The organism is Paenibacillus allorhizoplanae (assembly GCF_927798215.1).
Taxonomy (GTDB): Bacteria; Bacillota; Bacilli; order Paenibacillales; family NBRC-103111; genus Paenibacillus_E; species Paenibacillus_E allorhizoplanae.
In genome coordinates, this window is the sequence record NZ_CAKMMW010000004.1 from 115,344 (window position 1) to 466,014 (window position 350,671).

Annotated in this window: 262 protein-coding genes and 5 pseudogenes (1 of these 267 running past the window's edge); 39 read left to right on the forward strand and 228 right to left on the reverse strand. The window is 43.6% G+C overall.

The features are described 5' to 3' along the window. A protein-coding gene (locus tag L6I86_RS09320; protein ID WP_236286528.1) for a putative bifunctional diguanylate cyclase/phosphodiesterase crosses the window boundary here: on the reverse strand, positions 1 to 129 show its 5' end (the start). It extends 1,518 nt beyond the left edge of the window; 129 of the gene's 1,647 nt are visible here — the first part of the coding sequence; its start codon is at positions 127 to 129; its stop codon lies beyond the left edge, outside the window. 287 nt (positions 130 to 416) lie between these two features. Here L6I86_RS09320 and L6I86_RS09325 point away from each other — a divergent pair, with 287 nt between their 5' ends. Together L6I86_RS09325 and L6I86_RS09330 are read left to right on the forward strand one after the other, a co-directional pair. After that, positions 417 to 1,181 (forward strand): phytanoyl-CoA dioxygenase family protein, encoded by a 765-nt coding sequence (locus L6I86_RS09325; protein WP_236286530.1) that lies wholly within the window; start codon positions 417 to 419, stop codon positions 1,179 to 1,181. Positions 1,182 to 1,263: 82 nt separating this feature from the next. Then, entirely contained in the window at positions 1,264 to 2,094 is an 831-nt protein-coding gene (locus tag L6I86_RS09330; protein WP_236286532.1) for a helix-turn-helix domain-containing protein, read from the forward strand. A gap of 110 nt (positions 2,095 to 2,204) precedes the next feature. On the opposite strand, the gene L6I86_RS09335 is transcribed toward L6I86_RS09330, so the two are convergent. The 9 genes from L6I86_RS09335 to L6I86_RS09375 all read right to left on the reverse strand — a co-directional run bounded on the left by L6I86_RS09335 (position 2,205) and on the right by L6I86_RS09375 (position 12,091). Beyond that, positions 2,205 to 4,028 (reverse strand): heparinase II/III family protein, encoded by a 1,824-nt coding sequence (locus tag L6I86_RS09335; protein WP_236286534.1) that lies wholly within the window; start codon positions 4,026 to 4,028, stop codon positions 2,205 to 2,207. Between the two features lie 171 nt (positions 4,029 to 4,199). Beyond that, entirely contained in the window at positions 4,200 to 4,832 is a 633-nt protein-coding gene (locus tag L6I86_RS09340; RefSeq protein WP_236286536.1) for an SGNH/GDSL hydrolase family protein, read from the reverse strand. A 367-nt stretch (positions 4,833 to 5,199) separates the two neighbouring features. Beyond that, entirely contained in the window at positions 5,200 to 5,370 is a 171-nt protein-coding gene (locus L6I86_RS09345; RefSeq protein WP_082595432.1) for an aspartyl-phosphate phosphatase Spo0E family protein, read from the reverse strand. 128 nt (positions 5,371 to 5,498) lie between these two features. Further along, on the reverse strand, positions 5,499 to 6,296 hold the full coding sequence (locus tag L6I86_RS09350) for a polysaccharide deacetylase family protein (RefSeq protein WP_236286538.1): 798 nt from the start codon (positions 6,294 to 6,296) through the stop codon (positions 5,499 to 5,501). 74 nt (positions 6,297 to 6,370) lie between these two features. Continuing rightward, positions 6,371 to 7,441 carry a dihydrodipicolinate synthase family protein gene (locus L6I86_RS09355; protein ID WP_236286540.1) on the reverse strand — a complete coding sequence of 357 codons (1,071 nt, stop codon included), beginning with the start codon at positions 7,439 to 7,441 and terminating at the stop codon, positions 6,371 to 6,373. Positions 7,442 to 7,443: 2 nt separating this feature from the next. Further along, positions 7,444 to 8,460: an NAD-dependent epimerase/dehydratase family protein gene (locus tag L6I86_RS09360; RefSeq protein ID WP_236286542.1), complete on the reverse strand. Its 1,017-nt coding sequence runs from the start codon at positions 8,458 to 8,460 to the stop codon at positions 7,444 to 7,446. A 160-nt stretch (positions 8,461 to 8,620) separates the two neighbouring features. Further along, a complete protein-coding gene (locus tag L6I86_RS09365; protein ID WP_236286545.1) occupies positions 8,621 to 9,973 on the reverse strand; it encodes a hypothetical protein in 1,353 nt (450 codons plus the stop codon). Between the two features lie 143 nt (positions 9,974 to 10,116). Then, positions 10,117 to 11,016: a ribokinase gene (gene rbsK, locus L6I86_RS09370; RefSeq protein ID WP_236286547.1), complete on the reverse strand. Its 900-nt coding sequence runs from the start codon at positions 11,014 to 11,016 to the stop codon at positions 10,117 to 10,119. Between the two features lie 157 nt (positions 11,017 to 11,173). After that, the gene (locus L6I86_RS09375; RefSeq protein WP_236286549.1) at positions 11,174 to 12,091 is read right to left on the reverse strand and encodes a nucleoside hydrolase; all 918 of its coding nucleotides are present in this window, start codon (positions 12,089 to 12,091) and stop codon (positions 11,174 to 11,176) included. A gap of 169 nt (positions 12,092 to 12,260) precedes the next feature. Between L6I86_RS09375 and L6I86_RS09380 the strand changes: the two genes are divergently transcribed. Beyond that, complete coding sequence (locus tag L6I86_RS09380) at positions 12,261 to 13,007, forward strand: helix-turn-helix domain-containing protein (protein ID WP_338113375.1); 747 nt, start codon at positions 12,261 to 12,263, stop codon at positions 13,005 to 13,007. A 110-nt stretch (positions 13,008 to 13,117) separates the two neighbouring features. Here L6I86_RS09380 and L6I86_RS09385 read toward each other — a convergent pair whose 3' ends face one another. The 30 genes and pseudogenes from L6I86_RS09385 to L6I86_RS09530 all read right to left on the reverse strand — a co-directional run bounded on the left by L6I86_RS09385 (position 13,118) and on the right by L6I86_RS09530 (position 58,254). Further along, positions 13,118 to 14,026 carry a fumarylacetoacetate hydrolase family protein gene (locus L6I86_RS09385; protein WP_236286553.1) on the reverse strand — a complete coding sequence of 303 codons (909 nt, stop codon included), beginning with the start codon at positions 14,024 to 14,026 and terminating at the stop codon, positions 13,118 to 13,120. A gap of 46 nt (positions 14,027 to 14,072) precedes the next feature. Then, complete coding sequence (locus L6I86_RS09390; protein ID WP_236286556.1) at positions 14,073 to 14,846, reverse strand: SDR family NAD(P)-dependent oxidoreductase; 774 nt, start codon at positions 14,844 to 14,846, stop codon at positions 14,073 to 14,075. Between the two features lie 157 nt (positions 14,847 to 15,003). Beyond that, positions 15,004 to 15,759 carry an IclR family transcriptional regulator gene (locus L6I86_RS09395; protein WP_236286558.1) on the reverse strand — a complete coding sequence of 252 codons (756 nt, stop codon included), beginning with the start codon at positions 15,757 to 15,759 and terminating at the stop codon, positions 15,004 to 15,006. A 51-nt stretch (positions 15,760 to 15,810) separates the two neighbouring features. Further along, positions 15,811 to 16,575, reverse strand: coding sequence for an MOSC domain-containing protein (locus L6I86_RS09400; RefSeq protein WP_236286560.1), 765 nt, complete (start codon positions 16,573 to 16,575; stop codon positions 15,811 to 15,813). 92 nt (positions 16,576 to 16,667) lie between these two features. Further along, a complete protein-coding gene (locus L6I86_RS09405) occupies positions 16,668 to 17,024 on the reverse strand; it encodes a VOC family protein (RefSeq protein WP_236286562.1) in 357 nt (118 codons plus the stop codon). Between the two features lie 167 nt (positions 17,025 to 17,191). Beyond that, complete coding sequence (locus L6I86_RS09410; RefSeq protein WP_236286564.1) at positions 17,192 to 19,102, reverse strand: MerR family transcriptional regulator; 1,911 nt, start codon at positions 19,100 to 19,102, stop codon at positions 17,192 to 17,194. A 159-nt stretch (positions 19,103 to 19,261) separates the two neighbouring features. Next, positions 19,262 to 20,476 (reverse strand): formaldehyde dehydrogenase, glutathione-independent, encoded by a 1,215-nt coding sequence (fdhA, locus tag L6I86_RS09415; RefSeq protein WP_236286566.1) that lies wholly within the window; start codon positions 20,474 to 20,476, stop codon positions 19,262 to 19,264. Positions 20,477 to 20,711: 235 nt separating this feature from the next. Beyond that, entirely contained in the window at positions 20,712 to 23,000 is a 2,289-nt protein-coding gene (locus L6I86_RS09420) for a chondroitinase-B domain-containing protein (RefSeq protein WP_236286568.1), read from the reverse strand. Positions 23,001 to 23,262: 262 nt separating this feature from the next. Further along, positions 23,263 to 24,324 carry a beta-galactosidase BglB gene (bglB, locus tag L6I86_RS09425; RefSeq protein WP_236286570.1) on the reverse strand — a complete coding sequence of 354 codons (1,062 nt, stop codon included), beginning with the start codon at positions 24,322 to 24,324 and terminating at the stop codon, positions 23,263 to 23,265. Between the two features lie 15 nt (positions 24,325 to 24,339). Further along, complete coding sequence (locus tag L6I86_RS09430) at positions 24,340 to 26,943, reverse strand: discoidin domain-containing protein (RefSeq protein ID WP_236286572.1); 2,604 nt, start codon at positions 26,941 to 26,943, stop codon at positions 24,340 to 24,342. Further along, complete coding sequence (locus tag L6I86_RS09435) at positions 26,940 to 27,986, reverse strand: glycoside hydrolase family protein (protein WP_236286574.1); 1,047 nt, start codon at positions 27,984 to 27,986, stop codon at positions 26,940 to 26,942. Before L6I86_RS09435 ends, L6I86_RS09430 begins: the two co-directional genes overlap by 4 nt. Positions 27,987 to 28,019: 33 nt before the next feature. Then, positions 28,020 to 29,816, reverse strand: coding sequence for an alpha-L-fucosidase (locus tag L6I86_RS09440; RefSeq protein WP_236286576.1), 1,797 nt, complete (start codon positions 29,814 to 29,816; stop codon positions 28,020 to 28,022). A gap of 26 nt (positions 29,817 to 29,842) precedes the next feature. Further along, complete coding sequence (locus tag L6I86_RS09445; RefSeq protein WP_236286578.1) at positions 29,843 to 30,793, reverse strand: aldo/keto reductase family protein; 951 nt, start codon at positions 30,791 to 30,793, stop codon at positions 29,843 to 29,845. 197 nt (positions 30,794 to 30,990) lie between these two features. Next, the gene (locus L6I86_RS09450) at positions 30,991 to 34,122 is read right to left on the reverse strand and encodes an OmpL47-type beta-barrel domain-containing protein (protein ID WP_236286580.1); all 3,132 of its coding nucleotides are present in this window, start codon (positions 34,120 to 34,122) and stop codon (positions 30,991 to 30,993) included. A 203-nt stretch (positions 34,123 to 34,325) separates the two neighbouring features. After that, positions 34,326 to 35,696, reverse strand: a complete 1,371-nt coding sequence (locus L6I86_RS09455; RefSeq protein ID WP_236286924.1) for a discoidin domain-containing protein — start codon at positions 35,694 to 35,696, stop codon at positions 34,326 to 34,328. Next, positions 35,694 to 36,854, reverse strand: a pseudogene (locus tag L6I86_RS09460) (family 8 glycosyl hydrolase); the annotation flags it as partial. The pseudogene L6I86_RS09460 and the gene L6I86_RS09455, both read right to left, overlap by 3 nt. A 172-nt stretch (positions 36,855 to 37,026) precedes the next feature. Continuing rightward, positions 37,027 to 40,350: a discoidin domain-containing protein gene (locus L6I86_RS09465; RefSeq protein ID WP_236286582.1), complete on the reverse strand. Its 3,324-nt coding sequence runs from the start codon at positions 40,348 to 40,350 to the stop codon at positions 37,027 to 37,029. Between the two features lie 183 nt (positions 40,351 to 40,533). Next, positions 40,534 to 41,364, reverse strand: a complete 831-nt coding sequence (locus L6I86_RS09470) for an AraC family transcriptional regulator (RefSeq protein WP_236286584.1) — start codon at positions 41,362 to 41,364, stop codon at positions 40,534 to 40,536. A gap of 91 nt (positions 41,365 to 41,455) precedes the next feature. Continuing rightward, a complete protein-coding gene (locus L6I86_RS09475; protein ID WP_236286586.1) occupies positions 41,456 to 43,114 on the reverse strand; it encodes an ABC transporter substrate-binding protein in 1,659 nt (552 codons plus the stop codon). A 41-nt stretch (positions 43,115 to 43,155) separates the two neighbouring features. Then, complete coding sequence (locus L6I86_RS09480; RefSeq protein WP_236286588.1) at positions 43,156 to 44,052, reverse strand: carbohydrate ABC transporter permease; 897 nt, start codon at positions 44,050 to 44,052, stop codon at positions 43,156 to 43,158. Positions 44,053 to 44,070: 18 nt separating this feature from the next. Then, entirely contained in the window at positions 44,071 to 45,030 is a 960-nt protein-coding gene (locus L6I86_RS09485; RefSeq protein WP_476739354.1) for an ABC transporter permease, read from the reverse strand. A gap of 173 nt (positions 45,031 to 45,203) precedes the next feature. Beyond that, on the reverse strand, positions 45,204 to 47,033 hold the full coding sequence (locus L6I86_RS09490; RefSeq protein WP_236286592.1) for a cache domain-containing sensor histidine kinase: 1,830 nt from the start codon (positions 47,031 to 47,033) through the stop codon (positions 45,204 to 45,206). Then, entirely contained in the window at positions 47,033 to 48,058 is a 1,026-nt protein-coding gene (locus L6I86_RS09495) for a response regulator (protein WP_236286594.1), read from the reverse strand. Before L6I86_RS09495 ends, L6I86_RS09490 begins: the two co-directional genes overlap by 1 nt. A 173-nt stretch (positions 48,059 to 48,231) precedes the next feature. Then, positions 48,232 to 49,059, reverse strand: coding sequence for a carbohydrate ABC transporter permease (locus L6I86_RS09500; protein ID WP_236286926.1), 828 nt, complete (start codon positions 49,057 to 49,059; stop codon positions 48,232 to 48,234). A 67-nt stretch (positions 49,060 to 49,126) separates the two neighbouring features. Then, complete coding sequence (locus L6I86_RS09505) at positions 49,127 to 50,083, reverse strand: ABC transporter permease (RefSeq protein WP_236286596.1); 957 nt, start codon at positions 50,081 to 50,083, stop codon at positions 49,127 to 49,129. 14 nt (positions 50,084 to 50,097) lie between these two features. Then, positions 50,098 to 51,897: a sensor histidine kinase gene (locus L6I86_RS09510; RefSeq protein WP_236286598.1), complete on the reverse strand. Its 1,800-nt coding sequence runs from the start codon at positions 51,895 to 51,897 to the stop codon at positions 50,098 to 50,100. Next, positions 51,894 to 52,910, reverse strand: coding sequence for a response regulator transcription factor (locus L6I86_RS09515; RefSeq protein WP_236286600.1), 1,017 nt, complete (start codon positions 52,908 to 52,910; stop codon positions 51,894 to 51,896). The genes L6I86_RS09510 and L6I86_RS09515 overlap by 4 nt, the downstream gene beginning before the upstream one ends. Before the next feature lie 3 nt (positions 52,911 to 52,913). Further along, positions 52,914 to 55,289 carry a glycosyl hydrolase family 95 catalytic domain-containing protein gene (locus L6I86_RS09520; RefSeq protein WP_236286602.1) on the reverse strand — a complete coding sequence of 792 codons (2,376 nt, stop codon included), beginning with the start codon at positions 55,287 to 55,289 and terminating at the stop codon, positions 52,914 to 52,916. Positions 55,290 to 55,378: 89 nt separating this feature from the next. After that, positions 55,379 to 56,941 carry a type 2 periplasmic-binding domain-containing protein gene (locus L6I86_RS09525; RefSeq protein ID WP_420851862.1) on the reverse strand — a complete coding sequence of 521 codons (1,563 nt, stop codon included), beginning with the start codon at positions 56,939 to 56,941 and terminating at the stop codon, positions 55,379 to 55,381. Positions 56,942 to 57,060: 119 nt separating this feature from the next. Beyond that, positions 57,061 to 58,254, reverse strand: coding sequence for an alpha/beta hydrolase family protein (locus tag L6I86_RS09530; RefSeq protein ID WP_236286604.1), 1,194 nt, complete (start codon positions 58,252 to 58,254; stop codon positions 57,061 to 57,063). Between the two features lie 165 nt (positions 58,255 to 58,419). On the opposite strand from L6I86_RS09530, the gene L6I86_RS09535 reads away from it, so the two are divergent. After that, entirely contained in the window at positions 58,420 to 59,256 is an 837-nt protein-coding gene (locus L6I86_RS09535; RefSeq protein WP_236286606.1) for an AraC family transcriptional regulator, read from the forward strand. A gap of 61 nt (positions 59,257 to 59,317) precedes the next feature. Here the strand turns inward: L6I86_RS09535 and L6I86_RS09540 are convergent, their stop codons facing one another. The 14 genes and pseudogenes from L6I86_RS09540 to L6I86_RS09605 form a co-directional block, all read right to left on the reverse strand. Further along, positions 59,318 to 60,619: a right-handed parallel beta-helix repeat-containing protein gene (locus tag L6I86_RS09540; protein ID WP_420851869.1), complete on the reverse strand. Its 1,302-nt coding sequence runs from the start codon at positions 60,617 to 60,619 to the stop codon at positions 59,318 to 59,320. A 3-nt stretch (positions 60,620 to 60,622) separates the two neighbouring features. Next, a pseudogene (locus L6I86_RS09545) lies at positions 60,623 to 61,264 on the reverse strand (3-keto-alpha-glucoside-1,2-lyase-like domain-containing protein); the annotation flags it as partial. Positions 61,265 to 62,145: 881 nt separating this feature from the next. Continuing rightward, positions 62,146 to 62,703 carry a GNAT family N-acetyltransferase gene (locus tag L6I86_RS09550; protein ID WP_236286608.1) on the reverse strand — a complete coding sequence of 186 codons (558 nt, stop codon included), beginning with the start codon at positions 62,701 to 62,703 and terminating at the stop codon, positions 62,146 to 62,148. A gap of 63 nt (positions 62,704 to 62,766) precedes the next feature. Further along, the gene (locus tag L6I86_RS09555) at positions 62,767 to 64,920 is read right to left on the reverse strand and encodes an EAL domain-containing protein (RefSeq protein ID WP_236286610.1); all 2,154 of its coding nucleotides are present in this window, start codon (positions 64,918 to 64,920) and stop codon (positions 62,767 to 62,769) included. A 16-nt stretch (positions 64,921 to 64,936) separates the two neighbouring features. Beyond that, positions 64,937 to 67,435 (reverse strand): chemotaxis protein CheW, encoded by a 2,499-nt coding sequence (locus tag L6I86_RS09560; protein ID WP_236286611.1) that lies wholly within the window; start codon positions 67,433 to 67,435, stop codon positions 64,937 to 64,939. Then, the gene (locus L6I86_RS09565; RefSeq protein ID WP_236286613.1) at positions 67,428 to 67,871 is read right to left on the reverse strand and encodes a chemotaxis protein CheW; all 444 of its coding nucleotides are present in this window, start codon (positions 67,869 to 67,871) and stop codon (positions 67,428 to 67,430) included. Before L6I86_RS09565 ends, L6I86_RS09560 begins: the two co-directional genes overlap by 8 nt. A gap of 16 nt (positions 67,872 to 67,887) precedes the next feature. After that, positions 67,888 to 69,459, reverse strand: coding sequence for a methyl-accepting chemotaxis protein (locus tag L6I86_RS09570; protein ID WP_236286616.1), 1,572 nt, complete (start codon positions 69,457 to 69,459; stop codon positions 67,888 to 67,890). A gap of 23 nt (positions 69,460 to 69,482) precedes the next feature. After that, the gene (locus L6I86_RS09575; protein ID WP_236286618.1) at positions 69,483 to 69,887 is read right to left on the reverse strand and encodes a hypothetical protein; all 405 of its coding nucleotides are present in this window, start codon (positions 69,885 to 69,887) and stop codon (positions 69,483 to 69,485) included. A gap of 333 nt (positions 69,888 to 70,220) precedes the next feature. After that, positions 70,221 to 70,577 (reverse strand): response regulator, encoded by a 357-nt coding sequence (locus tag L6I86_RS09580; RefSeq protein WP_056615144.1) that lies wholly within the window; start codon positions 70,575 to 70,577, stop codon positions 70,221 to 70,223. An 18-nt stretch (positions 70,578 to 70,595) separates the two neighbouring features. After that, positions 70,596 to 71,042 carry a chemotaxis protein CheX gene (locus L6I86_RS09585; RefSeq protein ID WP_056615152.1) on the reverse strand — a complete coding sequence of 149 codons (447 nt, stop codon included), beginning with the start codon at positions 71,040 to 71,042 and terminating at the stop codon, positions 70,596 to 70,598. 169 nt (positions 71,043 to 71,211) lie between these two features. Then, complete coding sequence (locus L6I86_RS09590) at positions 71,212 to 71,979, reverse strand: sugar phosphate isomerase/epimerase family protein (protein ID WP_236286620.1); 768 nt, start codon at positions 71,977 to 71,979, stop codon at positions 71,212 to 71,214. A gap of 141 nt (positions 71,980 to 72,120) precedes the next feature. Further along, positions 72,121 to 72,330 carry an alpha/beta-type small acid-soluble spore protein gene (locus L6I86_RS09595; protein WP_056615159.1) on the reverse strand — a complete coding sequence of 70 codons (210 nt, stop codon included), beginning with the start codon at positions 72,328 to 72,330 and terminating at the stop codon, positions 72,121 to 72,123. Positions 72,331 to 72,401: 71 nt separating this feature from the next. After that, the gene (locus L6I86_RS09600; protein ID WP_236286622.1) at positions 72,402 to 74,156 is read right to left on the reverse strand and encodes a sensor histidine kinase; all 1,755 of its coding nucleotides are present in this window, start codon (positions 74,154 to 74,156) and stop codon (positions 72,402 to 72,404) included. Positions 74,157 to 74,226: 70 nt separating this feature from the next. Beyond that, on the reverse strand, positions 74,227 to 75,204 hold the full coding sequence (locus tag L6I86_RS09605) for a protein kinase family protein (protein WP_236286624.1): 978 nt from the start codon (positions 75,202 to 75,204) through the stop codon (positions 74,227 to 74,229). A gap of 137 nt (positions 75,205 to 75,341) precedes the next feature. Here L6I86_RS09605 and L6I86_RS09610 point away from each other — a divergent pair, with 137 nt between their 5' ends. Then, positions 75,342 to 76,262, forward strand: a complete 921-nt coding sequence (locus L6I86_RS09610) for a hypothetical protein (protein WP_236286627.1) — start codon at positions 75,342 to 75,344, stop codon at positions 76,260 to 76,262. Positions 76,263 to 76,337: 75 nt separating this feature from the next. On the opposite strand, the gene L6I86_RS09615 is transcribed toward L6I86_RS09610, so the two are convergent. The 15 genes from L6I86_RS09615 to tdh all read right to left on the reverse strand — a co-directional run bounded on the left by L6I86_RS09615 (position 76,338) and on the right by tdh (position 97,152). Continuing rightward, the gene (locus L6I86_RS09615; RefSeq protein WP_236286930.1) at positions 76,338 to 77,255 is read right to left on the reverse strand and encodes an aldo/keto reductase; all 918 of its coding nucleotides are present in this window, start codon (positions 77,253 to 77,255) and stop codon (positions 76,338 to 76,340) included. Positions 77,256 to 77,421: 166 nt separating this feature from the next. Then, positions 77,422 to 79,200 carry a sensor histidine kinase gene (locus L6I86_RS09620; protein WP_236286628.1) on the reverse strand — a complete coding sequence of 593 codons (1,779 nt, stop codon included), beginning with the start codon at positions 79,198 to 79,200 and terminating at the stop codon, positions 77,422 to 77,424. Next, positions 79,197 to 80,756 carry a response regulator gene (locus tag L6I86_RS09625; protein WP_236286631.1) on the reverse strand — a complete coding sequence of 520 codons (1,560 nt, stop codon included), beginning with the start codon at positions 80,754 to 80,756 and terminating at the stop codon, positions 79,197 to 79,199. Before L6I86_RS09625 ends, L6I86_RS09620 begins: the two co-directional genes overlap by 4 nt. Before the next feature lie 27 nt (positions 80,757 to 80,783). Continuing rightward, positions 80,784 to 82,400, reverse strand: coding sequence for a tannase/feruloyl esterase family alpha/beta hydrolase (locus tag L6I86_RS09630; protein ID WP_236286633.1), 1,617 nt, complete (start codon positions 82,398 to 82,400; stop codon positions 80,784 to 80,786). Next, positions 82,357 to 84,186: an FAD-dependent oxidoreductase gene (locus L6I86_RS09635; RefSeq protein WP_236286634.1), complete on the reverse strand. Its 1,830-nt coding sequence runs from the start codon at positions 84,184 to 84,186 to the stop codon at positions 82,357 to 82,359. The genes L6I86_RS09630 and L6I86_RS09635 overlap by 44 nt, the downstream gene beginning before the upstream one ends. A 92-nt stretch (positions 84,187 to 84,278) precedes the next feature. Next, complete coding sequence (locus L6I86_RS09640) at positions 84,279 to 85,832, reverse strand: extracellular solute-binding protein (protein ID WP_236286636.1); 1,554 nt, start codon at positions 85,830 to 85,832, stop codon at positions 84,279 to 84,281. A 105-nt stretch (positions 85,833 to 85,937) separates the two neighbouring features. Continuing rightward, on the reverse strand, positions 85,938 to 86,801 hold the full coding sequence (locus L6I86_RS09645) for a carbohydrate ABC transporter permease (RefSeq protein WP_236286638.1): 864 nt from the start codon (positions 86,799 to 86,801) through the stop codon (positions 85,938 to 85,940). Continuing rightward, positions 86,795 to 87,769 carry an ABC transporter permease gene (locus L6I86_RS09650; protein WP_420851863.1) on the reverse strand — a complete coding sequence of 325 codons (975 nt, stop codon included), beginning with the start codon at positions 87,767 to 87,769 and terminating at the stop codon, positions 86,795 to 86,797. The genes L6I86_RS09645 and L6I86_RS09650 overlap by 7 nt, the downstream gene beginning before the upstream one ends. 313 nt (positions 87,770 to 88,082) lie before the next feature. Next, complete coding sequence (gene hutG, locus L6I86_RS09655) at positions 88,083 to 89,051, reverse strand: formimidoylglutamase (RefSeq protein WP_236286639.1); 969 nt, start codon at positions 89,049 to 89,051, stop codon at positions 88,083 to 88,085. Beyond that, positions 89,048 to 90,355: an imidazolonepropionase gene (gene hutI, locus L6I86_RS09660; protein ID WP_236286640.1), complete on the reverse strand. Its 1,308-nt coding sequence runs from the start codon at positions 90,353 to 90,355 to the stop codon at positions 89,048 to 89,050. Before hutI ends, hutG begins: the two co-directional genes overlap by 4 nt. 13 nt (positions 90,356 to 90,368) lie before the next feature. Then, a complete protein-coding gene (hutU, locus tag L6I86_RS09665; protein WP_236286641.1) occupies positions 90,369 to 92,042 on the reverse strand; it encodes a urocanate hydratase in 1,674 nt (557 codons plus the stop codon). Positions 92,043 to 92,062: 20 nt separating this feature from the next. Beyond that, positions 92,063 to 93,625 (reverse strand): histidine ammonia-lyase, encoded by a 1,563-nt coding sequence (gene hutH / locus L6I86_RS09670; RefSeq protein ID WP_236286934.1) that lies wholly within the window; start codon positions 93,623 to 93,625, stop codon positions 92,063 to 92,065. A gap of 264 nt (positions 93,626 to 93,889) precedes the next feature. Next, complete coding sequence (locus L6I86_RS09675) at positions 93,890 to 94,750, reverse strand: DUF421 domain-containing protein (RefSeq protein WP_236286642.1); 861 nt, start codon at positions 94,748 to 94,750, stop codon at positions 93,890 to 93,892. Positions 94,751 to 94,904: 154 nt separating this feature from the next. Beyond that, positions 94,905 to 96,080 (reverse strand): glycine C-acetyltransferase, encoded by a 1,176-nt coding sequence (locus L6I86_RS09680; RefSeq protein WP_236286936.1) that lies wholly within the window; start codon positions 96,078 to 96,080, stop codon positions 94,905 to 94,907. Continuing rightward, positions 96,058 to 97,152, reverse strand: a complete 1,095-nt coding sequence (tdh, locus tag L6I86_RS09685) for an L-threonine 3-dehydrogenase (protein WP_236286643.1) — start codon at positions 97,150 to 97,152, stop codon at positions 96,058 to 96,060. Before tdh ends, L6I86_RS09680 begins: the two co-directional genes overlap by 23 nt. Before the next feature lie 218 nt (positions 97,153 to 97,370). Here tdh and L6I86_RS09690 point away from each other — a divergent pair, with 218 nt between their 5' ends. After that, positions 97,371 to 97,937, forward strand: coding sequence for a helix-turn-helix domain-containing protein (locus L6I86_RS09690; protein WP_236286644.1), 567 nt, complete (start codon positions 97,371 to 97,373; stop codon positions 97,935 to 97,937). An 80-nt stretch (positions 97,938 to 98,017) separates the two neighbouring features. Here L6I86_RS09690 and L6I86_RS09695 read toward each other — a convergent pair whose 3' ends face one another. The 29 genes from L6I86_RS09695 to L6I86_RS09835 form a co-directional block, all read right to left on the reverse strand. Further along, a complete protein-coding gene (locus L6I86_RS09695) occupies positions 98,018 to 98,242 on the reverse strand; it encodes a hypothetical protein (RefSeq protein WP_236286645.1) in 225 nt (74 codons plus the stop codon). 23 nt (positions 98,243 to 98,265) lie between these two features. Beyond that, positions 98,266 to 98,424: a hypothetical protein gene (locus L6I86_RS09700; protein ID WP_236286646.1), complete on the reverse strand. Its 159-nt coding sequence runs from the start codon at positions 98,422 to 98,424 to the stop codon at positions 98,266 to 98,268. Between the two features lie 5 nt (positions 98,425 to 98,429). Beyond that, positions 98,430 to 98,966 carry an extracellular solute-binding protein gene (locus L6I86_RS09705; protein WP_236286647.1) on the reverse strand — a complete coding sequence of 179 codons (537 nt, stop codon included), beginning with the start codon at positions 98,964 to 98,966 and terminating at the stop codon, positions 98,430 to 98,432. A gap of 28 nt (positions 98,967 to 98,994) precedes the next feature. Further along, positions 98,995 to 99,762 (reverse strand): MgtC/SapB family protein, encoded by a 768-nt coding sequence (locus L6I86_RS09710; RefSeq protein WP_236286648.1) that lies wholly within the window; start codon positions 99,760 to 99,762, stop codon positions 98,995 to 98,997. A gap of 62 nt (positions 99,763 to 99,824) precedes the next feature. Beyond that, positions 99,825 to 101,129, reverse strand: a complete 1,305-nt coding sequence (locus L6I86_RS09715) for a CehA/McbA family metallohydrolase (RefSeq protein ID WP_236286649.1) — start codon at positions 101,127 to 101,129, stop codon at positions 99,825 to 99,827. Positions 101,130 to 101,155: 26 nt separating this feature from the next. Then, positions 101,156 to 101,950, reverse strand: a complete 795-nt coding sequence (locus tag L6I86_RS09720) for an endonuclease/exonuclease/phosphatase family protein (RefSeq protein ID WP_236286650.1) — start codon at positions 101,948 to 101,950, stop codon at positions 101,156 to 101,158. A 21-nt stretch (positions 101,951 to 101,971) separates the two neighbouring features. Beyond that, the gene (locus tag L6I86_RS09725; RefSeq protein ID WP_236286651.1) at positions 101,972 to 102,859 is read right to left on the reverse strand and encodes a carbohydrate ABC transporter permease; all 888 of its coding nucleotides are present in this window, start codon (positions 102,857 to 102,859) and stop codon (positions 101,972 to 101,974) included. Between the two features lie 18 nt (positions 102,860 to 102,877). Further along, complete coding sequence (locus L6I86_RS09730; RefSeq protein ID WP_236286652.1) at positions 102,878 to 103,768, reverse strand: ABC transporter permease; 891 nt, start codon at positions 103,766 to 103,768, stop codon at positions 102,878 to 102,880. A gap of 81 nt (positions 103,769 to 103,849) precedes the next feature. Beyond that, the gene (locus L6I86_RS09735) at positions 103,850 to 105,511 is read right to left on the reverse strand and encodes a type 2 periplasmic-binding domain-containing protein (protein ID WP_236286653.1); all 1,662 of its coding nucleotides are present in this window, start codon (positions 105,509 to 105,511) and stop codon (positions 103,850 to 103,852) included. 171 nt (positions 105,512 to 105,682) lie between these two features. Continuing rightward, entirely contained in the window at positions 105,683 to 106,468 is a 786-nt protein-coding gene (locus tag L6I86_RS09740; protein ID WP_236286654.1) for a response regulator transcription factor, read from the reverse strand. Then, a complete protein-coding gene (locus tag L6I86_RS09745; RefSeq protein ID WP_236286655.1) occupies positions 106,465 to 108,198 on the reverse strand; it encodes a sensor histidine kinase in 1,734 nt (577 codons plus the stop codon). Before L6I86_RS09745 ends, L6I86_RS09740 begins: the two co-directional genes overlap by 4 nt. A gap of 480 nt (positions 108,199 to 108,678) precedes the next feature. After that, the gene (locus tag L6I86_RS09750) at positions 108,679 to 112,911 is read right to left on the reverse strand and encodes a PA14 domain-containing protein (RefSeq protein ID WP_236286656.1); all 4,233 of its coding nucleotides are present in this window, start codon (positions 112,909 to 112,911) and stop codon (positions 108,679 to 108,681) included. Positions 112,912 to 113,169: 258 nt separating this feature from the next. Further along, positions 113,170 to 117,327: a 3-keto-alpha-glucoside-1,2-lyase-like domain-containing protein gene (locus L6I86_RS09755; protein ID WP_236286657.1), complete on the reverse strand. Its 4,158-nt coding sequence runs from the start codon at positions 117,325 to 117,327 to the stop codon at positions 113,170 to 113,172. Between the two features lie 42 nt (positions 117,328 to 117,369). Beyond that, positions 117,370 to 117,960 carry a TlpA family protein disulfide reductase gene (locus tag L6I86_RS09760; protein WP_236286658.1) on the reverse strand — a complete coding sequence of 197 codons (591 nt, stop codon included), beginning with the start codon at positions 117,958 to 117,960 and terminating at the stop codon, positions 117,370 to 117,372. 178 nt (positions 117,961 to 118,138) lie between these two features. Beyond that, positions 118,139 to 120,040 carry a substrate-binding domain-containing protein gene (locus L6I86_RS09765; RefSeq protein WP_236286659.1) on the reverse strand — a complete coding sequence of 634 codons (1,902 nt, stop codon included), beginning with the start codon at positions 120,038 to 120,040 and terminating at the stop codon, positions 118,139 to 118,141. A gap of 4 nt (positions 120,041 to 120,044) precedes the next feature. Then, positions 120,045 to 121,247, reverse strand: a complete 1,203-nt coding sequence (locus tag L6I86_RS09770; protein WP_236286660.1) for a response regulator transcription factor — start codon at positions 121,245 to 121,247, stop codon at positions 120,045 to 120,047. A gap of 11 nt (positions 121,248 to 121,258) precedes the next feature. After that, a complete protein-coding gene (locus L6I86_RS09775) occupies positions 121,259 to 123,046 on the reverse strand; it encodes a cache domain-containing sensor histidine kinase (RefSeq protein WP_236286661.1) in 1,788 nt (595 codons plus the stop codon). A gap of 51 nt (positions 123,047 to 123,097) precedes the next feature. Then, positions 123,098 to 124,126, reverse strand: a complete 1,029-nt coding sequence (gene yjfF / locus L6I86_RS09780) for a galactofuranose ABC transporter, permease protein YjfF (protein WP_236286662.1) — start codon at positions 124,124 to 124,126, stop codon at positions 123,098 to 123,100. Beyond that, entirely contained in the window at positions 124,110 to 125,150 is a 1,041-nt protein-coding gene (locus L6I86_RS09785) for an ABC transporter permease (RefSeq protein WP_236286663.1), read from the reverse strand. Before L6I86_RS09785 ends, yjfF begins: the two co-directional genes overlap by 17 nt. Next, positions 125,137 to 126,657 carry a sugar ABC transporter ATP-binding protein gene (locus L6I86_RS09790; RefSeq protein ID WP_236286664.1) on the reverse strand — a complete coding sequence of 507 codons (1,521 nt, stop codon included), beginning with the start codon at positions 126,655 to 126,657 and terminating at the stop codon, positions 125,137 to 125,139. The genes L6I86_RS09785 and L6I86_RS09790 overlap by 14 nt, the downstream gene beginning before the upstream one ends. Positions 126,658 to 126,763: 106 nt before the next feature. Then, complete coding sequence (locus L6I86_RS09795) at positions 126,764 to 127,795, reverse strand: ABC transporter substrate-binding protein (protein ID WP_236286665.1); 1,032 nt, start codon at positions 127,793 to 127,795, stop codon at positions 126,764 to 126,766. Positions 127,796 to 127,980: 185 nt separating this feature from the next. Continuing rightward, positions 127,981 to 130,785, reverse strand: coding sequence for a family 43 glycosylhydrolase (locus L6I86_RS09800; protein WP_236286666.1), 2,805 nt, complete (start codon positions 130,783 to 130,785; stop codon positions 127,981 to 127,983). A gap of 251 nt (positions 130,786 to 131,036) precedes the next feature. Next, a complete protein-coding gene (locus tag L6I86_RS09805; RefSeq protein ID WP_236286667.1) occupies positions 131,037 to 132,089 on the reverse strand; it encodes an S-layer homology domain-containing protein in 1,053 nt (350 codons plus the stop codon). A 30-nt stretch (positions 132,090 to 132,119) separates the two neighbouring features. Continuing rightward, entirely contained in the window at positions 132,120 to 137,573 is a 5,454-nt protein-coding gene (locus L6I86_RS09810) for a family 43 glycosylhydrolase (protein ID WP_236286668.1), read from the reverse strand. A 138-nt stretch (positions 137,574 to 137,711) separates the two neighbouring features. Continuing rightward, the gene (locus tag L6I86_RS09815) at positions 137,712 to 138,578 is read right to left on the reverse strand and encodes a helix-turn-helix domain-containing protein (protein ID WP_236286669.1); all 867 of its coding nucleotides are present in this window, start codon (positions 138,576 to 138,578) and stop codon (positions 137,712 to 137,714) included. A gap of 200 nt (positions 138,579 to 138,778) precedes the next feature. After that, a complete protein-coding gene (locus tag L6I86_RS09820; protein ID WP_236286670.1) occupies positions 138,779 to 139,525 on the reverse strand; it encodes a phytanoyl-CoA dioxygenase family protein in 747 nt (248 codons plus the stop codon). A 216-nt stretch (positions 139,526 to 139,741) separates the two neighbouring features. Next, entirely contained in the window at positions 139,742 to 140,944 is a 1,203-nt protein-coding gene (locus L6I86_RS09825) for a multidrug effflux MFS transporter (protein ID WP_236286671.1), read from the reverse strand. A 461-nt stretch (positions 140,945 to 141,405) separates the two neighbouring features. Continuing rightward, complete coding sequence (locus L6I86_RS09830) at positions 141,406 to 141,741, reverse strand: MocE family 2Fe-2S type ferredoxin (protein WP_236286672.1); 336 nt, start codon at positions 141,739 to 141,741, stop codon at positions 141,406 to 141,408. Between the two features lie 37 nt (positions 141,742 to 141,778). After that, positions 141,779 to 142,864, reverse strand: a complete 1,086-nt coding sequence (locus L6I86_RS09835) for a fatty acid desaturase (RefSeq protein WP_236286673.1) — start codon at positions 142,862 to 142,864, stop codon at positions 141,779 to 141,781. A 144-nt stretch (positions 142,865 to 143,008) separates the two neighbouring features. Here L6I86_RS09835 and L6I86_RS09840 point away from each other — a divergent pair, with 144 nt between their 5' ends. Continuing rightward, positions 143,009 to 143,905 (forward strand): AraC family transcriptional regulator, encoded by an 897-nt coding sequence (locus tag L6I86_RS09840; protein WP_236286674.1) that lies wholly within the window; start codon positions 143,009 to 143,011, stop codon positions 143,903 to 143,905. A gap of 86 nt (positions 143,906 to 143,991) precedes the next feature. On the opposite strand, the gene L6I86_RS09845 is transcribed toward L6I86_RS09840, so the two are convergent. The 10 genes from L6I86_RS09845 to L6I86_RS09890 form a co-directional block, all read right to left on the reverse strand. Further along, complete coding sequence (locus L6I86_RS09845; protein ID WP_056615323.1) at positions 143,992 to 144,204, reverse strand: alpha/beta-type small acid-soluble spore protein; 213 nt, start codon at positions 144,202 to 144,204, stop codon at positions 143,992 to 143,994. A gap of 82 nt (positions 144,205 to 144,286) precedes the next feature. Next, entirely contained in the window at positions 144,287 to 145,411 is a 1,125-nt protein-coding gene (locus L6I86_RS09850) for a glycoside hydrolase family 88 protein (RefSeq protein ID WP_236286675.1), read from the reverse strand. Between the two features lie 21 nt (positions 145,412 to 145,432). After that, complete coding sequence (locus L6I86_RS09855; protein WP_236286676.1) at positions 145,433 to 147,043, reverse strand: response regulator transcription factor; 1,611 nt, start codon at positions 147,041 to 147,043, stop codon at positions 145,433 to 145,435. 8 nt (positions 147,044 to 147,051) lie between these two features. Further along, entirely contained in the window at positions 147,052 to 148,779 is a 1,728-nt protein-coding gene (locus L6I86_RS09860) for a sensor histidine kinase (RefSeq protein ID WP_236286677.1), read from the reverse strand. Between the two features lie 116 nt (positions 148,780 to 148,895). Continuing rightward, positions 148,896 to 149,774 carry a carbohydrate ABC transporter permease gene (locus L6I86_RS09865; protein ID WP_236286678.1) on the reverse strand — a complete coding sequence of 293 codons (879 nt, stop codon included), beginning with the start codon at positions 149,772 to 149,774 and terminating at the stop codon, positions 148,896 to 148,898. A gap of 12 nt (positions 149,775 to 149,786) precedes the next feature. Next, complete coding sequence (locus L6I86_RS09870) at positions 149,787 to 150,743, reverse strand: ABC transporter permease (protein ID WP_236286679.1); 957 nt, start codon at positions 150,741 to 150,743, stop codon at positions 149,787 to 149,789. A 104-nt stretch (positions 150,744 to 150,847) separates the two neighbouring features. After that, the gene (locus L6I86_RS09875; protein WP_236286680.1) at positions 150,848 to 152,557 is read right to left on the reverse strand and encodes an extracellular solute-binding protein; all 1,710 of its coding nucleotides are present in this window, start codon (positions 152,555 to 152,557) and stop codon (positions 150,848 to 150,850) included. Positions 152,558 to 152,658: 101 nt separating this feature from the next. Next, positions 152,659 to 157,290 (reverse strand): polysaccharide lyase family 8 super-sandwich domain-containing protein, encoded by a 4,632-nt coding sequence (locus tag L6I86_RS09880; protein ID WP_236286681.1) that lies wholly within the window; start codon positions 157,288 to 157,290, stop codon positions 152,659 to 152,661. 183 nt (positions 157,291 to 157,473) lie between these two features. Next, the gene (locus L6I86_RS09885; protein ID WP_236286682.1) at positions 157,474 to 158,178 is read right to left on the reverse strand and encodes a GDSL-type esterase/lipase family protein; all 705 of its coding nucleotides are present in this window, start codon (positions 158,176 to 158,178) and stop codon (positions 157,474 to 157,476) included. Positions 158,179 to 158,181: 3 nt separating this feature from the next. Next, entirely contained in the window at positions 158,182 to 160,443 is a 2,262-nt protein-coding gene (locus L6I86_RS09890; RefSeq protein WP_276574828.1) for a GH92 family glycosyl hydrolase, read from the reverse strand. Positions 160,444 to 160,554: 111 nt separating this feature from the next. On the opposite strand from L6I86_RS09890, the gene L6I86_RS09895 reads away from it, so the two are divergent. After that, positions 160,555 to 161,430 carry an AraC family transcriptional regulator gene (locus L6I86_RS09895; protein ID WP_236286684.1) on the forward strand — a complete coding sequence of 292 codons (876 nt, stop codon included), beginning with the start codon at positions 160,555 to 160,557 and terminating at the stop codon, positions 161,428 to 161,430. 60 nt (positions 161,431 to 161,490) lie between these two features. On the opposite strand, the gene L6I86_RS09900 is transcribed toward L6I86_RS09895, so the two are convergent. The 18 genes from L6I86_RS09900 to L6I86_RS09985 form a co-directional block, all read right to left on the reverse strand. After that, a complete protein-coding gene (locus tag L6I86_RS09900) occupies positions 161,491 to 162,300 on the reverse strand; it encodes an S-layer homology domain-containing protein (protein ID WP_236286685.1) in 810 nt (269 codons plus the stop codon). A 275-nt stretch (positions 162,301 to 162,575) separates the two neighbouring features. After that, positions 162,576 to 165,719: a heparinase II/III domain-containing protein gene (locus L6I86_RS09905; RefSeq protein WP_236286686.1), complete on the reverse strand. Its 3,144-nt coding sequence runs from the start codon at positions 165,717 to 165,719 to the stop codon at positions 162,576 to 162,578. Between the two features lie 39 nt (positions 165,720 to 165,758). Next, positions 165,759 to 169,166 (reverse strand): COG1470 family protein, encoded by a 3,408-nt coding sequence (locus tag L6I86_RS09910; RefSeq protein ID WP_236286687.1) that lies wholly within the window; start codon positions 169,164 to 169,166, stop codon positions 165,759 to 165,761. Positions 169,167 to 169,248: 82 nt separating this feature from the next. Further along, entirely contained in the window at positions 169,249 to 170,862 is a 1,614-nt protein-coding gene (locus tag L6I86_RS09915; RefSeq protein ID WP_236286688.1) for an ABC transporter substrate-binding protein, read from the reverse strand. Positions 170,863 to 170,914: 52 nt separating this feature from the next. After that, a complete protein-coding gene (locus L6I86_RS09920) occupies positions 170,915 to 171,796 on the reverse strand; it encodes a carbohydrate ABC transporter permease (RefSeq protein WP_236286689.1) in 882 nt (293 codons plus the stop codon). Between the two features lie 16 nt (positions 171,797 to 171,812). Continuing rightward, on the reverse strand, positions 171,813 to 172,796 hold the full coding sequence (locus L6I86_RS09925) for an ABC transporter permease (RefSeq protein WP_236286690.1): 984 nt from the start codon (positions 172,794 to 172,796) through the stop codon (positions 171,813 to 171,815). A 238-nt stretch (positions 172,797 to 173,034) separates the two neighbouring features. After that, positions 173,035 to 175,362, reverse strand: a complete 2,328-nt coding sequence (locus L6I86_RS09930; protein ID WP_236286691.1) for an AraC family transcriptional regulator — start codon at positions 175,360 to 175,362, stop codon at positions 173,035 to 173,037. Between the two features lie 154 nt (positions 175,363 to 175,516). Further along, positions 175,517 to 175,972 (reverse strand): DinB family protein, encoded by a 456-nt coding sequence (locus tag L6I86_RS09935; RefSeq protein ID WP_236286692.1) that lies wholly within the window; start codon positions 175,970 to 175,972, stop codon positions 175,517 to 175,519. Positions 175,973 to 176,065: 93 nt separating this feature from the next. Then, the gene (locus L6I86_RS09940; protein WP_236286693.1) at positions 176,066 to 176,344 is read right to left on the reverse strand and encodes a hypothetical protein; all 279 of its coding nucleotides are present in this window, start codon (positions 176,342 to 176,344) and stop codon (positions 176,066 to 176,068) included. A 112-nt stretch (positions 176,345 to 176,456) separates the two neighbouring features. Then, a complete protein-coding gene (locus L6I86_RS09945; protein WP_236286694.1) occupies positions 176,457 to 177,248 on the reverse strand; it encodes a VOC family protein in 792 nt (263 codons plus the stop codon). A gap of 121 nt (positions 177,249 to 177,369) precedes the next feature. Continuing rightward, positions 177,370 to 178,950: a glycoside hydrolase family 43 protein gene (locus tag L6I86_RS09950; protein ID WP_236286695.1), complete on the reverse strand. Its 1,581-nt coding sequence runs from the start codon at positions 178,948 to 178,950 to the stop codon at positions 177,370 to 177,372. Between the two features lie 28 nt (positions 178,951 to 178,978). Further along, complete coding sequence (locus L6I86_RS09955) at positions 178,979 to 180,130, reverse strand: glycoside hydrolase family protein (protein ID WP_236286696.1); 1,152 nt, start codon at positions 180,128 to 180,130, stop codon at positions 178,979 to 178,981. A gap of 103 nt (positions 180,131 to 180,233) precedes the next feature. After that, positions 180,234 to 181,064 carry a carbohydrate ABC transporter permease gene (locus tag L6I86_RS09960; RefSeq protein WP_236286697.1) on the reverse strand — a complete coding sequence of 277 codons (831 nt, stop codon included), beginning with the start codon at positions 181,062 to 181,064 and terminating at the stop codon, positions 180,234 to 180,236. 1 nt (position 181,065) lies between these two features. Next, a complete protein-coding gene (locus L6I86_RS09965) occupies positions 181,066 to 181,965 on the reverse strand; it encodes a carbohydrate ABC transporter permease (RefSeq protein ID WP_236286698.1) in 900 nt (299 codons plus the stop codon). Between the two features lie 91 nt (positions 181,966 to 182,056). After that, positions 182,057 to 183,400 (reverse strand): ABC transporter substrate-binding protein, encoded by a 1,344-nt coding sequence (locus L6I86_RS09970; protein ID WP_236286699.1) that lies wholly within the window; start codon positions 183,398 to 183,400, stop codon positions 182,057 to 182,059. Between the two features lie 269 nt (positions 183,401 to 183,669). Then, positions 183,670 to 185,271, reverse strand: a complete 1,602-nt coding sequence (locus tag L6I86_RS09975) for a response regulator (RefSeq protein WP_236286700.1) — start codon at positions 185,269 to 185,271, stop codon at positions 183,670 to 183,672. Then, positions 185,249 to 187,042 (reverse strand): cache domain-containing sensor histidine kinase, encoded by a 1,794-nt coding sequence (locus L6I86_RS09980; protein WP_236286701.1) that lies wholly within the window; start codon positions 187,040 to 187,042, stop codon positions 185,249 to 185,251. The genes L6I86_RS09975 and L6I86_RS09980 overlap by 23 nt, the downstream gene beginning before the upstream one ends. A 156-nt stretch (positions 187,043 to 187,198) precedes the next feature. Further along, positions 187,199 to 189,091, reverse strand: a complete 1,893-nt coding sequence (locus L6I86_RS09985; RefSeq protein WP_236286702.1) for a beta-L-arabinofuranosidase domain-containing protein — start codon at positions 189,089 to 189,091, stop codon at positions 187,199 to 187,201. 175 nt (positions 189,092 to 189,266) lie between these two features. Between L6I86_RS09985 and L6I86_RS09990 the strand changes: the two genes are divergently transcribed. Continuing rightward, positions 189,267 to 190,103, forward strand: a complete 837-nt coding sequence (locus L6I86_RS09990) for an AraC family transcriptional regulator (RefSeq protein WP_236286703.1) — start codon at positions 189,267 to 189,269, stop codon at positions 190,101 to 190,103. 169 nt (positions 190,104 to 190,272) lie between these two features. Here the strand turns inward: L6I86_RS09990 and L6I86_RS09995 are convergent, their stop codons facing one another. Then, positions 190,273 to 191,058 carry an SDR family oxidoreductase gene (locus tag L6I86_RS09995; RefSeq protein WP_236286938.1) on the reverse strand — a complete coding sequence of 262 codons (786 nt, stop codon included), beginning with the start codon at positions 191,056 to 191,058 and terminating at the stop codon, positions 190,273 to 190,275. A 174-nt stretch (positions 191,059 to 191,232) separates the two neighbouring features. On the opposite strand from L6I86_RS09995, the pseudogene L6I86_RS35890 reads away from it, so the two are divergent. The 3 genes and pseudogenes from L6I86_RS35890 to pdxR all read left to right on the forward strand — a co-directional run. Continuing rightward, positions 191,233 to 191,319: pseudogene (locus tag L6I86_RS35890) on the forward strand (hypothetical protein); the annotation flags it as partial. A gap of 143 nt (positions 191,320 to 191,462) precedes the next feature. Then, a complete protein-coding gene (locus L6I86_RS10000) occupies positions 191,463 to 191,672 on the forward strand; it encodes a hypothetical protein (RefSeq protein WP_056615412.1) in 210 nt (69 codons plus the stop codon). A 583-nt stretch (positions 191,673 to 192,255) separates the two neighbouring features. Beyond that, complete coding sequence (gene pdxR, locus L6I86_RS10005) at positions 192,256 to 193,692, forward strand: MocR-like pyridoxine biosynthesis transcription factor PdxR (RefSeq protein ID WP_236286704.1); 1,437 nt, start codon at positions 192,256 to 192,258, stop codon at positions 193,690 to 193,692. Positions 193,693 to 193,983: 291 nt separating this feature from the next. Here the strand turns inward: pdxR and L6I86_RS10010 are convergent, their stop codons facing one another. The 3 genes from L6I86_RS10010 to L6I86_RS10020 form a co-directional block, all read right to left on the reverse strand. Next, entirely contained in the window at positions 193,984 to 195,147 is a 1,164-nt protein-coding gene (locus L6I86_RS10010) for a DUF4317 domain-containing protein (RefSeq protein ID WP_236286705.1), read from the reverse strand. Positions 195,148 to 195,497: 350 nt separating this feature from the next. After that, the gene (locus tag L6I86_RS10015) at positions 195,498 to 196,595 is read right to left on the reverse strand and encodes a mandelate racemase/muconate lactonizing enzyme family protein (protein ID WP_236286706.1); all 1,098 of its coding nucleotides are present in this window, start codon (positions 196,593 to 196,595) and stop codon (positions 195,498 to 195,500) included. A gap of 133 nt (positions 196,596 to 196,728) precedes the next feature. After that, on the reverse strand, positions 196,729 to 197,394 hold the full coding sequence (locus L6I86_RS10020) for a GntR family transcriptional regulator (RefSeq protein WP_236286707.1): 666 nt from the start codon (positions 197,392 to 197,394) through the stop codon (positions 196,729 to 196,731). 216 nt (positions 197,395 to 197,610) lie between these two features. Here L6I86_RS10020 and L6I86_RS10025 point away from each other — a divergent pair, with 216 nt between their 5' ends. Together L6I86_RS10025 and L6I86_RS10030 are read left to right on the forward strand one after the other, a co-directional pair. After that, the gene (locus tag L6I86_RS10025; RefSeq protein WP_236286708.1) at positions 197,611 to 198,273 is read left to right on the forward strand and encodes a type 1 glutamine amidotransferase domain-containing protein; all 663 of its coding nucleotides are present in this window, start codon (positions 197,611 to 197,613) and stop codon (positions 198,271 to 198,273) included. 145 nt (positions 198,274 to 198,418) lie between these two features. After that, positions 198,419 to 199,294, forward strand: coding sequence for a LysR family transcriptional regulator (locus L6I86_RS10030; protein WP_236286709.1), 876 nt, complete (start codon positions 198,419 to 198,421; stop codon positions 199,292 to 199,294). A gap of 527 nt (positions 199,295 to 199,821) precedes the next feature. Here the strand turns inward: L6I86_RS10030 and L6I86_RS10035 are convergent. From L6I86_RS10035 to L6I86_RS10045, 3 genes are read right to left on the reverse strand one after another with little or no spacing between them, the layout of a single operon-like run. Further along, a complete protein-coding gene (locus tag L6I86_RS10035; protein WP_236286710.1) occupies positions 199,822 to 200,925 on the reverse strand; it encodes a Ger(x)C family spore germination protein in 1,104 nt (367 codons plus the stop codon). Next, a complete protein-coding gene (locus L6I86_RS10040) occupies positions 200,922 to 202,022 on the reverse strand; it encodes a GerAB/ArcD/ProY family transporter (protein ID WP_236286711.1) in 1,101 nt (366 codons plus the stop codon). The genes L6I86_RS10035 and L6I86_RS10040 overlap by 4 nt, the downstream gene beginning before the upstream one ends. Positions 202,023 to 202,030: 8 nt before the next feature. After that, positions 202,031 to 203,461, reverse strand: a complete 1,431-nt coding sequence (locus L6I86_RS10045) for a spore germination protein (protein ID WP_236286712.1) — start codon at positions 203,459 to 203,461, stop codon at positions 202,031 to 202,033. A 300-nt stretch (positions 203,462 to 203,761) separates the two neighbouring features. On the opposite strand from L6I86_RS10045, the gene L6I86_RS10050 reads away from it, so the two are divergent. From L6I86_RS10050 to L6I86_RS10060, 3 genes are all read left to right on the forward strand, one after another. Beyond that, complete coding sequence (locus L6I86_RS10050; protein ID WP_236286713.1) at positions 203,762 to 205,261, forward strand: spore germination protein; 1,500 nt, start codon at positions 203,762 to 203,764, stop codon at positions 205,259 to 205,261. Beyond that, the gene (locus L6I86_RS10055; protein ID WP_236286714.1) at positions 205,258 to 206,415 is read left to right on the forward strand and encodes a Ger(x)C family spore germination protein; all 1,158 of its coding nucleotides are present in this window, start codon (positions 205,258 to 205,260) and stop codon (positions 206,413 to 206,415) included. The genes L6I86_RS10050 and L6I86_RS10055 overlap by 4 nt, the downstream gene beginning before the upstream one ends. Positions 206,416 to 206,697: 282 nt before the next feature. Next, a complete protein-coding gene (locus tag L6I86_RS10060) occupies positions 206,698 to 207,816 on the forward strand; it encodes a GerAB/ArcD/ProY family transporter (protein ID WP_236286715.1) in 1,119 nt (372 codons plus the stop codon). A 186-nt stretch (positions 207,817 to 208,002) separates the two neighbouring features. On the opposite strand, the gene L6I86_RS10065 is transcribed toward L6I86_RS10060, so the two are convergent. From L6I86_RS10065 to L6I86_RS10095, 7 genes are all read right to left on the reverse strand, one after another. Next, positions 208,003 to 208,380, reverse strand: coding sequence for a hypothetical protein (locus L6I86_RS10065; RefSeq protein WP_236286716.1), 378 nt, complete (start codon positions 208,378 to 208,380; stop codon positions 208,003 to 208,005). A 352-nt stretch (positions 208,381 to 208,732) separates the two neighbouring features. Beyond that, the gene (locus L6I86_RS10070) at positions 208,733 to 209,572 is read right to left on the reverse strand and encodes a copper amine oxidase N-terminal domain-containing protein (protein ID WP_236286717.1); all 840 of its coding nucleotides are present in this window, start codon (positions 209,570 to 209,572) and stop codon (positions 208,733 to 208,735) included. A gap of 349 nt (positions 209,573 to 209,921) precedes the next feature. After that, positions 209,922 to 212,000, reverse strand: coding sequence for a DUF5054 domain-containing protein (locus L6I86_RS10075; protein WP_236286718.1), 2,079 nt, complete (start codon positions 211,998 to 212,000; stop codon positions 209,922 to 209,924). 175 nt (positions 212,001 to 212,175) lie between these two features. Next, complete coding sequence (locus tag L6I86_RS10080) at positions 212,176 to 213,450, reverse strand: Gfo/Idh/MocA family protein (RefSeq protein WP_236286719.1); 1,275 nt, start codon at positions 213,448 to 213,450, stop codon at positions 212,176 to 212,178. Between the two features lie 131 nt (positions 213,451 to 213,581). After that, positions 213,582 to 215,162: an ABC transporter substrate-binding protein gene (locus tag L6I86_RS10085; protein ID WP_236286720.1), complete on the reverse strand. Its 1,581-nt coding sequence runs from the start codon at positions 215,160 to 215,162 to the stop codon at positions 213,582 to 213,584. 73 nt (positions 215,163 to 215,235) lie between these two features. Continuing rightward, entirely contained in the window at positions 215,236 to 216,105 is an 870-nt protein-coding gene (locus L6I86_RS10090) for a carbohydrate ABC transporter permease (protein WP_236286721.1), read from the reverse strand. 13 nt (positions 216,106 to 216,118) lie between these two features. After that, complete coding sequence (locus L6I86_RS10095; protein ID WP_236286722.1) at positions 216,119 to 217,099, reverse strand: ABC transporter permease; 981 nt, start codon at positions 217,097 to 217,099, stop codon at positions 216,119 to 216,121. 244 nt (positions 217,100 to 217,343) lie between these two features. On the opposite strand from L6I86_RS10095, the gene L6I86_RS10100 reads away from it, so the two are divergent. After that, positions 217,344 to 219,707, forward strand: a complete 2,364-nt coding sequence (locus L6I86_RS10100; protein ID WP_236286723.1) for a helix-turn-helix domain-containing protein — start codon at positions 217,344 to 217,346, stop codon at positions 219,705 to 219,707. A gap of 147 nt (positions 219,708 to 219,854) precedes the next feature. On the opposite strand, the gene L6I86_RS10105 is transcribed toward L6I86_RS10100, so the two are convergent. From L6I86_RS10105 to L6I86_RS10210, 22 genes and pseudogenes are all read right to left on the reverse strand, one after another. Continuing rightward, positions 219,855 to 221,507, reverse strand: coding sequence for a glycoside hydrolase family 5 protein (locus L6I86_RS10105; protein WP_236286724.1), 1,653 nt, complete (start codon positions 221,505 to 221,507; stop codon positions 219,855 to 219,857). Positions 221,508 to 221,542: 35 nt separating this feature from the next. Continuing rightward, on the reverse strand, positions 221,543 to 222,403 hold the full coding sequence (locus L6I86_RS10110; protein WP_236286725.1) for a carbohydrate ABC transporter permease: 861 nt from the start codon (positions 222,401 to 222,403) through the stop codon (positions 221,543 to 221,545). Beyond that, positions 222,400 to 223,287: a carbohydrate ABC transporter permease gene (locus L6I86_RS10115; protein ID WP_236286727.1), complete on the reverse strand. Its 888-nt coding sequence runs from the start codon at positions 223,285 to 223,287 to the stop codon at positions 222,400 to 222,402. Before L6I86_RS10115 ends, L6I86_RS10110 begins: the two co-directional genes overlap by 4 nt. 34 nt (positions 223,288 to 223,321) lie before the next feature. Then, a complete protein-coding gene (locus L6I86_RS10120) occupies positions 223,322 to 224,632 on the reverse strand; it encodes an ABC transporter substrate-binding protein (RefSeq protein WP_236286729.1) in 1,311 nt (436 codons plus the stop codon). 122 nt (positions 224,633 to 224,754) lie between these two features. Then, the gene (locus L6I86_RS10125) at positions 224,755 to 225,843 is read right to left on the reverse strand and encodes a response regulator (RefSeq protein ID WP_236286732.1); all 1,089 of its coding nucleotides are present in this window, start codon (positions 225,841 to 225,843) and stop codon (positions 224,755 to 224,757) included. Beyond that, positions 225,836 to 227,578, reverse strand: coding sequence for a sensor histidine kinase (locus tag L6I86_RS10130; protein ID WP_236286734.1), 1,743 nt, complete (start codon positions 227,576 to 227,578; stop codon positions 225,836 to 225,838). The genes L6I86_RS10125 and L6I86_RS10130 overlap by 8 nt, the downstream gene beginning before the upstream one ends. Positions 227,579 to 227,964: 386 nt before the next feature. Then, positions 227,965 to 229,569 (reverse strand): extracellular solute-binding protein, encoded by a 1,605-nt coding sequence (locus L6I86_RS10135; protein ID WP_236286736.1) that lies wholly within the window; start codon positions 229,567 to 229,569, stop codon positions 227,965 to 227,967. A 69-nt stretch (positions 229,570 to 229,638) separates the two neighbouring features. After that, positions 229,639 to 230,511 (reverse strand): carbohydrate ABC transporter permease, encoded by an 873-nt coding sequence (locus tag L6I86_RS10140; protein WP_236286738.1) that lies wholly within the window; start codon positions 230,509 to 230,511, stop codon positions 229,639 to 229,641. Between the two features lie 14 nt (positions 230,512 to 230,525). Further along, entirely contained in the window at positions 230,526 to 231,464 is a 939-nt protein-coding gene (locus L6I86_RS10145) for an ABC transporter permease (protein WP_420851870.1), read from the reverse strand. Positions 231,465 to 231,789: 325 nt separating this feature from the next. Then, positions 231,790 to 232,587, reverse strand: coding sequence for an AraC family transcriptional regulator (locus L6I86_RS10150; RefSeq protein ID WP_236286742.1), 798 nt, complete (start codon positions 232,585 to 232,587; stop codon positions 231,790 to 231,792). Between the two features lie 217 nt (positions 232,588 to 232,804). Further along, positions 232,805 to 234,445: an S-layer homology domain-containing protein gene (locus L6I86_RS10155; protein WP_236286744.1), complete on the reverse strand. Its 1,641-nt coding sequence runs from the start codon at positions 234,443 to 234,445 to the stop codon at positions 232,805 to 232,807. Positions 234,446 to 234,520: 75 nt separating this feature from the next. Beyond that, on the reverse strand, positions 234,521 to 239,668 hold the full coding sequence (locus L6I86_RS10160) for a cohesin domain-containing protein (RefSeq protein ID WP_236286746.1): 5,148 nt from the start codon (positions 239,666 to 239,668) through the stop codon (positions 234,521 to 234,523). 318 nt (positions 239,669 to 239,986) lie between these two features. Further along, positions 239,987 to 241,063 carry a Gfo/Idh/MocA family protein gene (locus L6I86_RS10165; RefSeq protein ID WP_236286748.1) on the reverse strand — a complete coding sequence of 359 codons (1,077 nt, stop codon included), beginning with the start codon at positions 241,061 to 241,063 and terminating at the stop codon, positions 239,987 to 239,989. A gap of 235 nt (positions 241,064 to 241,298) precedes the next feature. Next, a pseudogene (locus L6I86_RS10170) lies at positions 241,299 to 241,844 on the reverse strand (Gfo/Idh/MocA family protein); the annotation flags it as partial. Between the two features lie 72 nt (positions 241,845 to 241,916). Next, positions 241,917 to 243,536 (reverse strand): response regulator transcription factor, encoded by a 1,620-nt coding sequence (locus L6I86_RS10175; RefSeq protein ID WP_236286750.1) that lies wholly within the window; start codon positions 243,534 to 243,536, stop codon positions 241,917 to 241,919. Positions 243,537 to 243,727: 191 nt separating this feature from the next. Continuing rightward, positions 243,728 to 245,461, reverse strand: a complete 1,734-nt coding sequence (locus L6I86_RS10180; RefSeq protein WP_236286752.1) for a sensor histidine kinase — start codon at positions 245,459 to 245,461, stop codon at positions 243,728 to 243,730. Positions 245,462 to 245,557: 96 nt separating this feature from the next. Continuing rightward, entirely contained in the window at positions 245,558 to 246,400 is an 843-nt protein-coding gene (locus tag L6I86_RS10185) for a carbohydrate ABC transporter permease (protein ID WP_236286754.1), read from the reverse strand. Then, positions 246,397 to 247,356 (reverse strand): carbohydrate ABC transporter permease, encoded by a 960-nt coding sequence (locus L6I86_RS10190; RefSeq protein ID WP_236286756.1) that lies wholly within the window; start codon positions 247,354 to 247,356, stop codon positions 246,397 to 246,399. The genes L6I86_RS10185 and L6I86_RS10190 overlap by 4 nt, the downstream gene beginning before the upstream one ends. 174 nt (positions 247,357 to 247,530) lie before the next feature. Further along, the gene (locus L6I86_RS10195) at positions 247,531 to 249,597 is read right to left on the reverse strand and encodes an alpha-glucuronidase family glycosyl hydrolase (RefSeq protein WP_236286758.1); all 2,067 of its coding nucleotides are present in this window, start codon (positions 249,595 to 249,597) and stop codon (positions 247,531 to 247,533) included. A gap of 39 nt (positions 249,598 to 249,636) precedes the next feature. Continuing rightward, positions 249,637 to 250,968, reverse strand: coding sequence for a hypothetical protein (locus L6I86_RS10200; protein WP_236286760.1), 1,332 nt, complete (start codon positions 250,966 to 250,968; stop codon positions 249,637 to 249,639). Continuing rightward, positions 250,955 to 251,611, reverse strand: a complete 657-nt coding sequence (locus tag L6I86_RS10205) for a hypothetical protein (RefSeq protein WP_236286762.1) — start codon at positions 251,609 to 251,611, stop codon at positions 250,955 to 250,957. The genes L6I86_RS10200 and L6I86_RS10205 overlap by 14 nt, the downstream gene beginning before the upstream one ends. A 110-nt stretch (positions 251,612 to 251,721) precedes the next feature. Continuing rightward, entirely contained in the window at positions 251,722 to 253,035 is a 1,314-nt protein-coding gene (locus tag L6I86_RS10210) for an ABC transporter substrate-binding protein (protein WP_236286764.1), read from the reverse strand. Between the two features lie 355 nt (positions 253,036 to 253,390). On the opposite strand from L6I86_RS10210, the gene L6I86_RS10215 reads away from it, so the two are divergent. Then, on the forward strand, positions 253,391 to 254,650 hold the full coding sequence (locus L6I86_RS10215) for a molybdopterin-dependent oxidoreductase (RefSeq protein ID WP_236286766.1): 1,260 nt from the start codon (positions 253,391 to 253,393) through the stop codon (positions 254,648 to 254,650). Positions 254,651 to 254,867: 217 nt separating this feature from the next. On the opposite strand, the gene L6I86_RS10220 is transcribed toward L6I86_RS10215, so the two are convergent. Together L6I86_RS10220 and L6I86_RS10225 are read right to left on the reverse strand one after the other, a co-directional pair. After that, positions 254,868 to 254,996: a hypothetical protein gene (locus L6I86_RS10220; protein WP_338113376.1), complete on the reverse strand. Its 129-nt coding sequence runs from the start codon at positions 254,994 to 254,996 to the stop codon at positions 254,868 to 254,870. 61 nt (positions 254,997 to 255,057) lie between these two features. Continuing rightward, positions 255,058 to 258,003 carry an endo-1,4-beta-xylanase gene (locus tag L6I86_RS10225; RefSeq protein ID WP_236286768.1) on the reverse strand — a complete coding sequence of 982 codons (2,946 nt, stop codon included), beginning with the start codon at positions 258,001 to 258,003 and terminating at the stop codon, positions 255,058 to 255,060. A gap of 1,128 nt (positions 258,004 to 259,131) precedes the next feature. Between L6I86_RS10225 and L6I86_RS10230 the strand changes: the two genes are divergently transcribed. From L6I86_RS10230 to pduL, 5 genes are all read left to right on the forward strand, one after another. Next, positions 259,132 to 259,458: an ArsR/SmtB family transcription factor gene (locus tag L6I86_RS10230; protein ID WP_236286770.1), complete on the forward strand. Its 327-nt coding sequence runs from the start codon at positions 259,132 to 259,134 to the stop codon at positions 259,456 to 259,458. Between the two features lie 157 nt (positions 259,459 to 259,615). Then, positions 259,616 to 261,337, forward strand: a complete 1,722-nt coding sequence (locus tag L6I86_RS10235) for a SulP family inorganic anion transporter (RefSeq protein ID WP_236286940.1) — start codon at positions 259,616 to 259,618, stop codon at positions 261,335 to 261,337. An 82-nt stretch (positions 261,338 to 261,419) separates the two neighbouring features. Further along, on the forward strand, positions 261,420 to 262,292 hold the full coding sequence (locus L6I86_RS10240) for a 3-hydroxyacyl-CoA dehydrogenase family protein (RefSeq protein ID WP_236286772.1): 873 nt from the start codon (positions 261,420 to 261,422) through the stop codon (positions 262,290 to 262,292). Then, positions 262,289 to 263,494 carry an acetate/propionate family kinase gene (locus tag L6I86_RS10245; protein ID WP_236286774.1) on the forward strand — a complete coding sequence of 402 codons (1,206 nt, stop codon included), beginning with the start codon at positions 262,289 to 262,291 and terminating at the stop codon, positions 263,492 to 263,494. The genes L6I86_RS10240 and L6I86_RS10245 overlap by 4 nt, the downstream gene beginning before the upstream one ends. After that, a complete protein-coding gene (gene pduL, locus L6I86_RS10250) occupies positions 263,494 to 264,063 on the forward strand; it encodes a phosphate propanoyltransferase (RefSeq protein ID WP_236286942.1) in 570 nt (189 codons plus the stop codon). The genes L6I86_RS10245 and pduL overlap by 1 nt, the downstream gene beginning before the upstream one ends. Positions 264,064 to 264,239: 176 nt before the next feature. On the opposite strand, the gene L6I86_RS10255 is transcribed toward pduL, so the two are convergent. The 8 genes from L6I86_RS10255 to L6I86_RS10290 form a co-directional block, all read right to left on the reverse strand. Beyond that, the gene (locus L6I86_RS10255) at positions 264,240 to 264,842 is read right to left on the reverse strand and encodes a Crp/Fnr family transcriptional regulator (protein WP_236286776.1); all 603 of its coding nucleotides are present in this window, start codon (positions 264,840 to 264,842) and stop codon (positions 264,240 to 264,242) included. A gap of 177 nt (positions 264,843 to 265,019) precedes the next feature. Next, positions 265,020 to 265,346 carry a metal-sulfur cluster assembly factor gene (locus L6I86_RS10260; protein ID WP_420851864.1) on the reverse strand — a complete coding sequence of 109 codons (327 nt, stop codon included), beginning with the start codon at positions 265,344 to 265,346 and terminating at the stop codon, positions 265,020 to 265,022. A 135-nt stretch (positions 265,347 to 265,481) separates the two neighbouring features. Continuing rightward, complete coding sequence (locus tag L6I86_RS10265; RefSeq protein ID WP_236286777.1) at positions 265,482 to 265,832, reverse strand: hypothetical protein; 351 nt, start codon at positions 265,830 to 265,832, stop codon at positions 265,482 to 265,484. Between the two features lie 15 nt (positions 265,833 to 265,847). Then, positions 265,848 to 266,084 (reverse strand): DUF2249 domain-containing protein, encoded by a 237-nt coding sequence (locus tag L6I86_RS10270; RefSeq protein ID WP_236286779.1) that lies wholly within the window; start codon positions 266,082 to 266,084, stop codon positions 265,848 to 265,850. 126 nt (positions 266,085 to 266,210) lie between these two features. Beyond that, positions 266,211 to 266,981, reverse strand: a complete 771-nt coding sequence (locus L6I86_RS10275; protein ID WP_236286781.1) for a formate/nitrite transporter family protein — start codon at positions 266,979 to 266,981, stop codon at positions 266,211 to 266,213. Between the two features lie 155 nt (positions 266,982 to 267,136). Then, positions 267,137 to 268,249, reverse strand: coding sequence for a PAS domain-containing sensor histidine kinase (locus L6I86_RS10280; protein WP_236286783.1), 1,113 nt, complete (start codon positions 268,247 to 268,249; stop codon positions 267,137 to 267,139). Further along, on the reverse strand, positions 268,242 to 268,895 hold the full coding sequence (locus tag L6I86_RS10285) for a response regulator (protein ID WP_276574829.1): 654 nt from the start codon (positions 268,893 to 268,895) through the stop codon (positions 268,242 to 268,244). Before L6I86_RS10285 ends, L6I86_RS10280 begins: the two co-directional genes overlap by 8 nt. A gap of 93 nt (positions 268,896 to 268,988) precedes the next feature. Further along, entirely contained in the window at positions 268,989 to 269,450 is a 462-nt protein-coding gene (locus L6I86_RS10290) for a GAF domain-containing protein (RefSeq protein ID WP_236286785.1), read from the reverse strand. Between the two features lie 332 nt (positions 269,451 to 269,782). Between L6I86_RS10290 and L6I86_RS10295 the strand changes: the two genes are divergently transcribed. Next, positions 269,783 to 270,502 carry a Crp/Fnr family transcriptional regulator gene (locus L6I86_RS10295; RefSeq protein WP_236286948.1) on the forward strand — a complete coding sequence of 240 codons (720 nt, stop codon included), beginning with the start codon at positions 269,783 to 269,785 and terminating at the stop codon, positions 270,500 to 270,502. A gap of 101 nt (positions 270,503 to 270,603) precedes the next feature. Here the strand turns inward: L6I86_RS10295 and L6I86_RS10300 are convergent, their stop codons facing one another. The 17 genes from L6I86_RS10300 to L6I86_RS10380 form a co-directional block, all read right to left on the reverse strand. Then, positions 270,604 to 270,894 (reverse strand): hypothetical protein, encoded by a 291-nt coding sequence (locus L6I86_RS10300; RefSeq protein ID WP_236286787.1) that lies wholly within the window; start codon positions 270,892 to 270,894, stop codon positions 270,604 to 270,606. Then, a complete protein-coding gene (locus tag L6I86_RS10305) occupies positions 270,891 to 271,232 on the reverse strand; it encodes a hypothetical protein (RefSeq protein ID WP_236286789.1) in 342 nt (113 codons plus the stop codon). Before L6I86_RS10305 ends, L6I86_RS10300 begins: the two co-directional genes overlap by 4 nt. Before the next feature lie 15 nt (positions 271,233 to 271,247). Then, on the reverse strand, positions 271,248 to 272,753 hold the full coding sequence (locus L6I86_RS10310) for a nitrate/nitrite transporter (RefSeq protein WP_236286791.1): 1,506 nt from the start codon (positions 272,751 to 272,753) through the stop codon (positions 271,248 to 271,250). Then, positions 272,750 to 272,938, reverse strand: a complete 189-nt coding sequence (locus tag L6I86_RS10315; protein ID WP_236286793.1) for a hypothetical protein — start codon at positions 272,936 to 272,938, stop codon at positions 272,750 to 272,752. The genes L6I86_RS10310 and L6I86_RS10315 overlap by 4 nt, the downstream gene beginning before the upstream one ends. After that, entirely contained in the window at positions 272,928 to 273,464 is a 537-nt protein-coding gene (locus L6I86_RS10320) for a Rieske 2Fe-2S domain-containing protein (protein WP_236286795.1), read from the reverse strand. Before L6I86_RS10320 ends, L6I86_RS10315 begins: the two co-directional genes overlap by 11 nt. Positions 273,465 to 273,487: 23 nt before the next feature. Continuing rightward, positions 273,488 to 274,051 carry a 4Fe-4S dicluster domain-containing protein gene (locus tag L6I86_RS10325; RefSeq protein WP_236286798.1) on the reverse strand — a complete coding sequence of 188 codons (564 nt, stop codon included), beginning with the start codon at positions 274,049 to 274,051 and terminating at the stop codon, positions 273,488 to 273,490. Beyond that, entirely contained in the window at positions 274,048 to 276,219 is a 2,172-nt protein-coding gene (locus L6I86_RS10330; protein WP_236286799.1) for a molybdopterin oxidoreductase family protein, read from the reverse strand. The genes L6I86_RS10325 and L6I86_RS10330 overlap by 4 nt, the downstream gene beginning before the upstream one ends. Continuing rightward, complete coding sequence (locus tag L6I86_RS10335) at positions 276,206 to 277,246, reverse strand: hypothetical protein (RefSeq protein ID WP_236286801.1); 1,041 nt, start codon at positions 277,244 to 277,246, stop codon at positions 276,206 to 276,208. Before L6I86_RS10335 ends, L6I86_RS10330 begins: the two co-directional genes overlap by 14 nt. 192 nt (positions 277,247 to 277,438) lie before the next feature. After that, on the reverse strand, positions 277,439 to 278,488 hold the full coding sequence (locus tag L6I86_RS10340; RefSeq protein WP_236286802.1) for a hypothetical protein: 1,050 nt from the start codon (positions 278,486 to 278,488) through the stop codon (positions 277,439 to 277,441). 12 nt (positions 278,489 to 278,500) lie between these two features. Beyond that, positions 278,501 to 279,187: an iron-sulfur cluster repair di-iron protein gene (gene ric / locus L6I86_RS10345; protein WP_236286804.1), complete on the reverse strand. Its 687-nt coding sequence runs from the start codon at positions 279,185 to 279,187 to the stop codon at positions 278,501 to 278,503. Between the two features lie 27 nt (positions 279,188 to 279,214). Further along, entirely contained in the window at positions 279,215 to 279,736 is a 522-nt protein-coding gene (locus tag L6I86_RS10350) for a hemerythrin domain-containing protein (protein ID WP_236286806.1), read from the reverse strand. A gap of 186 nt (positions 279,737 to 279,922) precedes the next feature. Continuing rightward, positions 279,923 to 280,261: a nitrite reductase small subunit NirD gene (gene nirD / locus L6I86_RS10355; protein ID WP_236286808.1), complete on the reverse strand. Its 339-nt coding sequence runs from the start codon at positions 280,259 to 280,261 to the stop codon at positions 279,923 to 279,925. Positions 280,262 to 280,274: 13 nt separating this feature from the next. Beyond that, entirely contained in the window at positions 280,275 to 282,713 is a 2,439-nt protein-coding gene (nirB, locus tag L6I86_RS10360) for a nitrite reductase large subunit NirB (RefSeq protein WP_236286810.1), read from the reverse strand. Positions 282,714 to 282,898: 185 nt separating this feature from the next. Next, the gene (gene hpf, locus L6I86_RS10365; protein ID WP_236286812.1) at positions 282,899 to 283,441 is read right to left on the reverse strand and encodes a ribosome hibernation-promoting factor, HPF/YfiA family; all 543 of its coding nucleotides are present in this window, start codon (positions 283,439 to 283,441) and stop codon (positions 282,899 to 282,901) included. A 12-nt stretch (positions 283,442 to 283,453) separates the two neighbouring features. Further along, positions 283,454 to 283,996 (reverse strand): hemerythrin domain-containing protein, encoded by a 543-nt coding sequence (locus L6I86_RS10370; protein WP_236286814.1) that lies wholly within the window; start codon positions 283,994 to 283,996, stop codon positions 283,454 to 283,456. A gap of 88 nt (positions 283,997 to 284,084) precedes the next feature. After that, positions 284,085 to 285,113, reverse strand: a complete 1,029-nt coding sequence (gene moaA / locus L6I86_RS10375) for a GTP 3',8-cyclase MoaA (protein WP_236286817.1) — start codon at positions 285,111 to 285,113, stop codon at positions 284,085 to 284,087. 12 nt (positions 285,114 to 285,125) lie between these two features. Beyond that, on the reverse strand, positions 285,126 to 286,406 hold the full coding sequence (locus L6I86_RS10380; RefSeq protein ID WP_236286819.1) for a molybdopterin molybdotransferase MoeA: 1,281 nt from the start codon (positions 286,404 to 286,406) through the stop codon (positions 285,126 to 285,128). A gap of 154 nt (positions 286,407 to 286,560) precedes the next feature. Here L6I86_RS10380 and L6I86_RS10390 point away from each other — a divergent pair, with 154 nt between their 5' ends. After that, positions 286,561 to 287,691 (forward strand): Mrp/NBP35 family ATP-binding protein, encoded by a 1,131-nt coding sequence (locus L6I86_RS10390; protein WP_276574830.1) that lies wholly within the window; start codon positions 286,561 to 286,563, stop codon positions 287,689 to 287,691. A 762-nt stretch (positions 287,692 to 288,453) separates the two neighbouring features. Continuing rightward, positions 288,454 to 288,657, forward strand: coding sequence for a hypothetical protein (locus L6I86_RS10395; protein ID WP_236286821.1), 204 nt, complete (start codon positions 288,454 to 288,456; stop codon positions 288,655 to 288,657). A gap of 154 nt (positions 288,658 to 288,811) precedes the next feature. Here the strand turns inward: L6I86_RS10395 and pflA are convergent, their stop codons facing one another. The 4 genes from pflA to mobA all read right to left on the reverse strand — a co-directional run bounded on the left by pflA (position 288,812) and on the right by mobA (position 295,293). Next, positions 288,812 to 289,543, reverse strand: a complete 732-nt coding sequence (gene pflA, locus L6I86_RS10400) for a pyruvate formate-lyase-activating protein (protein ID WP_236286823.1) — start codon at positions 289,541 to 289,543, stop codon at positions 288,812 to 288,814. Positions 289,544 to 289,565: 22 nt separating this feature from the next. Continuing rightward, positions 289,566 to 291,821: a formate C-acetyltransferase gene (gene pflB / locus L6I86_RS10405; RefSeq protein ID WP_236286825.1), complete on the reverse strand. Its 2,256-nt coding sequence runs from the start codon at positions 291,819 to 291,821 to the stop codon at positions 289,566 to 289,568. Positions 291,822 to 291,848: 27 nt separating this feature from the next. Next, positions 291,849 to 294,455 (reverse strand): bifunctional acetaldehyde-CoA/alcohol dehydrogenase, encoded by a 2,607-nt coding sequence (adhE, locus tag L6I86_RS10410; RefSeq protein WP_276574831.1) that lies wholly within the window; start codon positions 294,453 to 294,455, stop codon positions 291,849 to 291,851. Positions 294,456 to 294,687: 232 nt separating this feature from the next. After that, the gene (mobA, locus tag L6I86_RS10415; protein WP_236286828.1) at positions 294,688 to 295,293 is read right to left on the reverse strand and encodes a molybdenum cofactor guanylyltransferase; all 606 of its coding nucleotides are present in this window, start codon (positions 295,291 to 295,293) and stop codon (positions 294,688 to 294,690) included. A 176-nt stretch (positions 295,294 to 295,469) separates the two neighbouring features. Here mobA and L6I86_RS10420 point away from each other — a divergent pair, with 176 nt between their 5' ends. Continuing rightward, positions 295,470 to 296,192: a Crp/Fnr family transcriptional regulator gene (locus L6I86_RS10420; protein WP_236286830.1), complete on the forward strand. Its 723-nt coding sequence runs from the start codon at positions 295,470 to 295,472 to the stop codon at positions 296,190 to 296,192. 9 nt (positions 296,193 to 296,201) lie between these two features. Here the strand turns inward: L6I86_RS10420 and L6I86_RS10425 are convergent, their stop codons facing one another. Both L6I86_RS10425 and L6I86_RS10430 read right to left on the reverse strand, forming a co-directional pair. Further along, positions 296,202 to 297,104, reverse strand: a complete 903-nt coding sequence (locus L6I86_RS10425) for a GGDEF domain-containing protein (protein ID WP_236286832.1) — start codon at positions 297,102 to 297,104, stop codon at positions 296,202 to 296,204. A 122-nt stretch (positions 297,105 to 297,226) separates the two neighbouring features. Continuing rightward, a complete protein-coding gene (locus L6I86_RS10430) occupies positions 297,227 to 297,751 on the reverse strand; it encodes a DoxX family membrane protein (RefSeq protein ID WP_236286834.1) in 525 nt (174 codons plus the stop codon). Between the two features lie 224 nt (positions 297,752 to 297,975). Between L6I86_RS10430 and L6I86_RS10435 the strand changes: the two genes are divergently transcribed. After that, positions 297,976 to 298,497 carry a hypothetical protein gene (locus L6I86_RS10435; protein WP_236286836.1) on the forward strand — a complete coding sequence of 174 codons (522 nt, stop codon included), beginning with the start codon at positions 297,976 to 297,978 and terminating at the stop codon, positions 298,495 to 298,497. A gap of 177 nt (positions 298,498 to 298,674) precedes the next feature. Next, complete coding sequence (locus L6I86_RS10440; protein ID WP_236286838.1) at positions 298,675 to 298,962, forward strand: hypothetical protein; 288 nt, start codon at positions 298,675 to 298,677, stop codon at positions 298,960 to 298,962. A gap of 511 nt (positions 298,963 to 299,473) precedes the next feature. On the opposite strand, the gene L6I86_RS10445 is transcribed toward L6I86_RS10440, so the two are convergent. After that, the gene (locus L6I86_RS10445; RefSeq protein ID WP_236286839.1) at positions 299,474 to 299,716 is read right to left on the reverse strand and encodes a hypothetical protein; all 243 of its coding nucleotides are present in this window, start codon (positions 299,714 to 299,716) and stop codon (positions 299,474 to 299,476) included. A gap of 875 nt (positions 299,717 to 300,591) precedes the next feature. On the opposite strand from L6I86_RS10445, the gene L6I86_RS10450 reads away from it, so the two are divergent. Next, entirely contained in the window at positions 300,592 to 301,677 is a 1,086-nt protein-coding gene (locus L6I86_RS10450) for an IS110 family RNA-guided transposase (RefSeq protein WP_236286841.1), read from the forward strand. A gap of 448 nt (positions 301,678 to 302,125) precedes the next feature. Here L6I86_RS10450 and L6I86_RS10455 read toward each other — a convergent pair whose 3' ends face one another. From L6I86_RS10455 to L6I86_RS10500, 11 genes are all read right to left on the reverse strand, one after another. After that, complete coding sequence (locus L6I86_RS10455) at positions 302,126 to 302,707, reverse strand: GDSL-type esterase/lipase family protein (protein ID WP_236286843.1); 582 nt, start codon at positions 302,705 to 302,707, stop codon at positions 302,126 to 302,128. A gap of 237 nt (positions 302,708 to 302,944) precedes the next feature. After that, positions 302,945 to 303,490 (reverse strand): CBO0543 family protein, encoded by a 546-nt coding sequence (locus L6I86_RS35895; protein WP_420851865.1) that lies wholly within the window; start codon positions 303,488 to 303,490, stop codon positions 302,945 to 302,947. Positions 303,491 to 304,074: 584 nt separating this feature from the next. After that, complete coding sequence (gene lacZ, locus L6I86_RS10460) at positions 304,075 to 307,212, reverse strand: beta-galactosidase, LacZ type (protein ID WP_236286845.1); 3,138 nt, start codon at positions 307,210 to 307,212, stop codon at positions 304,075 to 304,077. A 71-nt stretch (positions 307,213 to 307,283) separates the two neighbouring features. Continuing rightward, the gene (locus L6I86_RS10465) at positions 307,284 to 308,294 is read right to left on the reverse strand and encodes an SGNH/GDSL hydrolase family protein (protein ID WP_236286847.1); all 1,011 of its coding nucleotides are present in this window, start codon (positions 308,292 to 308,294) and stop codon (positions 307,284 to 307,286) included. Positions 308,295 to 308,334: 40 nt separating this feature from the next. Further along, a complete protein-coding gene (locus L6I86_RS10470; protein WP_236286849.1) occupies positions 308,335 to 310,551 on the reverse strand; it encodes a helix-turn-helix transcriptional regulator in 2,217 nt (738 codons plus the stop codon). 108 nt (positions 310,552 to 310,659) lie between these two features. Continuing rightward, positions 310,660 to 312,345 (reverse strand): extracellular solute-binding protein, encoded by a 1,686-nt coding sequence (locus tag L6I86_RS10475; protein WP_236286851.1) that lies wholly within the window; start codon positions 312,343 to 312,345, stop codon positions 310,660 to 310,662. A gap of 117 nt (positions 312,346 to 312,462) precedes the next feature. Beyond that, positions 312,463 to 313,338: a carbohydrate ABC transporter permease gene (locus L6I86_RS10480; protein WP_236286853.1), complete on the reverse strand. Its 876-nt coding sequence runs from the start codon at positions 313,336 to 313,338 to the stop codon at positions 312,463 to 312,465. A 13-nt stretch (positions 313,339 to 313,351) separates the two neighbouring features. Next, a complete protein-coding gene (locus tag L6I86_RS10485) occupies positions 313,352 to 314,335 on the reverse strand; it encodes an ABC transporter permease (protein ID WP_420851866.1) in 984 nt (327 codons plus the stop codon). Positions 314,336 to 314,432: 97 nt separating this feature from the next. After that, complete coding sequence (locus L6I86_RS10490) at positions 314,433 to 315,551, reverse strand: glycoside hydrolase family 88 protein (protein WP_236286855.1); 1,119 nt, start codon at positions 315,549 to 315,551, stop codon at positions 314,433 to 314,435. 273 nt (positions 315,552 to 315,824) lie between these two features. Next, the gene (locus L6I86_RS10495) at positions 315,825 to 316,559 is read right to left on the reverse strand and encodes an alpha/beta hydrolase family protein (RefSeq protein ID WP_236286857.1); all 735 of its coding nucleotides are present in this window, start codon (positions 316,557 to 316,559) and stop codon (positions 315,825 to 315,827) included. Between the two features lie 117 nt (positions 316,560 to 316,676). Beyond that, entirely contained in the window at positions 316,677 to 320,309 is a 3,633-nt protein-coding gene (locus tag L6I86_RS10500) for a polysaccharide lyase 8 family protein (RefSeq protein ID WP_236286859.1), read from the reverse strand. A gap of 1,104 nt (positions 320,310 to 321,413) precedes the next feature. Between L6I86_RS10500 and L6I86_RS10505 the strand changes: the two are divergent. Continuing rightward, positions 321,414 to 321,763: pseudogene (locus L6I86_RS10505) on the forward strand (AGE family epimerase/isomerase). Here L6I86_RS10505 and L6I86_RS10510 read toward each other — a convergent pair. From L6I86_RS10510 to L6I86_RS10520, 4 genes are all read right to left on the reverse strand, one after another. Further along, positions 321,660 to 322,442 carry a hypothetical protein gene (locus L6I86_RS10510; protein WP_236286861.1) on the reverse strand — a complete coding sequence of 261 codons (783 nt, stop codon included), beginning with the start codon at positions 322,440 to 322,442 and terminating at the stop codon, positions 321,660 to 321,662. The pseudogene L6I86_RS10505 and the gene L6I86_RS10510 sit on opposite strands and share 104 nt — an antisense overlap. Positions 322,443 to 322,580: 138 nt before the next feature. Continuing rightward, complete coding sequence (locus L6I86_RS35645) at positions 322,581 to 322,709, reverse strand: hypothetical protein (protein WP_276574832.1); 129 nt, start codon at positions 322,707 to 322,709, stop codon at positions 322,581 to 322,583. A gap of 447 nt (positions 322,710 to 323,156) precedes the next feature. Then, on the reverse strand, positions 323,157 to 323,552 hold the full coding sequence (locus L6I86_RS10515; protein ID WP_236286863.1) for a hypothetical protein: 396 nt from the start codon (positions 323,550 to 323,552) through the stop codon (positions 323,157 to 323,159). A 614-nt stretch (positions 323,553 to 324,166) separates the two neighbouring features. Continuing rightward, positions 324,167 to 325,111, reverse strand: a complete 945-nt coding sequence (locus L6I86_RS10520; protein ID WP_236286865.1) for an alpha/beta fold hydrolase — start codon at positions 325,109 to 325,111, stop codon at positions 324,167 to 324,169. 100 nt (positions 325,112 to 325,211) lie between these two features. Between L6I86_RS10520 and L6I86_RS10525 the strand changes: the two genes are divergently transcribed. Next, the gene (locus L6I86_RS10525) at positions 325,212 to 326,123 is read left to right on the forward strand and encodes a helix-turn-helix transcriptional regulator (protein ID WP_236286867.1); all 912 of its coding nucleotides are present in this window, start codon (positions 325,212 to 325,214) and stop codon (positions 326,121 to 326,123) included. 201 nt (positions 326,124 to 326,324) lie between these two features. On the opposite strand, the gene L6I86_RS10530 is transcribed toward L6I86_RS10525, so the two are convergent. Together L6I86_RS10530 and L6I86_RS10535 are read right to left on the reverse strand one after the other, a co-directional pair. Next, entirely contained in the window at positions 326,325 to 326,789 is a 465-nt protein-coding gene (locus L6I86_RS10530) for a hypothetical protein (RefSeq protein WP_236286869.1), read from the reverse strand. A gap of 366 nt (positions 326,790 to 327,155) precedes the next feature. Continuing rightward, on the reverse strand, positions 327,156 to 327,995 hold the full coding sequence (locus tag L6I86_RS10535) for a copper amine oxidase N-terminal domain-containing protein (protein WP_236286871.1): 840 nt from the start codon (positions 327,993 to 327,995) through the stop codon (positions 327,156 to 327,158). A gap of 181 nt (positions 327,996 to 328,176) precedes the next feature. Between L6I86_RS10535 and L6I86_RS10540 the strand changes: the two genes are divergently transcribed. Then, complete coding sequence (locus tag L6I86_RS10540) at positions 328,177 to 329,298, forward strand: DUF5667 domain-containing protein (RefSeq protein WP_236286873.1); 1,122 nt, start codon at positions 328,177 to 328,179, stop codon at positions 329,296 to 329,298. Between the two features lie 415 nt (positions 329,299 to 329,713). Here the strand turns inward: L6I86_RS10540 and L6I86_RS10545 are convergent, their stop codons facing one another. From L6I86_RS10545 to L6I86_RS10555, 3 genes are read right to left on the reverse strand one after another with little or no spacing between them, the layout of a single operon-like run. Next, positions 329,714 to 330,502 carry an ABC transporter permease gene (locus tag L6I86_RS10545; protein ID WP_236286875.1) on the reverse strand — a complete coding sequence of 263 codons (789 nt, stop codon included), beginning with the start codon at positions 330,500 to 330,502 and terminating at the stop codon, positions 329,714 to 329,716. Further along, positions 330,499 to 331,404, reverse strand: a complete 906-nt coding sequence (locus L6I86_RS10550) for an ABC transporter ATP-binding protein (protein ID WP_236286877.1) — start codon at positions 331,402 to 331,404, stop codon at positions 330,499 to 330,501. Before L6I86_RS10550 ends, L6I86_RS10545 begins: the two co-directional genes overlap by 4 nt. After that, the gene (locus L6I86_RS10555; protein ID WP_236286879.1) at positions 331,401 to 331,640 is read right to left on the reverse strand and encodes a PLD nuclease N-terminal domain-containing protein; all 240 of its coding nucleotides are present in this window, start codon (positions 331,638 to 331,640) and stop codon (positions 331,401 to 331,403) included. Before L6I86_RS10555 ends, L6I86_RS10550 begins: the two co-directional genes overlap by 4 nt. Positions 331,641 to 331,831: 191 nt before the next feature. Between L6I86_RS10555 and L6I86_RS10560 the strand changes: the two genes are divergently transcribed. Further along, positions 331,832 to 332,377 carry a helix-turn-helix domain-containing protein gene (locus L6I86_RS10560; protein ID WP_236286881.1) on the forward strand — a complete coding sequence of 182 codons (546 nt, stop codon included), beginning with the start codon at positions 331,832 to 331,834 and terminating at the stop codon, positions 332,375 to 332,377. A gap of 658 nt (positions 332,378 to 333,035) precedes the next feature. Here L6I86_RS10560 and L6I86_RS10570 read toward each other — a convergent pair. Then, positions 333,036 to 334,670 (reverse strand): carboxypeptidase-like regulatory domain-containing protein, encoded by a 1,635-nt coding sequence (locus tag L6I86_RS10570; RefSeq protein ID WP_236286883.1) that lies wholly within the window; start codon positions 334,668 to 334,670, stop codon positions 333,036 to 333,038. Positions 334,671 to 335,355: 685 nt separating this feature from the next. Here L6I86_RS10570 and L6I86_RS10575 point away from each other — a divergent pair. Further along, complete coding sequence (locus tag L6I86_RS10575) at positions 335,356 to 336,543, forward strand: hypothetical protein (protein WP_236286885.1); 1,188 nt, start codon at positions 335,356 to 335,358, stop codon at positions 336,541 to 336,543. A 311-nt stretch (positions 336,544 to 336,854) separates the two neighbouring features. Here the strand turns inward: L6I86_RS10575 and L6I86_RS10580 are convergent, their stop codons facing one another. From L6I86_RS10580 to L6I86_RS10605, 6 genes are all read right to left on the reverse strand, one after another. Further along, complete coding sequence (locus tag L6I86_RS10580) at positions 336,855 to 337,355, reverse strand: DUF4871 domain-containing protein (RefSeq protein ID WP_236286887.1); 501 nt, start codon at positions 337,353 to 337,355, stop codon at positions 336,855 to 336,857. A 169-nt stretch (positions 337,356 to 337,524) separates the two neighbouring features. Then, positions 337,525 to 337,959 (reverse strand): Imm26 family immunity protein, encoded by a 435-nt coding sequence (locus tag L6I86_RS10585; protein ID WP_236286889.1) that lies wholly within the window; start codon positions 337,957 to 337,959, stop codon positions 337,525 to 337,527. Between the two features lie 337 nt (positions 337,960 to 338,296). Then, positions 338,297 to 338,533: a hypothetical protein gene (locus L6I86_RS10590; RefSeq protein ID WP_236286891.1), complete on the reverse strand. Its 237-nt coding sequence runs from the start codon at positions 338,531 to 338,533 to the stop codon at positions 338,297 to 338,299. Between the two features lie 228 nt (positions 338,534 to 338,761). Beyond that, positions 338,762 to 340,093, reverse strand: coding sequence for an epoxide hydrolase family protein (locus L6I86_RS10595; RefSeq protein ID WP_236286893.1), 1,332 nt, complete (start codon positions 340,091 to 340,093; stop codon positions 338,762 to 338,764). A gap of 471 nt (positions 340,094 to 340,564) precedes the next feature. After that, entirely contained in the window at positions 340,565 to 340,840 is a 276-nt protein-coding gene (locus L6I86_RS10600) for a hypothetical protein (protein ID WP_236286896.1), read from the reverse strand. A 251-nt stretch (positions 340,841 to 341,091) separates the two neighbouring features. Beyond that, positions 341,092 to 341,448, reverse strand: a complete 357-nt coding sequence (locus tag L6I86_RS10605; protein WP_420851867.1) for an NUDIX hydrolase — start codon at positions 341,446 to 341,448, stop codon at positions 341,092 to 341,094. A 285-nt stretch (positions 341,449 to 341,733) separates the two neighbouring features. On the opposite strand from L6I86_RS10605, the gene L6I86_RS10610 reads away from it, so the two are divergent. The 3 genes from L6I86_RS10610 to L6I86_RS10620 are packed head-to-tail and all read left to right on the forward strand — an operon-like array spanning position 341,734 to position 345,387. Beyond that, entirely contained in the window at positions 341,734 to 343,200 is a 1,467-nt protein-coding gene (locus L6I86_RS10610) for a spore germination protein (RefSeq protein WP_420851871.1), read from the forward strand. 29 nt (positions 343,201 to 343,229) lie between these two features. Continuing rightward, a complete protein-coding gene (locus tag L6I86_RS10615; protein ID WP_236286898.1) occupies positions 343,230 to 344,297 on the forward strand; it encodes a Ger(x)C family spore germination protein in 1,068 nt (355 codons plus the stop codon). Then, positions 344,287 to 345,387: a GerAB/ArcD/ProY family transporter gene (locus L6I86_RS10620; protein WP_236286900.1), complete on the forward strand. Its 1,101-nt coding sequence runs from the start codon at positions 344,287 to 344,289 to the stop codon at positions 345,385 to 345,387. Before L6I86_RS10615 ends, L6I86_RS10620 begins: the two co-directional genes overlap by 11 nt. A gap of 256 nt (positions 345,388 to 345,643) precedes the next feature. On the opposite strand, the gene L6I86_RS10625 is transcribed toward L6I86_RS10620, so the two are convergent. The 5 genes from L6I86_RS10625 to L6I86_RS10645 form a co-directional block, all read right to left on the reverse strand. Continuing rightward, positions 345,644 to 345,970: a hypothetical protein gene (locus L6I86_RS10625; RefSeq protein WP_236286904.1), complete on the reverse strand. Its 327-nt coding sequence runs from the start codon at positions 345,968 to 345,970 to the stop codon at positions 345,644 to 345,646. 48 nt (positions 345,971 to 346,018) lie between these two features. Beyond that, entirely contained in the window at positions 346,019 to 346,192 is a 174-nt protein-coding gene (locus tag L6I86_RS10630) for a hypothetical protein (protein ID WP_236286906.1), read from the reverse strand. Positions 346,193 to 346,453: 261 nt separating this feature from the next. After that, the gene (locus L6I86_RS10635; protein WP_236286909.1) at positions 346,454 to 347,818 is read right to left on the reverse strand and encodes an MFS transporter; all 1,365 of its coding nucleotides are present in this window, start codon (positions 347,816 to 347,818) and stop codon (positions 346,454 to 346,456) included. A 22-nt stretch (positions 347,819 to 347,840) separates the two neighbouring features. Next, positions 347,841 to 349,454, reverse strand: a complete 1,614-nt coding sequence (locus tag L6I86_RS10640) for a beta-N-acetylhexosaminidase (RefSeq protein ID WP_236286910.1) — start codon at positions 349,452 to 349,454, stop codon at positions 347,841 to 347,843. A 128-nt stretch (positions 349,455 to 349,582) separates the two neighbouring features. Then, a complete protein-coding gene (locus L6I86_RS10645; RefSeq protein WP_236286911.1) occupies positions 349,583 to 350,233 on the reverse strand; it encodes a TetR/AcrR family transcriptional regulator in 651 nt (216 codons plus the stop codon). Positions 350,234 to 350,671: the final 438 nt, after the last annotated feature.

The window sequence follows — 350,671 nt, forward strand, 5'->3', positions numbered from 1 at the left end:
GGCATTGTTAACGTAATAATACGTGATCTCCGCACCTGTCACTTTCATAATGTAAATAGAGTCTTCAATACCATCCAGCATCATTTGCAGTAAATTCAAATCCAATGTTGTCGTTGCAGGAATTGTCATCCGTTGGACTCCTTTATCCGAATAACCTAAGCTTTATGCCCACTATGGGTCGATTGTACTATCTATTCGACATAAATCTTTCGTATCCTTCCTAAGTAGTTCTATAATCACCATTCTAGCCATAAAGCGATATGAATAATTAACACCAAAGTAGCATAGACCGCTGCCACCAAAACAATCGTTTTGTGCTAATCATAATCGTTTTGCCTCCTTATTCGAAAGTACCGAGAAGCTTACAATTACCTTAAGCAAGTAATAAAAGCTAGTAAATACGGGAGGTTACACACATGATAACAAAAGGAAATCCATTCTCACTCGCTCAATATGTCAACGAAGGCTATAGTGGTCCAATGCAGGGACTTTCGCTTGAAGAATCTGATATGTACTATAACCGTTTCTTTGAGGTCATCGAACAGAATAAATTTGAACCTGGTCCTACCAAAATGAATCTATCCGCCTGGCATCAACGGCATCATTGGGCCTATACGCTAGCTACGCATCCAAGTATCGTTAACGCGATGAAGCAGATTCTTGGAGATGACTTGGTGTTGTGGGCCATGCATTTCTGGTACAAAGAGCCTAATAATGATAAGTTCATTCCGTGGCACCAAGATATCAACTATTGGCCGATGGAGCCGGCGATCAATGCGACCGCCTGGGTGAGTTTAGGGTGGTCAATTCGTGAAAATGGTTGTCTTCGCGTGATTCCTGGCACACACAAATCATTCGTCGAGCATGTTTCAACGGGAACAGATCAAAGTGCTTTTGAGCAAGGATTACCAGCGGAGTCGATCGATGAATCATTAGCCATAGATCTTGAGATGTCACCGGGTCAGATTGCCTTCTTCAATGAAGCTACCTTCCATGGTTCTGAAAATAACAAATCGAATATACCGCGTGTAGCCTTCTCAGTTCGCTATACAACACCAGAGGTTAAGTTCAAAATCGACGAGTGGGGCGGCGACACCTCGCGCATTCGTACCTTCCTCGTGAACGGTGAGGATCGGTTGAACCGAAACGAAGATATTAAGGGCGTCGTGCCTCAGGATTAGATAGGAAATCGTTGCCACCTCTGCATCCAGGCATGATAGAATAATAGGAACAGACAAGATCCGTGGTGCGGAGGGATGCGCATTGAATTCTTTTCAAATGATGATCGAGGCGTTGGAGATTCGATTTCTGCATATTACACAGTATCAACTTGATTATCGTTGGCAGGCCAAAGAGCGCAAACTACGTCACTGTGTGATGTGGTTTGTGCATAAGGGAAGCTTTCAGCTTGCAATTGATCAAGCTTCCATGCGGTGCAATGTAGGCCAGATCATCATTTTGCCAGCCCATAGCACGATTAGTTTTCATGCCATTTCGGATGAATTATTGCTAACAAGCATTAACTTCGATGCCGAGATCTCCTTAGTTAGCAATCGCAGCTGGGTGCAGCTTCTGAATCTTCCGAGTTTATTTGAGGATAAGGCCAGCAAGATTGAGCGTATTGTCCACGAAATGCTTATTCCTGAGAATGATGAGACAGCTTATGTTCATCTTCTGCAGCAGTCATCATTGCTTCGAATTTTGTATGAGCTTCTGCGTACAGAAAATGTGGCGGATTCCAGCTCCAGTTACTCACACTTGGACAAGCGCATCCATACCATCATCCATTTTCTTCATGCGCATCCGCAACAGATGCCTGAAATCAAAGAGTTAGCTGAGCTTGTTCAGCTGAGTGATTCTCATTTGCGCAAATTGTTTATCAAACAAACCGGACAGGCGCCGCTCCATTTCGTGCACAGCATCAAAATTGAACAAGCCAAAAAGCTCCTCGCGACTAGCGTGAAGCCCATTTCTCAAATTTCTTATGAGCTCGGCATCGAGAATGCGAACTATTTCTCTCGCATGTTCAAAATCAAAACCAGCTTAACTCCGCTGCAGTATCGGCAGCAATTTGGGCTATGGTTGAACGATTAGAATTGGCTTTCGGAACGTGAATCCTACAGCTAATTCGGGATGATCTCTGCATTTGCAGCTGAAACCCGAAATATAGCTGTAGGTTTTCCAGTTAAATGTAATTCTCTTCTCTACGCAAGCTCCAACGTAACCCCTATACTCACCTGCTCTCCCACCTCAGCCGCAGATAGATCAATTAAGTAGACAAGTTCTGTCCCGCCCTCGTGATTCTCATGTTTCACGGATTGAATCGAAGCCTTCAGCACTTTCGCATCATATCGAATCAATTGCTGTTGCTTACCCAAACCAAGCTCCAACCGAATTTCACCTTCCTTCACGATTACTGGCTTATGCTGTGTAACGAAACGTTCCGTTACTGAAGCGCCTGACTCACGGAACTCAAAAGAATCCAAGATCGTCAGCTTGCCTTGCAATTTATCAAATTCGAAGTTTCGCTCAAGCCTCTCAAGTAGTGGCACGTCATAGGCTTGACTGAGCTCAAGACTGAACTTGTCACTCGCATCCGTACATTCCGCAACAAGTACCTGCGCACGATGCTGGATACCCGCTTCCTGGTGTTTACCATTGATGATTGGCACGCTATGACCCGACGAACTGTTACAAAGGATCGAGTATCGCTCCTCACCAAAATATTGTTTGGTGTATAAGCCCGCTCCCAAATCTTCCAACCATCTGACCCCATCCACGATCCATAGGAAATGTCCGATGTCATTGTGATTATGGGGCTCATCATTATGCCCCCCTTTGGCTGCAAAGCTAACGAGCTTGTTGCCCACCTTCGCCCGGCTCACCATCCATTGTGCTTCTGGCAAGAAATCCGTTTGCAACGGCATTTCTTCACGTTCACGAAGCAAAGCTTCATTCAACCACACCACGTTCCGTACGGCACTAGCGAAGCGACCACAATGGTCAATCGTCACTGGCTGATTGTCCAATGTTGGAATCCGAATCTCGGCAAACTGTTCGCACAAGCGGCTGAAGATGCCAATTTGAATGCCATTGTTCCGTGAGCAGTCAGAGAAATTAGCAATATGGTTGCCCTGCAGGAAGCAGGTTTGTGGGAATTGAGCAACTCTGCGAGCTTTGGCACTCGATTGGAGAATATCCACTTTGCCGCCTGTACGCTGCTTTAGAAGTTCACTAAAGTAGACGTAATAGCCGAAGCCATAATACCAGTAACCCAATCCTTCCAAGCAGGCCCCTTCTTCTGAAAACCCCTCAAGAAAGCAATCCATCGATTCGAGTACTCGCGCAATGACAGGCATCAGCGTTTTCGAATCCTGAATAAGGTAAATGGCCGTCATACCGATATTCCCCGCACAAACAGCGGACCAATTGATATCGCACGTTTCCCACCAATAAGCTCTCTTGAGTGTCACATAAGGCTCGAGAACCCGCGCCATAATCTCGCGTTGAACCCTTCTTACCACAAGACCATTTAACTGAGCTTGGAACAAATGGCAAGTCTCACTCAACGCATGGGACGTTTCTGAAGCAAATAAATCAATATGTTGGTATTCTTCTCCCTCTGCGGCAGCATCATGATTCATCAGATGAGCTGGCAGACACCATGTATATTCATCACAAATAGCCCAAATTGTATCTTCTAAAGCGGGCAGATAAGGTTCAACGCCATCCTTTAGCGCCGCCACGACCAATGCCGCTAACCGTCGACGACGATCGAAATAGAGTGCTTCGAATTCGATGCGCGTTCCCTTTGAACGATACAAATCCCACTCTCTAAAGGGTAATGCTGCAATCGGCTTGCTCTGGAACTCCTTAACTAATGGTGAAATCTCGTTATAGACAGTAGTAAGTAATGGACTCTCCGTATGCCTTATTGGTGTTGTAGACACCTGTAAAGCTTCGTGGAATAAACGGCCATGATTGCTTTCAGCTTCTAGCAACGCTTCTAATAGATATCGACTATTCATCGTTCTGCCTCCCTATGCGTATACGATTTCGTTTACCTTTAAATATACCCGCAAACGATTTCAACAAACTAGTCATTATCTTTACCTCTATACGTCAAAAATTGACCTCTTCGCTAATATGAAAAAAGCCTCTCGCAACAAGCGGAAGCTTTCATCAACCAACCCTATTAATTACTCTGCTGCCCCGACTGCCTTCAGCCATGCATTGGCAATTAAAGCATGTCCAGCAGGCGTCGGATGCACGCCATCATGCGCCCAGAAAGCGCTGTCAGCTTGTGTTGACGCTTGTGCAAATAATCCATCTAAACATAATAAACGCGCACCGAATTCTCTTGCTAATTCACGCACAGCGGTAATCTTCGGATCCAAATCTTCTCTCCATAGCTTACGATCTTCTGGTACAGGTAGTACAAAAGGCTCGATAAGAAGCAACTTTGCTCCTGTGCTTGCGGTTTGATCCAAGAGTTGACGGTATCCCTCTTTAAAAGCCTCCGTTGAAGTCCCTTCATTACGATCATATCTGCGCCATGTATCATTGATACCAATATAAATCGAAACGAGATTTGGTTTCAAGTCCAAACAATCTTCTTGCCACCGTCCCTGAAGATCAGGCACACGATTGCCAGAAATCCCGCGGTTTAAGAATTTAACTTGTTTCTCTGGATATTTCGCTGAAAACTGAGCAGCTGTCATAAGTGCGTAGCCTTTGCCTAAATCATTACCATTCTCACGAATGCGTCCTGCATCCGTAATACTATCCCCTTGAAATAGTACGATATCTCCTTGCTCTAACCATACTGCCATTCGAACGAATCCTCCTTTGATTTACCACTTCTGTTTCTATTAACAAACATATAATTTCCTCACAAATTATACCATGTCCGAGGGAGCGAGTGTACAACCAATATCAACGAAAGATGTGATGCATTTTACGTAAAATCCATGGACGATGTTGCTTTGTTTACTAATTTCAGGGATATAGCATGAGCATTCTGCTCACAAATCATCCTGTTTTGGTGATGGCCAAACAAGATGCTTGGCAATCTATGTTATGTGTGACATTCATTGGTGGGTTCATCACCTCGCTACTATCTTGCCTTTGGTGAATTTCTTCATTCAAGAACAAAAAAACCGAGTTGCACACCCACAAGTGTGAACTCGGTCAACCTAATTATGCGATGGTTCGGAGAAACAGAAACTGATAATAGGTATTCAAAAGTTCATCCAGCTCGATAGAAAGTTCCAATACCGTTTCAGACAATAGGCCGTATGTTTGACTAGCAAGATTCAGTTCATTGCGTAATGCCTCAATCTTCTCTTCCAACTCATAACGATGTCCCATATTGATCCCTCCGATTTCGAAATTCCTATTGTGGATAACTCACACGTTTTGTTACCTTTATCATAATTGAATATTGTTAAGAAACTATTAGCAAATTACACGAAATTACGAATTTTTACAGAAAATTGTTAAATTCTTACCACTTGACCTGCTGGAATTTCTAACGGTTCGCCTTCAACACTGAGCCACACCGTGATAGCCGAAGGATTATGGATGATTCGGCAATTGGCAGAGAACCGCAGGTTGTCAAGCGCTTTCATATAGGCCACAATTTCAGCATTGGTTGCATACCAAATGTCGGATTTACCTTTTACTTTCTCACCAAATTGCTCAAGGATCTCCCAGTTGTTGTCGTTCTCAAACTCATAGCTGTGTCCCCATACATAGAATAACGCCATGCGTGAATGTCTTTGTTCTAACTGCACGAACGTATCAGCAAGCTCAAGCATGTTCTTATGGTGACACGAAGGATGCCACTGCAAGAAATCTTCCGGCATTTGGAAGCTGCCGTGGCTAGCAACCGTCCGCGCATACTCAATACCTAATGTTGGAAGCGCCTGGATGACACGTTCTGAGTAAGTTCCAAAGGGGTAGCTCATGCCACGCACAGGATAGCCAACTAAAGATTCCAATGCTTCGCGATCTTGCGAGAGTTCACGAACAATTTGATCCATTGGTGACTGCTCTAAAAAAGGATGATCAATGGTATGCGCAGATACCTCATGACCTTCGAACAAGGAAGCTACCTCGGATGCCTCAATATAGCCTTCTTTCCCCAAGAAACTACTGTTCAAATGAAAGGTTCCCTTGATCCCATACTCATTCAATATACGCACTAGTCTGCGATCATGTTCCCTCCCATCATCGTAACTTAACGTTAAAGCTTTGGTGACACCTTGTGGAAACCGATTCAATCGAATGCGCATTGTAAACCCTCCCAAAATAAGTCTATTACATTCTTTCAATGTATCAGAAACTTAACTGGTGGGCTATCTTTTCCTTACTCGGCTAACCAATCTGAGAGATTCGCTTTCACAAAAGCATCATCATTCAAATGTGGATAGTCCTTGTACATGCGGTCGATTTCTTCCGTTTGTCCTGGGGACAATTCTTCATGCGGATTCAAACACCATGTTCCCTTCATCAAGCCTTGTCGACGGAGCACTTCATGAATACCTGGAATACACCCAGCGAAGCCATTGGCGGGATCGAAGAATGCTGCGTTCGCTTCGGTTACTTCGATATTACGGGTAAGCCATTCCGATGCGAGTGTAGGATTCATTCTTATTCCCTTGATTTCGTCTAACAGTTCAACTGCTTTCTGCGTCCAAACTGCCCAATGTCCAAGTAAACCGCCTACAATTCTTTTCTCTATGTTCTTACCCTCAACTTGGAAATTATAAACAGTTAAAAGATCAGTAATAATGTTATCATCATTCCCTGTGTAGAGGGCAATCTCATCGCGGCGCTCCGAGTAACAGACAGCACGCACGACATCAATCGTTTGATAGCGATTGAAAGGGGCCATTTTGATCGCGATAATGCCTGGAATGTTCGCGAATTGCTTCCAAAAGTCGAAGCTGTATACCTTACCTCCAACAGATGGCTGAAGATAGAAGCCAATGACAGGCATTTTCTCGGCAATACGAGCTGTACGTTCCAAGATTTGTGCTTCTGTCCAACCAATCAAGCCTCCCATGGATAATAAGGCAGCATCATAGCCCAATGAGATCGCGATATCTGTCTCTTGCTCCGCTTGTTCAGTAGGGCCACAGATGCCTGCAACCTTAATAAATGGTCGAGTGAGTCCTGCACGATCCACTTCTTCAGCAGCCATTCGAAGCACTTTTTCGTACAAATTATATTTCGGATCTCGAATTTCAAACTGTGTGGAATGTACACCAACTGCAATACCACCAGAACCCGAATCTATATAGTAACGTGTCAATGCTCGTTGACTTTGTTCATCGAGTTGACGGTCCGCGGTTAAAGCAAGCGGATGTGCAGGAATGACGAGCCCCTCATGCAACGCTATGCGTTGTTCATTACTTAATTCCCTACGTTGCGTCATCGTTAGAATTTCCCCTCTCGCTCTTGGAAATGAGTAGGTTTATTAATCATATTGCCCCCATGATCGATCCACTCCGCAACCCAATCCAGCATCTGGAGAAGTGATACACGCGGGTATCCAAATAGCTGCATACTCTTCGCCGCGTTACTAAGCAACGCTGTTTCCGACTCTTGACCTTTGAAGATTGGTTCAATCCCAAGCCTTTGCCCCAGCTGCTGTGCCGCATATTTCACAGATATGGTCTCTGGTCCCGTCACATTCAAGAAATTAGCTGGACTCTGTGTCGCCAACAAGGAGCGAAGCGCAATTTCATTCGCATCCCCTTGCCAAATACAATTGAAATGCCCCATGGAAAGATCGATGGCGCGCCCTTCCTTCAAGGACTTCGCAATTTCCAATAGAACGCCATAACGCAAATCAATAGCGTAATTCAAACGATAGATTAAGACTGGCGTTCCATTCTTGTGACTATAATGCTCGAACATCCGCTCGCGGCCAAGACAAGACTGTCCGTATTCCCCAATTGGAGCTGGACTAATGGCTTCATGAGCCCCGCCATACGTAACCGGTGTGAATGGATATACATTTCCTGTTGAGAATACGACGATACGGGACTTGCTATATTTCTCAGCTACACGACCTGGCAGGTAGGCATTCATCACCCAAGTGAAATGCTCTTTACCCGTAGTCCCAAACTTCGTGCCAGCCATGTAAATCACATTAGGAACGTCTGGCAATGCCTGAAGAGCTTCATCATTTAACAAGTCGCAGGCAATTGTTTCTACCCCAAAGGATTGCAGTTCTTCCTGCAAGCCACTTTCGGAGAATCTCGAAACACCATACACCTTTTTATCAACACCTGCTGCCCGAATGGCATTCATCGCTAACCTAGCTAGACTCGGCCCCATTTTCCCACCGACACCCAGAAGCATAATATCTCCCTCTAATTCCTGCATAAACTGGATTAAAGCTGGTGATGGTGCTGACATGACTTTATCCAAATCTTCTAATGTTCTCATTCTCGTAATCTCCTCACATCATGATCTATATTTAAGCTTCCTGACTGTAGTATACGGACTCTCAAACATAAAAGACAAATCTTTATGTTGTCTTTAAATAAAAAGAAGAAACCGCTCCATGTGGCTGAAGCCTGCGCTGGAACGGTTTATCTTCTTGAGCTTAGACTCTGCTGGGATCAGCCGCCAAATTCTCCAGAAAGTGAAGTCGGAACGTTTGTTTCGGTCTTCCTTTCGGCACCTTCACATAGCCAACACTCGAAATCAAGTTGTGATCCATCCATTGCAGCAGGAGCCGATGCGTACTTCTGACAGTTACCCCAAGGATACTCGCTAACTCATGCACTTCGTAATCCAGCTTGCTTGTCCGTGCTACAGTCGTCATAAGCCGACTCAAATACGTCGATGTCATCCCGGCATCTTCTGCACTCTTCAGCAGCTCAGGATCTGTCATCGACAAATCCCTGCTTAGTGGGTCAGCCATCTCCAGAGGACCAATTAACGTTTTGTCCTCCCGCACGATGAAGCAGGTATTGCCTCCCGCTTCTTTGCATCTGCGCAGCGCAAGGCGAGCATGGGTACCCGCTTCATTCGCACTGCGACCGAAGCCGATACCCATGCTAAGAGAGAGACCCAGTGATTTCCAAACTTCCCGTGCGAGCGGAACCGATTTATAGCCAACCGTCTCGCGTTCGAAAATCCCCCGTGTCGTAAAAAACAAATACTCATCAGCGCCCAGATGTGTTAAGTAACCATCTAACGACTCCACATAGTCGATCAGTTTTCTGTGCACTTCCAGCTTGAAGCGTTGAATATCATGCTCTGTACTTTGTTGCTGCAGTTTTTTGCCGAATTCATCTACATTGATCATGCCAACTAGGATCTGCGCTTCTTTGCTGCGCCGTGTTTCCGTTGAGAGGAGCGCACGTTCCAAGGCCACCGTTATGTTCTGATCGGTCGGTGTAATCCACTCACACGGAATCCCCTGCTTGTTAAGCGCGTCAGCGACCTGAATATCTGTGGTAAGCGCTGCTTTCGTTGCTCCTCTAAGGAAAGCCTCCTCATGGAATTGCGTCATCGTTTCCACTTGCGGGTACGGTACGCCATCATAGATCAGGAAGCTCGATGGGGGTTCACCAATCTCTTTGACATGCCTACTTAACGTTGAGGATGTAAAAGAATCAATACTAAAAATTGCATTCACCGCATGAAGCTGCGGCTTACTGCGCAGCCGATACAACGCACTAAACAGCCCGGTGTCAGTCAACGGGATCATATGCACAGGCAAATGGGTAAGAACGTTCTCTTTGACTCGTCGATAGAGTGTCGGGCCTGTAACTAGCAGCACTTCCACTTCTAACAGCAGTTGCTCGGCAATCTCCGACGCCGTTTCTGCCATGCATGCGCGTGCCATAGGCTCGAAGGATGGAAATGACGTCGCAATCACACTCAATACTTTATTCACCAGAGCCTCTGGCCCTAATATCCCAATGGCAATTCGATTCGGAATATCCATGTGTGACGGCTCCTTTGCATCATCAATATGATCAAGTATACCCCTGTTCATGAATAAAAGACAAATCGTTATTGTGTCTTTAAATCGGACTAATGCAAGAAGCCCGGCCGTTAAAAACACCGGCCGAGCTTCATATATGGCTTCTAGCTTAATTCCGCAAGCAGCGGCATCCCCGCCTGTGCACCAAAGCGCGTCACCGACAACGAGGCCGCCTTAACAGCAATCGTCGCTGCTTCAAGCACTTCTTCACCTTGAGCTAATGCGACAGTGAAAGCTGCATTACACGCATCCCCTGCACCCGTCGTATCCACAACTTGGACGAGGGGTGCTGGAATCGTGGTTAGGCTACCCGCTACCAGCATAGCTACGCCCTTCTCACCTCGTGTGAGCAACAACCGAGGTCCCGTCATTTCCCATTGTTGCATGCCCCCAAGCAGCTCGCTCTCATTAGCATAAGTAGCTCCGCTGAGCAGCTCAAATTCCGTTTCATTCGGTGTGATGAAGTCAACGAGCTGCAGCAACTCAGCAGGCAGTTTGACCGCTGGTGCCGGATTGAGCACGGTGCGAACGCCTGCTTCACGCGCAATCTCCAGCGCTGCCTGCACAGCAGGCAGCGGAATCTCGAGCTGCACCAGCAAAGCATCCGCTTCTTGAATGAGCTGAGCATGCTGATGTACTTGCTCGGGCGTTACTTTGCCGTTTGCTCCTGACACAATGACGATGCAATTGTCATCGAAGGTATGTAAGATGGTAGCCGTACCCGTGGAACAATCATCCCTGCGAACAATGGCCTCTGTGTGAATGCCATGAGCGGTCATTTGGGCTAGCAACACATCCCCGAAACCATCTTGGCCCACCGCGCCAATCATGGCAACTTGTGCACCGAGTTTCGCACATCCGACAGCTTGATTAGCCCCCTTACCTCCAGGGATGGTATGCAGGTCATCTCCCTGTAAAGTTTCGCCAATCTTAGGCATTCGGCTCATGGACACGACTAAATCCATATTCAGGCTGCCTACAACAGCTATGCGTACTGACTTCATACAGGTTAGACTCCTTTTTCTTTCAAAATATATATGAAGGGTAAATACAAGGTGTCATTACAGGTTCTATCCAGTGGACAGGAATTCCTTTTTTGCCGAGCAAGGCCCCTATCATTGAACCCACGGTAGCCCGATTTCAGCCTTGTACCATCAAAACCTAGATGGAGCCGTGCAGCTTCTGGAAAAAATCTCGAAATACACGATTACGATCAATATAATGAACATATCGAATGAGATGTCGTGATTGATCTTGGCTCCATCTAACCTCATCGGATACGATCGGACTTGATAGAAGTACACTCGGTGTGTTTCGTTCATCCACCAGATAGGCAATCGTTGAAATATCCCAAATTACACGAGAGTAAGCGAAATGATCAGGATGAACTTGTCGGAAAGTCTCGTATAAATACTCACCAATCACACCGGATTCCTTCACAAAGTCTTTTATCTCGGATAACGTTGTTTGTAAATGCGAGGCAACGCCCATACATGGAATTAATACGAGTGGCACACCGCTATTCAAAATAATTCGCACCGCAGGAATATCTTGCTCCAAGTTAAATTCCCGCGTATGCTGCCAGTGGAGTGCATGCCCTCCCAACCAAACGACAACGATGTTCTCGATGATACGAGGTTCCATTAGAATGGCGGAAGCCACATTCGTTATGGCGCCAATGGCGACAACGTACAAGGGATCCTCCGGCGAGGAAGCCATTGCACGTTCTACCAAATTGCGGGCTGCATCGCTCTCCACCGGTGTTTCCGGACCTGGTAGGTACGTCTCAGACCCTTTGTATATAGGAATATCCGTACGCCCCATCAGATTTAGAATTTTGTGCAGCTCGTGATAACTCTTCTCCATGCCATCTTTCGGCCCAGTCGACAGCTCATTAAAGAAAGGTGCTGCATAGAAGGCTTCCACTTGAAGTCTCTCTGGCGATTGCAAGGCATACACAACAGCGAACTGGTCATCAATTTCATTAAATGTATCCGTATCCAACACCATTCTTATCTTGCCGGTTCTTGCATTCAAGCGTTCCATACGTTGCGTTTCCGTTATTATAGGATATTCCATAGGACAACTCCTCACATTTTATATTATGAATTGGCTTACATATTTACTCAACAAAAGAGAATATAGAGATATTCTACCTAAATCCGTGGTATATTTTTATCATAGATCGGCTTATTTTTTATACGATTCGGCTATCTATGGAATTTTTCATGTGGAAGGATCATCTGCGATGAATGGACATTTGGATTTTCTTTTTCGAACAACAAGACCTCAAAATGGGATGATTCATCCTCATAGACACCAGTGCTATGAATTGGTTTATTATATACAAGGAAGTGGCTCGACTCGAGTTGGAGAGTACACTCACCATTTTCACGATGACACTTTCACGTTAATTAAGCCTCATACTCTGCATGACGAGAAACATGCGACTGACAGCGAAGTTCTATTTGTAGGATTTCAAGCTAAGCTTGGCAAATATCCCCTTCGAGAAGGTTTATATCTCGACCAATCGGAAGGAGCGATTCTTGCCTTGCTGCAAAGAATGATCATTGAAATGCAGAATAAACGCTCTTTCTATACGGCTAAGCTGAATCATCTTGTTGGCGAATTAATTATTGAACTCCTCCGTTATGATGAATTCACTACCTCCGAACCGTCTGTTGATAAGGTCATATATGCCAAAAACTACATCGATGAGAATGTCAGTCAAAAAATCAGCGTTGACCTATTAGCAGATTTGGTTGGCTACAGTTATGATCGATTCCGCCATCTATTCAAAGAACAATATGGTCTTTCACCTATGCAATACGTGATGTCCAAGCGCTTCGAACTGGCCAAACGACTGTTGAAACAAACGGATCTCGCCATATCCGCCATTTCTAATGAGAGTGGTTTCTCCAACGATACACAGTTCTGCTCGCTTTTTAAAAAAGCGACAGGACTCTCTCCTCGCCAATATCGCAAGCAACAATGAAAACTTGAAGGAGCTGCATGAACCCATCAACAAAAAAAGACAACCCGCAGGCTGTCTCTTTCTCTCACTAAGCGATATTGGCTTATCATACATGTTATCTACGAAATCGGCTATAGCAGCTCATCCACCATGCGATTCGTTAACGCACCTAATTTTTCAATTTCAATCGTAACCACGTCGCCATGTTTCAAATAAACACGTTGATCTACCGGCTTACCAAGCACAACACCCTCAGGCGTTCCTGTCAAAATAATATCACCAGGCGACAACGTCATATGCTGGGAAATATAGCTGACGATTTCATCACAGTGGAAAATCATATCCGATGTATGCGAACTCTGTCTTGTCTCTCCATTTACCGTGCAAGTAATCGTTAACTGATTCGGATCACCGACTTCATCCGCCGTAACCAGATACGGGCCCAGTGGACTGAATTTATCACAGGATTTCCCCAGCAGCCATTGTTGTGTACGCATTTGCAAATCACGCGCCGATAAATCATTCACATTGCAATATCCAAACACATGGCTTAATGCCTGCTCCTTGGACACATATTTCGCCTGTTTTCCAATGACGATAACAAGCTCAGCTTCATAATCAACCTGACTTGTGACACGATTCGGAAGCGGAATATCATCGCCAGGTGAGGCAATCGTATTATTGAACTTATTAAACAAAATCGGATACTGAGGAATTGCCGCATTCGTTTCTTCGGCGTGCTTACGATAGTTCAAGCCAACGCAGATGATTTTACCTGGATTGGTAACGCACGGACCATAACTGACTTGAGATTCATCCAGAAGGTAAGCAGTTCCCGCTGTTGCCCCTTCAAGGACTCTTGCAATATAACGTTCAAGCTGAGGAATCACAGCTTCAGAGTTCGCAATGACTGACATGACATCCGTTGGAATTCCTTCCTCAGGGAACGCTTTCAATGCCTCTGTTATATCGAATACGTTGTTGTCTAACTTCACACCAAGATGAATATTTCCGGAATGATCAATTGTGACTAATTTCAAAGTTAACATCCTCTCTTTTTAAATAACTGGAAGTTCGGTCCTTTATTTACGCATTCTTACCGAATACAACGCCACCATCAACATACAAGGGAGAGCCCATCATGAATTTGGAATCATCGGATGCTAGGAATAAGGCAGCCTGCGCTACATCCTCTGGCGTTCCGAGTTCATTGCTAAGTTGTCTACTTTTCAGAGCGGCAATGGCAGCCTCAGGATCATCATAAGAGGTTTTCAAATAATTCTCAACAAAAGGTGTTAAAATCGTTCCAGGCAACAGGGCATTTACCCGAATTTGGTAGGGGGCATAATCGACCTGCATCGATTTCGTCAACGCCAGTACAGCACCTTTGGTAGCTGCATAGGAAGCACGTCTTGCTAACCCGATCTCCGCAATACAGGAGGACATGTTAATAATGGACCCACTGCGCTTTTCCATCATATGGGGAATTACATATTTGGACGGCAAGAAAACGCCGCGAATATTCACACGAATGACACGATCCCACTGGTCTGGCTCCAGCTCATGCAGGGCACCAACACCGCTAATTCCTGCATTATTAAATAGCACATCAATTCGTCCACACGCTTCGATTGCTCGGTCTACCATCGTTTTGACGGAATCTGGATCCGTTACATCGGCTTGCAAGAAGAGCGCTTCTCCACCGTTAGCTTGAATTTCGGAGACTGTTTCCTCACCTTTGACCGCATCCAAATCATTGACGATCACGTGTGCTCCTTCTTTTCCAAAAAGAAGCGCTGTGCTTCTCCCGATACCTGATCCAGCACCTGTAATCAGAATTACTTTATTCAGTAATCTCACTTGGCTCCACCTCTTAGTTTATTATAGTAAACTTAGTTTATAAAATACCATAAACTAAGTCTATCATCAGCTATCTTTCGCGTCAACGCAAAATAAACCAGATACAACCCGATACCCGCGGGTGTTAACTGGTTTACCTGAAACTTCGTCTTGGTGGCTACAGCGGTACGGTTGCCGATAACGCCTGTGTGAGGATCTGAATCTCTTCCTTGGCTAGCTCTTGTTTCTGCGTCCATTGATGTACGGGCATCGAGCAACTTACAGCCGCTATCCACTTACCGTTACGATCAACAACCGGCATGGCCAAGCAGCAGAAGCCGAGCACGATCTCCTCTTGATCCACTGCAAAGCCTTGCTTTCTTATCATGCGAAGCTGTTCCAGCAGTTCTTCTCCGCTTTGAACAGTCTTCGGGGTAAAAGCATGATAGCTGCCTTCTTCGTACAAGGCAAGCACCTGTGCATCCTCCAAAGCAGAGAGCAATACTTTTCCCATCGCCGTCGCGTAAGCAAGCAAACGCATGCCAGGCTCAGAGATGAGACGAACTTGCGCTGGTGCCTCTTTTTTGGCCAAATACACAAGCTCACCTTTCTCCAATCTAGCCAACTGAAAGGTTTCGCCGAGTCGCTCCACGGAACGAGTAGCTTTCTCCTCAAATAATTTCACTAGCGACATGCCAGCGAAATATGCGTTGCCAATGACACCGAAAAAGGAGCCGAGCACATAGGTATCCCCTTTTTCTCTTATGACCCAATTCAACGTCTCCATCGTATGTAAAAGCGAAAACATCGTGCTCTTATTAATCCCCGTTGCAATGCTCAAGTCCATCAACCTTAGCCTAGAGGGCTGTTCCGCAACTAACTGGAGAACATCCTGTGCTCTTTCCAGTGCTGGGACCCAATATTTTCTTTCCATGCGCATACCTCACTTAAACTTGACTGTCCATATCCGCTACAAGAGATTGAATTACAGGAATTTGACCGTATCGCCTAGTCGAATTTGACCTGTTTGAACGACAGAAGCATAGACACCAAACTGCAGGTCAAAGCCTTCGTTTACTTGTTTGAGTACCGAAGGATCCTTATCCAGCGTATCCGGATCTATCGTGATCATCATGCATCGATCACAGAAGCTGTCTACCTGCAATTGTACTTCTCCTATAGCAATCTGTCGACCTATCCATTCTCCTTCGGAGCAGGCATGTTCATCTAACGCGACTACGAAATTGCCACGGAACCGTCGTTGATCCAAGTCCTTGCCGTGCAAACTCTCGAGTTTTCTTAAGCTAGCATCTGTAATAAGAAGAATGCTGGCACCATCAACGGAGAGCAGCTGTGGATGCTCTGGATGCTGCTCTTTTAATCGCGACATGGTTAGGGGAATCTTCGTTTGGGTTTGCATCTCTTTCAATAACGCGTCATCCCAGCCGAATGTTCGCCCATCAGCAGCTGTTATATGGATATCTCCATTGAGATAACTTGCTTGATAGGTCAACATGTTAGGCATATTTCGTGCCGTAACATATCGCCACCAGCCCGATTTGGATTCATCATAAAAGGCCCCAAACCGATCTCCTAGCATCCCATAGGCTTCAATTTGGCATGATGTCAACCGCTCACCTGCGAATGACTTAATAGGATACCTATTAATTTCACTTATTTTACCAATGGTTACTTGCACAGGTTGTTCCTCCATCACTCTTAAATTCCGCGCACGCAACCATTTTATCATTTCGTACTCCGCAGAGCTAGGTGATGCCTGTCGCACGCGAAACTCAAGTAAGTAGTGAGCTTCATATGTATAGAAATACTCGCATTACCCCCTCAACATTTGCAAATCATCAACAAATTGCCGTCTGGATCTTTAAAATTAAACCAATGTCCATGTTCGATACCTGTGACTATCTCAACATTGCTATCTGTCATGAATTGGTAAGCCTTCTGTATATCGTCTGTGTTAAAATGGAATGCTGGATTCTTATAAGTAGCATCCACATGATATATTTTACTGTCCAAGACAAGATTTGACCCATTATTATCCAATGGTATACAACAAAGATGGTCAGCGATAATATTAAATGTAGGTTCCAGTCCAAGAATGCCGCAATACCATTCTCTTGCGTCTCTAATGTTACTCACAGGAATAAATATGCCTCCGACTTTACTTAAAATAACGCTCACATTTTTCACACTCCCTAATTATTAACAAATTAATTTTTAAGACCTATTGTATCATACTATTTGGTAAAATAAGGGGTTTTCTCTGTGTGGAGCATCGTATAGAACAAAAAAGTCTGCATATGAAAAAAGCCACACAGTTCATGTGGCCTTCTGTATGCCGTCCTTGCTTAAATGCCTAAAAATTTGGCAAGCTTATCGAGCAAACGTTGTTGAGAGGACAACTGTATCGATATCGTGTCAAATCGATTGTCCAGTAATTCTTCATTTGAAGCTGCTTGATTGTTAACTGCCTCATCGATGAGCTCATTTAATTTCTGTGTATTGATAGCGTAATTATTACGCATTTCTTGCTCTAATTCTGTGATACTTTCCTTATGTTGCTTGCGCAATTCATAGGTCACTGCATGCATTTCATTTCTGAGATTTTGCTCCAAAACTTCAGTGATCTTGGGTTGAATGGTACCGAGTTCTTGCTCCATCTTCGAGATACTTTCTTGAAGTTGATTCCTTAACTCACTCGTCGTTGCCTGCATGTCACCCCTGAGATTTTGTTCCAGAGCTTCTGTCAACTTGGGCTGAATCGTAGTGAGCTCTTGGAGCTCCTGTTCCAATCTGGAGATACTTTCTTGAAGTTGATTCTCTATCTCACTTGTTGTTGCCTGCATGTCACCTCTGAGATTCTGTTCCAGGGCTTCTGTCAACTTGGACTGAACAGTAGTGATCTCTTGGAGTTCTTGGAGTTCTTGCTCCAACGTCGAGACACTTCCTTGAAGCTGCTTCTGTAACTCACTTGCTGATGCCAGTATTTCGTCTCTGAGATTTTGTTCCAAAGCTTCTCTCATCTTGGGCTGAACCGTATAGAACTCTTGGAGTTCTTGTTCCAACGTCGAGACACTTTCTTCAAATTGTTTCTGCAACTCACTTGTCACTGCTTGCATTTCGCCTCTGAGATTATGCTCCAAAGCTTCTCTCATCTTGGGCTGAACCGTATAGAACTCTTGGAGTTCTTGTTCCAACGTCGAGACACTTTCTTGTTGTTGCTTGTGCAGCTCATTGGTTGAAGCAAGTATTTCTTCTCTGAGACTTTGCTCCAGTGCTTCTGTCGTCTTGAGCTGAACGGTATTGAGCTCTTGGAGCTCATCTTCTAACTTCGTGAAGCTTTCATGTTGTTGATCTTGCAGCTTCTTCGTTCCTGCAAGCATTTCACCTTTGAGTTCGTGCTCCAGCGTTTCTATTATCTTAGGCTGAACGGTATATAGAACATGCTGTAGTTCATTAACCTGCTCTGAAACACTCTTATATTGTAGGTTGAGTACATCAATGTTAGCGGCAACTTCGTTGCTGTCGTCTTGTTCAATGACCTCAGCAACCTTGTAAGTAAAAATCTTGATGATATTACGCAGCTCTGCAACTTCTTCGGAAATGCCATTAAATTGAAGATTTAATGATTCAGCTATTTTTGTAAAACGTTCATCCTGATTAGCGTCCTTCGTGACTTCAATCATCTTTTCCATAAATGTAAGAACAATATTACGAAGTTCTGCGACTTCGTTCGTAAGCTCATCAAACAGAACGTTGACGTAATTTTTAGTTGGTGCGACTTGTCTAGCACTTGAAATAGATGATATACCAACCATTTGACTGTCATCTACTTGTTCATTTATACGCTTCGGGGTTTTATTGGCTTCTATTTTCTGCGTTAAAAACTGCATCAAGTTACGTAATTCCAAGATTTCATTACTTATATTCGGGTTAACTTTGTTTTCTACAAGTTCTACGTTCATTTCCGGAACAGTCACAGATGAAGAAGTGACAGGGTTCTCTTCACCAATTGGCGTACGGATTTCTTTCTGGCTCAGTTCTTGCAAGTGTTCGTATATCATCTTATGTGATTTATTCGCATCTTTCATTTTTGCAATGACTCGAAAAACTTCAATAGCTTCTTCTGTGTATCTTAAGCTTCCTCCAACAGCGGTGGTCGGAAGAAAATCAGCAAATTGTTTGGACCATTCCACGACTGTCCCTTGCGTTTTTTTGATTAAACGTGCAATCTCATTGACCTTATATGTCCTTTTCATTTGTTAATGATCATATCCTTTCTTCTTATATCCCGTAGGCTTAGGCATCTATAACAAGGTATTCAGGACCCTATGCAATTGACAATGAAAGCGTCAAAAAGTTAGCAACGCGAAGAGGCTGTCCCATATGTAGGACAGCCTCAAATTAAAATAATGCAATTACTTTACAAGTCCATGTGGATCAATGACGAACTTCCGAGACACACCACGATCAAATTCTTGATACGCTTGAGGCGCCTCGGCTAAGGAAATGAGGGTCGCGTTGACCGCTTTGGCAATCTGTGCTTTGCCACTAAGAATCGCCATCATCAGATCTCGGTTATATTTCATGACGGGTGTCTGTCCGGTAACAAATGTATGTGATTTAGCCCAGCCCAAACCAAAACGAATTTTCAACGTCCCAATCTTAGAATCTTCATCAACTGCACCTGGGTCCCCTGTGACATAAAGTCCCGGAATCCCTAAGCTGCCTCCTGCACGCGTAACTTCCATGATGGAATTGAGCACGGTTGCTGGTGTTTCGCCATGCGCTTTGCCATGACCATGTGCTTCAAAACCTACGCAATCAATCGCTGAATCCACTTCAGGCGATCCCAGAATCTGATCGATTTGCCCGGCTAGATCCGCATTCTCACGCAGGTTAACGGTTTCGCAGCCAAAGCTTTTCGCTTGTGCTAAGCGCTCTGCATTCAGATCCCCAACAATGACAACTGCAGCTCCCAGCAACTGTGCAGAGTGTGCAGCTGCAAGACCAACTGGACCTGCCCCAGCTACGTATACGGTCGAGCCAGGACGGACACCTGCGCTAACAGCGCCATGATAACCTGTTGGAAAAATATCAGAAAGCATTGTCAAATCTAGAATTTTCTCCATCGCTTTCTCTTTGTCAGGGAATTTCAACAGCTGAAAATCGGCGTAGGGAACCATCACATATTCGGATTGTCCGCCAACCCATCCACCCATATCCACATAACCATAGGCAGAACCTGGACGATCTGGATTTACATTCAAGCAAACATTGGTATTGCGCTCTCTGCAACTACGGCATCGACCACAGGCAATATTAAAAGGTACGGAAACGAGGTCTCCCTTTTTAATAAACTCGACATCACGACCTACTTCAATGACTTCCCCCGTAATTTCATGACCTAAAATAAGCCCTGAGGGTGCGGTTGTACGCCCCCTTACCATATGCTGATCACTACCGCAAATATTGGTCGTTACGACTTTAAGAATTACACCATGCTCACATTTTCTACCGACATTCAATGGATTAACGCCAGGTCCATCTTTTAATACTAATTCTGGATAATCGGTGTCACGAATTTCGACACTTCCTGGTTTGCTGTATACAACTGCTTTATTTCCTGCCATCTTCTCTTCTTCCTCTCACACAGTAATTATGCTGAGTTAGTCCCATTCATAAACAGTGTCTAAGATCGCAAAAGCTCGGAAGTAACGCAAACACAAGAATACTATTCTCCTTTCTCACCTATTATCCTGCCTGTGCACCTTGAAAATGATAGCGATTACAAAATAAATCAAGAACGCACAGCCAAGCTGTTGCGCTCTTGATTGATAATCATTTTAAACGAAGGATACCTTACACTTACGGTGCATTAGGTCCAACCTCTGTTGCTACTAGTGGATGTTTCGCAAAGGATGTACTTGAAGAGCGCTCATCTGCTCCAACGTCATTAGAAGATCTTGTTTCTCCATCCATATCCTCTGTCACATACGTATAGCTTCCTACTGCTGCATTGATCGCTGGACTTGTGGAAGACAACTTTTGCAATCCGTTTACCGTCGTGAGTAATGGGTTTGTTGCCCATATTTGCGCAGTCGTCCTCGAAGCATTGTTGCTCACTGTGCTGCCGTTTCCTATGTTCCCCTCAAATACCGTGTTGGTTGTACCAACTTCATAATACAGAGTCCCTGTGGAATTTTTTACGATATTATTAGCTACCCTGCTGTCTTGAGGAGCTAAGGGTTTACCAGAACCTACGATGATCCCCGTCGTGCTGTTCACAATCGTATTGTTGACGACTTGTGCTCGGTAAATTTTCCATTGTGCTTTCAAATCATCCGCTGATGGGTTGGACGGATAGCCACTTGTACCACCATCATAATCCGCATTATCAAGAATGATCGCGTTGGCTGTTAGATTTTCCATGTAATTGTTGTAAATCTTATGATCGTTGCCATAAATGCGGATACCTGCTTGTTCCGATTCTACACCATCACCTAAGAAATAGTTTCCATAAAAGGAGTTGCTATGCCCATGTCTTGACGTGAGTCCACCCTTGGACGTCTTGAAGGTATTATAGCGAACCGTATTATTACTGCTTTTCACAGAAACGATTTCGGGTTCGCCATCGCAATTCTCAAACAGATTGTACTGGATCGTATTAAACCCATTGGATAAGGATATCCCTGATAAGCCAAGTCGTATCGTTTCCTTGCCATTCGCGACCCATGGTCCTACATCATGAAAATAATTATATTCAATAACGTCATACTGAGAGATGTTTCCATTTCCATCACCTTGATAGGCAATAAGCGGATCTGTGTCGCTCTTCGGACCAAAATCATTATGGTCAATACGATTATGATGACTATTGACGCCACTAACCTGCAGCCAGATGAGGGTTCCTCCTGTTGCTTGAAGAGCGAATCGATTTCGAGTTACTCGAACGTTATTGGAACCATCTAAGAGTAAGCCTGTATTTCCTAAATTTGTGAATTTTAATCCCTCGATAACGACATTAGACGAATTATTAATTTGAAGCGAGGCACCACCAGAAATGATCGCCTGACCTGCATTAGCTGCCTTGATCGTAATTGGGTTGCTCGCTGTGCCATTTTTGTTACTTAAGACAAAAGGTCCTGTTTGCGAGTAAGTCCCATTGGCTAGCACGATTGTCGTACCTGCACTTGCATTGCTTAAGGCAGTAGCTAACTGTGCGGAAGTGGAAACAGAAACACCTGGTATTACTGGGGCTTCACCGTAAATTTCCACCTCGGTATAACTGTTCCATAAGTTGGCGGAGTTGCCATGCCCAACAATTCGTACATAGCGAGCTGACGCTACATCCGTGAAGTCGAAAGTTTGTAAGCTTGTATTCAAACTACTCGTCACATTGGCTTGAACCGTCGTGAAATTCACATTATCCGTGGACGTTTGAATATCGAACGTGGAAGTTCTCGTATCCCCGCTTACAAAGGCTATTTTGATATAGGCAACCCTGACGTTTGAGCCTAAATCATACTTGATCCACTGACCGTTGCCGCTAGCTGACCAGCGAGTGGTTAAGTTGCCATCCACTGTGTTAGCAGGCACGTTGCCATCATCCGCGCTTGCAGTTACGGAAGCCCCAGCGATAGCGAATTTCGTATCTACGGAAGCGCTTGCAGAAGTGTCGCCGTAAATCTCTACCTCGGTATAACTATTCCATAAGTTCGCAGAGTTGCCATGTCCGACAATCCGTACATAACGGGCAGGGTCTACATCGGGGAAATCAAAGGTCTGCAAGCTTGTATTTAAGCTGCTCGTCACATTGGCCTGAACCGTCGTAAACGTAACATTGTCTGTAGATGTTTGAATATCAAAATTCGAGGTTCTCGTATCCCCACTTATAAAAGCGATTTTAATGAAAGATACTTTTTTCACAGCGCCCAGATCATATTTAATCCACTGCCCATCTCCGCTTGCTGACCAACGTGTCGTTAAGTTGCCATCCACCGTATTGGCAGGCACATTCCCATCATCGCTACTTGCTGTTACCCCAGATGCCGCGACCGTCAGTTTCGCGTCTGCCGCATAACCAGCGAAAGGAATCATGGTAAGAAACAAACTAAGTAATAACATAACAATACCTGCTTTTTTACCTTTTCGCATAAATACATCCTCCCTTGATTTTCATTTAAACCCTTGCGTCCTATCTAATCTTTGAACTCCTTTCATTTAAGTCGAGTGCGTACACTCTCCTCCAATTTAATACAACTCATGGAAAATAAGCATCATCATAATCGTGAATGCATCCTCAAAATCGAAACTGATTACCCTCATTACCTAAACTCGCTATTCAAATATGGATATCTATGGCATATAAAGAAGCCCATGCTCACTTGCATGGACTTCCGAGAGCCATTCGTTTGATTTATTTACAAGCTTCCACCATGAGCATCAATGCCATGGACTGCCCATACGGCATCGGACATTGTTTGATCTTGCGGTAATAATCAAGGTTATCCTTTAAGCCTGTACCGTAAGAAACACCATGGACAATTCCTTCTTCATCAATTTTGCTCATGACGCCTTCCAGTGCTTTCAGTCCCACAGCGCGGTAACGCTCATCAATAAAACCTTTTCGCACTGCCTTCAAGATGCCATAGGCGAATGCTGAAGAAGCCGATGTTTCCAAATACGAATCAGGCTGATCCAATAGTGTATGCCATAGGCCGTTTTCATGCTGAAGTGCGGCAAGTGTTCTCACCTGTCGTTCGAGCGACGAGATCAGGAACTGGCTTACACCCGCTGGTAGAGGAGCGATATCCAGATAATCAACCAGTCCTGCTGTATACCAAGAATTGCCACGTGCCCATAAGGCTTGCGCATAATGATGATGCCCGAGAAATGTCCACCCGTGAAAGAATAGTCCTGTCTTCACATCCGATAAATATTTGAGATGGACTAAGAACTGTCTGATGCTCTCTTGGAAATAGGCATCATCTTGCAGCAGGACACCCATACGTGCAACGAACAAAACGGTCATATACAAAGTATCATCCCACAATTGTCCCTCGTTCAGATTCCGGGTAACACAATGTTGAAGCCCGCCTTCGTCCGTCCTAGGCATATCTTCCATGACATAGGTGACCCATTCTTTACAAAGCGCCACATAAGTTGGATTCCCTGTTTCCTCAGCCAAATAGCTTAACGTCAGCATTGGACACATCGTGTTTACGTTCTTATCTGGTAAACCTTCAGCGATCCGCTTATCAAACCATTGAATGAGCTCATCTCTAATCGCTAAGTTGCCTGTCTCCTTATAATAGGAGTACAAAGCAAACAATCCAACACCCTGAGGCCACTCCCAATTGTCCATCGAAACAATGCCGATCGCAACATTTTCTTGAAAGGCTGGTTTTAAAGTTTTCATTTGTCGTATAAGCTTCGAGATGATGTGTTCATACTTTTCAATCGTTGCAGCGTTGGACATAACTTAGTTCACTCCTTATGTGAGATTAGGCTGTATGAGACGATCCTGTAACTGTTGGATATAAAGACTGCGGGGTTCCACATGGCTTCCAAAGCTTTCCCAGTAGGCTTCCTTGCGCAGACGTTGATCGTAGGGACTTGGGAGGAGTGGCTTGCCTTGACTTCCGACGTGTCCGATCGCATAATTTTGGGCGGTTGGAGGCTGTTGGGAGACTAACTCGTTCGAGGTATTCCAAGTAACATAGTTGGCCCCAGACCATCCATGGCCGCTCCCTAACCACCCTCGATCCTGGATATGGATGCGTCCCTTTACATTGTCATAGAGACAGCCCACTGACCACCGATGATGAGGTTCACTCGAGTTGTAATCCTTTTGCGACTCGCAATCGAGAAATACATTTGGCCCTGAAACGCGCGCATCAACTGCAAAGGCATGTCTTGCGGTTTCTGTATAAGCTCGCTGAACAATCGTTAACTCACCCATGAGATGAAACGGGTACCGACGGCCTCCTGTAATCACGCTGATAAATGCGAATGCCGAGCAGTCCTGAATGGTAATCCATTTCGTATCGCGTCCAACTTGCACTAATGCGTGTTGGAAATGGTACCCAACCACATTGCGTACCCATGCGTTTATGACATGATCCAGGAAGATACAATTAATTGCATGCTGCTCATCAGCCATGTAGGTTGCAGTGCCCTCATTGCCGTCGATTCTACTATCCAAAATACTTGGATCATGTGAAACAACCACCCGCAAATACTCGATACCGATCTGTTCGATCCGGCCTTCATCCTCGTATTTCATAATAGCCCCGCCTCCCCAGCGGCTTTCAATCGCATTCGCGATAGGAGCGTCCAGCGTGATGCAATTGCCAACCATATGGGTGATTACTCTGTCGAACTCCAGTTGGAATGGCGCCCATTGAACAGTTCCACCTGTAACGGGTCTCATCCGAATCGCATCCATGCCAATAGCATGAATCCAGCGTTCATTTCCGTATCGAAGCACCTTGACGGTGTCGCCTACACGATAACAAGAAGCATCCTGCACATGGATCGTACGTGCACCTGATGGTACATACAGATCAGTAATGGAGGTTAGTGATTCAGTCAGTGGACATGGAGCTGATTCTCCCATGATCTCGATTAAATCCCGCTGTTTCGTCCCTGTCGCATATAACAAGGTGCCGCCATCTTCGTGACCCTCACCGCGTAATACAATACCGCTTGCCATAATTCGCAATGTACCATCAATAGGGTAGACGCCCTTCTTTAGTAGAATAGTGCCCCGAAACCCTGACAAAGATCGAGGAAATGCTGCTACCTGATCAATCGCGTCTTGAATGTGCGTCGTATTATCTCCCTCCACGGGTTCAAGTGATATAACGGGTGCAATTTCAGGGATCGCTACGCCACCTCCACCATACCCGCAATTGGAGAAATCGATGATCTGATTTCCCTTGAAATCAGGCACATACGCCAGTTTCCCATTCTCACCTATATGAACGATGCGACTCTGTCCATCTATCGAAATCTGAGGATTCTGGACAGTAAAATAAAACGCATCAAAGTAAGTGAGTCCACCTTCTACTTCAATTTCTGCGTTTATCCGGTATTGTCCAGCCTCCCTCACTTCGCCAGGAAATGTAAATATTGCTGCCTCGCCCGCTGCAAATTTCGTTGCTGGATGTGTCCACATCTGCTGATCTGCAGTTACATTCACTAAAGTTACTTGCACAGTCATCCCATCAGCCGTTCGCACATGCAAAGCTGGAAATGGGCTGTCCATATCCAAGAAAGCTGGCTGCCCCGTCTCGCAGACTAATGAAGGATGTTCTAACGAAAGATCGACCACCCACTCCGTTGAATCGAAAACATCGACGAAGAAACTAGATTCTTTGGTCACACCATCTAAATTTACAACAGCTAGGAATTGGGTGATACCTGATTGATGACTGGTCAGTTTGCCGTTTTCATTTACCGACATCACATTTTCGTTGCTACTGCTAAGCGCGAATTCCGCTTTCGTCAAATCGGCCTCCGAGCCATCTGTCAGAATCCCTCTCCATGCCAATTGCGCATGATTGTTCACTTGCATTGCTAGCGTGTCGTCTTGACCGTAATCCATGCCTCCAACATTAAAGACAAGGTGATCTAACAAGGGACCCGACGGAATGGATGCCTGTTCATATATGCCGAAATCGATGAGTTGAACATCCCGTTCAGGATCAAATAGCATCACATCCAGTGATACATAACGTCCGATAACTCTCGGGAAAACAGCTATTTCTTTCGTTCGGATTCCGCCTACAGCTGTCTGCCGACTATACGCATCCCGCCAAGCTACTCCGTCATGAGAATAACGGATACGGTAACTACTTATGAAGCCTGACGCCAGCTTTAATTGGATTTTATTGAACGAGAAATTCCGGCCAAGATCAACCGTTAACCAGACGAGGTTATCATCCTTCTGATCAGAACCTAATGGCTGCCAATAGGTACTCTCGGAACCATCTACTGCTTGACTGCCAGCGCCATTCGCACTTTCTGAACTACATGTTACCGCGCATGCTAGTGCGAGATTGGTTTCCCCTACAACTTCCGTTCTAGTCATCATTCCTCAACCTCCTTATGTTGATCCTGTTGATATTCTTCACGGGTTATCGGAATTACCATATTCCACGTCTGAGAGGCATCATGAAAACCCTTGGTACCATCCGATGTAGCTGCAAACAGATGCGTTGGCTTTCCATCCTGAAAGAATAGAAAAGGTCGCTCCAAATTGCCCATTGTGCGTGTGACCCCATTATCCCAACTCACATTTCGGGAATAGGCGAGTGAGGGATGGATTCGCCAATTCATGCCATCCGTCGAAGACGCATGTACGCCGCCGTATTTCTCACCACACAAATTCCCGTCCATGTCCTTCGCTATCAATTCATATCCATCCTCCGTTCGCCAAATGAAAGGGTCTTCCAGATGAACGTCTGGCGGGAATAGTGGTTCTTCACTCATCACCAGATAAGGCCCCTCATAATGTGGCGCACGCGCAACGCCAAACGTCATCTTCCCATGGCCATGGCCTTCATATTGTCTAGCTTTGTAAATTAATAACACAGAACCGTCTTCCTCTACACATGGTGCAGGATTGGACGTTAAGAAGCTATCGAACTTCCCTGGCCTTGTAGATACAATAGGGACATCGCGTCTCTCCCACGGTCCGTTAACACTGTTTGCAACTGCTAATCCAATGCGCTTGTTCGCTCGCGCTACAATACATCGCGGATCTTGGAGGTCGTATCCATCACCAGCAATCGGATCAGGAAAGGGATGCGTCGATCCCATATAGAACAATAAATACTTGTCTTTATGCTTAACGATATGCGGATTATGTGTACTGCGACCATCCCAAAATTCGGCTCCACGAGCAGGTAGGACGACCTCCTGAAACGTAAAGGGTCCTTCGGGCTGATCGGCAACAGCCCGTACAATTTCCGACTGGACAAGCCAACCTGGATGCATCGGAAGTGACTTCGGCCATCTCGAGGCAAATATGTGAAATCTGCCATCTTCGCCTTGAACTACGGATCCGCACCAGACCCAGTAGTCTTCCATTTGGAAGCCCCCGTTCACAGGTGCAGGCATGAAATTGTAAAGCATACAACCGCTCTCCTTCTATTGTTTATTCTTTAGCTAGACACTCATCAATCTAATTTCTTTTAGGTTCATTAAAACAGCACCGCAAATAGCTTGAGGCCGGACAGTCAGCGTATATTCACCTGAATTTTCAAAATAAAATGGCCCTATCTCATAGTTCTGGAATTCGTATTCCCCTCCTGTTTGCATGACGCTAGCTACTAACTTATTGTCACCTGCTGCAATCTCGAAGAGTCCTCCAACGGATGGATCACCTGCCCCATACACAGCAGCAACCCGATATGCGCCACCCTTTATCACGCAAAACTCCCATGAGATCGAGTCTTGCATGGAAGACCAGTTTTTAAGGTTGTCTCTCCCTTTTTTCCCCGTATCATAACGAATTGTTTCTCCGGTTAGTTCACCATCGAATACCCCGAATACATGAGACACACCATTGGCAACTACGACTTGTTTTGGATTTGAAGCTATTTCTCCTTGGAATTCCACAGCTACTACAGTACAGATTGGATCAAGTGCTTCACTAGGCAGGTGGATGATATGATCACCACAATCATTCAACAATTGATGTGGGAAGCTTCGTTTTGACGAGTCCCCCAACAGGTAACACTTTTGAATTGGATTAAGCAAACCTGGCAGCAATAACTCCCCGCGAGCAGGCCAATCCCAAACGTGCAGATATAACGTATTTCCTTTCAACGTACAGCGGCCCCATGGTGTTCTACCGATCGGACTTCCTTGAGAGCCATATATGCTTTCACCATTCACCTTTAACCAAGTGCCGATGACGCCAAGTAATTCGATTGATTTCGCGTCAATCTCTCCATCCCCCGTTGGCCCTACATTGATGACATAATTCCCACCCATACTAACGACATGGATCATGTCATGAAGGATATCTTCGGCACTTCGCCACTGTTGGTCGGTTTGGTTATAGCCCCACGAATGATTTAACGTTGCGATCGATTCCCAGTCTCTTCTTGGTGTTCGCATATGGCGTTGATTATCACCTGTGTTCTCATAATCGCCGAATCCCTCGCGACGAACCCGGCGATTGACTAAACAGCCTGGTTGTACCTCATGGACCAAATCCACAAATTGCTTACCCTGTTTATCCGTGATTTTATGACCACAATCAAACCAGAGAATGCCAATAGGGCCATACTGTGTTAAGAGTTCCTTCACTTGGGGGAAGGCTTTTTCTTGCAAGTATCGCTCATAACGGGTGCTTTTGTTAACATCCTTCTCCCAGGTGTGGAGCGCATCATAAGCGCCAATATTAGCTGGATAATCCAATGTGTTTCCTTGGGAATCCGGATGATGCCAATCCATTGCGTGCGAGTAGTACAAGCAAAGAACCATATCTTCGCTCTGACAAGCAGCCGCTAATTCCGCCACAGGATCTCTGCCAAAAGGAGTTGCTTTAACAATCGAATAATCACTGACTTGCGAATCGTACATGGCGAATCCTTCATGATGCTTCGCCGTAAAAATCATATATTTCAAACCAGCATCCTTCGCAGCCCGAACCCACGCAGTCGCGTCAAATCGTAAAGCATGAAAATGATCGGCTATATGCTCGTATTCGGGAATCGGAATTTGAGCCCTCAGCTGCAAATGCTCCGCGTAAGCCGCATTCACGGGATCACCTTTCCAAACACCGCCGGGCAACGAATATAATCCCCAGTGAATGAACATGCCTACTTTTGCTTCGCGCCACCACGCTATTCGCTGCTCGCGCTGTTCATCTGCCAGCACCCCTTCCTCTTGGAAACGAATCTGTTGTAGATTATTCGCTTCTGCATTATCCATGAGATGATCCTTCGTCGACATGGTAGTTCCCCCTTTTCTGCGATAGCCTATGCCTGTAATATCGCTTCAATCTCCAATAAATCCGTTTCGGATAGCTTGACCCCCGACGCCCTAGCATTCTCTTCCACTTGTTCGGGGCGGGAAGCACCTATAATACAACTAGCAACATTGTCCAGCCGCAGAATCCATGTCAATGCTAGCTGTGCCACACTTAATTCATTGCGCTCTGCGATGGGTTTTAACGCCTCCACCTTACCTAGCTGCTCATCCTTCATCAGTTGAAAAATAGCGCCATTCTGCTCGGGATCTGCTGCCCTTGAATCGCTTGGGAACGGCATTCCCGGTTTATATTTACCTGTCAATATCCCTTGAGCTAACGGAGAAAATACGATCTGCCCGATCCCTTCCCTTGCACTTAAGGGGACAATTTCCTTTTCGATGCCGCGCCGAAACATATGATATTGGGGTTGGTTTGAGATAATTGGATGTAATCGCAGCGCCTTAGCCATATAAACGGCATCAAGCAGTTGCTCAGCTTTCCACATGCTGACACCGGTATAAAGTACTTTCCCTTGCTTAATCAGATCATCCAACGCACATAGTGTCTCTTCCAGCGGAGTATCCGTGTCGTACCTATGGCACTGATACAGGTCAATGTAATCCACACCGAGTCTTTGCAAGCTGGCATCGCATTGCTCCCTAATATGTTTACGGGACAATCCGCGGTCATTAGGTCCGTCACCCATGGGCACACATACCTTGGTTGCTAGCACGTAGGAATCCCTTGGATACTTGGACAGTGCCCTGCCCATCACACGTTCTGCCTCTCCATTGTGGTACACGTTCGCTGTATCAAACAGATTTATGCCCAACTCGTAGGCTTTATCAATAATAGCTTCCGATTGTTTGTCATCGATCGCTCCACCATAGGTTAGCCAACTGCCTAAACTGAGTTCACTTACTTTTAAGCCACTGTTGCCTAATCGTCTGTACTGCATGTTAGAACCTCCCCATCATACACGGCTATACTAAATGAGAATAAAACGACCTCCGACTCGATGTTACTATCCTTGTTTCCCTTTGTCATTGTTCATACTTATACCCCTATGTCTTTTTTTATGATGGAGCACTGATGATGACAAAAAGAACCACCAAGGTCGTTCACCTGGATGGTTCTTGTTCGCGATCTTCACTATTAATTCTGTAAAGCTTTTAACCAATCCAGCAATTGTACTGCCGTCGATTCCTCGATGAATTTGCCTTTTTGCGCTTGAATAAGTGCTTGTAGTGCATATAGCTTTGGATTAAGGTCTAGTTTGGATGCCTTCTGAATGAGGTTAACTAAGGTCATTAATCCTCTGTAGATGCCTTCATTTTTGATCCAACCTTTTTGTTTCGCAATCGTTATGACTTCGTCCAAGTGATCTAAGTCCATTTGAACTTGCAGATTAAATTGCTGCGTTGTTGAATTGCCAGCCCGATCTGTCGCAGTAACAGAAATTACGTGGTCCCCCCGTGTAAGTGACATCGGTTCAATGACATAGGGTGGATCAATCGGTTTGCCGTCCAGTTGAATCGTTTGATTGGCAACGCCACTTAGGGCATCTGTAATACTAAAGTCCAAGTGAATGGTGTCTGTTGCGTAAACAGCCATGGAGACTGATGAGGTGATAAGAGGAGCACTTCGATCCAATCGAATCGTTACTGCCCTCTGAGCTTCTTCGTTACCAGCAGCATCTACGCTGTAGTACGTAAGTTCATTTTCACCTTCTCCATCGACCTGAATAACGGTCCCCTCTGAATAAGGGCTGCCATTCACACTGAAATACGTATGTGCAACGCCACTTCCTCCATCCGTTACAGTGAGGTGAACCGTTTGTGTATCCTTGTGCCATCCGCTTCCCACATCATCTGACGTGGCTGGCGCGGTCACATCCGAATCTCCGCCAATATAAATTTCATTCATATTGTTCCACGTATCCTTGGAGTTGCCCTTTCCGTTGTATTTAACATATCGCGCGTTCTCTTTCCCAAACTGAAAAATCTCTAATCCCGCAGTCTTGCCACTGCTTTTCCCGCTAAACACAGTCTTCCAGCTGACGCCATCTTCCGATACCTGCAAATCAAAGTTATACTTGTCGACATCCCCTTTCAGGAATGCAAGAAGTACAGAACGTACAGGTTTCACTACACCTAGATCAAATTGGATCCAATGTGTAATTCCCTTGGCAGCATAGCGGGTTGTTAAATCTCCATCGATTGCACTCGCCGGTGGGAAGCTCGCATGATAACCTGCGCTAGCCGACACAGCCTGGATCGGGTAGGTAATGAAGCGATCCGGCACCTCACCGTAAATAGGGTAACCCGTCAGCTGCACCTCATATTTAGCTTGCAAATAGGGATCTTGTCGATCCTTCACGGTAACGACAGCTGTTCCGAACAACTGCTGCGGCTGCGCAATCTCCACAATATGATCGCTCGCAGCGCTGATTGTTGGTATGACTTTCGTACCCAACGGCACCGCAACTGAATAGGTATACGTCGAAGGCGAGAAATTAGCGATAGATAGGCCATTAATTTGAATATCCGTTAATTTTGGCAATAATGATTCAATTGGCGGTGTTGGGCTCTTAGACAAAACGAGCTTATCCAGCAGGGCACCGTTTCCTTGCGACTTTATGTGAACCTCATGGAATCCATCTGTTAGTACAAAAGGCAGTTCGGCCGTCGTCCATCCCCAAGTCGATCCCGCAGTTGTAGGCAAATGGACTTCAGTCCCTTCATTCACGGATACCTGGAGGCTTCCTTCAGCTGCACCACTTGAGGAGCCTAACACATGTAGGTACACACTGCCGCCATGCGTTACATTCAAATCATACGTTAATGAGGCTGCCCCCTCTTCAGGAGATTGCATGAAAGCGCCTTTGGAGCATGTGTCACAAGCCCCTCTTGTAAAATAACCAGTCCTGCTCGCGTAACTTTCCGCTTCCCACGTTGGAGATAAATCAGCATCAACCTGACGCGTCCAGCTCGTATGGTCTTTCACCCACATAATGCGGGCAAAATAGATGGGACTGGTTAATACCGTGCTCATATAGTAGGGATTTGCAAGCAATTTATAGACGGTTGAATCCGTCGTGTAAGGTGAAATATGCAGATATTCACTCCAGAGATTTGTCAATGTACAGCTTGTTGGAAGTCCATCCACTTTACAATAGAAATTACCTGTGCCAGTTGAGATTACATATCGAATCGTATTGGCGAGCTTGATTAATGTGTCTTGCGTAACGCCATATTTCCCACGATCGTATGCCCTTGTCATGCCCATGATATCATTCGCCGCATGAACCCCGTCGGCGTCCTCGACTTTGCCGAAGTAGTCAGCTACATACCACCATTTATACACATCGTGGCCTTGCACTTGGTAGGGCTGTAAGGAAGCCGTAAACCAATCGATCGACGCTTGGACAATGCGGTCATAGAGGTCTACTCTAGTTGGATCGTCCGCTAACAGTTCGTGACATTCCGCCAAACGCATAAAACCGTTATTGATCATCATTTGCTGATTCCAAGGAATAGCGGAATTAGGTGCTCCACTTCCTGTGGTACTCCACCGTGTATCGTTCGGCCAATACTGGCGCAATGTATCTGGCTTCACGAAATTCGGGATCATATACGTATCCATGGATTTATCTAACTCGGTAATGTATGATTTCGCGCGTTGCAAATACGTCTCACCGTATAGCAAGCCATTGCCATAAGGAACAACTTGGTTCCACAATGACTTGTTCTGAAGAATAAGTTTCGCACTATATGCAATGTGTCCGATCACATCGCCATTCTCGCTGCCTGAATAACCATCAATGAGCAAGCCATCACTATTAACTTCGCCAACCTTTTTGTTTGGCCATGCCAGCTCCCTGTTTCCATTCCATAAAACACGGCCGGTAACTGGATTATTCCTAGCAGAAAGCATATTCTCGCTAAATGAAATCATCCGATCGAGTATGGCTTGATCTCCACTAATTTCGTACATATAGCCCATTGCTTCTACATTCTGACCGCTAGGACCATAGACGAAATCATTGCCTATATTACTAACCGGCACACCGACAGAAGTAGATAAGATATATTGCTTAAACGAATTAATCTCCTCTTGCGTAACAGGACCGTCTAGGCTGTTAACCACCATGGGCGCCCCTGTGGCAGCAGATGCGTTTGGCGTTAAAGGAGCCCATATTCCCGAGCAACTTAGCGTAATCGCCAAGCATGAGACTAATAATTTACGCCATCCTTTTGTCATTTTCGCTGGAATTGCAGCTAACATTATGTACCCTCCTTATTTTCGTGATTAATTGTAATCGCTTACATCACTTATCATAGTTTTTGTTGTACTTGCTCGCATACTAGTTTTTTAAGCACCTATTCAACAAAATTATGATTATCCATTAATCATGGAACGTAACTAAGTTCCTATGCGAAAAAACGACCACATAACCTATTAAGGCTATGTAGTCGTTCATGTGTTTATTAATTATACACTTCCATCTCATTAATCGTTGGTACCGCGCTAGCCGTGTTGATATACAGCCTCAGGTACCTGGAAGTCACCGGAGAGAAGTTAACTGTTTGGCTAGCACCAATCGCGGTTCCTGATGTTCCGGCAATATCCGAATAGGTTGTGCCATCGTTCGAGAACTGCAGCTTGTAAGAAGTTACCCTCTGGAACGTGATTTCTTTCATCACTACCTGATTGAACGTGGCGGCAGCACCGAAATCGACGCTAATCCATTGATTATTCAGGGAACCACTGGATGCGGACCAACGAGAGGTATTCGAGATGTCGCCATCAAACGCATTCGCGGCAGGATATGACGCATTCCATATCGTTGAGGCACTATATATTTTGCCTAAAGCAAGATTGCCCCCTGCTGCCAAAGTCGTTGCGCTGACCGTATTGCTAGCAGCAGAAACATTACTTGCCGCATCCTTCGCCTTTATCGTATAGCTGTATGCGGTCGATGCGGTGAGTCCCGTATCGCTAAACGAAGTTGTCGTCGAAGATCCGGCCAAGGCAGCGCCACGATAGACATCATACCCCGTTACGCCCACATTATCTGTCGAAGCGCTCCAACTCAAATTGATTTGACTGCTTGATGCTGCCGCTGCTGTCACATTTGTCGGTGCTGTTGGTGCCGTTGTATCTGTTCCGCTTGGGCCATATACTTCCATTTCGTCGATGTTCGGTATGTTGCTGGCTGTGGTTATAAACAGTCTTAAATACCTGGAGCTCACACTCGCAAAGTTAATCGTTTTATTGGCGCCGATTGTCGTACCTGCCGTGCCGGCGATATCTGTATAAGTGATACCGTCGTTAGAGGTCTGGAGCTTGTAAGCCGTGACCCTTGGAAACGAAATTTCTTTGATCACGACTTGGTTGTACGTGGCAGGTGAGCCGAAATCAACACTAATCCATTGATTGTTAAAGGAACCACTCGATGCTGACCAGCGAGTCGCAACATCACCATCAAACGCTTTTCCACCTAAATAAGATGCACTCCATGTCGTTGAAGCACTATAGGTTTTACCTAAAGCGAGATTCCCCGACAAAGATGACGTCGTTGCACTTGCTGTATTGCTTGCAGCGGATGAGTTTCCTGCCGCATCTTTGGCTTTGATCGTATAGCTATAAGCTGTCGATGCGATAAGTCCCGTATCGCTGTATGAAGTTGTCGCCGAAGAACCAACAAGAGCAGCTCCACGATATACATCGTAGCCCGTTACGCCTACATTGTCTGTTGAAGCCGCCCAGCTCAAATCAATTTGACTACCCGATATGACCGATGCCGTCAAATTCGTTGGTGCTGTCGGCGCTTGTGTATCCGGTGTGCTACCTGCCACTGGCTTCCACCAGTTACCTGAGATGAAAAGCATGTTTAACAACGTATAGCTTTCGTCGTAGTAGCCTGTTTTATGGCTTTTCATCCAATCCCATCCAGCATTGATCCAGGCTTGATGGCTGCTGTTCGTAACGGCTGCTGCAATGAATGGAGAGACGAAAACGCCTGCTGGTCCGCTAGCTGAACCAGTCACAGTTCCATCCAACTTATAACCGTCTTTCACATTGTTTGGATTACCGCCTGTATTCCCCTTAATCCAAACAGCCATTTTGTCAGCGATTGTTTTTCCTCTCGCATCTCCATAGAGCGCGTAATCCATAACGATTCGGAGCGGTACGCGTGCCGCATTGTAGTTATACTCGTTCGTTTCAGGAAACTCATCCAAATAATTGGCGGGAGCTGGCTGCGGAGGATTACCGACAACAAAGTCCGAAATCAGCCCTGTACTTGGCGAATAAGAAGTGCTGAACGAACTGTAAACACTGTACAGATTGTTAATGACATTCAACCAAGTTTGATCACCTGTAACGTCGTAATAGGCTCTTAAATGAGAGAGCATCCAATCAGACGGTCTCGTATTCAAAACGCTTTTGCCATCCCAATCGCCCAAGTTTAATCGATTATTGGTTGTAACATTACTGACTTTAATTCCGTCCGTAATCATCTTTTGGGCTTCCGCTAAGTAATTGATCGTTCCTGCTGATCCCCATTGATAATGAGCCAGAATCAGGGAATAAGCAATATCCATATCCCCGTCTGTCGCCGAATCAAAATGTCCTTGTGCGCCAGCGTTATCTGCCACTACCCACCCCATCAAGTTGGGATTTTGTGTACTTTTATAAGCTCTAGCTGTCTTAAATAGCCCATCATAAATCGCTTTTGCATTGGTGTCATAGCCTGCCATTAACGCCGTAATGACCATGCCATATCCTTGACCTTCAGAAGAACCTAGTGGTACATACCCATCTGCGTCACCAGTTATTTCCCCTTTCACATAGTAACCGCCAGGCAAGGAGGACAAGTTGTTTTTCAAATAGCTTGATTTCCATGAATTATAATAAGCTGCGACATCTGTATTCATTTGAGACTGCGAAATATGATCAGGTTTTGTAATCCCTGGATAGCTGACTTGTTGTGGAAAAGGCTTTTGCTCACCTGCCGCATGGGCACTCTGCTCGAAAGCCGGCGAAAGAATGGGTGCCATAAAAAGGGTAACGCATATCACAGCAATTGACCACTTGTTCATCAAATTTTTGACACGTCTTACTTGGATCTCATCCATGCTAATACCTCCACTTCAAGTATGTTCGCAGATAAAAGAGACAATTGAATTACAGATTAAATATTTCCATCTCGTTTATCGTCGCAGTATCACTTGCCGTGCTGATATAAAGTCGCATATATCTGGATGAAATGGAGGAAAAGTTGATCGTTTTATTTGTCCCGATTACCGTTCCCGATGTTCCAGCAATGTCCGTAAAGGTTGTGCCATCGTTCGATGACTGGAGCTTGTAAGACGTTACTCGCTGGAACGTGATTTCTTTGATCACTACCTGATTGTATGTGGTGGCGGCACCGAAATCGACGCTGATCCATTGATTATTCAGAGAACCACTCGACGCTGACCAGCGGGACGTATTGGAAGTGTCTCCATCGCAGGCATTAGCAGCCGGATAAGAAGCATTCCATATCGTAGACGCGTTATACGTTTTGCCTAATGCCAGATTCCCTGCGTTATTGTATACCTCTATTTCGTCGATTGTTGGTACGGCACTGGCAGTGGTTACATATAACCGCAAATATCTAGCGTTTACACCTGTAAAGTTGATCGTCTTGCTAGCACCGATCGTTGTGCCAGCTGTGCCTGCAATATCAGTATAGGTAGTGCCGTCGCTCGAGGACTGAAGCTTGAAAGCCGTTACCCTCTGGAAAGTAATTTCTTTGATAACGACTTGATTGAAAGAGGTAGCGGCACCCAAGTCTACGCTGATCCATTGATTATTCAGGGAACCGCTCGATGCTGACCAACGGGTAGCTGAGCTGCCATCAAATGCATTTGCCGCAGGATAAGTCGCGCTCCATGTCGTAGATGCGTTGTACGTTCTGCCCAATGCGAGATTGCCCCCGCCAGCTTGCGTCGTTGCGTTCGCTGTATTGCTTGCTGCGGACAAGTTAGCTGCTGCATCCTCTGCTCTTACCGTATAGCTGTATGCGGTCGAAGCAATAAGTCCCGTATCGCTGTATGATGGCGATGTTGAAGAGCCAACTAATGTGCCATCCCGGTATACATTGTATTCCGTTACCCCCACGTTATCTGTCGAAGCACTCCAGCTCAAATTGATTTGACTGTTGGATGCTGCCGTTGCTGTCAAGCTCGTCGGTGTTGTTGGCGCTTGGGTATCTGGAGGCGCTTGCGTCGTTGCACTGGCTGTATTGCTTGCGGCTGAAACGTTAGTTGCTGCATCCTTTGCTTTTACCGTATAACTGTAGGCTGTTGAAGCAGTGAGTCCTGTATCATTGTAGGAGGTTGTCGTAGCAGATCCGACCAAAGTGGCTCCACGATAGACGTTATAGCCCGTTACCCCCACATTGTCCGTCGAAGCTGCCCAGCTCAAATTAATTTGACTGCTTGATGCCGCAGTTGCTGTTAAATTGGACGGTGCTGATGGTGCAGTTGTATCTGCTCCGCTAGTGCCGTACACTTCCATCTCCTCGATATTCGGTATGTTGCTGGCTGAAGTGATATACAGTCTTACATATCTGGAGCTCACATTAGAAAAGTTAATTGTTTTATTTGAACCGATTGTCGTACCTGTCGTTCCAGCTATATCCGTATAGGTCGTTCCATCCGCCGAAGACTGGAGCTTGTATGCCGTGACCCTTGGGAACGAAATTTCTTTAATCACGACTTGGTTGTACGTGGCAGGTGAGCCGAAATCAACACTAATCCATTGATTGTTAAAGGAACCACTCGATGCTGACCAGCGAGTCGCTGCATCTCCATCAAAGGCTTTATCCCCCAAGTAAGATGTGCTCCATGTGGTGGAGGCACTGTAAGTTTTGCCCAATGCGAGATTGCCAGATGAGACCAATGTTGTTGCACTAGCTGTGTTGCTTGCTGCTGATACATTAGCTGCTGCATCCTTAGCTTTTACCGTATAGCTGTAGGCCGTCGAAGCACTGAGTCCTGTGTCGCTGAAGGATGTCGTTGTAGAAGTACCGACTAATGTAGCACCACGATAGACGTTATAACCACTAACAGCCACATTATCTGTAGAAGCCGTCCAGCTCAAATTGATTTGACTGCTTGATGCTGCGGTTGCGGTCAAATTGATCGGTGCCGTCGGTGCTTGCGTATCACTGCCCGTGTATCTTTGGTTTTTCACATACATAATACGGGCGAATGAAGCCATCGTTGTACTTGTCATATTAGGCATGGTCGCATTGGCCAACGTGTAATAAACATCTGGGCGGAGCGCTGCTAATTGGAGATAGCCGCTGCGCGGATAAGTCGTCGGCGCACCATGCCCCGTTCCGTCCGTTCCGTCAACTCGACCCGCGTAATCACCAGGTCCCCTCATCATTACGTCGGCATACATGTTGGCAAATGGCGTCATCATCGACGCTGTAATACCATAACGACCGATTAGAAACGCTCGATAAAAGCCTGATATATCCAGTGCGCCGTGATTGGAATCTTCGCCTCCCAGTAGGGTCGGATTATAGCCCCAGTTATAGGCTGTGTTTCCTTTACTGTCTGTATAGGTTTGTTTGGCTGAATTATCGCTGAAAAACCAATTGAGATTCGTCTGAACAATCCCGTCGTATTGCGTAACGAGAGAAGGATTATCTCCTTTAATCGCATGAGCCGCTGCCAAATTCTGCAGGCCGTAGGTGATCATCATCTGCTGATTCCACGGAAATACCCCGCCAGGCATGTAAGGCGATTGCGTTTGGAAATACAGTTTATTCCCCCTCGAAAGATCTAACAGCTTCGGAAAAAGGAATTGGCTAACTACATAATCGGCCTCTGTAATAAAAGTATTTGCACGTTGAACATAGGTTGCGCCATGTCCATAAGCATCGCCAATTGGAACGGTGGTATTTGCAAGTGCCGGAGTCTGGAGGATCAGTCTGCCACAGTAGGCAAGATGACCAATCGAGTCTCCATTGGCTGAATCAGCAGTAGCCGTACCGGTATTATTCCCCGGCCATACTGGCGCAATCGTGTTGGTCCACACCATGCGTTGCCCGTACGGGGCAGGAAGGATATCGTTACGCTGGGAAAGAAGCACGTCGCAGAAATAGATCATACGGTCGAGGATTTCAGTATCATTCGTTAGCTCATACATGAGACCCATCGCTTTGATATTCTCACCACTTTTGCCTTGCGCATATTCGCTTTGCATGGAGCCGGTGTTGGGCCAGACAACAGGCTCCACCGTCTGAATATAGGTTTTGAAGGAATTAATTTCGTTCTGTGTGATGGGACCATCGAAACTATCAACCACCATTGGCCCGGCGGCTGAGGCATGGTTTCCCTGGAACATACCAATGAGAAAAGCGAACATGAGTCCAAATAAAATCAGTTGTTTTTGGGAAAAAGTAAAACCATAATGCTTCTTCTTGAGGTGAGAAATGATGAAAGCTGACATTATACAACCCTCTTTACACATCCCCATCGGCTGGGGTATTTGCTGACATCATGCTCGACTTCATGGCATGCCATGCAACATCATTAATTGGAGATATCGCACCTCCTTATTCATTCACCCACTCATATTAAAGCGTTTTCACAAAAATAGGAATAAGTGTTACTAACTACTTTTTTTGTTAAACTAACCTAGTTGATAAACCTGACGATAATCGGATGGTGACATGCCTACATGTTTTTTAAAGGAGGTCGAGAAATAGGAGCCATCTTGAAAGCCTGTCATATAAGCCACTTCAGTCACAGAGAAGGATGCGTACATGAGTAGTTCTTTGGCCTTCTCCATCCTTCGATCGTAAATATACCGCATTGGCGAGACGCCGAAATGTGTTTTAAAATATCGGATGAAATAATTGGGATGAAAATGTGCCATTTGCGATAGCTCCTGAATGGTCAATTCTTTGTCCAAATTCTCATCAATGTATTTGATTGTGCTAACCAATTTGTTCACGGATGAAAATGTGATATTTATTTTTGTTTCCTTCCATCCTTCGTCGATATAAATAGCCATCATTTCAAGCAAGGATGCCTGGATTTTAATAGAAGATGTCAGTCCAACATGACCTCGATTGATAATCAACTCCTCGAAATAACCCAACAAGCGCGAACTATTCTCCACAGTAATAATATGGGGCATCCCGATCGATCGAAAGAGTTGATTGAAACTGATATTGGATGTGAAATGGCACCAGTACATGGTAAACGGTGGACCGTTTGTTACCGAAAAGGATTGGTTAACCCCTGCTGGAGCGAAGAACAATTGCCCAGACTTCGGTTCATACAGCGTTCCGTCAATTTGGATCCATCCTTCGCCTTCACAAATATAATAGAATTTATTGTAAGCGGGAACAAAATTGAGATGTTTCCAGTCCTGGGTACATACGGAATGCTTCGCATATAGTAATTTCACTCTTAAATCGGAAAGCTGATGATACAACATGTGATTTGTTATGGGCACGGCTTCCACATCCTTTATCGAATTGAGAAAAGCCCCACCTGCCATAAGGCAGGCGGAGCATAGTTCCCATTGGTCATTAAAGGACTTCCCTTTATTTTTTCTTTGCATCGAATGCTTGTTGGTAGATTTGCAAGTACCTCGGCAGTTTCATACTATCCAAATTTTTCAAATATTCGTCCCATTTTTTATCAATATCCAAGTCCCCGATAATCATTCTCGCGGTTGATTCTTTCCGATAATCATCAATCGTTTTGCTAATATTAGCGATTTCATCCGTCTGCTCGTTTGTGAAGCTTAAGGCCGGAATCATCTTTTTAGGGTCCGGTTTATACGGCTCGTATTTCGTCAGTGTTTCTTTATATAAAATGTCTTCCAGCGGATTTTTCGGATCAGCCGTCTGTGCTAAACGCCACTCGTTCGTACGCAGGGAAGGACCCACTTGTCCCCAAGTTGCATTCTTTGCTCCAGGAGCAGTATTACCGATTAACGTATATTTGGCAGGCTTGCCATTGATACCGATCTCATTAGGACCAGCTACTTTCCATTCCATGTCCGGTCTGCCCAGAATGGCACGATTGGTGGCTTCCTCAGAGTAAAGGAAATCAGCTAAGCGCATGGCAATTTCCGGGTTTTTGGCTTTGTTTGTAATCACAAAGGATCCAGATGTGATACTTTGTGGAATGTATTTGGATGCTTGGACGCCATTTGGACCTTTTAAAGGTGGCACAGCAACGTAATCCAACCAACGTGTTCCCTCCAATGTGTTGAAGATTGTCGGATGTTGTGCCGCAACTACACCCAAGATCACATTGTCTGGATTTTCACCCAATTTCCTTAATTGATTCCGATCCTGCGTTAATGATTGAGGATCAACCAAGCCTTCTTTGAACAACTTGTTGATATACTTAAGCCCTTCCTTATATTCCGGTTGCGTAAAGGCTGCGTTTATTTTGCCGTCTTTCATAAACTGCATATTGCGGTCGCTGTCAATAAAGGCTTGCAAGAGGAAAGTATCAATGTAAGAGTTGGCAATGTTGGCTCCGATAAACGGGATTTCATCCGCTTTTTTATTGCCATTCGGGTCTTTCTCCTTAAACGCTTTCAATACCTGATAAAACTCATCTGTCGTTGTTGGCATCTTCATACCAACCGCATCGAGCCACTTCTGATTAATCCATAATTTGGTAGGCTGTGTACAGTGAAAGCACTCGTTAACTGACGGTAGACCATAAATGTTGCCATCTGGTGAAGTAGAAAGTTCTTTCGTATACGGGAGTGATGTAAACATTTTTTTAGATTCAACGCCATATTTATCGATCAGTTTGTTGAGCGGGATAAACACACCGTCTTTGCCATATAAGGTCAATTGGATTTGATCAATGTTGAATCCTAAATAAACATCCGGATAGTCACCGCTTGCAAGAGAAATATTTAACTTCTGTTTGGGATCGCTTGCCACTTCCCATTCGAGATGAATGTTCGTTTTTTCTTCCAGCCATTTAGTAAACTCGTTCGTAGCAAAATTTTCTACCGCTGGATTCGTTCGCGACAATACTTTAAGTGTCGTTTTCTCTTTGGTAATCGGAAGCACGCCCGGTGGATTTACGACTTCGTTCTGTGCTGCTGCTGTTGAATCTGGTTGCTTCGTAGCCTCAGAGCTCGTATCTGATGTTTTACTACAACCGCTTAGCACCACTGTTGCACTTAAGATTAGGCTGATCGCTGGGCCCCACAACTTCATTCTTTGCATGTGAAAATCCTCCCTTATTTATCTGTAAAATGTATATAAGCTTACCCTTTTAGTGAACCAATCATCATTCCTTTGACGAAATGACGTTGAATAAATGGATAAACAACTAAAACCGGAATTGTCGCAATAACAATTAATGAATACTTGAGAAGTTCTCTCATACCTTCTCGTTGTGCTGCACCTACGACATCCGTGATGATTTCTTCATCGAAGGTGTTCTTCACAAGCACTTCACGCAGAATGATTTGAAGGGGGAACAAATCCGGTGACTTCAAATAAAGAAGAGCGGCAAAATAGGTATTCCAATGTCCTACTGCGTAAAATAACGAGAGTACAGCAATGATAGGTCCTGATAAGGGTGCCACGATTTTCACTAGAAATTTATAGTCACTGCACCCATCCAGATGTGCGGCTTCTAGGATTTCATCGGGAATCGTCGTTTGGAAATACGTCCTTGCAATGATGACACTCATGACGCTCATGACACCTGGGATAATCAACGCCCAGCGGGTATCAAGCATGCCTAGTTCCTTAATCAAGAGATAGTTAGGTATTAACCCTCCGCCAAACATCATGGTGAATACAAAGAGAGCCATTACCCCATTGCGAATATAGAAGTCCTTACGTGACAAAGGGTACGCTGCAATCAGAGTCATGATCACATTGATGATGGTTCCTACAACCGCATAGAACAATGAATTGGCAAACCCAACCCAAACGCGATTGTTCTTGAATACGGCTTCATATCCCTGCAACGTGATATCGACAGGCCACAACCATACTCTTCCTGAAATAACGGCCGTTGATGAGCTGAAGGAAGCGCTGAGCACATAAATGAGCGGGTATAAGACAGACAGTGTAAAGAGGCAAAGCACCGTGTAGTTCACGATATTAAATAGTTGATCGCCTCTGGATTCTTGAATTCGGGTCGACTTCATTCTTTTCTTTGCACCTCTCTACCACAGGCTGGTTTGCCCTAATTTTTTGGCTGCTTTGTTGACGGTGTACAATAAAATAAGGTTGATGACAGAAGTGAACAATCCAATCGCGGAAGCGTAGGAATATTTAATTCCCGTAGAGAGCAGACCCACCTTATACACATAGGTATCAATAACCTCAGATGAACTGAGATTCAGTGGATTTTGCATCAACAGCACTTTTTCAAAACCAACATCCATTAAATTCCCAACACTAAGTATCAACAATATAACGGCAACGGGCAAAATCCCGGGAATATCCACATGCCTCATGCGTTGAACTTTACTCGCACCGTCCATGACAGCGGCCTCATGCAGAGAAGGATCGATGGCAGCCAAAGCGGCTAAATAAATGATACAGCCAAAGCCTACATTTTGCCAAATACCTGACCAGACATACAGCGACTTAAAGTTGTCCGGATTTCCGAAGAAATCGATTTTCTCAAAACCCAATTGCGCAATAATCATGTTGACGATACCGGTTTTGGGATCGAGCAGTTGGATAATGATCCCCATCATCACGACCATCGAAATAAAATGCGGGGCGTAGGTAATCAACTGCACCGATTTTTTGACAAAAGACCGATTCACGTAGTTTAAGCAAAGCGCCAGCAGGATCGGGAATGGAAACCCTGCAAGCAAGCTGTAAAAGCTTAAGCCAAGTGTATTTTTGATCACCTTCCAGAATTCATAGGAGTTAAAAAAGTTTTTAAAATGCTTCAATCCAACCCAGTCACTCCCAAAAAAACCTTTATGAGGCACATAATCTTGAAAGGCAATGACTGCACCGTACATCGGTATATATTTAAAGATGAGAATGTACAGGATAGGCAGGATGGATAATACATACAATTGAGGAACTTTTCTGATATTCGTGAATAGCTTACTTCCGAATTTGATTTTTACTTTGCCTTGTGAGCTGGTCACTTTACGGACGATTTCCACGCCAAGTCTCCTCCTCTCTTTTGTTATCTTCATGATACGTTTTCAAGAGAAGGCGAACATACTAGTTTTTTAAGCACCTAGGTAACTAATTTATGGTTTTCCATGTATCTTTTACACACAAAAAAAGGATGGCGTACCTCCATTTAGAGGAACTTCATCCTTATTCGCTATATCGCTATGGCTGCTGAGGCATATCTCCGCTCATCTCGCTGACTGGGCATGCGTAACGTTAGCTTGGCACCTGCCGCAGTCTCATTGTTGTCAATGCATAACCCATATTGCTCACCGAAAACAATTTGAATCCGACTGTGCACATTGGCTAGCCCTATTCCACCCTCGCGCTCTATACGAACAGGCAGCTGGGAGGTGCTTATATGCTGTGCGGCCAGCTTAGCTTGCAGTTCCTCCAGTCTTTCGGGCGTAATACCCACGCCATTATCCGTAACGGTTACGATGAAATCATCCTCATCCATGCAGGCATCAATACGGATCTGATGATGGCTCTCGATACCATCAGGAAAAGCATGCTTAAACACATTTTCAATTAACGGCTGTAAGGTGAGACGCACCATTTTTTTCAATAGGAGCTCCGGCGGAACCGTAACTTCAATTTCAAACTCGTGTCCTAAGCGGTAATTCATTATATTCATAAAATGCAGCACATGCTTCAACTCATTGGCAACCGTTATTTCCTCCAAGTCGGCACGTACCGAATAACGAAGCATATACGACAGAGATCTAACGATCTCTTTGATTTCCTGCGAATCCTGTACGACGGCGTAACAGACAATTGTCTCGAGTGTATTGTAGAGAAAGTGAGGATTGATTTGTAATTGCAAAGCCTGAAATTCAGCAGACTGCCTTTTCAGCAAATACTCCTTATTCTTCAGCTCCTCGGCATACACTTGCTCCATGAGCTCTTGCAGTCGCGAAACCATCATATTATAGCTGATCGTAAGACGGTCCATTTCGTCCGTTCTGCCGCTGATGGCGACATGTGTCCAATTCCCTTTTTCCGTTTTGCGCATGCCGTTTTCGAGCATTTTGATGGGCCGAATGATGGATTGCCCGAATCGGTAGGCAAGAATCAACGCAATGATTAACGCAATCGCACAGGTGTATACCGTTGTTTTACGAATATTTAGCGCAGGCGCTCTAAGCTCATCAAGCGGCATGGATGCTACCAACGTCAAGCCCGTATAATCCGATCTTCGGTTGAAATGGACACGTTCAACATCGTCTTTATAATCGAAAATCTGATTTTGATTTTCACGCAGCTTGGTAAACAGCTTGGTATCCAACTGTTTGCCAATCATGCCAGACATCGGGTGATAGATGATTTTTCCCGTATCATTCACAATATAGAAATACCCTGTTTCCCCTAGACGTATGCCCTTCCACAAAGAAGTCAGCTCTTCGATATTAAGCTCAATGCCAAGTATCCCTTTAAAGATTTTCGATGTCTGGCGATCTGAGATTTTCCGAGTTAGTGCTAACTTCCCGTCTAGAAAACTCCAATCCATAATCGTTAATTTACCGTCTTTATCTGTAATTTCCTTCAAGGAGTCCAGCTTATCCAGCAGGATCGAGTTGCTGAAATCTGACGTATCCGCATTATGATCATAGATGCTAAGCCCGTTATATCCGAGCAAGTACACCATACTAATTTCAGGATTATTAATAAAAAGTGGCTGAAAGACCTTCTCTTTCATCGGTCTGATGGATAGAAAATAAGGAATGAAATTGTTTCCATCTAGATTCAAAAACTCTTTCACATTCGTTGAAGTTATCATCGAAACGGTAGCGCGATCGTATTTCTTCAAATACATATCCGTATGATTCATCGCATTATCGACGATTTGAGTTAAGAGCTCATTGGTTTGCTTATCCACTTCCTTGGTGGATTGAACATACAGGACTAGGCCGACGATAGAGGAAGATATCACAATGACGATTACGAAATAAACGAACATACGCAATGCCAAGCTTGATCTCATTATTTGATCCCCAACATACTGCGGTATTCCGTCGGCGAGCAGCCTGTCATCTTCTTGAAAATCTTAGTGAAATACGGATAGTTCTGATAGCCAATCGTCACACCGACATCAACAACTTTATAATGCGGCATTTCAAGAAGTTTCTTAGCCATTTCGATCCGCTTCTTCATACGGTATTGAACAAACGTTTCATTCGTCATTTTCTTGAAAATATAACTAAAGTAAGTGGGCGCAAGTCCCATCTTCTCTGCCACTTCTTCGAGGCTCAACTCTTCTGAAATGTTATTGTCAATGTAGGTTTTCGCTTCTTCAAACAAGCTCTTCTGATTCCCACCCCGCCATTGAAATAATTGATGATACAGATGGACGAACTCTGACCGTAAATAGTCCATAGCCTCCGTCAAGCTATTCAATTGTACTGGCGAAGCCTGTGTGGTAAAGGTCACTAAGCCACGCGAGTTCAGTTTTTTGACTACACTCTTCAACCCATCTGCCATCATCTGATCCAACTGCTGAACTTGAATCCCTTTCATCATGTCGCTTTGTGACCACTCATCTAATAGGGCATGGAGGGCATCCAAATCAGCAGACCAGATCGTTGCTTCAACGCGTTCCAGCCACTCCTCTATTTGAAAGAAGGAGATTTGCTTCACCTGATCCTGCTGTACGAGCAATTTATTAAGCACGGGATACAATTCATGTTCCGTAAGCGGTTTCAGTAAATATTCTTTGACGCCGAAAGTAAGGCATTTCTGAGCGTAAGAGAAATCATCATAACCAGAAATGACAACAACAGGGAAATTCACTTGCAGCTCTTGAATGGCTTTGCACAATGCCAGACCATCCATCTTCGGCATACGAATGTCGGTTAGAAGCAAATCAGGGCGCTGTTTGTTGATTTGTTCAAGTGCCTCGATGCCATTTGCTGCGACAACCGTGCGAAACAAGGGGCTGCACTGTCTGACGAGCTGGGCCAGTCCCATCCGAACCATCGGTTCGTCATCCACAATGAGGATATATTTCACTTCGCAAGCACTCCCTTTTTACGCTAGGTTAGAAAAATCCTTGTGAACATTTTACCACAGTGCTAATTCATAAGTAACTTTTTTCTACACTATACGCCTCGTCGTCATCCCCATGTATTATGTTTTCTTACGATCCTATTTGTTATTTTACTGAATCTCATCCCCCGCTTCACCTACGATTTAATAGACCCAACCATCATTCCCTTCATGAAATGCTTTTGCAAGAACGGATACACCAACATGATCGGCAATGTAGCAACGACGATAACAGCCATTTTCAATCCCTCGGGTGAGACCAAGAGCATCAAGTCTGAGGTTGTATCCGATGATCCCATATTATCCGTAATAACTATCTCGCGTAACCGCACTTGGAGGGTAATCAGCGACCGTTTATCAATATAATAGAGGGCTTGTGAATACATATTCCAATTCGATACCGCATACATAATCCCCATTGTTGCCATGACAGGTTTGGACAGTGGCAGTACGACTTTCCATATCATCCGCAGCTCGCCACATCCATCAATACGGGCAGAATCCAACAGCTCAACCGGAAGATGGATAAAAAAAGAACGCATAACGAACAAATTAAAAGCGCTGATTGCGGATGGAATCATTAACACCCAAAGTGTATTAAGCATATGAAGATTTTTCAATAGCAGATAATTCGGAATCAGAGGTGCATGGAATATCATGGTTATCAAAACATAAACCAAGGCAGGTTTCCGAAATACGTATTCTGAACGAGATAGCGGATACGCTAAACTTGATGTAGCTGCCAAATTGATGAACGTTCCAAGTACGGTTATTGTCACACTATTGCGCAGCGCCATCCAGATCGTGGAATCCTTCAATATCATATGATAATTTTCAAGCGTAAATCCTACCGGCCAAAGGCTGACCTGTCTATTATTGATTGCAACAGCGTCGCTGAAGGATTGAGCAATCACATGAAGAAGTGGGAGCAGCATAGTAAGTCCAATCATCAACAGTAACACCATGTTAAATACTTGAAAAGCTCGCTGACCAGTTGTAGAAATCACATCCCTGACCTCCTTATGACAAATGTTAGTATAGGCTCTCTCCCGACGTTTTTTTACTCAGGGTATTACCGATCATGATCAATGCTAAACCAACAAAAGACTTAAAAAGTCCAATCGCGGTGGTGAAGCTATATTGTCGGTCAACCAGACCTGCTCTGTACACATAGGTATCCAGAATTTCTCCATTTTCGCTGTTCAGAGGGTTCAGAAACAAATACACTCGTTCAAAACCGAAATCCATAAAATGTCCGATTTGGAGCAGCAGTAGAATGGTGATCGTAGGGAGAATGGAAGGTAAGGTAATCGACATCACTTGACGAAACCGACCTGCTCCATCGATCTCTGCAGCTTCATATAAATCTGGGTTAATGCCTGCAATTGCAGCAAGATAAATAATGGTTCCCCATCCGCTGTCTTTCCATATCCCTGATCCAATCAGAATAGAGCGGATATAACTGCTCTCGCCCATAAAATAAATGGACTCCATATGAAACCAACCCATCACTTGATTCACGATCCCCGTTGTCGGGGACAGCAACCCAATAATAATCCCACCGACAATGACCCATGACAGAAAGTGCGGCATGTAGATGACGGTTTGCACCACCCGTTTATAACCATTGAATCGAATTTCATTCAGCAATAAAGCCAGAATGATAGGTACTGGAAATGCAAAAATCAGATCATACATACCTATTAACAGCGTGTTTTTCAGAATGATCAGAAACTCTGGATACGTAAATAACCGCTTGAAATGTGCCAAACCTACCCAAGGGCTGCCGGATACCCCCTTGAAAATATTATAATTTTGAAAAGCAATGGAGGAACCGAACAAGGGGATATACTTAAACAAGGCAAAATACAAGAGTCCGGGAATCGAAAGCACATACAAGGGCCAATATTTCTGAATAAATGCCCACTGTGCTCGCGAATTCGCAAACTGGAACTGTTTTTCTCCAGAGATGTCCGTTTTCGAAGCCATACAATTAGCTCCTTTCATTTTTTTGGCATCAACATCATAATCTTCGTTCCTTGGCCTATCTCGCTGACAATCTGCAGCCCATACTTCTCGCCGAACACCATTTGAATTCGACGGTGCACGTTAACGATACCAATGCCACCGATCCCTTTCGTCCGCCCGCTCTCTGCAAGCCGGTTTTCACTGAGCTTCTCGCGCAATTCTCGCAGCCTCGATTCTTCAATCCCCACTCCGTTATCTTCTACGCTGATCCAAAAAAGCGCATCGTCTTCACCCGCGTGAACACGAATATAATGGTGGTCCTCCACTCCGTCCACAAAAGCATGCTGAAACGTATTTTCTACTAACGGCTGAAGTGTCAGTCGCACCATATGACGAAGCAAATACGCTGGATCAATGTCCACTTCCATATCAAACTCTCGTCCGATCCGATGTTTCATCACGAGTAAGTAGTGCAGGACATGTTTAAGTTCATTGGCTACCGTGATCTCTTCCAAATGGGTCTGTACAGAATAGCGAAGCATATAGGCCATTGCCTTCACGATCTCATAGATTTCCTTACTATCCTTAATAACCGCATAGCAAACGATCGTTTCTAACGTGTTATACAAAAAGTGAGGATTAATTTGAAGCTGCAGCGATTGTAACTCAGCTTTCTGACGCTCAATTCGATTTTCCTGATCCCTTAACTCGGCCTGATAGACTTCATCAATAAGCTCTGCTAGTCGACTGACCATCAGATTATAGCGATTAATCAGCTCTACAATTTCATCACGGTGATTGGGAAGCGGTAGAATGACCCAGTTTCCTTTCTCCGTTTCACGCATCGCACTTTTTAGTTTGCGTATCGGACCTGTGATCGACTTACCAAACCTGATGGCAAGCCATAAGGCGAGAATGAGTGTAAAACCGCCAACAATAAGCGTTGTAGTACGAATCGTGTCTGTTGGTTTATGCAATTCATCGACGGACATGGATACGACAAGCCGCCAATTGCCATATTGGGAGCGTCGGCTCATAAACATGCGTGATTTCCCATCAATTTTGGAGGTAAATGCATGAGAACCAGCGTCTATAACCTGTTGATGAATCGCATCCTGCATCCCCTTGCCGATCTGCGCAGCATTCGGATGGTAGACATAGTTCCCATTGCCATCGGTAATAAAGAAATAACCATCGCTCTCTAAATCAATGCCCTTCCATAACTCAGAAAGCTCAGAGGCTCTCAACTCAATGGCGAGAACACCCTTAAGTTCAGTCGAAGAAAGCCCGCGAATACGGCGAACGAGTGTCAGTGTCTGATTGGTTTGCTCCGGTAAAATACTATGGTTCAGTACGACCAAACTGCCAGTCGCCGTCGTATTATTTCGGAAATAATCTAGTTGCTCTTTTATTTGCTCCTTCGTGAACGAACCTGCGTTAATCCCATTGTAAACATACATGGCGTTACCATTAAAATTCATCAAGAAGATGTCAGTAATTTCTGGATTTCTGATAAAAATAGGTTCGATGCCAACTTCTTTGACCAGTTTACGAAGTTCGTAATACGGATATCCGATCTCCCCTTCTGGTAAATCAATGAATCGTCTGACATCGTTATTGCTGAGGAGAGACACCATTGCGCGCTCATATGCGCGAATATAATAGTCCGTATGATACACCGCATTACCTACGACTTGTGTCAACTGTTTCTCTACAATGTGTTCCAATTCACGCGAAGAGGCTTTGTACGAAAAGTAACCAACGCTGGTTAAAGAAATTAAAATGACGACGAGGTAAGATAGAAACAACTTTTGATATAAATTGAAATTTCTCATTTAATCCCCATAGAGTTACGGTATTCCGACGGAGACACGCCATAAATTTTCTTAAACGTTTTTGTAAAATGCGGGTAATCTTCATAACCTACTTCAATGGCAATATCAAACGTCCGTTTATGGGGAATGGAGAGCAAGTCCCTCGCTTTCTCCATCCTTTTATTCATCCGATAGCTTACAAACGTTTCGCCCGTCATCTTTCTAAACAACGTACTGAAATAGGAGGGAGAAATCCCGATCAAATCCGCCACCTCTGCTAGCGTGACCTCCACAGATAATCGCGTATCGATGTAAACCTTCGCTTCTTCCATCGGATCCTTGTAATTTCCATGCCGTGAACATTGTAGTTCTTTCATCAACGCTCTCATGCGACATTCAAACAAGATATATAGATCCTCTCTTGTAGCAGCACTTAACGGTTCTTGCAAACCTGGCATGTTAAATTGTTTCTTCTCTTGAAAATAGTTGTCCAATAGGTGCAATACTTCATCCAATAGATGTTTTAATTGATTGATCGTTAACAAGCTGCAGCTTTCTCGCCACTCCGCCAGGAGTCGGGACATTTCATCCATCTGCAGCGACCAAACACTCCCTTTTATCCGTTCAATCCACTCTACATATTTTGAAATCGATAGGCAGCTTTGCGCATGCAGCTTGAGAATCTGATCGAATATATCGTGTAAATCAGGCGGTGTAACAGGTTTCAACAAATAGTGCTTAACCCCGTAAGACAAACACTTCTGTGCATACTCAAAATCGTTGTAGCCGGAAATGACGACCTTAAGCAAATTTGGATGACTAGTATGCAGGATCCGACACAGCTCCAATCCGTCCATTTTGGGCATTCGGATATCTGTAATGAGTAGGTCCGGCTCAAAATGGCTAAACCGATCAATTGCCTCAAGTCCGTTATTCGCCGTCTCAATCGTTTGAAATGGTCGCGTATATTGTTGTGCCATTTTCATCATCCCGCTGCGAATTATCGGTTCATCATCCACAATCAGTACTTTCATCCTTCAAGCCTCCACACGCCTAAATATGACTGATAAATGAAGCGGAGCCTCCGAGATCGCTACTTGTCTCAGCTTCAATTCAAATTTATCAGAGCTGTCTCTTAGTCCAACAGCTGCTTCAGGTAATAATAGATCTATTGGTTTGCAGCCTTGCGTTGAGCGGAGCACGATGTCGAGCCGCTCCTCCGATACGTCCCACTCTAAGGTGCACTCGACTCCACCACGCGCTAGCAATGGACCCGCTTTTCCTTTTCTCCAACGGACAGGAAGCGCAGGTAAGATACGGAGCTCGCCAGGAATTGAAAAAAGTAGCATCTCCTGAATTGCTGAAGTCCATCCCATATTGGCATCGAGCTGTACGGGTGCCCAATCCATGTCAACACCGATCCCCATCCCGCGCCAGTCATTATGCAGGGTAATTAGATTGTTCATGACGCAGGAGCGAGCCAATGTCTCGAGACATTCGAGTGCTGAATCGCCTTGACCCATTCGCGCATAGTTGTTCGCCATATGCGCCAGCGACCAGCCTGATTGTTCTTTCAGTCCCAATCCTAAGCGTTTCTCAATGGATTTGACGAAAGCTTTGTAAAGAATAGGATCGCTCTCACGCGTCACCTCTGTTCCGGGAAATACAGGGTATACATGCGATTCATGGCGGTGATGATCGTTTTCCTCAAAATAGGGATGCATCCATTCTCTAACGGCTCCATCTTCTGTTAGTTGGTATGGTGGGATTCGTTCAAGCATTTGCCGCCAGGTCGAAATGTCTTCCAGATACATCCCAGTTATCTGTGCCCCTTCAATCAGATGTGTCAGAAGCTCCTTAGCAATGGCAAAGTCCATCGTTGCATTCATAGTCGTTCCCATCGACATGCCAGGACCTTTCCAATAATTGCCCGGGGTATTTTCCGGTGAGTTGGATGGGGAACTCATCCAGTATCCGTCATCATCCATCGTAAAAAAGTCTTCATAGAACAAAGCAGCCTCCCGCATAAACGGCAGCGCCCTCTCTCGCAAAAATGCCAAATCTCCCGTATGAAGGTAGTAATCATAATAATGTTGACTGACCCATCCCGCTCCACCGGTCCAATGAATAATGTGGGAGGATGTATGTTTTAGCAGCCCTGAGCCGGGTACGCTTGGAGCCGGGATAAAGATTCCGCGACAGCCATACAGGTGTCTGGCATTGACACGGAAATCGTCTATCAACTTTTCCATGTAGTTAAAGACTGCAAGCAGCAGTTCAGTCATGTTGCCCGACAAGGCCTGCCAATACATCATCTGCAGGTTTTCATTGACCATGTGAAACGCCCAAACAGCGTCATAATCACCAAACCATAAGCCATATAAATGGCAGGGCTGCCCTTCCGCACGCGAACTAGAAATGAGCAAATATCGTCCATACGCCCACATTTTCTCAATGAGCGCATCCGGTGTTTCTCCTTGATAGGCTTGCATCAGCAACTCTTCGTTGGAGAGTTCCCTTCCTACTGCTGCTATGTCAAACTCCATCGCCTGAAACAAGCGGCCATGTTCAAGAACGTGATCTGAGAGCAAGGTATCGTAGCACATTGGAAGGCTGCTCAACTCTTCATCCAATCTGTGCCATTCATTTTCCCTATTTCCACGAGTAAATAACTTAATAATGACGAAGATCGACTCCGCATTCTTCACGGTTAAGCCAAGCTGTTCAGAACTTGTATGTCCTCCCCGATGGATGACGCGGGCTACGCCTCCGAAATCATTTCCGTCTGGATGTTGTGCGGCATAATAAATGGTATTACCCGTAGAACGCATTTCTTCGCCTTCGGGGAACACAATACCAGACTTGCGAAAGTCTCTTTTATCATGAAGCTGCATGCGTAACCGCGCTTCAATCGAATGCGGTCCCCATTTGCGAATATCCATTACGATGGCATCCGCTGCGCGAGATACGAACAACCTTCGCTCATAACGGGTATCCCCATCAATCCAACTAACGGACACTTCTCCATTCTCCATTTGAAGCGTTCTCTTATAGGAGCGGAATGCTCGGCGAAGTGGCATAAATATCTTAAGATCCCCCAGTGGCAGAGGGGATGCCAGTTTGGGTTGGTAACCAAGACCTTTCAGCGCATCTGAAAGCACTTTGTCTGCTTCGGGAGCCTGACCTTCATTCAGCAAGCGTCTTGTCTCTGCCAATCGTTCACTAACATCAGGCAGTGGCATCGTTACACCGCCCCACCACAGGTCCTCATGATTCAGCAGAACAGTCTCTTCGTGAACCCCTCCGTAGACAGCCGCTCCAATCCTACCGTTACCAGAAGGCAGTGCTTCCCGCCATAATGAACGCCACCAAGAAGCCGGATAGTTCATTGAGATGAGATGTTTCGTGTTCATGATGTATCCTCCTTGTCTTTGGGCATATAGAACGGAAAAGTATTTGCTCGGGTGACCAAACAAATACTTTCCATATTGCACTTTGGCAGCTATTTTCGATTACTAGAAACGATCACACCCGAACCCTTTTTATAACGTTCGTTTGCTTCTTTAAGAATCTCGTTTCCGCCTTTGCTCTTGTATTCTTCAATGACTTTCGGCCAGTCTGATATCGGCTCTTTCCCATAGATCATTTTGATCATATGGTCAATGATCTGTTTAGGACCAACATCATCTCCGACTGGCGCCAAATCTGGATATCTGGAGAAGGATTCAAGCCCCGGTACAAAACGAACCGATCCTAGTCCTTCTTTGGAAACAACCGTATCCAAATATTGAATCATATCTCGACCTTCGGGCGTCAACTCTTCTCTTGCCTTATTGTATTTAGCATCATGGACGAACCAGAACATGCCCCGGAATCCGTCCTCATCGATCTCTTCTGGTTTGGTTGGCGGCGTAAATTTCACTTTGCCATTCTCCATGGTGTACGTTTCGCCTTCAATACCGAATGAGAAGTATTTCTCAGCTTCCGGTGTCGTCATCCATTCAAAGAATTGAATGATTTTAATCGCTTTATCCTTCGATACCTTACTATTCAAGTAGTAGGATGTGTTAATACTTGAATACAGCATGTGACCTCCCCAATTCTCAGGTCCACGTGGAGATGCAATAATGTCAATTTGAGCTGTCGGAACTGCCGTTTTCACTTTATTGCGATAATTGGATAGTCCCGCCGCGTTGGCGGACCACATCCCGACCTTGCCGGCATCAATGTTTTTCCCATAATCCGTAGAGGAAATGGATGCAAAATCCTTCGGAATTAATCCTTCATCGAACATGGCTTTGTACGCTTGAAGCGCTTTCGACATATTTTCTACATCAAAAAATTTCGGAACCACTTGGTCTCCCAGTACTTCAAATTGAGAAGGCAGGACATCATAAGCTCCCAGTATGGTATCCGCATATTTGAAGTTTTCACGCAATTGGTAGGGATTTTCAACTCCAATCTTTTTAAAAGCTCGCATGACATTCAAGAACTCATCAACCGTTTTCGGCGCCGGTAAACCCGTTTGGGCTAGCAGATCAGCTCGAATGAATGTCGCACGCCTGGATGGATTGGATAGCCAAGAGGGTATTCCATATATTTTTCCGTTGAAGCTCGTTTCTTGCCACGCCTCTTTCGGTACCGCTTTCATAATATTCGGTGCATATTGTTTCAATAGATCATCAAGCGGCATGAACACACCGGCTTCCACAGAACCGGACATGCCTTTTGTGGTGGCACCTCCAACATTTTGCACGACATCAGGAATATCATTAGATGAAAACATCAAGGACATTTTGGAATCAAAATCTTTGAGTGGAATCATTCGAAGGTCTAAGTCCGCTTTGGTCAACTCCTCGAGCTTCATCACCCACTTTTCTTTATTGACATCTGCTGATTTCTCGGCATATTTATTCCCGGATGTTGTTATTGACATGGAGAATTTCAACTTTTCATTAACCTTTGCAGTGTCTTCACTGCTCTTCTGTGTAACTTCACTGCTGCATCCTGAAATAACGCTAATCGCCAAGACACCGAGCCACACCTTACCCCATATTTGTTTCACATGCCCACCTCTTTTTCAAAATTTTCTCAAGTTTCACTTGGTTATTCCCATCTTAATCTTCCAAATAACCGAAGGACATGTATTTTTTTACACTTAACTTGTGTTTCTTTTGAAAATGACTAGTTGAGGTGCGTAAAGATATGCATAGGCGTACTCACGATATAACCGCGTTCATCCGTGATTTGTATGAAACATGCAGACGTATTTTCCTCAAGTAACGCGCGAATTTCATTTGAACCACATGCGATGTGCGCTTCCTTCGAAAGCCATTCAATCTCAAACCAGTTCGATATCTCTGTCGCATATCGCAGCTCTGCCTTCACAATGGGCAGCTCTGACCTAAATACGACTACTACTTCTCTCACAGTCACTTCTTTACGTAGAATCTGTGGCAGCGCGCGCCCCCCTTTCGTTATGTGATCCGCAAAAGCATAAATCTCTGGGGGTTTCCATCCCGCTGTATGCGAGTGTCTCAGTCCAAAATGAATGCTAAGACTGGAATCCATGTTGCCATTGCGCGACGCTTGATACGATTTGCTAAATAAGTGAAGCGGGAAATGAGGATCATGGCTCCAATTCACCCATAGCATGGGAATCGTAATGCGATAGAAATAAGACGAAGGATCCCACAATTGCTTAATCTTCTGAGCGTACTCAAGCGGCATTTGCTGAAAACTTTGTCCATATTTATTGCTAGCCTCAAACAAATAACCACATCCATAGACAGGAATAGCAAAAGAAAACCGTTCATCCACGCCTGCGACAATACCGGTCACGATCCCTCCCCATGATATCCCATGCAAACCAATCTGATCGCTATCTACATTTTCAAAGGTACGCAGAAATGAATGCGCAAGGATGACATTCGCAACGGCGTGGAACATCCACTGGTCCTCCACGGGGCTTGCGTAATCTGCAAATTCACCCTGCCGAGAAGGTCCGCTCCAGTCATGTTCTGGCCACAAACCATCCTTATTCTTGACTGTTGGGAGATGCCCTTCTAGATCCATGGCGATGGCTGCATATCCTCGATCGTTCCACAGCTTTACCCATTCTTTGAAAGCAGTCCCCCCGCCTCCATGTACGAGAACTACGCCTGGCACCTTAGCTCCCAATGCAGTATCAGGTATCCCGTAATAGGCAAATACACGTGTTTGCTTTCCTTGGTAAGGCAACGCTTCATACATCATGGCGTTGATCTGATCATCATCCATTTCAGGAATGGATACGACATGTGCCGCTTGATACAGTGATTCGAGGTTCCACGGCAGAGGCGGATGATTTTCGTTGCTATTTTGGCTTTCTTTTCCCATAGGTTATGACCACTCTCCCTCGCATTATCGTGCCCAAATCGTACATATGGCAGAAATTAAATACACACTATATAACTTTATTGAAATTATATCCCTGGACAAAACCTTCAACAATCAAAGAATATTTATGATAGTATAACAATATTAATGTGCGGAATGAGCGTGATGACAATGAAACACTTTTTCTGGCATGTCCTGACCGATATTGACTTTCAATTACCTCTTTATCTGGTCTCGATGGGCTACTGGGGGAATCAACCACCCGTAGTGAGAAAGGATGGCTACAAGGCTTTTCAATGGATTCAATGCTTTGATGGGCAAGGCATACTAGAAATCGAAGGGAAATCACTGACAATCTCCAGAGGACAGGGGATGTTACTCTACCCAGGGGTACCCCACCGGTATTATCCCGTAGAGGAACCATGGACAGTACAATGGGTTGAATTCAATGGCGATTTCGCTGGACCACTTCTACAATCCTTGCAATTTAACAACTCTATGCCCCTTTTCGTGACGAAGCCTGATCTTGTCGAAGCCAGAATCAATGAAATTAATCATCTATACAGCATCCGAAATCAGATCTCGAGCTATGAGGGCTCCTATCTGCTGTATGGCTTGCTTATGGATTTATTCCGATATACCTCCACATCAGATACTCGCTCTAATCAGGAGCAGTTGGAGCAATTAAAGCCCGTTATCGACTATATACAACAGCATTACGCTCAGCCCCTCACACTTCGGCATTTGGCCAATCAATTGGGTGTTACACCGCAATATACGTGTGTATTATTTCAACAAACGTTAGGCACAAGACCTTTCGCCTACATCAATCAGTATCGGATTCATAAAGCCAAAGAAATTCTTCAATTATACCCTGATCTCGAAATTAGCCACATTTCTAAGAAAATTGGCTTTGATAGTCCAAGCTATTTTATTAAGTTGTTTAAAAGGAGTGAAGGCATTACGCCAAATCATTTCCGAAGCGTGTACAAAACAACATGAAAAGGCTGTATCTCTCTGTAGTAGATCTACAAGAGATACAGCCTTACTACTTTATTGTTAGTTAATTTCGGCCAATATTCGTTCCGCTAGGTGTTCCTGCACCGATTAAATCACTGCCAGTGGCAAGCTTCAGGAAGTTGCCTAAATTCGGAGACCCATCGGCATTCCGTGTGAGCGTTGGCGTTAAACTTACGAAGTCTGCATCACTCGCTAGGAGACCTGCAGCATTGGTACTCTTCCCGCTTTTCCACCAAACATTCGAGCTAGCTACATCCGTTCCGCTCGTCTTATCACTCGAAGTTCCTTTGTAAGACAAGTTATTCGTGAACGTATGTGTGCCGGTATCAAAAGTAAAATTGCCTTCACCATTACTAAATGATGTATTATTCGTCAGCGTAATGGAGCCAGGATTGCTGTTGAAGGTGAATCCGTGTTTCTTATTAAGATAAGCCACGGAGTTCGTAACGATATGGTTAACAGCTATTTGTTCCCCGCCTAATTTATACCCGTTCCCGTCGCTGCTGCTTGTCGAGTTCCCAGATGACGTTTGACCATTATGATGGGCTACGCTGTTCTTAATTGTGATCGGGTCAATCGGTCCCGTTTCTGATTTGGTATACAAATCCCAACCATCATCCGTGTTGTAAGCTGAAATACAACCATCAAACACATTGCCAGGTCCCGTAGTCAGCTTAGCAGCGAACCCATCCGCATCTTCCCCGTTATCGGGATCGAAATTGTCGTGCGAGTACACGTTTACAATGTTATTGTTTGCAGGCCATTCACTGCGAGTTGCTGTTGAGGCATAGCGACCAAGCTGTACGCCTGTATCCCGATTATCGTGGACATCCAAATTCTCCAAACGATTGTTATTGCCTGCTACATAAACACCATTATCGGCGGCTCCCTTAATTTCGATCCCCTTAATCGTCCAGTAACTGCCATTCACTTGCAATCCTCTTGCATTCAGGGATACATCTGCTAGATTATAGCTCTGTGAAGAGAAATCCAAGACTGGCTTCTCGGTCCCATAAGGCATGATTTGCTTGATTGCGCTTGCGGTACCATTATTCGCACGATCAATAGTAATTTGACTGTTGTAGCTATACGTGCCACCACGTAAATAAATGACACCCCCGGGAGCTACCTTCGTGAGCGCTGAACTCAATGTCGTTGGGCTTGCCAATGTCCCAGGGTTGCTTGCAGAGCCATTTGGATCCACATAGACTGCGCCTGCCGTTGGAGGAGGCGTAGGTGAGGTTGTTGGTGATGGCGAAGGTGACGGTGAGGTTGTTGGTGACGGTGATGGAGACTGTGTCGGCGCTGGTGTCGACGTTGAACCAGCGCTATCGGAAACGAGGATATCATCAAAGCTTACCGCCGCTTTGTAGCCAACTAAACCAATGCCACCCGAGCTTAGGCTCGTATCTGTTGCTGTAAGCTGTAAGGTTCCATTCACATACATACGAATTGTCGATCCAGCTAGTTCTAGCTTGACAGTATACCAAGTTCCTACTACAAGTGGATAATCTAATGTTGCCAACGTTGTTGTGGAACCGCTTACTTTTTTGCGAATTTCAAGCTTTCCTCCGTTGCTGTTATACAAGGATGCCGCATAGAAGTTATTTCCATCTTGATAGCGACCCGCTACATACGCTCGATTGGATCCATTCCAATTATCAATTTTGACTTTGGATTCAACCGCATAATCCGTCCAGGATGCAGTACCGGCTGAGGCTCGACCTTCACTTGAGCTTGTTTGACGATACACATATGAGCCATTATCTTGAACGACCGTCCAGGTGCCATTCTGCGTGGTCCAGCCGCTTGCATTCCCATCATCAAAATTATCGCTGAGTAGATTTGCTGCGAAGACAGAAGGAATGACCAACACGCCAGCAATCAGAGAGGATGTTATTAGTGCCGTAAGGGTATGTGCAGGTTTAAGCTTTTTCATTATTGAATTTCCTCCTTCAAGTAATTTCTTGCTCAATGAACACGTTAACATTTACTTCATACTGCCACGTTAAAGTGATGCTAAGCCGCTAACCAGACACCCCCTCATCCCTATTTCTCCCGGCTTCAAAGAGGAACTAGCCTGTATCCAAGTCACTATCCGACTATATCCAGTGATTACCAGGTGCGGCAATAATCATTTTTACATAAATTAACTTTTCATTCTAAAAATAGGTCTCTTTAACCAGGAATAATCTCTAACTCATATGATAATCATTTGGTTAGTTTTGAGGTTAGTGAAGTGCTCTAAAAGTGCGTTCTCGTTAGGTTTTATATAGCCCTTCGTCACCGCGAGTACAAAGGTTTTCATACCTAATGCAGATTCTTTCAACTCCTAACGGACATGGAAATCGCTATTTGGATTGGAAAGAGTCTTTCCCGAATCTAACGGACACGACTGCCGTTATTTGCACCTGAAAGCAAGAAATAAGCAGAATTCTAGTGAATAGCGGCATTAGTGTCCGTTAGAAATTGAAAACCACTGATTTCGAGCAAATAAGGTCTGTTGTGTCCGTTAGCCAACTTCAATTCCTCTAAACGCTCATCCAATTGCACAAATCGATTCCCCGCTAAGAACTTCAACAAACAAACAAACAAACATACAAACAAACAAACAAAAACCGTTCCACTGCATCGCTCCAATAAGCGCTATGCAATGAAACGGCTCGTGTGCTACACTCCGTCGATCTCTATTCATAAAGTGAACATTCATCCAGCTCCAAGTTCGAATATACTGCTGTTTTCCTTTTTCCAAAAAAGTTATACTTAATCCAATGAATCCCCTTAAAGGAGTGATCCATCCTTGCAGTATGAGCGCCTGCCCCTATCTTCCGGTTACACGATTCAAGAGAAATTCGCCCAATTCACTGACCATCATTTCAAACCATCCAAATAATCCTCAACCAGCATAGCGAACAACACGTGATCCTCACGTACGCCGTTAATTTCCAACAGCTTGCGAGCCAGTCCTTCTTGCTGAAATCCCGCCTTTTCCAAAACACGCATCGAGCCCAGATTACGCGGCATAACACCTGCTTCTACACGCAGTAAGCCTACTTCTTCAAACGCGAATTTCAAGATAAGCTGAATCGCTTCTGTCATGTACCCTTTTCCATTATGCGCCTGATCCATGCTGTAACCGAGAATGCATTTCTGATGCGGCCCACGTTGCACCTCAAAAAGTGAAATATCACCAATGAGTTGATCCGTTTCCCTTTGAAAAATGCCGAACGCGTATCGTTTATCTTCTTCCTTTTGTTTAATACCGTTTTCGATACTTTTCGCTTGTACTTCTCTTGTATAAAAAGATTCATTACGCTTAGGACATACGCCCTCGAATAATTCACGGTTACGCAGCATGAGGTCCAGCATATCATCTGTGTCGTCTACACCCAGAAACCGGATATAGACTCTTCCATTATTGTCATTCATGAATACCATCATCCTATATCAAGAAGTCCTGTTATTATACGTCGGAATAAAGAATGGTTCAAACTAAGCTTTTCCAAACCTTGCAAAAATCTCAGGTACTTGGTCTGCCTCGACTGGTCGACCAAACAAGTACCCTTGTACCGTATCGCAATGAAAGTCTTGCAGCAAGCGTAAATCTTCCTCATTCTCTACCCCTTCCGCAATCACATTAATCTTCAGATTGCGAGCTAAGGTGATGATGGTGTTGACGATAGCTGCATGTGTCGGGTTTACTGATATATCCTTCACGAAAGACTGGTCTATTTTCAGATGATGTATCGGAAATTCTTTCAAGTAACTCAATGAGCTGTAGCCTGTCCCAAAGTCATCCATGGCGATCTGCAAACCCATATTCTTAAAGCTATTTAATGTCGCTAGAGCGACTTGAACATCCATCGTCATACTTTCTGTAATCTCCAACTCCAAGTACTGAGGCTCGAGCCCCGTATCTTGTAGGATATTGGAAATTTGCTCACAAAGCGATCTATCGTAGAACTGTTTTGATGATAAATTCACAGCCATGGACACCTTGGGTAATCCTAGCCTCTGCCAGTGCTTATTCTGAGCACAAGCCTCCTCGATCACCCATTTGCCAATGGGATAAATAAGACCTGTATCTTCCGCAATCGGAATAAATTCTAAAGGTGAAACCCGCCCAAGCTGTGGGCTATCCCAACGAATTAAACTTTCAAAGCCGACGATTTTATTTTCTATCACGTTGACCTGCGGTTGGTACATCAGGATAAACTCGTTCTTCTCCAGCGCTTTACGCAGATGCTTTTCTAGCGTCATTCGCCTCTCGATTTTGGCATAGATGTGCGGGCTGAAATACTGAACTTGATTTCCGCCGAGTTCCTTCGCGTAATCCATTGCAATATCGGCGAAACGAACGAGCGTTTCAGGATCTTGGTCATCTTCAGGAAACTGACTAATCCCAATGGAAGGCGAAATGTAAATCTCATGTTCCCGAATCCGAATCGGCTGATTGATACTTTGAACAATGTTCTGCGTATAGACATCCAACTCATCCCTCGATTTATGCTTCACGAGCCCGATAAATTCGTCACTGCCAACTCGAAATACATGCAGATTTTGAGTCAGATAGCTATTCTTCAACCTCCGCGCGATGACCTGAAGAATGCGATCACCAACATCATGCCCTAACGATTCATTGGCCAACTTGAACTGGTCTAGATTCACGAATACAACGGCGAAGCGCTCCTTCTGTACGATGGCATCTTCAATCCATTTCGTTAGTACCTGTCGATTGGGAAGGCCTGTTAAGGGATCATGATGGACCAAATACCGAATTCTCTCCTCCATACTCCGCGACTCCGTGATATCGACAGTTAATGAGATGATCTCGCGAATGAGTCCATTCGTTTTGATCGGTCGGAGCACCGTTAAGAAATAATAGCCATGCCATTCCGTTTCGAAATCAACAACCTCTCCCATCGACCAGGCCCATTCATAGTATTGCAGCATGTGATCTGCCATGTATTTGGGAAATATAGTGTGGATATCCTTACCAATCGCTTGTGCCTCTTTGATCCCCAGTCGATCGAACAAGGAACCTTGCCATGTGGTGTAGATAAATTCATCCTGTTCTTTTCGAAATTTTTTCAAAAGTCCGTTTTGCTGCCTAATCTTCTGATGAAGCTCATCTTGAAATTGAAGCAGATCCTCTTCCATTTTAAGTAGAAAGGTGAGCATTTCGATATGACTTTTGACGGATTGCTCTTTCCCTAGCATGTTGGTCTCATTACGTAGGAATAACTTTTTTCTCATGGCGGTTTTACACCTTAACAGAAATTCCTCTTCCGTCAGGGCATTACGTGTTTTCTGAAAAAGTGTTTCCTTCTGAAAAAAGTCCATCGCTCCGTACTCTAGAGCTTTCATCGCTGCGTTCGAACCTTCTTCCGTGTAGCTGCTCAGCATAATAACCGGTACCGGATGAAACGTCATAATTTGATTCAAAGCCGTTAAGCCATCCATTTCCGGCATCTCGATGTCGAGTGTGACCAAATCTGGCTGTAGCTCTACGATTTTGTCCAATGCATTAGCACCATTAACCGCAAATCCTACTACCGTAAATTGTGGATCTTGATCAAAGAGTTTGGCAATCATATTACGCATTACGATGGAGTCGTCGACAATTAAGACACGGAATGTTCTCATACTTGTCACCTGATTCTTAAGTATTCATCTTCAACTGCGAGAGGAGCTGCTCTCGATCGAATACTTGGATAAGCCGATCATCTTTCTTATAAATACTCCGAATCGTAGAAAGTGAGGCTCTGCTTTGAACAATTTCTTCATTGGTATCGTGCTCAAACACAGTTACAATTTCAGTTACGGAATCCACAGCAATACCAATGGATTGTTCTTCATCCCGCACGATGAGAACACGAGATTTCGCGGAACGAGTTTGTGTTGACAATCCCATACTGCTACGCAAGTCATAAACCATCAGCAATGCTTCTCTAATATTCATGACGCCCAGCACATTTGGGGCAGCCCCAGCAATCTTCGTCAAAGATGGCATCGCCAAAATTTCTTGCACATGTTCAAGATGGAAGCCGTACCATTCCGCATCGAAATGAACGGTGACCAGCTCTCGCTTCGTATTGTGTTTGCCTTTATTGGCTCGATCCTTCATCCCGAAACGAACATGTCCAGAAGATGATTTCTGCATCATCGCGTTCACATCTAGAATGAGGGCAACCAGTCCATCTCCAAGGATAGTCGTTCCAGCAATATATGGAACATGGCCAACGATATCATCTAACGATTTAATGACGATTTCTTGGTTAGCAATTAATTGGTCCACGACAAGACAAATCCGTTTCTCTGCCATCCCAATCATAAGTATCGACTTCTTGGTCTTAGATGCTTCCTCGTTCAAGCTGTTCCCTGGTGAAAGCAAGGTGTTCAACCGCAGTAAAGGCAGGATTTCACCTCGCACATGACAAATTTCTTGACCATGAAGCAATTGAATTTCCTGTTCATTGTATCTGAAAATTTCAATAATGTTCGATAGAGGTACGGCGATCGTCCGCTGACCTTGACGGACAAGAAGCGAGCGAATAATGGCCAAAGTTAAAGGCAATTTCAAGGTAATCGTGGTTCCATTGCCAATTGCCGTCTCGATGTCAATCAGCCCATTCAACTTCTCAATATGCGAACGGACAATATCCATCCCAACACCTCTGCCTGACAACTCCGTTACTTGCTCTGCCGTAGACATACCCGAGTGGAAGATGAGTTTAATGATTTCCTTCTCCGTCATAAGCTGAGATTCTTCTTCCGATATAAACCCCTTATCCACTGCTTTCTTGCGAATACGTTCTGGATCAATGCCACGACCATCATCTGTGACCGTGATTACGATCGAATTCTCTTCATGTGCAGCTTTCATCCGGATATGCCCTTTCCTTGGCTTTCCTGCTGCTTCCCGCTGGTCAGGTGTTTCCAACCCGTGATCTGCCGCATTGCGGAGGATATGTATTAGCGGATCGCTAATTTCTTCAATCAACGTGCGATCCAGCTCCGTTTCTTTCCCTTCAATCGTCAAGGCAATCTCTTTATTGGCTGTTTGAGACAAATCCCTGATTAAGCGAGGAAATCTGCTAAAAAGCTGCTCAATAGGGATCATCCGCGTCTTCATCATGCCATCACGCATATTACTAACGATTTTGCCTAAATGGTGGGTAATATCCTCGAGTAAATGAATATCAGAATCTTGTTTATATTTGTCTTGCAACCGCTTCTTAACTTCAACAAGTCGTGTATTATCAATCAGCAATTCGCCAACTAAATTAATTAAGTGCTCTAAACGCTGAACATCCACTCGAACGGTATGGGAAACGGCAGCGGCTTCTTTTACAACGGTTGGTGCTGGTTTAGCTGTTTTATGCTCAACATCCGGTGTTGAAGTCGATGACCGCGTAGATTCGCGTACTTGATCCTCGGGTTGACTATGAAACGGTCCAACAATGACTTCGGACAATTGCGAAATGCGATTGATTCTCTCTTGGATCTCCTTGCAACCTTGGTTCGTTGAGATAAGAAAATGGATGGGAGCCTCGAGGTCTTCATCTGTACTCGACGCATTGAAGTTCGGCTGTGTCGATAAGACATCGCCCATTTCTTGAAGCTCACGAAGCACGAGTACGGCACGGACTGCCTTCATCACAGAGCCTGGTTCAATTAAAATGCGAATAGATAGGAGTTCAGGCTCCGCTGTGACGGATTGTACAGGCTCAGATACAGCCATGAGTGCTGGTTCCAAAAGAACAACACGATCACCGTGTGACAGCTGTTCAAGAACTGCAATGAGATGCTCTACCGCTTGCTCTTCATAATTCCCTTTCAAGAAGAGCTCTCTTTGCTGCTTCATGTAATCAATACTTTGGAACAACACATTCATCAGTTCTGTATTCACCTGAATCCGATTATTGCGAAGATGATCAAAAATATTTTCCAGTTTATGCATCATCTCTTTCAGCTTGTCAAACCCCATCGCAGCGGCTGAGCCTTTGAGCGTATGAGCGATACGAAATATGGTTTGAATCGTTTCCGGTTTACTGCCATTCTCCTCAAGCTCCAATAGACTTTTATCCAAGAGAAGTAGCTGTTCACTCAATTCATCCAGAAACACACCCATATAGACTTCCATTTGAAAATCACTCATTGCCCCTTACCTCCTGGAGAAACAGCTCGCCAATATCCAATATCCCAACAAAACTGCCATCAATTTCACCGATAGCTTGTAAATAAATGCTTCCTTGTTGACCAAATTCCTCTGAAACAGGCTTGACTTCCGTAAATCCGATTACTCTGCTCACACAGTCCACCACAAGCCCCAGTGTTTTACCAGCTAGATGAACAATCATAATGCGTGTATGTTTCGTATCCATGACTGGTCTAATGCGCAGCATGGAGCTCAAACAATAGATGGGGATAATAATGCCGCGTAAATTGATGACCCCACGCAAATTTTTCTTATTTCCTGGCAAAACGGTAATCTCATGCATCTTAATGATTTCTTGAATATACGCGATAGAGAAGGCATAATACTCCTGCCCAATCTGACCTTCAACATATAAAGGAGTGACCGTCGTTGTCATGTGCAACCCTGTCCTCTCACACTTTGAAATTGGAAACGGATTGATTCAAATCATCTGCTAAGGAAGCTAACGATTGCGAAGAGCTTGCCGTTTCCTCGGCAGCAGCCGCAGATTCCTGGCTTACGGAGGCAATGTTTTGAATAAAGCTGAGCACTTCTTCTGATTGAGCAGATTGCTGCTCGCTAGCGGCAGCGATTTCTGTCACTTGTTGTGCCGTATTCGCGACCATCCGAACGATATTATCAAACTGGATTCCTGTGCGTTCCGACAGATCGGCTGCTTCTGAAACAGCTTTGACACTCAAATCCGTATTCGTTTGCATGCCTTTAATAATAATGGCAATTTGCTTCGTCGCTTCACCGCTGCGTTCAGCTAGTTTTCTAACCTCTTCCGCAACCACCGCGAAGCCTCTGCCCTGTTCCCCTGCTCTTGCTGCTTCGATTGCAGCGTTAAGTGCTAATAAATTCGTTTGATCAGCAATATCATCAATGACCTCAATAATTTGGCCAATCTTTTGTGCATCTTGCTCGAGTAAAGACATCTGCTTCGATACATTCCCCATTGAAGTAATAGAAGCTTGTACAGCGATTCCACCCTCTTTGGCACCGTTTCTAGTTTGTTCTGACAGCTCCGCAACCACCTCTGCATTTTGAGCAACAGAGTCAATGGCAAGTGAAAGTTCTTTAAACAAGCTATTTACGGTTTGCGTTGATTCCGCTTGATGCATGCTTCCTTTGGCGATTTGCTCCGTTGTCGCAGAAATTTCTTCTGCTGCAGCTGCAACATTTTGAGAGGAAGATACCGTTTTACTGATGAGCACTCGGAGATTTTCTAGCATATCATTAAACGCCTCGGCCAATGCGCCAAGCTCGTCCTTCGTTTTCGAAGTTGCTTTCTCTCTCAAGTCGCCTTCAGATGCTTTCGTGACGACGGATAGAAGGGATTGAACAGTTTTCGAGATACTGCCTGACATATATAAAGCCACACTAATCCCGATCAAGATTGCGAATGCACCCAGTATGATAATGGTCAATGTGCCTGATTGATTCTCGGATACAGCTGTATCCACTTCATCTTTGGCGCCTACCTCATTATAGTGGATCCACTTTTCGAATAAATCCGTTGTTTGTGTACGAGCTGGTCTTACTTGCGTGATCGCATCATAAGCCAACTTATCTTCATTCTTGCTTGCTAGCCCAATAATCGTATCCGCTTGGTTCATATATGTTGTCATAGATGCCAAAATAGCATCATATATGTTCTTCTCTTCCCCTGAGTTTACGAGTTCCGCATATACTTTCATTTCTTTCAAAGCATTTTCTTTGTTTTGTTGAATAGTAGCCTGAGCAGTTGCAATTTTATCGGGATCCGTTTCAAGAATGATTTGATGAAATGCCACTCGAACTTCAAAGAAATCAGTTTTGATTTGATCAATTTTGAGAATACTAGGCAACCAATTTCCCTGAACATTTACTGCTGATTTTTGAATGGAGTTCATACTCATAATAGCCACTAGCCCTACTGTAAATGTGAGTACGAGTACAAGGATAAATCCTGCTAATAATTTCATTCTAATTGTTGCCTTCATCATTAAATCCCCCTAATTGTTGGTTACACTTCTTTTAATTGAATGGCTGAGAACACAAGATCAATGATTTCCCCACGTGCTTGATTTAAAAAACCTAATGATGTTTGTTGTAAATTTTCAATCGAGATACAAGATGTTAAGAGAATCTTATCCGAGAAATAATACATGGAAAGCTCGTAGGAAGAAGATACACTCTTAACAACTTCACTTATATTCGTGTTCTTGTATTTCTCAGGAAGTTCAATCGCATACATTAAGCACACTGGTTCATTTTGCATTTGTGACATCTGAAAAAACTCTCTATACATATTCGTCGTAAACGCATTCCATCGAAATCCAAATTGATAAAATGGCTCCTCCTCCCAATTCGGCTCGAATTGTGATTTTAATTCGAGAAATTGCTCGCGGTAGTAGTGGATTAGATTCATAGTTGTAGGCACCTCGCAATTCCATAACAAAGTTTGTTATATCTCAGTATCCTTATTTTACCGATGAATTGTTGTGAAACTTCTATTTCGGATTTTAGCTAAACATGTTTTTTACTAATAATTAGCTAATGATTATTTGAAATTGGGTAAAAAGAATGAGAAAAGTCCTAATTTGTAAGGAATTTGTCATAATTAATAGTCTTTAGACCTATAAATTCCTTACAATTGTAAGACTTTAAACCCAACCCAATTGCATATCCACCTATAAAATGGTACAAAAAAAGCCCCTCCTTTTGCTTGATTCAGCGAAGGATGAGCGTTCTTCTTTATGTATTATATTGCTCTACGTATGGCGTCCAGAACCCGATCACCTTGAAATGGCTTGACGATGAAATCCTTGGCTCCAGCCTGAATCGCTTGTACGACCATGCCTTGCTGCCCCATGGCTGAGCACATCACAATTTTCGCATTCGCATCTTTTTTCCTAATTTCCTTAACGGCTTCTACGCCTTCCATCTCAGGCATCGTGATATCCATCGTTACTATATCCGGTTTAAGCTCCTGATACTTCTGGATAGCTACAAGTCCATTTTCCGCTTCACCAACAACATCATGTCCGCCTTTCGTCAAAATATCCTTCAGCATCATACGCATGAAAGCTGCATCATCTACGATTAAAATTTTTGCCATGATCTCTCACTCCTCTTATCAATACTCTTTCAATAGAACTACACGGATATCTCCAACCGTCTGAATGGATATGGGCAACATCAGCTTGTTGGCCTGATTGTCAAAATGATAATTTTCCTCCAATAAAGACGGCGGCGTAATATCCAGTGCAACACCTTGTTCACCAAGGATCGTGGTGGTTCTGCCTGCAATAATGTTGGCAATTTCACTCACACAGCTATCCAGCATTTCACCTTCCATGTACATCCCAAAAATCGCTTCACTCATTCGACTAAATACGACACGCTGCCCGTCTAAAATCATACAATACTCACTATTCGTGAAATTGATGGAGACGCCAATCTCATCCTTACGGATCGGTTCATTACTTATACTAACTTCGGTTTGATCTAACGATTGTGGTAGCATGTTGCCAATTGATACTCGGACACTATCCAATAATAAATTTTGCAAGTTCTGAGTCATGCTTCTCTCCCCTATCCAGTTGGTTGTAACCGGTTATAACTTCGTTCAATACACACACTTTAGCCTATAATTGTTAGGGAACTACACTCCTAATTGTTAAAGATGTATGTGAAAATGGAAAAAAAACGGAGCTCGCTTATCGCGGTGCTCCGTTTATACGGTTAAGACGCTAAGATAAATGATTTAATAATTGCTTTAATGCTGCGGCATCTGTTCTAAATTGTTCAAATGTGTTACCCATAACAAACTCCATTAGCATGTAGCGATCTTCATGGCTATCAATCTGTGCCAAGTACTGAGACCACTCGTGAATCCCCTCAGCAAACGGTCTGCGAATATCTCCTTCCCAATAGTAAGTGTGAAGGTTTAACAACTTCTTGCGCGCCGCTAACTCATGCAGCCCTTCACAACGTTCCTTAATGGAAAGCTCCGGTGTGGGCTGCCACAAGCAATATAGATTGGGATGATCTGCCTCATCCAACAGCTGCATAGACGAATGATTCGTGTCCGTTAAAGTCCCTCTATGCCACTCAAGCGCAAGTTTTATTCCTTCATCTGCAGCCATCTCAGCAATAAGTTTAGCTTCTTTAGCTATGCGAGCATAATAGTCAGGGGTTGCTGCCGAAGAGGGTACAGTTCCTGCCCATATGCGAATGAGCGGAGCATGCAACGCTTTCGCAGCAATCAGGCTCTCTCGAAAAACTTGCTCAGGTTGTTGGTTTGCTAGTAATCGAAAATAAGAACCATAAGCGGCTACCTGCATCCCCGAATCGATTGTTCTTGTGTACAGATTGTGTGCTTCAACCTCATCCCCAGGCCCAACATGCGCATTCTCCGACCATTCAATGGCTTTTAACCCACAATGGCTGCTTACTTCGAGTATTTCAATTGCTGATCTTTCACGAAATGTGACGGATACAATGCCAGGTAAAATCATAGTTGCTTCCTCTCACTTTAACATAGTCTTAACTTACATAATTCCCTAATCGATTTGATTTGTAAAGAAAAAAAAGACTCCAATCACCCGAGTAACAAGAGTGATTGCAGTCTTTTTTAAACATGTACCTAGAACAATGGTCTAGCGTTTGAAGCCTTGCAGTTGTTGTTCAGCGATTTGTACTAGTCTCTTCGTGATTGTACCACCGATTGAACCTGCGTCGCGTGTAAGGAGGTTTCCATTATAACCATTTGGTTGCAAGGCAATCCCTAATTCTTGCGCAACTTCATACTTCAATTGATTTAAAGCGGCTTTAGCCTGTGGAACTAGCAATGTGTTGTTGTTAGCCATTCCTAAATCACTCCTTCTTGTGGTGTAAACATAGGATGTGGAGTGTAAGGAAATCTTATACATTCAAATTATTATTTTTCGTGTTTTAAAGGAATGACGATGGAGAACGTTACGCCATTCTCTTGCGTTGTGAAATCAATACTTCCTTTATAGCGTTCAATTAACTGTTTGATGATATGAAGACCAAGGCCTTTATTGTTCTTTCCTTTTTTGGTCGAGAAGCCTGATTCAAATATTCTTGTATGTATGTCTGGGGTAACGGGATTACAAGAATTCTGCACCTGAATCGTGAGTTGGTTAGCTTGAACAATGCCTACCACATTGATTTTCCTTTCGTTAACAGGCAGCTCGATCGTCGCGTCAAACGCATTATCGATTAAATTGCTTAATATGCGGACTAAGTCCGTGGTCTTAATCGTCGTGAGTCGCAAATTTTCCATATTTTTGAAATCAACGTGCATGTCAATGTTATGCACTTCGGATTGTGCCAACTTTGCTTGGATAATTCCGCTTAATGCTGGAATATTAATTTCAACCGCTTTAATTTTGTTATCCATCATTTTCGCTTCTTGGATTAAAGGATCAATATAGTCTTGCAGACTTTCATATTTCTTCAATTTAATCATCCACGAGATGGTCGTAATATGGTTGATGATATCATGACGCTGTTCTTTGATCGACTGAACAATCGAATTAATATTGGCCAGATACACATCTTGAACTGTTTTCACAGCTCCTTCATTCTTCTTCCGCGTGACTGAATACAGAATGATAATAACAAGGCAAACTAGTAACGTGACAATGCTCATGAATATGAAAACTTCACGAAACTGCTGATGTAATGTTTTCTCGATCTGCGTGTAATCGGTTGCAACCATAACCACTTTGGGCAGGTCATCACGCTTATACTTCAGATTGGTTGTGACCATCGGTGTAAAGCTTTTCAGAATGTTCGTCCCATTCAAAATCACATTGTAAAAAACAGTACTGTTAGTAGTCAACGCTTCCTTGATTTTACTCTCTTCTAAGCCGTCTCTATACTTATAACTACCGTTTAATAAGAGTCGCTCTGAATACCAGCTAGCCCTATTATTTGGTGTTGGCGTTTTATCAAAAATCTTTTCTGGATTTAGGACACCAATCTCAATTAAGCTTCCTTTATTATTTTCAAGGAGCTCTTGAATACTTGCATCCACACCTACTTTTTGGCGATAGTGTTCAAGACTACTTGATACGTCCAAATAGGGATTAATAATATAATTCGTCGTTCCGTCGTAATATTCTCCCCACTTCCTGATATTTGCAGCATCCGTCGAAGCTGTATCAATGGGGCCACTCCAGAAATTTTCGAGAGTCAAGCCGGTACCTACGTCGACACTTTTGCGATCTGTTAACTGTAATTGCGCTGAATATACGATTCCCCACGTTTTCGAGCTTGCATTGATTTCTTTGGGATCCGAGGATCTTACCCCAATAAAATCATCATCTCGTCTCTCGAATAACGTTATCCCTTCAATATTCAATTCCTTCGCCAAGGTGACCAGTTGTTCGTTCGTAACTTGGTGGAAATCAGGATGCAAGGTCTTCTGAATAACAATCGAGGCGGTCCGTAGTTCATGACCCAGCATTTCATCATAAGTTGCCTCTACTTCACTTTGCTTACCAAGTTCGGCAGAAATCGTAGAAGTCACTAATTGTATTTTCTCTTTTTGATGATTATTTAGAAGCACCTTGGAATGTTGAAAATACGTTAGATTCATACTTAATATGGCGATTAAGAAAATTAATATTGTTTTTAATGGGAACTTGTCTAATGATGAAAACATGCTTACGACTCCCTCAACAGCATTTTGTATCCTTATTATAAAGCAATTTTGTCGAATTTTGCAGTTTTTTTTAAAAAAATTGTCCGTTGGTGTATTTTAAATAGCCGAGAACGATTTTTAGAATCTCAAGTGTTTCATTATACTGCCGCAAAAGAGCAGATTTCTCAAATTTTTCTTGGGCGATATCCTCTTCTATTAAAAGCAACAGCCACACAGAATACAACGCACTATATTTGTGATAATCCATAATGAAGTTGCCTTGTGTTGGAGATTGAAGGTTCTCGCGAACGGAGATATATCTAGCAAGAATTGCGAGACGTGAATTCTGCTCGATGACCAATCGCCTGTATTGCGGGCTCGTAATGTCCATCAACGTATACAGATCCCAGAATACGCTATTCGTATGAGCATACTCCCAATCGAAAATATAGACTTGATTATTCACTTCAGCGATGTTTAACGGATACAAATCTCCGTGCGAAATGACGATTTCATTTTCAAGTTGATCCTGGTGTAGGATATCCTCGTAAAAGTAAGTGCATTGGTCATCTAGAATTCCTAGACTCTTGAATAATTGCTTCGTTTGCATATCCTTAGCCAAAATAAAACTTTGAATTTCCTTCGTTTTCGGCGTGTGTCCCTCAAATTCTTCAGGTAGCACCTTTGTTGGCAAGACATGCCAATAAGGGATGAACTCAGACGTTTTTAACATCATATCCCAGCTGAAACTATGTTCCAATTCGCCCAAATCTTCGAATACCATCCATTCCTTTTCCGGCTCTAGCGCTTGAGAAAAGTAGAGGATCTTGGGGATGTTCACCTCAGGAATTCGGACGAATAAATTCGCTTGCAACCATACTTCTTTTCCCTTATTCGGATAGTTCGTAAGTGGTTTATAAATAAAGCTAGTCATGGCATCATCTACATTCACTTGAATCCGCTCAACCTTCTGACCATTACGACCCACGTAGATAACTTCTCTTTCATGCGGAATACCGTCACGAACTTTGCCAGATTCTAAGAAAATTTCCTCTTCCATAGCAGCCATTATTTTTCACCGTCCTAGTCCTACTCATAATTTAAACTTACCATATCACATAAGTGAATAGGCATGATATACACAAGAAAATATGATATATTTTGCATATAAAGTTAATACATAGTCCCGATGGAGGCTTACTTATCATGTTACATGTACTTGTTGACGAAAATGATCAAACAGCGTGGTATCCCAATTATCTCAGCGGTTTAAAAAAAGGACTTGTTTCCGCGGGAGTCCCTTATACCTTTTCCCCTACGCTGCCGGAGGACCCACAGACTCCTATTTTGATCACACGCTTCACTCTATTTGATATGATCAAAGAAGCAAGTCCAGTTCCTCAGCATCTGTATATTCAAGAACATGACGTCTGGAATCCTTTTACGAACGTGTTAGACTTAGAGTCATTATGGATTTTCCGTCATCCTTCTTTGAAAGCTATTTTCTATACAAATCCAAGCATGGTGCCTTGGGGCAAACGTTGCCTGCCTCCCGGTTCACAAGTCGAAGTAATCGCAGCGGGCTTTCCTTATGATCATGACTATGTGAATGCCACCTTAAATGGTATCACACCTTCTGATGAGCGGGAGAAACTAATTGTCTTCCCAGGCCGAATGAATGAATTTTATCAGCCTTATCTCTCCGTCCGCTTGGCATTTGAATTTATGGAGTTAGGATATCGCGTCGTAATCGCCTCGCCTGTTACACCTTTGTCCCATTATCCTGTTGCCATGTGGAGAGAACTAGGCATTGAAGTGGGAAGGCTTCCGCATGCTGAGTATTATCAGCTACTATCCAAAGCAACAGCAGCGGTATCTGTCACGATTGGCGGTAGTCTCACCTTGGCGCTCTACGAAGCTCAGTTGCTAGGTGCTACGCCAATTGCTCCCAAGGGACGAGATGATCTGCCTCCGTTCACCGAGATGTACAGCCCTAGATATGATCTGCTGCATCCAAGAGAAGCTATTGACATGGTAGAAAATAAAGTCTCTGTTACCATAGATACGCGCTGGTTCAGTATTGATGCCTATGTCCGAACAATACTGGATACGGTTTCCAAACATTAGTTTATGACACCGGTCATAAAAAAGAAGCTAAGCAGGCACAACCCGCTTAGCTTCTTTTCATTCCAATTGCCAGATCTAGGGAAGAACATTTCCTGCCGCACGATAGATCTCATACCACTCTTGACGCGTCAACTGAATATCGCCAGCTTTCGCGCAATCGATTAATCGATTGATATTCATTGTCCCAGTAACTGGCTGCATCCGTGCTGGATGACGAAGAATCCACGCAATCGCAATCGTCGTATTGGATACCTCATATTTCGCCGCGATTTCATCAATCTTCAAGTTCAACTCTGGGAACTTCTCGTTATCAAGAAATACACCTTCAAAGAATCCGTATTGGAAAGGTGACCAAGGCTGAATCGTGATATCATTCAATCGGCAGAAATCAAGAATACCGCCATCACGGTCCACTGCGGAATCATTCAGCATATTCACATTGATACCATTTGAAATCATCGTTGCATTCGTAATGCTTAATTGCAATTGATTCGCCACAAGCGGCTGCTTGACCGATTTCTTCAGCAATTGAATTTGCAGAGGCGTCTGGTTGGAAACACCGAAATGTCTGACTTTCCCTGAGCTTTCCAGGCGATCAAACGCTTCAGCGACTTCTTCAGGCTCCACTAAAGCATCTGGACGATGCAGAAGCAGAATATCTAAGTATTCCGTTTTGAGTCTTTTCAATATATTGTCAACGGATTCCATAATATGTTCTTTGGAAAAGTCGAACATTCCTTTTCGAATCCCACATTTGGATTGTAGAATGATCTTTTCACGTACATTAGCGTTCATATGGATCGCATCCGCGAAAATTTCCTCACAAGTACCCCCACCGTATATATCCGCATGGTCGAAGAAATTAGCACCGATATCCATCGCCCCTTGGACGAAGCGTTCTGCTTCAAGCTTGTCCAGCGAGTTAATTCTCATACAGCCTACTGCAATAACCGGAACTTCTAAGGGACTGGTTCCAAGTTTCATTGTTTTTATCATAAAATAATTCCTCCTTCAAAACTGCATCACTTATTACTTGCTCCTAAGTTACCTCTCCTATTGTCACACATTGTTAACTCATATTCAAGAATGTATGAAATGGTTGATTCGCTCGTTCAGCATAATAGAATAACCCCTTCGCGCTCATAATTGACTGCTAATTTTATTGCCCTGCATGCAGCGATGCCGGCATCTCAATTCGGATTAACGTTCCTACTTCCGGTAAGCTGAAAATCGATAGTCCATACTCTTGTCCAAAATACAAAACAATCCGCTCATGAACGTTCATGATCCCAATTCCGGTAAAGCGATGCTTACTTGGTGCTTTATGTCTTTCTGTAAATAAATTGCTAAGCTGCTCCGAATCCATGCCGAGACCTGTATCCCTTATGGTAATAATGAGTTTATGCTTGACGCACTTTGTTCGGATACGAATTGTTCCTGTCCGTTTGAGCGGAACCAAACCATGGAAAATGGCATTCTCCACAAGTGGTTGCAGCGTCAGCTTCAGCATCGTTGTATGGAGTGTTTCCGGCTCCGCATCTATTGTCATCGTAAATTTATCACCGTAACGCACCTTTTGAATGTACGCATACATGCGCAATCCTTCGAGTTCATCCGCTAAGGTGACAAACTCCGTACTTTTATCAAAGCTAAATGACAGCAATCCTACTAGCGCCTTAATGGTTTCCCGGACTTCATCGATTTTGTGCTGCTTAGCCAAACTACTTATACAGGCAAGCGTGTTATATAGAAAGTGCGGGGCAATTTGACTTTGCAGCATTTTTAACTCAAATTGTTTTTTCCGCCGTTCCGATTCCCGTGTCTCCTGCAGCAGATGATGAATCCGCTCCATCATCGCGTTATAACTGAGAACCAGACGCCCAATCTCATCCTTGCCACTCCCCGAAATGCTGTGAAGCACATCCATATCCCGTACACGATCCATCTTGGCAACCAATGTACGAACCGGATGGGTAACATAACGGCTTATCATATAGGTACTGGACAGTACGATGAAAATCCAAAAAACACCGGCTGTTGTAAAGTTCGTATGAAGACTGCGAATATGTTGATAAAAGAAACTATCTTTATAGAAGGCAATGAAATACCAGCCCAGCTTATTCATGCCTGATTTCACGGCTACCATGTTCCCTTGTGGACCCTCTATATCAGACACACCTAGTGAAAGCTCCGACATCTCATCTATAAATACAGTATCTAATTCAGGCGGAAAAACTGAAATGTAGTAAGGCAGCATGCGATAAGAACTCGGCAGTGTACCCTCAAATGCTTGTACGACATTTCGTTTATTCGTTATGATGGAGAATGTTTGATTTTTGGTATTCATGAACTGAGACAACAAATTGGTTAATTGGACGAGGTCGATTTCAACAACCGCCATCCCAATAAATGAACTCGTTGATGCGGATCTTAGAGGCATCGTGAACGCCACTGTTTTGCCTGACATCGGAGATTGGTATGGCTCTGTAATAAACATCCCCTGTGTTTGCTTGGCTTGCTCAAGCAGCTTCTGGATGTGTGGGTTGCCAATAATCTCAAAAGTCGTTTGTGAACTGGACATCACCTTGCCATCTTCACGAACTAAATATATGGATCGATACAGGGTGCTGTTCATACTTGCATATTTGCGAAGGATCTCTGTCGCTTCATGTTCCTTAACTTCGGTTAGTAAATCTTCCCGTGTGGAAATCAGCATGAGGATATTCTGCACATTGTCCAAGTACGCATTCATATAGAGATTCGTTCGGTCAATAATGATTTGCGCGTCAGAAACCACCTGCTTCCGAAACAAATCCTCCGCTTCCCGTAAATTAATCCAGGTAAGCCCCCCCAGTAGCAGCAGCGTCCCCACTGACAGAAAAAGAAAGTGTTTCGCAAGCATACTCTGGCCACCAAACCACGACATCAGCTTGTTCATTTGAAATCAGCCCTCTTATATTCGTTTGGCGCGACGCCTGTCCAATTGCGAAACAGCTGGGAGAAATAACGGTAGCTAGGAATTCCTACTCGCTCTGCCACTTCATACACTTTCAACTGTGTTGTCTGAAGAAGTTCCATCGCTTTCTCTATGCGCATCCTGGTGACATAATCATTGAACGATTCTCCGGTTTCTTCACGAAACAGTCGGCTAAAATAGGACGAGCTCAGACCCACTTCCTCGGAAATAGATGTCAGCGTAATCGCCTCCGTAAGTCGCGTGAGGATGATTTTCTGAGCAAGCTGCACGTCATTTCTGATCTTTCGGATCCCACTTGCCTCTGATTCTTGCTCCCTTACTAATACATGCAACAATTGAACAAACGTCGGAGCTCCCTGAAGTTGAACGGTAAATGCCTCATATTCACTTGGCCTAAGCAAAGAATGAACGGTAATCACTCTCTCGCGGATTCGTAGGATAAACGCTATCAGCTTCTCTGGTTCGAATCGGCTTGCCATCGCCCATGGCGCTAGAGTTTCATGGAAAAATGTCAGTATTTTCTCCTTATCTTTCGCCACGTCTATCCACTTGCTGATGATTTGATCTGCATCTGGTGAATCCTCTGGCCCTGCAAGTCCCGATGCTGCCTTGTCCGCAGTTAATGAAGTTAGTGAGCTGTCATAAAATTTCATCACTTCGGTGATCACACTTGCGCGCAAAGAAGAAATTAAATCCTCAGGCTCTCTAACGCATCCACCTGTCACCGCCAATAGTCGAATCCCACCGTAGGGATCCGTTAACCGCTTCTCCAAGGCCTGGTAAACCCCTCGCATAACTTGCTCCGCTTGTGTACAGGCTTCCAGAGCGGAATGAAGATTGCAGAACACGAACACAATATCTTGATCCCCAATCGGGGACCAGTAGAAATTAGAAGATTCTTTTTCCAATCGCTCTAACTGTATCTTAAGCTCATGCAGCAGATGGAACCGATCCCCCTCTCTCACTTCGACATGAAGTCTTACAGGATAATAGGGAGTTGCACGACACCAAGCCTCCCATAGCTGCGATAACCCTTTAGCCTGATCAGCTTCCCCCATCTCAATCGTGTTCAAAAGCTGAGAGATATCCCGACGCTTCCGTTCGCGCTCGTAGCTTCGAAGATCACTTTCTCGTCTTATGGCTGCTCTAGCCTTGTCCACCGCTGCCTTCATTTCTTCTTCTTCGAAGGTAAGCTTAAGCACATATTCCAAAGCGCCCAGCTTTAGTGCTTGTTGTGCGTACTGGAAGTCACTATGTGACGTTAGCAACACGAACTGAATGCATGGGAATCTTTGCTTGGCCTGCCGCAATAGGTCCATCCCGTCCATAATTGGCATAATGATATCCGTGATGACGAGATCCGGCTTCAGCTCCTCACAAAGCTGTAAAGCCTCTTCGCCATTCTCTGCTTCTCCCACCAATTCGGCTCCAAACAAATGCCAAGGCATGGATCTGAGCTCCTGCCTTAACGGCAGTTCATCATCTACGATCAAAACCTTAATCGGTATATTATGCATCTAGCAACCACCTGTCATTGAAATCATTTAAACGAGGTATTTTGCCGCTGGAATAAGAACTCCGCCACGAGGATGATCGACTTCTCGATAGCTAGCAGGTAAATTCGGGTCACCTGAGACGTACTCGGGAAGCTTCGGATACGGATAAATGGGTCTTTGGAAGCTGATACCATTCGGAGCAAAACCATCTTTAAACGCGGTTGCGATGAATTTCTCCGGCGCTTTTCCATGCTCAACCCATTCCACTAATGCGGATAAAATGTCATATTCACGATCTCTAGGCAAATTCGAATGGCCGCCTTGGCCTAGATCATTCAACCCCGGTCCACCTCCGCAATGGCCCATGCCTGGCACAAGGAATAACCGGAAGAAATCCTGGGTTTGGTCTAAGCTGCCCTGATGTTCAATCACTCGCTCATAGTAATGGAGTGCATCTTGATACGGAACAAGTGGATCCGACATCCCCGTGTACAATAAGATTTTCCCACCTAAAGCTTTCATCTCGCTGACATCAGGATTATTCGCATTGAGAATCGGCGCTAATCGCTCATTCAACGTATCCAAATCCCGATCAAAATCAAATGTCGTATAATCGAAATCCGCCCCGAACACCCAATTAAATGGATATAACAAGGACGACGGTAACCGTTCTGGATCTTGTTGAAGATCCAACCCTCCCCCACAATCCTCACTTCCATATGGTAGTGGCGTATAAATACGTTCGCCTGTTCTTGGATTGGTTGGACCTGCATAAATCAGCTTCAATGCGGATATCTGTTCGTCGGTGAGGCTAACCCCCTCATCATCACCCTGTGAAGCCGCCAACGTCTCTGGGTTGAATTGCAGAAGCCTTGGGTCGGTTAAGAAGTTATCACCATGGAGAGCACCGCCATCCTTCCCCCGTCCATGTTCGACTACTTTACGAGTTATGAATGCCATTTGCTCTTTAGAAAAGTGCGCGCCTGTCCCTTGATTCGTTGCTTTGAAATTCCATAAAAACCCAGTGTGCAAGTGAGTGCGATTGTTTGCTGGCGCCCCAGCGATGATGCCTTGATAATCAGTCGGATAGCGCTGCGCTTCCATTAACGCTTGTTGCCCCCCCGTTGAACAACCCATGAAATAAGCGTAGCTGGCTGATCGATTGTAAAATAATTGGATGAGCGATTTCGCTGCTACCGTCATCTCGTGTGTTGCACGATAACCGAAATCCACCCATCGTTCCGGATGGCTAATCGCCTCAAAGGCATTTGGCGAGGTACCCATATCCGTATTCGCCGTCGCATAGCCTCGCCGAACCCCAAATGTAAGTGGATTGTAGCTAATATAACTTGCACTACCACCATTCCCCGTCCCAAGGAATCTGCCATTCCACTCTTGTGGCAACCAGAGCTCCACACGAATGTTTGATTGCGTGGTTGGCTTCAGCTGGAGGGAAACTCGGCAAAATGCTGGCAAATCCGTAATTATCCTATCGTCAGCTAAGGTGAGACTTCCTTCTGTCACCATTTGAACATCCGTAATCGTACAACCTGGTATGTCAACATTTTCAAATATTCCTTCCAAAATGCCGTCCCCCTCAGAGATGTCCACCCTATTTACTTCAATGACATCTGATTTCAAATACTCTAGCATGATCCAATCCATTGGTGCTTAAGACTTCCAATCGAAGCTTACTTACTTGCTCTAACCCCACATGGCGTGTTACTTGCCGCTGGTAATTATCCTGAATATTCATCACTTGACGAGCAGCTTCGTCTGGATTCGCAGCATAAGCAATGATTCGGAAATCCTTCAACGTTTCCGGCTGCGGTCCCCATTCATTTTTCTTATGCAGCTGATCCTCTTGTGTCAGTGTCAGTCTCCGGTGCATGCCTGTATCCAGCACGATGGTGATCTCGCTGATGGAAACCGGTGTTTCCCATGCTAACTCAATCCAAGGTGCTTGATCATCAGGATGTGACATCCACCTGTGGGAACCAGGAACGACGAGATCCAGCCTAACACCATTTGTGCCATGCATCGCACGGGTATAGCCGTCGATTACATTCGATGCTTGGCCTTGAGGTTGTTCGGAAGAAGCGCGAACTGTCGCTTGGCTAGACAAGTTATCGCTTGCCGGAATACCAGGTAGAAACGCATCCTGCCCGATAAGCCGTTGTTGCGTTTTCCGAATCAATTCTTGATTTTTATACGCCATCTCAAGTGAAATACCTTCTTGAATCGCCAGTGCGGCGAATGTTCCCGCACCTTGCCCCATTACACCACAGGTAGCCATGACTCTCGTGCTTGAAAAAGCAATATGTGTAGCGGATATATTGCGTCCAACAAACATCAAATTCTCCACATTCGCACTGATCAATGACCTCAGAGGAATACCATATACGTTGTTTGTATGCGGTTGATGGCAGGGATCAATCTCTTTGGCCTCAATCCCCTGTGGTGGATGTGTATCCATGGGCCACCCCCCATACGCGATGACATCTTCAAAGTGAACCGATTCTTCCAGATCCTTTTGCGTCAATACATGTTGACCGATGAATCGTCGAGATTCCCGCTTGCCAGGCACGAAGCCGAACCAATCAAGCGCCCAGTTTTCAGACTCTGGGTGATGACCACTATTTTTGATATGATCCCACACGCCCATCATGATGGCCAGCAGTTCGTCACGAATGAATTCGTTATCGGAGATCGTATCCAATAGTCCGCCGAACTCTACCCACCAATAACCGTATTCCCATGAAGCATGACTGCGGTACTTCAAATCTTCTTCGGAATAGCGTTTCGCCCATACAGGGGGAATGAATGCCATTGGTTTCCCCATGTTTCGAGCCGTAAATAACAGCGAAGAACCGAGCCGATACGTATCGGCTACTGCCCCAGCGAAAGACTCTCCATATTGTTCAGAAGACTCACGACCTGTCGTGAATCGCGCTCCTGCTTCTTTGCCGAGACGTCCGTCTCCCGTACAATCCATGAAAATGTTCGCACATATTTCGAAGCTATGTTCCGTGCTTTCCCTCGTTGCCGAAGCTGACACGATTCGGTTTCCATCCATTCGCACGCCGATAATGGCTGTATTCAGCATCAGCGTCAGGTTCGGTTCCGCTCTGCACTTTTCATATAAGAGGAGATCCAGCATTGAAGCGCTTCGCTGTGGATTGCGAACGGCGCACTCCAGAAGAATTTCTTCAAGGATGCCCCCTTCTCTTGCTTCTGTTTCGAGTGCTGTCCCCCGTTTGGAATGCGCCGCCCCGACGATATGCATACGGATCTCGGAAGAGGCATTGCCTCCCAGAACAGACCGATCCTGACAAAGCGTAACCTTAGCACCGTTCCTCGCAGCCGCAATGGCAGCTACAACACCGGAAATACCGCCTCCGGCAACGAGGATATCTGTTTGAATTCGTTGTTCCTTGTTATCTCCACTCATCATTACAATTCTCCCCCACGATCAGTTTCATTTAGAATGACAGAAAGAGATGAAGCCAGAAGCCTCTTCATCCCTTTTCAACCTTTTTCTACCTACTTCACGTATCCGAGCTCTTTCACTTTTTTCTCAGATGCCTCTAAGAACGCTTTGTAATTCATGGAACCTTCCAATGTTTTCAGGAAGCTATCATATTCAGTGAGAGGTCGTTTCCCATAGATGAATTTGGAGAACTCTTCTTCCACATACCGATTTGCATCAGCTGCGTTATAGCCACTCGGGAAATCAATAAAACCGTTCACCGCTTGAAGGCGTGGCTGTTTATTGGCAAAGTCAATTAACTTAATTTGTGGAGCAAATTTCACGGACAAATATTCCATCTCAGGACGGCCGGTAAATTGGTAGAGCCAGAAATAGGCACCTTCTTTGGCCATCAAATCCGTTGGAACCACTTTTTCTCCTTCGAGATTAAAATGTTTTCCTTTTACACCGTATTGCACTAGCTTCGATCCATCCTTCGAGGAGACATAGTTCAACAAATCAAATACCTTTTGGAGCTTATCAGGCGATTTCTCCAATGATTTCGGAAGCGCATACAATCCTGCGGGATTGCCTATATCCCAAGATGCCGTGAATTTACCGCCTGGACCTTGCAAGGCATCGATTTGCACCCAGTTCACGTTGGGATTGATGGCTTTCATCTGTTCAACGTTCTGGGCAGTTGTCATGTCCGACCAAGCTGTGTAAAATATACCCGCTTGTCCTTTGATCGCCTTTTGCATAGCCTGTGTTTGCGAGGTTGCCATGAGTTCTGGATCAACCACACCTGCAGCAACCATATTTTTAATAGAAGCAAGCGCATCCTTCATACCTGGCGCATAGAGAGAATTGACCACTTTATTATCTTTCACATAGATGGCTGGAACTTGACTGCCGTCCATAAGACCCACACCATAAGCACCGAAGAACGTGTTGAATGCATTCAGTTTCGCTCCTGTGATGCCGAATGTATCTTTCTTCCCATTGCCATCCGGATCTTTCTCCGTAAACGCTTTCGCAACTTCAAGCATTTCCTCTGGCGTGGTTGGAACTTTTAGATTTAGTTTATCAAGCCAATCTTTCCGAATCCAGAACGACGTTTTGGAAGCCGTAGGTGCTTTGGCGATGGCTAATGTTTTGCCATTCAACATCCCTTGTTTAAAGCTAGCCTCACCGATGAAGTCTTTCGCTGGCTTTAGTTTATCTAGATACGGCGTCAAATCAAGTAGAAGGCCTTGGTCCGATAATTGCTTTAACTGTACACGATCTACGGCAAATAAATCAGGGAAATTCGCTGAAGCCATGCGCACATTTAACTGATTCTTGTAATCGTCGGGAGACGCATAAACGGTTAGGTTAATTTCAGTATGTAACGCTTTGTCCAGTTCCTGCTTGATAATATCCTGATCTGGAGTTGGAAGCCCGGTTCCCGTTTCAATGATATCCAGCTTAACTGGCTTTGCATTGGCTGCTGGCGTACTGCTTGTTGCTGGCTTCTCGGCGGCCTTCTCTGTAGGTTTATCAACTGAAGGTGAACCTCCACAACCAGCAATCAGCATAGCTCCTGTTAACGTCATTGCCAGCATCGGTGCATATATGTTCTTTTTCATAGAAACCCCTTCTTCCTCTAGTATAGTATACATTTTTTTTGAACTATATTGTTACCGCGACCAAAGTCTTTAGGCTGCAGTCCCTCTTCCTCCGGCCTTGCGGGATCAACCTTTGACAGCGCCTAGCAGCATCCCTTTTGTGAAATGTTTTTGAATAAAAGGGTACACGAGAATAATCGGCAAACTTGCGGTAATGACGGCAGCCATTTGCATTGTTTCGGTGGGCAGCACATTCTCGGCATTTTCCAATAGCGGCAGCTGTGTCATCATGAGAACTTCGCGAATAACGACTTGTAGAGGATATAAGTTACGGTCAGTCACGTACATAATCGCTTGGAAAAACTCGTTCCAATGTCCAACCATGTAGAACAGCCCGACTGTAAGCATGGAAGGCACAGCTAGCGGCAATACAATTTGCCACAGAATTCGAAATTCCTTGGCACCATCCATACGAGCGGATTCAAACAACTCTTCAGGAATGTTCTCGAAAAAACTTTTCATAATAAGCACATTAAAGCTCCATACAGCATTCGGCAAAATCATCGACCAGACGGAATTCAGCAATCCCATATTTTTCACAATTAAATAAGTTGGAATTAAGCCTCCGCTGAATAGCATCGTAAACACAATCATAAGAAGGAAAAATCCTCTTCCCGGGAGATTGCGACGGCTAAGCGGATAAGCCATCAGCGACGTCAAAACTAGATTCACTATGGTTCCGACGACGGTAATGAAAATCGTAATCCAGAAAGCCCTTGGAATGTTCGTTGTGGTAAATAGCTCATGATAAGCATGGAATGTGATCGATTTCGGGAGTAAGATAAACCCTCCATGCTTCAGCACTTCGGAGAAGGGCGTAATGGAAACGGATAGCACATACATCAGTGGAAGGATCGCTGCTAAAGATGTAAGGCCGAGAATGAAAATCACAATTGTATTGACGATTCGATCTTCCCAAGTTCTTACCATGCGCTCTCCCCCCACTTCTTCGATAATTGATTGGATCCGAGCACAAGCACTAAGCCTATGATTGATTTAAACAAGCCGACGGCCGCAGCCAAACTGAAGTTAAGCTGTTGAAGTCCTGTTCGGAATACCCATGTATCCAAAATATCGGCTACTTGGTAGACTTGAATGTTATACAAGATATAAATTTGATCGAAACCAGCATCCATGATATGCCCTAGTTTCAGTATCAGCAAAAGCACGATAACATTCCGAATGCCAGGCAGTGTAATGTGCCACATCATGCGAAGTCGACTGCCCCCATCCACGCGGACTGCCTCATACAAGGTTGGGTCAATCGAAGCCATCGCAGCTAGGTAAATGATAGCCCCCCAGCCCAGATCCTTCCACACTTCCGAAGCGACCAGAATCGTTCTGAAATGATCGATCGAAGTCATGAATCCGATCGATTGGCCGCCACCTTCGACAAGCCACCGGTTGACGATACCGGAGCTCTGAGACAAGAGGGTGTTGAGGATGCCGTAGATAATAACCCACGATAAGAAATGCGGCATATAGGTCATCGTTTGTACAATCGTTTTGAACCAACGCAGCCTGCATTCATTGAGCAGCAAGGCCATGATAATGGGTGGAGCAATCCCGAAAACCAGCTTATATACGCTGATCAATATGGTATTTACCATCAGCTGTCCGAAATAAGGAGAGTGAAAAAATTGTTGAAAATGCTTATACCAAGGGTCCGCCCAGTGGCTTCCGACGATACCATCCAGCATTTGGAAATCCTTGAATGCGATGATGATTCCGTACATGGGAATATATTTGAACACAATGTAAAAGATCACACCTGGCAAGAGCATCAGGTAAAATGCGCGAAAACCCCAAACCTGTATGATTTTTTGCCTTAGCTTCGATTCCCTTGCCCTGCTCCCGACCTCAGGCACCCGCTGCTGAACCGTTATCTGCTTATCCATGAGACCACCTCTTTTTCATTTAATCCATCGCTTCGTAACGGGGTGATCTCAGTATAGCAAGCGCTTTCTTCAGAAAATATACAGTAATCCTGCGAAAATGTTCGAATTCTTGCAAATGACTCTGCAGAGATCTGATAGTCCGAAATTGCCGAGTAATCCTCATTGTAATTCGGAAATATCGAACTAAAGCAGCTTAGAGCGACTTTAATCACACTCAGCATCTCCAGCATTTCAATCATCGCCAACCTCTGCACTTCTCCTACACAAACAAACGCCGCCAGCTCCAATAATACGGAACTAGCGGCGTTTTATTTTACTTTGGACGCGTAGCGACCCCTGCCAAGAAGCTGAGCATGAACTGTACCGCTAGACGCGAGGTCACATTTCGTACATCGACGGTCGGATCGATGCAAACGAAATCCAAACCTTGCACCTGCGGCAGCGATCCGAGCCGATGGAGGGCATCCAGCGCATCCCATGGATTCATCCCGCCAGTGCCGATCGCTGGGCAGCCCGGTGCATATGCCTGATCGACCACGTCCACGTCGAAACTCACATACAGCACATCCGTGCCATTACCCGCAAGTTGAAGCGCCTGGTCGAGCACCGCATCCATGCCCATCCGACGTATATCACGTGACGAAAATACATGTACGCCTTTACTCTTCACGTAGTCATGATAAGGCTTCGAATTCATGAAACCTCGAATGCCGATTTGTACGATGTGTTGTCCCTCTACCACACCCGATTCGAGGATGCCTCGGAACGGCGTACCGTTGGTGACGCCACCGTCCTCAAAATTACGGACATCATGATGGGCATCAAAATGAAGGATACCCACTTTTTTCCCAGGATGACGGCCTACGAAAGCTTTGATCGACGGGCAGCTCGTCGAATGATCGCCGCCAAAGATGATCGGGATCACCCCCGGCTGTACTCTATATAGCGCGCGCAAGCTTTCCTCAATGCGGCGGTGACATTCCGCGATATCCGTCACATGCATTTGGATATCGCCGAGGTCGCGAACGGCTAAGTCTTGCAGATCAACACCATACTCCATCGAGTATGTAGTAAAAGACTTGAATGCTGTACGAACCGCGGTCGGCGTCGTTGAAGCACCTGAATGCGAGATCGACGACTTAGACAGCGGAATACCTATGATCCCTGCAAGCAATGGCTCTTGACCGTCCCACTGGCGAATCCAATGGGCAACCTTGGTTTCCATGTGATCTCTGAACACAGCTTGATCAGGCGGTTTGAGAAAAGGGATTTCGTGGCTCATCGTGCCCCCTCCTCCTTACCTGATTCTTTTGCCACAATAGTACGGTCCCATACGATCACGTTTCCGTTTTTGATAACCCCAAACGTATGGTTAATTCCGAAATGATACGGCAAATAAGCCAGATTCGGCGCATCAAAAATGGTTAAATCCGCACGCTTTCCCACTGCGATCGAACCGATACTTTCCCCACGTCCCAGCGCATTCGCTGCGTTGATGGTGCATGCTGTTAATATCTCCTCCGGCGTCATCTTCAGGTTCAGCGATGCCAGCATCATAATGAGCTGGATCGACTCGGTCGGACAGGACCCTGGATTATAGTCCGTAGCAAGTGCCACCGGCAGTTCATAGGTGTCGATCATGTCTCGTGCACGCGCATGTTTGGCCAGGCCTAGGTTGAACGAAGTGCCCGGTAAGAGCACTGGAATCACGCCATGTTCCGCCATTGCAGCGAAGCCTTTATCGGTCGCAGACAGCAAATGTTCAGCGGATATCGCACCGATTTCGCTCGCAAGTTCCGCCCCGCCAAGCGGTTCTATTTCATCTGCGTGTATTTTCGGAAGCAAACCGCACTCCTTTCCTTTCAGCAGAATTCGGCGCGACTGCTCAATGGAAAAAACACCTTTTTCACAAAATACATCGCAAAACTCCGCAAGCTCCTCTTCAGCCACCTTGGGAACCATTTCATTGACGATGAGGTCTATATATTCCTCGGGACGACCTTTATACGCCAGCGGGACCGCATGTGCCCCCATAAATGTCGAAACAATTTCGACAGGGTGAGTATCGTTCAAACGTTTTGCCACACGCAGTTGCTTCAATTCATCTTCCAAGGTGAGACCGTAGCCGCTTTTCGCCTCAACCGTCGTGACACCATTCAACAGCATCTCGTTCAAACTTCGACACGCCTTATCATAGAGTTCCTGCTCGTTGGCTTCGCGTGTACTTTGCACCGTATTAAGTATGCCTCCACCCTGCGCCAAAATGTCCAGATAGGAGACACCGGACCGCTTCAGCGCCAGCTCATGCTCACGGGAACCGCCATGAACGAGATGGGTGTGCGGATCGACCAGCCCAGGTGTAACCATACGACCACCAACATCAATGGTTTCTACGACTTCAAGATCCCTCATAAGTTCCAGAACATCTTGTGATGTGCCAAACGCGACGATGATCCCCTCACGTATAGCTAACGCTGCGTCTATGATTATATCGAGTTGCTTCATTTGCTGCCCGCAGCGCGGTGCATTCCCCGGTGGGGTAACCAAACGGCCAATCCCCGTAATAAGCAAATCAATCCGTTCCATCTGCTCCCCTCCTTCACTGACCCTGCTCACGCATCGGGATGCGAATGCCGTGCTTTTCCGCCGTTTCAATCGCTTCATCGTAGCCCGCATCCACATGACGGATAACCCCCATACCGGGGTCAGAAGTCAGCACACTTCGGAGACGCTCATCTGCAGCATCCGTCCCGTCCGCTACGATCACCATCCCTGCGTGCAGCGAGTAGCCCATCCCGACGCCACCGCCATGATGGATTGAAACCCAAGATGCGCCTGCTGATGTGTTGATCAACGCATTCAGGATCGCCCAGTCGCCAACCGCATCGGAACCGTCTTTCATCGCTTCCGTTTCACGATTTGGCGAAGCTACAGAGCCACAATCTAAATGATCGCGACCGATCACAATCGGTGCTTTCAACTCGCCATTTCTCACCATGTCGTTCAATGCCAGACCGAATTTCTCACGCTCCCCATAGCCGAGCCAGCAAATACGTGCCGGGAGACCTTGGAACGCGACACGCTCACTTGCCATCGTAATCCAACGGCGCAGGCGATCATTGTCTGGGAACAACTTCATCACAAGTTCATCTGTTTTACGAATGTCTTCCGGATCGCCTGAGAGCGCTACCCAGCGGAAAGGTCCTTTACCTTCGCAAAAAAGCGGCCGGATATAAGCTGGAACGAAGCCGGGAAAATCGAAAGCATTGGCAATCCCTTGGTCGAAGGCGACTTGACGAATATTGTTGCCATAATCGAACACGACGGAACCCATTTGCTGAAGGTCAAGCATTGCTTGCACATGGGTCGCCATACTGTTCTTCGAAAGCTTCACGTATTGCACAGGATCCTTCTCACGAAGTAGCGCTGCTTCCTCCAACGAAAACCCAATCGGAATATAGCCAATTAGCGGGTCATGAGCCGACGTTTGATCTGTCACGAAATGTGGCTTAATGCCGCGACGCACGAATTCGGGGTAGATGTCCGCAGCGTTCCCCAGCAGACCGATGGACAGCGACTTATTCTCTTCCATCGCTTTACTTGCTAGCAGCAGCGCTTCATCTAGTGTTTCAGCCAGCACATCACAGTAACGAGTTTGAATTCGGCGCTCAATGCGCGTTCGGTCAACTTCGACTGCAATGACGACGCCCTCATTCATGGTGACGGCTAACGGTTGAGCACCGCCCATGCCGCCAAGGCCTGCGGTTAACGTCAACGTACCTTTGAGCGAACCTCCTGTATGCTGGCGGGCTGCTTCAGCAAAGGTTTCATACGTACCTTGCAAAATCCCCTGCGTCCCGATGTAAATCCAGCTGCCCGCGGTCATTTGCCCGTACATCATCAGCCCCTTTTGCTCTAGCTCACGAAAATGCTCCCAATTGGCCCATTTGGGCACAAGTACAGAGTTAGAGAGCAGCACACGCGGTGCACGTTCATGGGTTTTGAACACGCCGACCGGCTTACCGGATTGTATGAGCAGCGTTTCATTGCTTTCCAGACGCTGCAATTCGCGGACGATGGCATCGAAGGAAGGCCAGTTACGAGCCGCCTTGCCGATACCGCCGTAGACGACGAGATCTTCCGGCCGTTCTGCGACTTCCGGGTCAAGATTATTCATCAACATACGCATGGCAGCTTCCTGAACCCAGCCTTTACAAGATAGATCAGTACCGCGAGGGGCGCGAATTACTCGTTTTGGAGGATAAGAATTCATCATAGTGATCTCCTCTCATATCAAAATAACTTGCCAGTCACAGCCTCAACCGCTTGCAGCCACTCGCCTTCCAGCAAAGCCGTCGCCACGTTTTCGATATCACGGGAAGTAGAACGGTCCTCCACAACGGGGGGAACGAGCGCCCGCAGCTTGTCGTAGAGAACCCTAGTCGCCGGAGCAAGTCCCTCGGCCCCTACAAATTCGGCAGCTTCGGCTGCACAAATCAACTCGATAGCCAACACCTTGGACACGTTGTCGATGACCTGTGCGGCATGGCGCGCGGCCGTTGTTCCCATAGACACATGGTCCTCTTGATTCGCTGAAGAAGGTATCGAGTCTACGCTTGATGGGTGCGCCAGCACTTTGTTTTCCGAAACAATAGATGCACTAACATATTGCGTGATCATCATGCCGGAACACACCCCTGGGCTATGGCTTAAAAAAGCAGGCAGTCCCCCGGATAGCGCTGGATTAACCAGCCGCTCGGTGCGGCGTTCCGAAATGTTAGCGAGCTCGCTCATGCCGATTTTCAGAAAATCCATCGCAAATGCGATCGGTTGCCCATGGAAATTACCACCGGAAATGACAAGACCTTTTTCCACGAATAACAACGGATTGTCGGTCGCTGCGTTCATTTCTATCGCAATTTTATCCTGCACATAGGCAAGAACTTGGCGTGTCGCGCCATGCACTTGGGGCAGACAGCGCAGTGAGTAAGCGTCCTGTACGCGAAGCTCTCCTTGGCGTGTGGTCAACTTGCTGCCCTTCAGCAGTTTGCACAAATTCTTCGCTACGCCGATCTGTTCTGGATAAGGGCGTACCTGATGCACCTCTTCCGCAAAAGCATCCGGAATACCGCGCAAGCATTCAACCGTCAGTGATGCGATCACATCAGCGATTTTCGCAAGTCGTTGTGATTTGATAAGTGCCAGGGTACCGATGGATGTCATAATCTGAGTGCCATTAATAAGTGCAAGCCCCTCTTTCGCCTGCAAGCTAATCGGTTTAAGCCCTGCATTTGCGAGTGCCTTCTCACCCGATAGGCGTTCACCTTGGTAATATGCTTCCCCCTCGCCCATCAGAACCAGTGCCAAATGTGACAGCGGAGCCAAATCCCCGCTAGCACCAAGTGAGCCCTGTTCGGGTACGACGGGGTGTACGCCACCGTTGATGCAGTCGATCAACAGCTTCAGCGTTTCCGGTCGAATACCGGAATGTCCTTTGGCCAGCGCGTTTGCGCGAAGCAGCATCAATGCACGAACCGTCGGTTCCGGCAGCGGTCTGCCGACGGCGCAGGCATGGCTGCGGATCAGATTAACCTGCAGCTGGACTGCGTCTTGCGGTGAAATCGTCACGTCGCTGAATTTGCCGAACCCCGTCGTGACCCCGTAGACCACCTGGCCCGCTGCGACCAGTTCCTCCACCATGTTGCGGCACGCAATCACACGCTGGAGCGCCTGTTCATCCAGTCCGACCGGCACATGATCATAAACAACCGCCGCGACTAACTCAGGTATCAATTGCTCCCCGTTTAATAACACTGGGGTCGCTTCTAGGCTGCTTTCCTGCTGTTTGTATACCATCGCCATGTCAACATAGACTCCTTTCCTTTCTCGCTTTACCAAAAGAAAGGGACCGTACGGAAGTTGTTAGCTTCCATACGGTCCCTTTTTAAAAAAGAGGGTTGTATGCGATTGTCCGGTATCAAGCTCCAGCCGATCCTTCATCGCGATCACCACTTTATCATTATTTTATTTTTGCCTTAATCTAATTTTCACACGCTGGTTCGCGAACTGTCAAGATGGCTGAAAGCCTAGTTGTTGCCGCCTGTCTTGTCGAATTACGCATCAATGCTTAAGTATCGGCTTCAATTGTGCAAGGATGTCCTCCATTTGCTTCGAGCATTGCTCGTACATTTCTTTGGCCTTTTTATTATTGGTGGACAATCCATACAACATTAAATCGCCTTCGCACTTTTTTAACGTTGCAAATAGCGCCGCTTTTTCCTGTGGCACAGGTACCGTGATCTTGTCATCATACAAGTCCACAAACAATTGGCCGTAAGAATCCACTTGACCAATAAATACATTTTCGACCGTGACACCTATTTTAACTAACTCCGTATCCAACCATGCCCGGCTAAAACCTAGGGTAGCCAAAGGTTCGTCCATGATTACACCATCCATGATCACAGCCTGTGGCTCCTTTTCTGGCGCAACCTGGATACCTAAATGTTTGGGCGTCAATGGTTGATTCTCGCGCGTCAAGAGGACATTAATTTCTCCACTTGGTTCCATAATGGCAAATTCCACATCGGCCACTTTAAATACCGACCTTTTGCGCAGTTGCTCCATGAGTTCATCCGTTGTTAGACGTTCTTTCTTTAAATTATCTTCCATGACCTTGCCGTCTCTAATGAGAATTGTCCCCTTGCTATCAATGAAATCCCGCGCTTTTTTACTTTTCATCTGCAGAAATTCAATACCTAACGTACATGTTACCCATACCCCTATAGCGACCAACCCTAGATACCATGTCGTATCCGTGTCCAACGAGATATACGCCGCGAGATTACCAATGGAAATCCCGGTTATGTATTCGAAGAAGGAGAGCTGGGTCACTTGCCTCTTACCCAACAGCTTAGTCATCAGGAAAAGCACCACAATTGATAAAAATGTGCGTAAAACAATTTCAACCCAATCTAACACGATAATCCTCCTCTTGTTGCTGTAAAATTCCAATTGTATTCAATTGTTTGTTGAATGCACGAAATTTATGCAAATAAAAGGAAAATGTTCCAGTTACTATCCTGCCCGTTCGATCATCGCATAAAGCGATAAGGAGGTTATCATGCACGATCAGCTACGTCAAAAGCCCAAGCTTCTTTCCAGCTATAACTAACGCATCAATAGCAAAATCAAGATCTTCTAACGTATGATTTGCCGTGACAATGAACCGCACGCGGCCTTTATCCATCGCGACCGTCGGGAAGACAATGCCTTGCGCGAACACCCCTTGCTGCAGCAGCAAATCTGAAAACAACATCGCCTTGGCCGGTTCGCCGACGATGACGGGTACGATTGGCGTTTCGCTAGCGCCCGTGTCGAAACCAAGTGCCTGCACCTTCGTGCGGAAGTAGGTCGCATTCGACCATAACCTGCCAATCAACGATTCGCTTTGCTTTAGCACGCGAATTGCAGCCAAGCAGGTTGCGGCCACCGAAGGCGGCGCAGAGGTGCTGAACAGAAATGGTCGTGCCTTCTGGACCAGGAAATTCTTCAGCACCTGATCGCCAGCCACATAACCACCAACCGCTCCAACCGCTTTAGACAACGTGCCTACTTGAATGTGTACGCGTCCGTTCAACCCAAAGTGGTCCGTGGACCCTTTGCCGTTGCGTCCCAACACACCGCTCGCATGTGCGTCGTCAACAAACACGATGGCGTCGTATTTCTCCGCCAACTCAACAATGGCGGGGAGCGGTGCGATATCACCGTCCATACTGAACACGCCGTCGGTTACCACGACGCGTTTCGCAAACGACCCGCACTCGCGAAGCACCGCCTCGAGCTGGTCCATATCCTTATGCGCATAGATGCGGCGCTGCGCTTTGGTCAGCCGGATGCCATCGATAATGCTGGCATGGTTCAACTCATCGCTGATGACGACATCATCAGTCCCCAAAATCGTCATCACACCTTGGTTCGTTGTGAAGCCGGATTGGAACACCAAAGCGGCTTCCGTTCCTTTGAATGCCGCCAGCTCTTGCTCCAACTGGTCATGAATGTCCAGCGTGCCGGTTATCGTTCGTACGGAGCCGCTGCCAACACCATATTGTTCAATTGCTTGGATGGCTGCCTTTTTCAAATCCGGATGATTCGTCAGCCCCAAGTAATTATTTGAAGACATCTGCAGTACACGACGACCACCGATGTTCATCCAGGTGTCAGAGCCGGACTCCCACACAGAAATTGGACGATAACGTCCCTCCTTCTTCAATTGTTCCAGTTCATGCTCAAGTGAGCTCCAATTGGCCATATTCGATTTCCTCCTTCTGCCGCAGCGGCATACTGTCATGTGTAAATATCACTTTGCCACATAGCCCGGAAGCCATCAGCTCAAACGCCTCTTCAAATCGGTCCAGTGTAAATGTATGTGTAATAAGGGGGCGCAAGTTAATGCGTTTCTGCTCAATTAGCCCCTTCAGCTGATACCAGGTTTGGTACATACGTCGGCCAGTTATCCCTTCTATCCGTAGCCCTTTGAAGATAATATGCTTGGATAAGTCCAGTGAAACCTCTTTGGTCGGAATGCCTAGTAAGGATAATCGAGCAGCTGGCGCCGCAGCTTCGAAGCCGGCGCGAATGGCATCCGCATGGCCAGACATTTCCAGCACTACCTCAGCGCCTTCTCCTGCAGTAGCAGCCATAATCGCGTCTGCAAGTGGAGTTTGGGTGCTGTTAATCATGATGTCGGCTCCCATCTGCCTAGCCAACTCCAATCGGTATGGATTCACGTCGGCTGCGATGACCAAACCTGCCCCGCTAGCCTTCGCAACGGCGACAGCCATCAGACCGATCGGCCCAACGCCGATGATGGCAACCGACTTGCCAACGATATCCCCGGAAAGCACCGTTTGCACCGCATTGCCTAACGGATCTTGCAAGCAGCCGATCTCATAAGGCATGTCCGCGCGGTTATGGATCACGTTAGACGCCTTCACGACCGCATACTCAGCAAAGCAACCAGGCGTTGTAATACCGAAACTGCGCGTGTGCGGACAGACATGTGCGTTGCCCGTACGGCAAGTTTTGCATACACCGCAAACCATGTGCCCTTCAGCCGAGATATGATCCCCGGGCTTCACGTGCTTCACATCGTTGCCCACTTTCACGACGATACCAGCAAATTCATGACCAAATACATTCGGCGTAACGACTGCGCTTTCGGCCCAAGAGTCCCATTTATAAATGTGCACATCCGTACCGCAGATTGAAGTCGCTTTTACCCGAACCAACACTTCATCTGGCCCATAGCGCGGAATCGGTAACTCCTTCAAAACGGCTCCCGGTGCTCGATGCGTTTTGACCAACCCCATCATCGTTCCCATAGTATATTCCCCCTTTTTACAAAAATGCGTTATAGTATATTTTTGTGCGTTATATAACTCTTATACATCATATTATACACATGTGCGTTATATTGTATATAGGGTATCCGCCTATGAATTAATAATTTTCTAGGAGTCGTTTGCCAATTGGTAGGGTTGGTTTATAATGAGGAATAGCAAATCGACCGTTTTCGTTAGGTAGGCAGGAGGAACCATAAGTGGAACAAGAACACGAACAGATTCATAAAAAAATCGGCAAAAGCCTGCAAGCGATTCGTAAAGCGAGGTCGTTGAGCTTAGATCAGGTCGCAGAGCTAACCGGCGTGAGCAAAGCAATGTTGGGACAAATCGAACGTGGAGATTCGAATCCGACCATCTCGATCCTTTGGAAGATCGTGAATGGCCTTCATATTTCTTTTACATCGTTGATTGAAGATGAGGAGCCGAAGGTAACGCATTTTCGCTTCTCCGACACAGAACCCTTGATGGAAGAAGACGGCCACTATCGAGCGTTCCCGCTCATTCCTTTTGACCAGAAGAAGCAATTCGAAATTTATACGGTCGAGATGGATCCCGGCTGCAGCCACGCGTCGGAGTCTCATAATGAAGGCGTTGAGGAATACATCCTTATGATGCAGGGCAGTCTCGAAGTGACGTTTCATCAAGAAACTTTTCAGATGACGGTGGGAGATGCTATTCATTTCTCTGCCGATCAACCGCATACATACCGGAATACCGCAGATATCAAAACCATGTACCATACGATCATTGTGTATCCTTCGTGAATTACTGTTTTTGAGCGTTAATTCTTCATTGCTAGATGTCGAAAACCCACCGCAATAGAAAAACGGTGGGTTTTCGACATCTAGACGAATTGTTGAAACCGAAGCATTTCCTCAAACAAGACGAAGTGACTGTCTAGAATCTCATCTGGTGTTAGTTTCACGCCTGGAGCCGCAAGCCCCATGTTTGATTCAAAGGTCATACTCATGCCTCCGCAGACATGATGGATGGCAGAGGTCAGATTGAACGAAGGATGAGCGACAGCCGCCTCGCCGACCACTAATTGATTTCGTTCTACAAAAGGCAAGCCTTGTTTGGCAAAAGCAACACCTAGCTGCCCACATAGGGCAAATAGTGAATCTCCACAAAGTGATTGGCGTTATTCGCGCCCCCATGCAGCTGCACGGTCAGATCCGGCACTTCCACATCCGCGAGTTCTAGCAGCGTACGGGTTTCCTGCGCCATTGGGAGAAAGAAATTATCATGCATCAGATTCACACCATCATCGTTAAAATAAGAACCGAGAAAATCCGATGCCTCTTTAATCGGATGCACAGCCTTGAAGTCCGGCCACCCACAGAGCGAAGCTGATTGTTCATAATCTCGATTTGACCAATAAACTGAAGCGTCATAAACGATTTATTGGTAGCAATGAATTGGGTCCACGCTTTATAGTCCATCGAGAGCCAATCCGGAGGCGTCAATCCTTCCTTATAAAATTTATTTAAGTATTCCACCATTTTTTTGAATCCAGGATCGGTCGCCCCGTACTTGATTTTCCCAGTTGCTTTATCTTCAAAGAATCCCGGATAAACGCCAAACGAAGGTCCGAAATATTTTAACGTATTAATGCCATGCCGGAAGACGAATGGGTAGCTATCAGGATACTGTGCTTTCAGCTTTTTAGCCGTCTCGTAAAGTTCATCCCAGGTCTTAGGCTCTTGCAGGTTTTTTTTCTTAAAAATATCGTCGCGATAAAAATACACGAGCTGATTCCCTGCCCCCATCCCGTCGTTGAGCACGTGATACATTTGTTATTTCCTAATAGAATCACACGTGTTACGGCATACTCACCGGTTTTATCGCTCGCTTGATTGGAAGTCCTTCCAACCAAGGAGAATCGGCTGACAATACATATTCGGATCGATGAATTTCATCAAGTGCGGCAAGGAGCTTTCCTTTCTCCGGTGCCTTCATCGTGAAACATAGCTGCATGGTAGGCTTCTCGAGGCTATTTCCGGTTATTTCAATATCAGGGATCATTTTCATCTTCATGATTTGAATGCCTTGATCCCCTAACGCGGATGCGATCTTGCCGAGCACACCTGGATGATCCAACACCTTAACGGTAATCTCATGAACACGTCGATTTCTTAGCAGGTATTTCTCCCATTTGTTCAATAATATCAAACTAACTAATGCCAAGAAGGTGCACAACACAGCCACGAAGAAAAACCCGGCTCCGACACATAGTCCAACTGCAGCCACAACCCATACGGAGGCAGCTGTCGTGAGCCCACTGACGACGGAGCCATTCCTTAGAATGGCTCCTGCTCCAAGAAAACCAATACCACTGATGACCTGTGCTGCTAGTCTTGCTGGATCTGCACGCACATTCGATTCATTGACGAATTCCGAGAACCCATAAATGGATAGAAGCATGATCGTAGTAGAACCCAAACAAACTAAAATATGCGTTCGAAATCCGGCAGCATGGTTACTCCATTCCCGTTCTAATCCAATTAATCCACCCAGCAGTGTAGCGATCAACATCCGAATTAATAGATCTAGGTGAGAAATATGCCAAACACTGGAGATTACCGTCATAACCTTCGCAGTCCTCCCTTAAGCCAATGAGATTTGAGCTAACGTTGCCCCTTTGTATTCTGCTAATTGTTTGGCACAATCCAGGTGTTGCCAAAATAAATAGGATTCGTTAGCGCAGCCATCAACGTCATATCGACCTCTTGGAACAACCGCCAAACTTCAGCACGTACAAATGTCGTGCCCTGTGCGTCGATTTGGATCGCAAGAACGCCATCTGCCGATACGTCAATTTCCTTTTCCAAGCCGCGATTGCTAATTAATTTCACCGTATCCCCGATTTTCAGATCCTCGGCTTGGAAAGAAACCATATGGCTAGTCTCCCCAACAGGGACCACGTCTCCAACCATATACGCACCGCATTTTAGCTGGACAAAAGGTCCTTCCGGTGCATATGTCATGCATACATGCCCCAAGTCGATTGCACTTAAAATACCATCCACGGTTTTCTCAGAAGCATATACCCATGTACAAGGCATGGCATGCTTCACATACGGATCCGGGCGATGTGTATCACTGCCGCCAACAGCAACAAGCCTTCTGCCTGAGACCAGTTGATCATGCCACCATTGCATGGCTCTCGCATTCCGATCTGCAAACGGCCCATTCCACACTTCTACCCAATCATGATCCACATTGAAATCCCATTCCCATGGGCAAAACTCGCAATGTGGGTGATTGATAACGACTTTCGCGCCATTTGCACGTGCTTCGGCTATCTTAGCCTCGACATCTTCCTGCCCTTTCACTCGAAAATCAAGGATGGGATCACTGACGCCAAGAAAATTACTATGGCCGAAATTCGTTGTAAACTCCATTCCAGGTATCATGAGAACATTCGTATTTCGCGGATACGTCAGGTTTTGACTGACGGTATTGTGATCTGTCATAGCAATAAAATCGCAACCGAGCTCTTCCATAATGGCTGCATTTTCTTCGAGCGTAAACGTTCCGTCACTATTCACGCTGTGTGTGTGCAGATCTCCCTTTAGCCAACGAGGCGTTTTAAACAGAAATTGGATGGTAACATGAACTGAACAACCTTCCTTCGGCACCTTGTAGGCGTTATGCAGTACCGCCCAGTTACCCGACGTTAATTCGCCAGACATGTAACCAGGCGTAGCTTTTTCCAGTCCAACTTGAAACTGTTTGCGCGCGCCCCCACTCCAACCTCTTACTCTCATCGTGTCCCTCAGACCCAGGTCAATGATTGCCTTTTGTTTACCATGCGATTCAATCGAATACGATACCACTAGTTCCTCAACGTGCTCAGGCATTTCAAAAGGTACTTCGATATAAGCGCTTTGCTCGGAATGAGCTATTTCGCGCGTAATTGTCATAACTGAACGGTTTCTTTCTTCAGGTTTCATCGCTTATCTCCTTGATTGGCGCCGTTCTAGGATAGGCGCACAGCTGCAATAATGGGGTAATGATCGGAAGGGTAGCCCCCTCCAATTTGCCTTCTATCGACGATCGTTTCTATGAGTTCTACCTCAGGTGATACGAAGATATAATCAATAGGCGCTTCATCTGCTCCACCTTTAAAATCGTGCGCAGTTCGACCTATCTCTCCTTCCAGAAGCGAATACGCGTCCCTCAACCAACCTTTGGGTCCTTCTTCCTTCGACTCCCCGTTTAAATAACGGATAGTAGCATTACTCGGATGACTATTCATGTCTCCCATCAGAATAACCGGTAGTGGTTGGTTAATCTGATGCGTGGCTATGTAATCCCAAATTACCTTCACGCCATTTTCTCTAGCTTCCTGACTGCGATGATCCAGGTGCGTATTGTAGACAACAAATACTTTATGGCTGTTCTTGTCTTTGAATCGAATCCACGTGCACATTCTTGGAAACATGCTGTCCCAGCTTTTCGTGGCGACAACTTCTGGTGTATCGGATAACCAGAAGTGCCCTTCTTCGAGAACTTCAAGTTGATCTTTTTTAAAGAAAATAGCATTATGCTCATCCTCGTGTTCGCCAAACCGACCAGTACCGATCCAATTGTAGGCCGGCAGCTCTTCATGAAGCTCCTTCAGCATGTCATGATACCCTTCTTGTGTACCGAAAAGTATAGGGTCGTGTTCTTGGATCGTTTGAGAAACGCGCTTAACGCGATAAGGCCATGCATTCTCCCCATCTTTCGGCTCGTTGTAGCGTAAATTGAAAGTTATGACCTTCCCTATCATCTCATTGCACCTCTTTTGTATCTATTCTTTTACAGAGCCTAGCATAATACCGTGAATAAAGTACTTTTGCAGAAATGGATAAATAATTAGAATCGGCACCATAGATACGACGATCTTGGCCGCATTGAGTGTTTTGTCCGAAACCTTCATTAATAATTCCAATTTGGAGGAATCCAGCTCCAGCATCGCATTCTGACTCACAACGAGCTGCTGAATATACGTTTGCAACGGATAGAACTCCGCGCTGCGCATAAAAATCATCCCGTCAAAGAAAGCATTCCAATGACCAACAATACTGAATAGCGTAACGGTTGCCATGGCGGGCAATGAAAGCGGCAGATAGACACGAATCATCATGTACCATGGTCCAGCTCCATCCATGTAACCCGCTTCGCTAAGTTCCTTCGGCAAATTACGGAAGAAGTTCATTAGCAAGATAACGTTAAACACCGGTACAGCCCCAGGCAATACAAGTGCCCAGATCGTATTAAACATCCCTAACGACTTAATCGTTAAATATAAAGGAATAATGCCACCGCTAAAGAGCATCGTGAATAGCATAAACCACATATAGATGGTCCGATGCGGGAATTCTTTGTTACTTCGAGACAATGGGTAAGCCATCATGACCGTTAAGACGAAGTTAATGCCACCGCCGAGTAATACCCGTTTGACAGAGACTAGAAAAGCATTAAAAAAGTGCGGCTCTTCCAAAATTTTACGATACGATTCCAAAGTAAACCCAACGGGCCAAAACTTGACAAGCCCGCCTGCCGCTGCAGCGTTATCACTAAATGAGACAGAGAACACGTGTACAACAGGCGCAAGCGACATGAACGAGATGAGCAGCATGATGAAGATGAGAATGGCTTCAGCTGCCTGAGCGGATATTGTTTTATTTCGTACCATAAGTATTCACCTGCTTCATTAGAAAATTCTGTAGTTTGCGTATTTATACGCTATTTTGTAAGAGAGGATAATGAGTATGAATCCAATCATCGATTTCAAAAGTCCGACGGCCGTTGCTAAGCCATATTGTGCCTGTACGAGCCCAACCCGGTAAACATACGTATCAATAATATCGCCTGATTGGTAAACAAGCGGATTATATAAATTGAAAATTTGATCAAAACCTGCATTCAGAATGTTACCAATGCTTAAGGTTGCCAACAATACGACGGTAGGAACCAAGCTTGGCAAGGTCACATACCATAACTGCTTCAAGCGATTAGCGCCATCCATTTCAGCCGCTTCATAGAGCGACGGATTAATACCAGCTAAGGCAGCTAAATAAATGATGGCAGCAAATCCAAATTCCTTCCAAATATCGGAGCTAACCACAATGGAAGGGAACCAACTGTTTTTTGCCAAAAACATGATCGGCTCGAATCCAAACATTTTCAACGCACTGTTGATGATCCCATCCAATGACAACATATCCATTACGACTCCAGCTAAGATAACCCAAGAAATAAAGTGAGGGAGATAGACCACCGTTTGCACCCATCTTTTGAAAATATGAAAGCGAATTTCATTCAGCAATATGGCAAATGTAAGTGGAACAATAAGATGCGCAATAATTTTACATACGGCGATAAATACGGTATTAAAGAAAATTGTTTTGCTGTCTTCCAGCTCAAACATATATGTGAAATTTTCAATCCCTATCCAGGGCGAATCCCAGATCCCCAAACCAATCTTAAAGTTTTGGAACGCAATGGCGATTCCGAACATCGGAATGAGGTGAAAAATAATAAGAAGCACAATTCCCGGTATGAGCATCAAATGATAGTGCTTATAAAATGATCTAATATTCATCAGCTATACACCTCTGTTCCCCTCATGATTGTACAAAAAGCGCACCACCAATCGGTTAGGCGGTGCGCTCTTGGCTAATGTTCACTTTTTGGATTTAGTCAGTTCTTCCGTAACTTCTTTCGTAATTTCGTCGCCGCCTTGCGCTTTCCAATCGGTTACGAACTTATCAAAGGCTTCTAGCGGCTTCTCGCCCATTACAATACCGAAGAACGTTTCTTTCTCCAGCTTTTGCAGATTAGCCCATTTTCTTTCCATCGTTTTCGTGTTTGCTGTAAATTCGCTATACACTTTATTCATGTTTTGTTTCAACAAATCGGCAGGTGCTGTGTAGCCATAATAGCCAGACCAATCTTTCAAATCCGCTTTCGGTTTCGCTTTATCGCGCGTAGCTTTATCGAACATTTCTTTCATTTCTGGACTCAGCTCTTCAGGCTTGGTTTGACCACCCATTGCCTTTTTCAACATATCTGACTTTCTTTCTACGGCATCGGCAAAATCGAAGGTCGCGTTCCCAATTGGCCAGTGTTCTGCACTTACTGAGAAATCAAGCTTCAATGCATCCGGGTCTACTTTACGTTGCGCATTAATAAAGGTGTTTGCGTAGACCATTGCGGCTTCAGGGTTTTTCATGCCCTTCTTCACAACGATAAACTGTGTACTCACTGGCACCATCATTGTATTTACTGTGCCTTTCGCATCAGGGATCAGATAGGGTACGAAGTCAGCCTTTGGATTGAGCTTCATCGTGTCAGCTGCCAAACCGCCGGACCACCATGGTCCGAAGAAAATCCCCGATTTGCCAGAAACGATATTCTCGTTCGGCTCTTTACGCAGTGCGAATTCTTTATCAATCGCGCCAGCGGCATACATATCACGCAGCTTACTGAGTGCTTGTTTCGTTTCTGGTGTGATCGAAGCATAGACAACCTTGCCTGAGCTATCTTTAATCCAATTGGAAACGCCTTCAACACCACCGGATGGATACGCACCGAACGCTTGGAAAATACCTTTGAAATCCCCACGTTGTGCTTTCCCGTTAACTGCGAGCGACTTCTCATACCCAGCAATACCCATCGTATCCGCTTTGCCATTACCATCTGGATCTTTCTCGACGAAAGCTTTGGCAATTGCGGTTACATCGTCAATCGACTTCGGAGGTTGAAGCCCCAATTTATCCATCCAATCCTTACGCACCCACACCATACTTGCGGCATCGGCTTGCACGCTGATGTTCGGAATTCCCATTAATTTACCCTTATAGGTCGCTTTCTCAAGCGCTTTATTATTCGTTGAACCATACAATTCTTTGGCCAATGGAGAGGCATATCTCTCGTATACTTTGCTCAAATCCTCAATTTGGCCTGCTTCTGCTAAAGCTAGAAAGATTTGCTCATTCACAAGCATAACGTCTGGTAAGTCATTGCTTGCGATAGCCAATTTCATCTTCTGTTCGTGATCCTGAGGAGCAGCATACCAAAGAATTTTAAAGTTAATATTCGTTTTTTCTGAAATGTATTTCATGTACTGGTTGCTTTCCACTGTGTCACCAGCTGGCAGCTTAGCTCCAGGACTTAAACTTTTGAACGTGGTAACTTCAATCGGATTTGGCATCTTGAAAGGATCCACTTTCACATTGGAATCCGCCGACGATTGTCCACCATCCTTAGTCCCTGTGTTGTTTGAACATGCTGTCATCAGAACAGCGATTGCCATCATGGAAATTAGAGCTTTTTTATTCTTCATAATGCCCCTCCTCTTTAATTACCCTACACTTACATCTTAGAGAAAATGAAAGGCATTTGGGTTCAATTCCGTCTTGTGTTTAGGAGCAAATCGTCTCGTAATTGGCTACTTGGAACTTCCAGTAGATGAAAGTGCACTTTTTAGGAGACGATTTGCGACCTCCTCCTCTAGTTATGAATGGCTCTTGCGAAACTCACCAGGCAGCATGCCCGTTAACTCCCGGAATACCTTGCTGAAATATTTTTCATTCGGATACCCAGCCTGTGTGGCGATCCATCCAATGGATTTGTTCGTCTGTGTAAGCAGGGCTTTCGCGTGATTCACCCTCACTTCTCTAATAAAATCATTGCACGTTTTACCCGCAATATCCCGAAAGCAACGGCTGAAATAGCTGCGGCTCATATTCACCCTTTTCGCAATATCGGGTAATAAAAGGTCGTGTTGAAACTCCGAATGAATAATATCGACGGCTTTCCATACACTTGCATTTACTTCTGGTGAGTAAGGTCCCTCGTCTTCATGCGCAAGCGCGGTTACAGGAAGAGGTTGAACTTGTTTATCTCTAGTTCGCATATGCTGCTCTTCCATTTTGTTCACAATTCGCCTTAGAACCTCATCCATGTGCTCATGTTCAAGCTCAACCTTCGTTATGTAATCCAGCGCCCCCAAACGGAGTGCTTCCTGGATAAGTTCGAAATCCTGATGAAACGTCAAAACGACCATGCTGATGTCCTTGTACTTCTCTTTCACAGCCCTCATTAGATCAATACCTGACATGACAGGCATCGCCAAATCTGTGATGAGTAAGTCAACTTGATTGTCAGCAAGAAACTCCAAGGCTTTCTTACCATTCCCTGCTTCGCCTACGACTTCTAACTGGTGCTCCCGCCATGGCATCATAGTAATAAAACCTTTACGTACCAAGTGATCATCGTCTACAACCATAACTTTTATCATAACCCAACTCCTCCTATTGGAAGACGAAGAACGATCGTCGTCCCTGCACCGATTGTACTTTCTATATGAAAACTGGCAGCTGGTCCAAATTGGAACTTAACCATACGATACACATATTGAAGTCCAATGCCCATGCCTACCTTCTTTTTCTCTATCGTGTTTTCACTCATTAATTTCGTGATATCTTCCTCTGTCATGCCATCTCCATTGTCTTTCACTTCTATAATGACATGCGAGAAGCCATCTTCAATTACACTTACTTCAATCACACCATTGTCACCCAAGCCATGATATAACGCATTCTCGACTAGCGGCTGAAGAATAAATCGGGGAACTGCCAATTCAAGAGCTTCAGAATCTGCATGAATCTTCACATCAAAATGAAAATTATAGCGGATCCCTTGCAGCTCGACATAATTTTTCAGAGCCTCAATCTCATCTTTAATTCGTGCAGGTCCGCCTTTACCCAGGTTATAATAGAGCACTTTATTCAACGTAGATACCAACCTGTCAATATCCTTCTGTCCATTGGCACGTGCGAGCCATCGAATCGTATCCAATGTATTATGAATAAAATGAGGATTGATTTGCGTCATTAATTTCTCAACCTCAAGAAAGGCTTTACTCTGTTCTTTCTGCTCAACCTCGCTAATGAGTTCGAAAATGCGACTTCTCATTTCTGCAAACTCTCTGTAGATCATAGAAAACTCTGAGATTTGCGATTGTCTTCTAGGAAATACCTCATTATTGCTTTTGACATTGCGAATATCCGTACTGAGCAAGTTCAGCGGACGATACACCGTTCGCCAAATCAGCCAAGCAATAAAGAAACTTGCGATTAACGTTAAAATGGCAAAAAACACAAACTGTTTCATCCATCTATATACTTCGAGGTTATAGACCGAATTGGGAACCGCAGACATCACTTTCCAAGTTTGGTTACTCGCTTCCTCGAACATCCGATATTTACCTGTGATATCCTTATTCGAATCGTCAGCGGCATACACCATCCCCACTGGGAAGTCCTCAGAATTCTCGCTATATACAATTTTTCCGTAATTATCCAGGATTAGATGCACCAAGTTACCGCCGAATTGATCGTTGTCTTTGAGAATACTTTCGGCTAATTTAAAATTCGTTTCAATATAGACATACACATCATCACGATCTGGCAGCTCTACTTTACGCAAAATCGAAAGCACTTGATTGCCATCAATTGGATTTAGAGACAGATGCGGTCCCATATACGTAAGTTTATCGAATTTGATGAGGACTGGAAGATTTTTAAGATCATGCTTATCATTCACACTAAAATTCTCAAATAGCACCTGATTGTCATTCTCAAAATAGTAAAACATCAATCCCAGCGTAGGGTTCGTAAAGTGAATCAATCCTAATTCACTTCTGATCTCGTCGTTCAATCTTTTTTTCTCATAGATATCAGCCGATAAATACGTTTCAAGACTTTTGCCCACTCTACCGTCAAAGGCAAGCTGCTGCGAAGTGTGGTTCAACTGGCCTATGGTATCCTCCAACATGATCCTGACTTGATGCAAATTACTAAGGGCACCGCCCTCCGCCTTATTTTGCAAAATGGCATACATAGAGAAATAGGAAATGCTTCCAATCAAAATTAAAGGTGCAAGCGAGCTAATAAACAGAATGATGATGAGCCGAGATTTTAACGAATGCGGCTTTGGCGGTAACCCCAATTTCTTCCATCTAGTCATGATTCAGCCTCGCTTTGTTGTTATTTATTCTTGTCTTGCCTAGTATACAAAACAAATAAAGCGCTAACAACCGTTGTCGTGAGAAGCTGAGAAGGGCTATGCTAACGGAACCGTTGGTCAATTAGCTGTAGGCCACATCAAAAAGAGGTGTCCCGAAAGCCCCTTATGTGGAGAGAACCTCTTTTTATTATGAATTCAACTGTGAAAGATGCAAAAAAGCATCCTTTTCTGACAAATTAACCTCCCCATCTAAAATGCGTGCGAAAAGGTAACTATTTCTACCCAAACGCCTCCTCTAGGTGCCATTTCGGTGCAAAAGGTTGTATTTTCGCACTAATTTTTATACATATAGCCTTTTGCTCCTCAAAAGGTTGTAATATCGCATCTTTGACCACTGCCACTCATTCGGAGAGGCGATTCGGCCTCCTCACAAAAAAGGAGCTAAGCGCCACCCCCCCGCTTAGCTCCTTCTATGTCACTTCACTGCAATATCAACTGCGCTACCGCCGCCAAATCCTCAATATCGACGATATGATCGCCATTGACATCCATTTGCTTGTAGTGCTCCCAATCGGAATCCGCCGATGTTTTGCCGTAAGCCGCAGCGACTTGGGCCAAATCACCGACTGTGAATCTGCCATCGGTATTAATGTCACCAGGTGTTGCTTTATGCACACTAGCTAAGAATTCATTCAACGCGGACTGCAGCTCATTCACAGCTTGAGCAACTTGCTCCGCCGTTGCACCGTTATTTTCAGCAACAGCCTTAGCTCTATTAATCGCTGCTTGAAGCGCTGCTTTGGAGCCATTCGGATATTGGCCCGCAAAGCCTCCTTCAACGGCTACATCATGTTTGCTTTGTACCCGAGTAATGAGATCATTCAAAGCTTCTTTATTAACAAGTCCAGTGATTTGAACAGGGAAGCTGACTTGATCAAGTGTCTTTTCTTGACCAGCCCCGTTCGCAAGCACGGCATTAGAAAGCAGAACTGTCGCATTTGCAGTACTCGTCAAAGATTTTGCCTTCCAGTTCAGCTTAAGCATACTTCCGTTCACATCGGCTACGCCGATATTCGCCATAATTAACCGTACTTTCCCTGGTGTCACGGCTTTATCCACCACGTTAACACCTGCGTGCAGTTCTTCTACAGAGACAAATTCGAGTTGTGTTGGATCATACATGACGGTCAGATCTTCCGCGTACACTGCTTCCGTAACCGAGCCAAGACTTAATGTGACGTTAAATGGCTGCCCACTGGAAACGACAGCTGGACCTGCAAATGTGAAAGAAGGCTCATTCAGCACTGGCCCACCCACCGAGAAGTAATCAACATCTACAGGGATAGACGTACCATCTGTTGCTGACATCGCATAGAAGCCTACTTTGACATTCGATAAATTGACTGTCATCGGATCAGCCGCCTGCTGCCAAGCGGTACCATTCCAGAAGGATGTCGTATAGACATTGCCTACCTTCGCTATCATCAAGTACACCGAATCTGTCCCAGGATGCTTCGCAACGTTGGTTGCTTTGGTGTATACGGCATTTTTCTCATATGCGCTCTCCAGATTTTTCCCAGTAGCACCCGTCGTATCCCACACATGCCCAATTCGCACATAGTTATCTTCGTCTTGCCAAACGAGCAAACCGCCTTGCTCATAATTTTTATTCACGGAACCTGTGATTTTGGTGGTAACCACAAAATCTCCAGCAGGTGCGTTTTGCAGAAATACGTTTTTACTTGCATTGGAGTTTCCGAACATATCGCCAGCCAAAGATTGCAAACGGATACTTCCCGGATTCGCTGTCAGACTCCATTTGGTGTTATCTGGACGGAAAATCGTCCAACCAGGCGACAGCGTTGAGCCATCAAACGTATCTGTCGTCGCTCCATTCGGAATGGGAGCATGCACGGTAGATAAGATTTGCTTATGTGCAGCAACCAAGCTATCCAGTGCCTCTTGAATTTGACTTACCGTTGCGTTCGCATCTTGATTAACCGCCTTAGAAGCATACAGTGTTGTCGTAAATTGATCAACGGCAGCTTGCGGATACGCACCAGGTTGCGATCCGATGTGAATGGCACCAAGGAAATTTTCTTCAACGATAAGTTGCGCATTCAAATCAGCTTTATTCGCTGTGCCGATCAGCTCTCGGTGCGCTTTGGCGATCCGGGCAAAATCAAGCTTTTCCACTTTACGATCATACGTAAGCAGTCCGTTAATTTCATACTCCACGTCTGTAATTTGCGTATAGATCGCTGCGTTCAGACCATTTGCCTTCTGCTGCTTAAGAGAATCGATAAAACCAATATATTTATCCGTAATTTCCTGTTTACTGCTCATTAATTGATAGGAGAAGGTCAGCGGTGTCCATTCATGTCCTGTCACATGCAAACCAAGTCCGCCATACTCACCAATGACTGATGCTCTGTTCGCTGATGGAGCAGGTGAAGCAGGTGCTGGATAACTGTGCGCATCGTTCAGGTCACCTACACCTGTATCCCACCAGCCGCTGCTGCCGTTAATGAGGCGTGTGGAATCCCAGCCTTTCACTAGATTCACAGCATCTTTGGACAATTGGCCGCCTTGATCGAATTCTCCCCAGCCCTCGTTAAACACCGTCCATGTCACGATTGAAGGCGTGCTTTGAAGTTGATCGATCATTTCCTTATATTCTTTCAACCATTGTGTTTTGGCCGTTTGGGAAATATCACTACCTTTATTCCCCTGTCGATCCTCCAAACTAGGCATATCCTGCCAGACCAGCAAGCCCATTTTATCTGCCCAGTAATACCAACGTGCCGGCTCTATTTTGATATGTTTGCGCACAGTGTTCATACCGATACGTTTAATCGTTGCCAAGTCAAATTGCAGTGCTTCTTCGGTAGGGGCGGTGTAAATCCCATCTGGGTAGTACCCTTGATCTAAGGGACCCATCATAAAGACGGATTTACCGTTCAACAGTGTACGCATGACACCATCAACCAGACCTGTCTTGATTTCTCTCATCCCAAAATAACTATCTACTTGGTCAACGGATTGCGTTCCGTTCTTCAATGTCACCTTTAGATCATAGAGGAATGGATCGTCCGGTGACCAAAGTCTTGCATTCGGAACCGGAATGGCAATGTCCGTTCCTGGAGCTCCTGTCGCTGTGCCCACAACTTGCCCATTGACGCTAGCTTTCGCTTCTACGGTTTCATCTTGGACACCTGAAGCAGCTACTTTCAATTTCAGTACTTGATTGGTGATATCCGGTACCATGTCTAGCTTGTCAATATGAACTGGGGCGACAGGCTCCATCCAAACCGTTTGCCAGATGCCAGAGCTTGACGTATACCAAATGCCACCAAGCTTCTTCACGGTTTGCTTCCCTACCGCTTGATCTTCCCCTGTATCCGTGTTGTCGAGCACGTTCACGATCAATTCATTTTGTCCCGTCTTCAGTTGATCAGTGATATCCAAGCTAAATGCTGTAAATCCACCCTTGTGACTGCCTACAAGCTGTCCATTGACATAGACAGTAGCCAAATAATCAACAGCCCCGAAGTTCAACTTCACCCGTTGGCCGCTCCAGCTGTCGGGAATTGTAAAGAAGCGCTTATACCACATTAAGCTTTCAGTACGGTGAATGCCGGAAAGAATTGACTCTGCCGCAAACGGGACGAGAATCTTCTCCTTCAAGGTTTGACCCGTCGGAAGTGCATCGTTAGCTTTAGCAGCCTGGAACTCCCATTCACCATTGAGATTCATCCATTGCTCACGGGCCAGCTGTGGACGAGGATATTCTGATAACACGTTAGCTGGATCCAGTTGTTCAGCCCATGGCGTCATAATTTGATACGTCGAGTCATTTTTCAAAAATTTGGAGAAAGTGCCAACGGAACTTCCATCACCATTGAGCAGACCGCCATTCCCGTCATAACTAATCCCCACCTGTGAAACATCCTTGGAGTAAATCGGATTCTCAAATGTGAGTACGAGAATGCTGTTATTCCCATCCTGAAGAGCCGCCGATGCAATAGGCCAATTCGTTCCGGCAACATCCACCTTTAGATGCGTCCCGAAACCACCTGGAGACGGAGCGGATAACGCGTTATCAAAGTTGATCTCTGCCTTCGTTCCATCCTCAGAGATGCGGCCTGCGGATTTATAACCAGCAGGTGTGAACAAAGCTTCTGTAGGAATCGCTTGCTTGGCAAGTGAAGGACTCGACCATCTCACATGCAGATTAGATCCGCCTGTTGCCTCGAAGTATTCGAGCTTGAAATCAACTTTCTGGCCTGCGACCAAAGCGATCGGCGTGCCCGTCTGCTCTTTATCCCAATCATTGACCCAATGATCAAGCACCAGCTGGTTATTCACCCACAGGCGGAATCCATTGTCACCAATGATGGAGAATGTATAGTTCTCAGAATAGGCAGGAACGATCGATCCCGTCCATCTCACATTCACATTATCACTTTGCCCTGTCATCAGCTTCAACGCGGTTTCCAAGGAGCTAAAATCCAGATTTGCGTCAACCGTTGTTGCTTTTAAAGTTCCAAAATTAAAGCTTGGAGCGCCTGAACTCGTATAGTAGTCACCTTTCAAGCCATGTGTTTCAGCTTCTGCAGCCTGAACTTGATCTGTAATCGATAGGGAAGGCAGACACAAACTCACAACCATGACAAGCATTAAAAGCATTTTCTGCACGTCTTTGAACTTCATGCTTGAACCAACCTCTCTTATTTTAGATGCATAACGTATCAAATTCGGGGAGGCCTTTCCTAGCTATGTAAAGATTCATGTTGGTATATTCAGTCTCCTCGCGCTACCTCCTTCCTTTGGTTATCCATGTTAGAGCCTCTTTATTATAGAAAAATAGAACTGTCCTGTATTTACATTAATAGGCTTTTTTATACAAAAATCCCACATATAAAGATACATTTCGTATCGTAAATATGTGGGATTCCAGTGCTTTATATTCTACTGCGAAATCATTTGCGCCATCGCTGCAAGATCAACAAGATCAATTTGACCATCATGGTTAAAGTCTAGATTTTTCAGTTGCTCCCACGAGGCACTATTCGATAGTACACCATAGAACGCAGCTAAAATGTCTAAATCATCGGTGGAATATTTGCCATCATTGTTGAGATCACCTAGTAAAGGTGTAGGAACAGTTGTATCCGTGTTGTCTGTTGGGTCAACATGGACTATTGGAACTGTTAGTTGCATCGTGTGTCCGACAGCATCTATCGATCTTTCTGTACCATGTTGATCTGCAATGATAACGTTCGCTAAGGAGATAACAGTGTTCGCTGTGTAGGGAATAGACTTAGCTTTCCATTTCAGCTTAAGCAAAGAACCATCCATGTCTACTTTACCTACTTTTGCCATTAGGAAACGTACTTGACCTGTCGACTCCGATTCACCAACTAGTGCAAACCCATCTTTCAAGGCCTCCGAACCAACATATTCCACTTGGCTTGGATCATAAGTCACAGTTACATCCTGTGCATACACACTTTGTGTAACCTTCGATATTCCCATCTCTACATCGAAGATTTGATTCACTTGAACCACATCAGGGCCTGTCAAGGTAGCGACGGCAGGCAGCGTAGGTTCAGGCGCTTTCACATCCAGTGGTCGTACCACCACGTAGTCCAGTTCATAAAAGCCCTCGCTTTTCATAAACTTGATCGTGTTCGTTCCCTCCTGAAGGTCCACGGTTAGTGGTATTGCCATGAAGCGTCCCCAGTTTTGTGTCCCCTGAAGCTTGATTAATTGCTCCTTGCCGTTAACGAGAACTTTTCCAGTAGTTGCTGTATAGTCACCGCCATTGGCAAACCATATATCCATGTTGTATGTACCAGCAGCAGGAACTTCAACCGACTTGAAAAGAACATAGCTATCTGGATAATCAATCTCTCCGACATAGCTGCCACCCGAAGCACGATTATTATTCGAATTGATTTTCGCATGTCCAATTTCAGCTTGCTCAGCTTCATATTTCATGGTCACGGCTTCTTCTGCTTGTTCCGTCACCTCTGGAAAATACGTGACCCTTAAATTCTCAGCGCCATAAGGCACTAAAGTAATTTCCTCAGTCGGCTCTGTCGATAAGATCGGCCCTACAGGAGGTTCAGTTGCTTCGACGTTATTAGCCGATTTCCCCCATGTTGGAATTTTCTTCGCTTTCGCAATCAATTTAATCGGACTTGTTGATTGAATGAAAGGATTCTCAGGCATAGCCCCTTTCACAACTTCAATGGACTCCTCTGGATGTTCACGATCAATCACTAATCCGTAGTTCCACGGGCTGCTCGATACTACACGATACTGGCTGTAGCCAAGCGCCCCGGGATCAAAACCTGGAATCGCTGCGATGGGATTGGATTGAAACTGCCAATTCTCTTGAATTTGAAGAGAGAACACAAGCGGGCCGCGTTCAATACCAACAGAATTGTTTACCCAAGTTGTTGTTTTCAGTTTCATTGGCACTGTCAGCACAACACGGTCACCTGTCGTCCAAGTTCTGTCGATCGTCATATACTCACCAGCAATAACGCCTTGCTGCGCTTGACCATTTACCGTTACAGTCGGTTGATTCGCCCATGCTGGAATCCTTAACTTGAGCGGGAAGCTTACGGCTTCCGATGTTGTCACATCAAATCCGATTTGCTCTTCAAATGGATAATTCGTCGACTCATCGATTATTACGTTGGCATTTTTGATTTTGGTTGAAACTCGGTTTGGTCCATACGCGATAATACCGAGTCCACCATCCGGTGTAGCTCCCCACATATTTTTCACAAAATACGGCCAACCCATATGCATATTAAATCGGCAGCAAGGAAAACCCGATGTTGGAGACGGCATCGTCCCATTCTCATAATTCTGTTTAAAACCATGATCTGCTATATTGCTCTCAACCTGATTCGGTAAAGAATAGTACTGATGGTTCTTCAGCTCTTTATCCATAGCGCCAGGCAAGGAATTAAAGGCAATCTTCTCAAGCGCATCGCCAATATGCGGATCACCTAGAATCATCGCTGCTTCTTCGTTACTTTGCATCCGTTCTGTAATGGCACACAGTTCCACACCTTGTGTCGCTCCAATACCTGCCAACATTTCCGTACCGGATTGCATCCCCGTAATCTGTTCATGCTTAGCTAAATTGCTTATGCCTTTCTGGAAAGCATCACGATCTTGTTCATCATGCGATCTTTGATAGTAGATAGTGGGCATTTTGATCGCTTCATTCACATTAACGGCATGGGTCGGTTGGAAATCATTACCGAAATTTTGGAATTCATCTTTGACATAAATATCTGAAATGGGATAGCCTTGATCAGCTAATGTATCTGCTAATTGGAGCAGAAAGGCATCTTCCGTCCGGTTATACAGCCAGAGCACAGTGTCAATATTGTCGCCGACGCGTATTTTGCCCCAATCTCTTAACGGTCGATCAGGTAACTGTGCAACTTGATAATGAAAATATTTCGTCATGAACGGAAGCACACGCGCATCATTGGTCGCTTCATAATAATCTCTCATGACATACAACGCGACCATACGAGGCCACCAGTCATCACTGCTCGCAGGTCCGAACGAACCATCCGCATGCTGACTGGCGAGAATCGCTTCAATCCATTTCTGGGATTTCGCAATGAGATCCTTGTCTTTTAACGTGTAGGCCAATGGAACAAGCCCTTTCAAGTAATAGACCGGGCGCTCCCAATCGGAATCTGGCGCTGTGCCGCCAAGCCAAGCCGCGTTGGTGCCAAGCTCACTATATAAATCCTCTGAGTATCCCGTAGCATTGTCGCGTTGCAGCTCAAGTTGCTTAAGCAGCCAGCCTTTCGCCTCTATGGAACCTAATGGAAGCGGAGTGAATGGCGTCTGCACAAGTGGACTTTTATTCGCTACAGGTGATACGAAATCTCGATCAGGCACAGTATATTCACTCGCAATGTAGTTATCGAATTGCGGTACAGAACGATAACTTCGTAAACCAATACCACCCTTGGTGTACTTATCCGCGCTGTCATCGATAAAGTCAATAATCGGCTTTTGCGTATCGTTGACATACACTTTGATGCGATTCTGATCGGTAACAACCTTCAAATGGTAAGACCGGTTCGCATCAATGCTAGGCAGCGCTTTCACTGTCTTCAGCGCCTGCCAATTGTTGTTCATTCGGCCGAGAATAACCGTTCCATTATTGCTTAATCCCGCATAATAGCCACGGACGTTGTCTGCGCCAGGTGTAGCACTTTGCGTTTTAAACAGCACGCCTGCATCACCAGTTCCATTACCGCTAGGTTGCTTAATATCGGTTTCGAGGGTCATATCCTCGAATTCCGTATCTTTGACAAGTGCTTTATAGCCATCACCGCTATTCACTGTAATGGTACCAGCCTGCAGCTTCCAGCTGCCATCTATTTGATCCCACTGACCAAGGCTTTGCTCGCCCTGCGTCTCGAAGGTATCTTCGAATAACGTGCTTCCTTCGGTCGATTTAACGACGAGATTATCGTAAGTCGGCAGCGAATTGTACATCCTTACACCAATGTTACCCGATGTGTACGTACTATCGGACTGCGTAAGCACCAAGACATCATTCACATAGACGTTGATTAGATCGCCTACAGCAGATACTTTCAGATGGTAACTTGTATTCGGATTAATCGTAACTGATGCTCGTTTGAGCTCGGTCCAGTTATTATTCATGCGACCAAGCGTCACGACACCTGTTCCGTTTGCACTAATCCCTGCGTAATACCCCTTTACATTATCGGCCCCTGGTGTCGCACTGATCGTTCTGAATAATACGCCCGCATCACCAGATTGGTCAGCCAAGCTGATATCGCTCTCTACGGTCACATCACCAAATGACTGTTCTTCACTCGTTATGGCCTTATAACCTTGCCCTTTGGCCACAGTCAATTTCCCTGCATCAATCGCCCAAGGTCCTTCAATCACTTGCCATTTACCATCAATCGTCACCTTATCGAAATGATCAGCAAAGTAGCCTGGCAGTGGTTCTACCTCCGCTGCTTTGGAAGGCGGGTATGGCGAAATAACGGTCATATACAAAGCAATAACTAGCAATTGGACGATTATCGTCTTTATTTTCATCTCTGTGACACCTCTTTTCCTTTATAAATTTGTATGTATTATTTAACGCTTGGCTAAACGTCCAACTTTCTCTTCTAGCTCAAGCGGGTCAACCATATGAAAGGTATCCACAATATATCCATTGGTATCTATCAGAAAAACAGTCGGCAGCGCATGGAGTTCATAGAGATCTGCTGCATGCTTATGCTCATCTAGGAGTACCGGATAGGAAATATGATTCGTCAGCACAAACTTTTGAATATTTTCCAATTTCTCTTCTGTCGCAACATTAATCCCCACAAAATCAACTTGATTCTTATATTGCTCATTAAGTTTTCTTAACGTTGGCACTTCTACGGAGCATGCTTCGCACCAACTTGCCCAGAAATGAACAACAAGCGGTTTATCCCTCTTGCCGCCAATTGTCGAATAGGAGCCGTCTAACGTTTTCAGCGTAAAAGTTGGTGCTTTCACATCACCTGATCCAGCTTTTCCACGTGAACTCGCTAAATTCACAATGCTTTCTAGTTTATGGACATCCAGCCTCTCTCCCTCACTCACGATGAGATCTGTGCTCTTATGCGAGAACAGTAAATATAAGGGCAGACAACTTAGCAGAATAATGCAGCAAAGCAGTATGTAGTTTTTTTTCATGTACAGCTCCCCTTCCGTTACTAACATTATAGTAATCTCGAAAATAACCGTCTTTACACAATACAGATATAATGTACGTGATTCTGATAAATGTTTGCATAAACAGATAGAATGAAAGACAAGTCTAGTTAATAGGCACAATCGTGCGCCATCTACTAGACTTGTCATTCTGATTTCTTTAATATTTCCTTGTCGTAACATCCCGTTTCGCTGTGTCTTGCGCGAAGATCCCTTCGGCTGTAATAATATTAACAGGTATTTCTTTCCCTGCCGCAAGCTCCTTGGCGGCTTTAACAATTTGCGGTCCCAAGAGCGGATTGCATTCCACAGACATGTTCAACTTGCCAGCGATCATTGCTTGAAATGCTTGCTTCGTGGCATCCACGGAAATCACGCCAATATCTTTGCCAGGCTTCATTCCCGCTTGTTCAATGGCCTTGATTGCGCCAAGTGCCATATCATCATTGTGAGCAAATACATACTGAGGCACATGACCTTCCGCAATAATTTTCGCCATCAATTGTTGGCCGCTTGCATACGTAAAATCGCCTACTTCGGAGGCGATAATTCTGAAATTAGCTTGCTGCGAAAGCACTTCTTCAAAGCCTTGTCTCCGTTCAATCGCTGGGGCAGATCCCGATGTCCCTTGCAATTCAGCAATTGTCGTGACCCCGCTTACATTTTTCTTATTCTCGACAAGCCAACGCGCAGCGCGGCGTCCTTCTTCAACAAAGTCAGACCCTATAAATGTCGTCCATAAGGAATCATCCTCGACTTTCACCTTGCGATCCGTCAATATAATCGGAATGCCCGCAGCTTTGGCCTCAGCCAAAACCTCATCCCAGCCAGACTCAACAAACGGCGTAAATGCGATCACATCCACCTTTGACCTAATAAAGTTGCGAATGATGGCTATTTGTCTTTCTTGATTTCCTTCTGCATTCTGGATAAGCAAATCAATGGCAGGATCTTTATTGGCCGTGGTCATAATCGATTCTGTATTCGCTGCACGCCAACTGCTTTCGGAGCCAACAACGGCGACACCAAGCTTAATCTTCTTCGTGCTTCCAGTCCCCGTAAGGACTTTTGGCAAGGACTCAATTTCGTCACTGTCCCCCTTGCCAGGGTAAGCGTTATCATTTGAAATCACATGACTGCGTAAAATGATTTTCTTCGGAATAACCTTTTCTTGATTCAAAATATCAAGCGCATACTGAATGGACTCTTTCCCCCCAGTTGGACTTGTTACCGTACCGCTAAGCGTGCCTTGCTTGACCAGATCGTAACCACCGTTCATCGTCTCGAGTCCATCAATTCCGATGATTTTCACATCATGCAAGCCTAGCGAATCCACAGCACGATACGCCCCAAGCGCCATAGCATCACTGTGAGCAAATACGAGCTTGATATCGGGCTCTGCCGTTAATGTTCGTTTCAATTCATCTTCCGCCTGATCACGCCGCCAATTGCCATCAATGACCTTGGCAATATGTAGCGCTGGGGTCCGATCCAGGTAGGCACGAAAGCCGAGACTTGTTTCCTCCACGGAAGAGGAGCCTATCGCTCCTTTGATCTCAACAATTTTCGAGTACTTACTGCCCAATAAATCAGCAGCCAACCTCCCCGACTTTTTACCTATGGCTAAATTATCAGAGCCAATGAACATGGAATAATCATACCCTGTGACGCCTCGGCCAAGTACGATAACTGGCATATCCTTATAGGCTTCTTTTACGATAGGGGTTAGCTTTTCCGAATCATTCAACGAGATAATGAGAAGATCAATCCCATAATGTAAAAGTTTTTGCACATCATTGATTTGCTTTTCACTATTCTCAGCAGCATCCGTAAAGATAAGTCTGACATTCTTATGCTTCTCGGCCTCATTGCGAATTTCATTGTACATGGCAATTTGCCTAGACTCATTCAAGTTCGGCTGGCTGATCCCAATCAGGAAATCCTTGTCGGCCTTATCCGACTTTAAACTAACAACGCCAAAAATGGCTAGAATGATGGCCGTAAGTGCCATCACTCCAATAAATGCATATCCAAATAATCGCTTCTGTGAGTTCCCAATCATATGTCTATTCCCCACGTTTTCTATATTCCAATGGCGATACACCCATCACTTTTTTAAACGTATGACTGAAATAATGTTGTGATTGATAACCCACTCGCCTCGAAATCTCATACATTTTAGATGTGGGGTCATTCAAATACTGAATCGCTTTTTTGATTCGAATATCGGTTAGACAGTCAATAAATGACTTGCCGAGATCCCTTTTTAACAATTTGCTTAAATACGTCGCATTCACATTCATCTGCTCGGCAACCTCAGACAAAGATAGATCTTCTCTATAATAGTAGGTTTCCAAATATTTCTTCGTCATCATCACAATCGGTGTCAATGTATTTTCCTTGCTAAGGCTATTCTTCAACTCATGATAAAGCGAAGGAACTTCCTCCAGCTGTTCGGTGACAACATGTGTAAGGAGCATGCTGACACCCAAATATTGCTGCACCGAATGTTCAAACTCTTCATACTTCCCATGCAGAACAGTCAGGTCGGACACCTGCGAGATCGCAGCAATAAATCCATGTTCAACGCTGAGAACTGCAGATATCGGGACCCCCGGCAGCATTTCGGTTAAAATATTTTTGATGGCAAACTCAAGCAACTGTGGATCCCATGTCTTCGCTGGCGCATTGATCGTCATTTTACCCAGCGACTTCACAAGAAGGAGACTGACAGGTCCTTGAAAATGGAGCTGATAGAACGCATGATCCTCTTCAAACTGATCCTGGGTTAGTCTTTCCGTAATCCAACTGCGCAAAAAATCTTCCCGCATAGTCACGGCTTTGTCTTCAAATTTATGATTCATCCACTGTGTGTATCTTTGTTGAATCCGATCTTTGTTTAAAACCTCTGCTGCTTTGCTTACAACGGCCTGGAGTTCTGATTTCTGAACAGGCTTCAGTAAATAATCGAAGACATTCAGCCTAACCGCCTGTTGGGCATAAGAAAATTCATCATGCCCCGATATCACAATGACTAAGCATCCGGGAACCTCATGTTGCAACAGTTCAATAAGTTCCAGTCCACCCAGAATGGGCATATTAATATCGACAAACATGAGATCAGGGCGTACGGTAGCCGCTATTTCAAGTGCCTGACTGCCATTCTCAGCTTCAGCCACAACCTGTATGCCCATATCTCCCCATGGCAGCGCTTTACGAAGACCATTGCGAATGCGAGGCTCATCATCTGCAATCATCAGTTTCAACATCCGTTGTCACCTCATCCTGTTTTTTTAACAACTTGTATCAAAGGATGCCTCACTTCAATGGTTGTCCCTTTGCCAAGTTCACTAAAAATCTGAAGGCCATAAGCCATACCGTAGGTGAGCTGTATCCGCTCATTCACGTTGAACAAACCGATGCCATACTGATCCGAACGCTGCTTCTCACCGCGTAAAATCTGATTGAGGTCTTCCAATTTCTCTGGCGGAATACCTGCCCCATCATCCTTGATACGGAAATAGATCATATCCATATGCCTCTCCGCAGTAATGGTAATCGTACCTTTCCCTGTTCGCGCCTTGATTCCGTGATAGATCGCATTTTCAATCAAGGGCTGTAGAATGAGCTTCAACACAAAGTATCGGTACAGCTCTTCCGAAATATCAAACTGAATATCCAGCTTATCCATATAACGTGACATCTGAATAATCATATAGCTTTCGGCGTGCTTCACTTCGTCTCGAATCGGAATCCACTCATAGCCTTTATTCAAACCAATCCGAAATAAATTCGTCAACGCTCCAATAATTTCAATAATATCGTCAGCTTCGTATTCTTGTGCCATCCATTGAATGGTATCCAGCGTATTATAGAGGAAATGTGGCTTAATTTGCGCTTGCAGCACTTGCAGCTCTGCTTCCCGCTTTTTCTTCTGTTCCACATAAACAAGATTGATTAAATTGTTGATTTCTTCCAGCATATGATTAAAGCTGTTTCCTAATTGGCCAATCTCGTCTTTACTTTTTGGAACGAAACGCTGTTTTAATTCCCCGTTCTTGACATTGGTCATCAGACTCATTAACTTGCGTATAGGTCGAATGAGGGTCCCCGTAAAATACGTCGATAAGAAGACTGCCAGCGCTAAGGTAATAATAGTTACAATCAGGGTGTACAGTTGAATATCCTTAACAACCTTCTCATAATCATCATTCGGAATGACACCGATAAACTTCCAATTATTCGTATTGGAGTCATTATACAGAATGCGATATCGCTGATCTTTAATCGTTTGCGTAAAGCTTCCTTGCTGACCGTTATGCAGCATATCGCTCTGAATCCGGTACACAATATTGTTCGTTGGCGCATACAAAATTTGGTCTTGGTAATCGAGTATGTACATAAATCCAGACTTACCTAGTTTAAGATTCTCAAATATCGATTTCAGCATATCCATGCGCAGATCCATCAGAACGACACCAAGGATTTCATGACTTTGCGGATCTTGCACAGCGTGTACTAACGATAAGACATCGTAGGAACTGTAGTTCTGTGAGGTGGCAACATTACGTCCAATGGGATTACTAATGATCAACGTTTCGCCTGGTGCTTTAATCGCATCCTGGTACCAGTCCTCTTCCGTTAGCGAGTCTTGTGTGATCCGATCCATTTCATAGGACACATAGGACCCCTTCTGGTTGACCAGCATGATTCCAGTTACTTCTTTGTTTCTCATTGCATACATCGTCATCATTTTCGTAATCTGTGAATTGTCTCCAGTTAATGGTCCTGAAACCGTAGCCATTCTCAAAAACTGACTGGAAGATGCATCCTCACTAATATAGGAGAGCACATCTTCTAGGTGACGGATATAGAGATCGACATTACTTTCAACCTGATGAATCATTTGCAACGTGTTCGCATCTGCTTGATTTTCAGAGAAAGTGCTGTAAGCCCTGCTCCCCCATAAACTTAACGCAAGAATCGAAATGAGGATGATAAGTAGAAAGATACTATTCAGCTTAAATCGGATGCTGCGATCCTGCCAGTAACGAATGAGTATACTCACCCCGATCCTCCTCTGTCGTATCTTCCTCTCTTTCCAGTTCTTCTTATACTATCATATCCCAACGGCATTTTGGATTCGCTTTTTCAACTTTTTGCTCGTTGCTGGGTTGCGATTTCTTTCTCTTCTAGCAACAATGACACGCTGTAACGCGATGAAAGCAAACAGTAGGAATCCGATCACAATCTTCGTCCACCACGAACTAAGCGAGCCTTGAAACATAATAATCGTTTGGATAACCCCTGCACTCAATACCCCAAGCATAGGGCCAACTAAATAACCGAACCCTCCGGTTAGCAAAATACCACCAATGACACAAGCCGCAATCGCATCCATCTCTCCGCCCATCAAATGCAAGCCATAACCAGAAAGCATATAGAAGGTAAACACGATACCACTTAATGCAGAGCAAAAACCACTGATCGTATACACAGCCATTTTCGTTGCATAGACGGGCAGCCCCATTAATTCAGCGGAACGTTCATTCCCGCCAATCGCGTACACATTGCGGCCAAACGCTGTGAATTTGGACACGTAGATGGCTGCTGCTACCGTAACTAGGGCGATAACGACACCAACCGAGATGGTGCCGCTGCCTAGCATCGGAATTCGGTAGTTCGAAATTGCGCTATAGATCGAATTATCGATCACAATACTTTCAGGACTTATTAAGAAGCATGTACCTCGCGCCAAAAACATACCGCCTAACGTAACGATCCATGGATGGATGTTAAAACGGCAGATCAGATACCCTTGTACATAGCCAAATCCTGTCCCAAGCACCAATACAGATGGCATCACGACAAAAGGATGAATACCTGCTCGCAGCATCACGGCAGAAATAACGCTGATCAAAGCAATTAAAGAGGCCACCGATAAATCAATGCCGCCGGTAATAATGACGAAGGCCATACCCGTAGCTACAATAATAAGAAAGGCGTTATCTACAAATAAATTCAGAAATACTTGCATGGAAAAAAAGCTATCAAACATTGCTGAACCCCCAGCGTACAGCGAGAGGAATAAGACAATCGTCGCTAGAATGGTGATGTTAGCCGATGTAATTCTAAATCGTAGTTTCATTAACAAGCACCTTCTTTTCACTTTTTCTATGGAATAGACTGTTCAATTTCAAAGTTAGTACCTCGGATTGAACCAAGCTTACTAGAATAATCACGACCGCTTTGACGACCATAACAGATTCCGAAGGAACACCTAAGGTATAGATGGTGGTCGTCATGGTTTGAATAAAGAGTGCCCCTAAGACGGTACCACCCAAATAAAAACGTCCTCCACGCATCGAGGTTCCCCCGATGACTACTGCTAGAATGGCATCTAGCTCGAACCATAGCCCTGCATTGTTGGAATCGGCTCCCGTAATATTAGAGGAAACGATAATACCAGCAAGCCCGGCGCAAAATCCACAAATAATATATACTGTCAACATGATTCGGCTCGCGTGAATCCCCGTAAATTCACTGGATACACGATTGGAGCCAACCGATTCCAAAAACAAACCAAATGCAGTCTTACGTGTGATGAAATAGAGAGCTAGGAAAACAAAGGCTGCTATAACAACCGAGAATGGAATGCCTAGTAAATAACCACCGCCAACAAACCGATAGGCTTTGTTGGAAATCGTAATAATTTGACCTCCTGAGATGAGCTGCGCGATACCACGCCCAACTGTCAACAGAATCAATGTCGCAATCATCGGTTGGATCTTCAACTTGGCAACTAATAAGCCGTTCCAGAAGCCGCACAAGGCACCAATCGCTAAACCTGCTCCTAATGCGAAAACAAATGGAACATGCTTTTGCATAAGAAATGCCGCCAAGGAAGCCGAAATGGCCAGTACAGAGCCTACGGAAATATCGATTCCCTCCATCGCAATGACTAGCGTCATCCCAAGGGCAATAATTAATATCGGTGTTCCACGATTTAAAATATCAATGAGACTCCCGAATAAGTGACCATCCTGCATACGAATATTGAAAAATCCTGGTGTAAAAAAAGCATTGAAAATCAAGATTATAATGATGCCGACAGAGGGCCATAATAACTTCTTTTGTGCCATATTCTCATATAGGGTGTTAAATGGCTTCATCTCTGCTCCCTCCTTCTGCGATCATATGCATAATACGTTGCTCAGAAATCTCTTCACCCGTCAACTCACCAATAATGTCGCGATCTCGCAGTACCATCACACGATCACAGCACCCAATAATCTCTTCCCATTCCGATGTGATCATCAGAATCGTCATGCCTTCTGCTGCGAGTGACAAAATTAGTTTGCGAATTTCCGCTTTGGAGCCGATATCAATTCCCCGAGTCGGTTCATCCAAGATAAGCAGCTTCGGATTCGTAGCCAACCAACGAGCTAGGATGGCTTTCTGTTGATTCCCACCACTCAGTTGATCAATGCGTTGTTCCATACTGGAAGCTTTAATATGCAGTAGATCCGTATAGTGGTTGGCAATCTCCTGCTGTTTACGCAGGGATAATGGCTTAAACAATCCGCGTTTGGCTTGCAAAGCGAGAACAATATTTTCTCGAACCGTCAACTCTCCGACAATCCCTTCAACCTTACGTTCCTCTGGGCAAAAGGCAAACCCATGTTCAATTGCTTTCATGGGAAACATGGCTCTCATCTGTTCACTGCCAATGGATAATGCTCCCTCATCTGCCTTATCAATACCAAAAATCAGCTTAGCCATCTCTGTGCGCCCTGACCCGAGCAGCCCAGCGAGTCCTAAAATTTCACCTTTGTGCAGCGTTAAATCGAACGGATTGATAGAGCCTTTGCGGCCCAGTTGATTCGCCGAAACCCATACTTCGCTTTTCTTCATGCCAACCACTTTGCTCTTATTCTCTTCTTCTTTCCACTCTCGGCCAATCATTTTGGAAATCAACTGCATTCTAGGAAGTTCTTCTGTTGGATACTCCCCAACAAGTTCACCATTTCGAAGAACAGTAATTCGATCAGATACCTCATACACTTGATCCATAAAGTGGGTTACGAAGACGATCGCCATGCCTTCATCTCTCAGTTTCCGCATAATTCGGAACAGCTCTTTGACCTCCTGTTGATCAAGGCTCGATGTCGGTTCATCTAGAATAAGCAATCCAGATGAAATATCAACCGCACGTGCAATAGCAATCATTTGTTGGAGCGCGATGGAAAATTCTGCTAGCGGCTTGGTTACATCGATACGGATGCTAAGTCGTTCCAGCAGTTCCTCCGATTTGTGATTCATAACTCCCCAATCGATAGCCCCTCCCTTTTTGCGTGGCTGCCGACCAATAAATAAGTTCTCAGCTACGGAAATGTTGGGACATAAATTCACTTCCTGATAAACTGTGCTAATCCCCAATGCTTGCGCATCTATCGGTGACTTAATGCGTACGTTCTGGGCGTTAAGGATGACCGTGCCTTTATCCATCTCATAGACACCAGTCAAAACTTTAATCAAGGTGGATTTTCCTGCGCCATTTTGTCCCATCAATGCATGAATTTCTCCTCTTCGAAGCTGAAAATCCACATTCGTTAAAGCTTTGACACCAGGAAAAAATTTACTGACTCCGCTCATCACTAATAAGGGATGTTCTTGCATATGGCACTCGCTCCTCTATCGATTTATGAAACGAAATCAAGAGCATCGAATCCGCTCTTGATTTCGTTTTCTCTCTATGACTCCTATATCAGTTCAACCACTCACATTAGTATTTGCGATTCGGAAGCGCATCGATTGCTTTTTGGCCTGAGAACACGTCTTCATTGGATTTTATCCATTTTGGTACAGTTTTGCCTGCTTTCAAGTCTTTCGCAGCTTGATACAATTGTGGACCTAACAATGGATTACATTCTACAACCGTATTCAATTTGCCAGCTTTAATTGCTTCGAAAGCTTCTTTAATCCCGTCGATAGATACGATTTTCACATCAGTGCCTGGCTTTTTGCCCGCTTCTTCGATGGCTTGAATCGCGCCTAGTGCCATGTCATCATTATGTGCATAAACGCCTTGAATGTCTTTACCTTCTGGCGATTTAAGAATCGCTTCCATGACTTGTTTACCTGTTGCACGGTTGAAATCACCGCTTTGGGATTTGACGATTTTAATGTTTGGATGTTTTTTCATTTCATCATCAAAGCCTTTTTTACGATCATTCGCTGCACTAGCGCCAACTGTTCCTTCAAGTTCAACCACGTTCCCTTTGTCACCCATGTGCTCAGCCAACGCTTTAGCTGCATTCTGACCTTCCGTGATGAAATCAGAACCGATGAAGCTTGTGTACAAATCTTCATTTTTCTTATCAATACCACGGTCAACGAGAATAACTGGGATTTTAGCGTCTTTTGCTTCTTTTAGAACCGCTTCCCAACCTGTTTCAACAACAGGAGCCATCGCAATAACATCAACCTTTTGGGCAATGAATGAACGAATCGCTTTGATTTGGTTCTCTTGTTTTTGTTGCGCATCAGAGAACTTCAAGTCAATCGTCGGGTCAGCCTTCGCTGTATCTTGAATGGATTGTGTTTCTGCACCGCGCCAGCCGCTTTCCGCACCAATTTGTGAGAAACCAATTACTAGCTTGCTGTCACCAGCTTTAGCTGTCGCTTCTGTTGTCTTTGCCGTGTCAGGCGCTTTCGTTGCCGAAGTTGTTTCTGTTTTGGTCCCGCATCCTGATACCAATGTTGCTAAAACCGTTGCTGCCACTAGGGCCCCCATGAATCTCTTTTTTTGCACCATTTGTGTTTCCTCCTCTAATTAAATGCTTACAATGTAATTGTAGCTTTCTGCAGTGAAAGCGTCTTTACACGCAAAAGTCATTTTTTGCACTATTCCGTCATACCCACTGAAAAGTGGGCAAACATGCAAGAGGGGCAGATCTCATGGATCTGCCCCTCTCTGTCACGCACTATTCCTATGCCATGTTATTGGATAATTGCTCTTGCTGAGGCTGCCAGATCGACAATATCAATGACACCATCTTGGTTCAAATCTAACTTCTGTACTTGCGCCCAATTCGGACTGGACGAGGAGAGACCATAGCTGAAGGCTAGAATACCAAGATCGCCAATACTCACTTTGCCATCTGCGTTAACATCCGGCGAGTTTGGAGCTCCCCCGCCTGTCACCTGCACGTTGAACACGACCGGTGCCAATAACGTCTCCTCGCCATTTGCATTAGCAATTCGCGCTGGAGAGATGGATATGCTCGCATTGTCTGTCCCCTTTAGCGCTTTCCAATGTAACGTGAGTAAATCTCCATCCGTAGTGACGGTATTCGCTGCACCAAGACTTGCAAGCAAGATATGAGCTTGCCCTGTGGCAACCTTTTTAAAGCCAAGAACAACGAGACCTTCCTTCTTAGATACGGCCGATTCAAGGTCAATCTTATCCCCATCATAGTTAATGAGCAGATCCTGAGCGTAAACCGCATCTTCTGCTCTACTTGACACATGTGTCAAGCCATACGTCATATCGAATTGCTGCCCAGCAGGAACAGCCGTCGCACCTGACAATTTTCCCGTTACTTCATTCGTATCGATAACATTCGGTACATCTGCCTTGTACATCGTTAAATAGTCTAAATTCACATTACCGATGGAACTATTATCAATGCGATAACTGATGACGTTCTTCCCTTGTTGCAAGTTCAATCGTTGCGAATCGGTAAACCATTCATCCCAGCTTATTGCTGTTTTATCTGGTGAAATTGTCTTTACATAGTGGCCATTGACATAGACATTCACTTTGGCTCTGCCGGGCAATTGCGTTGTCGGATTGTTCGTGGATTCTCCATTCACTTGAACCCCATACGCATAGCGTGTACCTACGATATAGTCGCCAGCTTCCTCGGCCTGTACAACGAAGCTAGCTTCGGCTCCTGAAGTTGTCGGCAAATGAATATAACCAGTTCCTTGATAATTGGTATGCGTATTGTCCGAGGTAATATCACCGTAAACGACCGCATTTTCAGCTTGATACATATCCCCTTGACCGGGGTCGCCAGAAGGCAGGTCTTGCCATTCATTCGGTGAAACCGGATGCCCAAAGTTCGGGGTACCATCTAGATTCCAATTGAATTTCTTAATATTCACTTCACGCCACCAATTGCGTCCTGTATCTTTATACACGCGTGAATGATAAATCATCCAATCTTCCGAGCCATCAGCGGACTTCACAAAGCCTGCTCTAGCAGGACCCGATACTTCACTCGTTGCTACGAAAACATCATTCGTCCGAGACCAAGAACTCGGATTCAATATATTCCCATCGGTATTCATAAAATACGACAACCGATAGCCATTGGACGCGTAATCACCTTCTGACATGGTGATAAATATTTTGCCGTCTTTTTGTAACACACGCGGACCTTCTCCGCCACCGCCTGGTAAGAAGGAGCGATCTACTGAAATCGTATACGGATTATCCATTGGAGCAATAGCGGGTCCTATCGGTTCACCTGCGCCCAACGTACCCCAAACGGCATATAATTGTCCCTGATGCTCAAATACCGTAAAGTCATTCGCTTGCTTATAGACACCATTCTCACCAGCATAAATGGCCCCTTTATCTATGAATGGACTTTGCGGATCCGAAGTGGTTGATTCCAATACCGTCGCCATATGCTGATAACCGTAATCCTGCCGATCCGCACAGTAATAAATGTACCATTTGCCATTAAAGAAGAAGATTTCAGGTGCAAAAATACGTGTTTGTGTCCCCAATGAGTCAAATACCAGCACCTTTTCACCTTGATCAGTCAGTGTACGGGATTTGGACACATACACTTTATTATTGGAGTCCAAGTTACTCGAAGAAACGAAATAATAATAACCGTCGTGATACGTGACGAAAGGATCCTGCCCCTGGTATAGCGGGTTGTTAAACTTGTTAAATACCTCCCTGCTTGTAACGCCCATTTCTTTCATAAAATTGGATCTGGCAACGGATACGTTTTGGATCGCTTGCGAGAGCAGTGCCACCTTTTCACTGTCCGTTATAGCTTGGGCATCGATCGTGTTTAGTGTTTCCTCGGCAGTAACTTTCTTTGCTTGAAGGGTGTTTACTACGCTAGCAGGAACCTCATCTGCAAAGTTATCCGCTAAGTAATCAATCTTTTGAAGCTCGGCCGTCAAATCCTCTTTTTTCGTGACGAGGACATGATCAGAAGGCAGATACAGTGCTGATTCTGGCACGACTTCTCTACGTTGACTGGTGCTTTCCCATTCCATGCGCAGCCAGGAACCACCCCAACCTTGCAGATACTCAACCTTGATATCATAGTGCTTGCCTGCTTCTAACGAAATGGCCACACTATCTTGCGGGACATCCCAGGTTTGTTGCCAGAAGTCAATGATCTTCTCGCCGTTAATCCATAATCGGAAACCATCATCACCAACCATATGGAACGTGTAATCCTCTGTATAATTAGGGACAATAGTTCCTGTAAATCGCGCTGTATTATAATCGGGTGTTCCCGACAATTGGTTGAAAATACTTGTAAACGAATCCCCATTTAAATTCGCAACAGCTCTTTCCCCTCGAAAGTTATCGAAGTTAAATACCGTAATATCTTGGCGATCATTTGGGTTTTTCTCACATTTATAGAAATCTCCCATTAAACCATGACCATCCGAAGTTGGATCAGCTGCACGAACGTTCAAAGGTAAATTTACTGTGCCTGTGACAAGGATGCAGGCCATGAGTATGCCGATGACTGCTTTTTTCATTTGTTGCTCCTCCTACGTTCTCGAATTCATTTCTTCCATGACATGCTACATAGACAACGGTTTCAATTTCTAAATTTGCCGGCCTTGTTCCTCCTTCTCCCATACTTAACACTTGCATTAAACTTAGCATATTTATCCACATATAGATTTGTAATATCCCGCTCTTTTGTTCAAATTTCTTTCTTTTAAAATGAGCTTCCCTCCCCCGATAAAAAGCCTCCAGGGCACTTACCCCGAAGGCCTTCTCTATACTACTTCTTTGGCAATAAGTCTGGCGTCTTCAACATGTTATAAATCAGCATCGCTGCCTGTGCACGGTTTGTTGAATCTTTCGGGTGAATCCCATCCCCATAACCGTGAACGAGTCCCAATTTGATCAAGGTGGATACACTGTTTAACGCATAATCTGAAATATCCGAGACATCGTTGAACGGTTGCAAGGCTGCTGCGTCTTGTTGACTGGTAATCTTCGTAACTTTAGCCAAAGCCCGCTCGGTAAGTACCATCATGTCTTCTCTGGTTACAGATGCTTGTGGATGGAAGCGATTGCTCTCATCCCCTTCGACAATTCCCAAATCTCTGGCAGTGTTGATTGCCTCCTCGTAGTATTTCCCCTGTTCTACATCCGCAAAGTGTGCGCCCGCTGCTCCCTTCAGATTTAATGCTCTCATCAAAAGCACAACATAGTCAGCACGCGAAACTGGAAGTTCTGGGCTAAACACACGATTGCCAGTACCATTTACAACACCTTTTCCCGCTAAGAAAGCAATTGCTTCTTCCGCCCAACTGAAGTCATCTAAATCATCAAACGGCAGCGAGCTGTCGATTCGGAATTCAGCCTTGGCATCTGGCTGCTGATTGGTACTAGCAAGGTGCGAATCAACCGATTTCACTTTACTTATTGACATTTCAGCTTTCCCTTGACCAATTGCCTCGAACGTCAGTGTGTACAAAATTTGATCGCCACTGTCCCCATCCACTTTCCCAACCCGCGTATGTGCCAGCTGAATGTGGTTATCCTTCACGACAAAAGGAACGGAGAATCCTGGGATTTGCGTCGTAGCGGTTTTCAAAGTAAGAAGTGATGGGTCAAAGTCCACATTTAATTCATACGCATATAGATCCTTCAACTCATGTCCTTTGATGAGCACTTCTACCTTCTCCCCTTTGGAAGGACTAGGGTTTGAAAGTGAAAGTGTGTAAGACGGCGTTGTCGTTTCGGTTGCCGCAAATGCACTAGGTAGTACAGCACTCGTCGTGGTAATTAGCATTAGACAAGCTACAAACCATTTATGAAATTTCATGTCGATATGCATCCTCCCTTACAGTTATCCTTATTGCATGATTTCACTAGCAACAATGGAAAGATCTTCGATATCTACTTGGTTATCCTTATTAATATCTGCTTTCACTGCATCTGCATCCCAATCCACATCGCCTAGCTGCTTGCCATAAGAAGCCGCCACCATTGCTAAATCCCCGATTGTAACACCAGCACTTCCGTTGATGTCCGTATGATACACAGGTGGACCCGATGGCTGTTGAAGCTCCAGAATCAGCCTGTCGATCTCGGCAAAATTCGTCTTTTTCGTTAATTTAATCGTATTTAAACCTTGATTCAAAGTTATCGTGATGGCAGATGGATTATAACGTCCCCATCCGAATTGTTTGTAATCAATGACTTGATTGGCTCCATTGTTGACGGATACATCTTGCTGAGCAATAACCGTACCTCCAGTTCCATTGGCAGCCATGACCGTCATTTGGTAAGTACCCGCTTTTTCAACGTTCACATTAAATAAGATATAGTCGCTTCCAGCTGTGTCCACATGACCTGCCACTTTGCCGCCAGAAGCTTCGTCAGAATTGTTAATTCTCACAGTTCCTCCAAGAATGGCATCCTCCGCTTCATAGCTGTACATGGAGATCGAAGTTGTGCCTGATGGCTCCTGAATCAATGCCCCATAAGCGACTGGTGTGCCGAAGTTTGGCGTGCCATCCGCATTCCAAGTGAACTTTTGAGCACGAACGGAACGATTCGCCCAGCTTCCGCCAGATTTAAGATCAGCGTGATAGACGATCCAATCCTCCAAACCATCCGGCGACTTCGTAAATGAGTTATGTCCAGGACCGAATGCTCCCGCGGATTTGCTGAATACGGAACCTGACTTCGTCCACGAAGCTGGATTAAGGACATTCCCATCGGTATTGGTCAGCATGCCTAAATTGTAATTATCAGTCCAACTGCCGCTTGCCGAATATACGATAAAGATCTTATCGTTTTTGATCAAAATTTCCGGACCTTCATTGATTGTCGGCGTGCCATCTAGCTCCCAAGCTTGATCAGGTGAAGATAACAACACCCGAGGTCCACTGATCGTCCAAGGATTGCTCATCGGTGCAATGTAAATTTTTTGACTCACATTCGCATCGCCTTCCCAACCGGACCATACGAAGTACATGGAATTATCGCTTTTCACTAAGACAGTACCATCAATAGCCCATTTGTCTGAGGCATCAGCAATCTTACCTTTAAATGTATAGCTGCCTTGCGCGTCATTCGTATCGCTTTCGAGCACATACATCCGGTGATTATTATTGTTGCCGTCATCTGCTGCAAAATAAATGTACCATTTGCCATTGATGTTCTGAATTTCAGGAGCCCATAAACCTTTGGAATACATTTGTCCGCTAGGCGGAGTATAGACAGTAACACGAGGCTCGATTCCGATATCCTGAAGTCGTTTCGCTTTCACGACTTGAATCGCAGCATCATTTTCTGATTTCACATAATAATAGTAGCCATCTTTGAAAACAACGCTCGGATCTGCCGAACCCGCTCCGCTTGAGACAGGTACGATCGGGTTTTTGAACATGCCGCTATCCGTCACCGTAATTTCAGCAGAAGCTGTTTTCCCTCCAACTGCCGTGACTGTAATCGTCGCAGTTCCTTTGTTAATCCCTTTTACATTACCGCTTCTATCCACTTGTACGGTACCCGAATGGCTGGAACTCCATGTAAGCAGCTGATTGGACGCATCTGCAGGTGAAATCGTCGCCGTCAACTTTTTCGTTTCATCCACTTTCACCGCCAATGCGTGAACATCTAAGGAAACAGACGCTACACTTTTCCCCGCGTAAATAGGGGTTACTGCTTGTTTGGTTAGCTGACTATGTGACCATTTGACATGTAAACTAGCATCACCGCTTGCGTGAACATACTCAACTTTCACCGGATACTTTTCTCCAGCTGTTAGTGCGATCGTACCGCTTATTTCCTCTTTGGTGCTGCTTGTTTTGTTAACGACCAATGTGTCGCCAAACCAAACTTTAACAACATTATCGCTATCCACATAAATTGTATGTGTCCCAGAATTCGTCGGTTGCACCGTTCCCATCCATCGTGTGGAGAAATGATCCTCACCAATGCCTACGGTTGGATCTGGCGAACCTGTTCCCTTCTCATTCCCAAGATCGAAATCAATTTTCGGTGTAAACGATGATTTAGCTAACGTTGTAAAGTTCTCGTCCTTGAAGTAGCTTACGTTGAAAACAGGTAGCGTATCGAAAGCTGTTCCTGTTAATGCTTTAATGTCGTTCACATCCCACGGATGACCATCCGGATAAGTAATCCCGTGGAAAGGCATCGTCGGCTCAGATGTTAATGGATTCGTATCCGATCCCCAAGGGAAACGTGTATTATCTCGACCGATACCGAATTCCCACATCACGAAACCGATATCTTTCTGACCATAATGTTCCACAATGCCTGGAACGGTTTGCGTCGATCTGTTCATCGCTTCGTCCGCAAGAATTCCCTTGCTGATCCCGTAAGGTGTCGGATAATCCGACTCATACGGATGCCAAGTTATAAAGTCTGACGTTGCATCACCGCTAAATTGGCCGCCTGTTGAGGATACCGGATGATTGGCATCGATTTCTTTGATCCAAATACGTGCATCATTCATGATCTGCTTCGTGATTTGATCCATAAGTCCACTCTCGCCATTGCTCGGCTCATTATAAATGTTCCAGAAAGCAATTCGCGAATCATTTTTATGCGCATTGACAATTCCCTGCACATACGCTTTCAATGCAGCTTTATTCGCAGCATAGTTGGATTTAACTGCATCCCCTGGACCTTCTACCCAACGGCTATTATGCGCACCGTAAAGTGGAGCTAATTGTGGCCCCATAACCGGATTGTCATTCCAACAATCATCGAAAAAGGCAAGTTCTACTTTGATGCCGTGTTTGTCGGCAAGCTGCAAGAAATCTTCCAGATTGGCCAACAATCTCGCGCTATCGTTTTCCCACAACAGATTGTGTAGGAATACCCGTACAAAATTGATGCCGTACAATTCCGCATAGCCTAATTCGCGATCGTTAATATCATGATCGTATTCGTTCCATTGCTGAATCTGATTCACAACGTTCGTCGGTACGAAAACTGCGCCTTGTACCCAAGACCAGTCGTACGTTGGCATCTGAACTTCGCCTAAGTCTTTGACACTAATATTGTCATAGCTTGTGGCTACGTAATGAGCTCTCACACCGATCGCCCCAGTTGTATAGGTCGTATCAACAGCACTTACGATATGCTCGTCATTAATATAGATATCGATATGGCTGCCAACCGCTTTCACCTTCATGCGATAAACAACATTTTGCGTGACTGGGTAAATAATCGATGCGAGTTCTTTCCAGTTGTTATTCAGTTTCCCTAACTGCACACGGCCATTTGAGGTAAGTCCCGCATAATAGCCTTTCATGTTATCTCCGCCATTGCTCGGATTTGCAACTCGGAAAATTAAGCCTGCATTATCATTATTCACGCCGTTTTTCAACGTAATGTCTGCCTCATATTCAAAGTTGTCGAAAGAAGTTCCCGTAGCAACGGATTTGAAGCCAGGGCCTTTATCGGTTATTTGATAAGCCTTGCTCGCAACAGTCCATGTTCCTTCATAGGTCGTCCAGCCATTCGCATTGTCGTCGTTAAAATCATCGGAGAATGTATGGCTGACTAACGTAAACGTCGCACTTTGAACCGCGGAATCAAGCATGCCATTTTTAGTTGCCATAGCTTTCACTGTCGTTGTGGCTGTCAATGTGATTGGACCGTTATAGACAGGTGACGCCGCTGTAGGTGTGCTGTTATCGGTTGTATAGTGAATGTCGGCACCGACTGTCGGGCTCGATATCGTAACGATTTGCGAACTAGGGAAATTCCCTGAATTTGGATTAATAACCGGTGCTGCAACAGGTAGGACTACATGTGTTAATTGCTTCAATGAAACATTGTCATAAGAAACTTGTAGATTCTCATTCCATGCTCTCAGCCCAACAGATCCCACCGCGTACGTTGCATCTATAAAATCGTAGGCTAACATCTCATTGACGTAAATGTAAAAATGAGTTCCAAGCGCAATCACTTTCAAGTGATTGTAATCGTTTGGCTTGACGCCGCTGACAACCGTTGAGGCAATTTCTGACCATGCGCCAGTCGTTCCCGTAGCGCTCATCTTACCAATTTGAAGCTTCCCAGCAGCATTCATACCAGCGTAATACGCATTAATTTTATCCACACCATCAGCTGGCGCCGATGCTCGGAAAACCACGCCGCTATTGGAAGACACTGCATCCTGTGGGTTCATATCGACTTCAAAAACAAAGTCTTGATAAACGCCCTCCACGACGGACTTGGCCCCTCTTGGATTAGCAGCTACATAGTTATAAACACCTTGCGTTACAGTCCATGTGGTTGGGGTACCTTCTGCTTTACCCAAATAATTCAACCAGCCATCGGCATTGCCATCGTTAAAATCATCGGTAAATGCTGCTGTACTTTCAGCAATAATATAAGAAGACGTCACCACATTCGACACCATTTCGCCTGCTTTTTCCGCATATGCTTTGATGATTACATCCGATGTCACCACGATTGGTGAGGTATAGATTGGAGAAGAAGCATTCGGCAGTGTGCCATCAAGTGTGTATCGGATCGTTGCCCCTGTCGTTGGTGTCGTAAGGGCAATATGTTGCTCGCTACTGTAAACACCAGCAGGTGTATCGAACGCTGGGGCAGCTGTCTCAGACGCCGCATACTCTTTGACCTCAAGATTATCAAAGTTCGTTGTCCCCCACCATGTTCGAAGACCAATAGAACCAGAGGTTGTAATTTGTTTGCCGTCATTATCAACAAAGTCAATCCTCGGCGTTATCATATCATCGACAAACACTTGAATGTGATTGCCTACCGCGACAACTTTCAAATGACCGCTTGAATACGGATAAGATACGCTTCTCAATTCCTTATATTCGTTGCCGCCTGCACCAACAACCCTGGAGAGCATAAGCGTTTTGTCCACACGCAATGCAGCGAAGTAGCCATTATACCCATCAGCCACGTCACCAGTCGGCGAAGTGACTCGAAATAATAACCCCGATTGATCTGAATTGATACCGGATACTTGAAGATCCGCTTCATAAACGAAATCTTTAAAATTAGTACTCTGAAACACCGTCTTAGAGCCTGGGGAACCAGTCGTTCTATACTGATTTGCTGCATTGACTGTCCAAGATCCTCTGTTCCCTGCATTATCGGACCCATATGTTGTCCACCCATCTGCAAGTCCATCATTGAAATCCTCCCTAAACACAGGCAATGGATCACCCGTTGCTGCTGATATCGACGCAACAGGCAATAACGAAACTGTCATACATAATAGCAGCATATACGCCCAAGCTTGTCGAATCTGTTTGTGATGAAAGGCCATTACACGTTTCAAACGATTTCCTCCCCCTAAAATCAACAATGTCATTCATGCTTATCCTTATTTTGACTGATGAACACTTTCATGTATTTAGATTATTTGGCATTCCTTTATACTTTTCCGACAAATCGCATAAAAAAAAGCCTTACCAAATCATTCTTGGTTGGGCTTTTGTGTGTGATAATAGGACTGTCTCGTTTGACGCACCTGCTCTCTATGCTTGCCAGGATTGACGCCAAACCTCTTGACGAATTGGTGACTCAGATACGAGGCATCCCCCAACCCGCATGCAGAAGCGATTTCTGCAAGACTATCGTCGCTGTTCTCAAGCATTCCCTTGGCTCTCTTTAAGCGAAGCTCACGAACCATCTGCATCGGGTTCATCTGATATTCCTCTATGAAAATTTTATCCAAATAGTTCGTATTTAAATGCAAGAGATTCGCTAATGTTTTTCTTGTCACTTTCTCATGAAAAGACGTATGAATATAAGAAATGACCTTTTCTAGCCGTTCACCGTTTCTGCTTGCCTGGAAACTACGATGCACACGACCGTTCCTATCCCAGCTTTCCAACAATAAATGGACTAATTGCATACCGATACCTGATAGCTCTAGTTCACGAAAGGGGGAGTCTTTTTTCTGCCAGGCTGCTAATAGCTTGTAAAAAATGGCGGAGAATACCGCTGGATCTATCATTGTCAGCACTTCAGCTATGGGATATAAACGGAACAAATCAACCTGATAGCTGTTTCTCACATCAAGTAACATCCAAAGGTGAAGACCAGGCGTTGTTGCTTTCTCAGCGAAAGGTAATCCCGGGGCGTGCAGCATGACCTGTCCGGACGTCGCCGTTTGCGCCTTACTGCCATCCTCCACTTCTACCTGTCCTTCCACGATAAAGCTGACTACCCAGTACGGATAGATCAGGTTTTGAATATCGATGGCGTTATAAAAGGCTTCCTCCACTTGAAATAAGCGAATATGCCAGTATTCGTCCATCAATCCCTTTGGATCCTTCACCAGGCTCACTCCTAACCATTACATTCAAGCTTTTCTTTATGAAAGCTTCTAACTTAAAGCTTCTCACTTACATATTGCCGTATTTGCTCGGAATTATCAAACCCCACCCACTTCCCTTCGATGATGGCAGCTGGTTGCAGCCGACACCCCACACATTGACTTTGACACACGATTAAATCCCCCTCTTCTTACGATAAGGACTAGACCTCTTCTTTGGATTGGAAGCGTTCATAGACGGCTTTCCCATCCTGTGAAATGATCGGTCCATTCTTATACTCAGCGCCGGTTCTTGGGTCTGTTGAGCCTTCCACGGCATATTGAATCACGTAAGCTTTCCGTGTATCGTTACTTCGGTTTGGCGTACTGCGGTGGAACAACAACGAGTGGAATGCGACCATACTTCCCTTTTTCAAAGGTACAGGTGTCCCTTCAACGTCCCCATAGTAACACAACCAACCAATGTCCGTTTTCACATGCGCAACAAGGCCCTTATGATGCGAGCCTTCTTGAATCCAAATGCAACCATTCTCAAGCGTAGCGTCCTCAAGTGCCAGCCAACAGGTTACATAGTGCATCGGCTCAATCGGCGCATAGCCATTATCCTGATGCCAAGGAAAATCACGCTTAGCTTCTGGTCGTTTATAAACAGATTGGTCCCAATACAGACGAATGTCTGGACCAAGAATGGATGTAGTAATTTCTACAAAACGATCATCAGCCGTAAACTGCTGCAATTCGGGTCTGATAAAATTTAATCCAGAGGTAAAATTGATCTGATTCGGTATGTTATTAAAACTTTTCCCAGCCTCGCTGAGACGACGCTCCGATTCCTCATCCAACCCATCAATGATGGTGCGTACGCGATCCATTTCTTCGGTGGAGAATAAATTTTCAAAAATAATAAACCCTTTATCTTGGTATTGTTGCAGTTGTTCTTGTGTTAACATGCTTCAATCGCTCCCTCGTTATAAAATTCTTACATTGCAATCATCTTATAAATGGATCTTTCTCACAATTTGCTCGCTCCACTAATTCATTGTGTTTTTTACTCTTTTTGAGGAAATATAAGTAACAGTCCGATAAGAATAAATAACAAAAAGCGCAGCTCTGCCAATGCAGAAACTACGCTTTAACTATTTTGCGATCAATCGAATGTTTTCAACTCAAGCCTTCGCCTTAACCCCTTTTTTTACTAAAAGGAAGTAAGACAACATCGCTGCGGCACTCGTAGTCAATATAATGACCCCCAGCGGAACTGCCGTGTGTTCCCCAGCAATCCCGACTAGCGGGGAAACGACTGCTCCGAGAAGAAAGGGAATGACACCCATCAACGCAGCCGCGCTGCCTGCCATATGTCCCTGACTCTCCATCGCAAGCGGAAATGCTGCCGTGGAAGTAATCCCGATGGACGCTACAAAGAAAACGAGTGGAATCACCAGTGCGTACAGCGGCCCGTGGAAAATACCCACTAGCAAGACCGCAATACTGGCTGCGCCAGCCATATATAGTCCGAACAATAGAAAGAACTGCTCCGACACACGGTGAGCCATCCGACCGACCAACTGCGAACCAATAATCAAGGTGATCCCATTGGATCCAAATAACAGTGCAAATACCGTAGGGGAAACCCCATAAATATTTTGATAAATAAATGGGGTGCCCGAAACGTAAGCGAATACCCCTGCGATCATGACCCCCTGCGCGAGCATATACCCCGTAAATGAGCGGTCACGCAAAAGCGATCCATAGTTACGCAGTTGCTGCGCAAAATTGCTTGGACTGCGGCGTTCGATGGGCAACGTTTCTTTGAGACTCCATTTGGTCATGGCAAGGAGGAACATCCCCAGCAATGCCAATGCAACGAAGACGCCAACCCAGCTCGTTAATGATAGAACTCCGCTTCCGGCAACTGGCGCCACAAGTGGGCCCAAGTTTCCGACAAGTAAGAGCAGCGAGAAAAATTTCGTTAGTTCGTGGCCGCTAAACATGTCACGTGCAATTGCCCGGGAAATGACAATGCCCGCTGACGCAACAAACCCCTGCACGAGTCGTGCAAAGATCAGCAGCCATATACTCGGCGCGATCGCGCAAGCTATAGATGCCACAACATAGAGAGCCATAGAAATAAGCAGCGGTTTGCGCCTACCGTAAACGTCACTGAGCGACCCCATAACCACTTGGCCGACACCAAGTCCAAGTAAACAGGCGGTCAGGCTGAGCTGTACGAGGGATGCTGTTGTACCGAATTTTTCCACAATCTGTGGAAAGGCCGGTAAGTACATATCGATAGTAAAAGGTCCGAGTGTCGAAAATAAACCTAGCAGCAGCGCTAGTCGAACGGCATGCTGATTGTTCTTGTTTGTCATATTATGAGTTTCTCCTATACTCCCATTCCATATCCGGAACTTTTCTCTGTAATTGGTTACACCATAACATAACTGTATAGTTTTTGACAACAGTTAATTGTGCGCATCGAAATGAAAAAGCAGCCGATCCAGGAGTTTCCTGAATCAACTGCTTCTCGATTTTTCATGTTAGAAGATTCCTCTCCTGTTTAACCTTTATTCATATTTTATGCGGGGTAACCAACGACCTGCACTTGGTAAGCCCAAATAAGTGAACATATCGCCTATATGACAACCGCTGAGATCAACAATAGACCCCATGCCTATACATGTTCACTAACCTGCAAGACAGGTTCATAAACCATTACGATTGGAAAAAGCAAGCTAGAATCGCAAGGCTACAAAATAAGATGTTCACTTAACATGTTTCTATTACAAAGAAGCCGACAACTGATATACATCAGCTGCCTGCTTTTCCCCCTTCAGTCGATATGGATGAAAACTTTGTCTGCTTCAATCTTAACCGGATATACTTTTAGATTGATGCATACTGGCTTACGCTTCGCTTCACCCGTCGTAAAGTCAAACCGGCCATTATGCTTAGGACATTCAATGGTGCTTCCCATGACAAGCCCATCAGCTAAATGAAATTTCTCATGGGTGCAGAATCCATCCGTTGCATAATATTGGCCTTTATCTGAGCGATATATAGCAAACGTACGATCTTGATAATCGAAACGAATAACATCTTCTTCCTCAATGTCATCGGCTTTACAAGCTTCAACCCAACCCTCGATATGATGCATACCTGCCTCCAAGTAAGATAAGATTTATTTAAGTTATCATCATTGCTTCTCATCCCGACTGGGATACCGATGAAAGATTTCGATCAATTACTTTCCGATGCTCAGCAAATTCACGGCATCTAGGCACGATATAGGAATGGTCTTTCCTCATCTTCCAGATTGCTCCCCATGTCTCGCGGACAGCAGCTGTGAAGCTCGAAGCAGCAACTGGGCAGTCATGCTTGATCTCCTCGTGCAAAGCAGGCAAATTATAATACGGAACCAACGGAAACATATGATGTTCAATATGATAATTCATATTCGTGTACAGAAACCGAAGAATACGGTTTGTATAGAAAGTCCTCGCACAAAGCCTGTGATCGAGCGTATCTTCATATAGACCGACGTGCTGCGTTGAGACCAGCAAACCGTTCAGAAGAGCGCCATAGAACGCAGGCAGCCCAACGAACATGAGTGGTAAAATGCTATCTAAATAAAAGCACAAAGAGATAATAACCGCATAAATAATAATAAATACACGCGCTTCCAAGAATAATTTTCGTTGCTCGCTGGTCGGGACCAATTCCTTCTCTTCGGCGCTTAAAAGTCCTATTGCATGTTTGAACAGGTAGGGCCAAGTATTGTAAATGAATGATTCTCGGATTATATATCGCAGCACACGTTGCAATTTTGGAGGACGCGGTTCCATAATTTCCGGATCGCTGCCCACGATGATCGTATCCGTATGGTGACGGGCATGCGTCCAGCGAAAGTTCGTAGCTTGAATCAAAATCAGAAACGAGGTGAATTGATACAAGGCTTCGTTCATCCACGCCGTTCGAAACATTGTGCCATGGCTGGATTCATGCCATTTGGATACGGCAGGTACCGTGTAGACAGTTCCATATACGATAAAAACGGGTACAGCCCACCATGATCCCCACGACAGATAGGCAACATAGCCCAGTACGACTGTTAAGGCGATCCAGAGCAAGGTGTCACGAATTGCCGGACCGTTCTTGCGGATCATGAGCTCCTTCATACGTTTTCGGGGAACGGAGCATTGATACCACTCCCCTGAAACAAGCCCTTTCTCAATCGCTTTTTGCCGTTCTGGTCCAAGAATACTATAGTTCAGCTGTATGGTGTTCCCCATATGATCTCTCCTCGTCAGTCTGTATTTTCTTCAGTTCTGAATATGCTAAGCGTACCAGATCAAATAGCACTTGACTTCCCAGAACTTATTAAATAGGATCAGACACATAAGAGTAATACGAACGCATGGAAGGAAGAGCTATTAATGACTATGCTGCACTCATCAAGTTCGATGCGATGGGTTTTCCCTCCGCATGAAGATAATCCTGAGAGATTTGAAAGCGCGACCACCATCCGACTCGTTCCGGAATTGTTCGTCGTAGGATATCAAAAATATGCAGAAGCGTATCCCATCCCCCTTCATTGTCATCATCACGCATATGAATTTGTCTATTTACATAGCGGAAGTGCAACATGGGAGCTCGATGGTATCCCTTATCCGATGAGTGCTGGGCAATGGTTTTACACCCGTCCAGGAGAACTTCATAAAGCTCGGTTTAATCATTTAGAGCCTAGTCGGATCTGGTGGATGATTGTGCAGGATCCAGAGGGCACCCCGAATTGGTTCCGCTTGGAAGGCTCTGATCGTGAGTTGGCCGGTTCTCGCTTACAGCAGCTTCCACGGGTATTTCGCGCAGGTCATCGCGTGCACGAACAATTCCTACGCTTGAAGGCGACATTAGAAACAGAGGGCCCTGATCAAGCTTTTTTTGCCCGACATCAGGTTCTAGACATCATCATGGGACTTCTGCAGCCTACTTCTTCCAAGTCAATAGAGCCCGGAGTCAAGGATGCGGTGATCCGCTCCGTCTATCAAATAACGCAAGCGCCTAATACGCGATATTCCGTTGCGGAGCTTGCCCGTGCATCTCAGATGAGCGAGTCTCATTTCTATAAAGTGTTTCACAACATATTCGGACAGTCTCCTGCTGCTTATATGGAACGCATACGAATGGAGCGTGCCTGCTCGCTTCTGCAAACGAGCGTCTCCATTACGGAAATTGCCTTTGAGCTAGGGTTTAAGACCAGTCAACACTTCACGACCGTATTTCGCAAACATATCGGCAGTTCTCCAAGTGAGTGGCGCTCTAATCCTTTTTAGCCTGAGAAAATAAAAAAAAGACTGCATTCACCCAAGGAGGAATAGGTGCTTGTAGTCTTTTGTGTTTACTTACAAATACGATCAACTTAGCGTCTAAAGCTTCCTGCCGAACCAGAAAGTTGTTGTTCTGCGATTTGCACTAAGCGTTTCGTAATGTTGCCACCAATAGAGCCAGCATCGCGTGATGCAAGGTTGCCATTGTATGCTTGAAGCTGAATCCCTAACTCTTGTGCCACCTCATACTTCAGTTGATCCATTGCTGCTTTTGCTTGTGGAACTGCCAATGTGTTGTTAGCCATAATTGTTATTCACTCCTTTTCTTGGTGTGATATTATCATGTGGAGTTTGAAAAATATTATACATGCATTAATTTTTTTATTTTTAATTTTTCGGGATCGTTTTGTAAGCATGCTTCAGTTTCAGTAATGCCTCCACAAAATAGTAATCACCATAAATGAGAGAAGCATCTACATAAATATTTTGCATAAAATATCCCGTCCCATGCAGCAATATTCCCTCTGAATCTTCCTGCAATCCCGTATAGTTCTGATACAAGGAAAACAATATCTCTTCGGCAGCTTGTTTATAACTTAATCCGTCAACAGCTCCTAGAATTGAAGCTATTTCTAGGAGTCCTGAGGCTGCAATAGCAGCAGCAGCAGAATCTCGCGGCGCGTCAACGGAATCCCTAGGCAAACGGAAATCCCAATATGGTACCTTATCCGAAGGCAAATGATTAAGAAAAAATTGCGCAACTCGCTTCGTGGCAGATAAGTATCTCTCTTTGCCCGTATATGTGTAGCTGAGAGCAAATCCATACAGCGCCCATGCCGCTCCTCTGGACCAGGCAGAATCTGCCGCATAACCTTGACCAGCCAACGCTCCCACACGAGCGCCTGTCTCCGGATCGAAAGCTACTATATGATGGACAGATCCATCTTCTTGTATAAATTCTTTGAGCACCATATCGGCATGAAGCTCGGCAATATGACGATACCGCGGATCAGCAATCACTTCTGAAGCCCAGTACAACAGTGGTAAATTCATCATACAATCAATGATCGCCCAGCCACTGTGATCTTCATTACCCCAATTCGGCCACGCACGAATGAAGGATCCAACAGGATTAAATCTTCCTGCAAGTAAGCTTGCCGCCATGAGTGCATGCCGTTTGGCAGCTTCATCTGATAGATGCTCATATTGTTTGATGCTGCTCAGCCCGAACATAAAGCCAACGTCATGATGTAAATGCTCAAATTCCCATAAAGTTTGACTGATTTGCTCTTCACACGCAACAGCCAATGCCTGCAGACGTTCATTCTTCGTTTCGCTATATACTAACCATAACAGTCCTGGCCAAAATCCTGCGACCCAGTCATGGGCCGGAGTCATTACGAAGCGGCCATTCTCGGTACCATTCGGAAATGCTGCACCAATGCTATGACTTGTTTGTCCTATTTTATCAACAACCTGTTCCCAAGCCTTCTCTATCCATGCATTGTCCATGTTTGACTCCCCTTTTGATCCTTATATTTGCTTCCGGAAGATGTCCGGGGTCACACCGTAATATTTTTTGAATCTCCGAATAAAATGCTGCGGGCTTTGGTACCCTACTTTTTCAGTGATTTCATAAATTTTAAACGAAGTTTTCTCAAGCAGCCGCTTCGCTTCCTCCATTCGTGCATGTAAAATGTATTCACTCAAATTTAATCCAGTAATCTCTTTATAAATTTTGGATAAATAAACGGCGTGCAGATAAACATGCTCACTAATCGATTGCAAGGTAACATCCTTGGATAAATTAAGGTGGATATAGGCCTGAATTTTATTAACCAGCTGTTGGTGATTCTCATCATCGACGATAGGAACTCCCTCAGTCAAGGCTTCGAGAATAAGGATGCACCATGCTTTTAATTGCTTGGCCGAATGAATGACACTGTGTTCTTTATGTACGGAGCCAATGCCGATAATATCTTCTAAAACCTTGCCTTTCTTATGAGCAAGAAATGTGAAACAGCTTAGGATATGTAAATAGGCTTCTCGGAGATGAGCACGCGAATCTGCTTGTTTTTGTTCTAATTCTTGAAAAATCACATGGAACTTCTCATTCAATTTGTCGAGGTTATTGCTCTCCATCAGTTGTATCAACATAGGGGCATGGTACAAGGAGCGTAAAGGTTCTAATCCACGACTTGAAACATCATGCTTATTCAAATTGAAAATACCTTTTCGTTCTGATGCACTAATGGCAGATGAAACGACGGAAGTGTAATTGGCATGAATTTCTTCAGGAAACCGCGCTGGTGTAGACAAGTAGATGGCAACAGTTCCTTTTAAATAACGATGAACCTGTTCCAATAAGAGATTGGCAATCGAAACCAGTCCCTCCTCACTCCAAGCCGTACCTCCCGAATGAATCGGCTTGAGCATCAAGGTGACATTGTCTTGCGGCGCTTTCCTTGTCCACAGACTGAAATGACTTTGGAGCAATTCTTCCGCCATATTCATGACGGCATATTCAAATAATTTCATATCGGAGGGTGTGTACGATTCATAAAAATGAGGATCGAATTGAATCACCATGAATCGAATGCAATCTCCAAAAGTAAAAGGAATTTGATACATCTCCAGTTTTTCTGTCAGCTGCTTATGTGAGATATCCGCTCCTTGCAAAAGATCATTCAATACTTTTTCTTTTAGAAGGGGTAAATTCTGATGGAGGATCGCATTGGCCTGTTTAAAGGCTTGCGAATGCTGCAAATCATTTTGACGCTTAGAAATGACGCGGCTTACTGCATCTATGAGCAATTGATCACGCACGGGCTTAATTAAATATTCAACGGCATGGAGCTCAATTGCCTTCTTCGCATATTCAAATTCTGCATATCCGGTCAACAGAATAGCATCAATTTTCCGACTAGACTCATGAATTCGTTCTAATAAATCCAGGCCACTCATGCCTGGCATACGGATATCTGTGATGATGATATCAACAGGGTGCGTCTCCATGATTGCAAGCGCCCCCTGGCCCTCATACGCTTTATGAATCGTGGATATCCCTAGTTCTTCCCATGGTAAAGTTGCTGCTAACGTATCAACTTGATGCTTATGATCATCCACAATCAGCAATGAAAACATGTAATCACTCACTCCCTTGCTGCTTTCTCCCAGCTTAACTCAATTCGTAAACCACCTAGTGCTGAATTATCCAATCGCATACGGGAATGCTGTCCAAAATAATAGTGGAAGCGATGATAGACATTCCATACCCCTTTCTGAGGAGAATCATTATGTTCATCTTCCGTCTTTTGCCTTAACTTCGTCAAAGCTTCCGCCGATAAACCTGGCCCGTTATCCTCAATGATCAGCCGGTAAAGCGGGCCGTCATCGAGCCCTACAATGGTGATAAGTCCGTTCATCGAAATCTCCTCGAGCCCGTGTACAATGGCATTTTCAATGATCGGCTGAATTATCAGCTTAGGAATCTTCATGGCTTTCATCGTCTCGGGCACGGAAATCATATACCGAAATTTATCCAACTGCTGATTCATAATATTCATATAGTTGACAGCCAGCTCTAGCTCTGTCCCGAGCGTTGTCTCCAACGTTTCATTTCGAGTCGTATATTTATAGTAATCTCCCAAATTGTGGGCCATGGCAATGACCGATTGATTTTTATTCATTTTAGCCATATTCACGATATAAGCCAGACAATTATAGAGAAAATGAGGATTAATTTGCGATTGGAGCTGTTTCATAATGGCCTCTCTCGAGCGGATTTCTTCCGCATACACGCGTTTAATTAGCTCATCAATTTCTTTCGCCATGTCATTAAAGGAATCGAACAATTGTCTAAATTCATCCTTGCGTAAACTCTGAATGCGATAGGCAAAATTTTTGTTCTTGATATGCTCCGAGCTGCGAATCAGAATTCGAATAGGGACTTGGATATAAAAATATAAGAAATAAGCAGCTACCATACCGAGTAAGAGAAGTAAAAACAGAATAATGTAAAATAAATTCCGACTGTGATTGACCGGGTTTAGGATCTCCTCCAGGGGTTCAATATCAACCAAGCTCCAGTTCAGCTTTTCGGAAGGAAGGACATAAAGAATGTATTTCTTGCCACTCAGCTCTACGATGGTGGAACGCTTCGTCATCTCACTAGCATCCTTGAAGGGATACTCCTGCATGAGCTGCTGAATGAGTGTCATATTCGTCGTGCTGTTATAGACGATTTGATCCGATCTGCCATAGAAAAAGGCATCGCCATTACCAGCTAACTTAAACTCGTCTAGCAAATTCGCAATATTTTTTGTAAAGAAATCAACACGTATAATGAAATCCGATTTCATGATATCCGCCGGCTCTGCATGATAAGGTGAAACGAAGAAGCGTGAAAAAGCATCCGTTTTGACACCGCTTATATCAACTTTCGTTAATTTCCAATTAGCTGTGTAATCTTTTAAGATTTCCTCTTGATTCAGTCCTGTTGAGGGTACCGTAGACAAAGCGAGATTAATTTTCGGAAAATATAGCGTAATTATGTTCATGATTTGATTAGTCATACTGAATAGATTCAACTTGCTCTCAATGGATTGAACTACACTTACACGATCATAACTAGCTGGGGGCAATTCACCATAGGCTACCTTTTTAATTTCCGGATCTTTGGTGACGAGCGTGGCGTAGATCATGTTCTGATCCAATAGGCTTTCAATTCGATTGAGAAAGTACGACAGCTTCTCTTCATTCCGTGTATTAATTTGATTTTCAATGACATTTACACTTTGTTTATAGGAATAGGCGTAAAGGGCAAGAATGACGATTAAACTCATCACGATAAGAAGGATTACTCTCTTGATTAAATTCATTAGCCAGTGCTCCCTATCTTCCGTTTGCTTTATTTTACTAATTGCATGTCTAGTATTGTAACAATCATACAATGAAAACAGCTCCTAGGATTACCCTAACAGCCATTTACTTTGATTTATTCTTTTACCGACCCCAACGTCATCCCTTGTACAAAGTACTTTTGCAGAAAAGGATATACGAGCAAGATCGGGACTGTACCAATAAAGATCAGTGCGGATTTTAAAGAACGCTCCGATAATTTAGCGAGGTCCTCTGGATTGAGACCAATTTTCGTGAAATCGAAACTGGCAATTAAGGCCTGTAGAAAAGTAGCTAATGGAAACAGCTCTGCTTTGTTCATATAAATCATGCCGTCAAACCAAGCATTCCAATGAAACACCATGGTAAACAAGGATAATGTGGCAATGGATGGTAAGGAAATTGGCATGAATATCGTGAACAGAATACGGAAATGTCCTGCCCCGTCCATCATCGCTGCTTCTTGCAGTTCTTTCGGAATCCCTCGGAAAAAATTCATCATGAGGACGACATTGAAGACATTGACAGCGGAAGGCAAAATCAATGCTAGAAGGGAATTCGTTAGCCCTATTTTTTGAACGACCAAATACGTTGGAATGAGTCCGCCATGGAACAGCATCGTGAAGACAAAGAACCAAGCATACAGCGTTCTTCCTTTGAAAATCTGATCTTCTTTGGACATCGAATAGGCGGCCAGCATCGTTAGAAACATGGTAAGTGCGGTACCTAACACCGTCCTGATCACACTAACTCTGAAAGCGATGATAAAGTTGTTACTGTTCAACGCCTTCTCATAAGCCGTGAAATTAAAGCCGACGGGCCAAAATTTAACTAAGTACGCTGTCGTCGCATAGTCTGAACTAAACGATACAGCCAGGACATGAACCATAGGAAGAATACAGAGAAAAGCTGCAAGTGATAGGAAAATATAGTTCGAGAATTGAAATATTTTCGTGGAGAACGATAATTTAACCATGGCTATATCCCCTCAGAAAATCCTGTAATTTGCATATTTGGATGCTAATTTGTAAGTCGTAGCAATAAGTATAAATCCAATGATCGATTTAAAAAATCCAACCGCAGTAGCGAAGCTGAATGATCCTTGCTGTAAACCAACGCGGTAGACATAGGTGTCAATGATATCGCCTTTCGGATAGACAAGTGGATTATACGTGTTAAATACCTGATCGAAACCGGCATTTAGAATGTTACCTAACGATAATGTCACGATAACAATAGCTATGGGAACCACTGCTGGAATCGTAATGTGAATCGTTTTCTGCCAATTGTTTGCACCGTCAATATCTGCAGCTTCATACATATTCGGATTAATGCCTGCCATAGCAGCCAAATAGATGATGGTGCCGAATCCAAAATCCTTCCAAACATCACTGACAACTAAGGTGAAGCGATACCAGTTTCCACTTCCTAGAAAGAAGACTCGATCCAACCCCATCCCTATGAGAAGTTGATTGATCATCCCATTCGTAGACAGCAGATCCGTAAGGATACCACCGAGAATAACCCAGGAAATAAAATGAGGTAAGTAAACCAGCGATTGAATAATTCGCTTGAAGATGACGGCACGAACTTCATTCAGCAGTAAAGCGAAAGTAAAAGGAGCTATTGCACCTGCGATAATTTTGAAAACAGCAATGATAAGCGTATTCCAAATGACTTGCAACGCCGTTGGATCATGAAACATAAATCTAAAATGCTTCAAGCCCACGAATGGTGATCCAAAAATGCCTAACCATGGTTTAAAATCTTGGAATCCAATCAAAAATCCGACCATCGGGGTATAGCTGAAAATCAGCAATAGCACAACGGAAGGCAATAGGAACACATGTAGTGGCCACGTTTGGCTTAGATTGAAGAAGCCTTTTCGTTTTTTAAGGGGGATTGCCCTCTCTTGCAAAGCGTATTTTATCGTTTCCGATTTCATCCGATTCGTCTCCTATCGATCGTCAGGACTTCTCTATAAAAATGAAAATGCGGAGAACTCAAGTTATGCTAGCGCTCCGCATTTCTTATCAAATAATGGGACAATTACTTAATGCTAGCTGTATACTCATTTACTTCTTTGGTAATTTGAGCCCCGCCTTGATCATTCCATTGCTTCACAAAGGTATCAAAATAGTCCGGTTTTTGTTTTCCGTAAATGATTTGTAGGAAAGCTTGCTCCTCTAGAGCAATGAGCTGCTCCCATTTGTCTTTCATGGTCGGTGTGTTCGCGCCAAAGAATCCATTTTGTACATCTTTGTTCAGTTGTTGGAATGCAACGGAGAAGCCCTCAATTGTTAATTGGCCATTCTCTGCGGCTAGTTTCTGCTCAAACACATTGTCTTTCTTTCCAGCTGCGACACGTTGGTAAATGTTAGGTCCAGGCATGACGTTCGTTGGAGCTGTTCCTGTTCCTGGTGAAATCAACTGATAGGCATTCAGACTCAGCGTACCATCTGGAATGTTCTTCCAATCTGGCTTGCCATCTTTCATGACATAGTCATAGCCTTCACCCTTACCATTAGCAAACGGACAAGCTGCATCCTCAACCGAACAGCCGTACATCGTATCCCAATACTTAAAGACGGCTTCCATATTCGTAAATCCTTCACGGAAAACATAAATGCCATAGGATGGCAGTGATGCTGCCCTGCCTACTTCGCCTTTAATCCCGGCAGGAATCGGATAGGGTTTGATATCCAAGGCTTGATTTTTGGTTTTGGCTTCATTCACTGCCGTACCTACTGGCCAACCGCCAGCCCAACCCGGTGCAAAGGTGATTCCAGCTTTGCCTGAAGTAAAGTCTGCCATGGCTTTCGCTCCATCTTGTGTACCGAAGTCGGGACTGATATACCCTTTACTGAACCATTCATGCAATTTGCCTAATGCATCCTTCACGCCTGGCCTGGTTGACCCGTATTGCAATTTCCCGTCTGTTCCTTTCAGCCATTGGTAGGGCTGATCTTGCCCGAAAATAAACGAAGCGTCAGTCATAAAGTTCATTGTTGGTTTATGGTAGCCGGTGTTTGCCCCAAAGGCCATGCCATACGTATCCTTTTTCCCATTGCCATCAGGGTCGTTGTTCGTAAACGCATCCATAACCGCTTCATATTCTTGCACATTCGTTGGCGCTTTAAGGTTTAGCTTCTTGAGCCAATCCTCTCGGATCCACATCACGGTGTTCCCTACAATGCCATTCGAAAGTGCAGGCAAACCATACAGTTTTCCGTTTCGCTTCACCAAATTCCATACATCCGGATTTTTCTGATAGGATTCTTTCACCCTTGGTGTTGCATACTTCTCAAAGGCCTCATCAACGGTTTGAATTCTCTTGGAAGCAACAAGATCTTCAAACAAGGTACCAGAGGCAGTTAGAACATCCGGCAATGCTTCGCCGCTCGTTAAAGATAAACGAACTTTCGTCTCCAATGCAGCTCCGTCCGTGACCACCCATTGATATTTCGTCACAATACCCAGCGTATCTTTAAACCATCGGGAGATTGGATTATTCTCTGGGGTGTCGCCATTCCGCAGCTTATCGGATGGTTTTAGAGCAATCGCTCCCGTAATCGTAACCGGTGGATCAAACTTGGTTCGATCATTCTCCTTCGCTACAGTTGTTGTGCTCTTCGTTGCAACCGGACTTGTAGCTGGCGAAGCTGCAGGGCTATCTTTCTCACTGGTGCAACCTGCCAAAATGCCCATACCCAAAATGATGCTCGCTAATGCTGCTTTTGTTGTCCTTTGACGCTTCATTTACTTGTTACGCCCCCTTGTAAACTAACTATCTTACACTTTTATTATGGCATCCGGTGAAAAGGAAAGAAATGATCGGGAATTAAGATCATGAACTTTCGTTAATCAATAACTTCGCTCTGAATCACGACTTTACCGATCTGTGGATGCCAATAATTTGCTGTATTCTGTTTGTACACGATTTTCAAGAACTGTGTACCTGCCGCTACATTACCGCTATATGTCACTTTCTTCCAATCGGTTGCCGCCACGGTTTTCACAGGTGAAATTAATGTGTAAGTCACGTTATCCAATGAACTATACAATTCGAAATCCACCGAAGCCTCGAAAGGCCAGAACCACGTATCGATCGTATAGCTTTTCATATCCATTTCCGGCGCAGCTTTATAGACAATCCATTCATCTGTATTCGTATTTCTCTTTAACCTTGAAGTGTCCCCGCCGAACTTCACAACATTCGCAGTGTCGAAGCTCAACTTGCCGGAATTTTCATGCATTTTGCTAAAGTTATACACATCGTCAGTCACTGTCGCACTTGTAGGTGTTGGAACTTTACTCGTCAGGGTGACTTTGCCAATCTGCGCATTCCAACTATTCGCTGAGTGCTGCTTATAGATGATTTTCATATACTGTGTTCCTCTTGGCAATGTCCCGCTGTAAGTCACTTTGTTCCAACTGCCCGTGACGGTAGCCTTGACAGGCGTATAAACCGAGTAGGTCACATTATCCGGCGATACAGCAAATTGAAAATCAGTGGAGGTCTCATAAGGCCAGAACCAAGTATCGACACTGAAATTGCGCAGCTCCATCTCAGCTTCCGCTTTGTAAACGACATATTCGTCTGTGTTTGTGAGCCTTACTAAGCGCGTAGCATCGTCACCGAATGCCGAGGGATTCGATCCGCCAATACTCAGATTAGTACTGTGTGCAAACATCTTGGTGTAATCGTACACATTGTCAACAACCGTAATGCTCGTAGGTGCAGGTGCTTTACTCGTCAATGTGACTTCGGCTAGCTGCGGGTTCCATACATTGCTCGTATTGTGTGTGTACACAATTTTGAGATACTGCGTTCCAGTCGGCAGCGTTCCACTGTAGTTTATTTCTTTCCAGCCACTGCTGCCCGCCAATTTAGTTGGAGCAAACGCCGTATAGGTGACATTATCCGGTGAGCTGTAAAACGCAAAGTCCGAAACAGCTTCATTCGCCCAGAACCATGCCTTTGCTGCAAATTCGGTAATATCTTTGTTCGGCAATGCTTTATAAATGATATATTCATTCGTGTTTTTGGTTCTAATTAACCGTGAGGTATCACCATTAAATGCTTCGGCTTGACCGCGATCAAAACTTAAATTCGCACTGTGTGCGAAAGTTTGCGTAAAGTCATCCAACACATCCACAATGGTATCTGGAACCGGATCAACGGTATGCGTCGGTGGTGCAGTTGGTGTTGGCAAAGGCGTCGTAACGGACGTGTTAACTTGCAGTTTTATTTTGTGAGATTTGCCGTCCTTTGCTTGGGTATTGACCTCAAACTTTATCGTAGGACTAAGTTGTAAAACAGTGATGCTAGCGTCTTTTTCAATAACAGATAACCCTGCTTTATGAATTTCATACGTAACCTTAGCTTGCAAGTGCGTAGGATCTGAAACAGCAACATCTAGGACACTGCCTTGATCCTTTAACATAATTGAAGAAGGATTCGATGCCGTGAGATAACCAAACGTACTTGGTGACCAGAAATTAGCCCCTAGAATTCCCTGTGTTTTCTCCTTCACCGCTTGCACGTTCGTATTGTTAACCAGGAGTTCAATATTAGGGTTCGTGCTGTAACTAGCGGTTTCCGAAGCTGTTTTATTCGGCAGTAAGACGTAGGCGTAATCCTGATAGAATGGATTATTCCCATGATCCAACCAAAGCGTCAAATAATTTTTACTTAACACAGTCGTAGGACCACCTTTATTGAGCTGTGACCAGCTGCCTTGCGAGACATTTCTAGTCCCCTTTAAGGAAGTGGGCTGCGGGAAATAGTAACCGCCAGTTCCCTCCAGATACGCATAAGAAACATTGCTCATCGTTTCTGTCCACTCTAATCCTGAGGGTTTCGTTACACCATTCACAACTAGCTGCTCATCCCCTTTGACTTTTTTCGTCGCATGCAGAGGATCTAGTACTGGCCCTGCATCTTCTGGGGCATACACTTGAATTTCGGAGACATAGTTGGATAGATCAGCATCATTTCCATGGAAAATGAATTTGACGTATCTTGCGGTTGTATCCACGACATCATAGGCTGTAATCTCCGATGATAGTACTGTGTTTTGGCCGCTGTAAATAGGTGTCCATGTCGTGCCATCCACGGATGTTTGGATCTCAAAGGCATAATGCTTCTCTGTACCTTGCTCGAAACTTATTCCTACGTGTCCTATTGCTGTACTACTGCCTAAGTCAACTTGCAGCCACTTACCGTCTCCGGTCGCCGACCAGAACGTCCGGATATCGTTGTCATTCACGTAGGCAGTATTGCTTGATCCTGAGCTCCCCGTTACAGCACTCACATTCAACGGAGACACAGAAGGGAGGATTAGTAGATTGCCCGCCGTACATGGGGCATAAATTTGTACTTCCGTGATACTGTTCCACGGCCCCGTTGAGTTCTGATGACCGATGATTTTGACATATCTGCCTTGGGTATCTGGAAAATCAACGATTTGAAGTTGCGCATCGCTGACGATACTGGAAGTCCCATTAAAGACTTGATCCCATATTTGACCATCCTCGGAAACCAAGACTTCATAATTAGTCGTTCTTGCAGATTGAAGCATAAAGCTTATTCCCAAATATCCAATGGATTGTATTTTACCAAGGTCATATTGAATCCATTGTCCATCGCCACTGGATGACCATCTCGTACCAAAGTTATTGTCAAACGTATTTTCCGGTAGATTACCATCGTTCACGCTGTCTGTAACAGCATAAACTTTATGACGCAAGGGTTCGCTTCCAATGGGTGTTGATGGAGGTGACGCCGGATCGATTCCTTGTGTAACTTGTGTCTTCGTGAGCATTCTATTTTCAACGGTTGTCTCGATTGATCTGTTGTCCGTGCTCGTTATTCCTGTCCCAAGCGCAACCACTTCATCGTCAAACATAAACCAGGATTTCTTGGCTTTTAACGTACTTCCATACCCTTTCAAGTCCATGCCAGCTGTTGCAAATTGACCTTGTAATTCTGTACCCCCTGCCCATGTTTTGGGACTCAGATACCCTGCTCCTTCCTCATCCGCTCTCGGCATCGTATCAACCGTCGTTCCCGGGAGTCTGTACTTATTCACGGTCGGCCAGTAATCGGTAAACTGAAGTGGATCCTTGTTATACAGATACGTCATGCCAACGCCTGTGTACCAGCCCTTCAAATTCTCACCATTGGTCGCTTCATAAGTACCAATGCGATGCGATGACATACTGACACCGAATCCAAACCCTGGACGAATATGTACCACCTGATCCATGCCAGCATAGACCTTGGTTTGCACCTTTTCTTCTCTAGGCACAATGCTGCTATCGCTCATAATCGCCTTGGCTATGACCGTCGTACTTAAGTTAGTATCTTTGTAGAAATTAAATTGGGTGTCGGCTCCAATCCATGCTTTCACCATCGCTTTCATTCGCTGTGCATCCACCGTAGGAGCACTTTGAGCTAAGCGGATAATCGAGGCTATCACATTATGTCCAATAACATGATCTTGTTCATAATTTCGAGAAATGGCTCTTCCTCTCGTCATATCCATCATGGCACCGTTATAAATGAGTGGCTCATAGGAATCATAAATCCACTTATATACATTAGCTGTACCTGCATACGTTGGCTGCCATGGCGAGCCATTGAGCAACAACAGCAAATTAGCCAGTTCTTGCAGCAGACTTACACCATAGCCCCCCGTGTAAGCGTAAACATTATGTTGGATAAATGATCCATCCGTATAGAAGCCATCCCCCGAAGTCACATAATCAAACACCGGATTTAACGCATCTCTTGCTGATGTCAGCTTTGTCGTGGATTTTAAAATCACACCCCGTAAAGCAACCACTTGGCATTTCCAAACTAAATTTGCCCCTGTAGGCACATATTGCCCGTTATTGACCTTATTCGGATCAGGGGAATTTTTTTCAATCCCCATCATGTAATTGGTTATTTTTTCTGGCGTTGAGATGAGATCCTCATACATGAGTACAACAATATCATTAATATGCAAAGGGGTACCGATCTCCCAGTCCCACCAATTCCCGTAGGCTGATTTCGTTTCATTATATCGATTGGTGTACATCCAATCCATGGCATCAATAATGTCAGCCCTTAGATCCTGATTCCCGTATAAACTGGAACCAACCGTGCTATAAGCAAGCGCCATCATCTTAATTCGGAGGTAGCTCCCTGTAATATGAGAGGAATCGTCCGTTTTGTTTAAATCACTCCATAAGTACGTCCGATTCGATGTCTTTATCAACGTACTCCAGTTGGTTTGACTTACACTGTTCAGCTTGACAGCAATGTCTGGATCTGAGGTGTCAAAGGTTGTTCCTCCTGTTAAGAAGCTCTTCCACCTGATTCTCATCGTATCATAATCATCATTTGTCGCATGCACTTGTGTTGCTCCTAGCAATCCTACAAACGCAAAGACTACAACCATCAATAATAAAAACACCTTCCATCCACTTCGTCTTACTAACATTCACCAACCACCATCTTTCCCTAGAATAGAAACGGGTTCGTTTCCCCATCATTATTCCACCAGCAGCTAGTTATTGGATATGATCCTTTATGAAGATCATGAACTTCCATTAACAATTGTGGGATAAAATGAGGAAAACCCGTACCATGAAGGTACGAGCCCCTAGCTTTATGTCCCACTAACTTAAATTTGAATCCCTTTAAGCGCCAATTCTTCACGCAAAACATTCGCCATAATATCGTAACCGAGCACATGCGGGTGAAGCCCATCGTCTGCAAGCCCATCGCGTAACTGGATACCATCTTCTGTGACCATCCTCGCATGGTAATCGACATAGATGGCCCCTTGTTCGTTAGCTATTTGTTGAAGTTGTTCGTTTACAAAGCGAATACTCGTGTTTCGTATCGTATTGTTTGCCGAATGCGGCATATTCGTTGGCAGAATGGAACAGATGACCGGTGTAATCTCGTGTTCTTTCGCCTTTACTACCATTTCCTGAATATTATCAACAAGTGCTGGCATGATTTGCTCCGCTGTTCTCCTATGCTCCGCTATAGCGCCATCCAGCGCCCAGAAATTGTTCACGCCAATTTTGATCACCACAACCTTGGGTTTCAATTGAATCACATCAGCATCAAATCTTCTTAACACATGGCTGCTAATATCCCCACCAATCCCTCGATTTACAATAAAACGACCGCCGCGACCAAAATAAGCATTCAGCTCCCACATATGCGTGATCGAATCGCCGATAAACACAAAATCAACGGGTACTTTGTGCGCAATCAAGACCTCGTTACCTAAATCAAATTCACCTCTGCGGCTATCCGCTGCAGCAGCCATAGCAAAAAAACCTGGTTTTACGATGGACTCACGTTTTGTTGTCATGTTTCATTTCCCTTCTGATTGAATTCGGAGTGACATCGAGTAAGGCAGATGCTTATTTTCTACCTGCATCTCTTGCGGTGTGTCCGACATACCAAATTGAATCAAAGCACCTTCCATAAGCTGATCGTGTGTAAAAAACAAAGGCTGATGCGGCTCATTGTTCATCTGTACGCTTTGCACATAAGGATGGTCAGCTGCGTTATGCTCGGCTTCTATTACAATCTGTTTGCCGCCCTCCAAATGGATGGTCATACGCCCGAACATCGGACTCCCTATCACATATTCAGGTACCCCTGGACATAACGGATACATCCCCATGCAGGCAAAAATATACCAAGCACACAGGCTCCCATTGTCTTCATCACCGGGTAAGCCATCAGGTGCAGAACTAAACAGCTCCTTTGCTGTTTTTCTGACCCAGAATTGCGTCCCAGCTGGTGACCCAGCCGCCGCAAACAAATAAGGAATATGAAAACTAGGCTGATTGCTAATCGCAAATTGTCCGAAGTTAATCGAAGCCATTTCCGACATTTCATGGATTTCAAAACCGTAGCTGCCCACCTTGAATACGGGTAAAGTGGTCATTAATTCGTTCATGCGAGCTAAGAAGACATCTTTTCCTCCCATCGACTCGGCTAATCCAACAATATCGTGTTGAACAGCCCAACTGCACTGCCAGGCACTGCCTTCACAATAGGCACCACCCCACTCGATCGGATCGAATTCTTCAACCCAGTCGCCATCGGCCTTCTTCCCCCTCATAAAACCTACCGTAGGGTCCAGTAATTTGGCGTAATTCGTTGCCCTATTCATCAGCAGCGTGTAATCCTCGGTTTTCCCGAGACTTTTGGCAAGCTGAGCAATACAGAAATCGCCATATACATAATCCAACGTATTGCTGACACTCTCGTGAAACTGATCCGCTGGCAAATATCCATGCGCTTGGTAAGCACGAACGCCTTTCCTGCCAAGATGAGGATCATCCGCCGCTCGACAGGCATGCTTTAGCAATCCTTCATAAGCCGACTGTACATCGAATCCTTCAATCCCTTTTACAAAAGCATCTGCAAAAACCGCATCAATCAACGTCCCCGGCATTGCACTTCGTTCTCCAGGGGAAGACCACTTTGGCATCCAGCCGCCTTCCTTATAGGCGTTAACGTAAGATTGTAAGATTTCGCCTAAACGAGAGGGACATAGCAGACTAAACAAAGGATATGAGGTCCGATACGTATCCCAAAATCCATTATCACAGTACATCGGTCCCTGAACGATTTGGCCGTTATATGGACTGTAATGCACCTTTTTCCCTTGATCGGTAAACTCATGCCACGTCCGGGGAAACAAGCAAACTCGGTACAAACAAGTATAAAACGTGCTTAATTTGTCCTCATCTTGATCCTCCACCTGTATGCGATTCAACGTCTCTTCCCACGCCTGCGTTGCTTCCGCTCTAACCAAGTCGAATGATTTTGAGCCTATTTCCTGTGTAAGGTTGGTTATCGCTTGTTCGATACTAATAAAAGAAGTGCCCATACGAAGATTAACTTCACCTGATTGCGGTACGTTCAATCCAATAAAAGCACCTATCCGATTCCCTGCTTCATGTAAGCTTGTAGATGCATTAAAATCCTGATCAAAAACACCACATGCTTGCACATCCAAATCACAATCAACATCAATCACAACATACATCGCATAATTCTCAGGAACGCCGCCCGAATTCGCACGAGTATACCCTGTTAGCCTTCTTCTTGCAGGGTCAATGGTTATGGACGATTCTCCAGCAAATGGCGCCACCAAAACTCTCGCTTCTTGTGTAGCCTCAAAAGTCATTCGCATACTTGCACAACGTTCTGTCGGGCTCAGTTCCAATAACGCATTATAACGCTGCAGCTTTACACGGAAATAATCGGGCTTGATAGACATATCCTCGCTACGGAATGAGGACGACCGTTTCGTGGCGGATACGATAAGTGGGCCCGTTTGCGGCAGAATGGTTAAATGGCCGTAATCTTCAATCCATGGGCTTGGTTGGTGCGTCAGCCGAATACCTTCAAAATGGCGATGGGATGGGTGGAAAAACCAGCCTTTTCCTGCTTCATCCGTCTGGGGACTCCATGCCGCCATACCGAATGGTCGTGCAACGAGAGGCAGTGTATTTCCATTGGAGAATCGAAATGTAGAAGCTGTCCCCTGTAATGGATTCACATATTGCAAAACATTCATAATCGTAACAACCTTCCTTTTGGATATTTTCTTCATTGTAATCAGTACGTCATCTCACTACTTATCAAAATTATGAAAAATATCTCATTTTTTAAGATTTTAGATTATGATAGGGATAACCGATTCTCTTCTAAGGCGTGTGATGACATGATTCCTTTTAACTTACCTGGAGACCCCGAACTGCATAATTCCTTTCCTTTTACCTTTAAAATTCACAAGCTAACCGCCGATGTCCCGCCGCATACACATAATTTCGTTGAATACACCTATTGTTTTTACGGCAGTGGAACAGAAATTATCAATGGGATTGAGCGAGCTATTGGGCCGGGCACGTTCACCCTCTTACTTCCGCATCAAGTGCATCAAATCCGAATAACACGAGGTCAGGAGCTGCATTTATATATTGGGGCTATCGGGCTGCAAGCTATTTATGGTTCCGATGACATTGCTGCCTCTTTCAGTGACATCCTGCTTCGTGCGGGTACGGAAGGAGATCCTTCCTACCAATTGGCGGATGAACTTACCAGGCAGCTTCTTCCTATATTCGAGAGGATGCATGAGGAAATCCTTAGCAATAGACCCTTGAGTCAGCTCATGTTCAAAACGAAATTAACCGAAGCCTTAATCTTATTGGAGCGAAGCTGTTTCGCCAAGAGAGACAATGATACCTATAACCCCCCTAATAAAAAGGGGAAAATGTGGGAGATCATTCTCTATGTCTATCAACATTTCCGCGATGATATTAAACTGGAAACGTTGGCAGAGCGCTTCTATTTAAGCGTTCCGCATATCAGCACTTCATTCAAATCAAGCATCGGGGAGAATTTCCATATTTTCCTTGAGAAAATAAGAATATCACACGCGTGCAGCCTGCTCATTTCCGGCAATGAGCCCGTAACCTCCGTCTGCTTCGAAGTTGGTTTTACCTCCTATGCCACCTTTTCGCGCGTATTTAAAGAGCGGCTTACTATGACGCCATCTGCATACAGGAAACTTAATAGTGGTTCACAGGTTACGAATTAAAAAAAGTCCCCTTAATCATAAGGGGACCACCTTCTTCAAACAGCTTGCAATTTGTATTTCCTACTCAAATAATCTAAAAATCACAACGGCACCTTGAGCTCTTGTTGCCAAGGATGTTGGTGCGAAATTGCCATTGTCCATCCCTTCAATGATGCCGGCTTGTTGCATACTAGCAACTGCTTCCAAAGCATAGCTACGAATTGATGCTTGATCTGTAAATGTAGTTAACGTATTCTTTGTCGCTGAATGAGCATTCATCACCTGCATCGTCCTGTACACCATGACAGCCATATCCTGGCGACTGATTCTGTCGTTAACACCGAATAAGGTAGATGATTGACCATTTACGATTCCTAGCTTCTGCGCGCTTGCAATTGAGCTGTAATACCAGGAACTGGGTTGAACATCTGCCAGAGTTGTAGTCGCAGTAGGATCTTTCAAATCGAAGGCGTTAACCAACATCGTAATAAACTCCGCCCGCGTCACCTGATTCTCCGGATTAAACTGGGAATTCCCTACTCCCTGAACAATGCCTCTTGCCGCTAGCGCTTCAATCGCGTCACTCGCCCATTTTACACCCGCAAGATCATGGAAACTCACTTCTGTATAAGCTGCCAAATATCTACTGAAGTGCTTGGCTTTAAATGCAACCATTCCAGTTGCAGGATCATATTTACCATTCTTAATGACCTCTAGCTTGCCTTCGTCTGTCAAATAATAAACGACAATTTTGTTGGGATTCTCACCTGGCACTAAGGTATATGGTAGTTCCACCTTAACCTCATTGCCATTAAAATTCGTTACTTGCTTGCCATTCACCATTAAGCTAAAATCATAAACCGCTGCAGAGGAGCCAATCTCTTCCAACATTTCACTAACATTAGGAGTACCTCCAAAATGATCTGTTATTGTTTATCATGTAATCGGTTGCAGATATTGCGAATCCCCCCCCTGACTACGCTCGCAATGATTCGTGTTACTGCTTAACAAAAGATTAGCATACATAGGCATGAACTTTTTTAAGGTATTTCTGCTGTTTTTTAATACCGTTATGAATTGAAGAAACTATAGAATAAACACACCTACAGTTCTAAAAAGATATAAGCTAACTGTTCAAATAGAACGGTTAGCTTTCCCTTTTACCATCATTTGCTTGTCACTGAAACAAGCTCACGTTGCACATCTATTTCTAATTCTACATCCCCAGTAGAAATGAGAAGTGTATCCTCAGCGAGTTTCGTTACTTTCAAACTCTTCTGTCCTCTTTCTTTTGGATGCAGAATTGTTAGGAAGCCTTCTCGGGCATCGGAAGTGGCACGTACATAATCCATCAGACATACGTGACCATGCTCACTCTCAAAAAATGTGGTGGAGCGCCCCTTTTCTAACTCTATTCGTTTCACATTACTGACAAAGACTGTCTCCAAATCAACATTGTAGATCCCTTCGGAATAAACACGATTACCGTTCATGTAGGAATGCTTTGCTGCAACTGGTAAATTAAACAACAACTCACCTTCAAAATCCTGAACAGTATCACGGATGATATAGAGATCATGTTCCTTTACATAAATAACTTTTCGAGTGTGAATGCCATTGCCTTCCGGATTCGCAATCTGAATAGTAATCATCTCTACATGGCTGCCAAGGCTACTGCTCACAACCTTACTTGTTCTGGGAACATCCACCCACCCGCGCTCTAAACTATACGTTCCTGCAGACAGATTAATTGATCCGTTTCCGGACTTCTCCTGTATGGTCTTCTGGGTTGCGAACTGCATGCAAGCATGCGAATAGGAACTGATATGCCAACTGGTGCTGCTGTCGAAATACCCTTCAATGCCGGAATCCATCACGAGCGGAATACTGTTTTTATATAAAATAAACGAGCCTTGATCCAGATGTCCGTGAGCGATCGGTTCAGGACTCGACATGATCGCAAAATAACTTTGATTGGCGCTCCCAAAATCTCTCCTGAATACATAAATTCCTGCATTCTTATAATGAAGGGTTGAATCTAAGGTAATGGATCCAGAAGCCTGGTAAGAATCACCTTTACCCAGAATATTATCGAGGGCAATACCTTCACCCCAGAACTTCTTGAACGGCTTACCTGCCATGCGCCACGAATGATACATACGATCCGCTAATGCTTTATCAACCTTTTCGACATCTCCTATATACGTTCCGTAGCTTCCGAATTCTGTTCCCCCGCTTAAGGCATGATCTCCGAACGGCGGTGTTCCGATGTGTCCATCAAAAAAGGCATACCCCGGTGTCTGTACATGAATGCTGAAATCAAACATACGGGCGAGCGGTGTCGTCTCGAACCAATTTTCCCCAATGGCATGATCCAGCACTCTCGCAAAACCGGCAAACCGCTCCAAAGCCGCATGATGGTAACGGATTGACTCCGGCCACGAAGAATCTGGATTAACGTTTAACTCCAGTTGAGATTTCAAGACCATATAGGCATTATAGAACCATGCTTTTCGATTCGGGAAATCGTCCAGCACCAACATCATATAGGCCGTCCCCGCACACATATCCGTTTGCCAATTGCCGCTGCCATGCTGGGCATCTAGTGGAGAAAGCTCAGTACGATCCCTTAAATCGAGCATATAAGGGAGCAAATATGCGATCATGGCATAGAAACGTTCTTTCTCTGAAACGGTAAACACATGTGCTTCTTTAATAAAGGAATACGTTACGGCTACACTACATAGTACTCTTCCACCTTGAACGGCCCCGTAAGAATCACTGCCATCAGGACGTGAATTACAGGCTAACCAATGCTCTGCCCCTTGACAGAAATCGTTCAACGTATATAAGATTTCATTCTTTGCTTTGAAGGCATACGACATATCTTGTGTCAATGCGTACTGAATAGCGTCACACTGCATCGTTAACAGAAAGCAGGAATTAGACAACGAGGATTTCCGATTAAAATCATAATCAAACACGTCCAAGACCTGATCGGTCTCGTCTTTGAACGTAATAACCGTTTTTAACCCCTTTTTCAGCTTCCCATCAATCTTGGCAGCGAAGGTCAACGTGTATGCTAAGCCGCCAGTTATCGGAATATCCTTGTCGTACGACCATCCCCCCTCATCCTCAGGTGTAGGATTACAGATATAAATGGCATGCTTGGTGGTATCTTCTTTATACGTGAATTGCGTTTGTGAAGACGGATTAGCCGTAGCTACTTCCCCTTTGGCTCCTCCGCCGCAGAATGGATACTCTCCCTCCCACTTAAGTATTGGGGTGCCACGAAGGATATCACTCTGCCAGTGAAACGGCATATCATCGCCTTCATCGAATCCGCCATTCTCAATCGTCAAGCTGCCTCCTTGCGCGGAAAGGATGTTCACATTGTCGATCCAGACATGGCCGAGTCCCTCCTGTTCATTCTCTTGGGCAGGGAGAATAAAGGAAAGCGCCGCTTTCACTGCTCCATCCGGTGCTCGGAAGTTGACGATTTTATCTGTGGAGCTCCAGATATAGAAGTGCTTATTCATTTCCTCATAATCAGCATCTTCTTTCATGACTAAATCAAGTGCCTTTTCAATGTAATCCAAACTGTATGTGTTTGCGATATTAACGATCTGCTCATATTGTTTTTGAATCCGTGCATCGGATTGGGCCATTTCCTTTACTTTCTTCAAACCCTCATGCGTTAGGTAAAGGGTGGAAACCGTATCAACATCCGTGCGTAGTACTCGCGAGAAACGAACCTCTTTACTCCTATTAAAAACATGCACAACAGCCTTTGCTAAAGGCTCAACTGAGCTAGTAATACCCGCTTTGACTGTGAGCAATTTCTGAATTGCAGCTTTCAACTTACCTGCTGAATCGGCATCGAATTGTCCAATTTCTGTGCCAATCGTCGAAGTGGCTAACAACTCCTCCGCTTTGCTAATGGCTAAGTCAGCTAAGTTCTGTAACGTTTCGAGATCTTTGTTCAACATATCCTGCGCTTTAAACCATGCTAGAGCAGGCTCCAAGCCATACTCATGATAAACTTTGCCGTCCATATTGTAGGTAGGGGCCATTGTAAAACGCTTTGTCGTAAATAAAACAGCTTCCTCTTCTCTAGGTTTGTAGAATTCACGGTTTCTGATGAAAGGAACACGGTATTCCCCATTCAATGCTAGAACTGCATCCTTAACCATTGCGGTTAACGCCAGTTTGGCACCCTCGGTAAAATACTCTCCCTTCTTTTTTAATAAGTATTCGGCACTATCAACGAGCGATTGCAAGCGAGCTGTATGTTCTGTTTTTTCTCCCATTGTGCATCATCTCCTGTATATCATACATATTGCTGTGCCTTATCTGCCTAAAGCGAGTTCTTCCCGAATGATTCGACCGTCTTTGGATTCCACGATTCGGACGGATACATCTTCAGCCTCGATATGGTTAACGGTTAGTACTTGTGTTCTTCCGTCCTTCAGCTGTACCTCCACTGTGCGGTCATCAACAGCCTTCACAGATACAACCATCGCTTGCGATTCATAGGGCTCGACAACCGTAATAAACCTGCCGATTTGCCCTTCTGTTCGGACTGCATACGTAATACGGCGTTGATCTTCGTCACCAGGAAACGCGTCGGCGCCGATAAGCCCTACAAAACGTACAGCCCCCATCCCAGACACATCTAAACAAATGGTTCCTTCCCTGTCATGATCGATAGGACTCGTCGGAATGGCATTCGCATATGCATTTCCAACAATTGTTACCCTTCCGCCTTCGTAATCTTTGCCGATGCCAAAGCCAAGATCGATATTCTCATACATCAAGGGTAGCTCGGATAACGGTTTTCTGCTTCCGTCTGTTCGGACTAAATAAGCATCTCCCCAGAAAAGCCCCTGTTTGGTTCGTTGCGGATACTTCTGCTCGTTATAGATGGGGTGATTGTTTACTTTTAACGTTATCGTCTTTGCTCCTTGCAGATCGATATCGCATTTCCCTTCCCCCAGCAACCATGCCCCGAACTCGCCCTGTGCCTGAACTTCGCCGTCAACTTCCACTTCGTATGCGAATGGGATTGTAATACCATGATGCTCCGCTGCTCTCCCCGTAATTTGAACGGATTGCCGTGGCCAAGCGGTATGGACGTCCATTTTCAATACGCCTGGGCTATTATGTGCCGTGCGATTTCCGCGCATATCTTCTCCCTCGCCGTACACAGTCTCAAAGCTGGCGACGCTAGAGCCAGAGACTTCATACCAATGGCAATCGGTAATAAACTGAGCGTCCGACAAAGGATTATCCGTCCATTGACTCGTATGCTTTGTATAATTGATTTCAGCACCTTTTATCGCTTTAAATCCTTTGATTTGGAATAAGCTATCATACTGATGCTCAATTTCTCCTTTTATATAATCAAACAAAACCAAATAGTCATCCGTAACGGCCATCACTCTTCGTTGTAAGATCGGCTCCGTGAAATCAGATAAAGCGCCATATGGCGGTGCATCCTTTACTTCAGGCAGCCAACTTGCATTCATTTGACATCGATCTGCTAATGTTTCATTGTCGTTATAAACCATGCCGCCGTATGGCGGATAGGACCAACGTGACTCAGTTTCGATTGCCGTAGCCTGAATCGCTTGACCGCTGTAGAACATCAGGCGTTTGGAGTCGCTTGGCACTTGCATTTTTCCGTCGACAACAACCATGTTCTTGGTCATCGAATTTTGCACATAAAACTTATACATAAAATGTCCATAGCCCCACCAAACATGTTCGGGATTAAAAAAGCTGCGTCCGTGACGCATAATGGATAGCACTTCTGTGCGATCAAAATGCCCGTGTGCATAGCCATGTGAACCATAGCGTACGACCGCTTGGATTTGATCTTTTTGCTCTCGGTTTTCCGTCTGACTTCTTAACATGGCGATACCTACGTTATCTGAAAATGCGTTTTTCTTCGTATACGTTGACGCATACTCTGGAAGCTCGACATGCCCGAATATCGGATCCGCTTGTTCAAAACGATGAATAACCGCGATGTATTCCGGATCCTGATAATACTGATAGGCCAAGTCGAACGTAGACCCGAAATGGACGCCATTCAGCTTCTTCTCATCGGAATCGCTGATGCCGAATAACACGCCTCGATCATCGAGAAACGGAATGACGGCATCGAACAAATCTTTGATACAAACGTAGCTTTTACGATTGCCGCCCCATTTCTTGTTGTACATACCGAATCTTATTTCCGCTTCTTGGCCGCCATAAGTACTGTTAACTTCGTCGTTGAACGGAATTCTGAAATGCGTGTGCAGCAGGTTATATCCGAACGGAAGTAACGCATGCGCAGTATGGATATACATGGACGAGACCCAAGTGTTATACCCTACGGAACATTCATGCCACCATCCATCATTAAACAAACCGTATTTCAATTGATCGATCGAGCCTCCAGCGCCGTAAACAAAGCGTAATGCTCTTTCCATATCTTGAATCGCTAATGCACAATACAAAGCACCTGTAATTTCGGATAAGAGCCAATTGGAAATATGACCTCTCTGGAGATGATGATCCAGGATGTCCATGTAGATTCGAAACGATTTTTCAATGCCACGATGGTCTCCCTCGGTTAGCACACCCGAATCATGGATGATATCGTATGGAATCGCTAGATGCTGGAAAAAGTGCCCCTCCTGCACATAGCTTTGGCTGCAGCCCTTCTTCTTTTTCGGATATCCGTTATCTTCATCAATGAAATAACGCAAGAATTTCGCCACTTTTTCCGCATACTTCAATTCCTTGGTTAATGCGTAAGCATATGCGGCCGACATAATCCCGTATTCTTCACTTGTTTCATAGCAGTAGTCTCGCTCATCTACAGGCAGAGGCGGAGTCACCTCCCACCGATCAGCAACTCCGATGATATTGTCATACCCTGGTTGAAAAGTTGCATGGGTATCCACCTTCATCTTTACAGCTTTCCATTGTTCTTCATTATGATAAATGTAGGGATGCTGCAAACTACGCATTGTTTTTAATACTAAATCAACGGCGCCGACACTATCTCCGCCTGCGATAAAACGGAGTACCGTCGTCTCATGCCCCCCAGGCACCATGCGTTCATGTACGTGAACCGTCGCTGTAACTTCCTGTTTTGCATTAGGCCCAAGTATGAATCGCGAAGGTGTGATGATCGGCAGTAGGGACTCCCAGCCTTCAAACACCTGCTTGACGGTAACGCTTTGCTTAACCTCCGTGCAATTATGAATGGTCATCGTATAGACGACTTCATCACCGATCTCACCAGATTTGCCCCGCACATCGCTTTCTACATAGATTTTCTGACCTCTTCGAAGTTCCGCCCGAATAAGTTCAGCTTCTCCGCGTAACTCAAAACGTTTGAGAAAGCGCCAAATATTCCGTTTACATGTCTCCATCTCAAAATCAGACAACTTTATGGAGACTCGATGCTCTCCCGCTCCTGCCAGCCAGACTGTTGCGGAAACAGATCGATCGTCGATAAACCCTGCTTTAACAATGACTTCAGTCTCTTCACCTGCTGTATGCACGACAAGCTCTAAGCCATGCCAGCCCATGATATCCAGCGCCGCATCATTTCCTCTTTCAAAACCAATTGGATACCAACCAACGGACCCATCTAGGGTTGGAAATTCCAGTTTTAAGCTCTCTTTCAGCTGAAACCCATAATCGCCGTTGAAGCCTGCCTGATGCCACTCTTCTAACATATTTATTCGATTTGCCATCCGATTCACTCCTTTTCACTTCTAAAAGCATGACAAAAGAAAGCGACAATTGAACTTATATTCAACTGTCGCCCCGTGCCTATTATCTTCCGCCTTTATCCAAGTAAGCTTGGATTTGCTTTTGCAGCTCAGCTCGGACTTTGTCCATCCCAAGGGCTTTCAATTCACCGCTCAACTTGGCAGTCTGCGCTTCCCAGTCTTTGATCTGACCAGCTTTCAATAGTTGAATAAATGGATCCGTTTTGGAGGTAATACTTGCAACTTCCGCTTTCACATTCGTACTGTCAAAAGTAAACATGGCTAGCGGAGCTGAATAATACGTATCCGCTTTCGCCGAGTATTCGAAATATTTGCGTGATGTGTCATCCAAATCGCTGCTAAGTCGGATCATGTTGGGATTCCAGGACATTTCGTATCCAGGAAAATTGTAGTTTTTCGACTCATCCAGTAATTTGATTTGATTGCTGCCTACGGCTTCCCAATGTTTTCCCGGAATACCGTATTCAATTAAATCATGGTTTTCTTGACTACTGAACAACCAATCGAAATACTTCATTGTTCGATCTATGTTTTTAGAAGTCGTAGGAATTGCGATCGAGTTATTTGATCTGTAGTTCGTGCTGATGGCTTGGGGTTTCATATCACGAATATCTTTTCTAAGCACGAAAAACTCCAGATCTGCCGTAGAGATCGTTTCCTTCAGCTTCTTTCTATCTGCAGCAAAGGAACTAATTGTGCCATAATAAGTAGCCGCTTTTCCAGACATGAAATAAGCTTTACTATCCTTCTGGCTAACTACGTCTTTCTCTAAATATCTGCTCCATTCCGCCCATTTATCGTACTGTGGGTAAGCCGTTTTTGCCGTATTGTAAGGAGATGGCAGCTTCGCAAACGCCTCAGCGTCATCACCCAGTGCCGCCATATTTTGAACTTTTTTCCCGTCATCCGATAATTGAACAAGGATAGGAATGCCAGCTATACCAACTGTACCAACATTGGGTATTTTCGTATTACTCTCACCTGTCCAAATTTCCTGAAAGCCGCCATTGCCTTTAACCGCAAGCGGAGTTAGCGTTTTGTCAGACTCTTGTACCTTTTTATAAAAATTCTCTAGATCTTCATAACTGTTAATCTTACCTAAACCGTATTTCTCACGTAAATCTTTGCGAATATACACGACAGGCAAATCATAGAAATACTGCGTGAAAGGAATCGTGTACAGATGACCGTCAAAACGCTTATTCGCTTCAACAAATTCTGGCGTAAACGCTTTCTTCAAACCTGGATAAGCATCATTATTAAAATATTTATCCAACTGTGCATAAGCCCCCTGTGGGACAAGTTCCTTCAGATTCATAAAATCGGCATCAAACACGAAATCAACCTCTTCACCGGCTGTCATCATCAACTTCACTTTTTGCTTATGATCAGCGCTCGGATTCCATTGAATATTCAACTTCGTATTCAGCGTGTCTTTGGTCCGTTTCTCGAATTCATCCATGACGAGCTGCATATCTTTCGGCGGATCTCCGAACAGCATGCCCTTCAATGTAACAGGTGCTAATTTCGCAGGTGCTGTGGAAGTTACAGCAGTAGCAGCAGTACTTGCTTCTGGTTGTTTGGAATTGCTGCATGCCGTAGCCGTGGTAATTACTGCTACTGCCAATAACGAAGTAGAAACCATTCTTGTTTTCATATCTTTATCCTCCCTAATATTCCTCATCTATACTAAACCGCCAATAGCGGAACTAGCCTTTCACTGCGCCAACCATTAAACCTTTGACGAAATATTTCTGCAAAAACGGATACAAAAATATGATCGGGCCGATCGTAACGATCGTCGTAGCCAACCGAACTGTAATAGCTGGCGGGACAAAGTTTGGGATATTCACATCGGCTGAAACCTCATTAATATAGTCCAAATTGTTCATAATGCGCTGAATCAAATATTGCAATGGAAACTTATGCGGATCGTTGATATACAGCAGCGCGCTGAACCAATTGTTCCAATAACTCAAAGCGTAGAACAACCCAATTGTAGCGAGTGCGGGCAGCGAAACGGGAAGAATAATGCGAAATAAAATATAGGCATCGTTCGCGCCATCCATCTTTGCGGATTCCGCAAGCGATTCATCAATCGTTGCAAAGAAATTTCGCAGCAGAAACATATTCCAAGCGCTGATCATACTCGGAATGATGAGTACCCAAATCGAGTCTTTCATCCCCAAATATTTGGAAATTAACAAATAGGAAGCGACCAAACCACCATGGAACAGCATCGTAAAATACACGAAAAAAGCGATTTTATTGCGATATTTAACCGATTTAACGGAAATGGCATAAGCCATAGCACTGGTAAAAATCATGGATAACGTCGTGCCGGCAAGGGTAACGAAAGTAGTTACGCCATATGCGCGGAAGATCGTATTATCTTCAAAAATCAATTTGTACGCCTGCAGCGAGAATTCTTTGGGAAAGAACGTATAGCCATTCTTTAATATCTCGCCTTCTGTAGCAAACGAGCTTGCCAGAACCGAAATAAATGGAATCAAACAGTAAACCGAGAACAACACAAGAATGAGATAAAATACGCATTTCAACAGCTTATCTGATAAACTCTCTTGAATCATATGCAGCCTCCCTTTCTTAAAAGATAGCCGAGTCTGGCGATGTTTTCTTAGCCACATAGTTCACTGTGATTACTAAAATGAACCCGATAATCGATTGTAAAAAGCCTACAGCGGCCGACATCCCCATATCTCCAAGATCCATCAATGAACGGAAAACGTAAGTGTCGATTACATCCGTCGATGGGTAAAGCAGTGGATTTCTGCCAATAATCGCATAAATCATACCGAAATCTCCGTTAAAGATGCCCCCGACTGCAAGTATGGTCAATAGGATGACTGTCGGTTTCAATAGCGGCAACGTGATGTAGCGAATTTTTTGGAGGCGACTCGCGCCATCCATGGCGGCAGATTCGTAAATTTCCGGATTGATCCCAGAAATCGTGGCCATGTAGACGATGGATCCGAAACCGGCTCCATGCCAAATTTTCAACATAACGAGAATGGCTGGCCAGTAGTGTGGAGAAGACAAGTATTGTATGGGTTCAATCCCGAACATACCTATGAATTGATTTAAAAATCCACCGTCTGTCGCCACGAAAGCCGTCATGAACATGGCAACAACCGTCCAAGAGAGAAAATGCGGGAAAATCATAACGGATTGGGAAATTTTCTTAAACCATTTGCCTCCAATCTCCGTCACCATAATCGCGATCACCACAGCGGCTATCGTTCCGAATGTAATAAAAAGTACGTTTAGAAATACCGTATTGCTCACGACTTTAATCCAATCGCTGGAGTTGAAGAAGAATTGGAAGTTTTTTAGTCCTACGAATTTACTGCCAGTAATACCCTTCACCGCTTTGAAGTCTTGAAAAGCAACAACGATACCTCCCATAGGCAGATAAGCAAAGACTAAAAACCAGACAACACCGGGAAGTGCCAAAACGTACATGAATTTATTTATTTTCAGTTCATGAAAAAAAGCGATAACCGCACCACGTTGTTTCTTAGCCTCCGATGTTTTCATCGTTGTTTGTGTGGATGTCATTGTGTTGCTCATCTTGTTTCCTCCTTTCACTAGGTCGATGACTCTACTGTACGTTGGATCGCTCCTTCATAAAAGTTTAATATGTAGTCAAAATCACTGATTTCCACCGAAATCCATGTGTGAAATTACACCATTTTCATTCTTTTGTGCTTTTATCACTTAAAAAAGCGAACATATGAACTTATCGTGCTAAAGTTCATACGCCCGCCATTGGAATTTAAACATGTCTCATTTTGCTGGAAACCTACGATCACGCTTCTTGTACGCTGAACTTATGATGTTTCCTGTAGTGATCCGGCGTCTTTCCGCAATGCTTTTTGAACGAGACGTAAAAATAATTCGTATTTTCCATCCCTACCATCTCACCAATCTTGTTTGCCGGAAGATCGGTTTCAACGAGCAGTTCTTTGGCTTTGGCGAAACGGAATTCGATCAAGTACGAGGTAATCGATTGTCCCGCAATCTCTTTGAACACTTTGCGCATGTAATTCATGGAGAGGCCGCCGACTTCCACCAATGACTCCACGGTTAAGTTTGAATCATCATAATGCTCATGAATATGCTGAATTATTTTATCCACAATCCATTTGTTCTTCTGTTGCGATTGCAAATCTCTAGCGCCTATGGCTTGCTCACATACATCTAAATACCAGGCCTCGATTTCCTCTAGCGTCTCCCACTGATTAAGCGTAGACATGAGGCTGCCGATATCCATGATTGATGCCGCGCTGCTCTGCATGGTCATCGCTTTAGCCGTTCGCGCTGTAGAAATGAGCAGTTGCGTCAAGCTGAGCATCAACTCATCAGGCGTAGCTTGACGGGTATAGGCAAGGAAAGCAGCAAAAGCATCTCTGATGCTCGCCATATCCCCGAGCTTTAACTGATCCGTGATCTGTTTCTCCATGGCAGACACTTGGCTGTCTTGCAGCGGCTCTCTTAACTTTTCAATGCCTGTATGAATAATGGCTTCGTTCCCAAAGATGATGCGATAAGCGGAAGCAAGCTTGGCTGCCTCCCTTGAGGATTCGATTTCCGACAAACGAAGGCTCTCCGATCCCACTGCAATTGAAACGGATAGATGTAGAAAGCGAGCGACATTGTCTTGGATATTCTGCAGCATTTCTGTTAGTTGTGGCTCTAACTCCGTACTCACCTGTACGTTCACAATCATAGCGATCCCATCATCGCCTGAGTCAAAACACACAGCAGGCATTCGACTTGAGCTGACCTCAACAGCTATATTCGATATGGCATATCTTAGCAAGGCAATATCTGACTGCTTATACGTGGCTAGCAGCTGATGGTAGGCATCGAGTCGAAGCAAGCATACGACATATCTCGGATAAGTGAATTCGATCCCCACACTGGTCAGTTTTCTAGACATCTCCTCTTCATTCGACCAGCCTCCGGATGTCAGCAGACGAAGCACCTCATGCCTTTTGGCCGAACGATAATCCTTTACGCTCAACTGAAGATCCTGAATCTGATGATCCAAGTAATAAAAAGTCCTTCCGAGCACATCCAACTCGGATTCTCCTTGCAGTTTATGGGTGCCGCTGGAGGAAAGATTCACTTTCGCTAGAAGACGATGAATAGGACTGTAAATCCACTTCGTAAAGAATCCGCCCACAAGTAAAACAATTACAAGCAAACCGCCAGTCACCATTAAAATAAACCGCTGCGTTTCCCTGACCTCACTCAGGAGATTCTCATAATCGATTAAGCCGATGAACGTCCATCCCAAGCTTTCTGATTTGATATAGGAAACCCGATAACTACGACCTTCTTTTTTAAATTCAAAAGAACCTTTCGGTGTAGGAGAGGTACTAATCGACTGAACAAATGACTCTTCTGTTAAATTCGTGTTGATCATCTCGTTCGTGGAATGAGTAATCACGGTGCCCTGTTTATTCAAAATCATGGATTCGAACAAACTGCCTTGCGCGCCGTTCATGACCATACTTTGCAGCGTACGTTGGTCCAAATTAAGCACCAGCGCGCCATTCGCCACCTTGCCAACAGCATTTGGAAATACGAGTGAAATCACATTCATCTCATATTTCCTATCATAAATGGCATAATCGATATGACGGGGATAAAAGATGTTCGAGCGATTCGGTTGAATACTGGCCAATAAATGGAGCACATCTGGGTCATAGAAGTCGTCAAACGACTTGACAGTACTAAGTGATGAGAAAGCCAGCTTCTTCTGATCATTCAACAAGTAGATCGAATGGATCAGTGGATTCGTACTGGTCAATTCATAGAGCTTGTTGCCAATTCGACCAAGCTCACTCGTATTGAAATCCATATTGTAAAAGCTCATCTGAATTTCAGGACCATTAAAGAGACTTCCGAAATTAGTGAATGTCGATGTCAATAAAATGTTCGCTGTATTGAAAGACTGTTCAATAGCTGTGTCGGTTGATCGATTAATCTGTTCCGTTAAATTTCGGGACACTTTGGAAGCGATGACAAACGTCAGCACGGCAATGACTAAAAGCCCTACCAACAGATAGGACAAAATGATTCGAATCAACATATTCTTATTTTTCAAGAAGGCCTGTAAGCTTTTCATCACGATCCTCCTCTGGTTTATGGCAAAAGAAAAAAGAGACAGCCGTTAGAAAGGTCGCCTCTTTTTACTGTATCAGAAGGGTGAAGGAACTTGGATGAAGTTTTTTAACAGATGTATGCGCTTTTTTAAGAATTAAATTATCATCAGATTCCTGTTATAGCCTCGCGAACGTGATGTAATCAATTTGGGCTGGCTCTGCCGATTCGATCCGAAGTGCCCGATTGATCTGTCCCCTGTGATATTGCCCATGTAAGAGGACCTGCAACAGGATGTCCCGGACGGACGTTCGGAACGGAACCCCGCTCTGGTTCGCATAGTCGATCATCTTGTCCAACTCGGATTCCTCGAGCCCTTCCATATAGACGCGATATTGCTCAGCGTTTTCTTCGAACATCGTCCGGATCACCGTCAGGTCATCTGTTTCCTCCCACAACGCATATTGCGCGCTGCCCTTGCCCTGCAATCGGGACAGCCAGACTCGTTCCGCGACCGCGACGTGCCGAACCAGCTTCAGAAGGTCCTTGTTCCTCGTCTCACTCTCCTCGAGCGCGTCCAAGATACGTCCGTCTGCCCAGATCAGGTGGTCCATCATGCACTTAATCGTCTTCATTTCGATTTCCCCCTCTTCGTCTCATCGATTACTTAAACCTACTGTTACCCGTTAGAGTTGAACAGGTATTGGACCTCCGTGTGTTCGTATAAATCAGGGTCCACTTCCATCCGTAATTACACGATAACCTAACCAATTTTTCTTCACCCAAATAAATGATTTTGAAACTTCATCAACATAGAATAATTTAGCTCCACCAAACGAAGTGCTTCCTGTCTCCTTTACATGAACACTAAGAGCCTTTATTGGATGGAGAGAGAAGAATAAATGCTTCCTAACCGCTAGTTCCGCTGTTGGATTGGGAAAGAAAAACAAATAAATCACTAACAATGTCGTGATGGATATGATCCAAATCTGTTTTCTCTTCGACATCATTGTGTCATCCTCCCAACGCTTAGTTCTTTAAAAATAAGACGAAGGGAGTGTGTAAAAAGTTTCCATTTTATATGGGTTGCCAAATACAATTAAACAAGAGGTATCTAACCTAAGTTGAATAAGGTAAATTCAAAAGTGCGGGTATTCCTGGATGGAAATTAGTTACTTTTAAAGTAATATTGTACTCTTTAAAATTAAAATTAAGATGACCATCTCGCATACAAAATGGCATGCCTTTTTCTGTAAGTTTTTTACTAACCTTACGAACAAAATCTGTACTACTTACTCCGAATATGACATTCATAGTTGGTGGTAAAGCAACCATTTCTATGGGTATCCATTTTCTCTTTTTTGAAGAAATGACCATATGCGATGTACCGCCTATTGCAAAAGTAAAGTCATCTCTAACTTTATCAAGTTTCAGCTCAAAAATGTCTACAAAAAATTCTCTAAATTCCTTAACGCTATCAGCCGGAAATCCAATCTCTCTAAGGTACAGTAATTTTAAGTCTCCTGCTGGGGTAAGTATTCCTTCCCTGACATAATGATGGGTGATAATCTCTAGCAGATTACCATCACCATCTCGAAAGTAAACGTTTTTACCAGTTTCGAAATCATCAATATATCTGCCATCAGACCATTTTAATAGTGCAATCCCCTTACTTTTGAGCAAATTGACCACATTATCAAATTCTGAAAGTGGTACTTCAAAAGCAAAATGAGCTGGAGCTATTGGTTCCATAGCTTCTTTAAACGATAATTTAAAGTTTTCAGTTGGTTGGAAACAAATTTCGTCTTTAGTTTCAAGAAGAATTGGGAATTGCATTTGCTCGCTGTAAAATTGTTTAACCCCTTGAATGGAGACTGTGTTGAATTGAAGTTGTTCGTAATGAGTAATCATACTGATTGCCTCCTTTATTAACTTTTGCCCATTATATCATACATTTTATTCCATTAATCTGGCCATTACTTGAGAAAAGGCAACCAATCCACTTGGACTGGCTGCCTCTTCATTTAGCTATTCAACTCTCATTTCCCGAAACATATTCAAAAAAGTCGAAGTCCGCATACAGGCGAGTTCCTCGCAAATCCTGTGCGCAAATCCCAACGAAAGCGCCAGTAAAGGATAATTTGCGCTGGTAACTGTCCGCAAGATTGCCGGAGTACAACGTCGGACCCATTGGTTGCCACGACTGACCGTCAGTACTGTAAGAAAATTGAATCTTATCGAAATTCATTGCTGCTTTTAGATAGATGCGCTCCTCTTGAGGAATCGGCACATAAACGTCCAATTCATCATACTGCCCCTGATCGCTTACGATAACCGCTAGATGCTTGCCAAGTTGTTCGTCATGGGAAATGCGCAGATAATAATGATCGGACTCATCATAATAGAGGACAAGTCCAGCCATTTGGTTAAAAGATACCGGCTCGAATGCCACGCATGTCACCATCTCGCACTGGAAGCTTTGAATGCGTCTTGCTACGAGGCTTTGGTTATGCAAGGAGGTTAGCGACTCTCGTCCCTTTAATCGTAAGAAACCGGGACGCTCTGATAAGCTTAACCATGACTCGTCAGCTGGAACCCGAAGTGTGTGCCAATGCACGCTAAGGCTCGCTGCGTCGAAATCATCCCGAACCGGATCTGGCGCAAACGGATACGGCGCCAGATCCGTCTCTGGAATATGCAACTGCGGCTGCTTTCCGCCTGCTGCCAACCGAAGCCATCCGTCCGTCGTCCATAAGACTTTCTGCAAGGAAGTCTCACGACCTAATGGACTGAGCTTGTTCCCGTCTTGAAGAGGACGCGAACAAATGAACACCATGTACCAATCTCCCAGCTGCGTTTCCACCAAAGAGCCATGTCCTGCATTTTGCAAAGGATGATCCGGGGTATTTCTTGTCGTGATAATCGGGTAATCCGGGTCAACTTCATATGGGCCGTCGACGGAAGTTGCGCGCATAAGGGTGGCGGCGTGCATCGGCCCCGTTCCCCCTTCTGCCACTAGTAAATAGTAGTAGCCATCCTTCTTATACACCATCGGCCCTTCCGTAACACCCAAATCTGTCCCTTGCGTGACCAGCTTAATTTCGCCGATCAGCTTACCTTCAGCCAGACAGAATTCCTGCATGATAATACCTGCGAATCTTCTTTTGTTTTTGCGAAAATCCCACTGCATATTAAACAAATACTTGCGGCCATCCGTGTCGTGGAACAAAAAGTGATCGAAACCGCTAGAATTCAGATAGGTCGGTTCAGACCATGGCCCTTCAATCGAAGGTGCTGTCACGATATAGTTGTGCAGGTCCTTATAAACCCCTTTTCGACCAACCACATTCGTAAAGCACAAATAGAAAGTACCATCGGAGTAGCTTAAGGATGGCGCCCAAATACCGCCTGAGCTTGGTACACCGCGCAGATCAAGTTGACTTACCCGATCTAGTGGACGTGTCAACGGCCTCCAGTTCATTAAATCTTTGGAATGATGAATGAGCACACCAGGAAACCATTCGAAGGTCGACGTTGCAATATAATAGTCATCTTCAACCCGAATGATCGATGCATCTGGGTTGAACCCGCGTAGAATTGGATTTTGAATCATCTTTCGTGCTCCCTTATCGTTTATCCTTTTACCACAGATACAAATCGTTCCCTTTCAGCTTGAATATCGCTTCCATGAAATAGTAATCGCCATAAATGATCGCATGATGATGATTTGCCGTGTGATAAGAGCCAGAACCGTATTGAACCAAGCTATCACTACTAGTTGTCCAATTGATTCGTGAGTCCAACGATCTAAGCAGCTTCACCGCAGCACCAAGATACAGGTCCTTTTCATGCTCACCTACGACTTTCGCAATTTCAATCAGACCACACGCCGCAATCGCTGCCGCTGTATCATCCTCGAGCTTCGGTTCCTTTGGCTGCCGGAAATCAACTGGAATCACGCCATCCGCAGGAATGTTCGCAATAAAATAATTCGCAATCCGCTTCGCGGTTTGCAGATAATCTTCCTTTTGTGTATGAATATAGCTCATCATGTACCCATACAGTGCCCAAGTCTGTCCTCTCGTCCAAGAGGATCCTTCCTCATATCCTTGCCCGCCATACGTCCGGACAACTCCGCCTTCAAACGGATCGAATTCCACAATATGATTCACGGAACCATCCGGGCGAACGAATGCTGTCATCCCCGTATCAGCATGTTTCATCGCGATTTGCTTGAACCGTGGGTCACCCGTTTCTTCCGAAGCCCAGTATAACAACGGGATATTGAACATGCAGTCGATAATGGCCCATCCTCTTGTATCGGAGCCCTCTAAATCATTCCAAGCGCGAATGAATCCTCCTGCTAAATTAAAGCGTCCTGCCAACAGATTAGCTGCATGAAGCGCTCTTTTGCGAGATTCCTGATTCTGCGTTACTTTATAATTCGCCACACTTGTCGGCAACCACATAAAGCCAACATCATGATGCAAACCGTAAAATTCATCAAAACAGCGATCCAATTCTTTTTCGGAGATTTGTGCAATTTCTTTATATTTGTCGTTACCAGTTTCGTGGTGCATAAGCCACATCATGCCGCCCCAGAAGCCATTCGTCCACCAATTAATTCCATCTGTTTCGGTACCTGTTGGGTTATCCACGATGCGATTATCATGTGTGCCATTCATGGTCGTGAACGGAATTTTATACTTGGACTTCTCGCTGACCCAGTCCATTTTCGTTGATATTCTATCAATCACTTCATTTAACCATAGTTGATCCTGCCCTTGTAACATCGTATCTGCCCACTTTCCCCATTATATTTATCTTTTTAAAACCATCCCCACCCCCCCTGATGGTTGATAGAGAGGTTTCCCATGTGTCATGATCCCTTGATGATTAACCCTTCGTCGCACCCGCGGCAATCCCTTTGACAAAATACTTCTGCAGCGCGATGAACGCGATCAAAACAGGGATAATTGAAATCGCGGTACCTGCGAATACCATATCCCACTGGGAAGCATATTCGCCGACGAAGCCGAAAATTTCGACGATCATCGTTTTAGGCTTATCCGAAGGCAGCACCAAGCTTGGCATCAGGAAGTCGTTCCAAATGCCTAGACCGTTCAACACGACCAAGCTCGCTGTACACGGCCCAAGCAGAGGGAACACGATCCGCCAGAAAATGCCGTACTTGGAGCAACCGTCGATTTCAGCAGCTTCCTCAATCTCACGCGGCACCCCTTTGAGGAAGCTTGTATACAGCAGCACGCCGAATCCTACCGAACCGGAGATGTAGATGAGAATCGGCCCACTCAAGCTGCCGTAGAAGCCCATCATTTTCATCTCTTTGAACAATGGAATCATATAGACTTGAAAGGGAATCATCATGCCCGCTAGAAAGTAGATATAGACCATATTCGTCCATCTTTTATTCGTCCGCTCAATCGCGTAAGCGGCCATTGGGATGATCGCAATCATCGCGATAATCGAGCTCACTGTCAAAATGATCGAGTTGACCATAGCTCTTGGGAAATCCGTTTTGGTCCACAGATAGACGAAGCTGTCTACATACCAGCTGGTCGGGAACGAGATCGCATCCCGCATAATTGCACCGTTGCTTTTAAAAGCGGAAATCAAACTGAAGTAAATCGGGAAGAAGAAGATAATCGCTAGGACAAGTGTCAGTACAAAGAGTAGAATCTCGAGTAGGCTTTTCTGTTTTCTCATCTTATAACTGCACCTCCCTGCTGCGAAGCAGCTTAATTTGAATTAATGATACGATTAAGATCAAGATAAAGAGGACAAGTGATAGCGCCGTTCCAAACCCTTGCCGCAGCTCGCCAAACCCGACTTTATAAATAATGTACGTTAGTGTTTCGGTAGCAAAACCAGGTCCTCCGTCCGTCATGACGGCGATCTGATCGAATATTTTGAGGGACGCAATCATCGACAACATCATGCACACTGTAAAGGCGCCTGCCAGCAGAGGAAACGTAATGTGGCGGAATTGCTGCCAGCGGTTCGCTCCATCAATACTTGCGGCTTCTGACAGCTCTGGCGGAATACCTTGCAGACCAGCCAAATAAATAATCATATAATAGCCGGCACCTTTCCATACAGTTGCAAAAATGATAGCGATCAATGCGTAATCCGGATTTCCAAGCCAATCAATCTTCAAGGAAAGATGCAGTTTATCGAGCAATTGCGTAACTACACCGAAGTTGTAATTCAAAATAATTGTCCAGACAAATCCCATAACAATCCCGCTGAGAAGCGTCGGGAAGTAAAAAATGCTGCGAAACAAGTTGCGGAACCATCTCACCTGATCGACCAGCATCGCCAGTAGCAAGGCAACGGCATTTTCAATCACAACTAAGACGACAGACAAAATCAATGTATTTTTCAGTGCATTGTGCACACGCTCGCTGTGCCACATTTCTACGAAGTTATCAAAGCCAATAAAGCGAATATCTGGACTAACGCCATCCCAGGATGTAAAACTGAGGTAGATACTGCTCGCTGTCGGTACCATGACGAACAAGGTATAGAGAATAAGTGCTGGAATAAGAAACACGACGGAAAAGGTTAGCCATTTTCTTTTTCTCTTAATAGGCTGTATGGTGTTCATTCTCTTATGCCTCCTATTGGATTTTGAAGGCAGTAGCAGGAAAACCTCCGCAAGTGACGCAGAGGTTCTCCGTTTGCAGCCTTTGTATGTCTTATTTTTTCATTGCCTTCACTTCAGTGTCCCATTCAGCATCCGCTTTTTTCAGGTAGTCTGCGCTGAAGTCGCCTTTAACTAACCAATCTTGAACGGATTTGTAGAACCAGTTACGGAATTGCGGCGGGATTTGATTAGCTCCCCAGAAGTTATTAATTTGAAGCGATTTTTTAACGTTCGGATCTGCCATCATCGTCAGAACTTCTTGCAATTGAGGGGAAGCTTCATAGTTCATTTTTTCTTTTGTCGAAGGGATTGCGCTTGCTATTTTCAAATATTTTGGATATTGCTCTTTGCTGAAGAAGAATTTAATGAAATCCGAGATTGCAGCTGTTTTGTCTGCGTCTTTCGCAGCATTAGCTGATAGAGACCAACCTGCTGGTTGAGCAAGACCAACAACGTTTACGCCCCCTTTTTGATCCGGTACAGGGTACCAACCGAAATCAAATTTCGGATCCGCTTGTGCAATCGTTGGGAACATCCAAGGACCAGAGAACAAGCTTGCTGCTTTGCCTGTTACGAGCATGGAAGCCGTTTGATTATCTGCCGTACTCATGTAACCTTTATCCACGTAACCTTTGGTGAACAGATCTGTCATCAGTTGCATCGCTTTCGCAGGACCAGCATCTGTAAAGCTGACTTTGCCTTCGGAACGCTTGGAGTTCCAATCTGCATCACTCACGAACACTTCGTCGATCAAGAATTTATTGACCCAGAAGCCCCAGTGGAAAATATCTTTACCGCCGACTACGATCGGTGAAATGCCTTTTGCTTTCAGTTTTTCTTGAGCTGCGATGAAATCTGCATATGTTTTAGGTTCTTCTGTGATGCCTGCATCTGCGTAAGCTTTCTTGCTGTAAATAATCCCTTGTGGTGCAGGTAGCGAGATTGGCGCATTGTAGACCTTACCGTTTACTTGTGGCACACTTTCAAACAAACCTTGTAGATCTTTGGGAAGTTCAGCCAACTTGCCGGCGTCTGCGAACAATTGTGTATCACGCATTTCGACAAGATCTGGGAATTCGCCAACTGCATCTTTCGTTTTCAGAAAATCTAGGTAAGCAGCTGTCGTTGTTTCACTCAAATCTTTGATCTTAACGTTCGGGTTTGCTTTCGTGTATGCAGCAATGGCATCCGCTACTGCTTGTTTGGTCGCTGGATCACCAGTTGCATAAATGACACTGAATGTTACGTCTTTCTTCGGAGCCGTCGTCGCGGCAGCTGTGCCAGCCGGTGCGGCGCTTGAAGTTGCAGTTCCGGAATCACTGTTGTTACCGCAGCCTGCCAATATGAGTGCTAATGCTGTCGATCCTACGAGTACTTTGGAAAAAGTTTTAACCATGGTTGAAAGTAACCTCCCTTTAATATCTAGCTTCTTGTGAACAACTCAAACTGTGTGCTTTCCACTCATTAGGTACTGTTCTGTTCCTTGATTTAAGACTAACATACGCCCAAATCGTTTAGAATGAAGTTTTTTAAGCCCGATATGCATGAATTTAAGAAGATGTGATCGAATGCTAGGGAGATAATCGACATGAAAAAACAGCTTTCGCCAACGCTTCAAAACGAAGCTAAGCAGAAGCTGTTCCCCAGAACAATTCGAATTCCTAACTAGTTACCCTTGATTTGACTCTTATATTCTTGCGGAAGCTTGCCATAACTTTTCTTAAACATGTCGCTAAATTGCCTTGGATTATGATAGCCCACCTGCTCTGCAATTTCATAAACGAGCAGATCTGTCTGCAAGAGCAGTCGGACTGCATTTTTCATCCGGATGTTCGTAACGTACTGCTTAAAATTCTCATGCGTGTGCTTCTTAAAGAAACTGCTAAAATAATAAGGATTCATAAACACTTGGGAAGCCATGCTTTCCAGTGTGATATTTTCGCTATAATGCTCCTCAATGAATTCCTTAATAATCTTCATCTGCTGCGCTTCGCGGCTACCCCCAGCTGTGCTTACTTGTTCCAGTATGTCCAAAATGCGATCCGTTATGAAATCTGTAAGATCACAAAATCGGTAGAATTGATGCATCCGCTGTTGCCAGTCTTTCCGCTGCTCCGGTGACACTTGAAGGTCAATCCCGACAGCCGACATCTCCTCCATTAAGTCCGTTAACATAGCATATACGAGTAATACTGCCGATTCTTTGCGACCATTGGCGCTGGTTGCAACATGCTCGTAGAAGCTGACCAGCAGCTCCTGCACTTGCTGCTTTTCCTTCGCAATGACCGCTTTAATCACGGCATGCTTGGCTTCTGCTAGAAACTGATCCCCTCCACCACGGCGCTCCTCCTGTGACCAAGACAGAATCGTCCCTTCCTTTTCAAAAAAGCTATAATTCATCATCTCAATGGCCGACGAATAGGATTGCCTTATGTCCTGCAGGCTGAGGGCCGGTCTACCGATACAGATCGTCACATGAATTTTAAGGTAAAATAAAATCTTATCCCGCATTTCGCTCGCAAGACGCTGCAAATCATCCTCTATGCGCGTGTGGTTCACGATAACGCATAAATTTTCGCCTTTACGAATAACGAGGCCGCTGCCATATACTTGGATCAGCTCATCTACCAGATTGGATACCGCAAACACTAATAGACGCTTCTCATGCTCTCCCCATCTGCCATCCTGTAATTGTACATGAGCAAGCTCCACATAGAGGACGCTGAAACACGAGCCTGTAAACTGCATGTTCAAAGCCTGAAGTTTACGCTGAGCTTCCTCCCACCGAATATCCCCTTGGGTAAGCCTGTCAAATAGCTCCTCGAGTTGCGTCTTCTTATCTTTTTGTTCATAAACGGCCAGCTTACCTTTGGAGGATTGATCTTCATTCGCTTCCTTCAGCTGCGTCATGGCTTTGCCTACCGCCTCGAGCAGCAGACTTTTCTCGATCGGCTTCACCAAATAATCAACCGCACCGAAAGCTAACGCATCCTTCGCATAGGAAAACTCCTGATATGCACTGACGAAAATAATTTTCGTATGCAACTGCCGCCGTTGTACTTCCTTAATCACATCAATGCCCGAACCGTCCGGCATGCTAATATCCGTGATAACAAGATCAGGCAACTTTTCTTCGATTTGCTCCATAAGACTTCTTCCGGTCATCGCTTCACCGACGATCGTAATGCCTAGCTCTTCCCATGGAATGAGCTTTTTTAACCCTTTGATAATGATCGGTTCATCATCAGCTAGAATGGCGTTCAACACGGACGCTCACCTCTTTCGTTAACGGAATGACTAGACGGACGGTCGTACCAATATGTTGGCTGCTGTTGATCTCTACGCCATAACCGTGCCCATACAGTCCCATGATGCGTTCATGGACATTAATTAGCCCTATACTGCTCCCTATATCTAGCGAGCTGCCCTGTGCCAACTTTAGACGAACCCGTTCAAGTGTTTCTTCACTCATCCCTACACCATCGTCGTCCACCGTGACACCAAGCAGGTTATCCGGCAGTTTTTCAATTGAAATGCGAATCGTTCCCTTCCCTGACTTTGGCATAATACCATGATAAATAGCGTTTTCGACGATCGGCTGCAGGGACAGCTTCGGAATCGCACAGTCCATTAAGTCCGCATCGAACCGGAAGTCTAAACCTAGCCTATGCTCACCATACCTGATTACCATCAATTGAAAGTATTGCTCCACATTGGTCTTCTCTGACTTGATTGTAACGGTTTCCTCACCGTAATCGAGTACATACTTGAGCTGATGGGATAATGACAAAATCATATCGCCTACCTCATTCGCATCTTCCGCAACAGCGCTCATCCGAATCACTTCAAGCGTATTGTACAAATAATGCGGCCGGATTTGGCTTTTCAAAGCGTTCAGTTCAGCTTGCTTCTGTTTAATCTGCGCAACATACACAACGTCAATGTATTCCTTCAGCCGCCCCACCATTTTATTAAAGCCATGGGAAAGAAGCCCCAACTCATCCGCTGTCTTCACGGTCACATTCGTATCGAAATTACCGGATTCCACCTTCGCCATTTCTCGCGTAATACTACGAATCGGATTAGAAAAGCGATTCGAGAACCAAACTGCTACCACAATCAACGAAACGATACAAAGTCCAATGACGATCGTAATCGTCCGAATGAGCTGTTCGACCTTGAGAAACAGTTCTTTTTTATAAAACTCACCGACAATTTGGATATTATTCTCTGCTGTAGCCTGTTGCAGATGCAAGAAATCATCCGACGTATTGGCGTGGAAAACCGTACCGATTAGCTCTAACTGATTGCTGTATAAGATAATCCCCTGATTATCAACGACATAGACAGTATCTTGTTTATTCAGGACCATCTGTTTAAAAATCTCAGTAAACACACCAAGTCCCACGTCCATGTAAAAGGTACCGACAATATCACCTTCAACCTTGGATGATCCTAGAACATCAGTAAGGTTGCGGCCAAATGTCATCACTGGATCCGTAGCCCCAAGAAAATAATCCTGCTTGTGAGTCGGAAAAAAGCTGAGTCCATTGCGATTGAGCTTTGTCTGCTCTTTCCATTCGACCTTTGGATATGGATATTGGTAATCCATGGCCACATTGTTCTTAGATAGGTTTTCATAAGTCCCATTCGGAAGAACAAAAAAGACACTTTGCAGATTACGTTCCGTATATAACACCGTTTGCAAGAAATCGTTAATCGTCATCGTCAAACGGATGTCTTTTTCCTTGCTTTGCGCTGCAATGGCTTGTCCCAATTGGCCATAGAGCCCGCCAACCCCGTAGGAATACATAAGCTTCGAAATGTTATTGTACTTAACGAACATATCATCCACATTGCGACTCGCAAATAAAAGCATTTGCTCATAATTATTCGTCGCATAGCGCTCCATGAAGCCGCTGAACGTCTGTAGGGAAATATAACTAAGAATGAGCAACGGAATGAGTCCTACCGAAATGAAAGAAAGTGTAAATTTAGCAAAAATACTTTTATGCAGCCGAAAAGGGTTCGATGCCATCTGTGAGCCGCCTCATTTTTTTGATATAGAGTAAGTCTATTTTAACAGAATTCACACATGATACTACCGTTGAAATTTAATCTGGATGTGCGCTTTTTTAAGAAGTACCAAAAACAACGACACCCTTGCGGATATAGTTGTTCGAAGATGCCATACTTATACTTTTATCGGATCAATAGGAAAATAAACCGTATATGTCTCATCTCTCATTTCATATAGAGGAATAAAACGTATTCCCTTGTCTTGCCCCTTCGTTCGATAGTAACCCACATTCCACCAGCTGTGATTTCTTTCACGGTCTGCTACGAGCATGGTCTCTGGCAACGTAGGGTTACCAATCAATCTATGTTCACGCTCAATTAACCCCGCCAATACGATTGGCCCATCCATAAAAGCTACCATATCTTCTGCGCCAGGAAGTGGCTCGGTTGTCAATGACTTAGGAAACTCGATCAGTACGACATCTCCATTGCTCCATGTTTTACGAATTTCGATGAATGATTGTGGTCTTACTGGATCACTCATTCGGATGCCATTCACGTAAATAATGGGCTCATCTTTCACCCATCTGGGTACTCTAAGTTTTAACGTAAATTCCGCAGGGTTGTCACAATTTATGGTCAAACTATACTTATATCGGTCTGGTCGATGCACGGGAATAGGTGGTATATCAATTTTCGTTATAGCGGTCATCCCCGTAACATTCCAATTATTCAAAGGATAGATACCATATTGCCCGTCCTGTTTAAGACTAATGGTAATGGGACGATTATCTATCATTAGATTTATTTCAGCTGGAAACCACTGACATACCGCTACGCCTTCCTTCTCCTCCATAAAAATCTGCCGCTCATAAGAGGCATTCGCTTGAACTAGCGTACCATGACAGCACCAAAAGTGCTGTGTAGCGGATCCCCACTTCTTTTGACTCCCTGCACCAATGCCCAGGAAATAAGAAATCATTCCTGTCTCTCCATGCTGATGAGCAAGAACTCCGTTATAAAACCTTCTCTCCCAATAGTCAGCGTATTCTGGGTCTCCCGTCCATCTGAGCAGCACATGAGCAAGTCGCATCATGTTGTAATTGACACAATGTTCTTGACCTACGCCCATCCTTTCCGACATTTGCCCCGAGGGTACCCATAATTCGCCATCATCGCCAGCACCCGTGCAGTAGTATCCTCTATTGGTAACCGCACACTTCCAAAACGCTTCTACGACTTCTCTAAACCGAACTTCCCCCGTTACCTCCCACGCTCTAGCGGCTCCCAAAATTTCAGGAATCTGCGTATTCGCATGTTTATTCGTCAGTACATCTTGTCCCGTCAACAAAGCATCAAAAAAACGGCGGCGATCGTATCGATGGATTAATTCGAGATGTGTCTCATCCTGAGTTACTCCATATAGATCAGCCCATACTTCCAACATCCCACCTGTTTCTAAATCAAGGAGATCATCCATTTGTTCTCGACTGAACTGCCCCGTCCAGCGGTAGAACCAAGAAGCTAAACCGCGCATGAGATTGAGCGCTTGTTTATTTTGACCAATGGCATACATGTCGTAAAGCCCCATCAAAAGCTTATGAATCGTATAATGCGGTGCCCACACATACTTTCCTTTGGCTATTCTGTTCATATAAGACTCAGGGAATGCGGCAAGCCATTCTCCTCCATTCGCCTCCTGACAGCGAGCCAACTCTTGGACAATGAAATCCGCCTTTGCCTTAACTAACCTATCTTCCGTTTGTGCATATATACGTGCTGCCGCAGATAACCAATGCCCCATCATATGGCCTCGCAACTCACATGTTGGTGATTCCCACCCCCAATGCCAATGCTCGGGTCCGTCCATACTCGTCGTCGTTGCACTAGTGGTTCCGCCATTTCCACTGTAACTCCATAATCCCGCTTCCAAATAGAAATTACGAAGTAAATTTTCATTTGTTAAGCTTATGACATACTTCTTATTGAGCTCGAAGCGTGCTGTAAGTGGCCCTGCTGACAATTTTACCCGTCCTGCCTGATATTCTTTCATACTCGTTGATCTCATATTAATACCTCCATTTTTTTTATATTTTTATTTATTATAGAACTTTGCTATGATTGATAAAAATACACAATTCATCTAATTACATATACTTTTTTTGAGTAAATGCTGTATCCGTATACGAAAGGAGGTCTGCAAAATCGATTCATTCGTTTATTTAACAGGTGACCGGTTCCCTATGGTACGAGATTTAGGTTGGAACCAGGTAGATACCGTTTATACTCATCACGATCGCATATTGGACTTCGACGTTTTTGTATTGGTTACGAATGGCCGAATGCAGGTCGTTGAGGGGACCACGGAATATATCATTCAGGAGAAGGAGCACCTATTTTTAAAAAAAGGACTTCATCATTGGGGACGCCCTGAAACACTACCAGGAACATCCTGGTTCTGGGTGCACTTTATTTCACCTGAATATGACTCCCCTTCCTATAAAGAGCACGCCCCCTTAGCCGAAATTGATTTCTTTTATCCTGATCATTATGCCTACAGATTCCCAATGCCAAAGCATGGAACTTCACCCTTCCATCGAACTTTAGAAAATAAATTACAACTGTTAGTGGAGGACTTTGGTAAGCCAACAGAGCATGGTATGGTTCAACTCAGCATTCAAGTGTATCAATTGTTTCTACAGCTTCATAAATCGATGAAAGAACATAGCCATTCAACAAGAAACTCAGGAAAAGGGGAAACTGTTGCAGGGCGAGTGATGACTTTTCTTATGCAGCATTCGGACGAGGACTTTGATTCTGAGAAACTAAGCAACCATTTGAATTTAAACTATAGTTACATATCCGCAACCTTTAAAACGCAAACAGGGCTTAGCGTAATTGAAACGCATACGAAATTAAGAATAAACAAAGCGATGGATTGGATGCGAAGCACATCTCTCAATGTATCTGAGATTAGTGAGAAACTAGGATATAAGAATCCTTATTATTTCAGCCGAGTGTTTAAAAAAGTGATAGGAGAATCTCCCTCTGCTTATATGAGTCATTTCTATAAGTCTTAGAAAAGAAATTCTCCCCGGCAGTAGTAAATCAAAAAATGCCTAGTTCTGATCGTTATCAGACTAGGCATTCTCGTGTTTCCAAGGAATCAATTTGATGAAGTGAGGCAGCAGAATGACTGGATGTTCTTCCGGAAGCGAAACGCTTATGTGAGCTATTCTCACAGAATAGTTATAGCAGCGATTCGGCTCCGTCCATGAACAGTTCAGTCCCGGAAATATGGTTAGAAGCGTCTGAGGCAAGGAAAGCTACCAGATTGGCAACTTGTTCAGGCTGTCCAGGCGCATGTTCCAATGGCTGGTTTCCCTCGGGGTACTCGATCGGAATTTTAATTTTCTCGAGCTCCGCCGTCGGCTGCGTATTTTCTCCAATATTGGTCTTAATGGAGCCCGGACAGATGGCATTGACGCGTATTTTGTACTGGGCCAATTCTAACGCGGCCATTTTTGCAAATGCAACTTGCCCTGCCTTTGATGAGCTATAAGCCGTCATACCGAACCCTGAGAAGGTGCGACTTCCGTTAATGGAACTCGTGATCACTATGCTGCCGCCAATCTCTTTCATATGAGGTATCGCATGTTTTACACAAAGGAACGTCCCTTTGAGATTGACGGAAAGTGTACGATCCCAATCCTCTGACTTCATGTCTTCGATTGGCGCCAACACCCCATTGATGCCGGCATTGGCAAAGACAAAGTTTATCCGCCCCCAAGTTTTTGCTGTTTGCTCGAACGCCTGTTCAACTTGGTTCGGATCCGAGATGTCGATTTCGACCGTCATAGCCTGGCCGCCCGCTGATTCTATCTCTTGTTTCGTCTGCTTTAGCCGGTCGTCCTTCAGATCCACAAGGCATACTTTCATTCCTTGCCGCGCTAGCAGCAAGGCGGCAGCTCGTCCAATACCAGATCCTGCTCCGGTAATCAATGCAACCTTGTCCTTTAAATCCGGTAGTACCATTAAAGACTTCTGTCCTGTTTCCACGGTTTTTGTTCACTCCTAACCTGTAATGGTAAACTGCATGCAATTCCTCATGGTTTAGCTTCCTACTAAAATTACTATACCCATGCTCCGCATCATCCAAACTCAATAGATGGCCTCCGAAACTTTTCCTATATTTTACAGTAAAATAATTTTAATACAGCCACACGGCAAGATGGAACACTTTGGGCATGGGGAGCCAATAATTTCGGAAGGATGATTAATCTTCCAAAAAATTAAAAGCCTTTCTTCCTAGAGGTCTTCTCTTTCATTCCTAATTGGTTGGATATATCGATTGCTGATTGGATGGTTACATAGCATCGATGAACTGATACTATGATTTTGATAGTATGGTTTTGAAAAACGCAAAGGAGTGAAACTATATGTCGTTATATTTTTACTATATTATATTTGCTGCTATTTTAATTACCGGTGGAGTAGCAACAATAGCGATTGGACACTCTAATACAAATAAAGAAGGTAATCCGGGATATGATCGTCAAACAAAAAGTATATTTGTTAATCTTACTCTTTATTATGCGGTTATCATCCCTCTAGGATTGTTAGCTTTGATCGTTTATATTGTCAAATGACAAAGAACCTTAGTTCAGTGAATCACTGTGCTAAGGTTCTTTCATTTCTATTTACTTCTATACAAAATGGTTGATTAGAAAGAAAAAGAACCCTGAAAAAATTGAAAGAAAAAATATGATTGTTAATGGGAGAAGTCCATCCAATTTCTGCTCGTAATTGTTGCTATGTGATTTATTCATTCTTATTCTCTCCTTTTTTCACGAGATTACTATATTGTTTCTGACCTTATTACATTCAATTTCACGTTCATCCTCACGAATGAGACGAGCCCCGCCTATAGCGATAATCAAAGGACTTGATACAAGTGCACTACAAAGCATAATAAAAGATATCAAAGCCGCCACTGGTCCATCTCCTTCCCACAAGTTTTAACATCAAGCAACTTATTAACTATGATAAATTTGAAGTGGACGAATGTAACCAACCAATTACTCATTATTAATGCCATCCAATATGGATGAAATCCATGTTCACAGAATGCTATATGTTATCTTCGAAAAAAACGATTAATTTTCATAGATAAGTGGTATTATAAATGTAAAATTTGTCTAGTTTGATCTCATACTCAAGGGGATTTTTAAGATGTGGAAACCTGATCGCAATAGTAAAAAAACGCTATATGAGCAAATTGCCGATTATCTCGAGCAAAGAATTTCATATGGGGAGTTTCCTCCGGGCAGTTTGCTTCCCCCCGAACGAAAACTTGCTGAACAATTTGATGTGAACCGTAGCACTGTTATTGCGGCATTCGCAGAACTGCGATCTATGGGGATTATCGAGAGCCGCATTGGCAGCGGAACTCGAGTAAGTACATCCAAATGGGGGGCAACTCCAAAACATACACCAAACTGGAGTCGGTTTGCCGAAGGAGGAAGCTTTCTTCCTAACCTGCCCTTTTTACGGAGGATCCGCGAAGCGCTAACTCACAATCCAACATTAATCGATTTTGCGAGCGGTGAACTATCGGCTGATTTGGCGCCTACAAATGAAATTGCTGTACTCATGGGTAAAAACGCATACACATCCTATTTGGGTTACGTTAACCCTCAAGGTGCAACGCCATTAAGAGAGGCTTTAGTCGATTATCTAAACAATTACCGAGGAATACGGACAACAGAATCCTCCATTCTTATCACATCAGGCTCTCAGCAATCGTTATTCTTAATTACACAATGTCTTCTGTCTCCAGGTGACGCAGTTGCCATAGAAGATCCTTCCTACTGCTATTCGCTGCCCATGTTCCAATCAGCTGGCCTTCGCTTGTTCCGCCTCCCCGTCGATAAGCATGGCGTACAGCCAGAGGATATTCGCACTTTATACAAAAAGCACCGTATTAAGATGGTGTTCTTGAATCCTAATTATCAGAATCCAACTGGAGCGCTACTAAGTGAAGAAAGACGCAAACGTCTTCTTGATATCATTAGTGAATTGGGACTTCCGGTTGTGGAAGACGATCCTTATAGCTTAACCTCCTATGATGGAATCCCTCCCTTGTCGCTCAAATCCATGGATACGACAGGTTCTGTTCTGTATATTGGCTCATTCTCCAAGATAGCAGCTTCTGGCTTACGTATAGGATGGATGGTAGCACCTCGTTCCATTGTGGAACGGCTAGCCGATGCTAGGCAACAGATGGATTTTGGATTAAGCATCATTCCACAGCAAGTTGCGGGACAATTTTTACAGTCAGATTATTTTGGTCCTCATTTGGAGCGTTTGCGCATTCAGCTTCAATTTAAACGTGATTTACTCATCGAATCTTTAGAAAAGGAACTTTCAGGTCTAATCGAGTACGTGGTGCCGGCAGGAGGCATTCATTTTTGGTGCAAATTGATTCCGAGTATTCCGGACGGTATATTGTTGGAAGAATCCATTAAGAAAGGAATCGTAATGGTACCTGGGAGTGTTTATGGTTCCGATTCGGGCTATGTGCGATTTACATTCGCTAGGGCGAAGTCAGAGGAGATTGCATTGGGGATATCCAGATTTGCTGAGGCACTGCGTGGGCTGATTGAATGAAGATTGTTTTCTCAACCCCCATACATACCAGTTTGCTCACAACCAGCCTCCACCTATTCGATCTTCGCCGAAGTAATTCATAAGCGGATTCCACTTCGCATACTCTGGACCATCTTCACTTTCGTGAAGACAAAAAGCTATTTGGGGGCACACATGAACCTCCTCTCCTAATATGAAAGTGCCTAGCTCTGATTCGTATCAGACTAGGCACTTTCATTATTATATAGCTGTACAATTAAAGAATAATTATGTTATTTCAATGACATACTAGCCAATTAAACGTTCACAACTCTACAACGTCTCCGTATTGAGCGTAAATCCTTCAATCACGACGTCTTCATCAACTTCAATCAAAATACATCGCTTCCCCTGATAATTCACCTGTTTCACGTATTTTAAATCTTGTGGACTGACCGTAATCGTAGCTACCTTCGTATCAATCTTAATCGATTTCGATGTGAACTTCGGTAGGACGCTGCTCGCTTTGATTTCATAGTTTTTGTCGTCGACGACGTTTTGGAATGCTCGTTCCACCTTTTCTGTCGTCACATTCTCCACGCCACTTGCCGACAGCATACGCTCCACATCTTTATAATCCAGCTTTGGAGGCTCTTCCTCCTCATTGGATTCGATGACCCGATGAATTTCCTCGTACACATGAGCAATCGTAGCGGCATCAAGCTGATCCCCTGCCAATTCATTCACGATATCTTCAAAAATGGCTCTCTCTTCTAGAGCTGTCACGGTCTTCTCGGCATTTAGGACTTGCTCGATGTATTGCCAATTCGGTTCATGAGCTCTCCCCGAACAATACAGAATGCGATTCACGTCGGAATAGTTATCCCTTACACTAGGGTAGAAAAAACCTTGCTCCGGCGTGTTCAATTTGATGATCGGATCTACGAAGACATTATACTTATATTCCCTCTCCACATAGTCGAACATGAGCGTTTTCTTTTGTTGTTCCGTCGAATTCACGCTGCACAGAATGAATAGATTCGCGAACATCTCGTTCTTCTCGCTCTCCATGGCATCTTCGTTCCTACTCTTGGTCGGCCGTGAATATTGTCCACGAACGAAAGTAACCACTGTATCCTGCTCGTATACGGTATCCACCAACATTTTCTCCACCAACAAAAGCATCAGATCTTGCCATTCTTCCGCATTACCGGTCACCAAACCTTGATGCAGAAGCACTTGTGTAGGCTGCTCCGCTTCCTCCTGAAACTTTAATTCATACATCTTTTGATCTAATTCGCCGGTCAGCAGTTTCTTGAAATTGAGCATATATAATTCCTGCTTCTCCCTGTCGACTAACGCAAACGGTTGGCGCTCAAAATGGTAGATCTCGTTGGTTTCCTTCATGATATACACGTTTAAAATATCGTGAATTTTAAGCATTTCGTTATCCAATTTAAAGTGCTTGCGAATATGTGCGATTTCTTTCTTTATCATGGTCCTTTAGACTCCTAAGAAGTGAATTGGCCTTACTAGAAAAATTAATTGCACTGAACAATTGTAACTCACATTACGAAAAATCCCTTCATGAGAAGGGCCTCCACCGTTACTTCCCTTTATTTCAGAACACTTCCTGTATGTTAATTCATATCGATAGATTTCTCAACAATTTTGAGGATTTATCTCAAAAAAAATCTGTGATGTTTCCTAAATAATTAGAAAACGGAGCCCGCAAACCCGCGGCGCTCCGTACTTTTCATGGAATCAAATCTTCTTTAATGATCATATGGTTAATACCCGTTTTTAATCCATAGCCCTGTCCTTCACCTTCAACACCAGAAAATATCCTAGCGAATTCGATATTCCTCAAAATACCTAGGCAAAATCGTTGTCGAAGCCCCAGGCGTCTGCGGCAACAAATAATGGCCATCTACCACAGTCGCTGGCTCTTCAAAGATATGTCGGATCCACGGAATGTACTCCAGCATAATCGCGCTTGGCGTGGCAGCAACGAGATGCTGATGGATTTGACCCATATCGCCTACGTGCGGACAGATCGGCACATCATACGACGCCGCTAAGCCGGCAACTTGCAGCCATTCGGTAATCCCACCTACTCGGGTAACGTCCACTTGGCAATATTCGATAGCACCTTGGTGGATGTAATCACGGAAAGCGTATTTGTTATAGACATGCTCACCTAGTGCGATTGGAACGTTCAGCTCATCAGCGAGCTTTTTATGACCTATAATATCATCCGGATTTAGCGGTTCTTCTAGCCAAAACAGGTCGAATTCTTCGAGCTTTTTACCCCACGTCATCGCCGTGCTGATGTTCCATTGTTGATTCACGTCGATCATGAAAATAACATCATCACCGATCGCCTTACGAACAGCCTTACAGCGAGCATAATCCTCGCGCGGATCCGGCTTGCCGACCTTGATTTTGACACCCGTAAAACCTGCTTCCACGATCTCCGTTACATCCTTGAGCAAACGATCTTGCGACCAGTTCAACCAACCTCCGTTGGTATTGTAGGCTTTGATCGGCTTCGTTTTCGCTCCGCCAAGGTACTGCCAAAGCGGCTTATTGGAGGCTTTCGCCATAATGTCCCACAGGGCAATATCCACCGCAGCAAGCGCCATATGCGTCACGCCTGATCGGCCGATCCAGTGCATTTTACCAAAACGCATCTCTTCCCAGAGCGCTCTAACCATAAACGGATCTTTGCCGACCAATAGAGGAGCATAGTATTTATCAATCGTATCCACGATCATATCATCGCCATGGGCACAAGTTCCTGTATATCCATATCCAATAAAGCCTTCATCGGTAAAAATACGAACGCCCGCTAATCCCCAGTGTGTAGCCACATTGATAGCATCTGTAATCGGTGGCGTAATCGGTACATGTAAAACAAAGCTCTCTACTTTTGTAATTTTCATGTGGTCCATCTCCTTTAATATGGGTGATTGCTATGTATTAATAACCAAGTGAAGCGCCGCTATGGCTTCGCCAATCCCTGAACCTCCTCCTGTCAGTTTTACCTGCTTAAATCATGAACTTCGCCTCCATTCTTTAGAGAATAAATCCTCGGGTCCTACGATGTGAATTGTTCAAATGCTTGAGTAACGCAGCTTCCGCCAATGTTGCATCCCGAGCCACTAGCCCTTGAACGACTAACATGTGTTCATCCCATTCCTCTTGCAGCAATTGCTGCTCCATCCCCTTGTGAAAGAGTGCCGAATATCTTTGAATGCGATCAATATAGACGTGAATCAAGTTCGCTAACGATTGATTATTACAATATGCGAGAATTAAACCGTGCAGGCTTTGATTCATATCAGCAATTAATTTGATTTTCTCTTCATCATCAGCTGGATGACTCGTGGACCATGTCTTCATTTCCTGTTCCAAATGGGCCAACTTCTCATCCGGAATCTGTGGCACCGCTTTGCGGATTGCTAAAGATTCTAATTCCTTACGAATTTCAAACATTTCATCCAACTCTTGCAGCGAAATCTGAGCCACATACATCCCTTTGAAAGGGACAGTGTAGACCAATTCTTCAGCCATTAACCGGGAAAGTGCTTCACGAATCGGAATGTTACTGACCTCTAGATCGCGGGCCAGCTGATCAATATTAATCTTTTCACCAGAGGGCATCTCATGGTTTAGGATTTGTTCCTTTAATAAGGTATAAATTTCATCGGTCAAAACATAACGACTTAAGCCTTTTTTCATTGCCATCACCTTTTCTTTAATCTCATATCGTAAATCATACACGATATATAATGAGAAATAAATAGTATGTTTTAAATAATTATTTGGGACTTTGTATATTGTTCGAACTATAAATATATTTATTTAAAATGCGCAATTATCTAATTGGATTTATGGAATTGCTAGAGTTACAATCGTATTGCAAGAACAACTTGGATGTAAAAGGAGAGATACAAAGTGAGTAAAAATATATTAATAGTAGTAACTTCTGCTAATCAAGTCAACAACGAGAAGAAAACAGGTCTCTGGCTCTCAGAATTTGCCGAACCATATATTGAATTTTCCAAGCAAGGATTCAATATCACTGTTGCTAGTCCTTTAGGAGGTAAACCATCTATCGATGCAAATAGTTTGAATGGTAGCGTACATCAAGAATTGCTTGATACGCAAAAATATCTTGAAAATACAATTCAACTCGATGAAATCAGTGCCTCAGATTATGATGCTATTCTCTTGCCTGGCGGTCACGGAGCAATGTTTGATTTCCCAGACAATGCCAAGCTTCAATCCTTGCTTAAAGATTTCTACGAGACCGGGAAAATCGTGTCCGCTGTATGCCATGGACCGGCTGGTTTGGTCAATGTCAAATTATCAAACGGCAAATACTTAGTGGAAGGCAAACGAATTACAGCCTTCACGGATTCCGAAGAAAAAGCCGCTGGTATGGATTCATACATGCCTTTTCTTCTTGAGTCCAAGCTTCGTCAAGCCCAACCAGTCTTTATTACCACTGCAGACTGGAGCGATCACGTCGAAGTAGACGGAAATTTAATTACTGGCCAAAACCCGCAATCAACGCTTAGTGTTGCTCGAGAAATCATTGCCAAATTGAAATACTAGTATATGCTCGCTACGGCAGGCGCTTGATCATCCGATCAGGCGCTTTTTTCGATCATAGATTGTAAACTGAAACAATTAGGAAGAATGAACAGTAAGGATATAAAATAGAGGTTAATGAGACAACACAACCGAGAGGAATTAGTTCATGGCAAATTTTGAATGGTATCGAAGTTTTGTCAGTATTTATAAACACAGTTCTGTAACTGAAGCGGCCAAAACGAGGATCATGACCCAGCCCGCAATGAGCCAGCACTTGGCTTCATTGGAAGCTGAGGTTGGTGAACCATTATTTACAAGAACCGCTAGAAAAATGATTCCGACGGAACGTGGAAAAGAATTGTATACGCAGTTGGCACCATTGGTTGAGTCATTGGAGGAGGCGACGCTAAGCTTCAGAGCAGCAGCATCCCCGACGCTTCCGATCGTAAAAATAGCTACAGCACCAGAGATTTTTCGTGAAAGAATAACTCCTGTTCTCCGGGATTTTCACATGCGGATATATGCCTCGTATGGAGTTGCTTCGCATATTTTTGATTTATTAATTGAGGATAAGGTTGATCTCATCGTCACCTCTCAGAAGTTTACAGTTCCCGGAGTGGAATATGTACATTATCTAGAAGAAGAATTTGTCGTCGTGTCCCCCTATGATTTTATAGAGCCTGAGATCGAAAGTCCCAAGCAATTGGAAGAATGGCTGGCAGCTCAACCATGGCTTAGCTACGGTCTTGAACTACCTATTATTCGAAGGTTTTGGCGGGAAAACTTTCAAAGACGCCCGCAAATGAAGCCAGAGCATATTTTACCCGATTTGCACATTATTTTAAGTGCGATTGAACAAGGTGCAGGTGTAAGTCTTTTACCAACTTATATGCTGTCAAACGCTTTGCAAGGGAATAAAGTGAAAATCATTTGCAAGTCTCTAAAAGTAACGAATGACTTATATCTTGCTTATCAAATGAAGAATCGGAATATGCCTAACGTAAGAATGATGGTGGAAGCCTTAAAAATCCCCGAAAATTGATTCTGGATCCCTAGGCATTCATCCAACCCAAGGTTTAACTCTGGGCATAAACTGGTTATAAGTCTAATTTTAACAAGGAGTGAACCTCTAATTATGGGATATATGCAACAAACTTCTCCCTATGGTCAGAATCCTATGGGGCTTCAACATTGTTTGTATCATTTCACGTATTTGTGGCTTAGAAACGGAGACAATTTCTGGTTTTTTTTGACGACTGTAGGGGAATCAAGCGTGCATGGATACAGATTTTTCGGTGGAAGATGGAATCATTATTCGATTGCCTTAAGAGATATCGTTTCTTACAGTTGTTCTCCGAATCCTACTCCTACTCTATATTAAAACAATTTTGCCTGACCTTTAAAATCGTAGCTTTAAGTGAGTTATCAATCTGCCCTCCGTCATCAATGAGAAAAAGTTCATGTCAAATGGATGTGACAAGAACTTTTTCTCATTAAACGTTCATGTTTTAGATGGAAATGAATATTTCTGCACTTTCTTATTGACCAATAATCTCTACAAACCCTTACTTAGAGCATAACACCCGAATTCAATATCTGAAGTTTAATATCCGGACGAATGATTAATTTCGGATAATCTTCCCGCCAATTCATGTGTTCCCATTCCTTATAATGGTATGCGTGAAGCTCGCGGGCAAGCTCCAGAAAGTCGCAATTGGCTTTTTGTAAGGTTTGGACAGTTTGAAGAGCTTGTTGATTTAAGTCGTCTGTCAGCTTCTTCTGTATGCTGTCCAACTTCGTTTGTGACAGCGCCTTATTGCTCTTACCTGAATCGATTAAATTTACCTGCAAGTGCAGAATCAAATTGATTTCACTGATCTTATTATCACTTGACTTCACATGAATATGTTTTTTTGATTTTTGGATCCATATTTGATACGAAGAATCGTCCAATTGCGTGTTTAGATACACACCCCCGCCTTTCCTTTCTTTCAAGAGCATGGCCATTTTGGTTGATGTCATGGACAGATCGATGCCAGTATAATTTCCAGCTCGAAACAAGGCACTTCCACCTAGTTGAACGTCTTCACCTTTCTTCTTTATTAATGGCAGTGCAAAGTCTTTAAAGGGATCCTGTTTTCCCAAAATAAATTGGAACAACGTTACTTTGGGTGTGTAGTTGTATTTGATTGCGTTTGTAATCATGACGACTAAATAATTCGCTATCGTTTTCGAGTCGATTTTCTCCATTTTAAGAAGTTCTGACACTTCTTCGTCAAACACGGCAAGATTTGCGTTTAACGGGGAGTTAGGAATTCTCCCTAATATTTTCATCTCCTCTGCCGGTGTATTACTCGCGAACAATTTACCAAAAATATATAACCGACTTTGATTAAACGTAAGGTTACCCGAAAGTTTGTAGTCCAACTTCTCTATGTTATCAGCCAAACTATATCCTTCGGAGCTTATTAGTTGCATGCCCGGCTTCCCCCCTCCTTGATGTGCTTCCGAGAGCGTAGAGATGGCGATGCTCATTTTCATGTTCTCATTGTCAGATTTTTTATTCCTGTCCAACCCAATGACATCGCTCATTTGTAACTCTTGAATATTCACTTGATCCCAGCAACCGCATAGCATGAACATCATGATGATAAAAATCAACTGCTTCTTCATGCATTTCTGCTCCTTAGCTTTGTAAGATGTGAAATAACTAACAAAATCAGAGGGATCGCAACAACACAAATTAGGCTAGTTAATTGATATGGCGTTCCTCCTACGGAAGTTATCAACTTTTTTCCACGCATCCAATAGGCTATAACAAAGCATATTCCTGTAATAACAATGACCCATCGGGCATGATTTCCCTGCTTACTCTTTCCAATATGGCATACTGCTTTAGCAGCCAAAAATAGATAAACATAAACAGTGGCCGATAAGATCGTAAACCAGAAAATAACAAACACCATATCAATACTTTGAAACACTCTCCAGTCATTTTGCTTCAAAATAAAGATGATCGGTTCAGGAATGATGCTTAGTTGCTCTGGCGTGAAGTTTAACGAACAAATAAGCACAACAGTACAATAGTATAGGGTTGTCAGTCCATTCGCACAACTCATCGCTCCGAGAAGCTTCCTATTATTCTGACTTCGAACATAAGGAAAGGCGTACAGGAGAAGTTCATATCCTAGACAAGCTGAAAAACCCTGATAAATGCCATACGCAAAGGAAGATCCGCCATTATGCCACAAAGGCAGAATATTTCGTAGATCCCCTTGTTTGATTCCGTTAAAGAGGACTAATAGATAGGTTAAGACAAGAATACTAACCAATGACTGGCTAATAAATGTGAGTACACGTAAGGAAGACATAGCTGCATATGCGCTGGCGGTTAAAAATAAAGCGAGCACGACCCACCATGGCGTCCTAAGCATTACCCAACGGTTTAATATTTCTAAATAGATCACCGAGACTATTAAAGCTGAAAAAACAAAATACAAGCCATATACGACAGTTATCACACCACCAATTGGCTTACCCACACTAGTTTGTACATATTGAAAAATATTCTGTTTCGGATACCTTTTCCCAAGCATCCAAAGCAGAATGATGCCTAATTGAGCTATAACTCCTCCAAGAAGCACAGCCAACCAACCGTTCGTACCCGCATATTTCGCCTCATCATAGGGTAAAATCAGAACCCGAGTGCCAATTTGCGTTAGCAACACAAGGAAAACAAGTTGTAGGCTTGAAATTGATTCTTCTTTCATCATTCATTTCACCTTCTAGGATTTCTCATTCGCTGCGACTTGACAGGTGCAGCGTCCTTAGGACGTTTTTTCAGTTGCCAAAACGGCGCTCTTATCAAGGTATCTTTTACATCACGATCCACTAAGCTCGGATAAAAATACGGAAGTCCCATGCTATTCATGCGGCACAAATAAATCAGTAGGCAAAAGAATGAAAATACGAAACCAACCAGCCCAAAAACCGAAGAGATCCCAATAACTGGGTAGTTCAGTAATCTTACGGAACTACTCATTTCGTAAGAAGGGATGATAAACGAAGCCAAACCCGTAATCGAAGCAACAATAACTGCCGTATTCGAAACCAGATTGGATTGAACGACCGCCGTACCAATGACGATACCTCCCACAACGCCAATGGCTTGCCCGATAGGATTGGCAAGCCTTATCGTCGCTTCTCTTAATATTTCCAGTGCAAACAGCATCATGATTACTTCAAATGCGGGTAGCAAGGTGATATATTTTAATGCACCTTGGAGTGTTAGAGCGACGTTTAGAGGTAGTACGTAAGGTTGAAAAGATACAAGTGATACATACACACCTGGCAAACCAAGACCAATAAAAAAACAAGCAATCCGCAATAAGCGAAAAGCACTACCAATCCACCAATTAATTTGATAATCATCTGGAGATTGAAAAAATGCCCAAAACGAAACTGGCATGATGGTTACCGTAGGAGAGCCCTCCACGAGGATGGATACTTTCCCTTCCATCAAGTTCGATCTAGATCGATCCACTCTTTCTGTTACCAACATCTGTGGAAAGAGTGATAAACGCCTGTCTGCTATATATTCTTCGATAACACCAGGCGCATCGATATAATCGAGATCAATCTTTTGGAACCTTTGTTCAATCTGACTAACTACTTCCGGATTGGCAATACCATTCATATAAACGACAGCTACTCTTGTTTTCGATACATTCCCGATTGTGAAATATTTCACCACGAGTTCTGAAGAAACCATATTTTTACGTAACATATTGATGTTGGTATCCAAATTCTCAATAAAAGCTTCATGCGGGCCCCGAAGAACACGTTCATTCATCGGAATATTAACGGCTCGCTCTTTTTTCAACTCCGTTCCAAGTATGTATAAAGTGCTAAAGCCCTCTTTTTGCACAATCGTTTTGCCTTCAATGATTCCCTCAACAGCTGCATGAAGGTCTTCGACTTTATTGATAATCCTGACGGTTACAACATCGGAAATATCCAGATCAGGTCTAAGAGATAAAGGCCTAACAACATGATCTTGAAATACAGTCGTATCGATCATCGTCTCCAAGTAAAATAGTCGTATTTCACAATGATCGAAGCTCATCACTTTCATTACGAAATCAGTGCTTGATGAAACAGCTTCTTTAAGATGTTGATAGGTGTTTTGTACCGAAGAACTGGATTTCATCTGCATTTCCTTTCAATGAACTGTCATGTTGTTTTGTTATATTTGTCCAATGGCGCTGTTAATTATGCATATTTTCCCATAGAATTCGTGAATAGATTTTTAGCGAATATCTCGGTAGGGAATATACCTGCAACTTATCGAACAATCATCGCTGAGGAGTCTAACACTCTCTTCACAGGACAGAAATCTGCTGTTGCAGAGCTAATAAATTATGGATATATATGTCTATCTTGGACAGAATAACTACATACAACCATGACCTGGGAATAGGTGAACCAGATGAATGCGACTTCTCTTTCAATGGATATTGATCAAAATTTGTCGGAATCGATTCTCGATAATTTGAACATAATGGACCAAATATTTGAAGGCGCCAATGATCTGGTGATCCAAGAATGGCGTTTCGGTATGGATTTCTCTATTTCTGCCTGCTCGATTTACTTTAAAACGCTTACTCAGGAATACGAAACCAATTACCTGAAAAGAGCGCTGCAAGATCTGCTTAAGTATGAAAACGAACCAGCCACAGACGTGACTTTGGAAGCATTCACCTCATTTTATGAAAACCATGGTGTATCGACTAAAAATGCTGTTCTGTTCGACCGGCTTGACGATGTTATTACTCATATTTTAAACGGGCATATTATTATTCTAATCGATCAATGGAACAAAGCTCTCGCGTTTGATGCATTTGCCGTCGAAACAAGGACTGTGGCAGAACCAGTAAGCGAATCCGTCGTACAAGGTCCACGCGAAGGGAGCGTCGAAGATCTTCAGACAAATGTAGGATTGATTCGAAAAAGGTTACGCACCTCTGACCTTAAAATGACTTATTTGGTCGGAGGAGGCGAATCGAAGACCAACCTCGTATACGGTTATTTAGATAGCCGCGTAAGCAAGCCTTTGTTGAATGATTTTCGTGAGAGAATAAGCTGCATCCCGGAGTTGGAAATTCTCGAGACATCCTATATCGAAGAATTGGTGGAGGACAATATCTATTCACCGTTCCCGCAAGTACGGTTCACTGAACGACCAGATGTAGCCGTTGCTGGACTGCTGGAAGGTAAGATCCTGGTGATGGTAGATGGAACCGGCACGATGATGTTATGCCCGGGCTTGTTCATCGAATTGTTCCAATCAAGCGAGGATTATTACCAGCGGACTGTCTTATCAGGTTTAATCAGGTTGTTGCGCATTTTTGCATTTTTTATCGCACTTTTGCTGCCCAGCATGTATATCGCACTTACGACATTTCATCCTGAGCTCATCCCGACCATATTGCTCCTTGCCATCGTCGATGCAAGAGAGGGGATTCCCTTTCCGGCATTTGTTGAAGCGTTCCTCATGGAGTTTTTCTTTGAGCTGCTTCGAGAGGCGGGAATTCGTTTACCACGTCCTGTTGGGTCAGCTGTTAGTATCGTAGGGGCACTAGTTATTGGGGAAGCTGCAATTGCAGCAGGCATTGCATCGCCTAGCATGGTGATCATCGTCTCATTAACGGGAATTGCTTCCTTTGCAATCCCTCAATACAGTGTAGCGATTGGTTTACGTGTTCTGCGTTTTCCATTGATGATATTAGCAGCTTGGCTCGGTGGGTACGGTCTGATGCTAGGGTTGCTGCTAATCTTGCTTCATCTGTGCAGATTGCGACCGCTAGGTCAATATTACATGTCTCCGCTCGCGCCTTTGAACTTATCCGAATGGCGGGATGTATTTGTTCGCGCACCTCTTCGACAGTTGATGCGAAAGTCTCGAGCAGGTACATTGGGTAAGACTTTGCAGAGGAATGATAAAAGATGAACATATTTCTCCGAATGAACACGGTTATAGTGATTGCTTCGATATTCCTTACTGGTTGCTGGAGTCATTACGAATTAACGGATTTGGTATTCGTAATGGGATTGGCGATCGATACGAAGGAGGATGGGACTGTGCAGATTACAACACAATACTATAAACCGAAAGGAGGAAAGAGTAGTAGTAGTCATGGTATTGGAAACGCGAGTTTTAATGCCATATCAACGGGCGATTCGGTACTACCTGCGATACGCAATATCACAGGAGAACTTGGAAGGAGATCACAGTGGAGCCATATGCGGGTCATTCTGATCAGCGAAGAGACCGCACGCCGTACGAATATTGGCGATCTATTGGATATTTTCTATCGCGACCCTGAACCTCGACTAACAGCGTCCATCATGATTACGAAAGGCAAAGCACAATCGTACTTAGAAAAGAAACCAACGATAGAGCAAACGACTAGTCAACAAATCATGCGATCCAAAGAGGCGCTCTATAAGTACTCAGCAAGAACTGTGGACTCTAATTTATTAGATTTAGGCAAACAGTTGCTGGACAAAACCGGCAATGCGGTCATTGCCTACGTCATTCCGAATCAGGAGAAAGGATTCAAAGTCAGTGGTTCCGCTTTGTTTAAGAAGAACAGAATGGTCGATAAATTGACTGGCGATGAAAATGACGGATATCTCATGTTAACGAATCGTTACAACTATGGTCTGGTCACGGTGCCATGCGGAAATTCTGGTGAAAACATGCAGAAAACTGAAACTGTTGAAGTAACAAAGTTTTCGAGCAAACTAGAGTATCAATTTGTTAATGACAAATTGGTCGTTTCGGTTAAGGCAATTGCCAAAGGCTCGGCGCGGGAGTTGAAATGCACCACTTTCAAGTCAGTCGATGCCGAAACTGCTTTTGTGAAAAAGACGGAGGAGATTATCGTCGATCAGATGAAACGAACGTTTGAGAATCTGCAAAAAAAGAAGCTGGACATTTTTCTAATCGCCAATCGTGTTTATCAAAATAACGAAAACTTATGGAACAAGATAGAGCCAGAATGGGAAGACTATTTCTCTCATGCCAGTTTTGATGCTCGTGTAACGTTGAATCTGGAAAACACGGGTACATCTGCCGGTAAACCGGTATTTTCGAAGTAACCCGGAAAGGTGAACGCATGACTGGTTTTATTATTTTGATTATCATTCTTTATGGAGCAGTCTTTACCCATGATTTCAAACGATTAAAAAGTGCCCAAACTAGAGAACGTCTCGTTTATGCCTCATTTCTGACGGTTACCGTACTTATGAGTGTAGATTGTATTTGGCATACAAAACTATTTGCAATGTACGATTGGGTGGACTATGTATTTGGTAAAAGTTCTCGTAGGGTGGTCGAAATGTTGAAACCCTCAGAATAACTTGGAATTAGGTGAATGATTCATGGATACAAAAGGGTATACGATCAGTGCTAGACAGCTCGGTGTCTTGTTTTTCACATATTTAACAGGTTCATCCATTATTAATATTCCCGGCCCCTTAATTGGAGTAGCGAACAACAGCGCATGGTTGTCCATCTTACTTTCTTGGATTGCCGGTTGCCTCCTGCTAATGGGTATGCTCTATTTGCATAAACGCTTTCCTAGCAAAGACTTTATTGAAATCAGCAATTCCTTAATTGGAAAGGTCGCGACGTTCATCCTCGTGATCATTCTTCCGTTACCCTACATTATTCATATCGGTACAGGGATTACGCTGGATGTCGGTCTTTTTATGGAAAGCACCATGATGAGTGAAACGCCGATTTATATTTTTACATCAACAATTTTGGTTGTAGCTGTATTGACTGTCATGTCAGGTATTGAAGTCATCTCACAAATGTTTGCGTTACTTCTTGTTACTTTATTGGTTTTTGTAGGCATCGTTCTTGTTCTCAGCATTCCTGATTATGATTTTAGTAATTTGAAACCTCTCATACCGAGTAAATTCAAGCCAGTTATTTTGGGTGCCTATATGTCATTTTCGTTTCCATACGCTGAACTTTTCTTGTTCAGTATGTTGATACCATTCGTAAAAGAAGATGAACAGAAGCGAATACCGAAAGTTATGTTCGTCTCAGTGACATTAAATCTGATCGTATTGATTCTGGTTACCACGAGCACGATCCTAGTCTTCGGTCCCATTGCTGGCGATCGCAAATTCCCTATGTTCGAGTTGGCACGCATGATCGAAGTACAGGAAATCGTTCAACGTATTGAATCCGTTATTGGCATGTCCTTGATAGTGGGCTCTTTTATGAAAGTAACGATTACACTGTATGTTATGAATTTATTTGTTGTACGATTGTTCAATCTCCGTGATAGTCGGCTGTTAATTTTAATCGTTGGAATGATCTTTTTTTTAAACGGGAAAGCTTCATTCACAGACATAAGGAAATGGGTGGAAGTAGTCAGTTATTTAGGTCCAATGTGGGAGCCTTTTGCGTTTGTATTGCCTTTAGCACTATTACTTGCCGTCAGCGTCTTACGCCGCAACTCGCTACATGCAAGGTCTCCGAATTGATCAAACAGTATGTTTTTCTATACCACTTTAATTATGTACAAAGTGCATTCCCCCTATTTTTAATTTAAAAATAAGAGAGGAAGAGGTGACCGGCAAAGTTTGCAAAAATAGGGATCGCAAACTGCGCAGAGCCGGCGATCCTTATTCAAGCAACGTTACCTGTTAGCTAAATATACAACGAGTTATCTATCCATTCATCGCTGTAATTAGGAAACAAATTGCAGTGAAAAAAGATAATGGTGTCATAAGAAGCTTTTCCTTTTTACTTTTGGACAAAGCATTCATTATGGTATTGACTATCAAATATAATGAAAAAAAATAACATACTCCTTTTGCAATGGTTGTTAAAGCATCGATCGAGATTACATTCCCTGCTTGAAGTATAAAGATGATTGCAACCAACTGAATTAATACCGAAATTGCACATGCAACTCTCATTTGTTTTGGCATTACTTTATACTTACCGCCCATTGCAAACTCTCCGTAAGGTAAACCCATAGCTAACAATATGTACAAAATAGCAACCGCCAAAAATAAAAAACTTCCAATTAATGCCAATACCACTTAAACACCTCGATTACATTTACTTTTTTCTTCCAGTTCTTTTTGAATAATCCAAACGTTTTAACCTAAATAATACCATAAGTTAATGTAAATAAACCGAGGTACAGTTAAACAATTCTGCCCTTCGTGGAAACGGCAACCGATCATTGTGACCGACTACCTTAAAATGTTCACACTGACTGCAGATTACTCAACGAAAGCTTAATGAAAAACGAGTTATATCGGGCCAATCATTAATAAAAGTATTGTGTGTGTCTGAAGCAATACGGTTCCCCGTTTAGCAGCTCCTCAACTATCGTAAATGAAAAAAGAACCATCCGCGACCGGATGGCTCCTAGAATTTGATACTGGATTAATCTTCGTAAATAACGACAGATTGGGTCTCTGACTCCCATTTAACCGCTGCTTTTAAGGCTTCGCTTACAAAACGAACCGGCACAACCGTGCTGCCGTTTTCAATCGCTGCTGGAACTTCGAGAGTAACTTCATTCCCATTGACAGTCGCTATCTTACTATCAATAAAGAGTTTCACTGTGATACCATCACGTGTAACAGTAACTGAACGCTCTTCTTCATTCCAGGTAACCGTTGCTTTCAACGCCTCAGAGATAGCACGGAATGGAACTAAAGTGTTGCCTTCGCGGATAAATGGAGCTACCTCGAAAGTTGGTTCTTCACCGTTTACGTATAATTTCACACCTTTTTTCCCTAGTTTATCGTACAATTTACCAAGTTTTTTGTAAGAATCAAGATTTGTAACATTTGCAATAATAGCTTCCTTTTGAACATAAACCGCGTCGGTTACGCTCCCGGTTCTATCCAACAGATCAGCAAACGCCGATAAGGCTGCGTCCTTCTCTTTGATGGCCTCAAGCTCAGCTTTCATTTCAGCAGTAAGCTGAGTCTCGTATTTTGTCAAAAGAAGATCGGCAATAACAGCCCCTGCAGGCTTGTCCTTCACATTGTTGATCGCGTTGAGCAGCCCTTTGTATCCATTATGACCCTGATTGCCATAAGTATCAGATGTAACAGTCACATCCAATTTAGCATTTACCTTGAGATTAACGTCAACTTTCACATTATCCGACTTGCCCTCATTAGTATTGCTTGTTTCAGATTTTGCTAATGCCGATCCTGCCATAAGGCTCGTTGCCAGTACACATGATGCGATAACCATCCATCTTTTTTTCATCTTTTTACGCCTCCTAAGTTGTCTACGCTAATATATTCGGATTCTTCTTCTATTTTTGTGAGGGTATACTTCTTACTCTACAAATATTATTTCACAATACACCCCTAGCGAATGCCTTATTGGCTCAATGAAAATCGAATGAGGCGAGTCTATCTCTTCTGGAGTCACTGGATTCTCAGCAAAGTGCTTATTAATACCATGCAAAAACCGTCAGTGAGAACTGACGGTTTTTCTTGTTATATCAATGTACCTAGCATTGCGTTTCGTTAAACACCTTCAATTGTTTCGTAGACCCTCATATATCGGAATCTATAACGGCAACCGCCACGATTTAGCTATAGACAAATATTCAAAGCATTCGATTCGCCTTCACCGTTAAACGGAATCGATATTTCATCTCATCTTCAAACCACATCGCGAAATTGGTTCCCCATACGTTATTATGCAAATTGAAATGGAACCCTCCCTCTAAGGGGGCAAAAGAATTATCGAAGTGGAGCAGGCGTGGTTCCCCTGGGCAAACAATAGGCGCATCCAGCGTCTCGATAATCATACTGCCTTCCGGACCCTGGTAGCGCAAGCCTCTCTCTACACCGTGCATATTGCGATTGCCATCCTTCACAACGAACAACGGTGAGATGTGTGCCCCCAACTTCTCCATTGTCCATTGATGCGGACTATCCGTTATAGGCATGAACGACATCCATCCCGCTTCCGGCAATCGGCATGCCGGTTTATCCATCGCATGAAGCTCGACTTCTATGCAAGGCTCTTGAAGAAAGAATGTATAAACAAGTGTCATCTTCCGAGGAGCGCCATAGTATTCATAAACGGTGGAAGGAAGTTTGAGCTCCGCATGCACAATCGCTCGGTCCGACTTCTTATTCACATAGAGCGATTTTACAGCCGGTTTGTAACGTTTATGTTCCGGCATCGGCCATGTATATTCAAGTCCAGGTTTCCCCAAGTCATTATCTGCCCAGTTATGATGCCTCTTTAAATTGGTGACATACTCCTTGAAGAAACGATCATAATCTTCTTTCCCAAATGTTTCATAGTGGTATATCCCAAGACGATGCTCATCATCCGCCCATAGCTTACCGTCTGAATCACTTAAGTAGTTAATTGAGCCATCTGATCCAAAGCTAACTTGAAACATACCCAGGTTATAGCATGCGTTCACTTCCAGACTGACGCTATCCTTTTCCAAGAACTCTTCTACTCCCGGTACCATGCGTCCAAAAGCTTGATCCACTTCGGCTGCTAAAGATGCATCTAATGCCGCTACCGCTTGATCAAGATAGTCGCGCTGCTCCTTCCAAGAGCTTTCGAATACGCTATAGGATCTTTCCGATTTGGCTGGCCAGCTCAAATAGGCATATTTGTTCGTTCTGGCTTCATCAACACTATCTCTCGCTCTGGCAGCGGCGAAATCTGCAGCTGAGTAATGCTCATAATCGTTCAAATATACTTGCTCATTCATCCCCCACGTATGCTCTGGGACAAGCATTAGACGATTGCAAAATCGTGCATACTGATCGCTTTGCGGATCCAAAACGCCGGAATTAACCCATTGGTCTCTTAACCGCAACAGCTCGCGATATCTCGCAATCTTCCAAGGGTCTGACGCCGCTCCATGAATCCAAGAATCGCCGATCTCCTCGGTAATGACAGGGAGTTGATCCTTGAGAGTGAGGATTTTTTCGGCAAACGCATCCAACGTAGAGGCCAAGATTGTCGCTTCTGGATATTTCTGTTGCAATTGAATGAACATTGTATGTACATCCTCCATGCGAGGAGGCCCGTGGTTATCCCCAGTGTGGGCGAAATATAGCGCATCCTCAAGACCGGCAACTTGAAGCTGTGTACCGTAATCATTCGTATAATTGACAACCACTTCCGATCCATCCGCTGCGCGCCATACGAATACAGGCGGTACTTTGGGATGTTTACACACGGGATTCACTCCCATATGTAAAAATCGAATTCCGTTTCGTGCCAAAATGGGCACCATACCGATCGTATGTCCAGGCACATCGGTCATTTTTGCGGCTATCGTCTTTTTGCCGAATACTCGATCTAGCTTTTTAGAGAGTGAGACGCCGAAATCAAATAGCTTTGTATCCATTAACTCGGTGTGTGTCGTAAAAGGAAGCCCGTGCCACACAATACGATTTTCCCGTATGGCCACTTCCATGCGTTCGCGCATCTCTGGCTGCGCTGTTGTCAAAAATTCGTTAATCAGCCAGGACCCTGTCGTCCATACGAATTTCACGTTTCCTTCTTCCCGTGCCAATTGTTCAGATAAGTCCAAAGCCTGTGGAATGAATTGCTTCATGTATCGATCCAATACTCGCTCAGCCAAATCGGTAAAGCCGATATCCAGGTGTGTTTTGAAAATAACGTGTACTCTTTTAATTGTTGTCATCGTTTGTCTCCTGTCAGTATACGAATGCAATGGCACGAGAGGCCCCCCCCGCGCCATCGGTACCCTTTCGTGCGATTTCCCCTGTAAACATGCCTTTCAATTCTTCGTCTATTCTTGATAGGGTACAGTTGATTTATGTTGTCGCTCCGTTGCAAGTAACATGTGTGAGTGCCACTTAAGCGTTGTTTTTCAGTTCAGACTTATAATCAGCCATAATAATTACGCGACTTTCCAACCTTGACTTTTCAGCAGCAAAAGCAATAAGATGACTTTGCGCCGAAACCTGCGCGCCAGTAAGACTCTTTTCTTTGCCATCGCTTCGAACGAGGCGAACGAAATCCCGCATGATACCCGCATCGCCACCGCCATGCCCAGCTAAATTTGTATCTAGACGGATTATATCCTTCTCACGGGTGATAAAGCTAGTCACCTCGATTTCATTTTTTTCCATATCGCCTCTGATCTGGCCCAGTGTCCCCATAATTTTCAATGACCTACCGCCCTCAAATGTAAAAGCACTCATTGTAAAAGCAACGGTCACCTCATTCGCAAATTCCAAATTGACGACCTGATGATCAACTACATTATTATCACAATGGTAGACGCATCTTCCATACGGGCCATCCTGCAAGGCTTGAAGCACGCCCTCGTCGCTCGTATCATTGCTGACAACTTGCCGCAGCACAGTACCTACCCAATCGTCCCTTTCTATGTACATTTTAGGCGCATAGTATGGGCATGTTTCTTGTACCGGGCATCCGTCCAAACAACGTGTGGGTGCACCTTTAGGGGCATTATTTTGGCGAAAATGGGTTAACGAGCCAAAGGATGATACTTTCGTACACTCCGCATCAACCAGCCATTGCAGAACGTCCATATCATGGCAGCTCTTAGCTAGAATCATTGGGCTGGACTTCGTTGCATCGCGCCAGTTGCCTCTCACAAAACTATGCGCTTGGTGGCGATGTTCCACATTTTCCGTATGTTGAATAGAAACCAACTTACCAATTCTCCCATCCGAAATAATCCCTTTCAACGTGGCGAAAAAGTCCGTATATCGCAGCACATGACAAATCGAAAACACACGATTGCAGGATTCCGCGTAATCCGCCATGATCAAGCATTCTGCAGGGTCAGGAGACATCGGCTTTTCCAAAAGCACATGGTACCCCTTCTCCAATGCCTGAATCGTAGGTGCGAAGTGCATGTTGTCCTGTGTACAAATGAGAACGGCATCCGCAAGCTTAGGTCCTGCCAGCAACTCCTCCCAGCTCGCAAAGCTACATTCGCCAGCAATATGATGTGCTTGCTGAAAGCGATCTCTGCGCTCAGCATCCGCATCCGCTACTGCGACGAATTGTATGTCATCCGGATGCTCCAAGGCGTAGGGCGCATACGCACCTGCACCTCTTTGTCCAGCTCCGATCAAGACTGCTGTTATTTTTCCCATTACATAATCTCTCCTTGGCTTAAAATACACTTATCTCTAATAACTTTTCATAAAAGCAGAAAACTGCATAGAATAGTGTCCTCTACGCAGTTTTCCTGTAAACGAGTTCTCATTCCTTTGAACAGACTTATTTATTTGGTCGCTTTCCATGCATCTAATTGTTTTTGCTTCTCAGCGATAATTTTGTCAGCGCCTGCCTTTTTCAATTTATCCAGGAATTGCGGTAAGTATTTCTCTGGATCAATGGAACCGCTGGCAAGCGCGTAGTAAAGTTCATCGACGGCCGCATCCACGTTCGCCTTCTCTGACTTCACTGGCGTAAAATCAAAGACAAAGCCGAGCGCGTTGGATGGTGTTGCTTTCATATTGAGATCCACCCACATATTCGTGAACTTGTTGTTTACTTCCCCACCCTTAGGGTCACCTTCAAAAATGTACGTCAGCTTCATGTTACCGAATTCCCAAGGCGCAAAGATTTGGTACCCGCCATCTTTATTCGTTTCAATCCGATTCTCCGCAACTTTCTTGTAATGCTTGCCATCAACACCCCAAACAAGTGTATTATAGATGTCTTTGTCTGTATTGAGCAGGTTAAGGAACATCATCGCGCGTTCTTTATTTGGCGAATTAGCGGCAATGGCTGTCATCGTCGCAGCAGCTTTGTCAGTCGTGAGCAGCGGCTTTACAAATTGCAAATCATAGGATTGCGTATCTGGATTGAAATTCGACATTCTTCCTGTCGCTGCCAAACCAGCTTGCTCAAATCCTTGTGAGTCGATATCGATTTGACCGAGCTGCAGCGCATTCTTGCCAGCCTTGCGATCTGCACCAGTTTCTTTCAAGGTGGCTGCATCTTTTCTCAAATATCCTTTAGTGAACCAGTCTCTCATCATGGTGATGTATTCTTTGAATTCTGGCGTTTCGTACTGGTTAATAACTTTCGCGCCGTCTTTCAAATAAAGATCACCAGGTGTCTTTGTGTCGCCTAGAGATTCCATACCGAACATCGGCGGTGCTGTAAAGAAAGCGTCGCTGTTTTGAGAATATTCCCATGGAATGAGATTAGGCTCATTCTTCTTCACAGTTTCGAGGAATGGTGTTAGATCGGACAGCTTCTTCACCGATTTCCAGTCCATTTTATATTTATCCGCCACTGCCTTCTGAATTAAATATCCGTAACCCGCTGTTGATTGCTGAAAGACAGGAACACCATACGTTTTCCCTTTCACCTTCACAGCGTTCCAGAACATGTCGGGAATGCCCTTTTTCGTGTCTGGCGCATATTTGGTAATAAGATCGTCCAGCGGAGCATAAGCCCCATTAGCAACGTTTTGGAAATAGTTGTTGAAGCCTGCAGCTGTCCAGACGAGATCATACGGCTCACCGGATGCCATGACAACCTTCATTTTTTCCTCGTAGGCTCCCCAATCGATGAGTTTGAGATGTACAGTTGCATTGATTTTCGGTTTAACTAGCTTGTTTAGTGCATCTTCAACGGTTTGGAGATCCTTCTGAGGTGAATTTGGAAAATAATACGTCAGTTCTACTGTTTTCAATGGTTCTGGAGTAGACTGAGCTGCGACAGCGGCTGCTGTTTCAGCTGGTTTTACTGTTTCTTGCGGAGCCGTTTTGACGGGTTCATTTGACCCACAGCCTGCAAGTACAATGGATAGAGCTGCAGTCATACCTAGCGCTTTTTTCATTTTCACCATATTGATTTTGACCTCCATGTTAATGTCTTATTTATGCTTAACGGGTGCATCATGCTTCCCGGTAAAGCCAGCCTTACGATTTGACTGCGCCAAGCGTTAACCCTTTGACGAAATATTTTTGCAGAAAAGGATACGTGAGCACGATGGGCCCTACGGCTAACACGCAGGTTGCCATTCTGGCCGTTTCATCCGGCATCATGGCGGCTGCTCGCACAGTCAACGCGTTTCCTTGTAAGAAGGCAATGTTATTCATGATGGATTGCAGCAGGAACTGAAGCGTATACAACTTGCTGTTTTCAACGAGAATTGCTGCTGTGAACCAGTCATTCCAATAAAACACGGCTACGAATAGACCAATTGTTGCTAGTACAGGCGTTGATAAGGGAATAACAAGCTTGATAAACGTATTGAACTCACCGGACCCGTCAATGCGTGCGGATTCAATAATTGAATCCGGGATCGTTCTAAAGAAATTCCTCATGATGAGAACGTTAACAGAGGATACCAGATAAGGCACAAACAATACAAATATCGTATCTTTCAGATGTAAATATTTAGATAGCAAGATATACCATGGTACTAAGCCTCCATTAAATAAAAGGCAGAACACAACAAGAAATGAGACAATATTTCTATACTTTACTTCATTTCTTGAAAGACTATAGGCAAACATGGAGGATATAACTAAATGCAGCGCAGTTCCTGCAAGTGTAACAAAAATGGTAACCAAGTATGCCCTGATGATTGGCGAATTCCCTGCAAGAATGTAGGAATAAGCATTCAAGCTGAATTTTTGTGGCACTAACCCGTATCCGCTCTGAAAGATCGACTGCTCGTCAGTGAACGAAACGGATAAGATGATTAGTAGCGGAATTAAGGACAGTGCCGAATACAAGAAAAAAACAACATTCAACGAGATTCGTGAGAAGGAAAGCTGCTTCATTGGGGTAAACCTCCTAGAACAAGGAACTGTCGCGATCGTATCGACGAATCACGTAATTGGAAGCGACGACGAGAATGAAGCCGACGCAAGACTGGTATAAGCCGACAGCGGAGGACATACCGAAATCGCTCATTTTTTTCAACGATCTATATACGTAGGTATCAATAACATTCGTAGTGCTAAACAAAACACCGGATTCCTTGGGCAGGTTATAAAACATACCCCAATCCCCGAATCCCGCATAAAAGATTTTGCCTGCCTGTAAAAGCACGAGTGTAATCGTAATCGGGGCGAGCAGCGGAAGTGTAATCCGAATGGCTTGTTGAAACTTGCTGGCCCCGTCCATTTTAGCCGCTTCGTAGTATTCACTTGAAATCCCAGCGATTCCAGCTGCAAAAATTACTGCAAAGTAACCTACATTTTTCCACACATAAGCAGCAGGCAAAATAAATCGCCAGTACATTGGCTCCGAGTACCACTGAACAGGATCTGCTCCCACGAATTGAAGCAATTGATTGATAATGCCTCTATCCAGACTCAGAAAGGAATTCAATAAATATTCAGCCACCACCCACGACAAGAGATAGGGAAGCAGCAATATACTTTTGTAGGCACCAGCAAGAAAACGATTTCCGATTTCATCGATCAGAATGGCGACCACTAACGCAAGACCTATCCCAAGAATAATGAAGATAAGATTATAGAAGATCGTATTAAACGTAATTTGGTAAATGGCATCTGATTTGAACAGAAACTCAAAATTCTTAAATCCGATCCAAGGGCTACCGAAAATTCCTTTGAACGGGTTATATTGTTGAAATGCGATAACCACCCCGAACATCGGCATATAGTAGATAATAAGGATGAAAAGAAGACCGGGAAGCATCATAGCATAAAAGGTTTTGTTTTTAATCAATTCACTAACCACTGGAAGAGCTCTTCGCCTTCGTTTTTTCATTGCATACATTTTGGACTTTACGACCGTCGACCTCATAACGTTATCTCCTCCAGTATTGAATGCTTTCGTAGACTTATCGTAATCCATGAAATCGCGAATTGAAACAATAACAATTCAATATATCTCCAATTTTTAATGCTGAACCTTCTCCGAAAAATAGCAAATCTCTAAAAAATGATGAAATAGGGATACTTTCTCCACCATGCCTTTTCGAAATGGGCAGAATCGGCTAAACTAAACATGACAATATTGAAAGCATTTTACAATCGAGGTGGTTACGTTGGTTACAATAAATACCCGTACCAGTATTTTTAATCAGTTACTCATTTCATTCGTTGTCATCATCACTTCTTTAATATTGGTGCTTTCATCATTGCTGTACTATAACTACACGTCCTCTTCCATCAACATGCTGAAAGAAATGAAAACCGATATCTTGTCCAAAACGAGCTATAGCGCCATTTACATGGATACACTAGCCAAGAAGTTTTGCCAAACACTTTCTTTAAATAATCCCCTCATCGCTTTCGCCAACAGTAACGAAGAAGATATTTTAATAACTAGCAAGGCGATTCAAACCCTAAGTTCACTCGCGATCCCGAATACATATATACATTCCGCTTACATTTATAATCGTAAAATTGACACCATGATTGCCACGCCGTCAGATACTTTTTATAACAGCGCCGACTTCTACGATAAAGAAATCACGCAATGGCTTGGCAGCCTACCGAACATTAAGAATCTACCTACCCTTTATCCGATATCTAGGAAAATTAAAGCTAACGCTGAAGCCAACTCGAACTTGGTCAATGTGTACACGTATATTTTATTCGATGTAAGCGATTACAGGGAAAATTACAGCAATGCTATTATTCTAAACGTTGATGCTGATTGGCTCCGTATGACGCTGTCGTCTATCGATAAGAACATGAGCAGAGATGGGAGCGAGCTATTCGTAGTCAATGAAAACGGCTCAATTGTCAGTCATTCCTCACCGGAGATGTTTATGAAAAACATTGCTGATCTTTCCTATTTCAAAGAGATGAGCGCATCCGCGGCTTCATCTGGAACTATTTTCGATAATTTTGAAGGTGAAAAGCACGTGATCTCGTATGTTTCTTCCAATGAGTTAGGGTGGAAGTTTGTCAGTATTACGCCATATAACGCTGTATTTGCAAGTGTCAAACGCAACCGCACCATCACCGTTACTTTTTGCGCACTTATATTACTGCTAGGGCTCTTCTATGCATTTCTCGCATCTAAAAAGTTGTATCGGCCTATTGGTCAGCTCACAAGCGGCATTAAGAATAGACTTCATTCGAACAACAAATCCGAAAAATTCGTTGATGAAGTCGGATTCCTAGCTAGTGCTTTCAGTGGCATGCTGGACAAAACGGACTCCTTGGAGAGTATGAAAAGGAACAGCATGCCCGTATTAAAGAATGAATACTTGAAGCATGTCTTATCTTCCTCTAACCTTGTACTTCCTAATCATATCTCTCATACAGACAAGGACCTGGACATTACTGTCAAATTTACGGAACCGTTATTTTTGTTTATGTTGAAGATTGATGGCTACAACAATTTCATTTTAAAGCATAGTGAGAAGGACCGCTCTCTGTACAAGTATGCGATCGCAAACATCGCCAAAGAGTTTACGGCTGACCATTACGGCAATGAAGTCATTGATTCCGCTGCCGATGAGTTAATTGTCTTGGCTAATATCAGTAACTCAGAGGCAGATTCCAGCACACTTTATCACACATTTCATGACATTGTCGAAAGCATCCAGCACTATGTTGCAAAACATTTAAACATTTCAATATCAGGTACACTAGGTTATGTGATTAATTCACCTGAGCAGATCAAAAGTCTCTATGAAGAAACTGTTAGTCTTGCCCTGTATAGAATCCGATTTGGGCACGCTAGTATCCTATCACCCGAAATTTTGAAAGAAGTTGACAGCGAACGATTCACGTTCCCGACGACCAAAGAAAAACAGCTTATCGATGCGCTTAAACTTGGAAACGGCAAAGCATCCAAGGAGGCCTACAAAGAGATTATCCGGCTGATCGAGCGTTCCACTTATGACAATATCATCACCTCAATCATTTATCTGTTCTACGCCATTTACAACGAATTAAATCGAATTGCAGAAGGCACGCAAGCCAAGATGAACATCATTTCGATCGATTTTCTTCATAAAGTAACAGGATTAGAGACACTAGATGAAATGGAGGAAACATTTTTTTCCTTGATCGATGATATCGTGCTCTTGAAAGAAGGGGCCAAGGATCATAAGAAAGATGAGATTGTTAAAAGTGTCATGACCCTGATTCACGCAAGCTACCAGGATAAAAATCTAACGCTTATCAGCTGCGCGGAAACGCTTGCCATTTCCTCCGTTTATCTTGGCAAGCTCTTCAAAAATGCCACTGGCAAATCTGTCGCCGAGTATATTACGGTGGTACGAATGGAGAAGCTTAAACATTATTTGGAACATTCACAGCTTCCCATTATTGACATCTTAGAAAAATGCGGCATGGAAAAAAGCAATTATTTTTACACCAGTTTCAAAAAGCATTTCGGGGTGTCTTTAACGGAGTACCGGCTTAATGGTGTTAAAATCAAAAGTGATTAATATTTAAAAGTAAATGCGATACTAATTGGCTTTAAAAAGACGAAAACATTTCCGAAATGAGAATTATTAAAAAAGCAGATGAGGAGTTATCTCATCTGCTTTTTAGTAGTCTGAATCGATCTACGTTTATGCCTTTCATGGCTTTTCTTATTTCTCTTCTAACTCAATCACCGGTATAACTTCGAGCCAGTCCATCCGTACTATGTTTTCCATGGATTTAAGAACAATGCGATGTAATCCTGGACTAAGCTGAAATTCTTCATTCAAACGCAGTGTACTCCATGATTTCCCAACAACCTCTACGATTTCAATGACTTTATCATCGACTGCAACAGCCATCCGCGCTCTATCATTAGGTGCAAAAGCATGTAAATCAACTGTATAAAGCGCGGCTTTGGAAGCATGACCAACTGTGAATTCATAAGCAAACCAATCTTCAGCTGTTAATTGAACACATAATCGTTCATCAGCTTGCCAACTTTCCCCCTTGCCATGTTGAAAGTTAGGTGTCGTTTTGGATCCTTCCATAAAGCGGATATCGGTTCTGTCATTCATCCGAAATCCAATAATTTCAACCCTTCGATTCTTGGTCCCGTAGCTAATCCCTTCTCCCCTGTAACCATAGAAAATTGCTGGTATACGAGTCGAAGGTCTGCGGAAAAGGGCATCCGTTACTTCTTTTTGATACAAACATTGCTCAAAAGAAATGTTGTGCAGGTATTCCCATAAAATGTGCTCGGCTGATGCCTCATCTGGTTTAACTCCGCCTTCTAAGTAGTCAATCAACTGTTGCCAGCCTTCTGGCTTGATCACAGTACATGGCGAATTATTTTTATCCATTTTTTTCCAAGTCCAAAAATTCCACGAGATATCATGATCCTCGAATAATCGAAATGCACCAGCATACCATTCTTTATTATTTTCGCCGCCTTCACCCATAAAGATCGGTACGTTCCATTCTTCACGCTTATCCAGATAAATTTGAATACTCTCCGTATCCGGGTTGTTCCAGTATTTATGAAATTGAAGCATAAGATTATCGTCAAACTTTTCATTAAAAATCGACCAATCTGTAGCCCAGTGCACACCTTCCAAAATGATCATATGATGGACATCGACTTCGCGAATAGCCTTAGTAATTTGCTTATATAACGGCATTACTTGATCATTATAGGCTGAAAACCATTCAGGCAAAGGCTCGTTCAAGAGATCATAACCTGCTACAATCCACTCATCTTTGTAACGCTCAGCCAGCATTCTCCATAACGCGACTGTGATATCTTGATTCCGTTCGTTCGTAAACAGCTCAGGTTTATCGAACTCCGAATCATCGATATTCGTTCCTGTCTGTCCTCCTGTAGCACCGTGCAGATCAAGAATCACATAAAGTCTATGCTTACGACACCAATCAATGACGTTGTCCATGATCTTCAAATGAGCTTGATTATACCGAACAACCTCACCATCACTATCCTCTATCAAAAACCTAGCAAGAATCGGCACACGAACGGAATTGTAACCATCTGCAGCGATTTGCCGAATATCAGACTCAGAAGTATATCGACTATAATAAATCTCCCAGAATTGCTGAGCCTTCTCTTCGCCGATCAAATCCATAACCATCTGTTCGATTCTTCTTGGTCGATCCCCTTGATCAGGAAAAAGCCACATGTACCCTTCCGGAAGCATCCAACTGCCAAATCCAACGCCGCGAAGCAGAATCTCCTGACCTTCACCGTTTATCAGCTTTTTGCCTTTTGCCTTTAAAAAACCAGTTACTTCATGCCCTCCAGTTATCAAAATAAGATATCCCCTCTCCAATTCAATTGATGGCATTATCCTTTGATCGCACCTTCAGCAATCCCATTTAAAATATATTTTTGCAGAAATAGATAAAAAATAATGACAGGCAGCATAGCCAACAATAAGGCAGCTAGAATATTTGACCAGTCATTGCTGTATTCACCAAATAACATATTCGTTGATAAGAGCAGTGTATATCGATCTGAATCGGTTAATATTAACAGTGGCAAAAGAAAGTCATTCCATATCCATAGTAAATTCAAAATCGCGATGGTTGCTGTGACGGGGAGAAGTAGTGGAAAAATCACGGTATAAAACAATTTAAACTCCCCGCAACCGTCGATAACAGCAGCTTCATCCAAATCTCGCGGAATGGATTTGACAAAACCATGATATAGAAAAATGGCCATGGACACACCTAACCCGATATAGATGAAGCCAAGTCCATAAATCGAACCTTGGATGTGTAGTTCTCTAGATATTTTCACGAGGGTGATCATGACCGAGTGAAAAGGGATTAACATTGAAAGAATGAAAAGTCCAAACAAAAAAGCACTTAATTTCCCTTTCGTTCTAGACAGCTTGTATCCAGCCAAGGAAGCACAACCAATAATCCCAAATAAACCAACAACAGCAATTTGGATCGTATTCGATAAGCTTCTTAAGAAATGTATTTTTTCAAAGGCGCTCGGATAATTGGAAAATTGAAAATCAGTAGGAAAGGATAGAATATTCGTCAGCATCTCGCTTTGCGTTTTCACAGAATTCAATAACCCCATATAGATTGGAAATAACATCACAACCGTTCCGACGAGCAGGAAGAGAAAAATAAGAGATGAGCCAGCACGACGACCTATTAGACTAAGACCAACACGTGCATCTTGACTACTCATGCTTCCACCTCTTTTCTTTTCATGATCCACAATTGAACGAGCGTGATGATCAAAACAATCAAGAACAGAATCATTGCCTTAGCGCTAGCATAACCATAACGACTACTCAGACTAAATGCTTCTTCATAAATATTAAGTGCAATAACTTGTGTAGCCCGGCCTGGTCCACCACCAGTCAAAGCAAATACCGCATCAAACACTTTAAAGGAACCGTTTAAAGTAACGAAAAGGCCAATGGTCAAAGCCGGATATATCATGGGCAGCGTAACATTTCGAAAGGTTTGCATCGCATTCGCCCCATCTATAGCCGCAGCTTCTTTCAGTTGTTGCGGTACCCCTTGAAGTGCTGCAATGTAAATGACCATTAAGTATCCTACGCCACTCCAGAGGGAAAGAATCAAGAGTGTATAAAAGGAGAATTTGGGATCCCCAATCCACGATTGGTCTAAAAAGTGAAAGATCGTATGTTCAGCTATATAGGGTAAAACCTTAGTGAAAATAAACATCCACATAAACCCGCCGATAATTAAGCTAATCATATTTGGCATAAAGAAGATCGTCCGAAACCAAACCTTACTTCGTTTTTGTGATTCTATTAAAACTGCCAAAAGGATAGCCAAAAAATTGGATAATACGACCATGAATATAACGTATTTAAGTGTAAACCAAATGGAATCCTGAAAGTATGGATCATCTGTGAGCGCTTCGATATAGTTGCTAAGTCCCACCATATTATAGGTAGGATTGAGCCCATTCCAATCCGTCAAGCTGTACCAGACCCCCCCCAAAGAGGGGGCGAGTACAAAAACGGAATAGAATAGTATTGCGGGAAAAACGAAGGCTAACAGGATGATGTTTTGCTTCCTATTTTTCGTGAAAATCATTTCCTATCACTCCTAGTTAACCGTTACTCAGCCTTTATTTAGTAGCTTTCACTGCTGCTGCCCATGTTTTATCCATTGTTTGAATAAACTGCTCTTTGGTAACGGTTTTAGCATAATAGCTTTGCAACAATTTAGCTTGCTCGTCTGTAACACCGTTTGGCAGCTTCAAATCCTGATAAGCTTTCCCATTTTCTACATAGGCTGAGGATTCCTTCACCCACGGATTTACTTCAAATTTATGAACAGTAGAGATAGGATTGAATTTCAATTGTTTAAATAGCGCGGAAGAATCTTTCTCATACAGGATATAGTTCAGCAAATCAAGTGCCACTTCTTTGTTTTTAGTTGTTGGCGATACTGCTAAGGAGGTAGAGGTTGAAAGATTAATCATGGTATCTTTGGGATCATTGCTTACAGGTAGTGCTGCAACGCCCATTTCAAAGCTTGGATTAACTTTCAGAATGGCATCCGCATTCCAAGGGCCTTGTACCCACATAGCTGATTTTCCATTGGCAAATTCTGCGGCACCAGCTTCATTACCAACCTCGAAAGGTTTTTTCGTGCCGTTTGCGTTAATGAGATCGATAATATCAAAAATGGCTGCTACATCACTATATGAAGCCTGACCTGCACTCATCTTTTCAATCCAATCCGGATGCTTCGAGGAAACAATACCACCAAGCGATTGCGCAGTCATAAGTTGTGGAACCCATGACTCTTGAAAAGCCAGTTCAAATGGTGCAATATTCGCTGAAGTTATTTTTGCGATAACAGCTTTCATTTCATCCAATGTGTTTGGAGGTGTAATTCCCAAATCCCTGAATATTTTTTTATTGTACAAGTATCCCCATGTTGTGCTTTCAAAAGGCAACACGACGATTTTACCATCGATGGTAACGGTTTTCTTCACGGGTTCATACAAGCTTTTAATGGCTGCTTGACTAGATAGATCACTTAGGTAACCTGCTTTGTAATAAGCAGGAATATCATTGGCATGAATGGTAAACAAATCTGGTGCGTCATTCGATGCTAGACGAGTTTGTAAGATCTGCTTGGCTTGATCCGAATTAGGCATTTCCGTTTTAATCGTGACATCTACATTTTTCTCGGCCAATTCTTTTGCTTTAAATTGCTCGAAGTATTTTTCAAATTGTTCTTTATACTGGGGATAGCTCATAAATACATTCAGTTCTACTTTTTTCGGAGTTGCTGCCGCCTTTGTACTGACTGGTGTGCTTGCAGGTGCTGCACTACTAGCGTCTGTATTCGTCTTACTTGTGCTAGTGCTGCATCCAGTAGCTAATACCAAGCCTAAGATAATACTCATATTAAGAGTTTTGTTCATGGATTGTTCCCCCCTCTGATTTAACTGCTCCTTCAGTATAGTGGAAGCGTTTTCTATAATCATTTCAGGATATTAACATCTTCTATTGCACAATATTGATGCGACTTGGAATTATACACCTATTATTTCCGCAATTCTCCTGGGGCAAATCCATAATGTTTTTTAAACACCCTGTAGAAATAGGCAAGGTCTGGATACCCTGTCATTTCAGCAGCGTGCTTAATAGATAACTTATGATCCACAATGAGTTCTTTGGCTTTTTCCATGCGTTTAAGATGAATATAATCGGTAATCGTTTCCCCGGTGAATGTTTTGAATGCTCGACTCAAGTGCTCTTTACTTATATAAAAATAAGCGGCGAGTGACTCCAATGTAATCGATTCCTTATAATGCCTATTGATGTACGCGGTCACTTCTCTCAAGTCCAGCTTATTTCTATTTTTCCGTGCCTCCAGTAGTAAAGCAATAGCCTGATTATACATGCGTTCAATCTGTCCAATGGTTTCTATTACAGAATTCCAACCCATTTGATCGGACGGCTGTTGTTCCAATTCAGATATGATATGGTTCCATGCTAGCTCACTTGTTGAAACAAACTCTTCGAGCATTAAAGTAAAGTCATGACCGATTTTATTCAGCATACTGCCATCGAATTGTTCAGCCAGTATCGGTTCCATAAATTCCCCTAATGACTTCAACGTTTGAATGATACCTGATGCATTTAAATCCAACATATAACCGTAGATCAATTGACGATATTTCAAATACCTATCGAGTGAAGCCGCATCGGCAAATACAAGCGGTGTTTTCCAAGATACTTCAGAAATTTGCTTGGCTTGCTGGAGTTCACGAACACATTGCGCTAGGGCAGCATTCAGCTCTTCTGGGTCCACCGGTTTTAATAAGTATTCCTTCGCTTGGGATCGAATTGCTTGTTTTAGATAAACAAAATCATCATAACCACTCATCACAATGATCTTAAGCAAAGGATGTTTATCATTCAGCGCCTTTAAGAGCTCGACACCATCAATACCCGGCATTCTCATATCGGTTACCACGATATCAGGTGCTAGCTCTGCGACCATTTGCAATCCTTGTGTTCCGTCCTCTGCCTCACCTATTATCGTTAATTGGAGCTTGTCCCATTCTCCAAGCTGCTTGATCACTTTTCTTGACCAAGGCTCATCGTCCACAATCATCACTTTATACATCTTCAAACTCCTCCTTTTCCTGTACCGGCAATACGAATATAACGATCGTTCCCTTCCCTGGCTTGCTGAAAATACGTATACCATATCTTTCGCCAAAATGCAGCTTCAATCGGGAATCGACATTTTTCAAACCAATACCTTTTCTTTTTCCGCCCTGCTCATCTTCAGAGAATTTCAAATTAGTATCATTGCCAGAACGTAAACCTATTCGGATGTGTCCAAGCTTCTCTTCATCTAAACCTACGCCATCATCTTGAACAGCAATTAACATTTTCTTACGGATTCGTTTGATTCTTACCTCAACGAGCCAACTGCCTTCTTTTTTATGCAGTCCATGTTCAAATGCATTTTCTACGATAGGCTGAAGTGTAAATTTGGGAAGCTGGCTCTCAGAAGGTAAATCATCTTTCTCAACCACCACTTGACATCGCCCAGTAAACCGCTGCTCCTGAATATAAATATAGTTCTGCATATGCTTGAGCTCATCTCTAAACGTAACCAAATCGCTACCCGTACTGATTGAATATCTTAATAAATCTCCGATCACCCGTGTAACTCGATATATCTCAGGCGCATCCTTCTCTAAAGCCATCCCTCCGATTAGATGTAGGGTATTGTTGAGAAAATGCGGATTGATTTGAGCTTGTAGTGTCCTCAGTTGCGCAGTCTTAATGTCTATTTTCCCTTGGTATTCTACTTCAATTAACTCCTTAATGCGTTGCATCATTGAGTTGTAACCATGCTCTAGTAGTCCGAGCTCATCACTGTTTTTGACAGATTTCAATTCAAAACTTTGAATTTCCGCCCTTCTCATGGTTCGTGCTAAACTTATAATCGGCTTACTAATACGAAGCGAAAAAAGGATAGAGAGAATAATCGAGGCAGCGACAAATAAGCTCCCAGTTACAATACCGGCATTAATCGTAGCTTGAGCGCTGCGATTTATCGTTTCAAGCGGTATGGCTTTTATCAATGTTAATTTACCATTGCTAACTTTTTGCATAAAGAAATAATACTTATTGGTTTTCTGAATTCCAAGACCACTATCAGGTACAGCAAGACTTTTTATTAGATTAGGAACATCTCCTAATGCTTGTTCATTCTTAGACCCAGATAATAATTCACCTTCATCGTTGCTCAAGAGTATAGAGCTGTCGGGTTCAGATCCAAGAATACTGCCGACCTCATCCCAAACCTTGCGGTTGATTTTAACGGAAAGACCACCCAACAACTTACGATCTTCAAATCGATTCATACTGTGAAACGCATAAACCCCATTTAGTTCCTGCTTAAAATAAATATTAGTCGGGGTATCCAGCATCCGGCTCCATGGCCCAGTCCGGATATCCATAAAAGAAATTAAACGGCCGACATAACTTACGGATAATGCCTGTTTATTTTCATGAATATAAAGCGTAAAATCATCAATTTTACGGGAATTGGAATGTAATAATGAGGTTAGAGTATCACCTACATATTTTTGCGTTTGATATTGTACATTTAAATTCGGATTAGCCACTTGTTGAAGATTACCCATTAATTCCGAATTGATCTGAACGGTATAAAATAAAATGTTCATCTGCTCAATAAGCTCATTCAGATATTGATTAGCCCATTCCATACGTGAGTTATTAGCACTAATTATTTCCTGTTCCACCGAATGCCGTGTATTGTTGCTAGCAAGCCAAGTTACAGTCACAACAGGTAATGTAGTTAAACAAATCATCAAGACCATCAATCTAAAACGGATTCCGATTTTTCTTTTCAGTAGTATCCCCTCATTTCACGCTATCCCCAATACTAATATCATAAGAAACTATTCGTGTGAGATACCGCGAATCCTCTAATATGTTTATTATGAAAATAGCCAGCACACCATCTTCCAAACATGGTGTGCTGGCTATTTTCGAATATGTTACTTGGGAGCGCTTACTATGTTTTTCCTTCAGTTAATGCAGGGACAGCACCGCTCATAAAATGATGCCGCGGAGACTTTCACCTTCATTGGGTTCCAATCGTTTAACAAATAATCTATTGCTTGTTTTCACCCCCAACTCATAGGAATCATGAAACTCTGTTCCCCATAAAACGGGAACAGAGTTAATTAGGATGAATGAACGACTATTTCTTGTAGAATTGCTGATACGCCTGTCTTCTTTCTTTCATAATAGCCTCGCCACCAGAATCCTTCCATTCCTTAAGCTGCTGATCGTAGATACTGTCAACTTCATTAGACTTGGCAGTAATAATTTTGGCCAACATCTGCTTAATTTTGTCGTTTAGAATCTGTGAATACTTGATTTCCGCTTGAATTGGAATGTCGACGCGAGGACCTGTATAACCATCACGCGCACCAGTCTTAATGCTGCTGATTGTGAAGTCTTTAAATTGAGGGTCGGTTGCATTGGCTGCCATGTTCTTTTCGGGCGTGTCCGTGCTCACGTATTTACCATTCACAATCATGGCGTAATCTTGATTGTTAAAAAGGATCTGATTGGCTTCAGGCGTTGTCAAAGCAAATGGAATGCCGTCGTCACCTATTTTGTAGGAAACGCCTTCTTGACCGAACTGCAGTGCAATAAGGCTCTTCGGTTCTGCCATCCAGTTCAAATATTTGATTGCTGCTTCAACGTTTTTGCTCGCTGCCGGAACCATAAGATAAACCCCGCTCGGGGAATACATTGGTTTAGGATACTTACCATTCGACGCTTTGAACGGATCGATCGTTGCGAGCACCGCCTCAGGAATATTCTTCTTCAGGTTCGCGTAGTAGCCGCTATAAATCGGGTCATTTGTGTTTGGTGAAGCAGACCCCGCGAGGCCATTGACAACCTGCTTATTGAATGCCTGACTGAAGTCTGCCGCAAGAGGAAAGTCTTTATCGAGCAAGCCTTCATTGTAAAGTTTATTTAGGAATTTGAATGCTTCTTTGTTTCCAGGCAATGTCCACCCATCCGGATCAGCAAACAAATCCTCTTCCGTAATCTTGCTCCAATCCCAGAAGGAGTTGGTTAACGGCTTAATATGGAACATATCGATCAACGTAAAAGGAATAACCTTTCCGCCAGTATTGCCTGGATCCTTCTCCTTAAAAGCTTTCAATGTTTGATACCACTCGTCCGTTGTCGTTGGTAGCGGCATGTTCAGTTTATCCAGCCAGTCTTTACGGATAATAGTTGTTGTTTGCGATTGAATGACCCGCAGCGCCGGAATGGTATATTGTTTTCCATTAAAAACGCCGTCCTTCAATGTAGGCGCAAGAACTTTCTTCAACTGAGGTCCATATTTGTCGATTGCAGGCCCGAGATCTGCAATACCACCACTTTGCACGTAACTTTGAACAGTTGGTTTGTCGTACGTAAAGACTAGATCAGGTGCTGTTCCGGACGCCATCAATACATTCAGCTTTTTGACTTCCTCTGAACGAGGGATGGTAACAAATTTTACGGTAATATTGTTCGGATCACCAAAGTTTTTCTGAACGTATTGTGTCATGAAATTGTCTGTGATCGGTGGAGCACCTGCTGGAGCATTACTTCGGTCGAATAACTCAACAGTCAAGACAATCGGCGGACCTTTAGGAATGGTACTTGCGCCTGTGGAACTTTCCGTTGCTGTGGAGTTGCTTGGACTGTTCTGTGAGCTGCTACAGCCTGCAAGCGCGATAGCGGTTGTCGCTAAAACAGCTATCACTACGTTAATCGTTTTGTGAAACTTTACTTGCATGTTTTATCCTCCCTTTATTCTGTTGAATGTATAGTGAATTCAACCGTTTAAAGACGGTCGAGACAACTATCAGCCTTTGACAGCACCTACAAGCATACCTGAGATAAAATAACGTTGGAGCCAAGGATAGACTAACAGAATTGGTACGGTGGCGAACATTATGCTTGCTGCCTGCAAACTTTCTGGTACTGGAGCTGATCCACCAAAGCCTTCCTGAGCAGTGGCGTCGTTCACCTGACTGTTTACCACGATCTCGTATAGCTTCTGTTGTATGGGATAAAGGTGGGAATCGTTGATATAGAATAACGCATCCTGAAACATATTCCATCGATCGACTGCTGAGTACAAAGCCAAGGTTGCAATTATCGGCAATGATAGGGGGAGCACTATCTGTAGCAAATAGCGGAAATGTCCGCACCCGTCCATCCAGGCGGAATCTTCTAGTTCATCGGGGAGTTGAGTGAACGTAGTTTTCAAGATAATTAGCAAGAATGCATTGATTAGTAGTGGAAGCACTAGTGACCAAACACTGTTCAACATATGTAACTGCTTAATCAATAAGTAATTAGGGATAATCCCGGGATTAAAGAACATTGTAATGATAATAAGAGCGAACAAGACGTTCTTCCCCTTAAAATTACGCCTGCTAAGCGGATAGGCAGCTAAGATGGTAGCTATCAAGCTCACGCATGTGTAACCGACGACAAGCCACACCGTAAACATAAGAGAACGAATCATACTCATGTCACCAAATACATTCTGGTAGGGCTCGAAGCTTAAATCAATCGGCCACATTGTCACTTCTCCAGACATAATGGCCCGGTTACCACTAAGGGATAAAGCAAAAATATGGAGCATAGGCACCACGCAGAACAAACAGAAGATGCCCAATAAGAGCATAATTATAATATTGCCAATTTTCTCAGTCGGATTTTGAATCATGGTTTCACCTCTCTCTAGAAAATGCCCTGATTGTTGATTCTTCTTGAAATAAATTCTGCTGTTAGAAGGAGAATCAATCCGACTACAGACTGGAACAATCCGACGGCAGTTGCGAGAGCGAATCTTGCCGACTGAATCCCTACCGAATATACATAAGTGCTGATTACTTGAGCATAGTCCATAACGTATGAATTTTTCAGAACATAGGGTTGCTCAAAGCTGATATTGGCCATGTTACCGATCTGAAGAATGAGCAGGACGATAATAGTCGGCTTAATGCCAGGCAGAGTGATATGCCAGATCTTACGAATCCGGGATGCACCGTCAACTTCAGCAGCTTCATATAGTTCCTTATTAATTCCTGTAAGCGCTGCTAGATATAGAATCGTTCCCCATCCAGCATTCCGCCATACTCCGGTTCCCACATATGTTGTAATCCATAGTACTGGTTTTTCCAAGAAAGGAATGGGGGAAGCACCAATCGCCATTAACATATGATTAATTGAACCGTTATTGGTTGAGAGCAACTCTATGGCCATTCCCCCTACGATAACCCAAGAAATAAAATGGGGCAGATACATCAGTGTTTGGCTAATCTTTTTGTACCAGTGAACACGAAGTTCGTTCAGTAGTATAGCCAGAATAATCGGAACCGGGAAAGTAAGTAAGCCGAGCACGTTCAGCATGAGAGTGTTGCGAAGTGCCTTATAAAATTCAGGCATGGCGAAGATTTCTTTAAAGACTGCAAACCCAACCCATTGACTCGCCCATACCCCTTTAAATATGTTGTAATCTTTGAAAGCCACCATAACACCCGCCATCGGAATGTACTTGAAAATGATGAAAAATGTCATTGGAATGACCATCATTACGTATAGCGTCCAATGCCGTTTCAGATAGGAGATGCCATTTCCTTTGACTGCAAGTGTGGAGGTTTTAGCGATTATTTCCATTTTCATTACATCGATCCTCTCCATTTGGTATTCTCACCATTTTGTAGTTTTCAACAAAATGATGTTTCGGATGATAGTCCATTTTGAAGGGTATATTTCTTACTTTTATATACTTAAATTGTAATTTTAAGCGCTTTCAAAATCCATGTACAAACTCTTTAACGTTTTGTATAAATTATGGATAACATTTTTATTAATTGAACGATTAATTAAATCTATATGCCAATTTAATTGAACAAGTAAATATGTATAAAAAAAGGACCTACCGCAACATCAACGGTATGTCCGAAATTATATTACAAAATCAGCTTGAGGTTTCAAATTCCTACCGATCTGATTTACTATTCTCTATTAAGATTCTAGAGGGTGGAAACCCTTTTATTTTTTTAAATAATTTACTGAAATAATAAATGTCTTCAAAACCGCATTTATAAGCAGCTTCTTGAACGGTAAACTCACCGCTAAGTAAAATATTCTCAGCATCATTAATTTTCATTCTATTAATATACTCTTTAACAGATGCACCCATGTATTTCTTAAAAAGCGTCCCAAAATATGCTGTAGTCAAACCAGCAATGGATGCAAGCTCTTCTACTTCTATTTGATTCTGCAAGTTACTTAAAATATATCTAATAGATCTTTGGATTCGTTTATCTATATTCACATTGTTCCCTTTAAAATACAAACACCTGAAATAATAATGTAGGATCATAAGAAGCAAAGCACGGGCTTTCAATTCATGACCTTTATTTTTCTTTAGCCATTCAAATGTCAATTCATTGTACATTGAATGTAATTCTTCTGGCTCACCAATATGCGAAATTAATGAAAACGGTAGATTTACATCCTTGCCTTCCAAATCATAGATATGGATATTCAGTGCATAACTCGTCATTAGATTAGCAGCGTCAGTAATTGCGCTTCGGCGGCTGCCTTTAGGGATACATAGGAGATCACCTTGATTGACTTCATACACAGTACCATTAATGGAGTAGTGAGCCCTTCCCTTGAATATATAAGTTAGATCAATAAAATCGGTTGTCGCATCTTCAATAATCCAAGTGGGTGTGGAGTGTCTATTGATGAATAATTCAATTTGAGGATTAATTTCAACATACTCCATAGAAATTATCCTTTCTAATTATAAAATTTTACAACTAACCCAATACCTACTCATTGAATATAGCTTTCTTTGTTCTAGTAATGGTTAAACTACCTGCGAATTGTATAATTTTAGAAAGAACAGAAAACTTTTTCTGAAATATTGTATTTTCTCTGATGAATGCTATCATCACACATATAGAGCCAAGGCACCCACCTTGGCTCTTCCTAGTACTATTCTACTGCCCCAAGAAATTATAAATAACTTGAGAGGCCTCTGCTCTAGTTCCGACTCCTTTAGGTATGAATAAATTGCCCTCTCTTCCCTCAATAAGATGCAAAGCTCTCGCGTTCCTGACATACGTCGTGGCCCATGGAGATACAGCGTCCTCATCGTCAAAAGCGTTTACAGAAGGCACAGCAGCATAATTGTGTTGCTTTTCATATGCACGCATAAGCATAGCTACCATTTCTTCTCGTGTAATCGATGCTTCAGGCGCAAAAGTCGTTTCACTCTTTCCTTCAACAATGCCAGACTTCACCGCAGTCGAAACCTCAGGATAGAACCAGTCTGATACCGACACGTCCGAGAAATTGCTATTTCCATTATCGGTTAAATGAAGTGCTCTCACCAGTAAGGCAGTGAATTCAGCCCTGGTGATCTGACGTTCCGGCTCGAAATCCGTGCTGCTTGTACCCGTTACAATATGCCGAGAAGCAAGCTCCGTAATCACATTTTTCGCCCAATGAACATTAGGTACATCCTTGAAGTTTTTAGTGTATTCTATAGCAGCGTATTTACTAAAGTGATAAATCTCGGCAGATATTACTCCGACTGTGTAAGTACCCCCTATAAACTCAAGCGTTCCATCATCCGCAATATAATAAATGGAGACTAACTTAGCATTTTGGGAAGGATCTACTTTGAATCGCAAAGTGATTGGTGTAGTGAAATTTTTCAATGACGTAATCTCATTCCCACCTGTAACTATTTGCAAACTGAATTCGTATACGTTGCCAGATGGCTTTAAATCAACATTATAAGACTGTTGGCTCTTGTCTATAAGTGTATCTGCTTCATTATCTGAAAGAGGTTTCATAGTGAATAAAAGCCTGCTGTCATTCCATTGTTCAAGAGATAAATTGCCTCTTAATTGCTGCAGCACCTCGGAAGGAAGCTCCACACTAAGATTTTCCTTCTTAATCTCCAAATGTGTCTTAGGATCACTTCCAATTTGGTTCAACGCTATATTCACATCATTGGCAGCAGCCGGAAGCTCAATCGTTTTTTTACCTTTACCATCATCTGTAATCTTTACCGGTTCACTAATAGGGTCAGTGGTTCCACTTCCACCGCTACCACCGTTACCACCATTTCCGCTATTGCTTTTTTCAATGTTAATCGTTTTCTGAGAAACATCGATTGCATCTGAAGATTGCAATTGAGAATCAATTAACGTGATCTTATCAAGCGAAATGGCTGCTTCACCAACAGAAAGACTTTTGAATGTAAGTGTATATAAGTTAGCATTACCATCTAATCCTCTTTTGGGTCCTACACTAGTGTGTGCCAATTGAAGTTGATTTCCGTTTTGAATGGTAGGTACTGTAAATTCATTTTTCACATCGCTTACAGCAGTTATAAATTCGAGTTTTGTCGAATCATAAGTAAGGTTTAACTCATAGGCATATAAGTCATTCAGCTGCAGGCCACGAATAGTAACCTTCAGTTCGCTACCAACTGAAGTCGAGTCGGATGTTGTTGTCAAAATAAATTGCGGTGAATCTTCCGCATGTACAGGAGATACAGGAAGCAAATAAAGTGTACATAAAAACATTATTGCAAGAACCCTTCCCATCATTCCTTGTGTTCTAAGCATAGCTTCTTCACCCTTTCCACCTAAATACCGGAAGGAAGGTATATACTAACCTTCCTCCGGAAATCATTGCTTGCTTTAGTAATTCAGGATAAGTCTTGCGATGTACGCAAGGTCAGAGATATCAATTCGTCCGTTATGATTATTATCATAACGCTTAATTTTGATCCAGTCCGATGAATCGGAAGTTAAATTATAGCGGTTAGCTAAGACGCCTAAATCACCGATTGTAGCTTGTGTACGAATAGAATTCGTGAAGGTTTGCAGTGCACTACTAAGCAGCAAGGCCGACTGGTTAACCTGATCTTGTGTAGCTGTGGCATTCGATGCTACTGCTTGTGCGGTGCTAACAGCTGCTTGCAATGCCGCTTTGGCGCCGGATGGATATTGTCCCCACAGAGAACCTTCCGTTGCCACATCGAGACTCGCGACTGCTGATTCAATAGCACCATTTAGAGCAGTTTTGTCGATTACGATTGCTTCAATGGTAACGGTATACGGCGAACCGCTATTCACATTCGTAACCGTTCCGATGTCGTCGGATACTTTAACATTTGTCAGGTAAACGGAACTAGTTACCGTACTGGATGTAGAAAGTGCCTTAAACTGGAACTGAAGAAGATCCCCACTTGCGTACACAGCATTCGCTACGCCTTGAGAGTATGCCAGGACACGAACTTGTCCCGGAGCTATAACTTGACTATCAGCGACAGTAATTCCCGTTTTCAAGGATTGAATGCCTTGAAACTCGAGCTGGGAAGCGTTAAAGTTTAGGGTTAGATCTTGGGCATACACACCTTGTGTTACGTTTACTAATCCATAGTTTACGTTAAATGACTGACCAGGAGTAACGCTGGTTGTCCCCGTTAATGCCGCTGAGAAACCCGCCTGACCGATGATGGTAAAACCATTTACAGTGATCGTTGAGGCTCCTTTCGATATGCTCAGTACAAATTTACCATCTGCACCATCACCAAGAATTTGGGTGGTAATCCCTAGTGAATTTAGATCAGCATTATTATTAAGTAATTGTTGGGCTTTTGTTTTCAGTGTTGCTACATCATCACCAGTTGCATTCGGAACTGTGATACTGTTACCAAGTAGAGTTGCTGCTTGTTCCACTGCTTGTTGATCCGCAGTAACATCGCCAGAATTACCTAATGTCTTTACTAATGTCACATTGGAGAACGTTGCTTGCAAATCCGCTGTCGCACTAAGGTTGATTGCGTACAATTGCAATTTCGCATCAGTAAAGAAATCTGGGGTAAAAGTCGTCGCGACATTTGCCGAAGTATTACCTAATGGTGAGTAGGTTGCACCATTATCCCTTGAATAGTACCCTTGCACATCATTGCCAGTCTTCACAATGCGTAGATAGTAATCTGTACCACTTAAAGTTGTTTGGCCAGTTGTATTAGAATGTGGCGTACTGCCTACGATATCCGAGTTATTGATTTTAATAGAAGTACCATTCTTTCTTGCATTGATTCTGAAGAATTCACCCGTTGAAGTTCGGCTCATACCTAGTCCGATTTGCGTATTCTCTGCAAAAGAAGCGTCACTTAGTGCTTTATTCACGGTAAGCTTCGCTGAAAGTGTCCAATTCCCATTAGCTGTCCACGGGAATTGCAGGATATTATGGCTAATTGGATAATCGGTATCCGCTTTTTGAGTTGCGATTGTTGCTCCCGCTGAACTGTAAGTTACAGCACTTTGGGGATTTTGAGGATCCGTTGGGTTCGCTACCTGCCAACCTGTTGGAAGTCCACTCGCAAAACTTATGACCTCAGTAGTACTAAGTGCTATCTTATAGGTTTTCACATTTTGACCTTTAATAAAACGTACAACAGCAGTACCTTGCGTACTATCCGCTTGAGAAATACTAACTTGTACATCTTTATCATTTGTAGTTGCCGTTACAGTTGGAATTGTACTTCCAGTTACTGTGTACGTATATTCAAACTTGTTAGCATCAAAGTTGGAAGGTTGCGCTCCATCAACGAAAACACTGTACGTTGGTATCAAATCAGGTGTAAGTGACAGCTGATCTGCATAAAGAATGTTGGAATCCTTCGCATATAGAGCCAAAACAACCTTAGCAGTTCCATCTGGTTCACTATAAGTGAATGGTTGGTTAGGTGTCTCATGCCAGTCTGCTATCTTGATATCTACAGGCTGGAAGGAGGTTAAGCTGAGTGGTCCGCCCTCAAGGATGCGGCCAACAAACTGGCCATTATTCCAATAGGCAGGATCCCCGGCCTCACGAGCTGCGTATGGTTCAGGCATATCGCGACCATTGATTGGGGTCATGCCTAGTTGATTACCTAAACTATCGTAATAAACCAGTTGGGCTTCTACGTCCCCAGGGTTTTCGGCAGCAATATCATAACTCTCCGGACGACTCTTCATGGCAAGGAAATACCCCTTGAAGTTGTACTTTTCACCCTTAGTAAGCTTACCAGTGACATCTTGCCACAATCCGTCATATTGCCCTTGGGCATTGACACGGTTGGCAATTTTTCCAGATCCAGCTACTTTCGATGTGTTGCTGTTTTTCAGATATCGGGATATACCCGAATAGCTCTGAATGTTATCCGCTGTTAAAACAGGTCCTGTGACGGTCTGTTCAAACGTTCCATTGTTATAACGACCTGTAGACCAATTGTTTGTATTGGAGGCTGTTGTCGTATCAAAGTCTCCATTAAGTAGAATATTTCCTGGTATGGACACCGTTGAGTTGTTGGCGGCTGTACTCCAATCGGAATCGTTGGCTCCGAATAAGAAACGGTCTACGGTAATCGTATCACTGGACCCGCTCGCAGCAGCTACGATATAGAGATCCTTATGGCCATATGCGCTAAGATCACCTGTATCTACCATATCCTGAAACTTGCCAAATTTATCATTAGCCGGCACGTAAATATCAGCTACTTTTGTTCCTTGAGATAGGATATCTCCTGTGTTGTTCACAGATGTTCCCACAGGCAAGACATATGCTTGTAGATTGCCACCTTTAGCTGCCTTCGTCTGTGCGGTCAGGTATAACAAGTGTCTACGAACCACACCGCCGTTAGCAGAACCATCTGCAAAGTTTAGGTTTTTGTAAGCTAGGTAGTCTCCATTTCTCAAAGTGACTGCCTCGTTGGCACGACCTGCATTTCCTGTTGTGGTACCAGGTACACTATTGTCATTTCCTTCCGCTTCAAGAGAAGAGAAAATATCGCGCTCGCCATCAAGACCGTTATAAGTGGCAAATGTGCCCTGGGACGGTACAATGGTAACGATGCTAGCCGAAGGGATGTCGATAACGAACTTGCCATTACTTACAGGAATCGTAGCCAGCTTCTTCTGGTTCTCACTACCCGAGGTGCGGAACACAGTTACGCTTGTGGTACCTGCTGGGAAGTCCTTCAGCGTGAATTCCAAAGGTTGAACGCTGTCATCATTTTTTGCGTTGGAAACCGTCATGGCGAAATCATTATTCATCGGATTCTTGAAACCAACAACATTAATATCGGTTACAGGTGCGCGTGTTACATCAAAGCGTACGTCGCCCGGCTTAATAAATCTAGAGAAATGACCATAGCCGTAAAAGCGTTTGAACAAACGGTATTCGCCAGTTAGTGTACTTGCGTGCCCAGCCTTCTGTTGGGAATTGGTGTGTGCGAAGCGAATCAGGTCGGAACCATCTGCTCCGTTGCTATCCCACATGCTCCACCAGACGAAGCCATTGAAACCCGGATTACTGGTAAACATATTGGTCAACAGGTTGGACCAACGAACAGCATCATTGATATTCTGATTGCCATACCTTTGCGTATAAGCACCTGCAGAACCATCACCAGTATCCTGATTCATAAATTCGGCTTGCCATAACTTATATTTCGTCAGATATTCCGGATACTTGGATCCATCCTTGGTATAGTCCAATGGACTTTGGGAAAAGTCACCCGTATGGTACAGTTTCGTGTCATCTGTCCCGATACCGACCGTGCCATACAAGTGAGTCGTAAACGTGTCGAGATATGGATTTTTATCTGTTGCATTACCCGGGTCAGTTTCAGAAAATACCGCGCCGCCTCTGCTTAAAGACGCACTAAGGTTGGTACCATCTACAGCAGCAAGCTTAGGTATGAAATCTATAATCTTACCACTTGGGTTCTTAATATCGTAGAGCGCACCGCCTGGCTGCATCGATTTCTTCAGGGTAGGACCGACGTAGCTGTCAATAATTTCTGTCACATAGGCAGCGCTACCGCCTGCAAGGTCAACTTCATTAAAGGGATTGATATCGGTAATGGGAATGCCGTACTGTTCCCACATACCTCGGATATAATTGACAAGATAATCAGCAAAAGCTTGGTAATATATTTTTACTGGCTTTCCATCGATTGTAGCTACGTCCGCTCGAATAATCTTGTTAGGTGCATTGGTTGACGAATTACTCATCCAATATGGCGCAGTCCATGTGCAGGCATAGAATTGATTCACACCATACTGCTGAGCCTGAAGCATTGTCCATACCTGATCGAAGTCAAAAAGCTCTTTCCGTGTTCGTGGCGTGTTTTTAATGATTACAGGATCTTGGCCTGGCGCACTCAAGAGATTGGTAGGGCCTCCATCGTCATTAGCAATCGGTTGATTCCAAGATGGGGAATCCCATACAAAACCCTCTACAGGTACCAGTGTACCTGGGGCATGTTCAGGCTCGTTGGGCCAAATACTATCCGTATTCCCGTCATAGAAACGGTCGCTTGCTTCAATCTTATATCCGTACTGACCTGCCGTTCCTCTCATAGGAATCGGATTATTCTGGATATCGAATCCTGGTTTTGTAACATCGGCAAGCAAGCCAGTTAAAGGGTTGAAGCCTGGGCTAGTTGCTGTCGCGTTAGCCGTGGTGAGGCCACCGTTATCGCCGATGATGACACGTACAATATCGTGTCCAGTTCCGTCTTTTTCACTGAATGTCAGATTCAGCAAATGTCTGACAGTATCCTGATGGCCTGCTGAAGCAAGCTGCATCATTTGAACGGAATCTGTGAAGGCATAGGCAGCACCTAATCCATCCATCGTCTGATATTGCGTGTACCAGTTAGCTGTAACTGGAGCAGCAGTAACCGCTGCATGTACCGAAGTGGAAACCACCATAGGGGCGATGGCGGATAACATCAGTGCGCTAACTAAACTAATCGAAAGCGACTTTCGCCAGTTAATTATATTCATTCTACATGTTCCTCCTTAACTTTATTGTAACCGCTTTCATTAACTGCATTTGTTATAACCATAACGGCCAGAACAGTTTCGAATTCGATTTTGTTCCCCCTTCTATTTTCATCTATATAATTTCATCTGCCTGTTACTATAGTAACAACTCGGGAATAAGTAATATATATGAATGATCCACGATTTGTTATAAAATAGACCGAAAATGCATACGTCAGATGCATGAACTCGGAAGCGATAAACTCCGTCCATTTCCGTGTGCCGATAATCCTAATAAACAGGGCAACAGATGGCGAGATTCAGGTTTGTTAGTCCGCATTATTTAGCCCAATACGGTCTGTCAGCAATCACGGTTTCACCCGATATTATCGCCTTTTCAATCATCATGCCCAAGTAGTGATCCTGGGAAGCCTCTGACAAACTGTAAAACTCCGAACCGCCATTGATATAATCAGCCATCTTCGCCAGACAGCTGGCGATAGCAATTTCATCGTCATAAAGCCTTGCAGGTGCAAAAGGATTTTGATACAACCATTGTTCCCCGCAAAGAATTCCTTGCAGAAAGTAGCCTTCCGCATTTTCATATTCCCCTCGGTTGACTCGCTTCATATCCATTTGCAATGGGACCGTGTTCTCCTGTTGGATTAGAATCCGGTTGTCGAAGATTTCTCCCCGCTCTCCCCTTACGGAAAGATGGTTGGAACGAGTCCATGAACGGTGCTGGTCCTTGGTAAAGTCATAAATCCCCAGCTTGTCTCCGAAATCCAACCAAGCCATATCCCTTTGCATGGGAATCATCCTGTCTTCCTCTGGTGGGCCGTTCCGGGTAGGACCGTTAACCCATCTGGATTCAAAACGCATGGCTTTGATCTTGACTTCTTCAAATGTGATGCCGAGCATTCGACGGATCAAACTGACGGCGTGGTACAAATGGGAAATAGAAACTGTCGTTTCCGTAACAACCCCGAGTTTTCCCGAACGGATTAGGGCCAAACGCGCTTCCTGCACGGGATGAAATTGATATTGTTCAGCTACCTGTACGCGTGCTCCAGTCAATGTTAACTTGTCATGAAGAAGTTCCAGTCCCAGCATATCCGGTGCAGGTGGCGTTTCTACTAAAACCGGTATTCCTATTTCCGCTAACTTTAACAGGTAATCCAGGCTCTGAGAGCCGCTTACACATAGCACAATGAAGTCCGGTTGATCATACTTTAGAAGCTCTTCAAGGGAATGATAGGCTGGTACTCTCCATTGTTCTTGCATCGTTATCCTTTTGGATAGATCCCTTATCACCATACTGATGATCTGAAACCGCTCTGGCAGCGCTTCCGAGATTCGTAAAAAGTACTGCGCACGGAAGCCAGCTCCTCCGATAATGCTGATTTTCACTGCCATTTCATCCACTCCTAATTAATTAAATATTTAACTAAATATGAAAATATATTACAGGAATAAAGCATTAAGTAACAGATTTCCCCCAAAAAGTGTCATTTCATTCGTACCGAAGGATTTTGTTGAAACGAGGCGCATGGGTGAGGATGCCTTCATAATAGGGTATCATTTTTTAACGGCAGCTGGACTGGCAGGGCTGTTATTGCCGCTTCATAGATGGCAGTCAACAATTCGATGACTTATCGATCTTCTGCTCCAATTCGGTGTTGCTTTCTGGAAAACCATTCTCTAGCTGAGTCGAGGCACTTATCTTCCAAGGAGCAGAAACCCTTGCCTTCTCTCCATGAAAAACAATCTGCTGTTCTTCGCCATGATGATTGACCGAACATGTAATTTGAGCCATGCTGCCGTTTGAATAAGATAAATGAGCAACCGATAGATCCTCCACTTCCGAATTTGGATGCAAACCATTGCTCATGACCGCTTGAACGGTGTCGGGCATACCCATCATCCACTGCAGGATATCAATATGGTGAACTCCATGGTTCAGGGTACATCCGCCGCCTTCCGTCTCCCAGGTACCTCACCACCACAGATCATAATAGTTTTGACCTCTCCACCAGTGTGATTCCACCTTGGCGTGAACAATTCTGCCGATCAGACCTGAGTCTAGCGTAGTTTTAAGCTTCATCATAGGATCCAAATAACGGTTTTGCCCCACTACAGACAATATCCGCCCCGATTCCTCCGCCGCTTCAATCATCCTGTCGCATTCTTCCAATGACTAGAAGCTCCTTGTAATCCTGCATGATACGGCAATCCAACTTATATTTAGTTTTTAGCCTGTTCGCCTAGGTCATAATTTAATGAGGTCTGTCGGGTTCATGCCGGTCATTTTTTTGAATAGAAGGCTGAAATAAGGAAAGTTTTTGTATCCAACGCTCTCTGCAACCTCATAGACCAGCATATTCCGTTCCAAAAGCAGTTCGCGAGCTTTTTCAATCCTTACACGGGTCAGATAGGTGTTGAAGGTTTCACCGGTCATATTTTTGAAAATGATAGACAGGTGGTTTCGTGAAATAAAAACTTTATCCGACAGAATGGCCAGCGTCAAATCCTCCGCGTAATGCTCGTGAATGTAGTGCGTAATGAAATCAACGACCTGACGGTGTTTGCTGCTCCCCTTCCATTGTCTGCTGTCGCATATTATAGAAATTTTTTCTGATAGCCACTTCTGAAGCTGATCCGGCTGGATTAAGTCCTTTATTTCCTTTGCAATCTGGTCGTTTGTGAATAGATCGTCCAGAACATGTCCAGCTTCATAAAGACAGTACGAGATAATTCCCCATAATTCACTACCTAGCATCTGAACATATTCAGATCTTATCCCAGCCTGGCTTTCCAACTCTCCGATGTAATCGGCAACGAGCTGCTGAGCCTTCGTTTTCTGGACAGCCTTCATGGCATTGGCGAGCTCGTAGGAAAATTTCACTGGAAACAAGGCGACCTGCTCCTCTTCGGTCGCCGCTTCCCTCTGATAAACATAAAACTCAAAGGGTGGGATTACTCGTAGTTGTCTCATATCGATGGCACGGAATGCTTCCTCCGTTGAATCTGGAATTTGGGTCCAATCGGACTTGATGCTTCCGCTTCCGACACGACTCATCAATTTCAGATAACTTGCAACGCTTTCAATAATCTGTATGCTCAAATCTTTCATGGCTGTGTGTGTGTATTCATTGTTATCCGATTCCGGATGAATAATTAATACAGCACGGGTGCTGTGAAGCTCTGTATACTCAACAGATGGAAAAACCTTACGAGCCAGCTCGTAAACGATATTACTAACGGCAAATCGATATAAGTTCCAGTCCGATACTGAAAATTTGCGTACCCTTTCATCACGAACTAGTTCAATCCCGATCACAGCATGGTTAGTATTGGACCAGAAACGATATGGTTGAGGAAGAATTTGTTCGGTCTGGTTAGCACTTTCCAATGTGCCTACTACAGCTGAACGCACCCATTCCTTCTCAATAAACGGCTCGTACAGCATCAACTTGTACTCCAACTCGCCCTGCTTCATCCGCCTTTCTTCCACATCCATCAGCTCTTGGATAATTTTGTTTAGGATTACCTTTAACGTCGGCATGCTAATCGGCTTAGACACATAATCACTGACGTTATACCTCAGAGCCTGTCTGGCATGTTCAAAATCTGAATAGCCGCTCAAAATGATGATTTTTCCAGGGAATTCTTCTTTTCTTAACTGTTCAATCATGTCTAAGCCATTCATAAGGGGCATATATATGTCCGTTATAACAATATCCGGCTGTGTAGTCCGGATCATATTTAACCCATCGACGCCATTCATGGCTTCCCCAACCCACTCTGCTTCCAGTTCATCCCAAGGAATGGCGCGCTTCATTCCTTGAAGCACTTGGCGTTCATCGTCAATAATCGCGATCTTCCACACCATATTTACCTCCTTTAGCTATTACATTTATTAGCATTTAAGAGTAACAAGCCTAACATGTATGACTGGATCCTATGCGTTTCTGCCTACCATTATCTTCATAATAACGACCTATTAACAAGGTTTAAATAGGAATGATGCACAAATTATTATAAAATATCACGATTCCATTATTCATTTTTCAATCAGAGTTAATTAGTTGGAGGCTCCGTTAATAATGGAAGGAATATTTCGACCCGGGTTCCCCCTTCCTCTAGCTCGTACAACTCAACACCATAGATATGACGGAAATAGCCAGCAATTCTTTCCCTTACATTGCGAACTCCGTAACCTCCCGTATGACGCTTCCTCTTATTCTCCACCACTTGTTGGAGACCGATACCGTCATCATCGATGATGATCTGAAGCGAGTTCTCCAAACGGTTCATCTGGATATGTACATAACCGGCCAGCCTTGTGTTAAATCCATGAACGATGGAATTTTCTACAAAGGGCTGCAATGTCAGCTTAGGAATATACAGTTCCATGACATCTATAGGCACATCAATGGCATAATTAAGTCCGTTTCCCCAACGAAGTTGCTGGATTTCCAGGTAGCATTTAATATGCTCCAATTCATTTGCAATCGGAATGAAACTGTCTCCGTTAGATAAGCCGATCCGAAACATTTGTCCCATCAGTTCCAGAATCCGGCTAAGCTCTTCGTGTCCGGCCTCTATGGCCATCCAGTTCAGCTGATCCAGCATGTTGTAGAGAAAGTGAGGGTTAATATTAGCCTGTAGCGCTTCAATTTCTGCTTTACGCTGCTGCTCATATCGCTGCTGCAGGGATAAGTACAAATCTTCGATCCGCTCATTTTGCTTTCGGTAGCCGGCAAATAAATAACCAAACTCGTTCTGGTAATCTCCTGGCAAGTCCTGATTTTTACCACCGATCGAATAGGAGCTCATGGCAGAGACCAGCATATTAATTGGCTTCGTAAATTGTCTACTTAAATAGAGGGTCAGCATTAACATCAACAGTACAGCGGCAACACCAATGATACCGATTACCTCTGCCAAACGGATGCTACTGGCAGTAATCTGATTCCATGGTGTCATTTCTACTAAAGTCCAATTGGAATCAGACAACTTCGAATATACCAAAAGCGAATCTCCCACCGTGGAATTTCCGCGGATATGGATAAAGCCGGATTTCTCGGTTTCCATATTCACCCTTTGACTCATTTCCAACTGCTCCTGCATGTCACCTATTTTCAAAATTTCCTGCCCGTTACTATCTGTCATAATCCGATTAGAACCCCTTGAGCGGCCTTTTAACAGGGTTCGGATTTCTTCGGCTTTTACATGAATAACAACGACACCTAAAAAAGTATCATTAAATAATATTTTCCTCCCAAAGCTAAGAACTGGAACATTCCCCGTGAAGCTGGGGATTTCATACTCGGATGTCCAGGCAAAATCATTTTTGTCCAAATACTGACTCCATTCTCTTCGATTATCCAAGTCCTCTATATCCCAGAATTGGATGTAACTATTTTCTTCTTTCCGGAAAGGACGCTCCATATACAGATCAATACCTTGAATGATAGGAATGGAATACGTAAGGTTTGCCATCGCATTCTGGACATTATCGGCTTTTTGGTACCGATCGAATTCATCTTGACTATTCCAAAGAAGTCTAATCAATTCGTTGTCACGGGAAGTTGACAAGGATATCTGCTCAATCATGGTTAGCCGTGTTGAAATTTCGTTGTTCAATTCTTCCAGCAATTGTTGTTGGTAATGGGAGGTGTTTTTCACCAGAGCTTTAGAAGAAATATTGTAGCTCGTCCAAACAATACTGACTAGAACCAGAAAGATGAGAACAAAAAAGCTGCGAAAAAATAGGCTCTCAATTCGAAACTTCTTGAAAATGTTAGTCATCTAGGTATCTCCCAACTTTGATTACTGTGAAAGAAAACGGTAAAGCTACGAAGGAAATTCGTCTCTTTACCGTTCAATTTGCTTATCAAATTTATCTTAACCTTTAATACCTGTCGTCGCAATGCCCTCAACAAAATAACGCTGCAGAAACGTAAATACGATAGTTGCAGGGAGGATGGAAACCAGAGACATTGCCAGCAATTGGCCCCATTCCTGTGCTGATTGAGCGTCATTGATCATTCGCAGCGCCAAACCTACGGTGTACTTATCTACCGAGTTTAGGTACAGCAAGTGGCCAAGGAAGTCATCCCAGTTCCACAGGAAGCAGAAGATCATGATCGTTACAATTGCGGGTTGGGTCAGTGGCAGAACCACACGCCAGAATATACCAAACCATGAACAGCCGTCAATCTTGGCTGATTCATCAAGATCCTTTGGGATACCTCTGATAAACTGAATTAGAAGGAAAACGAAGAAACTACCTCCCGCACCACTGGCTACCAAGTGAGGAACCACAAACGGAAGATAGGTGTTTACCCAACCCAGTTGGTGGAACATCGCGTATTGCGGAATAATTAGTACTTGTGAAGGCATCATCAAAGTCATCATGAGAATAGAAAACCAGAGATTCTTTAATGGGAAATCTAGACGAGCAAAGCCGAATGCTACCAAGGTAGTTGAAAAAAGCGTTGCAATTAGAACCATGGCCTCAAGACCGAAGGTATTCAAATAAAAGTCAGTAAATGTGCGTCCGGGAATTGCATGCCATCCATCCGTGTAGTTGCTCCATTTCGGAACAGAAGGAAAAATCCCAGGTGATCCAAGCTCTGCATTCGATTTAAGCGATGCACCAACCCACCAGATCAAGGGGTAGACCATAATCATACTGAACACAATCATGAGGGTATGGCGGACAGTAGAATTCCATTTTATGTTCATTTTCTTTTCTTACCTCCAGTGTCCGTCTCATAGAAGACCCAATACTTCGAAGTACCAGCAATAATGGCTGCTACTATGACAATCATGACCAGCATAACCCATGCTAAGGCTGAAGCATATCCTAATTCATACCGACTGAAGGCTCTCTCATATAGATATAATGCGTATACATACGTAGAATTCATCGGACCGCCATTGGTAATGACGAAAGCCGAAGTAAACATTTGGAATGAATTAATGACACCCATAATTAAATTAAAGTAAATAATCGGCGAAAGCATTGGCAAAGTAATTTTGAAAAATTGTAAAACCTTGTTCGCACCATCTACGGAAGACGCTTCGTATAGATCGTTTGGAATTTGCTTTAATCCTGCGAGAAAGATAACCATGGCTGAACCAAACTGCCAAACTGTTAGGAGAATCAGCGTCCATAACGCTGAACCCGGATTCGTGATCCAACCTTTTCCCACTATACCGAATATGGACAGAATTTCGTTAAAGATGCCGTCAACACCAAAAATATTACGCCACAAAATCGATACGGCAATACTTCCACCAATAAGAGAGGGAAAATAAACCGCCGTACGGTAAAAGGAAATACCTTTCATAGCCTTATTTAGGAGTGTTGCCACCAACAAAGCGGCAACCAATTTTAACGGTACTGATGCAAGCACATATTGAAATGTTACTTTGACTGATTGGGTAAATCTCGGATCATCAGTGAAAATGCGGGTATAGTTCCGTAAACCAATCCATTTAATTGGTTCGAGCAACGTATAATCAGTAAGTGAATAATACAATGATAGAAACATAGGATATGCCGTCAATCCAAAGAATCCGATTAACCATGGAGAAATAAATAAGTAACCTGCAAACGGGGCATCCCAACTGCTGAGAAACCTGCGCTTCTTTTTCCTTTCAGCGCCGCTTGCAGCAACGGTAGTAGAATTGTTCAAGTATAATCACCTCTGCACTTTCTTAATAATCGGTATTTTATAACTCTATTATATAAGTCGCTCATCTTCGTCTAAAGTAGGGAAAACATCGAATTATTATAAAATATAACGAAAAACGAAGAAGCTAGCCGTGGCTGCTTCCTCGAATGGTGTTTATACATTGAGAGAATTTCTTTAGGAATAAATCAATCGTTCGGCCTTGTCGGCAATCCCGCTTTTTCTGTAGAAATAAGTATTGATCCGATCTCTCCATTCTTTGGCATGCTCTACTTGCTCTTCCATACGTTCAGCAACTTGCTTATGCAGTACCTCATTCATGGTTCCAGCTAGACTGTACCATTCTGTAACAAGTCGCTCTGCCTTTTCCACACCTTCGAAATGCGTGTCATATATATGCTGAATAACGGTTTTACCCGAATGAAGAACGTGAGTATAAGGAACATGATGGAAGAAAAGCAATAATTCATCCGGGCAATCTGCTAGAGATTCATATCGTTCAAAATTAGGTGAATTGTACTGAGAGGTATATCCAGTACCTGTTGCCAGTGTCCGATCAACACCGATTCCATGCCAATCGGCATAATGATAAGTCCCCCACTTCGCGTATTCGTATCCGTCTACATCAGGGCCATAATGAGTATGGGGAGTAACCATAAACCCAACACCTAGCGGTGCCGTATAGCACTCATAAATGGCTGGCGAACTCAATAGCATGTTCTTAATCACATTGATACTATTTTCATTATCACCGAAAGTAAGCTTGATCCATTCCTCTGCAATATTCTCAGCAGTCAAGTCTGGATTCCAAACCAGCCTTCCATAGCCGTACAGATTGACTTGCGCCAGCAAATGTCCTGTCCAATTCATCTCATCACCAATATTGGAAACAGCAGCAATGCCTGCCAACCGATTGCCATGAACCGAACCACTAGCAATACGTTTAATGGGGGAACCTTTACCTTTGGTGTAGGTCTCAAAGTCCAAGATTTCCTTCCATTGCGGGATCAAATAAAACAAGTGTCGTTGCTGTCCTGTATACTCTTGGGCAATCTGGAATTCTAGCACCTGATTTGTGGACGGCATGGCTCCCAGCAGCGGGGAAACAGGCTCTCTGACTTGGAAGTCCAAGGGGCCGTTTTTGATCTGCAAAATGACGTTATCCATAAAGCGGCCGTCCAGGGGCTTGAAGTGATCGTAGGCGGCTCGAGCACGATCCGTCTTTCTGTCGCGCCAATCCTGCTTGCAGTTATAAACAAAGCAACGCCAAATAACCATGCCACCAAATGGCTCTAATGCCTCAGCCAACATATTGGAGCCGTCTGCATGATCTCGGCCATAAGTAAAAGGTCCAGGCCTGTTTTCCGAATCCGCTTTTACTAGGTAGCCGCCGAAATCCGGGATAGCCGCATAAACGTCCGCTGTTTTTTCCTTCCACCACTGGCGGACATCCGAATCAAGGGGATCCGCAGTCGTCAGACCGCCGATTTCAATAGGGCTGGCATAATTGACCGAGAGGAACAGCTTGATTGCGTACTCACGAAAAATAGCAGCCAGTTTGGCCACATCAGGCAAAAATTCTGTAATGAGTTTACTTTCCACTTTATGAACATTCACATTATTGATCACAATTCCATTCAGCCCTACAGATGCAAGCATTCTAGCGTAATCTCGGATACGGCCATGATCTTCGGTAATCAGGTTGTCTTTGAAAAAGATGGACTCGCCTGCATATCCCCTTTCCACGCTGCCGTCCATATTATCCCACTGATTGATCATCCGTAACCTATTGATAGGATTATCGACAATATCTAACTCGTTAATGTCCGAGCCTGTACTTAACAGACGAAGCAAGTGGAAGGTTCCGTATAAAACGCCATTAGATGTAGCTGCACCGACTGCCATACATGCGTTTTTTTTATCAGTTATGATGACATAGCCTTCTTGCCCGATCAGTGCAATTTTCTCCGCTGTTACTATACGATCTACTACAGGATTGTTGCCAAATGTTCCAATAGCAATGGCATGTTTCCCTTGTTCTGCAAATTCAGGCTTCACGCCCAAGATACCCTCTAGACCATGGGTTAGTTCAGATACTGCGGTTTGGATAACTGAATCCGTTTCCGTTACGTGAATTCGGTTAAAAACCGCATATTGATCGAATCGATCACCGGGTAACAATTGGCGGTATCCTAGCCATGCTTGATAGCCGCTGCCGGCTTGAAAGGTAGATAATGTGCCCATGTATAAATAAATCCTCCTCGTGTTGTCTTCATTACTATCTCAGTGTTTGTATGCCCAAATATCCCCTGAAAGACTTTCTATAATACATCCACTGGCCCAAGGCATTAGGCAGAACCAGGTACTAGCCGGCGAACCATCGCTATATGTCTCTGTTAGAAGCCCTTCTGAATGACAGAAACGCTCGGACATCCAACCCTTTTTCCCATAATCAAATTCATTATCGTACCGATTATAGGTCTGACATCCCCATTCGATGGTATCCATCATTCCATCTCGGACATAGTGATCGTTCGTGTTCTCCACGTAGTACAGCAGTTCATCAACAACGTTGCTGGACATAGGATGGATATGCGGATTCACTGTAGAGGTGACACTGCCCCCGCAGCTCGACCATCCAAGTTTGCTGAGTGGCGGTACCTTTATCGGCGAATTATAACAGAACTTGAAGGTGAATTCGTAGTCTATCGCATCCCTCATATGCTCCAAATACAGCTTATCGCCTGTAAGAGCATGCAGGTATCGAAGAGCCTTTATATAATCTAAAATGCCCTCCGAGTCTATAGCCTTGTCTGCATCGAGGGGAGCTCCGTAACATTCCATCCGCTTTACATAGGTATTATAATAATGTCTTTCACTTCTACGTAAGCTTTCAATATAAGTCTTGTCGCCAGTCAACCAGCTTTTATACGCTAATGCCGCCATACACCATGTACCGCAAAAAGCATCATATTCAATACCAGCACCTGTTATTTCCGATAGAATGTATGGGTATTCGTCATCTGTATTTTTTGTTCCCTCCATTTTCACAAGAACTTTCGTTACAAAGTCTAGCCAATCGTCATGCATGCATTGCTTAATTCGTTTTTCGTACTCATATGCCTTGAGAATATAATACATAGCCTGACCAATCAGGTAGGAGGTATGCCCTGGTGTATGCATGCCATCAAACCACCAACCGTGGTTGGACCAAGTTCCATTGTCATAAGTTTCAAAGGGAAGCCCTGTATCAGGGTTTAGGGAATTCTCAACCATATTAGTAATACTTGAAAGAGCCTGATTTCGCATGGACTCATCGTCAAGCCGTAGTGCTGCCATCAAAACGGGTACTGCTACTGACAATCCATTTGTCCAGGTCAGAGAAAATATTTTATTATATCGATATCCACCGTTGTCTTTATCTTCAATAACAAATCCTGAATAACTCCGATCTTCTGGAAGCCATGCATACTGATAAATTGCGTTTGATAAGTCTGCCACAGTTGTTATTGGATCGCTGGCTTTTCTCGGGCTTTGGTGATAGCGATAATAGACATCTTGAATAGCAGCATTAATGCCCAATTCTGATTCAGCCTCATAGTCATATAACTCCATCGTAAACGCCAGATTCCCCTACGGCCAACTCAAAGCAATTCTCTTCTAAAGGCAACCGATCTTTAACTAGTGTCGCCTTAATGAACAACCACGGCGCATTTTCATAACCAAGCGTATAACCGACAGTTCCTTTGGAAAGGGAACAAGTAAATCCACCATACTGATAAAATTCCCCTTCGATTTCAGGCTTCCACTGCTGCTTAATTCCATTTTCACTGATAAAATAAGGACTCGCACATAGTCCATATATGTTCCCATTGTCATATACAAATGCAGCAGGGTGAGAAAGCCGATCACTTCTTACCATCCACCAAGGCGATGCCGGACGTGGCGGATTTCCCTCCCTCAATCTCGGAAACTCTTTGGGCACGTTCAGGGGAGCTTCCCCTCGGTTTTTGCCATATATGAATGCTGGCAGGAAATAGCGAGGCTCTTTTTTCGCAAAAGGTAACTCTACATGGATCACCCCTGACCATGCTACATCGCCTTCATTGCTTACCAAAATCTTAACCTGATAGGGTTCTTTGGGACTGCTCGTTCCACCGATTACATGTACCAAAGCGTTCAACCCATGAGCTTGCAAACCAGTATAATCCGTGCTTTTCGATAATTTGCTTCTAGCTGTTAGGTTGAGTCTTTCCATAATACCCTCCAATCACTTATTGCGATCAGCCGATTAGGTTGAACGCAATCCTCATTCAAAAGATTAAAAGATACCCCGGAACAAGTTTGTTCCAGGGCATCTGACATAGACTACTTTTCGTAAGATTTCGATGCAGACTTCAACTGATCAAAAGCTTGTTGCGGGGTAATTTTACCAAAGGTGAGTTGATCACCAACCAGCGTCCAATCCTTATCGATAAAGTTGGTCCAGCCGCTTGTTGAATCCCAAGTTTGGCCGTCCTTCTCCGTTGCGCGAAGCAGTTCCAAACCGACCTTATCTTGATCACTGAAGCTAGCTTGAAGAAGGGCAGAAATGTCTTTGTTCGCCGGCAAACCGCGAACTGTTCCCAAAATTTTCGCTGCTTCAGCATCATTGACGAACCAGTTGACAAACTTCTTAGCTTCTTCCTGCTTCTTCGAGTTTGCACTAACAGCCAAGTACATCGAAGGCTTCAACCAGCCACCCGGAGCAGAGGCACGAGGCATGGTCACCAAGGCGTAGGCACCTTTTTTCAGGCTGTCATACGTACCATATCCATTAGAGAAAGCATAGCGCACTAAAATTTTCCCTGAAACCATGAGGTCTAATTTCGGATCATTTTCTTTGTCAGAAGCGTTCACGTCAGCTGGAGGAACAAGTCCTTCCTTGCGCAACTCTTCGAATTTTTTGGTCCATTCCAGGTAAGTAGCTTGATCTACATTAAATTTGCCGTCTGGGGAAACAACCGAACCTTTTCCTTTAGCATACTGATAAGCCGAGTACACAAAGTAATTGCCGCCGTAATCCTTGGTGAAATAAGTTCCACTAGGTAATTTCGACTTGGATTCTTTAGCTAGTGCAAAGAATTCATCCCAGTTCCAACCATTCGCAGGATTCTTGATGCTTAGTTTATCCATTGCCGCTTTGTCATAAATCATGCCAAAGGCAACAGAACCAAGGGGTATACCGTATTGTTTACCGCCAGATTGTCCGCCTGCCATCAGCTTGGCATCGAATTTACTTACATCTACAGTTGGAGTCAATTCAACTAATTGCTTGCGGGCAGCCCAATCAGGAGTCCAGCCCGGATCAAGCTGTACAATATCCGGCGCATTGTTGGCAGCCGCTTGTGTGGACAATTTATCCAGGTAACCGTCCATACCTGAGTATTCAGGTTCAAACGTTACGTTAGGGTTGTTCTTGGTGTACAATTCAAGTGCCTTCAATGTTGCGTCATGACGGTTCTGCGCACCCCACCACATAATACGAAGCTTAACCGGCTCTGTGGATGCCTTTGCAGTTGGTGCAGTAGTTGGCGCTGAACTAGTTGTTGCTCCTTTGTCGCTACTACCGCAAGCAGCCAGTGTTCCAACCAATGCAGTTGTTGTAGCCAAAATAGCTAGAGAACGTTTCCATTTAAACATTGTTACCCCTCCTGTATTTCGTTTATTGTTTTTATTTCTGTTACTATCGTAACAACTCAGCAATGAGATTGATATATGAATGATCCACGAATTGTTATAAAAAAGACCGAAAATGTATGGAGCTAGAATCATAGTATGGTAGCAATGATATGACGCATCCATCGACCCGGGAAACTATGAATTCCATGTTGCACAATTGTTGGGTACTACTATTTCCATTCTGCTAGTTGATTAGTACTTATATGTTAAAAAATTATATCAAATTAAAATGATATCAATTTGGGGTGAAATATACTTATAATGTTTTGTATAAATTGAATTTAACTAACATTGAATACAATAAGGGGGGAGTCGTGTGAAAAAGCAGGGATTGGGTCTAAAACTGCAAAAGTTGCATTCTTCAAATGCTTGGATCATATTGTTTCTGGCGATTAGCGGTATTTTACTTTATCTACCACCCATGCGTGCTTTATTAGGTGAGGGCCGGGTTTGGCTGAAGCAGCTGCATATCGCAGCTGGATTGGTATCTCTGGCTTTGATAATTATATACCTTCCTTACATCCGCAAGCATATCCGACTGTTGACTGCCCGCAAAGCCCAGCAGGGTAATTTGATGCTAGTACTTGTACTATTGGCAGGCTGGATTATGTCTGGCCTTGTCTTATGGAGATACCGGTCATTTCCTCCAGCCTGGAACAATTCGGCATTACTGGTTCATGATTTGCTGACGTGGGTCGGTATTCCTTACGCCGTTTACCACTCCGTCACACGAAGTCGTTGGTTGAGAAAAGTCGGCCGGGAAGTTGGTCGGAATCAGCATCTCCCCTTGGGCAAACCAGTGGAAGTCATGGAGATCGGTATGTTTGAGCCGACAACGGGCAGGATTTTCCGCCATATATCTCGTAGATCCTTCATTAAAACAGGTGTGGCGGCGGTTGTGACGGCTGTCGCCATGCCCCTTTTTATCCGTTGGATGAACTCTGCTGTAGGCAGCTCCAACCTCTCTTCACTTCAAGAAGAGGAATCCGCGTACGCGGATTTTCTACAGCCGACGCCTTTGTCGGATTCACTGCCACCCAAGGGAGGTGGAGCGAAGGGCAGCTTCCGGATCTATACAGTGACAGACATTCCCAAATTTGATCCCGATAAGTGGACATTCACTGTCGACGGACTGGTTAATCGGCCTTTCCAATGGAGTTGGACCGAATTTCTGGCTTTTCCACGCCAAGTCCAAGTCAGCGATTTTCACTGTGTCACAGGCTGGTCAGTCAACAGCTGTACTTGGGAGGGCATTCCTCTAAACAAACTGCTAGAGCAAGCAGGAGTTAAGGAGGGGGTGAAGATGGTGAAATTTTATTCAGCTGATGGCGAATATACGGACAATATCACCATTGAACAGACCTGGATGGAGGACGTGATGGTTGTGGTCATGCTAGATGGTAAGCCAATTCCCAGAGACATGGGAGGCCCTGTTCGGCTAGTGGTTCCACAAATGTACGCATACAAATCAGTGAAATGGCTGAACCGGATCGAGCTTATCGACAGTGATCATACCGGCTACTGGGAACAGCGGGGTTATGCGAAAGATGCCTGGATTTGGGTTCCGCCTATGTAGCTATTTTGGTTGCTTTGAACTCGGAAGCTTCAAAAAAGTGAGATCTCCTAATGTTCCGGGATCTCATTTTACTAATAAATGCTTATACATCAGGCTACAATCCGTATTCTTCCATGATAACAAATAGCCCTACGATTTCTCGTAAGGCAATAATTTAAACCCACTTCGCTTGCTCCGCAACCTGCCGATCATTCGTAATCACGATTATTGTCCGCCCTTATTCATTCAACCTCCGAATAATATCCATGATCTCCAAGCCCTTCTTTGAATCCAGCGCCCCCGTCGACTCATCCGCCAAAATAATCGGTGGATCTCCAGCCAACGTGCGCGCATTAGCAACTCGCATCATTGCGGAAGTTTTTTTGTAAATGGGATTGCTATTTTACGAATAGGGTGTAACTAACAAATTAATAGATGTTGGTTGCGACATACGCAAGATCCCGAATATCAATTTTGTTATCGTCGTTCATATCAGCAACCTTAGCTTTTGCCCAATCTGCGCTGGTGGAGTTCTTGCCATAGTGAGAAGCTACAATCGCGAGGTCACCTACGTTGTTGTCTCCATCTCCGTTTAGGTCTGCAGACTTATTAGCTGTTGTTTTGAAGGTATCAATGGAGTTGTTGAATGCTGCGAGAGCACTGTCAACTTGGGCTTGAGTTGCACTTGCATTGTCTCTGACAGCAATTGCGTTGTTAATTGCTTCTAGGAGTGCGTCTTTAGCCGCTTGCGGATATTGGCCAGGTTGAGTACCTACTATAGCTGTGTTGTACAGGGTTTGTGCACTCGTTATTGCTGCATTCAAAGCAGTTTTATCCATTTGAATTGCACCGACGGATATAGTCTTGCTGCTCAATGCCGCAGTGGTTACGGTTCCATCAGGACCGCCAATCTTCGCTTGAGAGACTGCAATGGTTCCAGTTGTATTCTGGACACCGGACTTTACCTTAAAGGTTATATTCAAAACGGGTGTGCTGGTTCCAGCTACCCCTCCGATATTAACGGAAATGATTCTCACTTTTCCAGGGGTAGCAGTATCTTCTCTCAGAACCTGAATGCTACTGGTTGCACCTGCTGCACTGACATAATCGAATACGCTGGAATCATAGCTTAGCGTGATATCCTGTGCGTACACGCTTTGTGTCACGCTATCCAGGCTAACAGCTGCTGTGAAAGTAATTCCAGGTGTCACACTGTCGTTAGCTGCGATTGTTGCTGTAAGCGATTTGGCTTCTCCATTATGGGGTGTATAGATTCCAAGATCGCCAAGGTCAATTGCATAGCTGTTCTGGAGTTTCTCATATTCGCCTACAAAGAAATCATCCAGGTATGAATGTCCAAGAACGAATCTGTCCGGATTCACGGCGCCATAGTAACCGGCATTGGCATTGCTCTGACTGTCAAACAACACATAGCTTCCCTGCCATCCTGAACCGGCTACGCCCCAGCTGATAATGTGATCGATGTAAGGGGCGAACCTGTTGAACAGTTTGTACATCAACGCGTACTGATAACCAAGGGCGTCAGACTGTCTGACATTGAGCACTTCGGGAGCGACCGCGCCGCCGCCTGGGGTGCTAGTCGGTGCCTTAAGGTCAAGTTCAGAGTAGGCAATACCGGAAAGAAGGCCTTCGTCAATGAGAGAAGCATAGAGGGCCATGGCATATTGGTTATCGCTTGCAAGAGTCTTTCCAATCGAATCGTGTCCCTGAATACCCATGTCTTCGATAAGGGGTCTTCCGTCATACAGCGGATCGGAGAGCCATGCGGTGTTCACTGCGCGAATCATGTTGTATACAGTTCTCGCTTTGGTGCGATTAGAAATGTCGTAATCGTTATAGGTCAGTTTCGGAGGATCGTTCACGATATACGCATCAATGCTACCAACGTTGTCGTGTCCATCGAGCTTCATGTACGCCGGAAGGTTAGCGTAGTTGGCTTTGTAAGCCGCCGCCATCTTGGCGTTGGGGGCCGCGATGTGCGCGTTTTTGAAGAGCAAGTAAATGTAATGCTCGGTGATATCGCCGCCAATTAGATCATCCGACATGGCAGAAAGCCAGTTCGTATTTTTGAGTGACTGTCTCCAGCTGTTCGGATCCGCGGGGATCGTTTCGCTGTGACGGCTTTCGTGGACCTCTTCGTTGAGTACGTCCCATGAATTGAATGGGATTACTCCCCTGGATACACTTGAGCCATACTTCGTATCTGTGGTCAGGAAGTGCCGCATCACATACATAGTGTGGTTAAACTGTACTCTTCTGGCCATTTCTTTGTCTACCTTAACCGTGGCTGTAACGCCGTTGCCCAATCCGTAGTAATCGGTTGTTCCATTATATCCCAAGGGAAGGGTAGCGGGAATCATCTGTCTCATCCATGCAGGGGCCTGGTTGTACCATGCCAAAACGTGGGCGTGAGACTTATACTGTCCGGGAGTTCCGGAATCCCTGATCGCTTGATAAGAGCTGGTCGGGAAACTGTATTCACCTATACCAGGGTTGGTAGTTGCGCCGCTCAGAGCCTCGCCAGTAACGCCTTTCAGCCAGCTCGGGCCCCGGGGATGCGTTCCTTCGGCCTTGAGATTGTTGCCGTCGACAAAGATTTCATAGTGATTGGCTCTGGTTCCGGTTACTGCTCCCGTTCCGATCGTACCGACCATGAACGTGCCATTTTGCCTGTTGTAAACATTCTTTAAAGGCGTTACGACACTCTGGTTTTCCTTGTTAACAACGTTGGGAAGCGCAACGCCGTTAGGGTCCGGTGCGGTAATTTTGATGTTGCCGACAAGAAGCATACCCGTTTCTGCGGGACGCCCATTCTCACCATGGAGCTCAAGAATGAAGTTCGAGGAGGTGCCTGTTGTGGCGGTAATGCTCGTGTGCTTCAACAACCAAGTTTCACCGTTGAAGCTGCCAATCCAGTCAGGGTTAAGGTTGTTGTACTCGTATTCCCTGAGATAGGAATCGATATCAGAGCCGGCATTCCTAATTCTCCACCTCATGAATTTTCCCTGAGCGCTCTTGGGATAGAACACATCAAACTCAATATTTGAGCCTGCGGGGACATCTACACTCGGCGATAACGGAGACTGAAGAGTCATTCCTCCGAAAGTGGTCTTTCCGTTATGGACGTAATTGATCTGGAGCACATCAGATTTGCCTTGGGAATCTGCAAAAGGATACGGAATCACTTTGTATGTACCACCAGCAAAGTCGGCGGGGACACGGTTGTCAAGCGGGGTTCTTGCGGTCCAGACATTGGTGGGTGCGGTAATTTTTACAGGTACTTTACCAGGACCCGGATTAAGACGGAAATAGGGATTTGAACCATCCGCTTTGATCTTTCCAGTGAAACTCACTATTGCGTTTTCAAGGCTGGCTATGGCTTCGCTTGCGGGAGTGAGCGCATTGCGCGCGAACTCCAGCGCGTTATCAAGATCTTTGAGTTCGTTGGCGTACACCCAGGGGAAAGCTTTGTTCACATCGGATCCAACGTCAGTGCGGCTAACCTGGAGCGGGAATTCCTCGTTGCCGGCTTTTAGAGCTTCGGCTTGTGCAATGAGGTCATTCAATTCAAGTGTCTGTTCGCCTCCAGCCGCAGCCGCCGGGACGGGGGCAAACGCGAATAAGGAGAAGAGCATGATGACTACGAGGATGCAGGAGACGTTGATTAAGGTTTTTTCACGGTTCATCTTCATTTTACTCCTTTTCTTAAGGCAACCACTAAAATCTCGTTTTAGAGTCGCCCAATTTTAGATTTTCGGATTTTTTTACATCCTTACCGATAAAAATGTTGTTTTTATTAAAGATTTTGGATTTTTTTATGAATTGACCATAAAATATGCCTCTGTTTTTTACTGAGTACTTGTCCCCTGGGTTACGTCGTACGTGACTTGACAATCAATATAAACACCTCCCTCTAATGTTGGTTGGCAGATTTTGACCTTAACAGTTGAATGCAGCTCAGCTGTTGTCACTGACGGTGTAGACTATCTTCTTATCTCTGCCACTCTGTATTGACTATTGATAGTATGATATACAAACCCCATAATTAACTCCATGGATGGATAATAGATCATTTGTATTTTTTTCGAAAGCGGTTACAACTTAAACCCTGGCTCATCATTTCTGTTGGCCTTACTTTCTTCAAGCCCCCTTTTCGTTTGCTCATGCACTGTGCAACGCACTATTAAGAGAATTAACTAACTTCTTTGTAGTAGTTTTTTTCATATTGAACTGATGAAAGGTAACCTAAAGAACCATGGATTCTTTTACGATCGTCACCAACGAGCATTCAGACCCAGCCCTTATTCTCATATTTTCAAATAACGATATATTTGATTTTTTGAATATTTATAACTTATACTATGACTGAAAAGTATTTAAAAGCTCAAAGGCTTTTGAAACTTGCTTCCATGCTTTCCAGCTTGTGATATGATATTATAAATATTCAATTGTTCGAATATTAATATTTAGGGGAGAACGCTATGTATCAAGAAATACAGCATTTTAAAGCCGATTTTTTCAAGGCGTTAGCACACCCGTTACGCATAAGAATCCTCGAAGTTTTAGTCGAAGGCGACAAAAACGTTAATGAGATACAAACGATATTGGGCAGTGAAGGTTCTGCCGTTTCACAACAGTTAGCCGTATTAAGAAATAAAAACGTAGTCCGTGGGATTAAAGACGGAACATCTGTGGTATACTCTCTGACAGACCCATTAATTAAAGACCTGCTTACGGTTACCAAGCAAATTTTTGACAATCATCTTGTGAATGCAATTTCAATATTAGAAAATATAAAAAATCAGTAATTCACATAAAGGAGTGAATCGGGTTGTTATTCTCGATTTGCTTCTTTTTGTTTATTTCGCTTGTTTACTAAAAATATCAGATTGACTACAGATTATTTTAGATATATGATTTTATATATATTCAAATAATCAGATATTTAGGTCGGTGAAATTAGATATGAAACTCCCTTTTAGTGGCAGATTCCAAGGCTATAATGGAAAAAAATTTCAAAAAGACTTGATTTCAGGTCTGATCGTAGGTATTGTCGCCATTCCATTAGGAATGGCGTTTGCAATTGCTTCAGGTGTAAAGCCTGAATACGGACTATATACTACATTTGTAGCAGGAATACTAATCTCATTATTGGGTGGTTCAAAATTTCAAATTGGCGGTCCGACCGGAGCATTTATACCCATTCTATTTGCGATTGTGATGCAATATGGGTACGAAAACTTGCTTATCGCAGGTTTTATGGCAGGAATCATTTTGCTATTCATGGGGATTTTTAAATTAGGTGGTGTAATTAAATTTATTCCGCGTCCTGTCACAATAGGGTTTACCACAGGAATTGCCGTTACCATTTTCACAGGACAAATTGCCAATTTCCTCGGATTGCATAATCTTGAGAAACATCAAGAGTTTTTTGCCAATATGAAGGAATTAGTCCTTCACATTTCAACAATCAATAAGTACAGTATCTTAACTGCTGTGATTTGTCTGGTGCTTATCATTCTAACACCAAAACTGTTCCCTAAAATTCCTGGCTCATTAGTAGGAATATTGATTTCTACAGTTGCAGCATCCCTATTCTATCCTGACAAAATTGCAACCATTGGTTCTACCTACGGTGCAATTCCAAATAGCTTACCTAGCGTACACGTTCCTGCACTCTCCATTGCGCACATTCAAACTTTAATAAAACCCGCTTTTGTAATAGCCATGTTAGGTGGCATTGAATCCTTACTTTCAGCCGTAGTTGCTGATGGAATGTCAGGAAGCAGACATAACAGCAATCGTGAATTGATTGGTCAAGGTATCGCTAATATGATAACACCATTATTCGGGGGTATTCCTGCAACTGGGGCTATTGCACGAACCGCTACAAATATTAAAAGTGGAGCAGAATCCCCCTTCTCTGGGGTCATTCACGGTATTGTCGTCCTGTTGGTTTTGTTCTTATTTGCTCCATATGCTTCGAACATTCCGCTTGCGAGTATGGCACCCATCTTAATGGTTGTTGCTTGGAATATGAGTGAACGTAAAGAGTTCGCTCACGTTTTAAAAACCAAAACCGCGGAATCATTCGTTTTACTTATTACCTTTCTTCTTACTGTTTTGACAGATTTGACAACCGCTGTTGAAGTTGGATTGGTCTTGTCAGGTATCATTTTTGTGAAACATATGAGCAGCCTTCTAGTTACTGCAAAGGTCTTGCCCGACCCTGCAAATAAAAATGAAAAGGTAGCAGCACATATGGTTAATGAGCAGCACAATTGCCCTCAAATCAGTATTTACACCGTCGAAGGAGCTTTGTTCTTTGGGGTTGCAAATATGTTTGAGAAATCCATTATGGACGAAATCCATTACAAACCAAAAGTGTTACTATTGAAAATGGACAATGTTCCCTATCTGGACACAACAGGGGAATCCAATTTATCAAGTATCGTCAAGCACTTTAACAAGCACGGTGGCAGCGTAATCATTTCCGAACTACAAAACCAACCACGCCAAATGCTTAAAAAAACAAGATTAGACGAATTCATTGGGCAGGATCATTTATTCGAAAAAACAGGTGATGCAGTTAGCTTTGCATTAACAAAACTTAACCTCCATCAATGTCTTGGATGTAAGCATTTTGCGTTCCGTGAATGCCGTCAACTATCAAACCCGAGTGTTTAGCTGTAAATGTGAGGAAAATCACAGTCGTATGTTCTTAAAAATGTTTCAATAAGGGAGGATGTGGAGGAAGGGGAATAGAAAAATGGACATTAAGAAAGTCGGTGTGATTGGTGCTGGGACAATGGGCCGTGGTATCGCAGAGTTGCTTGCTGCAAAGGGCATAGATGTATATCTCATAGATAAATCTCCAGAAAAGTTGAACGATGGCATGCGATTGTTGGACGGCAGCTTAAATAAACAAATTGAACGTTGGGCTCTGACGCATCAAGAAAAGAAGCTATTAGCCTCCAAGATTACACCCATTTTAGATGATCGGATGCTTCTAGAATGTGACATGATTATTGAAGCTGTGTCTGAACAACTAGAAATGAAAAAGCAGTTGTTCAGCAGCTTGGAAAATAACATTAGACCAGATGCTATTCTGGCAAGTAATACGGCTACGCTTAGTTTGACTGAGCTCGCTGAGGCCATGGAACATAAGGAGCGTGTAATAGGACTGCACTTTCTCTTCCCTGCGGGACAAGTCAGATTAGTAGAGATCGTTCGCGGTTTAAAAACATCCGAGCAAACATTTCAAATTACGAAACAATTTGTTGAGCAGACTTTAGATAAGACAAGCATTCAAGTCTATGAATCGCCCGGATATGTGACTACACGCATTATTTGTACCCTAATTAACGAAGCACTGCACACTTTATCTGAAGGGGTAGCTACTGCGGCAGATATTGATGAGGCAATAAGGATTGGTTACGGATTTCACTATGGACCTCTAGAAATGGCTGATCGTTTTGGCCTTGATTCTGTGCTTGCGTCTATGGAGACCTTGTTTCACGAATTAGGCGATTTGAAATATAGACCGAATGTATTATTGAAAAAGATGGTAAGAGCACAGCATCTTGGATTGAAAACTGGAATTGGTTTCTTCCATTACAGTGAAGGAGGGGAACGTTTATGAAGGTGCTTGTTATAAATTCCGGTAGTTCTTCATTGAAATATCAACTTTATGAGATGACTAAAGAGATTATGTTGATCAAAGGACGTATTGAGCGAATTGGCTCTGAAACAGCCATTATTACTGTAGAGCGATATGGGCGAGACGAAACACGGCTAACGCAAGAAATCTTACATCATTCAGAGGCTGTCCGTGCGATGCTTAAGCTTCTTACTCATAAAGAATATGGCGTTCTTGATAACATCTCCGAGATTAAAGCAGTTGGACACCGCATTGTTCATGGTGGAGAGTGGTTTCGCTCAGCGACATTAATGAATGCCGATGTAGAGCAAAAGATACGACAACTCTACGATCTTGCCCCACTGCATAATCCTGCCCATATGATTGGTATTCAAGCTGTCACCGGGCACATGCCTGATGTTCCGCAAGTGGCTGTATTCGATACAGCATTCCATCAATCCATTTCACAAAAAGCGTATCTATACCCGATACCACTATCTCTTTATAAAAAATATGGTATTCGCCGCTATGGTTTCCACGGCACATCTCATGAATATGTAAGCCTAAGGGCGGCCCAGCTCTTAAACAAGCCAATTGAACAATTAAAGATTGTCACTTGTCATCTAGGTAACGGAGCCAGTTGCTCTGCGGTCTCAGGAGGTCATTCCATTGATACAAGTATGGGAATGACTCCTTTAGAGGGTTTAATGATGGGAACGCGTTCAGGTGATATTGATTCGGCGATTATCCCATTTATTTTATCAAAGGAAGATCTGACAATTAACGAAGTAAATTCGATGCTTAATAAACATAGTGGACTTCTAGGCATCTCAGGTATAAGCAGTGATGTTCGAGAAGTTCAACAAGCTGCTACCGATGGAGATCCTCGGGCGATATTAGCCCTTGACATGTACGAATATCGGATTAGAAAGTATATAGGTGCTTATAGTGCTGCGATGAATGGGATTGATGCTTTGGTCTTCACAGGTGGAGTTGGAGAAAATTCAGTTTCATTAAGACATAACGTCTGTGAACAATTAACTTTTCTTGGACTTAAGCTTGATGTTGAAAAAAATAGCGAACGTACACAGACAGAGAGATTCATATCCACGGAGTCTTCTCCTGTACGTATCTTGGTTATACCTACAAACGAAGAACTTCTTATTGCGCAAAAAACTTTTTCATTGTTGGAGGGGACAAAATGATGAATATTCACGTACCTGTGGGTGTTTCTGCCAGGCATGTTCATTTAAATAAGAAAGATCTCGAAGCTTTATTCGGGATCGGATATGAATTGAATCCTTATCGCCCATTATCACAACCTGGTCAGTTTGCCAGTGAAGAGACATTAAAGATTATTGGCCCAAAAGGGCAGTTTAACAAGGTTCGAGTTCTTGGTCCCTTACGAAAAGAGACACAAGTAGAAATATCCATGACAGACTCTGTAGCCCTAGGAATAGAGGCTCCTTTACGTGAATCCGGGGACTTACGTGAGACTCCTGGGATTGTTCTATCGGGGCCGAAGGGCTCAGTCTCTTTAAGCAGTGGCGTTATCATCGCAGCTCGGCACATCCATTTTCACTCTTCAGAGGCAGCACGCTACGGAATTCTCGATAAGCAAGACCTGAGTGTACAAATCGAAGGCAACCGAGGAAGCGTACTTCATCATGTTATTGCTCGCGTGTCTGACCACTATCAATTGGAGCTTCATCTGGATACAGATGAAGCCAATGCAACTGGAGCTGAAAATGGGGATACTGCAACAATTATTTAGAAATAGGAATACTGGCATGCAGCAGAGGCAATACGACATTTCCGAACGGACTACAACTTAGAAACCAGCAATAAGTCAGTGACTCATTGCTGGTTTTCCTGAGCTCGACCTCCGCTAATTAAAAACACCCAATCATTCCCCAGTTGAGGAAGCGTTTATATGAATATTGGGCAGCATTAGTGCTCTCTCCAGTGCCGGAGCGCCTCGATATCATGAATCACAAACCCTGAACGATCCGTTTCTACAATGCCCTCCTTACGAAGCTGATTAAGCAGACGGTTAACCGTCTCCCTGGTCGTACCAATCGCATTCGCAATATCTTGGTGGGTCATCGGTATTTCAATAAGTAGTTTCCCGCTTTTCACCTTTCCGTTAGTCTCTGCGAGCTTAAGCAGAAATAGTTGCCCTCTGTTTTGCACATCTTGTCCTGTCAGTTCCTGCAGCTTCCCCTGCAGTTCAAGGATTTTCTCGCTCATCACACGTAAAAGTTTAACCGCTATGCCGGGGGTATTACTAAGGAAAACCTCAAAGTGCTTGATGGGCATCGCAAGTAGCGTCGTTGGTACAATTGTCTCTGCTGTAGCTGGATAATGATTCGCATGAAATAACCCGGTATGCGGGAACATATCACCCGTTTTCAGAAAAGATACAATTTGTTGATGGCCATTTTCGTCCGTCTTGTACGTTTTGATTAAACCATTATGGATGAAGTATACAGCTTCTTTCTCACTGCCTTCTGTAAATACAATTGCTTTCTTGCGATACGATCGCTGAATCATAATCCTGCAAAGACCTTCCATTTCTCCATCGGACAAATCGCGAAACAATGGAACTTGGCGAAGGATCACCCCGGGATCTATGTTATTTTCATTCATTGTCATCTTCCTTCCTGAACACTTATTTGGGCTGTACATGCAAAAAAGAGCCAGACTTCACTCCGGCTCAACCGCTTTTAGTTAAAAATAATCTAACTGCTCTCTTGCCAATTCAGACATATGCTCCGGTGTCAACCGTGGCTCCCAAACGACTTCAACCTTCACCTTAGTGATGCCTAGCTCCCCTTCCAACGCACGCGTAACCCCTCCAACAATGGTATCGTGCATAGGACAACCAGGTGTTGTCAACGTCATTCGAATAGAAACTTCTTCATCTATGAGAACGATCTCATAGACAAGGCCCAAATCTACAATATTAACACCCAACTCTGGATCAAACACTTGTTTGAGACACGTTCGGATTTGCTCCATCGACATGACTTGCTCCATAATGCCATCACTCTCCATTTTCCTTACCTGTTAATTCGTCTTATCTATGAGAACCTTGGCAGATCCGTCAGCCTGATTCTCCACTTGATACGGATAGCCTAATCGTTGTAATCTAACTCCACAATTCTTGCTTTCTTCAACATCCTTTTCACCTCATATCATGCCAATGAACGCTTCTCTCTGTGTCATACTATGACGTGCCGAGTTATACAGCCCCTTCATGCCTCCATACAAGGTATAGAAGAAAGCATCGGGAGCATTCATACTGAAGGTTAGATACTGCTTGGGATCGATTCCGAGCATCCGCTCAAACAAAGCGGCTGTGTCGTAGGCATAGAAGCAAAAGTAGGTGTAGTCAAACTCAGGCATTTTGTCACATATGGTGATGATATCCTCAGCAAACTCTTCTAGATGATCCGACGCTTCTTTTATCATCGTTAGTGCATCTTCCAATGTTGCTGTTATGCGAAGGGTGGTAGGATTAAGAACTTCCACTTTTGCCATCTGTTATATCCCCCCTTAACCAAGCTTCCCAATTTTCACTTGAAATGTTTCAGGTCCTTGCTCTAAGTACTTCCAAGAGAACAATCCAGGTCGTGTTGCTTCAAATTGAAAGCGCAGCGGGCGCGGATCGTGGTCATTAATCAGCAGCATGGCTTCCCCGGATGCAAGCTGATCAAAGGATTCAAAGATGACTTTGTGCTTTAACTGCGGGGGATACTCGGGAGCTTTAATTATAGTTGCGAATTGGTTCATGATTAACCATCCTCCTTGATATTCGTTCTCAATCACACCTTTAGTATACGAGAATATGGAGCGCCAGATTGTGATAGATATCACGATTATTAATAAATACAAAATCACACTTGCCAACATTACCCTCTATTTAGCATGACGATAAACCAAAGCATATATTCCAGAGACAAATAAAGCTCCGCCAATTACATTTCCCATGTACACCGGCACCACATTTCTCAAAAAATCCATCCATGTTGCCTGATTTGAGAAAATAGCCGCAGGAATGACAAACATATTGGCAACGACGTGTTGGAACCCGATCGCCACAAAAGCCATTGTGGGAAACCATATACCTATTATTCTACCTATATCATTATCTGTACTATAGGCTAACCAAACGGCAAGCCCAACTAACCAGTTACAGCCAATACCCGATAAAAGCGCTACTGAGAAGGGTTCCGCAGTTTTAGCGTGGACAATCTTTACAAGTTTAGTTAAATAAACCCCCTGTTCTGTTAAACCAACTAGATGTCCGAAAACATAAGCGATGAATACAGCTCCTAGGAAGTTTCCAACTGTAATGACAGCCCAATTATTAACTAGCTGGTGAAATTTGATCTTTCCGGTAAAGAACGCTGTAGGAACTGCCATCATATTACCGGTAAGAAGTTCGCCGCCTGCAATTATTGTTAATATCAGACCCAACGGAAACACAGCAGCTCCGAATATGCTGCCAACGTCACTCCATGGAGCTGGAAAGACTCCGCTGACCCTGATGTACAGCAAAAAGCCCAAGGCAATATAAGCGCCACCTAAAAAACCGAGAAGGAGCTGCTTCCTAAACCTTAACTGTGCCTTTTTTACTCCTGCTTCCACTGTACGTTCCCATATCTGCTCCGGCTTCATAAATCCCATGTGACTTCCACCTCCATGGCCCTTTACTTCAGTTTAGAGCATCTTTGAGAAATTGTATGTGAATTAAATCACAAATAGAGATAATCTAAAAAAGATATGACTCCACCCCATTGAAGGAAGAGTCACATCCCATAATTTACAAATTCACTTCACGGTCATTTTACAGGAACCATCAAGGTCACCGTGGATCCTTCTCCCAGCTCTGAGTGAATCGTTAACTTGCCGCCAATACTCTTAGCTCTCTCTTCCATACTAAAAAGACCTACCCCTCTAGAACTGCTATTTCTAACAAAGCCTTTCCCTCTATCCTCTATTTGAACCTCGACAACGGAGTCACTCTCATGGACGGTAACACGAGCCTCCGATACATCTGCATACTTGGCAATATTGGTAAGAGCCTCTTGTATCACACGATATATGGTGGTTTCCTCAAGGGCACCCAGCCGTCTACGCAAACGGCTATCCAATTCCACCCTTATCCCGTAATGGTTCGCGTAGTTTTCAATATAAGTACGAACTGCTGGCACAACACCTAAATCATCCAATACTGAAGGTCGAATCTGCCAAGCCAGACTTCGAACTTCCTCAATAATGAAGGTGACATTTTCCCTCAGCAGTGTGATTTCTGAATTCTTTATGTTCTCTTCCCCGATCAGCCTATCCATGTGAATCAACAAGGAAAACAGACTTTGGCCAATACCATCATGCAGCTCACGGGAAAACTTCCTGCGTTCTTCCTCTTGGATTTGCATGACCTGTGACATCATCAGTTGGAGTTCTTCTTGAACTCGTTTTAACTCCGTCACTTCATTTCGAATGGCAAGATATTGATAGGATTGCCCCTCTTCATCCACAAATGGAACGATCGTTGTATCTACCCAATAGACGCTCCCGTCTTTGGCTTTGTTTTTAATCTCGCCGCGCCAGACTTTCCCCGAGGAAATCGTTTGCCACAAATCAGTCATGAATTCTTTCTCGTGATAGCCGGAATTGATAATCCGATGATCTCGACCAATAAGTTCAATTCTTGGATACTTAGAGATTTCACAAAATTTATCATTCACATATAAAATCTTTCCTCTGTGGTCAGTAACAGCAACAATCGAGGACTCGTCGAGAGCAAATTTAACATTGGATAATTGTTTAAGCGAATGTCTCAAATCCTGTTGAAACAAAGAGTCTGAGATATGATCACCAAGATGACTTAACAATTCGGTCACATTCTCGCCAATGACTTCCGGGTACTCTTGGTTTAAATCCTCACTCAAAGTTCAACAGTCCTTTCTTTACAGCGAATTTCACCAATTCCGGTCTCGTCTTGAGACCTAGCTTCTCCATCACGTTGCTTTTATGCGATTCCACGGTTTTGACGCTAAGGATCAATTGTTCTGCGATTTCTTTATTTGAGAATCCTTTGGCAATGAGCGCCAACACTTCCCTTTCACGCTCGGAGAGGGATTCAAATGTATCCGTATTCTCCCCATGCTTCAGCCGTTCGATATATTCATTCATCAGCCTCTTCGTCGCTGTAGGATATAGATAGGCATTACCCGCAGCAACAGATCGGATCGCAGTTAACAGTTCTTCATGAGGTGCGCTTTTTAAAATGTAGCCCGAAGCACCAACGTGAATTGCTCTGAATAAATATTCGTCATCATCATGCATCGTTAATATCAGAATGGCTAAGTCGGGCATTAAACGCCTCAGCTCCGTTGTCGCCGTAAGCCCATCCATGCCAGTAGGCATATTAAGGTCCATCAAGACCACATCTGGTTTCAGCAGTTGAGCTGCCTGAATCCCCTCTTCACCGTCCGCAGCTTCCCCAATCACTTCTATATTATGCTTACCATGAAGAAGCATCATCAAACCCGACCTAACGACGGCGTGATCATCCACCACCAGAATCTTCAGCATCCCGTTTCATCCTCCTAAAAAATCAGCTCAAGCTCCCGATTCCTATTTTTCTGCTCTAATTATAACAAAAAAAATGAATTCCAGTCAGGGAATTCATTTCGCGGTATCTTTTTTAATTTCCTCTAATAAAGAAGCTAATGTAAAGGCCCTTTCATGGGCTGCAAGCAACTCGCTGGGTTCAAATCTGGGTTGCTCTCGTTTCCCGATATAAAGTAAGCCCCATATCCGGGGACTGGCATTCGTCATTAGTGGAAATACAGCTGCACATTGTAACTGCTCCGCAAGCATGAGGGGACAAGTGAGTCTTTCTTGACTGCTTTTCGATCGCATATCTTCGAGCTTTACCCACCTGCCAAGACGCAGAACCGTGCCTGCTAAGCCCAATCCTACTTTGATCACCATTTGTTGATACCGATGATTACTGTTTCCCAATACATATCTCCAGCAGTTGCGCGCCGCATGATCTAAAATAGGCGCCACAGCAATGAAATCGCTTGACGTCAAGCTTTGCAAAAGCTCGAGTTCTACTAATAGGTTTGCATCGCCATTCGCCATTTCGGTCACCTCCGTTTCGACGAAACCGTGCAGAATCTCTTTCTCCTTACCTACCCACCATTGTAAACCTTTCTGCTCTTCTTGTAAGTCAGGGAAAACCCTGATTTCCGCATCAGGAGTTTGAGCAATCTTCCCCTCTTTTTACCTTAGTGTATCGCAAGGAAAGTAAGGGTTTAAACTGTGATTTTTCTCACAGTAAGATAGGGAGTTTTACCTCAAAAGATCAGTAGAACTCCCGATAACTAAAATCAACAGAAGCAGTTATGATAAAGATACAAAGAAACGTTGAGGAGTTGGTCCACATGGCCATGATCGATATAGTAAAAGAACAAATGAAAATTTGCGAAGCGAAAGCGAAAACTTCAAAAGGTATAATGAAATTTTTCTCGGAAGAGAATTTCGAGAGACTGCGCAGCATTATGTACATGAAGCGTGCTGAAAAAGGCGATTTCTTGTTTCGGGAAGGCGACACAGCAGACAAATTGTATTACATTATTCAAGGCGGCGTTCGCATCACCAAGTTGTCTGAAAGTGGTAAAAGCTTCATTCTCTATTTGCATCAGGCCGGAGATTTATTCGGTCAGATGGATCCCTTCCAGAACTCTTTGCAGAGCTTCAGCTCGGAAGCAACCGAAAATTGTGAAGTTGGTGTGATTCAGCGCAAAGATCTCGAGGTCCTGCTATGGCAACATGGGGATTTAGCGATTGAATTTATGAAGTGGATGGGGCTCATGCACCGTATGACAGAAACGAAATTTCGGGATCTAATGATGTATGGCAAACCTGGCGCGCTTTGTTCTTTACTAATTAGATTAAGTAATTCATATGGCGTACCCAAAGGTAACCATATCCAAATTAACTACAAAATCAACAATTCTGAGATGGCTGATATGATTGGGTCTACACGTGAAAGCGTCAATCGCATGTTAAGTGATATGAAGAAGGAAGATGCTGTCGAGTTCCATAATGGGCAGATTACGATTAAGAACGTGTCGTACCTCCGCGATATTTGCCACTGCGAAAACTGCCCATTGGAAATATGCCGTATGTAAATTCACTTGACTCCATGCCATATGACAAATGAAAGAACTCTACATTTCCAAGCGAAGTGTGGAGTTCTTTCATTTAAAGATTATCAGTTTTCAACCAATTGCTACGCACCAAAGTGGACTTTATACACCAATTGTGCGGCAATGTCAGATGAACTTAGAACTGTACCATGCTCCGAACTTATTAAGCTCGTATGTTCTTCTCCCCTAAGGGGGATGGCAAGAAACTGATGTTCACTCATATACATTTGCATATAATCTCGATCATCGGAAATACGTATCTTCTCGAGTTTCATTTTTTTCGGTGGTGCCACAGGGTCCAGTCCCGCCTGATCCTCGATATGCACTTCAATCTGAGTACCAAGCCAGTGTGATAATTTTTCTTCCCATTTCATACAACTGCCTCCTTCTTTAAGCGGCAGCAGCCCGCATCTGCCTTTGGCGTGACTTTTACTTGATACCCGTGTAGATGACTCCAACAATCATAACCTAATGTCTCATCGGATTCTGCTGACTCTTCGATATAACCTATTACCTCGTCTTCACTTTCCCACATCGCCATTCCTTTGACTTCTACAACAACAATTTCGAGCCCTTGTTCTTCCTTCAGATCCATATACCAAGTTCCTTTTCCTGTAAAAAGGTCCGTTAATTGTTGTTCGATTATCGTATAGAAGGGAGATGTTGCCTGTTCACGAATAAAGCATAAATCCAATGTAAATTCACTCGACATTTTCCATCCTCCCTCCTATATAAAGCCTCTTTGTTTGGTAATATCGCTAAACATCCCCGAATAATAAACGACATCCCCCGCATCATTTTTGACTGCACTTATGGTGAGCCATTCCAGATACACATCGCCATTCTTTTTACGATTCCAAATTTCACCCTGCCAGAAGCCCTGACTGCGAATGGTATCCCACATGGTATCGTAAAAACCACGATCCTGTTTCCCTGATTTCAATATACTAGGCGTCATCCCTACGACTTCTTTGGCTTCGTATCCGGTCAGCTCCGTAAAAGCTGCATTTACCGAATGGATCTTCCCCGTCGTATCTGTCACCATGATGCCTTCTACTGTATTTTCAATAATTTTCGCCGATAAACCTAATTTTTCTTGATAAAACATCCACACAATAAGAATCAGGCTAGCCAAAGCGAATTGGGATAAGGCCATGAATCCAATGGCGTAATGACCTGTCAGCTTGAAAAGGAAGGTAAGCAGCAGCGGAGGGAAGAATCCGCCTAATCCACCCATTGCTGAAATGATGCCATTCGCAATTCCAGCTTGCTTAGTGAAATACATAGGAACTAATTTAAAGATGGTCCCATTTCCCGTTCCGGCACAAAAAGCAATAGTTAAGCAACCTACTGTGTACCAAGTCATCGTTGGAGCAAATGAGAGGAGGATACCGGCTACTGTCAAGCCTGCAAAAACAAACATAAGAATTTTGAAAGGGTTAAATTTATCCCCCAGGTACCCCCCAATGGGTCTCATAGCTGTTGCTAGCACGATAAATCCACCCGTACGCATCCCCGCATCTACTTTGGACAAATGAAAGCTGCTGACCAAAAAGTTCGGTAAATAGACCGTGAAAGCGACAAAAGAACCGAATGTAAGAAAGTAGAACAAACATAATAACCATAGCTTAGAATTCCCCGAAACGCTTTTCACTTGTTCAACAAGAGCAGTTTGAACACGGGGCTCTTTGCGATCCCCCGCAAAAAAGTTCAATACAGCCATAACAACCAATAGAACACTATAGAGCAAGACGGTTTTGGACCATCCGATCTGATTTGCTATGACAGGTGCACCAAAGGTGGAAAGTGCAGTTCCGAGATTACCGATACCGTAAATCCCATTAACGAAGCCATGACGTTCTTTGGGATAATATTTGGGTAAAGAGGTCACACCGACGGAAAACACAGCTCCACCAATCCCGAGAAAGAAGCCCCCCATGATCAGATCCCCGAAGGAATCGGCTTGACTAACCCAATAAATGGGTGCAAACAATAGGATAAAGCTGATAGCAAACAACTTTCTTGCCCCGTAGCGATTCGTCCAATACCCAACAGGCACCCGCATCACGGAACCGAACAATATAGGAATAGCGGTTACCCAAGTAAGTTGGGAGGGAGTTAATTTAATCGACTCTTTAATAAATGGCATTAAAGAAGAAAGGATAACCCATACCATGAAACCTAGGACAAGACTGACGGTTTGAAGTGGCAATTGTATTTTTTTGATAGTCATTCGACATCACGCTCCCGACGATAGATCCATATGGCAACAGGGAATAACAAAATATTCAATGCGGCATAAACAATAACCGAAGTAAAATGATCAAAATAGTAAGCATTCACAGCCTTTTGTGTGAACACAATATTCAGAAACAATAGGATACATAAGAGTATGACGCCAATGTAGCTACGCTTCATATCGTTTCACTCCAGTCGCATATATCGCACCTTGATCCTTCTTCAGTAGAACCTCTGGCAAGGGTCTCTTAGGAGGTCCCGCAGTGGGCGATCCGGTTCTGGCATCGAAAATGCCGTGATGGCAAGGGCACACCATCTCATCCTTCTCTTTACTCCAAAACACCGGACACTTGAGATGCGTACACGCATTTTGATAGGCTTTATACTCGTTCTCGCCAAGGCGAATCAGCAGTGCAGAATCATGCTCCCCCGGATAAGCGAACTGGGTCGCATCGCCGACCTTTAGCGAGGAGATATCCGTAATTTTCAACTGCGGATAGGATTTTTTCGTTAGACCCGTCAGTTCTTTTGCTGCGAGTGCTCCCCATGGCAGTGTGGATACAGCGAACACCCCTGCTGCCCCAACCAGCGTCTTCATAAAGCCTCGGCGATCCAATTTTCTTTCATTATTTTTCTTTATATTGTGCGTGTAATTATCTTCCTTAAAAGGACTATGATTATTATCGCGCTTCTTGTCTTGTTCCACAGGATCACCCCATTACAAGTAGTTTAAAACAATTTTTGTGTTCCTTGTAGAATACCAGGAAGGCTGATCTTCACATTCGTTTCTCCCTCTAACGGATCGAAAGGTTGATGACTTGCCGTCCACTTCCCCAGCTTGTGCTGTGCCTGCTTCGCTGCCAGTTCTTCCTCTGTCAGCCATTGAAGTGTATTCGTTGGGCAAACAGATGCGCACATAGGAGGGATGCCTTCTTTGGTCCGATCATAGCAAAGATCACATTTGTACATCAGATTCTGTTCTTCATCGAATTTAGGGATACCATACGGGCAAGCGATGGTGCAATTCTGGCAGCCAATACATTTCTCAACCAATGCCGAAAGTACAGCTCCTTCTTCCGTAATCTGAATGGCTTGAGCTGGGCAGCTTCTGGCGCAAGCAGGATTCACACAATGCAGACACATCAATGGAATCGTTTGGCGGGTTACCAGTGGATTCACATCATACACATAATTGCGATTTCGTTCATCGTGGCCTCCACATTGCGTACAGGCAGCCAAACAGCTCCTACAGCCGATGCAGTTATCCATTTCAATGTATAAATGTTGCTTCATCGGATGGTCATCCTCTCTGGTTGCTTCACGATCTGAGCCGCGCAAACCTTAAACTCTGGCATTCTGGACATCGGATCCAGCGCAGCGATTGTAAGCAGATTAATGGATTGCTCATGACCGAAATGATAGGGAACGAATACGGTATCTTTACGAATCGCTTCAATGATTTTCACTTTATATAAAGCTTCGCCACGGCGTGTGTACAACCGGATGACTTCATCGTGTATGATGTTGTACCGCTCCGCTGTTTCTGGATGAACTTCGACGTAAGGCTCCGGACACATATCTCGCAGAAAAGGAATTCTTCTCGTTTGGTTGCCGGACAAGTAATGATAGACAACCCGGCCTGTCGTAAGGCGAAGCGGATATTGTTCGCAAGGCTCCTCGGCAGGTGGTCTGTAAGGAAGCGCGCATAATTTGGCTTTGCCGTCGGCATGGTAGAACTTATGATCTAGGAACATATGAGGCGTGCCCGGGTCATCTTCACTTTTACATGGCCAGAAGACACCGTCTTGCTTGTCGATCTTCTCCCAAGTGGCTCCGAAATAATCGGCATAACCACCCTTGGAGGCTAATCGGAATTCGTCAGCTACGTCCCTGGCTGTCTTCAAATGGCCGAAATATTGACCTCTCCCCAGTCGCTCCGCAAGCTCTACTTCGATTAACCAGTCAGGCTTAGACTCGCCAACAGGCTCTTGCGCTTTATTAATCTTGATGATCCGTCCTTCTAGATTCGTTACCGTGCCTTCATCCTCCGACCAGGTTACGGATGGTAGTACGACATCGGCAAATTCAGCGGATTCGGATAAGTAAATATCTGCACAAACCATGAAATCCAGATTTTTTAAAGCTGCACGGACATAGTTCTGATTCGGCGCAGAGACAGCTGGATTCGAGCAAAGCAGATACAAACCGCGAATCGTTTTGTCTTGCATAAGTTCAAACATTTCATAAGCAGAGACACCCGGTTGCGGCATCTCTTCCGGCTTGATACCCCACACCTTGCACACCTCTTCGACGTGCTTCGGATTCGTAATTTTACGATAGCCCGGAAGAGCATCAGCCTTCTGCCCGTGCTCTCTTCCGCCTTGACCATTCCCTTGTCCGGTAAAAGTAGCAACGCCAGACTTCGGACGGCCTATCTTCCCAGTCACCAAGCACATATTCGTGTAGGCTGATACGTTATCAGATCCTTTAATTTGTTGTTCAATGCCCCGAGCGAACATAACGATGGCGTTCGGTGCTTTGCCATAAATCTCAGCGGCACGAATCAATTTTTCAGGAGCAACGCCAGTTATTTCACTCGTGTACTCAGGTGTGAATTCTTTCACAACCTCTTTCATTTCCTCGAAGCCGTTGGTGTGATTCACTATAAACTCAGCATCGATGTGGTTATTTTGAATGAGTAGATGAATCATGCAATTGGCAAGCGCCAAGTCCGTCCCCGGACGTAAATCAAGATGTATGTCTGCCCGCCTGGCGATAGGCGTCTCCCGAGGATCTGCTACGATCAAGTAACCACCGCGGTTCTGTACTTCCCATATTCGGAACATCGAGGTAGGGTGACACTCGGCTGTATTGCTGCCTGCGATAAACAAGCAATCCGTCTCATGCAGATCAGTCCAAGGTAATGTGGATCCCCTATCAACACCAAAGCTGCGAAGGAAGCCTGCGGCTGCGCTTGACATACAGAATCGGCCATTGTAATCAATGTAACGTGTTTGCAAGGCGACTCTGGCGAACTTTCCTGTGAGATAGCATTTCTCATTGGTCATCGACACACCGCTGAATACAGAAAGCGAGTCCTTGCCGAAATCCCCTTGCAGCTCTTGGAAACGTTTTACAATCAACGCATAAGCTTCTTCCCAGCTGGCTTCGCGGAAACCTGCCTTCGTTCCTTTGAGCGAAGCATCGTCACGGATCAATGGGCGCAGCAAGCGGTCGCCGTGATTCGTTTGCTGGTAGGCCGTCACACCCTTAGGGCACATCTTGCCTAATGTCACTGGCCAATCATATCGCGGTTCCACGCCGATAATTTTATTTGATGACGTATCCACGCGCAAATTCATTCCGCACTGCATACCACAGTAAGAGCAATGGGTTTTAACCAATTTTTCATTCGTATGGGTTTTATTCCCAATAACTTTAAAGAATTTATCCTTTTGCATTCTGGTTGCTCTCCTTTACGCGAATCTGATGGGTCGGTATGCCTGTAAATCGGGACATTCTATATTTCCGGCGGCATGGCAGGCACAACTCTGCCAAGTGAAAGCCTTCCTCTATTTTGAATTCAATTTCGTTCACTTTAAGCACAGCGATGACATCCCTGGATTGCTCGACAGAAACAAAGCCTGTTCCGCAAACCTTACAGCTTTTCGTCTCTTGCTCTGCATAATGTTCTCTGTAATTTCGGGCAAACACGCTCATAGGACGGAATGGGATGTGAGCCAGTTTACCGAAAGGGATATAAATCAGCGTCACGATGACGGACCATTGGTGGACTAATGTGATAATCGGATGCCCGTATCCATGAAGGACGATATTGCAGAAAGTGAGCAGCAGTCCTGTTAAGCTTACGAATAGCAGCATATATAACGGGAGAAAATCATAGATAAATGTTTGTTCTGCACGTGCCTGCATGCTCTTAATCCTACGATATAGGGCCATGCAAACACCGCCGATAACCATGAAAGCTGTAATATTCAACGCATTATAGAACAGAAATCCGAGAACGCCATCCGCTTTAATCTTCATCAGGTTGATTCCGAAGCCAACAACCGTGTATTTGCCGTTTTCTGCCATCGTGAAGTACATCCATCCAAATACAAGTGGAAAAGTTACAAATGCAGATAAGATACAGCCCCAACCTAGAAGGACATGCTGCGTCCAACGGTACCACCCGCGATTCCAAATAAAGCGGTACGTTAGTAAATGTTCGGTTGTTGTCTGAGGCGTGCTTTTTCTAAATAATAGCTTGATGCCCTTTTTCAAAATAATTTTTGTTGGCGGCCGTTCACCCCAAGCAATAAAACGATAAAAGAAACCACAAATAAAAACTACCGTACCGACCATATATCCATATAAAGCCAAGTCAATATGTGTAAAAAACCTAGAACCGACTCCCATGAGAATAATTAATCCGCAAACAACCAGAAAGACACATTTGGCGAATTTTGATGCGAACGCTCGATCCATGATTTATCATTACCCCTTTACTTATGATCTTATAGTTGTATTAAACCATGAGTCTGCCCTTCAGCACTGTGAGAAAAATCACTGTGAACCCTATCTCGGATACATTTTTTCAATAGTCACTATCTGGACAAAAAACGGCATTCCCATCAGATCTGATCTAAGGGAAAGCCGCTATCTCGTGAAGCGATATACTTACCGTGTAAATACACGTGCGATTAAACCCATATACAAAATGGAACATACGGAGAGCAGGCAACCGCCGCCCCATACCAATAGCATGACTTTGAATCCTATGCCCAACAGGATAAGCAGCAGTCCACCGCACATACCTGCCATTCCAACCTTTACATTTCCATCTTGAATAAGATCATTCATAACCGGAACCTTCATTTTCCCTGCCAGCGGGCCATACTTATGCGTCCACCATAGAAATGGGACAATTTTAGATAAATAACCGAGAATTGTCATCGCTACCCAGCCGTATAAATAGATCCAGCCCGTCAAGATAAGAAGCGTTTCATCCTCGAAGAGATCTGGTTTCACAAACCAAATACCCAACAGCATGACAACGTATACGATGAGCCCCCTCGTGCAAAAGATAGACCAACGAATCCCAGAACCCGGAGACCCTTTATGACGATGCTTGCGGATGTCCCTCATATGGGCTTCATATGTGACGAGCGCCGCCATCATCAATCCGATGACGATTCCATTAAATAGAGTCCCGCTTCCCAGTAAAAAATGTCCTGCTCCAAGAAGCGTTGCCGCATTCCACAGGAGAATAACGAACAAGCCTGTTAGAACCAGATAAACCACGGCACAAGCTGTACTCACCGTGATCGCATTCCACTTTGCGGCAAGAAGCATCGTTTGACCTATATTCCAAGCGAACAAACAAATTCCAAGCCATGTCATAGTTGCACCTGCGGCAATCCAACTGACCTCCAAACGGAGGAAGCCAATCAATAGGATGGATGAGCCAATCAGAAAGCATGCATAATGAAGGTAGCCTAGCTTGTGGCTGTGCAGCTTACGTTGCAAAACCACATCCAGCAGTTGATACACGGCTCCCATGGCAATCATCGTTCCCCAATCCAGTACAATCAGATGAATTCGGAACCATCCCTCCGGGTTCCGAGGAGGCTCCCCCACCCATGACCCCAACGAAAACAGGGATAGTACATGAAAAGCTAGAAAACTGAGAATTCCGGTTGCAATAAACAGCAGTGGAAGCCTGAACATGGATACTTCCCCCTAGACGCGATTAAATAAAATGTTGTTCTCCAGATGAATGTGCTGGAACATATCCGCTTCCAATTCCTCCAACTTCAAGAAAGTAAGCTGAAAGGTCGTACAGGCATCCCCCGGCAGCTCGTAGTCTTTAGTGATTACCCTGATTTGCTTAAGAAGATCACCCGATTCCTCATGCTCATGCTCGAGCATAGCCAATATTTCCAGCAGCTGCTCTTTTTTCACTTCGGTGGGATCTTGCTCAAACGCAATTACAGCAGGAAATGCTTCTCGTTCTTCTTTCTCCATATGCTGTTCCATATCTTTTTTCAGTGCTTTAAACCATTGCTCGACTTGCAGAAGTTCAGGATGATAAGGCCCATGTACGCGTGCCACTTTCTTCACATATTTACTTATATGCGGGAGTGCTGTCTTCAAATAGCCATGATGGATACGCGTAATATAATCGATTAATTCACTTGAGCTTACTTCACTCCAATTTAAACTGTCGGATTTCGCGGTCGATGCTGCTTCGGCAAGACTTTTCAACAAATCCTCTTCCTTAATAGCTTGCTCTTGAATGACTTGAAGAAGTGATTTGTTGCCTCCGCAGCAGAAATCAATTCGGAATTTCTTAAACACCTCATCTGTATTGGGATAGCCCGTCACAATATCTCCTACCCGATCAGTTAATTGAATGTTCATTTCCATGTGAAATCCTCCTTTCCTCAATTTGAATTAACGTGAATATTGCTCCAGCATTTGATTCGCAATTGGGAAAATCATCTCCTCTTCAGAAAGCAGATGCTCTGATAAGACAGAACATGCCACACTAAGCAGAGAGATTGCCTTCTTCAGCTTTATACTGTCGGCACCTTTACATTGGTCCGCATAGTCAAGAAATGAGCGAGCAAACCGTTCCGCCTGTTTATGATCCTCTTCCAGCACCCAAGTTGAGGTCAAAAAGGTGGGCTCCATTCCCCGATACGCATACTCAGAAAGGATGGGGATAACCTCCATTTCCTCCCATTGCTCATGAGCCTCAAGCTGCTGCATGAAGTTTACCATTTGGTTTCTAATTTCATGAAGCAAACGTTTTGACTCTTCTGTGCCAAGCATGCCAACCATATGACTTGTCATTTCCTGAACATGGTCAAGCTCTTTTATTAACGCGCCATGTTCGTCCTTTAACCGCCCTAAAACCTCTTGGAGACTAGAAATCTGCGCATCCTCTAACGGCATCCCAAGATCCATAACCATATATAACTCCTCCTTTTATTGCTGCTGTAATCACATTGTAAGCCTTAATCTCAGAATTCACTGTGAGGAGTATCACAACACTTGTTTCTGTTTCGTGACTTTTAATCACTGTTGCATACTTACGCTTAATTGAACAACAATAAGACCGCAGTTCACCATGTGAACTGTGGTCTTATTGGGAAAGCCTTACTTCATACCGACAAGAACATTATGCCCTTCAAGCCATATAGGGAATGTTCTTACTTGTCCAGTATCCGGCTGCTGGACTTCTCCGGAAAGCAGACTTATTTTACAATCGCGAAGAGGGCAGTAAACATATTCCCCGCTGACTAGACCCTCGGCGAGAGGGCCTCCTTTCTTATGCCCTGTTCTATTCTCAAGTGCATACAGAACGCTTTCCGACAAACGGAACACGGCAATCTCGGTTTCTCCGATCTGAACGACCTTCCCAAGATGCAGGGGGAAATCTCCAATACTGCCTATCGAATAATAACTCACTCTATCAATAACCTTTGCTGCTTCCATGGTATTCCCTCCCTCACTTCACTTGAATATTCTCATATAATTGATGCTGAAGTTCTTCCTGCTCAACAACTTCTTTCCAGGGATCTTGCAGCCCTAGAAGCGCATGCTCAATTCGCTGCTCCAGCTCTTTTCGCCGCTCTATATTCTCAACAACCTCTTTAATAATGGACTGAAGACCTACCCGTTCGATCCAATCGGATGTTCGCTCCCCGTACTTCCCAGATTCCCGATAAAACTGAATAAATGCTGCTGCGAGCTGAATTAATTCTTTATCGGTTTTCACTTTACATAAGAGATCAGCGGCTCTTAATTTCACGCCACCGTTACCGCCAACGTAAATCTCCCAACCGCCATCATTGCCAATGATGCCGAAATCCTTAATCTCCGCCTCGGCGCAATTACGCGGGCAGCCGTTCACTGCCATTTTGAACTTGGCAGGCATCCAAAGCCGTTCGAACTTCTTCTCCAGCAGAATCCCCATGCTGATAGAATCCTGAGTACCGAAACGGCAAAATGTAGAGCCTACGCATGTTTTAACTGTGCGAATGGCTTTCGCATAGGCATAGCCTGAAGGCATACCGAGCTCTTCCCACATGTGTGGAAGATCCGCTTTTTTCACGCCTAATAAGTCAAGACGCTGTCCTCCTGTAACCTTCACCATCTTCACTTCATACTTGTCTGCGACATCGGCAATTTTCCGAAGCTGCTCGGGAGTGGTAACCCCGCCATACATACGGGGAACCACAGAGTAGGTACCGTCTTTCTGGATATTCGCATGCAGTCTCTCATTGACAAATCTGGAATCCCGCTCATCCTCATGAGCTTCTGGCCAAACCATCCCAATATAATAGTTAATGGCGGGTCTACATTTCGAGCATCCTTCCGGATTATGCCATTCTAACACGTTCATCACTTCTCGAACGTGGGATAACCGTTTATCTCTGATTGCAGCAATGACATCTTCACGGCTATGGATGGTGCAGCTACAGAGCGTTTCTTTGACCGCATGGTTTCCTTCATAACGGTCGCCTAATGTCAGAGCAAGAAGCTGCTCCACCATCGGCTTACAGCCCCCGCATGATCGGCTGGCGCCCGTACATAATTTTATTTCTTCTACCGTGCTAAGCCTCTTATCCGTAATGGCTTGAATAATCATACCTTTGGTAACCCCGTTGCAGCCACATACGATCTCATCGGTTGGCATCGCAGTGACGAAAGCCAAAGGATCCGATCCCTCTATTGAGGGCGTGCCCATCAGTTGTTCATGTATCTCCTGCGTCATCGGTTCCTGAGCCTTTATCCATTTCAACAGTTGGGCGGAGTCACTCACGTCACCGAACAACACGCCTCCGATAATGCGATTTTTTTTAAGCAGCACCTTTTTGTAAGTTTTCTTCCAATTATCTTGTAAGCAAATAACATCAACATCCGGCCCATCTTGAAACGCCCCGGCGGAAAAAACATCCACGCCGGAAATTTTGAGTTTGGTAGATACAATCGATCCTTTATAGGGTTCCGTTGGCATGTCACATAGATGCTTGGCTAGCACAGCCCCTTGCTCAAATAACGGAGCTACTAAACCATAGCTGACACCACGGTGCTGGTTGCATTCCCCTACAGCGAATACACCCTGAGCACTTGTTTGCATAAGATCGTCAACAACAATACCCCGTCTTACTTCTAAACCGCAATTTCGAGCAATTGTCGTTTCAGGAGCAATCCCCACCGCCATTACGATAAAATCCGCTTCAAGTACGGAACCATCTTCGAAGAGAAGTCCTTTGACATGTTCACCGCCAAATATTTCAATGGTCTTTTTATTTAATTGAAAATGCATGCCTTGCTCTTCCAGTTCTGTCTTCAACATGGCAGATGCTGCTGTATCGAGTTGTCTCTCCATTAAGTCTGAGAATAAATGTACAACGGAAACATCCATGCCTAATTTAAGAAGTCCCCTGGCAGCCTCGAGTCCAAGCAAACCGCCGCCAATAACAGCTGCTCTCTTAAACACGCTTGCCGCATGTACCATTCTGTTGCAATCATGAATATCACGGAAGCTGACAATCCCATCTTTATCGATGCCTGGTATAGGAAGCATGACAGGATTGGAGCCGGTCGCTATGATGAGTCTATCGTATGGCTGAGTCTGTCCATTGCTCATGTGTACTTGTTTAGAAGTAAGGTCTATTTGAGTAACTTCAACGCCTATTAACAATTGAATATGATTTCTTTCGTACCAGTCATAATCATTAAGAATAATGTCGTCGAATGTCTTGCTTCCTTCGAGCAAGTAAGACAATTGAATACGATTATAATTAGGGTGCGGCTCTTTACCAATGACGGTAATCTCATACTTGTCTGGTGTCAATTTCAATATTTGTTCAATCGTATTGATTCCCGCCATTCCATTGCCGATAAGTACCAGCCTTGGTCGATCTGCTTTTACAGGCATGCTCTTTTCCTCCTGACAAATCTGTCTCTCTTAGATATGTTCAAATTCCATATTCTTTTGCTACTCTAATCATAGATCTATTGGTAGTCGAACGATGTGAGAATTGTCACAACTTATACTAAGAAAGAGGTTTATTTCTAGATGCAAAAAAAGAGGCATGGTAGAATAACCCATACCTCCTTCTATCATGCGGTTGTAATAAGTCCATACGTACCATCGTTTCTGCGATAAACAAGTTCAGTTTTGCCCGAATCTCTGTTAAAAAACAAGTGGAAGTTATGGTCAAGCAACAGCATTTGAAGAATTGCTTCCTCAATATCTTCTGGTTTATTCGGAACGGTCTTAACGCGGGCTACTTCAAATGGAGAATCATTCTCCCTGCTTGCATGTTCCATGCTATCAAATGAAAGAACCCTTAACCCGCTTTGCTGGCGCATTCTATGCTTGATCTTGTCCTTTAACTTTCGCGTCTGTCTTTCTAATTTATCAGCGACAACATCGATCGATGCGTACATATCATCTCGTTTTTCTTCTGCACGAAGCACGGTACCTTTGCAGGTGATCGTTACTTCTACAACATGAATTTGTTTATGCCCCTGAACCGAAAGGGTAACATGCATGTCACAAGCTTCTTCAAACCAAGATGCCAATCGCCCCAATTTGCGTTCCACATATTCCTGTAAGGATGGGGTTACTGTTAAATCTTTTCCATGTACAATCAGTTTCATTCGGCTCATCTCCTATGAGAAAAAGGATTCCAAATCTGTCAGCACTTTCTCTGTTAACGGAAAAATAAGTTGTTCTTCCATGGTAAAGTGGTCATTTAATATCAAACATGCTTGTAAGAGATGCGCTGCCGCCTCTGCTAATCGCTTCTTCACAACAAGAGGCGTTACCTCAATAACAGCTTCTTGAAAGGATTGGATAAACGACATGCCGAGTTGATGGTCTTTTTCCAATACCCAGAAAGAAGGCATGATAGAAGGCATCGATGGACGATGAAAATACGTTAACAGGAACGGAAACAATTCCTGTTCCTCCCATTCTGAGTGTCGTTCCAGCTCATCCACAAATTGATCAGTCTGTTTTCTGAGTTCCTCGACAAGCTGTATGCCCTTTACCGAATCTTCCAATAGCATCAGTTCCTTGGCACTCGTTTCAAGCATCCTTAGCTTTTCTCTCAATTCCTCATGCTCTACCCTTAAACGATCGGTAGCAAAAGCAACCTCCTCCGGATTTGAAGAAGCAATCCCCAAGGTGTAGCCTGTGGAATGAATCACCATACAGAGTCCCTCCTAAGGTAATCATTTCGTTTTCTATCTATCTTTAGTATAGCTACAAGTGCAGGTTCTCGCTGTGCGATACATCACACTATCCACCGATATGAGACATTTCAACCTTATGTGCGGGAGTCGTCTGTGCTAGTCTTGTTTCGGAATACCGATCTTGACGCATTCCCCATACTTGAACAATCAATAATCGTAAATCTTCATCGCTTGCTCCTTCTCTGATCACACTTAGCAGGTCTGTCTTGTCTGAAGCAAACAAACATGTATACAAATGCCCTTCCGCAGACAACCGTGCCCTTGTACAAGTGCTGCAGAACGCTTGAGTCACTGAAGAGATCAAACCAATCTCTTCCCGTGAACCCTGATAACGATAACGTGTTGCAACTTCGCCAATATAATTCGATTCCACCCGTTCCAGCGGCATCTCTTTATGAATGATTTCAATAATCTTTTTGCTGGGAACGACATGTTTCAAATTCCATCCATTACTATTACCAACGTCCATAAATTCAACATATCTCAAAATGTGCCCACGCTCGCGGAAGTATTTGGCCATCGGAACAATATCCTGGTCATTAACTCCCTTTTGCACAACCATATTCACCTTCACGGATAATCCTACGGAAGCCGCAGCATCGATGCCTTCCAGCACTCCTTTTACCGAAAATCCTCTCCCGTTCATGGCACCAAATCGCTCGTCATCTAAACTATCCAGGCTCACTGTGATCCGCTCTAATCCAGCTTCTCTTAACTCCTTCGCCTTGTGTTTTAATAATGAACCATTGGTTGTAACAGCAATATCTTTGACGCCATCCATATGGCGAATTCGGTAAATGATTTCGCCAACATCTTTGTTTAAGAGCGGTTCACCGCCTGTAATTCGTACTTTCTCTACCCCTAGTGAAACAAATATCCGCGTTAATCGCTCTAATTCTTGCAGGCTAAGCAGTTTTTCTTGCGGAAGAAACCGATAATTGGGGCCAAACACCTCTTCAGGCATACAGTATCGGCAGCGGAAATTGCATCGATCCGTTACAGAAATACGTAAATCACGAAGCGGTCTTTGAAGGGCGTCCGTTATTAGAGGAACTCGCTTATCAAGATTTTCCATATTTGTCCTCTCTCAGTACATGGTAGTTTCATAGGGAAGAGGGATAACCGCTACTTGCTGGCCGGCGGCAATTCCTTTGGAACCTGCTGGTATCATGATGATACAATTAGCATCTTGTATAGATATAAGCATACTGGAGTTATTTTTTTCTAACACACTTACTTTCACTTGTTCATTTGAAAGTGTCATTTGACCTCTTATATATCGATCGTGCGGACACCCTTTATCATAATCATTCGTAATAATCGCTTGAATGTGCTGCTTGTCAGGGCTTTCTATTCCTTGCATGGCAAGTAGTACAGGCCGAACAAACAGTTCAAATCCTACGAAGCAGGCACCGGGATTGCCGGAAAGACCAAATACGAGCTTACTGTTGATCACGGTTGCTGAAGTTGGACTACCGGGCCGCATAGCGATTTTATTGAAGAGCAGCTTCATATCATTCCCGCTCATTGTAGTAAAGAAGTCCGCCATTACGTCATAATCCCCAACGGAGACTCCTCCGCTAACTATGAGCATATCACATGTTTCCAAGGCATTATATATCGTTCGGGCGACTTCATCTCTATCGTCGGGGGCAGTTCCAACTCTGATTGCCAACCCGCCGTATTGTTCGATTTGTGCTGCAAGCATGTAGGTATTACTATTACGAATTCTCCCTGGTTGAAGCGGATCTCCCACAGAGATCAATTCACTTCCGGTCGTTAGTACGCCCACTACGGGTCGCCGGAAAACAGGAACTTCTTCATATCCCATTGAGGCAAGCACTGCAATTTGGCCTGGGCCTATGCGGGAACCTGAACCGATTAACAGCTGTCCTGACGTGATTTCATCCCCCACCTTGGCAATGTTTTGTCCATGGCTAACTTTATGCTTAATCCGGATAGAAATTTCTCCTTCCTCCTGGTACTCTTCTGTCTGCTCGAACATGATGACAGCATCCGCTCCGTCCGGAACGGCCGAGCCTGTCATGATACGAATCGCTGTACCAGGAAGCACTTGTTTACTCGAAGTGTATCCGGCAGGCACTTCATCAATCACCCTTAGACAGGTCGGATTTTGTGGCGTAGCGAATAGGGCTTCTTCACTCAACACGGCATACCCATCTAACCCAGAACGTCGGAAATGAGGCATACATTCCTTCGCGAACAGAGGTTTCGAAATTCTTCTATGTAAACAAGATTCAATCGACGTGAACTCGCACCCCAGCTTCAGGACATGCCGCATAATCATGTTCTGAGCATGATCAACTTTGACTGCCTTGCGAGCAAACCTCTGGCTCCGGTTTCTCATCTTTAATCGTCCTTTCCACAACACTTAGTAGTTGAATCATAAGTCTTTATGATACATGTAGATGTGATATTAATCACAGTTACTCGTGTGACCAATATCACATTCTTGAATAAAACTGCTCGATATAATGAGATGATAACTAGAAGGTGCCATTATGAAAACAAAAGAAGAAGTTCTACTAGCACTTACGGGCATTAGGGATCCCGAATGGCATAGAAGTATGGTCGAATTGAATCTTTTCCGCGATGTTATGCTTAACGAGAACAGCCTATCCTTGACCGTTGTTACACCTAAGGAGCTGCATGCCGAAGCTAAAGAGAATATGCAAGAAGAAATAACCAAAGCTATCAAACATCATTTTCACCATAGCCTTCATCTGCGCTTTCGGTCAATGACTCCTTATGAGAGAACCGAAATTGAGACGAAAATGAACAAAAGCAGCAGTCAAGCGTCAACGACAAGCGAAAATTCGGAGGAAACTCCCCTTCACAAACGAACAGATGTCACCTTCATTGCTATTGCCAGCGGTAAAGGCGGAGTAGGCAAATCCACTGTAACGGTGAATCTAGCGGCATCTCTCACTAGACTCGGTAAAAAAGTAGGCATTATTGACGCTGATATCTATGGGTTTAGTATCCCAGAAATGATGGGAATTAACGTAAAGCCAAAGATTGTGAACAACACGATACTTCCTGTTGTGCATCATGGCATCAAAGTCATTTCCATGGGTTTCTTTGTAGAAGACAATTCACCGGTTATTTGGCGAGGGCCTATGCTCGGTAAAATGCTAGGGCAGTTCTTTACGGACGTAGATTGGGGAGAAGTTGACTACATCCTGCTTGATCTTCCGCCAGGTACTGGTGATATTGCACTCGATGTCCATCAGATGCTGCCGGCGAGCAAAGAGATCATCGTCACTACGCCTCACCCTACAGCCTCCTACGTCGCTGCAAGAGCAGGGTCTATGGCCAAGCAAACCAACCACGAGATTGTGGGTATCATTGAAAATATGTCTTATTTAGCATGCAGCAAGTGTGGAACCAACGAATTTGTGTTTGGCAGCGGGGGAGGAACAGCCCTTGCCGAACAATTGCAAACAAAATTATTGGCTCAAATTCCAATAGGTGCACCTGATAATCTTCCTTCGGAGCCAGATTATTCACCGTCCATATACAAGGCAAATAGCTCTATAGGAGACATATATGCCAATCTGGCAGAGCAAATTATACGAATGCAAAAAAGACCTAAGGCTCTGCATCAGGTCCTTGGTATAAATCCAATCTGAAGTGTATTGGGAGGGTTGTCAATGTTTCTAGGTAAACAGGCGAGCATGTTCCCAAACCAAAGAGTACGCGAAAGAGGTTGGTTGATTTTCTAACGGACGTGACAGCCTCTATTAGCTGAAAATGAGGCAGTTTTGATTTTTAATGGTCACCAGAAGCGTTATTGACTGATTTGCGTGCCAACAAGTGTGGCAAGGGACTGAATAACGGCAGTGGCGTCCGTTAGCATTTGGACTCCCTGCTTTTCTTATCAAATAACGGCTCCTCTGTCCGTAACGCAGTAAAAATTAAAGCTAACCTTGCATCACAACTGGTTCCCACTGCTGCTCTTATCCCAACAGCAACGGTTACCAAAGGTGAAGTCTTCCTCCTACCCATTTTTTAGAAAGGGGCCGCTTCCACATCATCCCTAACGTGATTCTCGGAAACCCAAAACATATAAATTCTTAAATGTTAAGAAAACCTTTATCGAAGCCATTCAAAGATGAGCGACCGCGTTTGAAGAGGAGAGACTTTGGTCTCCGACCAAAGATCCCTATATATGGTTTTATCGCCAAATAGAAAGACGTTTTCGGGAACCGAAAACTTATACTTTCTATTGTGGTAAGAAAATAGGTAAACACCAAGTTATACTAGTGTTTACCTATTTTCTATGGTGACAAGAAATATACACATAAAACAAGTGCATTTGTGAAAAAAATCACATACACACGCAAAGGTAAGATATATAATGAAATCATACTAAGAGAGAAGGAGTGGTTTCTATGACACTACTGTACACTAAGCATTTAGAAGGTTTGCGAGATGATTACTGCTGCGAGTATGGAAAATTATTTGCTGAACGAGTTGGCGGGCTGCAAGATCAGGATGAACAAATTACACAACAGCAATTCGAACCACAAACTGACAAAATGGCTGCGATGAAATATCTGCATCAAGCTGGCCTTCAGGAGGAGTACCTTCTATGATTCACCCAGCAAAAGAATATAACCAGTAGTGCTGGAATCTCTCCGGCGCTACTGGTTTTTATATAAAATGAAATCAAGCAAGATAAAAAAAAACCACCCAAGCAAGTCGATGCCAAAGTGGTATACCTAGTTTCAAGGTATACCTAGTTTCATATTAATCCCCATTCGCAAGAATACCCATATCAATCATATATCTCGCTCGAATTACCTCCTGATTGGTTGGCGTAGGACATTGTTCGAGCGGGTATACCTTCCCCATTTGCTGCCATTTATAGACGCCCATTCGGTGATAGGGCAGCAGCTCCAATTTACTAACATTACGCAATGAACCGATGAACTTGCCGAGCTCAATTAGATCCATGTAGTCATCTGTCCATCCTGGTACTAGCACATGACGAATCCAGACAGGTTTATCGATTTCACTCAGGTGTTCAGCAAAGCGCTTAATACGATCATTAGGCTGTGCCGTAAGTGCAACGTGTTTAGCAGAATTAATCTGTTTCAGATCGAGCAGTACTAAATCGGTCACATTCAAAAGCTCCTGCGCATGACTCGGCTCACAAAAGCCGTTCGTATCCAACACGGTATGCAGCCCCCAGCGCCTTTTGCACTCAGCAAACAAACGGGCTAGGAAAGGAGCCTGCAAAGTCGGCTCCCCGCCCGTTACTGTAATCCCCCCGCCTGAGCGCTGATAATACGCCAGGTAAGGTTTAATCTCATCCAGAATCTCCTCAACGTCCATTTGTCTGCCCGTATTCATCTCCCATGAATCTGGATTATGGCAATACTTACACTGCAGCGCACAACCCTGCATGAAAAGAACAAAGCGGATGCCCGGACCATCAACGGTGCCAAAGGTATCGAAGGAATGTATGCGTCCTTTCATCGGTCTGCACCCCTCTCTATTGTTACATCGTGCCGTGGAAGGTACGATGGATGACATCAAGCTGCTGTTCCCTGGTCAGCTTGATAAAGTTTACCGCGTAGCCGGAGACGCGAATCGTTAATTGCGGATATTGCTCCGGATGCTCCATAGCATCCAGAAGCTGTGCACGGTCGAACACATTAATATTCAAATGATGACCTTGGTTCGCCATATAGCCATCAAGAAGAGCAACAAGATTGGAGATGCGTGTCTTTTCTTCACGACCAAGAGCCTTCGGTACGATGGAGAACGTGTTGGATATGCCATCCAGGCAATGCTCGTAAGGGAGCTTGGCGACAGAAGCCAATGAGGCCAACGCGCCTTTCCGGTCACGTCCGTGCATCGGATTGGCGCCTGGTGCGAAGGGTTCTCCGGCTTTGCGCCCATCCGGGGTACTTCCAGTCTTTTTCCCATAAACGACATTAGAGGTAATAGTCAGTACCGACATGGTTGGCACTGCGCCGCGATACGTTTTATGCTTTCTGATCTTGTTCATAAACGTTTCCGTCAATTGAACGGCAATCTCATCGACTCGCTCATCATTATTGCCATACTGCGGGTACTCGCCTTCAATTTCAAAATCGACTGCAATCCCATTTTCATTGCGGATCGGGCGCACCTTCGCATACTTAATCGCGCTGAGCGAATCTGCTACTACGGATAAACCTGCAATCCCAGTGGCCATAGTGCGTACAATTTCACGGTCGTGCAGTGACATTTCCAGCCGTTCATAGCTGTATTTATCATGCATATAGTGAATGACGTTAAGTGTATTTACATACAGCTTTGCCAGCCACTCCATCACAGTATCGAAATTCTCAGCAACTTCATCATAATCCAGAACCTCGGAAGTCAAGGGAGTTAACCGTGGCCCTACCTGTATCCCCAGCTTCTCATCCACTCCACCGTTAATTGCATAGAGCAGAGCTTTGGCTAAATTGGCGCGGGCGCCAAAGAATTGCATCTGTTTGCCAACCCGCATCGCTGACACACAGCACGCAATGCCGTAATCATCCCCATAATAGGGCCGCATCAGGTCATCATTCTCATACTGAATCGAACTAGTTTCAACCGATACCTTGGCACAATAAGCCTTAAAGCCCTCCGGCAGCTGAGTTGACCACAGAACAGTCAGGTTAGGTTCAGGGGCAGGGCCCAAGTTATATAAAGTATGCAGGAAACGGAAAGAATTTTTCGTGACACGTGTTCTGCCGTCCAGTCCCATGCCGCCAATCGATTCTGTCACCCAAGTTGGATCACCGCTGAAGAGTTCATTGTAGTCGGGTGTACGTAAAAACTTGACGATACGAAGCTTCATTACAAAATGGTCAACAAGCTCTTGCGCTTCTACTTCGGTCAACGTCCCCTCCCGTAAATCCCGTTCGATATAAATATCAAGAAAGCTCGATACGCGTCCAAGGCTCATCGCCGCGCCATTCTGCTCCTTAATGGCTGCTAAATAAGCGAAGTACAACCATTGTACGGCTTCACTTGCATTCATCGCTGGTTTGGCTATATCATAGCCGTAGGTTTTGGCCATCTGCTTCAATTCACCGAGACTGCGGATTTGTTCGGAAAGCTCTTCACGCAGCCGGATGACATCTTCTGTGATCGCGTCCACTTCCAGCTGCAGAAGATCTTTCTTCTTCTCTTCGATCAGACGGTCTACACCATATAAAGCAACGCGCCTGTAATCGCCAATAATACGACCTCGCCCGTAAGCATCTGGCAGACCCGTAATGATTGCAGCTTTACGTGCTGTTTTCATCTCGGAGGTATACGCATCGAACACACCTTGGTTATGCGTTTTGCGAATAGATGTAAACACTTGTATAATTTCTTCAGGCAGCTTGAAACCATATGCCTCACAGGCATCGATGACCATACGAATACCGCCGAAAGGTTGTACGGAACGCTTCAGTGGAGCGTCGGTTTGCAAGCCGACAATCTTCTCCTTGTTCTTTGCGATATAACCTGGGGCGTGCGAGGTAATCGTGGACACCGTCTGGACATCGATATCCAATACACCGCCATTCTCTCTCTCCTTACGGGTTAGCATACTGACCTGAAGCCATAGTTCATCTGTGGCTTCTGTAGGGCCTGCCAAAAAGGAATGATCTCCTGTATAGACTGTTATGTTCGTATCGATGAAATCTTTCACATTGATATTCGTTTCCCATTTCCCTTTTACAAATCCATTCCAATAACTGGCCTTTAATTCTTCTTCACGTATCGCCATGATAGTACCTCCTTAGAGCTCGCACGATTAAAATTTTCCGTAAAAAGCATTCCGATACACATCAGCCAACTCCGTCACTAACGGCATCCGAGGATTCGCTGTTGTACACTGATCTTCAAACGCTCGATCCGCCAAATAATCTACACGCGTCTCGAATTGTTCCGCATTGAACCCAATATCCTGAAACTTCTCAGGAATACCGAGAATTTTGTTCAGCTTACGGATCGCATCGATAAGACTGTTTACGCCTTCTTCCGTTGTCTTGGCTTGAAGCCCGAGCATACGCGCAATTTCAGCATAACGTTGATCGGCAATGAAATGATCGTATTTCGGGAATGAAGTGAATTTCGTTGGCTTTTGGGCATTATAGCGAATCACATGCGGCATTAAAATCGCATTTGTGCGTCCATGTGCTGTGTGGTATTCGCCGCCCCATTTATGCGCCAAGCTGTGATTAATGCCAAGGAAAGCATTCGCAAAGGCCATACCGGCGATCGTTGAGGCATTATGCATCTTCTCTCGCGCAACTGGATCCCCAGTGGTAAACGATTTCTCTAAATTTTGGAATACCAATTGGATTGCTTTTATCGCTAAACCATCGGAATAGTCATTAGCCATAACAGACACATACGCTTCAATAGCATGAGTCAGGACATCCATACCAGTATCGGCAACCGCTGTCTTCGGCAAGCTGTACACATAATCAGGATCAATGATGGCAACATCAGGTGTAAGCTCATAATCGGCTAGCGGGTACTTGGTATTGCCCTTCTCCTTGTCTGTAATTACGGCGAAAGAAGTTACTTCCGAACCTGTACCCGATGTCGTAGGAATCGCGACAAATTTCGCTTTGCGTCCCAGACGCGGATATTTGTAAACCCGTTTACGGATATCCATAAATTTTTGTTTTAAGGCATCAAAGTTAGTGTCCGGATATTCATAGAACAACCACATTGCTTTGGCTGCATCCATCGGTGACCCGCCGCCTAACGCAATAATGCAATCCGGCCCAAAGCTTGCCATCTGTGCTCGGCCGCGTTCCACTGTTTCAACGGACGGGTCAGGTTCTACATCGGAGAACACTTCGATATATACAGGCAGTTGTCGCTTGCGGAGGTAATATTCCACACGCTCAACATAGCCGAGCTTCACCATCATGGGATCTGTGACAATCATCACCCGAGTAATGTCAGGCATTTTCTCTAAATACTGTGTAGCTCCTTTTTCGAAATAAATCTTTGGCGGTATTTTGAACCACTGCATATTGACGGTGCGATACGCAACGCGCTTCACATTGATCAAATTCACAGCGCTCACGTTAGAGGTTGTGGAGTTATGACCATAGGAGCCACAGCCTAGTGTCAAGGAAGGCAAGTTTGTGTTATAGATATCCCCGATCGCTCCATGAGTGGAAGGCGAATTGACAATGACACGTCCCGTTTGAAGCTTACCTGCGAACGCCTGGATAACCTCTTCATTCTGAGAATGAATGACGGAAGAATGTCCCATGCCGCCAAATTTGACTACTTCCACAGCCCGATCGATCCCTTGTTCTGCATTCTTTACTTTGTAACAAGCCAGCACAGGGCTCAGCTTTTCAGCCGATAATGGAAATGCCTCGCCGACGCCAGTTAGCTCTGCGACCAGTATTTTCGTTCCCGCAGGTACCTTAATGCCAGCCATCTCGGCGATTTTCATAGCAGACTGCCCAACAATAACTGCGTTAACCGCACATTTCTCAGCGTTAATCACCAATTTGGAAACTGCTTCTGTTTCTTCTTTATTTAAGAAGTAACTGCCCTGATCTGCCATCAGCTTTCTAGTCTCCGCGTATACCGATTCTTCAATAATGACCGCTTGCTCAGAGGCGCAAATCATACCGTTATCAAACGTCTTTGAAAGAATCAAATCATTAACTGCCTGCTGCAAATTAGCCGTTTTCTCAATGAAGCAAGGGACATTGCCAGGACCAACACCCAAGGCTGGCTTGCCAGTGCTGTAGGCTGCCTTCACCATCGAAGACCCTCCAGTAGCCAGAACGAGCGCCACATCCGGATGATTCATCAGCAGTTGGGTAGCTTCCACAGATGGGTGCTTCACCCATTGAATGCAATGCTCTGGTGCGCCCGCCTTAACCGCTGCATCCAGTAGAGTCGCTGCTGCAGCGGCACTTGATTGCTGTGCAGATGGATGGAAGGCGAAAATGATCGGATTACGCGTTTTAGTCGCAATGAGTGACTTGAACATCGTCGTCGAAGTAGGATTGGTGACAGGCGTAACACCAGCGATAATGCCCACGGGCTCAGCCACCATACGGTAGTTCTCATACGAATTTTCCTCAATCACACCGACAGTCTTGTTATTTTTAATGCTATGGTAAATATACTCAGTAGCAAATAGATTCTTGGTGATTTTATCTTCGTACACACCACGGCCTGTTTCCTCCACAGCAAGCTTGGCGAGAACCATATGCCTATCGATGCCGGCTAATGCCATTTGCTGTATAATTTGGTCAACCTGCATTTGATCCAGCTTAAGAAATTGCTGCTGCGCTTCCTTCGCTCTGGCTACCAGCTGGCCCACTTCGTCTTGAGCAGAAATCTGTTCAATCATCTTCGCTTCTTTTGTTGCCATGCATCATCCACTCCTTTTTTTTAAAATCCATGTGCAGCTAACGACTTGTTGTTCTACCCTTAGATTACGCCTTAAGCAGTAACCTTAACTATGATAAAAATCACAAGATGAGCAATTAAAGCGATTTCTTCCTTGAATATTATGTGAATAATTTCACATTCTTTTCTATTTAATACTCCACTCCATGACTGTGACTTTGATCACAACACCAAGTAATCATCATGAACATTTGTTACTTCCCTAGCTTTTCCAAGCGACGCATAACTTCGTAGTCCTCAAACGTTGAGATATTGGAAACAAAATTCAAATCAACGCCGTTCTCAAGAAAGAAACGATCACCTAGATCACTCCAAAATACATGGTTTAGCAAGGTAGAAACTTTGGTTTCCCCTCGGTTTAATAAAGTCGCGATGTGCGACGCACAAGTTCGATCATAAACTCCATGTAGTGGATGAAGCTCGTCGGCCACCAAGGGAACAACAGCCTCAAATCCATCCAGCTTTCTTTGCATCAACAATTGAGCAGCTCTACTGGATATAAAAGGCATATCACAACCGACGACCCAGATGGAATCGTGTTTAGCAAGAGAAAATGCGGCATGCATACCGCCAAGAGGCCCATGACCTGCGAAAAAATCCGTGATAATACGAATGGAACGATCGACTTTGTTTAGGTAGGGCTTGGGGTCATTGGTTACAACAATCAACTCATCGCATATTTCCCGCATACAATCTAGTTGTCTAACAATTAGAGGCTTTCCTCCAAACGGAAGCAATGCCTTCAGTTCTCCATTCATTCGACGGTTTGCTCCACCAGCCAAAATAACCCCTGAAAGCATACCCATCACTTCTCCTTTTCAAATTCATGTATAGTTCAACTTTAGACAAAATAACATCCCCTGTAAGTGAAAAATGTCACACTCCTGCAATACTCGTTGTGACACAAATCACATCAAACGATTTAAAAATAGAGATATACTAGTTAAACTGCTTAGGGATTGGAGTGATAAATCGAATGAACGAAAATGTTTCTTTGCATGAAGAAGAGGGTGTCCAGAATACAGCGTGCCTGTCTGCCGAGAATTTAGCAAGACTAGAGCAAATTATGTACGAGTCCAAATTTACAATGGGATCTCATCTCTTCTGGGAGGGAGACCCCGCAGACAAGCTATACTTTATTAAGAGTGGACGAGTTAAACTGACGAAATCATCGGATGAAGGAAGACACTTTATTTTGTACATGTATCAGAAAGGCGATCTATTTGGTCAAGTTGACCCTTTTCGTCAATCAACACATGTTTTCACTGCAGAGGTAATCGAGAATAGTGTCATCGGGGTTATACTGCAGAAAGATTTAGAGGTATTGATTTGGCAAAATGGCGATCTAGCTGTTGAATTCATGAAGTGGATGGGACTTCTCCACCGTATGACACAGACCAAGTTTCGCGATTTGATGATGTTTGGTAAACATGGGGCGTTATGTTCTCTTCTTATCAGACTTACCAACTCCTACGGTACAGAACAAGGCAACCACATTTTAATTCCTAAGACGCATACCAACACAGAACTCGCTGATATGATTGGGGCTACGCGAGAGAGTGTAAATCGAATGCTAAGTGAGCTTCGGCAAGCAAATGTCATCCACATTGAAAATAGTCATATCCTTGTAAAAGATCTATCGTATCTTCGAAATATTTGCCATTGCGAAAGCTGCCCTAAAGACATTTGCAGAATGTAACCGTTGCACTTATGATCTATGCATCGGATTAGGTGCAGCCTCAATAATGGTTCGGTTTCGACCTTGATTTTTAGCTTGATATAAAGCAATGTCTGCTCTTTCAAGCAGTATTTTCAGATCATGAGGTTGATCTGCATTATCGGTTATTCCGATGGATACCGTCACAGCTTTCCCAGTAGGACTTCGGGTCGAAGCCATTTTTTCACGAAGTCTTTCTGCGACAGTTCTCGCATGGCATGCATCCGTACCCGCCAGCAGCATAATAAATTCTTCTCCGCCAAATCTGCAGCATACATCTTGTTCACGCGACACATTCTTCATCAGCTGTGCAATAAAGCATAGTACTTCATCACCAACTCCATGTCCATAAGTGTCATTGACCACTTTAAAATGATCTATATCGATCATCAACACGGCAAAGGTTTCACTAGTTGCATGAATTTCTGCAAATACAGCTTCCAATGTCCTGCGATTAGCTAACCCCGTGAGGGGGTCTGTCTCAGCTTCTTGCTCCAGATTATCAAATCGTTGACGCATATAATTGATGACCTCAGTAAATCTTTTGTCTAACATATTCATCTCTTGATTGGGCGTAGAAAAAGTTGGTTTAGTGGTTGTCTCCATTCGTCCCTTTGAAAGCAGCTCCATATAATCGATTAGCGAATGAAGGGGCTCTGTTATTTTTTCAATTAACTTTTTAGATAAAAATAAGTGCAGTATGATCAGTGCGAGAGAATAAGTACTCATCCAGTACAATGTGAAATGTACCGCTCCAATCTTATCCTCTATATGAACGATGGCTTGATAGGCAATAAGAAAGCATCCAATAGAAAGAATTGTAACCGTAAATACGTTCAGGATTTGAATTAATATGTAGAGTGAAAATGCCCGCTTCCTAGATTTCCGTTTCATCCAGCGCATCCCCTTTCATATGCTAGACAATGCTAAACATGAAAAAACACCTATTCTTACCCTCAATATTCGGAGTAAAAGAATAGGTGTTATCATATTTGTCATTGGATTACGCCCTCACCTTATCTGAATTTAGCTTTTAAATGGAATCGTTCTAAGATCTTATCCAACCATTTGTGCAGGTAGGGGAGAATCATATGGTCCACACCAAATTTACCTGCATTAGCGCCTGCCACTACGATGAAAAATCCCAGGAGCATTAACCATGGATTAGTGCTGACCGTACCTGCAAACATATACATAAAATTCATCAATAATCCGAAGAAAATCGCTACAGTAGTTAACGCACCTATTAGTAGACCCAAACCAACCAAGAGTTCACCCCAAGGAACCATGACATTAAACCACCCAACATGCGGAAGAGCAAAATTTTTCAAAAAAGCAACATAATTCGCATAAATCATATCTGTCGTTCCGCTTTCCAGAACAGGCTTAGCAATTGCTCCTTTTAGAAATCCTGTAGCGTCGAAAGCTTTTTCACCTGTGATTTTGTGCCAACCAGCTACCATCCATTCCCAACCTACATACAAACGAATGATTGTCAACAGTATTGCCGCGTAATTATTTTCCCGTATCCATTTCATCATTTGAACCATCTCCTTCGTCCTTTATGATTTCATTGTAGATCGAAGCAGATGAAGTGTATGTGAGAAAAGTCACTTTGGAGAATATTTTTCTAAATAAGATTGGAAAATTATAAAGGTGTAATATACCTTACTCGTTATTTAACAAATCCATCGTGAGATACATCACAGCCAAGAATACGTGGAACGTTTAAAATTTAATATATTGCTAAAGAGGAGGAACCTCCATGAATATTCTACAAGGTATTTTTTCTATATCCAGTCCAGTTGAAATGAATAACTACCTACATTGGCATTGGATGCTCGATAAACAATTCCGTTCACTCAATGTTGTTTATGAAGATATAGCGATTTGTTTAAATTTGATAAAAGAACTCTCCGTTTACATTGAATTAGAAAAAAACAGGCATCACCGGATGACATTAATTCAGAATATGGTGAAGGAAATCCGGAACTTATTGGATGAGCTTTATCCGTTTCAAAAGATGGAGAAGGACCTGCTATTCCTCGCATCCCCTTACGCGACATTCCAAGTCTCCCTATGTGAGTTGCTTGAACAAGAACTTTATTACATTATGGAAACTCTCAAATTATTCTATACGAGAACTCAACGGATGACAGTAAGGATAACAAAAAAAGAAGCAAGGGAGCTAACTCGATGTCTCGCATTAACGATTCATCCCCTTCAAAGACATCTTGACCAAATAGAACGCGAACTGTTCCCTTCCGTGTTGGAATGGCTCCAGTAAGTCGTTCAATAAGAGAAAGAAAAGGGAGCGTTACAACAGATTGAACCCATTTTGATAGTTAAAAAGGAATTTGTGACTGACAAATGTAATAAATATCACAGCTTCCAATATAGATCTTACTTATAATGAATTTAATAATGATCTTGATTTTGTGCGAGAACAGGGAGATGGTACAGTATGAAAAAAGAATTTACAGTTCATTTTAAAGTAATCCACCATGATAAAAGTTCCTTATTAAGGGGCATTATTTTCTTGGAGGAGAACCAAAAGCCAACATTGAAAGATTATGAACAATGTCTTAGGGATTGTGGCCACGATGTAATTTTAGAGGATAAAGAACATGTAATTTTCAGAGCTTTTAAACCGGATGAAGATTATATCATTCATATTTTAGAAGAGGAAAACAACAATATTAGAGATATAATCGTCGAAAGTCTAGTTAGAAATCTTATTAATTTAAAATAACTTATATACACCAAGACAAGTGATTACAAAAATGTTGAGTGACAAGTTAAGTTTTGAAGATGGCCACATCTAGAGTTAGCCATTATGTGCTTCTGACCAAGGCATGCCCGCCTTGACTATGCGCTGATGCATCGATCGCTCCAGTTATGATGACTTGCGCACCCACGACTGTCGCAATGACAGCTTTTCTCAAACTCATCCGATCACACTCCTATCCATTCTCCCATTTTAAACCAGTACAGATGGTTATACTCGGTTTTAGTTCCAAAGTTATCATCTTTATATTAAATTTGCGTTAGGAGTGGGTAAGATGTAGCGCAGAGGTAAGCCATACATCACGTCCCAGTCTCTACCAAACTCCCCGTTACTTTAATGAACAAAAAAGTGACCCACAGCAACGGGCTGGGGGTCATAACTATTTATATTTTAAAGGGGGTCAGTTTTATTATAGGCTTGATTCATTAACCATATGAAATACAACTAACGTTCCTAGTTAGCTTAAAGATCAACTTTATCCTTTTTTCTTAGAAGTGTCATAAAGAATAGATTGCACCATTTCAAACAGCTCAAAAATAATCGCTGCTTTACCCGATGATTTTGCTACTGGATAAGGATTCAGTGGGTGTGTTACGAGCACATCCAAATGATCAAATTCTAAGATCAATTCATTCTCGTTTACATATGCTTTATCAATTACACTATCATGTAAGGACAAATGATCAATCTTGTTCTCTGAAATATATTGATACTCCATTGTGAACATCTCCAATTCCGAGCTTTAGAATTCTTAATACTTGAAGATTCGTGAAGTCATTAAATTATTCTGCACGTTACTTCAACCAAAAAGGAATCGACAGTTTGCACGGCAGCACGCGATCGCTTTTTTGTATCGTTCCCAGTTAGTTAAGCCATCCAAAAGATATCCGTTAGTTGAATCAAAATACCCCCTATTAAGGAGGTAAGCATTCATAGAACGCTCTAATAATTTCGATTATGTTTCAACAAGTATCTTGATAAAGTTGCCGTTAGAATAAGTGATGTAATTGCAATAATAAATAAACTAATTACTTCAACAAGACTTTGAATTTGTAATCGAACATTTAAGTGATCCAATATTAAAAAGCGTATAGTTATTAAAGTAAGGTAATAAATAGATCCAAACAATAAAATGAATACTATCATTTTTATGAACTTATACATGAGAAACACCTCTTTCAAAAATGATAGGTGTGGGGAACTCCCCCTGCAATTACCTGATTAATTCCATTTGTTTACATATATAGACGTACTAAGTTCTATTTAGTTGCTACAGAGTGGTTCAAAGTATGAACATAATTACACTAAACTAACATTAATTTGTTCCACTCTACTGCCCGTTAGCCGTCCATGCAGCGCAAGACCAGCGCTGCACCACAGAGCATGAAAATGGTTAAAGTCCGTCAATACTTCTACTACGGCTGGGTGAGGAAGGTCGATCAACTATGGTGCGTTAGAGCCCATCCGTTAGTCTGACTCCACCGACCACGGTGCATCACAGAATGTCGCTCCTTTGGGAAGCACTCATGGTAGATTAATCCTATTTTGGTTGTTGCACCAGCCCATATTCAGGTCGTAGAAAGGATAATTCCAATGGATATTATCATTGAGCGAGCATGTGGCATGGATGTTCATAAGGATTCCATTACTGCATGTACGATGACACCCGAAGGAAAGGAGATTCAAACATTTTCTACTAAAACCGTATTTCTCCTACAGTTAATTGACTGGATTAAAAAGCATGGGTGTACCCATGTAGCGATGGAGAGTACAGGCGTGTTTTGGAAACCAATCGTTAACTTACTAGAAGCTGAGGATATTGAGTTTCTTGTCGTGAATGCTCAGCATATGAAAGCTTTGCCTGGACGTAAAACCGATGTCAAAGATGCGGAATGGATCGCCCAACTTCTTCGTCATGGACTTCTGAAAGCTAGTTTTATACCAAACCGAATTCAACGAGAATTACGTGAATTAGTTCGTTATCGTCGAAGCATCATTGAAGAACGTGCCAGACAACATAATCGAATTCAAAAAGTTTTAGAGGGAGCTAACATTAAACTGGGTTCTGTGGTTTCAGACATTATGGGGGTCTCATCTAAGGACATGCTTAACGCCATTTTAACTCACATTGACTTCCTCACTGAGCAAATCGAGATGTTTGATCAAGAGGTTTCGCAGAGAACCATCTTAAATCAGGAAGACATTGAGCGATTAGATTCTATTCCTGGAATTGCGACTCGAATGGCTGAGCAAATCTTAGCTGAAATAGGAACAAACATTAAAGACCAATTTCCAAGTGCTGCTCACTTATGTTCTTGGGCAGCACTCGTTCCTGGACATAATGAGAGTGCAGGGAAACGGAAGTCTTCTAAAGGAAAAAAAGGAAACAAATATTTAAAATCTGCATTAACAGAAGCCGCACACTCCGTAGGTTCTTCCAAAAACTATCTTGGCGCTATGTACAGGCGAACATTAGCACGTAAAGGCAGAAAAAGAGCAGCTATTGTTGTGGCCCATGCCATGTTAAGAATCGCTTATTATCTGCTGACAAGAAAAGAAATGTACGTTGATCTAGGTGAGGATTATTTTGATAAGCAAAAACTAAGAGCAATTGTACGGAATTCGGTTCGAAGGCTTGAAACTTTAGGTTATAACGTTACAATTTCGGAAGTCTCCTGATCCAACCCCCTTATATCCTTGGCGCTACACTTTTTAAAAATCAATGCGCAGCGTCTTCTTTAGTGCTGTTCATTTTCTTCGACTGCCAGATATTCAATTTTCATGGTAGTTGAGTGGTTAAGTTTATCATTGTCGGCAATCGGAATTTCTCGAGGTATCCGCTCGAAAATCGAACTCGCTATTATAATGTAGGTGAATTTGTGTCGCAAGACTACAATGTGGGGACATTTGTGAATTTTTTGATGACACAAGTCCTCCCACATAAAAATAAAATATCCTGATTCCTCAGGCATTTACATTAAAAGTTATGTAGGCACTTTTGTGTCATTGGACATTGTTGACGTTTTGAAGGTTGTCGAAAGCAAAGTTGTACACATCGCCAGTAACCTAATTAACGTCGTAAAAATGATTTCGAATATATGACTCCTGATTTTTTGAGGATCGATCGTTACGCATCCATGATTATTTTCGCCGTTTGCACCGCACAGACCTTATAGCCCTCCTCGGTCAAATGAAGCTTGTCTTCGCATTTATAGAAGTTGGGATCGCGGAGCATAAGCGTATACAAATCGTTTATGGCGATGCCCTCTTCCGACATCAGTTTTTTGGCTGCGCCGTTATATTGGATGACCCAATCGTTACTATAGGCTATGCTTGTTCCTGTACCAGTGTTGTCGAAGGCGGCGCCATTATCAAGAATCGGAGTCGTTGTGGCAAAAATGATTTCCGAGCCGTTGCGTCGGATCTCCGTAATGATCCTTTTCAGAAAATGGATGTATTCTTCAATGGGATGAACGGCATCCACCATCGGGTATTCGATGTTCATATCCCAATAGCCATTGTTCCAATGAACCACGTCAAATTTACCGTATTTCCGAAAAAATTGATTGGCCTGCCAAAGCGTATAGGCGGCAAAACGTCCATTGTCTTCCTCATCGTAATAAACTTCGCATGTTTCTGCCAAAAGCTCTTTAACGTACTGATCATAGCCCATCCGTATAGAATCTCCTAGCAAGAGTATTTTTTTCATCCGATTCAATTCTCCTTTGTAATGATGAATTTCATTATTAGCAGACTACACCTAAAGTCGTATGAATAAGAAGCCCCGAAATAAATAACTGGCGCCTTTCAATTACAATTTAGTTTGTACCTTTGCTTCCTCGACAGTTTCAAATACGGAACACCTCAGAGATTGGCCTACCCGACATGGAGACAAGATGATCAGCTGCCAGCATGCTGTGGTGCAACCTCGGAGACAAACTGAAGTCTATGAATAGGATATTGCTTCTCTCCGGCAAATTAATTTATGGTATATTCGATCAGCAACTATTATGAAAACAAAATAAATCGGTAACGAATTACTGTTATTCCAATAATGATTGACAAAGTGAAGCCATGAATCGAATATAGGATGTCCGATAAATGTTGTAATCAGACTGAATAAAATTCCTTTAGTAACTTTAAAGTGGTTAGGCCTCCATCGAATAATTGTAGTAATAATTACGGGTATTAGCGTTGCATCATAAGGGAATATCCCAATAGGCAAAGGTAAAATTAATACATTATAACTCCAATATCCTATTGAATATCCCACTGCATCCAAAACGCAAGAAATTATAGTAATGATAGCCCCCGTATAAAGTTGTTCCTTCCAATAAAATTTATCTCTATACTTCCACCACAACCACCAAGGAAGTATAGAGAATACAATGCAAATCCACCACTGCCATGTACAAATGCCATTTTGAACAAAGCCTAATATTGATCTCACGTCCCTATAACAACTATTCTCAGCTTCAGTTCGGGGCGTCATCACCGATTGTTTAGAGAAAAGATAGGTTGCCTACTTCATCTGGGATATTTGTCCATTAGTTGCTCGGCCCCCCCTGTTTCTGAAATCGATTTCCCCCTCTTCTTTGCCCCGATTCTGGGGTCTATCCAAAACCCTTGATACGTTTCCTTGATGGTATTCATTTGTTTACTTATTGAAGCTGTAGGAATCCATTTACTCAGCAGATACATCTAATTTCCTAGATGTACACATTATTGGTAGCGATCTGTGATGGATATTCTGGACTAAAGTCACCTACAATTCCAATTTTTAATACTTTAATTTCTGTGACCAGCTGCCATGCGCATAAAGTAACAAACCGACTATATTTAGTCGGTTTGAAGAGACTTATGAATGAAATGAATCACTTTATTTTAGTTTCCGTTACTTCGTTTAGGCTTAATTTCTGTCATTTGAATTCATAAATAAAAACAACCCAAAACTATTAGGTCTTGATCAGTTTTCAACAAGCCTACTTTATAAGCTATTCGATAATTTCATGACATTTGTTCAAAATGTTATGAGGTATCTTACAGTAAGATAAACTATCCGTCCTAAGTCGCGCTTCAATGCTCAGGCATTACATACTTTGCAAGGTGAGCAGAAGAACCAGAGCCAGCGATAATCGGTTTAAAGTGAATTTGGAACTCGAAATCCTCCGCCTTCAATGTATCTTTTGAAAGCACACCCGGGCCACAGCTAGCGCTACCGATCCCGTTTTGAGCTAAATCTAGATGTAGGTAGACACTGTCACGCTCCTTCAACTCATACGTATGTCGTGCCATTTCCAAATCTTCGCTCGTATAACGTCTGGCCGTAAACTCGAACTGAGGCGAACCTGCCGCCAGCAAACCAGCCCCCTGCTCATTTGTCAACGCAAGCCAGCGCGTATCGGTGCGGTTACCATTTTCCTGCGGAACGATGTAGTCTTCAAACAACTCACGCACAGATGATCGATAGACACCAAACCTTACCGCCTGTTTCGAGTCGGCGTACGCTTCTCCTGGACCTTTGCCGTACCATTCGACCCGATCGCAATCATTTGGCAGTGCCATTCGCAGTCCAATACGAGGAAATGTTGCCGGAGCACCACTGCCCTCAACTGAACCTTTTATGTCGATCGTCACATCACCATTAGCATGAATCTTGTAGATATACAGGGTGTCAACAGACCATTTCAGAATTGGTGGCGCTACGCGTACTCTGCAGGTAATGGTAACGAACGTTCCCTGATCGTTTCCCTTCCAATCAAAGTCCATGATTCGGTGCTGTAGCCAGTGCAGACCGAAATTTTTCCATATTACCGTCGCACGCCAGTCATTCTCCAAAGAGGTTCGCCAGTCACCGATGGGCCTCATATCATTGTCTGTCGGGGCTCTCCACAAATCGAGCCTTGGCCCTTCCGTTATCAGTGAAACCCCAGCGTGCTGCCATCTTGCGATAACACCAAAAACTCGGTCAAAGTGGAGTTCAAAGTCGCCTCCCCTTACTTCAAGCATTACGCCATTTTCCGTTACAAATAGTGGCTTTAAACCAGACAAGTCAAGTTTAAGCTGATGTTGCGATCTGTTCGGGAGCTCAAACTGAGCCCACGCGACCTCATAGCCGCTTTGAGCCCACGCCGTCTCGGCAGCAAGCTGAAGGCTGACATTTAGCCAATAATCGGTCGCAGGTTGCAATCGATCTGGCAGTGTATAGCTGACGTTCACTATATCTGTCTCCCCCGGTAGGATGTCTGGCAATTCACTTTTTCCTGAGCTTAGCACTTTCCCATCCGCCATGACCGTCCAGACAAGTTGCAAATGATGCAAATTCACAAAATCGTACCGGTTCGTAAGTTTCAACTGTCCTGCTTGCAAATCCAGGGACTCAATCAATACCGGCTCGATTACCTTCTTAAGTTCCAGCAGTCCAGGCGAAGGAACGCGATCCGGGTTGACAAGACCATCAATGACAAAATTCGAATCGTTCGGATGGTCGTCAAAATCTCCGCCATAGACGAAAAATTCCTGACCATCAGCAGTCTGCTGCCGTATACCATGATCACACCATTCCCACACAAATCCTCCCTGCAAACGCTTATAAGCGTAGAAGACATCCCAGTAGTCCTTCAAACCGCCTGGACCATTGCCCATCGCATGCGCATATTCGCAAAGAATGTGGGGCTTTCCGAGATCATCGCGTTTGCCGAGCTCAATTAACTTCTCAATTGAATAATACATGGTGCTGAACACATCGGCAGTTAAAGCCTCCCGATCCTCCGAATAATGTACCAATCGTGTCGAATCGTGTTCTTTTGTCCAGCGATACATCGCCGCATGATTACAGCCATAGTAGGATTCATTACCAAGTGACCAGAGAATAATAGAAGGATGGTTCTTGTCGCGTTCCACCATTCGTTCGATCCGATCCAGATACGCTGCCTCCCACTCAGGATCGTTGCTCAATTGAGTTGGGTTGTCAGTCCGATGGAAACCATGACACTCTAGATCCGCCTCATCGATGACATAGAGTCCGTACTCATCACATAAATCATAAAACCGTGAATCGTTCGGATAATGAGAGGTACGCACCGCATTAATATTATGTTGCTTCATCATCTCCACATCTTTTCGCATCCATGCAAGCGGTACAGTTCTCCCTAGATCGGGATGATGATCATGACGGTTAACCCCTTTTAACTTAATCGCCCTGCCGTTCACAAGTAGTAAGCCATCTTTCAATTCTACACAGCGGAAGCCAACACTCGGTGCAACTACCTGTGTATGATCTCCAATAATGCGTATTAACAGCCGATAGAGGTACGGGTCATCAGCGGACCATTTCCTAGGACTTCGAATGGAAAGTGTAAACGATGAATCCTGATCAAGCTGTATGCTATCGCCGTGGATTACTTTCTTAACATTTCCACCTTCTACATCTCTTCCCGCTGCATCAATTAGTTGTAACTCAATTCGCAAGTCCGTTTGCGGATCTGAACTCATACTTTTCAACTGCAATTGAACCTCGAGTTTAGCATGGCAATAGTCGCTGTCCAGAACCGTTCGAATGGTATAATCATATAAGTGCGTTTGCGGCGCAGATGTCAAATACACATCACGGAATATCCCACTCAGCCACCACATATCCTGATCTTCAAGGTACGAGCCGTCTGACCACTGCATAACGCGCACCGCAAGAACATTCGTTCCCTCATGGATCAGATCTGTAATATCAAATTGTGCAGGCATGCGGCTTCCTTTACTGAATCCTACCTCACGTCCATTTACCCATACGTAAAAAGCACTGTCCACACCTTCAAAATGGAGCATAATGCGCTGCCCGCTCCAGCTGCTCGAAACAGTAAATTCACGTCGGTAAGAACCTGTAGGATTTTCCGTTGGCACAAGCGGCGGTACAACCGGGAATGGGTAGACGACGTTCGAATAGTGTGGCTTTCCGTAGCCATGCATCTGCCAACAGGAAGGAACCAACAGATCATCCCATCCGCTAACGTCGAACGCTTCCAAATGAAAGTTGGAGGGTGCGTGCGCAGGTGTTTGCGCGTAATGAAACTTCCATTTACCATTTATCGGCATATAGTATGGGGAGGCTTCTCTATCATTAATTAAAGCATTTTCATCATCATCGAAAAGAATGAATGCGGCTCTTGCCGGTAGACGATTCCGATGCAGCAGCTTATGATTTTCCCAGTCATTTCTCATCTCACATCAACACTCCTATTCACATAAATAAAGCGTAATCAGTTTCTCTAGCCCACTACTGTGGCTGTGCATTAGCGACCAAGCGCTCGCAGTGCATGTCGCCACAATTCAACAGCATAATGACTAAAACCTTCGTCCGTTGGATGGACGCCATCTGAGAACAAATAAGACAAGCCAGGCACCAGTCCGATGCCATCTACAACTTGCACATGAGACATTCCTACCGCGGCGTCGGCGATTGCGTTCCTTACATCACTCAAAGTGCATGCAGCTATTTGCTCATACTCCTTATGATGCCAGATCGGTGTAATTAGAAGAATCGGTACGCCCTGGTAACGTGCACCGACGCGCTCCAATAATCTCCGAGCATTTTCCTTAATTTCACTCGCCGTTTTGTTTTTGGACCAATCATTAACACCGTAAGCAATTGTTATCAGCGTAGGTTCGAACGAAAGCTCAGGGTCAAAACTATCTGGGTCAAAATCATGCCCGCCTACACCTTGATTAAGCAATTCTGCATTTAATAGCCGGGCTAGACGTAGAGCAAATCCGCCAGCAGGATTATGGGAATCAATCCCTTGTGTAATCGAATCACCGATGCAGAGCAACTGCATGGAACGGCGATCTTCTGGGGGGCTTGCAAATGCGCCGGGGGAAAGCCTGACATCAGTAATGGTAAGATCTACACATTGCGACAAATAAATGTCAACGCTTCGAGGTTTGCCATCTTTCGCCATCGGATGCAAGTCAAAACGGAATGAGACAACTCTTGGCAATGGACCTAGCGGATCACAAGTAGCTAATTTTGACCAACGATCTTCTACCGTCGCCATAACAAGTAAGCGATCACGCATAGCGGCTTCGGCCTGTATATCTAGTTCGATCCATGTGGCATCAGTAAATAGGGAGATACTAACACCTGCTGGGCATTGCGAGCGCAGACGATACGACTCATCACGACTGAAATGCTCCAATTGACGTTTGGTGAAACGCACAGGCTTCACACCTCTATCTGTTTTCACTAATCGAATTAAATTCCTATAATAAGCTTGTTGTTTCCAAAACGGAACTTCTTCGTTCATATTGTTCTCCCTATCGCTCCAGTCGAGGCGCGTTTATATTTTATTGATGTACCTTTCGATAATCTCCGGGTGTTACTCCTACCGTCTTCTTGAACGTCCTAATAAACGATATCGGTTGCAGGTACCCAACCATAACGGAAATTTCATGAATAGGTAGATTTCCATCTCGAAGCAACTCCTTGGCATGTTCCATTCTCACTTGGCAGAGATAGACTACGAATTTTTCACCGAATTCTGACTTGAATAGCAAGCTTAAACTGGAAGCATTCATATTAAACTTTTCACTTAACATCGACAAAGATAGGTCCGGATTATCAAAATGCTCCTCAATATATTCCCTAACTCGACGAACAATAGCATGATTTCCTTTTTCTTCCCTCAAACTCTTCATTTTTCTATCGCAAGAAGTCAGCCGTTCTAAATAAAAGGATTCCACTTCGTCCAGCGTTTCGAGCGATTCCATTCTCTCTATCCACTGTATTCGGAATTCGTTGTTCCACAGAGTCTGATAAACAGGCGGCAGTTCTGTCATTTCTCGATGGAAGAAGAAATTCATATAAATTAATACGCTATCGATTTCCTCTTTGGGAAGCAACAGTGATCTCAATCCGTCAAACAGTAATTTCAGCTCTTCCTGCCATTTTTCACTTCCTACACGGAAGGCCTGGGCAATCGTACGAACATATTGTAAATATACGAACATATCATCATGAGACAGCACATCGATCTCCCAATGACCGATTACCCGATTACTGCCTAGAGCTGATTTATAACTAAGCACCTTGAGGGCGGTATCATAGGATACAGATACTGCGCTTGCCTCTGTTACCGCTTCACCGATGCCTAATGTTACCGTAAGTTTTAAATTATTCTGAAGCCACTCACGGATTTGCTCAGACTGCGTCAAAATACGGCTACCCAATTGGTGTTGTAGCTCTTCGTCATTTCCGAAATAGATCACGCACAATCGATGATTTGTAACCCATTCTTGCCAAATGCGAAGCGAATCTGCTTTTGCGGTTTCATCTACAACCTTCGTTAAAATATACTTAAACAACCCCTGGTCCGCGTGGGAATACTGACTAATAAATTCCGAATATTTATCTATCTCAATAATACTAACGGATGCGCAGGTGAATACATCGATCTCTAGTTCGCGAAGCGACACGTTCCATTCCTCTTGGTTAATTGATTCGACACCTTCAACTAGCTGTTGGAACAAGCGCAATCGTCGAAACCGATTGTTTTCCTGGTTACGATTCTCGTAATCTTCCGAAGCCTCGATCATATTACTCAGCGTATAATCTATATAGCTTAGGTCGTCCACTGACGCTTCTTGTATGAATGAATTTTTATGTTGTTGATTGTATTTTTGAATTCGGGACATCATAGTTTCAATTGGCTTATAATTTTTACGAGAAATATAGATGATCCACCAAATTCCGATAAGTAGCCCAAGAAAACCAAGCATGACCCAACCACTAGTGATGTAGCTGAATACATTCCCCATAATTTCTTCTTTTAAACCACTTTTATAGGTCCATCCCGTATAGTTAGAGGTTACAACGATGTCATCCTCATGCGACGACCGTCCCCCTTGCCTGAACATTTCAACTCCTGCACGGTCAGATACCGAAATATAGCTGACATCAGATTGCCCAAATTTATCTAAATATTGCTGAATGGAATCCACTTTTACATTAACAACTAGAAGTGCAGTACCTTTTCCGGTAAGTGGAATGCCCTTCGCTATGGAGATAACCGTTTTTTTTTCGTTCCCGATCTTGAAGGTACGAAAAGTGCGGGGATCGCTCCAACCTTTCGAAAGTGCTGACAAGTTTGCTTCAACAAAGGATCCGTCGGCGGATTGCTCGAGCGTCAGTTTCGTCTGATCAGTAACAATTGTCCCGTCTCCTGCTCGATATATGTAGATCGAGTCTATCAAGGAATTCGTGGAGACCATGCCTTGCAGAAGCTGAGACAAGTCAACAATGAATTCTGGCGAACTCTCCATACTAGCGAATGAGGTTGGCTTTGTATTTCTAGAAATCATCTCTATCATCATAATTTCAATTGAGCGCAATGACGTGTCGATGTTGTTCTGAAGATTTTGCGCGTAGATCTGGCTTGATTTCACCGCATTTCTCTGTGAAAGCTCGCTCAATTGGATAATACCGATAAACACAAAAAGGCAACCGATCAGGATAAGAACGGGCAAATATGAAATAAGCAAGCGATGAAACCAATTTCTGCTCATAGATGTTACACTCCTTTCGACAAATACCGTCTTCAGTTTAGCACACCTAAAGCCAGGAATTGTAATGGAAACGGAAGGCGAGCGTTGACACTCGCCTTCCGTTTATGGTTATTTCACATATTTATAATAATCCTTGGTGAAAATAACGCCTTTGTTTTTGTAATCTGTATAAGCTTTGCCGTAGAAGTCGTCGATTTTCTTGCCGCCGGCTTTTTCCCAAGCATCTTTCGCATCTTTCATCGCTTGCTCGTTTGTATAGGTTGCGCCGCTGACAACCGCTTTCGTAAAGATATTGATGAGCGTCGTTTTCACGGAATTATCGATGACGTTCAAATCATCTGGTAGTGCTAGCGGAAGCGTTATATCGTTGAAGAACGGATGTTCTGGCGTAGCGTAGAACTTCCTGCCTTGACTTATTAGCTCAGCATACTTCTTGTCTAACGGCTTGCTGACATCCAATATTGATTGGGTAAATGATTCACATTTGCTCAACTTATTCACTTGGTTAATGACTAAGAAATCCGCGTTCCAGTCTTTTTCCTTCTTGTTCTTATCTGTATCGATCGGTTTCGGACATCCTGCAGCATCCAGCTTGTAATTAACGCCTTCCATGCCGTATTTCAAAGTGGTATATGTCTCGTCTTTCAGCATCCACTCGACGTACTTCATCACCGCTTCCACATTTTTGGAAGTCGCATTGACTGCCAGCATTAACTGGAACGGTGTTGCGCCAGGAGGCGCGAATTGTCCGAATTCGGTTTTGGGAAACGGCAACAACGCGACGTCTGCATTCGGATTGTTTTTCGAAAACGTATCATAAGTGCTGAATCCTTTAACAGCTTCCAAATTGTCGCCGATATACATGCCAAGCTTACCGTTTACCCAATCCTGCTTCGCCATCTCGCCGTTCTTATCTGCGAAGAAATCTTTGTTAACAGCTCCTGCGTCATATAGGCGTTTCTTTAAGACCTGGGAAGCTTGGAGCCTATCCCATGAATGCACAAATTGATCGTTCTGCAGGTGAAACATATTAATAGAAGCAGCAGCACCAGAACCAGGGCTGGTGATATCGCCTACACCATAGAAGAAATCGACGTCGGTTAATGTCGATCCATACGTATCCTTCTTGCCGTTGCCATCTGGATCCTGCTCGGTAAACGCCTTGGCTACTTGATAGAATTCTTCCGCGGTATTAGGCATTGGAAGCTTAAGCTTATCGAGCCAATCTTTACGTACCATCAGATAATGGTTAGTAACCATCTCGGGGAACATGCGTCCAAAGAAATACGTCTTGTCATTAAATGTAGTCTTTGTTTTAAGAATCGGGTTATCCGCCAAAATTTTCTTGTAAGTCGGCGCATATTTCTCGATTGCATCATCAAGCGGCATTAATTGCCCTTTTCCCGCCAGTTCTTTCATATAAGCTTCGGAATACTCAAAAATCAAGTCCGGTGCTTCGCCTGAAGCGAACAATACGTTCCACTTCTCCGGAGAGTTATTTCGCTGTACAGGGACAAACTCGACTTCGACCGGCGCGTTTTCGTTGATCCACTTGGTCCAGCGGTTATCCGTAATTTTCCCTTCTCCCTCAGGTACATTGTTGCGATCGTAAACCGAAACTTTAATTTTCGGTTTTGGCCCTTTTGGTGTCGTTGTTGTGGTATTGTCCTTTGCTCCTGTTTTACCTGCATCCTCCGTCTTGCTAGCGTTGCTGCAAGCGGCAAGTAACATGCTGCTCGTCAACAATAATATTAATGATGTAGTAACCGATTTTTTCACTCTTCGATTGTTCATATCGCAGACACACCCCTTTAGTATTTTGTTTCAACTGACTATTGATGCTTCTCTTCACTGGCTGTTCGCTTTACGTTCCTAGCATCACCTCCCTTGCAGAGTCAAATACGAACGGAACTATCCTTTGACCGCTCCGATCAGCATGCCTTTGACGAAAAAACGCTGCATGAAAGGATAAATAATGAGCATTGGAAGCGTTATCGCTACAATCCCTGCAGATTTCAGCCCATCCGAAGCAAGCATAATTGCCAAATCGGGCCTCGTGTTCGTCACTTCAGAAAGCAAAGTCTCACTCTGGATAATTTGTTGTACGAGTACCGACATGTTATGTTTGTCCGAATTGCTAATGAAGATCAATACACTATTGAAAGCATTCCAATAGGACACTGCGTAAAATAAAGATATCGCTGCCAATACGGGAATCGATAGTGGCAGAACGATCTGCATTAGAAGTCTCCATTCCGAACATCCATCGATACGCGACGCCTCGTCCAGCTCCTCGGGCAGACCCTCGAAGAAGGTTCTTAAAACCAACATATTCCACACGCTAACAAGTCCCGTCAACCAAAGTGCCCAGTACGAATTGATTAGTCCCAAGGTCTTCAGTAGCAAATAGGTCGGGATGATGCCGCCGGCAAAAAGTATGGTAAATATAATGACAAAGGAGTAAAATTTACGACCGATAAAATATCGTTTGGATAACGGATAGGCGGCCAATACGGAAGTGAACAAACTGAGTACGGTACCTACAACAGTGATGATCACACTATTACGTAAAGCTTGAAACACCGGCGTTTCTTCGAATAATACTTTGTAATAATTGAGCTGGAAATGGACTGGCCATAACCCTACCGATCCGGAAGCAACCGCGTTTTTATCACTGAACGAAACCGCGGCGATATGGATCAGTGGTAACACACAGCTAAGTCCAATCAAAAACAGAATGATATAATTGATGCCAAAAAACAGTTTTTCTCCCTTTGTATGCTTCATGAACTTCCCCTCCTTACCATAAACCTTGTCCGAACCGTCTTGCGATCCAGTTAGCCGTAATAACAAGTACGAGCCCGACAAATGATTCAAATAACCCCATAGCTGAGGCAAGACTGAATTGTCCTTGCTGAATGCCGATCTTGTAAATATAGGTGCTCATAACCTCTGATATTTCGCCGACCGTACTATTTTGAAGTACATAGACTTGATCGAAGCCTAATTCCATTAATTTGCCGATTTGCAGGATGAGCAAAATGATAGCGGTAGGAACTATGCCTGGCAGCGTAATATGGATCATCTGCTTCCATTTGTTCGCTCCATCTATACTCGCAGCCTCGTATAAGCTATGATCGATCGACGCGAGAGCAGCTAAATAAATAATGCAACCCCAACCCGCTTCTTTCCATATCCCGGAAGACAGGAAAATGGTTAGCCAAGAAAATTCCTTGTATAAGAAGGGATAGGTGAATCCAAATATGCTCAACAGCCAATGATTAACAACACCAGTTTTCACCGAGAACAGCGAAAGTACAACGCCGCTGACGATAACCCAATTTAAAAAATGCGGTAAGTAGACGAAAGTTTGTATCATACGTTTGAACGGCAGCTTTCGCACTTCATTTAGAAGAAGAGCCAACAGGATCGGCGCTGGGAATCCGACAATAATACTGAGTCCGCTTAACAGCAATGTATTCCATATAATGTCCAGCATTTGATCCGTGCTGAAAATGAGCTTGAACATACTGAGTCCTGCCCATGGACTTCCCCAGATTCCCTTTATGAACGTATACTTCTTAAACGCGATGATAAGGCCAGCCATAGGAAAATACTTGAACACGATAAAATAAATCATAACTGGCAGAAACATTAGATATAAGGGGATATTCTGCTTCAATACCCGCTTTGTATACTTTCTTACCAACCAACTGCTTTTGGCGTCTAGTGGTTGTCTATTAACGTTGATTGATGAATTATTGAAACTGTCAACATTTTTCACGACTTTGTCACTTCCCCTCTTTCGAATTGAACCAAGCGTATAGGATAAAGCTTAACGGTTCAATAAACATGTTTTTACGAGGCTAACAATTTCTCTTTTAGCGGTCCCAAGGTCCCCAAAGTCCCTGTTTCCCTCTTAATTTGGCAAGCGCCTCCATATAATAGTAATCTCCGTAAATTAGAGGACGGTTAACATTTTGATTCATTGGAAGATTACCAGTGCCATAAAGCAAGATGGCCTCTTCAGATTCGTCTGCACGATAGAACTTGGTTAAAGACTCCAGGATGGCTAAAGCCTGCTCTCTGTAATAGCCACCTTTCCCTCCCCCTATTGCATCGGCCAAGTCCAAGAGTCCACTAGCTGCAATCGCGGCTGCGCTCGAATCTCTCGGAGCGTTCTCAACCGAAGGTAAATAAAAATCCCAATAAGGGACATGGTCATCTGGAAGATTCCCTAAGAAAAAATCAGCCGCCCGCTCAGCAATCCATAAAAATTCTCGGCGTTGAGTATGTTTGAATCCAAGTGTCCACCCATAGATGCCCCAAGACGCTCCCCGAGACCAGGCCGAATCTTCGGAGAAACCTTGCCCTCCCAGAGTGCCTGTAAAAACACCAGTCACTGGGTCAAAGCAGATTACATGCCGTATAGATCCATCTTTACGCATAAAATGTTTAGCGGCAGTCATCGTATGGGCTTCAGCGATAATTTTGAATCGTGGATCCCCTGTTTGTTCTGATGCCCAATATAATAAAGGCATATTCATCAGACAATCGATGATTGCCCAGCCTGTCCGCTCTGGCTGGTTCCATGCCCGGATAAAGCGTCCGTTAATATTGAATCTGCCTGCTAAATGGCTGGCTGCAACCATAGCCCTGCGTTTGGAAAACTCATTGTTCGTGGTCTGCCAATTAGCGATAGAGCTTAATGTCCACATAAACCCTAAATCGTGACTCAATGAGTCGTAGTCGTGAAGCAAATCATCCAACTGGGCTTCGCACTGATTTGCGATTTGTCGGAGTTCCTTGTCATCGTGTTCCCGATTGACGAGCCACAATAAACCAGTCCAAAAACCTGCAGTCCAATATACCGGCGGCATTAATTGATACTCTCCATCATGCGAGCCGTGCGGGAAGCGAGCTCCAATTCGTTGACTCGCGGTTCGAACTTTATCAACTCCTGCTGCCCAAGCTTCTTCAATCCATTCTCTAGTTTGCATTTCTTCTACTCTCCTTCTGATACTAGCATTCGTGAGTTCGTTACCTGCATCCCTGATGACGCCCCTTGAAGCAAACTTAGCTTATACTGCTTTCCATGGTTCGCTCAATGTACATGTTTTTATGTCATAAACAAAAAAATGAAAATGCTTAATCTACTCGGTTGTTTATACCTCGAAATATGTTTATGTATTTTAGAATCTGTAAAGAGTATGTAAAGCTTTTCATAAAAAAAAGAGGTTGCCTTTGTCGGACAACCTCTCATTGGATTCAATTCATTTTCCATGACCATATCTGCGTACAAACTCTACAATTGGCTCAGGCATAATCAAACTATGCGGATGATGACCAACACCTGCCTTAACGATTGTTTCAATAGTTCCACCGAGTTCTGTGTAACGACTCACTAATATCGCTCCATTCTCAGCGTAAGGTACGATAGCGTCGGCGTCACCTGCTATTAGAAGAATGGGGATTCCAGCGGATGCCACTGCCTTTACCCGATCGAGCGGAGAAATGCCTGCTGAAAGGCTTTCTTCTTCAGTAATACCATACGCGGTTAGACATTCTTGCCACTGTCTGTTTGCACCAATCCCTTTGCCCTTACCACCGGGCCAACTTCTAATATCGAGCACGGGAGCATCAAGGTACAGAAGTGATACCTGCTCGGGATATGTCGCTGCATAGTTAAATGCATACAGCCCACCGCGGCTAAATCCAAATATAATTGCTTTTTCCGCTAACCCAAATGTGCGGGTGACGAATGACTGGAATTTTAGCATCCCTTCTACCGCATCCGGGCAACCATACTGATCGTGCTGCTTATAATATGCACGACAGTAACCTTCTTTAAGTAGCGCCATGTCTGCATAGTCGAAGTAATCAAAAAACTCCGCTCGCCAAACCCACGGTTTACCCTCGGCAGGTAATTTGGGAAACACAACAAAGCCTTCCTTTCCGTCAAGTTCAAACTTGACTCGCTCATAGCCATTCCAATCCGTAATTCGCATAGTCCTTCTTCCCCAATCACTTTTTCAATCATCCATCTCTAAATTTACACGTCCTCTCCATAGTTCTTCTATAAACAATTTTCAGTGAATAAACACTTTTTTTCTAAACCGAACTAATTAATAACTAGATAAATTGACATTGTCGAAGCTCATAGAACTGTTTAAATTCCCGGAATTACCTACCAGCAATTTATCCAGCGTGCTAACCCCAGAATAACGGTAGTTCCATTGTGACGCCCTTAGCTGACCATCTACGTACACGTCGAATTTTTTTGTTGAAGGATTAATGATAACCTTCAGTCTGTAAGATACGCCAGGCGTAATGGACGTCAAAATATCTGTCTTTGTTCCTGCATTGTAGCCCCACATCTTCCCGTTTTCCATGACGATGTGTGAGGCAATGTTACTTGATGTCAGGCTGCTGTCGGACATGATGAGTGCATTTTTCCAGTAGTTATCATCTGAAGTAACGGTAACTTCAGCAATTAAATTGCTGCCTTGTGGGGTGTTGAATAATCTATAGGCGTCTGCTCTACCGCCAGTTGCGTTAGTAGCCAATTTTACAGCTTTTTCGGCACTTGAGCCATTAACACTTTGTACTGCTATCGTATTGAGCGATATTCCACCGTTATCGCCGACCCACCCATTTTGTCCGTTAAGATTGCCCGCCGTCATATTATTAAAGTTCTCATTGATCAAATAACTTAATGTTAAAGGCAGATAAGACACCTTCGCATCGTCAAAACTCATTGAGCTGTTTAGATTCCCCGAGTTGGCAACCAGAAACTTATCAAGTTTGGTTATTCCGGAATAACGGTAGCTCCATTGGGATACTCGAATCACATCATTCACATAGATATCGAATTTTTTGGTAAAAGTATTAATAACAGCTTTCAGACGGTAAGGAACGCCAGGGGTGATGGAAGTCAAAATATCCGTCTTCGTACCACCGTTGTAACCCCACATCTTGCCGTTTTCCATGACGATATGCGCGGCAATGTTGTTGGAGGTGAGACTGCTGTCTGCTACAATCATCGCATTTTTCCAATAATTATCGTCTGCAGTAACAGTGACTTCTGCAGTCAGGAATCCGCCTTGTGGGGCGTTGAATAATCTATAAGCGTCTGCTCTACCACCCGTTGCCTTGGTTGCCAATTTAACCGATTTATCAGTTGCAGATCCGTTAAGAGCTTGCACCCCAATAATATTGGCCGACACACCTCCGTTATCTCCGACCCAACCGCCTTGACTGTTCAGATCAGCCGCCATCATGTCATTAAAGTTCTCGTTGAACGCATAGCCTGTGACTGGGCCTGCCGGATTGTTAAAGTAAACCTTGAAACTTTTTCCGAGAGATCCGCTTACATTGACCGTTATTGTAGTCACGCCGCCGCTTGTGCTTACGGTAACTCCTGGATCAAGATAGGCGATCGGGCCCAAATTCTTCGCAAGATTTATTACGATCGTGCCTGTATTTGCCTTCGTAGGATCGGATACGGAGACCTCTGTCCCATTCTCGCTGCCCCGAACCATGACCGATGCTTTTTTGTTGCTTGTTACTTCACCCACCGTTTTGACAGCGTCCTGCCAGAAATTGATGCCGGTCACATTCAGATTGTTCTCCGTTACTGCTTGAGCTTGCGTGCTGTTTTCCAAAATCGTGATATCCGGATTGGCGGCATATTTTGCCACTTGCGCAGACGATTTGTTCGGCAACTGTACATAGGAATAGCTACCATTGGTAGGGGTTGTACCATGATCCATCCATAAGGTTAAATAATTGCGTGTATAGTCTACAGAGTAATCAGGGTACAAGTTGCTGTCGTTATAGTGATTATTTATGCTTTTCCAGTTAGCTGTCCGCGACTCTCTTAAGCCTTTAACAGTGGAGGATTGTGGAAAATAATAACCCAAGTCGGATCCAGCGGTATTGCCTGCGAGATACGCCCAACTTACTCCAGACATCGTTTCTGACCACCCCAATGCAGAGGACTTCTGTACGCCGCCCACAATAAACGTGTTATTTCCGTTTCCGTTCCCGTTCAGCTTTCGGTTTTCGACAATCGTCTCCACGGGGCTGGTGGTGTTCGTCGATTGAATGCCTGCACCCAGATTGACGATTTCATCGTCAAACATAAACCAGGACTTGTTGGCTGACAGAGAGTAAACAGCGTCTTGGACCTGCATGCCTGTTACGCCATATAAACCGCTTACATCAGTGCCTCCGACCCAGCTGGATCCGTTCTTCTTCGCAGGTCCTGGCTCGCTGTTCTGAATGACCGTCGTGCCTGCCAAACGGTGGCTGTCTACGGTCGGCCAGAAGGCATCCATATACTGAGCGAGGTCTGAATTGTACAGATACGTCATGCCGTCTCCAGTATGCCAGCCCTTGACGTTCTCATCGTTAATCAATTCATAATTGGCCACTTTATCGGAAGTCATGCTGACACCGAATGTAAAGTCCGGTCTTCTGTGCACTGCTCTGGCCATATTCGGATATTGCTTATTTAATATCAGATCGCCTCTAGGTGTAATGCTGGAATCGTTCACAATTGCTTTAGTCTGTGCAATGATCTGAATCGAGCTTAATGTAGCGTAAGGCGTCGGGGATGCTGCTTCGCTCATCCATTGCTTGATCATGGACTTGTAACGCAAAACATCCGCAGAATTAGGTGCTGAATATGCCAATCTAACCACACTGGAACCTAGTCTGCCCATAGAGCTACCCGTTGAGTAAACTCCCAAATCATCAGAACCTATTCTGGCAATGTTCCGACCATTGACCATAGCCATCATGCTGTCGTTGTAAAACAACGGCTCGTAAGCTTTGTAGATCCATTGATACACATTGCTCAGGTTCGGGTCGGTAATGTCCCATGTAGAGCCCGCAACAATATACATCACCTGGGTCAGATTATCGAGCATCGAAAGTCCGTAACCACCATTGTAAGAAATAAGTGCCGTATGCTGCAGGAACGAGCCATCACTGTAAAATCCTTCGCCTGAAGCAACGTAAGCAAGCACAGGACTAAGACCGTTCACACCCGTAGTGATTTTAGCACTGTTCTTGGTAATGATACCGCTTGTAATGATAATATTGCAGGTCCAAACCCTGTTAGCACCCGTGTTACCACTATTAAGAGCAAGCGTTTGCCGGCTTACTTCTGCCTCCCAATTACTGATTTGCAGGGAGGAAAGTGACGAATATAGCTGAACGATAATACTGTTGATCGAAAGCGGAGAAGCAATCTGCCAATCGTACCAGTTGTTGGTGGTATTTTGATAGCCTCTGACTGGAACACTCGAATTGTACTGGTTGGCATACATCCAATCCATGCCGCTTATAATATCCGCCAGCAAACTCTGATTTTGGTACAAGCTTGTGCCTCGAGTACTGTAGGCAAGTGCCATTCCCTGCAGTTGGCTAAAATCACCGGAAACTTTGGAGGAGGACATAGTTGGACCGAGTGGATTGCTTGCACCCCACAGATAGTTTCGGTTAGGAGCTTTGTTCATGGTGCTCCAACTCGTCTGGGCATTGGTATCGATAGTTGTGATTGTAGGAGCAATATCCGGATCGGTCGCAACGTAGTCGTTTCCTCCCGAAATGACATCATATATCTTTAAGCGTAATACATCATATTCGTCCCCGCTTGCAACAACTTTAGCATTTGGCAGCAGAAATAAATTAATAAGCATGGCACCCAGCACAATAATCGCAGCTATTTTGGTCGTTTTCCAATTAAACATAAACATTCTCCTCTCATTTCGATATACTTAGAATTTTTACAGTCATCTAAATCTCGATATTGACGATTCAGACATTTTGAAAGCGCTTGCCGAATTATCTTCAGTCACCTCCTAAATTTTTAAAATAACCTACCCAGCTCATTTATCTGTGAACGAATCAATCGTTCCTTGTTTACAGTACTATCCTTATTTCAAATTGGGCAATAAACAATATTTTTGACCATAAACATTACTCTTGTCGTAAGATCCACCTGAAGGTTTTATTAAAAAGAACTGTTATTTACAAGAGTTCACCGAAAATTCTTGGCACAATTTCCTCAAATCAATATAGATCTTTTCGACATGAGAAGGCTATAACCGTCTTTCATGTAAAAATGATCTTTTTTAAAAGGTAAAAACAAAACTAACCATTCAGAAACATAATGTGGGTGCCCTCGCCATTTTCATGGTTTCTGAGACACCCACTTGTATTACTTAAAAATTTAATTTATCACTTCAAGTCCATTTCCAGTTATTTCCCCGAACCATAATCGTGTTGTGATCACCTTGAACACGGATTGCATTTAAGGCAGATTGTGAAGTTTCATGCCAATCTGCCCCTTCCTTCAAATAAGTTTACAAATAGAAGGAAGTCTACGCTGGACCATTCAGTGTCATCAAGACAATACAGCTATTCTAGCTTCTTCTCATCTTCTACTTAATTATATGACCTAGCCAAGCAATTCTCCGACATTTCCTTTCGAATTTATTAATAATGAACTAGACTTACCACTATTTTATTCAAATATCATCTCTCGATTATTAACCTATAATAATTCCTTTCTTGGTTTAATTTCGAGAAGTTTTATTTTTATATGTAATACTAGCCAAGTCCTGAAGCATATAAACCTTTATTCGGCTTTTAATAAAGATGGTAAATCTGTGAATAATTTTGTCGATTCAAGCAATTCAGATTTTACAAAACCCTCCTTTCTTAAACAACATATCTTGGATATCGTTAAGTTTTATTATCCCAGATGCATCGACTTCACCTACGTTGGATATATCAACTGTTTTTTGGATGATGGTACTGTATGCGACTATTAGACAAAGCAGCTCGTTGGAATGGCTCGATTCGTCTATATTTTCAGTGCCGCCTGCCAAATCGAAGGGTCGCTGGAATACCGTGAAGCTACTGAGCATGGTCTACGCTTTCTTCAGGAGTATCAATGGGATCACGAGCATGGAGGATATTATTGGGTTCTGAAAAGAAAACATGCTGAGAATCGAACGAAATATGCGTATGGACAAGCTTTGCCCTCTTAGCTGTCTCTACGTCATGTAAGGCGGGAATTTCCTGGGCGGAGCCTATTATAAGTGAGATCTTCGACACACTTGAAAGTCATTTTTGGAGGGAGAACGATGGCCTCTATGTAGATGAAATTGCCCATGATTGGCTAATAGTATCGCCTTAACGCGGGCAGAACGCGAGCTAGTAATCATGATATTGCATGTCCATACCCTGTTAGCGCCGGCATTGGATGCGTTTAACGGAAGTGTCTGCCGGTCGAGTGCTGCATGCCAATCGCTCAGCTGCTGGGTGGTCAGATGCGAATAAAGCAAGTTTGACACAGTGTTAATTGAATTCGGCGAGGAAATTTGCCAGTCGTACCAATTGCCGTATCCTCTTACGGGTACGCTCAAAGTGTACCTGTTGGTATACATCCAATCCATGCCGCTAATAATATCCGCCAGCAGATTGGGATTGCTATATAGACTGGTTCCTCTTGTACTGTAAGCGATTGCCATCTGCGCCAGACGGCTGTAGCTTCCAGAAAGATGAGTTGAGTCCATATTTGGCCCTAATGGGTCGCTTAAATCACTCCACAAATAGGTCCTGTTTTGCTCATTGTTTATGGTGGACCAGTACTTCTGGCCGTTTGCTTCAATACCTGATATTCTAGGAGAAATATCTGGATCGGTCGGATCGAAGTTGTCACCGCCCGTTAAAACATCGTAAATTTTAGAACGAAGCATGTCATACTCATCTACACCGCTTGAAGCGGATGCATGATTAGGCAGTTGAATCAAATTAATAATCAAGACCAGCATCAAAATAATCGCCGTCAACGGCTTTATTCCACATTTGACCATTATGATCTCCTTTTCATCGTATTCAAAACTTGAATCATCTGAAAATCATCGATGAACGGATTCAGCATTTTGCCTCGAAAACGCTTACCAAATCATCACCTCCTGATTTCAAATGTGTGCGAATCGTTCCTGTACAACTTACTCTGTACATACAAAACCAGGCAATAAACAAATTTTTGTACCATAAACAAAATGAGTAATTAATAAAATTACTTTATGAATAAGTGTACCCACTACAGGCTTTGCTATTAATTTTACTGCTTCCATTTCAACTCCTCCTCACCTCAACTTAGTTAACGGTTCAATCATTAAGATACCACCCTAGATAATCCTTACACCAATTCAAATACCGTTTTGTCATCGGCAAATGTCACGCTTTTGTTTTTTCCATAGGGTATCAAAGTTGTCTTTATCCCAAAAGAAAAGCGCCCTTTGAAAGGCGGTTAATTCAACTATCATTATCCGTCCCTCAGTATTAAGGATTTATCTCACGTAAACTCACTCATTCGCAGGATTTCATCACTTTGGAATATAGCGACTGTAAGGATATTAAGTTATTACGACCGTAAGTTACCCTTTTACTACGAATCCTGCCCGTTAACGTAATGGAGGCTGCCAATAATGCTGGCAGCCTCCTAATGGTGTGTTTATTGAACAAACGTTGACCGTTAGCCTAATGTACTTGGCTGGGATGCGGACACTATACCCTAATCATCAACCTATTGCAGCCAGTAAATCATCCTTGTCGTCTTTTCTTAAAAGAGTCACATTGCTTTGTGTAACCTTAAATACCCAAAAGCTAATCACTCTTATATCATTCACCTTATAGTTCCAATCTTTGATAAGGGTAACTTCGTATGTTTCTTTATCAATCAATTTAACACTCGTTGTTAACTTTAGACTGGTTGTATTTCCATACATACCACCTATCGTGACTTTCACAGTCCTAGTTCCATTTCGTTTTGGGAAATCGATATTTAAATGAGGGTCATCTAACTCATGTATCTTGGCTAAAGTATATTTTACTGCATCCGATTCACTAAACAAGTTACTGCAAGCTGCTGATACAAATAAGCTAATAACAGTAATAATATACAACGCAATTTTCATTTAGTTCATCCTTTCCCATACATTTTGCTTTTCTATATGTATGGACAGGACACTACATTTAACACATTTGCATGGAATATTCACTCTCTTCAAAGATGCATTAGTTAACTATACTGCCCGTTGGCGGGGTGAAGGGCTGCCACACGTTGCAGCCCTTCACAGTTTAACTATCGTTCTCCCGATAGCGTAATAACTTAATCCGTTATAGTATTGTTCAAACATAATTGTTGACAAATCTGCCTCAGCAATTTGCTTTGAAAAGAAATCCAAATCACTAAAAAGTTCTTTTATGTTACTTAACAAACGATTTCCTCCTAAAAAGAGCGTGTAGAACCAAGTTAGTTTAGTGAAATGTTACGACTAATAATACTCCATAGCAACCAAACAATCCTGCCCGTTAGCGGGGAAACAAAAACGGCTGCCGAAGCAACCGCTATTTCCTAACGTTATCCGTTAGTTTAATGACTAGTGATACGGTTCAGCTTAACGGGTCTATCGGCGAAAAATGCAAAAGGAGCTGTCACTGCAGCTCCTTCGTTGTTTTTCAGAGGATCATCTCATTCCACCCTCCGGTCAAGCCGGAGGGCAGGCTCAACCTTGAAACGCTCTTGGGACTAGGTGGCATCCTGCTGTTCCAGCCATTTCAAAATCGCTTGGTTTGTTTCTTCCGGCTTTTCTTGCTGAATCCAATGACCGCTATCCAGATTGACCACTTCCACATTGGGCACGAACTTTGTCAGGTTTTCAGACCTCTGGACCAAATCCCGGTCGCCGTAGATCATGAGGGTCGGCTGTTGGATGATTGGGTTCACCTCCGCCAATAAGCGCCAGTTGCGGTCAAGGTTCCTGTACCAATTTATGCTGCCCGTGAACCCTGATGTTTCAAAGGCGGAGACGAAAACTGCCAGCTCGCTGTCGCTCATCAAAGGCTCACCCAGTGGTGTTTCTGCTCTGGCGAGATTGATCCACACCATACCTGGCTGAGGCGCTGTGGGGGGCTCGTTCTTCCTGTACAGGTTGCGAAGGAACTGGAATGTATGGTCTTCTAATACGGCGTCCGCGACGCCTGGCTGTCGATTGAAGTGGACGAAATAGAAGTCGCCGCCAAGTATTTCTTCCATGAACTCGATCCAGGGTTTTTCTCCGCGCTCTTGGTAAGGCAAGCTCAGATTTATCACTTTGTTTACACGGTTTGGATGCAATAAGGTCAGTCCCCAAACGACCATTGCACCCCAATCATGACCGACAAAGGTGGCATCTTCGTATCCGTAGTGATCGAGAAGTGCGATGAGATCACCCGACAAGTGTTCAATGTCATAGTCTGTTACCTCGGTCGGACGGGATGAGTTGCCGTAACCTCGCTGGTTTGGGACGATGACATGGTAGCCCGCTGCGGCAAGGGCGGCCATCTGATGGCGCCAAGAAAAGGCATGCTCTGGCCAGCCGTGACAGAGGACAATGGGTTTTCCGGCATTTTGTCGGCCTGCTTCAAAGACTTCGAGTTCCACACCGTTAACTGAAATAAGGGTGGGCTTGGGAAAATCGGTTGGATTAAACATTAAATCAAAACCTCCTTCTTGTAATACATGTAGTATAATGGACAAAAGGTGACATCTTAGTGTCACCGTTCTGAAATCATGTAGAAAAAAGAGGGCAATTATGGACAAAGTGGAGAGACTTATTTCGATTATCATGATATTGCTGAAAAAAGAGGTTGTTTCTACAAAGGAATTCTCACAACTATTCAATGTTTCCAAAAGAACGATCCTTCGCGATATGGAAACATTGAGCTTATCGAACATCCCGATCTACTCTGTCAATGGGGTCAAAGGCGGCTACGGCATAATAGATGAATACAAGGTTGATAAACGCCTTTTAAGCAGCTCCGATTTACAGAATATTTTAACTGCACTCGGCGGATTGGAACAAATCCTCCTTACTGAAGAAGTTGAAAGAACGATTAAAAAAATAGAGGCAATGGTTAGTCCATTGTCTCTGAATCGTTCCATTCAACTGTCGTTTTATGATTGGGAAGGTCGGTCCGAGATTCTTGAAACCTTAAAGACATGTCACGAATCCATTTTAAAGAAAAGGCTGGTTTCGTTTGATTATACAGATAAAGACGGGGCTGTAACGAATAGAATGGTCGAGCCCTATGAGTTGCATTTTAGCGAATCGAGTTGGTACTTGAAAGGATTCTGTTTACATCGACAGGGATCTCGAACATTCAAGTTATCTCGGATCGATCATATTACTATGGATGAACGCGCGTTTCATCCTAGAGACGATTGGTCAGAGCAAGGACACGAAGCAAGTTATCTACCGCAACTCGTCACGATTAAGGCATGGATATCGCCTAGCATAAAAGATCAAATCATCGAAAGGTATGGTCGAAGAAGTATTGAAGACCATAGTTCTGGATTTTTATTAGCAACCATTTATGTCCCTCAAAATCGTAGGGGATTTCAATTATTAGCAAGCTTCGGCACTCATCTAAAAGTTGTAGAGCCCAAAACCTATGTTGAAGACTTTCGAAATTATTTATATCAAATGATGGAGAACTATTCCTGATAAAGGTCTCGTCTCGGCATATATGACCGATTCCACATGAGTTGGGTCTTTACGCGCTTCTTCATAGATTTACCATCGAAGCTTCAACCTTCAACTCAACTTTTCGCCGTCACTTATGGTAAGGCTCAGTGCGAATAATCTTAAATTATCCTGCCCGTTAGCGGGGTGAAGGGCTGCCACAGATCGTTAGTACAATCTCGTCTAAATATCTATATTTTTTATATTATGCATTGTTCTTTTTAACCAATTGACGTATAGGAAATTTTTATTATGTGCTATGAGTTCATTCATAAATGCTTGTGTTTTATTAATGACTTCATTTAAAAAAACATTTATTGGGACAGATTGTTTCACCCAAGGACCATCTATATAATTACTTAATGGTTTAAACAACAATGTACCTTGTCCTGCTTTCTTTTCTGATATTATATGACTAATAAATACATGTTCATCACTCTTTTGAATTTCTACCCATGAATTAAAAGAGTCAATATCATTGATTATTACAAAGTCAGAAGTTTTGGAAAGTAGCATTGCTGCTTCGGATAATTGCTCGAACCATGTAGATAGCAAATCCAAACCTTGCAGATCAGCGGGGATTGGTAAATATGGTATACACCCATAACTACAATCTTCATTACACACCAGCTCAACGTTCTTGATCATCATGCAGTTAATTTTAACATATATCGGAAACTAATTATTAAGCAATACTGCCCTTTAGCTTAATAACAAAAAGAGACCCACAGCAACGGGCTGTGGGTCTAAGTTTATATTTTAAAGGGGGTCGACTCTTATTATATTCTTGAATGATTAATGCCAGATGAAAATAAGATTTCAATCATGTAACAATTACTTAACTCTCGTTCACCGTTAGTTTAATGACTGTTTTGTTCCTTCGTATTTACTTTCTCTTCATCTTATCAAATACCCTATAGTAAGGAATCGCCTGAACCCAAAACATATAAATGCGAGTAAATGATTCAACTAAAAAGAACCATCCAATATGGATGGCTCTAGAATGAGATCGGACTATTCTTCGTAAATAACGACTGATTTGGTTTCAGCTTCCCATTTCACAGCTGCTTTCAAGGCTTCGCTCACAAAACGCACAGGCACAACCGTGCTGCCTTGTTCGATCGCTGCTGGAACCTCAAGCGTTACTTCCTTGCCGTTGACAGTAGCTGTCTTACTATCAATAAAGAGTTTTACAGTAATACCATCACGTGTAACAGTAACTGAACGGTCTTCTTCGTTCCAAGTAACTGTTGCTTTTAAAGCCTCGGAAATCGCACGGAAAGGAACTAGTGTGTTGCCTTCGCGGATAAACGGAGCTACTTCAAAAGTAGGCTCTTCACCGTTAACGTATAATTTCACACCTTTTTTCCCTAGCTTGTCGTACAATTTGCCTAGTTTTTTGTAAGAGTCAAGATTCGTAACGTTTGCTAAAATAGCTTCCTTTTGAACGTATACGGCGTCAGTTACGCTTCCGTTCTTATCCAACAGATCGGCAACCACCGACAAAGCTGCGTCTTTCTCTTTGATAGCCTCAAGCTCGGCTTTCTGCTCAGCTGTAAGCTGGGTCTCATATTTGGTTAAAAGAAGCTCTGCTATAACAGCCCCTGCAGGCTTGTCCTTCACATTGTCGATCGCGTTGAGCAGCCCTTTATATCCATTATGGCCTTGATCGCCGTAAGTATCGGATGTAACCGTCTCTTTGACATCAGTTTTCACCTTAAGATCAATGTTAACCTTTACAGCATCAGACTTGCCCTCATTAGAATTGCTTGATTCCGATTTTGCCAATGCGGATCCTGCCATTAGACTCGTTGCCAATACACATGACGCGATAACCATCCATCTTTTTTTCATCTCTTTATATTCCTCCTCTTTGTTAACACTAAGTATATTCGGCATCCCACTCGGATTTTGTGAGGGTATATACCGATTCTCTGCTCTAAAATTTACCTGCCCCCTGAAAATAAATGGTGATCTCGTATACCTTAGTATCGGCCGACAGACAATAGACAACTTGCAAAAGGTGGTAATATTCATGAAAGTAACATTCACAAAAGAACCTAAAAAGTACAAATTTCTAAAGAAGAGCGCTATGCTCAGCATACTCGTTTTTAGCGTAGGTACAAGCAGTGTATTTGCTTCGGAGATGTCAACACCAACACCGTCTTCTACTCCAGCTTCCGTTAGCGTCACCCAGAATATGACTGAGACTACTACTAGTCTATTGCCTGGAGACTTCTTCTACTTTGTAAAAACAATGTACGAAAATATTCGGTTAGCCCTAACTGTCAATGACGTTAAGGAGGCAAGACTGCTTGCCGCATTTGCCAAAGAACGACTGGCAGAAGCGAACGCCTTATTGGCTAAAGGGAAAACGGACGAGGCGAGTCTAACTCTACAGAAGTCGTTGGAAATTCAGCAGAATGCGATTCAAAAAACCGAACAGGCTTCCGGATTTTCGGCAGCTGAAACGTCTGCACCCGCTGCAACTGCGTCACCATCGGTGAATGCTGAAGCAGCGACTTCAACAACACAAATCGCAGCTAATCCGGCCAGTGAGAAGATAGTGGAATCTGAGCAAACGGAAACCGAGGATGTGAACGTTTCTGAAAAGGAAGTAAAAAATTCTGAGCAGCTACTGAAGGTAAAAACCGATTTGCAGCACAACATTCTAGCTTTGGCCTCAGTATTGGAAAAAGTAGGAAATCCCAAAGCCCAATCATCTCTAATGAAAAATATAGAAAAGTCGTTTGCCCACTTGGATAAAAAACTGTCCAAAATCGAAAAGAAAACGCAACAGGTGAAGACGAATGATGACGTTACAGCTAAGGCAGAGCAGCAACCGGCTCCTTCAGTTGTTCCATCACCAGTTCAAATAACAGTTCCATCAGAAACTCCATCATCGGTTCCAACACCAGTTCAATCACCAGTTCAATCACCAGTAGTATCACAAGTTATTAACGAGTCTGTCTCAGTCCAAGTAAAACAAAAAGACTCGGTTGAGGAAAAAGCAGATCATACGCAAAAGAGTAAAGATAAGCAGGATCTGGATAAATCCGATCAAGCAAAAGAAAAAAGAAACAATAGCCAACATGGCAGCAGCGAGAAAGAGAATGGCAATGGACACGATAAAAATAAGGGTAATAACCAAGAATAATACCACTGCTCGCTCTAAACGAATCATATGCAAAAAAACAGCGTATAACTTTTACGAAGTTATACGCTGTTCTTACTTTTACTAAAAAACTTAGTAGAGTCTATGATCGCTACTAGCAACAAGTGTTGGGAGACATTAAAGTTTTGAAGTGCAGAAGTCCAGCAAACATAAGGGTTTGCTAGACTTCTTATCAAAATAAAAGACAAATATAGTTTTGAAGTGGTTATGGTGTTCAAAAATCCTAAATACAATTAAGTTATGAAGTACTTCTGACACAAATAAAGGAGACAGTTCATTGAACTAACGTTATCCGTTAGCTTAATCACTATATACCTCGAATTGCGATATGCTATGTATACAGGTTGCCTCCCTATCTCGTTCCAAAGTCGAACTATGGTGCCATTTAGCCCATCCGTTAGTCTGACTTGGTCTTTTTACTAGAAATCCAAAAGATCGTTACAATGATTGTTAGTACAATCCATAAAAGTACCACTAAAACATTCCATATTAAGTTGGGGTTGGCTGCTCCTGTAATTAATACTTCCATGGCATGTTTACTCATACTTGCGGGATTCATAAAATCTGTAAGAGTACTCAAACCAAGTACAATTCTACAGCCTAGTAGGAATACAATTGAAATTAATGCAATAATACCTTGGCTATTAAAAATAGTACTTATCATCGTAGTGAAGGTTACCATAAACAGAACCCATAACAAATAGAACAAAGAAGCTATTATCGCGTCCACAAAATTTACATTTGTAAACAACAAATTAACGTACACATACGAAATCAAGTAACCTAACACTACAGAACAAGCAACAAATATGAAATTGGCAATTATTTTACCACCTATGTACGATACTATAGTGACCGGTCTCGTAAGAATAAAAGCCAACATACCGTTGACTTTATCTGTCTGTAAGACCCCCATCATAGAAATTGCAATAATTATTACCCCCAACTGATCAAATTGAGCAGCTAAAGTAGTTGCGAGTACTTCCCCACCTTGTTGAGCAGCCATACTAGGATCAATTGTGATACCTTGTGCTCCACCGAGTGTTTTTAATATTGAGGGTAAATAATGGCTAACAACTGGTTGAGTTACTCCTAAAAATATAAATACAAGAGGCAGCCAAATAACTTTAAATTCACGTACCGTTTGAACAAATTCTTTTTTCATTAGCACATTAAAATTATTCATTTTTCCACCACCAATTTTATGAATATCTCCTCTAATGTATCGTTGGTGATTTCAAACTTTACGAGATCAACCCGATGTTCCAAAGCACTTCTTATTAACATGTTTTTATTCAAACCTATATGTTCAACTTCTATTTTTATTTTATTTCCTACTGCTTCTACATCCTTTACATAGTTCAAATTTTTCAAAACTTCCATCCATTCTTGATCGATAGACGTAACTTCAAAAATCATTTTATTTTCGCGATTGCTGTTTAACAAGTCGGAGATAGTTGTATCTTCAATTTTTTGCCCATTTTTGATTATTATAAATCTTTCACATATTTCTTCTGCATCGCTTAATATATGCGTCGACAATAAAATCGTAGTCTCTCTCTTGATTTCTTCGATTAGATTCAGTACTTCTCTTCGACCAATTGGGTCTAATGCCGATACCGGCTCATCCATTACAATCAATGATGGTTTGTGTAACAACGCCTGTGCTATGCCAAGTCTTTGTTTCATTCCACCTGAAAATGTTCCAACTTTTGAATTCTCTTCTCCACTTAACCCTACTTTCGATAATATTTCTGGGATTGCCTTTGTTAATTCTTCTTTTCTTAGTCCTGATAGTTCCCCCATGAAAGCAAGAGTTTCTTGTGCAGTCATCCAATGATAAAAGTTAGGGTACTGCGGTAAGTAGCCAATTTCCTTTTTCATTTGCGAAATTTTCTTCCCGTTAAGCAATATTTCTCCCATTGTAGGATTAATAATATCTGAAATTACTTTGATGAGTGTCGATTTACCAGCCCCATTCGGCCCTATCAATCCTACACATTCTCCAGATTGCAGAACCATTGAAAAGTTATTTACAGCCGTTTTTTCTTTATATGTTTTAGTAACATTTTTGACTTCTAATTTCATATTCTTTCATTGTCCTTTCTGCCAATAACAAAATATAGAATCGGACCAAACGTGTTTAGAAAAATAATAATGAGACTCCACAGCAAAACATTTTTCCTCGTTTTTCTGTGCTTGAATAAATCCATTAATGCTATTAGGATCAAAATCATCCCTACAGCAAAGACCGGTAAAATAACCGGCAATACAGACATGAAATCAATATCTTTTAATTCGTTCCACCCGTAATGCATTTGCAAATTAACCACTTCCTAAGTCATTATTAATTAATTAATATGTTATCATTATCGATAATGATAACATAGAAATACGAAATGTTACACTTATTTTTTCTTTAAAGAATATTGTTTTAATTCTTATTGTTATTTACAATGATAATATTATCATTATAGATAATAACGGGATATTTTTTGATTGGGGAGAGAAAAAAATGGCTAATAAAGCTGAAATTATCCTGCACCCAGTAAGGATGAAGATTTCTCAAGCTTTAATGAGAAACAAAGAAAATGGACTGACTTCACTTGAAATGGTAAAAATCATTAAAGATGTGCCTCAGGCAACTTTATATAGACATATACAAGTTTTATTAGATGCTGGAGTTATTCGCATTATGAAAGAAAAAAAAGTGAGATCCATTTCCGAAAAATACTACATTTTAAATGAAGAAGAAGCCCGACTTAGTGCAGATGAGTGGAAAAAGTCTTCTAGTAAGGAAAAGCTGAATTATATTTCGTATTACCAGTTATCGCTTATGACTCAATATCAAAACTATCTCACCAAATTAGAAGAGCAAGATTGCTCAGATGATGGTTCTACTTTTTCACTTGTAGAATTAAAGCTTGATGATGAAAATTTTATAAAGTTTCAAAATGAATTAAACGACCTAATGATAAAATACTACAACACTACTAACAAAATTAATGATCTAGATGCACCAATTCGAACTATTGCCTTTACCATTATTCCAGAATCCTAAAACAGAACATTTAAAAAACATGATGCTGCTCTACAACGAAACCATCCCACCCCCATACATTCGGTTTCTTTCTTCCTACTTCATGGATCGTGCCAGCTGAATTTTTATTATACCAGGCAATCTTATCAAGCTTTCCATATGTCCATACAAAAGTGTGTTATGTTTGATTCGAATGCCAAACATTATTTTGTATAATATAAATTTTCAAGAATATAGTTGTTTGTAATTATATTGAAAAAGAAACAGCGGCGGACTAGGATTTGAAAAAACAATGTCTTAGGCTGCCGCCGTTGCTGTTTATCGAACTAACGTTCTTACGTTAGTTTAAAAACCGTGTGGTGTACTCAACTGCAATCTTCAATCAATGAGATTTTTCCTTCCTTAATCTCGAATGTTGACTTTCCTTTTAATTGCAGCTTATCCCCACTCTTTAATCCATTAGGAAAATCCACGGCAAGAATACCTTCATAATCGATTCCGACCTCTACTTTGTCATTTTTAACACTATAATCGGTAATTTTTCAATTATGTCCCTTATTTCTTTACTAACCATAACCATACTCCTCTCCTTTACATAAAGATGATACCCTTGTTTACCTAGGCAACTTATTCTCAATCTTACATTAAAGAATATCTCTCAAGCAGGATCTATCGGCCATTAATGCGTCGTTATATACTTAATGTCATCCAGGAGCAGACTTGCGTAATCGGAATTAATATGTTTACCGGACTGAGCACTTATTTCCTTCTCAAGTGCATCCCAGGATGAGTGCTTGGCCTTTTCCGATAAACTTTTGTAAATGCCCATATTATCGATCAAGCCTCTATCTTGCCCGATCTTGAGCACCTCCATGAAATGGGCGGAGTTAATTGAAATATGTAGCACAAAATTGATTTCAGTGCTATTTCCTACCGCATCCGATGCCGTAATATGAATGGCATGATCGCCGACCGTCAAAGCTAGCAGCTCGAATGATGTTGGGTTTTCGATAACTGAATTATCCAGCACGATCTCCGATAAAGTAACACCGCTTAAAGGATCGTTAATATCAAAATGAAGATTAATCACATCAGTCTGGTAAAACGACATGGATATGGGCGGAACTACGTATGGCTTAGTTTTGTCAATTTTGACTTTTACGGTTTTGAGTTCCTCTTGGTTGCCTGCCTTGTCTATGCTGAAATACTGAAGGGAGTGAACACCGTCACCATTGATGGAAACGACATTGCCTTCAGCAAAAGTAGCGTTATCTAAGCTGAAATAAGTCGTCTGCACACCACTGCGTTCATCAGTTGCGCCCAAATGTATAGTCTGGTCGTCATTGTGCCAGCCAAGAGTCGAATCATCGGTAGTTACAGGCGGTTTCAGATCCGGCGCAGGCGGAAGAATTATAGCCAATGGAGTATTGCTTGGTCGGACGTTATTTTTTTGAATTGGTACAAAATATTGCGCATCCCAGTCTGAAGGTGTAATTTTTAAACTGTATTCCTTATCTAGTAAATTAAAAAATGCAAACGCACCATAAAGATTAATTTTTGTAGTACCTACATCGACCAATTCAACGGTACCATTCACTCTAACGTTCGCATTTGCTAATTCTAAAAATCCATTTACAACGCCATACAACGTTCCAGGAGGGGGAGAGATAGCAGTTTTTCCTATTTCAAATCCACTATGATTTGGATCGGCATTAACACCTCTATGCCCTGGATCTCCATAATCTGATTCAATATAAGTAATTGTGAAATGGCCTGTATCATCAGTTATAGCAGAGTGTAATGGCATACAGTGTCCGGAACTTACACATATATCATACGAAACAGTATATCCTGGGATTGGAATTGCCCCCAATCTATCTAACGTTATGTTTCCGCTCACAGAAGATAATACATCTGGAAAACGGAAATTAAATATATGAACAGAGGATGGAAGGGATCTGTATACTTGATAACCTTTGATAGAAAATTTTATACCCTGATATCCGGGCCTAGCACTTCTATCGAATTGTTGTATGGTATAATGTCCATTTTCATCTGTTGTTGCGACTGCAAGAGTTGGCAATGTTGCAGAAAAATAGTAAGTAAATACTTCAACTTGTGTTCCTTTAATTGGAGCTCCAAATTCGTCAGTAATTGTACCTTGCAGCTCTGCCTCAGCCGCGCTTAGTTCTGGACTATTTGAATCGATTCCTACTGCATAAGAGCTATTTGTGATAAAAAGAAAGGTTAGAGTAATGAAGAGAATTAGAAGATATGTACATGTCCTATTATCAATGTTATTTGCCAATTTCATACTTCTTCCTCCAGTTAATTCAATTAGAATACATTATCAAGAGTTTATTCCTATAGAAGATCATTGAAACATGTACATAGCAACCTCCTTTCATTTTACTGATACATATTGTATCATTTCTTATGTTTATTTACCTCCTCAAATTCAAAAAGGGGCATCCAACCTTCTCAAACTTCTCAGATTTGTCCCAGACAAACCGATACTGCTCGTTAGTCAATGGAATCCAATTTTTCATTATGGTGTATCTCATACACAAAGTCCGTCTTCACGTCGATGTAATTTGCTTCAGTTAGTCGAGTGGATTGTAGTTTTGTTAGGAGCCGTGGTGAATAAGCTGCTTAAACATGCTTATTTCAAGCACCCTCGGGAAAGAGGCGTGCATAATTGCTTTTCCTCTTCAGTTACGTTGAAACCCCCAGCTCGTCGGTTAACGATGAAAGAGCTGGTCGACCCGTTTACGGGTGAGTGGTTATGACTGATAGCACAAAAGTGCTACTTTTAGATCGAAAGACTCAATTTGGATGCATTTTACAGGATACATGTGGATAAATGGCGAATGTTTCCATATGAGGTTCGCCTTAACTGTAAAGAGAGGTGAAAGCTTTTGAAAGGCCTCGTCATCACATTGATTTTGCTCGCATTGCCTTTTTTGGTAGGAATCCATTTAACTTATGCTACGGGGGCCTTGGGTTTCATTGAGCCATTGAATAAAATCGCTCTACCGATAGCAGAAGCGGTGACGGACCCGTTGAAGCCTATCGCGGAAGCGGCTGGGGAGCTGACGGACAAAGTTGTGCAACCGGTTGCAGAAGCGGTGACGGACCCGCTGAAGCCTATCGCAGGAGCGGCAGTGGAACTGACGGACAAAGTTGTGCAGCCGGTCGCAGAAGCGGTGACGGACCCACTGAAGCCTATCGCGGAAGCGGCTGAGGAGCTGACGGACAAAGTTGTGCAACCGGTCGCGGAAGCGGTAACGGACCCACTGAAGCCTATCGCGAAAGCGGCTGAGGAGCTGACGGACAAAGTTGTGCAACCGGTCGCGGAAGCGGTAGGTGTGCAGCCGGTGTTGGACTTGGTTATTTCGCCCGCTGAGAGCGCCTCTGCGGATAAATCGCCGACCCCGAAAGCTGGTCCTTCGGGCATAGCACCTTCGACTACCCCCTCATTGCCTGTTGCGAGCCGTTTGGAGACTGCGGGAGGTTCATACACCGCTGAAATTCAATCAAGCCCGAAGCCTACGCCGCCTTTATCCAAGGAAAAGGGTCACCAATCGGCAATCGCGAATTCCTCGAATAAATTTATGTCTGCAAAAACAAGCCAATTTCCGGAAAGAGAAACGATCCCGACTATACCGTCATCGGAACCTACGCTGCCTCCGTCTGCATCAGCTGTAGGCTCGCTGTTGCCTTTGGCTGCAAGTGTCAAAGATGGCAAAGCGAAGCCTTCGTATTCCGGAAGTAATTGCAAAGCGGTGCTGATTGATAAAGCCGATGCTATGATACAGTGTAGCCGAATGTCTTGGCATTGCCGGACCCGACATTACTTAAATTGGTCACATGCTCCGCCGCTGCGACCTCCTGTCGCTCCTGCTCTCGATAATTGCTTCAGCCAATCGAGAACAAAGGAGTGTATCTTAGATGCGCTGCACAAAAGCCAAGATCAAGCTAACGTTAAACGACAAACTGATTATTATGAACGTTTTGGTGCAATGGTCAAAGAAGACGGAGAGTCGGTTTCAGTCCAGAATGTACCGCGAGCTGGCGAAAAAACTGCTATACAAAAATGTTATAGATGCCTTCGACGGTCAGGAGCTAACCATGATGGCACTCGCTTTGGAACAGGCGGCGGACAGCTCTCCGAACCCTCGGTATAAGCGAATCTACAAGCAAATGGCTCAGAAATTGATGCTTGATAAGAAAAAGTTCCACCGGATCGCATTTCAAGAGCTATCCAATCGTTATCTCTATAAGTAGATTAAAAAGTACCGCGTTGTGGGAAAATAAAGTTTTAGACTGGATACATTGAAACCACGCGGTTTTTCGCGTCACAATTCGTTAAATAAGTCTTAGATTGACCATATTATTTAGATCAGCGGCAGCCATGGACGTGAAAATAGTCCTTGACTGTCGCTTTTTTATTGAACAAACGTTTCTCGTTAGTTTAATATTGATTACCAAAGCAGTATTAGTGTACTTCTACAACCACGCTACCGAATAGCTTTTCATCTACATAAGCTTCTAGTCTCCATAAACCTTTTGAAGGTAAAGTCATCGTTGAAGGCATTTTACCTGCCTTATCATTATCTTTTATATTTGTATTTGGAATACCAATACTACCTTCAAATACATTTACTTTCTCACCAGTTTGTTTGCTAACTCCAACAATCTTCACTTTTTTACCAAATAAATTTTGCGTTTCTTGTGGTGTATCAGCCCAAAAATGCCACATATACTTTTGTTTTTTCCCAGGATAAAAACGAACTACCTCTTGATCGTTATAAATGAATCCTATCTTTCCTTGTTCACCTAACAGCATATAATCATCGACTTTAAAGATACTGCTTATCTTCCATGATTTGTCTTCGTCTAATACTTTTGGGCTTTCCTTGGTCATTACGCTGGTATCAGTTTTAGAACAACCGATTAAGAATAACAGTAAAACTATATATCCTAATTTTAATCTCATAATGCCCCCCCTGTAATTGGATGAATTTTGCACACTGTATGCTCTAAATTTATTAAAATTACCATTTTTTAACAATTTCAATTGGACTATGCTCCCTGTTACTTTAATAAGGCTACCTATTCATACCAGCAGCCTTGTACTGATTTCATATTAAACAAACGTTCTTACGTTAGCGTAATGTTCGATGCCACTTGTCATCACCCATAATCCTGTCAATAATGTGGTTGGCATCCCACACCGCCGCAATTTCCAGACCTTCACATTCCTCTTTAGTTGAGTTACGCATTTCGCCTCTGTGATATATTTGGTATCCTCCTGAAATTTGGTCAAAGATGCACTGTGGTGGAGGAAATGGGTCTTCATCGGCTTTGAAAGGGCGATTGCCAACAACAACCCAACCATCCGACCTTAAAGCATGCCTATATACACCAACGATAAACTGGTAGTCTTCGGTCTTCGGCACGTCAAATTCGCTTTCTCCAATATGTTTATAAACTGCTAAACCTGCATCTTCCATCGTTCTACCAAAACCAAGCTTTCCGTTCGGTAATGGAATTGCATATACGTTCCCAAGTTTATAGCGGTGGCGTTTCTGTTGTGACATTTCGCTACTCCTTTTCAACCAACTGAACATTAATTCCTTTTAGAATTCGCATTACATTTCAATTATCCTGCCCGATAGTTGAGCGGTTCGAACAGAAACAAAAAAAGCGATGGATCCGTTTCCATCGCCGCGCTATCGTTCTGCGTTAGCGTAATCACAAAAGCATGTTGCAATTAACTATGATAACTTAGTGAAAAAGATGCATTTTTTGAATTCATCTTTTGAGAGTTCAATAACTATTTGTTGCTGCTGACTTACGCCTTTTATTGCATATAATTTCCCTCCCCCATTGCGGATAATCATAGGTCCCTCAGGTGTATTTCTACCCACCTCACCATTAGGTTGGGTACGGACTAACTTGTTCATTCACTACTCCAATTTCCTTATCAATTTTATCAATTGGTACCGACTCAGAAACCAACTCGTAAATATTGTCATTCCAAACCAAAGTTACACGTACAGTTTTACCGTACTCCAATTCATTTTTACTGCTCTCAGTTTTTGGAGCTGAAGAACAACCTGAAAGAATTATTATTAAAGTTGCTACTACAATGAAGAAAAGCTTCTTATTCATGATCTCACCCCTAAAGGAAAAGACGCTACATTTCAGACAAAAGTTACAGTTCAATTCTATAGAGTTTTTACATTAACCTGCTCCATAGTAGTCCTTTTGAGATTGAACTATCAAACGTTCCCGTTAGCTTAGTTCCGCGGCTACTCCTCAAGATTACTTTTCATGATTGTTTACTCTTTAAGATATGAATCAATCGGTTCAAAATCAGCGTATTCCACCTGACTCCGATTAGCGTAGCGACTTGAATGCGGCGCGGAGTTCTGCAGTGAAAAGCTCTGGCTGCTCCCATGCCGCGAAGTGACCGCCCTTGTCGAGCTTGTTGTAATACATAAGTTTGGGATACGCCTTCTTCGTCCAACTCTTCGGGGCCTGATAGAGCTCATCAGGAAAGACGCTTACGGCTACCGGGATAGATACGCCTTTGACGTCGAAGAAGGAGTACTTGTTCTCCCAGTAGAGACGAGCCGCAGAAATCGCTGTGTTCGTCAGCCAGTAGAGCGTGATGTTGTCGAGCACATCGTCTCGCGTAAGGCCTCCGGGGTGTCCGGCAAAAGCCTGTGAGATCAGCTCCAGACTCTTCGCGTCATGGTCAATCATATAGGCTGCCAAACCGACAGGCGAATCCGCCAGTCCGGTCAGCGTCTGCGGGCGCGTCCCCATCAAGAAGGCGTAACCGCTGTGTTTGTAGAAGAAGTCCAGCTGCTGGACCGCGCGCTTCTCTTCGGCTGAGAGACCGGAGGGCAGCGGATTGCCGTACTTGATCGCCTTATCAATGTCGGGCGGAACAGTGCCAGGCATGTTGGAGTGAATGCCGACCAGTCCCGGAGCCTTCTGTACAGCCATCAAATCCGTGATAATCGCACCCCAGTCGCCGCCTTGCGCCACATACTTCGTGTATCCAAGGCGCTTCATCAGCACTGCCCAGGCACGTGCGATGCGGTCGGGGTCCCAGCCGACCTTGGTCGGCTTGCCCGAAAACCCATAGCCGGGCATCGACGGAATCACCACATCGAAAGCGTCTGATTCCTTCCCGCCATATGCCGTGGGATCGGTAAGCGGCCCGATAATCTTCATCATCTCGATGATCGATCCGGGCCATCCATGCGTGATGATGAGGGGCAAAGCATCTTTATGCTTCGAACGAACGTGAATGAAGTGAATGTCCTCACCATCGATATTGGTGATGAACTGCGGCAGGGCGTTCAGCTTCGCCTCGAACTTGTGCCAATCGTAATCTGTCGCCCAATAGCGCGCGAGTTCCTGAATCGTCGCGAACTGCACGCCTTGCGATTGATCCAAGACCGTTTCCTTATCAGGCCATTTTGTCGTGTTTATGAGCCTGCGCAATTCAGTAAGTTCCGCTTCCGGAACATTCACATGAAACGGACGAATGGCGTTCTTGTCTGTAGGTAGTTTATTTATATCCTTTTGATTCGTTTCGGATTTTTGGGGATTTGCTTCAGGATTCCCGCCTTTAGCATTGGCATTAGTGCCGCAGACCGTCAATACTAGGGACAGGACCAAAATCATTGCCAATCGAAACCAGTATCTGCTGCTCATAAGTAGTAATTCTCCATTCGGAAAGTTTTTTATGGATACCCTTCCGTTAGATTCCATCCGAAGTGCAATTCTTATTCAATTTTTCGGAGTAAATGCTGAAACACCCAGCAGTCTACAACTTTATTCAGTCTAATACTTTATTTTCCTTGGACAGGTGTTTTCATCAATATTTAATTTAACCACAACGGAGTCCATACTACTCTTCAACCCCTTTTAATGAAAATAAGCTATTGACCACATTTTACCACAAGTGTGCATTAAACTAATCTGCCCTTTAGTTGAGAAAAAGGCTGCCAATCATGCTGGCAGCCTCATCTTGGTGTGTTTATTGAAAAAACATTTTCCGATAGCTTAATCGACTTTCTTGAGTTAAGTCAAAAACAGTTTCCCTATGTTCTTTCGGGACAATAATACCGGCCCCTTTAATCTCTTGTTCTTTAAGTAAAGTATAAGTGCAACTTTCATTGCTCATTATTGATTTTGGATAGACATTTTTATTTGTTTCATATGATAACCATCCGTATCATGCGTTATAACTTTTATTAAGTTACTGTTGGATTCAATTACCCATACAGTATCTTTATCAATTTGTACTGTAGAAATTTGCTGAGTCGTTGGTTGACCAGGTATACCTTGAACTGTCACCAAGTTATTGCTAAGAGGAACCACTATTTTATTAACTGCCCATATTGTTAAAACTGTAAGCCAAATCATAATAAAGAGTGCATACCCCTTTTTCTGCGACATGTCTTCCTCCTTTGATTTACCTGAAATTGGTAATTAATATATTAGACGTACTAAAAGTCATTTATGTTTCGCTAATGCTGCCCTATTCTCTGAGGGAGTTGAGCAAAGGCTGCCGATTATGCCGGCAGCCTTATATTGATAGTGTATGTAACTAACGTTACTACATTAGTTTAACGATTCGAGGAATTTATAAATTACAGGTTTGTCTGGGGGCGATAATTCGTTTGGTATTTCAGAAAAACTAAAGAATCTTATACTTCGACTCCGTCTTCTTTCAGGGCTCCTTCGAAGTCGGAACATACATAAGCGGAAACAACATTATATACTTCATCACCATGAGGATATTTATAATACAGATCTTTTCCAGAGAAGACGCGAAACATTTCAAGGCTCTTAGCTTCAAGCCCTGTTTCCTCAAAGAGTTCCCTTTTAGCAACCTCCTCAAGACTTTCTCCAGGTTCCATAGAACCGCCAGGTAATCCCCATAAACCGTTGTCGGTTCTACGTTGTAACAACAATTTTTTATTGTTACACAATAAAACGCAAGCACCTGTCATTATAAGTGGTCTCGACCCAACTAACTTCCTTAATTCCATTATGTAACCCAATACAACCCCCCCCCTTTCCAATCTGCTCCAAGCATAGCTTCCCGTTAACGAATAATGACTGCTTCGCGGCAGCCGTTTCAAGTATCGTTTCCGTTAGCGCAATGAAGTTCAGTTTGTGTTCCTATAAGACCAATTTGAGTATTTTTGTTCAATGATATTTTATTAGCTCTCATCATTTACTGAGAAACGCAAACCGATGAAATGTTATAACGAAGTGCATAATTTTCCAATTAAGTTAACAACATAAGAACAAAGGTATAGAAGTTAGAAGGGCGGTATTCGAAACTGGAAAATATATATGAAGCTTTAAATGAAGCTTCTAAGTCGGATGATTTTATGCAATCCGATATGACAATCCGAAATAAGCTTCTACATTTGTCATTTTACAATTCCATTGTAAATCATGAAATGCTACATCGGGATCTATTCACCGTTATTCAATACTCAAACGCAGAAATCCATGATTTGAACGATCTAAAAAATGTCATCCCCATTGAAGGTATCAAATTTTCATCAAACCTAAGTGAGATTTCACTCAGTCTTCTTCATGGTTTCATCTATATACAATTGGATACCAATCTAAATGAAGGCTTATTAATTAATATTGCCGATGTAGAAAAGGGCTATCGCAAAAATAACTTATCAGAAAACGAATATAGCGTAATCGGTCCGAAAGTGGCTTTCGTCGAAGATCTCGATACCAATTTGAATTTACTGCGAAAAGAAATTATCTCAGATAAGCTGGTTCTTGAGGAACAAATCAAAGGTTCTATTTCCAAAACAAGAGTCGTCATCGCCTATATGGATGGGATCGTTAATCCTCAGCATCTAAACACCGTAAGACAAAGACTCATGGATTTGGACTTTGACGTGATCTTTGATACCTCTACACTCGACCAAATCATGTCCGACAACTCCAATACACCATTCCCTTTATTTATGTCGACTGAACGGGTGGATCGAATGAAGTTTAACCTTATTAATGGGCATATTGCTGTTTTTAGCAGTGGTTCCCCCTATGTCATATCAGGTCCCACCACCATTTTTGATTTTTTTTACTCGCCGGAAGACTTTTATTTGCCGTGGGTCCTAGGGTCATTTTTTAGACTCATTCGTTATGTGGGGGTCACATTTTCCATTTTTGCATCACCCTTATACGTTTCCGTCATGACCTTTCATTATTCTGTCGTTCCAAGAGGGCTGTTAGGTCCAATTATCGAATCAAGAACAAACGTACCCTTTCCTCCTTTTTTGGAAGTACTCTTTATGGAGATAACCGTTGAGCTGTTACGCGAGGCTGGAGCCAGGCTTCCCACAAAAGTAGGTCAAACGCTAGGGATCGTGGGCGGCGTCGTTCTAGGTCAAGCAGCAGTTCAAGCCGGCTTAACGAGCAATAACTTAATTATTATTGTTTCGCTTTCCGCTCTAGCGTCTTTCGCAACGCCGATTTTCAAAATGGCCAACACGATACGCTTCCTCCGGTTTCCTATGATCTTCTTGTCAGCCGCATGGGGCGGCTTAGGGATGATGATTGGAGTAATGTTCCTATTAGGTCATCTGCTGCGTTTGAAATCTTTCGGTGCCCCTTACCTTGTTCCGGTATTCCCTTTTCGAGCCAAAGGGTTAAAAGAATTCTTACGCCTTCCCTATAGCCTGACATGGAATCGACCTGGATTTTTACGTCCACTCTTTGCTAGAAGATATACCGTCCGAAAACATAAAGACATCGGTGACGATTACAATAATGAATAAACTTCGCTGGAGGAAAGGAACTAGCATGAATGAAAATGTATGTAAGCATTCTTCTCGTTAGCTTCCTTTTATCCGGGTGTGCAAAACGAGAAATTATAGATCAGATTAAAATTGTGCAGAGCCTCGGTTTTGACGTCCAAGGAGATACATTTAAGGTAAGCGCCTCTTACGCTTCATATCAAAAGAAAAAACGTTTGCGATTGATGATCGCAGAAGCGCAAACATTTTCCGGAATTTGGATCCCTCACAATAAGCAATCTGATGACCACATCGTGAGCGGACAAGTAAGGACACTCGTTATTAGTGAAAAGTTTGCAAGAAAAAGCATTCAAGATCTAGCCAGCAGTCTTCTTCGAGATCCAGTTATGAGTAATAACGCTACTATCGTTATAAGCAAACAAGAGGTAAACACAATTATGTCTGAAACCTTAAATAATCCACCATTCGATTTAACGGATCAAATCAATCAGAACATGAAAAATGGGAATACTCCTTTTTCAAATGTGCATTTGGTGCTTGATCAATACTATGGAGAAGGTCAAGATGTGTATTTACCTATACTGAATCAAGACAAAAATGGCTTAATTCGCTTGGATGGGGTTGGTGTATTTAAAGAAGACAAATTATGTCTATTACTGAACGATAAAGAATCCTTCATACTGAAACTCCTCAAAGATAAAACGAAAACGATGACCGGCGCCTACGAATTTTTGGGGAGAGAAAATGAACCCATTTATTTTAAGATCTTGCATGGGAAAAAAAACATAACCAATGAGCAGAATGACTCTGTAGTCATCTCCCTGAAACTACATATACAACTGAGAGAACTACCAAAAACAAAAAGCTCTGTCAGTAAAAGCGATTTACTTGAACTTAAACATGACATCGAACAACATTTTACAAGCGGAATTAGTGACATGTTAAAAAAATTCCAAATGAATGCTGTGGACCCGATTGGTTTTGGTGAGATTTACAGAAGTAATAATAGAAATTGGAACGAGCAGGAATATAAAACTAAAACGTACCCTAATATCAAATTTGAAGTGAATACAGAGATTAATATATCTCACTCGGGAGTTGGCATTGGTGCAGAATAGCGTGAAGGAGAATTACTTGATTTCAGGATTTTTCGTGTTTTTCTTGATCTTTGCTACACAGTCTGGCATTGGAGGATTAGGTTCTCCAAATATCATGTTTAAATACTCGGGTCAAGATGCCTGGATCTCCGTGTTCATCATGGGTTTAGGCCTTCATTTAATTATCTGGATGATGTTTAAGATGCTGGGTAATCCCGCTAAGGACATCATTGACTTGCACCAACTGATTTTCGGGCGTTTCATGGGCAATGCTTTTTCGTTACTTATGATCGGATATTACTTCATCTCAGCCTTATATGTGTTCCTAACTTATATTGACATTGTACAGGTATGGGTATTTCCGACCATAAGAACTTGGGAATTGGCCGCCTTATTCATTTGTTTGATTTATTATCTTGTTTCCGGAGGATTCAGGGTTTTAACCGGATTTGCTTTGTTCTCTACGATAACTGCCTTCCTATTGTTCCCTCTGATTTATTTCCCGATTAAATTTGGAAACCTCAATTATTTAATGCCAGTATGGAATCATTCCGTTCCTGAGCTGCTCAGGGCTTCTAAAGCTTCTTACGGTATATTTATTGGTTTCGAATCGCTTCTTGTTTACTTTCCTTTTATTAAAGCAGTTGAAAAGCAAGCGAAATGGGCCCATTTAGGCATTGTAATTAATACTCTTCAATTCGTTGTGATAACCATTTCCAACCTGCTTTTTTACAGTCAGGGCCTGCTAAAAAACACGCTCTATCCCCTTTTAGGCATAACCAAAATTATTCAGTTTGACTACATAGAAAGAATCGAATTTATATTCATATTTTGTTGGCTTATCATGTTTATTTCATCACTTTGTATTTCAATATGGAGCTGTACGAGAATTTTGAAGAGAGTCACTAATCTCAAACCCCGAATGTCCTTAATTTTGATATTAACGATTTTCTTCATAGTTGTTGTTCAATTCAATGAAAAATTGCAGATTGATGCGCTAGGAAACTTCACTATAAATATTGGAATTTATTTTGTGTTCACCTACATGCCATTACTTTTTATTCTTTACTTAATCCGTAATAGAAGAAAAGCTAAGTTAAGTACAGAATAATTCTATTTCTCTTTCTTTATTTGCTAAGCAATCGGTTCCAGCTCAGTTTCATATTGGGTAGGAAGCGCATTCGAGACCGTTATCAAATCAACATTAGTTTGACGAGTCTTCGGATCCTAAAATTTCCATGCCAACCTCATAGAAAATAAGATGTTTTCGAAAGAGTTATTGAACTATCCTGCCCGTTAGCGGGGTGAAGGGCTACCACGCGGCAGCCCTTCACTGTTTCACTATCGTTTCCAGTTAGCGCAATGAACTATTGACTTAAAGAGTATTTTTTAATAATAGATGTATTCATTATAGTTTTTTTGTAATTACTCTTTTCAAAATAATAAGGGCCTAAATGGTTTAGTTTCATCTGATCACCTTTTTTGAAATCACGCCAAATAATCAAATTATTTTCTTCTTCGATGATCGCTGAAATAAATCCGCAATTCAAATCTTCACAGTCTGCACATGTAAGAAGAGGATAGCGATTCTCGCCTAATTTACTTAGTCTTTTGAGTGATAACTCCTCAATTATTTCTTGCTTATACTTACTTATTCCTGGACCAATACAAGGAATATATCCGTGTTTTTTCAATAGCTCATATAACGATTTACCGTCAATTATAAAATCATGGTTCTACAATCAATTCTGAAGTCCATCAAGATACCAACCATCATTTTCACCCTCTAACCCCATAAGTTTCTCTTTAATATTATTATTCCAGTCAGTGAATTTTCCCTCAAGGTAGTATTCATCACGTTCACCTATAAATTCAAACTCAAGAGATTCAGAATAACATATTTTGTACTTTTCCAATTATAATTCCTCCATAACGATTTTATTAGTATAGATCTGTACAAAAGTTTATCAAAAGAAATAAGCTACACCACGCAAATCTGCCCATTAGTTGAGAAAAGTCAACCGATCACTAGGTCGGTTGACTTCTTTTGTTGATATTGAACTAACGTTCACTGTTAGCGTAAGGGACGTTTATTTTTCAACCTAAGGAAAGAGGCAGCTCTCCAAGAACATCTTTCCTTTATCAACTCGCCGCTTGTATTATTAATGATCAGCTTATTAGGCTTTAACTCTCTGCAGATTAGATTGAATCATCATTTTCACTTTATCTTCGGTCAAATGGTAGAATTTTATCATAATAATAATGGCAATTATTGAACCGACCGCTGCGCCTAAATTCATAGCAGCCCATAAAGCATTCAGTGCAGCAGGAGTTTGTGTAACGGTTTCGCCAGCAACAGCAGCTTTATAACCAGCAATTCCGATAATCCACATGCCTACGCCGCCGGAAATAGCGCCAACGAGTTTAGACATAAACGTTTGGGCTGCGAAGGTAACGGCTTCAAACCTTTTTCCATTTGTGTAATCGTCATACTCAATACAATCAGTAAAGAATAGGGCAGATACAATGATGAATGGCGCGGATAAGAGCCCACGGACCAAGGATAAAACGAGAAACAACGAAAAGTTATCTCTAGCTAAGAAAAAGATAAGAAGTGAGAAGATGGCAGTTGCTGCAAAGGAGAACATGGCTAAATTCTTTTTGCCAAATTTTCGAATAAGCAGCGGTGATAGTGGTGCAACTAATAGCATTGGAATAATCCCAATCCCTAGCATCAACGAAACTTTCGTTGGATCTCCATAGATATCCGATGCAACAAGAGGTGTCAGCGTCATGGCGAAATTCGCACCATTCGCAATCAAGCCTACAAGAACAATCACGACTAAGTACTTATTACCTATGACAGACTTAAAGATTTCTCCAACTGTTGGATGGCTACTTCCCTCTTGTTTAACTCTTTCCTTTGTAAAACGAATCAAAATCATCGTCAGAAAAGCAATAACGGACATTATGAGGACGGAGATAAAGTAATTGTTATTGGTTGCATTGAGTATCGTTGGGAATACGGCCATCCCGATAATGACACCCAAAAGCCCTGTGAGCTTATTATAGGTGAGTAGTAAGTTTCTTTCTTCAGGAATAGGTGTCATGGCAGTTGAAAGCGCGTAAGCTGGAGCATCTGCTGCCGCATATAGGGTACCCCAGATAAAGTAAGTGATTGAAGCATAAATGATTCTCACGGTTAAACTTTGGTCAATTAGGAAATTGGTAAAGCTAAAGCACAATACCGTAAGCAGAGGTACAGAAATGGCAGCCATCATAACCCATGGTCTAAATTTCCCGCTTTTTAGTTTGGATTTTTCGATGATTGTCGCAAGGAGTGGGTCCATGAATGCATCCCAAATCCGTGCAAAAAGGAGTATGGCAGCCACGACTGTAGCTGGTATTCCCAGAGTTCCCATATAATATACGCCTATGAAAGTAGAGAGTACCATGAAAATGATATTCTGACCCGTAAAAAACATGTCATAACTGATTCTTTCAAATCGGGTTGCTGCGTATTTAGTTGTTTGTTCCTTCATGGTGTCACCCCATATCCCGTTATTAAAACCCCAAAGATTTCAACATTTGTGCGGCTGTCTCTTCATCAAATATGTTCGTAATGAACATCACGGCCATCCCTTTTAATTCTTCCGGCGATAATTCCAATTCAACGTCAGGACTGGACATCATCCCCATAAAGCTTTGCAAAAATGAAATGGCCTGCTCCTTTGCCTGCTCTCCATGGATTGTCGCCTCTTCAAGCGGTGTTGAACCGAGTTTGCTTAAACCCAAATAATTGACATGCGCCTTAAGGCGAACCAAGAAGTCTTCATAATTGCGATCAACCGTCCATGCTGCCTCGGCAAGTGCTTGAATACGAGGGGAAATCATCGCTTCGAGAATTTCCGATGTTGGCACACGCTCCGTCCAAATCGCGCCTTCAATCCCTAGAATATTGTCGCCTTTCAGATTAAGATTTTCTCTAATTTTGGGTTCATACTCATAGGTCTTCTTCAAACGGACAATACTATAAGGATAATCAAAATACATATGGAAGACCTCAGAGAAAATCATGGGCTGACCCTTCTCGAAATGCGGATAGACATAACTTTGGGGTTCCGCTTCGATCCAGTATTGCACAGCAATGTCTTTGGATATACGTTCAGCCTTTAAGCTCTCGTTCCAACAAGTAACTGTTTTCCCCTTTAATTTTAAATAATCTGCGACTTTCCCTGTAAAAATGCCTTGCAACTCTTCGAAGTTATCAATTTCGTTTTGTATCATGGATTCTTTACAATGCGGACATGCTTTCCACTTCTCTTTAGGAGACTCGTCGCCACCCAGATGGATTCGTTCGGAAGGAAATAGCGCTGTAATCTCATCCATTAATTGATAAATCCATTCATACGTCGTTTCTTTCCCTGCGCACATGATGACTTTATAAATACCCGCTTTGCCGGTAATTTGAATTTGTTCATCGAAGCAGCTCAATTCGGGATATGCGGCAATAGCCGCAGAGGCATGTCCAGGCATATCGATTTCTGGCACAATTTCTACGCCTCTGCTGGCTGCAAAGGCAACAACCTCTCTGATTTGGTCATGGGTGTAATAGTTGCCAAAGGACCCGATTTCGTTGAGCTTCGGAAAGATTTTGCTTTCGATGCGCCATGCTTGATCGTCAGTTAGATGCCAATGCAGCACATTTAATTTATACAAAGACATCTCTTCGATAATTTTCTTCATTTCTTCAACCCCGAAGAAATGCCGAGCCACATCGATTAATAGTCCTCTATGCGCGTATTTGGGACCATCTTTGAAAGTTGTGCACATCAGCTTGCCGTCATTGGTTTTCTGCGCCTCAACGATCATTTGATACAATGAAGTCAATGCCCAGGTCATCCCTGCATCATCTTGAGCATAAAGACGAATTCCATCAACTCCGATTTCCACCGAATATGTTTCTATATTGCCATCTAAATCCGCAATGAGCTGTATATTCGCACTCCTGTTACCGCTTACATTTCCGTTAATCTGGCAATGTTCACTTACTCTTTTTATGAAGATTTCCACAATCGACGGATTAAAGCTTCCAGCATGAATTTCAAATTGGCTATCCAACATCAAATAAAGTTCACTCTTAGTTACGCTGCCATTAATCTTTGGAATGATTTGCATTTGTTGTTCCCCCTTCTAAGACATAAATTATATTATCACTCTATGCGTAATTTATCAATATTTATTTCACATAGTGTGAAATAAATAAAACAAAAAAATCCATTCTCAGAGAACGGATCGAATAAGTACTATGCTTTTAAACCGCTTAAAATCACCTCAACGAGTAGAGAAATGCTCTTTCTGTCATGTCCCGATTCCATTCTTATGATTTCTTCCCGGAACAAAAATCTTTGAGCAAGTGCCATAACGGCTGATAGAGAAACAAAGAAGACGGCCTCAAGATTTTGAGAATACTGTTTTTTGATGCTTCCGTCCTTTATCCCCCGTTGTAATTCATTCTGGAATATTTGACCATGTTCTTGGTACACGGAAATAAAGGCATTACCGGCATTCGTTTCCCCATAGCTCTTATGAAAGAAATAGTCCGCTTGAACCGTGAATAAGACAACATCTTCATTATTAAGTAAATATTCTAAATACGTATACAACATATATTCGATACGAGCATATCCAGTGTCTAGGTAGTCGGGAATTTTCGAGGATACTGAGACTCTTTTAAATTCCAAAATGACGTTTCTAACTAATTCAAGAGCCACATCCTCTTTATTTTTATAGTATAAGTACACCGTTCGGCGCTGAATAGAGCACGCTTCTGCAATGTCCTGTAAGGTGGCATTTTGAATTCCCTTCTCGATGAATAATCTGAAAGCTTGATTTAATATGTTATTTCTTTGATTTTGTTTGGTTTTGCTTTCATCATAGGTAACGTCAAAGATCAAAGGAATCCCCCATTTCTTAATCCAATTTAACAAGGAATAAAAAAATATGCAAACAAAAAAAGTGATAATCTCACCATCATTCCATTTTCCTATAACTCATTAATTCATCTAAAATAATCTGCAGCTCTGGACTGAGATTAAAAGTTTATCAAAAGAAACCAACTACCACCACGCAAATCTGCCTTTAGCTTAATAACAAAAAAAAGACCCACAGCAACGGGCTGTGGGTCTAAGTTTATATTTTAAAGGGGGTCGACTATTATTATAACCTTTCATGATTAATACCAGATGAAAATAAGATGTCAATCATGTAACAATTACTTAACTATCGTTCTTACATCCCTCAGTTTTAAGGGTTTATCTCACGTAAACTCATTCATTCGCAGGATTTCATCACCTTGAAATATAGTAATCTTAAGAATACTAGGTTGTTGAGAC

Bases quoted from the DNA above. Each gene is read 5' to 3' on its own strand.
- L6I86_RS10275 (WP_236286781.1), bottom strand. From the start codon at position 266,981: ATGGGATTTATGAAGCCGGAGCAGATATGGGAACGTACAGTGGAAGCA.
- L6I86_RS10500 (WP_236286859.1), bottom strand. From the start codon at position 320,309: ATGTTTAATTGGAAAACGACCAAAATAGCTGCGATTATTGTGCTGGGT.
- L6I86_RS09930 (WP_236286691.1), bottom strand. From the start codon at position 175,362: ATGAAAAGCTTACAGGCCTTCTTGAAAAATAAGAATATGTTGATTCGA.
- rbsK (WP_236286547.1), bottom strand. From the start codon at position 11,016: ATGAAGTCAGTACGCATAGCTGTTGTAGGCAGCCTGAATATGGATTTA.
- L6I86_RS09790 (WP_236286664.1), bottom strand. From the start codon at position 126,657: ATGCAAGAACATCCCTTATTAGTGATGAGCGGAGTCAGTAAATTTTTT.
- L6I86_RS10550 (WP_236286877.1), bottom strand. From the start codon at position 331,404: ATGAAATTAGAAGTCAAAAATGTTACTAAAACATATAAAGAAAAAACG.
- bglB (WP_236286570.1), bottom strand. From the start codon at position 24,324: ATGTCCAACGCTGCAACGATTGAAAAGTATGAACACATCATCTCGAAG.
- L6I86_RS10135 (WP_236286736.1), bottom strand. From the start codon at position 229,569: ATGCAAGTAAAGTTTCACAAAACGATTAACGTAGTGATAGCTGTTTTA.
- L6I86_RS10110 (WP_236286725.1), bottom strand. From the start codon at position 222,403: ATGAGTAGTCAAGATGCACGTGTTGGTCTTAGTCTAATAGGTCGTCGT.
- L6I86_RS09595 (WP_056615159.1), bottom strand. From the start codon at position 72,330: ATGGCTAACAACAACACATTGCTAGTTCCACAGGCTAAAGCCGCTTTA.
- L6I86_RS10270 (WP_236286779.1), bottom strand. From the start codon at position 266,084: ATGAACCAATTCGCAACTATAATTAAAGCTCCCGAGTATCCCCCGCAG.
- L6I86_RS09750 (WP_236286656.1), bottom strand. From the start codon at position 112,911: ATGAAGTTCAAAGACGTGCAGAAAATGCTTTTAATGCTTGTCATGGTT.
- L6I86_RS09505 (WP_236286596.1), bottom strand. From the start codon at position 50,083: ATGGCTTCGAAAACGGACATCTCTGGAGAAAAACAGTTCCAGTTTGCG.
- L6I86_RS10520 (WP_236286865.1), bottom strand. From the start codon at position 325,111: ATGTTTAATCCAACCGATTTTCCCAAGCCCACCCTTATTTCAGTTAAC.
- L6I86_RS09705 (WP_236286647.1), bottom strand. From the start codon at position 98,966: ATGTATCACGTGCTCAACGACGGGATGGGGGCAGGGAATCAGCTCGTG.
- L6I86_RS09715 (WP_236286649.1), bottom strand. From the start codon at position 101,129: ATGAAACCTGAAGAAAGAAACCGTTCAGTTATGACAATTACGCGCGAA.
- L6I86_RS10475 (WP_236286851.1), bottom strand. From the start codon at position 312,345: ATGAACAATCGAAGAGTGAAAAAATCGGTTACTACATCATTAATATTA.
- L6I86_RS10510 (WP_236286861.1), bottom strand. From the start codon at position 322,442: ATGGTCAAATGTGGAATAAAGCCGTTGACGGCGATTATTTTGATGCTG.
- L6I86_RS09890 (WP_276574828.1), bottom strand. From the start codon at position 160,443: ATGAAGAAAATATCCAAAAGGAAGGTTGTTACGATTATGAATGTTTTG.
- L6I86_RS09645 (WP_236286638.1), bottom strand. From the start codon at position 86,801: ATGGTAAGAACTTGGGAAGATCGAATCGTCAATACAATTGTGATTTTC.
- L6I86_RS09375 (WP_236286549.1), bottom strand. From the start codon at position 12,091: ATGGAATATCCTATAATAACGGAAACGCAACGTATGGAACGCTTGAAT.
- L6I86_RS10465 (WP_236286847.1), bottom strand. From the start codon at position 308,294: ATGAACGAAGAAGTTCCGTTTTGGAAACAACAAGCTTATTATAGGAAT.
- L6I86_RS09905 (WP_236286686.1), bottom strand. From the start codon at position 165,719: ATGGGAGAAAAAACAGAACATACAGCTCGCTTGCAATCGCTCGTTGAT.
- L6I86_RS09725 (WP_236286651.1), bottom strand. From the start codon at position 102,859: ATGGTACGAAATAAAACAATATCCGCTCAGGCAGCTGAAGCCATTCTC.
- L6I86_RS10080 (WP_236286719.1), bottom strand. From the start codon at position 213,450: ATGGGAAAAATAACAGCAGTCTTGATCGGAGCTGGACAAAGAGGTGCA.
- L6I86_RS09360 (WP_236286542.1), bottom strand. From the start codon at position 8,460: ATGAGAACATTAGAAGATTTGGATAAAGTCATGTCAGCACCATCACCA.
- L6I86_RS10050 (WP_236286713.1), top strand. From the start codon at position 203,762: ATGGATATTGATCAAAATTTGTCGGAATCGATTCTCGATAATTTGAAC.
- L6I86_RS10160 (WP_236286746.1), bottom strand. From the start codon at position 239,668: ATGAATATAATTAACTGGCGAAAGTCGCTTTCGATTAGTTTAGTTAGC.
- L6I86_RS09650 (WP_420851863.1), bottom strand. From the start codon at position 87,769: ATGGATAAGCAGATAACGGTTCAGCAGCGGGTGCCTGAGGTCGGGAGC.
- L6I86_RS09380 (WP_338113375.1), top strand. From the start codon at position 12,261: ATGAATGGACATTTGGATTTTCTTTTTCGAACAACAAGACCTCAAAAT.
- L6I86_RS09795 (WP_236286665.1), bottom strand. From the start codon at position 127,795: ATGGTGCAAAAAAAGAGATTCATGGGGGCCCTAGTGGCAGCAACGGTT.
- L6I86_RS09745 (WP_236286655.1), bottom strand. From the start codon at position 108,198: ATGACTAGATGGAAGAAATTGGGGTTACCGCCAAAGCCGCATTCGTTA.
- L6I86_RS10120 (WP_236286729.1), bottom strand. From the start codon at position 224,632: ATGAACAAAACTCTTAATATGAGTATTATCTTAGGCTTGGTATTAGCT.
- L6I86_RS09335 (WP_236286534.1), bottom strand. From the start codon at position 4,028: ATGAATAGTCGATATCTATTAGAAGCGTTGCTAGAAGCTGAAAGCAAT.
- L6I86_RS09580 (WP_056615144.1), bottom strand. From the start codon at position 70,577: ATGGCAAAAATTTTAATCGTAGATGATGCAGCTTTCATGCGTATGATG.
- L6I86_RS10260 (WP_420851864.1), bottom strand. From the start codon at position 265,346: ATGGAGAGTGATGGCATTATGGAGCAAGTCATGTCGATGGAGCAAATC.
- L6I86_RS09735 (WP_236286653.1), bottom strand. From the start codon at position 105,511: ATGAAGAATAAAAAAGCTCTAATTTCCATGATGGCAATCGCTGTTCTG.
- L6I86_RS09875 (WP_236286680.1), bottom strand. From the start codon at position 152,557: ATGAAGCGTCAAAGGACAACAAAAGCAGCATTAGCGAGCATCATTTTG.
- L6I86_RS09960 (WP_236286697.1), bottom strand. From the start codon at position 181,064: ATGAGAAAACAGAAAAGCCTACTCGAGATTCTACTCTTTGTACTGACA.
- adhE (WP_276574831.1), bottom strand. From the start codon at position 294,455: ATGGCAACAAAAGAAGCGAAGATGATTGAACAGATTTCTGCTCAAGAC.
- L6I86_RS09965 (WP_236286698.1), bottom strand. From the start codon at position 181,965: ATGAACACCATACAGCCTATTAAGAGAAAAAGAAAATGGCTAACCTTT.
- L6I86_RS09355 (WP_236286540.1), bottom strand. From the start codon at position 7,441: ATGACGCAACGTAGGGAATTAAGTAATGAACAACGCATAGCGTTGCAT.
- L6I86_RS09635 (WP_236286634.1), bottom strand. From the start codon at position 84,186: ATGAGTGGAGATAACAAGGAACAACGAATTCAAACAGATATCCTCGTT.
- L6I86_RS10235 (WP_236286940.1), top strand. From the start codon at position 259,616: ATGAAACTCCCTTTTAGTGGCAGATTCCAAGGCTATAATGGAAAAAAA.
- L6I86_RS09945 (WP_236286694.1), bottom strand. From the start codon at position 177,248: ATGATTACTCATTACGAACAACTTCAATTCAACACAGTCTCCATTCAA.
- L6I86_RS10590 (WP_236286891.1), bottom strand. From the start codon at position 338,533: ATGAATAAGAAGCTTTTCTTCATTGTAGTAGCAACTTTAATAATAATT.
- L6I86_RS10265 (WP_236286777.1), bottom strand. From the start codon at position 265,832: ATGGCAAAAGTGGAAGTTCTTAATCCTACCACCCTTCGCATAACAGCA.
- L6I86_RS10595 (WP_236286893.1), bottom strand. From the start codon at position 340,093: ATGAGCAGCAGATACTGGTTTCGATTGGCAATGATTTTGGTCCTGTCC.
- L6I86_RS09610 (WP_236286627.1), top strand. From the start codon at position 75,342: ATGTTACATGTACTTGTTGACGAAAATGATCAAACAGCGTGGTATCCC.
- L6I86_RS09480 (WP_236286588.1), bottom strand. From the start codon at position 44,052: ATGAAGTCGACCCGAATTCAAGAATCCAGAGGCGATCAACTATTTAAT.
- L6I86_RS09555 (WP_236286610.1), bottom strand. From the start codon at position 64,920: ATGAGAACATTCCGTGTCTTAATTGTCGACGACTCCATCGTAATGCGT.
- L6I86_RS10000 (WP_056615412.1), top strand. From the start codon at position 191,463: ATGTCGTTATATTTTTACTATATTATATTTGCTGCTATTTTAATTACC.
- L6I86_RS09605 (WP_236286624.1), bottom strand. From the start codon at position 75,204: ATGGCTGCTATGGAAGAGGAAATTTTCTTAGAATCTGGCAAAGTTCGT.
- L6I86_RS10455 (WP_236286843.1), bottom strand. From the start codon at position 302,707: ATGAAAAAAATACTCTTGCTAGGAGATTCTATACGGATGGGCTATGAT.
- L6I86_RS10290 (WP_236286785.1), bottom strand. From the start codon at position 269,450: ATGGCGAATGGCGATGCAAACCTATTAGTAGAACTCGAGCTTTTGCAA.
- moaA (WP_236286817.1), bottom strand. From the start codon at position 285,113: ATGGAAAATCTTGATAAGCGAGTTCCTCTAATAACGGACGCCCTTCAA.
- L6I86_RS10180 (WP_236286752.1), bottom strand. From the start codon at position 245,461: ATGACTAACATTTTCAAGAAGTTTCGAATTGAGAGCCTATTTTTTCGC.
- L6I86_RS10425 (WP_236286832.1), bottom strand. From the start codon at position 297,104: ATGAAACGGAAATCTAGGAAGCGGGCATTTTCACTCTACATATTAATT.
- L6I86_RS10285 (WP_276574829.1), bottom strand. From the start codon at position 268,895: ATGCTGAAGATTCTGGTGGTGGATGATCACGCCGTCGTTAGGTCGGGT.
- L6I86_RS09585 (WP_056615152.1), bottom strand. From the start codon at position 71,042: ATGACTCAGAACTTGCAAAATTTATTATTGGATAGTGTCCGAGTATCA.
- L6I86_RS10535 (WP_236286871.1), bottom strand. From the start codon at position 327,995: ATGAAAAAAAGATGGATGGTTATCGCGTCATGTGTATTGGCAACGAGT.
- L6I86_RS10395 (WP_236286821.1), top strand. From the start codon at position 288,454: ATGACACTACTGTACACTAAGCATTTAGAAGGTTTGCGAGATGATTAC.
- L6I86_RS10020 (WP_236286707.1), bottom strand. From the start codon at position 197,394: ATGAAAAAAGGCTTAAGTCGTTATGTTTTGACCGATGAAATTTATACC.
- L6I86_RS09550 (WP_236286608.1), bottom strand. From the start codon at position 62,703: ATGAATGACAATAATGGAAGAGTCTATATCCGGTTTCTGGGTGTAGAC.
- L6I86_RS09640 (WP_236286636.1), bottom strand. From the start codon at position 85,832: ATGAAAAAGAACATATATGCACCGATGCTGGCAATGACGTTAACAGGA.
- L6I86_RS09980 (WP_236286701.1), bottom strand. From the start codon at position 187,042: ATGGCATCGAACCCTTTTCGGCTGCATAAAAGTATTTTTGCTAAATTT.
- L6I86_RS09785 (WP_236286663.1), bottom strand. From the start codon at position 125,150: ATGAAGCCATTTAACACCCTATATGAGAATATGGCACAAAAGAAGTTA.
- L6I86_RS09955 (WP_236286696.1), bottom strand. From the start codon at position 180,130: ATGTTACAAGGGCAGGATCAACTATGGTTAAATGAAGTGATTGATAGA.
- L6I86_RS09520 (WP_236286602.1), bottom strand. From the start codon at position 55,289: ATGAACACGAAACATCTCATCTCAATGAACTATCCGGCTTCTTGGTGG.
- L6I86_RS10310 (WP_236286791.1), bottom strand. From the start codon at position 272,753: ATGACTATCAAAAAAATACAATTGCCACTTCAAACCGTCAGTCTTGTC.
- L6I86_RS10145 (WP_420851870.1), bottom strand. From the start codon at position 231,464: ATGGAAATAATCGCTAAAACCTCCACACTTGCAGTCAAAGGAAATGGC.
- L6I86_RS10580 (WP_236286887.1), bottom strand. From the start codon at position 337,355: ATGAGATTAAAATTAGGATATATAGTTTTACTGTTATTCTTAATCGGT.
- hpf (WP_236286812.1), bottom strand. From the start codon at position 283,441: ATGAAACTGATTGTACATGGAAAAGATTTAACAGTAACCCCATCCTTA.
- L6I86_RS09940 (WP_236286693.1), bottom strand. From the start codon at position 176,344: ATGTCGAAGAGAAAACAGATTTGGATCATATCCATCACGACATTGTTA.
- L6I86_RS10075 (WP_236286718.1), bottom strand. From the start codon at position 212,000: ATGACAACAATTAAAAGAGTACACGTTATTTTCAAAACACACCTGGAT.
- L6I86_RS10635 (WP_236286909.1), bottom strand. From the start codon at position 347,818: ATGAAGGAACAAACAACTAAATACGCAGCAACCCGATTTGAAAGAATC.
- L6I86_RS10335 (WP_236286801.1), bottom strand. From the start codon at position 277,246: ATGGATCGAGCGTTCGCATCAAAATTCGCCAAATGTGTCTTTCTGGTT.
- L6I86_RS09710 (WP_236286648.1), bottom strand. From the start codon at position 99,762: ATGACGGTAATCTCCAGTGTTTGGCATATTTCTCACCTAGATCTATTA.
- L6I86_RS10035 (WP_236286710.1), bottom strand. From the start codon at position 200,925: ATGAAGAAGCAGTTGATTTTTATCATCATGATGTTCATGCTATGCGGT.
- L6I86_RS10430 (WP_236286834.1), bottom strand. From the start codon at position 297,751: ATGATGAAATGGATACGGGAAAATAATTACGCGGCAATACTGTTGACA.
- L6I86_RS09440 (WP_236286576.1), bottom strand. From the start codon at position 29,816: ATGTCGACGAAGGATCATCTCATGGATAATGCAGAAGCGAATAATCTA.
- L6I86_RS10030 (WP_236286709.1), top strand. From the start codon at position 198,419: ATGGCAAATTTTGAATGGTATCGAAGTTTTGTCAGTATTTATAAACAC.
- L6I86_RS10130 (WP_236286734.1), bottom strand. From the start codon at position 227,578: ATGGTCTTGATGATTTGTTTAACTACATTACCTGTTGTGACTGTAACT.
- L6I86_RS09700 (WP_236286646.1), bottom strand. From the start codon at position 98,424: ATGCATGATAATTTCTTTCTCCCAATGGCGCAGGAAACCCGTACGCTG.
- L6I86_RS10040 (WP_236286711.1), bottom strand. From the start codon at position 202,022: ATGAAAGAAGAATCAATTTCAAGCCTACAACTTGTTTTCCTTGTGTTG.
- L6I86_RS10150 (WP_236286742.1), bottom strand. From the start codon at position 232,587: ATGGAGTATGTTGAAATTAATCCTCAAATTGAATTATTCATCAATAGA.
- L6I86_RS10490 (WP_236286855.1), bottom strand. From the start codon at position 315,551: ATGCAAACTAGAGAATGGATTGAAGAAGCTTGGGCAGCAGGAGTTGAT.
- L6I86_RS09530 (WP_236286604.1), bottom strand. From the start codon at position 58,254: ATGGGAAAAGAAAGCCAAAATAGCAACGAAAATCATCCGCCTCTGCCG.
- L6I86_RS09625 (WP_236286631.1), bottom strand. From the start codon at position 80,756: ATGCATAATATACCGATTAAGGTTTTGATCGTAGATGATGAACTGCCG.
- L6I86_RS09820 (WP_236286670.1), bottom strand. From the start codon at position 139,525: ATGTTAACACAAGAACAACTGCAACAATACCAAGATAAAGGGTTTATT.
- L6I86_RS10570 (WP_236286883.1), bottom strand. From the start codon at position 334,670: ATGAAATTGGCAAATAACATTGATAATAGGACATGTACATATCTTCTA.
- L6I86_RS10585 (WP_236286889.1), bottom strand. From the start codon at position 337,959: ATGTCACAACAGAAACGCCACCGCTATAAACTTGGGAACGTATATGCA.
- hutU (WP_236286641.1), bottom strand. From the start codon at position 92,042: ATGAATTCTTATCCTCCAAAACGAGTAATTCGCGCCCCTCGCGGTACT.
- L6I86_RS10300 (WP_236286787.1), bottom strand. From the start codon at position 270,894: ATGAAATGGGAAGAAAAATTATCACACTGGCTTGGTACTCAGATTGAA.
- L6I86_RS09740 (WP_236286654.1), bottom strand. From the start codon at position 106,468: ATGATAAAAGTTATGGTTGTAGACGATGATCACTTGGTACGTAAAGGT.
- L6I86_RS09430 (WP_236286572.1), bottom strand. From the start codon at position 26,943: ATGATGACTAGAACGGAAGTTGTAGGGGAAACCAATCTCGCACTAGCA.
- L6I86_RS09915 (WP_236286688.1), bottom strand. From the start codon at position 170,862: ATGAAAACAAGAATGGTTTCTACTTCGTTATTGGCAGTAGCAGTAATT.
- L6I86_RS10390 (WP_276574830.1), top strand. From the start codon at position 286,561: ATGAAAACAAAAGAAGAAGTTCTACTAGCACTTACGGGCATTAGGGAT.
- L6I86_RS09880 (WP_236286681.1), bottom strand. From the start codon at position 157,290: ATGTTAGTAAGACGAAGTGGATGGAAGGTGTTTTTATTATTGATGGTT.
- L6I86_RS10445 (WP_236286839.1), bottom strand. From the start codon at position 299,716: ATGGAGTATCAATATATTTCAGAGAACAAGATTGATCATTTGTCCTTA.
- L6I86_RS10305 (WP_236286789.1), bottom strand. From the start codon at position 271,232: ATGTCGAGTGAATTTACATTGGATTTATGCTTTATTCGTGAACAGGCA.
- L6I86_RS10230 (WP_236286770.1), top strand. From the start codon at position 259,132: ATGTATCAAGAAATACAGCATTTTAAAGCCGATTTTTTCAAGGCGTTA.
- L6I86_RS09570 (WP_236286616.1), bottom strand. From the start codon at position 69,459: ATGAAGGCAACAATTAGAATGAAATTATTAGCAGGATTTATCCTTGTA.
- L6I86_RS10205 (WP_236286762.1), bottom strand. From the start codon at position 251,611: ATGGAAAGACTCAACCTAACAGCTAGAAGCAAATTATCGAAAAGCACG.
- L6I86_RS10495 (WP_236286857.1), bottom strand. From the start codon at position 316,559: ATGCGAATTACGGATTGGAATGGCTATGAGCGAGTCAAGTTTGAACTT.
- L6I86_RS09835 (WP_236286673.1), bottom strand. From the start codon at position 142,864: ATGGGGAACACCATACAGCTGAACTATAGTATTCTTGGACCAGAACGG.
- L6I86_RS09845 (WP_056615323.1), bottom strand. From the start codon at position 144,204: ATGGCTAACAACACATTGGCAGTTCCACAAGCAAAAGCAGCAATGGAT.
- L6I86_RS10165 (WP_236286748.1), bottom strand. From the start codon at position 241,063: ATGGCAGTGAAAATCAGCATTATCGGAGGAGCTGGCTTCCGTGCGCAG.
- L6I86_RS10530 (WP_236286869.1), bottom strand. From the start codon at position 326,789: ATGATCAAGAACGTTGAGCTGGTGTGTAATGAAGATTGTAGTTATGGG.
- tdh (WP_236286643.1), bottom strand. From the start codon at position 97,152: ATGGGAACGATGATGGGGTTGGTCAAAACGCATCGAGCACCGGGAGCC.
- L6I86_RS10370 (WP_236286814.1), bottom strand. From the start codon at position 283,996: ATGGTGATTCATTCCACAGGCTACACCTTGGGGATTGCTTCTTCAAAT.
- L6I86_RS09620 (WP_236286628.1), bottom strand. From the start codon at position 79,200: ATGAACAAGCTGATGTCGTGGTTTGGTGGCCAGAGTATGCTTGCGAAA.
- L6I86_RS10125 (WP_236286732.1), bottom strand. From the start codon at position 225,843: ATGTATAAAGTGATGATTGTGGACGATGAGCCTTGGTCAAGAAAAGTG.
- L6I86_RS10240 (WP_236286772.1), top strand. From the start codon at position 261,420: ATGGACATTAAGAAAGTCGGTGTGATTGGTGCTGGGACAATGGGCCGT.
- L6I86_RS10315 (WP_236286793.1), bottom strand. From the start codon at position 272,938: ATGAAGCGTAGCTACATTGGCGTCATACTCTTATGTATCCTATTGTTT.
- L6I86_RS09565 (WP_236286613.1), bottom strand. From the start codon at position 67,871: ATGACAACGACGGTCACTCCTTTATATGTTGAAGGTCAGATTGGGCAG.
- L6I86_RS09475 (WP_236286586.1), bottom strand. From the start codon at position 43,114: ATGCAAAGAATGAAGTTGTGGGGCCCAGCGATCAGCCTAATCTTAAGT.
- L6I86_RS09760 (WP_236286658.1), bottom strand. From the start codon at position 117,960: ATGAAAAAAAACTACATACTGCTTTGCTGCATTATTCTGCTAAGTTGT.
- L6I86_RS09865 (WP_236286678.1), bottom strand. From the start codon at position 149,774: ATGGTTAAATTATCGTTCTCCACGAAAATATTTCAATTCTCGAACTAT.
- L6I86_RS09900 (WP_236286685.1), bottom strand. From the start codon at position 162,300: ATGTTGGAAGAGATTGGCTCCTCTGCAGCGGTTTATGATTTTAGCTTA.
- L6I86_RS09730 (WP_236286652.1), bottom strand. From the start codon at position 103,768: ATGAATATTAGATCATTTTATAAGCACTATCATTTGATGCTCATACCG.
- L6I86_RS09825 (WP_236286671.1), bottom strand. From the start codon at position 140,944: ATGACAAACAAGAACAATCAGCATGCCGTTCGACTAGCGCTGCTGCTA.
- L6I86_RS09500 (WP_236286926.1), bottom strand. From the start codon at position 49,059: ATGGTGTTACTGTTGATGATTGGACTTACTATGCTGCTCCCACTTCTT.
- L6I86_RS10545 (WP_236286875.1), bottom strand. From the start codon at position 330,502: ATGAATAATTTTAATGTGCTAATGAAAAAAGAATTTGTTCAAACGGTA.
- hutI (WP_236286640.1), bottom strand. From the start codon at position 90,355: ATGGAACGGATTGATTTGCTTATTACGGGGATTGGCCGTTTGGTTACC.
- L6I86_RS10340 (WP_236286802.1), bottom strand. From the start codon at position 278,488: ATGTTCAGGCTTCCACTGCTGTTTATTGCAACCGGAATTCTCAGTTTT.
- L6I86_RS10115 (WP_236286727.1), bottom strand. From the start codon at position 223,287: ATGATTTTCACGAAAAATAGGAAGCAAAACATCATCCTGTTAGCCTTC.
- nirD (WP_236286808.1), bottom strand. From the start codon at position 280,261: ATGGAAGCAGCAAAGGTTATTGATAGAGTGAGTTATTATTCGATAGGC.
- L6I86_RS10140 (WP_236286738.1), bottom strand. From the start codon at position 230,511: ATGATTCAAAATCCGACTGAGAAAATTGGCAATATTATAATTATGCTC.
- pflB (WP_236286825.1), bottom strand. From the start codon at position 291,821: ATGGCGATACGTGAAGAAGAATTAAAGGCCAGTTATTGGAATGGATTT.
- L6I86_RS10055 (WP_236286714.1), top strand. From the start codon at position 205,258: ATGAACATATTTCTCCGAATGAACACGGTTATAGTGATTGCTTCGATA.
- L6I86_RS10470 (WP_236286849.1), bottom strand. From the start codon at position 310,551: ATGAGCAGAAATTGGTTTCATCGCTTGCTTATTTCATATTTGCCCGTT.
- L6I86_RS09680 (WP_236286936.1), bottom strand. From the start codon at position 96,080: ATGGCCAATTGGAGCTCACTTGAGCATGAACTGGAACAATTGAAGAAG.
- L6I86_RS09535 (WP_236286606.1), top strand. From the start codon at position 58,420: ATGACAATGAAACACTTTTTCTGGCATGTCCTGACCGATATTGACTTT.
- L6I86_RS09410 (WP_236286564.1), bottom strand. From the start codon at position 19,102: ATGAAAAGGACATATAAGGTCAATGAGATTGCACGTTTAATCAAAAAA.
- L6I86_RS10060 (WP_236286715.1), top strand. From the start codon at position 206,698: ATGGATACAAAAGGGTATACGATCAGTGCTAGACAGCTCGGTGTCTTG.
- L6I86_RS09465 (WP_236286582.1), bottom strand. From the start codon at position 40,350: ATGTCAGCTTTCATCATTTCTCACCTCAAGAAGAAGCATTATGGTTTT.
- L6I86_RS09870 (WP_236286679.1), bottom strand. From the start codon at position 150,743: ATGAAATCGGAAACGATAAAATACGCTTTGCAAGAGAGGGCAATCCCC.
- L6I86_RS09590 (WP_236286620.1), bottom strand. From the start codon at position 71,979: ATGATTTTACCTGGCATTGTATCCGTCACATTTCGTGAAAGATCAGCA.
- L6I86_RS09925 (WP_236286690.1), bottom strand. From the start codon at position 172,796: ATGAGCAACACAATGACATCCACACAAACAACGATGAAAACATCGGAG.
- mobA (WP_236286828.1), bottom strand. From the start codon at position 295,293: ATGCTTTCAGGGGTTATTTTGGCTGGTGGAGCAAACCGTCGAATGAAT.
- L6I86_RS10640 (WP_236286910.1), bottom strand. From the start codon at position 349,454: ATGCAAATCATTCCAAAGATTAATGGCAGCGTAACTAAGAGTGAACTT.
- L6I86_RS10330 (WP_236286799.1), bottom strand. From the start codon at position 276,219: ATGCAAAAGGATAAATTCTTTAAAGTTATTGGGAATAAAACCCATACG.
- L6I86_RS09510 (WP_236286598.1), bottom strand. From the start codon at position 51,897: ATGAGAAATTTCAATTTATATCAAAAGTTGTTTCTATCTTACCTCGTC.
- L6I86_RS10220 (WP_338113376.1), bottom strand. From the start codon at position 254,996: ATGCGAGTTGCTAATGCGCGCACGTTGGCTGGAGATCCACCGATTATT.
- L6I86_RS09800 (WP_236286666.1), bottom strand. From the start codon at position 130,785: ATGAAAAAAGCAGTCATCGGCATACTCATGGCCTGCATCCTTGTCACA.
- fdhA (WP_236286566.1), bottom strand. From the start codon at position 20,476: ATGGCAGGAAATAAAGCAGTTGTATACAGCAAACCAGGAAGTGTCGAA.
- L6I86_RS09345 (WP_082595432.1), bottom strand. From the start codon at position 5,370: ATGGGACATCGTTATGAGTTGGAAGAGAAGATTGAGGCATTACGCAAT.
- L6I86_RS09990 (WP_236286703.1), top strand. From the start codon at position 189,267: ATGGTACGAGATTTAGGTTGGAACCAGGTAGATACCGTTTATACTCAT.
- L6I86_RS09765 (WP_236286659.1), bottom strand. From the start codon at position 120,040: ATGATTGGGAACTCACAGAAGCGATTATTTGGATATGCATTTATTGGA.
- L6I86_RS10255 (WP_236286776.1), bottom strand. From the start codon at position 264,842: ATGATTCAGCGATCGTATCGCAAGAAAGCAATTGTATTTACAGAAGGC.
- L6I86_RS09490 (WP_236286592.1), bottom strand. From the start codon at position 47,033: ATGAGATCAAGCTTGGCATTGCGTATGTTCGTTTATTTCGTAATCGTC.
- L6I86_RS09600 (WP_236286622.1), bottom strand. From the start codon at position 74,156: ATGTTTTCATCATTAGACAAGTTCCCATTAAAAACAATATTAATTTTC.
- L6I86_RS09855 (WP_236286676.1), bottom strand. From the start codon at position 147,043: ATGTTTTCATTGCTGATTGTGGATGATCATAAGCATCAAGTTGATACG.
- L6I86_RS09885 (WP_236286682.1), bottom strand. From the start codon at position 158,178: ATGACAACAAAACGTGAGTCCATCGTAAAACCAGGTTTTTTTGCTATG.
- L6I86_RS10540 (WP_236286873.1), top strand. From the start codon at position 328,177: ATGAAAGTAACATTCACAAAAGAACCTAAAAAGTACAAATTTCTAAAG.
- L6I86_RS10600 (WP_236286896.1), bottom strand. From the start codon at position 340,840: ATGTCGCAGAAAAAGGGGTATGCACTCTTTATTATGATTTGGCTTACA.
- yjfF (WP_236286662.1), bottom strand. From the start codon at position 124,126: ATGAAACTACGATTTAGAATTACATCGGCTAACATCACCATTCTAGCG.
- L6I86_RS09805 (WP_236286667.1), bottom strand. From the start codon at position 132,089: ATGAAATTTCATAAATGGTTTGTAGCTTGTCTAATGCTAATTACCACG.
- L6I86_RS09770 (WP_236286660.1), bottom strand. From the start codon at position 121,247: ATGTTGAAACTGATGATTGCAGATGATGAGCCTCGCATTCGCAATGGT.
- L6I86_RS10420 (WP_236286830.1), top strand. From the start codon at position 295,470: ATGAACGAAAATGTTTCTTTGCATGAAGAAGAGGGTGTCCAGAATACA.
- L6I86_RS10155 (WP_236286744.1), bottom strand. From the start codon at position 234,445: ATGCTTAGAACACAAGGAATGATGGGAAGGGTTCTTGCAATAATGTTT.
- L6I86_RS10090 (WP_236286721.1), bottom strand. From the start codon at position 216,105: ATGAAGCAGCTTTCCTTCTCACGAATCTCGTTGAATGTTGTTTTTTTC.
- L6I86_RS09400 (WP_236286560.1), bottom strand. From the start codon at position 16,575: ATGATAAAATGGTTGCGTGCGCGGAATTTAAGAGTGATGGAGGAACAA.
- L6I86_RS10095 (WP_236286722.1), bottom strand. From the start codon at position 217,099: ATGAGGTCGACGGTCGTAAAGTCCAAAATGTATGCAATGAAAAAACGA.
- L6I86_RS09630 (WP_236286633.1), bottom strand. From the start codon at position 82,400: ATGGATTGGATCATGCTAGAGTATTTGAAATCAGATGTCATTGAAGTA.
- L6I86_RS09755 (WP_236286657.1), bottom strand. From the start codon at position 117,327: ATGAAAATAAAGACGATAATCGTCCAATTGCTAGTTATTGCTTTGTAT.
- L6I86_RS09365 (WP_236286545.1), bottom strand. From the start codon at position 9,973: ATGGATATTCCGAATCGAATTGCCATTGGGATATTAGGGCCAGAGGCT.
- L6I86_RS09950 (WP_236286695.1), bottom strand. From the start codon at position 178,950: ATGATTCAAAATCCAATTCTACGCGGGTTCAACCCAGATGCATCGATC.
- L6I86_RS09420 (WP_236286568.1), bottom strand. From the start codon at position 23,000: ATGCGAAAAGGTAAAAAAGCAGGTATTGTTATGTTATTACTTAGTTTG.
- L6I86_RS35895 (WP_420851865.1), bottom strand. From the start codon at position 303,490: ATGACGCCCCGAACTGAAGCTGAGAATAGTTGTTATAGGGACGTGAGA.
- L6I86_RS10350 (WP_236286806.1), bottom strand. From the start codon at position 279,736: ATGGTTATGGATCTTGGGATGCCGTTAGAGGATGCGCAGATTTCTAGT.
- L6I86_RS10380 (WP_236286819.1), bottom strand. From the start codon at position 286,406: ATGAGAAACCGGAGCCAGAGGTTTGCTCGCAAGGCAGTCAAAGTTGAT.
- ric (WP_236286804.1), bottom strand. From the start codon at position 279,187: ATGGAAATGAACATTCAATTAACTGATCGGGTAGGAGATATTGTGACG.
- L6I86_RS09445 (WP_236286578.1), bottom strand. From the start codon at position 30,793: ATGCAGTACAGACGATTAGGCAACAGTGGCTTAAAAGTAAGTGAACTC.
- L6I86_RS10185 (WP_236286754.1), bottom strand. From the start codon at position 246,400: ATGAACATAAAATGGAATTCTACTGTCCGCCATACCCTCATGATTGTG.
- L6I86_RS09935 (WP_236286692.1), bottom strand. From the start codon at position 175,972: ATGAAGACGATTAAGTGCATGATGGACCACCTGATCTGGGCAGACGGA.
- L6I86_RS10560 (WP_236286881.1), top strand. From the start codon at position 331,832: ATGGCTAATAAAGCTGAAATTATCCTGCACCCAGTAAGGATGAAGATT.
- L6I86_RS09995 (WP_236286938.1), bottom strand. From the start codon at position 191,058: ATGGTACTACCGGATTTAAAGGACAAGGTTGCATTGATTACCGGAGCA.
- L6I86_RS35645 (WP_276574832.1), bottom strand. From the start codon at position 322,709: ATGGAAGCAGTAAAATTAATAGCAAAGCCTGTAGTGGGTACACTTATT.
- L6I86_RS09325 (WP_236286530.1), top strand. From the start codon at position 417: ATGATAACAAAAGGAAATCCATTCTCACTCGCTCAATATGTCAACGAA.
- L6I86_RS09860 (WP_236286677.1), bottom strand. From the start codon at position 148,779: ATGAATTTAATCAAGAGAGTAATCCTTCTTATCGTGATGAGTTTAATC.
- L6I86_RS09395 (WP_236286558.1), bottom strand. From the start codon at position 15,759: ATGGAAAGAAAATATTGGGTCCCAGCACTGGAAAGAGCACAGGATGTT.
- L6I86_RS09895 (WP_236286684.1), top strand. From the start codon at position 160,555: ATGATTCCTTTTAACTTACCTGGAGACCCCGAACTGCATAATTCCTTT.
- L6I86_RS09850 (WP_236286675.1), bottom strand. From the start codon at position 145,411: ATGGACAATGCATGGATAGAGAAGGCTTGGGAACAGGTTGTTGATAAA.
- L6I86_RS09340 (WP_236286536.1), bottom strand. From the start codon at position 4,832: ATGGCAGTATGGTTAGAGCAAGGAGATATCGTACTATTTCAAGGGGAT.
- L6I86_RS10070 (WP_236286717.1), bottom strand. From the start codon at position 209,572: ATGAAAAAAAGATGGATGGTTATCGCATCATGTGTACTGGCAACGAGC.
- L6I86_RS09720 (WP_236286650.1), bottom strand. From the start codon at position 101,950: ATGATAGGGAAGGTCATAACTTTCAATTTACGCTACAACGAGCCGAAA.
- L6I86_RS10480 (WP_236286853.1), bottom strand. From the start codon at position 313,338: ATGAAGCATACAAAGGGAGAAAAACTGTTTTTTGGCATCAATTATATC.
- L6I86_RS09435 (WP_236286574.1), bottom strand. From the start codon at position 27,986: ATGCTTTACAATTTCATGCCTGCACCTGTGAACGGGGGCTTCCAAATG.
- L6I86_RS09575 (WP_236286618.1), bottom strand. From the start codon at position 69,887: ATGAATCTAATCCACTACTACCGCGAGCAATTTCTCGAATTAAAATCA.
- hutG (WP_236286639.1), bottom strand. From the start codon at position 89,051: ATGAGCCACGAAATCCCTTTTCTCAAACCGCCTGATCAAGCTGTGTTC.
- pduL (WP_236286942.1), top strand. From the start codon at position 263,494: ATGAATATTCACGTACCTGTGGGTGTTTCTGCCAGGCATGTTCATTTA.
- L6I86_RS09970 (WP_236286699.1), bottom strand. From the start codon at position 183,400: ATGGTTAAAACTTTTTCCAAAGTACTCGTAGGATCGACAGCATTAGCA.
- L6I86_RS10435 (WP_236286836.1), top strand. From the start codon at position 297,976: ATGAATATTCTACAAGGTATTTTTTCTATATCCAGTCCAGTTGAAATG.
- L6I86_RS10210 (WP_236286764.1), bottom strand. From the start codon at position 253,035: ATGTTTAAATGGAAACGTTCTCTAGCTATTTTGGCTACAACAACTGCA.
- L6I86_RS09515 (WP_236286600.1), bottom strand. From the start codon at position 52,910: ATGAAAGTACTGATTGTGGATGATGAACCGATAATTCGCAGCGGGATG.
- pdxR (WP_236286704.1), top strand. From the start codon at position 192,256: ATGTGGAAACCTGATCGCAATAGTAAAAAAACGCTATATGAGCAAATT.
- L6I86_RS09840 (WP_236286674.1), top strand. From the start codon at position 143,009: ATGACTATGCTGCACTCATCAAGTTCGATGCGATGGGTTTTCCCTCCG.
- L6I86_RS09560 (WP_236286611.1), bottom strand. From the start codon at position 67,435: ATGAGTGATTTTCAAATGGAAGTCTATATGGGTGTGTTTCTGGATGAA.
- L6I86_RS10440 (WP_236286838.1), top strand. From the start codon at position 298,675: ATGAAAAAAGAATTTACAGTTCATTTTAAAGTAATCCACCATGATAAA.
- L6I86_RS10010 (WP_236286705.1), bottom strand. From the start codon at position 195,147: ATGATAAAGAAAGAAATCGCACATATTCGCAAGCACTTTAAATTGGAT.
- L6I86_RS10525 (WP_236286867.1), top strand. From the start codon at position 325,212: ATGGACAAAGTGGAGAGACTTATTTCGATTATCATGATATTGCTGAAA.
- L6I86_RS10615 (WP_236286898.1), top strand. From the start codon at position 343,230: ATGAAAATGTATGTAAGCATTCTTCTCGTTAGCTTCCTTTTATCCGGG.
- L6I86_RS10450 (WP_236286841.1), top strand. From the start codon at position 300,592: ATGGATATTATCATTGAGCGAGCATGTGGCATGGATGTTCATAAGGAT.
- L6I86_RS09450 (WP_236286580.1), bottom strand. From the start codon at position 34,122: ATGTTAGCTGCAATTCCAGCGAAAATGACAAAAGGATGGCGTAAATTA.
- L6I86_RS10045 (WP_236286712.1), bottom strand. From the start codon at position 203,461: ATGAAATCCAGTTCTTCGGTACAAAACACCTATCAACATCTTAAAGAA.
- lacZ (WP_236286845.1), bottom strand. From the start codon at position 307,212: ATGAGAAATGACTGGGAAAATCATAAGCTGCTGCATCGGAATCGTCTA.
- L6I86_RS10295 (WP_236286948.1), top strand. From the start codon at position 269,783: ATGAAAATTTGCGAAGCGAAAGCGAAAACTTCAAAAGGTATAATGAAA.
- L6I86_RS10325 (WP_236286798.1), bottom strand. From the start codon at position 274,051: ATGAAGCAACATTTATACATTGAAATGGATAACTGCATCGGCTGTAGG.
- hutH (WP_236286934.1), bottom strand. From the start codon at position 93,625: ATGGTATACAAACAGCAGGAAAGCAGCCTAGAAGCGACCCCAGTGTTA.
- L6I86_RS10515 (WP_236286863.1), bottom strand. From the start codon at position 323,552: ATGAAAATTGCGTTGTATATTATTACTGTTATTAGCTTATTTGTATCA.
- L6I86_RS09985 (WP_236286702.1), bottom strand. From the start codon at position 189,091: ATGAGATCAACGAGTATGAAAGAATATCAGGCAGGACGGGTAAAATTG.
- L6I86_RS09910 (WP_236286687.1), bottom strand. From the start codon at position 169,166: ATGGCAAATCGAATAAATATGTTAGAAGAGTGGCATCAGGCAGGCTTC.
- L6I86_RS10245 (WP_236286774.1), top strand. From the start codon at position 262,289: ATGAAGGTGCTTGTTATAAATTCCGGTAGTTCTTCATTGAAATATCAA.
- pflA (WP_236286823.1), bottom strand. From the start codon at position 289,543: ATGAAAGGACGCATACATTCCTTCGATACCTTTGGCACCGTTGATGGT.
- L6I86_RS10015 (WP_236286706.1), bottom strand. From the start codon at position 196,595: ATGAAAATTACAAAAGTAGAGAGCTTTGTTTTACATGTACCGATTACG.
- nirB (WP_236286810.1), bottom strand. From the start codon at position 282,713: ATGCCTGTAAAAGCAGATCGACCAAGGCTGGTACTTATCGGCAATGGA.
- L6I86_RS10200 (WP_236286760.1), bottom strand. From the start codon at position 250,968: ATGGAGTTATATGACTATGAGGCTGAATCAGAATTGGGCATTAATGCT.
- L6I86_RS10085 (WP_236286720.1), bottom strand. From the start codon at position 215,162: ATGGTGAAAATGAAAAAAGCGCTAGGTATGACTGCAGCTCTATCCATT.
- L6I86_RS09920 (WP_236286689.1), bottom strand. From the start codon at position 171,796: ATGATTCAAGAGAGTTTATCAGATAAGCTGTTGAAATGCGTATTTTAT.
- L6I86_RS10195 (WP_236286758.1), bottom strand. From the start codon at position 249,597: ATGGGCACATTATCTACCTTTCAAGCCGGCAGCGGCTATCAAGCATGG.
- L6I86_RS09350 (WP_236286538.1), bottom strand. From the start codon at position 6,296: ATGCGCATTCGATTGAATCGGTTTCCACAAGGTGTCACCAAAGCTTTA.